The following is a 354,981-nucleotide window of genomic DNA, read 5'->3' as shown; positions in this document are numbered from 1 at the left end:
CCGCCTTACCGCCGGACGGGTATAGGCCAGGCAGACCAACAAAAAGCCACTAGGCCAAAGGGCCTAAAAACACCTAAATCATGATAGACCCGCCGATGCCCGGCCTGCGCGGTACGTAGCAACGGCTTTGGGTGCGGCTCTTCCTCAGTGAGCTGGTGATGCCGTGCGCTGTTGCCGTGCGTGCGCGGACGGCGGATCGTCATGTCCTGAGACGTGGTCTTGGAGGCGGCGATGGTGTCGTGGCTGGAGGAGATCGAGCGGCGGGAGGCGGCTGCCCGGGCCGAGATCGGTGAACTTCGCTCGCTGATAGAGGAGTTGGCTGGTCGTCTTGCCGAGCGGGAGGCTGTGCTGTCCCGGCTGGAGATCACACGGTAGACGATGACGGAGATCCTGTCCGGCGAGGGGGCGGTGACGGTGTCCGTGGACGAGACCGCGGAGGAAGTCCCGCTGCCGGTGGACCGGAGCCAGGCGGGATCGCCGGTCGCGGTGCGGCTGGTGCCGCAGTGGGAGCCGGGGGTTGAGGCGGATGTGCTGCCGCGCTCGTACCAGGACGTCGTCGAGTTGTTGCAGGACGCGGTGCATCCGATGCGGGCGCATCATCTGTGCGCCGCGCTGGGGTTGTCGACGGACAAGAACAAGGTGGAGGGGTTCCGTTCGAAGCTGAAACGGCTGGTGGAACGGGGCTGGCTGGCCGAGGACGAGCCGGGCCTGTTCGCGTGGGGTGGTGCGCGGCGGGCGGGCGCGGGTGCGCCGGAGCGGGAAGCCGCGGCCGACGGGCGGCGTCGCGCCGGTGTGGGGCCGGGCTCTCGTCCCTAGCGTCGATGGTGCCAACCAGATCGCCACTGTCCGAAGACGAGAGCCCGATGAACGCAGCGTATGAAACGGCCGCGGCGGCTGACCCCTTTGCTCGCGTGTTTTCTTCCCTCACTTCCCTGGCCACCCGCCTCTCCAGCCCCGAAGCACTCACCGCGACGCATGAACAGGCCGAGGCCGACATCGAAGCGGGTTCCCGGGAGCTGGGGCGACTGCTCCTGCAGGCCCATCTCGAGTGGCGGGCACGCCATGAGGAGGACCACCTGTCCGCCCTCGATCCGCATGAGCGGGCTGCACTCGCCGGCGGCCGCAGCCGGCTGGAGATGGGCCATCACCGGCAACTGGCCACCGTGCTGGGGCCGGTGACCGTGACCCGATGCGCTCTGCGCGGCGCGGGCATGGCCAACCTCTACCCCGCCGACGCCATGCTGGGCCTGCCTCACGGGCGGCACAGTCTGGGGCTGCGCCGCCTCGCGGTCCTTGAGGCGGCCCGCGGTTCCTACGACACCGCGCTGGAAGCGATCGACCGCAGCTGCGGGGGCCGGGTGGTGGGCAAACGCCAGGTGGAGGATCTGGTGCGGGCCGCGGCCGTGGACGTCGCCGCGTTCTATACGGCCCGCACCCCCCACCCGGCCCCGGCCGGGACGCTGCTGGTGATCAGTGTCGACCAGAAGGGAATCGTGATGCGCCCGGGCCACCTGCGCGAGGCCACCGCAAAGGCCGCCGCCAAGGCCCGGCACACCTTCCGCACCCGGCTGTCGACCGGGGAGAAGTCCTGCCGTAAAAGGATAGCTACCCTCGCCGTCGTCCACGACGCCGAGCCCGCAGTCCGCCGCCCGCACGACATCATCGCCCCACCCGGCGGCCGTACCGGGCACCGCACCGTCCGTCAAGGACCTGTCGCGCGGGCGAAATGGCTCACCGCTTCCGTGCGCGAGGACGCCTAAACGGTCATCGCCGCCGCGTTCGACCAGGCCGAGGCCCGCGACCCCGAACACCACCGGACCTGGGTAGTACTCGTCGACGGTGCCGCCCACCAGCTGGAGTTGATCCAGGCCGAGGCCGCCCGGCGCGGCGTCACGATCCACATCGTCCTCGACATCGTCCACGTGATCGAGAAGCTGTGGGCGGCCTCGCGGTGTTTCCACACCACCACCGATCCCGCAGCCGAGGACTGGGTCGGCATCAAGGCCGCGCCGGGCAGGTGGCACCGATCGCGGTCACCAGACCGGCATGGGCGTCGGAGACGACCAACTGGACGCCGGACAGGCCGCGGGCGGTCAGGGAGCGCAGGAAGGCAAGCCAGACAGCGCCGTCCTCGGAGGTCGCGACGTCGATACCGAGGATCTCGCGGTGCCCGTCGGCGTTGACCCCGACAGCGATCAGCGCGTGGACGTTGATGCTCCGCCCGCCCTCGCGGACACTCTGGGTCAGCGCGTCGACCCAGACGAACGTGTAAGGGCCTTGGTCAAGGGGCCGGTTGCGAAAGGTGGCGACCTGTTCGTCCAAGTGCTTGGCCATCGCGCTGACCTGGGACTTCGACAGCTGGGTGACGCCGAGGGAAGCGGCGAGTTTCTAAACTCTGCGGGTGGAGACGCCGAGCAGGTAGGCGGTGGCGACCACCGAGATGAGGGCCTGTTCGGCCCGTCGGCGGCGTTCGAGGAGCCAGTGCGGGAAGTAACTGCCCTGGCGCAGCTTGGGGACGGCGAGTTCGACGGTCCCGGCCCTGGTGACCCGCTCGCGCGGGCGGTAGCCGTTGCGGTGGTTGACGCGTTCGTCGCTGACCTGCCCGTATTCGGCGTTGCAGAAGGCATCGGCCTCCGCGGACATGAGCGCGTCGGCGAACGTCTTAACCATCGCGCGCAGCAGATCCGGACTCGCCGCAGCGAGGTGTCCTCGGCGAGGGCGTGCAGGGGCAGACTGTCAGGTGCGGTCATCGCGCTGATCTCCTTCGAGGCTTCGACACTTCGAAGATCAGCCGGTGGCCGTTCAACTATGCGGGCCCCATCCCGATGCCGGAGCAAACCCCCGGATCAGGTCGAACCCTTACACCACTTCCCTGGACGCAACCCGCCTGGGCGCTCTGCCTGTCGACGCCGAGTTTCTGCGTCGGCTGGAGGTCGCGGGGATCGTCGACGGGCTGCGGCCACCAGATTCGCGGGCGGGCCTGACACACGCCCGGGTGATCGAGGTACTGGTGGCGAACTGGCTGACCGTTCCCGTGCCGCTGTTCCGCGTCGGGGGCTGGATGCACTCGTGTGCGGCCGTCAGGGGTCTTGGTGGAGGCTTATGCGTGTCCCGACTGGTGCATTGACGGGTCTCATCGGTGTCCTGCTCGGAGCTTCGGCGATCAGCGTCGGGGTCGCGTCCGGCCGGTGGCAGCAAACGTCTCCTCAGCGACGCCACCGGAACTCGAAAATGTCCATGGCGAGACGCCGACGTATCAATCGGGTAGGAGGGCCGGGTGACCGGCCCTCCTACCCGATTGATGCTCCGTCAGAAGAGCAGCTCAGGCTCAACTTCCAAGAAGCATCCTCCGCGGTTACCTACAGCGAGGACCCGGGGAACGACCGCCGGCCACTCCCAGTCGGCGAAGAGCACGACGACACAGACGGCCTGCGCTGACCTGAGCGCACAAACGAAAACGCCCCGGTGAGCCGGGGCGTTTTCGTTGCACCAGGAGTCGTATCAGGGGCCAGCCAGGAGGCGACCGAGCTCGACCCTGCGTTCCTTGGGGAGTTCCGGCCAGCTAGCGACGAGTTTCGCGGCCAATGCGTCGAGGTCTTCCTCGACCTGCCCATCGGAAGGAGAAGCGTCGATGGTGTGTCGAAGGAGTTCGCGGACGTCATCGTGACGGCCATGGTCGCCCTGGACACCGTGAGCGGGGACGGCGCGGCGGTGGTGGAGCACCAGCTCCAGGGCCGCGCGCCGGATGAGATCACCGGCGGCTGGGGACATCCGGCTCCTCCAGGTCCTCGCGATCAACGGGGACATGGGGGAAGTCGCCATAGCGGTGTACGGGGCACGGTGAGGCAGTCGAGGTGACGCACGCGTGGGAGGACATGGAAGCGCGCCTCGGCTGGCTCATCCTCACGGCCACCGCGCTGGATGGCCTCACCGGTGCCACCTGGGACACGGTGGATGAGCGGCTGCGTTTCCTCGTGGAGAGGGTCGCGGCCTGGGCCGGACATGAACCTCAGCTGACCCGCTCTACCCTCTGTACGGAAGGGCCCGCACGGCAAGCCGACGCTGTTGGTTAATTCGGGCCCGTGCGTGACGTCGGCTCCCAAGACGCGGTTGTGGTCTTGGGAGCCGACGTTGTCGTATGGGGTGGGTGTCGATGTCTATGCAGCCGAGCGGGCCGGGCGAGATTCCGGCGGAGACGGTGCGGGTGGCACGGGCGGCCTTCCCGAAAGGGAGCCTGGCGATCCGGGTTCGGGACGAGCTGGGGCCGTTGTTCACCGATGAGGAGTTCGCGGATCTCTTCCCGGCGCGGGGGAAACCCGCCTGGGCACCGGGGCGTCTGGCGTTGGTGCTGGTGTTGCAGTTCGTCGAGGGGCTCACCGACCGGCAGGCCGCCGAGGCGGTGCGGGCGAGGATCGACTTCAAATACGCCCTCGCGCTGGAACTGACTGATCCGGGTTTCGACTTCTCCGTTCTGTCGGAGTTCCGGGACCGTCTCATCGATGCGGAGGCGGGCAGGCGGGTGCTGGACGGCATCCTGACCGCGGCCCGGGACAAGGGACTGCTCAAGACCGCCGGTCGGGCCCGTACCGACTCCACGCACGTGCAGTCCGCGGCACGGGAACTGTGCTGGCTGGAGATGGTTGCGGAAACGCTGCGTTCGGCGCTGAACACGCTCGCGCAGGCTGCCCCCGACTGGCTGGCGGACACCGCCGAACCAGACTGGTTCAGGCACTACGCCACCCGGGCCGAGGACTCCCGGTTCCCCAAGGCCCACGCCAAACGGGAGGAGGTCGGCCGACGGATCGGGACGGACGGGATGCGACTGCTTGAGGCCGTCTTCTCGCCCCGGGCACCGGCCGGACTGCGGGAGCTGGAGCAGGTCCAGATCCTGCGGCAGATGTGGGTCCAGCACTTCCACCGAGTCGGGGGCGAGGTGCGGCGGCGGGACCCAAAAGACCGCCCGCCGGGCGCAACGCGCCTGGTCACGCCCTATGACCCCGAAGCCAGGGGCAGCAAGAAACGCGACATCCTGTGGGACGGATACAAGGCCCATCTCACCGAGACCTGCGAGCCGGACATCCCGAACCTGATCACAAACGTCGCCACGACCGACGCCACCGTCCCGGACAGCGTGATGGCCGGCCCGATCCATGCCTGCCTCGCAGAGCGGGACTGCCTGCCCGGCGAGCACTGGGTCGATGCCGGATATCCCAGCGCCGCCGTGCTGACGACCGCCCGGCGTGAGCACGGCATCGAGCTGCACGGGCCGCTGCAAGCCGTCACCGTCGCCCAGTCGAAGAACGGCAGCGGCTACGGACAGGACGCCTTCAGCATCGACTGGGACAAGCAGCAGGTGACCTGCCCGAACGGAGCCACCAGCACCCAGTGGGCCCTGCGCAGCTCTCAGCAGGAGCTTCCCGTGATCCGGGTCAGATTCTCACCCGCCGACTGCCGCCGCTGCCCCGCCTTGCGCAACTGCGTCAGCTCACCCAAGGCCGAACGCAGGGAACTCACCCTGCGGCAGCACGACGAGCACCAGGCCCTCCAGCAGACCCGCGCCCTTCAACAGACCGACGAGTGGAAAGCCCGATACAAGATCCGCGCCGGAGTCGAAGGAACCATCTCCCAAGGCGTTGGACGTTGCGGCTTACGCAGATCCCGCTACCAGGGCCTGGCCAAGACCAGCCTCCAGCACCAACTCACCGGCGCCGCCATCAACCTCGCCCGCATCGACGCCCACCTCACCGGCGCACCACGGGCCCACACCCGCACCAGCCACTTCGCAGCACTTCGCCCCGCCGGATAGATCCGACGGGGCGAAGCAACCGGGCCCGAACAGCGTCCGCAAGCCGTGCGGGCCCTTCCCTGTCATCCCTTACTTTGCGGACGCACACGCCCTAGGGGAGTGCGTCCCGTCTCTCAGGTGGGAGATGAGTGGGAGATGATCATGGCGTGGTGATGCAATCAGGCGCTAGAAAATGCTAGATAGCGCTACCTGTGCGGCCCTGGTTCAGCCGGACGACTCCGCCGCGTGCGGGCTCAGCGCGCCCATGCTGACCAGCACGATCACCAGGATGCCGAGGGCGATGCGGTACCAGACGAAGGGCATGAAGCTCTTGGTCGAGATGTACTTCATGAACCAGGCGATGACCGCGTAGCCGGCGCCGAAGGCGATCACCGTGGCGAAGATCGTGGGGCCCCAGGAGACGTGGCCGCTGCCCATCGCGTCCTTGAGTTCGAACAGGCCGGAGGCGAGGACCGCGGGGATGGCGAGGAGGAAGGAGTACCGGGCCGCGGCCTCGCGCTTGTAGCCCATGAACAGGCCACCGCTGATGGTGGCGCCGGAGCGGGAGACGCCTGGGATGAGGGCGCAGGCCTGGCAGAGGCCGAAGATCAGGCCGTCCTTGATGCCCAGGTTGTCGAGGGACTTGCGCTGCTTGGGCGTCCGGTGCCGGCCGCCGCTCTCGTCGCGTGCCGCCAGCCGGTCGGCGATGCCGATGATCACGCCGACGATGATCAGCATCGTCGCGGTGATCCGCAGATCGCGGAACGGGCCCTCGATCTGGTCCTTGAGCGTCACTCCGAGCACCCCGATGGGGATCGAGCCGACGATCACCAGCCAGCCCATCTGCGCGTCGTGGCTCGCGCGTATCTCCTTGCTGGCCAGCGAACGCCCCCACGCCGAGATGATCCGCCCGATGTCCTTGCGGAAGTAGATCAGCACGGCGGCCTCGGTCCCGATCTGGGTGATCGCGGTGAAGGCCGCGCCGGGGTCCTCCCATCCCGCGAAGGCCGCCGTCAGCCGCAGATGCGCGCTGGAGGAGACGGGGAGGAACTCGGTCAGCCCCTGGACGAGTCCGAGGATGAGGGATTCAAACCAAGACATGAAGTTACGGAGTCCAAGCGCTGATCGTGGTGGGGAACGACGGGCACACCGAGCCGGCGGGCGCGGTGATCGGAAATGCGGTGATCAGAAGTGCGATCATCAGACGTGTCGAGGGCAGCGTAGCGTCCTGAAGTGACAGGCCCGGCACAGGGGTTTGGCAGCGGCGGCCGGGGCTACGCGGCCGCCGGGCCCGCCACCGTCCACCCCGGAACCTGTGGACGGGCCGTCAGGTCCTCGTGGCGGACCGGGTCCCCGCAGGCCCGGCAGGTCACGACCGGAACCAGTTCCTCGCCGCAGGCGTGCTCGATCACCATCGGGCGGTCGTCCCGGTGGAGGTGGCGGTCGCCCCACGCCATCAGGGTCACCAGGACCGGCTCCAGTTCCAGCCCTGCCTCCGTCGGCCGGTACTCGAAGCGCTGCGGCCGCTCGCTGTAGACGCGCTTGGTCAGGATCCCGGCGTCCACGAGCCGGCGCAGCCGGGTCGCGAGGATGTCGCGCGGGGCGCCGATGTTGCGTACGAGCTGGTCGAAGCGGCCGTTGCCCAGGCATGCCTCGCGGAGGACGAGCAGTGAGTACTTCTCGCCGACGAGCGCCAGGGCGTCGGCGATCGAGCAGGGGCGCGGATCTTTCGGGGCGGCCATGACGCTCATTCTAGGCGAGGGGGTGGTGGTCCGACCCAGGGAAGGTTTGTTTTTCCAACTTGCAGAGTTATGGTGAATCCAGATTTCCTACTCACTGGTAATCGTGGAGGCCGGCACCATGCGTGACGCAGTGATCGTCGAAGCCGTACGCACCCCGATAGCCAAGGGCAAGCCGAACGGCGCCCTCGCACACATCCACCCCGTGCAACTCCTCGCCCACACCCTGCGCACCCTCGTCGAGCGGTCCGGCGTCGACCCGGCCCTGATCGACGACGTCATCGGCGGCACCGTCGACCAGGTCGGCGAGCAGGCCATGAACACCACCCGGTACGCGGTCCTGTCCGCGGGCTTCCCGGAGAGCGTTCCCGCTACCACCGTGGACCGCCAGTGCGGCTCCTCCCAGCAGGCCGTGCACTTCGCGGCGCAGGGCGTCATCGCGGGCGCCTACGACATGGTCGTCGCCTGCGGTGTCGAGTCCATGAGCCGCGTGCCGATGTGGTCCAACGTGCCGGAAGGCAAGGACCCGTTCGGACCCGGAGTCGCCGAGCGCTACCGCGACGGCCTCGTCCCGCAGGGCATCAGCGCCGAACTCATCGCCGCCAAGTGGTCGCTCACCCGCGACCGGATGGACGCCTTCGCGGTCTCCTCGCACCACCGGGCCGCCGCGGCCTGGGACGCCGGCCTCTTCGACGCCGAGGTCGCACCGCTGGACGGTGTCTCGCGCGACGAGTGCGTACGGCCGGGCAGCACCACCGAGATCCTCGCCGGCCTCAAGCCTGCCTACCAGGACCCCCACTTCTCCGAGCGCTTCCCGCAGATCGAGTGGAACGTCACCGCGGGCAACGCCAGCCCCGTCAACGACGGCGCCTCCGCCGTGCTCATCACGTCCAGCGAGACCGCGGCCCGCCTCGGCCTGCGCCCCCTCGCCCGGCTGCACAGCTTCGCCGTCACCGGCTCCGACCCGGTCCTGATGCTCACCGGCGTCATCCCCGCCACCGAGAAGGTGCTGCGCAGGGCGCACCTCTCCCTCGACGACATCGACCTGTTCGAGGTCAACGAGGCGTTCTCCAGCGTGGTCCTGGCCTGGCAGCAGGAGACAGGCGCCGACTTCGCGAAGGTCAACGTGCACGGCGGCGCGATCGCCCTCGGCCACCCGCTCGGCGCGAGCGGCACCCGGCTGACGACCACCCTCGTGCACGCGATGCGGGAACGCGGCGCCCGCTACGCCCTGCAGACCATGTGCGAGGCGGGCGGACTCGCCAACGCGATGGTCCTGGAGTCCGTGTAACCGGCAACCGGCAACCGGCAACCGGTAAGCAGCTACCGGCTACCGGACCCCGCGCAGTTGGTGGCGCTTGCGCCAGGCCACCACCGCGCCCACCAGCGCAGGAAGCGCGATGCAGGCCATCGCGATCAGGAAGGCCGGAGAGGTCGGCGCCGAGGCGCGGGCGCCCGCGACGACGTACGCGGCGGTGTTCGGGATCGAGCCGAGCGCCGTTGCCACCAGGAACGGGACGGTGGCCATACGGGAGACGGCCGCGCAGTAGTTGGCGGCCCAGAACGGCACGCCGGGGAACAGCCGGGCCGCCAGCATCGAACGGAAGCCGTGTCGGCTCAGCTGCCCGTCCGCGGCCTTCAGCCACCGCCCCCGCAGCAGCGGACGCAGCGCGTCCTGGCCGAGTATCCGGCCCAGACCGAAGGCGATACCGGCGCCGAGCACGGTGCCCGCGAGGGCCGAGCCGATCCCGAACTGGGAGCCGAAGACCGCGCCCGCCGCCAGGTTCAGCAGGGGGCGGGGAACGAAGGCGACCGTGCACAGCCCGTACGCCACCGCGAAGACGACCGCCGCCGCGGCTCCGCCGAGTTGCGGTGGCCAGCCGTCCGCCAGCAGCCGCTGCGGCTCGAAGAGGAGAACGGTCGAAGCGGCGCCGGCGAGCAGGGCGACCAGCAGGGACAGGCGCGACCACGGCGAGAGCAGCACTCTCGTGCAGCGCGCGGAGAAGCCCACCGGAGCGCGGACGACGGTCGCGAGTTCCGTGGCGACGGCGAGCTCTGTGGCGGTGGTGAGTTCTGCGGCGACGGTGAGCTCCGTGGCGGTGGCCCGGAGAGAGGCCGTGGCCGTGCCCCCAGAGCGGGTGGTGGCATCGAGCATTCAGTGACGGTAACTGACGGACGTGTGTGATCGGCGTATGGATCCGGTCCGTTGTGTGCCACGCCACCGCGGAAAACCATTCGACGTGGGACAACGCGTCGGCAAGGATCTGCGTCATGTTCCGGTACGCCTTCCTCCTCGCAGCATCCGCGGTCGCGGATGCCCCGAAGGCTGCCGTTCCCGCTCTCCCTGCTGCCGCAACTGCTGCTGCCGCCGACGGCGCCCGAAGCTGACCCTCCCCGGATCGTCCGGCGGACCCCGCAGGGGGAGGGTCGGCGAGTTTCCGGGGTCCCCTCTCCCACGAGAGATCTCCTGACCGAGAGACTTCGAGGTACCGCCATGTCCAAAACGGCATACATCCGCACCAAACCGCATCTGAACATCGGCACGATGGGGCACGTCGACCACGGCAAGACCACCTTGACCGCCGCCATCACCAAGGTCCTCGCCGCGCGCGGCTCCGGCACGTTCGTGCCGTTCGACCGCATCGACCGGGCGCCGGAGGAGGCCGCGCGCGGCATCACCATCAACATCGCGCACGTCGAGTACGAGACCGACACCCGGCACTACGCGCACGTCGACATGCCGGGTCACGCCGACTACGTCAAGAACATGGTCACCGGAGCCGCGCAGCTCGACGGGGCGATCCTCGTCGTCTCCGCGCTCGACGGGGTCATGCCGCAGACCGCCGAACACGTGCTGCTGGCCCGGCAGGTGGGCGTCGACCACGTCGTCGTCGCCCTCAACAAGGCCGACGCGGGCGACGAGGAGCTCATCGACCTGGTCGAGCTGGAGGTCCGCGACCTGCTCACCGCGCACGGCTACGGCGGCGACGCGGCTCCCGTCGTACGGGTGTCCGGGCTCCGGGCCCTGGAGGGAGACCCGCGGTGGACGGCCTCCATCGAGGCGCTGCTCGACGCGGTGGACACGTACGTGCCGACGCCCGAGCGGTACCTGGACGCGCCCTTCCTGATGCCGGTCGAGAACGTGCTGACCATCACCGGCCGGGGAACCGTCGTGACCGGAGCGGTCGAACGGGGCACGGTGCGCGTCGGCGACCGGGTCGAGGTGCTCGGGGCCGCCGTGGAGACGGTGGTCACGGGTCTGGAGACCTTCGGCAAGCCGATGGAGGAAGCGCAGGCCGGGGACAGCGTGGCGCTGCTGCTGCGGGGTGTTCCCCGGGACGCGGTGCGGCGGGGGCACGTGGTGGCGGTGCCGGGAAGCGTGGTGCCCCGGAGTCGTTTCTCGGCGCAGGTGTATGTGCTGACGACGCGTGAGGGCGGGCGGTCGACGCCGGTCGCCACGGGGTACCGGCCGCAGTTCTACATCCGTACGGCGGATGTGGTCGGTTCCGTGGACCTCGGGGAGATCGCTGTCGCCCGGCCCGGGGAGAAGGTCGCCATGACCGTCGAGCTGGGTCGTGAGGTGCCTCTGGAGCCGGGGCTGGGGTTCGCCATCCGTGAGGGCGGGCGGACTGTCGGCGCGGGGACCGTGACCGCCGTGGAGTGAGGGCGGGCGTCCGTGCGTGGGGTGAGGGGAGGGGGTGTCGGTGCGTGGGCGCTGCCGGGCCGGCGTGCCTGGCACCGCCCACGCGGCCACCGGGCCCCATGCCCGGTGGCCCTTGCGGGGTGCTGCACACAGCCACAATGAGGCGCACAGGCACAATGAGACGGTGAACGAGCCCATCCCCGTCACCCGGACCGTCGATCACGGGGTCGCCAAGCTGATGCCCGACGTCGACCGGAAGCGGGCCTGGCTGCTCACGGTGGACGGGGCGCCGCAGTCGTACGTCGACCTGGACGAGCCGGAGCATCTGGAGTTCGAGTACGCGCGGCGGCTCGGGCATGTGCTGGACGTCGTCGCCGAGCCGGGGCGTCCGCTGGACGTGCTGCACCTCGGTGGGGGCGCGCTCACCCTCCCCCGGTATGTGGCCGTCACCCGGCCCGGCTCCCGGCAGGACGTCGTCGAGGCCGACGGGGCCCTGCTGGAGCTGGTCGTGGAGCATCTTCCGCTGCCGGACGGGGCGGGTGCCGTTCTGCACACGGCGGACGCCCGCGCCTGGCTGGAGGCGGCGCCCGCGGACTCGGCCGACGTGCTCGTCGCCGACGTCTTCGGCGGTTCGCGGGTTCCGGCGCACCTGACCTCGGTCGCCTACGCCCGTGAGGCCGCACGGGTCCTGCGCGGCGACGGGGTCTACCTGGCCAACCTCGCCGACGCCAAGCCCTTCGCCTTCCTGCGCTCCCAACTCGCCACCTTCGGCACGGTCTTCGAGGAGCTGGCGCTGATCGCCGAGCCGGGCGTACTGCGCGGGCGCCGGTTCGGCAACGCCGTGCTCGTCGCCGCGCATCGCCCCCTCGACACGGCCGCTCTGGCCCGGCTCACCGCCTCCGACGTCTTCCCCGCCCGCGTCGACCACGGGCCCACCCTGCGGGACTTCATCGGCGGGGTGCGGCCGGTGCGGGACGAGGACGCCGTACCGTCCCCCGAGCCCCCCGACGGGGCGTTCGGCATCGGATGAGCCCTTGCCGGTTCGCCTACGTGTATTGCTTTGCCTTGCCACGTAAGGCAACCGGCTGTGCGGGAGCGCCCATCAGCACTGTTGGTCGTACTGGAGGTCGGTGTACCTTCGGGCGGCGATGTCCTCCGGGGCGCCCACGATCAGGTTGAGGGTGTAGACGTTGTAGTCGATCGCCTGCCCGGGCATTTGCGCGAGGAGCACGAGGTCACCCTCGTCCGGTGGCATGTCCCACGGGTCGGAGAACCCGCCGATCTGCACGCACACGCCGGAACCAATTCCGCCGGAGGCCGTTTCGAGGACGGCTTCCTCGAAACGGTCCAGCACGTCGTCGTCTCCGTCGCCGGCCAGGAACGCGCGGGTCTGCGGGGCCCTGCGCCAGTCGTTGTCGAGGGTCAGTCCGGCCACGGGATACAGGGTGTGCGGTTCATAGACCCTGACCTGCATGGCCTCCCCGTCCAACGCGTAGGTGCCGCTGTGCTCCGTGGCCGGTGCTCCGGCAGGGACATGGAGGACCACGGACGACTCCGGCGGGTACTCGATGTCGGTGAAGAACAACAGGTGTCCATCTGCGGGCAGTTCGATGTCGAGGACGTGGTGGGGCAGGGCAGCGCAGTCGACGGTCAGCACGAGCGGCTCTCTCCCCTCGGGCCAGTCCACCCCGTCCGGCAGCGCGGGGAGCCCGCCCGTTCGCGCGGCCGGCCGGGCGCTCTCCCTCCGGTCCGGCGGCAGGTTCTCGAACCCCACCAGGTAGAGGCATGGGCGGGAGCGGGCCATCATCTCCTGGACGACAGCACGGGGGACGCCGTGTTCGTCAGCCTCTTCGTGGACGAGTCGCTCGTCGATCAACGCCATGCCCGAGATCGTGTCACGCACCACTGACAGTGATGCTGATGCTCAGGTTCAAAGGGGTGCACGGCCAGGCTCCGTGGCCGCGCACGTCCGGACTCCGTGGCCGCGCACGTCCGGGCGGCAACCACCACGCCATGGCCGATGGAGAGGAAGTCCCATCCCGCCCGCGTCCTACCGGCCGACCGCAACCGGTTCGAAGCGGAACCCGTTGGGCTGAGCCGTACGAGTCGCCCCGGGGACCGTTCAGCCCGTCGGGTTCCCGTGCAGCCGTACCGTGCTGAGGATCTTCATGATGGTCTCCTTGGAGACCTCTTCCTTGACACCCTTGGCCCCGTAGAAGTTCCACGACACATAGTCGCCGGCCGCGTTCTTGAAGCCGAACGTGATCGCCTTGCCGTCGGTCACGCACGTGCCCTTGGCGGGTGTGCCGGCCGAGGACGCCCAGGAGTAACTGCCCTTGACGCCGGACGCGGTGGTGTAAGGCGTGGCCTTCTTGGCGACCGTGATGCTCTTCCTGTCCGGCTGGGTGTACCCGCCGTAGACCCACCAGGCCGGGGTGTTCAGCGCTACCTCGTCGCTGTTCTTGGCGCCGTTGGCGCCCTTGGTGCCCGTCGCGGCCAGCGACATGGTGTCGGTGCGGCCGTCCTTGTCGTCGTCGGACGCGCACCAGTTGGACTTGAGGATCGCCGGCGCCGACATCGTGATGATCGGCTTGAGGTCGTCGGAGTTCTCCTCCTCGAAGGCGACCGCCGAGTCCGGGGACCGCACCTCCCAGTCCGCCGGCACGTCGAAGGCCGTACCCCACTTGGGGTTCACGACGATCTTCCAGCCCTTGACCGTGGCCTGCTCCCCGGCACCGCCCCGCGGGTTGTCCTCGGAGGCGGAAGCGGACGCGCTCGGCTCGGTCGACGTGCTCGCCGACGGCTTCGCGTGCTTGCCCCCGTCCGCGTCGTCGTCCTTGTCCCCGCCCAGCACCAGGAATCCGGTCACACCGGCCGTCACGACCACCGCCAGGGCCGCCACGATCGCGACCACCTTCGTCCGGTTTCCGCCACCGCCGGACGGTGGCTTGGGCGCACCGACCGGAACCGTGGGCGCGCCCCACGCGGGCGGCTGCTGCTGGGCGTACGGGTTGGGCTGCTGGTATCCGGACTGCTGGCCGGGCTGCTGGAATCCCGGCTGCTGATACGGATTCGGCTGCTGGTAACCCGGCTGCTGGTACGGGTTGTTCTGCTGCTGCGGGTTCTGCTCGCCCCCGGGCGGCTGCTGCTGTCCTGGCCACATGGGTAGCCAGCCTAGTCCCGACAGAGACGCGATTCGGCCACTTTTCCTTGTCAGGGACGTAGCAATTCAGCGTTCGTCCAGGGGTGGCAGATGCGTACGGACTTCATGATCTGCTCGATCGTGACGTCCCGGGCATCCTCACCGACCCCGGCGGCACCGACGAACGACCAGGACGCGAAACCGCCGTCGGTGCCCTTGACGGCGAAGGTCGGCGCCTTGCCGTCCGAGTCGCACTTCGGTCGGCTCGATGCCTGGCTCGATGCCTGGCTCGATGCCTGGCTCGACGGCCGCGCGCAGCCGTAAGGGTCTGTGTCCGCTGTGGGATGGGTCCGGCGAGGGGAGATTGTGTGTGCCAACGGGCTTGCGTCGCACACAACTTGACGAGCCAGTTCCGGGTTTTTCGAATGCAGGTGCGGGTACCGTCGGTAACTTTTCTGAAATTTCTGCGTTTTGAACATGATTCACTTGAACTTCTTGTTTCTCGTGCGTCAATTGTGCGAACGTGGGCGGCGCGTAGTTGATCACTCACAAAACGCCCCGCACCTGACGCGGCACAGGTATGCACCGATCAGGCACCTGCTTTCTCACGGACGCGTATGCGGCATGCCGTCGTGCGGCTTGGAAGGAAGATGGTCCAGTGCAATCCCCCCACCCACCCCGCCCCCCGTACCCGCCCCGGCCGGGAGCGAGCCCCGCGGAGTCCGACCACGAACTCGTCGCCCGGTTGGGCGGCGTCACCGCGGACACCCATGCCGTCGCGCTGCTGATGGCCCGGCACTGGCGGGCGGCGCATGACTACGCGGTCATCTGCCTGGCCTCTTCTGCGGATTCGGCGTCCACGGCGACCGCGGCCGCGTTCCACGGGGTGCTCGGACGGACGGGCGGCGCTGCCGTACGGCCCCACCTCCTCGGGGCGGTACGGGACACCGTGAAGGAGTGGGCCGCGGACGACGGAATTTCCGCCGTGCTGCCGGAACTCCGCAAAACGACCGGCGGTCGCGGACTGCGTGCCGCAAGGGCGGTCACCCCCGAAAGGCGGCAGCTCGCCGAGCGCGCATTCCGCGCCCTTCCCGGAGCCTCCCAATGCCTGCTGTGGCACACCGAGGTCGAGGCCGAGCCCATATCCGTACCGGCGGGTCTTCTCGGGGTGGACACAGTCAGGGCGACGGCCGCGCTGGAGCAGGCACGTGAACAATTCCGGGCGGGCTGTGTTCGGGCCCACCGGGAACTCGCGCCCACCCAGGAATGCCGCTTCTACAACCGCCTCCTCGACGTGCCCATGCGCCGCGGCGGGACCTTGCTGCCCGATGTCCAGCGGCATCTGATGGCCTGCCGCTACTGCCGTCACGCAGCGGAGCAGCTCAACCATTTCGAGGGCGGTCTGGACGTACTGCTCGCCGAAACCATGCTCGGCTGGGGCGCCCGCCGCTATCTCGACTCCCGGCCCGGCCGAGCTACCGCCCAGGGGACGCGATCCGCTCGCCCGACCGAACGGCTGAGGCCCGGCGGACGGCACCGCCCCGCATCCGGGCGGCTCCGCCCGGCCCGCCGGCACACCAAGGCCGTACTCGTGGGCGCGGGCCTCACCTCCCTCGCCCTCCTCGCGACCGTACTCGTCGCCAGGAGCCGGTCCCACGAGGGCGGTGTTCCCACGCCCGGCGCCACCTGGGGAGCCGTGAGCGGCAACTCCGTCTCCCCAGGGCCGACCGACGGCTCGTCCACCGACGAGTCTCGGTCCGCCGCCTCCGTCGGAAACCCCGTCGAGGTCGGGCACGGCAGGCTCCGCGTCCCACCGGCCGGACTCTGCCTCGGTCCGCGCGGCGGCCGCCCCGGCAACGGCACCGCAGCCGTCCTGGCGGCGTGCTCGTCGGCCGGCTCCCAGCAGTGGTCGTACCAGGACGACGGACTGCTGCGGTCCGCTGCCGCCCCCACTCTCTGTCTCGATGCCGACGCCGACGAAGGCACCGTGGTCCTGGCCGACTGCTTGGTGCACGCAGGCGAGGTCCGCTACGACTTGACGGTGCGGGGCGAACTCCTGCTGCGCCGGGGCGACGGGCTGCTCGTCGCCGCTGGACCGGGCCGGAGTGTGGTCGTGGCCGAACGGGACGGATCCGCCGGACAGCGGTGGGTGCTGGACACCGCGAACGGCCTGACCGGCTCGCCGCAGGGGGAGTGGCTGCCGGGCACGGGCACACAGGGCGGTCCGGCCGCGCCGCCCGACGCGCCGAGGTCCGCCCCGTCGTCCCCCGGCGCGGGCCCACTGCGCCGAACCCCCGGGGCTCTGGCGCCGCCCGCCACGCCCCAGCCCTCGTCGGTCGAGACGTCCCAGAATCCGCCGGATCAGTACAGGACACGGGTTGCCGAGGTCGATCACCGCACCGCACCCGAGCCGCCGGCTCCGACCGGGGAGGCCGGCACCCACGCGGGCGACGCCGTGGGCGACGCGGTGCCGACCGTCCCGAGGGCCACCACAGCGTCGGCCACCACGGTGCCGGTTACCACAGTGCCGGTTACCGAGGTCGGCACCGAGGCCAACGCTGAGGTCACCACCGGCCTCGGCTCCGTCCTCCCTTAGCGTCCCCCGGCCTTGGCGTCCCTCGGCCCTGGCGTCCCCCGGCACGCCACCGCTCCACACGCCACCGCGCCGCACGCCCCCGTCAGGATGTGCGCGGCTGACACAGGCAGCCGTGCGACCGGCGCGAGACCGAGGGCTCCCGGTGACCCGGTAGGCTTTCCCGGCGGGTGTCCGGCCGGGGCGCACGCCGGGGGATGCAGGGAAAGCGACAGGGGAGGAACCGGCTTTGCACGTCCAGGACTGGCTCGACACGGTGCCCGCGGCAGCCGTCTACGCCCTCGTGGGACTGGTCATCGGCCTGGAGAGCGTGGGCATCCCACTGCCCGGCGAGATCATCCTGGTCTCCGCCGCGCTGCTGTCCTCGCAGAACACGGGCATCGACCCGGTGATCCTCGGCGTCTGCGCCAGCCTCGGCGCGATCGTCGGCGACTCCATCGGCTACGCCATCGGCCGCAAGGGCGGCCGGCCGCTGCTCGCCTGGCTCGGCAGGAAGTTTCCCAAGCACTTCGGCGAGGGACACATCGCCACCGCCGAGCGGTCCTTCCAGAAGTGGGGCATGTGGGCCGTCTTCTTCGGCCGCTTCGTCGCCCTGCTGCGGATTTTCGCTGGGCCGCTGGCGGGTGTGCTGCGGATGCCGTACTGGAAATTCCTGATCGCCAACGTGCTCGGCGGCATCATCTGGGCAGGCGGGACGACCGCGGTCATCTACTACGTCGGCATCGTCGCGGAGTCGTGGCTGAAGCGGTTCTCGTGGCTGGGCCTGGTGGCGGCGGTGCTGGTGGGGCTGACGTCGATGCTGGTGCTGAAGCGCAAGGCCAAGAAGGCGACGGCCGACAAGCAGGCGGCCGAAGCCGACCCGGAGCCCGTCCCGGCGGACTGAGACCTAAGTCCCCGTGCAACTCGCTGTGGGCCTTCCCCAACTCCGCGTACCGCGTGCCGTTCAGCGTCACCCCCTGACGCTCCTCCCCCGTCAGCTCCCGCCTCACCTTCGCCGGCACACCCCCCACCAGTGACCCCGGCGGCACCGCCATCCCCTGCGGCACCAACGCGTGCGCGGCGACGAGTGAACCCGCGCCGGATCACCGCGCAACGGGCACCGTACGCCACCGGGTGGGGCGAAGATCACAGCCTCTCGAACTCATCGGTCGACGTCACGCTGAGTACGGTGTGCGGGTGCCGAAGCGCAAGAACACGTTCTCATCATGGCGGCGCCGGGCGGTCCAGCGGGCCGTGCACACGGGCTGGGCCTGGGTGCAGCGCACCGGCTCCGTCACCGCCGACCACCCGGGCCGCTTCCGCTTCGGCGCCCTGGGCACGGGCACCCGCCTCGCCTTCCCGCTCGGCACGGTCTTCGGCGAACCCTGGATCCAACTGGGCGCTCACTGCATTGTCGGGGAACAGGTCACCCTGACCGCCGGTCTGATGCCCGACCTGGATCTCGGTCCCGACCCGATCCTGCGCATAGGCGACGGGGTCGTTCTCGGCCGGGGCAGTCACGTCATCGCCGACACGACGGTCACCATCGGCAGCGACTGCTACTTCGGGCCGTACGTCTACGTCACGTCCACGAACCACTCGTACGACGATCCGCACGAACCCATCGGCAAGCAGTGGCCGCGGATGGAGCCGGTGGAGATAGGGCCGGGCTGCTGGGTCGGGACCGGCGCGGTCATCCTGCCGGGGGCGCGGATCGGGCGGAACGTGGTCGTCGCGGCCGGCGCCGTCGTACGCGGAGCGGTGCCCGACCACGCGGTGGTGGCGGGGGCGCCCGCACGGGTCGTACGGCGGTGGACTCCGGCCGACGGCTGGCAGCCGCCGCTGAGGACCCCGCCCCCGGTGCCGATCCCCGAGGGCGTCACCCCCGAACAACTGGTGAAGCTGGCGGACCTGGACGAGGAGGACGTGGCCCGGCTCGCGGAGCTGGACGCCGACGCCTGGCCGATGCCTGGCCGACGGCTGCCCCATGCCGGGTCGGCGCCTGACTGATGGCCGGCCGACAGCTGGTCGGCGCCTGGCCGACGGCTGGTCGGCGCCTGGCCGAGGCCCCGTTCCGCGCCGGTTGTCCGGTGACCCTCCGGCTACCCCGCCGCCAGCAACAGCGTGCCGACGAGGGCGAGTCCGGCCCCCGCCGCCTGGATCGCCCGCAGGCGTTCGCTGAGGAAGCCGCGGGCGGCCAGGGCCGTCACCACCGGGTAGAGCGAGGCGAGGACGGCGGCCACGGTGACCGGGCCGTGCTGGGCGGCGACCGAGTACGTGCCGTTCGCCGCGACGTCCGCGAGGCCGACGAAGCCGAGAGCCGGCAGCGCGGCCCAGGGGAAGCCGCCCGGCGGGAGGGCCGCGCCGCCCCGCTTCGCGGAGGTGTACAGGGCGGCTCCGCCCACGGCCACATTGGTCACGCGCTGTACGAACAGGGCGAGGAACAGGCCGGTGACCGTCGTCGACGCCTCGGCGATCAGGGCGAACACCGCGCCGAAGCCGAGGGCTGCGACCAGCGTGAGGACGATGGTCCGCCGCTCCACGGGGGCGCCCCGCAGGTGCGGTCCGCCGGCGAGGACGACACCGGTCACGGCGACCGCGATCCCCGCGACCTGCACGAGTCCGGGACGCTCGCCGAGGAAGAGGCCCACGCTCACGGGAACCGCCACGCCGAGGGTGGCCAGCGGGGAGACGACACCCATCGGGCCCTGGGCGAGCGCCTTGTAGAAGCAGATCATCGCCACCGGGCCCGCCAGGCCCGCCGCGCCCGCGAACCACAGCCGCGGTCCGGCCTCGCTCCAGCCGCCGGTGGCCACCACGATCGCGCCGAGCACGACCGCCGCGATCACCTGGGAGACGACGACCACCGTGAGCGCCGGTATCCGCCGGGTCAGCAGTCCGCCGCCGAAGTCGGCCAGCCCCCACAGCAGGCTGGTCGCCAGGGCGAGGAGTGCTGTCATGGGTGGCCTCGCAGTACAGTTCGGTGAACGATTCGGTGCACCACACCGTAGTGCACTCGAATGAATGCTGTCATTCATCATATTGGACGGAATGTGTCGGACCTCGACCTGCTGACCCAGTCCCTGGCGCGCAACGTCAAGCGCTGGCGCACCGACCGCAACTTCACCCTGGACGCGCTCGCCGCTCGCGCCGGAGTGAGTCGCGGCATGCTCATCCAGATCGAGCAGGCCCGGACCAACCCCAGCCTGGGCACGGTCGTCAAGATCGGTGACGCGCTCGGGATCAGCATCACCACCCTGCTCGACTACGAGCAGGGGACCAAGGTCCGGGTCGTCCCCGCCGACCAGGCCGTCCGGCTCTGGCACACCGACGCCGGCAGCTACAACCGGCTGCTCGCGGGCACCGAGGCTCCCGGCCCGCTGGAGATGTGGGACTGGCGGTTGATGCCCGGCGACAACAGCCCGTCCGACCCGCACCCCACCGGCACGGTCGAACTCGTCCATGTCACGGCGGGCGAACTGACGCTCACCGTCGATGGCGCGGAGTACCGCGTCCCGGCCGGCGCGAGCGCCACCTTCGAGGCCAACGCCCCGCACACGTACGGCAATCAGGGCGACGTCCCGATGGAGATGGTCATGGCCGTCTCGGTCCCGCCCGTGCACTGAGACCGCTGTCCACCACCCGGTGGGACCGCTGTCCACCACCCGGGCCGACGTCAACGGAGTCGTGTGCCGCCGACTCGGCGCCCGCAACGCCTCGTTCGCCTCCATGGGCACGCGCTCGTGGAACTGCCGGGCGCGGTGGTGCTGCAGGGGCCGGAGGCGCCCGGCGCTGCGGCAGGTGTTGCGACGGGGCGAACATTGCCTGTCGCGGCACTGGCCTCAGGCCGGCGTGTGGTGGGCGAGGGGGTGGTGCGGATCAGCCTCGCCGGGCGCGGGGGCCGGGTCGGCGTGCACCAGGGCCGCGGTGAGGCGCGGGACGGCGTGCAGCAGGGCGTGCTCCGCGTCGACGGCGACGGCATGTGCCTGCCGCACCGAGGTCTCGCCGTCCACGACGACCGCCACCTCGGCGCGCAGCCGGTGTCCGATCCAGCGCAGCCGCAACTCGCCCACCCCGCGCACCCCTTCCACCTCCCGCAGCGCCCGCTCGGCCCGGTCCACCAGGGCCGGGTCGACGGCGTCCATCACCCGTCGGAACACCTCACGCGCCGCGTCCCGCAGCACCAGCGCGATCGCGGCTGTGATCGCCAACCCCACGACCGGGTCGGCCAGTTGCCATCCCAGCGCCGAGCCTCCCGCGCCCAACAGCACGGCCAGTGACGTGAATCCGTCCGTACGGGCGTGCAGTCCGTCGGCGACCAGAGCCGCCGAGCCGATGTCCCGGCCCACCCGGATCCGGTAACGGGCCACCCACTCGTTGCCCGCGAAACCGGCCAGCGCGGCCACCGCGACCGCCGGGAGGTGAGCGACCGGGCGCGGGTCGAGCAGCCGGTCGATCGCCACCCAGCCCGCGAAGGCCGCGGACGCGGCGATCGTCAGCACGATCGCGATGCCCGCCACATCCTCGGCCCGGCCGTAGCCGTAGGTGAAGCGCCGTGTCGCCGCCCGCCGGCCCAGCACGAAGGCGATCCCGAGCGGTACGGCGGTCAGCGCGTCCGCGGTGTTGTGCACGGTGTCGCCGAGCAGCGCCACCGACCCGGAGACGGCCACCACGACGCCCTGCGCCAGCGCCGTCGCGCCGAGCACCGCCAGCGAGACCCACAGGGCGCGCATGCCGCGGGCCGAGGACTCCAGGGCGGAGTCCAGCTTGTCGGCGCTCTCGTGGGAGTGGGGGGTGAGGAGGTGGGTGAGGCGATGGCGCAGGCGGGAGGAGAGGGAGGGCGGGGAAGCCTGCGGGCGGGGGTGGCTGTGGCCGCGTGCCTGGTCGTGCGCGGGTCCGTGGGCGTGGCCGTGCGCGGGTCCGTGTTCTTGCTCGTGGACGTGGTCGTGCCGGTCGCTCACGTGAGGCCCCTTCCGGTGCGTGGGAGTGGACGTACGGCGCCCACGACGCCATTATGTGCGTATGAGCGCACGCATGCACCTATCATCTGCGCATGATGCGCATCCGCGTACCCCCGGCGAGGAACAGTTCGCGCTCGCGGCCGAGCTGTTGGCCCTGCTCGGCGACCGCACCCGGCTCACGCTGCTGCACGCGCTGACGGCGGGCGAGGCCGACGTCACGACGCTCACGGAGGCGTGCGGGGCGGCGCGTCCCGCCGTCAGCCAGCATCTGGCCCGGCTGCGGCTGGCCGGGTTGGTGGACACCCGCAAGGCGGGCCGGCGGGTGATCTACTCCCTGCGCGACGGCCACCTGCGCCGCCTGGTGGACGAGGCCCTGAACGTGGCCGACCACCGGCTCAGCGACCGGCCGCCACACGACTGACGGCCGCGCGAGGGACGACCGCACGGACGACTGCACGACGGACGACCGCACGACGGACGACCGCCGGGGAGCGAGGTCAGTAGGCGGGTGCCGTACCGAGGTACTGCTCGGCGAAGGCCGACGCCGCGGCGGGGGAGGTGAACAGGCGCCGCAGCCGGGCGAAGGTGGTGCCCGCGCGGTACGCGTCGCCCGACGAGGTGCCGTGGTACACCTCCGAGAGCCACTGCGAGAACTCCTGGTAGTCCCACACGCGCCGCAGACACGCCTCGGAATAGCCGTCGAGGCCGGTCTCGTCGCCCTTCGTGAGGTACGCGACCAGCGCGTCGCCGAGCAGGAAGGCGTCGTGCAGGGCGAGGTTCATGCCCTTCGCCGCGATGGGCGCGGTGAGGTGGGCGGCGTCCCCGGCGAGGAAGAGCCGGCCGAACACCATGGGTTCCACGACGTAGCTGTGCATGTCGAGGACGCGCTTCTCGATCAGCGGTCCCTCGATCAGCGGACCGGTGCCGGACGCCGCGAGCCGTTGCTGGAGCTCGGACCAGACCCGTTCGTGGGACCAGTTCTCCGGCTCGTCGCCGGGCGGGCACTCCAGGTAGTAGCGGGTCACCTCGGGGCTGCGGGCCATGTGTCCGGCGAAACCGTTCGGGTGGATGCCGAACACCACGCAGTCGTTGGACGGGGGCGCCTCGGCCAGCAGCGCCAGCCAGCCGACGCCGTAGTCGTGCCGGATGATGTGCGCGTCCTCGGGGAGGACGGTGCGGGTCACGCCGCGTGCCCCGTCGCAGCCCGCGACGAAACCGCATGCGACAGCGACGCGTTGTCCTGTCTCCGCGTCGAGGTACGACACCGAGGGATGGTCCGTGTCCAGGTCGTGCACCTGGACGTCCTGGACGCCGAACCGAATCTCCCCGCCGCGCACGTCCGCGTACTCACGCACCAGGTCCGTCACCAGCAACGGCTGTGGATAGACGAAATGGTGAGCGCCCGTCAGTTCGCCGTACGAGAACCGGAAGCGCTCCCCGCCGAACCGGAACTCGCAGTCGGTGTGCGGCTGCGCACGCTCCAACAGGGTGTCGGCGAGCCCGCGTTGCTGAAGACCGCGCACGGCCCACTCCTCGATGACTCCCGCCCGGGGCCGCTGTTCGATGAACTCGCGCGTCTCCGTCTCGAGGACGAGGCACTCGACGGAGGCGGCCCGCAGGATGGTGCCGATGGTGAGCCCGGCGGGACCGGCACCCACGACGACGACCGGAAAGCGTTGCGGAGCACCGGAGTCGGGGGAGGAGGCCGTAGAGGTCACCCGAGCATTATGCCGGTGCCTCCGAGGGGGCGGGGAACGTCCGGAGGCCTCGGCGGAGGCGCTCGCGACCGTTGGTGTTCACCGGACGGTCGCTGTCGTCATCGCGGTGGGAGCGGGCGGGCGGGCGCGGAGGCGAGCAGTGACGCACTCCGCATACGGTGACCCGTACACCAGCTTTACCGGCCAGGACCTCCGCATGCGGAAGCGCTCAGCCCAGGCGGGGGATCTCGATGGCGGGGCAGCGGTCCATCACCATCTCCAGGCCGGCCTCCCGGGTGCGGTCGAACGCGGCCTCGTCCACGACGCCGAGCTGGAACCAGACGGCACCGGCGCCCTTCGCCGCCGCCTCGGAGGCGACCGCTCCGGCGAGGTCGCTGTTCACGAACACGTCGACGACGTCCACGTCGAAGGGAATGTCCGCGAGCGAGGCGTATCCCTGCTCGCCGTGCACGGTCTCCGCCTTGGGGTGGACCGGCACGACCCGCTTGCCGTAGCGCTGCAGCACCTCGGCCACGCCGTACGCGGCGCGCCGCCGGTTCGACGACAGGCCGACCACGGCCCAGGTGTCACCCAGGTCGGTGAGGATCTTGCGGACCGTTGCGTCGTCGCCATACACCGGGGGCTCCTCGGGCTGTTCGCGGACTGCCTGGCGTACGGAGCAACAGCGCGCGGTGGCCGGTGATTCCCCGTCGGGACCGCCCGTGATCCCCGTCGGGACGGCCGGTGATCCCGTCGGGACGGCCGGTGATCCCCGCCGGGGTGGCCGACCGGAGCCGGTCCGATCCGAGCCGGATGGAACCTGTGTTCGGTTCAGCGGTGGCGCGGTGCTGTCCGCCCGCCTACGCTCAGCCCGTGCTGCGCATCATCGACGCCCGGACCGGCGAACCGGTCGACCCCGCTCCCGCCCGCCGTGGCCTGACCCGGGTCGAGGCCCACGTCACGGGCAACGACACGACGGCTCTACGGGTGCTGCTCGTCGCCGACGTCCTCGTCCGTGTCCTGGAAATGGGCGGCACACCGGTCTGGCCGCTGCTGAGCAGCCCGGGGCAGCAACCGAGCCTCGGGGCGGGCGCCGCGGCCCTGGGCATTCGGCCGTTCGAGGACAGCGGGAACACCGGGGACACCGGGAACACCGGGGACACCGGGAACACCGGGGACACCGGGGTGGGACTGAGGGTGGCCCAGGTGATCCGTGTGGGCGGTGAGGCCGAGGACGAGGGCGCGGACGAGAGTGAGGGCGAGGGCGCGGGCGAGTCCCTGCCGGGGAACGGGCCGGGAGCCGGGAGCGGGCCGCCGACCGGGATCAGCTCCGCGTCCGGCACCGCACTGGTTCCCGACGGCCGCCACACGTCCGGCGCCGCTCAGGCCGCCTCTCACGCCCCCGTCGGTGTCCACCTCGCCGTCGCCCCTGTCACCCTTGTCGCCCCCGTCGCCTTCGCTGACGGCGGGGTTCCGGAGGGCCCCGACGCCGCCGTCGTACGCCTGGCGCTGCTCTCCCGGCGCCGAAACGTGCCCGTGCCGCTGGACGCGGACGCCCTGGGGGACGCGGGGGACATGCTCGTACGGTGGCGGCGGGCGGTCGCCGGGTGGGCGCGGGAGCCGTCGCGGGCCATCCCCGAGGACGTGCGTGGAGAGCTGCGGGCCGCCTGGGAGGACGACCTGGACGTGCCCGGGGTGTTGCGGGTCCTGCGGCGGGTGGAGAGCTCGGACCTGCCCGAAGGGGCCCGCTTCGAGACGTACGCGTACGCCGACCGGCTGCTCGGTCTCGAACTCACCCGCGACGTGGGATCCCCGGCATGATCGCCCGCGCGGGAGCGGGCCCGCTGCGTCACCTGGTCGTGCTGCGGCACGCCAAGTCCGCCTGGCCCGACGGCGTCGCCGATCACGAACGCCCACTCGCACCGCGTGGCCGCCGGGACGCCCCCGCCGCGGGCCGTGTCCTCGCGGAGTCCGACCTGCTGCCGGACCTCGCCCTGTGCTCCACCGCCGTACGGGCCCGCCAGACCTGGGAGTCGGTCTCCGCGCAGTGGGGCACACCACCGCCGGTGCGTTTCGAAGCGGAGGTGTACGGGGCCGACGCAGCGGAGCTGCTGGGCGTCGTACAGGCCGTGCCCGCCGAGGTCGACACGCTGCTCCTGGTCGGGCACAACCCCGGGCTGGAGGAACTGGTCCTCGACCTGGCCGGGGACGGCCTCGACGACGCGCTGGACGAGATCCGCCTGAAGTTCCCGACCTCGGCGATCGCCGCCCTGGCCTGGCGCGGCACCGACTGGCGGGACCTGACTTGGGGGGCGGCCCTGCTGACCCGTGTGATCGTCCCGCGAGGGAAGAAGAAGAAGAAGTGATCCGGCCGACATGGACGCGCGGGCGGCGCTCCGGTCCGGTCCTGCTCGGCGGCGGGAGATCTCGCGGATGACCGGAACGACCACGTCGGACGTCAGATACGTCGCCACAGGTACCACCGGCACCACCGCGACGCCGGCAACCGCCTTGACGCCCGTCAGGAACACCGCCGCCGTGATCGTGCGGCGGGTGTCCAGGACACCGGCACCGCATCTGGGCCGACCGCGAGCCCGGCCGCTCCGCATAGGCTGGCCCGATGCAGGACGAGTACCGCACAGTGGCCCGCGCGGGCGTGCATGAGACCGAAGTCAACCGGTCCCGCTTCCGGTGCGCCCTCGCGCCGGTCGCCACCGAGCGGGAGGCCCAGGACTTCGTCGCCGGCGTCCGCAAGCAACACGCGGACGCCACGCACAACTGCTTCGCGTACGTCATCGGCGCCGACGCCTCGATCCAGAGGGCGAGCGACGACGGCGAACCCGGCGGCACCGCAGGCGTCCCCATGCTCCAGATGCTGCTGCGCCGCGACATGCGGTACGTCGTCGCCGTCGTCACCCGCTACTACGGCGGCGTCAAGCTGGGCGCGGGCGGCCTCATCAGGGCGTACGGCGGAGCCGTCGGCGAAGCGCTCGACACCCTCGGCTCGCTCACCCGCCGCCGGTTCCGCCTCGCCACGGTGACGGTGGACCACCAGCGGGCGGGCAAGATCCAGAACGATCTGCGGGCCACCGGACGCGAGGTGCGGGACGTGCGCTACGGCGAGGCGGTCACCCTCGAGATCGGGCTGCCGGACGCCGAGGTGGAGACGTTCCGGGCCTGGCTGGCCGACGCGACGGCCGGTACCGCCGCGTTCGAACTGGGCGGAGAGGCATACGGGGACGCGTCGCCGCGGGTGTGAAGCCGCAGGGGACATGGCCCGGCCGATTGTCGGGTGACCGGTGAGGCGTCGTGCACGGATCTCACGGTCCGTGCACGACGCCTTCTCCGGTCGCGCCGTCAGCCCTTGACGGGGCCGCCGTTGATGGCGACGCGCCGGCCGTAGCGAGCGTAGGGGTAGTAGTCGTACGTCGCGTGATGCTGAACGCAGCGGTTGTCCCAGAAGACGAGGGTGCCAGGGGTCCAGCGAACGCGGCAGTGCAGGATCGGCCTGCAGGCGATGGTGTCGAAGAGCATGTCGAGCAGGGCCTGGCTCTCCTGGGCGGAGAGCTGCGGGACGCGGCTGGTGTAGGCCTTGTTGACGTAGAGCAGCTTGCGGTCGGTCTCGGGATGCCGGGCGACGAGCGGGTGCTCGCTCTTGGGGATGACGTAGTCCGCGGGCGGGGTGTAACCCGCGAGGGCCTGGGCGCCGTCGTGTATGGCGGTGAGCGGGTCCAGCAGGGAGCGCATGGCAGGCGAGAGCATGTCGTAGGCGAGGTGCATGTTGGCGAAGAGGGTGTCGCCGCCGCAGCCCGGCTCGGGGATCTCGGTGATGTAGAGCATCGACCCCAGCGACGGTTCGGCGTCGGCGGTGCCGTCGGCGTGCCAGCCGTTGCCCGCCACGTTCGCCGCGGCCGGCGTCGTGCGGATCTCCAGGACGTACGGGTCCCCCTCGGGCGGCGGCGGGTTGACGGGACGCAGCTCGCCGAAGGCAGCGGCGAAACGCCTTTGGTCCTCGACGGTGATCGTCTGATTGCGGAAGACCAGGACGTGGTGATCGCGGAACGCGGTGCGTATCTCGTCCAGTTGCTCCGCCGGGATCTCCGTCGACAGGTCGACGCCTGAGACCTCCGCGCCCAGAACGGGGGTGATCCGTTCGACCGTGAGCGTCCGGTAGGGGTGCACGGGACGCGTGGTCACCGCTTCCAGTGCTTCGTGTTCGTATGTCTCCATGAACATCCTCCAGAGGGGGGTGGGTTACTCGAAGCAGGAGCCCGCGGTGACGACCGGGTCGTCCTGGCCGAGGGCGAAACCGGGTGTCCGGAACTCCTCGGTGTCCAGCGGGTCCGGCTCGGCGGCCGCGGGCGGCCGGAACGACCGGACGGGCAGGGACTGGCAGAGGTTCACCGGACGCGCTCCGATTCCGGCTCGCGGCGGGTCCGGGCACCGGCTGCCGGGTCCGCCAGCGTTGCCGTGATGGTCTCGGCCACCGTGTGCACATGAGGTGGCGCGACGATGCCGTAGTGGTCGGTGGGCAGGGACCGCCGTACGGCGGAGGGGGGCAGACAGGCACTCCACTGCCGGTCCGTCTCCTGCGGGTCGCCGGGTGCGGGCATACCCGTCGTGGGCTGTTCGGCCAGCCACAGGAACGTGGGGATGAGGGCGAGCGGCCGCACCCGGTGCTCGCCCAGGCTGCGCAGGTTCGCCCGGCAGCAGCGGGCCAGCCTTTCGGCGTACGCCTGCGCGTGTTCTGCCGACATCGATGAGACGCCGGTGCCGAGTTCGGCGGCGAACACCTTCTCGAGGTGGGTCTCGTCGTAGGCGGCGACCGGCGCGTCCGCCTGCGGCGGCGGGGGGTCCAGCAGGAAGAGCGCCTCCACCGGCTGCCCGGTCGACTCGGCCAGGCCGGCCATCTCCATGGCCACCCGGGCGCCGTAGGACCACCCGGCCAGGTGGAGCCGGTGGCCGGAGCCGCCGAAGTGGTCACGAAGTTCCGCGTCGTAGTGACGGGCGCGTTCGGCCAGTGACCACGCGGGCATCGCGGCGTCGTGGAGTGCCGGGTCGGCGATGAGGCACACGGTCGGTGCGGGTCCGAGCGCTGTCACCAGGGACCGGTAGGCCTGTATGTCTCCGCCCACGGGGTGCACCAGGCACAGGACAGCCGAGCCGGTTCCCTTCTGCCAGATGTCGAGGACGACCCGGGAGGCGGTGCTCCTGGCCGCCCTCGCGGTGGGCTCGGCGGTGGTGAGGGCCGCCTCGACGTGTTTGAGGATCTCGGTGAGGCTGACCCGGTGGCTGAAGGAGCCCAGGTCGAGTTCGACGCCGTGGTCGTCCTCGATCTGGGCGATCAGGCTGATCAGGGTCAGCGAGTCGGCGCCGAGGTCGTACAGGGAGTCGTCCGGGTCCAGTTCGTCCACGCCCAGCAGGTCCTGGATCACGCGGACCATGGCGTCGGCTGGTTCCGCGGCACTGTCCGGGTCCGAGGAACCCGCCTCGCCGTCCGTGCGGTGCGCCGGCCCGGACCACGAGGTGAGCGGTTCCGCCCGGTCGTCGTCGGCGGGGGCGTAGAAGGCGCGGGAGACATCGATGTCGGTGGTGGAGACGAGAAGCTGCGGCAGTTGCAGGGCCAGGGCTTGGGCGAAGACCGCCTTGCCTTCCTCGACCGTCAGACCGACCGCCAGGTGGGCCTGATGGCGGCTGTCCGTGTTCAGGACCCGGGTCGCCATTCCGGTCTCGCTCCAGATGTCCCAGTCGATGCCGATCCGGACGGTCGTCTCCGTCTCTCCGGCGCGGTGGTGGGCGAAGCCGTCCAGGAGGCTCGCGCCGGCCGCGTAGTCGCTCTGGCCGACGCCGCCGAGCAGGGCTGACATCGAGGAGCAGTAGACCGCGATCTCCGGACGGAAGGTCTCGATCAGGTGCTCCACGACGAGTGCGCCCTTCTCCCGGGCCGGGGCGGCGTCGCGCATCGCCGTGGCGTCGCGTCGTACGAGCAGCCCCCCGAATCCGAGGCCGGCCGCGTGGATCACGCCGTCCAGCCGCGGCGTGTGCTCGGCGACGGCCGCCGCCACTTCGTGCACGGGCATGGCCGCCAGATCCGCCGGGACGAGGCCGACGCGGTCGGCCCAGCGGGTCAGTTCCGCGGGCAGCCGCGGATTCCTCGACAGCAGCAGGACCCGGCCGCCGGTGTGCTCCAGCAGCCAGGCGGCGATGGCGCGGCCTATGCCACCCGTGCCGCCCAGTACCAGGTGGACGGTGTCCTCACCGGACGGTACAAGGGGCTCCGTGGCGGACGGCGCCGCCACGGGCGTGGTGCCCGGTCGCCACCAGTAGCCCTGCCGCAGCGCGAGCTGCCGGGGCAGAGCCGGGCCGCCCGGATGCCCGGCCCGGCGTGCTTCGGCGACGACCGAGGCCACGTGTCCGGCCCAGCGGGTGAGGTCGCCGTCGGGGAGGTCCAGCCAGTGGCCGTCCAGGGCAGCCTCCTGGGGGGCGACCTCGACCGGCCCCGCGAGGAGCGCCAGTTCGGGCCTGTCCACCGTCCCGGCCACGGGCCGGGCGCCGTACGACAGCCACCACACGCGCGGGGAGCCGGTCCGCCCCGACAGTGCCTGTGCCAGGGCCGCCGTGGTGTCCAGGCAGGCGTGGCGGGCGTGGTCCAGCGTTCCGGGACCGACCGGCCCCGTCACGTCCAGGGGCAGCGCGTGCACCCACTCCGTGTCGGCCAGGGGCGGGGTGTCGTCGGTGCCGTCCTCGGACAGCGCGTCGAACAGCAGGCGCAGGGACGCCGGGTCGGCCGGGTCGGCGTCGAAGACGTCGGGTCCCCTGCGGGCGAAGGTGCTGGACGGGTGCACCCGTACCACGCGTGACGCCACGGCCTGGAACGGCGCGAACGCTGCCTGTGGCGTGCTCTCGGAGGCCACGACGACCACGACGGACGCGCGGCCGGCCCGTGCGGTGGTGCCCGCAACGGCGGCGCGGCGCAGCCGGACCCAGTGCGGCTGGTGCAGCCAGTCGGCCTTCGGCAGCCGCCGGGGTTCCGCGGCCGGCTCGGGCGTGCGGTCGAAGTCGTACTCCGCGAGCGCGAAGGACGGGGGCGGGAAGTCCCAGGGCGCCGGGGCGGGGCCCGTCGGCCAGTCGACGGGTCGTCCGGCGGTCCAGTCCTCGGCGAGGTCGCGGGCCGTGCGGCCGACGGCGGAAACCGGCGCGGCGTCCGGGTCCGCGGTGCCGTGCGGGACCTCTCCCGCGGCCACCGCGCGCAGCCAGTGCGCGGCGGCGGCGGCGTCCGTGACGGGCGCCGCGGTCCGCAGCCGGCGGGCCGCGCGTCCGGTCTGCAGATGGCGCAGCACGGACTCGTAGAGCTCGGGCCGCAGGTGGAGGAAGTCGGCGATCCGGGCGGCGTCGGTGGCGAGGGCGCCCGCGCTGGAGGCGGACAGCACCAGGCACTCGGGTACCGCGCCGGCCTCGGCGGTGCCGGTCCCGGTGTCCTGTTCCACGTCCTGTTCCACGATGACATGGGCGTTGGTGCCGCCGATCCCGAAGCTGCTCACCGCGGCCACCCGTTCGCGTCCCCCGGGCCAGGGCGTGGCCTGGGCCGGGACGTAGAAGGGGGTGGGGTCGGGGCCGATCTCCGGGTTGAAGGCGCGGAAGTTGATGGTGGGCGGGACGCTCCCGTGGTGCACGGCGAGGACGGCGCGCACGAGGCCCACCACACCGGCGGCCGCGCCCATGTGGCCGAGCTGGCTCTTGACGGAGCTGAGCGCGCAGCGACCGGACTCGCTCACGTCGAACGCCTGGCGGAGCGCACCCACTTCGATCGGGTCGCCCAGCCGGGTACCGGTTCCGTGCGCCTCCACGTAGCCGAGGTCGGCTCCCGTGCGTCCGGCGCGGGCCAGGGCGGTCCGGATCACCTCGCGCTGCCCGGCCAGGGACGGCGCGGTGTAACTCATCTTCGCCGCGCCGTCGTTGTTGATCGCGGAGCCTGTGATGACGGCGTAGACGGTGTCGCCGTCGCGCCGTGCCTGCCGCAGCGGTTTGAGGACCACGACGCCGACGCCGCTCGCGCCGACCGTCCCGGTCGCGTCGTCGCTGAAGGGGCGGCAGTCGCCGTCCGCGGAGAAGATGTGCTGCGGGCGGTAGCGGTAGCCGCCGGTCAGTCCGGGGTCGACGAGCACTCCTGCGGCGAGCATCACCTCGGCCTCGCCCTGCCGGAGCAGGCCGGCCGCGAGGTGCACGGCGACCAGGGAACTGGAGCACGCCGTCTGGGCGCTGAAGGCGGGACCGGTCAGATCGAGGTGGTAAGCCACCTTGGTGGCCAGGAAGTCCTTCTCGTGGTGCAGGGCGAGTTGGAAGCCGTCGGGCAGCCGGCCGGGGTCCGCCTCGCGCAGCATGGACTGGAAGTAGGTGTTCTCCCCGGCACCGGCCACCAGGCCCACCCGCGCGGCCGACGTGTCCGCGACTCCGGCGTGTGCCAGTGCCTGCACGCAGGCCATCAGCAGGTGACGCTGCTGGGGGTCCATCAGGCGCGCTTCCTGAGGGCTGATGCCGAAGTGGCCCGGGTCGAAGTCGAGCATCCCGTCGAGCGTGCTGTGCGCGCCGATGACGCCCTCCGGGGCGTCGACACGGCGGATACCGGTGCCGCCGGAGACCACCAGGTCCCAGAAGGCCGCCAGGTCCGGGGCGCCGGGCACCCGCACCGCCATGCCGACGACCGCGATCGGTTCGCCGGGCTCCGGGGCCTCGCCGTCTTTCTCGGCCGGTGTGACAGGCCTCCGGGTGCCGGGGAGGTCGTCGGCGGCGAGGTGACGGGCCAGGGAGCGGACAGTGACGTACTCGAACAGGTCCGCGACGCTGAAGCGTAAACCGAGTGCCGTGGTGCAGCGCAGATGGAAGCGCATGAGAGCGAGACTGGAGGCACCCGCCTCGAAGAAGGTCTGGTCCGGTCCGATCGTCGCGCCGGTGACCTCCTCGAAGGCGGCGGTGAGCCGCTCCTCCTCGGCCGACAGCCCGGTGCGGGCCACCGACGAACGGCGTATCTCCTCGCCCGGTGCCCGAAGCGCCGCCTGCCGGTCCAGCTTGCCGCTGGGGGTGCGCGGCAGCGTCTCCAGTCTCCGGAAACGGTCCACGCGGACGTAGGAGGGCAGCAGAGCGGACAGATGCGCGGCCAGGTCGTCGGCGGACGGGGACCCGTCACGGACCTCCAGGCAGGCGGTCAGCCGGTCGCCGGCACGCGCGACGACGGCGTTGGCCACCGCCGGATGGCGGAGCAGGGCCGCTTCGACGGAGCCGAGTTCCAGCCGGTGCCCGCTCAGTTTGATCTGCTGGTCGTCGCGGCCCGCGTAGTGCAGCAGGCCCTCGCCGTCGAACCACGCCCGGTCGCCGCTGCGGTAGAACAGGCCCGCTCCGGGCACCTCGACGAAGCGGGTGTCGTCGAGAGCGGGTTCGTCGAGGTAGCAGCGGGTGGTCATGGTGCCGCCGATCAGCAGCTCTCCGGTGCACCGGGACGGGACCGGGTCGCCCTGGGCGTCCACCACGCGCAGGTCGGCGCCGGCCACCGGGCGTCCGATGGCGGGCCGCTCGGGCCACTGACCCGGGTCGCCCTCCAGGCACAGGGCACTGACCACATGGGTCTCGGTCGGCCCGTAGTGGTTGAACAGGCGGGCGCCGGGCAGTCCGGCGAACCAGCGACGGATGGTGTCGGTGCACACCAGTTGCTCGCCCGCGGTGACCACCTCGCGCAGCCGGGAGGGGAACCTGCCCAGCCGGACCGCGTACTCGGCGAGCAGTTGCAGGGCAACGTAGGGCATGAAGATCCGCTCGGTCCCCGCGGACTCCAGCCGCTCCAGAAGCGCGGGGGCGTCCTGGCGCCACTCGGGGCGTATGAGCTGGAGGCTGCCGCCGGTGCACAGCGTCCCGAAGATCTCCTGGAAGGACACGTCGAACGCCAGCATCGAGAACTGCTGGGTGGCCGCCGGAGCGGTCAGGCCGCCGGGGCCGGACTGCCACCGGATCAGGTCGCACAGCGTGCGGTCGAAGATCTGGACGCCCTTGGGGACACCGGTGGAACCGGAGGTGAACAGGGTGTACAGCGGTCGGGTGCCGTCGTGCGTGCGCTCTTCGTGCGTGCGCTCTTCGTGCGTGCGCCGGTCGCGCGTGCGCCCTTCGTACGGTGCGCTCGCGCCGTCGCCCTCCTGCGGCGCCGGGTCCGCCAGGACGACGAGGTGGCGCACCACGCCGTCCGGGAGCAGCGTGTCCAGCGCCGGTGCGCCGTCGTGCGTGACCAGGACGCACAGCGGGTCGACCCGTTCCAGGACGCGGTGCAGCACGTCGACCGGGTAGGAGGGGTCGAGGGGGACGGCGGTGACGTTCAGCCGCGCCAGCGCCAGCAGGGCCACCACGTGCTCGGCGGACGGGTCCAGGTACAGGGCCGCCCGGCAGGGGCTGCCGTCGGCAGGGACGGGGTAGCGGTCGGCCAGTTCCGCGGCGAGGGCCGCCGCGCGGGCGTCGAGCGCCGCGTAGCTCAGGGTGCTCCCGGCGGCCGTGATCACGGCGGGGGCGTCCGGGGTGCGGGCGACCTGCCGAGCGAAGCCCTCGGCGATCGTGGTGAAGCCCGCTTCCGGGACGGGTCCGCGCCCGTGTTCCGGCAGGGACCGCCGGTACGGCGCCACCAGCTCCCGCACGGTGGAGCGGCCACCGGACGCGAGCGCGTCCACGCCCCGCCGAAACAGCTCGGCCATCGCCTCGACGGCCTCGCCGGTGAACCGGTCCTCGGCGTACTCCCACAGCAGGTCGAGTCCGTCGGGGTGCTCGAGAACGGAGACCGTCATCGGGCACTTGGCCTCCGACGCGGCCCACCACAGGGGGCGCTGGACGCAGCCGGGCAGCCGCAGCCCCCCGAAGTCGGTGTTCTCCAGGACGAACAGGAGATCGAACGGGGTGCCGTCGCCGACGGCCTCCCAGCCGGTCAGGACGTCCGCGAGCGCCACGTCCTGGTGTCGCAGCACCTGCCCCGTGCCGGTCCCTGTGCGGGCGAGGTGCGAGCGCAGGTCCGCACCGGGCGCGACGGCCACAGGCAGCAGCACGGTGTTCGCCATCATGCCCACGCTGTCCTCGAACTCGCGTACCGGGCGGTTGGCGACCGGGGCGGCGACGCGCGGGTGGACCAGGCCGGTCACGCCGTACAGGCTCCAGGAGAACACGCTCAGCAGCACCTGGAAGCGGGTCAGCCCGAACTCGGCGCAGAGCCGGTCCACCTCGGCCCGGCGTACGACGTCGAGCGACGTGTGCAGCAGCCGCGCCCGCGGTGCCGGATCCGCGTCCTGGGCGGGCAGCGGTTCCTGGGGCTCCTCCAGGTCCTGGTAGTACGCCAGGAGTTCGTCGCGCTGCGCCTGGTAGGCCGCAGTCGCGAACCACTCGCTCTGCCAGGCCGCGAAGTCCAGTGGGTTCGGAGCCGGTGCCGTGTGCCGGCCGGTTTCGGCGTCGGCGTCGGTGGTCACGGCGTAGTCGGCGGACAGGTCCCGCAGCAGGATGCTCAGCGACCAGCCGTCGACGGCGATGTGGTGCAGGTGCAGCAGAAGCGTTCCGCCGCCGTTTCGGGGCAGCCAGCAGGCCCGGAGCATACGGGGGACGGCGAGGTCGAAGGGCTCGGCGAAGAAGGCGTCGGCGAAGGCGTGCGCTTCTTCCTCGTCCCATGCCTGCCGTGTGTCCGGCTCGTGCCAGGGATCGTACGGTTCGCCGACTGTCTGCCGGAGTCCCTGTGGCCCGAAGGCGAAGCCTGTCCGCAGTGCCGCGTGGCGTGCCACCAGGGCCCGCAGCGCCCGTCGGAGAGCGGCGGTGTCGACGGGCCCGTCCACGCGGAAGGCCTGGTTGACGGAGTACGCCCGGGAGCCCGGTGCGCGGCGCTGCAGCAGCCACAGCCGCTGCTGCTCGCTCGTGGCGGGCGCCGAGTGGGCACCGGCGACCACCGGTGCCGGACAGGCGCTTTCCTCGCCGGGGCCGGCCGTGGTGACGGCCTGGGCGATCGCGGCCAGGTCGCCGTGGAGGACGGCCGCCTGCGTCAGGTCGCAGCCCCACCGCTGCCGGACGGCGAAGCAGAACCGCAGGGCCTTCAACGAGTCGCCGCCGGCGGCGATCCACCGGTCACCGAGCCCGAGGCCGGTGGAACCAAGGATCTCCTCGGCCAGCTCCAGGACCTCGCGCTCCGTTTCCGTCGCGGCCCGTCCGTCGGAGGCGGCCGGCCGCCAGGGCCGGCCGGCCTGCCGCAGCAGCGCGGCCTGGTCGACCTTGCCGTTGGCGTTGAGCGGCAGCTCCCCCACGAGATGGATCTGGTGCGGGCGCATATAGGCGGGCAGGTGGGCTGCGAGGTGGCTGTCGAAGCTCTCGTAGGACAGCTCCTGTTGCAGGACGACGAATGCCAGCAACTCGTTCGGCGCCTCCTGGCCCGCGCGGCGTGTGCACACATAGGCCCGCCGGACCGCCGGGTGGGCGACAACGCGCCGCTCCACCTCGCCGGGCTCGATCCGGAAGCCGCGGACCTTGACCTGGCGGTCGGTTCGTCCGACGTACTCCACCCGGCCCTCGTCGTCGGCTCGAACGAGGTCACCGGTGCGGTAATACCGTTCCTCGCCGCCGTCGAGCCAGGCGAGCCGCACGAAGCGCCGCTCGGTCTCCTCGGGGAGGTTGCGGTACCCGACCGCAAGTCCGGCGCCGCTCAACAGGAGTTCGGCGACCTCACCGGTCGCGGCCACCCTCTCCAGGCCCGGCACGACCAGGACGGCATCGGTCTGCGGCAGGGGCCGGCCGATCGGCACCACGTCACTGTCGAAGTCCCGCGGGATGGGATGGCACAGGGCGAAGGTGGTGGACTCCGTCGGCCCGTAGATGTTGAACAGACGGGTGCCGCTGTCGGCGTTGTCCCGGTACCAGCGGCGCATCACTCGGGGGTTGAGCTGCTCACCGCCCACCAGAACCTCGCCGGCCGCGGCGAAGCAGTCCGGCACGGCCGTGACCATCGCGTTGAACAGCGCGGTCGTGATGAAGACGGTATCCACCCGCTCGTGCCGCAGTGCCGCGGCGAGCCGCTCGGGAGTCTGGGCGTCCCCGTCGCGCACGACCACGCAGCAGCCACCGGTCAGCAGGGGTACCCAGACCTCGAAGCTCAGCGCGTCGAACGCCGGATTCGCCAGAAAGGAATAGCGCAGGCCGGGCTCGACACGGATGTACCCGGGTCGTGCCAGCCGCATGACTCCGGCGTCACGGACCTCGACGCCTTTGGGCCGTCCGGTCGTTCCGGAGGTGTAGAACAGGAAGGACACCTCGCCGGCGGCGGGCGGCGCCTGCACGGGAGCCGCGGCATCCGGGAGTTCGGGCAGCAAGGTGTCGACGGCGAGCGCCTTCATGCCCTGCGGAAGCTCGGTGACGCTCTCGGGGGCGGCGTGCACCAGGGCGGCCGCTCCGGAATCCTGCAGGATGAAGCTGCGGCGTTCGGCGGGGCTCTGGGTGTCCAGCGGCACCACTTGGGCCCCCAGCCGCAGAATGCCCAGCATCACGCAGACCAGCCGCCACGAGCGCGGCAGCGCCACCGCCACGGCCTGCCCGGGAGTCACGCCCTGGCGGCCCAGCGCCTCGGCCACGGCGGCGGCCGCGGCGTTCAACGTCGCGTAGTCCAGCCGTACGTCGCCGTCGGCGACCGCGTCCGCCTGCGGTGAGCGCAGGGCCTGGCGGTGTATCTCGAAGGCGAGCCCGACCGGTGCGCTCAGGTCCTCGGCCACGTCGGCTGGGGAAGTTTCGACGCGCGGTTTCATCGTGCCTCCGACGTGCCAGAAAGTGTGGTGCGCTCCGTCACGGTTTCGCCCGGGCCGGTTGCCTGCCGGTCCAGTTCGGCGGCGAGGACGGCGGCAACGCGTGGCAGTTCGTCGCTCTCCAACATGTCCCAGTGACCGCAGGCCACCGGCTCGACCACGAACTGACCGCTGACGCGGCGCCGCCAGAACGCGCGCAGGCGGGCGGCCGCGCCGTCACCGTCCTCGTCCTCCACGGCCGTCGCCTGCATCAGCACGACACGGGCCGGCGATTCGGGTACGGCGTAGTCGCGCGCCGTCTCGCGGTGGTGGTTGTAGACGGTCAGATACCGGTCCACCTGGTCGTCGTCGATGCCCGGGTACATGCCGTTGAAGCGCACCAGCTTCTCCCGGAACTCCTCCATGCCGACCGGCGCGATCGCGGCGCGCTGCTCCGCGTCCTGCGCGCCATGGGTGTCGAGCAGGACCACGCTCACCCTCTCGTGCCCGGCCGCCACCAGGTGGCGGCCCATCTCGTACGCGATCAGGCCGCCGTAGGAAAGCCCGCACAGCACCAGTGCCTCGTCCGGGCGGGGACCGATGAGCCGCAGATACTCCTGCGCCATCGCCTCGACACCGGGCAGGGTGGACTCGCCGGGGTTGATGCCGGGCGCCTGAAGTCCCACCACGCCGACGTCGTCGGGCAGCGCGGTGGACAGCGGCAGATAGCAGAACGCGGTGCCGCCGGCGGGATGCACGCACGCCACGCGCTGCCGGCCGCGGCCGGCGCGGAACTCCACCAGGCTGCTGAACTCCGCGGACCGCGAGGCCTCGGCGCCGTTGTTGCGCACCCGCTCGGCGAGCGCCTCGATGGTGGGATGCAGCATGACGTCCCGGACCGGCAGCGTCACGCCGAGTCGCTCCTGGACGGCGGATGCCATCTTGATCGCCGAGATCGACGTGCCGCCGAGCTCGAAGAAGTTGTCGCCGATTCCGACGTCCGGGTGCAGCAGCACCCGCCGCCAGATCCGGTACAGCGCCATCTCGACGTGGTCGCGGGGCGCGGCGGTGTTGACCCGCCCGGAGCGGGCCCCTGCCGCGGCGCGCAGCACCGCTGTCCGGTCCACCTTGCCGCTGCGGTTCAACGGCAGCCGCGGGAACTCGGCCACCACGACGGGGATCATGTAGTCCGGCAGGCGGTCCATGAGGGCCGCGCGCCACTCGTACGCCGTCCGCGTGGCTTCGGCGTCACATGCCACGCCGGCGACCAGGTGGGGGCCGCCCGGCGTGTCGCGGTCGGCCAGCACCACGGCCTCCCGCACGCCGGGCACCGCCAGCAGCGCTGCCTCGACCTCCCCGGGTTCGATGCGGAAGCCGCGCAGCTTGAGCTGGTCGTCGCGGCGGCCGACGTACTCGGCGTTGCCGTCCGGCAGCCAGCGCGCCACGTCGCCGGTGCGGTAGACGCGTTCGCCGGGCACGAACGGGTCGGGTAGGAAACGCTCGTCGGTGAGGTCGGGCCGGTTCAGATATCCGCGGGCCAGGCTCGCTCCGCCGAGGTAGACCTCACCGCGAACCCCCACCGGCACCGGGCGCATGCGGTCGTCGAGCAGGTACAGGCGGGTGCCGCGCAGCGGCCGCCCGATGGGGCACGACCGTTCGTACGGCTGCGGGTCGGTGTAGGCGGTGGAGTAGAGCGTCGCCTCCGTCGGGCCGTAACCGAAGCAGATACGCAGGCCGGGCAGCAGCTCACGCATGCGGTGCAGGGCGTTCTCGGGCAGGGACTCCACTCCGGTGAGGAGCTGACGCAGGCTCATCCCAGCCAGTCGCGTGGCCGGATCCTCGTCGATCCACAGGACGTAGGACGGCGGCAGGAACGCCTGGGTGACCTTGCGTTCGCGCAGCCAGCCCATCAGCGCCCCGGGGTCGCCCCGGAGCTCCTCGGGAACCATGTGGAGCACCGCTCCGGTGGTCAACGGCATGAGGAGCTCGTGCACCGACGCGTCGAAGCCGATGCTCGACCAGGCCGACGACGCCTCACCGGGGGCGTCTCCCATGAGTTCACGCCAGTGGTCGAAGAGATTGACGACGCTGCCGTGCGTCACCGCCACGCCCTTGGGGCGGCCGGTCGATCCCGAGGTGTAGATGACGTAGGCGAGCCGGGCGGGGTCCGCGTCGATGTCCGGCGCTTCGTCGTACGTTCCCTGGGCCTCCACCTTCGCCAGGTTCTCCCACAGCTGCCGGTCGTCGCCCGCGGTGTCGGCCTGGTCGGTCAGCACGAGGACCGGTGCGGCGTCGCTCACCATGGCAGTGAGCCGTTCCGACGGCTGTCCGGGGTCGAGGGGCAAGTAGGCGGCTCCGGCCTTGAGGATGCCGAGCACGCCGACGACGAGTTCGGCCGTGCGTCCGGCGTGCAGGCCCACTACGCGGTCGGGCCCGGCACCGCGGGCGATCAGCGCGCCGGCGAGCCGGTCGGCCCGGCGGTCGAGCGTCGCGTAGTCCAGTTCCGCGTCCCCGGCCACCACCGCGGGCTGCTGCGGCCGTTCGCGCACCTGCGCCGCGAACCGCTCCAGCAGGCCCGCCGGTGCCGGCATGCCCGGTATTGCCGCGGCGGGCCCCGCGCTGAAGGTGGCGAGGAGTTCCCGCTGCTCGTCCTCGTCCAGCAACGTCAGGTCGGCGATCTCGGCTTCGGGCCGTTCGGTCATCAGGCGCAGCACACGGAGGAACTGGCGTACGTACCGTTCGACGGTCGCCCGGTCGAAGAGCGCCACCGCGTAGTCGATCTCCCCGGTGAGGTGTCGGCCCTCGTCGGCCAGGGCCAGGACCATGTCGAACTTCGCGGGGACGTGGGCGGCGTCTTCCCGTAACTCGACCTTCATGTCCGGGAGTTCGAGTTCCTTCCGCATGGAGGGGACCCAGGCGAACATGGTCTGGAACAGTGCCGTGTAGGCGGGGCTCCGCGGCGGGTTGACCAGTTCCACGACCCGCTCGAAGGGCAGGTCGACGTGCTTGAGGGCGTCGCGGATCCGCTGGTTCACCTGCTTCAGGGCGTCGCTGACGCTGGGGGAGCCGGACAGGTCCGCGCGCAGGGCGACGGTGTTGACGAATAAGCCGATCAGAGCCTCGACGTCCCCGCGACGGCGGTTCGACGTAGGGGCGCCGACCACGATGTCGTCCTGCCCGGAGAGCAGGGAGAGCAGCAACGACCAGCCGGTCAGAACGGTCGCGTACAGGGAGACATCGTTGTCCGCGGCGAGGTCGCGCAGGGCCTGCGTCAGGTCCTCGTCCACGGTCACGGGCACCCGGTCGCCGTGGAAGACCTGCTCGGGCGGGCGAGGCCGGTCAGTGGGCAGGGAGAGAACGGCCGGGGCGCCGGTCAACGTGGCGGCCCAGTAGCCGGCGTGCGCGGCGGGCTCTTCCCCCGACATCCAGTCCCACTGCCAGCGGGTGTAGTCGCTGTACTGCCACGTCAGTTCCGGCAGCGACACGTCCCGCCCCTGCTGGAGCGCGGTGTACACCAGGCCCAGCTCTCGCAGCAGCAGGGAGCGGGACCAGCCGTCGAAGACGATGTGGTGGGCCGTCAGAAGCAGCACATGGTAGTCCGGTTCGAGCGCCACCAGGCAGCCGCGCACCATGGGCTCCTCGCCCAGGCGGAACGGGGTGCCTTCCACCTCCTGCCGGGTCCGCGCGAACCGTTCGGCCGCGTCCGGCAGCCCCGTCAGATCCTCGAAGGTCACCGGGAACCCGGTCTCCGGCGGGTCGACGACCTGGAGCGCCGAGCCGCCGGAGGGCACCAGCCGGGTGCGCAGGGCCTCATGCCGAGCCGCGAGCAGGTGCAGCGCCTGGAGGAGCAGGTCCCGGTCCAGCCGCCCCCGGATGTCGAAGGGCATCGGCTCGTTGTAGGCAGCGCTGGCGTCTCCGTCCATACGTGCCATGACCCACAGCCGCTCCTGCGCCAGTGACAGGGGCGCGGGAGATGTTCCCTCGTCGGAGTGATGGGTGACTGTTATGTGGGGGGAAGGCACGGATTACCCTTCACGAGAAAAGAAAGCGGTGGAAATCGGATCCTGCTTTTCCGAAGGATCAACGGGTCGCGAGGATCAACGGGTCGCGAGGATCAATGGTTCACGCAATCGTGCGCGAGTATGTCCCGGCATGGATATTTCCGGATGATTCGGTCCGGCGTGTGGAATGCGTGCATTGAAAGCGATGCGTACAGCAGAGGATCTCCGGCGGGGCTGCAACGGGGCGATCGACGATCTGGCGTGGTCAATTCCCTTGCGGAGTCGATTTGCTGACAGCGCGGCGGGCACCGCAGGTCTCGAGCCGATATCCTCACGGGTTCAGTGGCGCCTCGTGTGAGCTTCTGGATATCGCCGTTTCTTACCAGAACTCGATGGAATTTTTTATCGGATGCATGCGTAGGAGTAGTCGAGGAGGTGTCTGTTTTTCCGACTTCCTCTACCATGGCTCATTTCCGCCGATATTAAATGCGCGCCGACTGGATGGTCAACAGTGACCCGCGCCACACTGCTTTCGCAGGCGGGTCGGCGTGTGCATGCGGCGGGTGATATTAAGGGCCTGTCTGAAAATAGTCGATGACTGTATGCTATTGGTGAATATTCGGGCATCCTCGATGCCCGAACAGGTGTCAACCCTCGGTGTCGCAAGCGTTTTGCGTAGACGTGATGCTTTTGGTGGAGTGCCGGGTCGTTGTTTTCCGGCCGAAAGTGAGACCGCCGGGCGGCGGGGCGCGGCACGGATCCGACACGTGTCCCGGGACTCCGTCGTTCTCGCGGTCGGCTCGACAGGTCGAGGCGGCCGCGTGGCGCACCCGTAAGAGGGAGCCGCGGTGGGCGGTGGCCGGTCGATCTCCGGAAGGTTCGGAGCAATAGGGGCATAACGGCCGTAGGGGTGAGGGGGCATGACGGGGCGATGCGGGAGTAACCACCCGTGATGTCAGACCCGGCCGTTAGTCTCGGGGATCATGAGACTGCTGCACACTTCCGACTGGCATCTCGGCCGGGCGTTCCACCGGGTGAACATGCTCGGTGCCCAGGCCGAGTTCATCGGCCATCTCGTCACGACCGTGCGGGAGCACGGCGTCGACGCGGTGGTCGTGTCGGGAGACGTGTACGACCGCGCGGTGCCGCCGCTCGCCGCTGTCGAGCTGTTCGACGACGCCCTGCACCGCCTCGCCGACCTAGGCGTGCCCACGGTGATGATCTCCGGCAACCACGACTCGGCCCGCCGGCTGGGTGTGGGCGCGGGCCTCATCGACCAAGCGGGCATCCATCTGCGGACCGATCCGTCGGTCTGCGGGGTGCCGGTGGTTCTGTCCGACGCCCATGGCGACGTGGCCTTCTACGGTCTCCCGTATCTCGAACCTGCCCTGGTGAAGAGCGAGTTCGCCGTGGAGAAGGCCGGGCACGAGGCGGTGCTCGCCGCTGCGATGGACCGTGTCCGCGCCGACCTCGCCGCCCGCGCGCGGGGGACACGTTCCGTCGTTCTCGCGCATGCCTTCGTCACCGGCGGCGAGGCCAGCGACAGCGAGCGGGACATCACGGTCGGCGGAGTGGCCGCCGTGCCCGCCGGCGTCTTCGACGGCGTGGACTACGCGGCCCTCGGGCATCTGCACGGAAGCCAGACCATCACCGGGCGCGTGCGCTACTCCGGCTCCCCGCTGCCGTACTCCTTCTCGGAGGCCGGCCACCGCAAGAGCATGTGGCTCATCGACCTGGACGCCGGGGGCGCGGTGACCGCCGAACGCGTCGACTGCCCGGTGCCCCGCGCCCTGGCCCGCATCCGGGGCGCCCTGGAGGACCTCGTCGCCGATCCGGGGCTGGCCCGGCACGAAGAGGCGTGGGTCGAGGCCACGCTCACCGACCCGGTGCGGCCCGCCGACCCCATGGCCCGGCTCACCGAGCGCTTCCCGCACACGCTCAGCCTCGTCTTCGACCCCGAGCGGGCAGCGGACGACCCCGCCGTGTCGTACGCCAGGCGGCTCGCCGGCCGCAGCGACCAGGAGATCGCGGAGGACTTCGTGGCCCATGTGCGGGGCGCCGGTCCCGACGCACGCGAACAGGCGGTGCTGCGGGACGCGTTCGACGCGGTGCGGGCGGACGCGACCGTGCGGGAGGTGGCGCGGTGAGACTGCACCGACTGGAGATCACCGCGTTCGGCCCCTTCGGAGGCTCCCAGAGCGTCGACTTCGACGAACTGTCGGCGGCCGGACTCTTCCTCCTGCACGGACCGACGGGAGCCGGGAAGACCTCCGTCCTCGACGCGGTGTGCTACGCGCTGTACGGCTCGGTGCCCGGAGCGCGGCAGAGCGGCCAGGGCCTGACTCTGCGCAGCGACCACGCCGCCGCGGACACACGCACCGAGATCCGCCTCGAACTGACCGTCACCGGGCGGCGGTTGGAGATCGCCCGCCAGCCTCCCTGGCACCGCCCCAAGAAGCGCGGCTCGGGAACGACCCTCGACAAGGCGCAGAGCTGGCTGCGCGAGTACGACGCCACGGTCGGCGCCTGGAAGGACCTCAGCCGGTCCCACCAGGAGATAGGCGAGGAGATCACTCAGCTGCTCGGCATGAGCCGTGAGCAGTTCTGCCAGGTCGTGCTGCTGCCTCAGGGCGACTTCGCGCGGTTCCTGCGCGCCGACGCGGAGGCCCGCGGCAAACTGCTCGGTCGGCTCTTCGACACACAGCGCTTCGCCGAGGTCGAGAAGCGGCTGGTCGAACGCAGGCGGGCAGCCGAGGCCGAGGTGCGCGACGGCGACGCCGCGTTGCTGGCCGACGCGCACCGCATGCAGCAGGCGGCCGACGGCGCCATGGAGCTGCCCGAACTGGCACCGGGCGAACCGGGACTGGCCGAGGCCGTCCTGGGCGCGGCCGCCGTCGCCCGTAGCACCGCCCGCGAACAGCGGACGCTCGCCCACTGCCGTCTCACGGCCGCCGAGTCCGCCCGGGCACAGGCCGAACGGGACCTGGCCGACGTACGCGAACTGGCGCGGTTGCAGCGGCGGTCCACCGAGACACGGGAGCGGGCCACCCGCCTGGAGGAGCGCGCCGACGCGCACCGGGAGGCGCGGGCACGGATGGAGCGGGCCCGCAAGGCGGAGGCGGTGGCGCCGGCCCTGGAGCTGCGGGAGGCGACGGACACCGAGCACCGGAGGGCGGCCGCGGCACAGACCCGCGCGCGTGCCCTGCTCCCCGAGGTCTTCGCCGACGCCGGTGCGGTCGGTCTTGCCGCCGCCGCGCGGCGGGCCGTCGAGGAACTGGGCGGGCTGGAGTCGGCGCGTCGTGCGGAGCGGCGGCTGGCCGAACTCGTCGCGGAGCGGACCGACCTGGAGCGTCAGGAGCGGGCCGACGAGGAGGTCCGGCAGGAGGCGGAGGCCTGGCTCGCCGGATGGGAGGCGACCCGGGCCGCACTGCACAGCCGTATCGAGTCCGCCCAGCAGGCGGCGGCCCGGGCCGAGCAGCTCTCCGTCCAGCGCGATCCCGCGCAGAAGCGGCTCAACGCCGCCCGCCTGCGCGACCAGTTGGCCGGTGGCACGGAAAGCGCCGCCGAACAGGCCCGTCTCGCAGGGACGCGGGCCCTGAAGGCGAAGGCGCACTGGCTCGACGTCAAGGAACAGCGCCTCGACGGCATCGCCGCCGAACTCGCCGCGCAGCTGAAAAACGGCGTGCCCTGTGCCGTCTGCGGTGCCACCGAGCACCCCGCCCCCGCGCGGAAGGACGCCGGGCACGTGGACCGGGAGGCGGAGGAGCGGGCGCTGGCCGACCACCAGCAGGCGGAGGAACTGCACACGGAGAAGGAACGGCGCCTGGGCGTCGTACGGGAGGCACTGGCCGTCGCCACCGCCGAGGCAGGTGACGCAGCGACCGACCGACTCGCCCAAGCGGCCGACGAGTTGGAGCGGCTCTACGCTCAGGCACGCACGGACGCCTCCGTCCTGCACTCCGCGCACGAGGAACTGCGGCGGGCCGAGGACGAACACGAGCAGCGCACCGCCGCCCAGCAGCAGACGGCGGTGCGGACCGCCGCCCGAGTGGGACACCGTGAGCGGCTGGACCGGGAGCGGGCCGCCCTGGGCGCCGAGCTGGCCCAGGCACGCGGCGCGGCCGACAGCGTGGCCGCGCGGGCCGCGCAGCTGGAGCGCCGGGCTGCCGGCCTCACCGACGCCGCCGACTGCGCGCGGGCCGCCGAGGACACCGCCCAACGGCTGAAGGACGCCGACGCCCGTCTCGCCGACGCCGCCTTCCGGGCCGGCTTCGACACCCCGCAGGCCGCGGCCGCCGCCCTGCTCGACGACGCCGCCCACCGCGAACTCCAACGCCGCCTGGACGCCTGGCAGGTGGAGGAGGCCGCCGTACGCGCCGTCCTCGCCGAGGCCGACACCGCGGCCGCAGCCCAGCAGCCGCCCGCCGACCTCACCGCGGCCGAGCGGGCCGCCGACACCACCGCCCAGCGACTGCGCGACGCCGCCTCCGCCCACGACGCGGCGGCCCGGCGCTGCACCGAACTCGACCGCCTCTCCGCGCGCGCGGCCACCGGAGTACGACGGCTGGCGCCGTTGCGCGAGGAGTACGACCGGGTGGCCCGACTGGCGGGCCTCGCCGCGGGAACCTCGGCGGACAACGAACGCAAGATGCGCCTGGAGTCGTATGTGCTGGCGGCCCGGCTGGAACAGGTGGCCGCCGCCGCGACCGCACGGCTGCAGCGCATGTCCTCGGGCCGCTACACCCTCGTCCACTCCGACGACCGCACCGGCCGGGGACGCAGCGGGCTCGGGCTGCACGTCGTGGACGCCTGGACCGGCCGCGAGCGGGACACGGCCACGCTGTCCGGCGGGGAGACCTTCTTCGCCTCGCTCGCCCTCGCCCTCGGCCTCGCGGACGTCGTCACCGACGAGGCCGGCGGGGTCCGGCTGGACACCCTCTTCATCGACGAGGGGTTCGGCAGCCTCGACGACCAGACCCTCGACGAGGTCCTCGACGTCCTCGACTCCCTGCGCGAACGCGACCGCAGCGTCGGCATCGTCAGCCACGTCCCCGATCTGCGACGGCGCATCCACGCGCAACTGGAGGTGGTGAAGGGCCGCTCGGGGTCGACGGTGCGGCAGCGGGGCGTCGCCTGAGCCGGCGACGAAGCCGGCGGCGGAGCGGCTCGCGCCGCCGCGACCGGGCCCCAGCAGTACGTGGCGACGGCAACGTTCCTGTCGAGTCGAGGAGTTGCTCGGTCTGCTCGGTCTGCGCGGCGGGCTTTGCGGGAGTGTAGGTTCTGCCGCATGGTGCGATACGCGGAGCCGGGCGCGGTGGAGTGGGTGGAGTCGGGCGGCGGTCCGCTCATAGCGGTACCGGAGACGGTCCTGCCGTTCTGGGCGGGCGCCGACGGGGACGAGACAGCTTCGGACTACGATCGGGCGTGCGAGATCGACGGGTTCTTCGGACTGCTCCCGGTCGGGGACTCCGCGGCGTTGGTCCTCGGCGACGAGCCCGCCTCCGCCGCTTTCCTGCCCGACCGGAGCACGTTCGTCCGCTGGGGCGCCGCGGACACCGAGGACGAACTTCTCGCCCAAGTGCCGACGGCCCTCGCCACGGCGGTCTGGGAGAACGAGGTCCGCTGGACGGTGCCCGGGCCGGTCGTCCTCTTCGACGCGGCCTGGCCGGGCACGGACTCGACGGGGACCGACCACGTCAGGGTCGTACTGGATCCGGGCAGTTACGCGGTGCGCGCGGCTCGGGTGCAGCCCGGTCCCGAGACCTGGATCGGGCTCGTGCAGTTGCGGCGGCTGTGACCTCGTAGATGTCAGCTGGTGCACACATAGGGCAGGTGGAACCCGTCGGCCGGGCCGCGCACGAGGAAGGGGGTGGTGAGGCCCCGTCCAAGAAAACCACGTGCGCCCGACCCCGCAACCGTCCACCATGATCCGTATGCCTCGACTCCCGCACCCCGCCCCGGAGGAGCTGCGCCGTGACCCGCTGCCCCTGCGCGGTCGTACCGCCCTGGTCACCGGGCGGGCGAGGCGTACGACGCCGTCGCCGCGATGTTCCCGGCCGGCCGCTGGGGCATGCCCGACGACCCGGCCCGCCTCATCGCGTGGCTGGCGACGGACGAGGCGGACTGGGTCACGGGTCAGGTGATCGACTCGGAAGGCGGCTTCCGGCGGTGATCAAACCGTGTGATCAAACGGTTTGATCAGGCGTCTTGAGGAACCTTCTTGATCGGGAATTTCGATCAGGCGTCTTGATCAGAGGGCGGACAGTTCCTCCACCAGGTCGTCCAGGCCCAGCGAGCCCTGCGACAGGGCCGCCATGTGCCAGGCTTTGAGGTCGAAGGCCTCGCCGTGCCGTTCACGCGCCTTTTCCCGGCCCAGCAGCCAGGCCCGCTCGCCGATCTTGTAGCCGATCGCCTGTCCCGGGATCGTCAGATAGCGGGTCAGCTCGCTCTCCACGAAGTCCGCCGGACGGCTGCTGTGCGCGCCGAAGAACTCCTGTGCCAGCTCCGGCGTCCAGCGCTCACCGGGGTGGAACGGGGAGTCCGCCGGGATCTCCAGCTCCAGGTGCATGCCGATGTCGACGATGACCCGGGCGGCCCGCATCATCTGCGCGTCGAGGTAGCCGAGGCGCTGCTCCGCGTCCGTGAGGAAGCCCAGCTCGTCCATCAGCCGCTCCGCGTACAGCGCCCAGCCCTCCGCGTTGGCGCTGACCATGCCGACGGAGGCCTGGTAGCGGGAGAGGCTCTTCGAGACGTGCACCCACTGGGCGAGTTGCAGGTGATGGCCGGGGACGCCCTCGTGGTACCAGGTCGAGACGAGGTCGTAGACCGGGAAGCGGGTCTGGCCCATCGTCGGCAGCCAGGTGCAGCCCGGGCGGGAGAAGTCCTCCGACGGGGCCGTGTAGTACGGGGCCGCCGCGCCGCCGGGGGGCGCGATGCGCGACTCCACCTTGCGGACCCGCTCGGCGAGTTCGAAGTGGGTGCCGTCGAGCGCGTCGATGGCCTGGTCCATCAGGCCCTGCAGCCAGTCGCGAACCTCGTCGACGCCCTCGATGTGCTTGCCGTGCTCGTCGAGGTGGGCGAGCGCCACCCAGGGCGTCTCGGCGCCGGGCAGGATTTTCTCGGCCTCCAGCTTCATCTCGGCGAGCAGCCGGTGGTACTCGGCCCAGCCGTACGCGTACGCCTCGTCCAGGTCGAGGTCGGTGCCGTTGAAGTAGCGTGCCCAGCGGGCGTAGCGCTCACGGCCCACCGTGTTCGGGGCACCCTCGATCGCCGGCGCGTACACCTCGCGTATCCAGTCCCGCAGTTCCACCAGGGCGCCGGTCGCCGCGCGGGCGGCCTCGTCGAGTTCCGCGCGCAGCGCCTCGGGACCGTCCGACGCGAACACCTCGAACCAGCCGGTGCCTTCGCCGTCCGTGTCCGCCCACTCGGTGAGCTGGCCGACGAACGTGGCGGTCGGGCGCGGGCCGGCGTACAGCTTGCGTTCCAGCCCCAGTGCGAGGGACTCCCGGTAGCCGGCCAGCGCGGCCGGCACCCCGCGCAGGCGTTCGGCGATCGCGGCCCAGTCCTCGTCGGTCTGCGCGGGCGTGACGGTGAAGACCGCACGCACCGAGTGCGCGGGCGTGGCCATGTTGCCGACCGCCCGCAGGCCCTCGTCGGCCTCGTGCACGGCGAGCTCCGCGCTGAGCCGCTCGCGCAGCAGACGGGCACACCGGCGCTCGATGTCGCGGTCCGCACCGGGCCGCCGTTCGGCCTCGTCGAGTCGCGCGAGGGTCCTGCGCGCGAGGTCCGCGACGGCTTCCTGGCCCGCGGGCGAGAGATCGGGCAGGCGACGCGAACTGTCCTGCACGCCGAGATACGTACCGGTGACCGGGTCGAGGGCGATGAGCTCGTCGACATAGGCGTCGGCGACCTCGCGGGGGAGCGGGCTCTTGGTCTCTGACATGCGCTCCATCCTCGTACGAGGGGCTGCCGCGCGTCACTCGGATTGAGCCGACGGCTGGTCGCCGCGACGTGGATTCGCCGGACGACTGAGCCGGACGACTGAGCCGGAAACCTGCGCCGGGCGACTGCGCCGGGCAGGCATCGCCACCGCGCCCCCGGCGGTATGCACATCCGCCGGCCGAACGGCCCGCCGCACCCGCCGAGCCGTCAGCCGAGCCGGAGTGGGCATGGGCGACGCCTGGCCCACGCCTAGTCCCGCACGATCTCCTCGCCGAACGTCCGGTCCTGCTCGTACGGCGGAAGTGCGGCGGTGACCGGGGTCGTGTCCAGTCGGGCCGTGATCACCAGGGTGCCCTCCTCGATCTGGTAGTCGAGGGGGAGCCCGAGCCCGCGCATCGCGGCGACCATGCCGGTGTTGGACGACTGCGTCACCGCGTAGACGCTCTCGCAGCCGGCCTCGACCGCCATCGCCACCAGTCGGCCCAGGAGTTCGGCGCCGACGCCGCGCCGCTGCCAGGCGTCCTCGACGAGCAGCGCGACCTCCGTCTCGTCCCCGTCCCACAGCAGATGGCCGAGTCCGACGATGCGCCCGGAGGGGGCCTGCACGGCGAGCGTCCGGCCGAAGCGCGGGCTGAGCAGGTGCCGCAGATAGCGGTCGGCGTCAGGAACCGGCCCGTGGTAGCGCATCCCGAGGGTCCGCGCCGAGCACCGCTCGTGCATCGCCTTCGCGGCTTCCAGGTCACCGGTGTCGACCCGGCGCACGGTGATCGCGTTGCCCTCGGGCAGCGTCATCGCTTCCTGGCTGCGCGGCACCCGCGGACCGAGCCGCGCGTCCAGCTCCACCAGGGCGCGCGCCCGCGCGAACTCGGTCGGGGTGAACGGCAGGTACGGCCGCTCCACGCTGATCACTCCGCCTTCCGGCGCCCTCAGCCGCATCACGGTGTCCTCCAACACGCCTTCCACCGGCACGTCCTGCGGCGTCCGGCCGCCTCCGGCCGCGGGCTTGGCGGGCACTGAGCGGATGGTGCACCGTCCCAGCAACTGCCGTAGAGCCAGGGGGAGTTCCGCCGCGTCCAGTGCCGTACGGGCGGCGAGGCCCAGGACCCGGGTCGGGGCGTCCACCAGGTCGTGGGCGTCCGCCCGCTCGATCCAGGTGTCAAAGCCTCCGGCCAGCGCGACCTCACGGGTGATCCCGGAGCCTGCGAGCCCCGCGGGGGCGCGCAGCAGGAACTCGTCCACCGTGCCGTCGGCCAGCGGATGCGTCTGCAGACTCAGGATGTCGACCCGCTGCCCGCCGAGGGCCGCGCACAGGGCGGCCAGCGAGCCCGGCTCGTCCTTCACCGTCGTCCGCATCCGCCACAGCGTGCTTTCCCCGGTCACGGGATCCGCGGTCACGGGATCCGCGGTCACGGGATCCGCGGTCACGGGGTCCGCGCTTGCCGCCGGCCGGCCGGACGGCCCGGCCTGCTGTTTCCCGGGCAGTGGCCGGGCGTCGGTATCGCTCGTCGGAGGGGCGTGACCGTGGCGGCGTGACCACCATGTGTGGAAGGCCGCAGTGGTGATCAGTACGACCGCCGAGGCCACCAGCAGCGCCGGCCCGTCCGGGCCGTGGCCGACCAGGTTCGCCACGGCGTCCGCCACGGCGACGGCCGTGAACAGGGCGGCGAGTTCGACCACGTCGCGTCGCCAGTGGTGGACGGGACGGCCGTTTTTCGTACGTGTCACAGCAGACACTTCTCGAGTCATGCGACCACTGTGAAGGAAGCGTGTTGCGTGATCACGAACGCTCTGTAACTGATCGGTAAAGTATGCTTCCGTACCCTTTTGTTTTTCTTTGTATGGTTTTAATGTGTACGGTTTCGCCGCGAGCACGAGTCGCGCACCGGGAGATGACGCCGGTGCGCGACGCCTTTCAGCGTACGGGAGTTGCCGTGTCGGGAGACTACTGGCCGACCCGGCCCGGCTGGAGCACCTGGGTGAACAGTACGGTGCCGTCCTGCTCGCGCAGCCGTACCGTCAGCTCCCCGCTGTGGCCGTCGATGTCGACCTCGCCGAAGAACTGGTAGCCGCCGGCGGGCGACACGTTGGAGGCGGTCGGTGCCTTCACGAACACCCGCTCCGGACCGAAGGTGTTGTCGAGCGCGCTGGCCGGGAAGGCGCCCGCGTTCAGCGGCCCGGACACGAACTCCCAGAACGGCTCGAAGTCGGTGAAGGCGGCCCGCGAAGGCTGGTAGTGCTGCGCCGAGGTGTGGTGCACGTCGGCCGTCAGCCATACCGTGCCGGTGATCCGCTGGTGCTTGATGTACCGCAGCAGCTCGGCGATCTGCAGCTCACGCCCGAGTGGCGCGCCCGGTTCGCCCTGCGCCACGGCCTCGATGTTCGGCCGGCCCTCGGTGGTGTCCGGAACCACCAGGCCCAGCGGCATGTCGGCGGCGATCACCTTCCACACCGCACGCGAGCGCGACAGCTCCCGCTTGAGCCACTCCAACTGCTCCCGGCCGAGGATGCCCTGCGGGTCCACGGTCTGGTCGTCGGGCGAGTTGGCGTTGCGGTACGTCCGCATGTCGAGCACGAACACATCCAGCAGCGGGCCCTGCCGCAGCACCCGGTGCACCCGGCCGTCCCGCGCGCCCGGCCGCAGCGTGGAGATCGGGAAGTACTCGCTGAACGCGCGCCGGGCACGCTCCGCCAGCACGTCCACGCTCTTCTCGGTGTAACGGGTGTCCGTGGTCGCGATGACCTCGCCCGGGTACCAGTTGTTGCGGACCTCGTGGTCGTCCCACTGGATGACGGACGGCACCTGGGCGTTGAACCGCTTGAGGTTCTCGTCCAGCAGGTTGTAGCGGAAGTTGCCGCGGAACTCGGCCAGGGTCTCGGCGACCTTGGACTTCTCCTCGGTGGTGATGTTCCGCCAGGTGCTGCCGTCGGGCAGGGCCTGCGTCGCCGCGATCGGGCCGTCGGCGTAGATGTTGTCGCCGCTGCAGAGGAAGAAGTCGGGGTCGAGCCCGGCCATCGCCTTGTAGATCGTGTAGCCGCCGAAGTCGGGGTTGATGCCCCAGCCCTGCCCGGCCAGGTCACCGGACCACAGGAAGCGCACGCCGTGGCCCCTGCGCGGCGACACGGTACGGAACGTGCCGGCGACCGGCTCTCCGGTGCGGCGTGGGTCGTCCGGGTCGGCCAGCAGGACGCGGTAGTGGATCTGCTCGCCCGAGGGCAGTCCGTGCAGCCGGGTGGTGCCGGTGAAGTCGGTGTCCGCGCCGAGCAGCGGGCCGTGCCATCTGCGCGGGTTGCGGAACGACTCGGTCGCGGACGTCTCGACGATCATCCGGGCGGGCCGGTCGGACCGCACCCACACCAGTCCCGAGTCGGCGCTCACGTCTCCCGTCTGTACGCCCCAACCCGCCTTCGGGCGCCCGGACAGGGCGAGGGCCGGTGCCGCGCCGAGGGCGGTGGGCAGGGTCAGGGCCGCCGAGGCGGCCAGGGATCCGCGCAGGACGCTGCGACGGGCGGGGAGCGGACGGTGTGACATGGAGAGGCCTCCAGGGGCGGGATCCGGCCAGTGTGCAGTCCCACACCTACTGGGGCGCCGCAGCGCACACGCAAACCGCAGGTGAACAACTGGCCGTGGGAACCCGGTGGGGCCCCGTAGGACCGCCATGGGACCGCCGTAGGGCCGCTGTGGGAGCGCCGTAGGACCGCCGTGGGTTCGCCGTGGGAACAAGGCAACCCGGGATTTACGAGGGGTCGCACCCGCTCGTGCGTAATCAGGGGTGAAAGGAGCGCCCGTGGACGCCAAGAACAGATTCGAGACGAAAACTACCTTCGCGCTCTGCCGACTTGAATGGCTGGCCATTCTTGCTGTTTCCCTCGTGCTCGCCTTCCAGCACCTTTCGGAGATCCGCTGGGGCGTGTTCGTCGCACTGTTCGCGGTGATCGACGTCATCGGCTACCTCCCCGGGGCGCTCGCCTTCCGACGCAGCCGGGGCCGCCGGACCCCCCGCCGTTACTACGTGGCCTACAACGTGATGCACAGCCTGGTCACGGCCGGTGCGCTGGCCGGAGCCTGGGCGTTGTTCGTCCGCCCGGAATGGGCCCTGCTCGCCCTTCCCATCCATCTCATGGGCGACCGGGCGCTCTTCGGAAACTCCCTGAAACCCTTCATCGTTCCTTTCGAACCGAGGAATTCCCTGGAGGACTCGAATGCCGTCCGTGCTTGACGCTCTGGCCGAGCACAGTGACAACCCCAGCGCCTTTCTCGCCCTGAACAGCGGGAACGAATACTTCCGTGACGAACGTTTCGAGGGCGCCTGTGCCTATCGCCGATCGGGTCGTTACGTTCTGCAATTCGGTGCCCCCTTCACCGCGCCGGAGCAACGTGAGCGGCTGCTGGCCTCCTTCGTGACCGAGGCCGGGCCCCGGCTGGCCGCGGTGCAGCTCCAGCGGGCGGACGCCGAGTTGTACGCGCGGCAGGGCTTCACGGTCAACCAGCTCGGGTCGTCGTACGCCGTCGACCTGACCCGTTTCACCCTGCGCGGCTCCCGGTTCGTGCGGCTGCGGAACAAGATCTCGCGGGCCCGGCGGGCAGGCCTCGAGGTGGCCGAGGTGCGGCACGGCGACGACTGCCACGCACTCGACCGGCTGGACGATCGCTGGCTGCGGGACAAGGGCCGGCACGTCAAGGAGCTGCGCTTCCTCGTCGGCCAGCGGACCGGGCCGCTGCAACGACACCGCCGGCTGTTCGTCGGCCGTATCGACGGCGAGGCCGTCGGATACATCAACTACTCGCCCGTCTACGGCAGTCGGCCCGGCTGGCTGCACGACCTCAGCAGGCGGCGGCCCGACGCGCCGCCCGGCGTGATGGAGGCACTCAACGCCACCGTCATGGACCGTTTCCTCGAAGACGGCGCCGGGTGGCTGCACTTCGGCTTCACCCCGTTCACCGGACTCGCCGCGGAACACGAAGTGCCGGGCGCGAGCCGGGCGTTCACGCGCTTCGCCCGACTGCTGGCAGAGCGTGGAAAAGCCATCTACCCCGCGGCCTCCCAGCTCGGATACAAGGAGAAGTGGGCCCCGCACGCCGTCCTCCCCGAGTACATCGCCTTCCTGGGCCGCCCCCGCCTCGGCGCCGTATGGCAACTGCTGCGCGCCACCAACGCCGTATGACCGACGCCGTATCACCGACGCCGTATGACCGACGCTCCACGACCCCGCGTGTTATCCGTCTCACTCTGGAGGACCGCACGTCCATGAGATTCCTCGAACGCGAACGCACCACGCTGGCCAAGCTGCTCCCGGACCTGGACCCCGCGCTCCGCGAGACGCCCCTCATGGAGCTGGAGCGGCCCGGCAGCCCCGGCGTCCGGCTGTTCCGGGACAGTGGCGGCCCGGGGCTCCTGGTGCCCGAGTCCCATCAGGGCCGGGGCGCCACCGCGCTGGACGCGCTGCGGGTGCAGCGGGCCATCGGCAGTCGCTCGCCGTCCCTGGCCGTGGCGACCACCATGCACCACTTCTCCGTGGCCACCCTGGTCGGCCTCGGCCACCTCGGCCAAGTCGGGGGACAGACCGACGGGCTCGAATGGATGCTGATCGAAGGCGTGGCGTCCACCAACCGCGTCATCGCCTCCGGCTTCGCCGAGGGGCGTGGCGGCGCCGGGATCCTGGAGCCGTCGATGACGGCCACGGTGACCGAGGACGGCATACGGATCAACGGTGTCAAACGCCCGTGCAGCCTGTCCCGTTCCATGGACGTGCTGACCGCCGGCGTCATGGTCCCCCGCGAGGACGGCCAGGGCGACGAACTCGCGGTGGCGCTGGTGCCCGCCGGGAGCGAGGGCCTCAGCGTCAGCGGGTTCTGGTCCAGCGCCTTCCTCGCCGGAGCGGAGAGCGAACAGGTCACGCTCACCGACGTCCTCGTCCCGCCGGAACTCCTGCTGCGCACCGCCACCTCCGCCGGACAGCGTCTCGACGAGCTGCAGACGGCCGGACTCGTCTGGTTCCAGGCACTCATGACGGGCAGCTACCTCGGTGCGGCGAGCGCCCTGGTGGAACGCGTGCTGCTCAACGACCGGATCCCCGAGCACGAGCGTGTCCGCCTGTTCGTGGAGACCGAGGCCGCGATGGCCGCCGCCGAGGGCATCGCCCGCCGGATCGACACCGGTGACCTCGGCGAGTCCGCGCTCTCCCAGGCCCTGTGTGTCCGCTACGGCGTCCAGGACACGCTGGGCCGCATCGTCCCGCGCGCGGTCGAACTGCTCGGCGGCCTCAACTTCATGACGTCCGACGAGATCGGCCACCTGGCCGCCTGCGCCCACGGCCTGTCCCTGCACCCGCCGTCCCGGCCTCGGATGACCGGCCCGCTCGCCGACTACCTGGCCGACCGGCCGCTCGCCATCGCCTGACACCCGGGCCGCCGTAGGCCGGCCATGCCCGCGTCGTCGTAGGCCCGCCAGGTCCGCGTCACCGTGCGGTGGCCAAGCCCATGCCGTCGTGCGCTGCTCGCGGTCATGCCGTCGTGCGCTGCTCGCGGTCATGCCGTCGTGCGCTGCTCGCGGTCATTTTGCCGTACGCCCGGCCAAGTCCACGCCGGTGTACGGCAGTCGAGAATCCCCGCCGTCCCACGGCAGTCGAGTCCCGTTGGGGGAGTACGCCCATGCCGTCACACCAACCGAAACGCACCGCGCGTTCCGCCGACCGCCCCACCCTGCTGCTGACCGGCGGCTCCGGGGTACTGGGGCAGGCCCTGATCGAGGAGCTGGCCGACGACTTCGACCTGATCTGCCTGCGCCGCAACAGGCCGCTGCAGGACCCTCGGGTACGGGAGCTCCGGGGCGACCTGCTCGCACCTCGACTGGGTCTGTCCGAGGTGGCCTGGGGTCGGCTTGCCGACGAGGTGGACATCGTCCTGCACTCCGCCGCCGAGACCAACTGGCGCACCGCGCCGGAGGAGATCGTGCGGACCAACACCACCGGCACCCGGGCCGTGCTCGGCCTCGCCGCCCGCGCCGAGGCGCCTTTCTACCTGGTGAGCACCGCGTTCGTGGCGAGCGCGCCGGCCGCCGAGGACGGGCGGCGCTTCCCGGGCGCCGCCGCCTACCTCGCCTCGAAGACCGCGGCCGAGCAGATGGTGCGTGAGGCCGGTCTACCTGGCGCGATCGTGCGGCCCTCGGTCGTGATGGGCGACTCCGTCACCGGGCGGATCGCCGGACAGCAGGGGCTGACCAAGACGCTCGGCTCGATGGTGCTGGGGCAGGTGCCGGTGCTGCCCGGCGCCCCCGAGGCCCGGATCGACATGGTCCCGCAGGACTTCGTCACCCGGGCGGTCGGCGATCTGATCCGCGGCGGGGTGCGCGAGGGGGAGTTCTGGCTGACGGCCGGCCAGGAGGCGCCACCCGTGCGGGAGATCTCCGACATCTGCGCGGAGTTCGCCGTGCGCCACGGGCTGCCCGAACCGCAGCGCCCCCGACTCATCCCGGTGGAGGCGGTACACCGCCTGCTGCTGCCCCTGCTGGAGGGCACCGCGATGCCCGCGCCGGTACGCCAACGCCTCAGGCACTACGCCGAACTGCTGCTGGTCTTCCAGCGCGAGCTGCCGTTCGCCTCCTCCCTCGGTGACCCCGCCTGCGGCACCCGGCTGACCCGCGCCGACATCCGCGCCGCCCTCGTACGCAACCTGGAGAGCTGGGCCGAAGGCAGGGCCGGACTGCTCAGGCGACACGGAGCCCGGCCGGTCACCGCGACGACCCCGAGGGAGCTGGCGTCATGACGATCTCACCGCCCGCCGCACCTCCTGTCCCCCCGGCCCGGCCCACCCCGGTGAACCTGGCCGCCCCCCTGCCCAGCGGCACCGAACTCGTGGACCTCTACCTCCGGCACATCGGCTCCGGACGGGCGGTCATGGGCCGCGTGATGGGCGGCATGGCCGAGGTCCGTTCCGAGGGGCCCTGGATCCACACCGACGACGGCCGCCGCTTCCTCGACTTCGGCGGCTACGGCGTCTTCATCCTCGGGCACCGGCACCCGGCCGTCGTCGAGGCCGTGCACCGGCAGATCGACGCCCATCCCCTCGCCAGCCGCGTCTTCCTCGAACCGGTCGCCGCCCGCGCCGCCCAGGCGCTGGCGGCGCACACCCCGCCGGGCCTCGACTACGTCCACTTCGTCAACTCCGGTGCCGAGGCGACGGAAGCGGCCCTGAAACTGGCCCGCGCCCAGGGACGCAACGCGGTGATCACCACCCGCAAGGGCTTCCACGGCAAGACCCTGGGGGCCCTGAGCGTCACCGCCAACGCCACCTACCAGACACCGTTCCAACCACTCCTCCCCGACACCACGCAGATCTCCTACAACGACGCGGGCGAGCTGCGCCGGGCCCTGACCGTCCGACGCGATCGGGCCTGCGTGATCGTCGAACCGGTGCAGGGCGAGGGCGGGGTGCGCATTCCCAAGCCCGGCTATCTGCGTGAAGTGGCCGCGCTGTGCGAGGAGTTCGGCGCGTTGCTCGTCGTGGACGAGATCCAGACCGGGATGGGACGGCTGGGCACCTGGTGGGGCGTGAACGCGGAGGACGTCCGTCCCGACGTACTCCTCGTGGGCAAGGGGCTCAGCGGCGGAGTGGTGCCGGTCGCCGCGATGGTCGCCACCGAGCAGGCCTACGCCCCCTTCAGCCGCGACCCCTACCTGCACACCTCCACCTTCGGTGCCTCCCCGATCGCCTGCGCGGCCGCGCTCGCCACCGTGGAGACGATGGAGCGGGAGGACACCGTCGCCCGTGCGGCCGCACTCGGCGCGCGTGTCCTGGCCGGTGTCCGGGACGTGTGCGCGCCGTACCAGGAGATCCTGGTGCGCGAGGTGCGCGGCCGCGGACTGCTGATCGGGATCGAGCTCACCGGGGAGCAGGCGGTCGGCGAACTGCTGCTGGAGCTCATCGCACGGGACGTGCTCGTCAACCACTCCCTCAACTCCACGCGGGTGCTGCGGCTGACGCCGCCCGCGGTGGTCGAGGACGAAGCGCTCGACCTGTTCTTCACCACGCTCGCCGAGGCCCTGCACACCACTGCCCTCCGCATGACCGGCTGAGACCCCGCCCGGCCACCGGAAAGGAAAGGGACATTCATGCGCCACGTGGTCCTGCACGCGTTCGCCGACGGTCTCGCACCGGTCGACGTCTACCGACGCATCACCGACTTCCGCCGCTACCCCGAACTCACCGACACCGTCCGCGAGGTCCGCGTGGAGGCACCCCTCTCCGACGGCTCGCTCGTGTCGGACTGGACCGTCACCTTCCGGGGCGGGCTGATGCGCTGGCGGGAACGCGACACGTTCTCACCGGACACCCTGTCCCTCAGCTTCGAGCAAGTCAGCGGCGACTTCCAGACCTTCGAGGGGAGCTGGCGCTGCGAACCCCGCGACGGCGGCACACTCGTCGTCTTCGCCGCCTCCTTCGACCTCGGCATTCCGACCCTCGCGGAGATCCTCGACCCGGTGGCCGAGTCCACACTGCGGAACAACATCGGACACATCCTGATCGGCCTGGTCGGCGCGGAGGTGATCGATGAGCGCGCCCCCGCGGCTCAGGGCTGAACGGACGCGGGAGGACGCCGGATCGGGCGTCGATCCCCTGCGCGAGGAGCCCGGCCCCGGTGCTGCCCTCTGCCTGAGGCTGTACGCCAAGCTGGCCGCCGGGGTGACCGTCGTGACCGCACGCGGCGAGGACGGCCCGCTCGGCATGACCGTCTCCTCGGTCACCTCGCTGTCGGCCCGGCCACCCCTGCTCCTCGCCTGTCTGCGCGACGGCTCGCGCACTCTCGCCGCGATCCGTGCGTACGGGGTCTTCGCCGTGCACCTGCTGCGCGAGGACCAGCACGACCTGGCCACGCGGTTCGCCCACCCCACGACGCCGGCGCCCCGGCGGTTCGCCGGCACGCCTGTCCGGCAGGTGCTCGGCGTTCCGGTGCTCGACGGGGCGCTCGCCTGGTCGGTGTGCCTCGTGGAGGACATACGGCGCTACGGCGACCACTGTCTCGTCGTGGGGCGGGTGGCGGCGGTCCAGGTGGGCGGCGGGCGACCGCTGCTGTGGCACGACCGCGGGTTCAAAACGTTGGCCGAGCCCCATCCGGGCCCTGTGGCCGCGCCTGTGCCGGGCCCGGCGGCTGTGCCGGACTCTGTGGCCGCGCCTGTGCCGGGCCCGGCGGCTGTGCCGGACTCCGTGGCCGCGCCTGTGCCGGGCCCGGCGGCTGCGCCGGACTCCGTGCCCGTGCCGGACTCCGTGCCGGGCCCGGTGACGGACCCCGTGCCGGGCTGTGTGCCCGTGCAGGAACTCGTGCCGGAACTCGTGGCTGGTCCCGCCCACGCGCCTGCCCCCGTGCCGGGCTGTGTGCCCGCGCCGGACCCCGCCCACGCGCCGGCCCCCGTGCCCGCACCCGACCCCGCACCCGACCCCGTGCCTGCCCCGGACGGACCCGGATGACCCGACCGCCCGCCGGAGCGCCCGCCTGGGAACCGGCCGAGGTGCCGTCGCAGCCTCCGCTGCACGGTCTGGTCACCGCGGACGTCGCCGTGGTCGGAGCCGGTCTCGCCGGCCTCGCCTGCGCCTACCACCTCGCGGAACGCGCCCCCGGCCTCGACATCGCCGTCGTCGACGCGCAGCGCCCCGCCGCCGGCGCCAGCGGCCGGGGCACCGGCCTGCTGGGCCCCCGGGCGGGCCCGGCGATCGACCGCGCCGTACGTCGCTTCGGACCCGAGACGGCCCGCCGGATGCATCTGGCAAGCGTGCGCGCGGTGGACCAGGTCCTCGATTTGTACGGCCGGTTGGACGCGCGCTGCGGACTGCGGACCGGCCCGCAGATCGTGGCGACGCGCTCGCCCCTGCATCTGACGGCCCTCGGCCGGCAGGCGAAGGCCTACCGGGAACTCGGCCTGGACGTGCCGGTCCTGTCCGGCGCCGCGATCCGCGCCAGGATCGGCGTGCCGTACACCGCCGGCCTTCTCCACCGCACCGCGGCCACCCTGGACCCGGCCGCCCTGACCTGCGCCCTCGCCCGCGCCTGCGCGGCCAAGGGCGTCCGCTTCTACGGGAACAGCCCACTGCGGGCCCTGCGCCCCCGTGATCTGGCCGGATCCGAACTGGTCTTCCCGCACGGCACGTTGTACGCCGGACAGGCGGTCCTGGCCGTCAACTCCGGTGCAAGGGAGGCCGGTCTGCCGGTCGGCACGGTCCTGCCGCTGGAGGTGTACGCCGTGGCGACCGCGCCCCTCAGCGCAGCGGCGTACGCGGCCCTGGGCGGGCGCGCGGGGTACGCCGTCGTGGACGCGGCACCGATGGCCCCGTACTTCCGGCTGCTCCCGGACCGGGGCCTGGTGGCCGGCGGCGGCACCGTCACCGCCCCGGCCGGACTGGACGCACCGCGGCTCCAGGTCCTCCGTGAGCGGGCCTGGAACTGGTTGGGACGCTGGCTGCGCTCCCTGCACCCGGAGTTGTCCGACGTACCGGTCGTCCACCGCTGGTCGGGCCGTGTCGGCATGACCCTCGACGACCTGCCGGTGGTGGGCCCGGTCCAGGGCTGCCCCGGCGTCTGGTACATCGGCGGCTGCTGCGGCCACGGCCTGGCCCTGTCCGTGGCCCACGGCGCGTACGTGGCCGGCGCCCTGCTCGGCGAGCCGGAACCGGGCGTTCCGCTGCCCTGGCACCGGTCACGGGCCCCACGGATCCCCGGCGGTGGCCCCGGCCGCCACCTCCTGCGCGGTTACGTGGACATACTGGGCCGGGCGACGCGGCGCACCTGCTGAGGCGACCAGGACACCCACACCCCACAGGAAGGTTTCACGATGCGCTCACCCCGCGACACCGCCCACGGCCTGCCTTCGGCTCTGCCCATGGGAACCCCGGACGCCGCCTACCACCTGGCGATGCGCGGCAGACCCCTGCCGGTCGGTTTTCTCTTCCGGTACGACGGTCCGCCCCCGCCTCTGGACGCCGTACGCGCCCGGGTGGCCGAACGCGCCCACGCAATTCCGGCGTTGCGCTACCGCGTGGCCGGCGAGGGCAAGGTGTTCCGGCGCGTGGACCGGATCGCGGTGGAGCAGCATGTGCACGAGTTCCGGCCGACCGAGCACGACACCGACGGTCCGGGAGCCGGCCGGCTGATGCTGACGCGGCCCATGAGCGCGGCCGGGCGACCGCCCTGGGAGGTGTGGCTGGTGCACGGACCGGACGGCGGTCACACGCTGTGCTACCGCACCGACCACACCCTCCAGGACGGCGTCGGTGCCGCCCACACCGCCCGGGCCCTCCTCGACGACCACCCCGAGGGCGGCGGTCCGGCACCCCACCACCGCTCCCGGCCCACCGCCCGCGGTCTGGCCGGCGCCTTCGGTGACGTCGCGGCCTCCTGCCGCCCGGCCACCGCCAAACCGGCCTTCGACGTGCCGGGCAGCGGACGCCTGACGGTCTGCCACGCGGACGTCCCGCTGGCGAGGCTGCGCGCCGTCGGCCGGGCCCACGGGGCCACGGTGAACGACGTCTATCTCGCCGCTCTGTCCCACGCCGTCCGCAGTTGGCACCTGAAGGCCACGGGCTCGCCGCATCCGCCCGTGCCCGTGGCGGTGCCGATGTCGGTAAGGGCACCGGGGGAGGAACTCGCGCCCGGCAACCGTATGGTCGTCGCCCGGCTGCAGTTGCCCTGCGACGAGGCGTCGCCGCGCCGGGCCCTGGCCCGCGTCGCGGCCCGCACCGCGCGGCTGCGCGCTAGCCGCCGGCGCGACGCGCTCAGCCTGCTGCTCGCCGCCACCCCGCGGGCGATCGGCGCCCGGCTGGGGACGCGGATGGTCAACGGGGCGGTCGTCGCGGCACCGACGAGCAGCGTGAACTTCGGCGACGCCCTTGTCCACCAGGGCGCCGTTGCCCGGCGGGCGGTCATGTTGACCGGGCTCGCGGCCGGCATTCGCTGCATGACGACGCTGACGAGCCAGCACGACGCCGCCTGCCTGACCGTCGTCCACGACGAGGCGCTGGCGACCGCCGACGAACTCCCCGACCTCTGGCTGGCTGCGCTGCTGGAGCTGGAACAGACGTAGCCGTACGGACAGCACCGGAGCCCAGAGCCGGCCCGGCTCTGGGCTCCCTGTGCGTGTCCCGCGGTGTGCTTCTGTCCCGGGTGTGCGCTCAGTCCCGCAGCGTTCCGGTGGTCAGGAACACGCATGTCGCGGCGGCCTCGGTGAGCAGCGGCAGGTAGGGGGAGAGGCGTTGGACGACGTACGGCAGCGTGAACAGGTCCGCGGGTCGGGCGACCCAGCCGCGCTCGGCCCACCAGCGTTCCGGCTCCGCGAGCTGCCAGTGCCAGGCGATCCCGGTGGCCGACAGGGCGTCCAGGAAGGGCGCCACGAACGGTGAGGAGACCGACCCGGCGTTCACGCACTCGGCGCCGAAGGTGCTGCCCGGGGCGGAGAGTTCCGTCATCGTGGCGACGACAGCCTCCACGACGCGCGGCTGGAGATGGTAGAGCAGTGTTTCGGCGAGCCAGGCGGTGGGCCGTCGGGGGTCGAAGCCCGCGGCGACCAGCTTATCGCCCCAGGAACCGGTCGTCGGGTCGACGCCGACGACGCTACGGCGTTCGCAGGTGGGCGGGCTCCAGCCCAGCACATGCTCCTTGACGGCGAGGACGGCGGGGTCCTCGACCTCGAAGACCTGCACTCCCATGGGCCAGCCGAGGCGGAACGCGCGGGTGTCGAGACCGGCGCCCAGCAGCACGACCTGGCGGCAGCCCGAGCGGGCCGCGTCGACCAGGTGTTCGTCGAAGAAGCGGGTGCGCACCACCGCCCAGTCGGGCAGCAGGCGTTGGAGAGGGCCGTCTCCCGGCGGGCCGCCGTCGAAGCCGGCCATGTGCAGGAAGTCGGCGGCCCAGGGGTCGAGGACGTACGGGGCGTCCCGGTGGCACTCCGCGGCGTGCGCGGCGGCCGTCCAGAGCGCCACCCGTGGGAGCGCGTCCTTCGGGATGCCGTCCGGCAGTGTGTCCGGTGGGGGTGGGGACTGCGGGCGTGTGCTGTCGGGCATGGGGAACCTCCGTATGCGCGTGGTGAGTTGCCCGGGCGGCCAGCGCCCAGGGCCGGGCGTCCGGGCGGATCGGAGGAGCGGTCGGCTCGGACGGAGCGTCGCGGACGGAACGTCGCCCGCTCAGGCGGGTCAGGGGGAGCCGCGGCGGCCGAGCAGGAACGCCAGCGCTCCGAGGGCCAGGAGACCGCCGGACGGGTGGGTGGGGCGCTGCCCGCCCATCGCGGCGGAGGTGCGGGGCTCGTGGACGTTGAGGGCGAACTGACGGTTGGCCATGTCGCCGAGAACCCCGCGCAGCTGCTCGGGGCTGGTGACGGCGGCGAGCAGCAACTCCATGGAGTTGCGGGCGAACTGATGGCGGCCGAGGAATTCACGGCCCAGGGCGAGCAGGATCTTCGGCACCTCCCCCTGGAACACCTCGGGGAGGGTGATCTCGGGCGCGAGGCAGCGTACCGATCCGTCGAGGTTCGCGAACGACTTGCCGAGCAGGGAGACCGCGGGCGGCGAACCGATGCCCCGCTTGGTCGCCTTGGCCAGCACGGTGGTGAGGGAGACGCCGAAGTTCATGTCCTCCAGGGAGAGATGGGAGACCTTCGGCACGAAGGCCGCCATGTCCGCGATGAACGCGGGCATGTTGGACCACGCCGTCATCCGGCCCATCTCCGCCCAGTGGTGAGCGAGACCCGCCCCGTCGTTCTGCGCCAAGGCCATGAACAGCGGCAGCAGTTGCAGACTGGTGCGCCGGTCCAGTCGGCCCACCATGCCCCAGTCGATCAGCGTCGCCGGGCCGCCGGGCACCGCGAAGACGTTGCCGGCGTGCGGGTCGGCGTGGAAGAAGCGGTGCACGAAATAGCCGTGGTACATGAAGCGCAGCAGGTCCTTGCCGATCTCGATGCGCTCGTCGTCGGTGAAGTGGGCGCGGTCGATGTGCCGTACCGACGTCCCCGGAGCCAGCGACTGGACCAGGACCCGGGGGCCGGCGTACAGGACCCGGGGCACCTCCAGGGTGCGGAAGGGGCGGATGTTCTCGCGGGCCTCGTCCATGGCGCGGGCCTCGCCGGTGAAGTCCAGCTCCGGTTCCATCGCGTCGAAGACGGAGCCGAGCATCGCCTCGATGTCGATGACCTCGTTGAACCGGGGGGCCACCCGGGCCACGATCCGGGCGGCCCGCCGCATCAGCGCCATGTCCGCGAGGACGCCCTCCCTGATGCCGGGCCGCTGGATCTTGACCACCGCGGGCCGGCCGCCCGGCAGTGTGACCTTGTAGACCTGGGCCAGGGAGGCCGCGCCGAGCGGAGCGACGGTGTCGACGTCGTCGAACCGCAGTTTCCAGTCCGGCCCGAGGTCACCCGCGAGCACGGGCTCGAAGACCGAGAACGGCTGTACGTCGACCTGGTCGTGCAGGTTCTGCAGCTCGTCCCGGAGGGACTGGGGCACCATGTCGGGCCGGGTGGACAGAATCTGACCGAGCTTCACATAGAACGGGCCGAGGCTCTCCAACGCGTGCCGAACCGCCTTGGCCCGCCGCTGCTCGGCCCCGGCGGACGCCTCCGCGGCCTCCCCGGGAGCCCACTCGCTCCGCCGCGTGTGTCTGCGCAGCCGGGTGGCCCGCCCGACCTCGTCGGCGACCAGGCTACCCAGCACCTTCACCACCAGCCGCAACCGATCGCCGACGACCGACACCATCGTGTGTGACCTCCTCAGCCTCGGAACGCGTTCCGGGACACCAGCCGGCCCACTCTGCGGAGCCGGTCGATCCGGTCGAGCCGGTCGAGCGGGCCGCGGTCCCGGCCGAGCGGGGCGCCATCCCGGCCGGGCCCGGCCCGGAACCGGGCCGGGCGTTGATTCACCCGGATGGGACATGGGGCGCCGGCCGGTCGGTCGGGGCGCGGCCACGTTCGGTCAGGCTGTGGCCTGCTTGCCTCCGCCGGACTGTCCCTGCAGGGCCTGGATCAGTTTCGGCAGCATTTCCAGCAGTTGGGCCAGCTGCGTCGGCAGCGAGAGCAGGTCACCCACGCCCTCGGCGGCATGCCCGATCCCGCCGAGCGCGTTCGCCGCACCGCCGAGCGCGGCGAGCGGGCTGGCCGCGCCGCCGAGGGCCGCCAGCGGGTTGGCCGCACCGGCGAGGGCCGCCAGGGGGTTGCCGGCGGCCCCGGCCGCCCCCGTGAGCGCGGCCAGCGGATATCCTGCGCCGCCCGCGACGGCCCCGAGAGGGTTGGCGGCGTGCGCGAGGGCCGCGAGTGGGGCGGCCGCGCCGGCGGCGCCGGTGAGCGCGGCCAGGGGATTGCCCCCGCCGCCGGTGAAGCCGGCCAGCGGATTCCCCCCGGCCTGCGCGAGAGCGGCGAGGGGATTCCCCCCGGCCTGCGCGAGAGCGGCCAGGGGGTTCGCCGCCCCCGCCAGCGCCGAGGCCGGATTGACGACGCCGGCGAGCGCGCCCAGGGTGTTCGCGGGCAGCCCGGCCAGCGCATCGAGGGTGGTGCCGGACGACGACTTCTCCGGCCGGTTGAGAATATCGTCGAAGGCTTCCTTGCTGCTGTCGGCCATATTGCCGAACAGGTCCTTGAGGATATCCTGCATGTTCTTGTTGTTGGACATGAATGTTCCCTTCGGTGTGTGCGTGATGCGCGGCCACCCTTTGCGGGCGTTTATGTCATACGGTCTTCCATGGCCTTGGCGCACGCTGTTTTCAGACGTGCTCGGCCCCGGGTGAAAGCAGCTTCCGCCGCCTTGATCGAGATGTTGTGCATGCGGGCGAATTCCGCAGTGGAAATTCCCGCGGCGCGGGCGAGTATGACTTCCTGTTCGCGGCCGCGCAGCTGCCGGACCTGGTCCATGAGCCATCTGCCGAAGTCCTCGTCACAGACGTCCTCCTCGGTGGTGCCGGGATCGTCCAGAAGGGCCGCACGCTGCAACAGACGCCTGCGGCGCTCCAGGTCGCGGTAGTAGTCGATGCAGAGGCGAAGGGCGACGGAGGTCAGGAACGACCCCAGCCGGGCCCGGTCCAGCGCGGCGTGCGCCGCCGCGCGGGCCATCGTCTCCTGAACGCAGTCCTCGGCGTCCTGATAGCTCGGGAGTCTTCGGCGGACCAGTCGCATGAGGCGGTCCCGGTGCTGGGAAATCTGTTCCCAGGAACAGGAGGCGGGCGATGGGCAGGTGGAATTTAGCGCCATTGTGATTGCAGCCCGTTGTCTCTCGTTCAAGAAGGAGGAATCGGGCCGGAATTTAATTCTCGGCCATATTCTTTTCCTACCCGAGGGAATCGGGCGGCAAACCGCAATTCTCGGCTTCCGAATAACGCGGGAGGCGGTGTGATTTTTCGGTTCGCGGATCTACCGCTGGATCCCCCGTTCGGGAATCTCCGGGCGTGGCCCCGGCCGCCGGGTCCAGTCCCGGTTCCAGTTGACCCACATGTCCCGCGCGGTCTGGTGCACCAGGGAGGCGCCGCGCTTCACTTCGGTGCCGTAGACCTGCACGGCTTCCCGGCCGACGAGCCGTGCCCCACCGGTGAAGTAGGCCCCCCGGACATGCCGTGGCGAGCGGTACTTGCCCCACAGCAGGATTTTCATGAGCGGCCAGAGGGTGAACACCCCCGCGGGGCAGCGGTCCTCGGGGTCGAGCGTGCCCCACACCGCCGGGACCAGTTCGCTCTCGCGCAGGAGGTCGTAGATGCGGGCGATCGCCTGATCTTTCGTCAACTCGCCTGACCCATAAGCCAGTACGGCGTCCCGTGCCTGATTGAAGAGCCGCTCGACCCACGGATTGTCGATTCCTTGGAGACCGCGATACGGCGGTGTCTCCAACGCGTCGAAACAGGCCGGGTCCTGTGTTTTCTCGAATGTCACGGCGACCTGGTTCTGGGCGTTGGTCCCGTAGAGCGTGGTGATGGTCCACACACGGTTCCAGGCGTTCCACAGGTCGAAGTCGTCGAAGGACAGATAACTGCAGGACACCAGGTCGTCGTAGAAGCGGAACATCCGCTTGATCCAGTGCTCCAGATAGGAGAACCGGGCGGTGTCGAAGTCGTCCTGGCGCACGGCCTTGATGAGCCGGTGGCTCAGAGCGTTGAGCGACATCACGGTCACCGCGAGTCCGCTGGAGAAGAGCGGGTCGATGAAGTCACTCGCGTGCGGCAGCAGGCACCAGCGGTCGCCGACCACCGTTCGCGAGGAGAACTGGGTGCGATCGGTCGACGTGTACGGCCGTACCGCCCGCGCGTGCTCGAACTGCCGGGCCACGCTGGGAAACCGCCGTACGTGGGTCCAGAACTCCTCCTCCGCGGACACCCCTTCGGGGCGCGGGTACCGGTCGAGGTCGAGGTTGAGGCCGACGCTGCACAACTCGCTGGTGCCGGCGGTGTGGTTGTCGAACGGGATCACCCAGAACCAGCCGCCCCCGAACAGATGGTGGAGCGTGCCCTGGCTGAACGGGCTGGGCATCCCGTGCTGTTCCCGCGGCGGCGCCACGGTGTCAAAGGGTTTCACGTCGACCATGTGCGTGAAGATCGTGCGCGACCGGGTCCGGTACGGAGGATCCTGCCGAAGCCCCAGCCGCTCCGGGAGCAGCGCCCGCATCCCGCCGGCGTCGACCACGTACGAGGCCTGGAAGGTGCCCCTCTCCCGGGTGACCAGGGTGACCCCGGCCTTGTCGAACTTCACGTCGTCGACGACGGTGTGGGTGTGGGCGGTCGCCCCGTACGACACGGCGACATGGAACATGTAGGCGTCCACGTCCTGCCGGAAATAGTGCGAGTCGGGCCCCAGCGGCGGCCCCCACGTCGGGTACTGGGTGCACTCCTCGGCGCGGGTGGGCTCCCCTTCGCGATGGTGGACGAAGCTGAAGTTGCGCTTGATCCCGCAGTTCGACGACACGTGGCGGCGCAGCGCACCGTGGGTCGCCAGGTGCTCGATCTCCGGGACGTCGTAGCGGCGGGCCAGGACCCGCAGTCCGAAGGTGGTCTCGGGGACGGTGGACTCGCCGATGGCGAACCGGGGGTGGCCGCTTCCTTCCAGAAGCAGCACCCGCACGCCGTGGCGCGCGAGAATCGCCCCGAGCATGGTCCCGCCGATGCCGCCACCGACGATGGCGACATCGAAAACACGCTGGTCCTCTTGCACGTCTGCGGTCCTTTCCGGACGGGGAAGAGCGAGTGGCCGGGTGGGAGTTCAGCGGGCGGGTGAGGACGCCGGCAGCGCCCTCCGCACTCCGTCGGCGGCCAGTCGCGCGGAGAACGAGAAGGCGAACCAGGGTGTGGCGGCCAGCGACGCCAACCGTCGTCGCTCACCGGGGACTTGGCTGCTGCCTCGACCGGTGACATCCAGCCAGGCACCGAAGTGCAGCAACCGCTCCTCGGGCCCCGCACCGGGCGCGGGTGACGTCCGCATGTGCGCGCGGACCGCACGGGTCAACACCTCGCGCCGCCCCGCGTCCACCCCGCGCCCGCGCAGGAACCGGTCGAGCAACTCGGCCGAACGGGACGGGAATCCGCCGCGTGCGACCGGGGCGTTCCCGGTCAGCCCGGTGTCGTGGAACACCGCGGCGGCCAGCAACCCCGCCTGGTCGTAGCCGATTCCGCGAGCCCGGGCCCGGGCATCGGCCAGCAGGAACACCCGCAGCGAGTGCACTGCGACGGAGGGCGGCAGCAGGCAGTGCAGCTCCCGCAGCGCCGCGTCCACCAGCGGGTCGCCGCGCAACTCCGCCAACGGCGGCTGGTCGAGCAGCGGTTGCCATGGTCTCGACGACATCTTGGGTGGAACACCGCGTCCTGCGGCCATGTGCTGTGCCCCCTCGCATATGCGCTCGGCTGATCCGTCCGGCTGATCCGCGTGGCTGATCCGCGTGGCTTTTTTGCGCGCCTGTCTCGTCTCTCTTTACGCGCGGGTTCCGATTCCCCCTGCCCGTGTCAGCAGGTCCCTTTGACCTTGGCCGATCTTCGCCCTTTCATTCTCGAACGTGGATGCGGGAGAGCAAGGGAAGCCTGGGAAGTCGCAGTTGAGAAGCAGGGCACCGCCTTCTGTCCCATCGGCGTTTATCGGTCAGTCACCAGCGCGAAGTCCGGCGCGCAGTAAGGGAGATGTGCTCCGGGCGCACTCTCCGGTGCCCCTTTCGAGGGAGTTCTCCACTGGACCCGGCGGGGCAGTCAGCACACCGTGATCGCTCTGCTGAACGTGCACGAACGCCCGCTCCCCGCCGCGCCGGAGGCCGTCGGCGCGCTGATCGACTCCCTGGGCGGAGAGAAGGACCGGCTCTGGCCGCCGCACTGGCCTCCCGTCCGCTTCGAACGGCCGTTGGCCACCGGGGTGTCCGGCGGCCACGGTCCGGTGCGGTACGTGGTCAGTCACTACGTACCGGGCCAGTGGGTGCGTTTCCGGTTCACCGGCCCGAGCGGCTTCGGCGGCTTCCACGAGTTCAGCGTCGAGCCCCTCGGCCCGGGACGTGCCGTCCTGCGTCACACCCTGGTGCTCCGCCCGCGCGGAGTGTGCTGGCTGGGCTGGCTGCTGTTCTTCCGCCCGCTGCACAACGCGACCTTCAGGCACAGCCTCGACAGCGCCGAGTACGCCCTCACCGGCCGGGTGGTCCGGCCGGTCCGGTGGAGCCGCTACGTACGCCTGCTGCGCGCCCTCGCCGAGAGGATGGTGCCGCAGTGGGCCCTATGACGGTGGGCGGGTGTTGCCGGGGCGCTCGGGAGGGAAGGTGCAGCACTCGGTCGCCTTCATCGGCGTGTGCGGGTCCTGGCCGACGCCGGCCCTCGGCCGACCTGCAAATGCCGCTTGCCCGAGCCGAGAACCACGGGCGTGAAGAGGCCCGCAGGGACGCGCCTGCGGATCCCGTCAGCGGCTGCCGTCCAGGATGACGCGCGCGACCAGTGCCGGATCGTCGTTCATCGGGCAGTGGCCGCAGCCGGGCAGCCGTACCAGCCGAGCCCGGGGGATGAGCCGCTTGGCCCGCACACCCTGGCGCGGCACCAGCAGGAAGTCGCGTGTGCCCCAGGCCAGGGTGACCGGGAGGCCGGGGATGTCGTCGGTGAACTGGACTGTCGCACCGGCCCGGAGGGTGTCGGCGAAGCCCGTCGCCCGCGCCAGCGCCAGCGTCTCCGCGACCACGGCCTCGGGCGCACGACGGCTCGGGCGCGCGTAGATGGTGCTGGTCAGGGCGGCGCGGCCGGCCGCGGTACGGGCCAGCCGCTCGACCAGCGGGAGCGGCAGCCGCTCGGCTATCCGCCGCATGGCCAGGAGCACGCCGAAGGCGTAGCGCCGCTCGGACCGCGTCCAGAACCCGGCCGGCGACAGTGCCGTGGCCGACCGTACGAGCCGCTCCTTGGCGAGTTCCAGGGCGAGCAGCCCGCCGAGCGAGTTGCCCGCGACGTGCGGCCGGTCGAGCCCCAAGGTCTCGCAGAAGGCGCCGAACACGGCGGTGGTCGTGCGCAGGTCGTACGCCAGGCCCGCCGGCAGGCCGGGGGAGGCGCCGAACCCCGGAAGGTCCACGGTGATCACGTCGCGCTCGGCCGCCAGGATGTCCACCACCGGGTCCCAGGCCTGCCGGTGGTGCCCGATCCCGTGCAGCAGGAGCAGGGGTTCCCCGCTGCCCGCGCGCGTGTAGGAGACGGTGACGGGCTGGGGGCCCTGGGGGGAGGGCACTTTGAAGGACACGGTGGTCGCGGACATGCGGATGCTCCTCGGCGGGGACTCACTGACGAACACGGAGTAGACAGCTTGTCAGCAATTACTACTGGCGGGTAGCCCCTTGTGCGCCCCCGGTTGCGCCCCGTTGCGCCCCTGGGGGGCGACGCGCGCCGCAATCGCCTGGACAGGGCCGCGTGACTCGGTTGGGATGGAGCCGTGACCACCGACACCCTGACCGACGTGTTCGAAGCACACCGCCCCGTCCTTCTGGGCGTCGCCTACCGCATGCTCGGCCGCGTGGCCGACGCCGAGGACGTGGTGCAGGAGGCGTGGCTGCGCTGGGTGGCCGCCGACCGCAGCGAGGTGCGCGAACCGCGCGGTTACCTGGTGCGCGTCACCACCCGGCTCGCCATCGACCGGCTGCGCCGACTGAAGGCGCGCGGCGAGACCTACATCGGCCCGTGGCTGCCGGAGCCGTACGTCACCGAATTCGGGGACACCGTGCCCGACACCGCGGAACGAGCGGTGCTCGCCGACACCGTCTCCCTCGCCCTCCTCGTCGTCCTGGAGTCGCTCTCGCCGCTGGAGCGCGCGGTGTTCGTCCTGCGGGAGGCCTTCGGTTACCCGTACGCCGAGATCGCCGCCATGCTCGACCGGGGCGAGCCCGCCGTGCGCCAGGTCGCCGGGCGGGCGCGTCGGCACGTCGAGGAGCGGCGCCCCCGCTACGAGGTCGACCCGGCCCAGCGTCGCGACCTCACCGAGCGGTTCCTGGCCGCCGCGGGACAGGGTGACCTGGAGGGGCTGCTGTCCCTGCTCGCGCCGGACGTCCGTCTGGTCGGCGACAGCGGCGGCAAGTCCAAGGCGCCGCTGCGGGTCCTGGAGACGGCCGACAAGGTGGGCCGCTTCCTGCTGGGTGTCGCCGAGAAGGGTGTCTCCGACCCGTCCTTCCGCTTCCTGGAGCTCAATGGAGGCCCCGCGGTCCTGGTCCTGTCCGGCGACCAACCCGACTCGGTCTTCCAACTGGACGTCCTGGACGGCCGCATCCAGTCCGTCTACATCATCCGCAACCCGGACAAGCTGCGCCCCCTGGCCGCCGTCTGAAGCCCGTCCGCCCCCGCGAAGCCCCCTCGAACGCGCCGCCCGACGGGGGCTTCGCCGACGTGTCACCAAGGCCGTGCCGTGCGAACGCTCCGTGAACACTCGGCTGCGATCCGTCCGGATGGCGCCCAAAGGATCAAGGATTGGTCTTGACCAAGGGTGGGGGCCGCCCTAAGGTCGCAGAGAAGTGCAACAACCTTTAATAAACAAGGGCGCTAAAACGCCCCGGACCACGGCGATTGCGGAGGACAGGGTGGGGACCACGCAGCTCGAATCGGTACCGGAGCCGAAGTACTGGCACCTCAAGACCGTGCTCAGTGAGGCACTGGACACCGAATTCACGGTGGGCGAGATCCTGCCCAACGAACGCGACCTCGCCGCCCGCTTCGGCGTCGCGCGCGCCACACTCCGTCAGGCGCTGGAGCAACTCGAACTCGAGGGCCGGCTGCAGCGCCGCCGCGGCGTCGGTACGACCGTCGCCCCGCCGCGCGTGGGTGTGGCCGTCGGCACGGAGCAGCACGCCTGGCCGGGCGCGGCGGGGGATGTCTGGCAGCCCGTCGACTGCGCCCTGGAGATGCCGCCTGCGGCCGTAGCCGCCGCGCTGGAGACCGGCGAGCAGCCCGTGCACACGGTGCGCCGCTCCCGCACGACCCACGGTCAGCCGGTCGCCGCCGAACTGCTCTACATCGCCCCGTCGTCGGTGCCCGAGCTCTCCGCCATAGACGCGCCGGCCGGTGCGGCACGCGCGCGTGCCGTGCTGCGCGAGCTGCACCGGCTGGAGCTGGAGGGCCAGGAGAACGCCGTCGAGCTCGGCTCCGCCCGCGCGGACGACGCCAAGGAGCTGGACCGGCTTCCCGGGGCGCCCGTGCTCGTCGTCACCACCCGCTACCTCGCCGACGGCCGCACCGCCGCGCTCTCCGTCGCCACCTACCGCGCGGACACCTGCCGGCTGACCTTCGGGGACTCCGGCGGCGTGGAGATCCACCAGGACCCGGAGCGCCGGGCGTCCTGAACGCCGTACCACCACAGCGAAGGCGCCCCGGGAACGCTCCCTGGGCGCGCGCGTGTCGCCGGCGCCCTTCTCTGCTTCGGCGTCGGCTTCCTTGCTTCGCCGGCGCCGACTTCCGGCGCCGACATCCGACCGGTCCCGTCGGCACCAGGAGCCCGGTGAACTCCGTCAGTGCCGGAAGGCCCCCGGGTCCCTCGGCACCTGCCGCACCTGCCGCACCTGCGGTAGCCTCGCGCGCTGCGCGCCGCCCCGACCGGCGTCATGGGCGGGGCAGTCACCGGCGGGCCGTCACCGTGCCCTCCACCGCGAACAGTTGCTCCTCCACATGGTCGAGGGCCAGCCGCAGGGCGCCGGTCGCGACGGCCGCTTCGCCCAGGAGGGAGAGGGCGACCTTCGGAGGCCGCAGGCAGTAGCGGTCCAACTCCCGCCGCAGCGGCTCCAGTACGCCGTCCAGGCCGGCCGCCCAGCCGCCGATCACGACACGTTCCGGGTCGAGAGCCAAAACCAGTGCCGCCACGTCGTGCACCAGCCGTTGGATGAAGCGGTCCACGGCCGCACGGGCCCGCAGGTCGCCCTCCCGGGCCCGTGCGAAGACCTCGGCGACCGCTTGCTCGTCGAGCGGGTGCAGGGGCTCGTCCGTGGTGGACAGCAACGTCTCCGGCGTCGCCTCCCGGCCCAGCAGATGCAGCGCGCCGATCTCCCCGGCGGCCCCGCCGTACCCCCGGTGCAGCCGTCCGCCGATCAGTGAGCCGGCGCCGGGACTCAGCCCGGCCAGCACGAACACGACGTCGTCGGACTCGGTCGCGGCGCCCTTCCAGTGCTCGGCGACGGCCGCGGCGTTGGCGTCGTTCTCCACCAGGACCGGGCACTTGAAGGAGCGGCTGAGGCGCTCACCCAGCCGCAGTCCCGTCCACTCGGGCAGCGCGGTGCCCAGCCGTACTGTGCCGTCCGCCTCGACGATCCCCGGCGTGCCGACCCCCACGGCCCGCAGCGAGCCGCGTGCGACCCCGGCTCGGCGCAGCAGATCGGCCACCGCGGTTCGCAACCGTTCCAAACGCTCGTCGGCGGACGCCGTCTCGTCGACGTCCTTGGACTGCCCGCCGATCACCCGGCCGTCCAGGTCGGACAGGAGCGCGGCGACGCGATGCGCCCCGATCTCCAGGCCGAGCAGATGCCCGGCCTCGGCGCGGAACCGGAACCTGCGCGCGGGCCGCCCCTGCCGACGGACGACGCTCTCGTCGGCGGCCTTCTCGACGACGTACCCCGCCTCGATGAGCCCCTCGACGACGCCCTCGACCGTCGGCCGGGACAGTCCCGTCACCCGGGTGATCTCGGTCAGCGTCGCGCAGTCCGTGGCGCGCAGCGCGTGCAGCACCACCGTGGAGTTGATCCTCCGCAACAGCGAGGGGTCCCCTCCGGTCAGCCGCCCCAACGTCCGTCCTCCCAGCTCGTGCGCGTGTTGGGCGGATCGTACTCGGCGCAGGGGGTCCCGGCGAGTGCCGGGACGCGTGAGGACGCCGTCCGACGCCACCGACGGGACGAGGACAGAAACGACCGGACACCACCGACCGGGCGAAAACAGAGGCGACCGAACACCACGGACCGGACGAGGTCAGAGGCAATCCCACACCACGGACCGGACGAGGTCAGAGGCAATCCCACACCACCGAACGGAAGAGGGACAGAGGCAATCCGACGCCACCGAACGGGTTCCGTCCGGTGCCGACCGCGCGCAACCGGCGACGTCTGACCCTCCCCCTCGGAACCCGTCAGCCAGGCGCCACGAACCCCGACTCGTACGCCGCGATCACCGCCTGGGTGCGATCCCGTGCCCCCAGCTTCGCCAGGACGGAGCTCACGTGCGACTTCACCGTCTCGGTGCCGACGAACAGCCGGGCGGCGATCTCCGCGTTCGACAGTCCCCGGGCCATCAGCCGCAGTACCTCCGCCTCCCGCTCGGTCAGCCGGGCCCGCGCCAGCACCTCCCGGGCCGCCCGGTTGCCGTCACCGTCGCCGTACTCGGCGGCGAGTCGCCGTACCGACGCAGGGAACAGCAGTGACTCACCCTCGGCGACCAGCCGTACCGCGTGCACGATCTCGGCCGGCCGGGCCCGCTTCAGCAGAAACCCGTCAGCGCCGGCCCGCAGCGCCTCGTACACGTACTCGTCGTTCTCGAACGTCGTCACCACGAGGATCTTCGGCGGCTCGGCGACCGTCCGCAGCACCGCGCGCGTGGCCTCGATCCCGTCCAGCAGCGGCATCCGTACGTCCATGGCGACCACGTCGGGCCGCAGCTGCCGTACCAGCGGGATCACGGCCGCCCCGTCGGCCGCCTCCCCGACCACCGAGATGTCCGGCTGCGCCTCCAGCACGGCCCGCAGACCCGCGCGGACCAAGGGTTCGTCGTCGACGAGGAGTACGGTGACCGGCATCCGGCCAGCGTAGATCAGCGCAACGGCAGCTCCACATGTACCTGCCAGTCGCCGTCGTCCGGACCGGTTCGCGCGCGTCCCCCGAGCAGAGCCGCGCGCTCGCGTATGCTCCGCAGCCCGCTGCCCCGTCCGGGTCCCGGTATCGCTGCGGTGAGCGGATTGCGCACCTCCAGGTCGAGCGTGGCGTGGCCGACGGAGACACGGACGTGGACGGGGACCGCCCCCGCGTGGCGCACCACGTTCGTCAGCGCCTCCTGCAGGATGCGGTACCCCTCCCGGGAGACCGGACCCGCAACGGTGTCCAGGGGACCGGTCAGTTCGGCGTCCACCTTCGCGCCGGAGATCCGGGCGGACTCCAGCAGCCGGTCGGCGTCCGTCAGTGTGGGCCGGCTGCTCACGGGCCGCTTGGACTCCCGCAGGATGCCGAGCACGCGCTCCAGGTCCTCCAGCGCGGTCCGGCCGGTCTCCTCGATGGCCTCCAACGCCCGGTCGGTGAACGCGGGATCGCCGGCCGTGCGCGCAGCGCCCGCCTGCACGACTGCCACCGTCAGGGCGTGCCCGATGGAGTCATGCAGCTCACGGGCGATCCGGGTGCGCTCCAGGAGCTGTTCCGTGCGTTCCTCCAGGGCGGCGAGCCGCTCCACGGCCGACGGACCCAGGAACCGGAACGCGAGGGCGGTGATCAGCTCACCCAGGCCGACCACGAACCCGTACAGCGCCACCAGGGGGAGCGGCACCAGAAACACATACGCCCAGTGCGGCGTCGCCTCGCGCAGTACCGGCACGTCCGGGGTCGCCGTCCCTGAGGCCAGATCCGCCAACGCGAGGGACAACAGCGGCAGCCAGACCGTTCCGAACGCCGTCAACCCGCCCAGCACCATGCGCACTTCCAGCCACAGCACGGTCCGCAGCCGGTCCCGCCAGGTCGCCGACAGCGCCACGGAGATCTCCTGGCTCCGCTCGCCCGGCGTCAGCAGCAGCCGCGCCTGCACTCCCTCGCCACGGCGCACGGCCGGGATCAGTCCGACCGGCAACAGTGCGAGCGCGGGCACCCACGGCGTGGACATCTCGACCCACATCCACACACTGACGACCAGCATCGGCACCCACAGGTGCAGCAGACGCGTGTAGGTCGTCCCCCGAAGCAACGGGCGCAGAAGGCGGGCCATTGCGCCATCGTGGCAGCCGCCACTGACAATAGGCCTCCCTCGCACGGGGGAGCGGAACTCCACCGACGGGGGAGGCCCCGACCCGGCAGCGGTGGCCAGGCTTCTGCCATGACCAGCATCGACGTCCAAGCCCTCACCAAGGAGTACGGCACCCGGCGTGCCGTGGACGCCCTCAGCTTCCGTGTCCTGACCGGCAGGGTCACCGGCTTCCTCGGCCCCAACGGCGCCGGCAAGTCGACCACCATGCGGCTCGTCCTCGGCCTCGACCGGCCCACCTCGGGAACGGCCACGATCGGCGGCCGTCCCTACGCCACGTTCCGCGAACCCCTGCGCCACGTAGGCGCGTTGCTCGACGCGCAGGCCGCCCACGGCTCCCGCACCGCACGGAACCACCTGCGCGCCCTGGCCGCGAGCAACCGCATCCCGTTCACCCGGGTCGACGAGGTGCTGGAGCAGACGGGGCTCACTTCGGTGGCGCACCGCCGGGTGAAAACGTACTCCCTCGGCATGCGCCAACGCCTCGGCATCGCCGCCGCCCTGCTGGGTGATCCCGAGGTGGTCCTGCTCGACGAGCCCTCCAACGGCCTCGACCCCGAAGGCATCATCTGGATCCGCGGGTTGCTGCGCCGCCTCGCGGGGGAGGGGCGCACGGTCCTGGTCTCCAGCCATCTGATGAACGAGACCGCCTCGTTCGCCGACCACCTCGTGGTCCTCGGCCGGGGACGACTGCTGGCCGACACCTCGCTGCGGGAGTTCATCGACGCGCGCGTGCGGCCCTGCGTACGCGTCCGGACCGCCGATGCCACCGCACTCAGGAACGTCCTCGCGGCCCACGGTCACGACGCCGTGCAGCACGAGGACGGGCACTGGAGCGTGCCGGACGCGCGCGTGGACGACATCGGACGCCTCACCTCCGCCGCGGCCGTACCGATCCTCGAACTCGCCGCGGAAGAGGCCACGCTGGAACAGGCCTACCTCGATCTGACGGCGACAGAGACCGAGTTCACCGCACCACCCCAGGAGGCCTGACCATGACGTTCGTTCCCGTGTTCCACTCGGAGTGGATCAAGATCCGTACCCTGCGGTCGCTCATGGGGACGCTGTGCGCGGTCCTCGTCGTGACGGCGGCCTTCTCCGCGCTGGCCGCGCTCGACGCCGGCGAAGAAAGGTTCGACCCGCTGTTCTCGGCGTTCTTCGGATTCAACTTCGGGCAGTTGGCGGCGATCGCGTTCGGCACGACGGCTGTCTCGTCCGAGCTCCAAGAGGGTTCGCTGCGGGGCGCGCTGACGGCGGTGCCCCAGCGGGGCCGGTGGTTCGCGGCCAAGGTGATCGCGATCGCCGCCCCGTCCCTGGCCGTCGGCCTGATCACGGGCGGTGCGAGTCTGGCCGTGGGCAGAGCCGCTCTCGGAGCCGACGCGCGTGGGCTCAGCTGGGCCGAAGGGGCGCGGGGTGTGGTCGGCTGCGGTGTCTACCTCACGCTCATGGCCCTGTTCGCCGCCGGGCTCACCGCCCTGCTGCGCAACGGCGTCGCCACCCTGAGCATCCTGATCCCGTTCCTGCTCATCGTCTCCTTCGTGGTCGGGGACGTGTCGGCCGGTGTCGCCGACTACCTGCCCGACCGGGCGGGCCAGGTGGTGTTCCACGAGACCTGGGACGGCTCCCTCGGCCCCTGGACCGGCCTGGCGGTGACCGCGCTCTGGACGGGCGCCGCACTGCTGGCGGGGGCGTGGAACCTGCACCGACGGGACGCGTGACGGCGTCAGGACCTGACGCGCCGCCAATGTCAGTGGCGGCCGCTTTACTGGGGCACATGGACAGCGCGAAGTACCTCGCCAGGATCGACTCGCTGTGCACCGGGGATCTCACCGCGGCGCACGGCGGGTCGGACGTGCTCATGGCGGGATCCCATGACCGCATCGTGTCGTTGGAGCTGCGCTCCGCGGTATGGACCGGCGACGCGGCGCAACGGGTGCGGACCGTGGAGGACTTCCACGCTCTCAAGGACCACTTGGCGGTTCTTCTGGACACGCGCTGGGGTGCGCGGCGACCGTGGTGGATGGGGACGCTCGTGGTCCGCATCGACCGCGGCGAGCCGATATCGGAACCCTGGGCGACCTGCAGCACCCTGGTGGACGACCTCGACCTGTGGCAGCCGACCGGCACGGGCCGCTGGCTGGCCCTCGGTGTCCTGGAGGGCGAAATGGACGACGAGGTCCACCTCCTCGCACTGGTCACCGACACCGCCCCACCGTGATCACTGTCACCAACCTCCGTGGAAAGAACAGCTGGTCCGCCCCTGGTCCGTCGCTACGAGCGTGTCTCAGTAACCGGCAACCTGTCTACGGTTCGTGATCATTCATACGGGATGATCACGGTATGCATGGTGGCGATGGGCTGTTCGAGGTCGAGCCGGTCGGGAAGAAGCGGCCGATGGGTCCTGCGGCGGCGGTGGACAAGACGTTTCGGGAGTTCGATCCGCATCAGGTCCTGCTGCTACCGCCGTCGCTGGACGACTGGCTGCCCGAGGACCACCTGGCCCGGTTCGTCGCCGACCTGGTCGACGAGGTGCTCGACCTCGGACCGGTCCTGGCGGACTACACCGAAAAGCGCGGCTATCCGCCCTACGACCCCCGGCTGATGGTGCGGCTGCTGGTCTACGGCTACACCACCGGCGTCCGCTCCTCCCGAGCGATCGAGGCCCGCCTGGCCGACGACGTCGCGTTCCGGTTCCTGGCCGCCGACCAGGCCCCGGACTTCCGCTCGATCGCCCGGTTCCGCCGCCGCCATCTGGACGCGCTGGCGGGCCTGTTCACCCAGTCGCTGCACCTGGCGCAGAAGCTCGGCATGGTCAAGATGGGCCGCGTCGCACTGGACGGCACCAAGCTGGAGGCCAGCGCCTCCAAACACAAGGCGATGAGCTACGGCCGCCTGATCGACAAGGAAGAGCGGATAGAGGCCGAGATCGCCCAGCTGGAAGCGAAGGCCCAGGCCCTGCTGGCCGACGCGGAGGCCGCCGACGAAGCCGAGGACCAGTCCTTCGGCGTGGACGGCAAGGAGGTGGACCTGCCCGCCGAGCTGGACCGGCGTGAGAAGCGCCGGGCGAAGCTGCAGGCCGCCCGCGCGCAGATCGAGGCCGAGGCCGCCGACAGCGACGGCGCCTACATCCAGGCCTACAACGCCCAGGCCGTTGTCGACGAAGAACACCAGGTCATCACCGCCGCCGACGTGACGACCAACCCCTCCGACGCGCTGAACTACACCACGATGCTCGACCAGTCCGCCCAGAACACCGGCGCCCACCCCAAGCAGGCGCTGGTCGACGCCGGGTACTGCTCCGAGACCAACCTCGAAGGCGCGAAGGAGCGCCAACTGGCCTGCGGCACCGACACCTTCATGGCCACCGGCCGACTCGCCCACGACGAGCAGGTCCCGCCCGCTCCACGCGGACGCATCCCCAAGGACGCCACACTGAAAGAGCGCATGGCCCGCAAACTGCGGACCAAGCCCGGCCGCAGGACCTACAGCCGCCGCAAAGCCATCGTCGAACCCGTCTTCGGACAGATCATGACCTGCCAGAACGGCCGCCAACTCCAGCTGCGTGGTGAAGACGGCGCCCGCGGCGAGTGGCGACTGCTGGCCGCCTGCCACAACCTCCGCAAGATCTTCCGACACGCCGGGTCCGCCGGCCTGGCCGCGGCGATCGGCTGACCAGCCGGGCCGACCGGCCCCGACGGCCGAAATCCCAGCCCAGGCCAACCGCCCCACACGCCAGCCACGAAGCCACCAGCCGGGCGACTGGGATCGACCCGCCGATCCGGCCCCCGGCCAGTTGCTCGTTACTGACCCACGCTCCTAGCAGGCCCAGCGCCGACAGGAAGGAGGACCGCCCCATGACCACACGCTCCCCGAGTCAGCCATGGCGCACGCCGGCATTGTTCAGCCTGATCTAGCGCGGATCCCCGGGCGTTTACGCCCGGGAGGAAGCGCTTCTCAAGATAGGGGTGACCCGCACGGGTGCACGGGTCCGCACTGTTGGCCTCAGTCGGGACGCTTCTGGTTCTCGATGTACTCCTTGATGATCGCCAGCGGTGCGCCGCCGCAGGACGCGGCGAAGTAGGACGGGGACCAGAAGTGGTCGCCCCACAGGTACTTGCGGATGTGGCCGGGGAACTCCTGGCGGAGCCTGCGGGCTGAGACGCCCTTGAGGGAGCCGACCAGTCGGGAGATGGCGACCTTGGGCGGATAGTGCACGAGCAGGTGGACGTGATCGCGCTCGCCGTTGAACTCCACCAGCTCGGTTTCGAAGTCGGCACACACGGCCCGCATGATCTCTTCGCAGCGCGTAAGGATCTCATCGGTGAAGGGGCCGCGCCGGTATTTGGGTGTGAAGACCAAGTGGGCGTGAAGGGTATAGACGACCGTGCGGCCCCTACGGATGTTGGGGTTTGGCTCCCAGCGTGGTGACATAGATCAACTGTAGTACGATGCCCGGCATGAAGATCGTGACGCAGGTGAAGCTGATGCCGGAGGCCGACCAGGCCGCCGCGCTGTCGGCGACCCTGCGCACGGTGAACGACCTGGCGTGCTGGGTCTCCGAGGTGGCGTTCGCCCATGGCGTGCCGCGTGAGTACGAGCTGCGCAAGCACACGTACCCGCGCCTCAAGGCCGAAGGGCTCGGGGCGCAGGCGGCGCAACACGTGATCAAGAAGGTGCGCGATGCGTACACGACGCTGCACGCCAACATCCGCGCCGGAAACCTCGGCAAGCCGAAGTCGAAGCGCCGGATCAAGGCCGGGTCGAAGCCGATCACGTTCCGTCCCGAGGCTGCGCAGCCATATGACGACCGGTGTTTGAGCTGGCAGTACGACGCACAGACCGTGTCCATCTGGACAACTGCCGGGCGCCTCAAGAACGTCCGCTTCGTCTGCTCCGCCGACGCGCTCAAGACGCTCCGCGAGTACCGCAAGGGCGAGGCAGACCTGATCGAGCGTGACGGGGTCTTCTACCTGATCGCCACCTGCGAGGTCCCCGAGGCCAAGACGTACGAGCCGGACGGCTTCATCGGCGTGGACCTCGGCATCGTCAACATCGCCACCACGTCCACTGGCTACCAGGCCGCCGGGCGCGGTCTCAACCGGTACCGCAAGCGTCAGCTTGCCCTGCGGGCCAAGCTCCAGAAGAAGCGCACCAAGTCCGCCAAGCGCCGGTTGAAGGAGCGCTCCCGCCGCGAACAGCGGCACGTCAAGAACACCAACCACATCATCGCCAAGACGATCGTGACCGAGGCTGAACGCACCTCAGCCGGGATCTCCCTGGAAGAACTCAAGGGAATCCGGCAGAGGGTACGGCTCCGCAAGCCCCAACGGGTCGCACTCCACTCCTGGGCCTTCGCCCAACTCGGGGACTTCATCGTCTACAAGGCCAAGCGGGCCGGGGTGCCCCTGGTCTTCGTTGATCCCGCGTACACGTCGCAGACGTGCGCCGAGTGCGGCCACGTCGACAAGCGAAACCGTGTCGACCAGGGGCTTTTCATCTGCCGGGGGTGCGGGGTCGTTGCTCACGCCGACCGGAATGCTTCCCACAACATCGCCACCCGTGGCGAGATCGTGTGGAATGCGGGGCGTGAGTCACGCGTCCCTGCCACCCCATAGGGGTGTCTGGACGGAGGAGCCAACCCAGCAGCCAGTTGGGAGCTACCTCCAAGCCCGGTCCTTTAGGGCCGGGTCAAGTTGACGAAGGCGCCCCCATTCTCGCCCGCCCCGTTCGCCGCATCGACCTGCCGGCCGAAGCCGACCATGCCCGCCGCTTCGTCGGTGAACTCTTCGACGCCATCGGCCGAGTACGGCAACTGCACACGTTCGGCAAGGGCATGGGCATCGCCGCTCCCCCAATCGGCATCGACCGCTGCGCCGCCGTGGTCGTCCCGCCGGAACCCGACGCCGAGCCGATGGTTCTGCTGAACGCTTCCATCGAGGAGGCCTCCGCCGACCTGGACGAGCAGTTCGAGGGCTGCCTCAGCTTCTTCGACGTCCGCGGCCGGGTTCCCCGCCCTCTCAGCATCATCGTCGCCCACCGCGACCTCGACGGCAGCACGAGGTTGTCCCACTTCACCCAGGGAGAATGGCCCGCCTCGTTGGCCACGAGATCGACCACCTTGAAGGTGTTCTCTACCGTGAGCGCATGCGCCCGGGCGTCCTCCCGATCCCGGTCCAGGAGTACCGAGGCACCGGCCGACAGTGGCAGTACGGCTGAGCCAAGACCTGCTGCCCGACGCCGCCCCTCTCCATGAGTTGCCGCCGCGTCACCCAAGTCAGCGTGGTCGTCGCCTTGTCGGGCGCCGGTCATCGCGGCACCTTCCCGTCCTTGCACGCCGTAACGGTCGTGGCTTCTCTGCCGGCGAGGTGGGCGAGGGCAGGACAGGCACCGTCGACGTTGTCGAAGATCGGCGCTGTGAGCACAGCACTCTCCAGGAGTGGGAACAGTCGTTGAGGTCTTGGGCTCCCGGCCCTGCACCGCAGAACCCCACGTACGGCGAGCACGGCCGCTGCTTCGACGCCGCCCTCCGAGCCGCCCGAGCCGCGTCCGGAAACCTCTCTCGTACGGCGGTCCGGCCGCCTCCCCATGCCACACTGCGGACATGACGCATACGGCGAACGGCATGCACCAGTACGGCCGCGGTGATGACGCCGGACCGGCTCGGACCTCCTGGCCCCGGTACGGCGTGGATGCGCCGGGCTTCGTGTCGACCCTCGGTGCCGCCGCGGCGGTTTTCGGTCTGGCGTCCGTGCGGTGGCGACGGGGACGGGCGCTGACGGCGACCGCGGGCGCGTTGCTGACCGCCAGTACCGGCGTATACCTGCACACCACACTGCGCGGAAAGTTAGCCATCTGGGAGAGGGAGCTGGACCGGATCGGCCTCAAGGGCGACGAGGAGTTGCTGGACCTGGGATGTGGGCGTGGCGCGGTACTGGTTGCCGCGGCGAAACGGCTGCCGAACGGGAGGGCCGTTGCCGCCGATCTGTGGGCGGGCAAGGACCAGAGCGGCAATCGCCCGGAGATCACTCTCGCCAACGCCGCCGCAGCCGGGGTGGCGGACCGGGTGGAGGTGCACACGGCCGACATGACTGCGCTGCCTTTCGCGGACGACTCCTTCGACGTGGTGACCAGCGCGCTGGCGATCCACAACATCGAGCCGCCGGAGCGGCAGTACCAGGCGCTGGACGAGGCGATGCGTGTCCTGAGGCCGGGCGGCCGCCTGGTCATCGCCGACTTCTGGTTCGCCGCGCGGAGGTACATCGCCCACCTCGGCGGGGACAGCACCCTGCGCCCCTTGGGCATGGGCTACTGGTACGGGAGTCCTTGGCTCGGCATCAACCTCCTCGAGGCGACCAAGAAGGACTCCCAGTAGTGCCTGGGGGTCGGGGGGTGGGTTCGCGTCGGTCCGGGCCTGCCATCCTCGGCTGAGGGTGACGGCGGGGGAGCCAGGCCCGGACGGTGTGCAAGGCCCAGGGCAGCAGGGCGACCTCGGACGACTCGAAATCGCGGTGGCGACGGCACTGCGCGACACCTTCCTGCGACTGGTTCAGTTCCGTGCTGGTAGGCAGTGCACCGACACGTTGGCGTTCCCGCCCCCGAAACACCGCTGTTCGCGTCGCCCGGGTGGGCAGCGCGGCTGTAACCGCGCCCCGGCAGCCCCGCGGTCCTGCGGCCAGTGCCCGGAGCGACCGGTCGGTGAACTCTCCCGTACCGGGACACCGGCCCCGTCTCCCGATGGAGGTCGCGCGCCCGCGGCAGGACCATCTCCAGCAGCGCGGCGTCCAGGGGACACTCCGTCAAGGCGGAGCTCGGAGGGCCGAGACGGTAGCCGTCGCCCTGCCTGCGGACGACGCCTGGGGCCAGTGACCCGCCGACGACACGGTGCGCTGTGGACTTCGACAGACCGCTTTCTCTCGCGAGTTGACTGAGGGACAGCGTGCAGGCGCACCGACATTCCCGGGCGCGACTCCGTGAGGGAGGTTCAAGCCGAATCCGAGGTCCCGGTTCCGGCTCGCCGTTGGACGGGGTATCGGCGTCATTGGTGATCGACGGTGCCCCGGTCGGGACAGGGGTGGGTTCAGATGTTCTCGGACATCCTCTCGACGCCCTCGTCTGGTTGGCGAACAATGCTGCGCATCGGGAGTGTGGCGGGCTTCGGGCGGGTGAGTTCGTACTGCTCGGCAGCCTCGTGCAAACCAAATGGCTGGACGGCCCATGCGAAATACGCGCTATCAGTGATCCCCTGGGGGAGATTGCAGCCCGATTCGAGGGATGAGCATGCAGGCGGCCGCCGTGGACCGAGTGTCGACCGCTCCGGGTCCGGGAGTCGGTGTCTCTCTCGCGCAGGGACGGATCGCGGGATCCGATCCGACGTGTGCCCGTGTCCTGCCCCCGGTCCCGGTCGCCGGCGCTGCACTTGTCGGAACTCCGACCGAGCAGGGTGTGCGTGACCGAGCCACAGTTCGTGGCGGGGGCGGACGCAGGGCGGGCGCCGCGTTCGCGGGGCCAGTGCCGTGAATCTCTGGCCCAGCCAGGACGTTGTGGACGAATCGCGATCACGCAACGACCCCGGACGTGAGCGAGGAGTGCGGGGTGAGCCGGCTGAGGCGCCGGGCGCCCTGGCCGTGGCGTGCTCAGGCGGTCGCGAGAGCGCCGCCGTCCACCACGTACTCGGCGCCGGTGATACGGGAGGCACGCTCAGAGGCGAGGAAGGACACCAGATCGGCGACGTCCTCCGGCTCGCTGGTCCCCTTCATGGGGGCACCCTCCATCTGGACCATCATGTGCACCACCGAGTCGCTGTCCTGCCCGGTGGCGCCTTGGATGCTGTCCGCGACCAGGTCCATGGCCGAGGTCCGCACCAGCCCGGGGAGCACGCTGTTGACGCGGACGCCGTGCGGGGCGACCTCGGCGGCCAGGCCCTTGGCATAGTGGAGGAGCGCGGCCTTCGCTGCGCCGTAGTGCAGTAGGGCGCCGACCGGCCGCCGGGCGACTGTCGACGCCATCTCGATGATGACCCCGCCGCCCTGACGGATCATCGACGGCAGGACCGCCGCGTCCAGCCGTACCGCGGCCAGGTAGTTGCTCTTGAGGGCTTCCACCCAGTCCTCGTCGGGGATGGCGGCGTGACCGCCGAGGTGTGGCATGCCGCCGCTGCTGGCACCGCCGGCGTTGTTCACCAGGATGTCCACCCCGCCGAGTATGCCGAGGGCCGCGTCGGCGAGTTCACGCACGCCCTCCGGGGTGCTGGAGTCGGCGGTCACCAGGCGGACCGAGTCGGGGACCGGCGCCTCCTTGCGCGCAGAGGTCACCACGGTGGCCCCCTCGGCGACCAGCCTGCGGACGATGGCCAGGCCGATGCCGCGGGTGCCGCCTGTCACCAGTGCGCGCTTGCCTCGCTGGAGCGCCGCCGCGTCGTTCACGTGGGTCATGTTCTCTTCCTGTCCGCCGGGGTTCCTGTGGTTCCTGGTGATGTGCGCCGGTGTCCGTCATGGTCTTGCGGGGAGCGCGGCGCGACGGGGCGCCGCGTTCTCCTGTTCGCGCTCAGTGCCGTCCTTGCTCCGGCGGGACGGCTTTCGACTGCCGTTCCGCCGCGAGGTCCAGGATGTTGCGGTTCCCCTCGGTCCAGAGGATGGTCATCGCCAGCTCGTTGATGCGCCAGCCGGTGTCGGTGCGCACAAGGTGGAAGCGGTAGGTTCCGCCGATGCGCCACAGGGGGGAGCCCATGGGGTTGTCGAGGCGGTGCGTCGCCTGGAACGAAGTGGTGCAGTGCGCGGTGTCACCCTCGAACGACACCAGATGGTTGGTCATCAGGTGGTGGGAGGCGTCGTAGCCGCCGAGGACCGCTTCCCAGGAGTCGACGAGTTCCCTCGCGGTCACCGTGGTCGGTGAGCCGCCGAGCAGACTGGTGTAGTCCAGCAGGACCTTGGGGGTGAACAGGGTGACGGCTTCGTCCCATTCGTGCCGGTCGCTGTGCCATCCCATGCGGTCACAGATCTCGATGACGGCGTCGCGGTCGTCCATACGTGGTTCCTTACCTGTAAGTGCCGTGCAGGGCCGTGGAGTGCCCTGGGCCGGACCTGGGGGTTTGGATGGGTTCGGGGGCCCTCCAGGGCGGCTACCAGGTGACGGGGAGGTCGTGCAATCCCTCCAGCGTCATACCGACCTTCATGGAGACCTCGTCCATCGGCACCGCGAGCCGCAGCGTGGGGATCCGCTTGAACAGGGTGCCGAAGAGGATCTCCAGCTCGGCCCGGGCCAGGTTCTCGCCCAGGCACCTGTGGGGTCCGTGGCCGAAGCCCAGGTGGCCCTGGGTGTCACGGTGGATGTCGAAGGTGTCGGCGTCGTCGAAGACCGCGGCGTCGCGGTTGGCCGCGGCGGTGGACAGGATGACCCCGTCGCCCTCCTTGATGGTCCGGCCCGCCACCTCCACGTCGGCGGTCGCGACCCGCAGCGTCGTCAGGTCGGCGATGGACAGGAACCGCATCAGCTCCTCCACCGCACCGGGCAGCAGCTCCGGGTTCTCGCGTATCTCGGCGAGCTGGTCCGGGTGCTGGAGCAGGGTCAGGGTGCCCAGGCCGATCATGCTGGTGGTCGTCTCCTGGCCGCCGATCAGAAGCGCGACCATGAGCTTCGACACCTCGATCGAGGTCAGCTCACCGGTGTTCAGCCGCTCCGTGATGAGCGTGCTCAGCAGGTCGTCGCCCAGGTTCTTCTGCTTGGCGTCCACCACCTGCACCAGGTAGTCGAGCAGTTCCCGGCCGGCCGCCACTGCCTGCTCCAGATCCGGTGCCTGCATGATGCCCTGGGCGTGCACCTCGAACAGCTCGTGCTCTTCGTAGGAGATGCCGAGCATCCTGCAGATCACACGCGACGGCAGCGGCCTGCCCAGCACCGCGATCAGGTCGACGGGGGTCTCGAGCTGGAGCAGTTCGTCGATCAGCTCGTCGGCCATCCGCTGGATCATCGGACGTAACCGCTCCACCTGCTTGGCGGTGAAGCGCGGCAGCAGCATGCGGCGGCGTGCCCTGTGGCGTTCCCCGTCCAGCCCGAACAGTTCCTGGGTGAACTCCGGGAAGTTCTTCTCCCGTTCGGCGAGAATCGGGAATGCGGGATTGTCGTGGTCGGAGGAGAACATCGCGGCGTCGGCGAACATCGCTCGCGCCTCCGCATGCTGAGTCACCAGCCACGCGGTGCTGCCGTCGAAGAGCCGCACCTCGGCCAGCGGGCCCTGCTCGGCCAGCTCGGCGTATTCGGTCGGCGGGTGGTAGGGGCAGCCCCGCTTCATCGGGTACTCGTGCAGTTCGGGGCTGGTCACGGTCGGTTGTTCGGTCATGTCGGGGAACCTCTCTCGTCTCTGCTGTCGCTGTGGTGACGGTGGTGGGCTGGCCGAGGTCAGCCCAGTGGATCGATGGGACGGGTCGTGAGCCAGTCATGGACGGCCAGCGCGGCTGTGGCGGCGTTGTCCTCCACGATCGTGAAGTGATCGCCGGGTACGTCCCGGACGGCCATCGGGAACGCCGGTGTCCGTTTCCAGGCGTCGGCCGGCACCTCGGGTGCGCCCGGCACGGCCGGCAACGCGGAGGCGGCCTGGACCAGCAGGTGGGGCGCGCGGGTCGGAGCCGGAGCGAACTCGGTGAACAGCCGCAGGTAGGCGCCCATCGCGGTCCACCGCACATGGTCGATCCGGCCGAACGCCTCTTCGCGGTCGAACATGCCCCGGGTCAGCGCCGGCTGGATCAGCGGGAGCCGGCTGTCAGCGAAGTACGTGTCCAGCAGTACGACGCCGGCAGGGTGGTGGCCCGTCCGCTCCAGGTGGACCGCTACCGCGTTGGCCAGCCAGCCCCCGGAGGAGTAGCCGACCAGGACGTACGGTTCTCCGGCCGCGTGCCGCAGCACCGTTCGGGCCTGCGACTCCACCATGGCGTCGAAGTCGGCGGGCAGCGGCTCGCCTTCGATGAAGCCCGGCACCTGGAGCGCCGACACTCCGCGGACACCCGTGAGCGCCGTGCCGAAGTGGGCGTACTGGAGCGGGCTCGACGAGGCCCCGACCGTCGGGAAGCAGAGCAGGACGGGGCGTTCGGGTCCGCTCGCCAGCCGCACCGGCTCCCGGTAGGTGTCGTCCCCGGCCGAGAACGTCGGCCGGAGCCGGGAGGCGGCCGACAGGAACGCGTTGCCCTCGTGGATCCGGCCCTGGGCGACGGCCGCCCGGTACAGGACGTCGATCGTGTCCTGCGGTCGAGACGCGTCGTCGGCCCCGGCGGCCGGGGCTTCGTCCAGCAGGTCGTCGAGCCGCTCGGCGAGCCCGGCCGGGGTGCGGCTGTCGAACACCACAGTGGAGGGCAGCCGCAGGCCGGTCGCCCCGCCGAGGGCGTTGCGCAGCTCAACCGCGGTCAGCGAGTCGAAACCGGACTCCAGGAACGGTCCCGAGGCGTCCAGGGCCTCGGGACCGGTGTGCCCCAGGACGCTCGCGGCGTGGGTGAGTACCAGGCCGAGCAGTTCCGTGCGGCGCTCCTCGCCGTGCAGGTCCGCCAGCCGGTGCCGGGCCGGCACGGGGGCGGGAGCCGGCGCTGCCGCGGGCACCAGCCCGGCGAGCAGCGGTGGTACGTCCGTGCGCTCCGCAGCGCCGCGGAGCGCGACGGTGTCCATCTGCAGGAGGACCACCGCGGGCTCGTCGCCGGACCGGGCCGCGTCGAACAGGTCCAGGGCTTCCTCGGCGGAGAACGCGCGCACCCCGTTCCGGGCGAGCCGGGCCAGGCCGTCCGCCCCCAGGGCGCCGGTCATGCCGCCGTCGCCCTCCGCCCACGGGCCCCAAGCCAGCGATACGGCCGGCAGTCCGCGGGCCGTGCGGTACCGGGCGAGCGCGTCCAGGAAGGCGTTGGCCGCGGCGTAGTTGGCCTGGCCGCCGGCGCCGAGGATCCCGGCCGCGGAGGAGAACAGCACGAATCCGGCGAGGCCGACGTTCTGGGTCAGCTCGTGCAGGTGCCAGGCCGAATCCAACTTGGCCTGCAGCACGCTGTCGACCTGCTCCGGGGTGATCGACGTCAGCACGCCGTCGTCGATCACCCCGGCCGCGTGCACGACCAGGGTCAGCGGATGCGCGGCGGGGAGGCCGGCGAGGAGTTTCGCCAGCGCCTGCCGGTCGCCCACGTCACAGGCGGCCACGGTGGCCTCCGCGCCCAGCTCGCGCAACTCCGCGACCAGTTCGGCGCTGCCTTCGGCGGCTGGGCCGCGGCGGCTCACCAGCAGCAGACGGCGGGCGCCGTGCCGCTCCGCCAACCGGCGGGCGACCTGCCGCCCGAGGCCCCCGGTGCCGCCGGTGATCAGCACGGTTCCCCGCGGTTCGAACGCGGGCTCCGGATCCGTGCGGAGGGCCGGCATCCGGGTGAGCCGGGGCACGAAGAGCCGACCGGCGCGGACCGCCAACTGCGGTTCGCCGGTGGCGAGCGCGGCAGCCAGGACGTCTGCGGAGGCGTCAAGGCCGTCCAGATCGATGAGCGCGAACCGGTCCGGATGCTCCGTCTGCGCGGATCGGACCAGGCCCCACACAGCGGCGTGAGCCGGCCTCGGCACGTCGTCCGCCGGCTGTGCGGCCACCGCCCCTACGGTCACGAACACCAGCCGTGCCCCCACGGCCCGGGGCTCACCGAGCCACCGCCGCATCGCACCCAGCGCGGCGTGCACGGCCTGGTGACCCGCCTCCACGACGGTCCCGCGGTGCGGGCCCACGAGGACGGCGACCACGTCCGGCACCGACCCGTCGGCCGGGGCGCCGGCAGCCGGGTTGCCGTCGGCCCCGTTCTCCCTGGCGGCTCCGGTTTCTGCGGCGACGGTGAGCGGGCCCGCCAGAAGGGCCTCCACCGGGTCCGGGTGGTGGCTCACTCGGTGGCCCTGGGACGTCAGAGCCGTGGCGAGGCCGGTGGGGATCGGGCCGACCAGCGCGCAGTGTCGGACCGGTGCCGTCCCGCGGGCGGTGATTTCCGTCCAGTCGACACGGAGGACGGCGTCCTGCCGGGCCCGTTGCGCCGCCCGGATCTGCTCGCGGGAGAGGGGCCGCAGTGCCAGGTCACCGACGGTGACGACCGGGCGGCCGTCCGGGTCCCAGGTGGTCAGGGTCAGACTGCCGGGGCCGGCCGGGGCGAGCCGGACCCGCAGGGCCCGCGCCCCGGTGGCACGCAGCGTCACGGCGCTCCAGGAGAACGGTACGACCGCCCCGTCCCCGCTCTCCGTCGGCCCACCGGTACCGGCACCGGCAGCGGCGCCGTGCAGCGCCGCGTCGAGCAGTGCCGGATGCAGCCCGAACCGGACGGGCCCGCCGATGTGCTCCTCGGGCAAGGACACCTCGGCGAACACCTCAGCGCCGTGCCGCCAGGCCCTCCGCACGCCTTGGAACACCGGCCCGTAGCCCAGGCCCGCGGCGCCGAGGGCTTCGTAGAGACCGGCCACCGGGACGTCGACCGCGCCCGCGGGCGGCCACGCCACCGGTGCCTCCGGCTGCTCGCCGCCGGCGGCTGTGAGCAGCCCGGCGGCATGCCGGGTCCAGGGTGCCGTCGCGGACACGTCCTCCGGCCGCGAGTGAATGCTCACCGGCCGGCGCCCGGCGTCGTCCGGGACGCCCACCACCACCCCGACCTGCACGGCACCGTCTCCTGGCAACACCAGCGGCGCCTCCAGGGTGAGTTCCTCGATGTCGGGCCGGTCTGTCTCGCGGCCCGCCGTCAGCGCCAGCTCCACCAGCGCCGCGCCCGGCAGCACGGGGGCGCCGAGCACCGTGTGGTCGGCCAGCCAGGGCAGCGCCGCCGTCGACAGTCGGCCGGTGAACAGGGTTCCTTCGCCCGTCGGCAGCTCCGCGGCGGTGCCCAGTACCGGGTGTGCCACGGCCCGCTGGCCGGCCAGGTGCGGCTGTCCCGCCCGTTCCTCGGCGGTCGGATCGAGCCAGAACCGGCGGCGCTGGAAGGGATAGGTGGGCAGGTCGACCAGGTGTGGTCCGGCGTCCGGCAGACACGCCGCCCAGTCCACCGGCACACCCCGCACGTACAGCCGGGACACGGCCGTGACGAGCGTCTCCTCCTCCGGCCGTCCCGCCCGGATCGTCGCGGTCACGGTCCCGCCGTCGTTCTCGGAGAGGTAGCCGTCCACCATCGGGGCGAGCGCCGCGTCCGGTCCCACCTCCAGGAACGTGTCGACGCCGCGGGCCCCGAGGGTGCGGACGGCGTCGAGGAACCGCACCGCGTGCCGCGCCTGCCGCGTCCAGTAGTCAGGGGAGCGCAACTCCTGTGCCGTGACCTCCTGTCCGGACAGGGTGGACACCACCGGGATGCGTGGCGCCCGGAAATCCATCCCGGCGGCGACCTTGCGGAACTCCTCCAGCATCCCGTCGATATGAGGGGAGTGGAACGCGTGGCTCACGCGCAGCCGCCGGGTCTTGCGCCCCCGCCCCGCCAGCTCGGCGGCGACCAGGAGGACCTCCTCCTCGTCACCGCTGACCACCACCGCCGACGGACCGTTGACCGCAGCGAGGGCGGCCCGGCCGTCCAGGTCCGCAAGGAGCGGCAGCACTTCGTCCTCGCTCGCCTGCACCGCCACCATCGCACCGCGAGGGGGCAGTTGCTGCATCAGCCGGCCGCGCTCGGTCACCAGCAGCGCCGCGTCCGACAGCGACAGGACGCCGGCGACGTGGACAGCGGCCAGCTCGCCGATCGAGTGGCCGGCGACGAAGTCTGGCCGCACACCCCATCGCTCCAGCAACCGGAACAGCGCCACCTCGAAAGCGAACAACGCCGGCTGGGCGTACCCGGTCCGGTCCAGCAGCCCGTCCGGCCCGCTGCCGCCCAGCATGAGTTCCTTCAGCGGCCGATCAAGACGTGCGTCCAGCTGCTCGGCGACGGTGTCCAGGGCGTCGGCGAACGCCGGGAACGCCGCGTAGAGAGCCTGTCCCATCTCCTGGCGCTGACTGCCCTGGCCGGTGAAGACGAAGGCCAGCTTCGGCCGGCCGGCCACGCCTCGCACCAGACCGGGCGCGGTGGCCCCGTCGGCCAGTGCGGCCAGGGTCCGGCGCAGCGTGGTCCTGTCCCGGGCCACCGCCACCGCGCGGTGTCCGAGCGAGGGGCGCCGGCTCAGCGAGCGGGCGGTGTCGGCGAGTGGGACCTCGGTCCGCTCGTCGAGGTGCGTCAGCAGGTCGCGGGCGCGAGCTCGCAGCGCCTCGGCGCTCCGGGCGGAGAGCGTCCACGGTGTCACGGCGCCCGTGTCGAGGACCTCTGCGGCGTCGGCGGGACGCCGCTCGGCGGCGGGCGGCGCCTCCTCCAGGATGACGTGGGCGTTGGTGCCGCTCACGCCGAACGACGAGACGCCGGCGCGGCGTGGCCGGCCGAGATCGGGCCAGCTCCGGTTCTCGGTGAGCAGCCGGACGGCGCCGGCCGTCCAGTCCACGTGCGGGGTCGGTTCGTCGACGTGCAGGGAGCGCGGCAGCACGCCGTGCCGCATCGCCATCACCATCTTGATCACCCCGGCGACCCCAGCGGCGGCCTGGGTGTGCGCGATGTTCGACTTCACCGATCCCAGCCAGAGCGGGTGGTCCGCGGGCCGGTCCCGGCCGTACGTCGCGAGGAGGGCCTGTGCCTCGATCGGGTCGCCGAGCCGGGTCCCGGTGCCGTGTGCCTCGACGGCGTCCACGTCGGACGGCGCCAACCGGGCCCGGGTCAGCGCCTCGCGGATCACCCGCTGCTGCGAGGGTCCGTTCGGCGCGGTCAACCCGCTGCTGGCACCGTCCTGGTTGACCGCGGAGCTGCGGATCACCGCAAGCACCGGGTGACCTTCGCGCTGTGCATCCGAGAGCCGCTCCAGGACCAGCATCCCGGCACCCTCGCCCCAGCCGGTGCCGTCGGCCGCCGCGGCGAACGACTTGCACCGGCCGTCCGCGGCCAGACCGCCCTGCCGACTGAACTCCACGAACACCCCGGGCGTCGACATCACCGTCACCCCGCCCGCCAGAGCCAGCGAACACTCGCCCGAGCGCAGCGAGTTGGCCGCCAGGTGGAGCGCGACCAGCGATGACGAGCAGGCGGTGTCCACGGTCAACGCGGGTCCTTCGAGGCCGAAGGTGTAGGACAGCCTCCCGGACGCCACGCTGCCCGCGCTGCCGTTGCCGAGGTAGCCCTCCAGCTCCGCCGGCGCCTCCCGCAGCCGCCCGCCGTAGTCGCTGTACATCACTCCGACGAACACGCCGGTACGGCTGCCGCGCAGTGCGCCGGGGTCGAGGTGTGCCCGCTCGAAACCCTCCCAGGCCAGCTCCAGCAGCAGCCGCTGCTGCGGGTCCATCGCGAGTGCCTCGCGCGGGCTGATCCCGAAGAACTCGGGGTCGAAACCGGCGCAGTCGTCAAGGAACCCGCCCACCCCGGAGTGTGATGTGCCCGGCCGGTCGGTGCCGGTGCCCAGCAGCCGGCCGATGTCCCAGCCCCGGTCGGCCGGCAGCGCGGACAGGGGGTCGCGGCCGTCGCTGACCAGCCGCCACAGTTTTTCCGGGCTGTCCGAACCGCCGGGGTACCGGCAGGCCATGCCGACCACGGCGATCGGTTCCCTGGCCTTCGCCTCCGTCTCCTCCAGGCGCAGTCGCGTCTGCTGCCCCTCCGAAATCGCCCGCTTGAGGTACTCACGGAGCATGGTCTCGTTCGTCATGGGTTCCGCTCCTTCCGCACGATCGGCCCGACGGGTTCACTTCGCATGAAGGAAGCGGTTGTCGACGAGGTCGAAGAGCTCGTCGTCGGTCGCGCTGTCCAGGCCCGGGTCCGGGGCGGGCCCCGACCCGCCGGTCAGTTCGGCCAGCAGTTCCGTCAGCCGGGTCACCGCCTGGTCACGTACCTCGTCCCGCAGGTCTGTGCCGCGCAGCCGGCCGGTGAGCCGGTCGAGTGCGGCGGTGACGGCCTCCTCGGCGCGCTCCTCGTCTCCGCCGAGCAGCGTCTCCAGCCGGCTGGCGACGGCACGCGGGGTGGGGTGGTCGAAGACGAGGGTGGTCGGCAGCCGCAGCCCGCAGGCGGCGGCGAGCCGGTTGCGCAGTTCCACCGCGGTCAGCGAGTCGAAGCCCATCTCCAGGAAGCCGCGGGTCTCCGGGACGTCGTCCGCCGACCGGTGTCCCAGCACCGCCGCCGCCGTGCCGCACACCAGATTCAGCAGGACCCGTTCGCGCTCGTGGCCGGAGAGACCGTCCAGACCGTCGAGCACGGACACTGCGGCGTCGCCCTGCGGCCCTGTCAGGGCTGTCGGGCGCGCACCGGGGCCGGCCAGCGCCCGCAGCAGCGGCGGTACGACGCCTGAGGCGGCCTGGGCGCGAAGGGCCGCGGTGCTGACCCGCATGGGCGCGAGGACCGCCGTCCCGTCCGCCAGTGCCGCGTCGAAGAGCGCCAGGCCCTCCTCCGACGTGAGTGGCCGCATCCCGGACCGGGCGATCCGCGCGAGGTCCGCCTCGCTCAGATGACCGGTCATCGCGCTCTGCCGTTCCCAGAAGCCCCAAGCCAGCGAGAGCGCGGGCAGGCCGCTCGCCCGGCGGCGCTCCGCCAGCGCGTCCAGGGCCGCGTTCGCCGCGGCGTAGGCGCCCTGCCCGGCCGTGCCGAGCAGCCCGGACGCCGAGGAGAACAGCACGAACGCGGAGAGGTCCAGGTGCCGGGTCAGGGTGTCGAGGTGCTGTGCCGCGTCCGTCTTTGGGCGCAGCACCCGCTCCAACCGGTCGGAGGTGACCGAGGTCAGCACCGCGTCGTCCAGTACACCGGCAGTGTGCACCACCGCGGTCAGCGGGGCGTCCGCGGGGATCCGCGCCAACTGCGTGGCCAGGGCGTTGCGGTCACCGACGTCGCAGGCGGCCACCTCCACGTCGGCACCGAGTGCGGACAGCTCCGGCACCAGCTCGGCGGCGCCCGCGGCGGCCGGGCCCTGACGGCTCAGCAGCAGCAGGCGCCGGGCTCCGTGGGCGGTGACCAGATGCCGGGCGATGAGGGTGCCGAGCATGCCGGTGCCGCCGGTGATCAGCACGGTGCCGTCGGCGAACGGCCGCCGGTCCCGCGCCCCTTCCGGCTCCGCCGGCTTGTCGGTGCGTGTGAGGCCGGGGTGCAGGACCGTGTCGGCGCGCACCGCGGTTTGCGGCTCCCCGGTGGCCAGCGTCGCGACCAGCTGCTCGGGGGAGAGCCGACCGGTGTCGGTGTCGACCAGGACGAACCGGCCGGGGTGCTCGGTCTGGGCGGTCCGGACCAGGCCCCAGACAGCTGCCTGCGTGTCGTCCGGGACGTCGCCCGGCCGTGCCGCCACCGCGCCGTGGGTCAGCAGCACGAGCCTGGACGCGCCGAGCCGCTCGTCGGCGAGATACGCCTGGAGCAGGCCCAGAGAGTGCTTCAGCGTCGTACGGACGGAGGGGGCGTCGGCGACGGAGCCGGAGGGGGCGGCGGAGTACGCGGCGGCGATGGCGGCTGGGGTGCAGGACACCACCACCGCGTGCGGCACCGGGCCGCCGGAACGGACCTGGTCGCTCAGAGCGGCGAGGTCGTCGTACCGGGGTGTCCCGTTCCGCCGGTCGGCTGTGCCGTGCCGGTCCGTCCCGCCGTCTCCGCGGATGTCGTCGGGCCCGTCGAGACCGGGGACCGGTCCCAGCAGGGCGTACCCACCGTGCGGTGCTGGCCGCCCCGCGGGCGCGGCCGTCCACGCCAGCCGCAACAGTCCCTCGCCTGCCGTGCGGGTGGCGGAGAACTGCGCGGGGTCGACCGGACGAAGGGCCAGGGAGCCCACCGAAGCCACTGGATGCCCGGACGGGTCGGTGAGCGTGAGTGACACTGCGCCCGCTCCGGCGGGCGACAGCCGGACGCGCACCGCCGACGCCCCGGTCGCGTGCAGTGAGACGTTGTTCCAGGAGAACGGCAGCCGGGCCGCGGGCCGGTCCGCCGGTTCGGCGCCGTCCTCTGGGCCGGTCAGCGCGACACTCTGCGCGGCCGCGTCCAGCAGAGCGGGGTGCAGACCGAACGATGCGGAGCCGGCGAGCAGTTCGTCGTCCAGCCGTACCTCGGCGAGGACCGTGTCCCCGAGCCGCCAGGCCGCCCGGAGCCCCTGGAAGGCCGGCCCGTACGCGTAGCCCTGGCCGGCCAGCCGGGTGTAGTGGTCGCCAAGGTCGACCGCGACCGCGCCATCGGGCGGCCAGGTTCCGCCCTCCGGCACAGCCACAGCCGGCTCGTCGTCGAGCACACCGGTCGCGTGCCGGATCCAGGGCTCGTCGTCCCCGGTCCGGGAGTGCACGCTGACGGCCCAGCCGTCGTCCTGGCTCTCTGCCACCACCTGGAAGGTCGTCTCGCCCTCCGCGGACAGAGCCAGTGGCGCCTGCACGGTCAGCTCCCGTACCCGCTCCGCGCCCAGCAGCCGGCCGGCGTGCGAGGCGAGTTCGAGGAAGGCGGTGCCAGGGAACAGCATCGTGTCGTGCACGGTGTGGTCGGCGAGCCACGGCTGAGCGCGGACCGACAGCCGCCCGCTCAGCACCAGACCGTTTCCGGTTGCCGTGGCGACGACCGCCCTGACCAGGGGATGGTTGCCCGGCGCGAGTCCGGTGGCCGCGACGTCCAAATCCGCTTCGCCGTCCACCAGCCAGTAGCCGCGACGCTGGAAGGCGTACGTCGGGAGGTCCAGTCGGCGGGCGCCCCGGCCCGCGAACAGCCGCTCCCAGTCCAGGCGGACACCGCGGGTGTACAGCCGGCCCGCCGCCCGCAGGAATCCCTCCATGCCGCTGTCGTCACGGCGCAGCGACCCGGTGACCAGGACACCGTCGGCCCCGGCGTCCTCCACGGTCTCCTGAACCGGCACCGTCAGCACCGGATGGGGGCTGATCTCCAGGAAGACGTCGTAGCCGCCGTCGGCCAGTTCCCGGGTGACCTCGGCGAGCCGGACAGGCCGACGGAGGTTGAGGTACCAGTACTCGGACCGGTGTTCACCGGCGTCCAGCAGGGTCCCGGTGACAGTGGAGAGGAACGCCGTGCGCGGGGAGTCCGTCGTGATCCCGCTGAGCGCGCCGAGCAGTTCGTCGCGTACCTCCTCGACCTGCGCGGAGTGCGAAGCGTAGTCCACCGGGATCCGGCGTGTCCGCACCCCTTCCGCGACGCACAGGTCGGTCAGCTCGGCCAGCGCGGCCACGTCACCGGACACCACGACCGAGAAGGGGCTGTTGACCGCAGCCACCGAGAGCCTCGCACCCCAGGGTGCGACCAGGGCGGCGGCCTCGGTCTCGCCCAGCGCGACCGTGACCATGCCGCCCCCGCCGGCCAGCGCGCGCAGCGCCCGGCTGCGGACGGCCACCACCCGGGCCGCGTCGTGCAGCGAGAGGGCACCCGCTACGCAGGCTGCGGCGATCTCGCCCTGGGAGTGGCCCACCACCACGTCCGGGCTGACGCCCACCGAGCGCCACAGCGCGGCCAGCGACACCATCACCGCGAAGAGCGCGGGCTGGACCACATCCACCCGCTCCAGCCAGCTCGCGTCGGTCCCGCGCAGCACGTCCAGCAGCGACCAGTCCACGTACGGCGCGAGCGCCGCCTCGCACTCCTCCATGGTCTCCCGGAAGAGCGGGGAGGTGTCCAGCAGACCAGTGGCCATGCCGGCGAACTGCGCGCCCTGGCCCGGGAAGACGAACACGATCCGGCGCCGGGCGGCAGTGTCCGCCTCCACCGCGCCGGACCCCGCCCCGGCCGTGACGACCGCCGGTGACTCCTCACCCCGGGACAGTGCCTCCAGCGCCTCCACCAGGCGGGTCCGCCCGGAGCCGACCGCGACAGCCCGGAACGGGAGGGCGGACCGGGTCGTGACAAGGGAGTGGCCGATGTCCGCTGCGGTCGCCTCCGGGTGGGCGCCGGCGTAGGCGGCCAGCCGCGCCGCCTGGTCCCGCAGCGCCTGCGCGCTGCCGGCGGACACCACCCACGGCGTCGCGGACACCGGCGTCGCGGGCACGGCCCTGGCGGTGCCCGGACTGTCGCCGTCTGTGCCGCCCGTGCCGTCTGCGGCAGGCCACTCGCCTGTGGTACCGGCACCGTCGGTGGGTGGCACGTCCGCCGTGTCGGGAGCCTGCTCCAGGATGACGTGGGCGTTGGTGCCGCTCACGCCGAAGGAGGAGACGCCCGCGCGGCGCGGGCGGCCTTCGTCGGGCCATGCGCGCTCCTCGGTGAGCAGTCGCACCGCGCCGGCCGTCCAGTCCACGTGCGGGGTCGGTTCGTCGACGTGCAGGGAGCGCGGCAGCACGCCGTGCCGCATCGCCATCACCATCTTGATCACCCCGGCCACTCCGGAGGCCGCCTGGGTGTGCGCGATGTTGGACTTCACCGAGCCCAGCCAGAGAGGGTGGTCCGCGGGCCGGTCCCGACCATATGCCGCCAACAGCGCGCGGGCCTCGATCGGGTCGCCCAACGTGGTCCCGGTGCCGTGTGCCTCGACCGCGTCGACTTCGCTGGGCGACAGCCGGGCGGCGGCCAGCGCCGACTCGATCAGCCGCTCCTGCGACGGACCGTTGGGCGCGGTCAGGCCGTTGCCGGCACCGCCGTGGTTGACCGCGGAACCGCGGATCACGGCCAGCACCGGATGCTCCGCGCGCCGCGCGTCCGCCAGCCGCTCCAGCACCAGGACGCCCGCGCCCTCGCCCCAGCCGGTGCCGTCGGCCGCCGCGGCGAAGGGCTTGCACCGGCCGTCCGCCGCCAGGCCGCGCTGCCGGCTGAACTCCACGAAGGCGTTGGGCGTCGCCATCACGGTCACCCCGCCCGCCAGTGCGAGCGAACTCTCGCCGGAACGGAGCGAGTTGACCGCCTGGTGCAGGGCGACCAGGGAGGAGGAACAGGCGGTGTCCACGGTCACCGCGGGGCCGGTCAGACCGAGGACGTAGGAGGTCCGTCCGGCCGCCACCGCCGCGGTGCTCCCGGTGATCCGGTACCCGGCCACCTCGTCGCCCGGGCTCACCCGCGCGGGGAACGCGTACCCCTGGTGCGTCAGTCCGACGAAGACCCCGGACCGGCTGCCGCGCAGGGACGCCGGATCGATGCCGGCCCGCTCCAGAGCCTCCCAGGTGACCTCCAGCCACAGCCGCTGCTGCGGGTCCATCGCCAGGGCCTCGCGCGGGTTGATCCCGAAGAACTCGGCGTCGAACCCCGACGCGTCGTCGAGGAAGGCTCCGGCGCGCACATAGCTCTTACCGGGGCGGCCCGGCTCCGGGTCGTAGAGGTCCGCCTCGTCCCAACCGCGGCCCCCGGGCAGGTCGCCGACCGCGTCGACCCCGTCGGCGACCAGGCGCCACAGGTCCTCCGGGGACGCGACCTGCCCGGGAAAACGGCACCCCATGCCGACGATCGCGACGGGTTCGTGGTCCCGCTGCTCGACGGCGTCGAGGCGGGTCCGGGTCTGCCGCAGTTCGGAGGTGACGAGTTTCAGGTACTGGCGCAGTTTGGGCTCAGCAGGGCTGGTCATGAGATTCCGAGCTCCTTGTTGACGATGTCGAACATCTCGTCGTCGGTCGCCAGTAACAGGGCGTCGCCGTCGGCTGCTTCGTCGGCGAGGCCGGGCCGGTCCCACTTCCACAGCAGGGTCCGCAGGCGGGCGACGACCCGGGCGCGTGCTTCGTCGCCCGGGGACAGCGCGTCGACCGCGCTCTCCAGTCCGTCCAGTCCTGCCAGGACCGAATCGTCCCCCGCGCCGTCGGGGCGGACGGCCGTGTGCAGGTGCCGGGCGAGGGCGGCCGGAGTGGCGTGGTCGAAGACCACGGTGGTGGGCAGGTCAAGACCGGTGGCCTCGTTGAGCCGGTTCCGCAGCGTCAGGGAGGCCATCGAGTCGAACCCGAGGTCCTTGAACGCCGACGTGGCGCGGACGTTGTCCGCCGAGCGGTGCCCGAGCGCGTCGGCGGCGTGGGTGCGGACCAGGTCGAGCAGGACCTGTGACTGCTCGTCCGCGGGCAGGGCCGCGAGCCGCTCCCGCAGGGCCCCGGCGCCCAGGGGCCCGGCCGCTGGGCGCAGGGCGTGCCGCGCCTCGGGCAGGGCGGCCAGGAACGCGTGTGAGCAAGAGCCGCCGTAGGCGGGTGCGAACCGCTCCCAGTCGAAGGCGGCGAAGGCCGTCGTGGTCTCGTCGCGGTCGAGCGCCGCCTGAAGACCGGCGAGCGCGGTTTCCGGATCCATCAGAGGGACACCGCGGCGGCGCAGCAGTTCGCCCGCGTCGGCGGCCATACCGGCGCCGGCCCACGCACCCCAGGCGATCGAGGTCGCGGCTTGTCCGCGGTCCCGGCGGGCGCCGGCCAGGGCGTCGAGGGAGGCGTTGGCCGCCGCGTACGCTGCCTGCCCGGAGTTGCCCCACAGCCCGGCGCCGGAGGAAAACAGGACGAACGCGTCGGGGGAACGGCCGGGGACCGACCCGTCGAAGACGGCGTCGAGGTTCCGGGCGCCTGCCAGCTTGCCGGAGAGCACCTCGGCGAAACCCGTGAGGCCGTACTCGGACAGCGGCGTCTCCTCCTGGACGGTGCCCGCCGCGTGCACGACGGTGCCGACCGGGTGCTCCGGCGGCAGTGCTGCCACGACACGACGCAGGGCGCCCTGGTCGGCGAGGTCGCAGGCGGCGATGGTCACCTCGGCGCCCAGCCGGGTGAGTTGGTCCTTCAGCTCAAGTGCGCCGGGGGCGTCGGGTCCGCGGCGGCTGAGCAGCAGCAGGTGCGGCACGCCCTGGGCGGCCAGCCAGCGCGCCACCCGCGCGCCGAGTCCGCCCGTGCCGCCGGTGACGACGGCGATGCCCGTGGGCCGCCAGACCCGCCGCACCGGTGCTTGGGCGAGCGGCGAGCGCACGAGACGGCAGCCGAGCACCCTGTCCGCCCGCACGGCCACCTGGGTCTCGCCGTCCGGCGCGGCGAGGACTGCCAGAAGCCGGCCGAGCGCCTCCTCGTCGACCGTCTCCGGCAAGTCGGCCAGGCCTCCCCACCGCTTGGGCCATTCGAGCGCAGCCACCCGGCCGAACCCCCAGACGCCGGCTTGCGCCGGACGCCGTACCGGCTCGGGGCCGACGGTCACCGCGCCCTGGGTGAGACACCACAGCGGGGCACCGATCCCGGCGTCACCCAGTGCCTGCCCCAGCACCACCGTCGCGGCCAAGCCCCGGTCCAGGCCCCCTGACGGCTTCCCGGGCCGGCTCCCGTTCGGCAGCGGCCGTTCGTCCAGGGCCAACAGGGACACCACGCCCGTAAGCAGCCGGTCGGCGGCGAGGCCGCGCAACCGGCGGGCGAGTGCCGTACGGTCGGCCCAGGTCGCCGCGTCGAGAGTGAGCAGGCGGACGTCGTCCGCCCCGGCATCCCGGCATGCCGTGAGCAGTCCGTCCGCCGCGCCGTCGACCGCATCCGACGTGACGATCAGCCAGCTGCCGGAGAGCCGAGAGGCGCCGGACACGGTCAGGGGCGTCCACTCGACGCGATACCGGTGCTCGTCCACCCGGGCCGCCGTCCGGTCGCCGCCGACGGCCTCCAGCCAGTACCGGGTGCGCTGGAAGGGGTAGGTCGGCAGCGGCACACGCCGACCGCCGCCACCGGCCAGCACGTCCGCCCAGGTCACCCCGGTACCCGGCACGGCGCCCTGGACGTGCAGCTGTCCAAGCGCCGTGAGCAGCGCCTGCTCCTCGGGTTCGTCCCGGCGCAGGGCGGCCGCGAAGACGCCGCCCGCCGCGCATTCCTGGGCCATCGCCGCGAGCACCGCGTCCGGGCCCAGCTCCAGGAACGCGGTGACACCCTCGGTCTCCAGCATCCGGACCGCGTCGAGGAACCGCACAGTCTCCCGGGCGTGCCGCACCCAGTAGTCCGCCGTCCCCAGCACTCCGGCGTCCACCAGGGCGCCGGTGAGCGCGGACACCACCGGGATCCGGAGGGCACTGAAGGAGAGGCGGCGCACCAGGGCGGCGAACTCCTCGGCCATCGCGTCCATGTGGGGCGAGTGGAACGCGTGACTGACCCGCAGCCGTTTGGTGCGGCGGCCCAGCCCGGCGAAGTACGCCACCACGTCCGCGACCGCGTCCTCGTCCCCGGCGACCACCGCCGACGAGGGCCCGTTCACCGCTGCCAGAGCTGCCCGCCCGGACTGCTTCGCCAGCAGCGGCGCCACCTCCTCCTCGGTCGCCTCCACCGAGCTCATCGCGCCGCCTCGCGGCAGCGACTGCATGAGCCGACCCCGGGCCGCGACCAGCGCGGCGGCGTCCGCGAGCGACAGTCCCCCCGCTACGTGCGCCGCGGCGACTTCGCCGACCGAGTGACCGGAGACCACATCGGGCCGTACGCCCCATGACTCCACCAGCCGGTAGAGCGCGACCTCGACGGCGAACAGCGCGGGCTGCGTCCAGGCCGTCTCGTCGAGCAGCCCTTCGGTCCCCGAGGCGCCCAGCACCACGTCTCGCAGTGGCCGGTCCAGATGCCGGTCCAACTCGGCGCAGACCGCGTCGAAGGCCTCGGCGTACACCGGATACCGCGCGTACAGCTCCCGCCCCATGCCGGTACGCTGCGCGCCCTGACCGGTGAACAGGAACGCCAGACGGCCCTCGGAGACCGTGCCCCGGGCCCCCGCGACGGGTGCCGCGCCCGCCGCGAGCCTGCGCAGCTCCCGTTCCAGTCCGGCCCGGTCGGCCGCGACGACGACCGCCCGGTGCTCGAACGCCGGCCGGGTGACGGCGAGCGAGTACGCCACGTCGGCGAGGCGGAGCCCGCGGTTGTCCGCAACGTGCCGACGCAGCCGCTCGGCCTGGTCCCGCAGCGCCCCCTCGTCCCGGCCCGACAGTAGCCACGGCAGCGGGGCGTCCCCGGTCCCGGCCTGCTCCCCGGGATCTCCTGCCGGGAGCTCACCGGCCTCCTCGCGGGCAGGCTCCGGGGCTTCCTCGAGGATCACATGGGCGTTGGTGCCGCTGATACCGAAGGACGACACCCCCGCGCGGCGTGGCCGGCCCGGGTCCGGCCACGGCCGGCTCCGCGTCAGCAGCTCCACCGCCCCGGTCGACCAGTCCACCTTGGTCGACGGCTCGTCGACGTGCAGGGTCCGGGGGAGCACCCGGTGCCGCAGCGCCATCACCGTCTTGATGACGCCGGCGACACCCGCTGCCGCCTGAGTGTGCCCGATGTTGGACTTCACCGAGCCGAGCCAGAGCGGGCGCTGCCGGTCCCGCCCGGCCACCGCGAGGATCGCCTGCGCCTCGATCGGATCGCCGAGCGGCGTGCCGGTGCCGTGTCCCTCGATCGCGTCGACATCCGCCGCGGAGAGCGCCGCGTCGTCCAGTGCCTGCCGGATCACCCGTTGCTGCGCCGGGCCGTTCGGAGCCGTCAGACCGCTGCTCGCGCCGTCCTGGTTCACCGCGCTGCCGCGTACCACGGCCAGGATCGGCCGCCCGCTCCGGCGGGCGTCCGACAGCCGCTCCAGGAGCAGCACGCCGGCTCCCTCGCTCCACCCGGCTCCGTCCGCCGCGTCGGCGAAGGACTTGCAGCGTCCGTCCGGGGCGAGCCCCCGCTGCCGGCTGAACTCCACGAACGTGGACGGTGTCGCCATCACCGTCACACCTGCGGCGAGCGCCAGCGAGCACTCGCCGCGTCGCAGCGCCTGGGCCGCCAGGTGCACGGCGACCAGCGACGACGAGCACGCTGTGTCCACCGTCACGGCAGGGCCCTCCAGGCCCAGCGTGAACGAGATCCGGCCGGAGGCGACGCTGCCCGCGCTGCCCGTGCCCACATACCCCTCGACCTCGTCGGTGACCAGGCCGGGCCGTGAACCGTAGTCGTGGTACATCACTCCGGCGAAGACCCCGGTCCGGCTGCCGCGCAGCGACAGCGGATCGATGCCGGCTCGCTCCACCGCCTCCCAGGACGTCTCCAGCAGCAGCCGCTGCTGCGGATCCATGGCGAGGGCCTCGCGCGGCGAGACACCGAAGAAGCCCGCGTCGAACTCGGCGGCGTCGTGCAGGAAGCCGCCTTCGCGGGTGTACGAGGTGCCCGGCTGGTCCGGGTCGTCGGCGAACAGCGACGCCAGGTCCCAGCCGCGGTCCGCCGGGAAGGCTGACACGGCGTCCCGGCCGTCCATGACCAGTTCCCACAGCTCTTCGGGTGAACCGACGCCGGACGGGAACCGACAGCTCATCCCGACGATCGCCACCGGCTCGGTCGCCGCCCGCGCGGCGTCGCGCAGCCGTTCGTTCTCCTTCAGCGCGGCCCGCAGTGCTTCGACCACCGCTTCGGACGGTGTGGTCATGATCCTGCTCCCTCTCCGTTCCGCATCGGTCAGGACTTCTCTCCGCCGAAGGCCGTCCGGACGAGGGCGGCGACATCCATGTCGTCGATCCCCCGGCCCGTGTCGTCGGCTGGTGCCTTTGCCTCCCCGTCCGCCCTGGCCAGCCCCAACACCGTCGCCAGCAGGCCGGCCTGCCGGAACCGGGCCATCGGGATCGCCGCCAGGGCCGCCCGGAACTCCTGTTCCTCGGCTTCCGCCTCGGTCAGTTCCCGGGTCTCCGGGAAGAGCAGCTCACGCAGGTGCCGGGCGGTCCGCTCGGGGGTGTTGTGGTCGAAGACCAGCGTCGCCGGCAAGCGCAACCCGGTGGCCGAACTGAGCCGGGTACGCAGCTCGATCGCGGTCAGCGAGTCGAACCCCATCTGGAGGAAGCCCCGGGTGCCCTGGACTGCCTCCGGTGAGGGGAGTCCCAGGACCGCGGCGGCCTTCTGCCGCACCAGCTGCAGGAACGCCCGGTCCCGCTCCTCCGCGGGGAGGGCGGCCACACGGTCGGCGAAGTGGCCGCTGGAGTCCTGGCCCGCTCCGCCACTCCGCCGCGTCACCCGGACCAGGGCGCGCAGCACCGCGGGCACCAGCTCAGGTTCGCCTTCGGAGAGCAGGGGAGCCGGGTCCAGACGCATCGGCACCAGCACGGCGTCCGGGGCGCCGAGCGCCACGTCCAGCAGCTCCAGGCCCTCCTGGGTCGGCAGCTGTCCGACCCCGGACCGGACCATCCGCCGCAGATCCGTGTCGGACAGTCCGCCGGTGAGACCACTGCGCTGCTCCCACATCCCCCATGCCAGCGACGTCCCCGGCAGGCCGTCGGCCCGTCGGCGGTGCGCGAGTGCGTCCAAGAACGTGTTGGCCGCGGCGTAGCCGCTCTGTCCGGCGGTGCCCAGCACACCGGCGGCCGAGGAGAACAGCACGAAAGCCGACAGGCCGGCGTCCCGGGTGAGCTGGTGCAGGTGCAGCGCGCCCTCGATCTTGGGCCGCAGCACCTCGTCGACCCGGTCCGGGGTCAACGAGGTGAGCACGCTGTCGTCCAGCACGCCGGCGGCGTGGAACACCGCAGTCAGCGGCCGGTCCGCGGGGATCTGGGCGAGAAGCCCGGCCAGCTTCTCCCGGTCGGCGACGTCGCAGGCCGCCACCCTCACCCGGGCGCCCTGCGCGGCGAGGTCCGCGGTCAGCTCGGCGGCGCCTGCCGCGGCGGCGCCGCCGCGGCTGGTGAGCAGCAGGTCCGTCACGCCGTGCGCCGTCACCAGGTGGCGGGCGACCAGCGCGCCGAGGCCGCCGGTCCCACCGGTGATCAGCACCGTACCGCCGGGCGCGAACCGGAACTCGGTGGCGGGACGGGCGACACCCGCCGTGACCCGGGTGAGCCGTGGCGCGCGCACCACGCCCCGGCGGACGGTCAGCTGGGGCTCCCCGCAGGACAGCGCGGCCGGCAGTACCGCCGCCGACGTCGCGCTGCCGTTCTCACCGTCCCCCGTGCTGTCCAGGGTGTCGACGTCCAGCAGGCCGAAGCGGCCAGGGTGCTCGGACTGCGCCGACCGGATCAGGCCCCACAGCGCGGCGTGCCGGAGGTCGTGCGGCATGTCGTCGTCGGCCGGTACGGCACCCCGGGTGACGAAGACCAGCCGGGACGCGGCGAACCGCTCGTCGGACAGCCACTTCTGGGCCAGTGCGAGCGCGCGGTGCACGGCGGTCCGGGCCGCGTCGGCCAGGTCCGCCGCATCATCCGGATCCGCTGTCTCCCAGCCTGCCGTTCCCGGTCCCTGCCGCGGGCCGTCGTCCGGGCAGGGCACCAGAACCACCGTGGGTGGTGCGGCCCCGGCGGCGACGGCGTCGGCCAGGGTGTCCAGGCCGTCGTACCCGTCGTACCGGATGCCGGACGCCTCCGCGGCGGCCCGCAGGCCGAGGCCGTCCCCGAGCACGGCCCAGCCGTCCGCCGCGGGTGTGGCGCCCGCCGGCAGGGCGATGCGCTCGTCGGTGATCCGGAACAGAGAACGGCGCTGCCCGCCGCGGGCGCTCTCGATCCGGCCCGGCGCCACCGGCCGCACCATCAGCGAGCCGACCGAGAGCACCAGGGCGCCGGACGGGTCGGTCGCCGTCAGGGAGACCGTGTCCGGGCCCGCGGGCGACAGCCGCACCCGCAGCTCCGCCGCGCCCGTGGTGTACAGGCAGACATCCTTCCAGGCGTACGGCAGCAGCGGTTCGCCGGCGTGGGCCACCAGGCCGCCCAGGACGACCGCGTGGAGCGCGGCGTCGAAGAGCGCCGGGTGCACCCCGTAGTGCCGGGCCTGCCCGGCGTCTGGGAGAGCGACCTCGGCATACAGGTCCCGGCCGTCCCGCCGTACCGAGCGCAGTCCCTGGAAGGCCGGGCCGTAGCCGAGTCCGGCCGCGGCGAGCACCGCGTACCCGTCGTCCAGCGGCACGTCCTCCGTCTCCGCCGTCGGCGAGGGGCCAGCGGGCGCGGCCGGCGGCGCGGCGTCGCGGACGGCGAGCACGCCGACGGCGTGCCGCAGCCAGGGCCCGTCGGTGTCCTCCGGCCGCGAGTGCACCTCCACGGCGCGGCGTCCGGCCCCGTCAGGTTCCTCCACCATCACCCGCAGCTGGCTGCCGGTCTCCCGGTCGATGACCAGGGGTTCCAGCAAGTTGAGTTCCTCGACCGTGTCGCAACCGGTCTCCGCGGCGGCACGCAGCACCAGTTCGGCCAGTCCCGTGCCCGGGAAGAGCACCGTGTCCAGCACCGTGTGGTCGGCGAGCCACGGATGGGTGCGCGTCGACAGCCGTCCGGTGAGGACCGTGCCGGCCGGACCGGGCAGCGGCACCACGGCGCTGAGCAGCGGGTGGGAGCTGCCTCCGAGGCCCGCCGCGGCGACATCGGTCGGTCCGCCGGAGCGCCGGAGCCAGTACCGGTCGCCGCCGAACGGATAGGTCGGCAGCTCGGTCGGGTCGGGAGCGGCACCCCGGACGGCGTCCGACCAGTCCACGGGGACGCCCGCCACGTACAGCTCGGCGGCCGAAGCGAGGAAGCGGGGCAGACCGCCGTCGTCGCGGCGCAGCGAACCCACCGTGACCGCGTGACCGGCTTGCGCGGCCTCCACGGTCTCCCGGATCGCCACCGTCAGCACCGGGTGCGGGCTGGACTCGACGAAGACGTCGAAGCCCTCCGCCATGAGCAGCCGGGTCACCCGCTCCAGATGGACGGTCTGCCGGAGGTTGCGGTACCAGTAGGCGGCGTCCAGCGTGGTGGCGTCCACCTCTGTGCCAGTGACCGTCGAGTAGAAGGGTATGTCCGCGGGCTTGGGAGCGACGGGGGCCAGCTCCCGCAGAAGTCGCTCGCGGACCTGTTCGACCTGCGGGGAGTGCGAGGCGTAGTCCACCGGGAGGGTCCGCGTGCGGACGCCCTCCGCCGCGCACTGCGTCACCAGCTCCGTCAGCGCGGCCACCTCGCCGGAAACCACCGTCGACGAGACGCCGTTGACCGAGGCGACGGAGAGCCGCCCCGGCCACCGGGCCACCAGCGCGGACGCGGCGTCCTCACCCAACGCCACCGAGACCATGCCGCCCTGCCCGGAGAGCGCGGTCAGCGCCTGGCTGCGCAGCGCCACCGTGCGGGCCGCGTCGTCGAGGGTGAGCGCCCCGGCCACGTACGCGGCGGCGATCTCCCCCTGGCTGTGCCCCATCACCGCGTGCGGCCGGACCCCGAAGGATTGCCACAGGGCGGCCAGCGACACCATGACCGCGAACAGCGCGGGCTGCACCACGTCCACCCGCTCCAGCGACGGCGCGTCGTCCGCGTCCCGCAGCAGCCCGGTCAGCGACCAGTCCACATAGGGTGCCAGGGCGGCCTCGCACTCCTCGACGCGGGCGGCGAACACCTCGGAGGCGTCTAGCAGTTCCGCGGCCATCCCCACCCACTGGGAACCCTGACCGGAGAAGACGAACACGGTCTTGCCGCGGCTGCGCGCCACGCCCCGGACCACCTGCCTGCCGTCATGCTCCTCCGTACGGTCGGCGGCCAGCGCCGCCAGACCGGCCAGCAGCTCCTTGCGCCCTTCGCCGATCACGACGGCGCGGTGGTCAAGGGCGGCGCGGGTGGTGGCCAGCGCCCGGCCGACGCCCGCAGGGTCGGCCCCGGACCCCCCGAGCCGGTCCAGCAGCCGGCGGGCCTGGGCACGCAGTGCCTCTGCGGTCTTCCCGGAGAGCGTCCAGGGCACGGCGCCCGCGGGGGCGGGCACTGCCGGGGCCGAGCCGTCCGGCAGCCCGACGGGCGCGGCCGGGGCCTGCTCGATGATCACGTGGGCATTGGTCCCGCTGATGCCGAAGGACGAGACCGCAGCCCGGCGCGGCCGACCGGTCTGCGGCCAGGGCTCGGCGGCGGTCAGCAGCGCCAGCCCGCTCCCGGACCACTCGACCTCCGGGGTGGGCCGGTCGACATGGAGCGTCCGGGGCAGCAGGCCGTGCCGCATGGCCGTCACCATCTTGATGACCCCGGCGACCCCCGCTGCGGCCTGGGTGTGGCCGATGTTCGACTTCACTGAGCCCAGCCGCAGCGGCTGATCTTCCGGCCGCTGCCGCCCGTATGTCGCGGCCAGCGCCTGCGCCTCGATCGGGTCGCCCAGCCGGGTGCCGGTGCCGTGTGCCTCCACGGCGTCGACGTCACCGGCCGACAGCTGCGCGTCGGCCAGCGCCTGCCGGATCACCCGCTGCTGCGAGGGCCCGTTGGGCGCGGTCAGGCCGTTGCTTGCGCCGTCCGAGTTGATCGCGGAGCCCCGTACGATCGCCAGGACGGGGTGATCGTGGCGCCGGGCGTCCGACAGCCGCTCCAGCAGTAGCAGGCCCACCCCCTCACCCCAGCCGGTGCCGTCCGCCGCCGACGCGAACGCCTTGCAACGGCCGTCCGGGGACAGCCCGCGCTGCCGGCTGAACTCCAGGAAGATGTCGGGGGCGGCCATGACGGCGGCCCCGCCCGCCAAGGCGAGGGAGCATTCCCCTCGCCGGAGCGCCTGTACCGCCGTGTGCAGCGCCACCAGCGAGGACGAGCAGGCAGTGTCGATGGTCAGCGCGGGGCCTTCGACCCCGAAGGCATAGGCGATCCGGCCGGACATGACGCTCGACGTGCTGCCGGTCAGGAGGTAGCCGCCCAGATCCTCGGGGGCCTGCCGTGGATCGGAGGGGTAGCCCTGCGCGGCGGCCCCGACGAACACGCCCACCGGGCTGCCCTTCAGAGACATCGGGTCGATCCCGGCCCGCTCCAGTGCTTCCCAGGAGGTCTCCAGCAGCAGCCGCTGCTGGGGGTCCATGGCCAACGCTTCCCGAGGGCTGATACCGAACAGCTCGGCGTCGAACCGGGCGGCGTCGTCGAGGAACCCGCCCACCCGTACGTACGTCGTTCCCGGCCGGGCGGAGTCCGGGTCGTACAAGGCCTCCGTGTCCCAGTCACGGTCGGCGGGGAACGGGGTGACCGAGTCGGCCTCGTCCATGAGGAGCCGCCACAGATCCTCCGGAGAGGCGATGCCGCCGGGGTAGCGGCAACTCATCGACACGATCGCGATCGGTTCGTCGGCCCTGGTGCCGGTCCCGTTCCCGGCGGCCGAGGCAGCCGTGGCGACCGCGTCCGTCCCGGCGTCGCGTGGCCCGGCCCCGAGTTCGGCCCGCAGTTCGGCGTGCAGGTGCCGGGCAAGGGCGGTGGGCGTCGGATGGTCGAAGACCAGGGTGGACGACAGTTGGGTGCCAAGGGCGCCGCCCAGCCGGTTGCGCAGTTCGACAGCGGTCAGCGAGTCGAAGCCCAGCTCCTTGAAGGCGAGCCCCGGGGTGACCAGCGCGAGGTTGGTGTGACCCAGCACCGTCGCAGCGTGGTTGCGCACCAGGTCGAGCAGGATCCGCTCCCGCTCGTCCTCGGACGCCGTGGCCAGCCGGCCCTGCAGCCCGGCGGCCGCGGCCGGCCTCGCCGCCTCGCGGTCAGCCCGCCGCTGCGGCTTCCCGGCGAGCCCGCGCAGCAGGTACGGAACCTCGTCGGCCGCCGTCCGGCGCAGCACCGCGGTGTCCACTCCGGCCGGGATCAGGGCGGCCTCGACCGACGCGAGGGCCGTGTCGAAGAGGTCCAGGCCCTCTTCGTCCGGGAGCGGAACCAGACCGGTGCGGCCGAGCCGGACCCGGTCCACCTCGCCCAGACCACCGAGCATGCTGCCGGAGTCCTGCCATGGCCCCCAGGCCAGTGAGACGGCGGGCAGTCCCGCGGCCCGGCGCCGACTCGCGAGAGAGTCCAGGACGGCGTTGGCTGCGGCGTAGTTGGCCTGCCCGGCGCCGCCGAGCACTCCGGCCGTCGAGGAGAACAGGACGAACGCGGCGAGGTCCGCGTCCCTGGTCAGCTCGTCGAGGAGCAGCGCTCCATCGGCCTTGGGGCGGAGCACGGTGTCGAACCGCTCGGGGGTGAGCGCCGCCAGGACGCCGTCGTCCAGCACCCCCGCCGTGTGCACGACGCCGGTCAGCGGCCGGTCCGCGGGGACCGCGTCCAGCAGCCGGCGGACCTCGGTCCGGTCGGAGACGTCGCAGGCCGCCACGGTGACCTCGGCGCCCCGCGCGGTGAGGTCGCTCACCAGGGATTCGGTGCCGGGGGCGGTGGCGCCCCGGCGGCTGGTCAGCAGCAGGTGCCGTATCCCGTGCCGCTCCACCAGACGGCGGGCGACCGCCGAGCCGAGGGCGCCGGTCCCGCCGGTGATCAGTACCGTTCCTGCCGGGTCGAGCTCCGGCGTCACGGTGAGCACCACCTTGCCGATGTGCCGGGCCTGGCTGACGAACCGGAAGGCGTCGGCCGCCTGACGGACGTCCCAGGTGGTCAGCGGCGGTAGCCGGAGCACTCCGCGCGCGAACAGGGCGAGTACCTCGGTCAGCATCGCCCGGATCGCGTCGGGCCCGGCTTCGACGAGATCGAATGCCTGGTAGGACGCCCCGTCGTGGGCCGCCGCCACCACCGCGGGGTCCCGGATGTCGGTCTTGCCCATCTCCAGGAACCGGCCCCACGGAGCCAGCAGCCGCAGCGACGCGTCGACGAACGTGCCCGCGAGTGAGTCGAGGACGACGTCCACGCCCCGGCCTCTGCTGGTGCGCCGGAACTTCTCTTCGAACTCCAGCGTCCGCGACGACGCGATGTGCGCGTCGTCCAGACCCGCCGCCCGCAGTGCGTCCCACTTTGCGGGACTGGCGGTCGCGTACACCTCCGCACCCAGGTGCCGGGCCAACTGCACGGCGGCCGTACCGACGCCGCCGGTCCCGGCGTGCACCAGCACCGATGTGCCCGGGCGCAGCTCCGCGAGGGCGGTCAGCGCGTAGTACGCGGTGAGGAAGACCGCGGGCACCGACGCCGCCTGGGCGAAGGACCAGCCGTCCGGGATTTTGGCGAGCAGCCGCTCGTCCGTCACCGCGAGCGTGCCGATCCCGCCGGAGATCAGACCGAGGATCCGGTCGCCGGGCGCCAGTGCGGTCACCCCGGGGCCGGTCTCCACGATCACTCCGGCGCCCTCCACACCCAGGGGAGCGGCCTCGCCCGGGTACATGCCGAGGGCGTTGAGCGCGTCCCGGAAGTTCAGCCCGGCCGCCCGGACCGCCACCCGCACCTGGCCGTGGGCCAGGGGCGCGGACGCCTCCGGGCAGGGCAGCAGCGCGAGGCCGTCCAGGGTGCCGTCGGCGCCGGCGGTCAGCCGCCAGGCCGGTGCGGCCGGCACGGGCAAGGCGCGGTCCGGGCGCCACCGGGCCACTCGGGGGACGCGGATGGCGCCGTCGCGCACCGCCAGTTGCGGCTCGCCGGTGGCGACGGCGTCGCCCAACAGGCCGTAAGCGTCGTCCCGGTCGTCCAGGTCGAGCAGCCCGAACCGGCCGGGGTGCTCGGACTGGGCGGTGCGCAGCAATCCCCAGACGGCGCTGTGCGCCAGGTCGGGAACGTCCTCGGGGTCCACCGCGACGCCCCACCGCGTGACGAGGACCAGCCGCGACGTGGCGAACCGGTCGTCGGCCAGCCAGCGCTGGACCAGGTCGAGCGTTCGGTGGGCGGTGGAACGCACGGTGTCGGCGTCGGTGCCGGGGGCGACTGCGCCGCGGGAGCACGGCACCAGCACGGTGCCCGGAACCGGGCGCCCCGCTCGGTCCGTGCGTGCCAGAGAGTCCAGGTCCGGGTGGACGCCGGCGGGCGCGGTGGCGGCCCACGGACCCGGCTCCGGCCCGCCGTCGCCGACGACCGCCCAGGCGGAGGCCGCGTCCGGGGCCGCGGATCCCGCTGGGTCCGCGGACGCGACGGCACTCGCCCGCGGGGCGGCGAGGGTCTCCCAGGCCACCTGGAACATGCGGCCCCGGGCCGTGCCGACGGCCGCTTCGACCTGGTCGCGGGAGGCTGGGCGCAGCACGAGTGCGTCGGCCGACAGCACGGGGCTGCCCGTCTCGTCCGCCGCCAGCACCGAGACCGTGTCCGAGCCGGCCGGCGCCAGCCGCGCCCGCAGCGCCGGGGCGCCGACCGCGTGCCGGGCGACCCCGCGCCAGACGAACGGCAGCAGGGCCCGGTCCCAGCCGGGGGTGGCGACACTCAGGGCGACCCCGTGCAGGGCCGAGTCCAGCAGCGCCGGGTGTGCCCCGAACTCCCCGGCTCCGACGCTGTCCGGCAGCCCGGCCTCCACGAACAGCTCCCCGTCCCGCTGCCAGGCCGCCCGCAGCCCCCGGAACATCGGCCCGTATGCCAGGCCGGTCTCCGCCATCAGGGGGTAGAGCCCGGTGACGTCCACCGGCTCCGCGCCCTGCGGGGGCCATACGGACAGGTCCCCGGCCGCGGGGACGGCGGCGCGCGCGAGCACTCCGGTGGCGTGCGTGGTCCACGGCTCGTCATCCGCCGCGCCGTCCGGCCGGGACCGCATGTCCAGCGACCGCCGCCCGGACCCGTCCTGGGCCCCCACGCGCACCTGGAGGGCGGCCGCGGCTCCGTCGGGGAGGACCAGCGGGGCGTGGAACGTCAGTTCAGCGACCTGCTCGTGGCCGGTCCGCTCGCCGGCGTGCAGGGCCAGTTCGAGGAAGGCGGTGCCGGGCAGCAGAGCCTGGCCGAACACCCGGTGGTCGCCGATCCAGCTGTGCACACCGGTCGAGAGCCGCCCGGTGAAGACCAGTTCGTCGTCGGCGAGCGACACCACCGCGCCGAGCAGCGGGTGCCCGGCCGCGACCAGCCCCGCGGAGTGCACCGCGGCGGACGGCGGGACGTCCAGCCAGTGCCGGCGTGCCTGGAAGGCATAGGTGGGCAGCGCGGCCGGGCAGGCGCCTGACGCGCCCCAGAACGACGTCCAGTCCACCGGCACGCCCCGGGCGCGCAGCCGGGCGAGCGCGGTGGTGACGGCGAGCTCCTCGTCCCGGCCCGCGCGCAGCGCCGGGACCAGCTCGGCGTCGGCCGCGGTGACGGTGTCCCGGCCCATCGCCGTCAGCACCCCGTCGGGGCCCAGCTCCAGGAAGGTGCGGACGCCGTCGTCCGCCATGGTGCGGACGGCCTCCGCGAACCGTACGGTGCCGCGGGCATGCCGCACCCAGTACTCGGGGTCGCTGATCTCCTCGGCCGTGACCTCCTCGCCGGTGAGAGCCGACACCACCGGGACGGTGGGAGCGTGGAAGGACAGGGTGGCCACCACACGCCGGAACTCCGGCAGCATGGCGTCGACGAGCGGCGAGTGGAAGGCGTGACTGACCGTCAGCTCCTTGGTCCTGCGGCCAGCCGCCGCGAAGTGCGCGGCGACCTCGCGGACCGCCTCCGCCTCTCCGGAGACCACCACCGAGGACGGGCCGTTCACCGCTGCCAGGTCCAGCCGGCCGGCGCGCTCCGCCAGCAGCGGCAACACCTCCTCCTCGGTCGCCTGCACGGCGGCCATGGCACCGCCCTTCGGCAGTGCCTGCATCAGCCGTCCGCGGGCCGCCACCAGCGCCGCCGCGTCCGGCAGCGTCAGCACACCGGCCACGTGCGCGGCGGCCACCTCGCCGATGGAGTGGCCGGTCACCCGGTCCGGGCGAAGCCCCCAGTGTGCGAACAGCCGGAAGAGCGCGACCTCCAGCGCGAAGAGCGCGGGCTGGGTGTACCCGGTCTGGTCCAGCAGCCCGTCGGTGTCCGCTGCCGTTCCGAACACCACGTCCCGCAGCGGCCGGTCCAGATGCGGGTCGAGCGCTGCGCACACCGCGTCGAACGCCTCCGCGAACACGGGGGAGGAGGCGTGCAGGGCGCGGCCCATACCCACGTGCTGACTGCCTTGGCCGGTGAAAAGGAACCCGAGCTTCCCAGGGGGCGCCGTGCCGAGCACGACCCGCGGATCGGGGCGGCCCTCGGCGAGTGCTGCCAGTCCCTGTGTCAGCTCCTCGGACAGTTCGCGGGGCCGGTCCGGGCCGCCGGCCACGATGACGGCGGCCGTATGCGCGAACGCCGTCCGGCCGGTGGTGAGCGCGTGCCCGATCTCCGCGGCGCCGAGCGGGCCCCGCTCGGCCAGCCAGGCCAGCAGGTTGCGCGCCTGGTCCCGCAGGGCCTCGCCGTCGCGCGCGGACAGCACCCACGGCACCGCCCGTAGCGGCGCGACGGGAGCGGGGGTGGAGCCGGCGTCGGCGGGAGGCGCTTGCTCCAGGATGACGTGGGCGTTGGTGCCGCTGATGCCGAAGGACGAGACCCCGGCACGCCGGGGCCGGCCGGTGTCCGGCCAGTCGGTCGCCCGTGTCAGCAGCTCAAGGCTCCCCGACTCCCAGTCGACGTGCGGCGTCGGCGCGTCGATGTGCAGGCTGGCCGGAAGCACCCCGTGTTCCATCGCCAGCACCGTCTTGATGACGCCGACGACGCCGGCCGCCGCTTGGGTGTGCCCGATGTTGGACTTCACTGAGCCCACCAGCAGCGGTTCGGTGCGCTCCTGGCCGTAGGCGGCCAGCAGGGCCTGGGCTTCGATCGGGTCGCCGAGGGTGGTCGCGGTGCCGTGCGCCTCCACCGCGTCGACGTCGTCGGGGGCGAGCCGGGCGTCGGCCAGCGCCTGCCGGATCACCCTCTCCTGGGACGGGCCGTTCGGCGCGGCCAGACCGTTGCTCGCCCCGTCCTGGTTGGTCGCGCTGCCACGGACCACGGCCAGCACCCGGTGGCCGAGCCGCCGTGCGTCGGACAGCCGCTCCAGCAGTACCACCCCGACGCCCTCGGAGAGGCCGGTGCCCTCCGCTGCGGCCGCGAAGGAACGGCACCGGCCGTCCACGGACAGCCCGCGCTGCCTGCTGAAGCCCTGCAGTTGGGCGGGTGTGGTCATGACGGTGACCCCGCCGGCCAGGGCCATCGAGCACTCGTCGCGGCGCAGCGCCTGGCAGGCCCCGTGCAGCGCCACCAGCGACGCCGAGCAGGCGGTGTCGTAGGTGACCGCGGGGCCCTCCAAACCGAGCGTGTACGAGATCCGGCCGGAGAGCACGCTCGCCGCGCCCGCGGTGAGGAAGTACCCTTCGTACTCGCCGAGTTCGGCCGGTTTGACCCGGGTCGCGTAATCCTGGAACGCGGTTCCCATGTACACGCCGGTACGGCTGCCGTGCAGGGTCGTCGGGTCGATGCCGGCCCGCTCGATCGTCTCCCACGCTGTCTGCAGCAGCATCCGCTGCTGCGGGTCCATGGCCACCGCCTCGCGCGGGCTGATCCCGAAGAACTCGGCGTCGAACCCGGCCACATCGGTGAGGAACCCGCCGTTGCGGGTGTATACGGTGCCGGGGTGGTCCGGGTCCGGGTCGAAGAGCGCTTCAAGGTCCCAGCCCCGGTTGGTCGGGAACCCGGCCACCGCGTCGCCGCCCGCCGCGAGGAGCTGCCAGAACTGCTCCGGGCCGTGGATGTCGCCCGGAAGGTGACAGCCCATGGCGACGATCGCGATCGGCTCGTGCCGGACAGCGGCCAGCTCCTCGTTCTCCCGCCGCAGCCGCTCCGTCTCCTTCATGGAGGTGCGCAGGGCGTCGACGATCCTGTCCGGCGAAGTGGCCATGATCCCTCACAGATCGGTTTCCAGGGGGAAGGGGGGACGTTCCGAGTGCGGCTGCTCCGCCGTGCCTACTCCTCGCCGAGCATGAGTCGCACCAGGTCGTCGACGGGCATGTCGTTGATCTGCTGTTCTGCGTCGTGCGTTTCCTGGGCCCGCTTCCGCTCCCGTGCGCCGGCCGGGTCCGCGGGCTTCGCCCGCTCGCCGGCGTCCTGGGGGAAGGCCATGTCCAGCAGGAAGTCCGTCAGTTTTGTCAGCGACGGATGGTCGAAGACCACGGTCACCGGCAGACCCAGCCCGGTGCGGTCGCGGAGGCGGTTGCGCAGCTCGACCGCGATCACCGAGTCGACGCCGAGTTCCTTGAACGGAGCACGGTCGCCGATCTGGCTCTCGTCGGCGTGGCCCAGGACGGCCGCCACCTGGGCGCGGACGAGCGCGGAGAGCGCCTCCCGGCGCCTGGCCGGCTCCGCCCCGGCCAGTTCCTGCACCGTGGTCGCGGCGGTGGCCGCGTCCTCGGAGCGCGGGCGGACGCTGCGGAGCAGCCTGCGCACCTCGGGCACCTCGGCGAAGAGCCGGCTCGGTGTCGTCGCCGAGAAGCCCGGGAAGAACTTCTCCCAGTCGACGTCGGCGATGACCGGTGTGGGACCGTCGGCGAGGCAGTGCCGCAGACTCTCGACCGCCTCCCCGGGCTCCAGGAGCCGTATTCCCTGCCGTGCCACCGCCACGCCCAGGTCGTCGCGCGCCGTCATGCCGCCGCCTTCCCACGGGCCCCAGACCACAGAGCTCGCGGTCAGGCCCTGCGCCCTGCGGTACGCGGCCAGGCCGTCCAGGAAGGCGTTGGCCGCCGCGTACCCGGCGTGGCCCGCGCTGCCCCACAGCGCCGACACCGAGGAGAACAGCACGAACGCCGCCAGCTCCCGGTCGCGGGTGAGGTCGTGCAGGTGCTGGGCGGCGTCGGCCTTCGCCCGCAGCACCCCGGCGAGGTCGTCCGGGGCGAGCGTGTCGAGCGGGACACTCTCGATCGTCCCGGCCGCGTGCACCACCGCGCCGACCGGGTTGCCGTCCGCGTCCAGCGTCCGCAGCAGCCCGGCGAGTGCCTCCCGGTCGGCGACGTCGCAGGCGGCGACGGTGACCCGGGCACCGAGCCCGGCCAGCTCGGCTTCCAGCTCAGCCGCGCCCGCCGCCCGCGGCCCGCCGCGGCTGACCAGCACCAGGTGCGTGGCCCCGTTCCTGGCCAGCCAGCGTGCCGCGTGCGCGCCGAGCGCTCCGGTACCGCCGGTGACGAGTACAGTCCCGTCGGGGGTCCACGGCCGTCCGCCGGAGCCATCCGGCCGCGGCGCGCGCACCAGCCGGCAGGCGAACGTGCCCGAGGCGCGCAGCGCCAGCTGGTTCTCGCCGGCCGGGGCGGCCAGTGCGGCCGGCAGCCGACCCAGGATCCGTGCGTCCGGCTCCGGGGGCAGGTCGACAAGACCGCCCCAGCGTTCGGGAAGCTCCACCGCGGCGACCCTGCCGAGCCCCCAGAGCTGCGACTGCGCAGGCGTGGTCAGCGGGTCCCCGGCGTCGGCCGTCACCGCGCCCCGGGTCACGCACCACAGCCGAGCGGCGAGCCCGCAGTCGCCGAGCGCCTGAAGCAACGTCAGGACGCGGGTGCGGTACCCGGACGCCGACGGGAGCACCGGTTCCGTCTCCGCCGCGGGCAGGACCAGCACACCAGCCGGCTCCGGCCCTTCGGCGGCCACCGACCGCAGGAGCCGGGCCAGTTCGCGCCGTCCGGTCCCCGGCGCCACCGTCAGCGGCACCACTTGCGCCCCGTTCCCGCCCAGCACGTCCGCGACCGCCGCCGGCAGCTGCCCGGGCCCGGCTTCCTCCGCGGCGACCACGATCCATCGGCCGTTCAGCGCAGCGGCCGGCGTCTCGGACACGGGCTGCCAGGCGATCCGGTACCGCCGGTCGGCGGCAGCGTCCCGGGCGTGCTGCCGTCGGCGCCAGGCACCGAGCGCAGGCAGCAGAGCGCGCAGAGCGTCCGGTTCGCCGCCGCCGACCTCGGCGACCAGCCCCGCGGCGTCGCCCCGCTCCACCGCCTCCCAAAACCGCCGCTCCGGACCGTCCCCCCTGCCCTGCTCCGGCTCGGCGACGGGCGCCTCCGGCCAGAACCGGCGTCGTTGGAAGGCATAGGTCGGCAGGTCGACGCGGGCCGCGCCGGACCCGGCGAACACCGTCCGCCACTCCACCGACGCCCCAAGGACGTACGCCTGCGCGAGCGAGGTCGTGAACCGCTCGGGGCCGCCGTCCCCGCGGCGCAGCGAGCCCACGAACGCGCCCGAACCGTTGAAGGTCTCGATGGCGTCCAGCGCCCCCATGTTCAGCACCGGGTGCGGGCTCATCTCGATCAGGAGGGTGTGTCCCTTGGCCAGCACCGTCCCCATCGTTCGCTCGAAGTGGACCGGTTCCCGCAGGTTGCGGTACCAGTACTCGGCGTCCAGCGCACGGGTGTCGAAGAGTTCCCCGGTCACCGTCGAGTAGAACGGGATGTCGCCGGCGCGGGGCTCGACCTCGCGCAGCGCTTCGAGCAGCTGTTCGCGTATGGCCTCGACCTGCGCGGAGTGCGCCGCGTAGCTCACCGGGATCTGCTTGGCTCGGACGCCCTCGGCAGCGCACTGGTCCAGCAGCTCCTCCAGCGCCTGCTGCTCGCCGGAGACCACCACCGACGACGGGCCGTTGACCACCGCGAGGTCCAGCCGCCCGTCCCAGCACGACAACCGCTGCACCCGCTCGGCCGGCAGTGACACGGACACCATGCCGCCCGATCCGGAGATCGCGGTCAGCGCCCGGCTGCGCAGCGCGACGATCCGCGCGGCGTCAGCCAGCGACAGCCCGCCCGCCACACAGGCCGCGGCGATCTCGCCCTGGCTGTGCCCGAGCACCGCGGTGGGACGCACGCCGTGTGCCTCCCAGAGCCGGGCGAGCGACACCATCACTGCGAACAGCACGGGCTGCACGACGTCGACCCGCTCCAGCGTCGGCGCGTCCGCCACGCCCTGCAGCACGTCCAGGAGCGACCAGTCCACAACCGGTGCGAGCGCCGTGGCACACTCCTGGATCCGCTCCCGGAACACCTCGGAGGTGTCCAACAGCTCCCTCGCCATCCCGGCCCACTGGGCCCCCTGGCCGGGGAAGACGAACACGGTCTCGGCGCCGCCCACCGCGGTGCCTCGCACCACCCGGTCCGTCGGGGTGTCCCGCACCAGCGCGTCCAGCGCGGCGTGCAGCTCCGCCTCGTCGGCGCCGATCAGCACGGCGCGGTGCTCGAACGCGGCCCGCGTGGTAGCCAGCGAGAACCCGATGTCGGCGGCGGTGGCGCCGGCCCGTTCGGGGTTGTCGAGGTGGGCCCGCAGGCCGGCCGCCTGCGCGCGCAGGGCCTCGGAGGTCTTCGCCGACAGCGTCCACGGCAGCACCGCCGGGGCAGCACCGGCCCGCCGGCCCGGGCCGGCGGACCCCGGCTCCCCGCTGCCGACGGGAGCCCGGTTGTCCGGGGCCTCTTCGAGGATGGCGTGCACGTTGGTGCCGCTGATCCCGAACGAGGAGATGCCCGCCCGGCGCACCCGGCCCTCTGCCGGCCAGGGCACCGGCTCCCGCAGCAGTGCCACCGCGCCCGCGTTCCAGTCCACGTGTGGGGTCGACTCGTCGATGTGCAGGCTCCGCGGCAGTACACCGTGGTGCAGCGCCATCACCGTCTTGATCACCCCGGCGACCCCGGCGGCCGCCTGGGTGTGCCCGATGTTCGACTTCACCGAGCCGAGCCGGAGCGGCCCGCGGTCCGCGCGGTCCTGCCCGTACGTCGCCACCAGCGCCTGCGCCTCGATCGGATCGCCGAGCCGCGTGCCGGTGCCGTGCGCCTCCACCGCGTCGACATCCCCCGGGGCGAGCCTGGCGTCGGCCAGCGCCTGCCGGATCACCCGCTCCTGCGACGGACCGTTCGGCGCCGTCAGGCCGTTGCTCGCGCCGTCCTGGTTGACGGCCGAGCCTCTCACCAGGGCCAGCACCCGGTGGCCGTGACGCCGGGCGTCCGACAGCCGCTCCAGCACCAGTATGCCCACGCCTTCGCTCCAGCCGGTGCCGTCGGCCGCCGCCGCGAACGGCTTGCAGCGGCCGTTGGGCGCCAGCCCCCGCTGCCGGGCGAACTCCACGAACATCCCCGGCGTCGCCATCACCGTCACGCCGCCGGCCAGCGCCAGCGTGCACTCACCGCTCTGGAGCGACCGGCGTGCCAGATGCAGCGCGGTGAGCGAGGCCGAACAGGCCGTGTCCACGGTGACCGCCGGGCCTTCAAGACCGAGTGCGTACGCGACCCGGCCCGAGATGACGCTCGCTGTGTTTCCGGTCAGCGCGAACCCCTGGCCGCCGTCGGCAGGTTCGCCCAGCTGGGGCCCGTAGTCCTGGGCCATTGCCCCCGCGAACACCCCGACCTGGGAGCCCCGCAGAGACAGCGGGTCGATCCCGGCCCGTTCCAGTGCTTCCCAGGAGATCTCCAGCATCAGACGCTGCTGCGGGTCCATGGCGAGCGCCTCGCGCGGGCTGATCCCGAAGAACGCGTTGTCGAACACGGTCGCGTCGTAGAGGAATCCGCCCTCCCGGGCATATCGGACCTCCGGGTTCTCCGGATCACGCAACTCGTCGGTGCTCCAGCCCCGGTCGGCCGGGAAGGCCGAGACGGCGTCCCTGCCCTCCGCGACCAGCTGCCACAGCTCCTCGGGCGAGCGCACACCGCCCGGGTACCGGCAGCCCACGCCGACGATGGCGACCGGCTCGTCGAAACCCGCGGTAACCGCCACCGGGCGTGCGGCGGCCGGATGTTCGCCCGACAGCTCGGCCCTCAGGAACTCCACCAGCTCACCGGGCGTGGGGTGGTTGTAGATCAGAGTGGGTGCCAGGTGCGCCAGCCCGGTCGCCTCGGCGACCCGGTCGCGGAACTCCACCGCGGCAAGCGAGTCGAAGCCCAGTTCCTTGAACGTCCGGCCGCTGTCGACCGTCTGGGACGACAGATGTCCGAGGACCGCCGCCACACAGGCCCGGACCAGCTCCGGCACGGCGGCGAGCGGGGTGGCGGTGGCCGTGGCGGCGGCCTCCTGGGGCGGCGCGGCGTCCGGGCTGCCGTTGGGTGTGGCCCCGACAGCCGGTGCCTCGTCCGGCCGGGCCGTCGGGGTGAGCCAGAAGGAGCGCCGCTGAAAGGCGTAGGTCGGCAGGTCGGTGCGGGCGCCGGACCAGCCGGTGAGTGGCTCCCAGTCCACTGGCGTGCCGCGCACGAACGCCTCCGCCAGCGCGGCGGCGACCGTACGGTCCTCCGGCTGCCCCGCGCGCAGCAGTGGCACGACCGAGGCCCCGGTCGGCGCACCCCCGTCGGCGAGGCTTTCGCGGGTCATGGCTGTCAGCCCGCCGGGACCGAGTTCCAGGTAGCTGGTGACGCCGGCCGAGCGCAGCGCACGGACCCCGTCGTAGAAGCGCACGGAGCTGCGGATGTGCCGGGTCCAGTACTCCGGCGACCTCAGCTCGTCCGCGGTGGCCGGGCGTCCGGTGACATTGGAGACGACCGGGATCCGGGGGGCGTGGTACTCCAGTTCCGCGGCGAGCGAGCGGAACTCGTCCAGCACCCCGTCCATGTGCGGGGAGTGGAACGCGTGGCTCACCCTGAGCCGCTTGGTCCTGCGACCGCGGGCCGCGAACCGTGCGGCGACGTCCTCGACGCCGTCGAGGTCACCGGAGACGACGGTAGCCCGTGGTCCGTTGACTGCGGCCACCGAGACCTGCTGCACCAGGCCCCGGTCCGACAGCTCCGCGGCGACCTCCGCCTCGTCGGCCTCCAGCGCGGCCATGGCGCCGCCCTCGGAGGCCTGCTCCATCAGCCGTCCACGGACGGCGACCAGCGCGCAGGCGTCGTTCAGCGGGAGCACCCCCGCGACGTGGGCCGCGGCCAGTTCGCCGACGGAGTGGCCGAGCAGGTGATCAGGGTGCACCCCGCACCGTTGGAGCAGCCGGGCCAGCGCGACCTCCAGCGCGAACAGCGCCGCCTGGGCGGCGTCCGTGCGGTCCAGCACCGCCGCCCCGGGGCTGCCGGGCTCCGCGAAGAGCAGGTCCTTGACGGGCCAGGGCGTGAAGGTGTCCAGGCAGGCGCAGATCTCGTCGAGCGCCTCGGCGAATGCGGGCACCGCCGCGTGCAGCTGACGTCCCATTCCGGGGCGCTGGCTGCCCTGACCGGTGAAGAGGAAGGCCGTCCCGCCCGCGCCGCGTGCCGAGCCCCGCACCAGGTTCGCGGCAGGCACCCCGCGGGCCAGCGCGTCCAGGCCGCTGAGGAAGTCACCGCGGTCGCCGCCCAGGACCACCGCGCGCTCCTCGAACGCGGTGCGGTGCACGGCGAGCGAGCGACCCACGACTGCCGTGTCCAGCCCGGCGTCCGCGGTGACCCGTGCGGCGAGCCGCTCCGCCTGGGCACGGAGCGCGTCCGGGGACCGCCCGGACACCACCCAGGGCAGCGGTGAGTGGGTCTTGGCGGACCGCTCGCGCGACGTTTCGCTGTCGTGGCCGCCCCCCTCGTGCGCCCCGCGGTCCCCGGTGAGTGTGAGATGGCGGTCGGAGAGCACCACATGGCAGTTGGTGCCGCCCATGCCGAAGGAGCTGACACCCGCGATGAACGGGCGGTCCGGGTCCGGCCGGCCGGTCAGTGAGAGCGGGACGCGCAGATTCCAGGCGTCGAAGGCTATCTCTGGGCGGGGCGTCACGAAGTTGAGGCTCGGCGGGACTTTCTGATGCCGGATGGCCAGGGCCGTCTTGATGAGACCGGCGATCCCGGCGGCGGCCTCGAGGTGGCCGATGTTCGTCTTCACCGACCCCACCAGCAGCCGGGTGCCGGGCCGCCGGGCCGCTCCGAGCACTGCGCCGAGCGCGGCGGCCTCGATCGGGTCGCCCTTCTTCGTGCCGGTGCCGTGGAGTTCGACGTACTGCACGTCGGCGGGGTCGACGCCGGCGCTCCGGTAGGCGGTGCGCAGCACCTCCTCCTGGGCCCGTGCTGTGGGCACGGTGAGTCCTTCGCCGGCGCCGTCGTTGTTGGCCGCGGTGGCTTCCACGACGCAGTAGACGCGGTCGCCGTCGGCGACCGCGCGGGAGAGCGGCTTGAGCACGACGAACCCGGCTCCCTCGCCCCGCACATAGCCGTTGGCGCGGGCGTCGAAGGTGTGGCACCGGCCGTCCGGGGAGAGCCCGCCGAACTTCTCGGAGTGCTGGGTGCTCTCCGGTGCCAGTACAAGATTCACCCCGCCCGCCAGCGCAAGCCCCGCCTCGCCCCGGCGCAGGCTCTCGGCGGCCATGTGCACGGCGAGCAGGGACGACGCCTGCCCGGCGTCGAGCACCATGCTGGGCCCGCGCAGATCCAGGGCGTAGGAGACCCGGTTGGCGATGATGCTGCGGTGCAGGCCGGTCATGCTGTGCCGGGTGTCCGCCCCGAGACGGCGTTGAAGGGCGGAGTAGTCGTCCCACATGGCGCCCACGAAGACGCCGGTGTTTCGGGCCTGCGGATCGGCCGGCACGATGCCGGCGTCCTCGAACGCCTCCCAGCACAGCTCCAGGGCGAGCCGCTGCTGTGGGTCCATGGCGGCGGCCTCACGGGGCGAGATGTCGAAGAAGTCCGGGTCGAACTGGTCGACGTGGTCGAGAAAGCCACCGGTGCCGAGACCACCGGTGCCGAAGGAGCCGCGGCGTCCCTGCGGAACTCCGGTGACGGCGCTGTGGCCGTTGCGGAGCAGGGACCAGAAGGCAGCGGGACCCGGGGCACCGGGGAAGCGGCAGGCCAGGCCCACGACGGCGATCGGATTGGCGGGTGCGGAAGTGTCTTCGGGCACGAACGCCTGGCCGGAACGCATAGAACTCCCAACAACCGACGACGGGCCAATGTCACGTGGTACGTCTCGGACCTGAATTACGGCCGCCCCGACAGGGGCCGGGTAATGCGACGTGAGCCGCTCACGACTGCATTCAAGAGAACCCCGCGAGATCACTGAAGTCAGTAGACCCGGCGCCCTCGTGCGCTGTCCAATAACTTGCCACATGGGGCCGATAAGCAGCGCTATGAGCTTGCGGAAAGCAGCCGGAACAATGGAAGTGGAGGGCTGCACTGGCGGCGGAAGTCGCGTTGACAAATGAGCTTGACGGTTTGTAGTTTCCTGTCCGGCCGGAGGTGGAGTGGACGCGCCGGCAGTCGAACGGGAGAGGTGTCTCGAATTGACCGAGCAATACGCACCCACCGCGGCGGACGTGGGAACGATGTACGACCAGTCGACCGGCCTCCTCTCCGAAGTGATGGGGGGAAACATTCATCTGGGCTACTGGCGGGACGACGAGGACGACGCCACCGTCGAGCAGGCCACCGACGCGCTGACCGACATGGTCGGCACCCGGCTCGCGCTCTCACCGGGCGACCGGGTCCTGGACATCGGCTGCGGCAGCGGCAAGCCCGCCACCCGGATCGCGCACACCTGGGGCGTGCACGTCACGGGCGTCACCGTCAGCGCTCAGCAGGCGGAGATCGCCTCCGCCCGGCCGGAGGTCGGGACCGGGCCCTGCCAGGTGTCCTTCCGGCAGGCCGACGGCATGGCCCTGCCCTTTCCTGCCGCGCACTTCGACAATGCGTATGCGATCGAAAGTTTCCTGCACATGTCCGACCGGGCCACCGCCATCGCCGAAGCGGCGCGCGTGTTACGTCCAGGCGGCGTTCTGGTGACGGCCAATCCATATCAGCAGGGTGAACTCGATGCTCGTGAGGCCGAGATAGTCGCAGACAACCGGAAGCTGTTCCAGATTCCGCCGATCGGGAATGTCGACGAATATCTCGCCCATATGCGCAAGGCTGGTCTCGAAGTTTTGGAGACACTGGACATCGGCGAGAACGTACGCCGCAGTCACACCATCGCGGCGGAGCTCATCCGCCGGGTGGACAAACCGAGCGACGGCGCGCTGAGTGAGGAACTCAACCGGGCGGCCGACATCATCGAACGTTTCGGTGAGCTTCCGCAGATCGGCTACGGACTGATCGTCGCCCGGCGCCCCTGAACCACCCCGCCGCTCCCGCTTTCTGAAGTCCCCGCTCAGGTCCAGCCGCGGCCGTGCTTGAGGAGCCGGCTGTGCGCGGCGGCCACCTGCGGACGCGTTGCGGTGCCGTCACGGGTGGCGAGGTACGTCGTCGTGATCGGCGGTATCTCGGGTCTGAGCAGGGGCACCAGCGTGCCTCGGGCGACGCCCTCGGCACACAGGTACGTGGGCAGCACGGCGATGCCGACCGAGGCATCCACCGCGGCCAGCACGGCCCGGTGGTCGGGGACCACCGCGGGCGTCGCAGCCACCGCGGTGTGGAAGACCGACCACCAGTAGTGGTCGACAAGCGGCAGATACTCCGAGCAGGTCACCAGCCGTTGGCTGCCCGGCAGAGAGGTGTCGCCCGGAGCCCGGCCCTGCGGGATCGCGCGTGCGACCTCGGGCGAGGCGACCAGGCAGCACTCCTCGTCGTGGAGGGGCAGCGCGCTGATGCCCTTGGTGCGGGGGCGCGTCCGTGCGACGACGATGTCGAGTTCGCCCTCCGCCAGCTGAGCGAGCAGTGTGTCGGACAGCTCCGAAGTGATGCGCAGACGCGCCGGATCGCGGAGCATGTCGGCCAGCACCGGCAGGATCCGGTCGCTCATCAGGTCGCTCGGGGCGCCCAACCGCAGCGGGCGGGCCGGGACGCCGTCGGCCGAGTAGCGCCGTACCACGAAGTCGAGGGCATCGACCGGGCCTTCGGCGTCCCGGGCGAGCGAGTCGGCGGCCGAGGTGGGCCTGGACCCGGTGGCCTGACGGATGAACAGCCGTGTCCCGAACCGCTCCTCCAGCATCCGGATCTGATGGGTCACGGCGGGCTGGGAGATGTGCAGCCGACGGGACGCTCGGCCGAAGGAGCCCGTCCGGTAGACCTCCAGGAAGGTACGCAACAGACCCGGGTTGAGCGGTTCCGTCTCCGACCGGGCCGCCGGGACCTGCGGATCCGTAGGGGTCTTGACGTGCGGGCGCGGTCGCGTGCGGGGTGTCGGATCGGATCCGGGTAATCGGGGGGAGGACATCAGGGCAGGCTCCATGAGTACGGCCGGCGGACGTGGGGGGAGACAGGGAGCAGATCCTGGGCTGCGCGGTCCCGGGCGGATCCCGGGAGTACGGATCTGGACTGCGTACCTCAGGACTTCGGCAGGTGCGGTACAAGTTCCTCGAAGGTGCGGCGCTGCCCCAGCGCGGTGTCCAGGAGCAGGCCGTTGTTGCTCAGCGCCAGTCGGCGGAAGGCCGCCACCCGGTGCTCGTACACGTCGAGTGCCAGCGGGTCGTCGCGCTCGGCGGCCCGGCTGCGCACCCGGGCGCTGGCCACGCCCGCCGGCACGGTCGTGAACACCGAGAGGTCAGGCGCGGGGAAACAGCCGATCAGCGGTTCCACCACGGCGCGCGTCCCGGCCGGCACTCGGTGCACGAGCAACTCGCCCAGCGGCGTGAAGAGATAGCGGTCGACCACGACGACTCGGCCCGCCCGCAGCGCGGGCAGGATGCGCGCCCGCACGGTCATCAGACGGTCCCCGAGTACGGCGCAGCACATGGCGAGTGGGTCGACCTCGCCGGTCCGCACGGCGCCGAACGGATCGGCGCTGTACTCCTTGAACCAGCGGCTCGCCTTCAGCTCACGGGAGGGCAGTTTGAAGCCGCGGACGGTGTGGCCGCGCGACCGCAGAAAGGCCCGGGTCGTCCGGGTGGTGGTGGTCTTGCCGCTGCCGTCGACGCCGTCGAAAGCGATGAGTGTGCCGGGCAGTCCGTGAGGCCGGACCGGCAGCCGCCACTCCGGGATCACAGGGCTCGTCCGCGGTACCGGGCGGTCGTCCGGTGGACCAGACGGCGCATCCCGGTCGGAACGTTCTCGCCGCGGTGGAGAAGCGAGGGGTTGTCCCAGACCAGCAGGTCACCCGGGCACCAGGCGTGTGCGTACTGCCACCGCGGCCGCAGGGTGTGCGCGTACAACTCCTCGATCAGGTTCCGGCTCTCGGCCCCGGGCAGGCCCTCGATACGGTCCAGGCACATCTCGTTGAGGTACAGGGCCGGCTCGCCGGTGACCGGGTGCGGGCGCACCAGCGGGTGCGTCACCGGCGGGAAGGCCGCGCGCTCGGCGGTCGCCTCCGCCTGCGACACCCGCGACGAGGCCTGCCGCAGCGTCGAGAAGTTCCGGCCGAAGTCGTGCACGGCGCGCAGTCCGGTGACACGCTCCCTGAGCCTCCGCGGCAGTTCGGCGAGAGGGCCGCGGGCGTCGTTGAACTGGGTGCGGCCGCCCTCCGCGGGCGCTACCACCCCGTACAGCAGTGTGGCGTCGGTGGGCTCCGACAGGAATGAGGCGTCGCTGTGCCAGTGTTCGGCGGGCCGCTTGTAAGCGCGGGGCGGCGAAGACTCGAAAACCTCGGCGTAGGGGCTGTCGGCATGCCCGTGCGTCGGGTCCCAGGGGAGCGTCGGCCGGCCGAAGTACGAGGTGACCCGTAGCTGGGCCTCGACGGTGAGCCGCTGGCCGGAGAAGAGCAGGAGCCGGTGCCTGTGCAGGGCCCGCACGAGTTCCTCCGCGTGTGCCCCGGCCTCCGCGGTGTCGAGTGCGACGCCGAACACCTCAGCGCCGAACGAAGCGTTCAGGGGTTTGTACGTGAGCATCCGCAGGGCTCTCCTTGCCGCCTGGTGTCGCTGTCGTCGCTACGGTGGGGACCGGTCCATGAGCACCGTGACCGCAGGCCGGTGAGGCAGTGCGGAAGACGTGTGCGTATGCGGTGCACGAGGCGGTGTACGGCCCCTCGGCCAGTTGCGAGCCAAGGACATTACACCGCGGACTCCGCCGGATTTCAGGGATGCATGGATAGGACATTGGTCCTCTTGAGGGGGGTGGGGCGACCTGACACGCTGGCTCGGCACGAACGCGCCGACGCCGCGTCCTCTCAGGGTTCCCTGGTCCGATGGACTCCACGTCCTCCCGAGGGCGCCGCGTGAGGGGCTCTCGGTGACGGTCCCCGCACTGTTCCGCGCACCGGTTCCGCAACCAGCGCAACCTGCGAGCGGACGGTGGACCGGCCCGGTGCGTGCAGTGGCCGCTTCGCGGTGGCCCTCACCCACCAGATCCGACAACCGACCTTCCTAGGAGTGAGCGGTGACCATCGCCGAGGAGCGTTCCGCAGCCAACCGATTCGTCCTGTCCGAGGACGAGGTGCCCCAGCGCTGGTACAACCTCGTCGTCGACCTGCCGTACGACATCGACCCGCCTCTGCATTCCACGGAGGACCGGCCCGCGCTCACCGAGGACTACGACTGGCTCTGGCCCACCGAGTGCCTGAAGATCGAGTTTCTGCAGGGCCGGTACGCGACGGACCCGTGGATCGAGGTGCCCGATCCGGTCCTGCGCACCTACCGGCGCTACCGACCCTCGACCCTGGTCCGGGCCCAGGGCCTGGAGGAGTACCTCGACACCCCGCATCAGATCTTCTACAAGCGTGAGGACCTCAACCCCGGAGGCAGCCACAAGTTCAACACCGCGCTGGCGCAGGCGTACTACGCTGCCCAGGACGGTGTCGAGACACTGGTCACGGATACCGGCGCCGGCCAGTGGGGCACCGCCCTCGCACTTGCCTGCGCCGCCTTCGGTATCAAGCTGAAGGTGTTCATGGTCCGGAAGAGCTTCGACGAGAAGCCCTACCGACGCAACCTCATGCGGATGCTGGGCGCCGAGGTCATCTCCTCGCCGAGCCGCACCACCAGGACTGGCCGCGGCGTGCTGGACAAGGACGCGGACAGCCCTGGCAGCCTCGGCATCGGCATGGCGGAGGCCATCGAGCTGGTCCGCAACGACCCCTCGCACCGGCTGGCACTCGGCTGCATGTCGTACTACGCGGCCATGCACCAAACCGTCATCGGCCTGGAGACCCAGGCACAGCTCGCGCAGGCCGGCGTCGGCGCCGACGTCCTGGTCGGATGCGTCGGCGGCGGCAGCAACTTCACCGGCTTCGTCGCCCCGTTCGTCACGGGCGAGGACCGGCCGCTGTGCATCGCCGCGGAACCCGCCTCGGTGCCCACGCTCACCACCGGCGAGTTCCGCTACGACTGGGCCGACTACGAGCGGCAGACCCCGCGCATCCCGATGTACACCCTGGGCAGCGACTTCGTGCCGCCGCCCATTCACTCCGGCGGTCTGCGCTACCACGGCAAGACCCCGATCCTCTCCAGCCTCGTCAAGCACGGCCTGATCACCCCGCGCTCCTTCGACCAGCAGAAGGTCTTCGAGGCCGGTCAGCTGTTCCTGCGCACCGAGGGCGTGCTGCCCGCGCCGGAGAGCTCCCACGCCATCCTCGCCGCCATCGACGAGGCCAAGCAGGGCGGCAAGCCGCGCACCATCGTCATCTGCCTCAGCGGCCACGGCTACCTGGACCTTCAGGGGTACGCGGATGTCCTCGACCTCGGCTGACCCGGCCTCACTCCTGCCCCGCCCCCGGCCGGCGTCCGTCCCCGACGCGGTCGAGGTCCGGACGTCGTCCCGGGTGCATGTCACGCTCATCGACATGAACGGGTCGGCCGGCCGCCGCGACGGCAGTGTCGGCTTCGCGGTGGCCGACCCGGGACTGCGCCTCGTCCTGGCCCGCGGCGGACCGCTGCACCAGGAAGAGGCCGCCGGGGCCGGAAACGAGCGAGCCGCTGCGGCGGTGCGGCACGCCGCCGCAGCCCTCGGTGTCCCGGCCCCGGACCGGGTCCGGCTGCGCTCCACGGTCCCGGCCCACAGCGGCCTCGGCTCGGGCACCCAGCTCCGGCTCGCCGCGCTGCGCGGCCTGGCCGAGTTGGAGGGCCTGGACCTGGGCGACAAGGAACTGGTGGCACTGTCCGGACGCGGCGGCACCTCCGGCATCGGCGTGCACGCCTTCACCCACGGCGGCTTCCTCGTGGACGGCGGCCACCGCACCCGCGACAAGGAGGCGTTCGCGCCGAGCCGCTTCGCCGAGGGCCTCCCGGCCCCCCCGCTGCTGTACGCCACGACCCCGCCCGCCCACTGGGGTGTGGTCCTGGCCCTGCCGGAGGGCGTCCAGGGTCTGGAGGGGGCGGCCGAACGGGACTTCATGACCGCGCACACCCCGGTGCCGCTGCCCGCCGTCGAGGCGGTCGCGCACACCGTCCTCATGGGGCTGCTGCCCGCCCTGGAGGAGGGCGACCTGGCCGCCTTCGGTGACGGCCTCACCCGGCTCCAGGACATCGGGTGGAAGCGGTCTCACTGGCAGCGGGCGGAGCTGCGCCGATGGCGGCCACTGGTCGACCTGATGCGCGCCGAAGGCGCCGCCGGCGCCGGCCTCAGCTCGACCGGGCCGCTGGTGTACGCCGTCTACGACCGGACCCGGCACGACGACGGGGAACTGGCAGGACGGATCCGCGCCGCAGCGGACCGGGCCGGACTGCCGCTGGTCTCACTGACCACCACGACCTTCGGCGGCCCCGCGGCCACCGTACTTCCCGAGGAGTGAGGGCGACCCCATGGACCAGTCGGAGCTGGAGGAGATCGAGCGCGACTACGTGCGCTGGTATCCCGCCCGTATCACCGCGATGGACCCCGAGACCGCCTGGGCGCGACCCACGATGGGGCTGTACGCCCACATCCCCTACTGCGCCCACCGCTGTCACTTCTGCAAGTACAAAGTGAAGGTCGGGGAGGACCTGCACGACGAGATGGACGTCTTCCTCGACGCCCTGGAGAACGAGATCCGCACCGTGCGGGAGCGCGGCCAGGTGGCCGGACGCCCACTGAACGTGATCTTCATCGGAGGCGGCACGCCCTCTCTGCTGGCCACCCCCCAGCTCGACCGGCTGCTGACCGTCATCACCTCGTCGTTCGAGCTGACCGACGACTGCGAATTCAGCATGGAGTGGAGCCCCGCCTCGCTCAGTCGCGAGAAGCTTCGGCTGTTCCACGCCGCCGGTGGCAACCGGCTCAGCATCGGAGTGCAGTCCTTCAACGACGCCGTGCTCAAGGAGATCGGACGCGACCACACCGCCGCCGAGGCCCGGGAGGCGCTGCGGCTGGCCCACGAGGCGGGCTTCGACAACATCAACCTCGATCTGATCTACCGGCTGCCCGGCCAGAACGTCGAGGACGTCCGCCGCTCCGTGCGCGACGCGCTCGCCTGCGACCCCGCGCACATCAGCTTCTACCCGCTGTGGATCCGCGAGCAGACCGTGCTCTGGTCCCGGCTCCAGAAGGGCGAACTGGAGATCCCGGGTGAGGACGTCGAACAGGAGATGTTCGAGGCCGCCCGGGAGATCTTCGAGGAGAGCGGCTACGAACACTACAACGTGTTCGACTTCGTCCGCCGCACCACACCCCGCTGCCGGTACACCGAACTCCAGTGGGAGGACGGCGAATGGGTCGGGGTCGGCCCGAGCGCGGTGACCTACGTCGAGGGCCGCCACACCATCAACGCCTACTCGATCGGCGACTACATCGAGCAGGCCCGCACCACCGGCGCCGCCACCACGGCCGGCTCCGTCCTCGACCTGCCCGCGCAGATGCGCCGCACCATGATGTTCGGCCTGCGGATGAACCCCTTCGACACCGACCGCTTCCGTCGCCAGTACGGCGTGGACGTCGACACCGTCTTCGGGCCGGAGCTGACCGCGCTCACCGAGAACGGTCTTGTGGTCCGCGACGGCCGGTTGCTGCGGCTCAGCGCCGAGGGCATCCGCAAGGTGAACAACATCGGCAAGCTCTTCTACACGGCACCGGACGACCGTCAGTCCCTGGGCCTGTCCCGGCGCGGTCTGCCCATCGTGGAAGTGGACCGGTGACCGCCGCACCGGGCCGTCGGCCCCGGGTCGTGGGTCTCGGCCTGGTGATGGCGGACGTCCGGGTGGTCTGCCCGGTCCCGCTCGTTCAGGAGCACGACCCCAGCGTCGCGGCGATGGACCTCCGGCTGGGCGGCGCCACCACCAACACGCTGGCCGCGCTGCAGCGGCTCGGCGCCGACACCGCGGTGGCGGGCGTGGTGGGCGACGACTGGATCGGCCGCTTCCTGCTCGACCAGCTGGACGTCCGTGGGGTCGGCCGGGAGCACGTGGTGACGGTGCCCGGATCCAGCCCCTCCTGCCTGGTCCTGGAGTCGCCGCCGAGCCGGACGCTGCTGTGGCACCTGCCCGCACCGCTGGAGTGGGCGGCCGAGACGGCGCTGCGCCCGCTGTTGCCCCGGCTCGTCGAGCACGCGGACGCGGTCCACGTGAACGGCCGCTTCCTGCCGGTCGCCGCCGAACTGTGCGCCCTGGCCCGGGAACGCGGCACCACCGTCTCGCTCAACGCGGGCCGCGGTGACGTCTCCTCCGGGGTCTCCACGCTGCTGGACCAGGCCGACGTACTGGTCGCGGCAGAGCAGTGGGCTCTTGAGGAGACCGGCACGAGGACCGGCCGGGAGGCCTGCGAGCGATTGTCCCGGCGGGCTTCCGGGCCTCCCCGGCTGGTCTCCGTGACCTGCGGCGAGCACGGCAGCTGGACCGCGGGCCCCGGGATGCCTGAGGCCGCGCACACGCAGGCCCCGGACGTGCCGTCGGGACTGCCCACCGCGGGGGCGGGGGACGCCTACCACGCGGGCTTCCTCGCCGCCGCCCTGGCAGGAGCCGCACCCGGACGATGCGCGCAGGCCGGAGCCGACGAGGCCGGCCGCCATCTGTCCGAAGCCGCGGCGGTCCCCGCCGCCCAGAACTCACCGGAAGAAACCCTCCGGTGCCGTCCGATGGAGAGGAAGGGGGTGCAGAACCATGGAGTTCGACATCAAGAAGGCCGGCACGTGCAACGGCAGCAAGCCGCTGTAACCGTTCGCGCCGCAACGTGACACCGCTTTCGGCGTGGCGGGCACACGTTGATGCCCGTCAAGGTTCCGCCACGCCGATTCGGCATCCCTCCGAAGGACCGATGCAGACGGACGACGAGGTGACGAGGATTGAGTACGCAGCTCGCCATCGACGACAACTACTTCACGCCCGAGGACACCGCTGAGGCAGTCGACCTCATCGCCCGGACCTACCCGGACGGATGCCGGGGCGCCTTCGTCGTCGGCAGTCTCTCCGTCGGTCTCGGCCACGCCGAGTCCGACCTCGACATCGTCGCTGTGCACGACACCGCGCAGGAGGCCCGTCAGCATGTCGCCAACGGCCGCCGCCTCGACCTCACCACCGTGCCGATCGCCGTCTGGGAGGCGCGGACCGCGTCGATGGCGCGGTACGCCATCACCCGGACCGACCGCTCCCAGGGAGACCTCGACCGCGCGGAGATGACAAGGATCGTCCGCTACGCGGTGGCCGGCCGGCTCCCCGTGGGACGCACCGGCGAGGACGCCCCGGCCGGACCCGACCGCGACGTGGTCGCCCAGGTCATGATCTACCGCAACGCCTTCGTGGTCGCCAGCCTGGCCGAGGACGCCGCGGGGGCCCTTGCGATCGGCGACCCGTACACGGCGCTGCTCGCCGCCCGCGGCGCGGTCGAGGCCGGCCTGGACGCGCTGCTCTCCGCCGAACGAGACCTGTACATCGGGCCGAAGTTCCTGCTGCGCCGCGTCGCCCGGTCCCGGCTGCTCGGCCCGAACCTGCCGACCATCTGGGAACTGCTGCACGAGCCAGTGCCGCTTGACGGCCTCACCGGACACGCGGAGGCCGTCGTCCGGCGCCGGCTCACGCTCGCCGTCGCCCTGGTCGGCCTGGCCACCACCCGCGGCTGGAACGGTACCGGGGACATCGCCGAGCTCCGGCTGCCCGGGGAACCCGGCATCGGCCCGACGCAGAGCCCGTACCACAGCCTGCTCCGCTTCACCGACGGCTTCGTGCTGGCCGGACCGAACACGGCCTACGACCTCACCGAACCCATGGCATACCTCTGGAGCCTGTGCACGGGTGCCAAAGCGGCCGATGTGCATGCGGAGTTCACCCGCGCCCTCGACGCCGATGTCTCCGAGGGAGAACTGGCCGGTGCGGTGGCCGCCCTCGCGGAGCTGGGCGTCGTCGAGTTGCCGCAGGACGCGCTGTGACGGCCGTCGAAGTCGTCGATCTTGGCCGTGACTTCGTCTCCTCCGGCCGCCGGATCACCGCCCTGGACGGGGTGAACCTCACCGTCGCCGAGGGCGAGATCGTGGCCCTGCTCGGGGAGAACGGTGCCGGCAAGACGACCCTGACCAAGATCCTCGCCACCCTGCTGCTGCCCAGCCGCGGCACCGCGCGGATCTTCGGCGTGGACGTCACCGAACGGCCGCAGGAGGTCCGTCGCCACCAATCCGTCGTCTTCGGCGGCGAACGGGGCTTCTACCACCGGCTCTCCGCCCGCGACAACCTCCGCTTCTTCGCCCTGCTGGACGGCGCCTCGCCGCGCGGCCTGCGGCAGCTGGTCGACCGGTCGCTGGAGCGCGCGGGCCTCGCGGACGCTGCCGGCCGCGCCGTCGAGACCTACTCGCGCGGCATGCGCCAGCGACTCCACCTCGCCGTCGGCTTCGCCACTCGGCCTCGCCTCATGCTGCTCGACGAACCCACCATCGGGCTCGACCCGGTGGAGGCGGCCCGGCTGCGCGCGGAGATCTCCGCGCTCCGGGACCAGGGCGTCACCATCCTGCTGACCAGCCATCACCTGCTGGATGTCGAGGAACTGGCCGAGCGTGTCGTCGCGCTGCACGGCGGCCGGGTCGTGGAGGACCTGCTGCTGGCCGACTTCACTCGGCGGGCCGGTTTCGCCGCCGTCATCACGGTCACCGGGCACGGCCCTCGGCCCGTGCCCCGCGCCGGCCACGGCATCCGGGTCCGCGGCGAGGGCGCAGCGGGCAGCGCGGGGGAGGAACCGGGCGCGGACACCTGGACGATCGTGATCGAGATCGAGGAGTGGGGCACGGGCGCGCTGGGCGGCATCGGGGCCCTGCTCGATGGCTGCGAGGTGACTGGCTTCGACGTCACACCGGCCCGGCTGGAGGACTCCTTCCGGCGCCTGTACGAGAGCCCGCGCCGATGAGGGCCTTCACACCCGGCGTCCCGCCGACCGGTCTCGGAGCGCTGCGCACACACCTGGCGGTGTTGTGGGCGTCCGCCCGCATCCAGGCGGTCCTGACCCTGCGTAGCCCGGCCGTGGTGATCCTCGCGGGGGTCCAGCCGGCGGCCCTGCTCCTGATCACCCTGCCCCGCGACCCCGGCGACCGTGACACAGCCGCCCGGGTCCTCGTGTCCGTGCTGGTCACCTGCCTGTGGGGCGGGCTGGTGTGGATGGCCGGTGGCATCATCCGTCGTGACCTCGTCCAGGGCACCATGACCCGCAGCGTCGTCGGCGTCCGCGACCCCCGGCTGGTCCTGGTGGGCAAGTGCGCCGGGGCGGTGCTCTTCACCTGCGGCGCGCTCGCGGCCGTCGGAACCGCCGCCTCCCTGCTGTTCGGATTGCGCCTGCGGCTGCCGCCTCCCCTTCCGCTGCTGGTCGGCCTGGTGATGGCGGTCGTCTCCGCGGTCGCCACGGGCATGTTGCTCAGCTGCGTGTTCGTGCTGACCCGGCACGGCGTGCACCTCGGTAACGCCCTGCTCTACCCGGTCTACATCCTCGGCGGCACCATCGTCCCGGGCGGACTGATCCCCCCTGGGCTGCGCTGGATCGCCTGGCTCGTGCCACTGCGCTGGGCGAAGGAGTACATGGTGGACGTCCTGCTCGGCCGACCTGCGGGCACGTCGCTCGCCGCCATGGCCGTGCTGGCCGCCGTCCACTTCCTGACCGGGTCTGTTCTGTTCCGGAAGGTGGTGGACCGTGCCAGGCGCCGCGGCACCCTCGAATTCACCTGAGACCTCCGACCCAGGCCCGCTCCGTGTCACCCGCGAACTGCTGCGCTTCTCCTGGCGGCTGTACCTGGCCGAGGAGACTCCGCAGGTACTGCTGCTGTCCAAGATTCCCAGGGCCGTTCTCCAGGCGGTGTTCTACACACTCCTCGTGGGACTCCAACCCGCCGCCGACCTGGACGTCACAGCCGCGCGGGAGACCGCGTTCACCGGGGTCTCCGCCTTCGTCATGTGCCTGTCCACCGTGGTCGGGGCGAGCGGGGTCCAGCCCCTGGACCGGGACGAACGCACCCTCGCTCCGCTGCTCGTCGGACGCGTGCCCGTGCCGCGGGTGCTGCTCGCCCGGTGTCTGCCGTACGCCGCCGAGGGCCTGCTGCTCTCCCTCGTCACGGTCATCCTGGCCGGTCTCGTCCTGACCGGTCCGGCGACGGTGGCACAGTTGCTTGCCTGCACAGGGGTGTACACGGTCATGGCGCTCACCAGCCTGTGCGCGGGCGCCGCCGTCGGCGCGCTGGCGCTGCTGGGCCGCTCCGAGCTGCTGTACGGCAACGCCGCGCTCTATCTCATCCTGGTGCTCAGCGGAGCGGTGCCGGCGCCGGCGCTGCCCGGGTGGACCGGCACGGTGGCTGGGCTGCTGCCGCTCACCCACGGCATCGAAGCGCTGCACCGCTCGCTGGACGGCGAACCCGTCGCCGGGCAGCTCCTCGCCGAACTAGGCGTGGGGGCGCTGTGGCTGGCGGCCGTCGCGGGTCTGGTCCGCCTGTGGTCGGCGAGAACCCGCAGACACGGCCACGCGGACGGTGGCTGACGGATCCCACACCCATAATGGAATTCCGCCGCGGTCGAATCAATGGGGCAAACGTCCTGGCCTTTCATTCATTGACATTTTTGGATCGCAGCCCTTTTGATGAATGGGAAGCTGGATGTGACGGCCCGTAGGTGACGGCCCGCGATGGGACGGTTGAAATCGATGACACGAAGAATTCGATCCTCGTCCAGCCGGTTCTCGCGGATCCTGGGAGTGGGCTCGTACCGCCCGGGGAACGTGGTCGGCAATGAGAAAATCTGCGAACTCATCGATTCCGACCCGGAATGGATCGAGAAGCGCTCCGGAATCAGGACCCGACATTTCGCCGAAGACGACGAGACCATACCGGTGATGGGGGCGCGAGCCGCGGAAAAGGCGCTGAGCGCCGCCGGTCTGACGCCCTCCGACGTCTCCTGCGTCATCCTCTGCACCATGTCCTACCTGCACCAGGCGCCGCCCGCGGCGGCGGCCTGCGTCGCCGAACTGGGCGCGCGCGGTGCCGCAGCCTTCGACCTCGGCGCAGCCTGCGCCGGGTTCTCGCACAGCCTGGCGGTCGCCCGGGACCTGGTGGCCTGCGGGCAGTCGGAGCACGTACTGGTGGTGGGGGCAGAGCGGATGAGTGACATCGTCGACCCCCGCGACCGCTCGACGGCTTTCATCTTCGGCGACGGCGCGGGCGCCGCGGTGGTCGGACCCGCTGACGAGCCGGGTATCGGGCCCGTGGTGTGGGGGACCGACACCGAGCACCTGGGTGCCATCCAACAGAGCCGCTCCTTCACCGAGGTGCGCAACGACCCGCTGGTGCGCTGGCCGTTCCTGGAGATGGCCGGACCGGAGGTGTTCCGCTGGGCCATCGGGGCTGTCGCCGAGGTGTGCACACAGGCCCTGGCCGCGTCCGGGGTGACGGTGCAGGACATCGGGACGTTCGTGCCGCACCAGGCCAATGTGCGGATCGTGGACGCGGCGGTGAAGGCGCTGAGGCTGCCCCCTTCGGTTGAGGTGGCGCGCACAGTCCGGGAGGAGGGCAATGTCTCCGGCGCCTCGATTCCGCTCGCCCTCGACACTCTCACCGCCGCCGGCCGCGTCCGGCCCGGGTCACTCGTCCTGACCGCCGGCTTCGGCTCGGGCCTCAGCTACTCGGCGCAGGTTGTCGTCGCTCCATGACCAGACTTTCGGAGACCCAATGACGTTAAGCACGCAGGAGCCTTCGGCGCGCGACCTGCAACGGAGCCCGGGACACGGCGCGGAACTCGACGTCGACGAGGGCGACCCGTTCTTCTTCGACCACCCTCTCGACCACGTACCGGCGATGCTGCTGCTGGATGGCGCGGTGCGCGCCGCGCGAGCGTTCGACGGGCCGCTCGCGGACCGGCCGGAGGTGACGCGCCTGTGGATGCAGTTCGACCGCTTCTGCGAGAAGGACCGCCCCGTCCAACTACGGCTGGGCGCCGCCGCGGACCCGGACCACCCGGTGGCCATCCGTGTCGTCCAGGACGGTACGGATGTCTCCCTGGGCGGTCTGGCCTGCACGCCGGGTGCCGTGCACGTCCCGCTGCCGACCGCGTCGCCAGGCGGCGGGCGGCCCCCGCACGCCGAGCCTGCCCTCGTGCACAAGCGGGCGGTCACCCAGATCCTTGTCGGCCCGCTGCGCCGGACCGGCCCGGAGACCCTTGTCACCCCGGTGTTGGAGCCGGCGCCGAGCGCCGGGACCACCGCCATGCACCCCCTCACCCTGTTGGTCGAGGCGAGCCGGCAGGCGTCCACCATGATCCTTCATGCCGTCCACGGCGTACCACTGGACCATCAGTTCATCCTGTGTCGGCTGGACGTCGACCTGCCGCCGGGCCCGGCCTGGATCGGGCCGCCCGTGCTCCGCTGCCGCCCCCGGCGGGCCGGTCGTGACCACACCGTGGTGTGCGAACTCCTCGCCGGTGAGGGGCGCAGGGGAACAGTGACCTGCACGGGACGGACCGTGCCGGCCGCTGCCTACCGCAGGCTGCGCGAGGCTACCCGGAACCGGCCCGCGGCCACGGGGCCCGGACCGCTGGGGGCCGCACGATGAGCCCGGCGGGTGGTGCCGGGACCCGAAACGGACCGAACCGCACCGGGCGGTTTCCGGCCGTCCTGCTGGTGGCCGGCACGCTGGCCCTCGCGGGCGCCCTGGCGCGCGTCCTGCACTCCGCCCCGGCGGACGTGCGTGGCCCGGCCGCCACCTTGATCACCCTCTATCTGATCTGGGTCGCCCTGGAGACCCGCATCAGCCTGCGCACTGCGGGCGAACCCGCCTCCGACCAAGACCGCGGCAGCGAACAGCTCTATGGCGCAGCCCGGTTGAGCACCCTCGTCGCCGCCCTGTACGGGCCCCTGCCGCACGGCCCCTGGCAGCCCTGGATGCTCGTGCCGGTCGGACTGCTGACTGCGGGTGCCGCCCTCCGGCTGCTCTCGATCCGCGCCCTGGGCCGGTTCTACTCGCACCGCGTCCGCACCGTCCACGATCACCGGATCACCGACATCGGCCCGTACCGCCTGCTTCGGCACCCGGCGTACACCGGAATGCTCCTCGCCCATGTCGGACTGGTGACGTTCTTCCTCAACCCGGTCAGCGTGGCGCTGCTGCTCGGCGCCTTCCTGCCGGCCGTCGTGTACCGCATCCGCACCGAGGAGACGGCGCTCGCCGGAGTCGCCGGATACCGCGAGTTCGCCCGGGACCGCAAGCGTCTCGTGCCCTTCGTGTGGTGAACGTGGCGGATGGACCGGCCGCGAAGCCGACGGCGACCAGGACACGTACGACCAGGACACGCACGTTGAGGCACGGACGACGAGGTGGCGGCGAATGATCGAGACGCTCGACGACCCGATGGCACCCGAGCACGTGGGCTGGAAGTTCGCCCGGTTGAAGACGTTGTACGGCGCCGGGGTCACGGTGCCGCCCCTGTTCTGTCTCACCGGCCGGGCGTTCCGCCGGGCCGTCGCGCCCGTCGCCGACCGGGTCGCCGAGCTGTTGCGCGAGGTCGACCACGACGACTGGCAGGACGTCTGCCGCGTCAGCGCCGACGTCCGCCGGCTGGTCGAGGAGACACCCCTTGACGCCTCACTGCACCAGGCGCTGACCGCGGCCGTGGACCGACAACTTCCGAAGGACGAACTTGTCGCAGTCCGCTCCTCGGTGCTGGCGGAACGACTCGAGCACGCTGAGGACTCGGGCACGCACCCCTTCGCCGGAATGAGCGACAGCTTCCTCTACGTGCCCCGGGACGGCATCCCAGCCGCAGTGGTGCGCTGCTGGTCGTCGGCCTTCTCGCCCGAGGGCTTGCTGTACCGGCACCGGCTGGGCCTGAGCGCACAGGGCCTCGCCGTCGCCGTCGGCGTGCAGCAGATGGTCCTGGGCGAACGATCGCTGGTCCTGTTCACCTGCGACCCCGCGACCTATGAGCGCCGGACCGTGATCAGTGCCGGCTGGGGCATCGGCGAGGGCGTCGTACAGGAGAAGACGGCCACCGACCACTTCTTCGTCGATCGCGCTGGGGCCGTGGAACGCGTCGTGGTCGACAAGACGACGATGCTCACTCTCGACACCGGGCAGGGACACGGCGTCCGGGAAGCGGACGTATCCGAAGCGCTGCGACACGTGCCGGTGCTCAGCGACGCCGAAGCCGTGGAGCTGGCCGGACTCGGGCGGCGTATCGAGGAGCTCTTCGGCGCTCCGCAGGACATCGAGGCCACGCTCACCCCCGACGGCCGGGTGCACGTGGTGCAGTCCCGGCCGGTCGTCCTCGAACCGGGGCGGCACCGAGTGTGGAGCAACGCCAACGTGGCCGAGAGCTTCCCGGGAACCACCACACCGATGACGTACTCGGTGGCCCGCCGCTTCTACGGCCTGCTCAACCATGACTACCTGCGCAGATGCGGGGTGAGCGAGCGCGAACTGCACGGTCTGCGGGAGACGACGGGCCGGCTGCTCGGCTATGTGGACGGACGGATCTACCACAGCATCACCTCATTCACGACGATGCTCGCCGTCCTGCCGCTCTTCGAGGGGCTGCGCCGGGACTGGGAGCGGCTGGTGGCCGAGCTGGACACCGCGTACGCCGAGCCCGCGCCACCGCCCGCGACACCCCTGGGGCGTCTCCGGCACCATGCTCGGCTGGCCCGCAGCTGGGGCCGCGCGGCCCGCAACCATGCGACTCTGGTACCGGACTTCGCTGCATTCGAACGGGACTGGCACCGGCTCCTGCGCGAACGGCGTGGCGCCGCCTCTGCCGACCAGCACCCGCTCGTCCTCGTCGCCGACTTCCGTGAGGTGTGGCGGCGCGCGGGCGACCTGTGGGGGGTGACGCTGGTCAACTACCAGTTCATGGTGGTGTGCCACAAACTGATCGAGCAGATCCTGCAGCGCAACGGGGTCCGGGAGTACGCGACGCTCTTCAGCCAACTGCTCTGCGGCGGACGCCAGCTGAAGGGCGCGGAGATAGCCCTGGAAGCAGTACGGCTGGCTGAAAGGGTGCGCCAGGATCCAGAGCTGTCGGTACGGTTCACCACCGGCGAGGCCAGGGAGGTCTGGGCGGAGCTGGACGCGGGGCGGTTCCCGGTGGCGTTCACCGACGCGTTCCGCGCTCATCTGCGCCGCTACGGTGACCGGGGCATCGAGGAGTTGAAGCTGGAGCGCCCCAACCTCCGGGACACTCCCTGGCACCTGGTCGAACTGGTGCGGCAGTACGTCGCGTCGGGCATGACCGTTGCGGAGCTGGAGGGCGCCGAGCGGCGCAACCGGGCGGAGGGCGAGGCGGAGCTGCGGCGCAGGATGCCGAACCGCCCGGCGGCGCGCGCCCTGCTGCGGCTGCTCTTCGCACGGCTGCGGGCACACCTCTACCACCGAGAGGCCGGCCGGTACCTGCGCAGCGAACTGTTCGGCTACAGCAAGCAGGTGATCCTCGCCCTCGGTACCCAGCTGCACCACCGCGGCGTCCTCGCGGACCCGCAGGACGTGTTCCTGCTCGACCTGGACGAGCTGTTCGGTTTCGTGGACGGCTCCGGTTCGACGTACGACCTGGCCGGCCTGGTCGAGGTGCGTCGGCGGGATCTGGAGCGGGCGACGCGGCTGGAGCCGCTCCGCGAGTTCGCCACCGCCGACGTGGTGGCACTTGCCGTTCCGCACCACGCACCGCCTGTGGACGCTCCCGACAACGACGCCGGCACTGTGCTGAAGGGGCTCGGTTCGTGCCCCGGCCGGGTCCGCGGCCGGGCCCGGGTGGTCCTGAACCCGTCGCTGGACGCCGCGCTGGAACCGGACAGCATCCTGATCGCCCGGGAGACGGACCCGGGTTGGCTGTATCTGATGCTTGCGTCCCGCGGGATTGTCGTGGAGCGCGGCTCCATGCTGTCGCACACGGCCATCACCGGCCGCAAGTTCGGCATCCCGACGATCGTGGGGGTGCCGGGTGCGATGGACATCGCGGACGGCAGCCTGCTGGAGATCGACGGCGCGACGGGCCGCGTCACGGTCATCCGGGACGCGGCGTGAGACACGAACTGCTGCTCTTCGGGCGGTTCTTCGTGTCGCGGTTCCCGCTCGGCCTGTACAGCGTGTACGTGCTGCTACTGCCGGCCGCGGTGTTCTGCACCCTCGTGCCGGCGGACCGCTCCGGTCCGCCGACACAGCCCATCGCGGCGGGCTCCGCCCCAGCTGTCGCAGCGGGACTGCTGGGGATGGTGTGCGTACTGTTCTTCATGCGAGTCGTCGACGAGGTGAAGGACCTCGACTATGACCGCGTGTTCCACCCCTCGCGCCCGCTCGTCACCGGCGTGGTCGGCCCTCGACAGGTCGTCTGGTACCTCGGGGGAGCGGCGGGGGCGTCCTTTGTCCTGGCCGCTGCGGCGGGCGGAGCGACGACGGTGACGGCCGCCCTGATCATGGCATACAGCCTGCTCCTGCTTCGCCTGGAGCAGACGTCGGCATGGTTCCGCGACAGCGTGCACCGGAACATCGCGGTCACCATCCAGCTGAAGACCGGGGTGGTCGTCTACGCGGTCACGCTCGCGTACGCCGCCGGGGCGGCCCGGGTGTCCTGGCCCGCGCTGCTCTGCGCTGTGCTGACGTTCGTGCTTGCGTATTCGTCCTGGGAGGTCGCGCGCAAGACGGTGCGCCCTGAGTTCGCCCTGCCGGGGGAGAAGCTCTACTCCACCGCTGTCGGCGCTTCGGGAAGCCTGGTCCTGGCAGCGGGCCTGCTGGTCGCGGCGTGTGTGGTGCGGGCGGTGGCGGCCGCCGTCTGGCTGGAGTGGGATGCGGGGTGGGTCGCCGCGTGCACCGTCCCGCTGGCCTGCGCGGTCTGGGGGTGGCTGCGCTGGCGCGGCCGGCGCACGGTGCGGTACGCGCCGGCCGGACCGGCGCTGCTGGGCTATGTGCTGTTCCTCGCGGTACCCGTCGTCCATTGGGCGTCGTCCGGCCGGGTTCTGTGACCGGGCGGACCGGATGGACCGGCCGGTCCGCCGGATGGACTCGGCAGCGCGGTCATCTCCGTTGACCGCCGCCGTGCCGCAATGAGCGCTCCAGGCGGTCCACCAGCTCGCTCATACCGGGCGGCACCGCAGCCGGCGGCGAGAGCGGGCCCCTCGCCAGCCGCAGCAGCCGCGTGGCGAAGTACTCCGCCGCATACTCCTCGGGGCGGCTGTACTGGGTGCGCCCCAGCATGTGTTCGATGAGCGCGGGGTCGATGTCCGCGGGCAGCAGGGCGCTGCCCGCGGACATCTCGTCCGCCGTGCCGGAGCCAGCCGTGCCGGAGCCCGCCGGGCCGTGGTCCCACAGGAGGTGGCCCAGTTCGTGCATGATCACGTGAGTCTGGTGGACCGCTGTGGTACAGGCCTCATAGAAGACGTAGTCCGTGGTGGCGGTGGAGACCAGGAGCCCGGCGGGGCCGCTGGCAGGGAACGCCAGCGGGGCCAGCTGGATCGGGCGCCGCCGACGCTCGGCGATCTGCTCGCAGAGGTACTCCAGGGAGAAGGAGACGGGCAGGTCGAGACTCCGTACCAGGTCGCCGCATCTCCTGCGGATGTGTCGGCGCTTCATCGCTTCCCGTTCTCCTCGCTGCGGTGGGTGTCGCGGCTGCCCATGATGTGTCAGGGACCCCCGGGACGGAAGATCCTTTTCTCGGCCAGCGGATGACCGGATCCGTTCTCCAAGCTCCGTACTTCCCGTGGCTTCGGTGAGGAACTGGACGACGGTGTCCGCATCCGGTTGCGGGATTCCATCGGTCGGTCGGACCAAAGGCCGCCGCTGAGCCCCACAACGAGTTTCGATACGTGCATTGAATCCCTGGTCTGCCAAGTGGGCCTCGAACTGGGCGAAGGCGCGTTCGTGGATGCGCGCGCGGGCGTGGTGGCACTGCCGGCAACGGTCGGGCAGTTCACGGTGGCCGTAGCAGGGGGCGCGGAGGGGGGGCGCCTGTACCCTGCTGGGCGGGCTCGGCCAAGATGAGGATCTGCCGGGTGGTGATGATCTGGACGGTCATGCCGTGCGTCTTGTACTTCTGCGATAGTACGGGTTGTCGGCCCGAATGCAGTCGGTGGGAACCCGCGACCCGTCGACGATGACGAAGCCGCCCCTGGCTCAGGCACAGCAGGGCCCGATTGCAGCAACCCGGCTTCCGCCACGAGGAGTTCGGTTCACGCCATCGGAGTGGACGAGCCGGAGGGCATGCTCGCAGGCTCGAGATCCCGTCCGGTCTCGATGCGCACCTGGTGCTGGGCAGCCACGTCACCCACAAGACCCGGTCGTCGAGACGCGGTTGCTGGCCCGTACCCCCTTCCACCTGCACTTCACGCCCACACGGTCGCCCTGGCCGGAGCCGGTGGGGCGACGGCTCGCCGAGCCGGCCGACAAGCGGATACCGCGAGGCGTCCACGACAGCCCAGGCGCGGGAGAAGGGCATCCGCGCCGGGAACGCCGCATGGACCACCGTGCCCGAGTACCACGTGGGGACGACGGCTGTCGGCGAGATCCTCTAACGTCTTGCCGCATATCCGGAAAGAATTCCCGACTCAGAAGACCGGATGGTATGCAGTAACCTGGTAGGGGGAACGTTCAAGGTCCTGCGTAACCCCTTGTGGATGCTTTGTCGCAGCCATGGTCTCGTCAACCTGCATGGTGGCACCCCTCTGAGCTTCCACCTGTTCGGCAGCTCAGAGATCAAGGAGTGGGGATAAATGAGGACAGACCCACCTGGATTGCTGGCTCGGCGGTTGAATCATCTGTTCGACACCGTCCATCCGCGCGGTCGCGGCCCCTTCAGTAACGAAGAGGTGGCCCGCGCCATCCGGGACCAGGGCGGTGACATTTCGAAACAGTACATCGCCTACCTCCGTAAAGGGGAACGAGGTAATCCGCGGGTGCAGCATGTTGAAGCCCTGGCCAAATTCTTTGGTGTACCGGTTGCCTATCTCCTCGACGACGATTCAGGGAGCCAGACCGAAAAGCGGCTGGAAGAACTGGCGGCCTGGCGCGACGCTGGTCTGTCCGAGGAGGACCTGCGGTCCTTGGAGCGCGCCGGGGTCACCGGCGTGGCCATGCGTGCGGTGGGTCTTTCCCCGAAGGGGCTGGAGTTCGCGAAGGTCCTCCTCGACCAACTCCGAGAGATGGAAGGGCTGGAGCCCAAGCAGCCCGGCTACGGCGGCGACGGCCCGCGGCCCGCCGGCTGAGGCGGCACCGGCACCGGCACGGGCCGAGGAAAGGCCCCGCGTGGGGCGTGTTCATGGTGGGAGAGCGGAATGCGTGCCCTGCGATACGAGCGGTTCGGAGGCCCCGAGGTCCTGGTGGAGGCCGATGTGCCGGACCCGGTGCCGGGACCGGGCGAGACCCTGGTCCGGGTGGAGGCCGCCGGCGTCAACTTCGGTGACATCAAACAGATCGCGGGCGAACACACCGAAGGCCCCTTCGGCCCCGAGGGCCCGCTGCCGCGGATCCCGGGAATGGAGGTGGCCGGCCGGACCGCGGACGGGCGCCGGGTCCTCGGCTACCTTCCGCAGGGCGGTTATGCAGCCCGGGCGGTCGTTGCCGATCGCGACCTCGTGGTGCTGCCCGACGAGGTGGAGGCCGGCGCCGCCCTCGCTGTCCTCGTCCAGGGCTTGACCGCCTGGCACCTGCTGAGGTCCATCGCGCGGATCCGGCCCGGGGAGAGCGTCGTGGTGCACTCCGCAGCGGGCGGTACGGGCAGCCTCGCCGTTCAGCTGGCCCGGGAGTACGGAGCCGGCCGGGTCATCGCGACGGCGTCCTCCGACGACCGGCGTGCCTTCGCCCTCGGGCTCGGCGCGGACGCCGCGGTCGACGGCGCCGCCGAGGGTTACCGGGAGCGCGTCCTCGACGCCAACCGGGGACGACCCGTCGACATCGTCCTGGATGCCGTCGGCGGCCCCGTCCTCGACGCCGCCCTCGACGCCCTCGCCCCCCTCGGCCGGCTGGTGACGTACGGCGCCTCGGCACGACGGCCGGCCACTGCGGTCGACCCGGGCCGGCTCGCGCTGCGGAGCGTCAGTGTGGCCGGCTTCTGGCTCATCCCGCTCCTCGCCGGGCACGGCGCCGGAGGCAAGGCACTCACGGAACTCCTCGACCTCACGGCACGGGGCCGGCTGCGGCCGCTTGTCGGCGCGGAGTACGACCTCGGCCGGGCCCGCGACGCCCACGAAGCTCTCCTCGGCCGCCGCAACAAGGGCAAGCTGGTCCTCCGCCCCTGAAAACCCGGCGTCCCCACCGTCGGGTCCGCACAGAACACTGACCGCAGAGACCCTCGGCCAGGAGGACTGGGGGTGGGACCTGTGTCCTATTGATGCGGCACAGGCCCCCTGACACGCTTTCCGGCCATGGACGCAGTGAAGCCGGATATTCTCTACAACCCCCGCGATCCGAAAATGCGCAGCGACCCTTACCCGTTCTACGCACGGCTTCGCGAGGCTGAACCGGTCCACCAGACACCCTTCGGGTTCTGGGTCGTCTCCGGATATGACGAAGCCGCAGCCCTCCTCCGGGACCCGCGGCTCACCAGCGAGTTCCACCGGGACGCCAAATGGGCGGAGCACCGTGGTGGCTGGGAGAGCCCCGTGGTGAAAGACACCCGGCGCTGGATGCTCATGCTGGACGGCCGGGCCCACCGCCGCATCCGCAGCTTGGTCAACCCGGTCTTCAGCGCGGGCTCCATCCAGAAGATGCGCCCGCAGATCTCCGAGATTCTGACGAAGGTCCTGGACCACATGGGCGCGGGCGAGGGCATCGACCTCATCGACTCCCTCGCGCTGCCGCTGCCGGTCACGGTGATCTGCGGTCTCGTCGGCCTGCCCGTCGAGGACCGGGATCAGTGCCGCCAGTGGACCGAGGCGATCGGACACGTCGTCGACCCGGCCCTGGACGAGGTCACCCAGAAGGCCATGAACCAGGCGGTGCTGGAATTCCGCTCCTACATCGCCGAACACCTCGCGAAACGGCGCACCGACCCGCAGGACGACATCCTGACCCGGCTGATGCTCGCCGAGGTGGACGGCGAACGGCTCACTGACGACGAGATCATCGGCAATGTGCTGCTGCTCTTCAACGCCGGTCACGAGACGACCGTCAACCTCATCGGCAACGGCATGCTGGCCCTGCTGCGCCACCCGGAGCAGCTCCAGATCCTGCGGAACAACCCGGACCTCATCGAGGAAGGCGTCGACGAGTTCGTCCGCTACGACGCCCCCGTCCAGCTCGTCGCCCGTATCACCACGGCGGACGTCACCGTCGGCGGGAAGACCATCCCCTCGGGGTCGAAGCTGATGATCCTGCTCGGCGCCGCCAACCGCGATCCGCGACGGTACAGCAACCCTGATTCCCTGGACGTGTCGCGCACCGACATCAAGCCGCTTGCCTTCGGCGGCGGCCCGCACTACTGCATCGGCGCGCTCCTCGGGAAACTCGAAGGCCGCCTGGTCTTCCGTGAACTGCTGCGGCGCTACAAGAGCGTCTCCCTCACCACAGAGGACGTTGTCTGGCGCCCGCATGTCAACTTCCGCGGACTGAGCGAGCTGCGGGTCAACCTCGTCTCCTGACCTGGCCGGCCCTCCGGCCACGGACACGGCCCCCACGAAAGGAACCACCCCCTTGCGCGGCTCCCTGTTGTCCGGCGACACCCTCACCGAGACCTTCCTCCAGCACACTCGCAACTCTCCCGGGGCTGTCGCCGTCTTTCCCGGCAGCGAGGAGCGGATCACCGCGGCCGAGCTCGCCGAGACCTCCTTGCACTGCGCCCTGGGTCTGCGGGAAAACGGCGTCGGCCCAGGGGCCGTCGTCGGTCTGCTCGTTCCCACCGACGCACGATTCCTCAGCCTGTTCTTCGGTGTGCAGCGAGCCGGCGCCGCGTGCAGCGTGCTGCCGCTGCCGGCCGGCTTCGGCGACGAGCAAGGCACCGCCCGCCGGTTGGCCGGCATCCTGCGCGTCGGCGGCATCCGTCACCTGGTTCTCGGCTCCGCTTTCGGGAACCTGGGTGCCCTGCTCACCGAGCAGATCCCCGGGCTCGTCCTCATCGACCCCGACGTGTCCGCTCCCGGCGGCACCCACCAACTGCCCGGCGTCGACCCGGATGCCCTGTCCGTGGTGCAGTTCACCTCCGGCTCTACCAGCGCACCCAAGGGCGTGCAGCTCACGCAGAGCGCCATGGCAGCCGGCCTGCGGGCTTGTGTGGTCTCTGGGCACTTCAGCCCCGACGACGTCTTCATGCAGTGGGTGCCCACCTTCCACGACATGGGCCTGGTCGGACTCTTCTCGCACCTGCTCAACGGTGCTGACGTGCACGTGTTCACGCCGACCGCCTTCCTGCGCCGCCCGGCGCAGATCCTCAAGTACTTCGCTGAGCACCGCGGCACGGTAATCACCGGACCCAACTTCTCCTACGAGCAGTTCGTGGCCACCGCCCCCTTTGAGTTCGTCAAAGAGCTGGACCTCTCCGCCTGGCGGCTGGCCTTCAACGGTGCCGAGCCGGTCAGCGCCGAGACCGTCGAGCGCTTCAGCGCGCACCTGGCCCCCGCCGGACTGCGGGACACCGTCATGTATCCGGTGTACGGCATGGCCGAGGCCACCTTGGGCATCACCTTCCCCGAACCCGGCAGCCCGGTACGGATCCTCTCCATCGACCGGGCCGAGATAGCAGCCTCCGGTCGGGCGGTCCCGGTGGCCCGCGGTGGCCGGGGTGCCAAGGACGTGGTAGCGGTCGGCCGCCCCGTGCACGGCATCGAGATGCGTCTGGTTGCCGAGGACGGCCGGGTGTGCGCGCCCGGCGAGTTGGGTGAGGTACAGATCGCCGGCCAGGCCGTGACCACCGGCTACTACAACGCGCCCGAGGCCACTGCCGCCGCCTTCGACGGACGCTGGTTCCGTACCGGCGACGTCGGGTTCCAGGACAGCGGCGATCTCTTCGTGACCGGCCGCATCAAGGACATGGTCGTCATCCGCGGCCAGAACTACTATCCCGACGACATCGAGGCCGTAGCCCGCGAGGTACCAGGGATCTACCGCAAGCGCTGTGTGGCCTTCTCCGACGTCACCGACGATGGCCGTGAGGTGGTTCGCGTCGTGGCCGAGACCGACCCGAAGAAGGCCGGCTCCGACCTGGGCGCGCAGATCGCCGCCCGGATCGTCCAGGAGATGGACTTCACCGACGTCTCTGTGCACCTGGTCAAGCCACGCTCGATTCCTCGTACCACCAGCGGCAAATGGCAGCGCACCCGCACCCGCGAACAGCTGTCGGCGTCGGCAGACGTGGGGGCGGTCGACACCCGGCCCGTCAGCCGAACCGAACCGGAGGAAACCACGTGACCACCCCTTTCAAGATCGAGACCGCACGGAACCCGGAAGCGGAACCGCTGCACAGCTACGACGTCTTCCCCGCGTACCAGAACGCCTCGTGGGAGATGAACGACATCCCGTGGGACGACTTCCGCCCCGACCTCGTGCGGCCGGAGTACATCGCCTTCGCGATGGGCGCCGTCATGGGTGAGTCCAACTCGATAGCCGCCCAGCACGGCTTCTTCAACGAGTTCGTCGACGACTACGACTTCTCGGCTTTCGTGTGCCTGTGGGGATACCAGGAGCTCCAGCACCACCTGGCGTTCAAGAAGTGGCTGCGGCTGGCCGGCAGCGACGTTGCCTACGAGCAGATCAACGCGATGCGGGCGCCGTACCCGCCCGGCATCACGCCGTCGGCGACACTGGCCACCAACATAATCTCCGAGATCGCCACCAACCACATGTACAAGTGCGTGAGCCGGGTCACGGAGGAGCCGGTCATCGCCAAGATCATGAAGCGCGCGAGCGGCGACGAGGCCCGCCACGCACGGGAGTTCATCCACTACACCGCCCGTCGGCTGGTCACTCATCCGGAGGAACTGGCCTCGGTCCTGGAGACCTTCTACGTCTACATGGCCGACCCCGAGGGCCGCTACAACCACCCGGTCAGCAAGTTCAAGGGCAACCTCCCCGAACTCGACGGCCACGTCACCATCGATGAGGTCTTCCGCTACTTCGGCGAGGTGGACGACGGCACGGAATGGGCTCGGATCCACAAGCAGCTCTTCAGCACCCTCGCCGAACTCACCGGCCGACCGGTGGAGAAACTCCGCGACATCCGGCGCATCCTCGCCGACCTGCCGTCCGCCGGAGACGGGGCCCGATGAACGAGGAGAGAGCTCCCGTCGTGCTGCCCTGGCTCGACGAGCCGCGGTTTGAGTGTTTCGGCTGCTCACCCCGTAACAAGATCGGGCTCGCCCTGAAGATGTACCGTCTCGGCGACGGGCGGCTCGGCACCGACATCACCTTCTCCGACGCGTATGCCTCCTACCCCGGGGTCGTCCACGGCGGCATCGTCAGCGTCCTCGTGGACGAGCTGATGGGCGACCTGATCGCCCTCGACCGCGGTCTGCTGGCCTTCTCGGTCACCCTGCGCACCAAGTTCCTGCAACCGATGCAGACGGGTACCCCCTATCAGGCCGTCGCCCGCATCGTCCGGGAGAGCGGCGGCGTGGTGCACGCGGAGGCCGATGTCCTCGATGCCGACGGCACCCCGCACGTGATGGCGAACTCGGCCTACCAGCCGATCAGTTCGGAACAGGCCGAGGGCCACATGGGGCTGGTCGGCGCGGACCGTGAACGCCTCGCACACTACTTCGATCACGCGATTGGATGACCATGCCGCAGCAGAACCACGCCCAGACCGTCTCTCTCCAGGACGCCACGGTCCTCGACGAGGTCCGCGCCCAGACCGCCAAAGAACTCGGCGTCAACGTCGCCGAGATCTCCGAGACCACCGTCCTGAAGGAACTGCCCGGTGCGGACTCGGTACGCCTGCTGCGCGTCGTCGCGCAGATCGAGCGCGTCTACGACGTGGAGTTCGAGGACGAGGACATCTTCGCCGTGCGTACCCCCCGCGAACTCACCGACCTCGTCCTCGCTCAGGCACGCACGGAGGCCTGAGATGACCACCGACGCGCAGACAGAGGTCTGCCCGGTGCTCCACGCGGGGCGGGACGGCGATCTCTCCCTCCCGCCCAAGGACGCGGAACTGGCGACCAACGAGCACTATGAGCTGCCCCCGGAACTGTTCCGGGCGTTCCTCGACGAACGTGTCAAATACAGCTCGGCGCTCTACCGCACCCCGGACGCCACCCTGGAGGAGGCGCAGACCGCCAAGCTCCACTTCGTCGCCGAGCGCCTTGGCCTGAAGGGTGGCGAGTCTCTGCTGGACATCGGCTGCGGCTGGGGCAGCCTCACCCTGTTCATGGCCCAGGAGTACGAGTGCAACGTCGTCGGGGTCACTCCCTCCGGGCCGCAGGCCGAGTACATCCGGGAACAGGCGGACCGGCTGAAGGTGGCTTCCAGGGTCGACATTCGCGTCGGCTCCTACACGGACCTGGACATCGAAGGACGCTACGACGCGGCGACGATGCTCGGTTCGATCATCCACATGCCCGACCGAGTGGCCGTGCTGCGCAAGGTGTACGACTCGCTGCGCCGCCAGGGTCGGCTCTACCTCTCCGAGAGCTGCTTCCGCAGCACCGAGGCGTACCGGAAGTATGCGCTGCGGCCCGGCACCCGGCATGTCACCGAGACGATCTTCGGCTTCGCCGACATGGTTCCCTTTTCCCACCTCATCGAGTCGGCGGAGTCGGCCGGCTTCAGCCTGGAGCAGTTGGACGACCTCACTGCGCACTACCACCGGACCATCGAGGAGTGGCAGCGCCGGGCCGAGGCCAACCGTGACCGGATCGAGGCCGTCGCGCCCGGCATGGCGGAGCCCCTCGTCCGCTATCTGCGCGTCGCCAACGCCGGCTGGGGCTACACCACCAAGCACTACGCACTGACGGCCACCAAGTCCCGGCTCGGCCCGGAGGTGGCGGCATGACCGAGACGACCGTGCTGGACGACCTCCTGCCCGCTCTGGAGATGCACGAGATCGTCGACCAGGCGGTGACCCGTGCGGGTGAACGGTCCTGGACGCTCGCCGAACTGGACTGGGACTCCCTGCGCCCGGAGCGGCTCACCGAAGCCGACCGGTCCGCCGTGCAGTTCATCACCTTCGTCGAGGACCACATTCCCGGCTATCTGTCGCACTTCCTGGAAGTGTTTCCGGTGGCCGAGGCCGAACAGGAGCTGGAGCGCTTCGGGTTCAACCGGGAGTACTTCCGGTTCTTGGTCGCTTGGGCGGGCGACGAGGAACGGCACGCCTCGGCCCTCGCCCGCTACCAGGTCGAGACCGGCATGGCGACTCGGGAGGGGCTGCTCGCCACCCTTGCCGAGGAGGGCCGCAAGAAGTTCGTGCTGCCCTACGAGCACCCGGTGCAGTCCTTCACCTACACCCTGATCCAGGAGAAGGCGACCCAGCTGTTCTATCAGCGCTTCCGCGAGACGGTCAGCGAGCCGTTCCTCAAGGACCTGCTGGGCCGGCTCGCCCGCGACGAGGCGCGGCACTTCGCCTTCTACAGCAACCTGGTGGGCGCCTACGTCAGCAGGGACGGCGCCTCGTCCGTTCCTGGCCTCAAGGAGGTCATCGCCACCTTTCGGATGCCGCTCGCTGACACCATGAAGGGCTACTGGCGCTGGTCGCTCAAGGTCGCGGATGCCCAGTCCTACGACCACACCGAGGCGTACGACGCGGTGGTCCGGCTGGTACGGGGCTTCGTGGACACCCCGGGTGATCCGAGCGTCGCGGACCTGGGTTCCTTCGTACAGGCCATTCGGCGTATCAAGTGACCTCAGGCGGCGCCCGGATCCTGGTCGTCACCTGCGACTGGAGCGGGCGCGAGGCCCCCGAGACACTGCTCGGGGGCCTCGAGCGTGCCCACGCCGCGCGGCTGACCGGGCCCCGGCGCGCGGAGTGGGTCCGCACTCGGCTCACCGCCAAGGCCGCGGTGGGCTGGGCAACCGGGGACCGCGGCGCCCAGATCCTGCCCGACCCCGACGGGGCGCCGCGGGTGCTGGATGCCCCCTCAGGCGCGGCCGTCTCTCTCTCCCACTCGGGTGACCTCGCCGTCTGCGCGGTCACCCGCGCCGGGCCCGCGTCCACGCTCGGGGTGGACGTCGAGCCCGTCGACGCTCGTAACGACGTACTGCTACCGCGGTTGCTCGGCCCGAGGGATCCGCTCTGGACGGGACCGGGGCGGCTGCCGGACCCGCTGCCGCCCGGTTTCGTCGCCACAGTGCTGGCGGCCTGCAAGGAGGCCGCGCTCAAGGCGTACCGCCGCCCCTCGCCGGCGCTGCGCCACTACCGACTGGGCCGGGGTCCCGACGGCGGCCTATGGGCCCGGGCCGACGGCTCTGCCCTCGGCGCGTTGCGCGTCCGGTGGAGCTGTCAGGCGGGCCGGGTGATCGCCGTGTGCGCTGCGGGTCACCGGACACCGGTGTATGAAGTGGTCTCGGTTGACCGTGTTCTCGCCGCGTTCGGGGGGCGGGTTCGAACAGGGTCGACTGCGCCCGGCGTTCCGGGGCCGGCGGGGAATCCGGCCCCAGGCCGGGAGCCGGGTCAGCGGCGGATGACGCCGGAGCACTCGCCGCGTAGCACCGTCTCCCCGTTCTGGTTGTGAATCTCGATGTCCAACTCGGCCCGGGTGCCCGACTTGGCCTCGCCCAGTGCGCGCACGGTCACCTCGGCGGTGATGGTGTCGCCCGCCCAGACCGGCCGGAGGAACTCCCAGACCATCCGGCGGGCGATGAAGTCGAGCTGGCCACCGATCTTCGTGGCGAGCGAGGCGGTGAGCAGTCCGTGTGCCATCGCCCGGCCTTCGTCGGGCAGATGGTGCCGACCGAGGTCCTCCGCCAGGTCGGCGAAGGCGGTGATGTCGTCGGTGGTGATCAAGCGCTGCTCGCGCATGACCTGGCCCACGGTGAGGGCGGGCGGCGCGGTGCGGTGGCCGGGGGGCGGAGGCGTCGCGGTCATCGTCGTGCCCCGGGTCCGGTGGCCGGCCCGTTGGGCTGCCCTGCGGGGGCCTTGTCGCGGATCAGGCAGCTGCTCTTGCCCACGGCGTGCAGCCTGCCGTCCGGGCCGATCGCCCGGCAGGTCGCCAGACCCCGGTTGCGTCCCAGGTGGACCACCTCGGCGTCAACCGTGATCAGGCCCGGGGCCTCTTGGATGGGACGCAGGAAGTCCACGTTGAGGTCCAGGGTGACGATGTCCTTGTCCCCGGGGACAAGAGTGAGGATCGCGCATCCGAGAGCGGAGTCGATGATGGTCGATAAGATACCGCCCGCGAGGAAGCCGAGGTGGTTAGTGAAGTAAGTTTTCACCGGCATGGTGAACTGCACCACGCCGGGATCCGCTTTGACGACTCTGATGTCGAGGGCTTGGGCGACGGGAGGTGACACGATTTCCCCAGAGATCAATCCGCGAAGATAGGACAGGCCGGTCGCCTCGGCCTGGGTGGCGAAAAGTGGCCCCTGGTCCTGCCATTCGATCGTGGCAGTGTGCTTGTTGGGGGCATGGATCTCTGACAACTTCACTCCTCCAGCTGGGCTCTCCGGACACGAGAGTGTCAGTGTGGCAGCAGGGCCGACCCACGGCAACTACTTCCGGAGCGTACTGTTGACGGATCGGCGCGACAATGAGGCAGGTGTCCCGGCAGAGGTATTCCGGCGATGCGAGATGTTTGTCCTGCGGTAATTATGCGCCTGACTCCCGCAGTTCCGGAACTCTTCTGTCGCCCTGTGGACCGTTGACCGAAAGCTCGCCGGCCATCCCGGGCGTGTCCGTTCCCGGACCGAGCCCCTCCATTGCACGGAGTTGGTCGAGAAGGGCCTTGGCGAATGCCATCCCCTTCGGCGACAGCCCGACCGCGCGCATGGCGACGCTGGTGACGACGGCCCGTTCCGGCGACTTCGGGTCGGGCCCGGTCGGGCCCGTGGTGTGCCAGACATCCGGGTTCCGTCCGGTGAGCGTCGCGGGATCCTCGTCGAAGAAGTACGAGACCGGTACCCCGAAGAATCTGGCGAGCGCGTCGAGGTGATGGATCCGCGGATTTCCGCGCTCGCCCTTCCGGAGGTATGCGATGTACTGCTTGGAGATGTCGCCGCCCTGGTCCCGTATGGCGCGTGCCACTTCCTCGTTGCTGAACGGGCCGCGGCCGTGTGGGTACATGGTCTCGAACAGACAGTTCAGTCGTTGAGGTAGTATTTCGGACCGATATGTGGGCACTTATCCTTACTCCTCTGGCTCCTGGATGACAACTGGAGGCGCGTCAAGTCCCGCGGAGACCACACCGGTTGACGGAGTGACGGCAGCTACGTAGTATTAATGAGGTGCTGATGTCGACCTCTTCGAGCATCTCGGAGAGAGGTTACTGTGCACCACCTGCACCCTCAATATTCGTGCCCGCATTTGTCGTCCAGCACATATGGAAACCTGTGGTCCGACCGGTTTGCGGGTGCATGTTCCAGGAGTCACGCACATGGCATCCAACGCTCATGTCTTCGCGCGCTGAACTTCTAGTCCGTGCGTCGCACGCGCTGAGTGTCTGTTTTCTCATGCCCATCTGAACCGGCACGGAGGAGGCGTCACATGGAAGCAGACCCTGCCTTATTAGATTTAACCTGCCGAGAGACGGCCGTATTACGGCTGTTAGCTCAAGGGTTACCAAACCGTTTGATCGCCCGGCGTCTGGAAATTTCAGAGAAGACCGTGAGGAATCACCTCAGCAGCGTCTATCTCAAGGTCGGTGCGGCAGACCGAACCCAGGCCGCCTTATTCGCCCAGCGCATGGGCCTCACCGAGCCCCGCGACACGGAACGATCCGCCGCCCCTTCACTGACGGCTCGTGAGGCAGGCATTCTGCGACTGGTTGCACGGGGATTCACGAACCGACTGATCGCGCGTCGCCTGGAAATCTCCGAAAAAACGGTGAAGAACCATCTCAGCGGCATTTATCTGAAGATAGGAGCCGCCGGCCGGACGCAGGCCGCCCTGTACGCCCAGAGCATGGACCTCGCAGTATAGAAGGCAACGCTCGCGGGTCTCTGTATCGTTCGCTTGCGGATGTCCGCACCGAACGGCGTCCATATCCGCGGGTGTTTCCGTCGGCCAACGAAGGCGCTGGACAGCGTGGTGGTGAAGGGAAGCGATGAAACGCAGGCACATTCGAGAGAAATGCAGCCACCTCATCCGGAGCCTCGACCTGACCGTTCCCTTCTCCCTGGACACACTCTGCGCGCAGGTCGCCGAGCGCCGGCAGCGCCGGATCGGCATGGCGCCGCTGGCTTTCCCACCCACCGGGCCGGTCGGCCTCCTGGTCACCACCGCCTCCGTCGACTACGTCTTCTACGAGGCGCATACGACGGCTACGCACCAGACCCACATCGCCGTGCATGAACTGGGCCACCTGCTGTGGGACCACGCCGCCCCGGACCCCGAGGGAGGGCGTCTCGATGACCCTGCGGGCGGCTCGCTGGTTCCGGACGACATTGATCCCGCGCTCATCGGACACATGCTGAGGCGCACCCAGTACAGTGAACCCGAGGAGTATGCCGCCGAATATTTCGCCACCGAAATCCTGGGGGTCCGGCGGGCGAGCGGCCCGCTCCTAGGCACAGCAGTGGTCCCTCCGGACGAGGGCGACTTCGCGGGCCGACTCGGACGCTCGCTGCAGCACGGAGGTGACCACTGAAGGTGACCGCCTCCGTCGAGCACGTCTTCAACTACACCCACACCGTGTCCGGTGTCATCACGCTGTGCGCCTTCGGCTACAAGTGGTTCGACCTCCGACGTGATGCGGGCAACCTCGAACTCTGGGCCCTGTGCGGCACCCGGTTCTTCAACGGCGTCGCCTATCTGTTCCTGGTGCCGATGGTGAACGTCCGGATCGGCGAGCTGACAGGCATACCCAACCTCGCCACACTGCTCGGCCATTCCTGCATCGTTCTGGCCGCACTGTCGGCTCATGTGATGGTGCTCGGCTGGTTCCACTCGCCTGCCGAGTCCAGACGCCGCCTCCCGCGAGTGGTCGGGTTCTACCTGCTGGCCATCGCCACCATGAGCGTGCTGTTCTTCGCAGCGCCGCTGCCCGGCGCCCACCCGGTCGACTTCGAGGTGCACTTCGCCACCACCCCCACGGCCGCTCTTTACCTCATGGTCTTCCTCGTGACCTACGGCGTGTCCCTCGCGAACACCGCCCGGTTCACCTGGCCCTCCTCGCGAGCCGTCGAACGGTCATGGCTGGCTCAGTCGCTACGGATGACCGCGGTCGGATCGGTTTTCGTCCTGGGTTTCATCCTGGGGAAAGCGATCGGGATCATGGGGCGTTGGTGCGGCGTGACCGAATGGGACCGGGCAGCCGTGGTGGGGAGTCCGCTCGCGGCCAGCCTCGGCTCCCTGGTACTCGTCCTCGGGTACACCCTGCCGGGCTGGGGGACCTTTTTCGTCGTCCGCCGCGAACAGTTCCACCTCTACGGCACGCTTCACCCGCTCTGGTCCGTCCTGTGCGAAGCCGCTCCGGGGGTCACCCTGTTCAGGCCTCTCTCGCCGCGCGTGGCCCGGTTCTGGGGCAACCTCCGGACTCGGCTCTATCGGATGATCATCGAGATCAGGGACGGACAGCGACTGCTGCGCCCCTACGTCTGCGACGGCTGCGAGGAGCGGTTGCGTCGCTCCCTGTGGGAGGCGGGCCTGATGCGCGGAACCACCGCGGAGGGTCCCCTGGTGGAGGCGGCCGTCATAGCCTTGGCGGTGCGGCGCAAGAAAGAAGGCGTCCAGCCATCAGGTGGCACCGCCGGCCGCGGGTCACGTCAGTCGAGCAGTGAGCTGGCGGACGAGCTGACGTGGCTCGGTCAGGTGGCGGAAGGATATGCACGGCTGACAGCGCCTCAGAACTGTCTTCTGGAACTTTACTCCTGCCCGTGCCTTGAGGAACCGGCCGTTCACCCCACCTGAGAGGGGGTGGTCAAGGCCGTGTCCGCGGCAGGGTGTCTTGCAAGATCAGGGCCGGTCGGGAACGCCGTGCCGGCCCGGAGCCACTTGGTGAGTCCGTGTCTACTGAACGCTTGGTGAGTTTGTGCATGCTCCTTCATGTTCCCTCATGCTCTCCGTGCGGGGCCAACTGACCCGGGCCGTCGCGCCGGACCCGCAGGCGGACGCGCTGTGCTGTCGGAATTCCTTGGCACGTCCGTGCCCGCACCCTCCGCGAGGACGACTCCCCGATTCCATACCGGCCGCCTTGCGCGCGTCTTGGCCGGCCCGCGCAACCTCGCCATCGGCATCCACCGCCAGGACGGCCCCACCACCATTGCCGCAGCGTCAGGCCACACCATCCGCGATTGCCGCAGACCCCTGAGCGCTCTGGGCCTCAACGGGTGAACCCGGACAGAAACCGATCATGCAACGGACCCTGTATGGTGACGTGCGCGACTCGCGCGAGGCTGCCTGAGGGTTTGATACCACCTTCGCAATGCAGTTTCTCCGTCCGCCCATACCGGACAGAAAAAGGTTTGCTATGGAGCAGCACGAGAACGCCGCCGTGGGCCTTCACAGCGATAGCGCTCGCGAGGAAATCGACATTTTGGACCTGCAGATCATAGAGATCATCCAGCGTCGCCGGGCCCTATCGCTCCATTCAGCAGCAGCGCATGAACGAGGGCGGGACACCGACGGTTCCCTCTCCGGAGGAAATCGCCCTCGACCGTTACGTCACCGGGCCGGGCCCGGAAGGGACCACTCCTGCCCTGAACGTCGTGGGTCTTTGCAGGGGCCCGCTCCCCGAGTCCGTGTCCGGGACGGGCGGCGACCGACGGAGGACCTCGTGAAGGCGTGCGGGACGCCGACGGCACGCCTCGTTGACATCTCCTTCTCAACTGTGCGCCGATCCGCTAGGGTCTGGCCGACAGCGGAGCCGTACGCGATGTCGGCCCGGTCTCCGGGCCACCGGAACGACTGGTCGCGCGGCTGCTGCCGGGTGATCTTCGGACGTCGGTCCGATCAGTTTCGTCAGGTATCCGCGCCTCGCCGAAGACCCGTGTCTGCTGCCCGGTATCGCGATCGGCAGCGACGGTCCGGTGCGCTCGTGTCACATCGTCTCGCGTGACCCGCTCGACGACCTGGACGGACGCGGGGTCGCGCTCTTCGAGGCCGGGCGCAGCACCGCCCTGCCGGCCGGGATGCTGCTGGAGGACGCGGTCGGGGTGCGCCCCGCGTACCCGCACCCTGCGCCAGGACGTGGACGGGATGCCGAGGGTGGCCCGGGCCGCCGTGGTCATCGGCGACGACGCCCCGCGCCTGCAGGCGGACGTGCCGCACGGCCTCGCCGTGCACGACACGCGGGCGATGCGGCGGAGCTGGACGGGTCTGCCCACGGTCCTCGCCGTCCGGGCGGTGCGCCGTGAGTTCGAGCAGGCCCACGTGGTGCGCGAGGTGCGGTCCGTGCTCTTGGACGCGGTCGGCCGGGCCCGGCCGCACCCGGTGGTGGTGGCCGGGGCAACTCGCGAGTCGCGGAGCGGCCGGACGCCCTCGGGATGCCCGTACTGCTCGATCACCACCGGGCTCTCGACTACTCGCTCGGGCAACACCGGCCGGAAGCGATCCGGGAGTTCACCGCACTGCCGCCGCTTGCGGTGAGGTTCCCGACCCCTGTCCGCGCGAACACCCGTCCACGCACCCGTCCACGGAGGATGAACGTGATTCGGCACATCGTTCTTTTCAAGTTCAAGCCGGGGGTTTCCTGGGACGATCCCAGGGCGCAGGAAGCGGAACGTGTCGCTACCAAGGTGGGCAGCGAGGTGCCCGATCTCCATGAATGGAGCGCCGGGCGCAACATATCCACTCGGCCCATTGCCTACGACTTCGCAGTGATAGGTCTGCTGGGTGACGAAGCAGCGCTGGAGCGTTATTTGGTGCATCCCTTCCACCAGGAAGCGATTCGGCTCTGGCGAGAGATCAGCGACTGGGTCATCGCCGACCTCGAAATCTGACAAGAGAACAACAGGAACAATCGAAAGGGCAAGGATCAGCGGTGAGTGCGCAGTACGAGAAGTGTGCCTTTGTCATCGAACGAGACCTCGCTGCCGGGCTCGCGATGAACACGGTGGCGGCGCTCTCGATGTCCGTCGGACGGTTCGTGGAGGGAATCGTCGGTGACGAGGTCAAGGACGCCGACGGCGAGGCACACATCGGCATCACGGCAATTCCGTTGCCCATCCTGAAGGGCGGGGCGACGGACCTGCGGGACATCGTGCTCAAAGCGGCCGGCATTCTGGACGTCTTCGTGGTCGACTTCACCACGGTCGCCCAGTCGTCACGCAGCTACGACGAGTACACCCGCCGGACGGCCGAGCTGGCCACCGCCGAACTGCCGTACATCGGAGTCGCCGTCTGCGGCAGCAGGAGCGCGGTGAACAAGCTCACCGGCAGCCTGCCGTTGTACCGCTGACGCAACCGACACGCGAGGGGACCATGTTCACTGTCTTCAACGAAGAACTCGCCCAGCTCGCACGAGAGATACGCGACCGGCACCAGTCGTTCACCGCGGGCCGGTGGACCGACGCGGCCCTCGCCGACCACCAACTCCAGGAGTTCCGCCGCACGGTGGCGTACGTGAAGGAGAAGTCACCGTTCTACACGAGGCACCTGGCCTCCGTGGACCCCGTCGCCATCCCGTCTCTGGCCCCCGAGCACCTGGCCTCCGTACCGTTCACGACCAAGGACGACCTGCGACGCGAGTTCGAGAGCGTGCTCTCGCTGCCGCTGTCCAAAGCGTGGATCTTCTACGAGACCACCGGTACCACCGGCCGGAGCACGCCCTGCCCGCGCAACAACACCGACTCGCTGCACAACAACACGGCGCTCACGGTGTACTACGACACGATCTTCCGTCAGTTCGGCGAGGAGCAGGTGATCGGCGTCTCGGGGCCGACCGAGTTGCATGCGTTCGGGGACACCTTCGGCGACGTCTGCCGCAACCTGGGGCACGCGGTCGCCAAGATGTGGCCCCACTCGCCGATGGTCGGGTACGACCGCGCGCTGGAGACCCTGCGCGTCCTTCCGGCCACCGGCCTGTTCAGCACGCCCGGGATGGCGTTGTCCCTGGCGAAGAAGGCATACGCGGCCGGTCTCCACCCGCGTCGGGACTTTGGCCTCGACGTTCTGATGTGCACGGGGGAACTCGCCTCTCCCAGCCTCCTGGAGAACATCGGCGAGGTGTGGGGCGCCAAGGTCTACAACGCCCTGTACGCCTCACAGGAAGCCTCCGTGATGGGCGCGGCGGGCGCCGACGGCGCTCTGTACACAGCACCGTTGCTCAACCTGTACGAGGTGATCGACCCGGACACCGCACGCGCGGTCGAGCCGGGACCCGACGGCGTGCGCACGGGCGAACTCGTCGTCACCTCCCTCTACCAGGGCAGCAAGCCCCTGGTGCGCTACCGCACGGGGGACCTGGTCCGGCTGGGGCCCGCCGCCGCGGACCGCACCCTGCCCGCGCCCACCCTGGAGGTCCTCGGCCGGACCCGCGACACCGTGTCCATCGGCGGCAGCCGGATCAGCGGCTACGACCTCGAGGAACTGCTGCTGGCCCACCCGCGGGGCTACCTCGACTACCAGATCGTCATCGACGAGGTGGACGGTCAGGACGAGCTGACCCTGCACCTGGAGACGCCCCCCGACGACGAAGGCGTGCGCGTCGACCGGGCGGCGATCGCCGACGCCGTGCGCGAGCGGCTCGGTGTCCCGGTCCGGTTCGCGTACGGCCCGCTCGGCGGCGTCACCACGACCGGCGCCATGGTCAGTTGGAAGGCCGCCCGGGTCGAGGACCGGCGCCGGGCCGCTCCGGACGCGGAGCGCGTCGCCGCGCTCGCCGTCGCAGGCGGGAGGGCACAGTGACCAGCGTCGCAGCAGGGGAACCAGGCACGGCGACGCCCGCCGTGGCCGCCCTGGCCTACCACGACGGGCAGTTCGTTCCGTTGGAGCGGGCCCAGGTGCCGGTCACCACGCAGGCACTCCAGTACGGCACGGGCGTCTTCGAGGGAATCCGCGCCTATGTGCAGGCGGACGGCGGTCTGGCGGTCTTCCGCGGCCACGATCACTATCTGCGCTTCCTCAGGAGTTCCGGGACTCTGCGCATCGACGTCGGGCTGGACGCGGAGCAACTGTGCGAGGTGACGGCGGAGTTGCTGCGTCGGATCGGCCCGACCACCGACATGTACGTCCGCCCGCTGGCGTACAAGCGCGCCCTGTTGCCCGGGACGCCGCCCGGTGTCCAGCTCACGGGGGTCTCGGACGCGCTGTCGATCAACGCGTTCCGGATGGGGTCGTACACCGCCCGCGGCGGAATCCGCGTCGCGATCAGCTCCTGGTGCAGGCCGAACTCCGGTGTGTTACCGGTCCGCGCGAAGGTCACCGGCGGCTACGTCAACAACGCGCTCGCCGTGGACGAGGCACGCGCCGCCGGGTACGACGATGCCATCCTGCTCAACAGCCGGGGCCAGGTGGCGGAGGCCAGCACCTCCAACGTGTTCGTCGTCGTCCACGGTCGGCTGGTCACGCCCCCGGTCACCGCCGATCTGGTCGAGGGCATCACCAGGGACACGGTGGTGACCCTCGCGGCCGGCCTGCTGGACGTCGAGACCGCCTTCCACGATCTCGGCCGCGAGGACCTGGGCAACGCTGACGAGGTGTTCCTCACCGGCACCGGCGCGGAGATCGTACCGGTGACCGAGATCGGTGGCCGCCCGGTCGGGGACGGCCTTCCCGGACCCCTCACCACCGCCCTGACGACCGCCTATCACGAGATCGTCCGCGGCAAGGACGAGCGATATCGGCACTGGCTCCAGCCCGTCGGCTCCGCCACGTACTGACCGCCGACCTCAGGGGGAGACATGGTTCAGGCAGAAGGATGGATAGACACAGCCCTGACCTCGGGGCCGTCGATCGAGACCATCGGCACGCTCGGCCCCGCCGGCACCAGCAGTGAACAGGCGGCGCTGTATCTCTGGGCGGATCGCGGCCGGGGCGGATCGCCGGGGATCGGGCTCTACGACACCTACGAGGAGGCCGGCAGGGCACTGCGCGCGGGCGCTGTCAGCCATGTCGTGATCGCCAACGCCTACGCCTCGGTGCACAGCTTCTACATGGACCCGTCGCTGCGGTTCGCCGGAGCGTTCCTCTTCGACACCCCGGACTACGGCATCGCCGTCTCCCCGGGGCACCGCGTCCCCGCCGCCGCCCGGATCGCCACCCACCCGGCGCCGGCCCCGCTGGTCGAGGAGCTCCTCCCGCGGGAGTACTCGGTGGCGGAGATCTGCCACGCGACGTCCACCAGCGCGGCAGCCCGCCAGGCCGGCCGCCGGGAGACCGATCTGGCGCTCACCACGCGGCCGGCGGCCAAGGCCCACGCGTTGGAATTCATCTCCCGTACCCGGTCGATCCGCATGTTGTGGTCGATCTTCACCCTCGCCGGTACGGACTCCTGAAGGAAACAGGTGCCCATGCTCTTGATCGACCGCGCCACGGTGCGTGAGCTCTACCCGGTGCCACGTGCCCTGCCGGTGATGGCGGAGGCCATGCGCCGGTACAGCAGAGGCCAGGTGGACCTGCCGCTGCGGACCGTCCTGCGGCCCGAGAAGGACACCGGTCTGCTGGGCACCATGCCCGGGTTCGTCGCCGGCGACGACCTGGCCGGGTACGGGCTGAAGGCCATGGTGCTCAAGCCCGACAACCCGGCCCGTGGGCTGGAGCTGCACATCGGGGTCGTCATGGTCTTCGACCCGGGGACCGGCGCTCCGCTGGCCCTGATGGACGCAGGTGCGGTGACCGCCGTACGGACCGCGGCCGTGTCCGCCGTCGCCACCGAAGCGCTGGCGCTGCCCGATGCCGGGGATCTCGCCGTGCTCGGCTCGGGTGTCCAGGCCCGCAGTCACCTGGAGGCCATGTCCCTGGTCAGGCCGCTGCGCCGGGTCCGGGTCTGGAGCCGTACCAGGGAGCACGCCGAGGCCTACCGGGTGTGGGCGGCCACGGAGCTGGGCATCCAGGTGGAGACCGTGAGCACGCCGGCGCAGGCACTGGCCGGAGCCGACCTGGTCTGCACCACGACGGCGGCCAAGGAGCCCGTCGTCCAGGCCTCGGACCTCGCACCCGGTGTGCACGTCAACGCCGTCGGCGCCTCCTTCGTCGACCATCGCGAGCTGTCCTCCCAGGCCGTGGCGGGCGCGTCCTTCTTCGTCGACAGCCGGGAATCGGCGCTCGCCGAGTCCGGTGATCTGCGCGCGCCGCTCACGGACGGCCTGGTGGGGCCCGACCACATCCGGGCTGAGCTGGGCGAGGTGCTGCTCGGCACCCGCCCCGGACGCCGAGAGGACACGGAGACCACGGTCTTCAAGTCCCTCGGCCTCGGCGTGCAGGACATCATGTCCGGCTTCGCCATCGCTGAGGAGGCCGCAGTCCGCGGGCTGGGCCGCACCTTCGAGCTCGACTGACCGGCACACCCGGGACACAGCAGAGGAGAACGACCGCAGTGAGTGCTCAGTTGCCTGCGCCGCGCACCGTGCTCGACGGCATCCCGGCCTACGTGCCCAAACCGCCGCAACCGCCCGCAGCGGGCACGTCGTACCGGCTCTTCCTCAATGAGAACCCCTGTCCGCCGCTGCCTTCGGCCCTGGAGACGATCTCCGCGGCGGCATCGCACACCAACCTCTACCCGGGCATCTTCCCGGAACAGCTGACGGACGCCCTCGCCCGCAAGCTGGACGTCCCGCACACGCACGTGGTCACCGGTCCGGGGTCGGTCGGCATCTACCAGCAGATCGGGCAGGCCATGCTCTCGCCGGGCGACGAAGTCGTCTACGCCTGGCCCTCGTTCGAGGCGTTTCCGATCGTCGTGCGGATGGCCGGCGCCCTTCCGGTCGAGGTGCCGCTCAGTGACGAGACCCATGACCTGGAAGCCATGGCCGCGGCCATCACACCGCGGACCACCATGGTGCTGCTGTGTGAGCCCAACAACCCCACGGGCACCGCCGTCGGCGCCGCGCAGCTCAAGCACTTCCTGGACCGGGTGCCGAGCCACATCCTGGTGGTGCTGGACGAGGCCTACTTCGAGTTCTACCAGGGGCCGGAAGCGCCGGACGGGGTGGAACTCCACCGTGACCGGCCCAACCTGGTGGTGCTGCGCACCTTCTCGAAGGCCTACGGGCTGGCCGGGCTGCGGGTCGGCTACAGCGTGGCCCACCCCCGCATCGCCGAGGCGATGCGCAAGTGCGCCGTGCCGTGCGGGGTGAACCGGATCGCCGAGCAGGCCGCCCTGGCCGCGCTGAACGCGGAGGACGAACTCCTGCACCAGGTGGACCGGATCATCGCCGAGCGGGAGCGGTTGCGGGAGGCCCTCGGCCGGCAGGGCTGGAGCCTTTCGCCCAGCGAGACCAACTTTCTCTGGATGCCGCTCGGCGAGGACTCCGACCGGGTCGCTGCCGCACTCGAGCAACGCGGGCTGCTGGTGCGCACCTTCTCCGGCGCCGGGCTCCGGATCACGGTCGGCAGCCCGGAGGCGAACGATCTGCTGATCGCAACCCTGGAGGGCCTCATATCGGGTTGATGACGGTCTTGCGCAGGTGCCCGTAGACCACCGAAGTGCGTACGTCCGCGAGTTCCTGTCGTTCGGTCAGCTTGTCCAGGACCACCGAGTGCAGGTGGTCCGTGTCGCGAACCGCCACATGGAGGAGGAAGTCGTCGGTGCCCGTCAGCACGAAGACCGAGATCACCTCGGGCATCCGCGCCACGAAGGCCTCGAACTGCTCGATGACCGCACGCGTCGGCGGCCGCACCCGCACGGCGATGATGGCCTGCAGTCCCCGGCCCAGCGAGGGGAGATCCACTTCCGCGTGGAATCCGAGCAACACCCCGCGCTCCCGCAGGGATCGCACCCGCTCCAGGCAGGTCGAGGGTGCGATCCCCAACTCCTGTGCAAGGTCCCGGTTGGTGCGCCGACCGTCTTGCTGGAGAAGCCGGAGCAACGCCGAATCAAGTTCATCCATGTTCCATCACACTTCGTCCCAGCCGAACTATATTCGGCCAGCCTGCCATTTTACCTGCGTGATTGCTAGTATTCCCGCGACCGTCCCGCCTATGATTCGTTTTTCCATGGCGCGGACCGGGAGGAGTCGGGGAGTACGGCCGAAAGGGGAGATCGACCGTGGACGAGCGGAGGGGAAAGGTCTGGGCGATATGCGCCGTGGTGGCAGCCGCGCTCTTCTGGAGCAGCTCCTTTGCGGTGACCAAGCAGGTACTGGCAGACGTCGGTCCGCTGACCATCGGGGCTATCCGCTTCACGATCGCCGCCGGCCTGCTCGGGGTCATGGTGCGCATGCGCCGCAACCCACAGGCGCGGCCGGACGCCCGGCAGCGGCGCATGATCTACCTGAGCGGCCTGCTCGGCATCACCGCCTATTTCGTGCTGGAGAACATCGGCGTCGAGCTGTCGACGGCTTCCGACGCCTCCCTGATCGTGGCCACCTACCCGCTGATGACCATGCTCCTGGAGTTCGTGGTCTTCCGGACCAGGATGCGGCTGCTGCGGGTCGGCGGTGTACTGCTCGCCACCGTGGGCGCCTTCCTGGTCGTGCGCAGCGGTGCGGAGGTAGGAGGCAGCGAGCGCTGGCTCGGCGATGTCCTGCTGCTGCTCGGCGGACTCGTGTGGGCCGGGTACACCATGCTGGCCAAGTATGCGGGCCGCGGCCAGGACTCGACGAACCTCACCTACTACCAGACCCTGGCGGGCGCCGCCGGCTTCCTGCTCGCCTCGGGCCTGGAGTTCGGGGACTGGCGGGCACCCGGCGGGACGGCCTGGCTGCTTCTCGCCTATCTCGCCGTGGCGTGTTCCGTCGGTGGCTTCCTCCTGTACAACTACGGCCTGCGCCGCATGACGTCGAGCGTCGCGGTCAACATCCTCAACCTGGCGCCGGTGTTCGGAGTGCTCGGCGCCGTCGTGATCAACGGGGAGACGATCCGGCTCCCGCAGGTCCTGGGCGGCGCGATCATCATCACCGGTGTGGTGCTCGGAGCGGTCGAGCGCCGAACGGCCTTGGAGACGCCCGCGGTTGTGGAGCGGACCCCGGCCGACGAGCGCGCCTGAACGGCCCCGCGGACCCTTCCCCGCCGAGGCCGAACCGGCGACGCATCAGGTTCAGCGAGCCCACAGCGGCATGCCTTCGGCCGGTGCCGGAGCGGCGCCGGCTGTTCATTACGACGTCGTCGTCGGCGACGCCACTCGTCGGGTCCTTTCCACCTCCTGAAAGGTGAGCGCTTTGAAGAAGGTCCTGCTCGTCGAACTGTCCGTTTTCGAGCGGATGACACCGCTAGCCTCCGGTTACCTTCAGGCGTATGCCATGACGGATTCGGTGATTCGCAGCGAGTACCAATTCGAGCGGTATGCGACCGTCGCCAGGACGCCCCGGGCCGATGTCATCCGGGATCTCGTCGGGGCGGCTGCCGATGTGTACGCGATCAGCTGTTACGTATGGAACATGGGCCTGGTGCGGGCCGTGGTGGAGGCCATCAGGCAGGCACGGCCGCAGGCACAGATCATCCTCGGCGGCCCGCAGGTGATGTCGCAGGCCCAGCGTTATCTGACCAGGACGGACGAGAAGACGGTCATCTGCAACGGAGAAGGGGAGATCACCTTCTCGCAGTACCTTCGCGCGCTGACCGAGCCTCAGGTGCGGCCGCGACTCGAGGAGGTCAGTGGTCTCAGCTTCTACCGCGACGGTGAGTTGGTGACGACCCCAAAACAGCCGAGGATCAGCAATCTGAACGACATTCCCTCGCCGTTCCTGACCGGAATCTTCGATTCCGCCTACAGCATAGCCATCCTGGAGACGAACCGCGGCTGCCCCTACCACTGCGGATTCTGCTTCTGGGGGGCCGCGACGAACGACCGTGTGTACCGTTTCGACGAGGACCGGGTCCGTGAAGAAATCAAGTGGACCGCCAAGAACGAGATCCTCTTCCTCTTCATCGCCGACGCGAACTGGGGAATGCTGAGTCGGGACGTCGACATCTCCCGGCACATCACCGACTGCGCGAACGAGTACGGGGCGCCGAACGTCGTCTACTTCTCTGCGGCGAAGAACAAGCCGCAGGCGGTCACGAAGATCACCAGCATCTTCCAGGACGCGAACCTCATCGCCTCCCAGCCGGTGTCGCTGCAGACCCTCGAGCCGACCAGCCTTGATCTGATCGCCCGTTCGAACATCAAGCTGAGTGCCTTCGCCGCGATCCAGGAGGATTTACGGGAGAAGCGGATCAGCTCCTTCATCGAACTCATCTGGCCCCTGCCGGGAGAAACCCTCGAATCCTTCAAGCGCGGCATCGGCACGCTGTGCGAGAACGAGGCGCAGACCGTGATCGCGTACCCTCACCTGCTCCTCAACAACACCCCCATCTACCACAGTGCCGACACCATGGGGATCGTGACGCGGCCCGCCGGAGGGGACGTCGCTGAGGCCCGAATCGTCATCGGCACCAAAGAGGCCTCCGTAGAAGACTTCGTGGAGGGCATGTACTACTTCTATGCCTTCCACGCGCTGCACAACACGCACAGCCTCCGGACGGTGAGCCGCTACCTGGTGCGTCAGAAGGGGCTGAAGTACCAGGACATCTTCTCCGCCTTCGCCGATTTCCTGCGCCGACAAGGGGACGACCCCATCCTGTCGTACATAGAACGCTCCATCAGGGACGCCGACTACTACGACGTGAACAACTACGGTCTCTTCATCCATTCCGTGCTGCACGAGCACAGAGAGATCGCCGCCCGCCAGGTGCGCCGCTTCGCGCAGAGCCAGGACTGGTGGGACGACGCCAAGGTACGGGCCCTGTTCGAGATCGACTTGGTGAACCGTCCCTACATGTACAGCAATACGCCCATGGACGTGCACACAGAGGAATTCCAGGCACTGCGCCTGCTGGACCGCGGTCCCCGCAGCTACCTGGTGCAGGTCCCTGCGGAGCACCTGGCAGATCTGGCCGACGCGGTCCATATTCCAGCGATGCCGGAGGACGGCATCTTCAGGGTGGAGCACAAGCGGCTGCAATACCCCTTCATGCCGACACAGAGTCGTGACCACAGCGGCTCGTATTGTCACGGAATGATCGAGAAGGTCGGGAACGTTCTGCCGTTGTGGCAGCCGGTCTCGCCGTCGTCCGAGGAGAAAGGACTGGACGTCCATGTCGCAATCTGAAGTGGCGATCGAGGGTACCGACACGGTGACTCTCGCTCCGTCGGACCGTGACAGCTCGCTGTGCGATCTCTTCGCAGAGCACGTCTTACGCCGTCCCGACGCACTCGCCGTGACCTATGGTCCCGTGACGCTGACCTACCGGCAACTCGACCGGGTGACCAACTCTCTCGCCTCCGCGCTGCGGGAACTCGGCGTGGGGACCGACCGGTTGGTCACGATCCTCGCCGACCGGAGCCTCGGCGTCGTGGTGGGCATGCTGGCCACCGTGAAGGCCGGCGGTGCCTATCTGGCCCTGGATCCCACCCAGCCGGCCACCCGGCTGCGCACGATCCTGGAGGAAGCCAAGCCCGTCGCGCTGCTGACCGAGGCAGGCGCAGACGATCCGAGCGGCATCGGGACACCCGTGGTCACGATCGCCGACCACTTGGCGGACGCCGTACGGGACGGGGCCGCCCACGACGTCCGGATCGACGGGGGCGCCGGCCCCGAGGACCTGGCCTATGTGGTGTACACCTCGGGTTCGACCGGCAAGCCGAAGGGCATCTGCATCACGCACCGCAACGTGGTGCAGCGCACGCGGCACACCGATTACCTCACCTTCGCGCCGGGGGACCGGGTGGCGCAGGTCTCGAACGCCGCTTTCGACGCCACCACGATCGAGGTGTGGGGGGCGTTGCTCAACGGGGCAGAACTGATCGGGTTCGACCGGGACACCATTCTCTCGCCGGGCCGGCTGGGAATCGCTCTGCGCGAGCATCACATCGACACCATGGTGATCCCGACACCCCTGTTCAACCAGCTTGCGGCGGACGACCCTTCGACGTTCGCCACGGTCTCCCAGATCCTGGTCGGCGGTGACGTCATAGGGGTCGGCCAGGCCAACTCCGTGGCGGCACTGCCGGGTTGCACCCTGTTGAACGGTTACGGTCCCGCCGAGTGCACGACCCTCGCCACCGCGCACCGCGTCACGCCGAAACCCGCCGACCAGTTGCGCGTGCCGATCGGTCGCCCCATCTCCAACACGACCTGCTACGTGCTCGACGACGAGCTGCGGCCCCAGCAGGCCGGGCTACCGGGCCAGCTCTACATCGCCGGCGACGGCGTCGCACGTGGGTACCTCGGTCGCCCGGACCTGACGAAGGAACGCTTTCTACCCGACCCCTTCGCGGCACAGCCCGGCGCGCGCATGTACGCGACAGGAGATCTGGTCTGCCAGTTGCCGGACGGCTCCCTGGACTTCCTCGGCCGTGCGGACTTCCAGGTCAAGATCCGGGGCTTCCGAGTCGAGATGAACGAGGTCGATGCGACGCTGTTGCTGCATCCTGGGGTCGGGGAGGCGGTGACGGTCGCCGACACCGACACGCAGTCCGGCGACAAGACACTCGTCAGCTACTACGTGGGAGCCGACGCGGCCTCTCCGGAGATGGATGACCTCAAGGCTTTCCTGCGTGACCGGCTGCCCGACTACATGGTCCCGTCACGGCTGATCTGCCTCCCCGAACTGCCGAAGAACAGCAACATGAAGGTCGACCGGGCGCAGCTGCCTTCCCCGGCGGTCTCCTCGTCTGCGGCAGATGACGACGCCGGCCCGGCGGCCCCCGAGACGCTCGACGACGAGATCACAACCATCATCGGGCGACTGCTGGACGTGCCGAGCTTCGGCCGTGAGGAGAACTTCTTCGAGGGCGGCGGGCAGTCCATGCTGGCGATCCGGCTGCTCACCCAGGTCGGCCGTCGCTACGGCGTGAACATGACGCTGGCCGAGTTCTTCGAGGATCCGACGGCACGCGGCATTGCCAGTTACATCCGGGCCGCGGACCCCTCGTCCTCCGACGCGCCTGTGTCCGGGGCGGCCGCCCGGCCTGGGGAAGGGCGTTCATGACGAAGGCGACCGACGTGTCGTGGTTCCCTCCGTGCCGGCCGGAGGCCACTCCTCCGCCGGCCCTGGACGCGGACGCGATCCAGTTGTTCTGCCTGCCCCACGCCGGGGCAGGCGCGTCGGCCTACCGGGACTGGCCTGCGCTGCTGGCTCCGGGCATCGAAGCGATACCCGTGCAGCTGCCGGGACGTGAGAGCCGCCACAGGGAGCCGGCGCTCCGTTCGGCCGCCGAGCTCGTCACCGAACTGAAAGGGCCCGTGGCGGGCTGCGCAGGAGAGGACTTCGCTCTGTTCGGGCACAGCATGGGCGCTCTGCTCTGTTACGAACTGGCGCATGAGCTGTCCGCGCTCGGCAAGCCTCCCAGGCATGTGTTCGTCTCGGGGCTGGGTGCACCGCACATACCGCCCACAGGGCCACGGCTGTGCGACCTGCCGGACGACGAGCTGGTGACGGTCATCGCGAAGCTGGAAGGGACGTCACCGGAGGTGCTCGCCCAGCCGGAGCTGGTGCAACTCCTGCTCCCCTTGTTCCGTGCGGACCTCGAGGTCTGGGAGACCTACGTCCACCACCGAGGTCCGCTCCAGGTGCCGGTCACGGCCATGGGCGGTCGCCGCGATCCCGGCGTCGGCCTGGACCTGCTCAGCGCGTGGGGGAGCCTGACGTCGGCCGAATTCCATCTCGAGGTATTCGACGGCGGCCACTTCTATCACTACGCAGCGCCGGACGAGGTCCTGGCACTCATAAGGGAACGGCTGTGATCGCCACCCGGTAGGTTCGGAGAACGGGCTGACACCTGGTTTATCCGCGGCGCTGGCTGATATATGTGCAGAGTTCTGCCCGGAACTCGGCATATTGCGCGTTCGGGCTGATACTCGGTTGCCCCGAGTATCAGCCCGAACGCATGTATGGGCAGCTGGATCTGGACCCTTCACGCGTGATCACTGCCAGTTGTGGTGATCGGTTCATCTCGTTCGTTCCGGCTGATGCCGAGTGGGATCTTCGCGTGTCGCTGCGGCCGCGCCGGGCTTCCACGGTTCCCGGGGGTCTGCTCCTTGCTGGTCCTTGCCGGTGTGGTGGGTGCCCGGTTCACGGGGCGGTGGGCAGTTCGCCGAGCCGTGGCCAGCTGATGGTGAAAGCGTCGTCCCAGGACCGGGTGGTCTCGATCCGCAGCGTCGGCGGCGGGTGTGCTTCGCACCGCGGCCGGGAGGTGGCAGAGCCTGAAACGCATGGTGTCCGGCTCGGCGTCGGCCAGGCTGGGGTGATCGTGCCGGGTGAGTGCGGAGCCGGGCGTCCAGGTCGGCGGCGCGGTTGCGCTCAGCCCAACGAGGGGGAAGAGGTGCGGGTCAGCGGACTCGGACGGGGAGGACTTCCAGCCCATGGATGAGGCTGGAGGCCCGCCACCGCAGCGACGACTCGGGCACCGCCAGCGCCAGCGCGGGGAACCGGGACAGCAGCATGTCGAACGCGATCTCGCCCTCCAGTCGTGCGAGTGGAGCGCCGAGGCAGTAATGAATCCCGTGCCCGAACCCCACGTGGCCCGACGTGTCCCGGCCCACGTCCAGGCGGTCGGCGTCGGGGAACCGTGAGGGATCCCGGTTCGCCGACGCCGACGCGAGCATGACCCATTCCTTCGCGGGGATGGTGGTGTCGCCGATGGTCACCGGCTCCAGAGTGAATCGTTCGGTCGCGTGGTTCAGCGGGTTCGCGTACCGCAGCAGCTCCTCGACCGCCGAAGGCAGCAGCGAGGGATCCTCCCGCAGCCGATGCAGCTCGGCCGGATGCGTCAGCAGCGCCAGCACCCCGCCGGCGATGAGGTTCAGCATCGTCTCGTGACCGGCGACGAGCAGCAGGAACATCATCGAGAGCAACTCGTTCTCCGAGAGCGAGTCCCCCGAGTCGCGGGCCGCGATCAGCGCCGAGAGCAGGTCGTCCGCCGGTGACCGCCGCCGCTCCACGACCAAGTGCGTGAAGTACGCGTGCATGGCGACGGCGGCCTCGCGGGCCTCCTCGCGGGTCCCCCGCGCGGACAGCAGCGTCTCCGACCACCCGCGGAACGACTTCCGGTCGTCGACCGGGATGCCGATCAGCTCGCAGATCACGGTGACCGACAGTGGAAAAGCGAACGCCTCGATCAGGTCCGTCTGGTCGGGCCCGGCCACCATCGCGTCCAGCAACTCGCCCGTGATGCCCGAGATCCGCGGCCGCAGGGAGGCCACCCGGCGTGGCGTGAACGCCCTCACCACCAGGCGGCGCAGCCGGGTGTGGTCGGGCGGATCGAGGTTGAGCATGTGCTGGTCGAGGTACGCCTGCACCGGGTCGACGTTGATGTCGAAATCCTCCGGCGTCATGTGCGCCACCCAGTCCTTGGCCAGCCGGGGGTCGGCCAGCGCGGCGCGCACGTCCTCGTACCGCGTGACGAGCCAGACCCGGACGCCCTCGGGTGTGAGGACCGGAGTCACCGGTGCGGATGAGCGCAGGCGTGCGAAGAAGCCCTGAGGGTCCTGGAAAAATGAATCGTCCAGCCGCTCGGGTGTGGACGGCAGTTTCCCCCCTGTATTCACCATGGCGCCAGCTTAACCAGGACCGGCTTTGCCCTCAAGGGATACGGATGGAGTGCAGACCGGATGAGCATCGACGGCGCAGAGCGGTTGCTGCGAGCAATGCCCCTCAATTCCTGCGCTAAGCACCGGAAAGCTATTGCTGGTTACCAGTAGTGCGTTAAATCCGGCAGTACCGGTCAAGCTCGTGTCCGGTGGTGACCGCGTCGATCAGGGCCTGGTGCTCGGAGGGTGGGTCCGTGTCCGTCCAGGCTCGCCCACCAACGGTGTGACGGTGACGGCGGGGGTGAGCCATGAACGGATGGCCCGTAAGGCCCTGGGCCGGCAAACCCGGTGAGGCCGAGAGCGGTCACCGGGCGCCGGCCGGGACAATCGCCGCGACAGGGGCCACCGGCGCGGACCACAGGTGACGACGCCCATGACGAGCTCGCGGACCGGGCACCAGGCCAAGGGATTCCGACACGCACAGCGCGTCCGTGAGCGGGGCCGGCGTGACGGCCCAGGCCAGTTGGTCCGGCAGGGAGGGCAGGGGGGAACACGCAGGAGCAGGCACCGACTCACCAGGTGTTCAGCAGGCCCCGATTCGCCAAGGGTGCATGGGACGTCGACACTCACATGATCACCGAGACCGTACCCGCGCTGTGTCCATCCCGGCCCGGACCCGGACATCCGCCCCGCTCCGGGCCCGCACGGTATTCCCGACCGACCCTGATCTTGCAGGACCTCCGGTGTCCGGCGGTGTCCCGAAAATGGCGTGAAGTCGCCACCGTGCACGGGCCTCCTTTCGCGCCACCCGTAACTTTCAGTGGACTTCGGGTGGCACGTCAACCGAGTTCTGCCCATTCGGTCTGGGACGAATAGCCTAGTGGTCGACCCCTTGACGCGTGCCTCGGTCACCCACAAGCTCGTGAACAGCCGTGCTCGCCCCGGGAAGATCGCCCTCACGGCGGAAGAGCCCCACGGCGCTTTCGTCCGGCCTCGTCAGGGATGGAATATCCGCCGCGGTGAACCGAGGGCCTGTCGCCGGTGTCGAACCCGACAAGGAGAATCGAAGACGTGTACGTTCCCGCGCATTATCAAGGAAGTCCCGCCGCCGCGGTGACCCTTGTCCGGGCCAGCCCGCTGGCCACGCTCCTTTCCAGCGCGGACCCTGTGCCGTACGCCACCCATCTCCCGGTCGTCATTCCCGAAGCGACCGCCGACGCCCTGCGTAGCGGCCCCGTCGACCTCAGCGGACACCGACTGGCCGGGCACATGAACCGGACCAACCCGCACTGGCGGCACATCTGCGAGGGGGAGACGCCGGCGCTGCTGGTCTTCCGTGGCCCGAACGGCTACGTCTCGCCCGAGGTGTACGACTATTCGCCTGCCGCGCCCACCTGGAATTTCACAGCCGTTCATGTCCGGGGAACTCTGCGGCCCCTACCCGCTGGCGAAGCCACGCGCACGGTTATCCGTCGTACGGTGCAGGAGCTGGAGGGCCGTTTCGGCTTCGGCTGGGATATGACGGACTCCCTCGAATACTTCGACCGGATCATTTCCGGCGTCGGTGCCTTCGAAGTGGAAGTGGAGAAGGTGGACGGCATGTTCAAACTCAGCCAGGAGCAGAGCGACGGCGTGCGATCCAAGGTGACCCGACATTTCTCGGAATGCCCGCACACGGGGTACCGGGATCTGGCGCACGCGATGGAACAGTTCGGAAAGGTCGACAACCAGAACTTGGGAGAGGCGTTATGACGGCAGAGAAGTACGACGTCGTCGTGGTCGGGCTCGGCGCGCTGGGCAGCGCGTCCTGTCACTCGCTCGCCGCCGCCGGGCTGCGGGTACTGGGCGTCGAGCGGTACGGGCCGGTCCATGACCTCGGGGCCAGCCACGGTGAGTCGCGAGGCGTCTGGCAGGCGTACTTCATGGGCCCGCGCTATCTACCTCTGTTGCAACGCGCTTACACCCTCTGGTCGGAGTTGGAAAAGCAGAGTGGCGAGCGCCTGTTCCACCGGACCGGCGGGGTCTGCGTCGGCCCCGCCGACGGCGAGCTGCTGCCGGCCGCCCGGGCCAGCGCCGAGCAGTTCGGCCTTGAGTACGAGTACCTCGACGCGGACGAAATACATGAGCGGTTCCCACAGTTCACGCCGGCCGCCGACTGCGCGGCGATCTACGACCCCGGCTCCGGCTACGTACAGCCTGAGCAGACCGTGCGGGTCCAGCTCCAGCTCGCCGAGAAGCATGCTGCCGACCTGCGATACCACGAGTCCGCCGTGGAGATCGTGGAGAGCGCCCGCGGGGTCAGGCTCCGCACCGACCGAGGTGTCTACGACGCCGACCGCGTCGTGGTCGCCTCCGGCTGCTGGGCCCCCGCCCTCCTGCCCGATCTGGCGCCGGTACAGGTGCTGCGCAAGGTCATGCTTTGGTTCGAGCCCGAGGGCGGAGCACAGGACTTCCAGCCCGACCGCTTTCCGTACTGGATATGGGAGGGCGACGGCATGATTGGCTACGGGCACCCCGCCGCGAGTGGTTTGTACGGTGGGGTCAAGGCGGGCGTCCACAGCGGCGGCACCCCGACCGCCCCGGACACGGTCGACCGCTTCGTGGCCCAGGGGGAGGTCGCCGAGATCCAGGAGTTTCTGCGCAACCGGATCCCGCGGCTGGGCGGCGGCCGGTACCGCAAGAGCGCCGTGTGCCTCTACGACAACACCCCTGACCTTGGATTTCTCATCGGGCAAGCGTCCGAGAAGGGGAAAGTCCTGGTGGCCGGCGGCACCTCCGGCCACGCCTTCAAGTTCGCGCCGGCGATCGGGGAGGCCGTCGCCGAACTGGTGCAGTACGGCCGGGCCACCTACGATATTTCGGCCTTCGACCCGGCCCGGTTCGGCAGCTCCGGCCCGCAGCGGTGAACGGCGCGTCGGTGAGCGGAGTGACGCAAGGGACGGAACACGGTGCGGCCGTAGAACGGGCTGCGGCCCGGTGGGCAGCTGTGGACAGGGCGGCCGTGGAACGGGCCGTCGGATCCGCTCTTGCCGAGGACGAGGCCACCGAGGACATCACCACCCGGTGGAGTGTGCCGGAAGGGCTGAGGGCCCAGGCCGAGATCGTCGCCCGGCAGCCGGGGGTGGTGGCGGGCCTGGCGGTGGTCGAGGCCGTGTTCGCCCGCGTCGACCCCGAGGTGAAGGTAGAGACGCACGTGCCGGACGGTGCCGCGGTGGCTCCCGGCGAGGTGCTGCTGACCCTTCACGGCAGCGCGCGGAGCCTGATCACCGGCGAGCGCACGGCCCTGAACTTCCTGCAACGCCTCTGCGGCATCGCCACGACGACCCGGCGGTACGTCGAGGAGGTGCGGGGCCTGCCTGTGCGCATACTCGACACCCGCAAGACCGCCCCGGGCCTGCGCGCCCTGGACAAGTACGCGGTGACGGCGGGAGGCGGGCACAACCATCGGCAGCACCTCTCAGCGATGGTGCTGCTCAAGGAGAACCACCTCGCTGCCGCCGGCGGGGTGAGCGCCGCGGTCGCCGCTGTGCGTGAGGGGATGGCGGCGGCGGGCCGGGAGGTGCCCGTCGAGGTGGAGGTGGAGACGGTCGAGGAGGCCGAGGAGGCCCTTCGCTGCGGTGTCTCCTGGATCATGCTGGACAACATGGCACCAGGGCGGATGGAGCGGGTCGTCGCGGCGCGGGCGGCGACCGCCGGTGCCGCCGGCGTGCTGCTCGAGGCCTCCGGCACCGTCTCCGTGGACCGGGTGCGGACCGTCGCCGAGACGGGCGTCGACCTCATCTCGGTCGGCACGCTCACCCACAGCGCCCCGGCCCTCGACGTCAGCATGCTGCTGACGACCTGAAGGGGGTCCGCATGGAGACGGCGACACAGAGGCACGCGGCAGCACCCCGAGGAGCGGCGGCACACGTGGAGGCACAGCGCATGGAGAACGAGATCCTCGACATGCTCGGAGTGGGGTTCGGCCCGTCCGACCTCGCCCTGGCGATCGCCGTGCAGGAACACAACGAGGAGAGCGCCGACCCCCCGGTCACCGCGCGGTTCCTGGAGCGCAAGCCGGCCTTCGGATGGCACCGCGGCATGCTCATCGAGGGTGCCACCATGCAGGTCGCCTTCCTCAAGGACCTTGCGACGCCGCGAAACCCGGTGAGCCGGTTCGGCTTCGTGCCCTATCTGCACGACCAGGGCCGGCTGATCGACTTCATCAACCACAAGTGTTTCTACCCGTCCCGGGTGGAGTTCCACGACTACCTCACCTGGTGCGCACGTCGACTGGAGCACCTGGTCGATTACGGCCACGAGGTGGTCACCGCCCGGCCGGTCACCGAGGGCGGGGTCGTCACCCATGTCCATGTCGTCGCCCGTGACCTCACTAGCGGCGCGCAGGTCGTGCACCGGGCACGCAACATCGTCATCGCGACCGGCCTGGCGCCCCGGATGCCGGACGGGTTGCCCCAGGGCGCCAGGGTGCGGCACAGCTCGACCACCCTGGACGACCTGCGTGGCCTCGGCGCCGATGGGCTTCAGCGGTTCGTCGTGCTGGGCGCCGGACAGAGCGCCGCCGAGGTCGTCGACCATCTGCACCGCAGCTATCCGGCGGCCGAGGTACATGCGGTGTTCTCCCGGTTCGGCTACAGCCAGGCCGACGACAGTCCGTTCGCCAACCGGATCTTCGACCCGGCGACCGTGGACGCCTTCCACCAGGCTCCGCAGACAGTCCGGGACACGCTCCTCGAGTACCACGCCAACACCAACTATTCGGTCGTCGACGTCGACCTCATAGAGGAGCTGTACAGGCGTACGTATGAGGAGCGCCTCACCGGCAGGGCACGGCTGCACTTCCACAACGTGTCGACGGTGGACTCCGCGGCAGAGACTGCCGATGGCGTCGACGTGACCGTCCGGCACCTGCCCACGGGGCGCACCACCACGCTCCGGGCCCACCTGCTGATTTGTGCCACCGGCTACCGTCCGGCCGACCCGTTCGCTCTGCTCGGTCAGGTCGGCGCTTCCCTGCACCGGGACGAGGCGGGGCTGCCCCGGGTCGAACGCGACTATCGGGTCGCTGCCGACGCCCGCCTGGAGGCCGGGGTCTATCTGTGCGGGGCCACAGAGCACTCGCACGGCATCACGTCGTCGCTACTGTCCAACACGGCCGTACGGGCCGGGGAGATCCTTGGCTCCGTGCTGGCCCGCAGGAACGGCGGTCACGGTGGGGTGAATGCTGAAGTGAGGAGGGGCGCGGGAGCGGGCCAGGTACCGATGAGTGCGGGGTAGTGAGCCCTGGGGCCGGAACTGATGGTCACGGTCTCGTGTCGTGACCGGAGACCCTTGGCCGTACCGCCATCCAGCCGTGGCCGCCACCAGCGCACACCCGCCCACAGCAGTCGGGTCAGCAGGTGACGAGTGTGCGCTCGACCACCGGCACACGTTGCCGCCCGCCGAGGCCAGCAGCATCATCGCGCGCCGACGCACCGAACTGGTGCTGCCCCGGCGCACGATCTGCTGCGGCTTCCGCCCCTCCCGGCCGGTCAGTTCGCGCAGCCGTACCCACTGAGGTCACCGGCCAAGGACGTCTCCCCGCAAGAGCTGCCACCGCGTCATCTGCTGTCCCCGTTGGGTGTCTCCGTTCCCCTTTACCGCCCCGCCGAGTTCGCATCCTCGCCGCGCAGGACTCTCTGGGCGAGCACTTCATCCTGCAATGATCAGTCGTGCGTGCTGGCACCTTCCGGCGAGCGGGTCATTGGTTCGACCGGCTCCGGCTCGGTGCGTCGGCCGGGGGGGCGGTCGGTTCGGCCTCGGGCGAGCGCTGGCGGGCCAGGACAAGGCTGGCCGTCATAGTGATCGCCATCGCGGTGATGCCGACCAACGCCGCCGTGGTGTAGGCGCTGTCGTTCGGGAAGATGTGGCCGGTGTCGGTGCCGGCGGCGAGGACCAGGCCACCGATGGCACTGCCGAGCGAGTAGCCGACGCTGCGCACGACATAGTTGAAGCTCATGGCACTGGACGTCTCGCTCTTGGGGGTGACGGCCAGGATGACGCCGGGCATGGCGGCCGAGAAGCTGCCGACACCGAAGCCCAGCACACTCATTGCGACGAACAGCTCGGCCAGGTTCGACCGGGCCGCAGCAAAGAGGACGAACCCGCCACCGATGACGACAGCGCTGCCAGCCAAGAGAAAGGGGGCCTCGATCCGTTCGAGGATCCGAGGCGTGAGCTTGCCGCCAACGAACCCCAGCACAGAGAACGGGATGAGGACCAGCCCGGCGACGAAGGTGGTGAGCCCGAAGCCGTAGCCGGCGGCGTGCGGCGTCTGCGCGTACCGGGTGATGAGCGTGAGCAGGATGTACATGCCGATCGCACCGACGAACATGGCGACATTCGCTCCGGCAACCGCCGGGTGCCGTAACGCCCGGAGATCGACCAGGGGCGTCTTACTGCGTAGCCCGGAGACGGTCCAGACGCAGAGCAAGATCACGGCAACGAGGGCGAGGACCACCGCCACGGCGAGGTGATGGCTCCACAGACTCCTCTCGCCGGCAAGGAACAGGACGAGGAACAGCCCACCCGCCAAGAGAAGCGCGCCCGCTGTGTCGACGTGGGCGGAGCGGCCTTCGGGGGCTAGGGGCATGGAACGCCAGGCGGCCAGGAAGGCAATGGTGGTGACGAACAGACCGAGGCCGTAGGCGGCGCGCACCCCGCCGAACTCGGCGAGCAGGCCGGCGAGGGGGTAGCCGACACCGACCCCGATGATGGAGACCACCGAGACCAGGGCGATGGTGGCCGCGCTGCGTTCCTCGGGGAGATGGTCGCGGGCCACGCCCATCATCAGCGCCGTCAGACCGAGCCCGACACCTTGTGCGGCCCTGCCGACGAGCAGCCACGCGAACGGCAGCGGTAGCACGGTGAGCGCGCTGCCTGCGACGACGACCGCCAGCGTGGCGAGAATCGTGGCTCGTCGGTGTGGGCCCGCTCCCAGCCGGCCGAGGACGGGCGTGGCGACCGCGCCGCTCAGCAACGCGATGGTCAGCGTCCACTGCGCACTGTCGAGTGAGACGTGGAACGTGGTCGCCACGCTGGTGATGAGCGGCGCCCCGAGGCTGGCGACTGCCGCCACCACCAGGGCGATGAACATCAGGGAGGGGACCAGCAGCCGCGCCTCGGAGTGTTCCCCGGTGGTCCTCATCGGCGGGTCCGCGTCGTGATGTGGTCGAACAGGCCGGGACGGACACGAGCCCGGACCCCTTCCGCCGACGGCTCGTCCGGCTCAGCGCTCTGGCGGGGCCGTGAGGGCGCTGTCACCTGCTGGGGAGCCGGACGCGGCAGGGCCGTTAATGCGAGTTGGGTGGTCATGCACCGGATGGTATGTCCGGGAGCAGGCCGCCATCCAATCCAGTATCCGGACTGATGTCGATAGCCTGCGGCTATCAACATATGGAAGTGCAGTAGCTCATTGCGTCGTAGTCGTTGCCGTGGTGAGGCACTTCACATGTGCGGCGTCGGCTCTGGGGAAGGGGCCGCGACGGGGTGATCTCGGGCCGGGGTGGACCCGGTCCGGTGCGGACAGGTCTCTTCGCAGGCGTTCAGGCGGCGGTGCGGGCGATCCACCAGGACGGAGTGCTGGTGCCCGCGTCGGCCTGGACTCCGGCGGTCGAACGCGACGGCGTCATCCGCGACGGGGCCTGGGGCGTCGACCCCGCCGACGATGTCCTCACCGGCCGGCCGAAGGGCATGCGCCTCATCGTGCGCAGGGAACGCCCGTATCCGCTGCCCAGTTGTGCTTCACCGACGCCGACGGGATGCGGCTCACCTGCTTGGCCACCCGCGGCACCGGTACCCCGGCCGCAGCCCTGGAGCTGCGGCACCGCCAGCGCGCCCCGGCCCGCGGCCCACCGGCCTCAACCTCCACGGTCTGATCGACCCACCGGACATCGCGGATTCAACTACGTCCTGCTCGACGGCACCCTGGCGGATTGCGACCGCGTGGGCGACAACCGGGCCGACTGTCCGCAGCCCGGGCACCCGCCGAGCGCGGCGTCGCACGGCTCAAGTCGTGGCGGATCTTCCGCAGGTCCCGTTGCAGCCCGAATCGAATGTCGTCAATCGCCGCAGCCGTCCTCACTCTGGATCGGCAAGGCTGAAAAGGCTCAGTAAGCGCCGTTGAGGAAAGGGAGTACGTCTGCGGCATCCGTTATGCCGGGTGGCGGGCCGTCGACGCGTGTGCCCGGGTGCGCGTTTTGGATGATCATTGGTGCGAGAGTCGGGGTGGTGTTGACTTCGATGAAGTGGTTGATACCGAAGTTCTCCTGAAGGTCCGTGATGGATTCGATCAGGTTCGCGGGTTTGGTCCAGATGGCGAGTGACGCGTTTCTGACCGTGTCAGTTTCGATGATGGGCCGACATTCGGTAGTGAAGTACAGAGGGGGAAGTGTGGGCTGCACGGTCCGTTCTTCTTGCCGAAGGATTGCCTGGAGGGCTGCCGGCTTGAACAGAGGGGTGTGGATGGGGAGGATGGCAGCGAGACGTCTACAGGAGATCCCTTTGCGTTCTGCGTGATTCTTCAATAGGTCCAGGTCGTCGAATCGGCCGCATACAACGGTTTGATTCGGGGTATTGATCATGCCGACGTGGAGGCCATCTTCTGAGATCTGCCGACACATCGTCCGGGCGGCCTGCTGGTTGACGGCGAGGGCGAGCATTCCACCCCGCAGTGAAATTCTTTTGGCCTCGAGGTAGCCCGTGATGAGAACATCGATTGTCTCTGCCATGGACATGAGGTCCGTGATTACGCTCCCGACATTGAAGCCCGCACCGTGTCCGAGAAGGATAGACGGCTGAACCTTCAGATCTAGTGCCGTATATACGGAGTACGGGACGAGCGTGGCCGCAACCAGGTTATGGACGTATTCCGTTTCCGGGCTCGGGGCGGGCCCGGAGGTACCGGCGGTGAGTCTGCGTGTTACGGGTGGCTGGCCGAGTTCCGCGAGCTTCTGGTCTGTTATCTCAAGGGCAGCGGCCACGCTCGCGTTCGTATGAGCCAGCGTGCGCAGGATCCCAGGAGGGTAAGGGTTGCTGAACGGCGGAAAAGCGAGGGCTGTCGTGAGCGGCATCTGTTATCTCCCGGGATATCTGCCCGTTCGTAGCCACCAGGAGTGGGGGCTGCTCCCGCCAGGTTGTCCAGAAAACGGATTCGGCCTGCCTCACAGCCCAATCCGTTTTCTGGATAACTGGCATGCGGTTTAGCTCTTGGCTTTGATTACGCGCTGGGGCGCGGCCATTTCGAATGCGCCCTCACGCGAGGTTGGTCAGGACTGGCTCTCGGGGCGTAGGTGGTGGAGGACGGTGGCGGCGATGCCGGAGAGAGGTGCGGTCATGACTTCGGGGGCGGGGATCGCGCAACCGGTGTGGCGGCGGATGTGGCCGATGAGTTCGGTGGCGGTGAGGGAGTCGGCGCCGAGTTGATCGATCCGGCGGCTGACGTCGATGCGATCGGGTGTGGTGTGGAGACCGGAGGCCAGCCAGGAAGTGAGGGCGTCGAGCAGTATCGGGCGGGCTTCCTCGGCGGTGGCAGCGGCCCGCAGGCGCGGCAGGAGGCTGTCGTCCGCGCCCGCATCCGGCGTGTGGACCAGCGTGGCGGTACGGGGTGCGGTGACAGCGGGGAGGAAGGCAATGAGCGCTTGCTCACGGCCCCGGGATTCGGCGACGACCGCGGTGACCGTGGTGTCCGGGTGGAGAAGCAGCATGTCGAAGCGGTCCAGTGCTTGGGACGAGGTCATCGGGAGGATGCCGTAGTCGCTCATCACTGAGGTGATTCCGGTGCGGAGCACGTACCCGGCGTCGGAGATGGCGCCCAACTGCAGGACGCAGGCGGGCAGGCCGTCGCGCCTGCGTCGGCGCGCGATGTTCTCCAAGGTAAGGCTCGCGGCGCTGTACGAGGCTTGCCTCCTGTTGCCCAGCAACGCAGCGAACGATGAGTACATGGCGAAGAAGTCGAGGTCGCGCCGGCGGGTGTGGGCGTCGAGGAGAAGCGCTCCGGTGAGTTTGGGATTCAGGACGGTCAGGTAGCGCTCGACGGACAGGTCGGTGATCTCGTCGTCGTCGAGGACCATGGCAGCGTGGATCACCCCGGCGAGCCGACGTCCGCTCGCGTCAAGGTCGCGGAAGAGCCGGTCGACAGTGTCCGGGTCGGAGATGTCGACAGCGCGCGCGTCCACCTGGACTCCCTGGTCGTTCAGGCTGCTGACCAGGGCGGCGGCGTCTTGGTTGCCTGCGGTGCCACGTCGACTGACGAGCGTGAGGTGCCGTGCTCCCCGGCGGGCCAGGTGCCGGGCGGTCTCGGCTCCGAAGCCGCCAAGCCCTCCGACGACCAGATAGGTTGCCGCGGGATCCAGCACTGGAGCCTCGGGGGAGCGATCGAGGCAGGCTCCGTCGTCGAGGACGATGACCGTCTTCCCGGCCTGCTGACCAGCCAGGACGCCGTCCATGGCTTCGTAGATCCGGTCGGCGGGGTAGACCATGTGGGGCAAGGGGCGGCATTCCTCGCTGTCGATCACCCTCTGCAGGTCCTGCAGGCAGCGGTCTGCCGGCAGCGAGGGTTGCTCAAACCAGCCGACGACATCGATGGCGTGAACGGTGGCGTCGCGGTCCAGGGGCGGCATGTGCAGCGGTGTCGATGAGGGCGCGGCGAGCGGTCCGGCGTCGAAGAAGTGCCCCCCGGGCGCCAGGAGGTCCAGCGCGCGCCGGCGCAGGTCCGCAGTGAGGGAGCCGAGGTTGAGGATGACGTCGACGCCGTCCTGGGCAACGTGCCGGACCTCCTCGGCGAAGCCGGGAACACCCGAATCCACCACACGGTCGACCCCCGGAAGATCCAGCAAGGCCCGCAGAGCCGGCGTGGGAGCGCCGACGATGACGCGGCTCCCGGCATGCCGGGCGAAATCTATGGCCGCCAGCCCTGTCCCGTCGGTTCCACCCAGCACGAGAACGCTGTCGCCAGGACCCAGACCGGCCAGGTGCCCCAGCACATGGTGCGTGGTCAGGTGAGCTGTGAGAAGGGTTGCCGCTGCGGCGAAGGTGACCTGCTCGGGGAGCTTGACCACCCGGTCGGCGCGCAGGTTGATGTGCGAGGCCAGCCAGCCGCCGTGCGTGATACCGGCGACCCGGTCTCCTGGGAGGATGCCGGTGACGTCGTCTCCGACGGCGGTCACGATCCCCGCGCCTTCGCGGCCGAGGTGGACATCGCCCGGACGTGCGCCGCGCGGCGGGAGCAGGCGCCCAGTGGCGAAGAGAGCGTCACGGCCGTTGAGGGCCGCAGCCTGCACGCGGACGGTGATCTCACCCGGCCCTGGCGCAGGGACGCCGCCGTCCTGCCAGACAAGCCGGTGGGGGGTGCCTGCTTCGCCGTAGACGGCTAACGCAAACTGCTCGGTGGCGCCGTGAGCGCGGGTCTGCCGGGTTTCCGGCAGCGCCTGCACCCGCACGGCGAAGCGCCCGCGAGGAGTGATCACACATTCGTCTTCGGCGTCGGGGTGGGTGATCTCGTACGCGACGTGGCCGGCCGCCTGCTGTGCCGACTCCGCGGTCCCGCTGACGACACGGATCCTGCGGACGGTCAGGAGCGCCTGTTCGTTGGCCAGAGTGCGGGTGGCACCCCATAGGGCCGCGCCAGTATGTGTCATCGGGGCGTCCAGGCTGTCGGCGGTCGTGCCCGCGAGCAGCCACAGGGTGGGCTGAAGATCTCCGCCTCCCGCCACACAGGCGGTTGCCAGGGCACTCAGCTGCGCGCAGGCATGGGCGACACGCGCGGTCGTCTGCTCGACCGTCGTCTGCTCGGTGTCGTCGGCGATCAAGACGATATCGACCGGCCCCGCGGCCGGCAGCAGAGCCGCCCAGTCCGTCTGCGGCTGGAGATCCGAGAGGACCACCTCGCGTGCTCCCGCGGCGGTCAGGGCGGCTGCCACGAAGTCGCCCAGGCGATCGGCGGAGCTGTCCCCGCTCTCAGTGATCAGCAGGCACGGGGGGGTCGCGCCGTCTGCGTCCTGGTCCCCTGGAGTGCCGCCAGGCTGGGCGCCCGTGGCGCGGACCGCCGCGATCACCGATGCGGGAACGCCCTCGTGTTCCGGCTCAGCGCTCAGGAACGCGCTAGCGGAAAACCCGGCTTGCTCCAGCACTGACGGCCACTTGTCGCGGGCCAGTGCCGCGCCGGTCGGCCGCAGATCGGTGTCGGAGGAATCCCAGAAGGAGTCCAGGATGCCGAACAACGTCGCGACGTACGAACTGGTGTGCAGTTCAAGGGCAACGAGCTGACCGTTGTCGTCCAGAAGCGTGGCGGCGTTGCGCAGCCCCTGAGTGATGTCGGTCGTTGTGTGCAGTGCATTGCTCGCGACGACGAGATCGAACGATCCCGCGACGAACCCCTGCTCGGTGGGATCAGCGCTCAGGTCGAGGGCGTGGTATTCGAGGAAGTTGAACTCGGCGAACCGGGCCTCGGCCTTGGGGAAGAACGCCGAGGAGACGTCGGTGTACACGTAATGCGTACGCTCGGGCGGCAGGTGGGGCAGGATGCGAGCGGTGAAGCCCCCGGTGCCGGCGCCGATCTCCAGAATCCGCAATGGCCGGTCGGCCGGCCAGTCGGCCAGGGCGGCGCGGAGGTATGCCACAGCGGCATCGGACAGGTACGTGAGCCCTGGATCGTGGTTGTACACCTGTGCCGCGATGGGACCGGATTCGCCGAACAGCACCTCCAGCCCCTCCGTCTCACCAGTGAGGACGCCGGGCAGGCTGCGCCCGACCCACGCAGCGGCCTGCCACATCACGATGAGCTCTGGAAATTCGTTCAGCCTGGTCTGCAAAAGCTCCTCAGGCACCGGCGTTCCGCTCTGGTACCAGCCCCCGTCGGCACGAGCGGTCAGCAGCCCGTACCGGACCGCAATCGCCAACATCATCTCCACCAACGGGCACAGGCTTTCCCTGACGCCGGCACTCCTCAGGTCATCGAGGCTGAAGACCTGTCCACCGACCGGCCCGTCGACCTTGATCGCACCTCGTGCCACCGCGGACTCCAGGATGCTGCTCACCGCAGCCACCATGTAGTGCGCGCTCAGCTGCCGAGCCCTTTCCATGTGGCCGTCATAGCCACGGTCCCGGAACGCGTCATCGAGCCGGGTGACGACCGGGCCACACTCGTCGATGACGCGTGAAGGCGAGGGGAGCGGACTGGGGGTGCCGGGCAGCGCGGTCATCCGCGGGCGTGCCCTGAGCACCTCGGTGTAGAGCTCGGGCACGGGAGAACCGCTGTTCTCGATGCGCCGCGCGTAGACGTCCCCCAGGGTGAGCAGGACTGTTCCGTCGGTGTCACAGACGGTGATGTCAGCCATGAGGCCGGTCTCAGTAACGGACGTCAGCCGCATGTACGCCGTGACAGTGGCGGGCAGGGGACTCCAGACGCGGATGCTCCCCACGGACACCGGGAGGTGCGGAACGTAACGGTGCGTGGAGCCGGAGACGACGTGAGCGGACAGGGGAAGCATCGCCTGGAGGCAGCCGTCGAGGAGCACGACACGAGCCTGATGCTCCGCGTCGGCGAACTGATCGGTACGAAGCCCCGCCAGCCCTTCGCTGTCCCTGACAGTCAGCGTTGCCAGCGTACGGAAGGCCGGCCCGTAGTTGAGCGACACCGCGGCGCAGGCCCGGTAGTGGTCGGACGCTTCCACGGGTTCGCTGACGCGGTCGGCGAGAGCGGCCACGTCGACCGGGGCAGGCCTGACCTCGGCCAAGCCGCGCCACCGCCCGTTCACGTGCTGGACGGCCTCAATGTCCGCACCAGTGTGCCCAGCGACGACGAAGGTTCCATCGGGACGGACGGTGGTGGTCGTGCGTACCGGAGCCGATCCGGGATCGCCGGGCAGGACCAGCGACCTGGCCAGGGACACGTCGAGCAGTTCCACGGGTCCGCCGGACACCTCACGGGCGGCCGACAGCGCCATGTCGAGAAAGCCCGTGCCAGGCATGACGACAGCGTCGCCGATCTTGTGGTCGGCGATCCAGGCTGCGCTCTGCTCCCGCCCCCACGTCGGGTCGGCCGCCAGCAAGCGTCGGCCCAGCAGCGGATTGGCCGCAACCGGCTGCTGCGCCGGCGCGATCTCGTGGTCGGACCACCATGAGGGGTCTCCCAACTGGTAGCGCTGGCGTTGCCACGCGTAGGCCGGGACGTCCACGACGCGACCGCCCTGGGGGAAGAACCGATCCCAGTCCAGCTGCGCCCCAGCCGCGGCCGCGCGCAGAACTGTGCCCTTCAGCGCTTGTGGGCCGGCGCTGATCCGGGTCAGCGTCGACGCCACCTCCACCGAGGCTCCCTCATCGACGGCGATGCGGCGCAGGTAGCCGCTGAGCGCCGGGTGAGGGCCGACTTCGACCAGAACGTCACAGCCATGATCCTCACCGATGAGCGCCGCGACCCCCGCGGCGAACTGGACCGGTTCACGCACGTTGCGCCACCAGTAGTCGGCGTCCATCTCGTGATCTGCGACCGCACGGCCGGTGACGGTGGAGACCAGCGGGATCTCGCCCTGACCGGCCCCAAGCTCTCCGAGACCGTCCAGCAGCGGGCCGCGGACGGCATCCATGGCCGGGCTGTGGAAGGGGTAGTCCAAGCGCAGGAACCGAAAGGACACACTGTCGCGGACACAGCTCTCCTCAACAGCCTCCAGTGTCCGGCTGTCCCCGGCCAGGGTGACGTCATTGCCGGAGTTCACGGCCGCGATCACCACCCGGTCGCTCGCCCCCATCTCATCGAGCAACCGCTGAGCCTGCGCAGGCGACAGCGCCAACGCCGCCATCCGCCCGGTCCCGAAGGTGGGCGCCTGCGCGAGGCTGCGGTGCGCGATCACGCGACATGCCTGGGGACGATCCAGAATTCCGGCGCAGTAGGCGGCCGCGACCTCACCGACGCTGTGACCGCAGACCCCGTCCGGTCGCACCCCCCGCTCGCGCAGCGACATGACCAATCCGGCCTGCAGGGCGAACAGCATCGGCTGCGTCACCTCTGTCAGCGCCCACCGTCCGGTGTCCGGCGTCGCCATCTCCGCCTCGACCGACCAGCCCAGCAGCGGTTCCAGTTCGCGGCTGACAGCCCGGACCTCGGCGGTGAAGGCGGCGTCCTGCCCCAGCAACTCCGCGCCCATCCTCGGCCACTGGGTACCGTTCCCGCTGAAAACGAACCCGACCCGTCCCCGGGCCGTGCTGACGGCCGATGCCGCCTCATCCGACGCGCCCTTTTCCGCCATCTCCCGCAGCGCTTGCGCGGCCGCCACGCCGCTGGAGGCCAGCACGGCCGTGCACAACTCACGGCGCTCGCGGCGCCGTACCGTGGTGAACCCGACATCCACCAGGGCGGAATCGTCAATGCCTTCCAGGTGGGAGGCCATGGCCAGCGCCGACTCCCGCAACGCCGTCTCGGTCCGGCCGGTGACCACCACCGGCACAGCCACAGCAGGCCGCCTGCCCTCAGTCCCCGCAGCTCCGTCCCCGATGACGCCCGGGGCCGGCGGCGCATCGGGCAACTCCAGCACCACGTGCGCGTTCGCGCCGCCGATACCGAACGAATTGACTCCGGCAATACGCCGCGCGCCAGCCCCACCGTCCAGCGGTTGCATCGCCGTCATCGGGTCCAGGCCCAGCCCGCTGAAATCTATCGCCTGGCTCAACGGTTGCGCATGCAAGGTAGCGGGGATCCGCTGCTCGCGCAGGACCAGCATGGCCTTGAACAGCCCCGCCATGCCGGCCGCGGCTTCCAGGTGCCCCAGATTCGACTTCACGGACCCGATCGCCAACGGCTTCCCCGCGCGCCGCCGCCCCAGAACCCGTCCCAGAGCCTCGCACTCGGCCGGGTCGCCCGCCGCCGTCCCCGTCCCGTGAGCCTCCACGTACGACACCTCGTCAGGGCGCACACCAGCCTCGGCGTACGCACGCTCCAACATCGCCGCCTGAGCATCCGCACCCGGCATGGACATCCCCAGAGTCCGCCCGTCGGCATTGACCACCGAAGCCCTGATCACCGCGTGCACCCGGTCACCATCAGCTACGGCCCGGCTCAATGTCTTCAAGAGCACCACGCCCGCGCCCTCGGACCGGACGAAACCATCGGCGTCCTGCGAGAACGAGTGACAACGCCCCGTCGGGGAGAGCATCGACGCCTGGCTGGAGATGACGTGCCCGCCCGGGCCGAGCACCAGATTCACCCCGCCGGCCAACGCAACCTCACAACGGCCCGAACGGACCGTCTCAGCCGCAAGGTGCAGGGCCGTCAAGGACGACGAACACGCCGTGTCCACCGTGTGGGACGGCCCATGGAAATCAAATAGGTACGACAGGCGGTTCGCTGCACTGAACGCCCCCGTACCGGTGGGGGCGAACGAATTCATCACCCCGGGCCGTCGCATCAGCAGACCCCAGTAGTCCTGAACGGTGAGCCCCATCACCACCGCCACGTCCGAACCCGCCAGCAGCCGCGGATCCACGCCCCCGTCGTCGAAGGCCTCCACCGCGCACTCCATCAGCAACCGTTGCTGCGGATCGATCTGGCCTGCCTCCTTCGGCGAAATACCAAAATACTCCGGGTCGAACCCCCACACGTTCCCGAAAATACCGGCCGCCCCGGTGTACGCCTTCCCCGCTCGCACCCCACCATCACTTACAACAAAATCATCGGTACTGAACCGGTCGCCGGGTACCGAGGTCACAAGATCCTCGCCGGCGGCCAAGGCATCCCACAACCCGCCCAACGTTGTGATCCCCCCCGGGAGGCGGAGCCCCACCCCAATCACCGCAACGGGCTCCGCCAATCCCTCGGCAGTCCTCACGCCACTCATACCGCCCCGCTCCTGACTCACCATCATTGCGCCTGCCTTTCGCATATTTTTCCACACGCGTGACCGCTCGCGTTTTCATGTGCGTGACTGAACGCGTTTCCGGACGGGGGATCCAGTAGTTATCTACGCCGCTGCCTGTAATCGTCGGATACTTATGCATAGCCCCCAGGTGGGGACCAATAGCCGATAAAGAGTGAAGACGATCCGACGTCCGTGGAGCCTGATCCACGGCACAAGGTCACCGCGGGATTTCCGGCACTTCACGTAAAAGGAAGGCCGCCGCGCCACCGAAAATGGGTCGGTATTCCCCGGAAACCCTGGAGCTTCCCCACTCCAGGGCGCGGGCGACCTGTGCGATCGGCTTGTCGGTCTCCACGGGCGGCAGAACCGCCGCACTATCCTGAAAGGATCCGTGCGCTGCCCTATGACGTGAGCTCTGGTGCCGTCCTGGCACTCAGTCGCATCTTGAGGTCACGGGGTCCCATGGAGGTGGTGATAGCCGGATGTTTCTGTCCGGGAATGGGTTCCAGGCGCCAGCGGGAGGCGATGTCCGTAAGCGCCAGCACAGCCTCAATGACGGCGAACTGGTCGCCGATGCATTTGCGTGCTCCGCCGCCAAAGGTGAGATAGGCGTTATTGCGCGGTGTTGAATGCTGCTTCTCGGCATCCCAGCGATCAGGATTGAAGACGTCGGGGTCCGGATAGTAGCGTGCCAGCCGGTGCAGAGCGTAAGGGCTGTACGCGATGGTCGTCCCGGCCGGGATGTCGTAGCCACCCAGGCGGGTGTTTGCTGTGACCATCCTGGTCCATATCATCCCAGCCGGCGGATATAACCGCAGCGTCTCGGTGATGATCTGGTTCGCAATTTTCAGGTCGGGCAGGTGGTCGATGGAGACCGGCCTGCCGTCCAGGACGCGATCGGTCTCGGCCCACAGCCGCTCCTGGATATCCGGATGGCAGGCGGTGAGGTACAGCGCCCATGACAAGGTGTGCGCAGTTGTCTCCGAACCTGCCACCAGGAAGGTCAGGACCTCGTTGCGGAGTTCGGCGCTGCTCAGACGCCCGCTCGGGCAGCCGTCGGCCGGGTCGTCGGGGCTGCCTGGATCGCGGGCTGTCAGGAGCGCCGAGAGGAGATCCCCATGGTCCGCCGAGTCCACCTGGGCCTTGGCAATAATGTCGGTCACGGTGTTGTGGAGCCCAGCCAGGGCCCGCTGATAGCGCCGGTTTCCGGGGGTCGGAATCCGGTTCAGCACCGCCGGCGTGAACGTCTGCCGGTACGTCGCGTGCTGCACGACGATGGCGTCGCTGACCAACTGGCGCAGGTCCTCCGGCGGCAGCGTCCCGCCGAGCATCGTCTGCAACATGTTGTGCATCGTCAGACTGAGCATTTCGGCAGGCATGTCCAGCACCTGACCATCACGCCACCGGTTGGTCAGCAGGGTTGTCCCATCGGTCATGGCCCGGGCGTAGCCGGGAAGCCGGCTGCGATGGAACGCAGGCTGAACCAGTCGGCGCTCCCGTCGGTGCATGGCATGCGGGCAGGTCACCAGACCGTCGCCGAATACCTCCCTGGCCCTGTCGAACAGCAGACCACCCTTGTCGTAGGTGCGATCGTTGAGAAGTATCTGTGAGGTCAGCTCCGGGTTGCAGACCATCACCGCCTTGAGCGGACCGACGCTGACGCGGATCATGTCGCCGTGCGCGGGCAGCGAACGCAGGAACTCCCTCGGGTCACGGAGAGCCTTCACCGCATGCCCCACGACCGGGAGGCCTCCGGGCGCTACAGGAACGGTCGCGCTGGGGTCTGAGACGGTCCTCTTGCGTGCAAGCACGTTGCGCATGCGTTCCTCCCAGGTGTGTCAAGCAACAATCAAGCCCATGTGCAAAGAGGGCCGATAACGAATGATTGAGTGTTTGAGATGTGACACAAATGAGCGCCTTTTGCGGTGGTGAGATTACCAGCACGCCCGCGACGGTGGCGTGACCCAGGCGTGATCGCGGCGTGACCTGGCTGGTAGCCCCCGCAGTTATCGGACGGGCTCGGTAGATCATCCAGCCCATGGCCCACTCCGGGATCGTGGCGAGGTGCCGGAGCGGGACTCCTCCAGGCCTTGCAGATCATCGACACGTCGTCCTGAGAGCTCGTGACACGATCTTGTTGAAGTGGCCCGGTCGGGCATGACCGGGGTGATGATTCGGCCGTTCGGGATGGTGTGAGCATGCGGCCGTTGATCATTGATGGCGGCTTGTGGACGCTGATCCAGCCGCTGTTGCTGCCGCCGTGGCCGTAGGGGTCGCCAGGGCCGCGTCCGGTGGTGACCGACTGTGTCCGCTGGGCATTCCGTAGTCCTCTGCAACGACATTCCCTGGCAATTGCTGCCGCTGGAGCCGGGGTTCGGTTCCGGGTGGATCTACTGGCGTCGCCTGGAGCGGTGGCAGCGGGCGGGGGTCTTCGACCTGCTGCACCGGATCCCGGTCGCCGAGCTGAACGCGGCCGGCGAACTCGGTCAAGGGGAAGGGCTTGGCAGGCGTCGGATCCTGGCAGTCAACTCCGCCGGGGTGCCCCGGACATCGAGGGCATGGGTAAACTCGCCAGGTGTCGAGCAGGCCTTCGACCTGCTCCACCGGTTCGGACGGCTCGCGGTCCGGCGGGAATGCCGAACCGAAACCCCAACGCGTTCGTCTCCCGCGCCTGCAGTCTCCTCTGCTGGAGGCGCGTCATGAAGCGCCGACCATGATCGGGTCACGAGCTCCCGGCGAAAATTGCTGACAAAGATCGCATACGGAACCCTAAACATGGTCTGGCCACTCCGAGCAGAAATCGCCGTAGGGTCTTGACGGCAACCGCCAAAATAATGATCGAATAGCGGCGTGCGTCCGGGAACCGACACGCTTCATGGCTTCATGCCGGCGAGAACTGCTACTTAGACGGAGGGGCGGAAGTGCAGTTCGCAATCCTTGGGTCAGTTACGGTGCGTTTTGCGAACGGCGATCCCTTGGCGATGATGAGACCCCGTCAGCGGAGCATCTTGTGCATCCTTTTACTTAATAGCGACCGCCGCGTCAGTAAAAAATATCTTGCTGACGCGTTGTGGGGCACTGACCTGCCCAGCGATCCAGGTGGCGCGCTTCGGAGCAACCTCTACGGCCTGCGCAAGGCGACTCCGATCAGGAGGCGGCTGCAGACGGGCCGTGACGGCTATGCCCTCGCGTTGCACGACGAAGACGTGCTGGACCTGCATCGCTTCCAGAGCCTGGCCCAGCAGGCGCGGGCGGCCCAGTTGTCGGGCGACGTCGACGGCGCCGCCCGGCTTTTCCAGCGCGCCCTGGACACCTGGGGCGACCCGCCGCTGGCCGACATCCCAGCCACGCCGATCATGCAGCCGGTCATCTCGGAACTGCTTGAGCACCGCCACGCGGTCCAGGAGTCACTGGTAGACGCGCGGCTGGCCCTTGGCCAGCACCACGAACTGCTGCCGATCCTGATGTCACTCACCACCGCGCAGCCACTGCGGGAGCGACGGTGGGAGCAGCTCATCCTCGCCTTGTACCGGTGCGGCAGGCGGGCGGAGGCGCTGGACACGTTCACCCGGGCACGCCGGCTTCTCGCCGAGGACTACGGCATCGATCCCGGCGGCCCACTGCAGCACCTGCAGCGGCTCGTCCTGGCGGGCGACCCGACGCAGTCCCTCGCACTGCCTGTCCCGCCCCAGCGGGTCCACGCCGGCGCCGTGTGCGAGCCGCCCCCGCAGAGGCACGAGGTCCCGCGGCCGCCGGTCGGCGTTCCCCACCAGCTTCCCGCTGAGCCTCGGCACTTCATCGGGCGCGAGGCCGAAGTCAGCGTGCTCGCCGACGTGGCGGACGAGATGTCGCCGGTCGGCTCTTCCCCGGTGGTTTCCGTGGTGTGCGGCCCCCCGGGAGTCGGCAAGACGGCCTTCGCCCTCCATTTCGCCCATAAGATCGCTGACCGCTTCCCCGACGGGCAACTGTACATAGATCTGGGTGCCTTCAGCCCGGCGACCGACTCGGTGAGCATTCAGCAAGCGATCCGGTCCGTCCTCACCCCGCTGATCTCGTTGCCGGAGCCGGATACGATGACTCCGGCGGCCTATGCCAACCTGTACCGAACCACCCTCGCGCAGCGGCAGATCCTCATCCTGATAGACAACGCATTTGACAGCGCGCAGGTGCGGCCCCTGATCCCGGCATCCCCGCAGTGCATGGTCATCATCACCAGCCGCCGCAAGCTCATCGGCCTGGTGACCTCGCACGGCGCCCACCTGACCACCCTGGACGTGCCCTCCCGGGCTGAGGCGAATGCCCTGCTCGCGGGTCGGCTGGCCGCCGGCGACCTCGACCTCGAAGCCCTCTCCGAGGTGACCGAGGCGTGCGCACGGCTGCCGTTGGCGCTGGTGATAGCGGCCACGCGGGCGGTCGCAAGACCGATGGTCCCACTGCGTCACCTGGCCGAGGAACTGCGGAGCGAGCAGAATCGGCTCAATGTGCTATGCGGCGGCCCGGCCGCGGGCGACATCCGGGCGGCCTTCTCGTGGTCCTACAAGCATCTGACGAGCGCAGAGGCGCGCATGTTCCGCGTTCTCGGGGCGCACCGGATACGCGACACCACCGCCGCCGACGCGGGTCAACTGGCCAACGTGCCGGCCCTGGCGGCGATGCAGGCCCTCACCGGGCTCGCCTGCGTGCACCTCATCCGGGAGTACGCCCCCAAGCGGTACCACTTCGACGACCTGGTGAGTACCTACGCTGCCGAGAAGGCGAGGGAGGAAGAAGACTGGCTACCGGACAGCACGACACCGCAGCGGTTTCGCTGATCAAGTAGTTGCCCGTGGTCACCGTCCGGCATCGACGGCCCCGATGCCGGGCGGGAAGGCCGCGCCGCGCAGGACACCCTGGCAGAGACGGCTCGGACACGACGCGGTTCCCGACGGAAGCACACCTGTCTTTCTGCGGCGGGCGCACGCTGCCGGACAAGCGGCTGCTGCCACTGCAGGGACAGGTCGGCGGGTGGTCGCCGTCGGGAGCGGGCCAGTCGCATGGGCGAAGGGACGAGGAGGAAGACCTTGAAGAGGCGATCGCTGGCCGGGCTCCGGCAACGAGTGCGGCCGGGAGCCGTTCCGTTGCGGACTGACCTTGCCATGGGAGAGGGAGACCGGGTGCCGCTGCCGTACCCATCGGGATGGTTCTGCCTGGCGCTGTCCCGTGAGGTGCCGGCCGGCGCGGTGGTGAACCGGCGCTTCATGGGCCGCGATGTCGTCCTCTACCGCACCAGGGGCGGCGTCCTGCGAGTCGTGGACGCCCACTGCCCCCACCTGGGCGCCCACCTCGGCGTCGGGGGAGCAGTGGACGGCGAGCATCTGGTGTGCCCGTTCCACCGCTTCGCCTTCGACACCGAGGGCTCCTGCGTCAAGGTCCCAGGCGGAGCCCCGCCCCAGGCGACGCTGGCGCAGTTCACCGTGTGCGAGCGGGGCAAGATCATCTACGTGTGGCACGGCCATGATGCCGCACCGCCTGCCTGGGAGCCTTCAGAGGTACCTGATGACAGGTTCGCGCCCGCCGCCTCCTGGAGCACGCTCCTGGCCTCGCACCCACAGGAGGTCATGGAGAGCTTCGTCGACTACCAGCATCAGCCGATCATGCACAACGTCTCGCTTCGTGAGGTGGCGCCGCCAGTAGTCGAAGGGCCGTTGCTGCGCATATCCTTCAGCGCGGCCATCAGTCTGTCCGTCCGCCTGGCGACCATAAGGGTGGAGCAGGGCCTGGTCCTGTCCGGCCTCGGCCTTGCGTCGGGGGAGGTGACGCTGCACCAGGTCGGAATGAGGTTAGGGGTGTTGCTCACGGCGACCCCGGTCGGGCCATGGCAGACGCACCTGCGTGCGGTCGCCATGACAGAGACCGCTTCGCGCGCGGATTCCCCTCGGCTCCGGAAGGCCGCCTCCATGTCCTGGTCCGCGGTGGCGGGGCAGGCGCTCGTACGGACCATAGCCCACCAGATGGGCCAGGACGCCATGATCTGGAACTGGAAGCGCTACGAGCCACACCCCGGACTTGCTCCTGGGGAGAACGCCATCGGCCACTACCGCAGTTGGGTGCGTCAGTTCTACCCGCCGGACACGTGGCCTACCGGGACGTCATGATCCGCGCTCAACTGGTACGACCACCATCGGACTACCGCCGACGCCATCGCGTCCTGGCTGAGCACGGAGGTACCGGGATGACCAACGCCCTGACTGCACAAGAGCTCTGGATCCGCCGCTACCACCCGGCACCCCAGGACACTGACCTGTCGCTGGTGTGTTTCCCCCACGCGGGCGGCTCCGCCAGCTATTTCCGCCCGCTCGCGGACGCCCTGGCCTCGGTCGCTGAGGTGTTGCCGGTGCAGTACCCGGGCCGGCAGGACCGCCGCGCCGAACCGCCGATCACCTCGATCCCCCGGCTGGCCGATGAGGTCCTCGCCGTGCTGGAGTCGCTCCCGCGGCGCAGGCTGGTGCTGTTCGGGCACAGCATGGGCGCCTGTGTGGCCTTCGAGGTGGCCCGCCGCATCGAGCAGCGCTCCTCACCGGAGTTGCTGGGGCTGGTCGCCTCGGGCCGCACCGCCCCGCCCAAGCTGCGCGACCGCGGGGTCCGCTCGATGGACGACGACGGCGTCATAGCCGAGATCCGTCGGTTGAACGGCACCGACGACCGGCTGCTTCTCGACGACGACCTCATCGAGATGATCATGCCTGCCATCCGCGGCGACTACGAGGCGGTGGAGTCGTACCGGTACGAGCCGGGACTCCGCCTGCGCTGCCCCGTCAGTGTGCTGGTGGGCGACGACGACCCGCAGGTCACCCTGGCCGAGGCGGAGGAGTGGCGGGATCACACCGAGGGGGGCTTCACCCTGCGCAGCCTTCCCGGCGGCCACTTCTACCTGGCAGACCAGAACACCGAAGTGGCCCGGGCGCTCACCGAGGACCTTGCGCGGTTCCGCTGACCGCTTCCCCCGTCGGCGACACCGTAGGACTGACCGTCCTGGCGGTGTCCCCGCCCATGTTCTGCTGGCCTTGGACAACCCGGTGGCCACCAACGCCCTACGTCCGTGGGATGTGACCCGGGTGTCGGCAGGCGCGACGTCTGTGCCGGCCGGCTCGCGGTCGGAGTAGGTGGAGGGCGCGCTGCCCCCGGCCAGGGATCTCGTCGTCCGTGTCGTGCCTGTCCCGCTGCTTCTTGGCCTCGGGACGATGAGGCCCCCTCTTTCGTCGTCGACGGGCGGGGCGGATACGTCCGATGGATCACGGGGGTGTGTTCCGGTCCCGAACCGGGGGCGACCCGACGGCCGGCCTGGCCGCCGCCAGTCGGGCCGGGTGGCGGCCGGGGTGGCTGTGCGCCCGGGCGTACCGGCCCGGTCACCGCAGTGGCCGTCGCGGGGCTTGGTGGTGCCCGGCGGCGGAGTCAGTCGCGTACCCCGGTCTGCCCGGTGCGTGCGTCGGGCTCCTCGTCGCCGCCTCCCGCACACGTGCTGTCCCCGGCGCCGTACCGGAGCAACAGCCCGGCACCGTAGGCCACTTGGAAGACGCAGACGCCCACCTGCCACCAGTCCGGTGCCTGCCTGTGCGTGGCGCATGCGTTCGCTCTGCTGCGTCTGTCGGTGGTGAGCGAGTGGCAAGGAGGTGGGAGGGACCAGGACGGTGGTCGTACCCGCCGCGTCGGCGAACAGGTCGCGCAAACCGACGATCAGCTGCGCCGGTAGGGGTCGGCGAACGGCTCCAAGGACTGGCGGACCTCCTGTTGGGCGGCGTCCAGGCGCGGGCCAGGGACGTAGTGACGGGCGCGGGCCTTGCCGTGTGGGGTCAGCCAGCCGATGCGGACCAGATCGCGGATGTCGCGGATGGCCTGCTGGTCGGAAAGGTCGGCGTCCTGCTGGTAGACGGTGCGGCGTACCTTTGAGCCCCAAAAGGCGGGAAGCAGGGCGTAGACAACGCGTTCGTCCAGACCGTCAGCAGCGGTGGCCTCGCCCAGGTTGATCCAGGCGCGGGCAAGCAAGTCGGTGCGGCGCTGGGCCTGCTGGGCCTGGCGGTGGTGGGCGCCGAGGCAGAACCGGATCCACGGATGCGTGTCGCGTTCGGGACTCCAGTTCGGGCCGCCGACCTGCTGGAGGACTTGGTAGTAGGCGTAGGTGTTCTGACCGCGGCCCAGCCACTCCTCGATGCTGGAGAACTCCGGCGGCAGCATCTGCTCGGCTTCCCGGGCGAACACCAGCGTGGACAAGGCGCGGGACATGCGCCCGTTTCCGTCCTTCCACGGGTGGACGTTGACCAGGTTCAGATGCGCCATCGATGCGCGCACGTGCACGGGCGCGTCCAGGTCGCCGTTATTGAGCCAGTCGATCAGCTCCGTCATCAGCCCCGGGACGTGTCCGATATCGGGGGCGGTGTAGGCGGGTACGAGCGGGTCGTCGGGGCTGGTGACATACACCGGCCCGTCCCGCCAGCGGCCTGGGCGCTTGTCCAGGTGGTGTCCCTGAAGCATGAAATGCAGTCCGCCAAGCAGGCCCGCGTCGTACCGGAACTCCGGCCCGGCATCCGCCAGGGCCTGGATGTAGGTCATCGCACGCTGGTAGCCCTCCAGCTCCACCCGGGTACGGCCTGCGGTCTCCAGCGGCTCCTCGCCGGCCATCAGCGCCTCGACATCGTCCACGGTCGCGGCGTAGCCCTCGATCGTGTTCGACCCGGCGATCGCCCTCGCCGTCAGGTTTCGCCGCAGCTGCCCCGACCACCGTGGCTGCGCACGCAGCTGATGCCGCAGCTTGTGCCGCATCTCCTCGATCTCCGCCAGGACGCGGTGGTCGTCGGCGTCCAACGCCGGAGTCTTGTACAACACGACTTGATGACACCATGACTACATCATCATGTCAAACATGGGTTGGACTCGCTGAATCCCCGTCCGTACAGGTCATGCGGCATGTTCGTATTCGTGGAGGATGCCGTCAAGGCGGTCTCGTCTGCCTACATCGAGGCGGGCTGTCTCGTTCGGATCCGTGATTGGCGCGGGTGAGGAGTGCAGCGGCCGGGCCCCGCCATGCCCTTATGCGGCCGGTGCCTGTTGTAGAAGTCTCCGAACTCCCGTAGGGCGTGGAGGAGATGGCGCTGGTTCCAGATCAAGGTCCGGTCCAGCAGCTCGCGACGGCAGGTCTGTACCCACCGTTCCATGATCGCGTTCATGCGGGGCATCCGAATCCCGCTGAGCACGACCTCGATCCCCGCATCGGCCAGGACGGCGTCAAACAGAGCGGGGAACTTCCCGTGCCGGTCCCGGATCATGAACCGCACCCGGCAGAGCGCGTCCTCGAGGTCCCTCACCAGGTTCTTCGCGGCCTGTACCACCCAGGCAGCGGTCGGGTGCGCGGTCGCGCCCAGCACCCGACGACTGGCATGCTCGATCACCGCGAACACATACAGCCGGACCCCGGACAGCGTGACCGTCTCCAGGAAGTCACAGGCCAGGAGGGCATCGGCCTGGGAGCGCAGAAAGTCCGTCCAGGTCGCGAGCGGCCTCCAACTCCTCGGCAGTGAAGCGGGTCAGAGGATCGCTCCGGGGGTGTAGCCCGCCGCCTCGGGGTGCTGCTTCACGATCTCCTGGATCCGGCCGACGACGACACCGACCTGGTCGGCCGCGGCGCCCGTGAAGGACAGCTTGTCGGCCATCAGCACGTCCAACTGGGCGCGGTCGAGCGGAATGCGCTCGTCGGCGGCCAGCTTGTCGAGCAGTTCGTTGCGCTCGGTACCCTGCTCACGCATGGCGAGCGCGGAGGCGACCGCGTTCTCCTTGATCGCCTCGTGCGCGACCTCGCGGCCCACGCCCGCGCGCACCGCGCCCATCAGCACCTTGGTGGTGGCGAGGAACGGCAGATAGCGGTCCAACTCGCGCGCCACGACCGCCGGGAACGCGCCGAACTCGTCGAGCACGGTCAGGAACGTCTCCAGCAGACCGTCGAGGGCGAAGAACGCGTCGGGCAGCGCGACCCGGCGCACCACCGAGCAGGACACATCGCCCTCGTTCCACTGGTCGCCCGCCAGCTCGCCGGTCATCGAGGCGTAGCCGCGCAGGATCACCATGAGGCCGTTGACGCGTTCGCAGGAGCGGGTGTTCATCTTGTGCGGCATCGCGGAGGAGCCGACCTGGCCCGGCTTGAAGCCCTCGGTCACCAGCTCGTGGCCCGCCATCAGCCGGATCGTCTTCGCCAGCGACGACGGGGCGGCCGCCAGCTGCACCAGCGCGGTGACCACCTCGTAGTCCAGCGAACGCGGGTACACCTGGCCCACGGACGTGAACGCCTGCGAGAAGCCCAGGTGCCGCGCGATCCGCTGCTCCAGCTCCGCGAGCCGGGCCGCGTCCCCGCCGAGCAGGTCCAGCATGTCCTGCGCCGTCCCCACCGGGCCCTTGATGCCGCGCAGCGGGTAGCGGGCAAGGAGCTCCTCCACCCGGCCGTACGCCACGAGCAGCTCGTCCGCGGCGGTCGCGAAGCGCTTGCCCAGGGTGGTGGCCTGCGCGGCCACGTTGTGGGAGCGGCCGGCCATGACCAGCTCGCCGTACTCACCGGCCAGCTTGCCCAGACGCGCCAGCACGGCCACCGTACGGTCGCGCACCAGCTCCAGCGAGAGCCGGATCTGCAGCTGCTCGACGTTCTCGGTGAGGTCGCGGGAGGTCATGCCCTTGTGTACGTGCTCGTGCCCGGCGAGGTCGTTGAACTCCTCGATCCGCGCCTTCACGTCGTGCCGCGTGACCTTCTCGCGCTCGGCGATGGAGCCCAGGTCGACCTGGTCGAGGACACGCTGGTAGTCGGCGATCGCCGCGTCCGGCACCTCGATCCCGAGGTCCTTCTGGGCCCGCAGCACGGCGAGCCAGAGCTGACGCTCCAGCCTCACCTTCTGCTCGGGCGACCAGAGCGTGGCGAGCTCGGCGGAGGCGTAGCGTCCGGCGAGGACGTTGGGGATGCGGGGCTTGGCGGGAGCGGAAGTCACGTGTACGGATTCTACTGGCGGTTCCCGCAGGCCGGCGCCGTGGGTGTGTTCGTCGGAACCTACGAGGATCCGGCCCCTGACATTGATCACCCGGGTGGTCATGACGGTTACCCCGAGGGCCGCCGGTACGGCAGCAGGTCGGGGCGCTTCGGCGGCAGCCCGTCGCCCGACGAGCGGCCGGTCAGCCGGCGGCCGACCCACGGCAGCAGGTGCTGCCGGGCGAAGCGGGCGTCGGCGACCCGGCGCGCGGCCCAGCCCGGCGGCGGTGTGAGGGGCAGCGGGGTGCGCCACTCGGTGTCCTCGGGCTCGTACCCGAGCCCCTGCCAGACCGCCTCCGCGACCCGCCGGTGTCCCTCGGCCGTCAGATGCAGCCGGTCGACGTCCCACAGGCGCGGGTCGCCGAGCGACGGCGCCCCGTACAGGTCGACGACGAGCGCGTCGTGCTTCGCGGCGAGCTCGTCGATACAGACGAAGAGTTCCTCCATGCGCGGCCGGAACCGCTCCAGGACCGGCCCCTGGCGGCCGGGGCTGCGCATCAGCACCAGCTGTGCGCAGGACGGGGCGAGCCGTTCCACGGCCTCCGTCAGGAGAGCGCGGACCCGACCCATGTCGCACTTGGGCCGCAGGGTGTCGTTGAGTCCGCCGACCAGCGTGACCACGTCGGCCCGCATGGCTGCCGCCACGTCCACCTGCTCGGCGACGATCTGCCCGATCAGCTTGCCGCGCACCGCGAGGTTCGCGTACTGGAAGCCGGGGAAGTGGGCCGCCATCCGCCCGGCGAGCAGGTCGGCCCAGCCCCGGTAGGTGCCGTCCGGCAGCAGGTCCGACATGCCCTCGGTGAAGGAGTCGCCGACCGCGACCAGGCTGGTGTGAGTGGGGTTCGTGTGCATGGCGTCTGTGATGGTAACCCGGGCCCATACCCGCCGGTCGGTCGGCCCGGGCACCACCGTGCACCCCTACGCTCGCTGACCGAACAGTTCCCGCAGTACGTCCTCCATGGTCACCAGCCCCGTGAGCCGACCGTCGGCCCCCAGCACGGCGGCCAGATGCGTCCGGCTGCCCCGCATCGCCGTGAGCACGTCGTCCAGCGGCGTGCTCTCCCGCACCCGGGCGATCGCCCGCATGTCCCGCAGCTGGAACGGCAGATCCCGCGGCGTCTTGTCCAGCGCGTCCTTGACGTGCAGATAGCCGATGATCCGCCGCCCTTCGTCCACCACGGGGAAGCGGGAGTAGCCGGTCTCCGCCGACAGCACCTCCAGCTGCTCGGGGGTGGCACCGAGGGACACGTAGGCGACCTGGTCCAGCGGCAGCACCACGTCCCGCACCGGCCGGCGCCCCAGTTCCAGCGCGTCCCGCAGCCGCTCCTGCGCACGGTCGTCGATCAGGCCCGCCTTGCCGGAGTCCCGCACGATCCGGACCAGCTCGGCGTCCGAGAACGTGGCCGCGATCTCGTCCCTGGTCTCGACCCCGAGCAGCTTCAGCAGGGCGTTCGCGAACGCGTTGACGGTGAAGATCACCGGGCGCAGCGCACGGGACAGGGCCACCAGTGGCGGCCCGAGCAGCAACGCGCTGCGCACCGGCTCCGCGAGCGCGATGTTCTTCGGCACCATCTCGCCGAGAAGCATGTGCAGATAGGTCGCCAAGCTCAGCGCGATCACGAAGGAGACCACGTGACCGGCGCTCTCGGGCACCCCGACCGCGTGGAACACCGGCTGCAGCAGATGTGCGATCGCGGGTTCCGCGACCACACCCAGCACCAGCGTGCACAGCGTGATGCCGAGCTGTGCGGCCGCCATCAGCGCGGACACATGCTGCAGACCCCACAGCACGCTCTTCGCGCGCCGGTCGCCCTCCTCGGCATACGGCTCGATCTGGCTGCGGCGCACCGAGATCAGCGCGAACTCGGCGCCCACGAAGAAGGCGTTGGCGACCAGGGTCGCCAGACCGATCAACAACTGGACGGCGGTCACGCGCCCTCCACCTCCGTCCTGTCCTCCTGCGGCGGCGCGTGCAGCAGCAGCCGTGCGGCCCGCCGGCCCGACGCGTCGACCACGTCCAGCCGCCAGCCCGTGACCTCGACCCGGTCACCGACGGCGGGTATCCGGCCGAGCTCGGTCGCGACGAGGCCGGCCAGAGTCTCGTACGGCCCCTCGGGCGCCCTCAGGCCGACGCGAGCGAGCTGGTCGGTGCGGGCGGAGCCGTCGGCGGAGTAGAGGGTGCGGCCCTCGTCGTCGCTGCCGGCCGGGGCCAGGTCGGGCGTCTCGTGCGGGTCGTGCTCGTCCCGCACCTCGCCGACGACCTCCTCGACGATGTCCTCCAGCGTGGCCACACCCGCCGTGCCGCCGTACTCGTCGATGACGACGGCCATCGTCCGCTTGCCGGACAGCCGGTCCAGCAGCCGGTCGACGGTGAGCGACTCCGGGACCAACAGCGGTTCGCGCATCAGCTCGGCGACCCGGACCCGGGCCCGGCGCTCGGAGGGTATCGCCAGGATGTCCTTGACGTGCGCGGTGCCCACGACCGAGTCGAGGTTGCCGCGGTAGACCGGGAACCGGGACAGGCCCGTCGCCCGGGTCGCGTTCGCCACGTCCTGGCAGGTCGCCTGGACGTCGAGAGCGATGACCTGCACGCGCGGGGTCATCACGTTCTCGGCGGTCAGGTCGGCCAGGTTGAGCGTCCGCACGAACAGTTCGGCGGTGTCCGGCTCCAGGGCGCCCTCCCGGGCGGAGTGCCGGGCCAGCGCGGCCAGCTCCTGGGGTCCGCGCGCGGAGGCCAGCTCCTCGGCGGGCTCCAGACCGAACAGTCGTACGACACGGTTGGCGGTGTTGTTGAGGTGGGTGATGAACGGGCGGAAGGCGGCGCTGAACCAGCGCTGCGCGTTGCCCACCCGCTTGGCCACGGCCAGCGGCGAGGAGATCGCCCAGTTCTTGGGCACCAGCTCGCCGACGACCATCAGGAACACGGTCGACAGGGCCGTACCCAGGACCAGTGCCAGTGAGCTCGCCGTGGAGGGCGAGATACCGGCCGCTTCCAGCGGACCCGCGATGAGCACGGCGATCGACGGCTCGGCGAGCATGCCGACCACCAGGTTGGTGACCGTGATGCCGAGTTGCGCGCCGGAGAGCTGGAAGGTCAGGTTCCGTACGGCTTTGAGGGCCCCGGCCGCACCCCGCTCGCCGCGCTCCACCGCGCGTTCCAGGTGGCCGCGGTCGACGGTGGTCAGCGAGAACTCCGCGGCGACGAAGGCGCCACAGGCGAGCGAGAGCAGGATCGCCACCAGCAGGAGGAGCACTTCGGTCATCGGTTCACCTCCGTCCCATGATCGGACAGGGCGGGGAGGATCGCGCGATGTCGCGTGCTGGTACTGGGAGGCTCGCCCATGGGCGGACGCTCACACCTTTCATGGAGGACTGAGTGACCCTCCAAGGGTAAAGGATGGGCAAAGGTGTATGTCCGGCGGTCCGCGCGCTACTCGGCGAGCGGCTTGACCCAGCGCCGCCAGTGGTCCTCGCGCTGGTAGCCGGCGGCGGCCCACGTGTGGTGGGCCTGTTCGTTGGCTTCCAGGACCATGGCGTCGACGCGTCGCCCGCCCAAGGCGGCGAATCGTTGTTCTGCCGCTTCCAACAGGGCGGTGGCGATGCCCTGCCGACGCGAGTCCGGGTGTACGGCCAGCCGGTAGGCGCAGCATCGCCATCCGTCGAAGCCGGCTATCACGGTCCCCGTGAGAAGGCCGTCGCGCTCTGCGAGGAGCAGGGCTTCGGGGTCTGTCGTGATGAGTCGGGCCACTCCGTCGTGGTCGTCGCTGATGCTCGTTCCCTCCGCGGCTTCGCGCCAGAACCGCAGCACGGTGTCGATGTCCGAAAGGGTGGCGCAGCGGATGTGGAGATCATTCATGGGGCGAGCCAAGCAGAGCGCTGACCTGTCTGGCGAACATTTTCCGTGCCGGGGAATCGACGGGGGTGGTCGCGGTCCTTCACCGCGGACCTCCCACCTGTCTCCCCACCCGGGACTTCGGGCCGGTGGCGCGAGCCGTGGAGCCGCCGACGATCAACTCGGTGGCGATGCGCAGCCGTCGGGCCCGCTTGGGAGGGTTCGCCTCCTGGAGCAGGCGGACCGCCGCCATGCCCGCCTCTTCGAGCGGGACCCGTAGCGCCGTGGTGTCGGGCCGGTTCGTGCCGATCGCGGTCAGGTCGTCCGACGCGGCCAGGCTGACGTCCTCGGGGACCCGTACACCGGCGTCGCGCAGCCCCAGATGCAGGCCGAGCAGCAGGTAACTGCTGTAGGCCACCACCGCCGGGACGTTCCGTTCCGCGGCGATCTGCTGGGCGACGGCCAGCCCCGCATCGATCCGTGGGGCGACGGGACCGAGCACGGTGAGGTCGACACCGCTGAGGCGGGCGGCCTTCTCGACCGCGTGGTGACGCCGCTCGGCCATCCATGAGCCCTCCGGGCCGCCCACGTAGGCCATGGCCCGGTGACCGAGTCCTGCCAGGTGCGTGACGATGTCCGCGACACCGCCAGGGGTGTCGATCAGGACGCCGGGCACCGCGGGCACGGTGCGGTCCACGGTGACGACCGGCAGCTTCGACATGAACCCCCTGATCGCCGAGTCCGGGCTCACCGGCGCTATGAAGACCAGTCCGTCGACGCGTGCGGCGAGCTTCCCCGCCAGCTCGTGTTCACTGCTCTGGGAACCCTCGGAGACGGCGAGCAGGATGTTGTCGCCGTGCTGGGACAGTGCGCGCTGCACGCCGGTCACGATCGGGGCGAAGTAGGGGTTGGCGAGGCTCGGGACCAGTACGCCGATCAGGTTCGTCCGGCCGGTGGTCAGCGCCCGGGCGCTCGCGTTGAACTCGAAACCCATGCTCCCGGCGGCGGCCAGGACCCGCTCGCGCGTGTCCGCCGCGACCATGTCGGGCCTGCTCAGCGCACGTGACGCGGTCGCCTTGGACACCCCCGCCGCGCGTGCGACGTCGGCCAGCGTCACCATCTCGCCCCCCAGTGTGTGCGTAACGGGATCTTTACATGAGCGCGTTGACGCCCGGATCCGGACGAAAGTATTGTCCACGTCGACCGGTTGCTGCAACCGGTTGCAGCAACCGGTTGTAGGAATCTCTGAAAGGAGGTGTGGCTGTGTCCCGGAAGGCCACCTTGGGGCTGCTGCTCGCGCCCGGCCTGACTCTGCTGGCCTTCGGCTTCGCGTTTCCCTTCGTCGTGACGCTCTTCGCGCCGCCTGCCGCCGACCACCCCGACGTGCTCGGCAAGCTGGGCACCATGCTCACCGACAGCTACGTGCTGGGCGTGCTCGCCCGGACCGTCCGCGTGGCCGTCACCGTCACGCTTGTCTGTCTGGTCTTCGGCTTCCCGACGGCCTGTCTCATCGCCCGTGCTCCCAAGAGCCGCCAGGGTCTGCTGCTCGCGCTCGCAGTCTTCCCGCTGCTGCTCAGCACCGTCGTGCGGACCTTCTCCTGGCTGGTCATCCTCGGCCGCAACGGCCTCATCAGCGATGCCGTCCTGGCGACCGGACTCACCGACCGTCCGCCTGAGCTCCTCTACACGGAGTTCGCCCTGGTCGCCGGCCTCACCCAGCTGTTCATGCCGCTGATGATCCTCACCTCGTACAGCTCTCTGTCGCACATCGACCCCAGCCTCGAGGACGCCGCGCGCGGCCTCGGCGCGAGCCCCGGCCGGGCCTTCCGGCAGATCGTGCTGCCACTCGCCCTGCCCGGCGTCCTGGTGGGAGCGACCCTGGTGTTCGCCGGAGCGGTCACCGCCTTCACCACACCGCTGCTGCTCGGCGGCTCCCGCAACCGCACGCTGGCGACGCTGCTCTACGACTACGCGAACGTGAAGCTGGACTGGGGCGGGGCCAGCGCCGTCGCACTGATCATGACCGTACTGGTGCTCGCGGTCGGCTGGGCCTCGGGCAGGATATCGGCGAAGGTGGCCACCTCGTGATACGCCGACGCCCCGTTCTCTCCCTGCTGTCCGCCCTCGCCATGGTCTTCCTGCTCGGGCCCATCCTCCTGGTCGTCGCCATCGGGTTCTCCTCCGGTGACACCGTCGAGTTCCCGCCGCCCGGCTTCTCGCTGCGCTGGTTCGACCAGGCGCTGTCCAACGGCTCCTTCCAGCAGGGCCTGGTGACCAGTCTGCTGGTGGCCGCGGCGGCGACGCTGTTCGCGCTGGTACTGGGCATCCCCGTGGCCCTGGCCGTGCACCGCCACACGTTCCGCGGCCACAAGGCGGTCGAGACGCTCTTCCTCTCACCCGCGATCGTCCCGGAACTGGTGGTGGGCTTCGCGCTCTTCCAGCAGCTCATGGTGACCATGCGGATCACCGCACTCGGCGCGCTGCTGATCGGCCACACCGTCCTGCTGCTGCCCTACGCGGTACGCGTCACGGGCGCCTCGCTCGCCCTGTCGGACCCCGCGCTGGAAGAGGCCGCCAGGGGCCTCGGCGCCGGACCCCTGCGGACGTTCTTCGCGATCACGCTGCCGGTGATGGCGCCGGGCATCATATCGGCCGGAGTGCTGTCCTTCCTGACCTCCTTCAACAACGTCCCGCTGTCACTGCTGCTCAAGGGGCCCGGGATCTCCACGCTGCCCGTCGAGATGCTCAACTACGTCCAGTTCTCCTACGACCCCATGGTGGCCGCGGTGAGCACCCTGCTGCTCGCCGCCACGGTCGGCGCGGCCCTGCTGACGGAGCGCCTCGTCGGATTCAACAAGGTCTTCAGCCGATGAGCGCAGAACGCAACGACAGTACCCAACGGCAGGAAAAAGACAGGAACGCGACGATGACGCCAGTGGTTCAACTCGACGCCGTATCCCGGGAGTTCGCGGGCACGGCAGCGGTACGGGAGCTCGATCTGACCGTACGCCGCGGGGAGTTCACCGCGCTGCTCGGCCCCAGCGGCTGCGGCAAGACCACCACCCTGCGCATGATCGCCGGATTCCTGGAGCCCACCGCGGGCCGCATTCTGCTGGAGGGCGAGGACGCCACCAGGCTTCCCCCGGAGCGCCGCAACATCGGCATGGTCTTCCAGTCGTACGCGCTGTTCCCGCACCTGACCGTGGAGAAGAACGTCGCCTTCGGACTGAGGATGCGGGGCATTGCGGACGGCGAGCTGCGCACCCGGACGGGCGAGGCGCTGGAGCTGGTCGGCCTGTCCCACCTCGCCGGCCGCAAACCCAAGCAACTGTCCGGCGGCCAGCAGCAGCGCATCGCGCTGGCCCGCGCCATCGCCGTACGCCCCTCGGTACTCCTCCTCGACGAGCCCCTGTCCAACCTCGACGCGCGGCTGCGCATCCAGATGCGCCAGGAACTCGCCCGTATCCAGAAGGAGACCGGGATCACCGCGATCCTGGTCACCCACGATCAAGAGGAGGCCCTGGAACTCGCCGACAACATGGTCATCCTCGATCAGGGCACGGTCGCCCAACAGGGTGCCCCGCGCGAGGTGTTCGGCACCCCCGCCAACCGCTTCGTCGCCGAATTCCTCGGTTACGAGAACTTCGTCGAGCTGCCGGACGGACGTACGGTCACCATCCGGCCGGAGCACGTCGAGGTGTTCACCCCCGAATCCCCTGAATCCCCCGAATCCCCCACACTCCCCGGCGGTACCACGGTCGACGCCGTGCTCACCGCCGTGCGGTTCCGCGGCACCGACTGCGTCGTCACCGCCGTGTCCCAGGGGCGCACCGTCCTGGCCACCAGCGGCGACTTCGAGCTGCGTACCGGCCGACAGGTGCGTCTCCATCTCCCCGCCGCGCACACCATCGACCTCCCCCGGACGAAGCAGGAGCAGCCCACCTCATGAGACGACTCGCCACCACCACCGCCGCCACCCTGCTGGTCCTCCCGCTGGCCGGCTGCGCCGGAGCGGCCGCGGGGGAGCAGGACCCCAAGAAGCTGACCGTCTCCACCTTCGGCTTCGGCGCCGACCTGTTCGAGAAGAACATCGTCAAGCCGTTCGAGAAGGAGACCGGCATCGACGTCCAGGTCGAGAGCGGCGACAACGCCGAGCGGCTCACCAAGCTCAAGATCAACCGCAGCAACCCGACGGTCGACGTCGCCATGATCTCCGACCTGTTCGCCCAACGCGGCCAGGAGCAAGGCCTGTTCGACACAATCGACCCGTCGGCTGTCCCCAACCTCAAGAAGATCCACGACTTCGCCAAGGGCAAGGACGGCTACGCACCCGCGTACACGTACCAGCTGCTCGGCATGCTCTACCGCACCGACAAGGTCCCCAAGGCGCCCGGCCTCAAGGACCTCTGGAAGGCCGAGCACAAGGGCAAGATCGCCGTCCCCGACATCTCGACCAGCGCCGGAGTGCCCTTCCTCTACGCCACCGCGGCGACCTACGGTTCCGGCCCCGAGGACACCGACACGGCGTTCAAGAAGCTCTCCGCCAACTCCCCGAACGTACTGAAGTACTTCAGCCGCAGCACCGAACTCGTCAGCCTGCTCGACCGCGGCGAGGTGGAGATGGCCCCGGCGCTCGATCTGTTCGCCATCGACCCGGTCAAGGCGGGCAAGCCGATCGCCTGGGCGCCCCTCGACAAGGGCCGGTACGTGGTCTCCAACACGGCGCAGCTGGTGAAGGGCGCGCACAACAAGGCGGGCGCGGAGAAGTTCATCAACTACCTGCTGTCGGCGAAGGTCCAGGAGAAGGCCGCGGAGACCTTCCACGACAAGCCCGTCAACGAGGACGCCAAGATCCCCGGAGATATCACCGCCGTGGTGGGCGACGCGGCGGCCGACCCCGCGGCGGCCGGCTTCACCATCCCCGACCTGAAGCTGGCCGTGAAGAACAACGACGCGTGGGTCGACCGCTTCCAGCGCGAGGTGTCCGGGTGACCCACCCGCAGCCCGTCGTCATCGACTGCGATCCCGGTATCGACGACGCCGTCGCACTGCTGCTGGCCTTCGCATCGCCCGAACTCGAGGTCACCGGCATCACCACCGTCGCCGGGAACGTCGGGATCGGGCAGGTCGTCGACAACGCGCTGCGACTGTGCGATCTGATCGGTGTGGACGCGCGGGTACCCGTGGTACGCGGGCATGCGGGGCCCCTCGCCCGCGCCGTTCGTATCCCGGACGAGCCCGTGCACGGCGACGGCGGGCTCGGTGGCGTCCACCTGCCTCCGTCGGCGCGTACGCCGCACCCGGCGCACGCTGTCGCATGGCTGGCCGCGCAGCTGCGGGACCGAGGGCCCGCGGGCACCACCGTGATCGCGACCGCGCCGCTCACCAACATCGCCGCGTTGCTGCACGCCCACCCGGAGACCGCCTCGTCGATCAAGGAGATCGTGCTGATGGGCGGGGCGGCCTTCGCGCCGGGCAATGTCACCCCGTCGGCCGAGTTCAACTTCCTCGCCGACCCCGAGGCCGCCCGGTTCGTGACCGAGGCCGGGGTGCCGCTGCGGATCGTCGGGCTCGACGTGACCCGCAAGGCGCTGACGACCCGGGCCGACATCGAACAACTGCTGGCCGACGGCGCGCCCGCCACCGTTGCGGCAGGCCGGATGCTCGACCATCTCGCCACCCGGTACGAGCAGCGCCACGGCGTCGCCGCCTGCGCGGTCCACGACGCGCTGGCAGTGGCCGCCACGGTACGCGCCGATCTGATCGAGTGGACCGACGCCTGGGTGACGGTGGAGTGCGGCGGCGAGTTCTCCCGCGGCAAGCTGATCGCCGATGTGCACGGACGCACCGGGCTGCCGCACAACGCCAAGGTGGCCACCGGCGTCGACACCGATGCCTTCCGTGACTTCCTCATCTCCCGTCTGCTGCGCCACTACGGCGCCGACGGCCACGACCCCGTCCCCCAGGGCCGATATCAGGTCTCCTCCGCGATCCGCTGACACGGACACCGCGCTGACACATCTGCTGACCCAGCTGAACCGAACCCGACCACCGACGCTCATGACCGACGCTCATGACCCACGCCCATGACCGAAGCGACGACCGAACGAGAGAACCGTCGATGCCTGCGCCCAGCCACTGCGACCTGCTGATCCGCGGAGCCCGCGTGGTCTCCGTACACACCGGGGAACAGACCGCTGCCGATGTCGCCATCACCGGCGACCTGATCCGCGCTCTGCTGCGCCCCGGCACCCCGATCGACGCCGGCCAAGTCATCGACGCCGACGGCCTTTTGGTGGCGCCGGGTTATGTCGACGCGCACATGCACATCGAGAGCTCGCTGCTCGCACCGCGCGAGTTCGCGCGGATCACGCTGCCCCGCGGCACCACGACGGTGCTCGCCGACCCGCACGAGATCGTCAACGTCGCCGGGCGCGAGGCCATGGCCTGGATGATCGAACAGGGCCGTGGCGCCCAGCAGTCCATGCACTGGGCGGTGCCCTCGTGCGTACCGGCCCTGGAGGGCTTCGAGACAGCGGGTGCCGCGCTCAGCGCCGCCGACATCGCCGACATGCTGGACTGGGAGGGTGTCACCACGCTCGGCGAGGTGATGGACTACCGGGCCGTCGTCGACGGCGGCCGCCGGATGCGCGAGATCGTGGCCGCGGCGCGCGCCAAGGGCGTACGCCTGGACGGGCACTGCCCCAATCTCTCCGGCGACGACCTGGGCGAGTACCTGTGGGCGGGCATCGACTCCGACCACACCAAGAACTCCCCGGAGGTCGCGGTCGAGAAGGCCCGGCTCGGCATGTTGCTGATGCTCCAGGAGAAGTGCCTCACCCCGGAGTTGGTGAGCAGGCTCGCCGCTCTGCCGGTGCAGCCGGACTTCTGCCTGGTCACCGACGACCTGGCGGCGGACGCCATCGTCGAGCGCGGCCACCTCGACCACATCGCGCGGGTCGCCCTGGGCGCCGGTATGGACCCGTTGACGGTGCTCCGCGCGCTGACCCTGCACCCGGCCCGCCGCCTGGGCCTGGACGACCGCGGAGTGGTGGCCCCCGGACGGCGTGCGGACCTGGTGCTGCTGCGCGACCTGGCCGACTTCACACCGGTCAAGGTCGTCTGCGGGGGCCACCTTGTCGAGGAGAGCGCACCCGCGCTCCTGTCCGGCAACCCCTTCGCCGACTCCGTCCACCTCGACCCGCTGGACGCGGACGGCTGTGCCTGGACGGTGGACCTGCCGGACGGCGAGCACGTCTTCCGGGCCCTGCGGGTCAATCCGGTGGACACGTTCACCGAGCCCGCCGAGGTCGTCCTTCCGGTGCGGGACGGCGTTGTGCAATGGGAGGGCCGTACCGCGGTACTGGCCGTGTTCGAACGCCACCACCGCAGCGGACGCCGCACGATGGCTCCGGTGGTCGGCTTCGAGCTGTCCGACGGAGCCGTTGCCACCACCTACGCGCACGACAGCCACAACCTGACGGTGACCGCCACCACGTCCGCAGCACTGCGCGAGGCCGCCAACCGTGTCATTGCCTCACACGGGGGGATCTGCGTGGTCGCTTCGGGCGATCAGCCGGTGCACCTGCCGCTGCCGGTGGCCGGGGTCCTGTCCGACCGTCCCGCAGAGGAGGTGTCCCAGGGCGCGGCCGCGATCCGTGACGCCCTGCACCGCTGGGGTTGGGCGCACCGGAACGCGTTCATGTCCATTTCGACCATGACTCTCCCGGTCTCCCCGCAGGTGAAGCTGACCGACCTGGGGCTGGTGCGGGTGGTCGACCGGGCCTGGGAGCCCGCCGTCCTGAGGTGAGCACCGCGCCGTTGCTCATGCCGGCACCGAAGCGGAACCGTCGAGAAATGAACTCTCCTCGGCGGTAAGCGACGTGAGTGTCCGTGGTGATTCCCGCTGATTCCCTCACTCGTGCGCGATGGCCGCCAGCACGTTCATGCGGGAGGCCCGCAACGCGGGCAGCAGCGCCGCCACGACGCCCACCACCGCCGAGCCGACCACCACCGCGACGATCGTGGTCCAGGGAACGGCGAGCGCGTTCAGACCCTGCAGCGCCAGCACCTGCTGGGTGCACACGCCCCAGACCAGGCCCAGGGCGAGCCCCAGCACAGCGCCGAACACCGCGATCACCACCGACTCCAGCCGGATCATCCGGCGCAGCTGACGGCGGGCGAGCCCGATGGCCCGCAGCAGCCCGATCTCCCGGGTGCGCTCGACGACCGACAGCGCAAGCGTGTTGACCACGCCGAGCACCGCAATGACGATCGCCAGTCCGAGCAGCGCGTACACCAGGTAGAGCAGGACCGCGATCTGATCGTGGATCAGTTTCTTGTAGTCCGCCAGGTCGCGCACCTGCACCTGCGGATAGGGGTCGAGGGTCCGTTCCAGGTGGGTGCGCAACTCGGCGTCGCTCGTCCCGGAGGCGGCGTTCACATACAGTGCGGAGTCCTGGCCGTCGGGCGCGAACCTCTCCAGTGTGGCCAGACCGAAGTACAGGCCGCCCTGGGTGCCGAACCCCTCGGCGGCGTTCTGGTCGGTGAGGGCGCCCACGGTCAGTTCGGTGCTGCGTCCGCCCTGGAACTCGACGGGGATCGTGCTGCCCACCCGAACGTCGTGGTCGCGTGCGAAGTCCAGGTCCATGGCGATGTGGCCGTCCGCGAGCGCCGCCGCCGTGTCGCCCTGCGCGTACGTGATGTGCGCGACCTCGTCGAGCCGCGGGTCATAGGCCGCGGCGGTCGTCTCGACCCGGTCCCGGTCCGGCAGCCGTACGGCGACCGGCGCGAACCGTGACCGTACGACGAGGCCGGCGCCCGGGGTGTCGCGCACCGCGTCGGTGAGCTCCTGAGGGAAGGGCAGGAAGTTGCTGTTCTGGATGACGTAGTCGGCGCCCAGCGTCTTGTCGATCTGCTGGTCGAAGGACTTGGTCATCGACGCGCTCGCCACCGACATCCCGCCGACCAGGGCGAGGCCCACCATCAGCGCGCCCGCTGTGGCGCCGGTGCGGCGGGGGTTGCGCAGAGCGTTGCGCTGGCTCATCCGGCCGATGGGCCCGAACAGCGCCGGGAAGGCGCCGCCGAGCACCCTGATCACCGGCCGCACCAGCAGTGGGCCCGCGATCACGGTGGCCAGCAACGTCAGGACGACGCCGAGGCCGAGCAGGGAGGCCGCCGATGAAGTCTGCGACGCGGTGGCGCAGCCGACGAGCGCGGCCGCACCGGCCGCCCCGACCACACCGCCCACGATCGCGCGCGTCCTCAGTGGCTTGCCGATCCCGGCGATCTCGGCGTCCGCGAGGGCCGCCATCGGCGAGACGCCCGCTGCTCGCCGAGCCGGAAGGTACGCGGCGACAAAGGTGACGCCGACACCGACGACGTACGCCGCCACGGGCGTGACCCAGCCGATGACCATCTCGCTCGACTTGATGTTCATGCCGAGCGTGTTCATCAGCGCGATCAGCCCGGCCGCGAGCCCGATGCCGGCGGCCAGCCCCAGCGTGGAGCCCACCAGACCCAGCAGCAGCGCCTCGGTGAGGACCGAGCGGCGGACCTGGCGCCGGTCCGCGCCGAGCGCGCGCAGCAGGCCCAGTTCCCGGGTGCGCTGGGCGATCAGCATCGAGAAGGTGTTGACGATCAGGAACACGCCGACCAGTACGGCGATTCCGGCGAAGCCGAGCATCACATACTTGATGACATCGAGAAATCCGCCCAGTTGCTCGACGTCCGACTTGGCCTGCTCGCCGGCGGTCCGGAACTCGTAGCGGTGCGCGCCGAGCGCGGCACTCACGCGCTGCTTGAGTCGTGCGTCGCTGACGCCCTCGGCGGCGTCGACCGAGATGCCGGTGGCGGCCCGCGGGTCGCCCAGCAGTTTCCGCTGCGCGGTCGGGGTGTCCAGGAAGACCAGTGCGGCACCGGGGTTCGTGGTGGTGAAGGTGGCGATGCCGACGACCCGGACCTTGAACGAGCCCGGTCCGGCGATCACGGTGAGCGTGTCCCCGATCCGTACGCCCTTGCGGTCGGCGGACTCCGAGTCCAGCAGGGCCTCGGCCGGCCCGCGCGGGGCGTGGCCGGAGGTGAGCTCGACGGGGCTGCGCTGGTCGGGGCTCCAGTCGGTGCCGATGGTGGGGGCGCCGGTGGTCGGGCCGACGGACTCGTTGTCGCTGTCGACGACGGTGATGTTCTGGACCTCGGCGTCCGCGCGCGCGGCGGCGACCCCGTCCACCCGGGCCACTCGCTGGGCGAGCGCGGCCGGCAGGGTGGCCGTCATGCCTGAGGGAACCGCCTCGTCGAGAGTCTTCTTCGGGCTGACGGTGACATCGGGCGCGGTCGAGGCGAAGAGCCGGTCGAAGGTCCGGCTGAGCGTGTCGGAGAAGATCAGACTGCCCGCGACGAACGCCACGGACAGCACGACGGCCAGTGCGGAGAGCAGCAGGCGTCCCTTGTGGGCGAGGAAGCTGCGGAGCGTCGCCTTCAGCACGGGTCAGTCCTTACCGGGCGGGACGGTGGGGTCATGCGTGACGGTGGGGTCATGCGTGACGTCGGAGTCGGGTGTGACGTCGGAGTCAGGAGTGACGTCGGAGTCGGGTGTCACAGCGGAGTTCGGAGCGAGGCCGGAGAAGGCGCCCCGGCCCGACGTCCCGGATGCCTCGTCAAAAGCCCCTTCGAGCGGGGCGCGGGATACGTCGAACCGCTTCATCCGCTCGAGGACCGCCTCCGCCGTCGGCCGCTCCATCTCGTCGACGATCCGCCCGTCCGCCAGGAAGAGCACCAGGTCGGAGTGGGCGGCGGCCCCAGGATCGTGGGTGACCATGACGACGGTCTGCCCGAGCTGGTCGACGGCCTCACGCAGAAACCCGAGGACCTCGAGACCTGCCCGTGAGTCCAGGTTGCCGGTCGGCTCGTCCGCGAAGATCAGCTCGGGTCGGGAGGCCAGTGCCCGCGCGCACGCCACCCGCTGCTGCTGCCCGCCGGACAGCTGGGACGGCCGGTGTTTCAGCCGGTCCCGCAGCCCCAGGGTGTCGATGACCTGGTCCAGCCACCTCTCGTCGGGCTTCTTGCCGGCGATGTCCATGGGCAGAGTGATGTTCTCGGCCGCGTTGAGCGTCGGGATCAGGTTGAACGACTGGAACATGAACCCGATCCGGTCCCGGCGCAGCCGGGTCAGCTCGCGATCCTTCAGCCCCGTGATCTCGGTGTCGCCGAGCCACACCTGCCCGGCCGAGACGGTGTCGAGCCCCGCGAGGCAGTGCATCAACGTGGACTTGCCGGAGCCGGACGGCCCCATGACCGCGGTGAACCGGCCGCGTGCGATGCCCACGTCCACCGAGTCCAGGGCCAGCACCGTCGTCTCGCCCGAGCCGTACGCCTTGGTCAGACCCCGGGCACGGGCGGCGATCCCGTCGGCCGACGCCTGGCCCGGCACATGCTGAGCAGCAGGGGTGGACAAAACTGCCTCCTCGCTCCTGGGCGTAGGACTTTCCTGTCGTTTTCTGGACGTACGACGTCTCCGTCCGGCCGAGCCTAATGTGATACGCCCCACACCGGGTATCCCCCGTGAGTGCCGGGCGGGTCTCCACCCCAGGTCGGGTCCCTGATGCCCGTGTAAGGGGCAATCTCCACTCCAGGGGTGATTTCTTGCCGGTGCTAGCAATTCGGCGCTAGCTTCGAGGTATGGCGAAGACCCAACTGAACGTACGGGTGGACGAGGGCACGGCCCGCGCCGCCCGCGAACGCGCCCTGGCCCGCGGGATGAGCGTCAACCGCTACATCGAGGAGCTGGTCAGGCAGGACACCGGCGAGGTCGGCCACACCTTCGTGGAGGCCGCCGCCGACTTCATGAAGCAGTACGAAGCCGTCTTCGCCGACGAGTTCGACGCGGGGCCCCCGGCCCGAGCGCAGTCGACAGTGGGGGAAGCCCCGGAGAGTACGCGCGACGGTCGCGACTGAGCCGTTGAGCCCTCTGAGAATCGACCTCGCCTGGCTCCTCATGCTCGCCGAACAGAAGACCCCGGAAGATCCCCAGGTCACCGACTGGGGCGCGCTTGTCGCCGCCGTCGCACGGCACGAGGCGGAGATATTCGACGTCCCCGTCTATGACAGCCCGCACGCCCGCGCCGCGGCCCTGCTCCAACTCCTCATCCACGTCCCGGCGTTGGAGCGCTCCAACGCCCTGTTCGCCTCCGCCGTGGCCTACGCGTACCTCGTCGCCGGCGGGCTGAAGGTCGTCACCTCGCCCGAGCAGGTGCGGGACCTGGCCCGGCTGGTCAAGAGCGGTGAGGCGTCCGTGGACGACATCGCGCGGGAACTGCGCCGCTGGAGCCTGTGAGCCGCCGCACCCCACTCGGCTGTCACGTCACCCGATGAGGCCTCCCGCACCTGAGCTGAGGTCTCCCGCACCTGAAGAGGAGGCGCCTCGATCCGGATGAGGTGCTTCAGGCCCCGTGGAAGGCCCGAGGTCGCCTCAGCTCAGCTCAGCTCAGCTCAGCTCAGCTCAGCTCAGCTCAGCTCAGGTCGGAGGAGGGTGGGAGACCCTCCAGCCTGCGGAACGCCTCCACGTCCCACGTCCCGTCCAGCCGTGGCGCGAGCCAGTCGGGCGCCGAGGCGCGGAAGCGGGCGGGGGCGAGTGCGCCGACGTCGGCGGGCAGGGCGCCGAGCAGCGGGGCGCCGGAGACGTCCGGGAGGTCGGCCAGATTGGCACGCGACGCCAGATCCGGGACGCCGGGCCAGCTGCCGATCACCACACCGGCGAGGTCGAGTCCCCGTGCCCGCAGTTCGCGAGCCGTCAGTTCCGTGGTGTTCAGCGTGCCGAGGCCCGCCGAGGCCACGAGCAGGACCGGAGCGCCCAGCAACTCCGCCGCGTCGGCCAGTGTCCCGCCCGCCGCGTCGAACCGGACGAGCAGTCCGCCCGCCCCTTCCACCAGCACCAGGTCGTGCTCGGTGGTCAGCTTGGCGGCGGCCTCGGCGATCTCCTGCGGGTGCACCGGCGCGCGCCCGGCCCTCAGGGCCGCCGTCGCGGGCGCCAACGGGTCGGGATACCGGGCGAGTTCCGTCGACGTGACGGTGCCCGCGAGCCGCGTCACCTCCTCGGCGTCACCCGGCTCGTCCGGTCGTACGCCCGTCTGTGCGGCCTTCAGGACGGCCACCGACCGGCCGGCCGCGACGGCGGCCGCGGCGACGGCGGCGGTCGTGACCGTCTTGCCGACCTCCGTGCCCGTACCCGTGATCACCAGGACCGACATGCCATCACTTCGCTCACCCTTGCCCTCAACGCCCTTCCCTTGTCCTCGCCGCGCTCATCCCTCGCTGCGCTCATCCCTCGCTGCGCTCATCCCCGGCCGTGCTCATCCCTCGCGCGCCGCCGCGCACACCGCCCGCGCGATCCGGGCCACGTCCACGTCGCCGGTGACGTACGGCGGCATGGTGTAGATCAGGTCGCGGAACGGCCGCAGCCACACGCCCTCACGCACGGCGGCCTCGGTGGCCGCCTTCATGTCGACGGCGTGGTCGAGCTGGACGACACCGATCGCCCCGAGCACCCGTACGTCCGTCACCCCCGGCAGCTCGGCCGCCGGAGCCAGTCCCTCCCGCAGCCCCGCCTCGATCCGCTTGACCTCGGACAGCCAGTCCTGGCCCAGCAGCAGCTCGATGGAGGCGCAGGCGACGGAGGCCGCCAGCGGGTTGCCCATGAAGGTGGGACCGTGGGCGAGCACCGGGACCTCGCCGCGTGAGATGCCCTCGGCCACCCGCGTGGTGCACAGCGTGGCCGCCATCGTCAGATAGCCACCGGTCAGGGCCTTGCCCACACACATCACATCGGGCGTCACCGCCGCGTGCCCGGCCGCGAACAACGCGCCGGTACGTCCGAACCCCGTCGCGATCTCGTCGAACACCAGGAGCACGTCGTGCGCGTCGCACGCCTCGCGCAGCACCCGCAGATACGCGGGGGAGTGGAACCGCATCCCCCCGGCGCCCTGCACCACCGGCTCGACGATCACCGCGGCCAGCTCGTCGGCGTGCCGTGCGATTGCCGCGCGCAGCTCCTGTGTGTACGACTCCTCGTAAGCGGCGGGCGGCGGACCCACGAAGACCTGCCGGGGCAGCATGCCGGACCACAGCTCGTGCATCCCGCCCTCGGGATCGCACACCGACATCGGCTGCCAGGTGTCGCCGTGGTAACCGCCGCGCCAGGTCAGCAGGCGTTGTTTCGACGCGCGGCCCAGTGAGCGCCAGTACTGCAGACACATCTTGACCGCGACCTCGACCGACACCGAACCCGAGTCGGCGAGGAAGACATGCTCCAGACCGTCGGGTGACATGTCGACAAGAAGCTTCGCCAGTCGTACGGCGGGTTCGTGGGTGAGCCCGCCGAACATCACATGGCTCATCCGCCCGAGCTGCTCGCGCGCGGCCTCGTTGAGCACCGGGTGGTTGTAGCCGTGGATCGCCGACCACCAGGACGACATGCCGTCGACCAGCTCGCCCGAGCCGCCGGCCAGCTTCAGCCGCACCCCGCTCGCCGCAGCCACGACGAGCGGTTCCTGCCGGCCGGGCATCGGACCGTACGGATGCCACACGTGCCGCCGGTCCAGCTCCAGCAGCTCGGGCACGGTCAGGTCAGGCATTGGGCGCGAGATCCGTTCCGGCACCCCGACGGCGTACGGCGACGAGGTCGGTACGGGGCTCACTCGCGGCCGGCGCTGCAGCCGTACCGCACACCGCGCCACCCTCGCGCGATCCGCACCCGACGCTCCCGTGGGACCCGCAGCCGGCGTCCTCGTGCGACCCGCGATCAGCGTCCTCGTGGGACCCGCATCCGCCGCTCCCCTCGGCCACCCGGTGCTGGGGCAGGGTCACCTGATCCGTGCCCTCCACCTCGAACCCGGCGTCCGCGATCATCTCCAGGTCGGCCTGGCCGGCCTGGCCCTCCGTCGTGAGGTAGTCGCCGAGGAAGATCGAGTTGGCCAGGTGCAGGGCGAGCGGCTGCATCGTACGCAGATGGACCTCGCGACCGCCCGCGATGCGCACCTCGACGTCCGGGCAGACGAACCGCACCATGGCCAGGATCCGCAGACACCGCTGCGGGGTGAGGTTCCACTCCGTGGCCAGCGGGGTGCCCTCGACCGGGATGAGGAAGTTGACCGGAACCGAGTCCGGGTCCAGCTCGCGCAGTGAGAACACCACGTCGACCAGGTCCTCGTCCGACTCGCCCATGCCCGCGATCAGACCGGAGCAGGCCGACAGGCCCGCCGCGTGCGCCTTGTGCACCGTGTCCACCCGGTCGGCGTAGGTGTGGGTGGTGGTGATGTCGCCGTAGGTGGCCTCGGAGGTGTTCAGGTTGTGGTTGTAGGCGTCCGCGCCCGCCGCCCGCAGCCGCTCGGCCTGACCGTCGGAGAGCAGGCCCAGACAGGCGCACACCTCGACGTCCTGGTTCTGTTCCTTGATCGTCTTGATGGTGTCGGAGACCCGGTCGACGTCCCGGTCGGTAGGCCCGCGCCCGGACGCCACCAGGCAGATCCGCTTGGCGCCTCCCGCCAAGCCGGCTGCCGCGGCCTTCGAGGCCTCGTCGGGCTTGAGCCAGGTGTACTTGAGGATGCCGGCGGTGGAGCCGAGTCGCTGGGAGCAGTAGGAGCAGTCCTCCGGGCACAGGCCCGACTTGAGGTTGACGAGATAGTTGAGTTTCACCCGCCGGCCGAACCAGTGCCGGCGCACCCGGCCGGCCGCGGCCACCACGTCGAGCAGGTCGTCGTCGGGAGTGGCGAGGACGGCGAGCGCCTCCTCGCGGCTCGGCACCTCGCGCCGAAGCCCCTTGTCCACCAGCGTGTTCAGCAGGTCCATGAGAGTCGATCCTGTCCTAAGGACCCGTCCGGGCCAAGGAGGGTTCGCACACAAGACGAGCTCTCAAAGGTGTGGGTATCGCCACACAGTGGGTGCCTGGCCGTCCCGTTAGTGTCTGTGCACTGCCTACAAAAGCCCTGGAGGACCGATGGCGTTCGGCTGGATCGACGAGGAGGCGGACCGACGCCGTCGCGCAGGCCTCGTACGGACGCTGCGCCCCCGTCCTGCCGACTCGCCGTTGCTGGACCTCGCGAGCAACGACTATCTGGGCCTGGCCCGCCACCCCGAGGTCACCGAGGGCGCGGCGCGGGCCGCCCGGACCTGGGGCGGCGGCGCGACCGGCTCCCGGCTGGTCACCGGGACCACCGCGCTCCACGCCGAGCTGGAACGGGAGCTGGCCGACTTCTGCGGCTTCGAGGCGGCCCTCGTCTTCTCGTCGGGCTACGCGGCGAACCTGGCCGCGGTCACCGCGCTCGCCCCTCACGGCTCGCTGATCGTCTCCGACGCGGGCAACCACGCCTCCCTGATCGACGGCTGCCGGCTGGCCCGCGGCGCCACCCAGGTCGTCGGGCACGCCGACCCGGACGCCGTGGGCAAGGCCCTGCGGACACACGAGGGCCCCGCCGTCGTCGTCTCCGACACGGTCTTCTCGGTGGACGGCGACGCGGCCCCGCTGGCCGCCCTCGCCGAGGCGTGCCGGAAGCGCGGCGCGGCGCTGGTCGTCGACGACGCCCACGGGCTGGGCGTGCTCGGCGACGCCGGCCGCGGGGCCCCGCACTCGGCAGGGCTCGCGGGCGCCGACGATGTCGTGGTGACCGTCACGCTGTCCAAGTCCCTCGGCAGCCAGGGCGGCGCCGTGCTCGGTCCTTCCCGGGTGATCGACCACCTGCTCAACACGGCCCGGACGTTCATCTTCGACACCGGCCTCGCCCCCGCGGCGGCCGGCGCGGCGCTCGCGGCGCTGCGGCTGCTGCGCCGCGAGCCGGAGCGGGCGCAGCGGGCCCGCGCGGTGGCGGCCGAACTCCACACACGCCTGACCGCCGCGGGCCTCCAGGCGGTACGCCCGGACGCCGCGGTGGTCTCGGTGCGGGCGCCGTCCCCGGAGGCGGCCGTCGGCTGGGCGGCCGACTGCCGTACCGCCGGGCTGGCCGTGGGCTGCTTCCGTCCTCCTTCCGTCCCCGACGGCATCTCACGGCTGCGGCTGACCGCCCGCGCGGACCTCTCCGCGGGGCAGATCGAACGCGCTGTACGAGTGATCGGTGAGACACGACCGTGAGTCGGCAGGGCACGACCATGAGTCGGCGGGACACGGCCGTGCGCTGGGCCCCGGTGGACCGAGTGCCCCGACCGGGCTGGTCACCATTGACCAGCGATGATCGAATGATCAATCTCAGTCAGGATCGATCGGGGGGCCGGGGCTGATCAGGATGATCAGGGCTGGAACCTGGCCGTGAATCCCGCCCAGCTCTCGGGGGAGAAGAGCAGCGCGGGTCCGGACGGGGCCTTGGAGTCGCGCACGGCGAGCAGCCCGGCCCAGCGGCCTGCTCCGAGCCGGGCTGTCTCGACGCAGTTGTTCGCACCGGTGCTGTAGCTGCTGCGCAGCCACCGCACCTCGGGCAGATCGGAACTGGAAGGTACGTGCCGAGGCAGGACGGACATGGTGCCTCCTTACGCGCCGTCACCTGTTGCGGCGATGTAGTCCAACGAGTCCTCGGGCGAAAGGGCGTGGAACTGAAGGGCGTTGAAGGCCTCGGTGTAGGCCTGCAGGTCTTCTCCCCGTTCGAGATAGAGGCTACTCGTCAAGTGGTCAAGAACGACCACATCCAGATCTGATGTGGTCGAAAATGAGAAGATAACGAAAGGCCCGGTCACGCCGACGTGCGCTCCGGCGGCGAACGGCAGTACTTGTAACCGCACGTGGGGCAGTCGGGCCGCCTCGACCAGCTGCTCCAGTTGTCGTGTCATGATCTCGGGTCCGCCGACCTCGCGCCGCAGCACCGCCTCGTCCAGCACGGCGCTCAGCTCCAGCGGCGGTTGTGAGCGCAGCACGTCCTGCCTGGCCAACCGCACCTCCACCAGGGCGTCCAGTCGCTCGTCGTCCAGCCCGTCCACCGCCGCCCGGGTCACCGCCCGGGCGTACTCCGGCGTCTGCAGCAGCCCCGGCACCACCGAGGTCTCCAGCGTGCGCATCGCGCTCGCCTGCGACTCCAGGCTGATGAAGTCCCGGTAGGTCGGCGGCAGCACCCCCCGGTACGCGTGCCACCAGTGGTGGCGGCCCGCACTCTCGTCAAAGCCCGCCAACACCATCAGTAACTCCCGCAGTTGGGAGTCGCGTACGCCAAAGGCATCGAGCAGCAACCGCACATCGGCCGGTTTCACCCCGCTGGTACCGGTCTCGATCCGGCTCACCTTCGACTGGTGCCAGCCCACCAGCCGGGCCGCCTCGCCACTCGTGAGCCCCGCACCGGTGCGCAGCGCACGCAGTTCGGCGCCCAGCTTCCGGCGGCGCACCGCGGGACCGTTCTGCATGGGCCACTCCTTACTCCGATCGAGGCACCCACATACGGTCTGTCGTCGCAGAGTTCACCGCTTCGAGCGACAGATATATGCACATCTTGGTGGATCGCCGCCCATGACCACCCTGCTGGTGGCAGTCTGACGACGAAGCACCAGTCCGGGACCGTACTCGAACCATCCGCTCCGCGTCGGACCGCGGTCCGGTGGGAAAGGGACCACGTCGCCATGGCAGACCATCTGGAAGCATCCGTCACTCTGCCGAGCGATCCCGCCTCGGTCTCCGCGGCCCGCGCTCATGTACTCACCACTCTGATGGAGTGGGGCCTGTCGACGGACACGGAGATCGCCGACACCATCCGGCTGATCGTCTCCGAACTCACCACCAACGCCGTACAGCACACCTTCGGACAGTCACCCACCTTCACGGTGGACCTCGCGCTCGACCGTGACGAACACCTGCGCATCGGTGTCACCGACAGCCATCCCCGTTTCCCCCAACGGCTCCCCGCCGCCGTCCAGCAGGACAACGGCCGGGGCATGGTGATCGTCCGCTGGCTGACCGCCGAACGCGGCGGCAGGCTGAGAGTCCGGCCCACCCGCGAGGGCGGCAAGACGGTCTTCATCGAGCTGCCCTGGACCGGCCCGGCCGAGCCGGTACCGGCGGCCGGGCAGCAGGAGCCGTAGGCCTCACACGGAGTGGCCCCGGCCGACGCACCGCGGAGCAGGACCCGGAAGGCGTCCGAGGCCGGCGTCGCCCCGATGTCCCCACGCGTCACCGACGGCGCGCCGACAGCTCTCGGTGACGCGCAGTTCCTGGAGGAGTTCGCCGAAGTTACGGTCGGCGCGTTCCAGCGGCGTCTCGTTGCGGGCGGTGCAGGGGCGGTGCAGGGGCGGTGGTCGGCCATGGCAGGACGGGTGACCATTCGAGACCGTTTCACGCACTGGAGCCCGCTGGGACCGGCTGGGGTCCGCCGGGACGCACTGGAGCCCGCCGGGACCGGCTGGAGCCCGCTGAGGGTGACGGCGCGTCAGGGCGCCGTCACCCCCGCGGGAGGGTCACTTGACCCGGCCGTACCAGACGCTCTTCGTCCAGATCTTCTGCAGTCGGACGACGTCCCCGGTCTTCGGGGAGTGCCAGAGCTTGCCCTTCCCGGCGTAGATGCCGACGTGGTACACGTTCGAGCCCGAGTGGAAGAACACCAGGTCTCCCGCCTTGCGGCTGGTGGAGGAGATGTGGCGCGTCTTGTTGTACTGCTGTGCTGCCGTGCGGGGCAGCTTCTTGCCGGCCTTCTTGAACGAGTACTGCGTCAGTCCGGAGCAGTCGAACCTCTTCGGCCCGATGGCCCCGTACTTGTACGGGGAGCCCTTCTTGGACGCCGCGACTTGCAGTGCCTTCGTCGCCGGTGTGGCAGCCGCGGCGTCGGCGGCGACACCCGGAACCACGATCGAGCCGCCGACGGCGGCGATGGCGAAGGCCGAGGCCGTACCGGCCCGGACCATGAGCGACGGGACACGATTGAGCGCAGTCATGCGCAACCCTTCGTCAGCCGCCTGTGAAGGATGACCTGTCGGATTCGGGCTGACAAAGTTGCCCGGCCGCTGACGCGGCTTCACCCCAAGGGCTGCTCGACCCGGCGTCTCCCCTGCGGAGACGACGTTCCGGCGACCCGTCGTGCTCGGGTCCTCCACTCCTGCCGATCCACTTCTGTCGACCGGTCACCCAGGCGGCGGCAGGACTCGGCGTCCGCCCGGATCGCCCCGCCGCTTCGACGGGGTCTTGTCGTCAGTCACGGATCTTGACTCACGGATGTCCGAAAATCCCAATGGAACCGAGGGTTTGTGTTGTTCCTCACCACCCACCCGTTCGGGTGGACACCCTCGTGTTCGAAGGGGTGTCGAGAGGGCCGAGGACGCTCGGACCAGCACCGGAACGCCCCATTTCGTCCTCCGGCTACGCGCGTTGACCGACCTCGGAGGGCTCATAAAAGGACCCGCGTCTACGCTGAACGGAGGTACGTCGTTTGGTCCGTTTCGGCGCCGGTCCGGACGGCCTTCGAAGGGGGCGGCGCGTCCGGACCGGCTGTGTGTGCGTCAACTGTCGGAGCGCGGCGGCACCGTGACGCGAGCGGTGCGGCGCTCCCCGTCCAGTACACGCAGCGCACGCGCCAGCGTGTCGGCGTGCAGTTCGGCCTCGCCCCGACGGTGCATCAGCTCCAGCGCGTCCCGCAGCGCGGCCGCCTTGCTCACCAGCGCCTGGGCGGCCCGCAGCCCGCTGTACGTGTCCCCGTGCCGGCCCGGATTGATCCGGCCGAGCAGGTCGACGACGTCGAGGTAACGGTCGATCAATTCGCCCTCGGCGCGGGTGAGGGCGGGCAGGGGCGGAAGATCGGGCAGCATCGGCGGCTCACCTCGCGCCGGGTGAGGTGCCGGAGACCTTGCGGCTCGGGACGAGCCGGTCCACGAGGCCGTACTCCACGGCCTCCTGGGCGGTGAGGAACCTGTCCCGCTCGATGTCCGCGTGCACCTGCTCCGACGTCCGCCCGGTGTGCCGTACGAGCATCTCCTCCAGCCGGCTCCGCATCCGCGTCAACTCCTCGGCCTGGATGGCCAGATCGCTGGCCTGTCCCTCCACCGGCTCGGTGATCTCGGGCTGCCGGATCACCATCCGCGCCCCCGGCAGCGCGGACCGCTTGCCCGGAGTGCCCGCCGCGAGCAGCACCGCGGCGGACGTGCCCGCCTGGCCCAGGCAGACCGTCTCCACGTCGCACGTGACGTACTGGAGCGTGTCGTAGATCGCCGACATCGCGGTGAACGAACCGCCGGGGGAGTTGATGTACAGCGAGATGTCCCGGTCCGGGTCCTGGTACTCGAGGTACATGAACTGGGCCATCACGTCGTTCGCCGAGATGTCGTCGACCGGTGTCCCGAGGAAGACGATCCGCTCCTCCAGCAGCTTCGAGTACGGATCCATCGTCCGCTGTCCGGAGCTCGTGCGTTCGGTGAACTCGGGCAGGACATGGCGGGCGGACGGTCGGGTCATGGGAACCCCTCCTTCGGCGTCTGTAAAAAATGTACAGGATGTACGTGACGTTATGATGGAGGTATGGCCTACGAGATTCCGGTGACGCAAGCCAGGGCTGAACTCGCCGACCTGATCAACCGGGTGGTGTACGGCGGCGAGCGGGTGGTCGTGACACGGCACGGCAAACCCCTCGTCGCGCTGGTCTCCGCCGCCGACCTCGAACGGCTGGAGGAACTCCAGGAACCCGCGGAGGAGCAGGTGATCAGCGCGGTCTCCACCGTGCGACACGAGGTCGCCTCCGCCCCACGCGAACAGCAGCGCTTCGGCATCGCGGCCCACCACCGCGGGACCGGGCCCGCATAGACGACGAGACCCGCAGGGGCGGGGATGACGCGCCCGGACATACAGGTCTCCGGCCGAGCGCGTCGCGTCTCGGCCGGGCGCGTCGCGCGCACCATGATCACCGTGGTGCTGGGACCCATTGCGCGACTGCCCCCTCTCGGCTGCCTCCTCTCGGCTGCCCCTTCTTCGGGTCGTCACCGGCCGAGGCCCTCCAGGACCGGTTCACGGGCGTTGACGAGCGGGTCGTTTTGGCGGCAGGAGGCCGAAACGGATCACAGCCCGGTTAACGCGTATGAAACCCGGTCCCACTACCGTGCCCCTCCACGCCACCAGGGACGTTGCCCCGGGGCTGCGGCAACCGGGCCCCGCACGGTCCGGAGCGAGGACTGTGAGGTGGGACGTGCAACTGACCCCGCACGAGCAAGAGCGGCTGCTCATCCACGTGGCGGCGGACGTCGCCGAGAAGCGCCGGGCCCGCGGCCTCAGGCTGAACCACCCGGAGGCCGTCGCCCTCATCACGTCGCACATCCTTGAGGGCGCGCGGGACGGCCGTACGGTGGCGGAACTCATGGCATCCGGTCGCAAGCTGCTCACCAGGGACGACGTCATGGACGGCATCCCCGAGATGATCCACGACGTCCAGGTCGAGGCGACCTTCCCGGACGGCACCAAGCTCGTCACCGTCCACGACCCGATCGTCTGACGGGAGGCCGCCGTGATTCCCGGAGAGTTCCTGTTCGCCGAGGACCCGATCGTCTACAACGAGGGCCGCGAGGTCACCCCGCTGACCGTCCTCAACGCCGCCGACCGGCCCGTCCAGGTCGGCTCCCACTACCACTTCGCCGAGGCCAACCCCGGCCTGGACTTCGACCGTGCGGCAGCGCGCGGAAAGCGGCTCAACATCGCCGCCGGTACCGCCGTGCGCTTCGAGCCCGGGATCCCCGTCGACGTCGAACTCGTCCCGCTGGCCGGCGCCCGTGTGGTGCCCGGGCTGCGCGGGGAGACCGGAGGTGCCCTCGATGCCTGAGATCTCGCGTGCCGCGTACGCAGACCTGTTCGGCCCGACGACCGGCGACCGGATCCGGCTCGCCGACACCGATCTGCTGATCGAGATCGAGGAGGACCGCAGCGGTGGCCCCTTGCTGGCCGGTGACGAGGCGGTGTTCGGCGGCGGCAAGGTCATCCGTGAGTCGATGGGTCAGTCGCGTGCCACGCGCGCGGAAGGCACCCCCGACACCGTCATCACCGGTGCCGTGATCGTCGACCACTGGGGCGTCGTCAAGGCCGACGTCGGCATCCGTGACGGTCGGATCGCCGGCATCGGGAAGGCGGGCAACCCCGACACCATGGACGGGGTGCATCCGGACCTGGTGATCGGTCCCGAGACCGAGGTCATCGCGGGCAACGGACGGATCCTGACCGCCGGCGCGATCGACGCACACGTCCACTTCATCTGCCCGCAGATCGCCGACGAGGCGCTGTCCGCCGGTATCACCACGCTGGTCGGCGGCGGCACGGGACCGGCCGAGGGCTCCAAGGCGACCACCGTCACGCCCGGCCCCTGGCATCTGGCCCGGATGCTGGAGGCGATGGAGCAGTACCCGCTCAACATCGGCTTCCTCGGCAAGGGCAACACGGTCTCGCACGAGGCGATGCTGTCCCAGATCCGCGGCGGCGCGCTCGGCCTGAAGCTGCACGAGGACTGGGGCTCGACCCCGGCCGTCATCGACGCCTCGCTGACCGTCGCCGACCGGACCGGCATCCAGGTCGCGATCCACACGGACACGCTGAACGAGGCCGGGTTCGTCGGGGACACCCTCGCGGCCATCGCGGGCCGCGGCATCCACGCGTACCACACCGAGGGGGCCGGCGGCGGGCACGCGCCGGACATCATGACCGTGGTCTCCGAGCCGCACGTACTGCCGAGCTCGACCAACCCGACCCGGCCGTTCACCGTCAACACCACCGAGGAACACCTCGACATGCTGATGGTGTGCCACCACCTCAATCCGGCCGTCCCCGAGGACCTTGCCTTCGCCGAGTCCCGCATCCGGCCCTCCACCATCGGTGCGGAGGACATCCTCCACGACCTGGGCGCCATCTCGATCATCTCCTCCGACGCCCAGGCGATGGGGCGGGTGGGCGAGGTGGTCATGCGGACCTGGCAGACCGCGCACGTGATGAAACTGCGGCGGGGTGCGCTGCCGGGGGACGGACGCGCGGACAACCATCGGGTACGGCGGTACGTGGCCAAGTACACGATCAACCCCGCGCTCGCGCAGGGCCTGGCGCGTGAGATCGGCTCCGTGGAGTCCGGCAAGCTCGCCGACCTGGTGCTGTGGGAGCCCGCGTTCTTCGGCGTCAAGCCGCACCTCGTCATCAAGGGCGGGCAGATCGCGTACGCGCAGATGGGCGACGCGAACGCGTCGATTCCGACACCGCAGCCGATCCTGCCGCGCCCGATGTTCGGGGCGATCGGGCGGGCGCCCGCGGCCAACTCGTTCAACTTCGTGGCGCCTCTCGCGATCGAGGACGGGCTGCCGGAGCGGTTGCAGTTGGGCAAGCGCTTCGTCGCGATCGAGTCGACGCGGGGCGTGACCAAGGCGGACATGCGGGAGAACGACGCGCGGCCGTCGGTACGGGTCGACCCGGACAGTTTCGCCGTATACATCGACGGGGAGCTCGTCGAGGCGAGTCCGGCCGCCGAACTGCCCATGGCCCAGCGGTACTTCCTCTTCTGAGGGCGGCTTCCATGTCACGAGCGGCGCTCCTCGTTCTGGCCGACGGCCGCTTTCCCGCGGGGGGACACGCGCACTCCGGCGGAGCCGAGGCGGCCGTCAAGGCCGGGCGGATCACCGGGGCCGCGAGTCTGGAGGACTTCTGCCGGGGGCGGTTGCACACGGCGGGGCGGGTCGCCGCCGCGCTGGCCGCGGCGGCCGTCCTCGGCGTGGACCCCGTGGAACTGGACGCGGCCGCTGACGCGCGGACGCCGTCGCCCGCGTTGCGGGGTGCCGCGCGGAAGCTGGGGCGGCAGTTGATGCGGGCCGCGCGGGCGACGTGGCCGTCCTCGGAACTCGATGCGCTGGCGCGGGCGTTTCCCAAGGGAGCGCACCAGCCGGTGGTGCTCGGGGTGGTGGCTCGGGCGGCTGGGCTGGGGCCTCTTGATGCGGCGTACTGCGCGGTGTACGAGAGTGTGAGCGGGCCGGCGTCGGCGACGGTGCGGCTGCTGAGTCTGGACCCCTTCGACGCCACGGGGGTGCTGGCTCGGTTGGCACCGGAGGTGGACCGTGTCGCGGATGCGGCGGTGGAGGCGGCGCGGTCGGTTCTCGACGAAGGGGTCGAGGCGGTGCCTGCGGGTTCCGCTCCGCTGCTGGAGATCTCGGCTGAGGCGCATGCGCAGTGGCCCGTACGGCTGTTCGCATCCTAGGAGGGTGTCGCCCCCGCCGCCCCTACCCGTCCCACCCCCATGGGGGGTCCGCCCCTGCGCCCCCGGCGGGGACTGCGGTCCCCCGCACCCCTGGGGCTCCGCCCCGCACCCCTCGCGGGGCTCCGCCCCTGCCCCTGGAAGCACCGGACCAGTTGTATAGGAGCCGAACATGCATCTCGACCACTCCCACGACGGTTCCACCGCCGGAAGTGCCGCAGTAAGTGCTGACGCCCGTCGTCCTGACGGCAGGCGGCGTGGTCTGCGGATCGGGCTCGGGGGGCCCGTAGGGTCGGGGAAGACCGCTACCGTTGCCGCGCTGTGCAGGGCCCTGCGGGACGAGTTGTCGCTCGCGGTCGTGACCAATGACATCTATACGCGGGAGGACGCCGAGTTTCTCCTCAGAGAGGCGGTGTTGCCGCCCGAGAGGATCACCGCCGTGGAGACGGGGGCGTGTCCGCACACCGCGATCCGGGATGACATCTCCGCCAATCTGGAGGCGGTGGAGGACCTGGAGGACGAGGTCGGGCCACTGGATCTGATCCTGGTCGAATCGGGTGGGGACAATCTCACCGCGACCTTCTCCAGGGGGTTGGTCGACGCGCAGATCTTCGTCATCGACGTGGCCGGCGGGGACGACATCCCGCGCAAGGGCGGGCCCGGTGTCACCACCGCCGACCTGCTCGTCGTCAACAAGACCGATCTCGCGCCGTACGTCGGCTCCGACCTGGGGCGGATGGCGGCGGACGCCAAGGCGCAGCGGGCCGAACTGCCGGTCGTGTTCCAGTCGCTCAGGAGCGAACCGGGAGTGAAGGACGTCGCCGACTGGGTGCGGGCACAGCTCACCGCGTGGACGGCATGACCGCGGGCACGACCGGAGTGCGGGCCACCGCCCGGATGATCGCGCGGGACGACGGGCGGGGCGGTACGTCCCTGCCCGTGCTGGAGGGCGAGGGGCCGCTGGCATTGCGGCGGACCCGGGGGAGCGGCGACGAGGCGCGGGTCCTGCTCGTCGGCGCGATGAGCGGGCCGCTCGGCGGTGACCACTTCACCGTGGAGGCCGGTGTCGGGACCGGGGCCCGGCTGTCCGTCGGATCGGCGGCGGCCACCATCGCACTGCCGGGGCAGGCGAAGGGACAGGCCCGCTACGACGTCCGGCTCACCGTCGCCGACGGCGGTGAACTGCGGTGGCTGCCAGAGCAGTTGATCTGTGTACAGGGCAGCGATCTGACCGTCACCACCCGCGTCGACCTCGGCTCGGCGGCCCGGCTCGTGTTGCGCGAGGAGCAGGTGCTGGGGCGGACGGGGGAGGAGCCCGGGCGGCTCAGCAGCAGGCTCGTCGTACGGGTCGCGGGGCGGGCCGTGCTGGATCAGGAGTTGGCCTGTGGTCCCGGGGCACCCGGGGGCTGGGACGGGCCCGCGGTCCTCGCGGGACATCGGGCCGTCGGACAAGTCGTCGTCGTACGGCCGGAGTTCGCCAACGCGCCGGTGGCCGCGCGGGTGCTGGGCGCGGGCGCTGCCGTCGTGCCGCTCGCCGGGCCCGCCGTACTGGTGACCGCGGTGGCCTCGGACGCGCTGCGGTTGCGGCGGGTGTTGGACGAGGCCCTGGCGTTGGTCGGGTAGGGGTCGGAGTCCGCCGAGCGAACGCCTCGCTCCGCTTATCGGATTGGCAAAATAGGCTGACCACCCCTGTTCTCAGGCGACGCACAGCGGAGAGGATCCCCGTACTCATCAACGACGTACGGGGAGGGCCCCTTGAGGGACAAGAGAGTGACGAAGCGCGCGGCAGCGTTCGGCTCCGCCGGAGTGCTCGTCACGGCGACGCTGATAGCCGGCGCCGTGGCGGCGCCCATGGCGAGCGCCAGCGCGGACTCCCGTCACAGCGGTCCGGACCGCGAGGCCCGCGGCGCCGCGACCGCCGCCGCCGAGGCCGCGAAGGCCGGCATCGACTGGCAGGACTGCCCGGCCGACTGGGGCCTGGAGAAGCCGATCCAGTGCGGCTATGTCACCGTGCCGCTCGACTACGCCAAGCCCTACGGCAAGCAGATCAAGCTCGCCGTCGACCGCGTCGGCAACACCGGCACCAAAAACGAGCGCCAGGGCGCGCTCATCTACAACCCCGGCGGTCCGGGCGGATCCGGTCTGCGCTTCCCGCGCCGGGTCACCACCAAGGCACCCTTGTGGGCCAACACGGCCAAGGCGTACGACTTCGTGGGCTTCGATCCGCGCGGTGTGGGCCACTCGGCGCCCATCTCCTGCATCGACCCGCAGGAGTTCGTGAAGGCGCCCAAGATGGACCCGGTGCCGGACTCCGAGGCCGACAAGCGCGCCCAGCGCAAGCTCGCCCGTGAGTACGCCGAGGGCTGCTACGAGCGCAGCGGCGAGATGCTGCCGCACATGACCACGCCGAACACCGCGCGCGACCTGGACGTGATCCGCGCCGCGCTCGGCGAGAAGAAGCTCAACTACCTGGGCGTCTCCTACGGCACCTACCTCGGCGCGGTCTACGGCACGCTGTTCCCGGGGCATGTGCGCCGGATGATCGTCGACAGTGTCGTCAACCCGTCGCGGGAGAACATCTGGTACGAGGCCAACCTCGGTCAGGACATAGCCTTCGAGGGCCGCTGGAAGGACTGGGAGGACTGGGTCGCCGCCAACGACGCCGCCTTCCACCTCGGCGACACCCGGGCCGAAGTCCAGGCGAAGTGGCTGGAGTTGCGGGCCACCGCGAAGAAGAACCCGATCGGCGGGGTCGTCGGCCCGGCCGAACTGCTCGGCTTCTTCCAGAGCGCCCCGTACTACGACTCCTCGTGGGTCCCGGTCGCCACGGTCTTCAGCAAGTACGTCGCCGGTGACCCCCAGGCCCTCGTCGACGCGGCCGCCCCCGACCTGTCGGACACCGCGGGCAACATCGCCTCGGAGAACGGCAACGCCGTCTACACGGCCGTCGAGTGCACCGACGCCAAGTGGCCCACCAGCTGGAACAAGTGGGACCGTGACAACACCCGGCTGCACCGGAACTACCCGTTCCTGACCTGGTCCAACGCCTGGATGAACCTGCCCTGCGCGACCTGGCCGGTCAAGCAGCAGACGCCGGTGAACGTGAAGACCGGCAAGGGCCTGCCGGGCGTGCTGATCGTGCAGTCCGAGCGTGACGCTGCCACTCCGTACGAGGGCGGCGTCGAGTTGCACAAACGGTTCAAGGGCTCCCGCCTGATCACCGAGAAGGACGCGGGCTCCCACGGTGTGACCGGTCTGGTCAACCCCTGCGTCAACGAGCGGGTGGACAGCTACCTGCTCACCGGCAAGCTGGACCGCACCGACGTCACGTGTGCACCGCACGCGACGCCGAAGCCGTAGGCCCTACGCCGCGAAAGGGGGGCGGCCGTCGGCCGCCCCCCTTTCATGCGTTGAACTCGTGCGTTGAACTCACGCGTCGAGTTCATGCGTCGAGTTCATGCGTCGAGTGCGTCGAGGAACGTGTCCTCCGCCGCGTGGTCGAAGACGCCGCCATACGTCTGGAACAACTTCGGGTACGCCTCCCGAGCAGAGATCAACTCAGCGGCAGTCGCGGGAACCTGCGTTCCTTGTCCGCGTGCGCGGTGGCCGCCTCCGCCTTCACCACGGCCGCGTACTGGTCGACGTACTCCTGCTCGGACAGGGTCAGGATGGCGTACATGATCTCGTCGGTGATCGCACGCAGGATCGCCTTCTCGTTCTCCATTCCCGCGTAGCGGGAGAAGTCGAGGGGCTTGCCGAAGCGGATCACCACGGGGTGGATGTGGGGGACGACCTTGCCGGGCGGCTGGGCCTCGAAGGTGCCGATCATCGCGCACGGGATCACCGGGGCGCGGGCCTTGAGCGCCATCACGGCGACGCCGACCTTGCCCTTGTAGAGCCGCCCGTCGTGCGAGCGCGTTCCCTCCGGATAGATGCCGAGCAGTTCGCTCTTGCCCAGCACGCCGAGCCCCTCGCGGATCGCGGCCTGGCCCGCCTCCTTGCCGGACCGGTCCACCGGGATCTGCCCGGCACTGCGGAAGAAGAACGCGGTCAGCCGGCCCTTGATCCCCGGGCCGGTGAAGTACTCGGCCTTCGCGAGGAAGGTGATACGACGCTTCAGCACAGCCGGCATCAGGAAGTGGTCGGCGAAGGAGAGATGATTGCCCGCGATGATCGCCGGGCCGGTGTCAGGTACGTGTTCGAGGCCCTCGATCCGGGGCCGGAAGACCAGTCTCAACAGGGGGCCCAGCAACACGTACTTGAGCACGTAGTAGAACAACGGGTCGCTCCTCACTCCGGCGGGATGTGCCGGCCCGCCGTGTTCCAGCAGGTCAACCGGCGTGCTGTGGGGGTGTCAGTGTAGGGGCAGGAGATCACCGGGGGAACCGGCCCGATCGGCCATCCGGCCCTGAGAGCAGGCCTGTTGGGGGCAGGGGCAGGGGCAGGGGTCGTGCCATCGCACGCGTACGCGCGACGTCCCTCACAGCCGTACGATGACGAGTGCCGTGTCGTCCGTGGCACCCCCCGGCGGCAGTAGCTCCCGCAGGACGGCGTCCGCGAGGGGCTCGGGGGCCGCCTCGCGGTGCCGGGTCAGCGAGTGGGCGAGCCGGGCCAGGCCCGTGTCGACGTCCTCGCGTCGCCGCTCGATCAGACCGTCGGTGTACAGCACGAGGGTGGCGCCGTCGGCGAAGGTGGTGCCGGCCTGTGGTCTGGGGACCGGGTCGGGACGCGCGTCGAGCGGCGGGTCGGTGGCCCGGTCGAGGAACTCCACCCGGCCGTCGGGATGCATCAGTACGGGTGGCGGGTGACCGGCGCTGCTGTAGGTGATGGAGTGCTCGTCGAAGTCTATGAACGTCATCACCGCCGTGGCCGACTCGGCGCCGTCGACCACATGGGCGTACCGCCCCAGCACCTCCAGCGCCTGCGCCGGTCCCGCGGCGACCCGGGAGGTGGCGCTGAGCGCACTGCGCAGCTGCCCCATCACTCCGGCCGCCGCCAGCCCGTTCCCGACCACGTCGCCCACGGACACCCCCAGCCGGTGGCCGCCCACCAGGTCGACCAGGTCGTACCAGTCTCCGCACACGTTCAGCGCGCCGATCGCGGGCCGGTAGCGGACGGCCGCCCGGTGGTCACCCACCTGCGGACGGGCGGGCAGCATCGCCTCCCGGAGGGCCAGGGCCACCTCCCGTTCCCGGGCGTGCGCCTGGCGCAGTTGCTCGTTGATCTCCTGGAGCTCGCGGGCGCGGGTGTACAGCTCGGCCTCCAGGACCCGGATCCGTCCGGCGCTCTGGTCGCCGCGGGCCCGGATCAGCTCGGTGACCTCCTCGACCCGGTGCACCAGCAGCACCACCTCCCCGTCGGGGCCGAGCACGGGCGCGTTGCAGGGGCTCCAGTACCGCTCCCGCCAGTGCCCGGGCCGCTCGGGGTCCTCGACGTCGTGCCGCTGCAGCGCCATCGCGTCCCGTTCGCCGGTGGTCAGCACGCGGCGCAGCGAGGCCTTCAGGTTGCGCATGCCCGTCGCCGCGGGGTCGTTGGGGTTGTCCGGGAAGACGTCGAACAGCTGGCGGCCCATCATCTGCTCCCGCTTACGGCCTGCCGTGCGGAGGAAGTCCTCGTTGACGTCCGCGACGACCAGATCGGGCCTGAGAAGGGCCACCATTCCGGGCAGGGCCTGGAACACCGCCGCGTAGTCGACCGCCGAATCGTCCATGGTTCCCGCTCTCGCCACCGTGATCACCCCAGTTTCCCACGGAATGCCCGGTTCTATGTCATTCTGACGTATCCGTCAGGGATTGTTCCGCCCAGATGATCTTCCCTTCGGGGGTGAAGCGCGTGCCCCAGCGCTGGGTGAACTGGGAGACCAGCAGCAGCCCGCGGCCGCCCTCGTCCGTGGTGCGCGGATGACGCAGGTGTGGGGCGGTGGCGCCGCCGTCGTACACCTCGCAGATCAGCGCCCGCTCCTTGATCAGACGCAGCCGGATGGGTCCGGTGGCGTACCGGAGGGCGTTGGTGACCAGTTCGCTGACCACCAGCTCCGTGATGAAGGCCAGTTCCTCCAGGTTCCACTCGGTGAGCTGCCGGGTGGCCTCCTTACGGGCCTCGGAGACGATCGCCGGGTCGGCGGGCAGATCCCAGTCCGCGACCTGGTCGTCGCCGAGGAGCCGGGTGCGGGCCATCAGCAGGGCCACGTCGTCGTGCGGCCGGTCCGGTATCAGCGCGTCGACCACGGCCCGGCAGCGCAGGTCGAGCGAGGGCGCCTCCCGCTCCAGCGCCCGGCGCAGCCGGTCCCGGTCGGTGTCGGCCGGCCACTGGGTCCCCCGGGCCAGCAGACCGTCGGTGTGCAGGGCCAGCGTGCTGCCCTTCACCAGGGCCAGCTCGACCGCCTGGAAGGGCGGGCCGCCCGCGCCGAGCGGCGCCCCCTGCGGAAGATCGACGAACGTGACGCTCCCGTCGGGCAGTACGACCGCGGGCGCGGGATGGCCCGCGGCCGCCATCGAGCACTGTCCGTCGACGGGGTCGTAGATCACGTAGACGCACCCGGACCCCACCGCCTGGGTGCTGTCGGCGCCGACCGGGTCCGGCTCGACGCCCTCCTCCCGGGCCGCCGTCGCGACCAGGTCGTCCAGGTGGGCCAGCACCTCCTCGGGCGTCAGATCCAGCGCCGCGAGCGTGCGTACGGCGGTGCGCAGGCGCCCCATCGCGGCGGCGGCGTCGATGCCGTGCCCGGGAACCTCGCCCACCACCAGGGCGACCCGGGCGCCGGAGAGCGGGATCAGGTCGTACCAGTCGCCGCCGAGGCCGGTCAGCTCGTCGGCCGGCCGGTAGCAGGCGGCCACGTCCACCGCACACTGGTCGGGCAGCCGGTGTGGGAGCAGATTGCGCTGCAGGGCCAGGGCGGCCTCCCGCTCGCGGGTGTAACGGCGGGCGTTGTCCACGCACACGGCCGCCCGCGAGACGAGATCGTCGGCCAGGTGCAGGTCGTCCTCGTCGAAGGGCTCCTGGTGGCGCCTGCGGAAGAACGTGGTCAGGCCCAGCGTGACGCCCCGCGCGCGCACCGGCACCACCAGCACGCGGTGCACGCCCCGGTCCGGGAAGGTCGCGGCGGGGCCCTCGGGGGAGTCCGTGCCCCACTCCGGGGCGAGCCGGTCGAGCCGCTCCTCCAGCCAGGACCGACCCGTGACCAGACAGCGGATCGGGGGTGATCCGGGCGGGTAGACCACGTCCTCGCCAATGGTGACGGTCCCGGTGACGTCCGCGTCCGCCGACTGGCGTCCTGCCCGCCGCAGCCGCACCGGCGCCGCCCCGTCCGGCGTCTCGGACGCCGGTTCCGCTCCGCGCAGCACCGACTCCAGCAGATCCACGACGACCAGGTCGGCGAAGGCCGGGACGGCCACGTCGGGCAGCTCCTGGGCGGTCCGCACGATGTCCAGGCTGCGGCCGATCTGCTCACCGGCCCGGTCGAGCAGGGCCAGCCGCTGCCGGGCACGGTGGTGCGCGGTGATGTCGACGACGGTGTAGTAGATGCCCATCGCATGGCCCTGCTCGTCGTCGAGCCGGGTGAACGACAGCACGTGCGCGGTCTCCCGGTGCGGCGCGGACCGTACGTGGCCGACGTGCTCGTATCCGATGACCGTCTCCCCGGTGGCCAGGACGTGCCGCATCTGGGCCTCGACGGCCTCGGTGTCATAGCCCGGCTGCACGTCCGCCACCCGCAGCCCGATCCGGCTCTGCGGCGGTCCACCGCCGAAACGGGCCAGGGCGGCGTTCGACCACACGCACCGCAGGTCCGTGTCGACGACGGCGATGCCGATGGGGGAGTGGGCGACCATCTGCTCCAGGACCGCGCGCGGCATGTCCCAGCCCGGTGCCTCGGTCATCTCCGACAGCAGTGCCAGCCAGCGCGAGGGCCCGCGGGCCTCCTCGGTGGAGGCGATCCGCACCATGAGGCGGACCGGCCGCCCGTCGCCGCGCCGGACCGACAGCAGCCCCGCCCAGCCGCCGTCCCGGCGCCACCGCTCGATCAGCTCCGGCACCCGTCCGGCGTCCTCGGCGGCCACCAGGTCGGCCAGGCGGGTGCCCACCGCCTCGGTGGCCGAGTACGCCAGCATCCGCTGCGCCTGACTGCTCCAGCTCGTCACCACCCCCGCCGCGTCGAGCAGCAGGGGTGCGGCGTCCGCCACGTCGAACCGCCGACGGGCAACGTCGCGCTCCTCGTGTGTGCCCACGGCCGACCTCTCTGTCGCTGAGAGTGGTCTACCACTACCTGATTCAATCTTGCCCCTCGATGACGGGACCGCACGAGGGCGGGGTCGCAGGGGGCGCGCCGCACGGGGAACGGGGCCCCGCCGGGAGCGGGGCCGCGCATGGGGGACGGGGCCGCATGGGCGGGCCTGCGGGGGGTGGGGTCGCACGGAGATCGGGGCCGAACGAGGACGGGCGGCACGTGGACCGCAGAGGATCGGGACCGTACGAGGGCGAGGCCGCATGGAACCGCACGGGATCGGGGCCGAACGAGGACGGGCGGCACGTGGACCGCAGAGGATCGGGACCGTACGAGGGCGGGACCGCATGGAACCGCACGGGATCGGGGCCGAACGAGGACGGGCGGCACGTGGACCGCAGAGGATCGGGACCGCACGGAGATCGGGTCGCACGAGGGCGGGCCCGCACCGGTGTGGACCGGCGCGGCCGGTGCTGAAGCCGGCCGTGCCGGGCGCCTGCTGCGGCGTCCGCCTCTGCGGCGTCAGCCTCGCTCCAGAACCCTCTCCAGGGCCCCGAGTGCCGTGACGAGCTCCTCTCCGGTGATCGTCAGGGGCGGGGCCAGACGGATGGTCGAACCGTGGGTGTCCTTCACCAGGACGCCCTCCCGCATCAGGCGGTGGCTCACCTCGCGGCCCGTGCCGAGGGCGGGATCGATGTCCACGCCCGCCCACAGCCCGCGCGCGCGGAATCCGAGGACGCCCTTGCCCACCAGTTCGGCGAGGCCGTCCCGCAGGATCACGCCGAGCTCGGCGGCCCGGCGCTGGAACTCACCCGTCTCCAGCAGCCCGACCACCGCCGTGCCGACCGCGGCGGACAGCGGGTTGCCGCCGAACGTCGACCCGTGCTCGCCCGGGTGCAGCACACCCAGCACCTCCCGGTGGGCCACCACCGCGGACACCGGGACGATGCCGCCGCCCAGCGCCTTGCCCAGGAGCAGCACGTCGGGCACGACGGACTCGTGCTCGACGGCCAGCGTCCGGCCCGTGCGCCCGAGGCCCGACTGGATCTCGTCCGCGATGAACAGGCACCCCTCGCGGCGGGTCAGCTCACGCACGCCGGTCAGATAGCCCTGGTCGGGAATGACGACCCCCGCCTCGCCCTGGATGGGCTCGATCAGCACGGCCGCCGTGGTTTCGTCGACCGCCGCCTCCAGCGCGGCCAGGTCGTTGTACGGGACGACACGGAAGCCCGGTGTGAAGGGGCCGAAGCCCGCCCGGGCCGTCTCGTCCGTGGAGAACGACACGATCGTCGTGGTCCGGCCGTGGAAGTTGCCCGCCGCGACCACGATCGTCGCCCGGTCGGCCGGGACGCCCTTCACCTCGTACGCCCACTTGCGGGCCACCTTGATCCCGCTCTCCACCGCCTCCGCACCGGTGTTCATGGGCAGCACCATGTCCAGGCCGGTCAACGCCGCGAGCCGCTCGGCGAATTCGGCGAGCCGGTCGTTGTGAAAGGCGCGCGAGGTGAGCGTCAGCCGGTCCAGCTGACGGTGCGCCGCCTCGATCAACGCCGGATGCCGGTGGCCGAAGTTGAGGGCCGAGTAGCCGGCCAGCAGGTCGAGGTAGCGGCGGCCCTCCACGTCCTCCACCCAGGCGCCCTCGGCGCGGGCGACGACCACGGGCAGCGGGTGGTAGGTGTGCGCCAGCACCGGCTCCTCGGCGCGGATCAGGTCGGCGGACGTGCGCGTACGGACGGGAACGCGGGCGGGAGCGGTCATCAGCGGATCTCCTGAGTGCAGCACTTGATGCCACCGCCGGCCTTCTGGAACTCCGAGAGGTCGACGGGGACGGGGACGTAGCCGCGGTCGGCGAGGCGGGTGGCGAGGGCTTCCGCCCGCGGCGTGATGAAGACATGACGTCCGTCGGAGACGGAGTTCAGGCCGAACGTCATCGCGTCGTCGCGGGTGGCGAGCACCGCGTCCGGGTACAGCCGGGCAAGCACCTCGCGGCTGCCCGTGGAGAACGCCTCCGGGTAGTAGACGATGTTTCCCGCGCGCCCGCCGTCCAACACGAACAGCGCCGTGTCCAGGTGGTAGAAGTACGGGTCGACCAGCGTCAGGCTGATCACCGGGTGACCGAAGAACTCCTGGACCTCGCGGTGCGCCTCCCGGGTCGTGCGGAACCCGGTGCCGGCCAGCATGTACCGGCCCGTCCACACCAGGTCCCCCTCGCCCTCGCAGACGGACCCGGGCCGGTGGACGTCGTAGCCCGCCGTCCTGAACCAGGTGTCGTAGTGCGTGGACTCGGGGCGGCGCTCGGGCGCGTGGAAGAGGGAGCCGAAGACGCGGCCGTCGACGACGACCGCCGAGTTCGCGGCGAAGACCATGTCCGGGAGGCCGCGGACCGGCTCCACGACATCCACGTCGTGGCCGTGCGCCCGGTAGACGCGGATGAGCTGCTGCCACTGCTCCCGGGCCAGATCGACGTCGACCTCGGTGTCGGGATGCATCCAGGGATTGATCGCGTACTGCACGGCGAAGTGTCTGGGTTCGCAGACGAGGAATCGTCGGCGGCGAGGCACACGGGAATCGGACACAGAGGGGTTCCTCCGCTTCCTGCGGTGTGACTGAGTGGTCACTGAGGGGTGACACCACGGTAGGAAGTGACGGATACCGCCGACAAGGAAGAAGAATTGCGTGTCCGCGCAGGATCGCTGCGTCTTTCTTCCGTTCAGCGCACGTCTGCTGCGCTCCCCGGCGTTTCCTCCGGCGCGGGCTGGCTGGCGCCCGCCTCCGGGCTTTCCGGGAGGAGATGGGACAGGACCATCACACTGATCGTCTTCCTGATGAACGGCTCCACGCGGATCCGCTCCAGCACCTCCTCGAAGTGCTCGACATCCCGCGCGCGGACGTGCAGCAGCGCGTCAGCGCCGCCCGTCACGGTCATCGCCGCGGTGATCTCCGGGTGGTTGCGGACCACTTCGGCGAGCCGCCTCGGCGGGGCCGCGCCCTCGCAGTACACCTCGACGTACGCCTCCGTGAGCCAGCCCAGCGCCGACGGCTTCACCGTGGCCGTGAACCCGGTGATCACGCCCGTGTCCCGCAGCCGGTCCACCCTCCGCTTCACCGCCGTCGAGGACAGTCCGACCACCGCACCGATCTCGGCGAAACTCGTCCTGGCGTTCGCCATCAGCGCGGTGAGGATCTTCCGGTCGAGCTCGTCGAACGGCGTGGGCCTGTTGTGCATGCGGGCACTGTATCCAGGGGGAGCTCCGAACCCCCGGCACGTGTCAAGGCGTACGAAATGCTCCTACACTCCGGGTTCATGCTGCGTGCCCTGGCTGTCGACGACGAACGCCCCTCGCTGGAGGAGCTGCTCTACCTCCTGAACGCCGATCCCCGTATAGGCAGCGCCGAGGGTGCCGGTGACGCGACGGAGGCCCTGCGCCGCATCAACCGCGCGCTGGAGTCGGGGCCGCACGGGCCGGAGGCGATCGACGTGGTCTTCCTCGACATCAACATGCCCGGCCTCGACGGACTCGACCTCGCCCGCCTGCTCACCGGGTTCGCCAAGCCGCCGCTGGTCGTGTTCGTCACCGCGCACGAGGACTTCGCCGTCCAGGCCTTCGACCTCAAGGCCGTCGACTACGTGCTGAAACCCGTCCGTAAGGAGCGCCTGGCGGAAGCCGTCCGCCGGGCCGCCGAGCGCAGCGACTCCGCGCCCCGGATACCCGTGCACGAACCCGACCCGGGCCACCTGCCCGTCGAACTCGGCGGCGTGACCCGCTTCGTCGCCGTGGACGACATCACCCACGTCGAGGCACAGGGCGACTACGCCCGGCTGCACACCGACAAGGGCAGCCACCTCGTACGGATCCCGCTGTCCACCCTGGAGGAGCGCTGGCGCTCCCGAGGCTTCGTCCGCATCCACCGCCGCCACCTCGTCGCCCTGCGCCACATCGGCGAACTCCGCCTGGACGCGGGTACGGTGAGTGTCCTGGTCGGTTCCGAGGAACTCCAGGTCAGCCGCCGCCACACCCGCGAGCTGCGGGACCTGCTGATGAGGAGGGCGTGACGGTGCCCCAGAACCCCACCGAACGCCGAGTCGTCGTCACCGGCCCGCCCCGTCGCATACGCCACGTCTCCGGCTACTACCGCCCGCGCACCGAGATCGACGAACAGACCACTCTCGGCCACACCTACGTCCGTTCCCTGATGCGCACCCAACTGCGCGCCGCCCTCGCCGTGTTCGCGTTCCTCGTCCTGCTCATCGGCCCCTTGCCGCTGCTCTTCGCGGCGCTGCCGGACGCGCGCCGCCTCGAATGGGCCGTCCTCGGCTTCGGCCTCTACGTCCCGCTGGTCCTGCTCGCCCGCTGGTACGTGCGACGCGCCGAACGCAACGAGCGGGACTTCGTGCGCCTCGTACAGGACCGATGAACTGACCACGGATGAGCTGGATGAGCTGACCACGGATGAACTCGAACTACGCCGTCCCCGCCGTAGCCCTCGTCGTCGTGGCGACCGTCCTCGTCGGCGCCTTCGGCCTGCGCATCTCCCGCACCACCTCCGACTTCTACGTCGCCTCCCGCACCGTCGGCCCCCGCCTCAACGCGGCCGCCATCAGCGGCGAGTACCTCTCCGCCGCCTCCTTCCTCGGCATCGCCGGCCTCGTCCTGGTCCAGGGCCCGGACATGCTCTGGTACCCGGTCGGCTACACCGCCGGATATCTGGTCCTGCTCCTGTTCGTCGCCGCCCCCCTGCGCCGCTCCGGCGCCTACACGCTGCCCGACTTCGCCGAGGCCCGGCTCGCCTCCCAGGCGGTACGGCGGCTGGCGGGCGCCTTCGTCGTCGGGGTCGGCTGGCTGTACCTGCTGCCCCAACTCCAGGGCGCCGGGCTGACGCTGACGGTGCTGACCGGGGCGCCCGCCTGGCTCGGCGGAGTGATCGTCGCGGCCGTGGTGGTCGCCACCGTCGCCGCCGGCGGCATGCGCAGCATCACCTTCGTGCAGGCCTTCCAGTACTGGCTCAAACTCACCGCCCTGCTCGTCCCCGTCCTCTTCCTCGTCCTCGCCTGGCAGGACGACGGAGCCCCCCGGCCCGCCTTCGAGGAACCGGCCACCTTCCGCGAGCAGCGGGCCGTCCGTGTCGACGCGGGCCTCGACCTCAAGCTGGACGCGCCGCTGACCGTCACGGTGAGCGGCACGGTCGACGGCCGCGCGCACGACCACGACCGGCTCCGCCTGCCCGCAGGCACCCACCGCGTCGAGCAGGGCACCCGCCTCACCTTCGATCGGGGCGCCGCAGTCCCGACCGCCGACCGCAGCGGCTCCGGCGGCATGTCGACCTCCCTCGCCGCGAGCCGCGAGGAACGCCCGCTGTACGCCACGTACGGGCTGATCCTGGCCACCTTCCTCGGCACCATGGGCCTGCCGCACGTCGTGGTCCGCTTCTACACCAGCCCGCACGGAGTCGCCGCCCGCCGCACCACCGTGGCGGTGCTCGCCCTGATCGGCGGCTTCTATCTGCTGCCGCCCGTCTACGGCGCCCTCGGCCGGCTCTACGCCCCCGAACTCACCCTCACCGACGACGCGGACGCCACCGTCCTGCTGCTGCCCGAACGGATGATCGGAGGCCTCGGCGGCGACCTGCTCGGCGCCCTGGTGGCGGGCGGTGCCTTCGCCGCGTTCCTGTCGACGGCGTCCGGGCTGACCATGGCCGTCGCCGGCGTGCTCACCCAGGACGTCCTGCCCGCGCGCGGCGTACGGCACTTCCGGCTCGGCACGGTACTCGCCATGGTCGTCCCGCTCGCCGCCGGCATGCTCGTGGGCGGACTGCCGGTCGCCGACGCGGTCGGGCTGGCTTTCGCGGTGTCGGCCTCGTCCTTCTGCCCGCTGCTCGTCCTCGGCATCTGGTGGCGGCGGCTGACCCCGCCGGGCGCGGCCGCCGGGATGCTGGTGGGCGGCGGCTCCGCGTTCGTCGCCGTGGCCGCGACCATGGCGGGCTTCCCGGGCACCGGCCCCCTGCACTCCTTGCTGGCCTGGCCCGCGCTCTGGTCGGTACCGCTGAGCTTCCTCACCATGGTGCTGGTGTCCCTGGCCACGGCAGGCCGGGTCCCGGTGGGGACGGCGGCCATCCTGGCCCGCTTCCACCTGCCGGAGGAACTGCGGGCGGAGGCCAAGGCATGAGCGCGCGTCCCGCGGCGGGGGCCAAGGCATGAGCGCGCGTCCCGCGGCGGGGGCCAAGGCATGAGCGCGCGTCACACAGCAGGGCCAAGGCTGAGCGCGCGTCACGCGGCGGGGGCCAAGGCATGAGCGCGCGTCACACAGCAGGGCCAAGGCTGAGCGCGCGTCACGCGGCGGAGGTCAAGGCATGAGCGCGCCCCACACGGCGGGGGTGACGCCATGAGCGGATTCCTCGCCGGGCTGTGTGTGGCGATCCTCCCGCTGCTCGCCGCAGGATTCTGGCTCGGCCGGCGCACCGCCCGCCCGCAGCACCTCGGCGGACTCGGTACCCCGGTCGAACACGCCACCTTCGAGACCCTGCACACCGCCGCCCTCGCCGCGCCCCCGCTGCGCGCGGGCCTCACGGAGGAGACCGCCGGCAAGTCGGCCCGCCGGCTGCGCACGCTGCTGGGCACGGACGCGCTGTGTCTGACCGACCAGAAGGAGGTTCTGGTCTGGGACGGTGTGGGCGACCACCACCGCACCGAGATAATGGAACGCCTCGCGGGCCCCCTGGAGACCGGCCGCGGCGAGGCCTTCCGGCTGACGTGCGAGGTGCCCGACTGCCCCGTCCGCTGGGCCGTCGTCGCCCCGCTCACCGTCGACGACCGCGTCCACGGCGCCCTGGTCGCCTGCGCACCCCGGGAGTCCGCCGTCCTGGTCCGGGCCGCCGGAGAGGTCGCCCGCTGGGTCTCCGTCCAGCTCGAACTCGCCGACCTCGACCAGTCCCGCACCCGTCTCATCGAGGCCGAGATCAAGGCCCTGCGCGCCCAGATATCCCCGCACTTCATCTTCAACTCGCTCGCGGTGATCGCCTCGTTCGTGCGCACCGACCCCGAGCGGGCCCGCGAACTGCTCCTGGAGTTCGCCGACTTCACCCGCTACTCGTTCCGGAGACACGGCGACTTCACCACCCTCGCCGACGAACTGCACGCCATCGACCACTACTTGGCGCTCGTACGGGCACGCTTCGGCGACCGCCTGTCGGTGACCCTGCAGATCGCGCCGGAGGTGCTGCCGGTCGCCCTGCCCTTCCTCTGCCTCCAGCCACTCGTCGAGAACGCCGTCAAGCACGGCCTGGAGGGCAAGGCGGTGGTCGCCGGCAAGAGCCACATCAGCATCACCGCGCAGGACGCCGGCGCCGAGGCCCTGGTCGTCATCGAGGACGACGGCGCCGGGATGGACCCCGCCCTGCTGGGCCGCATCCTCGCGGGCGAGGTCAGCCCGTCGGGCGGCATCGGCCTGTCCAACGTCGACGACCGGCTCCGCCAGGTCTACGGCGACGACTACGGACTCGTCATCGAGACCGCCGTGGGAGCGGGCATGAAGATCACCGCCCGGCTGCCGAAGTACCAGCCGGGGGTGCACTCCGCGAGCCGCCTCACCGGCGGCTGACGGTCAGGCGCCGCGGGTGGTCACCATCCCGAGGGTGATCAGGCCCAGCACGACCCAGCCGAACCACAGCCAGCCGTTACTGCCGAGCGCCACCGTGTAGGCGGTCACCGCGACGAGTCCGCCGACGGTGAGCACCCCCATCGTCCTGGTCGAGCCGTCCGTGGAACCGGGCATCGCAACACCCTCCTCATGGTTCGCCTCCCCCCATGGTGCCCCCGTTCTGCTTCCGTACGGTGCACACGACGAAATGTGTGCCGTTCTTCCAGCTGCCCTCGCTGGTCCAGGAGCCCGCCGTGTACACGGAAGGATCGAAGCCGTAGTCGCCCGGAGACACCTCGCGACCGCACGCCACGTCCGACTCCGTGCGAGCGTCGGCGAGGGAGACGTCGGCGCCCAGCCGGGTGAACCCGAGCACCTCCTCGTCGTGCGGCCCGTCACCCGGCCGGCCGGCCAGGGCGTACCAGACCCCGCCCAGCGCGAGTGCCAGCCCGAGCCCGCCCGCGGCCACGGCGCGCAGCGCGTACGAGCGCCCACGCCGCCGTCGGCCGGATCCGGACGCGGCCAGCGAGGGATGCCCGGATCCGGACGGGGCCGACCCGGGCCAGGGCCCCGCCGGCCCGGAAGCCGGACTGGAAGCCGGCCAGGAAGCCGGACCGGAAGCCCGACCGGATCCGTTCGTACCCGCGGCCGCCCCCGGCGACCCCATGGCCGTCCCGTACCCCTGCGGATCCGTTGGCAGTGCGGGAATCCCGGCCCACGGGGGCTGTGACCCCGGGTCGGTCCGGGTGCGGGCGTACGCCTCCGCCTGCGGGGTGACGATCCGCGACAGCTCCGCCTCCGTCGGCGCCGCGGACAGCCGCGCGTCCGGGTCCTTCGCGAGCAGCGCCCGCAGGAAGGGCGCCAGGGCACCGGCGCGCCCGCCCTGGCCGGCGCGCTGCTCGCCGGGGCGTCGGTGGCCGGTGCGCTGCTCGCGGGTTCGCTGGTGACGGGGGCGCTCAGCGGGGGCGGTGCGCTGGTGGTGACCGGGGTGCTGGGCGGGGGCGGGGCCCCGGGTGCGGCACTGGGTGGCGGCGCGCTCGTCACCTGCGGCGGTGAGCTGACCGGAGGGTCGGAAGCGGGCGGCGGGCTCGACCGGGGCGACGTGGCGGGTTCGGAGACGGGCGGCGGGTCCGAGGACGGGCGGCGGGTCCGAGGACGGTGGCCGGGAGTCGGGCGCACAAATGCGCGAAGTGTCATCACCGCTCCCCCTGCGGCTCCCCCGTCGCGCTTCATACTTCTGAACAAGAAGCCCTTCAACGCCCGCGTGCGTTCAATGAGGCCAAATAGGCGTTGTATGCCTCGAGTTCCTTGTCGCCGTCCCGGTCGGCGGCCCGGTCCGTGCGCTTGGCCTGCCGTTGTTCGGAGCGGTACCACTGGAACAGCAGTGCGATCAACACCAGTACGGACGGAATCTCACTGAACGCCCACGCGATCCCGCCGGCCGCGTTCTGGTCCGACAGCGCGTCGATACCGAGAGAGGCGGGCGGGTTCTTGAACGTCTCGACCATGGGCGTGGACGCCATCATCAGCGCGATGCCGAAGAAGGCGTGGAACGGCATTCCGGCGAACAGCTCCAGCATCCGGATCAGATAACCGGGGCGGTTGGGGCCCGGGTCCACACCCATGATCGGCCAGAAGAAGACCACTCCGACGGCGAGGAAGTGCACCATCATCGCGATGTGCCCCGTCCGGGACCCCATCAGGAAGTCGAAGATCGGCGTGAAGTACAGCGCGTACAGACTGGCGATGAACAGCGGAATGGTGAACGCCGGATGCGTGATGATCCGCATGTACCGGCTGTGCAGGAACATCAGCAGTGCCTCGCGCGGCCCCTTGCGTCCGCGCCCCGCCGTCGGCAGCGCGCGCAGCGCCAGCGTGACCGGGGCACCGAGCAGGATCAGGATCGGCGACAGCATGCTGATCACCATGTGCTGCACCATGTGCACGCTGAACATGACCATGCCGTAGTCATTGAGCTTGGTGCACATCACCAGCCCGATGCTCAGCACCCCCGCGACGAACGCGATCGTCCGCCCCACCGGCCACGCGTCCCCGCGCCGCCGCAGTCGAACGACCCCCCACCCGTACAGAGCGAGTCCCACCAGGCAGGCCACCAGAAAGAACGGGTCCGTCGCCGACCACTGAAGCCCCCGCCCCAGCGTGAACGGCGGCAGATCCATGGTCATGCCGGGCCCGCTGTGATCCATCTCCGCCGGCTCCTGATTCGTGGGGGTTGTACGGTTTCGGTCCGCCCCCAGACTAGAACCGCCCCCGGCCGCACTCTCGACCGGGGGCAGAACAGCCGACCTCAGGAGTTACAGCACGCACTCCGCTTCCGCGTACCGCTCCGCGGGAACCGTCTTCAACGTCTCCACGGCCTCCGCCAACGACACCATCACGATGTCCGTCCCCCGCAGCGCCGTCATCTTCCCGAACTCCTCCCGGTGCACGGCCTCCACCGCATGCCATCCGAACCGGGTCGCCAGCACCCGGTCGTAAGCGGTCGGCGTACCACCGCGCTGCACATGCCCCAGAATCACCGGCCGCGCCTCCTTGCCGAGGCGCTCCTCCAGCTCGATGGACAGCTGCCGCGCTATCCCGGCGAACCGCTCATGCCCGTAGATGTCCTTGCGGCCCTCGTCGAAGGCCATGGTGCCCTGCGCCGGCTTCGCCCCCTCCGCCGCGACGACGATCGCGAACCGCTTGCCCGCCTCGAACCGCTTGCCGACCGTGCGGGCCAGCTCCTCGATGTCGAAGGGCCGTTCCGGTACGACGATGGCATGGGCGCCGGCGGCCATGCCGGAGTGCAGCGCTATCCAGCCGGTGTGGCGGCCCATGACCTCGACGACCAGGACGCGCTGGTGGGACTCGGCGGTGGTCTTCAGCCGGTCGAGGGCCTCCGTCGCGACCCCCACGGCCGTGTCGAAGCCGAAGGTGACGTCGGTCACCGCGATGTCGTTGTCGATGGTCTTCGGTACGCCCACGATCGGCAGACCGGCGTCGGACATCAACCGGGCGGCCTTGAGCGTGCCCTCGCCGCCGATCGGGATGACCGCGTCGAGACCGAGCTCCTCGAGGTGGCCCCGGGCCCGGTCCACGCCGTCCCGCAAGTGCGAGGGCTGGACCCGGGAGGAGCCGAGGATGGTGCCGCCGCGCGCGAGGATGCCGCCCACCGCGTCGAGGTCGAGCTTGACATAGTCGCACTCCAGGAGGCCCTTCCAGCCGTCCCGGAAACCGATGACCTCGTCGCCGTGGTCGGCGACGGCACGGTGCACGACGGACCGGATGACGGCGTTCAGGCCGGGGCAGTCGCCGCCGGACGTGAGGACACCAATGCGCATAGCCCGAAATACCTTCTCAACGTGGGCCGGGAACCGGACCGCGCTGTCCGGCTGGACCAGGTCACCATAGCGGCGTCCGGGGGTGCTACCACAGCAGGCGTCCGCCAGGTGGACGCGGTGTCCGTCCGTCAGGTGGACCTGGCCGCACACATGAGCGGGCGGGGCGTCAGGTGGGCCGCACGCCCCGCCGGACACCCCCTGAAGCACTCCTCCAGCCGTTGGAACGCGCGACGGGCGCGCTCGTGGTCAACCCGCCACCGACGCCCGTGGTCACCCGCACCGGCGCCCGCCCGTGGTCACCCTCGCGGGCACCCCCGGTCGACGGTCGACCTCTTACGCAGGCTGCTGAGCCGACGCGATGCGCTCGTTGCGGAGCGCCTCGTACCAGCGGTCCTCGGTCGGCGGCAGCGCGTTCACGTCCAGCGCCAGCTTCAGCAGCAGGTCCGCGACCAGCGGGTTGCGCGCCAGCACCGGGCCGTGCATGTACGTACCGAAGACCGTGTCGTTGTACGCCCCCTCCGTGCCGTCGCCGGTCCCGTTGCCGTTGCCGATGCGGACCTGGGCGAGCGGGCGGGCGGTGGGGCCGAGGTGGGTGACGCCCTGGTGGTTCTCGAATCCGGTCAGCGGGGGCAGCCCCAGACGCGGGTCGATGTCGCCCAGCACGTCACCGACGCACCGCTCGCCCTCGCCGCGCACCGAGACCACGTCGAGCAGGCCGAGGCCCGGCTCGCGCTGGCCGAGGTCGTTGATGAACTCGTGGCCGAGGATCTGGTAGCCGGCGCAGACCGAGAAGACGATCGCGCCGTTCTCCACGGCCCGATGCAGTCCGGCGTCGCGGCGCAGCCGCTCGGCCGCGAGCCGCTGCGGCCGGTCCTCGCCGCCGCCGATCAGGTAGATGTCTCCGGAGGTCGGGATCGGCTGGTCGCTGCGCACGTCGAGGCGGGCCACGTCGAGGCCGCGCTGCCGGGCCCGCCGCTCCACGACGAGGACGTTGCCCTGGTCGCCGTAGGTGCTCAGCAGGTCGGGATAGATCCAGACGATCCGCAGTTGGTTGTCGCTCACAAAAATCCCCTGAAGTCCGGTGCTCAGTTGCCGACGCGGCGGCGCAGATCCTGGAAGGCGGTGTAGTTGGCGATGACCTCGATCCGGCCGGGCGGGCTCATCTGCACCGCCTGGTCGAGGTTCTCGCACACCTGGAAGTGCTGGCCTGCGACCTCCAGGCGCACCGCGAGGTCCAGCTTACGGTCACCGACGACGCAGATCGGGTGGCCGGTCAGCCGCGTGTAGTCGACGTCCCACAGCCAGGAGGTGTCGGTGCCGTCGGCGCCGCGCGCGTTCACCGAGAGGATCACCGGGGTCGGCGGCGGGTCGATCAGGCTGAACGTTTCGAGCCAGCCCGCCGGGTTCTTGGCGAGCAGGAGCCTGAGGTCGCGCTCCATGAACTGCACGACATCGTACCGGCCGGCCACCGCCTGCACCTGGTACATGCGCTCCAGCGCGACCTGCGGCGGCACCCCGAAGACGGCGGCGACGGCAGCCGAGGAGGCGGCGTTGGCCTTGTTGGCGCGGCCCGGCAGCTGGAGGTGGATCGGCCAGGCGGACCCGTGCGGGTCGAGAACGTGGTCACCGGACAGCGCCCAGCTCGGCGTCGGCCGCCGGAAGCCGCACTCGCCGCAGAACCAGTCGTCGCCGGGCCGCTGCATCACACCACCGCAGGACGGGCAGGACCAGGCGTCGTCCTTCCACATCTGTCCGGCGGCGACCCAGATCACGTTGGGGGAGGAGGACGCGGCCCACACCACCAGCGGGTCGTCCGCGTTGGCCACGATCACCGCCTTGGAACCGGCGAGCCCCTCCCGCCAGTTCTCGGCGAGCATGCGGGTCTCGGCGGCGCGGTCGAGCTGGTCGCGGGAGAGGTTGAGCAGGGCGATGCACTTGGGGTCGGTGTCCCGCGCGACCCCGGCGAGGTACTTCTCGTCGACCTCGATGACGCCGTAGCGCGCGTCCGAGCTGCCCGCCAGCGCCGAGGTGATACCGGCCGGCATGTTGGCGCCGAGCGCGTTGGAGACGACCGGCCCCGCGGCGTGCAGCGCCTCGGCGATCAACCGGGTGGTGGTGGTCTTGCCGTTGGTCGCCGACACCAGCACGACGTCCAGGTGCTGGGCGAGCCGGGCGAGAAGATCGGGGTCGAGTTTGAGTGCCACCCGGCCGCCGATCACCGAACCGCTGCCGCGTCCCGCGGCGCGCGACGCCGCCGCGACCGCCTTGCCCGCGGTAACGGCGATCTTGGCCCGCGGCGTGAGCGGGTCCGAGTTGCCTGCCATCAGTTCTCGATCCTCCTTGCGTACGCGCCGCGCCTCTGCCCCCGGCAACGTGTGGACCTCAGCCTATCGAGATCCATTCGCACTCCTGAACCGCGGCGCCCGCCCGACCTTCGTATGACAGGGAGGACCGTACCCTTGTCGCCATGCGATACGGCTCCATCCCGGGCGCCCGAGGCCGTGTCCGGCCCCTCACCCTGCTCGGCGACCCGCTCCTGCACACCGCCTGCGAGGAGGTCACCGACTACGGCCCCGAACTGGCCCGCCTCGTCGAGGACTTGTTCGCGACCATGTACGCCGCTCAGGGCGTGGGCCTGGCGGCGAACCAGGTCGGGGTGCCGCTCCGCGTGTTCGTCCACGACTGCCCGGACGACGAGGAGGTCCGTCATCTCGGCCATGTGGTGAACCCGCGGCTCGTCGAGGCGGACGGGCTGGTGCTGCGGGGCCCGGAGGGCTGCCTGTCCCTTCCGGGCCTGGAGGCGGGGACCGAGCGCTACGACCACGCGGTGATCGAGGGGTTCACGATGACGGGTGAGCCGATCACCGTCCACGGGACGGGCTTCTTCGCCAGATGCCTGCAGCACGAGCACGACCACGTGGAGGGCCGGGTCTACGCCGACCACCTCAAGGGCCGCCGCCACCGCCGCCTGATGCGACAGGTGACGCGCGCTACATGGGGCCGGTGACCTGTCCGACCCGAAGGGGCGGGGGCTGTGCCGATGCGTGGCTCGGCCGCGCGGGGTCCCGCAAGCCCCCGCGGCCCCGCAGGCCTCAGGGGCCCCGCAGGCGATACAGCACCCGGCGTACGTGACGACCGTCAGAACCCCGGACCGCCGCTCTTGTCCGCCGCCGCGGCGAGCCGCCCCCACAGCAGGTCCGCCAGGCTCCGCACCAACTCAGCCCGGGAACAAGGCCGTTCCCCCAGCCACCAGTCCCCGGCCGCGTGCATCATGCCGACGATCCCGTGCCCCCACACCCGAGCCAACTGCTGACCTCCGGGCCCCAGATCCAGCCGGTCCTCGATGACCTGGGCCAGCTCCTCGCCCATCCGTCGCAACAGCGGAGCGAAATGCTGGCCGACATCGAAACCCTGATCTCCGACATGGCCCCCTTCCGCCGGATGCATCAGGAACCGATACACCTGAGGGCGTGCCTCGATCGCCGCCAGATACGTGTCCAACGTCGCCTCGACCCGCTCCCGTCGCTCGGCCGGCGCGTCCAGCGCCGCCCGCAGCGAGTTCAGCAGCGCGTCGGTGTGCCGCTTGGCCAACGCGGCGTACAGTCCGCTCTTGTCACCGAAGTGCCGGTACAGAATCGGCTTCGTGATACCGGCTTCCGCGGCGATCGCGTTCATCGAGGCATGCGGCCCGTCGCGCAGCACCACTCTGTCCGCGGCCTCCAGCAGCTCGCGTCGGCGACGGTCCGCCGACCGCTGCTGATCGGTCCGCTGCGTGGTGTCCATGTGCTCTCCCCACCCGTGCTGATTAGGTAATGCCTGCGCAAACTAACACCCAGCATGCCCCCTACATCGAACGGGCGGGCGGACAGTCGTCAGGAGTTGACTTTTCCTACCAGCCGGTAACAGACTCGGAGTTACCGTAAGTAACAGGTACGTGCGCAACCGCTGGAGGGGACATGGCCGAGTTCACCATGGAGCTCAACGACGAACAGAAGGAGGTCCGGGACTGGCTGCACGGCTTCGCGGCCGACGTGATCCGCCCCGCGGCCGCCGAATGGGACGAGCGTGAGGAGACTCCCTGGCCGGTCATCCAGGAGGCCGCCAAGGTCGGCATCTACTCCCTCGACTTCTACGCCCAGCAGTACTTCGACCCCACCGGCCTCGGCATACCGATGGCCATGGAGGAGCTGTTCTGGGGAGACGCGGGCATCGCCCTGTCCATCGTCGGCACCGGCCTCGCCGCCGTGGGTGTCCTCGCCAACGGCACCGAGGAGCAGATCGGCACCTGGATCCCCCAGATGTACGGCGACGCCAACGATGTCAAGCTCGCCGCGTTCTGCTCCTCCGAACCGGACGCCGGCTCCGACGTGGCCTCGATGCGTACGCGAGCCGTGTACGACGAGGCCAAGGACGAGTGGGTCATCAACGGCACCAAGACCTGGGCCACCAACGGCGGCATCGCCAACGTCCATGTCGTCGTCGCGGTCGTCGACGCGGAGCTGGGTTCCAAGGGCCACGCCTCCTTCATCGTCCCTTCGGGGACGCCGGGGCTCGCCCAGGGGCAGAAGTTCAAGAAGCACGGGATCCGCGCCTCGCACACCGCCGAGGTCATCCTCGACAACGTGCGCGTCCCCGGCTCCTGCCTGCTCGGCGGCAAGGAGAAGCTGGACGAGCGGCTGGCGCGGGCCCGTGAGCGGGCCAAGGCGGGCGGCGAGCGAAGCGAGATGGGGGTCCCCCCGGCCGGAGGCTGGGGGAGGGTGAAGAACGCGGCGATGGCGACATTCGAGGCGAGTCGTCCCGCGGTGGGAGCCATGGCGGTCGGAACTGCCAGGGCCGCGTACGAGGTTGCCCTCGACTACGCCAAAACCCGTGAGCAGTTCGGACGGCCGATCATCGACAACCAGGGGGTGGCCTTCCAGATCGCCGACATGCGGACGTCCATCGACGCGGCCCGGCTGCTGGTCTGGCGTGCGTCCTGGATGGCGGTCAGCGGGAAGCAGTTCACGGCGGCCGAGGGCTCGATGTCCAAGCTGTTCGCCAGTGAGACGGCGAAGAAGGTCACCGCCCAGGCGATCCAGATCCTGGGCGGCAACGGCTACACCAGGGAGTACCCGGTGGAGCGGATGCACCGGGACGCGGCGATATACACCATCTTCGAAGGGACGAGTGAGATCCAGCGGCTGGTGATCGCGCGGACCTTGTCCGGGATGCCGATCCGGTAGCGCCCTACGGGGACCCGCGCGACTCGGCCGGCCGCTCGGCGGTGACTGATCGCGCGGTTCCCCGCGTCCGTTCAGGACGAAGCCGGGTCCGGCGGGCGGGCCAGATCGCCCACCAGGCTGCGCCACCGGTGAGTGACTGGTCAAAGCCCTGCCTGCGCCGATGCGCTGCTTACGTCGAAGCCCCGCCTACGGCGTAGTTCCGCTGCTGTGTGCGATGCACGCCACGTCGATGCGATCGGCCAGCTTCGCCAGCTCGATCGTCAGCGCGGCGACCGTGTCCTCGTCGAGCCCGTCCTCGCCGGCCTCCACCAGGTGCAGCCACCTTCCGCCCACCGTGCGGAGCAGCTTGCTGACATCGGCGGCGGCCACCTGCAAGGTCCCGCGGTCGTCGACGATCAGAGGCAGAGTCACTTCGCGGTTCACAAAGGGGATCGTAGCCGCGGAAGCCTCACGCTCCGTGCCATACGGTGGTGATGTTGCAGAACTCCCGGATTCCGTGCCCGGACAGCTCACGCCCGTACCCGGACCGCTTCACTCCGCCGAACGGGAGCGCCGGGTGGGAGGCGGTCATCCCGTTGACGTACACGCCACCGGCCTCCAGGTCCCGTACAAAACGATCGACCTCGGCCTCGTCCCGCGTCCAGACGTTCGAACTCAGGCCGAACGGCGAGTCGTTGGCGATCAGCACGGCCTCTTCCAGGTCGGCCGCGCGGTACAGCGTGGCGACCGGGCCGAAGGCCTCCTCGCGGTGGATGCGCATCTCGCGGGCGATGTCGGCGAGGACGGTCGGCGGGTAGTACCAGCCGTCCCCGTCGGGCCGCTCGCCCCCGCACAGCACGCGCGCGCCGCTGCGCCTGGCGTCGTCGACCAACTCCTCCAGATCGGCCCGCCCCTGCTCGCTGGCGAGTGGCCCGACGTCCGTCTCCTCCGCCAGCGGATCGCCGACCGTCAGCGCCTTCATGCCCGCGACGAACCGCTCGGCGAACGCGTCGTACACGTCCGTGTGCACGATGAACCGCTTGGCGGCGATGCACGACTGCCCGTTGTTCTGCACCCGCGCGGTCACCGCGATCTGCGCTGCCCTGTCGATGTCGGCGGACGGCATCACGACGTACGGGTCGCTGCCGCCCAGCTCCAGCACCGTCTTCTTGATCATCTCCCCGGCGGTGGCAGCGACCGCGCGGCCGGCGGGCTCGCTGCCGGTGAGGGTGGCCGCCTTGACGCGGTCGTCGCGAAGGATCTCGTCGATCGCGCCGGAGCCGATGAGCAGGGTCTGGAAGGCGCCCTGGGTGAAGCCCGCCCGGTGGAACAGGTCCTCCAGGTAGAGGGCGGTCTGCGGGACGTTGGAGGCATGCTTGAGCAGGCCCACGTTGCCCGCCATCAGCGCCGGGGCCGCGAAGCGGACCACCTGCCAGAGCGGGAAGTTCCACGGCATCACCGCGAGCACCGGGCCCATCGGCCGGTAGCGGACCAGGGCCCGGGAGGCACCGGAGTCCTTCACATCGGCGGCGGAGGGCTCCTCGTCGGCGAGGAGCTCCTCGGCGTGGTCGGCGTACCAGCGCATTACCTTTGCACACTTCGCGGCCTCGGCGCGCGCCTGGGTGACCGGCTTGCCCATCTCGGTCGTCATCACGCGGGCGATGTCCTGCTGGTCCTCGTCGAGGAGATCGGCGGCCCGGTGCAGCAGCCGGGCGCGTTCCGCGAAGGTCGTCGTCCGGTACGTCCGGAACGTGGCCTCCGCGAGCTGGAGCCGGCGCTCGATCTCCTCCTCGCCCATGGCCTCGTACGTCTTGAGCGTCTCGCCGTTCGCCGGGTTCACCGTTGCGATGGGCATGACGGACCTCCTGGGAAGCTGGCTGTGCTGTGACCTTCGCGCGTTGCGGAAGGGGCCGCAACGCGTACACCTCTGCTCAGGACGAGTGCTCCGCCAGCCGGTCGAGAAACGCGGCCTGCGCCTTCACGATCACCGCTCGCGCGCCGTCCAGGTCGAACCACGCCACGCGGTCCAGTTCCGGGAACTCCTGGGTCTGTCCGGACTTCGGCGGCCACTCCATGCGGAAGGTGCCCGGGTCTATCGTGGCCGGGTCGAGGTCCGCCTCGACCGCCCACGCCGTGACGATCTTGCCGTTGGTCTGCCGGACCTCGCCGAGCGGTACGGCCTCCCCGTCGGGCGGCGGCAGCCCCAGCTCCTCCTGGAACTCGCGGCGGGCCGCGTCCCACGCCGGCTCGTCCGCGTCGTACTCGCCCTTCGGCACGGTCCACGCACCGGCGTCGCGCCGCGCGAAGAAGGGACCGCCCATGTGGCCGAGCAACACCTCCGTCCCGTGACCACTGCGGCGGAACAGCAGCAGGCCCGCACTGCGCTTCACCGCCGCACCTCCGGATGGGCCGCGAGCAGCGTCTCGACCGTGTCGGCGTCCTCGGGGCGTTTGTCCTCGCGGTAGCGGACCACGCGGGCGAAGCGGAGGGTGACGCCGGCCGGGTAACGGGTGGACCTCTGCAGGCCGTCGTAGGCGATCTCCACGACGAGGTCGGGCCGTACGGTCACCACGGAGCCGTTCGTGTCCACGGCCAGTTCCTGGAGCCGTTCGGTCTGCCAGGTCAGCATCGCGTCGGTCATGCCCTTGAAGGTCTTGCCGAGCATCGCGAAGGAACCGTCCGTGGCGCGGGCGCCGAGGTGGAGGTTGGAGAGCTTGCCGGTGCGGCGGCCGTGGCCCCACTCTGCGGCCAGGACGACCAGGTCGAGCGTGTGCACGGGCTTGACCTTCAGCCAGGAGGCGCCGCGCCGGCCCGCGTTGTAGGGGGCGTCGAGCGACTTCACGACGACACCCTCGTGGCCGCGCTTCAGGGTCTCGGCGAGGAACTCCTCGGCCGCGTGCACGTCCTGCGGCCCGGACACCAGGGTGCGGCGCACCCGCATCGGCTCCGGCACCAGCCGCTCCAGCTCCGCGTGCCGTTCGGCGAACGGGAGGTCGAGCAGGTCGCGGTCGTCGACGGACAGGGCGTCGAAGAAGACGGGGGAGACGGGGACCGTCCCGGCGGCCGTTGTCACGTCCACCCGGGAGCCGACCCGGCCGGCCGTCTCCTGGAAGGAGCGGGGGCGGCCGGCCGCGTCGAAGGCGATGACCTCGCCGTCCAGGATGAACCGGTCGCCCCTCAACTCCAGTGCCGCCGAGGTCAGTTCGGGCAGCCGGTCGGTGATGTCGTCGAGGGTGCGGGTGTACAGCCGTACGGCGCCGCCGTCGCGATGGACCTGGACGCGGATGCCGTCCAGCTTCTCCTCGACCGCGCACCCGCCCAGCTTCTCGACCGCTTCGGCGACCGAGGACGCGCTGTGCGCCAGCATCGGCAGGACCGGGCGGCCGACGGTGAGCCGGAAGCGGTCCAGGGCGCCGGGGCCGTCCGCGAGCAGGGCCTCGGCCACCGTCCGGAGCGAGCCCGCCAGCATCACGGCCCGCCGGACGTCCGCCGACGGCGCCGCGGTGGCCTGCGCGAGGCCCTCGATCGCGACCGCGTCCAGCGCACCCTGCCGGACCTCGCCGCTGATCAGCCCGAGCAGGAACCGCTGCTCGTCCCGGGTGGCCGCGCCCATCAGCTCCCCGACGAGACGCGCCCGCTCGGCCTGCGAGCCGGCGCCCGAGACCTGCCCCAGCTCGCTCAGCAGGGCGTTCACCTCGCGCACGGTCAGCGTCGGCTCGGCGGCCGCGACGACGGGCCGGCTGAGCACCTTCCAGCCGACGCCGAGGCGCCCCTGGGGCAGCCGTCCGGCGAGGTAGGGGATGACGATCGGTACGTCCTGAGCCTCGGCGTCCCGGAAGAGCTCGGCGAGGAGCGCGATCTTCCGGGAGCGCGCCGAGGTGGCGGCGACCTCCTGGGACACCTGGGCCAGCCGGGTCAGCAACATGCAGCCATGGTGCACCGGAGGCGGGCGGTCCACACCCGCTACGTCCGGGCGGCGCGGGCGGTCTCCCTCCGGACGGCCGTGTCGAGGTCCGCCATCAGCAGGTCGCCGTCGATCGTGGCGCCCGACCGTATCCGTGTGCCGAGGGCGCGTTGCGAGGCTCACCGGCGTCGACGACCAGCGTGTGGCGCCGGGCGCGCCCGAGGACCAGCGCGGCGGACAGCCCCGCCGTACGGCCTCCGACCACGATCACTTCGTACTTCTCGGTCAATGGGTGACCACCTCCACGACGACGGTCCCTCGTCCCCCGCGGCATTGACAAAGGTGTTTGCCGAAACTGCAATGACCTCATGAGTGACGACGACATGGGCGAGGTGCTCGCGGAGGTCGGCCCGCGACTGCGGCGGATCCGCAAGGAGCGGGGCGCGACCCTGGCCGGGCTGTCCGAGGTGACCGGCATCTCGGTGAGCACGCTGTCCCGGCTGGAGTCGGGCCTGCGCAGGCCCAGCCTGGAGCTGCTGCTGCCGATCGCGCGGGCCCACGAGGTGGCGCTGGACGATGTGGTGGGCGCTCCGCCGGTGCGCGATCCGCGGGTGCGGACCGCGCCGATCTCCCGGCACGGGCGCACCTACTGGCCGCTCACCCGGCAGCCCGGCGGGCTCCAGGCCTTCAAGGTGCTCGTGCCGCCGGGAAACGAGGAACCGGAGCTGCGGACGCACGAGGGCTACGAGTGGCTGTACGTGCTGGCGGGGCGGCTCCGGCTGGTGCTGGGCGGGCAGGATGCCGTCCTGGTGGCCGGGGAGGCCGTCGAGTTCGACACCCGGGTGCCGCACTGGTTCGGGTCGACGGGGGAGGGGCCGGCGGAGTTCCTCAGCCTCTTCGGGCCGCAGGGGGAGCGGATGCACGTACGGGCGCGGCCCAAGCGGTCGTGAGGCGTCCGACAGTTCCCGGATGCTGTACCGGATCGCGCTGTCCCGGGTTGCTGTCCCTGATTACTGTTCCCTGACGACAAGCGACCGCTTAGTATGCGAGGGAACCCGGTCAGACGAAGCAGTCCCGTGGAGGCCCCGCATGCAGGCATGGCACGTGCACGAGAACGGCGAACCGGGCGAGGTGATGCGTCTGGAGGACGTGGCGCGGCCCACGCCCGGTGACGGCCAGGTCCTGCTGAAGGTGCGCGCGGCGAACATCAACTTCCCGGACGTGCTGATGGCCCGCGGCCACTACCAGGTCCGGCCGCCGCTGCCGTTCACGCCGGGCGTGGAGATCTGCGGCGAGACGGAGGACGGCCGCCGGGTCATCGCCAACCCCGCGCTGCCGTACGGCGGTTTCGCCGAATACGCCGTCGCGGACTCGGCCGCCCTGCTGCCCGCCCCCGACTCGCTGGACGACGCCGAGGCGGCGGCCCTGCACATCGGCTACCAGACGGGCTGGTTCGGTCTGCACCGGCGGGCCCGCCTGGAAGCCGGCGAGACGCTGCTCGTCCACGCCGCCGCCGGAGGGGTCGGCAGCGCGGCCGTGCAGCTCGGGAAGGCGGCCGGAGCGAGGGTGATCGGTGTCGTCGGCGGCGCCGACAAGGCCGCTGTCGCCCGGGAACTGGGCTGTGACGTGGTGATCGACCGGCGGAGCGAGGACGTCGTCGGCGCCGTGAAGGAAGCCACCGGAGGCCGGGGCGCCGACGTGGTCTACGACCCGGTCGGCGGCGAGGCCTACACACAGTCGACCAAGGTTGTGGCCTTCGAGGGCCGGATCGTCGTCGTCGGCTTCGCGAGCGGCACGATCCCCGGCCCGTCGCTCAACCACGCCCTGGTGAAGAACTACGCGATCCTCGGCCTGCACTGGGGGCTGTACAACACCAAGAACCCGAAGCTGGTCCAGCACTGCCACGAGCAGCTCACCGAACTGGCGGCCCGGGGCGCGATCAAGCCGCTGGTGAGCGAGCGGGTGCCGCTGAGCGGGGCCGCGGCCGCCGTGCAGCGGGTCGGGGACGGTGTGACGACCGGACGGGTCGTCGTCGTTCCCGGCCTCACGGAAGAGGCGGCGGCATGACCGACGCAGCCGAACTCAAGCGCCGCACCGCACAGTTGCTGGCTGCCTGCCCGCCCGCCGACACCGACCGACTCGACTTCCTCAAGGCCCGGTTCGACGCCGGACTCGCCTGGGTGCACTACCCCGAAGGCCTCGGTGGCCTCGGAGCCCCGCGCTCCCTCCAGGCCGTCGTGGACGCGGATCTGGAGGCCGCCGGAGCCCCCGACAACGACCCACGGCGCATCGGCATCGGCCTGGGAATGGCCGCGCCGACGATCCTCGCCTTCGGTACCCAGGAGCAGAAGGAGCGGTATCTGCGGTCTCTGTGGGTGGGGGAGGAGGTCTGGTGCCAGCTGTTCAGCGAGCCCGGCGCCGGATCCGACCTCGCGGCGCTCGGGACGCGGGCCGTCCGTGCGGATGGGGGCCCCTCCCGCTCGAGCGAAGCCGAGAGTGGGGGAGAATGGGTCGTCAACGGGCAGAAGGTGTGGACGTCCAGCGCCCACCTCGCCCGCTGGGCAATCCTCATCGCCCGCACCGACCCGGACGTGCCCAAGCACCGGGGCATCACGTACTTCATCTGCGACATGACCGACCCCGGCGTCGAGGTTCGGCCGCTGCGCCAGATCACCGGCGAGGCCGAGTTCAACGAGGTCTTCCTCACCGACGTCCGCATCCCCGACTCCCGGCGCCTCGGTGAGGTCGGCGACGGCTGGCGGGTCGCCCAGACCACGCTGAACAACGAACGCGTCGCCATCGGCGGCATGCGGCTGCCCCGCGAGGGCGGGATGATCGGCCCGGTCGCCAGGACCTGGCGCGAACGGCCCGAGCTGCGCACCCACGACCTGCACCAGCGGCTGCTGAAGCTGTGGGTCGAGGCCGAGGTCGCCCGCCTCACCGGCGAACGCCTGCGCCAGCAGATGGTCGTCGGCCAGCCCGGCCCCGAGGGCGCCGGCATGAAGCTGGCGTTCGCCCGCCTCAACCAGGAGATCAGCGGCCTGGAGGTCGAACTCCTCGGCGAGGAGGGCCTGTTGTACGACGACTGGACCATGCGCCGACCTGAGCTGGTCGACTTCACCGGTCGGGACGCCGGTTACCGCTACCTGCGCTCCAAGGGCAACAGCATCGAGGGCGGGACCAGCGAGGTCCTGCTGAACATCGTCGCCGAGCGCGTCCTGGGTCTGCCCGCCGAGCCGCGCACCGACAAGGACGTCGCCTGGAAGGACCTCGCCCGATGAGCACCGAGCCCGACCTTCTGTACGCGGAGGAGGAAGACGCCCTCCGCGCCGCCGTCCGCGACCTGCTCACCGACCACTGCGACCCGGCGGGCGTGATCGCCCGGACCGAGTCGGACACGCCCCACGACCGCGAGACGTGGAAGGCGCTCACCGAGGGCATGGGCCTCGCCGGGCTGCTGGTGCCCGAGGCGCAGGGCGGCCAGGGCGCCACCCACCGCGAAGCCGCCGTCGTCCTGGAGGAGTTGGGGCGGTCCGTCGCCCCCGTGCCGTACCTCACCAGCGCCGTCGTCGCCACCGAGGCCCTGCTCGCGTGCGGGACCGACGACCTGCTGGCCGAGCTGGCTTCGGGCCGGACCGTCGGCGCCCTCGCGGTCGGACTGCACGTGGCTCCGGGCGGCGCCTTCAAGGCAGTACGACCGGAAAACGGCACGCTCCACGGGGAGTTGACCGGCATCGCGGACGCGGCAATCGCCGACGTCCTGCTCGTTCCGGCCGCGGACGGCGGGCTGTACATCGTCGAGGCGGACGCCGTGACCGTCACCCCGCAGGTGCCCCTGGACCTGACCCGGCCGCTCGCCGCCGTCACCCTCGACGGGGCTCGGGCCCGCCGGATCGGCGACGCCGAACCGGCCGTACGCCGGGCCCTGCGCACCGGGGCCGGACTGCTCGCCTCCGAGCAACTCGGCCTCGCCGAATGGTCGTTGACCGAGACCGTCCGCTACCTCAAGGAGCGCAAGCAGTTCAACCGGCCCGTCGGCGGCTTCCAGGCACTCAAGCACCGGCTCGCCCAGCTCTGGCTGGACGTCGTCCACCTGCGCGCGGCGGCCCGCAACGCGGCGGACGCGCTCACGACCGGCGAGGACGTCGACGTGGCGGTCGCCGTCGCCCATGCCTACGCGGCACCCGTCGCCGTCCGGGCCGCCGAGGAGGCCCTGCAACTGCACGGCGGCATCGGCATGACGTGGGAGCACCCGGTCCAGCTGCACCTGAAGCGTGCCAAGGCCGACTCGATCGCCTACGGCACGGCCGGCGCCCACCGGGAGACGGTGGCCGAACTGGTCGACCTCCAAGCTCCCTGACGTTCACCCGGGAAAGCCCGCCCGACCTGGGGCGGGCCTTTTCGTGTGCCTCGCGCGGAGGAGATGAACGGGCAGCGGCAGTCCGGCCAACTCCTCTCCCGGGCCTGCACCCAGGGGCCGTACGGATTGCATACTCGCAGCGTTCCCGTACGGCCTACCAGGGAGGCAGAGCATGGCCCTCACCACCCGCCGCAGAGCCCTCACGACCCTCGGTGCCGCCCTCGCGGGCGCCGTCGCCCTGCCCGCCGCCGACGCGCTCGCCGGCGAACGCAGGCACCGCCCACGGCCGTTGTGGCGTGCCCACGCGCACAACGACTACGAGCATCCGCGCCCCCTCCTCGACGCCCTCGACCACCGCTTCGGCAGCGTCGAGGCCGACATCTACCTGGTCGGTGACCAGCTCCTCGTCGCCCACGACCCGGTCGACCTCGACCCGAAGCGCACCCTCGAATCCCTCTACCTCGAGCCGCTGGCCGCCCGCGTCCGGGCCAACCACGGTTCCGTGTACCGGGGTCACCGTCGGCCGTCGCAGCTTCTGGTCGACATCAAGACCGAGGGCTCGTCGACGTACCTCGAACTCGACCGTCACCTGAAGCGCTACCCGCACCTGTTCACGACCTACGCGCACGGACGGGTGCTGCCCGGGCCGGTCACCGCCGTCATCTCCGGCGACCGCGCGGCCCGTACGCCCATGGAGGCCCAGACCGTACGGCGTGCCTTCTACGACGGCCGGCTCACCGACCTCGGCACCTCGGCCCCCGCCTCCTTCGTCCCGCTCATCAGCGACAACTGGACGCTGAACTTCACCTGGCTGGGCGTCGGCGCCTTCCCCGACGCCGAGCGGCAGAAGCTGCGGGGCATCATCCGGGCCGCGCACTCCCGCGGGCAGAAGGTGCGGTTCTGGGCCACCCCGGACGTGGCGGGCCCCGCCCGGGACGCGCTGTGGGCCGAACTGCTCGCCGCCGACGTCGACCACCTCAACACCGACGACCTCGCGGGACTGGAGGCCTTCCTGGACGCCCACCGGTAGGCGCCTTCCTGGACGCCCACCGGCAGGCGCAGACACCACACGTTCGGAGGACAGGTCAGCTGCCCGGACGAACCCTCCACTACGCCACACTTGCGGCCGAACGCCGTGAACCGGACATGGCGGCGTGGTGGAGGAGGCTGACGATGGCGATTTCCCTCTCTGTGGTGCTGCTACTGGCGATCCTGGCGGTGATCTTCCTGCGCAGCGGCCAGCTGAAGTTCTCCCACGGGCTGGTGTGCCTGCTGCTCGGCTTCTGTCTGGCCGGGACGAACATCGCACCCAGCATCACCAGCGGTCTGACGGCGACGGCGGACATCGTCAGCACCCTCAGACCATGAGCGTCACGGGGTCGTGAAGACCCCGATGCCGTTCGAAACGGGCCGTTCCGCACCGCCGGAGGGATGGTTGCGGACGGTGACGGCACTCGCGCCCGGCTCCCGGGCGACGAGCGTCGTCGATCCGCCGCCGTCCAGACTGAAGGCGTCCGTCGAACCCAACCCTCGCATGGCGCCGGCGACTTCGGCGATGGTCAGGCCGCCGCGGTACTCGGGCGCCCCGTCGAGCGCGAGCAGCAGCAGACGTCGTCCGCCGTCCCCGACGCCCACGGCGGTGCGCACGGCCGCGGTCCGGTCGTCGAGGCCCGGCAGGGGCTGTCCGCCCCGCAGGACCGGATAGCCGCCGAGCGCGAAGCGGTACGGGATCCGGGACGCGGACGCCACCAGCCGGTGGCGCACCGTCACCGGCTCGCCCGCGAAGAACGTCCGCAGCTGCCGCGCGCCCGCCTCGCGGCCCACCAGCACGGTGGTTCCCGCGGCGATGGGACCGCTGCCGGGAGCGTCGGACATCGACACGACGCGGTGGTGACGGACCGTCACCTCGTAGGTGTCGGTGCTGCACGGAGCGGCCCGGTCGGTGTCCGTGCCGCAGGTGGCGCGCACCCGGGAGACGCTTCCCCAGTCGGAGGTGTACGCGCCGATGGAGCCCTCCGGCAGCGCGTACTGGTTCAGCCCGCCGAGCGGCAGCCGGCCCGCGGGCGTACGGACCGAACCATCGAGGGCGAGGGTGTCCAGCCGGGCCCGCCGGTCCACGCCCACGCCGATCACGTCCTCGGTGCCGGTGCCCGGCGGCAGGGCAGGACCGAAGCGCTGGCCGTTCGGCACCGCCGCCTTGAGAGCGTGGCCGCGCGCGACGGCCGGGCCCACGGTCGCGCCCGTGGCCTCGACGCCGGGGTGCTGGGTCTCGGTGATGTTGAAGAAGTCGCCGTTGACCCCTGCCACGGCCCCGGCCGCGTCGGCCATCCCGGAGACGGGGGAGCGCGCGGCCACCGCCCCCGGATACAGCAGATCGAGGCGTACCCGCGGATCACGCAGGTCGACGCTCAGCACATGGGCGTGGGCCACCCGGCCGGCCGCCGGGAGGTCGAACTCCTCGTACCCCACGCCCGGAGCGAGTCCGGTCCGGTCCGGTACGGCGCCGGCCGGTGCCGCCCCCACCAGGGCCGCACCGGCCAGTGTGCCGAGTGCCGCCAGCAACGCCAGTACGTCTCTGCCCGCCCCGAACCGTCTTTGACGACGCGTCACGATTCTCCCTGATGTCTCGTCAACTCTCCCAGGACTCAGGGGAAGTGCACCAGAGGACGGTGACCGGCGCGATGTCTACGTGCCTACGAGGCGCGAACGGGTGAGGAAACGTACTCCCTCATGCCCCCGAGCGCAGCGCGGGGGAGGCTGTGAGCGGGGTGCAGGCGTAGGGGCGGTCAGGGGGAGTACGGGGTGAAGTGGGCCGGCGTGTGGTCGTTGGGCAGGGCCGGGCGCCATGCGGTGAGGCCCTGGGCGCTGCACACGAACAGGTTCTCCGGCAGCCGGTCGAGCGCGAACCAGCGCCAGTCGCCGACCCGTTCGCCGGGCTGGTCGGCCGGCTCTCGCTCGGACGTCCTGTCCCTCAACGGGCTGGACGACCGGCGCCAGTCCCAGCGCGTGCTCAGCCGGGCCCAGGAGCTGATGGCGGACGCGGTCGGCGCCGAGCAGGCGTTCTTCTCCCCGTGCGGCAGCTCCCTGTCGGTGAAGACCGCCATGCCGGCCGTGGCCGGCCCCGGCGAGAAGCTGTTGCTGTCGCGCAACGCGCACAAGTCCGTGATCGCTGGAGCTGGAGCTGGAGCTGGAGCTGGAGCTGGAGCAGGCCATGCTGCCGCGCGAGGCGTTCTTCGCCGAGGTGGATCACGTGCCGGCCGAGCGTCCGCGGGACGGATCGCCGCGGAGATGATCAGTCCGTACCCTCCTGGCGTGCCCGTCCTCGCGCCCGGTGAGGTGATCAACGACGAGGTCCTCGACCACCTGCGCAGCGGCGTCGAACACGGTGTCCTGATCCCCGACGCGGCCGACTCGTCCGTCCGGACCCTGCGGGTGGTGGCGCGGCGCTGAGGTGCGGCTTCGGGCGTGGTGCGGCACGGCGTGGTGTGTCACGGCGTGGTGCTCTCGTAGCTGATCAGGTCGGTGACTGCGCGAAGTCCGCCCTGCGCGAGGGCGGTGCGCTGGCGGTCCGCGCCGGTTCCGCCCTGCAGAAGCCGGTGGACCAGGGCCGTGACCTGCCGGGTGTCGCCGGCCGCGTCGAGCGCCACGGCGATGTGCCGCAGGAGTGCGACCACCACGTCGCCGGCGCGGCTCGGGTCGCCTTCGGGACCGATCAAGGTGTCGCTCAGACCGTGCCGGGCCGCGTACCACATGCCCGCCTGCAGCAGTTCGTGAGCGCAGTCGGGCTCGGGGGCCCCCGCGGACTCCTCCGCCAGGGCGGTCTCCACCAGGGCCCGGATGATCCCGGCGAACATGACCGCGTCGTCCACCCGCAGCTGAACGTCCAGGCACCGCACCTCGATCGTGGGATACCGCTCCGAGAGGCGGGCCTGCCAGTACAACTGCCCCCTGTCCGCGATCAGGCCGCCGTCCAGGAGCCGTTGTATCCGCCGGTCGTAGTCCGCGGCGCCCTGGAAGGCCGGAGGCACGCCGCTGACCGGCCAGCGGCCGAAGAGCACGGTGCGCCAGCTGGCGAAGCCGGTGTCGTGGCCGTCCCACATCGGGGAGTTCGCCGACATCGCCGTCAGCGTGGGCAGCCACACCCGGATCCGGTTCATCACCCGCACACCCGCCTCCCGGCTGGGCACGGCGACGTGGACGTGCATGCCGTTGACCAGTTGCTCCGCCACCAGCTGAGGCGCCTGCGCACGCATGGCCCGGTAACGAGCCTGGTCGGTGACGGCGACCGGGTGACGATGGCGCAGCGGCGGTGTCGCGCAGGTCGCGATCAGGCAGCCGTGCTCCTCGGCGGCGGACCCTACGGCGTGCCGCAACCGCAGCAGATGACCTCCGACCTCCTCCAGGGTGCCGCACACCGGGGTGGCCACCTCGACCTGTGCCTGGAGCAGCTCGCACTGCACCTCCTGGTCGGTCGCGAAGGACCCCAGGCCCGCCACGGCGCGCACTTTGTCCGCCAGCGGGACCGGCAGGCCCGTGACCGGGTCCAGCAGCAGGTACTCCTCTTCCACACCGATCGTCGTCATCGGCCACCCTCTGTTCCGCCCGTGTACCGGGGGTCCGCATGTGCCGGACCGGCACATGTCGCACAGCAGTGATCACCTCGGAAGCGGTGCACACACTCGCGGGTCACCCGAGTGCCGCGACCGCCTCATGACAAACCATGGCAAAGCTTGGCGCACAGCGCATCGGGCACGGGCCCGGACACCTGTTCACTCCTACGGTGAGGACAAGGGCGGCGCAGGACGTGATGGCTTCCTCGCCGCACCCGGCTTCGGAGCGGCGGAGGCACTGGCCGTGCAACGCGCGACACCTTCGACGTGCCGTCTCAGCTGGTGTCGACGATCCTGTACGTGATGACGCCGGCCGCGGCCCCGGGGCGGTACGCGTGGCGCCGTGAGCGCCGCCGAGCTGTACGCGCGTGGCGTCGTGGGCGCGCCCAGCTGTACGCGGGGCGCCGTGAGCCACGGCGAGCCGTACGCGTGGCGCCGTAAGCTCCGGGGGCCGTTCTGCGCAGGCCGCTGACTCACTCCGGCGCGAGTCCGTCGTGTCGGCTCGGTCCCCTACTGACGGCCGAGCCACGCGCGGTACGCGGCCACGGCGGTCGGGAGCGTCGGGAACGTCCGCTCCGTGCCGACCGTCTGCGCAAGGCCGTACGCCTCCAGGTCGTTCAGCAGTTCCTGCTTCACCCGGGCGAGGGCGAACACGACGCCGCGGCGGGTCAGTTCGCGGCGCACCTCGTCGACCGCGTCGAGGGCGGTGATGTCGACCTCGACATTGGCTTCGGTGTTCAGGACGAACCAGCGCACGGGATCGGACTGCTCGTCGACGGCGGCCAGGGCGCGGCGCCGGAAGTCCTCCGCGTTGGCGAAGAACAGTGGCGAGTCGTAGCGGTAGACCAGCAGCCCGGGGATCGTCCGGGCCTGCGGGTAGTCGTCGACGTCGTGCATGCCGGCCATCCCGGGGACCAGGCCCTCGACGGCGTCGTGCGGACGTGCCACCCGGGCCAGCAGTTCGGCCACCGACAGACCGACGGCCACGATCACCCCGTACAGGATGTCCAGGGCGAGCACCCCGACGAGGCAGCCGAGCGCGAGGAGCAGTTCCCGGCGGCGGAAGGATGCCAGCCGGCGGAAGCCGGCGAGGTCGATCATGCGGACCGCGGCGTAGACGACCAGCGCGCCGAGCACGGCGGAGGGCGTGCGCGCCAGCAACGGACTGAGGAAGAGCAGCACCGCGAGCACCACCGCCCCGGCCACCAGGGAGTACGCCTGGCTGCGGGCGCCCGCCGAGGAGGCGAGGGCGGTGCGGCTGGCGCTGCCGCTCACCGGGAAGCCGTGCAGTGCTCCGGCGCCGAGGTTGGCGGCGCCCAGGGCGAGGAACTCCTGGTTGGCGTCGAGCCCGGGACCTTCGCCCCCCGGACCTTCGTCGCCGTGGCCGGTGAACGCCCGTGCGGTGAGGATGAAGTCGGTGTAGGCGACCAGCAGCACGCCGAGCGCGGGCAGGACGAGGTGGGGCAGCTCGCTCAGGTCCGGGGCGGCGAGGTTCGGCAGCCCGGCCGGGACCTCGCCGATCACCTTGATCCCGTACCGCCCGTCCAGGTCGAGGACCACGACGGCGGCGGTCGCGAGGACGAAGGCGACCAGCGGGCCGGGCACGACGCGGGCGTAGCGGACCGTCACGAAGAGGAACACGAGAATGACGGCGGAGAAGACGACGGTCGCCGGGTCCGCTTCGGGCAGGTGGGCGAGGAACGACCACAGCTGGCGGAAGAACTGGGTGCCCGTCGTCCGCACCCCGGTGAGCTTGGGCAACTGGTCCACCATCATGATGAGGGCCACGCCCGCGAGATAGCCGATCAGGACGGGGCGGGACAGCAGGTCCGCGAGGAAGCCGAGCCGCGTCGCCCGGGCGACCAGGCAGAGCAGCCCGACCGTGACCGCGAGGGCGGCCGCCAGGGACGCGTAGCGCCCGGCGTCCCCGGCGGCGAGCGGGGCGATGACGGCGGCCGTCATGAGGGCGGTCGTGGACTCGGGGCCGACCGACAGCAGCCGTGAGGAACCGAACAGGGCGTACATCGCGAGGGCCGGGAGGATCGCCCACAGACCGGTGACCGGCGGCAGCCCGGCCACCCCCGCGTAGGCCATGACCTGCGGCACCAGGTACGCGGCCACGGTCACCCCGGCGAGCAGGTCACCCGTGAGCCACGCGCGCCGGTAGCCGAGGAGCGCGACGAGACCGGGTACCAGTCGGCGCCACACCGGGACGTGTCTGCCCGAGCCCTGGGACATGTGCCGCCTTCCGTCGTCTGCCCTCATGATCTACCGGCCGCGAGAACTACGGCGAGAGGCTGTGCGCCCGGCGGCCCGCACCCGGTCCGAGGGCCCTCTGGGAACTGGGTCGACGGCCCTCTGCGAACAGGGCTGCACCCGCCCGGTGGCCCTCTGCGAACAGGGCCGTTCGTCCACGTGGCCGCGGGCCTTCGGTATCCGTCGGGTGGGAGAGGCGGTCGGCGGTATCCGTCGGGTGGGAGAGGCGGTCGGCGGTATCCGTCGGGTGGGAGAGGTGACCGGCGCTCAGAGGCTCGCGGCGTGGTCGGGGACGTAGGTCTGCAGATCCCGCGGCGAGCGCTGGTAGCCGGTCGACAGAGGCCGTTCCGGCAGCTCCAGCACCGGCGGCGGCACCTCGTGGTAGGGCACGGACGACAGCAGATGAGCGATCATGTTCAGCCGCGCCCGGCGCTTGTCGTCGCTCTCGACGACGTACCAGGGCGCCTCGGAGATGTCGGTGTGCACCAGCATCTCGTCCTTGGCCCGGGAGTACGCCTCCCAGTGGGTGATCGACTCCAGGTCCATCGGCGAGAGCTTCCAGCGCCGCAGGGGGTCCTCCAGACGGCGCCGGAAGCGCTCCTGCTGTTCGGTGTCGCTCACCGAGAACCAGTACTTGCGCAGCAGTACCCCGGCCTCGACCAGCATGCGTTCGAAGATCGGGCACTGGCGGAGGAAGAGCTGGTGTTCCTCCTTCGTGCAGAAGCCCATCACGTGCTCGACCCCGGCCCGGTTGTACCAGGACCGGTCGAACAGCACGATCTCCCCGGCCGCCGGCAGATGCTCCACGTACCGCTGGAAGTACCACTGGCTGCGCTCGCGCTCGGTCGGCGTCGGGAGCGCCGCGATCCTGGCCACACGGGGGTTGAGGTGCTCGGAGACCCGCTTGATCGTCCCGCCCTTGCCCGCCGCGTCCCGCCCCTCGAAGATCACCACCAGCCGGGTCCCCGTCGTCCGCACCCACTCCTGCAGCTTCACCAACTCCGTCTGCAGCCGCAGCAGTTCCTTCTCGTACGTCTTGCGCGGCAGCGCCACCGCCTTCTTGTCGGCCATGCCGCCTCCACCGCCCGATGACCTCAACGCCGACGACTTCCGAAGTCCCACCCACGTCCGGGGCCGAACACCAGAACGCCACCGTACTGACCGAGGAAGACCTGCGCACCCTGGACGCGCATCGGCGGGCCGCCGACCCTCTGGCCGGGCCGGAGGGCAGCTGCGGCGAGACCTGTCCGGACCGGCGAAAGCGGGGCCGCTCGGCGGTCACAGAGGGGCCGACCGGCCCCGGGGTGTCCCCCGTACAGCCCATGGGATCCTCCTCCGCCCCGCCGCACGATCGGGGTGTCGGAAGCCCATGGAGGAGCGAGATCGCCGTGGCCGACGCCCGTCCGCGTACCGATGAACAAGCGCAGGCGACGCACGGCGGTTCGTCCGCCGGCACCGCGCCGTGCTCGCCGACCGCCCGGTAAGTAATCCCGGTACTCGTAAGTAAATCCCGGTACTCAAAAAAGGAGGGGGGAGGAGCGTCATGAAAGGCTTCGTCTTCCACGGCCCCGGGCAGTCCGCCTGGGAGGAGGTCCCCGATCCTGCCGTCAAAGAGCCGACCGACGCCATCGTGCGAATTGTCGCCGTCACCATCTGCGGCACGGACCTGCACATCCTCAGGGGCGACGTCCCCGAGGTACGCCCCGGCACGGTCCTGGGGCACGAGGCCGTCGGCGAGATCGTGGAGGTCGGCGGCGACGTCCGGACCGTACGTCCGGGCGACCGCGTGCTGGTCTCCTGCATCAGCCCCTGCGGACGCTGCCGCTACTGCCGCGAGGGGAGCTACGGCCAGTGCCGGGGCGGTGGGGGCTGGATCCTGGGCCACCTGATCGACGGCACCCAGGCCGAGTACGTCCGTGTCCCCTACGCCGACCTGTCCGTGCACGCCCTGCCCGGCGCGGTGGAGAGCAAGGACGCCGTCCTGCTGGCGGACATCTTCCCGACCTCCTACGAGGTGGGCGTCCTCAACGGGCAGGTACGTCCGGGCGACACCGTCGCCGTCGTCGGAGCCGGTCCCATCGGACTCGCGGCGATCGCCACGGCACGCCTGTTCGCGCCCGAGCGGATCGTCGCCGTCGACCTGGCCGCCTCCCGGCTGGAGGCAGCCAAGCGGCTCGGCGCCGACGCCGTGGCCGACGCTCGCGAGGACCCCGAACAACTGGTCGACGATCTCACCGACGGTCTCGGCGCGGACGTGGTCATCGAGGCGGTCGGGTTGCCGGAGAGCTTCGAACTGTGCACGCGCATGGTGCGGCCGGGCGGTCACGTCGCCAACGTCGGCGTCCACGGCAAGCCCGCCACGCTGCACCTCGAAGACCTGTGGATCAAGAACGTGACCATCACCACCGGCCTCGTGGACACCCACTCCACGCCCACCCTGCTACGCATGGCCACCGCCGGCCGGCTGCCCACCGCGCAGCTGGTCACCCACACCTTCCCGCTGGAGCGCATGGAGGAGGCGTACGACGTCTTCGCCCGGGCCGCCGACACCGGCGCTCTCAAGGTGGTGCTCGGCGGACCATCGCACGAGGAGGTCGCCGTCCGGGCGGCCTGACGAGCGGCTTGACGGGCGGCCTGACAAGCGGCCTGACAAGCGGACGAGACGGGTCACGGCCGCTCGTGGACACAGGTGCGCCGAGTTGTTGTCGACGCGACGACCAGTGCAGGACGGCTGTGTCCGGTGCCGGTGAGAGACGAGATGGCATATGTACGCCAACGACGGATTCCGCGAACTCGACCGGCAGGAGTGCCTGGATCTGCTGGCCACGGTGCCTGTGGGGCGCATCGTGTACACGCGGCAGGCGTTGCCCGCCGTCCTCCCGGTCGACTTCCGCCGAGACCGCGACGGCGCGGTGCTGGTGCGCACCTCGGCCTCTTCGGAACTGGTGAGCGCGATCGACGGAGCAGTGGTGGCCTTCGAGGCCGACGAGGTGGACGCCGTCACCCACTCCGGGTGGAGCGTCGTGGTCATGGGAGCGGCCACCCTCGTGACCGACCCCGCCGAGCACGCACGGCTGCTGCGGACCGGGCCGCGTTCCTGGGCGCCGGCACCGCAGGAGGTCTTCGTACGCATCGACCCGGAACTGGTCACCGGGCGCGAACTCGTCGGCGGACGCACTCTGTACGGCGTGCACCTCCCTTCCTGAATCGTCCATCGTTCCTTCAGCAGATCCGTCCTCTCCCGGTCGCTCGGCTCCATACGCTGTCGCACCCGCTGCCTGGCCGTTACCGTGGCACATGACCGGATTGGTGGGCGTTCGTCCCCTGAGGGCCTGGAGGAGCGCAGGGTGGAAAGCCCCGAGGAGGCTCGCGTGAGACTGCCTCACTTGCGGCTGGACGAGCTGTTGGAGGAACTGCAGGCGCGGCTGGACGCCGCCCGTGGCACCCGCGACCGCGTGCACAGCCTGCTGGAGGCGCTGCTGTCAGTCGGCAGGGAGCTGGATCTGGAGCAGGCACTGCACAGCATCGTGGAGGCCGCCGCGGTGCTCGTCGACGCGGAGTACGCGGCACTCGGCGTGATCGGCCCGGACGGCAGGCGGCTGTCGGCCTTCCACACGGTCGGGGTCAGCGAGGAGCAGATCGACCGGATCGGCCCCTATCCGGAGGGCCACGGCATCCTGGGGGAGCTGATCCGTCATCCCGAGCCGTTGCGCCTGGCGAAGATCTCCCAGCATCCGGCCTCGTACGGCTTCCCGGCGCACCACCCGCCCATGAACACCTTCCTCGGTGTCCCCATCCGGGTGCGCGGCCAGGTCTTCGGCAATCTGTACCTGACCGAGAAGCGAGGCGGCGCCCAGTTCGAGGAGGAGGACGTCTCGGTCACCCTCACACTGGCCGTGGCGGCCGGAGTCGCCATCGACAACGCCCGGCTGTACGAGGAGTCCCGGCTGCGGGAACGCTGGCTGCGGGCGAACGCGGACATCACCCACAACCTGATGTCCGGAGGTGATCGCGCCGAGTTCCTCGCTCTGATCGCCGAGCGGGCCCGCGAGATCACCGGATCCGCCCTGGCGGCGGTCGCGCTGCCCATGGCGGACGCCGGGGCACTCGCCGTGGAGATCGCCGTCGGGACGGACGCCGAGGCACACCGGGGGCTCGTACTGTCGATGGACCGGAGCCTGATGGGGCTGGCCTTCTCCGGTGCGGCCCCGGTCACCAGCGCCGATGTCGCCCACGACGAACGCATCTCGCTGGAGCCTCCGCGTTTCGGGGGACTCGGCCCCGCTGTGGCCGTGCCGATCGGCACGGGCGAGGCGGGTGCGCGTGGCGTGGTCCTGCTGGCGCGAGACACCGGCCGGCCGGTGTTCTCGGCGACGGAGACCGAGACCCTCCAGGCCTTCGCCGCGCAGGCCGCCGTCGCGATGGAGCTGGCGGAGCGACGCCAGGACGCCGAGGAGGTCGCGGTGCTCAAGGATCGTGACCGTATCGCGCGGGACCTGCACGACCTGGCGATCCAGCGGCTGTTCGCCACCGGCATGACGCTGCAGAGCGCGGGCCGTTTCATCGACCACGAGGAGGCCTCCGAACGCGTGGTGCGTGCGGTCGACGACCTCGACGAGACCATCAAGATCATCAGGTCGACGATCTTCGGCCTCCGTACCCGTGAGGGCGCCGGGGAGGCCGGACTGCGGGACCGCGCCGTACGGGTGGTCGGGGAGGCCGCGCCGGTCCTCGGTTTCGCCCCCAGCGTCCGGATGGAGGGCCTGCTGGACACCGACGTGCGGAAGGAGATCGCCGACCACGTGGTGGCGGTGCTCTCCGAGGCCCTGACCAACGTCGCCCGGCATGCCCGTGCGGACCGCGCCGAGGTGCTCCTGGCCGCGGACGGGCGGGAGGTACGGCTGTCGGTCACGGACAACGGTGTGGGCATCCCGGACGACGGCCACCGCAGCGGTCTGCGCAATATGGCGGAGCGCGCGGAGCAGTTGGGCGGCCGACTGGAACTGGGGAAGCCCGAGGGCGGCGGTACGACGCTGGTGTGGCGGGCGCCGACGCGGAAGCCGTAGGGGCTGAGGCACCCGGCACCCGCACCCGGCACCCGCACCCGGCACTCGCGCTCGGCGGGCGTGTGTGGTCCCGAGGTCCGAGGTCCGCGGGTGCTACGCCGCGACAGCCTGCGGCGGCCGTGGGTACGCTGGTGCTGGTGATGAGCAGGGCCCCCGGGCGCTGCTCCCGGGCGTTGCGTCAATGCCTGAGTACGAGCGCGGCCACGGTCGTAACCCAGGGGAACGCGTGGGCGGTCGGGAGGAACGGGCTTGCGCTGCCGTAAGCGGTCACCAGCTTTCCCGGAGGCGAGGCGCTCATGACCTGCCTGAGCCGCGCTGCCCGGTGAGGAGAGGCCGTCGAACCTCGGGACAGGGCCGTTGGGCCCATGTCCGCACAGGCGTGGCGACCGAGGCTGGTGACGCGGGACGGCATCCGAGCACCTGGAGGACGCCATGCCCTACTTGAGGAGTGAGGAAGTCGTCGCGCGCTTCCACGCCGCGCCTGTCGAGCCGATCCGGGTGGAGGCGCGTGACCGCGTCGTGACGCTCACCGGCCGGGTGCGGGACAGGTCGCTCGCCCCCGTCGAGACGGCCGCTGCGGGTGGTGGACGGCGTGATGGGCGTGGACGGCGCACTGTCCCGGCCACCCCGCGGCGCGGACCTCGACCCGGCTCTCCCCGACGACGCCCGGGCCGAATGGACCGGCGGTGCCGGAAATGTGGTGCGACCGTGACGGCACTGAAGGAGGTGTCGAGTCCATGGCCAGAACAGATCCGGCGGAATTGACCAGAGTGCGGTTCTGGCGATGGCGGCGCAATCCTCTGCGACGCCACAGCGACGTCGTCGAAGCCAGGATCGTGCTTGTCACCTGGACTCTGGCCCTCCTGGGCGGGACCTTCGCGGGCCAGGCGGCCGCAACGGGAGTCGACCAGGCCCTGGCCGCGCGGAGAGCGGCCGTACACACCGTCGCCGCCGCGCTGGCCGAGGACGCTTCGAAGATTCCGCCGTCCACGACCGGAGTCGACGACGGCAAGGTGTGGGCCAAGGTCCGCTGGACCACTGCCGACGGCGTCACGCACACGGCCAAGACGAAGGCCGAGCCCGGCGCCGCGGCGGGCACTCGCGTGACGGCGTGGGCCGACAGCACCGGCAATCTGGTCTCCAAGCCGCCCACGGTGGCGCAGGCGAAACTGGAAGCGGTCGGCACCGGGCTGCTCGTCGTGTCGGGCGCCGGCTCCACGGCACTCGCTGGTGGCTGGCTGGTCCGCAGGCGGCTGCTGCGTCGGCGGCTGGCGGAGTGGGACGCGGAGTGGAAGCGCGTCGGCCCGCAGTGGCGGAACCTCAGCGGAGGCAAAGGATGACAGGCGGCCCGTGCTGACCGAGTCCCTTACTGAGCCCCCGGAAGGGACCGGGCAGCCTCCGCCCCCGCACGGGCCGCGGCGTGCCCCCTCCTGGCCGTCTCCTGGCCGGGGCCTTCTCCCCAGGTTCTTCTCCCCAGGGTCTTCTCCCCTGACGCGGGCCGTCCGGGGAGAAGAGAGGGCTCACTCGATGTCGAGTACCTCGTGCACGGGGCGGCGCGGTGTGCCGGGGCCTGCCGGGCCGTATCCGAGCCGGAGCACCATCTGGATGAATCCCATAGCCGACCGCGGGTCGCGCACGGTCCAGCGGAGTTCGGGCCATTCGAGAGCCTGGGACGTGAGTGAGGTGGCCAGCCCGTCGAGGGTGGCCTCGAGCAGAACGCGTTCCATGGCCTGGCCCGCCAGCAGCCAGTCCCTCGGCCGGTCGTCCACGGTGCCCAGGATCGCGAGCTGGGGCGCGTTCTCGAACGCGGCGGTCTCGCGGCCGGGAACGGGGCGCCTCCCGGCGAAGTCACGCACGGGCGCCCTGCCGTGGCGCTTGCGAGGGCCGAAGGCGTACGCCGGTACCCCGTCGCCGGCCGTTTCCGCTGCTCCGGTGTCCACACGGGTCCAATGCCTCAGCTCCTCGGACGCGGCGGCGTCCATGGCGTCGCGTCCCTCGGCGTCGTGCACCAGGTCCAGCAGTGTGTGTACATGCCATATGTCGGGAAAGGCCAGTCGCGCCCCCTCCAGGAGAGCGGCGGCGCTCAGGGCATCCTTGATGGCCGGGGGTATCGCCTCGTCGCTGAACGGGTGGCGGCTGGTTCGACGGCGACGGATCGCCGGATACAGCGGGGCGAGGTCTTCCGCGAGACCGTTCCCGGGAAGTGCTGGGCTGCTCAGCCGTACCACCGCGAGCAGCCGCGGGTCCGCGGGGTCGGGCAGCAGTTCGGTGTCCGGTGCCCAGCCGGCGTGGGCGGCGGCGACGCGCAGGTTGAACAGGGCAGCGGCGCAACCGAGGTGAAGACCGCGGGTGGTGGGGTCGGCCCGCGGCATGGCGCGCTCGAGATCCGAGTACACCTGGAAGGTGCTGTCGCCGCGCAGGAACCGGAATCTCCACGGCTGCGCGTTGTGCATGGACGGAGCCGCCACGGCGTCTTCGACCAGCGCTGTCACGGTCGTCGTGTCGAGTTCACGTACGGACACCGGACCTGCCTCCCTCCAGGGCCGACCGGCCAATCACGGAAGGGCGATTCCCGTCTCCTCCACTATTCCACGGCGGTCCCGGGCAGGCGCTGTCATCAAAGAACTCAGGAGCTGTGCGCCTGCGGTCCGCCGGGATCGGCCGATTCGCCGGTGAGGTGCGGCTCGACGTCCACCACACCCTCGACGGCGCGCACGAGGCGCACGGCGACCGGGATGAGCGAGGTGTCGTGGAGGTGTCCGTGCAGGGTGACGACTCCCTCGTGCACGTTCACGCTGATGGCGTGGTTGGAGGTGGGGAAGAGACAGGACACCACCGTGCGGCGGACCTCTTCCACGATGTCGTCGTCCGACCGCAGGAAGACCTTCAGCAGATCGGCGCGGCTGACGATGCCCTGCAGCATGCCGACGCCGTCGACCACGGGCAGGCGCTTGACATGCCGCACGGCCATGATCCTGGCAGCCTGCGCGAGAGTGGCGTCCGGGTGAACGGTGACGGCGGGCGTGCTCATGAGTTCCTCCGCCCTCGTCGCGCCGGCCTTGGCGACGTCGGTCAGGCGCAGTCGCTGCTGGTAGAGGCTCTGGTCGTCGTCGCGGAACTCCTCCTTGGGCAGCAGATCGGCCTCGGAGACGACACCTATGACACGTCCCTCCCCCTCCAACACCGGCATGGCGCTGACCTTCCACTGCTCCATGGTCCGCACGATCTCCTTGAAGAGCGCGTCGCGTCCGACCGCCACCACCGCCTGGGTCATCACATCGCTCACGACGTGCGGAGTCCCGGTCACTTCCGACCACCTCGCCTCGGGTTCGTCAGGACATGTCCCGGTCGCAGTGAGGTGCGCTCACAACGAGCAGCCCGTACCCGGAGGGCCTGCTGCGTCGCTCCTGCCCGCGCCGGCCCACCACTGACACTCGTCCACGCGCCGAGGCTGTTCCCCACTGCGCTGTCCAGCCCTTCGCTGTTGCGCCACTGCCTTACATCTCCACGATCGTCGTTGACCGGCCTGGTGCAACTCCGGCAGCCACCGGCAGCCACTCCCTCTCCCGGGATCCGGATCCGGCGCACGGGTCGCGAGGGACCCGGGACGGTGCGACGGTATGGCAGGAGGGTTCTCGCCGGTGCGGGCGAGAAGTCGGGGCAGGAAGGCGGTGGGGACAGTGGACCTCCCCCTGGTCGTGGGCGTCGACGGATCTGCTTCCAGCTGTGACGCGGTGGACTGGGCGGTGGACGAGGCGGCGTGCCACGGACTGCCGGTTCGGCTGGTCTACGCCTCTCTCTGGGAGCACTACGAGGGCGTTCGTCCCCCCTCCGCCTCCGACCGTCCGTCCGAGCAAGTCATGGCGGAGAACATCGCCGCGGCCGGCGTGGAACGCGCCCGGCTGCGTAACCCGGAGCTGAAGGTGTCGGGCGAGGTGCTGCCCGACGACGCCGTGTCCGTGCTGCTGAACGCAGGTCTTGAGTCTTTCGCCCTGGTCACCGGTTCCCGCGGGCGTGGCGAGATTGCCGGGTCGCTGCTGGGGTCGGTCAGTCTCACGGTGGCGGCCCGCGCCCTCTGCCCGGTCGTCGTCGTCCGTGGCGGGGAGCGGAATCGGCAGGGCGCCTTCGGCCGCGTCGTGGTGGGCGTCGACGACTCGCCCGAGAGTCGGGCAGCCGTCCGGTTCGCCTTCCGGGAAGCGCGGGCGCGAGGCTGCGCACTGCACGCCGTTCAGGCCTGGCGCCGCCCCGCGCACGAGCACACCGACACCGCCGCCCGCACTCACGAGGAACGGGTCTCCGCCTTCCTCGCCGACGCGCTGCGCGACGCTGTCCGAGAGCATCCCGAGGTCGATCTGCAGCCTCGGACGGTCGAAGGCCCCGCCCACCGGGTCCTCCTGGACGCGTCAGCGGACGCCGATCTGATCGTCGTAGGTGCCGAAAGGCGGCGGCACGGACACTCCGGTCTGCACCTGGGCAGAGTCACTCACGTCCTGCTGCACCACTCCGCGTGCCCGGTGGCGGTGGTTCCACGACGGGCCTGAGGCGGCCACTCCCGACCCCTGTCATCTGTCAGGAGCGGACGGGCCCGGCATTCGCCTACTCGGCGTGGACGGACAGTCCGCTGCGTGTCGTGGTCGCTCCGATGGTGCTGACGACGACTTCGTGGCTGGTCAGGGGCCTGCCACGCCAGTTGATGCTGATCTGTGAGAACAGCCGGTGCTCTATTTTGTTCCATTTCGATGTTCCCGGTGGAAAGTGACAGACAGTCACTTCAAGGCCCGTCTCGTAGGCGAAGTCCGCGAGTTCCTTCTTCCAGGCGAAAACCGAAGAGTTATTGATCGGCAGGCCCCTGGGTCCTGGGTCAGGTGCCGGGCGGCGCCAGAAGCTTGTCGCCCGGCACTTTGGGCACGTGGAACACGATCAGCCTGACCGGATGGGGCACGGAGAGGGCGCCGTGCATGTCGTTCGGTTCAAGAAGGAGCAGATCACCCGCCCGGAGCCGGACCCGTTCCCCGTTGACCTCGTAGTCGGCGTTGTCCAGGAAGTAGAAGATCTCGTACAGGTACTGATGGCAGTGTCTGTCCTCGACGAAGTCCGCGGGGTGCTCGACCAGGAGGACCGCTGTCCTGTCCACCGGTAGGTTCACCGGCAGATCGAGAAGGGACGTGACCTCCCGCCCGTCCGGTCGTCGGTCCGAGGGCACCTTCGCCGCGTGTACGACGCGCATCCGGCGGATCCTTGTCTCTCAGTCATCCATGGGCCGTCAACCGCGGCGAGGCGGAGACGGGTGCCACGGCAGTGGCAGCAGTGGCGGTGGCAGTGGGAGTCACCGTGGTGGTGGGAGTGACGGCGGCTGCCGTGGCGGTGGCAGTCGTCAGGTCCTCGTAGAGGCTGTTGATCAGTTCAAGACCTCGGGCATAGCAGGCCAGAGCCACGGTCTCGTGCTGGTCCCTGGCTATGTGGAAGGGCATCACACTGCACATGTGGGCCGCTTCGGCCATCCTCACCTTGAGCAGCCAGTGGTCATCGCCCTCGTCCCAGCCGGTCGCGGTCAGCCAGGCGCAGAGCCGTTCCCGGACCCTTCCGTAGAAGTTGACCAGGTGGGGTGAGGTGAAGGTGTAGTTGATCTCGTCCTCCCCGGCTTCGACCCCGACATGCCCGTCATGGATCAGGTCGTAGAACGAGTTGACGGAGTGCCAGATCTTGCCGAGGTCGTAGGAGACGTCGTAACCGGCGTTCCCCCGGGGGTCGATCAGGAAGAACCGGTGGTTTCGGCGGTCGATCAGAATGTTGTCGAAATGCGGATCCCCGTGGGTCCTCGCCAGGCGCCTGGGTGTCAGCAGCCGCAGTGCCGCGGGGTCGTCGGTGAGGGCGCGGACCAGCCGCTGGGCTCCGTGCAGCGGGACGCCGTTCACCCGGACCTCGTCCGCGGCCCACAACCGCCGGCGATCGGGCAGGGCCCGAGCGGTTTCCACGAGCCGTCGTGCGATGCGGTCCAGATGGGTGCGGCGTACGTAGTCGCGCGGTACGGGGGCGTGCCCGACGGGATAGAGATCGCGCCTCATGGTGGCCAGTGCCCGGCGGGCCCATCTGGCGGCCTCCTCCTCGTCGACCTCGCCGCCCAGTATGAGTCTGCGCAGGGTGGGCAGGTGGTGGTACGCCAGGTCCACGGAGACCCCGTCGGGTTCGATCCGGGATTCGACGACTTTCGGGAAGTGCCGGCCTGCGGCCCGTTCGAGCCCCCGTAACCAGCCGATCTCCTCGGTGAGTTTGTCGCGGCCCGCACCGACCGCTTCCTTGCGGACGGTCCGGCGCCCGGAGGCGGGATGCAGCCGTACATAGGTCCGGGCATGGGAACCCCCGGCCAGGGCTCCGCCGACGACGACCTCGTTGCCGTGGACGTCTTTGGCCAGGGTCGCGCAGTGGACGGGGGAGCGGTGTGCGAGCCGGCTGACCGTTTCCGGCCAGGACAGTTCGTTGCCGCCTTCGTCAAGCACTGCGCACAGGACCGCCCTGGCGTGCTCCGTCAGGAACAGGGTCCCCAGGTATCCGAGGTCTCCTTCGCCTCCCAGACCGTCCAGCGCCAGGGTTCGCCGGTCCTTCCGGTGTGTCCTCGCGTACAGGGGGCAGCTGAAGTGCCCGGGTTCGGCCACCAGCGCCGTCGGGGTGCTCAGGTTCGCGAAGGCCGACAGGAACGCGGCGCGGATCTCGCAGCCGCAGTCGAGGACGAGGATGCTGCCGCCTCCCCGGCGCAGGACAGCGGCCAAGGCGCTGAGGTGGTTCTCGCCGTCTTCCGGTACGGCCCGTTCCATGACGGCGGACCAGGGGGCGAATGGTTCGTGCGGCGGGCGGCTGTCGTCCGTGATCACGGTGATACGGCCGAGCGTTCCGTCCAGCAGCGCGTTGTGCAGCTGGGAGAGGGATTCGTCGGAACTGTGCGGATTCTCCGGATGATGGGCACAGATGGTGTCACGCAGGACGATGTCCACCGGATGGCTCCTTGTGCGTCAATTCGCTTCTTGCGTCTATTCGCTGCGGGACGGTTCCGAGGTGTTGGACCGAACGGACGGGTGGCTCTGTGCGAACGGGAGTGTGATGTGGTGTCGACGGGCAGGTGACTTCGCGCCGGACGTGTCAGTCGGCGCCGGCCGGGCTGAGGACGCCGATCGACCGGAGGAACGGTGAGAGCCGATGGGAGACCCCGCCCGGCGGCCGCACGCCCAGGCCCTCCAGCCGCTCCGTCCTCAGCCACGGTCGGGCCGGTTTCGGTATCACGGGTGCCTCCGAGGACGTGTTCGCGGGGCGCACCAGGGACACCGGCATTCCCGTTGCCTCCGCGATCTTCCGGCCCCAGGCGTATTTGGTGAGTCCCTCCTGCGCGGCCACGTGGAGGACGCCGTCCAGATCGGCCTCGACGGCACGTTTCAGGGTGACGGCCACATCGTGCGTCCATGTCGGCTGGCGCTCGAAGCGGTCGTCCAGTTCCACCGGTTCGTGCCGTTCCAGCGCGTGCAGCAGCTTCTCGGTCCAGGTCGGACCGCGGCCGGCCACGCGTGCGCCGTAGAGGACGGGGAGGCGGACGATGAGGTGACCGGGGACCCGGGAAGCGTGCAACTCGCCCTCTCTCTTGGTCCGCCCGTAGATTTGCAGGGGCGCCGGGGTGTCGCTTTCCGCGTACCCGTTCTCGGCGGTGCCGTCGAACACGTACTCCGTTGAGATATAGACCAGCTTCACCCCGTGGCGTGCGCAGGACTCCGCGACGATTCTGGTGGTCTCGGCGTTCACCTGACGTGCGGCTTGCGGGTCGTCCTGACACTGCTGCACATCGGCGTTCGCGACACAGTGCACGCATACGTCGAAGTCCTGGTCCGCGAAGGCAGAGACGACCTGCTGTGCGGAGGTGGCGTCGACAGGCCGGTGCCCGTAGTCCGCGCCCATACGCGACCAGCCGGTCACTTCCTTCCCGGGGCCGGTGCCCAGTACGGACAACACTTCCGTGCCCAGCATTCCGCCGGCTCCGGTGACAAGAATCCTGCGAGACACGTCGTCCTCTTCTCCGCCCTCGCGGGCTGGGTGGGACCGTTCGATCGGCAAGCGGGGCCGGCGGGGCCTTGGGATCTTCGGCTCGCGGCGTCGTTGGCTTGTGGCCGAGCGCCGCGCATCCAATCGAACCGTTCCGTCCGCGGGGTGAGTCGCGGCGCATCCGTCGGTGTGCGTCGTGAGTGTGGGCGGCCTCGGGAGGGGCTGAAACGTTCTATTGCAACGGCTGACAGGGGGCTGTTCCGGCGAGGGGAGGCCAGGCGAGACGGCCTCAGGTCGGACCGGTAGGAGCGCTCCCACGGGCTCACATGATTACGGGCCGCCCTCGGGACTGTCAACCAATACCTCTGCCGCACCAGGCGCCACACGGGCATGGTCGAGTTGACACAGTGACACAGCGGCAGGACACGCCAGTGCCGGCCGACGCACGCCCGGCAGCGGGACAAGAGCCGGGAAGCGCAATGAAACGTTAAAAAAGGAGGGTACTGCGGATCTCTGTTCCGGGGGCGTCGAGGAGTCCTCCGGTGGCGCTCGCGAGCCGGTCCGCGCGAGTCCGAGAGAGGGGGTTGGTTCGTATGGACGAGCGGGCGGTGTTCACCGCCAGCTCGTCCGGGCGATGTTCACCGCCGTGGCCACCGACACGGCCCAGGGCGTGCGCCATGTGAAACAGGGCCACACGGCCGCGGCAAGGCCGTGGTCACGTGGTGTAGCACGCCGAACTGGCCTTCCCTGCCCGGTAGTCGAAGAGTCGGGGCGTTCCCGTCATGTCGCACCTATGATCGGCAAGCTGCGATGCAGAGATCAACCGACCTGAAAAGCGGGTCTGTTCAAGGGAGCTGCCGTGCGTCTTCGTCCCCTCGTTCTCATCCTGCCCACGCTGCTGTGCCTCGCGGCAGCCGTGTCGTGCGGCGACTCGGGCTCATCCAGCGACGACTCGGGTCCCATCGGCGCGAGACAACTGGATGGAACGAATCTGTGCACGCTCCTGTCCGAGGACACCATGGCCAAACTGCTGGGTGTGAAGAAGCTGGAGAGCGATTCGGCGGCGGGCGCGAGTGACGACTGCGAGTGGACGGCGCCGGTTGACGGATCCGCCGACGGCAAGCTCCAGATGAACAGCTACTACGTGATGGAAGTGGGCGAGCAGACGACTGTCGGTGGTCTACGCGCGCGCCGCGCCGTACAGTCCACTGCCTGCGAGATCTCCGTCGCCACGACGGGAGCGACCGATCCGGCCGGCGAGTCCGGGAAGGCCGACCCCGCCCTCCGCGTCTGGTTCCTGGGCCCGGCGGACGGTTTCGACGACGCGAAGAACTGCAAGGCGGCCAGCCGTCTCGCCGAGGCCGCGATGCGGGCGTTGCCGGAGGGGTGAGCCGTGTAGCAGCGGGGGCGGAAGTCTCTGCGAGGGACGTGTCCGTCATCAGGTGGTCAGCCGAGGATCGCACGATCGTCGCGGTATCAGAGGGGGCAGGATCGCCGCGAGTACGGCCGACGCCACGCGCTCAGGCGACGGCAGAACAGACATCAACTCGCATACCGCCCTCTGAGACCCTCACGGCCATCGGCAGATCCGGTAGATCCTGGTAGATGAAGAACAAGCTGAGTCGGCAGCATGACAACGGGCTCGTTCACCTCATCCCAAGTGACGTGAACGAGCCCGTTGTTCCGCTCAGAGGCCGTACTCGGCCCTACTCCACCGTGAGCGCCACGAACGCGGCCCACTCGCCCCGGCCGACCTGCAGCACCGGTCCGCCGCTCGCAGTCTTTGAGTCTCGTACGTACACGGTGTCCAGGCCGGTAGCGACCTCCACGCAGTTTCCGCCGTCCGATCCGCTGTGGCTGCTCTTGAACCAGTGCAGCCCATCCACGTGCTCGGCCATCCGCTCCACGCTCATGTCTCTCCCACCATCCGCTCGATGAGTCGCGCAGACTCCTCGACGTTCAAGGCCTGCGATCGCAGCTTGCCATATCGCAAGGCGAAGCTACTGACCTCGGCGGGCTCTGAGACGACGCACCCGACACCTTGGGACTCGAAGTACCCGAGGTGCTTGTGCTCGCGCGTCTCCACCACTACGAACGGACCGTTCTTGCCAGGGTGGAAACCCCGCAGGGCTGGCATGACCTGGACCTCCACGTTCCGCAACGCGGCCAACTCCAGCAGTCGTTGCCACTGTGCACACATCACCTCAGGGCTGCCCACCGGATCGCGCAGCGCCTCCTCATTGATGATGAAGGACAACTCTGCGAGAGGCACTCGCGTCAGTAGCTTCTGCCGACCCAGCCGTGCTTCCGTGTGCTGGTCGATGATCTCCTCGTCCAGCGGCGGGCAGTGCCCAGCAAACAAGGCACGCGCATACCCCTCCGTCTGCAACAATCCCGGCACCAGCAGTGGCTCATAGTCGAACCGGCTCACCGCCTCCGCCTCGATCAGCGCGAAGTTGCGAAAGAACTTTGGCAACTTGGCCCGATCCACCTCCCCCTGAAGCGCCTCCAGAACCCCGCCCGCCTCCAGCGCCCGCTCCGCCGCCCCCGTGAACGCCGCCTTCGCCGGCCGTCGTCCCTGCTCCACCGAGGCCACCTGCTCCAGCGAGTAGCCGATCGCGTCCCCGAGTTGCTGCTGGTTCAGTCCGGCCCGCTTGCGCAGGTACTGCAACAGCACCCCGTACGCGGACCACATGCCCGGCACATCGGGTCCCTCGTCCTTGGTCTTCGCGCCCCGTCCCGTCCGCGTGTCCCGTACGTCGCGTACCGTCCTCACAGTCCCACGCCCTTCCATCCCGCGCCGCACCCCGCCCACGGCCGCGCTCGCCACCGGTCCATGTCCAACGCGAGCCGCGGGAACCGGGACACGTACCGGACCCGTACAACGCCCGTACAAGTCCCGTACAACCGAGCCCACAGCCGACCCCCCACTCCGTACGACGAGGGCGACGTACGGCCGTCGTACCTGGTCAGCGGGCGGTTCACCCCGTCACGCTGACACCGTGACCCACCAGCAACTCGCCGATGAGACGAAGCCGCCTCATGCTTCCGTCCGCCAACTGACCCTGCGTTTCAGCGGTACCAGACGGGGCGCCCGCCTCGCCCGTCGGCTCGCCGTCCAGCAGTTCACCGAGTGGACGGGCCTCCCGTACGACTCGGACCAGGCCCGTGCCGTCGCCCTCGTCACGGCCGAGCTGGCGTCGAACGCGTTCCGCCACGGCAGTCTGCCCGGCCGGGACTTCCGGCTGACGCTGCTCCTCCTGCCCGACCGCATCCGCATCGAGGTGACGGACACCCGCCCCGAGCGCCTCCCACCGCCCGTGACGCCGCGGCCCGCCGACGAGACGTCGGGCCGCGGACTGCTCCTCGTCCAGGCCTACGCCCACCGTTGGGGATACGCGGTCCGCGACGCGTACACGAAGACCGTCTGGGCGGAGACCCTCACCCACGGACACGTCCCGCCGCATACCGACCACCAGGCCGCCCCCTGCCCGGCATAGGGTCCGCGCCGGGGCTCGACACCGTCGGCTTCGCGCTGTCCCCTGTCATGTCACCGCATCGAGAAGGTGCGTGCCTGGCCGGTCTCCGCCTGCTTCCTGGCGCGTCGTCTCCTGTCCGTTCTCCGGCCGCCGGGCGCGCGGTTTCTCAGCCCACGCGGATCACCGCGTACGTCTCGCCGTCCCTCGGCGGCCGTGTCCAGGAGCGGGTGGTGAAGGTGTGCAGCCGCCCGTTCACGATCGCGTGACGCGGCAGATGGACACCGAACTCCGCGGTCACCGCTTCCAGCAGCGACCGTTCCACCTCGGCGCCGTCCTCCAGGTCACCGAAGAACCGGCTCGGGTCCAGCGCCTTCGGTATCTCCCCGCTGGACCGGACCTCTCCGTCCGCATAAGTGAACGCGTACTGCTCGGCGCCGTCCCGGGCCACCGAAAGGTGGAAGTACGGTTCCCCGTGCCCTGTCCTCAGGCCGCTCCACACCACCACGGCGCGGGTGCCCGCGCCGGCGGCCGCGGCCGGGGAGACGAACCGCTGCCGGCCGAACGGGGCAGGGTCGCCGTCGAAGGCGAAGCTCCAACCGTTGCCGGCCCGGCCGACCGCCATGAGGGCCCTGTCGTCGTAGGACGAGAACTCCCTTTTGCTGTCCAGCGACCTGCTGCGCGCCTCCCAGAAGGTCATGGGTTCGTTCAGCACGGTGCCGTCCCCGTCCGCGAGACGTCCGGGCAACTCCTCCGGCTCCACACCCTCCACCAGGACGAACCGGTAGGACGTGCGGTTGTTGCCCGGGTTCGGCTCCGCGAGCCAGGCCAGACCGCCCGGGTCGAGGGCGACCGGCGGCCTCGGTGCCTCTCCCGTCTGCCCACCCCTCGGCGTGGACAGCAACTCCCGGCCCCGCTCCGGGGTCAGCAGCGGCCCGAGCACGGGGTCGGCCACCCACCCCAGCGGCGCCAGGTGGTCCGGTCCCAGCGGCTCCCACAGGGGCAGAGCGTTCCTCAGCATCCGCCATGCCTCGTCGGAGTCTCCCCACCGCGCCAGCTCCCGCGCCCGCTCGACCGCTTCCCCGAACGGTCCGGCCACCGTGTACCGGTACGTGCCGTTCCGGACCTGATCCAGCGTCGCGTACGCCCGTGACACCAAGTCGTCGTCGGCGCCCCGCAGATGGAACCTCAGCGAGGAGTCGTCCCGGTACGAGTGTGCCGCGTGCGCGGCGACCAGCAGTGGCAGCAACTCGGGCGCGTACTGGGGGTCCGTCACCAGGCCGTCGTAAGACACCAGCGAGGTCTCTCCGAGCAGGCGGCGTATCTGGTCGCCCAGTCCGGCGGCCCGCGGCCTGCCGTAGCCCCTGGCCTCGTCCAGCGTCTTCACGGCCTGTTCCCAGCCGCCGCGCAGCGCCTCCAGCCGGGCTTCCTCCACCAGGGCGTCCAACTCGCGCGTCGTGTCGTTGGCGAACACCGGCTCTCCGTCGCGCCGGTGCGCCTGAAGGCTGTGAAACTCCCGGTTCATGTCCCGCATGAACGCAAGGAAGTTCGCGTACCGCTCGGGTGGCGCGGCCCGCCAGCTCGCCCACGTGTACACGGCCCACTCGCCGTCCTCGTCGACGTCCTCGGGATCCATGAGGACGTAGGTGATGTCGGACTCCACGTCGAGCTGCAGTCCGCATCGCCAGATGCGTTGCCAGATGTCCGCCTCCCGTTGCTCCTCAGGATCGGCGTCCGCGTCCTGGTCCTCCTCGAACATGTCCGCGTGTCCCGACTCGTCGTTGTGCCAGCGCGCGTCCTCGGCCCCCGCCAGCAGCGACACGAAGCCGCCCGCGTGCCGCCACCCGTCGCTGACCTTGAGGAACTCCCGGTAGGACGGGGGCATCCGTCGGCCGAGGCGTTCCTCCATGGCTGCGATCCGCTCCTCGGACGCGGGTGGGAACCCCAGCCACCGTGCCCGTCGCGCTGCCTCGTCGTTCTTGCCCCGCGTCTCGCCGTCCGCCAGGGAATCCGCCCACTCCCCGCTCCACCTGAGCAGGAAGGGCCGCCAGTCGAATGTTGTGGTGTCTGTCATACGCCCGATGCTGCCATCCACCACTGACAACGCCCCGCTGCTTGCCCCCGGAACGCACACCCCTGCCCGTAGGTCGCTTCCCAACTCACCGTACGGCGTCCTGGACTTCGCACGGGCCCACTCCATCACCCACTCTGCCGACGGGGCAGGGAGGGGCGAGAGCCGGACCGGGACCGAGCCCGTGAAGTGCCGGTGAAAACCCTGTGGAAGTTATGTCGGTGGGGCCGTTTATGCTGCCCCAGACGATCACGCGGGACCAGGGGAGGACGCGGCATGTTCGGCAAGCTGTTCGGCAGGGGTGCGGAGAGACCGGAGGCGGATCCGCACGCCCTTCCTGTCTCGCGCAGACAGAAGAACGGGATGTACACACTGCGCGCGCTCGGGGACGCGCGGGTGCTCGCGCTGGTGGAGGCCGCCGAGGCGGGTGACTGGGAGGCGGTCAAGGCGGCGCTGGCCCCCTTCGATCTCGGTCGCGACCATCAGGTCCTCGGTGAGCTGGCCGACGTGGACGGTGTGCAGGACTGGATCGGCCGGGCCGTCGAGGAGGACAAGGAGCACCGGGCAACCGCCCTGCTGATATCCGGGACGCGTCACATCATCTGGGGCTGGGAGGCCCGCACCGCCGCGCGTGCCGTGAACGTCACTCAGGAGCAGTGGCGGGTCTTCCACGAGCGGCTCCGCATCGCCGAGGAACAGCTGCTGGAGGCCGCCGAGCTGCGGCCCGAATGGGTCACGCCGTGGCGCCGTCTCCTCACCTCCGGCCGGGGCATGTCGCTGGGCACCGCCGTCAACGAGACCAGGCTCGACGCCGCCCTGCGCCGCGACCCGCTGGACCTGGACACCCACGTCGAGTGGGTGTCGCAGTTGCAGCCCCGCTGGGGCGGCGAGCCGGGCCAGGCCCTGGCGTTCGCCCAAGCCGCGTGTGCCCGCGCCCCGCAGGGACACCGCCTCGGCTGCGTGATCGCCATGGCGTACATCGAGGAGTGGGTCGAGTCGGAGCGCGGGGACTACCTCGAAACCTCCGAGATCCAGGCGCAGTTGCGGGAGGCGGCGGAACACAGCATCCTCCATCCCGCCTACGTCTGGCGCCCGGGCTGGCAGCACGACTTCAACATGTTCGCCATGGCCCTGTCGCTGGCCGGTGAACGTCAGACGGCCCGGCGCGTCTTCCAGACGCTCGACGGCGCGTACACCAAGTGGCCCTGGGTCTACTTCGCCGACTCCGAGAAGCAGTTCGCCCGCCGCCACCGCCGCGCCTGAGCCTCCGCCAGCACCCGCCACCACCCGCCGCGCCTGAGCACCCGTCGAGCCCCGGTGCCGCCTGACCACCCATCGCCCCGGTGCCGCCGATCACTCGGCGGGCCCCGGTGCCGCCTGACCACCCGTCGGCCCCCGTGCCGCCTGCCCGCCACCCGTCGCCCCTCCCACTTTCGGACTGCCCGATGACTCTGCCCGACACTGCCGTCAACCCGGCCGGCGCCGATCGCACCTTCCAGGTGGATCTGCGCGGCCTCGTCGATCTCCTCTCCCACCACCTCTACTCCAGCCCCCGCGTCTACCTGCGCGAACTGATGCAGAACGCGGTGGACGCGCTGACCGCCCGGCACGGCCTCGAACCGGCCGCCGCCGACGCCTTCGGTATCCGCGTGTACGCGGACGGTTCGGTGGTCCGCGTCGAGGACGACGGCGTCGGTCTCACCGAGGCCGACGTGCACACCTTCCTCGCCACCATCGGCCGCAGCAGCAAGCGTGCCGAGGGCATCGCCGAGCAACGTGCCGACTTCATCGGCCAGTTCGGGATCGGCCTGCTCTCCTGCTTCCTGGTCGCGGACGAGATCCACGTCCTGAGCCGCTCCGCCCGTACCCCCGACGCGCCCGCCGTGGAGTGGCGCGGACGCGGCGACGGCAGCTACAGCGTCCGCACCCTGCCCGCCTCCGCCCGCCCCCGGCCCGGCACCACCGTCACGCTGACTCCGCGCGCCGACGCGGCCGAGTGGACCCGCCCGGCACAAGTGCACGCGCTGGCCCGGCACTTCGGCTCCCTGCTGCGCCACCCGATGACCTTCGACGACGGCACAGGCGGTCCGGGCGCCCCGGTCGCGTCCGTCAACCCCGAGCCCGCGCCCTGGGCGCGCACGTACCCCACGCCGGGAGCCCGTTCCCGTGCGCTGGCCGCGTACGGAGCGGACGTCTTCGGGTTCACGCCGCTGGACACCATCGAGCTGGACCTGCCGGCCGTGGGCCTGAAGGGCATCGCGTGCGTGCTGCCCGAGACGGTGCCGGCCGGGCGCCGCCACGGCCACCGCGTGCACGTCAAGGGCATGCTGCTGTCCGAGCAGGCCGAGGAGATCCTGCCCGAGTGGGCCTTCTTCGTCCGCTGCGTCGTCGACGCCGAGAGCCTGCGCCCGACGGCGTCCCGCGAGTCCCTGTACGAGGACGACACCCTCGCCGCCGTCCGTGACGCCCTCGCCGAGCGGCTGCGCGCGTGGATCGCCCGGGCCGCCGCCAGCGACCCGGACCTGCTGGGCCGCTTCCTCCAGGCCCACCACCTGGCCGTCAAGTCGCTCGCGGTGCACGACGACGAGATCCTGCGGATGCTGCTGCCCTGGCTGCCGTTCGAGACCACCGACGGGCACACCACCCTCGACGAGTTCGCGCGCACCCACCGCACCGTGCTCGTGACGTCGAGCGTGGAGGAGTTCCGGCAGGTCGCGGCGATCGCCTCGGCCGCCGGGCTCGGCGTCGTCAACGGCGGCTACACCTACGACCGTGAACTGGTCCACCGGCTGCCCGAGATCAGGCCCGAGGCCGTCGTCGCCGACCTCGACCCGGCGACCCTCACCGCCCACCTCGACCCTGTCGACCGGGAGACGGAACTCGCCGCCGGCGCCTACCTCGCCCTGGCCCGCGAGGCCCTCGCCGTCTTCGACTGCGACGTCGCGCTGCGCACCTTCCAACCCGCCTCCGCCCCCGCCCTCCTCGTCGACAGCCGCGAGGCCCGGCACGAGCGGACCCGCTCCCAGCTCGCCCGTGAGCAGGAGGGCGGCCTGTGGGGCGACATCCTCGGCGCCCTGCGCCATGAGGCACCACGGGCCCAGCTGATCCTCAACCAGCTCAACCCGCTGGTCCGCACCGCCGTCACCATCGACGAGCCCGAGCTGGCCCGCACCAGCGCCGAAGCCCTCTACGGGCAGGCCGCGATGCTGTCCCGGCGCCCACTGAGGCCCGCCGAATCGAGCCTCATCAACCGCTCCTTCCTCGACCTCCTCGCCCACGCCCTCCGCAAGGACAGCTGACGATGCCGACCGCACCCGCACCCCATCCCCAGAACACGGACGAGCTGTTCCAGGCGCTCCAGGAGAACGACCGGCGCCCCTACGGGCGTACCCGCACCGTCACCGCCGAGGAACTCGTCGACGTCGCCGAGCAGTTCGCGGAGCCCGTCCCCCTCGTCCACGCGCTTCTCGAACTCCAGGAGGCGTACACGTACGGCTCCGAACCCCGGAAGTCGCCCGTCGTCTTCGCCCGCCTGCTGACCCTCTTCGACGAGCAGCCCGACGTCTTCGACGAACGCCTGCGCCACCTGCTGTTCTGGCGGTTCAAGTGGGTGGCCAACGCCTTGCGTGCGCTGCCCGAGATACCGCTGGCGAGCCTGCGCCAGTGGCTGACGGAGATGCGCGACCGCTACGAGAAGGCCGATCTCGGCCTCCAGCCCTACTACGGGCAGGCGTACCAGCTGGCCAGCCACGTCGGTGAGGACACCACCCTCGCCTACGAGCTGTGGGCGGGCCGCACCCGCACCCGGCTCAGCGACTGCGAGGCCTGCGAGATCTGCGAGCGCGCGCTCCACCACCTCGCGGCGGGCGACGACGAGCGGGCGCTGCGCACCTGGGAGCCCGTCCTGGCCGGGCAGGAATCCTGCCAGGAGGAGCCGGCCCGCTCCGTCTCGCACGCGCTGTTGCCCCTGCTGCGCACCGGCCGCACCGACCGGGCCCGCGAACTGCACCTCACCGGCTACCGCAGCTGCCGCCGCAACCCCTCGATGTCGTCGGAGGTCGGCCGGCATCTGGAGTTCTGCGCGCTCACCGGCAACGAGGCACGCGGCGTGGAACTGCTCGCCGAGAACCGGAGCCTGTTCGACGAGGTCGACTCGCCGCTGGAGCTGCTCAGCTTCCTCACCGGCGTGGAGGTCCTCCTCCAGCGCGTCGAACTCGTCGGCCACGGCGAACTGCCCGCCGCCGGGTACGCGGGCCGCAGCTGGACGGTGGCCGGCCTGCGCGCCGAGGTGCGCGGCCGCGCCGACGACCTCGCCGCCCGCTTCGACGCCCGCAACGGAACCGCGGCCCACACCGATCGCCGCAAGGCCCGCCTCGACCGTGCCCCGCTCCTGGACGCACTGGAACTGACCCTGCGCACCCGCAGCCTCGACGACGTGACCCCGGCGGCACAGGTGGCCGCGCCCGCCGCCCGTGCGGCCGCGGCCGTCCCCGACTCGCTGCCCGAACTCATCCTCCGTGCAAGGGTTTTGGACGAGCAGGGGCACCCGGACGCACAGGCCTGCTGGGCGCGGCTGAGCACCCTCGTCGCCGCCCGCGACTACGCCCACCCCGACGACCCGGCCGTGGGCCCGCTCGTACAGCTGCGCGCGGACCTGCTGGCCCACGAGGCGAGCTCGGCGGGCGAGAAGGACGAGTTCGCCGACGCCGCCGCCCTCCACGAGGAGGCCGCGGCCCTGTACGGCGACGCCGGACTGCCGGGACACGCGGCGCTCGCCCGTGCCTGCGCCCTGCTCCCTGCCGCCGAGATCCCCGCGCCGGGCGCCGCCGACGGAGCCGAGGCGAAGGTCGCCGCCCTGACCGCCGCCCACGCCTCCGCGGTCCGCCTGCACGAGGAGACGACCGGCCTCGCGCCGTTCCAGGAGGCCCGTCTGCTGCGGCTGCGGGCGACCGCGCTCGGCCTGCGCCTGCAGACGTCGGGGAGCGAGGCGCACGTCGCGCCGGTCCTCGCCGAGGCGGATCTGCTGCACACGTTCGCCACCCGGCACGACCTCGTCGGGCAGATCTCCGGTGCCCTGATGCTGCGGGCCAGCACGTATGCCATATCCGGTGACCGACCCGCCGCGATCACCGAGATCGACGCCCTCCTCGACCGGCTGAAGGCGCACGGCCCCGCCTGGCACCTGCCCCGCGCGCTCGGGCTGCGCGGTCGGCTCCAACTCCTGCTCCAGGACGCGCAGACCGCGCACGCGGACCTGACCGAAGCCCTGCGAGTGGCCGCCGACTGGCCGGCCCACGCGGCCGGCACCGCCCGCCTGCACGGTGATCTGGCCGAGGCCTGTATGCACCTGGGCCGTCCCGAGGAGGCCCTGCGGCACCTGACGCGCTCCGCGGAGGTGGAGCTTCGCCGCGGCAGCCGTACGGACGCGTACTGCGCGTACAGCAACGCGGCTCAGCTCAGTCTCGACCTGGGCCGCGTCGAGGACTGCATCGCTCTGCTCGACTCTCTGCTGGCGGAACCGGACGTCGCCGCCGGAGAGATGGACGACCGGCTCGTCGCTCAGCTGCGCCTGACCCGCGCCCGCGCGCTGCGCGCGGGGGAGGACCTCAAGGTCGCCACGGCGGAGTTCGTCGCCCTCGCGGCCGAGTCGGCCGGCTGGGACGACGACCCGGGAAGCCACGTCATGATCGCCGCGGAGACGGCCGTCCTCCTCGGTGAGACCGGCGAGTTCGGCCGGGCCCGCGAGGTCGCGGACCAGGTACTCGTCGCCCACGCCCAGGCCCCGAGCTACGAGCAGCTCAGCAACTGCCTGCGCGAACTCGCCCGTCTCCAGGCTAAGCAGCAGGGCCCCGACGGCCTGGCCGACGCCCTCGCTCTCCTGGCCGACGCCGACCGGATCGCCGACGAGGCCCGCGCCGCCGGACACGAGACCCACGGCCGCTCCCTGGACACCGCTCTGGCCTACGAACACGGACGGGTCAACGCGTACGCCGGCGAGTACGAGGCCGCCCTGGCCGCCCTGGAGAAGGCACTCGCCCTGCTCGGCGAGCCGGGAAGGGACGACGACCGCGCCGGCGAGTGGGCCGAGTGCGTCCGTCTCGCGGGCGCGGTGGAGGGCCTCTACCTGGAACGCCCGGCCCCCGCCCTCGCTCGCCTCGACGCGGCGATCTCCCGACTGACCGCCTCGGGCCACACCGAGGAGACCCAGCCGCTGATCTCCCTGGCGGCCCGACTGCGCGACGAGGAGTGACGTGGCGGTGGCGGGGGGGCCACCCCCCCCCGCCCCCGGGCCCCCCCCCCCCCCCCCCCGCCCCCGGCCCCCCCCCCCCCCGCCCCCGGCGCCCCCCCCCCCCCGCCCCCGGGGCCCCCCCCGCGCCCCCCCCCCCGCTGAGCCCCGGGCCGGCCCGCGGGCGCGCCGTTGGGGGGGGGGGGGGGGCGGGGCCCACCCCCCCCCCCGCCCCCGGGACCGCCTCCCCGAGCCGCCGGCACCGGGACCGCCTCCCCGGGGCCGTCGGCGACGAGCAGCCCCGGAGACGGCGAAGCGCCCCCACGACCTGCGCCACGCCGGTGAATTCTGGCCCGGATCCTGGCCGAGACCGCCAACGGACCGAGCGTTCGGCTCACTCCGACCGGCAGCGGGGCATCGCACCGATGCCTCGCTGCCGACGGTCGGCATCAGGACAGGAAACTCCCGTACGGGCCGTTCAGGATCTGGTTCTTCTGACTCTGGTTGAAGTGGGTGTTCGGGTAGTCGTAGAAGGACGCGGACATCGGTGTGCCGTCGGTCGAGGCCGCGTCCGGCAGGCCGAAGGCGTGTCCGAGTTCGTGCACCATCCCGCCGTACCAGCGGTTCATCGACTGTCCGCTGGTGCCTGCGGCGCCGTCGGCGTCGTGCCCGCTCAGCACGACCCATCCAGGACTGGCGCCCCCGCCCGCGCCTTCCCCCTCGGCGCTGATCTCGCCCACGTTGAGCCACCGGCTGTCGGGGTTGTCCAGGCCGAACTTTCTGGCGAGTTCGTTCTGCATGTTCGTGACGGCCCACCAGTAACGGTCACCGCCATTGGGCGTGTTCTCGTACCAGCTCCGCGGCTGGTCACCGCCCACGACCTCGACCACGGGGTTGTTCAGCGTGAAGGTCTTGCCGAGCTCCTGCTTGTAGTAGCGCTGCGCCTCCCGCATCACGTTGGCGATGCCGTCGGGGTAGCGCTGGTCGAACGGGACGTCGGAGGGCTTCAGCCAGTACACCCGGACGGTCTTTGCCGGAGGCGTGGCCGGGTCGCCGCCGCTGCCGGCGAAGCCGGGCAGCCGCCACACCCTGCCGTTCGCGGTGGCGCACGGCAGCTGCACCAGGTTGGTGTTCGAGGCCGACGAACCGCCGCTCGGCGTCACGCACTTGCCGGAGCTGACGGAGACCAGGTTGAAGGTCTTGTCCGTGCCGTTCACCGACACCGGCGTGAGCCGCCACTGCTGGTTCGTCCCGTCGTGGCAGGGCCACTGGATGATCGCGGCGTTGTCCGCTGTGGACGCGCCGGAGACATCGACGCACTGACCGGACTGAGTGGTGATCGTGTAGAGGTCGCTCGACCCCGGGACGGGAGTGAAGCCGAGGTTCTGGTTCGCTCCGGAGCCGCATGTGAACGAGCGCAGCTGTGTTCCGTCGGTCGACGAACTGCCCGGCAGATCAAGGCAGTTACCACCGTTCTGGTTCACCCCGGTCGAGGTGAACGTGACGGCTGCGGCAGCTGGCGGGGGCGCCACCAGGAAGGCGACCACCATGGCGAGCACGGCGGTGAGCACGGACAGGAATCTGGAACGGGTCACTGGGCACACCCTTCATCGCGTGGAGGTGGTGGTGGGGCCGTACACCTTTGCCTCGAGAAGCCCGACAGAGTTGGTGCCGTTGCCGGTGAGCTGCACCCGGAGCCGGGTGGTGTTCGTCGCGGCGAACGTGACGGTGTTGTACTGGTTGGTGGCCAGGGGGTAGCCGCTCGCTCCCGGCATGTCGACGTAGGCGCTGCCGTTCCAGTACTGGAGCTTCCATGAGGCGGGCATGTCGATGCCCTGGTCGTCGTCGAAGAAGTAGACCTGGGCCTTGTCGATGGTCTTCGCCGACGGCCAGGTCAGTTCGGCCCATTGCTGTCCGGTCTCGGGATAGGTGCCCCAGCGCGGGTTCACGGTGTCGTTGGAGGACGGCGGGTCGATGCCGTCGTTGACGGCGCTGACGCTCTCCCAGGAGGAGGTGTACGAGGCCGAAGCCGTCGCGGACGTCGCCAGGTTGGCCGGTGGCTGGACGCCACCCCGGTTGAAGATCTTCACCTCGGTGAGGCCCGTCTTGGCCCCGGAGGCGTTCGTGGCCAGCACTCTTACGCGTTGGGCGTCGACCGCGGGGAACCGCACCAGGTTGTAGTTGGCCCGTGGTGCCGCCGGGCTCTTGGTCTGGCCGGGCACGTCCACCCACGTACTGCCGTTGTAGTACTGGATGCTGTACGCGGACGGAGCCCGGTAGGTGGTGCTCGCCGGGCGGCTGTCCTTGAAGTACAGGCGCACCTCGTTGAACGTGCGGGCGGCGTTGAGGTTCAGCTCGTACCAGTCCTGGCTGTTGGCGGAGCCGCCGGCGCCCCAGTACGGCTCGTTGGTGGGATAGCCGTCGACCGCGCCGGAGACGGTGCTGCCGGAGCCGGTGTGGGAGGCGGACGCCGTCGCCCCGGCGGCGAGATCGGTCAGATCGGCGGTCAGGTCGACACCGGCCTTGGCGAACATGTCGACCAGCCGGGGGCTGTCCTGCACGACCTGGTGGGGAGCCTTGAGGCCGGGGACGGCCGTGTGGTGGGTGACCGTGCCGGTCGTGGTGACGTCACCGGTGGCCGGGTCCCACGTGAAGGGCACCAGCGAGTTGACGGTGGCGACCCGGTTGCCGTTGACGTAGATCGAGTAGCCCTCCGGGACGCCCGGGTAGCGCACCACGCCGTCGGCCGGATCGTCCCAGACGACGGACAGGTCGGAGCCCCGGTAGCGGAGGTTGTTGACGGTGAAGTGGTCCCAGCCGATGCCGATCGGGGAGAGTTCGACCTTGGCGTCGTTGCGGGGCCGCAGACCGGCGACGTCCTCGATCACGGTCCAGTTGCTGCTGCCCAGGATGTTGTGGTGGATCCAGGAGCGGTAGTCGATCGAGCTGCCGTTCCAGTCGGCCCAGAACTCGTTGGCGTCGGGCCACCGGGTGTCGCCGCCGATGTACTGCGCCCAGGTGTTCCAGTAGAGCAGCTTCTTGTAGTCGGTCGCGTTCATCCAGGAGTTGGGGTAGTTGCGCAGCACCGAGGAGTACAGCCGGAACTGGACCGTGGAGTTGATGGTGGAGAAGTTGTTCGAGCCCGGAGACCCGGCGTCGGCCGCCGCCTTCTTGTCGACCTGGTTGGCCGTGTAGAAGGGGAAGACGGGGTACTGGGCCGGATCGTCGAACAGACGCAGGGCCTGCTTGTAGGTCGCGGTGTTGGGGACGGCTCCGACCGAGAACGGGTAGTAGTTGTTGATCTCCTTCCACGGTACCCACTCGTTGGTCGACTTCAACCGGTGCTCGAACAGTTGCCGGTTGGGGTTCCACAGCACGTTGACGATCGCGTCCTTGATCTGCGTCGCGAGCGTGCGCATCTCGGTGGCCTTGGCCGTGTTGCCGATCGCCTCGTAGGCCTGCGCGGCGGCGAGCGCGCCGCTGTACTGGTAGGCGGACTCGGCGCGGTCCATGTTTCCGGGCTTCCAGTGGAACGAGACCGCGTCGGCGTCGTTGCCGGTCAGGGCGCCCCAGTCGTACTCGATCAGCTTGTTGTTGTCGTGGTCGTAGGTGGCGAGTTGGCCCTTGACGTCGCCCTCCGCGTAGTGGGCCAGATTGCCCGCGATCGCCGGCTGACCGCCGTGGATCTGGTAGCTCTTCCAGGCGGCCTCGGCGATGTACTGGGTGTAGCTGTTGGACCAGTTCTCCGGGTCGCCCGGGTTGTCCAGGAAGCGGCCGCCCTTGGAGGTCTGGCCGACGCTGAGCCAGTCCCCGTACGCGTAGGCCGGGTTGCGCAGGTACTTGAGGTCGTCGATGTGCATGGGCTGGGTGAGGGCGATCGCGTTGTTGTAGCCGAGGACGCCCTCGGTGGAGGTCGGGAACTGGAAGGTCTGCCCGGGGATGTCGGCGTCGAGGTTGTTGAAGCGCATCAGCCACCAGCGGTAGTAGACGCTCTTCTTGATCGCGGCCTCGGGTACGTCGATGTAGGGCACGTTCTGCGCCCACCACAGGTTGTAGGCCCGGACGTGGGTCGCGAACGCGGTCGCGGGGGAGTAGCCCGCGTAGGCGTTGTACTCCGTGAGGGACTCGGGGATCTCGTCGGTGACGAAGCCCATCACCACCTTCGCGGTCACCGTGGCTCCGGCCGCGATCGTCACCGACCGGTTGAGGCCGCCGCCGGTGGCGGTGAAGCCGTCGCCGGTGAGCCGTGGGCGGATGGTCGTGAGGTTGTTGTAGGCGTTCACCTGCCCGGTCAGCTCGCTGCCGGTGCCCGTGGTGGCGTACGGGGAGGTCGCCCGTAACTGCAGTGTGGTGGAGCTCGTGCCGCCGTTCCTGATGGACAGGTTGGTCACGGCGACGTTGTTGTCGGTGATGAACTTGGTCTGGTTGACCGTGATCGAGCCGCTAGTGTGCACGCTTTTCCAGTGACTGGGCGCCTGCCAACGCTGGGAGACCTGCTCGGTGAAGGTGCCCGGGGTGATCGCGACGGTGTAGGCGCTGTTGTCGTTGATGCTCTCCCAGTAGGCGACCTTGCCGCCGAACCCGAGCTTGGAGGGGTCGTGCTCCTTCATGAAGACGGCGCGGCCACGGCTCATCAGCCAGGGTCCGGCCGGGTCGTTGCCGGAGCGGGCCAGCAGGCGGTCCATCCAGAAATCGGTTCCCGAACTCTCCGCGTCGTAGATGCTCCGCATCATGTCGCCCGGTGTGTAGGCGACGGGCGGGGACGGGATCGCGGGTCCGCCGAACGTGGGGAACCCGATGGTCTGCGCCGCGTGGGCCGGGGTCGCGGTGAAGACGGAACAGACGGTGAGCACCAGTGCGACGAGGAGACGCTTCAGCACAGGGCCTGCCGTTCCTGGACTCCCGACAGCCGAACGGCCGTCGGGGCCGATTCCGGCCGGAGCCGGGCCGTGCTTGCCGTCGCCTCGTGCGCCGGCGTCGTACCGGTGGGACGCGCTGTCGGCCCCGCCGGGGACCGCCGTCCGTCGTCTTCTCATCGGATGCTCCCTGTCCGATCGACAGCAAGCCTCTGCACCCGGGCGCGCATGGTGACGGGGCATCGGCTGCCGTCGCTCATGTAGTGCTCATGACATAAACTGTGCAGGGCGAAGCGCTGGAGAACGGAGAGGAGGAACGGTCGGAGAGGCGGTCCCCCGAGTCTCCGGGAGGTGCTGAAACGACCTAAAAGGTTTTCGCAACGTAGGTCCGGGCCCCGGAAGTGTCAAGAGGGATGGACGAGGCCCCGGTGCACCGGCCGCGGCGCTCAGGACAACGGCGCGGTGGAGCCCCTGATCACCACGCGGCAGGGCAGGGCCTCGGCGCCCGAGCGCCGAGCCCCGGCGATCGCGCCGAAGAGGGCGTGCGCGGCCGCCCGCCCGACCTGTTCGAGGTTCATGTCGACGCTGGTCAGCGGGGGACGGGAGGCAGAGGTGAGAACCCGCCAGTTGTCGAAGCCCATGACCGCCACGTCCTCCGGTACCCGGTGGCCCCGCTCGCGCAGTACGTCCATGACGCCGCGGGCGATCTGGTCGCTGCCGCACAGGACGGCGTCGACGTCCGGATCCTGGTCGAGCAGCATCGCGGTGGCCGCCCGCCCCCAGCCCTCCGACCACACCCCGAACCGAGGTTCGCCCACCAGGGCGAGGCCGGCGTCGGCGAGCGCTGACCGGGCGCCCTCGGCCCGCTCCCGTGCCGCGAGATACCCGGGGTCGCCGGTGATGTGCGCGATCCGGTGACGGCCGCAGGCGAGCAGATGCTCCACGGCGATCCGGCCTGCGCCCACACTGTCGGGGACGATGGACAGATCCGCCGGATCCTCCGACGGCGCGTACGCGTAGACGACAGGGACGGGCAACTCGCGGCCCAGGGACGGGCGCGGGTCGGTCCGGCTGCCCACCACGATGAGGCCGTCGACCCGGCGGCCCAGCAGCGCGCGGACGTAGTGCTGCTCGCGGATCGCGTCACCACGGGCGTCGCACAGGAACACCGCGACCTCGCCCGCTCCGAAGGCATCCTCGGCGCCCATGAGGATCGGGATGCTGAACCGGCCCTCCAGGTCGCTGGTGAGCAGACCGACGGTGCCCGTGCGCCCGGCGAGCAGACCGCGGGCCAGCTGGTTGGGCCGGAACGACAGTCGCTCGGCCGCGTCGACCACCCGCTGCCGGGTCTCGGCGCGCACCTGACTGCGGCCGTTGAGGGCCTTGGACGCGGTGGCGATGGACACGCCTGCCAACCGGGCGACGTCGCTGAGCGTGGCGGGCTGCGAACGAGAGGGGTCGGTGGCCCGTGCCATGGGTGCTCCTGTCTCGCGTCGCGTGCCGAGGCCGTCGAGGCTGACACGTCGGGCGTAAAACAGTACGCGAAAGGTTACGCGAAAGGTTTCGGACGGATCCGTCGTGCCATGCGACGATCCGTCGACACTCGTTCGTTGCAAGGGGATTGACGAGTAACAGGTCGAGTTCTAGCGTCTCAGAAAACCTTTTCGGTTCCTTCCCGTTCGCACGGTCCAGCGCCACCACAGCCATCGGCATCCATCGTCCCGACGGCCGGCCGCGCGGCCGGCCGCGACAAGAGGGGGAGCGAACATGGGCAGCACGGTCGGACCACGTGGACGCGTACGCCGTCTCGTCACCGGCGCCGTAGCCCTGCTCGCCGCGGCGGGTCTGGTCACGGCGTGCGGGTCGGGCGAAGGCGGCTCGGGCGGTGAGGGAGGAAGCGGGGCGGCGGATGCCGACGGCGTCGACGACGGTGCGACGCTGACGATGTGGACGCGCGCGGCGACCCGGCCGCAGAGCGAGGCGCTGGTCAAGGCGTACAACGCCAGCCACAAGAACACGATCGAGCTGACCGTCGTCCCCACCGACGACTACCAGGCCAAGGTCGGTGCGGCCGCCGGAGCCAAGGACCTGCCCGACCTGTTCGCCTCCGACGTGGTGTTCGTGCCGAACTACACCTCCAGCGGACTCTTCGCCGACCTCACCGAACGCATCGACGCCCTGCCCTTCGCCGAGCACCTCGCCCAGTCCCACATCAAGGCCGGCACGTACGAGGGCAAGAAGTACGTCGTACCGCACACCCTCGACCTGTCGGTGCTCTTCTACAACAAGAACCTCTACCGAAAGGCGAAGCTCGACCCCGACAAGCCGCCCACCAGTCTGAGTGAGTGGGACCGGCAGGCACGGGCCGTGGACGCGCTGGGCTCAGGCGTCAACGGCACCTTCTTCGGCGGCAACTGCGGCGGCTGCGGCGTCTTCACCTGGTGGCCGTCCGTCTGGGCCGCCGGGGAAGAGGTGCTGAACAAGGAGGGAACCGAGGCGTCTCTCGCCTCCGACACCGCGAAGAAGGTCTACGACACCTACCGCGGGTGGGTGAAGGACGACATCGTGGCCCCCGGCGCCCGCGAGGAGACCGGCACGACCTGGACCGGGGTCTTCCCGAAGGGCAAGGTCGGCGTCATGCCCATGCCGTCGACCACCCTGGGGCTGATGCCCAAGGACCTCGACCTCGGCGTCGCGCCCATCCCCGGACCCGACGGCGGCACATCCACCTTCGTCGGCGGTGACGCCATCGGCATCTCCGCCACCAGCAGGTCCGCCGACCAGGCCTGGAACTTCCTCGCCTGGTCCCTGGACGACAAGGCACAGGTCGAGGTGGTCGCCGCGCACAAGGACGTGGTGGCGCGCACCGACCTCGCATCCAACAAGTACTCCAAGGCGGACCCGCGGCTGGTGACGATCAACGAACTCGTGGCTGACGGCCGTACCCCGTACGCGTTGAAGTTCGGCCAGACCTTCAACGACCCCAACGGGCCCTGGCTGAGTCTGATGCGCGACGCCGTCTTCGGCGACGGGACGTCCGTCGACAAGGACAACGACGCGGTCAGCGCCTCGCTGGCCGACTGAACGGCACGGGCCGGCTGAACGAACACCGGCGGCCCCGCAGAACCCCTCCCACGTCGCACGGCAGAGGAGAGTCATGCAGGTCAAGGCAGCCGACCCAGCGGCGGCCGAACCCCGGACCCGGCCGGAACGCCGGGTCCGTCCGTCCCGTGCCACCCCACCTCGATGGCGGTCCCGCAAAGCGAAGGGTCTCGCCTACGCGGCCCCCACCGCCGTGTTCGTCGCGGTGTTCTTCCTGCTGCCGCTGCTGCTCGTCGGGCAGATGTCGCTCAGCGACTGGCCGCTCCTCGCGGGCGACCGGGGCCTCAACGCCCCCGAGAACTACACCGACGCGACCGACAGCACCCTGTTCTGGCCCGCGGTCCGCTTCACCCTCCTCTACACCGTGATCGTCACGGTCGTCCTCCTCGGTCTCGCCCTTCTCCTCGCCCTGCTGGTGCAGGAGTCCCGGCCCGGGGCCGGCTTCTTCCGTACCGTCTACTTCCTGCCCGGTGCCCTGGGACTCGCCTCCGCCTCCCTGCTGTTCTGGGGCCTGTACAGCCCCACCACCGGCCCGCTCAGCCGCATCCTGGGAAAACTCGGCCTGGTCGACGACCCGGTGTCCTTCCTCGGCACACCGACCTCCGCGTTGCTGTCGACGGTCTTCCTCATCGTCTGGAAGTTCGCCGGCTTCTACATGCTGATCCTTCTCGTGGGCCTCCAGCGCATCCCCCAGGAGGTGTTCGAGGCCGCCCGCATGGACGGCGCGAGCCGCGGCCAGATCTTCCGCTCCATCACACTGCCGCTGTTGCGGCCGTCCCTCGCCCTGACGCTGCTGCTGTGCGTGACCGGATCACTGCTCGCCTTCGACCAGTTCTTCATCCTCACCAAGGGCGGACCGGACAACAGCACCGTCACCGTCGTCCAGTTGATCTACCGCGAGGCCTTCCAGCGGATGGACCTGGGCACCGCGGCGGCCCTGTCGATCGCTGTGCTGGGCGTGCTGCTCCTGCTCAACGTCCTCCAGTTCCGCGGTCTGCGCCGCGCCGACGAGTCATGAGCCGCAGCTCATGAGAAGGGACACCACGGTGCTGACCCGCGCCCTCGGTCGCACGCCCCACTACGTCGTTGCCGGAGGTCTGGCCGTCGTCTTCCTCTTTCCGCTGCTGTGGAACGCCTGGGCCTCCGTCAGCGGACAGCCCGGCACCGCACAGGAGTCCGGTTACGGCCTGGGCAACTACCGGACGCTGCTCGACTACGACGCGGGCCTGTGGCGATACCTCCTCAACAGCACCGTAGTCTCCGCGCTGACCGTCGCGTTGACCCTCGGAGTGTCGCTGCTGGGCGGCTACGCCTTCGCCCGCTTCGACTTCCCCGGCAAGAACCTGCTGTTCCTGGTGACCCTGGCCATCCTCATGGTCCCCTACGCCACCCTCCTCATCCCTCTCTACGTGCTGCTCGGCAGACTCCATCTGCAGAACTCGCTGATCGGACTGAGCCTGGTGCTGGCCATGTTCCAACTGCCGTTCGCCACCTTCATGATGAGGATCTCCTTCGAGGCGGTGCCCCGCGAACTGGAGGAGTCGGCGCTGGTCGACGGCTGCGGCACGGCCGGCGCCCTGCGGCGGGTCCTCCTTCCGGCGGTGCGACCGGGACTGATCACCGTCGGTCTCTTCGCGTTCCTCGCGGCCTGGAACGACTTCATCGCACCGCTGATCCTCATCTCCGACAGCGAGAAGGCGCCGCTGCCACTCGCCGTCGCGAACCTGCGGCAGCAGAGCATGGGCGCCGTCGACTACGGCGCCACCGAGGCGGGCGTGGTGGTCCTCGCCGTGCCCTGCCTGTTCCTGTTCCTGCTGCTGCAACGGCACTACATACGGGGCTTCATGTCAGGCGCGCTCAAGGGCTGATGACTGATGGCCGATGCGTCGAACGATCTCGCCCAACGATCTCGCCGAACGACCTCGCTCAATGATCTCGCCCAACGACCTGGCCGGACAACCGAAGGGACAACCGAAGGCATGAAGTGGTGAAGGAGAACACAGCGGGATCACTCGTCCTGCCCGTGGCACCGACCCGTGGCAGGCTGCGACCGCTCGGTCTCGACGAGGTCAGGATCACCGGGGGGTTCTGGGCCCGCCGCCGGCACATCAACGAGAGCGTTACCCTCGGCCACTGCCGGGACTGGATGGAAAGGGTCGGCTGGACCGGCAACTTCCGGGCCGCCGCGCAGGGTCGCGTCCACCGGGACCGGCGCGGCCGGGAGTTCGCCGACTCCGAGCTCTACAAGCTCCTCGAAGCCATGGCCTGGCAGGCCGGCGCCGCGGGCACGCTCGACACCGACATCGCCGCACTCACCGGGGCTGTCGCGCCCGCCCAGTCACCGGACGGCTACCTGAACACCGCGTTCGGCCACCCCGGACAGCAGCCCCGCTACAGCGACCTCGAATGGGGCCACGAGCTCTACTGCCACGGACACTTGATCCAGGCGGGCGTGGCCCAGGCCCGGGCCCGGGGCGAGGGCGAACTGACGAAGATCGCCCGAGGAGCGGCCGACCACGTCTGCGCCACCTTCGGGCGGGGCGGCATCGAAGGCGTCTGCGGCCACCCCGGGATCGAGACAGCCCTGGTGGAACTGGCCAGGCTGACGGGGGAACAGCGCTACCTCGACCAGGCCGCGCTCTTCGTCGACCGCCGCGGCCACGGCACGCTCGGGGACGGCGAGTTCGGCCGCGCCTACTACCAGGACGACCTGCCCGTACGACGGGCCACGGTGCTGCGCGGCCACGCCGTCCGCGCCCTCTACCTCGCGGCCGGCGCCGTCGACGTGGCCGTGGAGACCGGGGACGACGACCTGCTCGACGCGGTCGTACGGCAGTGGGAGGCGACGGTCGCCCGACGGACCTATCTGACGGGCGGCATGGGCTCGCACCACCAGGACGAGTCATTCGGCGACGACTTCGTCCTCCCGCCGGACCGCGCCTACTCGGAGACCTGCGCCGGCGTCGCCTCCGTGATGCTCAGCTGGCGGCTCCTGCTGGCCACCGGCGAGCCGCGGTTCGCCGACCTCGCCGAGCAAACCCTGTTCAATGTGGTCGCGACGTCCCCGGCGGAGGACGGCCGGGCCTTCTTCTACGCCAACACCCTGCACCGACGCCACCGGGGCGCCATGCCCGCCATGGACGCGGTGAGCGCGCGCGCCGAGTCGAGCCTGCGCGCGCCCTGGTTCGCGGTGTCCTGCTGTCCGACCAATGTGGCGCGGACGCTGGCCCAGCTGCCCGCGTACCTCGCGACGGCCGACGACCACGGCGTGCAACTGCACCAGTACGCCGACGCGGAGATCGCCACGTCGCTCGAAGGCGGCCACGGGGTCGCGCTGCGCGTCCGAACCGACTATCCGTCGGGCTCAAGCGTGACCGTGCGCATCGACCGGTCGTCGTCGGACCGCCCGTGGACCGTGTCGCTGCGCGTCCCCGCGTGGACGGCGGGCGCCACGGTATGGCTGGTCGACCCGGACGGGATCCGCCGCACCGTCCCCCCGGGCATGACCGAGGTGACCCGCGGTTTCCGGCCCGGTGACGAGATCCGGCTCGAACTGCCCGTACGGCCGCGCTGGATCCGGGCCGACCCGCGCGTCGACGCCGTCCGCGGCACGGTTGCCCTCCAGCGCGGGCCGCTGGTGTACTGCGCCGAGTCCGTGGACCTGCCGGACGGACACGACGTCGACGTGATTCGGGTGGACCCGTCCGCGTCGCCGGAGGACGGGCCGGACGGCACGGTGGTCGCCGCCGGCCAGATCACCGCGTACGACGGGCGGCGCGACGAGACCTGGCCGTACCGGCCCCTCGACGCGACCACCGCCGCGCCGCCCGCCGACCGCACGGGGATCGTCCTGGTCCCTTATCACTCCTGGGCGAACCGGGGGCCTTCGTCGGTGCGGGTGTGGCTGCCGGCCGTGGAAGCGGACCGTGCCACCCCGCCGGACAGCACCCATCCGTGACCGCAGGCTGCCCCATGACCCCGCGGTCTCCGTACCACCACCCTTACCCGCCGACCACCGACGACCGGAGTCCGAGCATGTCCCAACCCCCCACCCGACGCCGTTGGTTGAAACTCGCCGCCGGAAGCGTGGCCGCGGCCCCGCTCGCGTACGCCACCCCCTCGGCGTACGCCGAGGCGACCGGCCCCATCCCGACCGCGGTGCCTGTCCGGGCCGACGCGGCGGCCGTGCCCGCCCCGCCCACCTGGGCTGTGCGCCCCTTCCCACTGGACCAGGTGACCCTCGGCGACAGCGTGTTCCGCCGCAAGCGCGACCTGATGCTCGACTTCGCCAGGGCGTACCCGGCCGACCGTATTCTGGCCGTCTTCCGGGCCAACGCCGGGCTCGACACCCGTGGTGCCCAGGCGCCCGGCGGTTGGGAGACCTCCGACGGCAATCTGCGCGGCCATTTCGGCGGCCACTTCCTCACTCTGATCGCCCAGGCGTACGCCGACACCGGGGAGGCCGCGCTCAAGACCAAGCTGGACTACCTGGTCGGAGCGCTCGGCGAGTGCCAGCAGGCCCTGGCGGAGCACGGCTCGCCGAAACCGAGCCACCCCGGCTACCTGGCGGCGTACCCCGAGACGCAGTTCATCCTGCTGGAGGGCTACACGACGTACCCCACCATCTGGGCGCCGTACTACACCTGCCACAAGATCATGCGAGGTCTCCTCGACGCGCACACCCTGGCCGGGAACGCGCAGGCCCTGACCATCGCCTCGACGATGGGCGACTGGGTGCACAGCCGCCTCGGCCGCCTGCCGAAGGCACAACTGGAGCGGATGTGGTCGATCTACATCGCGGGGGAGTACGGCGGGATGAACGAGGTGTTGGCGGACCTGTACGCCCTCACCGGGCGCGAGGAGCACCTCGTGGCCGCCCGCTGCTTCGACAACACCACGCTGCTGGACGCCTGTGCCGAGGACCGCGACGTCCTCGACGGCCGGCACGCCAACCAGCACATTCCCCAGTTCACCGGCTATGTGCGGCTGTTCGACCACACGGGGGAGGAGAAGTACGCGGCCGCGGCCCGCAATTTCTGGAAGATGGTCGTGGACCCCCGGATGTACAGCCTGGGCGGTACGGGTCAGGGTGAGATGTTCCGAGCCCGGGGCGCCATCGCGGCCACCCTGGACGACAACAACGCCGAGACCTGCGCGACGTACAACATGCTCAAGCTGAGCCGGCAGTTGTTCTTCCACCAGCAGGACCCCGCCTACATGGACTACTACGAGCGGGGCCTGACCAACCACATCCTCGCCTCACGCCGGGACACCCCCAGTACGGACAGCCCGGAGGTCACCTACTTCGTCGGGATGGGCCCAGGGACGCAGCGCGAGTACGACAACACCGGCACCTGCTGCGGCGGCACCGGCATGGAGAACCACACCAAGTACCAGGACTCGGTCTACTTCTGCTCCGCCGACGGCAGCACGCTGTACGTCAACCTCTCTCTCGCCTCGACGCTGCGGTGGCCGGAGAGGGGCTTCGTCGTCGAGCAGACGAGCGTGTACCCGGCCGAGGGCGTACGCACGCTGACGATCCGTGAGGGCACTGGCAGACTCGACGTGAGACTCCGCGTTCCGTCCTGGGCCACGGGAGGATTCACCGTCACGGTCAACGGGGTCCGGCAACAGGCCGAGGCGGTGCCCGGCAGCTACCTCACCCTGAGCAGAAGCTGGCGACCCGGCGACCAGATCCGGATCTCCGCTCCCTACCGCCTTCGCATCGAAAGGGCACTGGACGACCCCGCCGTCCAGTCGGTGTTCTACGGGCCGGTCCTGCTGGTCGCTCGGAGCCAGGAACGGCAGTTCCGCACGTTCTCCTTCTACAAGGACTTCACGCTCCGGGGCGATCTCGCCGACTCGGTCAAACCCGAGGGCCGCCCCATGCACTTCACCACGCACGGCCTGACCCTCGCACCGTTCCACGTAGCGGACGACACCCGCTATCACGCCTACTTCAAGCGCTCAGAACCCGTCGTCGTGTTCGGCACGACCGACTCGGGCGTGCCCAACCGCGCGCGCGTTGACGGTCCGACCTTCCTCGACGTGCTCTGGGAGCAGGCTCCCTTCGCCACCTCCGGCCGCTTCGTGAGGGCGGTACGTGCCCTCGCGGACGGATGGCTGTCCGAGGGACTGTTCACGCGCACCGAGCGCGATCGCGTCGTCGCGGCCGCGGGCCGCGTGGTCCTGAGGCCCTGAGGCCCTGAGGCCCTGAGGCCCTGAGGGTCCTCAGGTCGACGGCATGCGGGATCTGACCGCGAGAGCAGGTTGAGCGGACGGCGCCTGACGTCAAAGTCCAGGTCAGGCGCCCTCTTCCGATACTCCGGAGAATCGGAGCCTCTACGGGCTCACCGTCCGCCGGGCGAGCGGCACTAGCCGTGCGCGGCAGCCGCCTTGCGCGCCGTCGAGGCGGTGATGAGCAACGACGAGGACAGCCGGGAGGCCGCGATGGCCGCCTTCCAGGAAGTCCACGGCTGTCTCGGGGAGTTGGCGGCACGTAAACGGGTGGAGGGCGACGACCTGACCTCGGCGCTCATCGCGGCCCGCGACGAGGCCGACCGGCTCGGCGAGGACGAACTCGTCTCGATGCTCGCGCTCCTGCTCTCCGCCGGGCACGAGACCACCGTGAACCTGCTGGGCAGCACCGTCCTGGCACTCCTGCGCCACCCGGACCAACTCGATCTGCTGACCCGGGAACCGGAGCGCCGGCCCGACGCCGTCGAGGAAGCGCTCCGGTGGGACGGTCCGATCCAGAACGTCATCTGGCGCTTCACCCGCAAGCCGGTCAGCATCGGAGACGTCACCATCCCGGCGGGCGAGGCCGTCGCGCTGAGCGTGGCCGCCGCCGACCGCGACCCGGCCCGCTTCCTGAGCGGCGCCGAGTTCGACATCACCCGCGGCGAACGCTCCCGTCTGGCCTTCGGCCACGGCATCCACCACTGCCTGGGAGCACCGTTGGCCCGGCTGGAGGCGCGCATCGCCGTCCCTCTCGTCTTCGCGAAACTGCCCGGGCTCTCGTTGGACGGAGAGCCGGCCTACCGCCCGTCCACCGTCTCGCGCGCCCTTTCCTCCCTGCCCGTCACATTCGGAAACGTAGGCTGATCCCCATGAAAATCCTTGCCCTGTGCGGAAGTCTGCGATCGGAGTCGCTCAACGCGGCGGTGCTACGGTCGGCGGCCGACCTGTTCGTCCCGCCGTGGGAACTGACCATCGAGCCGGATCTCGGACGGCTCCCCTTCTTCAACGCCGATGTCGAGGAGACCGCACTGCCTGAGATCGTGGCAGAGCTGAGAGCCCGGGTCGGCGCGTCCGACGGCATGCTCATCGCCACCCCCGAGTACGCCCACGGCACCTCGGGCGTGCTGAAGAACGCGCTGGAATGGCTCGTCGGCGGAGGCGAGATCGCCGCCAAACCGGTCGCCCTGGCGAGCGCGTCCCCCGCGATCACCGGGGGTGACCGGGCGAGGGCATGGCTGACCGAGACGCTCACCGTGATGGGAGCGAGCGTGCTGCCTGACAGCCTGCGCATTCCCCAGGCCACCCGCAAGGTGAGGGACGGGCACATCACTGACGAGCCGACCCTGAAGGAACTGCGCGAACTGCTCGACGACCTGGCCGTAGCAGTGGCCGGAATCCGTGAGAAGGAAGGCACACCGACCGCCTGACACCGCCGGGAGCGATGCGGTTCGCCACGTGTCGCTCGGCGCGTACGCCCCCGGACCGCCCGCAGGGCGACGCGCACCTCACCGACAGTGGCGCTCGCGCGCGGCGCGTCCTTCATCGGTACAGGACGGTGACCTCGCCCTCGGTGGCTGTTTTCAGGGCCGCAAGGGCGACGGCCCTCACGCACTGCCCGATGTGCCTGATGTGCCCGTCGGTCGATCGGACGAGGTGGTGCGCGGGTCGGACGAGGTGATGCGCGGGCCCGGCTGCTTTCGCGCTCAGACCCGTTCCGCCACGGCCGCCGGATCGTCCAGCACCGCCCGTACCACCGAGTGTGCCGCCCCCAGCAACGGCCCCTCGGAACCCAGCCGGGACACGGACACCTGACAGGCGGGTCCCGCCGTGCGCCGGGCCAACTCCTCGCGCAGGGACGGCAGCAGCCAGGGCGCGAGGCCCGCGAGCGCACCGCCGAGCACGACGGCCTGCGGGTCCAGCAGATTGACCGCGCCGGTCAGTGCGATTCCGAGCGCCTCCCCCGCTGCGCGCAGGGCACGCCGTACGTTCTCGTCACCGTCGGTGGCGCGCTCGGCGAGCAGTCCGACGCGGTCCTCACCCGGTTCCAGCCCGGCCGTCCGCAGCACCGCCTCCTCACCGGCGTACTGCTCCAGACAACCGCGCCCGCCGCATGGGCAGTCCGGCCCGTCCGGGTGGACCGGCACATGGCCCAACTCGCCCGCGAAACCACGGGTGCCGCGCAGCAGTTGCCCGTCCACCACCACCGCCGCGCCGATGCCGATCTCCGCCGACACATGCAGGAAGTCGCGCGGGGTCCCCTCACCGAGCCAGAGCTCGGCCAGGGCGCCGAAGTTGGCCTCGTTGCCCACGGCCGGGGCGAACTCGGCGGGCAGCAGGGCGCCGAGATCCGTGTCGTGCCAGTCGAGGTTCGGAGCGCGTACGACGGTCCGGGCGTCGCGCGCCACCAGGCCGGGTACCGCGACGGCCAGCCCCGCGGGCCACAGCCCCTCGGACTGTGCCTCGGCGACGACCCGACGCACCAGCCCGGAGAGCTCCATGATCACCGGTTCGGCGGGACGGCCCCGGTTCGCGCCGTACCGCACGGCCCTGGACCGCACCCGCCCGCGCAGATCGACCGCGCACACCGCGAGATGGTCGACGCCGATCTCGGCACCGATCCCGGCGGGTCCACGTCCGCTCACGGCGAGCGCCGACCCCGGCCTGCCCACCCGGCCGGGCCGCTCGGGGCCCAGCTCCTCCAGCAGACCGGAGCGGATCAGGTCGTCGACGAGGCTCGACACCGCGGCACGAGTGAGGCCGATGTGCGAGGCGACGGCGGCACGGGACAGTGACCCCTCGGCACTGATGGCGTGCATCACCCGGGCCAGGTTGCGGCGCCGCATGCCCTGCTGGGTGTCGGGCAGCGCACGGCCGGGGCCGGCCGGTCGAGTCTCGTACCGCGGTGCGGTCATGCCTCCGCCCGTCCTCGGTCGGTGTCCGGCGATCGGTTCACGGGCGTGCTGCGCGAAGTGTCCGTCAGCTCGGGTCCGTCCCCCGCTCCAGCAGCGGGGCCGCGTCGGAGAGTACCCCGGAGATCCTGGCCAGGGTCGCCTCGTCCCGCTGTACGGCGTCGAGCACGGGCCCGGCGGCGGTGTTCCAGCGCCGCGCGACCGCGGCCGGGTCCTCGCCGGTCAGCAGGCCGGCCGCCTGGGCCGCCGCGCCGAGCGCGACCAGTTCCTCGGCCTCAGGCACCTGGACGGGGCGCCCGGACAACCGTCGTACGGTCTGCTGCCAGGCTGTGCCTCTGGCGCCGCCGCCGATCAGGAACAGCGGGGCCGAGGGATCGGCGTCCTCGTCGAGGACCAGGTCGAGCGCGCCGAGCAGCGCGTGGACGGCGCCGTCGTACGCGGCCTGCAGAAGCTGGCCGCCGGTGGTGTCGTGGCGCAGGCCGTGCAGCAGGCCCGAGGCGTTCGGCAGGTTCGGGGTGCGTTCGCCGTCCAGGTAGGGGAGCAGGGTGACGGCGGAGGTGGGTTCCACCGCCTCGCGGTCGAGGCCGAGGAGGGCGGCGACGCGGTCGACGGCGAGCGTGCAGTTCAGAGTGCAGGCCAGCGGCAGCCAGTCACCGTGCGCGTCGGCGAAGCCCGCCACGGTTCCGGTCGGGTCGGTGGGGCGCCGCTTCGACACGGCGTAGACCGTGCCCGAGGTGCCGAGGCTCATCACCGCGGTGCCGGGGCGCAGGCCCAGGCCGAGCGCGGCGGCGGCGTTGTCGCCGGTACCGGGGGCGACCAGGGTGCCCTTCGCGAACGGCAGGTCATGGCCGTCGCGCACGGTCCCGGCCACCTCGCCCGGGCTGACCACATGGGGCAGCAGCGCGGGGTCGAGCCCCACGTGGGCGAGGATCTCGGAGTCGTACGACTCGGTGGCCGACGCCCACCATCCGGTCCCGGAGACGTCGCCCCGGTCGGTGGTGCCCTGCCCGGTGAGCCGCTCGGTGAGGTAGTCGTGGGGCAGCCGTACGGCCTTGACGGCGCGCAGGACCTCCGGCTCGTTCTCGGCCAGCCAGGCCCACTTCGTGACGGTGAACGACGCCGCCGGGACGGAGCCGGTGCGCTCGGCCCAGAACTTGGCGCCGCCCAGTTCCTCGGTGAGCCGACGGGCCTGCGGCGCCGAGCGCACGTCGTTCCACAGCAGGGCCGGACGCACCGGCTCGCCCTGCGCGTCCAGCGTGACCAGACCGTGCTGCTGCCCGCCGACCGAGACCGCGGCCGCCTCGCGCGCCGCGTCCCCGCACTGGTGCAGGGCCTCGCGCAGCGCGTCCCACCACTGGCGCGGGTCGCTCTCACGGCCGGCCCCGGAGGTCACGGTGTGTGGTGCCTGTCCGCGCGCCACCACCTGTCCGGTCGACACGTCGACGACCAGGGCCTTGGTGGACTGTGTGGACGTGTCCACACCGACGACGAGCGGGCCCTCGGCTGCTGACATCGGACTCTCCCTAAGGTTTTTCGCGGCTCTACGGGGTCTGTCTTCCCAGAGAAGCGTTCGCATACTAATTTGTAAACGGCCATGACGAAATAGATCCAGCACGCAAGGAGCCGCGGCATGAACTACCAGCCCACCCCCGAGGACAGGTTCACCTTCGGCTTGTGGACCGTCGGCTGGCAGGGACGGGACCCGTTCGGCGACGCCACCCGCCCGGCCCTCGACCCGGTCGAGTCGGTACAGCGCCTGGCCGAGCTCGGCGCCCACGGCGTGACCTTCCACGACGACGACCTGATCCCCTTCGGATCCTCCGACACCGAGCGCGAAGCGCACATCAAGCGCTTCCGCGAGGCTCTCGACGCGACCGGCATGAAGGTGCTGATGGCCACCACCAACCTCTTCACGCACCCCGTCTTCAAGGACGGCGGGTTCACCGCCAACGACCGCGACGTGCGTCGCTACGCCCTGCGCAAGACGATCCGCAACATCGACCTCGCTGCCGAGCTCGGTGCCAAGACCTACGTCGCCTGGGGCGGCCGGGAGGGCGCCGAGTCCGGCGGCGCCAAGGACGTCCGCGTGGCCCTCGACCGCATGAAGGAGGCCTTCGACCTCCTCGGCGAGTACGTGACCGAGCAGGGCTACGACCTGCGCTTCGCGATCGAGCCCAAGCCCAACGAGCCGCGCGGCGACATCCTGCTGCCCACCGTCGGCCATGCCCTGGCGTTCATCGAGCGCCTGGAGCGCCCCGAGCTCTACGGCGTCAACCCCGAGGTCGGCCACGAGCAGATGGCCGGGCTGAACTTCCCGCACGGCGTCGCGCAGGCCCTGTGGTCGGGCAAGCTCTTCCACATCGACCTCAACGGCCAGTCGGGCATCAAGTACGACCAGGACCTGCGCTTCGGCGCCGGTGACCTGCGTGCCGCCTTCTGGCTGGTCGACCTCCTGGAGACCGCGGGTTACGAGGGCCCGCGCCACTTCGACTTCAAGCCGCCGCGCACCGAGGACATCGACGGGGTGTGGGCATCGGCCGCCGGCTGCATGCGCAACTACCTCATCCTCAAGGACCGTGCGGAGACCTTCCGCGCGGACCCGGAGGTCCAGGAAGCCCTGCGCGCCTCGCGTCTGGACGAACTGGCGCAGCCCACCGCCGCCGACGGCCTCAAGGCACTGCTCGCGGACCGTACGGCCTTTGAGGAGTTCGACGTCGACGGGGCCGCCGAGCGCGGGATGGCCTTCGAGCGGCTCGACCAGCTGGCGATGGACCACCTCCTGGGAGCACGCGGCTGAACGCACGCGCGCGTGCCTCGTCCCCCTGAGTGATCTTCCGGAGCGCCCTGCGCGGAATGTCCAGGAATCATGCGTTCCATGGCATGAGCCCGTATCAACTTCCGTGCAGGGGTCGCGACATGACCGGTTCCGGGTGACTCTGGAGGGTATGGGCATGCCGCCGGTACCCCCTCAGCCGCCCGGACCACCGGATGACACCCCGCCGCGGGGCGGCGGTTTCGGACCACCTTCCGGACCATCTTCCGGGCCGTCGCCGTACGGGTACGGCCACAACGGGTCGCCACCGTACGGTGGTTCGTATCCCACGCAGCCTTTGAGCCCGACCGGTGATCCGGGCGGCCAGAGGAGGCGCCGCAGTCCTCTCTACATCCTGCTGGCCGTGATCGTGGCGGCCGTGGCCGTGGCCGCGGTGGTGCTCATGGAGTCGGGGAGTGGCGACTCGCCGGACGAGAAGCCGGCGCCCGGACGCAGTGCGAGCACGAGCCGCCCTCCCGCTCCGTCCTTCAGCCTGCCGACCGAGGTCCCCAGCGACCTGCCGTCGAGGTTCCCGACCGCGCTGCCGAGCGGCTTTCCGAGCGGCTTTCCGAGTGACCTCGAATCGCTGATCCCGTCACTGGCCGGAGAGCTTCCCCAGTGCCGCGGCACTAGCCCACGCCCCGCCCATCTCAGATGCCGAGCGGCAGCCGCACGTGCCCTCTCGCGGGGTACCCCGGCGAGGCACGCTCGGGCTGCTGCTGCTCCGGGGCCGCTGGGGTGGAACGGCGGAGCCGGCGGGTTCGGGAGCCGCCGGGGGCGGGAGCGGGTGGACGGGGAGCCACCGCCGTAGTCGGGCGGCGTGCCGTTCCCGCCGGTGCGGTGCCGGGATGCCTACGATCGGCTGTGCCGTCGCTCACACCGCCGAAGGCCGCATTTCCTTACCCCAACTCGTGGGTAACGTAGCCGTGTTGTGGACCGCAACTTCTACTACCCACGGAGGACGTCGTGTCCGGATCCGTCATCCTGGCTGGGGCCCGTACCCCCTCCGGCCGCCTCCTCGGGGCTCTGAAGGACTTCTCCGGAGCCCAGCTCGGAGGCATCGCGATCAAGGCGGCCCTGGAGAGGGCGGGGGTGGCGCCCGAGCAAGTGGAGTACACGATCATGGGGCAGGTGCTCACCGCGGGCGCCGGACAGATCCCGGCCCGCCAGGCCGCGGTGGCCGCCGGTATCCCGATGAGCGTCCCGGCGCTGACGGTCAACAAGGTGTGCCTCTCCGGGATCGACGCGATCGCGCTGGCCGACCAGCTGATCAGGGCCGGAGAGTTCGATCTGGTCGTGGCGGGCGGTCAGGAGTCCATGACGCAGGCACCGCACCTGCTCCCCAAGTCGCGTGCGGGCTTCAAGTCCGGTGACGTACCGCTGATCGACCACATGGTCCACGACGGCTTGTTCTGCCCCTTCGACCAGCTGGGTATGGGCGTCTCGACCGAGAAGTACAACAGCCGCTACGCCGGGCTGACCCGGGAGAAGCAGGACGCCTTCGCCGCGGCCTCGCACCAGCGGGCCGCCGCCGCGGCGGCCGCCGGGCGGTTCGCCGAGGAGATGGCGCCGGTGACGGTCCCGCAGCGTAAGGGCGACCCGGTGGTGTGCGACACCGACGAGGGCGTGCGTCCCGACACCACGGCGGAGGTCCTCGCGAAGCTGCGTCCCGTGTACAGCGCCGACGGCACCATCACGGCGGGGACGGCGTCGCAGATCTCCGACGGTGCCGCGGCCGTGGTGGTGGCGAGCAAGGCCAAGGCCGAGGAGCTGGGCCTGCCCTGGATCGCCGAGATCGGCGCCCACGGCGTGGTGGCCGGGCCGGACGGAAGCCTGCACGAGCAGCCGTCGAACGCGATCAGGGCGGCGCTGGCCAAGGCCAAGCTGGAGCCGTCCGACCTGGACCTGGTGGAGATCAACGAGGCGTTCTCCGCCGTCGGTATCGTCTCCACCGAGCAGTTGGGCGTCAGCCCGGACATCGTGAACGTCGACGGCGGAGCCATCGCGCTCGGCCACCCCATCGGCGCCTCCGGCGCCCGGCTCATCGTCCACCTGGCCTATGAGCTGCGTCGCCGTGGCGGCGGTCTCGGCGCGGCGGCACTGTGCGGCGGCGGCGGGCAGGGCGACGCCCTGCTGATCCGCGTACCCTCCGCCTGACGGCCGGTCGGAGCAGCGCGGCCGGGGAGCCGGAGGAGCGACACGGTCCCCAGGGTGCGGCACATGGTGGCCGCGCCCGGGGGACCATCCGTGACCCGTGACCCGTGACCCGTGACCCGCAACCCGCGGGCCGGGTTCCCCCTGGAGCCGGGGGTCATTGTGGGGGCGTGCCGCGGTCATGAGGCGTCTGCGCTGCCCCCGCTGCCGCAGGCGCGGGCTTCGGTCGCAGCACGGTGAGCATCGTGCACACCACGGCCGCGCACAGAATGTTGACGGCCATCGCGGCGACATAGACGTGGTGGAAGGACGGGATGCTACCGGGGGCCGCGCCCGACGCCATGATCGAGGCGAATCCGGCGACGCCGACCGTACCGCCGACCTGGCGCACCGTCAGGGTCATGCCGAGGCCGCCCGCGAACTTGAGCGGGGGCACCGTCCCTGCCGCCAGTGACGACAGGCAGGTGATGGCGAGGCCGAGGCCGCCGCCGCCGAGGATCGCGGCCGGCAGCCAGCCGCCCAGGAAGTTGGGCGTGGATCCGAAGAGGCCGGACGCCCAGATGGCGTTGCTGCCCGCGAAGGACAGCGCGCCCAGGACCGTCACCTTCACCTGGGTCGCCGGTCGGGTGAGCCGCCCGGCGGCCAGTGAGCCGGCCATCGAGGAGACGGCTCCGACGCTCAGGGCACCGGCCGTCTTCAGGACCGACCAGTGCCAGATGTCGGCGGCGAACAGCGGGGCGGCCAGCATCCACGCGAACATCGTCATGTTGAGCATGCCGAGGCCCAGGTTGGCGGTCCTGAAGACGGGGCTGCGCCACACCGTCATCTCCAGGGCCGGCGCCGGGTGCGTGCGCGAACGCAGCACGGTCACGGCGATGAGCGCCAGCCCGGCCAGCCCGAGTCCGATGGTGCGGACATCCACCCAGCCCCAGGTGTCCCCCTCGGTGAGCGCGCTCACCACCCCGCCGATGCCCAGGGCGAGCGCGATGCTGCCCACCGCGTCCGGCAACCGGTCCCCGGTGCCGCGCAACCGCTGCCTCGGCAGCATCACCACGGCGGCGACCAGCATCGCGCCGCACAGCGGCAGGTTGACGTAGAACACCGAACGCCAGCCGAAGGCGCGCAGCAGCAGCCCGCCCGCGGCGGGTCCGATGACGGCGGAGAAGCCCGCCACCGCGGACCAGGTGCCGACCGCTCTGGCGATGCGCTCCCGCGGTGTCGTGGCGAGGATCAGGCCGAGCGCGGCGGGGATCATGCCACCGGCAGCCGCGCCCTGGACGGACCGCGCCACGATGAGCCACCAGATGGACGGCGCCACGGCGCAGACGAGCGAGGCGGCGGTGAAGGCGGCCAGGGACCAGAGGAAGACGGTGCGCCGGCCGACGCTGTCGGCGATCCTTCCGGCGGGCGTGAGCACGGCCGCGAGCAAGATCGTGTAGCCGCTGAGGACCCACGTCATGGTGTTGAGCGACGTGCCCGGGAAGTCGTCCAGAATATCCGGAAAGGCGATGCTGATGATGGAGAGGTCGAGGAAGGCCATGAAGCTGGCGCCGCTGCACAGCGCCAGGACCCGGGCCGGATTGACCTCCTCCGTTGTGCGTGTGCGCTCGGCCGACTCCTCGGGCATCCCGGTCCCCTCAGCTCGTGTGCGTCGTCGAACTCGGCAGTGGTCCAACTCGGTGCATGAGAAGGGTGGTTGTAGCAATGTAGCCGAAGCGAGTGTGCCCGTCCCCCGTCGACGGCATGTCGAAGTGCGTGATCAATTCGTGTGATCACAATCACTGGAGATTCGCTCGCAGATCTTTGCCGTCATGCCTTGCGGTGGCTCTCGCCGCAGGCCAATGATGTGTCGGGGCGCCCGGGGGAGAAGCGGCGCACCGGCGGGGGCCGCTACGGCCCCATCGCACGTCAGCACCCCATCTACAGCCCGGACTTCCGCACGTCTGCACGTCAGCGTTCCTGCACGTCAGCGTTCCTGCACGTCAGCGTTCCTGCACGACAGCACTTCCGCACGTCTGCACGACAGCACTTCCGCACCTCGGCAGTTCAGCACTTCGGCGTACTTGCACTTCACCTGACAGCGCGGACGACTCACGACGCAGCCGCTTGCACGACTGCTCGTGAGGCGGACGCCGCGCGATCTGGGGGAATCGGCACCGGTGCACGGGGGGACCAGCCCTGCGCGCGCTTGGATCCGGCACCTGTAGGCCCTCACAGGGCTGCCTCGGGTTCCGTTGCCCCTGCCCCGGGACGGGCGGCACTCACCGGACGCGCCACAGGTGATCATGGGGAGGCATGGCGATGACTTCTTTGAGTTCCGTCCTGATCGGCAGCGGGAGCGTACTCGCTCGCTGCGGTGAGGTACTCGTAGCGAAAGGGCACCGGATCGCAGCCGTGGTGACCGGTGACGCCACCGCCCGGTCCTGGGCGGTCAAGGCGGGCATTCCGCACCACGACCTCGCCGAGGCCCTGGCGTTCGTACCGCGATTATCCTGCGACCTCCTGCTGAGCGTCGGCAACTACGCGGTGGTGCCCGAAGCGCTGCTGGGCTGCGCGACGCGGGCCGCCGTCAACTACCACTACGGCCCGCTCCCCGAGTACTCGGGCCTGCACACGCCGTCCTGGGCCATCGCGGACGGGGCGCGGGAGTACGGCATCACCTGGCACCGCATGGCCGAAGTGGTCGACGGCGGTGAGGTGCTGGGGCGGGTACCGGTGACGATCGGTCCCGAGGACACCGCCCTGTCGCTGGGCCTGAAGTGCGACGACGCGGCTGTCGCCAGCCTGGCCGGACTGATCGACGAGATCGCGGAGGGCCGCGAGACCGCGACCCCCCAGGACTCCGCGACGCGCCGCTACTTCTCGCGGCACACCCAGTTCGCCGCCGAGGGACTGATCGACTGGAGCCTTCCGGCCGAGCGCGTCACCGCCATGGTCCGGGCCACCGACTACGGCCCGTTCGCGAGCCCGTTGGTGTGGCCCAAGGTCAACCTCGACGGGCATTTCTACGCCGTCCGGGAAGCCCGTTCCCAGACCGCCGCCGCGTCCGCCGGTGCCGCCGCAGATGGTGCCGCCGCCGCGCCCGGTACGGTCCTCTCCTGCGACGAGGCGTCGGGCTTGCGGGTGGCCACGGGTGCCGGAAGCGTCACCCTGACCCGGATGTGCACCCTGGAGGGCGAGGAACGGCCCGCCGGTGCCATCGCGGCGGCCCATGGGATCAGGCCCGGCGCGATCCTGGACGTCCCCGGCGAGGACGCGAGCGCGCGCCTGACCGAGGCGGGCGTGAGGGCCTCCAAGGCCGCCAACCGGTGGCGTGAGCGCCTGATCGGGGGCGGCGACCACCCCTACCGCCTTCCCTACCCGCAGCCCCGCTCGGGGATCGGGGCTGAGAGCGCAGAGAGCGGACAGCAGGCGGATCCTGTCCTCGTGCGGTGCCACGTCCCGCTCCAGGACGACGGCGGCGACGGCGACGGCGACGGCGGCAGGGAAGCGTCGGCAACCGCCGCCGCCTACCTGGCCGGTGCGCTGGGCATCTTCCTGAGCCGGGCGAGCGGCCGGCGGGAGGTCCGCCTCGCGATGGCGGCGCCTCGCGAGGGCGTCGACGCCGCGCACCGGGACCTGTTCGCCGCCTGGCTGCCCCTGCTGTGCCGTGCCGACGCCGACGCGACGATCTCGGAGAACCTGCGGGCGGTGCGGCGGGAGTTCGCCCTCGGCCAGGAGCGGGGATGGCTCCGCCGCGACGCCGTCGGCCGGGACGAAGCTCTTCGGGAACGCTGGAACAGTGGCGCACTGACACCGGACGTGCTGATCTCCTGGGGCACCCGCGACGCTGCCGACCCCGGCTCCGGCGGCCAGGACGGCTACCGTCCGAAACTGGAACTCCACATCCAGCAGGACGGCGCCGAGGACGGTGCGCTCGTCACCTTCCACTACGACGCCACCCGCCTGCCGGCCCGGGACGTTGCCCGGCTCGCCGGCCAGTTCACCGCTTGGTGCCTCCGTCTCCCCACCGCCGCGGAGCAGCTTCCGGCCGCCGCCGACCTCCTCACCGCGGACGAACGCGCAGTCCTCATCGAGGAGTTCGACGACAGGGCCGACGCCACCGCAGGCCTCCCCGAGCAGGGCCTGCACCGGCTCTTCGAGCAGGCCGCGCGCGGCCATGCCGAGGACACCGCACTGGTCTGCGCGGACACCAGCCTGACCTATGCCGAGCTCAACGCCCGCGCCAATCGGCTCGCCCACGCGCTGACCGACCGGGGCGTGGCCCGTGGCGACCTGGTCGGCGTGGCCCTGGACCGCTCGATCGACCTGGTCGTGGCCCTGCTCGCGGTCATGAAGACGGGCGCCGCCTATGTGCCCGTCGACCCCAGGTTCCCGGCGGAACGCATCCGCCAGATGATCGACGACGCCGATCCCAAGCTCATCGTCACCCCCGCCGTCGCGCCCGCCGGCCTCGCCGCCTGGGACACCCGCTGTGTGAGCGTCCGTCTGGGTGCCGAGTCGAGCGCTGACGGGGACCTCGCGGTCGAGGCGGGCGCCGGTGACCTGGCCTACGTCATCTACACCTCGGGCTCGACCGGCCGCCCCAAGGGAGTCGAGATCACCCACGGGGCACTGTGCAACTTCCTGGCCGCCATGTGCGAACGGCCGGGGTGCGCCGCCGCCGACCGGCTGCTGGCGGTCACCACCGTGTCCTTCGACATCTCCGTGCTGGAGCTGTTCCTGCCACTGCTCTGCGGCGCGACCACGGTCATCGCCCAGGCCCAGGAGACCTTGGACGCCAAGGCCCTGAGCGGGCTGATGGAGCGACATGCGATCACCATGATGCAGGGCACCCCGGCCACCTGGCAGCTGCTGCTGGACGGAGGCTGGCAGGGCACCCCCACCCTGAGGAAGATCCTCTGCGGCGGTGAGGCGCTGTCCCGCGACCTGGCGGACCGGCTGCTCGCCGCCGGATCCCCGGTCTCGGTGTGGAACATGTACGGCCCCACCGAGACCACCGTGTGGTCCACGGTCTGGGAGGTGGCGGCCCGGGCCGAGGAGGACAGCATCCTCATCGGCAGCCCGATCGACCGCACCCAGGTCTACGTCCTCGACGAGAACCTGTCGCCGGTACCGCTCGGCTTCCCCGGAGAACTGTGCGTCGGCGGCGCCGGAGTGGCCCGCGGCTACCGTAACGACCCCGGGCAGACCGGGCTCCGCTTCGCGGACAACCCCTTCCACCCCGGCACCCTCTACCGCACCGGCGACCTGGCCCGCTTCGACGGACCCGGCAGGCTGACACTGCTGGGACGCAACGACCGTCAGGTCAAACTGCGCGGCCACCGCATCGAGTTGGCCGACGTCGAGGCGGCCGTCAGCCGCCATGACTCGGTCCGCCGCGCCGTGGTGATCGGCCGTGACGAGCAACTGGTCGCCTACTGCGTCCGCGATGCGGCTCCGGCCGGTGATCCGGTCCCTGCCCCGGAGGATCAGAGCACCGCCCTGGCCGAGTGGGCCGCCGCCTGGGACCGCGCCTACGAAGCCGGCACCGACACTGCTCTCTCCGGCCCGGGCACCGCTCTCTCCGGCCCCGGCCCCGATCCCGTCACCACCGACGCCACGTTCAACCTGGCAGGCTGGCGCGACAGCTACGACGGCCTGCCCTTCTCCAACGGGGAGATGCGCGACTGGCAGCGGAGTTCCGTCCGGCGCATCCTCTCCCACGCACCGGAGAACGTCTTCGAGATCGGCTCCGGCAGCGGTCTGATGCTGTTCAGCCTGGCACCGCACTGCCGCACCTACCACGCCGTGGACGCCTCCGCCGCAGCCGTCGAGATGACCCGGCGGCACCTGGCCTCCCTGCCGCACGTGACCTGCGAGCAGCGCGCCGCCCACGCGCTCCCCGAGGTGGCCGAGGGCGCCTTCGACACCGTTGTCATCAACTCGGTGGCCCAGTACTTCCCCAGCGTCGACTACCTGACCTCGGTGCTGGAGTGGGCGACCAGGGCGGTCACCAGGGGACAGGTGTTCCTCGGTGACGTACGCGACCTGTCGCTGCTCGACGCCTTCCACGCCGACGTGGCGCACTTCCGCGCGGACGGCGAAGCCGGCGGGATCTCCGCCGAGGAACTGGCCCGCCGCACCGAGCGCGGGATGCGCGCGGAGCGCGAACTGGTGCTCAGCCGCGACTACTTCGCCAACCTGCCGCACCTGTTCCCGCAGATCACCCGCGTCGACATCACCCTGCGCGACGGCCGCTACGTCAACGAGATGACGCGTTACCGCTACGACGTCACCCTGCACATCGGCGAGGGCACCCAACCCGCCACCCCGGCGGCGGAGAAGGACTGGCAGGCAGGCGGCCTCGGCCTGACCGCGCTCCGCGCCGAGCTGGGTTCCGTCCTCGACCGTCCGCTCCGCCTGAACGGCATCCCCAACGGCCGGCTGGGCGAAGTGTGCGGCCGGGTCGCCGCAGCCCTGGAGAGCATGGGCGCGAGCACCTCGGTGGTGCCCACGTCCTGGATCGACCCCACGGACCTCGCCGGCCTCGCTCATGAGGCGGGCCTGGAACTGGCTCTGCTGCCCAGCCGCTCCGGCGGCACCTGGCGGTGCGACGCCCTGTTCTGGCGGCCCGGTCAGACCCCCGACCTGAGCCCGCACCCCGCCGAAGCGATGGACCGCGACGCCCTCACCGGGTACGCCAACACGCCCGCGGTCGGCGAACCGCCCAGGACCCCGCTGCACCGCGTGCTGCGCCCCTGGCTGGCCGAGCGGCTGCCGGAGTACATGGTGCCGGCGTTCATCGTGGAGCTGGACGAGCTTCCGCTGACCCCGAACGGCAAAATCGACGAGAACGCGCTGCCGGACCCCGTGGTGGAGGTCGACGCCACCGCCAAGCCCGCCACCGAGCTGGAGCGGGACATCATGGCCATCTGGTCGGACGTGCTCGGCCACGACCGGATCGGCGTCAACGAGAACTTCTTCGAGATCGGCGGCAACTCGCTGCGGGTCGTGCGGGTCCAGACGCGGCTGGAGGAACTGCTGGGACGCCCCGTCTTCGGGGCCAAGCTCTTCGAGCACTTCACCGTCAAAACCCTGGCCGCCTACCTGGCCGGCGGCACCAGGACCAGCCGGGAGGTGGTGCCCGACCGCCGCCGCGCCGTCCACGACGAGCCCATCGCCATCATCGGCATGGCCTGCCGCCTCCCCGGCGACGCCAACACCCCGGAACAGTACTGGGAGCTGCTGGAAAGCGGCGGAGACGGGATCGTCGAGGTCCCGAAGGACCGCTGGGACGCCGAGGCCCTGTACAACCCCGACCCGGAGGTGCCCGGCACCTCGTACTGCAGCCGGGGCGGGTTCGTCACCCCCATCGACCTCTTCGACGCCCCCTTCTTCGGCATCTCGCCGCGCGAGGCCCGCTCGCTCGAACCCATGCAGCGCATGGTGCTGGAGACCACCTGGGAGGCGTTCGAACGCGCCGGCTACACCATGGACCGGCTGCGCGGCAGCCAGACCGGCGCGTTCATCGGCGTCGGCAAGAGCTCGGCGTACCACGAGTACGGCCTCACCATGGCCGGCGGGCTGACCGACCTCGACGGCTACGTGGGCCCGGGTTCCGCGGGCGGCACCATGTCCGGGCGGGTGTCGTACGTGTTCGGTCTTCAGGGCCCGACCCTCACCCTGGACACGGCGTGCTCGTCCTCCCTGGTCACCACCCACCTGGCCAGCAACGCGCTACGCAACGGCGAATGCGATCTCGCGGTGTCGGCCGGGGTGAGCCTGATGCTCACCCCCGAACTGCACGTCGAGTTCAGCCGCCTGCGCGGTATGTCGGGGGACGGCCGCTGCCGGTCGTTCTCCTCCGACACCGACGGCACCGGCTGGAGCGAGGGCTCCGCCGCGGTCATCCTCAAGCGGCTGTCCGACGCCCAGCGCGACGGCGATCCCATCCTGGCCGTGCTGCGCGGCACCGCCGTCAACCACGACGGCCACGCCGCCAGCCTGACCACGCCCAGCGGCCCCGCCCAGCAGCGGGTCATCCGCGCCGCCCTGGCCGCGTCCGGACTCCAGCCGGACGACATCGACTACCTGGAGGCGCACGGCACCGGCACCAAGCTGGGCGACCCCATCGAGGGCACCGCGCTCTCGGAGGTCTTCGGCGGCAGCCACTCGGACGAGGTACCGCTGTGGGTCGGTTCGTCCAAGTCCAACCTCGGCCACACCCAGGCCGCCGCCGGCCTGGCCGGCGTGATGAAGGTCGTGCTGGCCATGCGCCACGACGCGCTTCCCCGGACCCTGCACGTCGCCGAGCCCACCCCCGCCGTGGACTGGAAGGGCGCCGGCATGGCGCTGGTCCAGGAGCAGCGCCCGTGGCCGACGAAGGACGTGCCGCGCCGCGCGGGTGTCAGCTCGTTTGGCATCGGCGGCACCAACGCACACGTGATCGTCGAGGAGCCGCCGCGGCCCGCCGAGGAGGACACGCCCGCGCCGCTGCCGCTCACCGTGCCGCCCACGGTGCCGTTCGTGGTGTCCGGCTACACCGACGCCGCCCTGCGCGCGCAGGTGGAGAACCTGCATCTGCACATGGGCATGAACATCCAGGACCGCCTGAGTGACGTGGCCCGCTCCCTGGCGACCACCCGCAGCCACTTCCGCCGCCGGCTGGTGCTCTCCGTCAAGGACAAGGCCGAACTCCTCGACAAGCTGGCCTCCTTCGCCCGCACCGGGGAACTGCCCGCAGAGTCGGTGCGCACCGGGAACCACACCGAGGAACCCCGGCTGGCCCTGCTCTTCACCGGCCAGGGCAGCCAGCTTCCGGGCATGGGCAAGGACGTCTACGACGTCCACCCCGTCTTCCGCGAGGCGCTGGACGAGGTCGCCGCCCGCTTCACCGAGCTGGAAAGGCCTCTCCTGGAGGTGATGTGGGCCGATCCGGACAGCGAGGACGCGGCCCTGCTGCACCGCACCGACTTCACCCAGCCCGCCCTGTTCGCCCTGGAAGTGGCGCTGTGGCGGCTGTGGGAGAGCTGGGGTGTGCGGCCGGAGCTGCTGCTCGGCCACAGCATCGGCGAACTCGCCGCCGCCCATGTGGCGGGGATGTTCGACCTGGACGACGCCTGCCGGCTGGTCGCGGCCCGCGGCCGGCTGATGCAGGCCCTGCCCGCCCGCGGCGCCATGGTGTCGCTGGAAGCCGGCGGCGAGGAGGCGGAAGCCGCCATCGACGCCCTCGGACTGCGCGGCAAGCTGGACGTCGCCGGCCTCAACACACCCACGCAGACCGTGTTGTCCGGTGACACCGAGGCCGTCGAGGCCATCGCCGCCCACTTCACGGAGCAGGGCCGCAAGGCCAAGCGGTTGACGGTGTCCCACGCCTTCCACTCGCACCACCTGGACGGCATGCTCCCTGAGTTCCGGACCGTGGCGGAGACCGTCCGCTTCCGCCCGCCGGTGATCCCCCTCGTCAGCAGCCTCACCGGCGAGCTCGCCGCGCCGGGTGAACTGGAGCAGCCCGGCTACTGGGTCCGCCAGGTGCGCCACGCGGTCCGCTTCAGCGACGGCATGGGCAGCCTGCGCCGAGAGGGCGCGAACACCTTCCTGGAGCTCGGCCCGCAGCCCGTGCTGTCCGGCCTGGGGGCGTCCTGCCTCGCCGACGAGGGACCGCTGTCCTGGACGCCGTCCTGCACCCCGGGCAAGAACGGCGCCTCGGTCATCCAGCGGAGCCTGGCCGAGCTGCATGTGCGGGGCGTCCCGGTCGACTGGGACGGCTACTTCGCGCCCTTCGGCGGCGGCCGGGTGGCCCTGCCGACGTACGCCTTCCAGCGGGAGCGGTTCTGGTTCGAGCCGCCGCTCTCCCGTGAGATCGGCGCCGGTCTGAACCCCACCGGCCACGCGCTCCTCGGCGGCGGCGTGGAGATCGCCGGCACCGAGCTGTCGCTGTTCACCAACGTGGTGGCGGCGGACCAGCCGGCGTGGGTGCAGGAGCACCGGGTGATGGACGCCGTCCTGATGCCGGGCACGGCGTTCTTCGAGGCCATGCGGGCGGCGGGCGACGCGGCCCACGAGGGCGAGTGGGACCTGTCGGACGTGGTCATCGCCTCGCCGCTGGTGCTCGCCTCCGGGGTGCCGGTGCGGATGCAGGTCACCGTGGGCCCGGCGATCGGCGAGACCCGTCCCGTCCACGTCTACAGCGCGCCCGAGGGTGAGGACGGCGCCTGGCAGTTGCACGCCGAGGGCCGGATCACGCCCGCGGAGGCAGCCGGTACCGGCACCGCGGTGACGGTGCCGCCCCGGGGCGCCGAGCCCCTCGACGCGTCCGCCCTCTACCGCGACCTGGACGCCCTCGGCTACGGCTATGGGCCGACCTTCCAGGGCATCAAGGAGGCTTGGCACGTGGGCGGGGAGGTGTGGGCCAGGGCCGCGCTGCCGGAGAACGCGGAGCAGTCCGCCGCCGGCTACCTCCTGCACCCGGCCCTGCTGGACTCGGCCATGCACTCGCTGCTGCTGACCCAGCGGCTGCAGAACCGGACCGGCGACGACCTCTTCGTGCCGTTCGAGGCCGAGCGTCTGTCGCTACGGGTGAAGGGCCTGGCGGAGATCTGGGTCCGGGTCGCCGACTTCGAGCTGGGTGACGGCGAGTTCTGGGCCTCACTCGACATCCACGACAGCGACGGCGCCCCTGTCGGCCGGCTGCACCGCCTCCACGCACGGCGGGTGGACCGGGCGGTGCTTCGCCGCCTGGCCGCGGCCGGGGTGGACCGCTTCCAGTTCGACGTCAACTGGCGCCACGTCGACACCGAGAACGTCGAACTGGGCGGCTCCTGGGGCCTGATGACCCCGGCCGGGGACGTGGCGTGGGCGGCGGAGGTCAAGACCCTCCTGGCTCGGGCCGGTATCCAGATGATCAAGGTCCGGGAGCTGGAGGACGCGGAGGACCTGGACGGCCTGGTCTGCCTGTGGGACTCCGACGCGGAGGTGCCGGCCCAGGCCCACGCGTTCGCCGCCAGGGCACTGGAGCAGCTCCAGGAAGCGGTCGGCACGGAGTTCCGCACCCCGCTGGTCTGGGTCACCCGCCACGCGGTGGGCACCGGCGCCGACGACATGGTCTCCGGGCTGGGCGCCGGCCCGCTGTGGGGCCTGATGCGGACCGCCCGCAACGAGCACCCCGAACTGAGCCTGCGCCTGATCGACCTCGGCGAGGGGGAGGCGGACCGCAAGGCCCTCCCCGCCGCGTTGATGCTGGAGGCCGAACCGGAGTGCGCCCTGCGCCACGGCGAGGTGCTGGTGCCGCAACTGCTGCGGGTGGGCTCGGCCCAGGATCTGGAGCTCCCGGCCGAGGGCCGCTGGCAGCTGGAGATCGCCGCAAAGGGCCGCCTGGACGAGCCGCTGACGGTCAAGCCGTTGCCGGAACGGGCCCTCGCACCGGGCGAGATCCGCGCCGAGGTGAGGGCCGCCGGGGTGAACTTCCTCGACGTGCTCAACGCCCTGGGCATGGTGGAGATCCCCGCGTTCGGCCTGGAGTTCGCCGGTGTGGTCACCGAGGTCGGTGGCAGCGTCGACCAGGTGAAGGTGGGCGACGGCGTGCTGGGCCTGGCCCGCGGCTCCTTCGCTTCCGAGGTCGTCACGGACGCGCGCCAGGTGGTGCGCATGCCGGACCACCTCAGCTTCGAGGAGGCCGCCACCATCCCGATGACCTTCCTCACCGCCTGGTACGGCCTGCACGAACTGGGCGCCCTGCAACCGGGCGAGCGGGTCCTGATCCACGCCGCGGCCGGTGGCGTGGGCATGGCGGCCGTGCAGCTGGCGAGGCTCCACGGCGCCGAGGTTTATGGCACCGCCAGCGAGCCCAAGTGGCCCGCACTGCGGGAGCTCGGCCTGGACGACACCCACCTCGCGTCCTCACGCGACCTGGGCTTCGTCGAGCACTTCGGCAAGGGCGCTCCCGGTGGCGAGTCCGGCGGAAGCTTCGACGTGGTGCTGAACTCCCTGGCCACCGAGTTCATCGACGCCGGCCTGGGCATGCTGGGCAGCGGCGGACGGTTCCTGGAGATGGGCAAGATCGATGTGCGCGAGCAAGCCGCCATCGACCAGAGCCATCCGGGCGTGACCTACACCGTCTACAACCTGCCCGAGGCGGGCCCGGACCTCATCCAGCGGATGCTGGTCTCCATCGCCGAGCTGTTCACGCAGGGCAAGCTGGCGCCGCTGCCGCTGCGGGCCTTCCCCATGACCCACACCTCCGACGGCCTGCGTTTCATCGCCCAGGCGCGGCACGTGGGCAAGGTGGTGCTGGTCCCGGCCCAGCCGCGGCAGTTCGTCCGTCCGGACGGCGCGGTGCTCGTCTCGGGTGGCGTCGGCGACCTCGGGCGGCGCGTGGCCAGGTGGCTGGCCGGCACCCACGGCGTACGCGACCTGGTGCTGACCTCCCGCCGTGGGATGGAAACCCCCGGCGCGCAGTCCCTGGTGGACGAGCTGTCCGAGCTGGGCGCCACGGCCACCGTGGTGGCCTGCGACGCGGCCGATCGCGACGACGTCGCCGCGGTGATGGCCCTGTTCGGTGAGAAGCGCCCGCTGCGCGGCGTGGTCCACGCGGCAGGCGTGCTCGACGACGGCGCCCTGACGGCGCTGACGCCGGAGCGGTTCGACGCGGTCTTCCTGCCCAAGGTGGACGGCCTGTGGCATCTCCACGAGCTGACCCAGGACATGGAGCTGGACCTCTTCATGATGTTCTCCTCCATCGCGAGCGTCATGGGAGCACCCGGCCAGGGCAACTACGCCGCCGCCAACGCCTTCCTGGACGCGCTCGCCCACCTGCGCCGAGCCAAGGGCCTGCCGGCCACCTCGGTGGCCTTCGGCCCCTGGGAGGGCGACGGCATGGCCGCCGGGCTCAGCGAGTTCGACCGGGCCCGCTTCGCCCAGCTCGGCCTGGACCGGCTGGCACCGGACGAGGGCCTGGAGCTCTTCGAGCTCGCGGTCAGGAGCGGCCGCTCGCTGACCATGGCCGCCGCGCTGGACCTGAACCGTGTGCAGCACTACTACGAGAACCGCGGCGGCATACCGCCGCTGTTCCGCGCGCTGCTCAGCGCCAACACCGGCGGACGCTCCCGGGCCGGCGGCGGAACGGACCTGCGCAAGCTGCTGGGCGAGGCCACGCCGGAGGAGTACCCGGCCGTCGTGCTGAGTGTGGTCCGCGAGCAGGTGGCGAAGACCCTGGGCTTCGCCTCGCCGGAGGCCGTGGACGTCGACCTGCCGCTCCAGGACATCGGCATCGACTCGCTGACCGCGGTGCTGATGCGCAACCAGCTCGCGGACCTGACCGGACTCGCCCTGCCCGCGAAGATCGCCTTCGATCACCCCAACCTCACCTCGCTGGGCGACTTCCTGCTGGCGAAGCTGCTGGAGGCGGGGCTGGACGCGGCGCCCGGGACCGCCCCCGGCACGGCGGCCACCGAGGCGGCCGAGGTGGCCGATGCCACGGGCGCGGATCTGTCCACGGCCCGGAAGGGCTGCCTGCACCCCGACCTCCGCTTCGGCAACGCCACTGCGGCGCAGGTACGCCCGGAGGCGGTCTTCGTCACCGGCGCCACCGGATTCGTCGGCGCCTACCTGCTGCACGAGCTGCTCGCCTCCGAGGTGGTCGCCTACTGCCTGGTGCGGGCGGACGACGCCCGCCAGGCCATGGAGCGCCTGGTCGACACCCTCGACGGCTACGGCCTGTGGAAGGAGGAGTTCGCCCCCCTGCTGAACCCGGTGGTGGGCGACCTCGCCCAACCGCTGTTCGGCCTGGACGAGGAGGGCTTCGACGAACTGGCCGACCAGGTGGACGCCATCTGCCACTCCGGCGCCCTCGTGGACTGGATGCGGCCGCTGGAGGACTACATCGGCCCCAACGTGGTCGGCACGCACGAGGCGCTGCGCCTGGCCTCGCGCGGTCGTGGCAAGGCGTTCCACTTCGTCTCCACCTTCGCCACGCTGCCCAAGTACCTGGGGTACGAGGTCACCGAGGACGACCGGGAGTACGGCTATCTGACCTCCAAGTGGCAGGCGGAGCAGATGGTGGCCGCCGCCCGCTGGCGCGGCGCGAAGGCGTCGACGTACCGGCTGCCGTTCGTGGGCGCCTCGACCCGCACCGGGCGCTTCCGGCTCGACCGCGGTGACTTCCTGCACAACCTGATCACCGGCGGTCTCGAGATGGGGAGCTTCCCGTCGCTGGCCGCCGACCTCACGGCGGTGCTGCCGGTCGACTACCTGTGCCGGACGATCGCCGAGGCGATGACCACCGACCTGGAACGCATCGGCAGGGACTACGACTTCGTCAACTCCGGGGCCCCGGCCTTCGACCGCTTCTTCGAGATGGTCGGTGCCGCCGGCGGCGGGGCGGAGATCGTGCCCTTCGACGAATGGCGGCAGCGGGCGCTGGCGTTCGCCGCCGGGCATCCGGCGAGCCCCCTGGCCCGGATCGCCGCCCTGGTGGACGGCCTGACGGCACAGGGCCTGGCGGACATGTTCGCCGCGCTCCCCGTGGGAGGCGCCGTCTTCGGCGCGGAGGACTACCCGTCCCCGCCCATCGACGAGGACTTCGTCCGCACCTATGTGGACCGCATCAACACCTCGGACCGAGCGGAGAACACGACCTCATGAGTGACGCGACCCAGACGGCGGACGCGACGGTGGACGACGACGCCACGGTCACCGGCACCTACCAGAAGACCGGCACCTTCCTGCACTCCTCGGCGGCGGTGCACGCCGAGCAGCTGTCCCCGGTGCTGGACAAGTACCAGGTGGACAAGGGGGAGATGGAGTTACGGCTGCCTCCGCACCGGGCGCTGAACCCGAGCTGCTTCCACCCCGAGTCGCACCCCACCCAGGTCGCCCGGATGAACCTGGACGACGACCTGGCGGACAACCTGGCACGCCAGCTGCGCTGCCAGGCGGTGATCCAGGAGAGCTTCGCCGCCGCCTCGATCGGCAGCTACTTCCCGGTCTCCACCATGTTCGAGAACTGCGTGCTCTTCGTGCCCTCGGCGAAGCGCTTCTACGACCTGAACCAGGACATCGTCCAGGAGCACTTCCCCGAGGTCGAGACCGCGGTGGTGAACGCCTTCATCGTGCCGGCCGAGAAGCGGCCGTACGGCACCCACGCGGCCAGCTCGATCGCCCTTCAGATCCCGTCGCTGGTGAAGAAGCAGCTCGGTTTCCCCACCGAGTACCGCAGCTTCCACACCGCGCTGACCCCGACGCCGCTGAGCCGGCAGCCCTTCGTGATCTTCGAGGAGGCCGAGCTGGAGGCACCGAACCTCCCGTTCGTCTACGAGAAGATGCTGGAGTGCGGCCTGGAGGGTGAGGAGAAGGCCGCCGTCGACAAGGCGCTGTACCTCTTCCTGGAAGGGAAGCTGTCCGAGATCGACCTGCCCTCGGTGCGGGACTTCCTCATGGCGATGTACTGGGCGAAGACGTACGCCGACAAGCCGTCTCCCGGCTACTACTGCGACAGCCGGGTGGGCGACGCGCTGGTCTTCGACAACTACCGGGCACACGCCGACAGCACCCTGCCCCGGACCACGAAGGACCGTCTCACCATCGACCTGCGCTGTTTCAACAAGGTGCACTACCCGAAGGGCATGACCAGCGGCCTGGACTTCATCGTCGATCCGGACGAGCGCGCCTACCAGGTCAGGCGCAAGTGGGCGTCGATCGAGTTCCTCCTCGCCACGCTCGGCTACGAGAGCGTCGACGAGTTCCTGCGCCTGGTGTTCGGCGGGGCCCGGCGCGCTGCGGACATCGATCCGTTCGGCCTGATGACCGACCTCCAGTTCGGCATCTACAACAAGTCCGAGTACCACCTGCTGGACCAGAACCTCGACGACCACTACGAGCGGGTCGAGGCCCTGTACGACCGCATCGCGAAAGAGGGGGAGTACGTCCTGCCGGAGCGAGCCAGGCAGTGCCTCGCGGCGCTGAGCGAGCAGCCCGGCGACTGAGGTCCGGGGAGGACAGGGTCGAAGTGAGCCACCGACACCGATCGAGGAATGCGCTGTGAGCCGAACCGAATCCGTGGACGACCTCGTGGAGCGCTTCTACACGGTCGTGAGGCTGCCGCACGATCCGTTCGCGAGGGCGTTCCTCAATCGGTGCCGTTCGCACACCGTCAAGGTGAACGGCCGCTTCTACAAGTACTTCCAGAGCGGCAGCGGCCCGACCGTCCTCCTCGTCCACGGCCTGAACACCAATCTGGGCAGCATGGTGGCCATCGCCGAAGAGCTCCTCGCGCAGGGCTACCGGGTGGTGCTGTTCGACGTGCCGCCGCACGGGGAGGCACTGGGCACCACGGGCGATCCCACCGAGATACGCGCCCTGTTGCGCGCCCTGTACGACAAGCTCACCGGACTCCACGCGGTGGTCTGCCACTCCATGGGCGGCCTGTGGGCCCTCACCGCGTGGCACGCCGGGGTGGCCGCCCGGACCGTGGTCTCGATCTCCTCCCCGCCTTCCAAGATGTTCCTGGTCGAGAGGTTCGCCGAGATGAACGACCTCGACGGCGACCGGGTTCGGGGGCTGGTCGGGGAGATCGAGAGAAGGTTCGGCGGGACGGTGTGGGACGAGTACTCGGCGCTGGAGGCAGCCCGGGCGATCGACGTGCCCGGGCTGGTCATCCACGGCACGGCCGACGACTACGTGCCGCCGGCGCACGCCGGGGAACTGCACGCGAGCTGGCGGAACTCCACCGTGGAACTCGTCGAGGGAGCCGGCCACTTCGACATCGTGGAATCACCCGAGGTCCGGAAAATCATCTCCGCGCACCTGCGGAGCGTGGAAGAAACAACGTAAGGGGCGATCAATTGGACACCGACACCACGGAAACGCTGCGTCGGCTGGCCTTCACACCGATGCGGACGCAGCCTCCGAACGCGACCCGGCCGATCCTGGAGCAGGCTGCCAAGGAGGTCGAGGTCGTCGACGGCGGCAAGGTGGTCCACTACCTCTGGGGCGAGGGCGAGCGGCGGATCCTGCTGGTCCACGGCTGGGCCGGCAACGCCGGGCACCTGACCGTCCTGGCGGACGCGCTCGCCCGGGCGGGCTGCGCGGTGGTCGTCGTGGATCTTCCCGGCCACGGCGAGTCGGAGGGAGAGGAGTCCTCCGTCATCCACTTCGCCAAGGCGGTCGAGGCGGCCGACGAGCGGTTCGGCCCCTTCCACGGCGTCGTCGCCCACTCGCTGGGCGCCGCGGCCACGACCTACGCCATGTCGCGCGGGGTCACGCTGGAGCGGGCCGTGTTCGTCAACCCCTGCAGCAACTACACCAGCCTCTGGCGCCGCTCCGGCGAGGTGATGCAGGTATCGGCGGAGGCCATCGGGCTGGTCCGCGCGCGTGCGGAGGAATGGCTCGGCATCTCCTTCTCCGCCATCGAACCGGCTGTCGTGGCACGGGACTTCACCAGTCGGTTGCTCGTCGTTCACGACGAGAACGACCCGGAGTCGCCGATCACCGACAGTGAGGCGCTGGTGGCGGCCTGGGGGACGGCCGAGCTGATGCGGGTGCGGGACCAGGGCCACACCAAGGTGCTGCGCGACGACGCCATGGTCCGCCGTGCCGTCGGCTTCCTGACAGCGGACAGCACGGCGGGCGGGTCGGCGGGCGGTGGAGGGTCGGGCCGGTGACGTTCCCCCTGGGCGCGGAAGCGACCGCCGCACTCGGCCCCTTCCTGGTCGTCGGATTCCTGGGACGCCGGCTCGCCCGCCGGATCGGGCAGCCCGGCGTCGTCGGCGAGATCGCGTTCGGCATGCTGCTCGGGCCGGCGGTGCTCGGCTGAACCTGACCGAAGGCGCAGCCCGTCCCCACTGCGAGGGCGGGCGGCCTGCGGGCCAGTTCCTTCGGCCGGTGCACCTCGACTCCGGCACCGGCCAGGGCGCGCGTGCCCTCGCCCAGGAGTTCCACGTGCACGTCACCGAAGTCCACCACCTCACCGCGAGGTTCGGACTCCACCGTGACAGCACACGGAGACGCGCCGCCCGAAAAGCCTGAAACCCTCAGGCACACACAGAGTTTCCGAGACGCTGAAGCGACTCACGGCCCGCATCGTCCGGCGCCGAGATCCGGTCGCGACCGGACAGGCTCAGCACTGTGGCCGGCCGCATGTCGATCCAGTTCTCTTCGATGTAGGCCACGCATCGCTCACGCGTGTCGGAGGGGTGCACAATGCGCCAGCCCTGAGGCACCTGGGCAAAGTCCGGCCACAACGAGTGCTGGCCTTCCTCGTTTTTCAGCACGAGAAAGCCTCCGCGCTCGTCTTCGAAAGGATTGGTCATCGCATTGCCCTTCGTGGGAGAGAAGAATCATCGGTGGCCATGAGCGAGCCGCGCGAGGACGCCCGACAATACCGGGCCGATCTGCTCCAGGGCATCGGGTCGCAGCATGCGATTGTGGCTCGCATCGACATCATGAACGCTGATCCCGCCATCGATGTGGGGCCGCCATTTCTCGGCAAGGTTCACGGTCTTGATTCCGCCGTCTTCTTCCAACGCGGCCGTGAACAGGATCAGATCGCCGTGAAAACGGCGAGGCTCGTGGGCCCCGTGCAATTGGGCATGTTGAGTGAAGCCCAGCATGATCGCACGCAGCGTGTGCGGGTCCACCAGGGCATCCACCGGCGCACCGGCGACTCGCAGGGCGTCCACGACGTCGTCCACATCGGCGAACTCCGGCTGTCCTGGCGGGAGAACACCGTGACCGTAGGAAAGCTGATCGAAGAGCAGACGGAGTAGCTGCTGTTCACTCGGTCGGGAATGTTCGTCGCTGGACGCCGTGTGATCGGGCGGTGTCGAGTCGAGCATGGCCAGCATGGCCACCTCCTGCCCGTCGGCCTGCAACTGGACGGCCATGGCGTGGGCGACCACGCCGCCGAAGGACCATCCCAGCAAGTAATAGGGTCCGGCCGGCTGGATGGTACGGATCTGCCGAACGTAGTCCGCGGCCATCTCCTCCACTGTCGGCGGAGATTGTTCCGATCGGGTCAGTGCTCGTGCCTGGAGTCCGTAGACGGGGCGCTCGCGATCGATGTACCGCAGAAGTCCGGCGTAGGGCCAACCGACTCCACCGCCGGGGTGAACGCAGAACACGGGAGACGCGCTGCCCGTGGAGCGCAGCGGCAGGAGGACCTCAAGCCCACGTCCCGAGGAGTCGCCTTCCATCGCCTGTGCCAGGGCGGCCACCGTCGGTGCGTCGAACAGGGTTCGTACACCCAACTCGACACCGAACAACTTACGAATACGCGAGACCACTTGCGTCGCCAACAGCGAATGCCCACCCAGCTCGAAGAAGCTGTCCTCCGCCCCGACCCGCGGCACATCCAACACCTCGGCGAACACCCCGCACAAAACCTCCTCCACCGGCGTACGCGGTCCTCGGCCACCCGGAGCAACCCCGAAATCAGGCGCCGGCAACGCGCCCCGATCCACCTTCCCGTTCGGGGTCAACGGCAGCCCGTCCACCACCATCACCACCGCCGGCACCATGTAATCCGGCAGACGCCCGCCAACGAACTCCCGCAGCACACCGGCATCCACCACCGCACCTGACGCCGGAACCACATAGGCAACCAGCCGCCGATCCCCGGCAGGACCCTCCCCGGCAACCACCACAACCCGCCCCACCGCGGGATGCCGAGCCAGCGCCGACTCGACTTCACCCAGCTCGACCCGGAAACCCCGGATCTTCACCTGGCCGTCCGACCGCCCCACGAACTCCAGCTGACCGTCCGACCGCCACCGCACCACATCCCCCGTCCGGTACATCCGCTCACCCGCATCCCCGAACGGATCAGCCACGAACCGCGACGCCGTCAGACCCGGCTGCCCCACATATCCCCGCGCCAACCCAGCACCGGAAACATACAACTCACCCGCCACACCCACCGGCACCAAACGCAAACCACCGTCCAACACATACACCCGCGTATTCCACACCGGCTCACCGATCGGAGTGTCCGAACCATGGACCTCGCCGTGCAGGCTGTCCCCGCTGGCCTCGGACGAACCGTAGAGGTTGAGCAGGGTGGCGTCGGGGAACACCTCGGCGAACCGGGTTGCCACCGCTCCGGTCAGCGGCTCGCCGCTGCTGATCCACAGCCTGCAGCTGGTCAGTCGCTCGGGTCGGCCGTAGTCCAGGATCGATGACAGCTGGCTGGGGACCACGGTGAGGCGTGTGATGTGGTGGCGCTCCACCAACGCGACCAGATCGGGCACCTGCTTGGCTGCGGCCCGGTCGGCGAGTACGACGAGACCTCCGTGGCAGAGCGGTCCCAGCAACTCGGTGCAACCGTCGATGAAACTGAGCGAACTCTTCGCGCAGGACGGTTCGCCCGGCAGCCACGGATAGCAGTCCTGGAACCACGCCAGCCTGTTCGTCAGTCCGCCGTGCAGACCGACGACCCCCTTGGGCGTGCCGGTGGATCCTGAGGTGTAAATGACGTAGGCCGGACTGGACACCGACGGACGGAATGCCGCGCCGGGATTTTCCGAGGGGTATGCGGGGAGTTGCTTCTCGTCGTCCAGCACCAGTTGCCGACACGGGAAGTCACGGGCCGTCTCAGCCGTGGTGATCACCAGTGCCGGCCGGGCATCGGTCACCATGAACTCGATCCGATCGGCCGGATAGTCCGGGTCGATCGGCAGATACGCGGCACCGACCTTGAGCACGGCCAGCAGGCCGACCACCATCTCGATGGAACGAGGCATCGCCAGCGCGACCACCGCGTCCCGTCCCACTCCCCTCGCCAGCAGAAGGTGAGCCAGCCTGTTCGCCCGCGCGTTCAGCTCCGCGTAGGACAACTCGACACCCTCGAACACCAACGCCGTGGCATCCGGGGTCCTCTCCGCCCGGCCCTCGAACAGCTCCGGAACCGTGACGGGTTCGAGGGCGACGGCGGTGTCGTTCTGTTTCACCAGCAGTCGCTCGCGCTCGCCGGCGTCCAGCACGTCGACGGCATCCACCCGCTGATCCGGATCGGCGGCCACCGCCTCCAGCACCCGCCGAAGCTGTGCCACAACGCCTTCGACCGTTGCCCGGTCGAAGACATCCGTCCGGAACTCCACCGCTCCCGCCAACCCGGCCGGAGCCAGGCGAGCGTCGTCGTGTTCCTCGAAGTAGAAGGAGAGATCGAATTTCGCGGTCGCCGTCCGGATGGTTTCGAGCGAGACGTCCAGTCCGGGCAGACGCAGTTCGCCCGACATGTTGTTCTGCCAGGCGAGCATCACCTGCGCGAGTGGCTGATGCGCCATCGACCGGACCGGGTTGAGGGCCTCCACCAGTCGTTCGAAGGGAACGTCCTGATGAGCGTAGGCGTCCAGGCTGCGCTCGCGGACCTGTTCGATCAGCTCCCGGAGCGTCGGGGCACCGGAGGTGTCGGTGCGCAGGATGAGTGTGTTGGCGAAGAATCCGACCAGATCCTCCACTGCCTCGTCGGTCCGGCCGGCGATGACCACCCCGACGGGAATGTCCTCACCACCACCGAGCCTGGACAGCAGCACCACCAACGCGGCGTTCACCACCATGAACAGGCTCGCCCCGCATTCGCGAGCGACATCCCGCAGCCGGGTATGCAGTCCCGCGTCCCAGTCGAAGCTCACCACATCGCCGGTGTAGGAGGGCACCGCCGGATACGGGCGGTCTGTGGGCAACTCGATCCGCTCGGGCAACCCGGCCAGTGCCTGGGTCCAGTAGCTGACCTGCGAGGCCATCTCAGTGTCGGGATCGTTGCCGTCGCCCAGCAGTTCCCGCTGCCACAGCGTGTAGTCCGCGTACTGCACCGGCAGCCCCGGCCATTCAGGGGAACGTCCCGCGCTCCGCGCGGTGTACGCGGTGCTCAGATCACGCCACAGCGGGGCCATGGACCAGCCGTCACCCGCGATGTGGTGCACCACCAGCACCAGGAGGTACTCGCCGCTGTCGTCTGCACCCCGCTGCCGGTCGTTTCGCACCTGGAACAGTTCGACTCGAAGGGGGATGTCCACGACGAGATCGAAAACATGCTGTGCCGCCCTGGCAAGAACATCCTCCAGGTCGTGATCGGCCACTGTGGTGACCACCAGTTCCGGGCGGACCTGATCGACGTCGAGCACCAGTTGCCGAGGCACACCATCGATCTCGGGGAACACCGTGCGCAAAGCCTCATGCCTGCCGAGGACATCACCCACGGCAGCCGTCAGGGCCACGACATCCACATCACCGGTCATTCGCACCGCCAGCGGAATGTTGTAGGTGGCGCTGGGTCCTTCGAACCGATGCAGGAACCACAGACGACTTTGTGCGAACGACAACGGTATTGCCTCAGGGCGGTCCGCTCGCGTCAACTTGGGCCTTGCCTCAGCCGCACCGGCTCCCATCGCCTGTGCCAGGGCGGCCACCGTCGGTGCGTCGAACAGGGTTCGTACACCCAACTCGACACCGAACAACTTACGAATACGCGAGACCACTTGCGTCGCCAACAGCGAATGCCCACCCAGCTCGAAGAAGCTGTCCTCCGCCCCGACCCGCGGCACATCCAACACCTCGGCGAACACCCCGCACAAAACCTCCTCCACCGGCGTACGCGGTCCTCGGCCACCCGGAGCAACCCCGAAATCAGGCGCCGGCAACGCGCCCCGATCCACCTTCCCGTTCGGGGTCAACGGCAGCCCGTCCACCACCATCACCACCGCCGGCACCATGTAATCCGGCAGACGCCCGCCAACGAACTCCCGCAGCACACCGGCATCCACCACCGCACCTGACGCCGGAACCACATAAGCAACCAGCCGCCGATCCCCGGCAGGACCCTCCCCGGCAACCACCACAACCCGCCCCACCGCGGGATGCCGAGCCAGCGCCGACTCGACTTCACCCAGCTCGACCCGGAAACCCCGGATCTTCACCTGGCCGTCCGACCGCCCCACGAACTCCAGCTGACCGTCCGACCGCCACCGCACCACATCCCCCGTCCGGTACATCCGCTCACCCGCATCCCCGAACGGATCAGCCACGAACCGCGACGCCGTCAGACCCGGCCGCCCCACATATCCCCGCGCCAACCCAGCACCGGAAACATACAACTCACCCGCCACACCCACCGGCACCACACGCAAACCACCGTCCAACACATACACCCGCGTATTCCACACCGGCCCACCGATAGGCGGAACGTCGCCTTCCGCCGTCAATGGCGAGCTTATGGTGGCATACAGCGTCGTCTCGGTCGGACCGTAAGCATTGACCATTCGCCTGCCCTGCGACCAGCGCGCCGCGAGCTCACCCGAACACGCTTCGCCTCCGACGACAAGACACCCGAGGTCGGGCACGTCTTCTGCCGTCATCGTCTCCAGAAGGCTCGGCGTGATAACGGCATGCGTTATTCCGCGTTCAACGATGAAGGCGGACAGTGCGTCACCCACAAGCAGGCGATCATCGGGAACGACCACCAGTGTCGCCCCTGAAACGAGTGCGGTGCAGAATTCCCAGAATGCCATGTCGAAGCTCGGGGAAGCCAGCTGCAGCACTCGGCTTCCTTCGCCGACCGCCAGGTTGTCGAGCTGGGCTGTCATCAGGTTCACCAGACCGGTATGGCCTACCGTCACCCCCTTGGGTACACCGGTGGATCCGGAGGTATAGATGACATACGCAGGATTGAGCACGTGCAACGGACCGAGCCGATCGTCATCGGTGACCGTACGGCCGGGTTGTGCATGCAGTCGAGCGATCGTATCCGCGGTATCCAGCACCACTGTCGGAATGGCCTCGGACAGTGTGCCGGCCCATTCGTGGACAGTGACCGCGGCGATGGGGCCGGCGTCGGCCATCATGAACGCGATCCGGTCGGCCGGATAGTGCGGGTCGATCGGCAGACAGGCACCCCCGGCCTTGAACACGGCCAGCACCGCGATCACCATCTCGCTCGATCGCGGCAATACCAGCGCCACAACCTTTTCCGGACCTACGCCGGACTCGATCAGCACCCTCGCCAATCGATTTGACGCCGTCTCCAGCTCTGCATACGAAAGCTCGACATCTTCGAACATGACAGCCGACGCACCGGGATTTCGCCCGACCTGCGCCTCGAACAATTCGGAAACCGTCGCCGGGTCCACCGGTGCAACCGCACCGTTTCGTTCTTCGAGCCAGGCCAGTTCGTCCTCACCAACCAGCGCGAACTCACTGATCCTTCGGCCCGGCTCGCGCACGATCGAGGTCAGGAGCGTCCGGAAATTTACGGCCATTCGCTCCGCCGATGCCCGATCCAGCACGGTGGACGAGAACTCGAGCTCCCCCTGCAGTCCACCGCCCGAGCCCGGTTCGACCGCGAGCAGTGTCAGCCCGAGTTCGAACTTGGCCGCTCCCCGGACGTTTCCGGATGAACTCGCGGCGATCGACTGCATCCCCAAGTCCTCGCCGTGATGCTCGAGACGCAATCCTGTACTCAGGTAGTTGAACGCGGCGCGGAAGAATGGATTCTCGGTGCCGATACGCCGACCGCTCCCGGCAGGGGCTATCTCAGTCAGCGGCACGCTCTGGTGCTGGAGTACACCTCGGACACGCGGTGCCATCGATTCCAGAACCTGGTCGAAAGAAGGGAGGCCGGACATATCGCACCGCAACGGCAACGTATTCGCGAAGAATCCCACCGAATCGGCGATCGGCAGCTCACGGTTGGCCCAAACCGTGCCGAGTGCGAAATCGTACTGGTCCGTATAGCGGGCGAGCAGCACCGCGTAGGCGCTGACAAGGACTGTGTACGGCGTCATCGACCGGCGTGCTGCCAGTGCCTCCACCTCGCCCCACAGCGAGGCCGGCACCGTGAAGTAGACGGCGTCGTCTCCCTCGGTGTCTTCGCCGGACGCCTCTCGTCGTGGCAGTTCGAGGCGGGGTACTCCATCGAGCTCCGACCGAAAGAATCCGAGGGCCTCGTCGAAACGGCCTTCCCGCAGGCTGTTCTGCTCCCACCTGGCATAGTCACCCAGGTGCCGGTCGACCTCGGCCTCGGCGAACTCCGTACCCTCGCCGATCGCACGACAGGCGGCAAAGAAGTCCCGTAGGAAAACCGCGCAGGACCAGCCGTCGGTGATGGCGTGGTGCATGGTGAAGCACACATGCTGCTCATCCGGCGACGTGTCCAGTACCAAGCACCGCAACAGTGCTTGCCCGCCCAGGTCGAGGGGGGTCAGTTCCTCACGCCGGATCCGCTCGGCCAGCACCTCGGCCTGATCCTCGCCGAGCGCCGAGAGGTCCTCGAACACCACCGCAACCGCGCCGTCCTCACGCACGACCTGGACGAGGTCGCCGTCCCGGACGACGAACCCGGTGCGCAACGCCTCATGCCGCCGCGTGGTCAGTTCCAGCGCCCTGCTCAGCAGCGCGTGATCCAGCGGGCGAGTGGTACGGAGTTTCAGCACCACGCTGTACCGGGGGGTGCCAGGATTCAGATGTTCCAGGAACCACAGCCGGCGTTGCCCCTCCGACGCCGGGTGCTCCGCGCGTTGCGCCGCACGCTCCATGAGGTTCGCCGTCGGCCTCGTCAACGGGCCGCCGTAGAGCTGGTCGAGGAGGTGACGGGCCACGGCGTCGGGGGTGGGGTGGTCGAAGATCGTTGTCGCGGGCAGCGCGACCCCGATGGCTGCCGTGAGCCGGTTGCGCAACTCCACCGCCGTCAGAGAGTCGAACCCGACCTCCTTGAACGCCTGCGACACCCCTGGCTGGTTGCTGTCGGCAGCACCGAGTACGACCGCGGCCTCGGCGCGTACCAGATCGGTCAGGGTCGACAGCCGCGTAGCGGTATCCAGCCTCGCCAGCCTGTCCACCCAGGCACCATCGGTATCGGTATCGGCGGTGTGCGCCGTTCGACGGACCTTGCCCACCACGCCACGCAGCATCGCAGGCAGCTCACCGGCACGGGCCTGCCCCCGCAACGCCGCCGTGTCCAGCTCCGCCGCCATCAGCACCGGTCGGGAGGAGGCCATCGCGGTATCCAGCAGACGCATGCCCTGATCGGAGTCCAGCGCCCGCATCCCCATGCGATTCATCCTGGCCAGCTCACGCTGCCCCAGGTGCCCGGTCATGCCGCTGGCCTCGGCCCAGTACCCCCAGTTCAGCGAGAGGGCCGCATGGCCCGCTCGCCTGCGCCGAATGGCCAGCCCGTCGAGGAACGCGTTGGCCGCCGCGTAATTGCCCTGCCCACCGCTGCCCAGCACCCCCGCAGCCGAGGAGAACAGCACGAACGCGGCCAGATCCAGCCCCCGGGTCTCCTCGTCCAGGTACACCGCCGCGTCCGCCTTGGGGCGGAGCACCGCGTCGAACCGCTCGGGAGTCAGCGCGCCGATCACGCCGTCGTCGAGGACGCCCGCGGTGTGCACCACCGCGGTGAGCGGCGCCTCCTCGGGGATGTCCGCCACCAGGGCCCGCACCTGCTCACGGTCGGCGACGTCACAGGCCACTGTGCGTACCCGCGCCCCCAGCCCCTCGAGTTCCTTGCGCAGTCCGGCCGCCGCCGGCGCGTGCTCACCACGACGCGAGGCCAGTACCACGCTGCGAACCCCGTGCGCGGCCACCAGGTGCCGCGCCACCACGGCGCCCAGCACCCCCGTCCCGCCCGTGATCAACACCGTGCCTGCCGTGTCCAACGGCCGCGTCGGCCCGCTCTGGCCGGACCGGACCAGCCGCGGCACCCACACCACCCCACGACGAAGGGCGAACTGGGACTCCTCGGCGACCGCCACCTGGCCCAGTACGCCCGACACCGCCTCGACCACCGACGCCCGTGTCCTGTCGGAACCGGCCCGCACCGGAACATCCAGATCGGCGAGCAGGATCCGGTCGGGGTTCTCCGCCTGGGCGGTACGCACCAGCCCCCACACCGCGGAGGCCACCGGATCGACCGGAATGTCCTCGTCGCGGTCCCCGACCGCGACGCCTCCGCGAGTGACCACCACGAGCCGGGAGGACGCCCACACGGAATCGCTGAGAAATGCCTGCAACACCGCCAAGGTGACCTTGATCGCCGATCGGGCCCGCTGCGGATCACCCACATCCGCCAGACCCGAATCCACGCACAACAGCACCCACTGCGCGTCCCCACCCGTCTGAGCCGCCTCGGAGAGGTCCCCCACGTCCGAAACCGGAACCACCGACGGTTGCCCGGTGCCACCTCCGGCAGGAAGACCGAGCCAGTCGATACCGAACAGCGCACCCTCGTGGTGATCACCGCGACCCTCCCCGGTGTCCTCGAGCCGCCGGACCGGGACGGGTCCGCTCAGCGCGGAGCCGACCGACAGCACCGGCATGCCGATCGGGTCGGTCAACTCCACCGACGTCCCGTCGGCACCGGGCACCAGCCGAACCCGCACCCGCCTGGCCCCGACGGCGTGCACCACAACCCGATTCCAGGTCAGCGGCAGCACCACGGCCCCCGTATCGCCGTCGTCACCCGACGGGACGCCCGCACCGGGTCCGGCGCCGAGCCAACCCGCGTGCAGAGCGGCTTCGAGGAGGGCGGGGTGGAAAGCGAACCCGGCGGTCTCGGTCTGCGCGGGCAGCTCGACCTCCGCGAACCATTCGGCCCCACGAACCCAAGCGGCGCTCAGCCCCCGGAACACCGGGCCGTACTCATGACCCCACCCGGCCAGGGTGTCGTAGAAACCCTCGACCGAGACCGGCGACGCACCCGAAGGCGGCCACACATCCGTCGCGTCGCCGACCGCGGCGGAACCGATCTCGGCGGCCAGGAAACCCGAAGCGTGACGGGTCCAGATCCCCTGCGCACCGTCGGAACGCGAATGGATCCCGATGGAGCGGCGCCCCGCCCGATCGAGCTCACCCACCCGGACCTGGATCCGCACCGACCCCGTCTCCGGCAGCCGCAGCGGCGTCTCGATCACCAACTCCTCGACCGCGGTCAGCCCGACCCGGTCACCGGCCGTGATAGCCCACTCCACCAATGCCGCGCCCGACAGCAGCACCACCCCGGCCACCACATGGTCGGCCAGCCAGGGATGTGCACCCAGCGACACCCGTCCGGTCAGCACCGCCCCGCCGGACTCCGGATCCTCCACCACGGCACCCAGCAACGAGTGCTCCACCCGTTCCAGCCCCGCACCCGACACATCCGCCCGCACCTCGGGGTGCACCCAGTACTTCTGCCGTTGGAAGGCATAGGTCGGCAGGGCCGCCCTCCGGCTCGCCCCCGTCGGCAGCAGACGCGTCCAATCCACCTCGACGCCCTGAACGAACAGCTCCGCCAGCGAGTGCGCGAACCGACTGGAGTCGCCGTGGTCACGGCGCAGCGTTCCGCACACCAGACCGGTCACCCCCATGTCCTCCAGGGTGTCCTGGAGGCCGGCGGTCAGCACCGGATGCGCACTGATTTCGACGAACACCCGAAAACCCTGCTCTGCCAAGTCCCGGGCCGCCGGTGCGAACCCGACCATGTGCCGCAGGTTGCGATACCAGTACCGGCTGTCGACCCGGTGGGCGATCCAGCCACCGTCCACGGTGGAATACCAGGGCACGGCAGGTAGTTCGGACGCGACACCGTCCAGGATTCCGGCCAGCTGGTCCTCGATGGCCTCCACCTGTGCGCTGTGGGAGGCGTAGTCGACCGGGATCATCCGGGCGCGCACACCCCGCGCCTGGTATTCGGTCTGGATCTCCGCCAGCGAGTCGGGGTCGCCCGCGAGTACCACCGAGGCCGGGCCGTTGAGCGCGGCCACCTCGACGGTGCCGTCCGCCCGGATCCGACCGTCTTCGCGTACCTGTTCCTCGGGCAGTGGCACGGACAGCATTCCGCCGTGCCCGGCCAGCTCGCTCGCGATCGTCCGAGCGCGCAGGGCCACCACGCGTGCGGCGTCGGGCAGCGACAACGCGCCCGCCACACACGCCGCGGCGATCTCTCCCTGGGAATGCCCGATCACCGCATCCGGTCGCACACCACAGGACTGCCACAAAGCCGCCAGTGACACCATCACGGCGAATGTCACCGGCTGGACCACATCGACCCGGTCCAAGGTCGGTGCGCCCTCGACCTGGCCGACCACCTCGGACAAGGACCAGTCCACATAGGGCGCGAGCGCATGCTCACACTCGGCCATCCGCGCGGCGAACACCGGTTCGGTCTCGCACAGTCGCTGTCCCATCCCGGCCCACTGCGTGCCCTGACCGGGGAACACGAACACCGTCCTGCCCACCGGGCCCGAACCCGCGACACCCGTCACCACACCCGGCGCCGGCTGCCCCGCTGCCAACGCCCGCAGCCCCTCCACCGCTCCCGCGGTGTCGTCGGCGACTATCAGAGCCCGGTGTTCCCACAGCGTGCGGCTGCTCATCAAGGAGCGCGCCACTTCACCCAGATCCGGCCCCGCGGCGGCCGTACCGGGCTCCAGGAACGACGCGAGCCGTCCCGCCTGCCCGGCCAGCGCCGCCGCCGTCGGCCCCGATACGACCACCGGCAACGACGACCCACCATCCGCCCGGTGCCGCGGATCAGGATCGGTGTCACCTGCGGTGGTGTCCCGCTCGACCGCCGGGACCTGCTCGAGGACGACATGCGCATTGGTACCGCTGATGCCGAACGAAGAGACACCGGCCCGGCGCGGATGCCCACTGTCCGGCCACTCCCGCGGCTCGGTCAGCAGTCGCACCGTGCCGTCCGACCAATTGATCTTCGTCGACGGCTGATCCACGTGCAGCGTCTTCGGCAGCAGTCCGTGGCGCATCGCCAGGACCATCTTGATCACGCCGCCCACGCCCGCAGCGGCCTGCGTATGCCCGATATTCGATTTCAGCGAGCCCAGCCACAACGGGCTGTCGGCAGCTCGGGCCCGGCCATAGGTCGCCAACAACGCCTGGGCCTCGATCGGGTCACCCAGCGAGGTACCCGTGCCGTGCGCTTCCACCACGTCGACCTCCGACGCGGACAGGCCGGCATTCGCCAGCGCCTGCCGAATCACCCGCTGCTGCGCCAGACCGTTCGGCGCGGTCAGGCCGTTGGACGCACCGTCCTGATTCACCGCGGTGCCCCTGACCACCGCCAGCACCTCATGCCCGAGCCGTCGCGCGTCCGAGAGCCGTTCCACCAGCAGCACGCCCACGCCCTCGGCCCACCCCGTACCACTCGCGGCCTCGGCGAACGACCTGCACCGCCCGTCCGCCGACAGCCCCTGGCGTTTGCCCAACTCGACGAAGACTCCCGGCGTGGCCATGACCGTGACACCGCCGGTCAGCGCCATCGAGCACTCCCCGGACCGCACCGCCCGACAGGCCAGATGCAACGCCACCAAGGACGACGAGCACGCCGTGTCCACCGTCAACGCCGGTCCCTGCAGACCCAGGACGTACGACACACGACCGGAGAGCACGCTCGGCGTCGTCCCGGTCAACGTGTAGCCCTCGGAGTCGCCGGGCGCCTCGTGCGCCCGGGGTCCGTAGTCCTGAGGTATCGCCCCCAGGAAGACACCAGTGTGGCTGCCGCTCAGCGACGAGGGCACGATCCCGGCGTCCTCCACCGCTTCCCAGGCCGCTTCCAGCACCAGCCGCTGTTGTGGGTCCATCGCGAGGGCCTCACGCGGGGAGATCCCGAAGAAGCCGGCGTCGAACTCGGCCGCTTCCTCCATGAAGCCTCCGCCGCGCCCCGTGGAAAGCACCTCCGCGCTCCACCCGCGGTCGGTCGGCATCGTCGATATCGCGTCCGTGCCCTCGCGGACGAGGTCCCAGAGGCCTTCCGGCGAGTCGACACCGCCTGGAAACCGACAAGCGATGCCGATGATCGCGATGGGCTCGTCCTCCGCGGCGCCGATCGGCGTCGGTCGGGCATCGGCGGTACCGGTCGTCCCGGACATCTCCGAGAGCAGAAAATCAGCGAGTCGGGCCGGACCCGGGTAGTCGAAAAGAGTACTGCTCGTCAGCATCAAGCCGGTCGCTGAATTGAGCCGGACCACCAGCTCGACGAGCTTCGCGGAATCAAGACCGATCTCCAGGAAGGTCCGGTCGAGCTGGACGTCGTCCAGCTCGTCGACCCCCAGAACTGCCGCGCATTCGTCCCGGACGAGCTTCTCAAGGTCGACATCTCGCTGTGTGCCGGAAGGATTCTGCTGCACATGCGGATGACGCCCTTGGTCAGAATCCGTTTCCGAGACAGGTAGTTCCACCCTGGTGGCACCGTCGAAGAATGCCGTCCAATCCACCTCGACGCCCGCAGCGTAGAGTTGGGCCACTGAGACCAGCAGCCGATCAGCGCTTCCTTCACCCCGGCGAAGACTGCCGACTGCCGCCGCGGAAGCACCTGCGGCCTGAGCGGCCTCCTGCACATTCCCGATCAGGATCGGGTGGGGACTCGCCTCGACGAAGGCATCGAATCCGTCTGCGAGCAATTCACTCACCGCGCCATAAAAGTTCACGGTTTCACGCATATTGCTGTACCAATAGTGTGGGTCACACGTCTCGGTGTCCAACCGATGCCCCGTCACCGTGGAGTAGAACGGGACGCGGGAAGCCTGCGGCTGAATCGACGTCAGGAACGATTTCGTGCGCCCCTCGATCCGCTCCACAAACGTGGAATGAGCGGGGAAATCGGACTTGACCGGCGCCAGAAAGGCGTCGCCGGCCCACTCGGCCATGAGCTCGGACAGAGCGTCTTCGCTACCGGACACGGCCGTCAACGCCGGGCCGTTGACGGCAGCGATGGACAACCGCCCCTCCCAACGGGACAGCCTTTCACGTACGACCTCGACCGGGAGCCCCACTGCCACGACCCCGCCGATACCGGAGAGCCCCTCGACGATCGCCGTTGCACCCGCGGTCACGATCCGCGCTCCGTCATCGAGGGACAGCGCACCGGCCACGCAGGCCGCGGCCACCTCTCCCTGCGAATGGCCTACCACGGCGGCGGGTTCCACGCCGTACGATCGCCATACCGCCGCCAAGGACACCGTGACCGCCCACACGACCGGCGAGATGACGTCGGTACGCTCCAACAGGGTGGCGGCCGCGTCGCCCCGCACCACGTCCAGCAACGGCCAGTCGAAAAACGGTTCCAACGCCGCCCCGCAGGCGGCCATCGAGTCGGCGAACACCGTCGAGGTCTCCAGCAGTTCGACTGCCATCCCCGCCCACTGTGTGCCGTGGCCGGGGAACACGAACACCACACCGCGCGCACCGGGGCCATCGCCAGGGGCCGCTTTCCCTGTCACCAGGCCCACCGCGGACCGTCCCTCCGACAAGGCATGGAGCCCCTCCAGCAGCTCCTGGCGTCCGGCGCCGAGCACCACACCGCGATGAGGGAACGTCGCCCGCGTGGTCGCGAGGGAGAAAGCCACATCGCTGATGGACAGGTCAGGCCGTGCTTCGACATACCCAGCCAACTGGGCGGCCTGCTGCCGCAAAGCGGTCTCCGAGCGGCCCGACAAAACCCACGGAATCGAGTTCGCGGTATCCATATTGACCCTCCTGCGAGTCAGAGCGTGGTGGTGAAGCGAGGGGCGTTCGGCTACTGCGGTGTAGGTGATGTCTCGCACGCAGGTGCCAGTGGTGGGGGCGGGTGTGGAAGAGCGGGTCCCTCGGTAGAGACGTGGTTGGTGAGACCCAACTCGTCCAAGGAGACCCGCTGCCAGGCCAGTTGACCACTGGGGGCGCTGTTGCGTCCACTTCGGTCCCTCGTGTGACTGTGACGTGCACCGGTGCGGGGCCGCTCGCTGCGGGACCGCGCGTTCAGAGCTGTCCCACCGATATGACCGACGCGGAACGGGCTCAGATCCGTGCGTCGATGCCGGTCCCGGCCTGGCTGGAGGGCCGGGGCGGCCGCCCGGAAGCGTTCTGCCACCGGGAAATGGTCGACGGGGTGCGCCACGTCGTCGACAACGGCGCGAAGTGGCGTGCTGTCCCCGCTGATTTTCCCTGATGGCGGGCGGTATACGACTTCTTCCGGCGGTGGTGTCGCCACGGTTACGTGCGCGAGCTGTACCAGCGACTGCGGCGCATCGAGCGACAGCAGCAGGGACGGTCCCCCGAGCCGAGTGCCGGGATCATCGACGCCCAGTCAGTCGACGGCGCGGACACCGTCGCCGGCGACAGCCGCGGCTACGACGGCGCGAAATGGAGGGACGGCCCCAAGCGCCACCCCCTGACCGACACCTGCGGCCTGCTGCGGGAGGCCACCGTCACCCCCGCCGACGTGCACGACTCGGTCGCCGCCCCGGACCTGGCGGCTCGCTTCATGGCCGAGCCGAGCCGGGCGGGCTGCTGCGGCTGGTCTGGGCCGACCGTGCCTACTAGGGGATGTCTCAGGGGCGTCTCAGGGTCGCGATCCGGAACTGTGGGAGGCGCGACCCCGTTCTTCTGGACAGAGAGCGGCCGTGGCCGCGAAGGAGGCGACGCACATGTCGAAGAACGCGAAGATCGCCGCAGGGGGTGTGGCGGTCGGGCTCATCCTGCTGATCTGGCTGCCCTGGTGGGCCGCGCTCCTGATAGTCCTGGGAGTCCCGGCAGCCGCCTACCTCACGCTGGACCCCTCGCAGCGGCGCAGGCTGCGCCGTGTGACCCGAAAGGAAATCGGCCGCTGACGTCCTACCGAACAGAGGCGAACGGACCCGACCGGGCCGCCGAGAGCGACCACCGGTGTACCCCAGCCGACCCCATGACCGCCGGCGGGTCAGCCGACGGCATGGCTCGCGAGCGGGCGCCTACCGACCGTGACCGGTTCCGTGGGTGTCGTACGGCCCTGTGACCTGTGTGCCGCCCCGACGTCACGGGCAGCGGCCGCGCCGTCGGTCTCACCACCCTCGGCCGTATGCCCGCGCGTGGCCTCACAGCGGGCGTACGGCCATCTTGTCCAGCGCCTGCAGAAGACCAGGCAGCTCCGGCCCCCGGCCGACCGGCAGGATCTCGCCGGGCTCGTCGTCCAGCAGCACGAACGCGATGTCGTCGGTCCTGGCCACCAGCGACCAGCCGGGGCCGTCGGCCCGCAGGGTCCGTGCGTCCCCCGGGGCGAACGACGACCGGACGCGGCCGAGCGGCGGTGGCGCGTCCACGTACGTGCGAGCCTCCGCGAGGACCCGCCGGATACCGTTGTGGCCGCCCGGGGTCCTGCCCTGCCCCGTCGAACCCGGTCCGTGTCCGGTGTCTCTGGAGGAGGCGCCCACTTCAGGAGCGCCGGAGGACGCGCTGTTCTCGAGGCCACCGCCGGCCGGGTTCAGGAACTCCCTGTCGTTGATCTGCTCCCGCCATCTCGCCCACTGGAGCGCGATCTCGTCGGCCCCCAGCCGCCGCTGGGCCGGTCCCCAGACGGAGGTGTCCGGCGGTGTCAGCGGGGCACGGCCCGCGACCCGGGGGTCCGGGTCATGCGGCTCAGGCACACCAGGTGCCGCCACGGCGACCGCCAGGGGCCAGCCCGGCAGCGCGGCGACCACTGTGCGCTCGTCGGGCGACAGGTCGTGCTCCATACCGCAGTCCCAGGACGCGATGGCGACGGCGACCAGCGCCACGTCGTCGACGACGACCGTCCACCTGGCGCCGTCGCCGTCCTGGCCGAGCACCAGGCCGTACCCGTCGGCCAGCGGCGCGAGGCCCAGCGCCGCGCAGGCCTCCGGATAGTCGTCGCCCAGCACGCTCGGGAACTTCGCCGGCGTCAGCAGCACCGCCGTCAGCACATAGAGCGCGTCGTCCGCGGCGGCGACGGCATCCTCATCCGTCCCGGCCATCCCAACCTCCCCATCGGTTCGTCCAACGGCGCGCACCCTAGATGATCTATTCCAAGGGATCGGCTGCGCGAACAAGGGGAGGGAGCCCAACGTCAGTGTGTGAAGACAGAGCTGGACTCCCTCGCCACCGCACTCTATGTGAAGACCGACGACCTGCTGAAGGCATCACCGCATCTGGCGGGCGCGACCGGAAGCAGGTGGTTGCTCGTGCCGTTTTGGGAGAGGGGGTAACTGTCGTCTGCGACACAAACGGCCGTCTTGCCGTCTACCTGGCGGTCGAGAGGCAAGGAACAGACTGCTTGGTGGGGGATGGATCGTTCCGGACGGCCTGTGGGAGGTCGCGAGGCGGTTGCTGCCGCCGGCGCGGGTGCGTCGGCAAGGGGGCGGGGTCGCGGACACGATGATGAGGCGGTCATCGTCGCGATCATCTACGTGCTGGTCAGCGGCTGCGCCTGGCGGGCGTTGCCGCCGTGCTTCGGAGCGTCAAAGTCGACCGTGCATCGCCGGTTTGCCATCTGGTCCCGCGCCGGAGTTTGGGGACGGCTGCAGCAGAGGGTTCTCCAGCTCCTGGACGAACGGGGACTGGTCGACCTTTTCCCGCGCGATCCTCGGGTCAGAGGCCCGGGCCCTTCTGCTGTCTGCTGTGATCACTTGTCGCACGCCAGATTCGTGCCAGAAGGTTGATCGTCTGAATCATCTGTGCCTCCTTCTGGCGCGGCAGCAGCTTCCTGGCGTGCCTTGCGTACGGTCGCGTCGAGTCCGGCTGCAAAGCCATTACGCCAACGCTGCTCGCGCTCACGACGGTCATGCTCGTTCACCCCGAGCCGACACCACCTGCTCCGGACTGGAAAGGGCCGAGCCCGGTACGGCCCGTCTGAGCCGGTCAGCGCCGCCATGATCCGGCCGGTGCCCCGGCCTCCCGAGAACAAGCTGATGGCTGGGAATCAAGCATCAACAAGACCAGCAGGGTGAATTACGCACCCCCCTGTGCCCCCTTCAGCGTCTTATATGTATCTACTTTATAAGACTATTGCTAGCTTCTGACCGGTGGGTGACGGTTTATCAGCTCATCCGCAGGTACTCGTCCTGCGGACCTCTATGTGCGGCTGATTCTGCAGAGGCGCGGCTTCTGGCCCGACCGGAACTCACTTCGGAAGTTCGGAATCCCCTTTGCCGGGGCGACTGAGCTCGACGGCGACAAGAAAGGTCACTCGCATGGCAGTGGTTGTCCACTCGCCCCATTCACCAGGCAGCAGCCGCATTCACCATCGGCTCAAGGCGCGTCTCGCGCTCCTGCCCGGAGTAGTGCTGCTGGCCACGGTCACGCTGGCTTCGGGCGTCGCGCACGCCGCAGAAACCCCCGTTGAGCTGGGGACCGCCAAGAGTTACGCGGTCCTGGCCGGTTCAACGATCACCAACACCGGCCCCACCGTCATCAACGGCGACGTGGGACTCAGTCCGGGCTCTTCGGTGACGGGCTTCACATCGTCGACGCCCTCCGGCCCTGGGCAGATCTTCGGCGACCTGCACGTGGCCGACGCCGAGGCCGCTCAGGCGAAGACGGATCTGACCACCGCCTACGGCGATGCGGCGGGTCGGGGACCCGGAGCGGCCGTTACGGCCGATCTCGGCGGACAGGTACTGGTGCCCGGCGTCTACACGGCCTCGACGTCAATGGGACTCACCGGAGCCCTCACCCTCAACGCCAAGGGTGACCCCAACGCCGTCTGGATCTTCCAGGCCGGATCGACGCTGACCACCGCTTCGGCCAGCAGCGTCATCCTCGTCAACGGTGCACAGCCCTGCAACGTGTTCTGGCAGGTGGGCAGTTCCGCCACTCTCGGGACCAATTCCACCTTCGTGGGCACCATCATGGCCGACCAGTCGATCACGGTAACGACGGGCACCACGATCCAAGGCCGTGCCCTTGCGAGGATCGGCGCGGTAACGCTGGACGACAACGTCATCACGACGCCGATCTGCGCGACTGGTCCTGCCGGTCCTGCCGGTCCTGCCGGTCCTGCCGGTCCTACGGGTCCTGCCGGTCCTACGGGTCCTGCCGGTCCTGCCGGTCCTGCCGGTCCTACGGGTCCTGCCGGTCCTAAGGGTGACACCGGTCCTGCCGGTCCTAAGGGTGACACCGGTCCTGCCGGTCCTAAGGGTGACACCGGTCCTGCCGGTCCTAAGGGTGACACCGGTCCTGCCGGTCC

General features: G+C 70.8%; 247 protein-coding genes, 15 pseudogenes and 1 riboswitch. Of the genes and pseudogenes, 149 read left to right on the top strand and 113 right to left on the bottom strand.

The window, feature by feature from the left end; genetic code table 11:
• The first annotated feature begins 213 nt into the window (after positions 1–213).
• The 3 genes from M2271_RS05500 to M2271_RS05490 all read left to right on the top strand — a co-directional run bounded on the left by M2271_RS05500 (position 214) and on the right by M2271_RS05490 (position 1,760).
• Positions 214–375, top strand: a complete 162-nt coding sequence (locus tag M2271_RS05500; RefSeq protein WP_280885957.1) for a hypothetical protein — start codon at positions 214–216, stop codon at positions 373–375.
• 3 nt (positions 376–378) lie between these two features.
• Complete coding sequence (locus M2271_RS05495; RefSeq protein ID WP_280885956.1) at positions 379–816, top strand: hypothetical protein; 438 nt, start codon at positions 379–381, stop codon at positions 814–816.
• Between the two features lie 95 nt (positions 817–911).
• Entirely contained in the window at positions 912–1,760 is an 849-nt protein-coding gene (locus M2271_RS05490; protein WP_280885955.1) for a hypothetical protein, read from the top strand.
• Between the two features lie 250 nt (positions 1,761–2,010).
• On the opposite strand, the pseudogene M2271_RS05485 reads toward M2271_RS05490, so the two are convergent.
• Positions 2,011–2,750: pseudogene (locus M2271_RS05485) on the bottom strand (IS256 family transposase); the annotation flags it as partial.
• 751 nt (positions 2,751–3,501) lie between these two features.
• A complete protein-coding gene (locus M2271_RS05480; RefSeq protein ID WP_280885954.1) occupies positions 3,502–3,771 on the bottom strand; it encodes a hypothetical protein in 270 nt (89 codons plus the stop codon).
• Between the two features lie 382 nt (positions 3,772–4,153).
• On the opposite strand from M2271_RS05480, the gene M2271_RS05475 reads away from it, so the two are divergent.
• Entirely contained in the window at positions 4,154–5,806 is a 1,653-nt protein-coding gene (locus tag M2271_RS05475; protein ID WP_280885953.1) for an IS1182 family transposase, read from the top strand.
• 204 nt (positions 5,807–6,010) lie between these two features.
• Here the strand turns inward: M2271_RS05475 and M2271_RS05470 are convergent, their stop codons facing one another.
• Positions 6,011–6,886 (bottom strand): undecaprenyl-diphosphate phosphatase, encoded by an 876-nt coding sequence (locus M2271_RS05470; RefSeq protein WP_280885952.1) that lies wholly within the window; start codon positions 6,884–6,886, stop codon positions 6,011–6,013.
• Positions 6,887–7,059: 173 nt separating this feature from the next.
• Positions 7,060–7,527: a helix-turn-helix domain-containing protein gene (locus M2271_RS05465; RefSeq protein ID WP_280885951.1), complete on the bottom strand. Its 468-nt coding sequence runs from the start codon at positions 7,525–7,527 to the stop codon at positions 7,060–7,062.
• Positions 7,528–7,645: 118 nt separating this feature from the next.
• Between M2271_RS05465 and M2271_RS05460 the strand changes: the two genes are divergently transcribed.
• Positions 7,646–8,815 (top strand): thiolase family protein, encoded by a 1,170-nt coding sequence (locus tag M2271_RS05460; RefSeq protein ID WP_280885950.1) that lies wholly within the window; start codon positions 7,646–7,648, stop codon positions 8,813–8,815.
• A 39-nt stretch (positions 8,816–8,854) separates the two neighbouring features.
• Here the strand turns inward: M2271_RS05460 and M2271_RS05455 are convergent, their stop codons facing one another.
• On the bottom strand, positions 8,855–9,679 hold the full coding sequence (locus tag M2271_RS05455) for a VTT domain-containing protein (protein WP_280885949.1): 825 nt from the start codon (positions 9,677–9,679) through the stop codon (positions 8,855–8,857).
• A 339-nt stretch (positions 9,680–10,018) separates the two neighbouring features.
• Here M2271_RS05455 and tuf point away from each other — a divergent pair, with 339 nt between their 5' ends.
• Positions 10,019–11,188 (top strand): elongation factor Tu, encoded by a 1,170-nt coding sequence (gene tuf / locus M2271_RS05450; RefSeq protein ID WP_280885948.1) that lies wholly within the window; start codon positions 10,019–10,021, stop codon positions 11,186–11,188.
• 163 nt (positions 11,189–11,351) lie between these two features.
• The gene (locus M2271_RS05445; protein WP_280885947.1) at positions 11,352–12,197 is read left to right on the top strand and encodes a fused MFS/spermidine synthase; all 846 of its coding nucleotides are present in this window, start codon (positions 11,352–11,354) and stop codon (positions 12,195–12,197) included.
• A 72-nt stretch (positions 12,198–12,269) separates the two neighbouring features.
• Here M2271_RS05445 and M2271_RS05440 read toward each other — a convergent pair whose 3' ends face one another.
• Both M2271_RS05440 and M2271_RS05435 read right to left on the bottom strand, forming a co-directional pair.
• Positions 12,270–13,049, bottom strand: coding sequence for a DUF1963 domain-containing protein (locus M2271_RS05440; RefSeq protein WP_280885946.1), 780 nt, complete (start codon positions 13,047–13,049; stop codon positions 12,270–12,272).
• A gap of 240 nt (positions 13,050–13,289) precedes the next feature.
• Positions 13,290–14,330: a hypothetical protein gene (locus M2271_RS05435; RefSeq protein ID WP_280885945.1), complete on the bottom strand. Its 1,041-nt coding sequence runs from the start codon at positions 14,328–14,330 to the stop codon at positions 13,290–13,292.
• Positions 14,331–14,420: 90 nt separating this feature from the next.
• On the opposite strand from M2271_RS05435, the gene M2271_RS05430 reads away from it, so the two are divergent.
• From M2271_RS05430 to M2271_RS05420, 3 genes are all read left to right on the top strand, one after another.
• Complete coding sequence (locus tag M2271_RS05430; protein ID WP_280885944.1) at positions 14,421–14,633, top strand: hypothetical protein; 213 nt, start codon at positions 14,421–14,423, stop codon at positions 14,631–14,633.
• A 334-nt stretch (positions 14,634–14,967) separates the two neighbouring features.
• Positions 14,968–16,905: a ricin-type beta-trefoil lectin domain protein gene (locus M2271_RS05425; RefSeq protein ID WP_280885943.1), complete on the top strand. Its 1,938-nt coding sequence runs from the start codon at positions 14,968–14,970 to the stop codon at positions 16,903–16,905.
• Between the two features lie 226 nt (positions 16,906–17,131).
• Entirely contained in the window at positions 17,132–17,785 is a 654-nt protein-coding gene (locus tag M2271_RS05420) for a DedA family protein (protein ID WP_280885942.1), read from the top strand.
• Between the two features lie 13 nt (positions 17,786–17,798).
• On the opposite strand, the pseudogene M2271_RS05415 reads toward M2271_RS05420, so the two are convergent.
• A pseudogene (locus tag M2271_RS05415) lies at positions 17,799–17,981 on the bottom strand (gamma carbonic anhydrase family protein); the annotation flags it as partial.
• A gap of 97 nt (positions 17,982–18,078) precedes the next feature.
• On the opposite strand from M2271_RS05415, the gene M2271_RS05410 reads away from it, so the two are divergent.
• Positions 18,079–18,891 (top strand): acyltransferase, encoded by an 813-nt coding sequence (locus tag M2271_RS05410; protein WP_280885941.1) that lies wholly within the window; start codon positions 18,079–18,081, stop codon positions 18,889–18,891.
• 92 nt (positions 18,892–18,983) lie between these two features.
• Here M2271_RS05410 and M2271_RS05405 read toward each other — a convergent pair whose 3' ends face one another.
• Positions 18,984–19,841: a DMT family transporter gene (locus M2271_RS05405; protein ID WP_280885940.1), complete on the bottom strand. Its 858-nt coding sequence runs from the start codon at positions 19,839–19,841 to the stop codon at positions 18,984–18,986.
• 93 nt (positions 19,842–19,934) lie between these two features.
• Here M2271_RS05405 and M2271_RS05400 point away from each other — a divergent pair, with 93 nt between their 5' ends.
• Positions 19,935–20,507 carry an XRE family transcriptional regulator gene (locus M2271_RS05400; protein ID WP_280885939.1) on the top strand — a complete coding sequence of 191 codons (573 nt, stop codon included), beginning with the start codon at positions 19,935–19,937 and terminating at the stop codon, positions 20,505–20,507.
• A 216-nt stretch (positions 20,508–20,723) separates the two neighbouring features.
• Here the strand turns inward: M2271_RS05400 and M2271_RS05395 are convergent, their stop codons facing one another.
• On the bottom strand, positions 20,724–21,842 hold the full coding sequence (locus M2271_RS05395; RefSeq protein ID WP_280885938.1) for a cation diffusion facilitator family transporter: 1,119 nt from the start codon (positions 21,840–21,842) through the stop codon (positions 20,724–20,726).
• A 61-nt stretch (positions 21,843–21,903) separates the two neighbouring features.
• Between M2271_RS05395 and M2271_RS05390 the strand changes: the two genes are divergently transcribed.
• Positions 21,904–22,263, top strand: a complete 360-nt coding sequence (locus M2271_RS05390) for a metalloregulator ArsR/SmtB family transcription factor (protein ID WP_280885937.1) — start codon at positions 21,904–21,906, stop codon at positions 22,261–22,263.
• A 76-nt stretch (positions 22,264–22,339) separates the two neighbouring features.
• On the opposite strand, the gene M2271_RS05385 is transcribed toward M2271_RS05390, so the two are convergent.
• Positions 22,340–23,560, bottom strand: a complete 1,221-nt coding sequence (locus M2271_RS05385; RefSeq protein WP_280885936.1) for a 4-hydroxybenzoate 3-monooxygenase — start codon at positions 23,558–23,560, stop codon at positions 22,340–22,342.
• A gap of 208 nt (positions 23,561–23,768) precedes the next feature.
• Positions 23,769–24,176 (bottom strand): CoA-binding protein, encoded by a 408-nt coding sequence (locus tag M2271_RS05380; RefSeq protein ID WP_280885935.1) that lies wholly within the window; start codon positions 24,174–24,176, stop codon positions 23,769–23,771.
• Positions 24,177–24,412: 236 nt separating this feature from the next.
• Here M2271_RS05380 and M2271_RS05375 point away from each other — a divergent pair, with 236 nt between their 5' ends.
• The 3 genes from M2271_RS05375 to M2271_RS05365 all read left to right on the top strand — a co-directional run bounded on the left by M2271_RS05375 (position 24,413) and on the right by M2271_RS05365 (position 26,798).
• Complete coding sequence (locus M2271_RS05375) at positions 24,413–25,360, top strand: hypothetical protein (protein WP_280885934.1); 948 nt, start codon at positions 24,413–24,415, stop codon at positions 25,358–25,360.
• On the top strand, positions 25,357–25,905 hold the full coding sequence (locus M2271_RS05370; protein WP_280885933.1) for a histidine phosphatase family protein: 549 nt from the start codon (positions 25,357–25,359) through the stop codon (positions 25,903–25,905). The genes M2271_RS05375 and M2271_RS05370 overlap by 4 nt, the downstream gene beginning before the upstream one ends.
• Before the next feature lie 254 nt (positions 25,906–26,159).
• Positions 26,160–26,798, top strand: a complete 639-nt coding sequence (locus tag M2271_RS05365) for a YigZ family protein (RefSeq protein WP_280885932.1) — start codon at positions 26,160–26,162, stop codon at positions 26,796–26,798.
• A 98-nt stretch (positions 26,799–26,896) separates the two neighbouring features.
• On the opposite strand, the gene M2271_RS05360 is transcribed toward M2271_RS05365, so the two are convergent.
• From M2271_RS05360 to M2271_RS05345, 4 genes are read right to left on the bottom strand one after another with little or no spacing between them, the layout of a single operon-like run.
• Complete coding sequence (locus M2271_RS05360) at positions 26,897–27,769, bottom strand: TauD/TfdA family dioxygenase (protein WP_280885931.1); 873 nt, start codon at positions 27,767–27,769, stop codon at positions 26,897–26,899.
• Positions 27,770–27,793: 24 nt separating this feature from the next.
• On the bottom strand, positions 27,794–27,943 hold the full coding sequence (locus M2271_RS05355; protein ID WP_280885930.1) for a hypothetical protein: 150 nt from the start codon (positions 27,941–27,943) through the stop codon (positions 27,794–27,796).
• Positions 27,940–37,299: an amino acid adenylation domain-containing protein gene (locus tag M2271_RS05350; protein WP_348539143.1), complete on the bottom strand. Its 9,360-nt coding sequence runs from the start codon at positions 37,297–37,299 to the stop codon at positions 27,940–27,942. Before M2271_RS05350 ends, M2271_RS05355 begins: the two co-directional genes overlap by 4 nt.
• Before the next feature lie 29 nt (positions 37,300–37,328).
• The gene (locus tag M2271_RS05345; RefSeq protein ID WP_280885928.1) at positions 37,329–41,330 is read right to left on the bottom strand and encodes an amino acid adenylation domain-containing protein; all 4,002 of its coding nucleotides are present in this window, start codon (positions 41,328–41,330) and stop codon (positions 37,329–37,331) included.
• 962 nt (positions 41,331–42,292) lie between these two features.
• Here M2271_RS05345 and M2271_RS05340 point away from each other — a divergent pair.
• The 4 genes and pseudogenes from M2271_RS05340 to M2271_RS05325 form a co-directional block, all read left to right on the top strand.
• Positions 42,293–43,456, top strand: coding sequence for an exonuclease SbcCD subunit D (locus M2271_RS05340; RefSeq protein WP_280885927.1), 1,164 nt, complete (start codon positions 42,293–42,295; stop codon positions 43,454–43,456).
• Positions 43,453–46,446 carry an SMC family ATPase gene (locus M2271_RS05335; protein WP_280885926.1) on the top strand — a complete coding sequence of 998 codons (2,994 nt, stop codon included), beginning with the start codon at positions 43,453–43,455 and terminating at the stop codon, positions 46,444–46,446. Before M2271_RS05340 ends, M2271_RS05335 begins: the two co-directional genes overlap by 4 nt.
• Before the next feature lie 150 nt (positions 46,447–46,596).
• Positions 46,597–47,106 carry an immunity 21 family protein gene (locus tag M2271_RS05330; protein ID WP_280885925.1) on the top strand — a complete coding sequence of 170 codons (510 nt, stop codon included), beginning with the start codon at positions 46,597–46,599 and terminating at the stop codon, positions 47,104–47,106.
• Between the two features lie 222 nt (positions 47,107–47,328).
• Positions 47,329–47,481 (top strand): annotated as a pseudogene (locus M2271_RS05325) (SDR family oxidoreductase); the annotation flags it as partial.
• Between the two features lie 78 nt (positions 47,482–47,559).
• Here the strand turns inward: M2271_RS05325 and M2271_RS05320 are convergent.
• From M2271_RS05320 to M2271_RS05310, 3 genes are all read right to left on the bottom strand, one after another.
• On the bottom strand, positions 47,560–49,251 hold the full coding sequence (locus M2271_RS05320) for a DUF885 domain-containing protein (RefSeq protein WP_280885924.1): 1,692 nt from the start codon (positions 49,249–49,251) through the stop codon (positions 47,560–47,562).
• Positions 49,252–49,499: 248 nt separating this feature from the next.
• Positions 49,500–50,996 (bottom strand): GNAT family N-acetyltransferase, encoded by a 1,497-nt coding sequence (locus M2271_RS05315; RefSeq protein ID WP_280885923.1) that lies wholly within the window; start codon positions 50,994–50,996, stop codon positions 49,500–49,502.
• A gap of 196 nt (positions 50,997–51,192) precedes the next feature.
• Positions 51,193–52,779, bottom strand: a complete 1,587-nt coding sequence (locus M2271_RS05310; protein WP_280885922.1) for an alkaline phosphatase D family protein — start codon at positions 52,777–52,779, stop codon at positions 51,193–51,195.
• 256 nt (positions 52,780–53,035) lie between these two features.
• Between M2271_RS05310 and M2271_RS05305 the strand changes: the two genes are divergently transcribed.
• The 9 genes and pseudogenes from M2271_RS05305 to M2271_RS05265 all read left to right on the top strand — a co-directional run bounded on the left by M2271_RS05305 (position 53,036) and on the right by M2271_RS05265 (position 62,318).
• Positions 53,036–53,467, top strand: coding sequence for a hypothetical protein (locus M2271_RS05305; RefSeq protein ID WP_280885921.1), 432 nt, complete (start codon positions 53,036–53,038; stop codon positions 53,465–53,467).
• Positions 53,451–54,413, top strand: coding sequence for a DUF2156 domain-containing protein (locus tag M2271_RS05300; RefSeq protein WP_280885920.1), 963 nt, complete (start codon positions 53,451–53,453; stop codon positions 54,411–54,413). The genes M2271_RS05305 and M2271_RS05300 overlap by 17 nt, the downstream gene beginning before the upstream one ends.
• An 83-nt stretch (positions 54,414–54,496) precedes the next feature.
• Positions 54,497–55,648 carry an acyl-CoA dehydrogenase family protein gene (locus M2271_RS05295; RefSeq protein WP_280885919.1) on the top strand — a complete coding sequence of 384 codons (1,152 nt, stop codon included), beginning with the start codon at positions 54,497–54,499 and terminating at the stop codon, positions 55,646–55,648.
• A 251-nt stretch (positions 55,649–55,899) separates the two neighbouring features.
• Positions 55,900–57,012 (top strand): SDR family oxidoreductase, encoded by a 1,113-nt coding sequence (locus M2271_RS05290; RefSeq protein ID WP_280885918.1) that lies wholly within the window; start codon positions 55,900–55,902, stop codon positions 57,010–57,012.
• Entirely contained in the window at positions 57,009–58,322 is a 1,314-nt protein-coding gene (locus M2271_RS05285; RefSeq protein ID WP_280885917.1) for an aminotransferase class III-fold pyridoxal phosphate-dependent enzyme, read from the top strand. Before M2271_RS05290 ends, M2271_RS05285 begins: the two co-directional genes overlap by 4 nt.
• Positions 58,323–58,358: 36 nt before the next feature.
• Positions 58,359–58,826 (top strand): SRPBCC family protein, encoded by a 468-nt coding sequence (locus M2271_RS05280; protein ID WP_280885916.1) that lies wholly within the window; start codon positions 58,359–58,361, stop codon positions 58,824–58,826.
• Positions 58,798–59,346: pseudogene (locus M2271_RS05275) on the top strand (flavin reductase family protein); the annotation flags it as partial. The gene M2271_RS05280 and the pseudogene M2271_RS05275, both read left to right, overlap by 29 nt.
• Positions 59,347–59,708: 362 nt before the next feature.
• Complete coding sequence (locus M2271_RS05270) at positions 59,709–61,031, top strand: FAD-binding oxidoreductase (RefSeq protein WP_280885915.1); 1,323 nt, start codon at positions 59,709–59,711, stop codon at positions 61,029–61,031.
• A gap of 39 nt (positions 61,032–61,070) precedes the next feature.
• The gene (locus tag M2271_RS05265) at positions 61,071–62,318 is read left to right on the top strand and encodes a wax ester/triacylglycerol synthase domain-containing protein (protein ID WP_280885914.1); all 1,248 of its coding nucleotides are present in this window, start codon (positions 61,071–61,073) and stop codon (positions 62,316–62,318) included.
• Between the two features lie 88 nt (positions 62,319–62,406).
• Here M2271_RS05265 and M2271_RS05260 read toward each other — a convergent pair whose 3' ends face one another.
• The 6 genes from M2271_RS05260 to M2271_RS05235 all read right to left on the bottom strand — a co-directional run bounded on the left by M2271_RS05260 (position 62,407) and on the right by M2271_RS05235 (position 69,032).
• A complete protein-coding gene (locus M2271_RS05260; protein ID WP_280885913.1) occupies positions 62,407–63,294 on the bottom strand; it encodes an SAM-dependent methyltransferase in 888 nt (295 codons plus the stop codon).
• A 129-nt stretch (positions 63,295–63,423) separates the two neighbouring features.
• Positions 63,424–64,977 (bottom strand): AarF/UbiB family protein, encoded by a 1,554-nt coding sequence (locus M2271_RS05255; RefSeq protein ID WP_280885912.1) that lies wholly within the window; start codon positions 64,975–64,977, stop codon positions 63,424–63,426.
• 216 nt (positions 64,978–65,193) lie between these two features.
• Positions 65,194–65,886 carry a hypothetical protein gene (locus M2271_RS05250; protein ID WP_280885911.1) on the bottom strand — a complete coding sequence of 231 codons (693 nt, stop codon included), beginning with the start codon at positions 65,884–65,886 and terminating at the stop codon, positions 65,194–65,196.
• Positions 65,887–65,936: 50 nt separating this feature from the next.
• The gene (locus tag M2271_RS05245) at positions 65,937–66,461 is read right to left on the bottom strand and encodes a sigma-70 family RNA polymerase sigma factor (protein WP_280885910.1); all 525 of its coding nucleotides are present in this window, start codon (positions 66,459–66,461) and stop codon (positions 65,937–65,939) included.
• A 159-nt stretch (positions 66,462–66,620) separates the two neighbouring features.
• Complete coding sequence (locus tag M2271_RS05240) at positions 66,621–68,405, bottom strand: tryptophan 7-halogenase (RefSeq protein WP_280885909.1); 1,785 nt, start codon at positions 68,403–68,405, stop codon at positions 66,621–66,623.
• Between the two features lie 48 nt (positions 68,406–68,453).
• Positions 68,454–69,032 carry a hypothetical protein gene (locus M2271_RS05235; protein WP_280885908.1) on the bottom strand — a complete coding sequence of 193 codons (579 nt, stop codon included), beginning with the start codon at positions 69,030–69,032 and terminating at the stop codon, positions 68,454–68,456.
• A gap of 405 nt (positions 69,033–69,437) precedes the next feature.
• Between M2271_RS05235 and M2271_RS05230 the strand changes: the two genes are divergently transcribed.
• Positions 69,438–69,944 (top strand): SRPBCC family protein, encoded by a 507-nt coding sequence (locus M2271_RS05230; RefSeq protein ID WP_348539142.1) that lies wholly within the window; start codon positions 69,438–69,440, stop codon positions 69,942–69,944.
• A gap of 174 nt (positions 69,945–70,118) precedes the next feature.
• Here the strand turns inward: M2271_RS05230 and M2271_RS05225 are convergent, their stop codons facing one another.
• On the bottom strand, positions 70,119–70,952 hold the full coding sequence (locus M2271_RS05225) for an alpha/beta hydrolase (protein WP_280885907.1): 834 nt from the start codon (positions 70,950–70,952) through the stop codon (positions 70,119–70,121).
• A 174-nt stretch (positions 70,953–71,126) separates the two neighbouring features.
• On the opposite strand from M2271_RS05225, the gene M2271_RS05220 reads away from it, so the two are divergent.
• Entirely contained in the window at positions 71,127–72,011 is an 885-nt protein-coding gene (locus M2271_RS05220; protein WP_280885906.1) for an RNA polymerase sigma-70 factor, read from the top strand.
• A 250-nt stretch (positions 72,012–72,261) separates the two neighbouring features.
• Positions 72,262–73,020, top strand: coding sequence for a GntR family transcriptional regulator (locus M2271_RS05215; RefSeq protein ID WP_280885905.1), 759 nt, complete (start codon positions 72,262–72,264; stop codon positions 73,018–73,020).
• 271 nt (positions 73,021–73,291) lie between these two features.
• Here M2271_RS05215 and M2271_RS05210 read toward each other — a convergent pair whose 3' ends face one another.
• The 3 genes from M2271_RS05210 to M2271_RS05200 all read right to left on the bottom strand — a co-directional run bounded on the left by M2271_RS05210 (position 73,292) and on the right by M2271_RS05200 (position 76,618).
• Positions 73,292–74,449 (bottom strand): ROK family protein, encoded by a 1,158-nt coding sequence (locus tag M2271_RS05210; protein ID WP_280885904.1) that lies wholly within the window; start codon positions 74,447–74,449, stop codon positions 73,292–73,294.
• Positions 74,450–74,786: 337 nt separating this feature from the next.
• Positions 74,787–75,449, bottom strand: coding sequence for a response regulator transcription factor (locus M2271_RS05205; protein ID WP_280885903.1), 663 nt, complete (start codon positions 75,447–75,449; stop codon positions 74,787–74,789).
• A gap of 14 nt (positions 75,450–75,463) precedes the next feature.
• Positions 75,464–76,618, bottom strand: coding sequence for a histidine kinase (locus tag M2271_RS05200; RefSeq protein ID WP_280885902.1), 1,155 nt, complete (start codon positions 76,616–76,618; stop codon positions 75,464–75,466).
• Positions 76,619–76,726: 108 nt separating this feature from the next.
• Here M2271_RS05200 and M2271_RS05195 point away from each other — a divergent pair, with 108 nt between their 5' ends.
• From M2271_RS05195 to M2271_RS05180, 4 genes are all read left to right on the top strand, one after another.
• Positions 76,727–77,647 carry an ATP-binding cassette domain-containing protein gene (locus tag M2271_RS05195; protein ID WP_280885901.1) on the top strand — a complete coding sequence of 307 codons (921 nt, stop codon included), beginning with the start codon at positions 76,727–76,729 and terminating at the stop codon, positions 77,645–77,647.
• 2 nt (positions 77,648–77,649) lie between these two features.
• The gene (locus tag M2271_RS05190) at positions 77,650–78,372 is read left to right on the top strand and encodes an ABC transporter permease subunit (protein WP_280885900.1); all 723 of its coding nucleotides are present in this window, start codon (positions 77,650–77,652) and stop codon (positions 78,370–78,372) included.
• 56 nt (positions 78,373–78,428) lie between these two features.
• Positions 78,429–78,872, top strand: coding sequence for a hypothetical protein (locus M2271_RS05185; protein WP_280885899.1), 444 nt, complete (start codon positions 78,429–78,431; stop codon positions 78,870–78,872).
• A gap of 140 nt (positions 78,873–79,012) precedes the next feature.
• Positions 79,013–80,326 (top strand): IS1182 family transposase, encoded by a 1,314-nt coding sequence (locus M2271_RS05180; RefSeq protein WP_280885962.1) that lies wholly within the window; start codon positions 79,013–79,015, stop codon positions 80,324–80,326.
• 330 nt (positions 80,327–80,656) lie between these two features.
• On the opposite strand, the gene tnpA is transcribed toward M2271_RS05180, so the two are convergent.
• On the bottom strand, positions 80,657–81,085 hold the full coding sequence (gene tnpA, locus M2271_RS05175; RefSeq protein WP_280885898.1) for an IS200/IS605 family transposase: 429 nt from the start codon (positions 81,083–81,085) through the stop codon (positions 80,657–80,659).
• A 26-nt stretch (positions 81,086–81,111) separates the two neighbouring features.
• On the opposite strand from tnpA, the gene M2271_RS05170 reads away from it, so the two are divergent.
• From M2271_RS05170 to M2271_RS05155, 4 genes and pseudogenes are all read left to right on the top strand, one after another.
• Positions 81,112–82,269, top strand: a complete 1,158-nt coding sequence (locus tag M2271_RS05170) for a transposase (protein ID WP_280885897.1) — start codon at positions 81,112–81,114, stop codon at positions 82,267–82,269.
• Positions 82,270–82,271: 2 nt separating this feature from the next.
• Positions 82,272–82,667 (top strand): annotated as a pseudogene (locus M2271_RS05165) (peptide deformylase); the annotation flags it as partial.
• Between the two features lie 71 nt (positions 82,668–82,738).
• On the top strand, positions 82,739–82,870 hold the full coding sequence (locus M2271_RS05160) for a hypothetical protein (protein WP_280885964.1): 132 nt from the start codon (positions 82,739–82,741) through the stop codon (positions 82,868–82,870).
• 385 nt (positions 82,871–83,255) lie between these two features.
• Positions 83,256–84,026: a class I SAM-dependent methyltransferase gene (locus M2271_RS05155; RefSeq protein WP_280885896.1), complete on the top strand. Its 771-nt coding sequence runs from the start codon at positions 83,256–83,258 to the stop codon at positions 84,024–84,026.
• A gap of 1,261 nt (positions 84,027–85,287) precedes the next feature.
• Here the strand turns inward: M2271_RS05155 and M2271_RS05150 are convergent.
• The 8 genes from M2271_RS05150 to M2271_RS05115 all read right to left on the bottom strand — a co-directional run bounded on the left by M2271_RS05150 (position 85,288) and on the right by M2271_RS05115 (position 124,798).
• Complete coding sequence (locus M2271_RS05150; RefSeq protein WP_280885895.1) at positions 85,288–86,085, bottom strand: oxidoreductase; 798 nt, start codon at positions 86,083–86,085, stop codon at positions 85,288–85,290.
• A gap of 112 nt (positions 86,086–86,197) precedes the next feature.
• Positions 86,198–86,677 (bottom strand): nuclear transport factor 2 family protein, encoded by a 480-nt coding sequence (locus M2271_RS05145; RefSeq protein ID WP_280885894.1) that lies wholly within the window; start codon positions 86,675–86,677, stop codon positions 86,198–86,200.
• A gap of 94 nt (positions 86,678–86,771) precedes the next feature.
• On the bottom strand, positions 86,772–87,989 hold the full coding sequence (locus M2271_RS05140; protein ID WP_280885893.1) for a cytochrome P450: 1,218 nt from the start codon (positions 87,987–87,989) through the stop codon (positions 86,772–86,774).
• A gap of 59 nt (positions 87,990–88,048) precedes the next feature.
• The gene (locus tag M2271_RS05135) at positions 88,049–94,327 is read right to left on the bottom strand and encodes a type I polyketide synthase (protein WP_280885892.1); all 6,279 of its coding nucleotides are present in this window, start codon (positions 94,325–94,327) and stop codon (positions 88,049–88,051) included.
• Between the two features lie 36 nt (positions 94,328–94,363).
• A complete protein-coding gene (locus M2271_RS05130) occupies positions 94,364–100,117 on the bottom strand; it encodes a type I polyketide synthase (protein WP_280885891.1) in 5,754 nt (1,917 codons plus the stop codon).
• Positions 100,114–104,895, bottom strand: coding sequence for a type I polyketide synthase (locus tag M2271_RS05125; protein ID WP_280885890.1), 4,782 nt, complete (start codon positions 104,893–104,895; stop codon positions 100,114–100,116). The genes M2271_RS05130 and M2271_RS05125 overlap by 4 nt, the downstream gene beginning before the upstream one ends.
• A gap of 29 nt (positions 104,896–104,924) precedes the next feature.
• Positions 104,925–116,915, bottom strand: coding sequence for a type I polyketide synthase (locus M2271_RS05120; RefSeq protein ID WP_280885889.1), 11,991 nt, complete (start codon positions 116,913–116,915; stop codon positions 104,925–104,927).
• Positions 116,916–116,980: 65 nt separating this feature from the next.
• Positions 116,981–124,798 (bottom strand): type I polyketide synthase, encoded by a 7,818-nt coding sequence (locus tag M2271_RS05115; RefSeq protein ID WP_280885888.1) that lies wholly within the window; start codon positions 124,796–124,798, stop codon positions 116,981–116,983.
• Positions 124,799–125,177: 379 nt separating this feature from the next.
• On the opposite strand from M2271_RS05115, the gene M2271_RS05110 reads away from it, so the two are divergent.
• Complete coding sequence (locus M2271_RS05110; protein ID WP_280885887.1) at positions 125,178–126,005, top strand: methyltransferase domain-containing protein; 828 nt, start codon at positions 125,178–125,180, stop codon at positions 126,003–126,005.
• 35 nt (positions 126,006–126,040) lie between these two features.
• On the opposite strand, the gene M2271_RS05105 is transcribed toward M2271_RS05110, so the two are convergent.
• From M2271_RS05105 to M2271_RS05095, 3 genes are all read right to left on the bottom strand, one after another.
• On the bottom strand, positions 126,041–126,916 hold the full coding sequence (locus M2271_RS05105; protein WP_280885886.1) for a LysR family transcriptional regulator: 876 nt from the start codon (positions 126,914–126,916) through the stop codon (positions 126,041–126,043).
• A gap of 239 nt (positions 126,917–127,155) precedes the next feature.
• On the bottom strand, positions 127,156–127,812 hold the full coding sequence (locus M2271_RS05100) for a hypothetical protein (protein WP_280885885.1): 657 nt from the start codon (positions 127,810–127,812) through the stop codon (positions 127,156–127,158).
• The gene (locus M2271_RS05095; protein WP_280885884.1) at positions 127,809–128,651 is read right to left on the bottom strand and encodes a TauD/TfdA family dioxygenase; all 843 of its coding nucleotides are present in this window, start codon (positions 128,649–128,651) and stop codon (positions 127,809–127,811) included. Before M2271_RS05095 ends, M2271_RS05100 begins: the two co-directional genes overlap by 4 nt.
• A gap of 487 nt (positions 128,652–129,138) precedes the next feature.
• On the opposite strand from M2271_RS05095, the gene M2271_RS05090 reads away from it, so the two are divergent.
• From M2271_RS05090 to M2271_RS05030, 13 genes are all read left to right on the top strand, one after another.
• Entirely contained in the window at positions 129,139–130,446 is a 1,308-nt protein-coding gene (locus M2271_RS05090; RefSeq protein WP_280885883.1) for a TrpB-like pyridoxal phosphate-dependent enzyme, read from the top strand.
• Positions 130,427–131,488, top strand: coding sequence for a beta-ribofuranosylaminobenzene 5'-phosphate synthase family protein (locus M2271_RS05085; protein ID WP_280885882.1), 1,062 nt, complete (start codon positions 130,427–130,429; stop codon positions 131,486–131,488). Before M2271_RS05090 ends, M2271_RS05085 begins: the two co-directional genes overlap by 20 nt.
• 10 nt (positions 131,489–131,498) lie before the next feature.
• Positions 131,499–132,806, top strand: a complete 1,308-nt coding sequence (gene hemW, locus M2271_RS05080; RefSeq protein WP_280885881.1) for a radical SAM family heme chaperone HemW — start codon at positions 131,499–131,501, stop codon at positions 132,804–132,806.
• A complete protein-coding gene (locus M2271_RS05075) occupies positions 132,803–133,840 on the top strand; it encodes a PfkB family carbohydrate kinase (RefSeq protein ID WP_280885880.1) in 1,038 nt (345 codons plus the stop codon). The genes hemW and M2271_RS05075 overlap by 4 nt, the downstream gene beginning before the upstream one ends.
• Before the next feature lie 108 nt (positions 133,841–133,948).
• Positions 133,949–135,028: a hypothetical protein gene (locus tag M2271_RS05070; RefSeq protein WP_280885879.1), complete on the top strand. Its 1,080-nt coding sequence runs from the start codon at positions 133,949–133,951 to the stop codon at positions 135,026–135,028.
• The gene (locus tag M2271_RS05065; protein ID WP_280885878.1) at positions 135,025–135,993 is read left to right on the top strand and encodes an ABC transporter ATP-binding protein; all 969 of its coding nucleotides are present in this window, start codon (positions 135,025–135,027) and stop codon (positions 135,991–135,993) included. The genes M2271_RS05070 and M2271_RS05065 overlap by 4 nt, the downstream gene beginning before the upstream one ends.
• On the top strand, positions 135,990–136,802 hold the full coding sequence (locus M2271_RS05060) for an ABC transporter permease (protein ID WP_280885877.1): 813 nt from the start codon (positions 135,990–135,992) through the stop codon (positions 136,800–136,802). The genes M2271_RS05065 and M2271_RS05060 overlap by 4 nt, the downstream gene beginning before the upstream one ends.
• Entirely contained in the window at positions 136,768–137,604 is an 837-nt protein-coding gene (locus tag M2271_RS05055) for an ABC transporter permease (protein ID WP_280885876.1), read from the top strand. Before M2271_RS05060 ends, M2271_RS05055 begins: the two co-directional genes overlap by 35 nt.
• 162 nt (positions 137,605–137,766) lie before the next feature.
• The gene (locus tag M2271_RS05050) at positions 137,767–138,768 is read left to right on the top strand and encodes a beta-ketoacyl-ACP synthase 3 (protein WP_280885875.1); all 1,002 of its coding nucleotides are present in this window, start codon (positions 137,767–137,769) and stop codon (positions 138,766–138,768) included.
• Positions 138,769–138,787: 19 nt separating this feature from the next.
• Positions 138,788–139,666: an AfsA-related hotdog domain-containing protein gene (locus tag M2271_RS05045; protein WP_280885874.1), complete on the top strand. Its 879-nt coding sequence runs from the start codon at positions 138,788–138,790 to the stop codon at positions 139,664–139,666.
• Entirely contained in the window at positions 139,663–140,343 is a 681-nt protein-coding gene (locus M2271_RS05040) for an isoprenylcysteine carboxylmethyltransferase family protein (protein WP_280885873.1), read from the top strand. Before M2271_RS05045 ends, M2271_RS05040 begins: the two co-directional genes overlap by 4 nt.
• Before the next feature lie 94 nt (positions 140,344–140,437).
• A complete protein-coding gene (locus tag M2271_RS05035; RefSeq protein WP_280885872.1) occupies positions 140,438–143,125 on the top strand; it encodes a PEP/pyruvate-binding domain-containing protein in 2,688 nt (895 codons plus the stop codon).
• Complete coding sequence (locus tag M2271_RS05030) at positions 143,122–144,060, top strand: UbiA family prenyltransferase (RefSeq protein ID WP_280885871.1); 939 nt, start codon at positions 143,122–143,124, stop codon at positions 144,058–144,060. The genes M2271_RS05035 and M2271_RS05030 overlap by 4 nt, the downstream gene beginning before the upstream one ends.
• A gap of 52 nt (positions 144,061–144,112) precedes the next feature.
• Here M2271_RS05030 and M2271_RS05025 read toward each other — a convergent pair whose 3' ends face one another.
• On the bottom strand, positions 144,113–144,667 hold the full coding sequence (locus M2271_RS05025) for a hypothetical protein (RefSeq protein ID WP_280885870.1): 555 nt from the start codon (positions 144,665–144,667) through the stop codon (positions 144,113–144,115).
• A 1,136-nt stretch (positions 144,668–145,803) separates the two neighbouring features.
• Between M2271_RS05025 and M2271_RS05020 the strand changes: the two genes are divergently transcribed.
• The 10 genes from M2271_RS05020 (at position 145,804) to M2271_RS04975 (ending at position 154,689) form a co-directional block, all read left to right on the top strand.
• Positions 145,804–146,295 (top strand): helix-turn-helix transcriptional regulator, encoded by a 492-nt coding sequence (locus tag M2271_RS05020; RefSeq protein WP_280885869.1) that lies wholly within the window; start codon positions 145,804–145,806, stop codon positions 146,293–146,295.
• 69 nt (positions 146,296–146,364) lie between these two features.
• Positions 146,365–147,327, top strand: a complete 963-nt coding sequence (locus M2271_RS05015) for a zinc-binding dehydrogenase (RefSeq protein ID WP_280885868.1) — start codon at positions 146,365–146,367, stop codon at positions 147,325–147,327.
• 126 nt (positions 147,328–147,453) lie between these two features.
• On the top strand, positions 147,454–148,668 hold the full coding sequence (locus M2271_RS05010; RefSeq protein ID WP_280885867.1) for a cytochrome P450: 1,215 nt from the start codon (positions 147,454–147,456) through the stop codon (positions 148,666–148,668).
• Positions 148,669–148,720: 52 nt separating this feature from the next.
• Positions 148,721–150,430, top strand: coding sequence for an AMP-binding protein (locus tag M2271_RS05005; protein ID WP_280885866.1), 1,710 nt, complete (start codon positions 148,721–148,723; stop codon positions 150,428–150,430).
• On the top strand, positions 150,427–151,287 hold the full coding sequence (locus tag M2271_RS05000; RefSeq protein ID WP_280885865.1) for a ferritin-like domain-containing protein: 861 nt from the start codon (positions 150,427–150,429) through the stop codon (positions 151,285–151,287). The genes M2271_RS05005 and M2271_RS05000 overlap by 4 nt, the downstream gene beginning before the upstream one ends.
• Positions 151,284–151,796: a PaaI family thioesterase gene (locus tag M2271_RS04995; protein WP_280885864.1), complete on the top strand. Its 513-nt coding sequence runs from the start codon at positions 151,284–151,286 to the stop codon at positions 151,794–151,796. Before M2271_RS05000 ends, M2271_RS04995 begins: the two co-directional genes overlap by 4 nt.
• Positions 151,797–151,798: 2 nt before the next feature.
• Positions 151,799–152,083: an acyl carrier protein gene (locus M2271_RS04990; protein ID WP_280885863.1), complete on the top strand. Its 285-nt coding sequence runs from the start codon at positions 151,799–151,801 to the stop codon at positions 152,081–152,083.
• A 1-nt stretch (position 152,084) separates the two neighbouring features.
• The gene (locus M2271_RS04985; RefSeq protein WP_280885862.1) at positions 152,085–153,011 is read left to right on the top strand and encodes a class I SAM-dependent methyltransferase; all 927 of its coding nucleotides are present in this window, start codon (positions 152,085–152,087) and stop codon (positions 153,009–153,011) included.
• The gene (locus M2271_RS04980; protein WP_280885861.1) at positions 153,008–153,859 is read left to right on the top strand and encodes an acyl-ACP desaturase; all 852 of its coding nucleotides are present in this window, start codon (positions 153,008–153,010) and stop codon (positions 153,857–153,859) included. The genes M2271_RS04985 and M2271_RS04980 overlap by 4 nt, the downstream gene beginning before the upstream one ends.
• On the top strand, positions 153,856–154,689 hold the full coding sequence (locus M2271_RS04975) for a hypothetical protein (RefSeq protein ID WP_280885860.1): 834 nt from the start codon (positions 153,856–153,858) through the stop codon (positions 154,687–154,689). Before M2271_RS04980 ends, M2271_RS04975 begins: the two co-directional genes overlap by 4 nt.
• Here the strand turns inward: M2271_RS04975 and M2271_RS04970 are convergent.
• The 3 genes from M2271_RS04970 to M2271_RS04960 form a co-directional block, all read right to left on the bottom strand.
• The gene (locus M2271_RS04970; RefSeq protein ID WP_280885859.1) at positions 154,629–155,042 is read right to left on the bottom strand and encodes a hotdog domain-containing protein; all 414 of its coding nucleotides are present in this window, start codon (positions 155,040–155,042) and stop codon (positions 154,629–154,631) included. The two genes, M2271_RS04975 and M2271_RS04970, sit on opposite strands and share 61 nt — an antisense overlap.
• Complete coding sequence (locus tag M2271_RS04965; protein ID WP_280885858.1) at positions 155,039–155,596, bottom strand: PaaI family thioesterase; 558 nt, start codon at positions 155,594–155,596, stop codon at positions 155,039–155,041. Before M2271_RS04965 ends, M2271_RS04970 begins: the two co-directional genes overlap by 4 nt.
• Positions 155,597–155,762: 166 nt before the next feature.
• The gene (locus M2271_RS04960; protein WP_280885857.1) at positions 155,763–156,293 is read right to left on the bottom strand and encodes a helix-turn-helix transcriptional regulator; all 531 of its coding nucleotides are present in this window, start codon (positions 156,291–156,293) and stop codon (positions 155,763–155,765) included.
• A 363-nt stretch (positions 156,294–156,656) separates the two neighbouring features.
• Here M2271_RS04960 and M2271_RS04955 point away from each other — a divergent pair, with 363 nt between their 5' ends.
• The 11 genes from M2271_RS04955 to M2271_RS04905 all read left to right on the top strand — a co-directional run bounded on the left by M2271_RS04955 (position 156,657) and on the right by M2271_RS04905 (position 166,659).
• Positions 156,657–157,091 (top strand): LuxR C-terminal-related transcriptional regulator, encoded by a 435-nt coding sequence (locus M2271_RS04955; protein WP_280885856.1) that lies wholly within the window; start codon positions 156,657–156,659, stop codon positions 157,089–157,091.
• Positions 157,092–157,215: 124 nt separating this feature from the next.
• Positions 157,216–157,758 carry a hypothetical protein gene (locus M2271_RS04950; protein ID WP_280885855.1) on the top strand — a complete coding sequence of 181 codons (543 nt, stop codon included), beginning with the start codon at positions 157,216–157,218 and terminating at the stop codon, positions 157,756–157,758.
• Positions 157,759–157,760: 2 nt separating this feature from the next.
• The gene (locus M2271_RS04945) at positions 157,761–159,020 is read left to right on the top strand and encodes an MAB_1171c family putative transporter (protein WP_280885854.1); all 1,260 of its coding nucleotides are present in this window, start codon (positions 157,761–157,763) and stop codon (positions 159,018–159,020) included.
• A 1,287-nt stretch (positions 159,021–160,307) separates the two neighbouring features.
• Positions 160,308–160,697 carry an MqnA/MqnD/SBP family protein gene (locus tag M2271_RS04940; protein ID WP_280885853.1) on the top strand — a complete coding sequence of 130 codons (390 nt, stop codon included), beginning with the start codon at positions 160,308–160,310 and terminating at the stop codon, positions 160,695–160,697.
• A 59-nt stretch (positions 160,698–160,756) separates the two neighbouring features.
• Positions 160,757–161,050: a Dabb family protein gene (locus M2271_RS04935; protein WP_280885852.1), complete on the top strand. Its 294-nt coding sequence runs from the start codon at positions 160,757–160,759 to the stop codon at positions 161,048–161,050.
• A gap of 41 nt (positions 161,051–161,091) precedes the next feature.
• Positions 161,092–161,508 (top strand): DUF2000 domain-containing protein, encoded by a 417-nt coding sequence (locus tag M2271_RS04930; protein ID WP_280885851.1) that lies wholly within the window; start codon positions 161,092–161,094, stop codon positions 161,506–161,508.
• A 23-nt stretch (positions 161,509–161,531) separates the two neighbouring features.
• A complete protein-coding gene (locus tag M2271_RS04925) occupies positions 161,532–162,956 on the top strand; it encodes a phenylacetate--CoA ligase family protein (protein WP_280885850.1) in 1,425 nt (474 codons plus the stop codon).
• Positions 162,953–163,930 (top strand): branched-chain amino acid transaminase, encoded by a 978-nt coding sequence (locus M2271_RS04920; protein WP_280885849.1) that lies wholly within the window; start codon positions 162,953–162,955, stop codon positions 163,928–163,930. Before M2271_RS04925 ends, M2271_RS04920 begins: the two co-directional genes overlap by 4 nt.
• A gap of 21 nt (positions 163,931–163,951) precedes the next feature.
• Complete coding sequence (locus M2271_RS04915) at positions 163,952–164,545, top strand: hypothetical protein (RefSeq protein ID WP_280885848.1); 594 nt, start codon at positions 163,952–163,954, stop codon at positions 164,543–164,545.
• 15 nt (positions 164,546–164,560) lie between these two features.
• Positions 164,561–165,547, top strand: a complete 987-nt coding sequence (locus M2271_RS04910) for an ornithine cyclodeaminase family protein (RefSeq protein WP_280885847.1) — start codon at positions 164,561–164,563, stop codon at positions 165,545–165,547.
• 38 nt (positions 165,548–165,585) lie between these two features.
• The gene (locus M2271_RS04905; RefSeq protein ID WP_280885846.1) at positions 165,586–166,659 is read left to right on the top strand and encodes a histidinol-phosphate transaminase; all 1,074 of its coding nucleotides are present in this window, start codon (positions 165,586–165,588) and stop codon (positions 166,657–166,659) included.
• Here the strand turns inward: M2271_RS04905 and M2271_RS04900 are convergent.
• Positions 166,646–167,098 carry an Lrp/AsnC family transcriptional regulator gene (locus tag M2271_RS04900; RefSeq protein WP_280885845.1) on the bottom strand — a complete coding sequence of 151 codons (453 nt, stop codon included), beginning with the start codon at positions 167,096–167,098 and terminating at the stop codon, positions 166,646–166,648. The two genes, M2271_RS04905 and M2271_RS04900, sit on opposite strands and share 14 nt — an antisense overlap.
• Positions 167,099–167,256: 158 nt before the next feature.
• Here M2271_RS04900 and M2271_RS04895 point away from each other — a divergent pair, with 158 nt between their 5' ends.
• The 4 genes from M2271_RS04895 to M2271_RS04880 all read left to right on the top strand — a co-directional run bounded on the left by M2271_RS04895 (position 167,257) and on the right by M2271_RS04880 (position 172,936).
• Positions 167,257–168,195, top strand: a complete 939-nt coding sequence (locus M2271_RS04895) for a DMT family transporter (RefSeq protein WP_280885844.1) — start codon at positions 167,257–167,259, stop codon at positions 168,193–168,195.
• Positions 168,196–168,367: 172 nt separating this feature from the next.
• Entirely contained in the window at positions 168,368–170,299 is a 1,932-nt protein-coding gene (locus M2271_RS04890) for a cobalamin-dependent protein (RefSeq protein WP_280885843.1), read from the top strand.
• Entirely contained in the window at positions 170,286–172,181 is a 1,896-nt protein-coding gene (locus M2271_RS04885; protein WP_280885842.1) for a non-ribosomal peptide synthetase, read from the top strand. The genes M2271_RS04890 and M2271_RS04885 overlap by 14 nt, the downstream gene beginning before the upstream one ends.
• Complete coding sequence (locus tag M2271_RS04880) at positions 172,178–172,936, top strand: alpha/beta fold hydrolase (RefSeq protein WP_280885841.1); 759 nt, start codon at positions 172,178–172,180, stop codon at positions 172,934–172,936. Before M2271_RS04885 ends, M2271_RS04880 begins: the two co-directional genes overlap by 4 nt.
• A 585-nt stretch (positions 172,937–173,521) precedes the next feature.
• Here M2271_RS04880 and M2271_RS04875 read toward each other — a convergent pair.
• The gene (locus tag M2271_RS04875) at positions 173,522–174,742 is read right to left on the bottom strand and encodes a cytochrome P450 (RefSeq protein ID WP_280885840.1); all 1,221 of its coding nucleotides are present in this window, start codon (positions 174,740–174,742) and stop codon (positions 173,522–173,524) included.
• A gap of 1,050 nt (positions 174,743–175,792) precedes the next feature.
• Between M2271_RS04875 and M2271_RS04870 the strand changes: the two genes are divergently transcribed.
• The 4 genes from M2271_RS04870 (at position 175,793) to M2271_RS04855 (ending at position 179,998) form a co-directional block, all read left to right on the top strand.
• Positions 175,793–176,473, top strand: coding sequence for an FMN-binding negative transcriptional regulator (locus M2271_RS04870; protein WP_280885839.1), 681 nt, complete (start codon positions 175,793–175,795; stop codon positions 176,471–176,473).
• Complete coding sequence (gene solA / locus M2271_RS04865; protein ID WP_280885838.1) at positions 176,470–177,627, top strand: N-methyl-L-tryptophan oxidase; 1,158 nt, start codon at positions 176,470–176,472, stop codon at positions 177,625–177,627. The genes M2271_RS04870 and solA overlap by 4 nt, the downstream gene beginning before the upstream one ends.
• Positions 177,628–177,722: 95 nt before the next feature.
• The gene (nadC, locus tag M2271_RS04860; RefSeq protein ID WP_280885837.1) at positions 177,723–178,565 is read left to right on the top strand and encodes a carboxylating nicotinate-nucleotide diphosphorylase; all 843 of its coding nucleotides are present in this window, start codon (positions 177,723–177,725) and stop codon (positions 178,563–178,565) included.
• Between the two features lie 65 nt (positions 178,566–178,630).
• Positions 178,631–179,998 carry a SidA/IucD/PvdA family monooxygenase gene (locus tag M2271_RS04855; protein WP_280885836.1) on the top strand — a complete coding sequence of 456 codons (1,368 nt, stop codon included), beginning with the start codon at positions 178,631–178,633 and terminating at the stop codon, positions 179,996–179,998.
• A 153-nt stretch (positions 179,999–180,151) separates the two neighbouring features.
• On the opposite strand, the pseudogene M2271_RS04850 reads toward M2271_RS04855, so the two are convergent.
• From M2271_RS04850 to M2271_RS04840, 3 genes and pseudogenes are all read right to left on the bottom strand, one after another.
• Positions 180,152–180,265, bottom strand: a pseudogene (locus M2271_RS04850) (IS630 family transposase); the annotation flags it as partial.
• 196 nt (positions 180,266–180,461) lie between these two features.
• Positions 180,462–181,907, bottom strand: coding sequence for an MFS transporter (locus M2271_RS04845; RefSeq protein WP_280885835.1), 1,446 nt, complete (start codon positions 181,905–181,907; stop codon positions 180,462–180,464).
• Positions 181,904–182,074: a hypothetical protein gene (locus tag M2271_RS04840; RefSeq protein ID WP_280885834.1), complete on the bottom strand. Its 171-nt coding sequence runs from the start codon at positions 182,072–182,074 to the stop codon at positions 181,904–181,906. The genes M2271_RS04845 and M2271_RS04840 overlap by 4 nt, the downstream gene beginning before the upstream one ends.
• Before the next feature lie 267 nt (positions 182,075–182,341).
• On the opposite strand from M2271_RS04840, the pseudogene M2271_RS04835 reads away from it, so the two are divergent.
• Both M2271_RS04835 and M2271_RS04830 read left to right on the top strand, forming a co-directional pair.
• Positions 182,342–182,532, top strand: a pseudogene (locus tag M2271_RS04835) (IS1380 family transposase); the annotation flags it as partial.
• A 189-nt stretch (positions 182,533–182,721) separates the two neighbouring features.
• Positions 182,722–182,862, top strand: a pseudogene (locus M2271_RS04830) (IS5/IS1182 family transposase); the annotation flags it as partial.
• Between the two features lie 6 nt (positions 182,863–182,868).
• On the opposite strand, the gene M2271_RS04825 reads toward M2271_RS04830, so the two are convergent.
• From M2271_RS04825 to M2271_RS04815, 3 genes are all read right to left on the bottom strand, one after another.
• A complete protein-coding gene (locus M2271_RS04825) occupies positions 182,869–183,741 on the bottom strand; it encodes a hypothetical protein (protein ID WP_280885833.1) in 873 nt (290 codons plus the stop codon).
• A gap of 285 nt (positions 183,742–184,026) precedes the next feature.
• Positions 184,027–191,586 carry a type I polyketide synthase gene (locus M2271_RS04820; protein WP_280885832.1) on the bottom strand — a complete coding sequence of 2,520 codons (7,560 nt, stop codon included), beginning with the start codon at positions 191,584–191,586 and terminating at the stop codon, positions 184,027–184,029.
• A 422-nt stretch (positions 191,587–192,008) separates the two neighbouring features.
• Positions 192,009–193,427, bottom strand: a complete 1,419-nt coding sequence (locus M2271_RS04815; protein ID WP_280885831.1) for a cytochrome P450 — start codon at positions 193,425–193,427, stop codon at positions 192,009–192,011.
• 1,101 nt (positions 193,428–194,528) lie between these two features.
• Between M2271_RS04815 and M2271_RS04810 the strand changes: the two genes are divergently transcribed.
• From M2271_RS04810 to M2271_RS04800, 3 genes are all read left to right on the top strand, one after another.
• Entirely contained in the window at positions 194,529–196,418 is a 1,890-nt protein-coding gene (locus tag M2271_RS04810; protein WP_280885830.1) for a BTAD domain-containing putative transcriptional regulator, read from the top strand.
• 324 nt (positions 196,419–196,742) lie between these two features.
• Positions 196,743–197,741 (top strand): Rieske 2Fe-2S domain-containing protein, encoded by a 999-nt coding sequence (locus M2271_RS04805; RefSeq protein ID WP_280885829.1) that lies wholly within the window; start codon positions 196,743–196,745, stop codon positions 197,739–197,741.
• Between the two features lie 77 nt (positions 197,742–197,818).
• A complete protein-coding gene (locus tag M2271_RS04800) occupies positions 197,819–198,580 on the top strand; it encodes an alpha/beta fold hydrolase (RefSeq protein ID WP_280885828.1) in 762 nt (253 codons plus the stop codon).
• A 740-nt stretch (positions 198,581–199,320) separates the two neighbouring features.
• On the opposite strand, the gene M2271_RS04795 is transcribed toward M2271_RS04800, so the two are convergent.
• From M2271_RS04795 to M2271_RS04760, 8 genes are all read right to left on the bottom strand, one after another.
• Positions 199,321–200,466 (bottom strand): Fic family protein, encoded by a 1,146-nt coding sequence (locus M2271_RS04795; RefSeq protein ID WP_280885827.1) that lies wholly within the window; start codon positions 200,464–200,466, stop codon positions 199,321–199,323.
• Between the two features lie 125 nt (positions 200,467–200,591).
• On the bottom strand, positions 200,592–201,029 hold the full coding sequence (locus M2271_RS04790; RefSeq protein ID WP_280885826.1) for an integrase core domain-containing protein: 438 nt from the start codon (positions 201,027–201,029) through the stop codon (positions 200,592–200,594).
• A gap of 135 nt (positions 201,030–201,164) precedes the next feature.
• Positions 201,165–202,607, bottom strand: a complete 1,443-nt coding sequence (purB, locus tag M2271_RS04785; protein WP_280885825.1) for an adenylosuccinate lyase — start codon at positions 202,605–202,607, stop codon at positions 201,165–201,167.
• 107 nt (positions 202,608–202,714) lie between these two features.
• The gene (locus M2271_RS04780) at positions 202,715–203,497 is read right to left on the bottom strand and encodes an SGNH/GDSL hydrolase family protein (protein WP_280885824.1); all 783 of its coding nucleotides are present in this window, start codon (positions 203,495–203,497) and stop codon (positions 202,715–202,717) included.
• Between the two features lie 66 nt (positions 203,498–203,563).
• A complete protein-coding gene (locus tag M2271_RS04775; RefSeq protein ID WP_280885823.1) occupies positions 203,564–204,577 on the bottom strand; it encodes a hemolysin family protein in 1,014 nt (337 codons plus the stop codon).
• Entirely contained in the window at positions 204,574–205,908 is a 1,335-nt protein-coding gene (locus tag M2271_RS04770; RefSeq protein ID WP_280885822.1) for a hemolysin family protein, read from the bottom strand. The genes M2271_RS04775 and M2271_RS04770 overlap by 4 nt, the downstream gene beginning before the upstream one ends.
• 167 nt (positions 205,909–206,075) lie before the next feature.
• Positions 206,076–206,501 (bottom strand): GNAT family N-acetyltransferase, encoded by a 426-nt coding sequence (locus tag M2271_RS04765; protein WP_280885821.1) that lies wholly within the window; start codon positions 206,499–206,501, stop codon positions 206,076–206,078.
• Between the two features lie 79 nt (positions 206,502–206,580).
• Positions 206,581–207,597 (bottom strand): LacI family DNA-binding transcriptional regulator, encoded by a 1,017-nt coding sequence (locus M2271_RS04760; protein ID WP_280885820.1) that lies wholly within the window; start codon positions 207,595–207,597, stop codon positions 206,581–206,583.
• 143 nt (positions 207,598–207,740) lie between these two features.
• Here M2271_RS04760 and M2271_RS04755 point away from each other — a divergent pair, with 143 nt between their 5' ends.
• From M2271_RS04755 to M2271_RS04730, 6 genes are all read left to right on the top strand, one after another.
• Positions 207,741–208,565 (top strand): ABC transporter permease, encoded by an 825-nt coding sequence (locus M2271_RS04755; protein WP_280885819.1) that lies wholly within the window; start codon positions 207,741–207,743, stop codon positions 208,563–208,565.
• Complete coding sequence (locus M2271_RS04750; RefSeq protein WP_280885818.1) at positions 208,562–209,350, top strand: ABC transporter permease; 789 nt, start codon at positions 208,562–208,564, stop codon at positions 209,348–209,350. The genes M2271_RS04755 and M2271_RS04750 overlap by 4 nt, the downstream gene beginning before the upstream one ends.
• A 53-nt stretch (positions 209,351–209,403) precedes the next feature.
• A complete protein-coding gene (locus tag M2271_RS04745; RefSeq protein WP_280885817.1) occupies positions 209,404–210,426 on the top strand; it encodes an ABC transporter ATP-binding protein in 1,023 nt (340 codons plus the stop codon).
• The gene (locus tag M2271_RS04740; RefSeq protein WP_280885816.1) at positions 210,423–211,469 is read left to right on the top strand and encodes an ABC transporter substrate-binding protein; all 1,047 of its coding nucleotides are present in this window, start codon (positions 210,423–210,425) and stop codon (positions 211,467–211,469) included. Before M2271_RS04745 ends, M2271_RS04740 begins: the two co-directional genes overlap by 4 nt.
• A complete protein-coding gene (locus M2271_RS04735; RefSeq protein WP_280885815.1) occupies positions 211,466–212,476 on the top strand; it encodes a nucleoside hydrolase in 1,011 nt (336 codons plus the stop codon). Before M2271_RS04740 ends, M2271_RS04735 begins: the two co-directional genes overlap by 4 nt.
• Before the next feature lie 122 nt (positions 212,477–212,598).
• Positions 212,599–214,287: an adenine deaminase C-terminal domain-containing protein gene (locus M2271_RS04730; protein ID WP_280885814.1), complete on the top strand. Its 1,689-nt coding sequence runs from the start codon at positions 212,599–212,601 to the stop codon at positions 214,285–214,287.
• 105 nt (positions 214,288–214,392) lie between these two features.
• Here the strand turns inward: M2271_RS04730 and M2271_RS04725 are convergent, their stop codons facing one another.
• Both M2271_RS04725 and M2271_RS04720 read right to left on the bottom strand, forming a co-directional pair.
• Entirely contained in the window at positions 214,393–216,960 is a 2,568-nt protein-coding gene (locus tag M2271_RS04725) for an ABC transporter permease (protein WP_280885813.1), read from the bottom strand.
• Between the two features lie 3 nt (positions 216,961–216,963).
• Positions 216,964–217,929, bottom strand: coding sequence for an ABC transporter ATP-binding protein (locus M2271_RS04720; protein ID WP_280885812.1), 966 nt, complete (start codon positions 217,927–217,929; stop codon positions 216,964–216,966).
• 224 nt (positions 217,930–218,153) lie between these two features.
• On the opposite strand from M2271_RS04720, the gene M2271_RS04715 reads away from it, so the two are divergent.
• Together M2271_RS04715 and M2271_RS04710 are read left to right on the top strand one after the other, a co-directional pair.
• On the top strand, positions 218,154–218,429 hold the full coding sequence (locus tag M2271_RS04715) for a toxin-antitoxin system HicB family antitoxin (RefSeq protein WP_280885811.1): 276 nt from the start codon (positions 218,154–218,156) through the stop codon (positions 218,427–218,429).
• A 4-nt stretch (positions 218,430–218,433) separates the two neighbouring features.
• Positions 218,434–218,808 carry a fic family toxin-antitoxin system, toxin component gene (locus M2271_RS04710; RefSeq protein ID WP_280885810.1) on the top strand — a complete coding sequence of 125 codons (375 nt, stop codon included), beginning with the start codon at positions 218,434–218,436 and terminating at the stop codon, positions 218,806–218,808.
• 175 nt (positions 218,809–218,983) lie between these two features.
• Here the strand turns inward: M2271_RS04710 and bioD are convergent, their stop codons facing one another.
• The 3 genes from bioD to bioB form a co-directional block, all read right to left on the bottom strand.
• Positions 218,984–219,721 (bottom strand): dethiobiotin synthase, encoded by a 738-nt coding sequence (bioD, locus tag M2271_RS04705; RefSeq protein ID WP_280885809.1) that lies wholly within the window; start codon positions 219,719–219,721, stop codon positions 218,984–218,986.
• Positions 219,722–219,823: 102 nt separating this feature from the next.
• Entirely contained in the window at positions 219,824–221,104 is a 1,281-nt protein-coding gene (locus M2271_RS04700) for an adenosylmethionine--8-amino-7-oxononanoate transaminase (protein WP_280885808.1), read from the bottom strand.
• On the bottom strand, positions 221,097–222,317 hold the full coding sequence (bioB, locus tag M2271_RS04695; RefSeq protein WP_280885807.1) for a biotin synthase BioB: 1,221 nt from the start codon (positions 222,315–222,317) through the stop codon (positions 221,097–221,099). The genes M2271_RS04700 and bioB overlap by 8 nt, the downstream gene beginning before the upstream one ends.
• 148 nt (positions 222,318–222,465) lie before the next feature.
• Between bioB and M2271_RS04690 the strand changes: the two genes are divergently transcribed.
• A complete protein-coding gene (locus M2271_RS04690; protein ID WP_280885806.1) occupies positions 222,466–223,593 on the top strand; it encodes an 8-amino-7-oxononanoate synthase in 1,128 nt (375 codons plus the stop codon).
• Between the two features lie 155 nt (positions 223,594–223,748).
• On the opposite strand, the gene M2271_RS04685 is transcribed toward M2271_RS04690, so the two are convergent.
• Together M2271_RS04685 and M2271_RS04680 are read right to left on the bottom strand one after the other, a co-directional pair.
• On the bottom strand, positions 223,749–223,976 hold the full coding sequence (locus M2271_RS04685) for a DUF397 domain-containing protein (RefSeq protein WP_280885805.1): 228 nt from the start codon (positions 223,974–223,976) through the stop codon (positions 223,749–223,751).
• A gap of 9 nt (positions 223,977–223,985) precedes the next feature.
• Positions 223,986–224,846, bottom strand: a complete 861-nt coding sequence (locus M2271_RS04680) for a helix-turn-helix transcriptional regulator (protein WP_280885804.1) — start codon at positions 224,844–224,846, stop codon at positions 223,986–223,988.
• Positions 224,847–225,059: 213 nt separating this feature from the next.
• On the opposite strand from M2271_RS04680, the gene M2271_RS04675 reads away from it, so the two are divergent.
• Positions 225,060–225,518, top strand: coding sequence for an ATP-binding protein (locus tag M2271_RS04675; RefSeq protein WP_280885803.1), 459 nt, complete (start codon positions 225,060–225,062; stop codon positions 225,516–225,518).
• Positions 225,519–225,626: 108 nt separating this feature from the next.
• Here M2271_RS04675 and M2271_RS04670 read toward each other — a convergent pair.
• The 4 genes and pseudogenes from M2271_RS04670 to M2271_RS04655 form a co-directional block, all read right to left on the bottom strand.
• Positions 225,627–225,722 (bottom strand): annotated as a pseudogene (locus M2271_RS04670) (DUF6328 family protein); the annotation flags it as partial.
• A gap of 168 nt (positions 225,723–225,890) precedes the next feature.
• Entirely contained in the window at positions 225,891–226,364 is a 474-nt protein-coding gene (locus M2271_RS04665) for a C40 family peptidase (RefSeq protein WP_280885802.1), read from the bottom strand.
• Positions 226,365–226,366: 2 nt separating this feature from the next.
• Positions 226,367–226,509, bottom strand: a riboswitch (cyclic di-AMP (ydaO/yuaA leader).
• A gap of 416 nt (positions 226,510–226,925) precedes the next feature.
• The gene (locus tag M2271_RS04660) at positions 226,926–227,231 is read right to left on the bottom strand and encodes a hypothetical protein (RefSeq protein ID WP_280885801.1); all 306 of its coding nucleotides are present in this window, start codon (positions 227,229–227,231) and stop codon (positions 226,926–226,928) included.
• Between the two features lie 7 nt (positions 227,232–227,238).
• On the bottom strand, positions 227,239–227,874 hold the full coding sequence (locus tag M2271_RS04655) for an ATP-dependent Clp protease proteolytic subunit (protein WP_280885800.1): 636 nt from the start codon (positions 227,872–227,874) through the stop codon (positions 227,239–227,241).
• 63 nt (positions 227,875–227,937) lie between these two features.
• On the opposite strand from M2271_RS04655, the gene M2271_RS04650 reads away from it, so the two are divergent.
• From M2271_RS04650 to M2271_RS04615, 8 genes are all read left to right on the top strand, one after another.
• Positions 227,938–228,219, top strand: a complete 282-nt coding sequence (locus M2271_RS04650) for a type II toxin-antitoxin system Phd/YefM family antitoxin (RefSeq protein WP_280885799.1) — start codon at positions 227,938–227,940, stop codon at positions 228,217–228,219.
• Between the two features lie 379 nt (positions 228,220–228,598).
• Positions 228,599–228,901: an urease subunit gamma gene (locus tag M2271_RS04645; protein WP_164425936.1), complete on the top strand. Its 303-nt coding sequence runs from the start codon at positions 228,599–228,601 to the stop codon at positions 228,899–228,901.
• 12 nt (positions 228,902–228,913) lie between these two features.
• The gene (locus tag M2271_RS04640) at positions 228,914–229,225 is read left to right on the top strand and encodes an urease subunit beta (RefSeq protein WP_280885798.1); all 312 of its coding nucleotides are present in this window, start codon (positions 228,914–228,916) and stop codon (positions 229,223–229,225) included.
• On the top strand, positions 229,218–230,939 hold the full coding sequence (locus M2271_RS04635) for an urease subunit alpha (RefSeq protein WP_280885797.1): 1,722 nt from the start codon (positions 229,218–229,220) through the stop codon (positions 230,937–230,939). The genes M2271_RS04640 and M2271_RS04635 overlap by 8 nt, the downstream gene beginning before the upstream one ends.
• Before the next feature lie 11 nt (positions 230,940–230,950).
• On the top strand, positions 230,951–231,625 hold the full coding sequence (locus tag M2271_RS04630; protein WP_280885796.1) for an urease accessory UreF family protein: 675 nt from the start codon (positions 230,951–230,953) through the stop codon (positions 231,623–231,625).
• 169 nt (positions 231,626–231,794) lie between these two features.
• A complete protein-coding gene (gene ureG, locus M2271_RS04625; protein WP_280885795.1) occupies positions 231,795–232,484 on the top strand; it encodes an urease accessory protein UreG in 690 nt (229 codons plus the stop codon).
• The gene (locus tag M2271_RS04620) at positions 232,481–233,245 is read left to right on the top strand and encodes an urease accessory protein UreD (RefSeq protein WP_280885961.1); all 765 of its coding nucleotides are present in this window, start codon (positions 232,481–232,483) and stop codon (positions 233,243–233,245) included. The genes ureG and M2271_RS04620 overlap by 4 nt, the downstream gene beginning before the upstream one ends.
• Before the next feature lie 132 nt (positions 233,246–233,377).
• Positions 233,378–234,982 (top strand): alpha/beta hydrolase, encoded by a 1,605-nt coding sequence (locus tag M2271_RS04615; RefSeq protein ID WP_280885794.1) that lies wholly within the window; start codon positions 233,378–233,380, stop codon positions 234,980–234,982.
• A gap of 193 nt (positions 234,983–235,175) precedes the next feature.
• On the opposite strand, the gene M2271_RS04610 is transcribed toward M2271_RS04615, so the two are convergent.
• From M2271_RS04610 to M2271_RS04585, 6 genes are all read right to left on the bottom strand, one after another.
• Positions 235,176–235,901 (bottom strand): lysophospholipid acyltransferase family protein, encoded by a 726-nt coding sequence (locus M2271_RS04610; protein WP_280885793.1) that lies wholly within the window; start codon positions 235,899–235,901, stop codon positions 235,176–235,178.
• 201 nt (positions 235,902–236,102) lie between these two features.
• The gene (locus M2271_RS04605) at positions 236,103–237,332 is read right to left on the bottom strand and encodes a SpoIIE family protein phosphatase (RefSeq protein ID WP_280885792.1); all 1,230 of its coding nucleotides are present in this window, start codon (positions 237,330–237,332) and stop codon (positions 236,103–236,105) included.
• A 58-nt stretch (positions 237,333–237,390) separates the two neighbouring features.
• Complete coding sequence (locus M2271_RS04600) at positions 237,391–239,847, bottom strand: SpoIIE family protein phosphatase (RefSeq protein ID WP_280885791.1); 2,457 nt, start codon at positions 239,845–239,847, stop codon at positions 237,391–237,393.
• 518 nt (positions 239,848–240,365) lie between these two features.
• Positions 240,366–241,601: an ornithine--oxo-acid transaminase gene (rocD, locus tag M2271_RS04595; RefSeq protein ID WP_280885790.1), complete on the bottom strand. Its 1,236-nt coding sequence runs from the start codon at positions 241,599–241,601 to the stop codon at positions 240,366–240,368.
• Positions 241,601–242,419 carry a dimethylargininase gene (gene ddaH, locus M2271_RS04590; protein ID WP_280885789.1) on the bottom strand — a complete coding sequence of 273 codons (819 nt, stop codon included), beginning with the start codon at positions 242,417–242,419 and terminating at the stop codon, positions 241,601–241,603. The genes rocD and ddaH overlap by 1 nt, the downstream gene beginning before the upstream one ends.
• A gap of 134 nt (positions 242,420–242,553) precedes the next feature.
• Complete coding sequence (locus M2271_RS04585; RefSeq protein ID WP_280885788.1) at positions 242,554–243,069, bottom strand: Lrp/AsnC family transcriptional regulator; 516 nt, start codon at positions 243,067–243,069, stop codon at positions 242,554–242,556.
• Positions 243,070–243,147: 78 nt separating this feature from the next.
• Between M2271_RS04585 and M2271_RS04580 the strand changes: the two genes are divergently transcribed.
• From M2271_RS04580 to M2271_RS04565, 4 genes are all read left to right on the top strand, one after another.
• Positions 243,148–243,897 carry a LytTR family transcriptional regulator DNA-binding domain-containing protein gene (locus M2271_RS04580; protein WP_280885787.1) on the top strand — a complete coding sequence of 250 codons (750 nt, stop codon included), beginning with the start codon at positions 243,148–243,150 and terminating at the stop codon, positions 243,895–243,897.
• 2 nt (positions 243,898–243,899) lie between these two features.
• Entirely contained in the window at positions 243,900–244,259 is a 360-nt protein-coding gene (locus tag M2271_RS04575; RefSeq protein WP_280885960.1) for a hypothetical protein, read from the top strand.
• A 35-nt stretch (positions 244,260–244,294) separates the two neighbouring features.
• Complete coding sequence (locus M2271_RS04570) at positions 244,295–246,007, top strand: cation acetate symporter (protein WP_280885786.1); 1,713 nt, start codon at positions 244,295–244,297, stop codon at positions 246,005–246,007.
• Positions 246,008–246,223: 216 nt separating this feature from the next.
• Positions 246,224–247,438 (top strand): histidine kinase, encoded by a 1,215-nt coding sequence (locus tag M2271_RS04565; RefSeq protein WP_280885785.1) that lies wholly within the window; start codon positions 246,224–246,226, stop codon positions 247,436–247,438.
• A gap of 3 nt (positions 247,439–247,441) precedes the next feature.
• Here M2271_RS04565 and M2271_RS04560 read toward each other — a convergent pair whose 3' ends face one another.
• The 6 genes and pseudogenes from M2271_RS04560 to M2271_RS04535 form a co-directional block, all read right to left on the bottom strand.
• Positions 247,442–247,612 (bottom strand): hypothetical protein, encoded by a 171-nt coding sequence (locus M2271_RS04560; RefSeq protein ID WP_280885784.1) that lies wholly within the window; start codon positions 247,610–247,612, stop codon positions 247,442–247,444.
• Between the two features lie 13 nt (positions 247,613–247,625).
• Positions 247,626–248,354: pseudogene (locus M2271_RS04555) on the bottom strand (serine/threonine protein phosphatase); the annotation flags it as partial.
• Between the two features lie 376 nt (positions 248,355–248,730).
• On the bottom strand, positions 248,731–249,684 hold the full coding sequence (locus tag M2271_RS04550; RefSeq protein WP_280885783.1) for a cytochrome c oxidase assembly protein: 954 nt from the start codon (positions 249,682–249,684) through the stop codon (positions 248,731–248,733).
• Positions 249,685–249,792: 108 nt separating this feature from the next.
• Positions 249,793–250,818: a 6-phosphofructokinase gene (locus M2271_RS04545; RefSeq protein WP_280885782.1), complete on the bottom strand. Its 1,026-nt coding sequence runs from the start codon at positions 250,816–250,818 to the stop codon at positions 249,793–249,795.
• 333 nt (positions 250,819–251,151) lie between these two features.
• Positions 251,152–251,880, bottom strand: a complete 729-nt coding sequence (locus M2271_RS04540; protein WP_280885781.1) for a glutamine amidotransferase — start codon at positions 251,878–251,880, stop codon at positions 251,152–251,154.
• A gap of 23 nt (positions 251,881–251,903) precedes the next feature.
• Positions 251,904–253,142, bottom strand: a complete 1,239-nt coding sequence (locus M2271_RS04535) for a MurT ligase domain-containing protein (RefSeq protein WP_280885780.1) — start codon at positions 253,140–253,142, stop codon at positions 251,904–251,906.
• Positions 253,143–253,285: 143 nt separating this feature from the next.
• Between M2271_RS04535 and def the strand changes: the two genes are divergently transcribed.
• Positions 253,286–253,825: a peptide deformylase gene (gene def / locus M2271_RS04530; RefSeq protein WP_280885779.1), complete on the top strand. Its 540-nt coding sequence runs from the start codon at positions 253,286–253,288 to the stop codon at positions 253,823–253,825.
• A gap of 131 nt (positions 253,826–253,956) precedes the next feature.
• Here def and M2271_RS04525 read toward each other — a convergent pair whose 3' ends face one another.
• Positions 253,957–254,601 (bottom strand): TetR family transcriptional regulator, encoded by a 645-nt coding sequence (locus M2271_RS04525; RefSeq protein ID WP_280885778.1) that lies wholly within the window; start codon positions 254,599–254,601, stop codon positions 253,957–253,959.
• Positions 254,602–254,774: 173 nt separating this feature from the next.
• On the opposite strand from M2271_RS04525, the gene M2271_RS04520 reads away from it, so the two are divergent.
• Positions 254,775–256,040 carry an acyl-CoA dehydrogenase family protein gene (locus M2271_RS04520; protein WP_280885777.1) on the top strand — a complete coding sequence of 422 codons (1,266 nt, stop codon included), beginning with the start codon at positions 254,775–254,777 and terminating at the stop codon, positions 256,038–256,040.
• A gap of 186 nt (positions 256,041–256,226) precedes the next feature.
• On the opposite strand, the gene M2271_RS04515 is transcribed toward M2271_RS04520, so the two are convergent.
• The 5 genes from M2271_RS04515 to M2271_RS04495 form a co-directional block, all read right to left on the bottom strand.
• On the bottom strand, positions 256,227–256,463 hold the full coding sequence (locus M2271_RS04515; protein WP_030054037.1) for a DUF6213 family protein: 237 nt from the start codon (positions 256,461–256,463) through the stop codon (positions 256,227–256,229).
• 25 nt (positions 256,464–256,488) lie between these two features.
• Positions 256,489–257,874 (bottom strand): NADP-dependent succinic semialdehyde dehydrogenase, encoded by a 1,386-nt coding sequence (locus M2271_RS04510; RefSeq protein WP_280885776.1) that lies wholly within the window; start codon positions 257,872–257,874, stop codon positions 256,489–256,491.
• Between the two features lie 76 nt (positions 257,875–257,950).
• Entirely contained in the window at positions 257,951–258,409 is a 459-nt protein-coding gene (locus tag M2271_RS04505; protein WP_280885775.1) for an NUDIX domain-containing protein, read from the bottom strand.
• A complete protein-coding gene (locus M2271_RS04500) occupies positions 258,406–259,944 on the bottom strand; it encodes an ATP-dependent DNA ligase (protein WP_280885774.1) in 1,539 nt (512 codons plus the stop codon). The genes M2271_RS04505 and M2271_RS04500 overlap by 4 nt, the downstream gene beginning before the upstream one ends.
• Positions 259,945–260,038: 94 nt before the next feature.
• Positions 260,039–260,212, bottom strand: a complete 174-nt coding sequence (locus tag M2271_RS04495) for an FAD-binding protein (protein WP_280885773.1) — start codon at positions 260,210–260,212, stop codon at positions 260,039–260,041.
• 79 nt (positions 260,213–260,291) lie between these two features.
• Here M2271_RS04495 and M2271_RS04490 point away from each other — a divergent pair, with 79 nt between their 5' ends.
• The 6 genes from M2271_RS04490 (at position 260,292) to M2271_RS04465 (ending at position 265,651) form a co-directional block, all read left to right on the top strand.
• Positions 260,292–260,873 carry an XRE family transcriptional regulator gene (locus M2271_RS04490; RefSeq protein WP_280885772.1) on the top strand — a complete coding sequence of 194 codons (582 nt, stop codon included), beginning with the start codon at positions 260,292–260,294 and terminating at the stop codon, positions 260,871–260,873.
• A 139-nt stretch (positions 260,874–261,012) separates the two neighbouring features.
• A complete protein-coding gene (locus tag M2271_RS04485; protein ID WP_280885771.1) occupies positions 261,013–261,990 on the top strand; it encodes an NADPH:quinone oxidoreductase family protein in 978 nt (325 codons plus the stop codon).
• A complete protein-coding gene (locus M2271_RS04480; RefSeq protein WP_280885770.1) occupies positions 261,987–263,204 on the top strand; it encodes an acyl-CoA dehydrogenase family protein in 1,218 nt (405 codons plus the stop codon). The genes M2271_RS04485 and M2271_RS04480 overlap by 4 nt, the downstream gene beginning before the upstream one ends.
• On the top strand, positions 263,201–264,283 hold the full coding sequence (locus M2271_RS04475; protein ID WP_280885769.1) for an acyl-CoA dehydrogenase family protein: 1,083 nt from the start codon (positions 263,201–263,203) through the stop codon (positions 264,281–264,283). The genes M2271_RS04480 and M2271_RS04475 overlap by 4 nt, the downstream gene beginning before the upstream one ends.
• A 172-nt stretch (positions 264,284–264,455) precedes the next feature.
• Complete coding sequence (locus M2271_RS04470; protein ID WP_280885768.1) at positions 264,456–265,313, top strand: phosphatidylinositol-specific phospholipase C/glycerophosphodiester phosphodiesterase family protein; 858 nt, start codon at positions 264,456–264,458, stop codon at positions 265,311–265,313.
• Between the two features lie 143 nt (positions 265,314–265,456).
• Positions 265,457–265,651: a hypothetical protein gene (locus tag M2271_RS04465; RefSeq protein ID WP_280885767.1), complete on the top strand. Its 195-nt coding sequence runs from the start codon at positions 265,457–265,459 to the stop codon at positions 265,649–265,651.
• A gap of 3 nt (positions 265,652–265,654) precedes the next feature.
• On the opposite strand, the gene M2271_RS04460 is transcribed toward M2271_RS04465, so the two are convergent.
• Both M2271_RS04460 and M2271_RS04455 read right to left on the bottom strand, forming a co-directional pair.
• On the bottom strand, positions 265,655–266,893 hold the full coding sequence (locus M2271_RS04460; protein WP_280885766.1) for a phosphodiester glycosidase family protein: 1,239 nt from the start codon (positions 266,891–266,893) through the stop codon (positions 265,655–265,657).
• 176 nt (positions 266,894–267,069) lie between these two features.
• Positions 267,070–267,234: pseudogene (locus M2271_RS04455) on the bottom strand (methyltransferase); the annotation flags it as partial.
• A 55-nt stretch (positions 267,235–267,289) separates the two neighbouring features.
• Here M2271_RS04455 and M2271_RS04450 point away from each other — a divergent pair.
• Both M2271_RS04450 and M2271_RS04445 read left to right on the top strand, forming a co-directional pair.
• Positions 267,290–267,394, top strand: a pseudogene (locus tag M2271_RS04450) (hypothetical protein); the annotation flags it as partial.
• A gap of 201 nt (positions 267,395–267,595) precedes the next feature.
• Positions 267,596–267,733 carry an arginine 2-monooxygenase gene (locus M2271_RS04445; RefSeq protein ID WP_280885959.1) on the top strand — a complete coding sequence of 46 codons (138 nt, stop codon included), beginning with the start codon at positions 267,596–267,598 and terminating at the stop codon, positions 267,731–267,733.
• Positions 267,734–267,771: 38 nt separating this feature from the next.
• On the opposite strand, the gene M2271_RS04440 is transcribed toward M2271_RS04445, so the two are convergent.
• From M2271_RS04440 to ppk2, 3 genes are all read right to left on the bottom strand, one after another.
• Entirely contained in the window at positions 267,772–268,866 is a 1,095-nt protein-coding gene (locus M2271_RS04440; RefSeq protein WP_280885765.1) for a glutamate--cysteine ligase, read from the bottom strand.
• 537 nt (positions 268,867–269,403) lie between these two features.
• Entirely contained in the window at positions 269,404–271,131 is a 1,728-nt protein-coding gene (gene sulP / locus M2271_RS04435) for a sulfate permease (RefSeq protein ID WP_280885764.1), read from the bottom strand.
• A gap of 285 nt (positions 271,132–271,416) precedes the next feature.
• Complete coding sequence (ppk2, locus tag M2271_RS04430; protein ID WP_280885763.1) at positions 271,417–272,220, bottom strand: polyphosphate kinase 2; 804 nt, start codon at positions 272,218–272,220, stop codon at positions 271,417–271,419.
• Positions 272,221–272,692: 472 nt separating this feature from the next.
• On the opposite strand from ppk2, the gene M2271_RS04425 reads away from it, so the two are divergent.
• The 4 genes from M2271_RS04425 (at position 272,693) to M2271_RS04410 (ending at position 277,555) form a co-directional block, all read left to right on the top strand.
• Positions 272,693–273,763, top strand: a complete 1,071-nt coding sequence (locus M2271_RS04425) for a zinc-dependent alcohol dehydrogenase family protein (protein ID WP_280885762.1) — start codon at positions 272,693–272,695, stop codon at positions 273,761–273,763.
• A 151-nt stretch (positions 273,764–273,914) separates the two neighbouring features.
• A complete protein-coding gene (locus M2271_RS04420) occupies positions 273,915–274,355 on the top strand; it encodes a pyridoxamine 5'-phosphate oxidase family protein (RefSeq protein ID WP_280885761.1) in 441 nt (146 codons plus the stop codon).
• A gap of 141 nt (positions 274,356–274,496) precedes the next feature.
• A complete protein-coding gene (locus M2271_RS04415) occupies positions 274,497–276,215 on the top strand; it encodes a GAF domain-containing sensor histidine kinase (RefSeq protein WP_280885760.1) in 1,719 nt (572 codons plus the stop codon).
• 737 nt (positions 276,216–276,952) lie between these two features.
• Positions 276,953–277,555: a hypothetical protein gene (locus M2271_RS04410; protein WP_280885759.1), complete on the top strand. Its 603-nt coding sequence runs from the start codon at positions 276,953–276,955 to the stop codon at positions 277,553–277,555.
• Between the two features lie 180 nt (positions 277,556–277,735).
• On the opposite strand, the gene M2271_RS04405 is transcribed toward M2271_RS04410, so the two are convergent.
• Together M2271_RS04405 and M2271_RS04400 are read right to left on the bottom strand one after the other, a co-directional pair.
• Positions 277,736–278,737: a nitroreductase family protein gene (locus M2271_RS04405; RefSeq protein WP_280885758.1), complete on the bottom strand. Its 1,002-nt coding sequence runs from the start codon at positions 278,735–278,737 to the stop codon at positions 277,736–277,738.
• A gap of 104 nt (positions 278,738–278,841) precedes the next feature.
• Positions 278,842–279,522, bottom strand: a complete 681-nt coding sequence (locus M2271_RS04400; RefSeq protein ID WP_280885757.1) for a CBS domain-containing protein — start codon at positions 279,520–279,522, stop codon at positions 278,842–278,844.
• 373 nt (positions 279,523–279,895) lie between these two features.
• Here M2271_RS04400 and M2271_RS04395 point away from each other — a divergent pair, with 373 nt between their 5' ends.
• On the top strand, positions 279,896–280,756 hold the full coding sequence (locus M2271_RS04395; RefSeq protein ID WP_280885958.1) for a universal stress protein: 861 nt from the start codon (positions 279,896–279,898) through the stop codon (positions 280,754–280,756).
• 58 nt (positions 280,757–280,814) lie between these two features.
• Here the strand turns inward: M2271_RS04395 and M2271_RS04390 are convergent.
• The 4 genes and pseudogenes from M2271_RS04390 to M2271_RS04375 form a co-directional block, all read right to left on the bottom strand.
• Positions 280,815–281,039: pseudogene (locus tag M2271_RS04390) on the bottom strand (ISAzo13 family transposase); the annotation flags it as partial.
• Between the two features lie 37 nt (positions 281,040–281,076).
• Positions 281,077–281,442, bottom strand: a complete 366-nt coding sequence (locus M2271_RS04385; protein ID WP_280885756.1) for an AraC family ligand binding domain-containing protein — start codon at positions 281,440–281,442, stop codon at positions 281,077–281,079.
• Positions 281,443–281,464: 22 nt separating this feature from the next.
• Entirely contained in the window at positions 281,465–283,204 is a 1,740-nt protein-coding gene (locus tag M2271_RS04380) for a phosphotransferase (RefSeq protein WP_280885755.1), read from the bottom strand.
• Between the two features lie 145 nt (positions 283,205–283,349).
• Positions 283,350–284,258, bottom strand: coding sequence for an SDR family oxidoreductase (locus M2271_RS04375; RefSeq protein ID WP_280885754.1), 909 nt, complete (start codon positions 284,256–284,258; stop codon positions 283,350–283,352).
• An 838-nt stretch (positions 284,259–285,096) separates the two neighbouring features.
• Here M2271_RS04375 and M2271_RS04370 point away from each other — a divergent pair.
• Positions 285,097–285,627: a hypothetical protein gene (locus M2271_RS04370; protein WP_280885753.1), complete on the top strand. Its 531-nt coding sequence runs from the start codon at positions 285,097–285,099 to the stop codon at positions 285,625–285,627.
• A 316-nt stretch (positions 285,628–285,943) separates the two neighbouring features.
• Here M2271_RS04370 and M2271_RS04365 read toward each other — a convergent pair whose 3' ends face one another.
• Both M2271_RS04365 and M2271_RS04360 read right to left on the bottom strand, forming a co-directional pair.
• Positions 285,944–286,150 carry a DUF397 domain-containing protein gene (locus M2271_RS04365; RefSeq protein ID WP_280885752.1) on the bottom strand — a complete coding sequence of 69 codons (207 nt, stop codon included), beginning with the start codon at positions 286,148–286,150 and terminating at the stop codon, positions 285,944–285,946.
• Entirely contained in the window at positions 286,147–286,932 is a 786-nt protein-coding gene (locus M2271_RS04360; protein ID WP_280885751.1) for a helix-turn-helix transcriptional regulator, read from the bottom strand. The genes M2271_RS04365 and M2271_RS04360 overlap by 4 nt, the downstream gene beginning before the upstream one ends.
• Before the next feature lie 307 nt (positions 286,933–287,239).
• Between M2271_RS04360 and M2271_RS04355 the strand changes: the two genes are divergently transcribed.
• The gene (locus M2271_RS04355) at positions 287,240–287,737 is read left to right on the top strand and encodes an ATP-binding protein (protein WP_280885750.1); all 498 of its coding nucleotides are present in this window, start codon (positions 287,240–287,242) and stop codon (positions 287,735–287,737) included.
• A 145-nt stretch (positions 287,738–287,882) separates the two neighbouring features.
• On the opposite strand, the gene M2271_RS04350 is transcribed toward M2271_RS04355, so the two are convergent.
• Positions 287,883–289,787, bottom strand: a complete 1,905-nt coding sequence (locus tag M2271_RS04350) for an SMI1/KNR4 family protein (protein WP_280885749.1) — start codon at positions 289,785–289,787, stop codon at positions 287,883–287,885.
• 273 nt (positions 289,788–290,060) lie between these two features.
• On the opposite strand from M2271_RS04350, the gene M2271_RS04345 reads away from it, so the two are divergent.
• From M2271_RS04345 to M2271_RS04335, 3 genes are all read left to right on the top strand, one after another.
• Positions 290,061–291,047: a hypothetical protein gene (locus M2271_RS04345; RefSeq protein WP_280885748.1), complete on the top strand. Its 987-nt coding sequence runs from the start codon at positions 290,061–290,063 to the stop codon at positions 291,045–291,047.
• Between the two features lie 182 nt (positions 291,048–291,229).
• Positions 291,230–293,083, top strand: a complete 1,854-nt coding sequence (locus tag M2271_RS04340; protein WP_280885747.1) for an HSP90 family protein — start codon at positions 291,230–291,232, stop codon at positions 293,081–293,083.
• A gap of 2 nt (positions 293,084–293,085) precedes the next feature.
• Positions 293,086–296,034, top strand: a complete 2,949-nt coding sequence (locus tag M2271_RS04335) for a hypothetical protein (RefSeq protein WP_280885746.1) — start codon at positions 293,086–293,088, stop codon at positions 296,032–296,034.
• A gap of 425 nt (positions 296,035–296,459) precedes the next feature.
• Here the strand turns inward: M2271_RS04335 and M2271_RS04330 are convergent, their stop codons facing one another.
• From M2271_RS04330 to M2271_RS04320, 3 genes are all read right to left on the bottom strand, one after another.
• Complete coding sequence (locus M2271_RS04330; RefSeq protein WP_280885745.1) at positions 296,460–297,605, bottom strand: RICIN domain-containing protein; 1,146 nt, start codon at positions 297,603–297,605, stop codon at positions 296,460–296,462.
• Between the two features lie 12 nt (positions 297,606–297,617).
• The gene (locus M2271_RS04325) at positions 297,618–300,887 is read right to left on the bottom strand and encodes a hypothetical protein (RefSeq protein ID WP_348539145.1); all 3,270 of its coding nucleotides are present in this window, start codon (positions 300,885–300,887) and stop codon (positions 297,618–297,620) included.
• Positions 300,888–301,312: 425 nt separating this feature from the next.
• Positions 301,313–302,341: a LacI family DNA-binding transcriptional regulator gene (locus tag M2271_RS04320; RefSeq protein WP_280885743.1), complete on the bottom strand. Its 1,029-nt coding sequence runs from the start codon at positions 302,339–302,341 to the stop codon at positions 301,313–301,315.
• Between the two features lie 292 nt (positions 302,342–302,633).
• Between M2271_RS04320 and M2271_RS04315 the strand changes: the two genes are divergently transcribed.
• The 7 genes from M2271_RS04315 (at position 302,634) to M2271_RS04285 (ending at position 311,635) form a co-directional block, all read left to right on the top strand.
• The gene (locus M2271_RS04315; protein WP_280885742.1) at positions 302,634–303,950 is read left to right on the top strand and encodes an extracellular solute-binding protein; all 1,317 of its coding nucleotides are present in this window, start codon (positions 302,634–302,636) and stop codon (positions 303,948–303,950) included.
• Between the two features lie 73 nt (positions 303,951–304,023).
• The gene (locus M2271_RS04310) at positions 304,024–304,986 is read left to right on the top strand and encodes a sugar ABC transporter permease (RefSeq protein WP_280885741.1); all 963 of its coding nucleotides are present in this window, start codon (positions 304,024–304,026) and stop codon (positions 304,984–304,986) included.
• Between the two features lie 28 nt (positions 304,987–305,014).
• Complete coding sequence (locus M2271_RS04305; RefSeq protein ID WP_348539144.1) at positions 305,015–305,836, top strand: carbohydrate ABC transporter permease; 822 nt, start codon at positions 305,015–305,017, stop codon at positions 305,834–305,836.
• Between the two features lie 119 nt (positions 305,837–305,955).
• Entirely contained in the window at positions 305,956–307,926 is a 1,971-nt protein-coding gene (locus M2271_RS04300) for a beta-L-arabinofuranosidase domain-containing protein (RefSeq protein WP_280885739.1), read from the top strand.
• 77 nt (positions 307,927–308,003) lie between these two features.
• The gene (locus M2271_RS04295) at positions 308,004–310,169 is read left to right on the top strand and encodes a beta-L-arabinofuranosidase domain-containing protein (RefSeq protein ID WP_280885738.1); all 2,166 of its coding nucleotides are present in this window, start codon (positions 308,004–308,006) and stop codon (positions 310,167–310,169) included.
• Positions 310,170–310,385: 216 nt separating this feature from the next.
• The gene (locus M2271_RS04290; RefSeq protein ID WP_280885737.1) at positions 310,386–311,072 is read left to right on the top strand and encodes a cytochrome P450; all 687 of its coding nucleotides are present in this window, start codon (positions 310,386–310,388) and stop codon (positions 311,070–311,072) included.
• Positions 311,073–311,077: 5 nt separating this feature from the next.
• Positions 311,078–311,635 carry an NADPH-dependent FMN reductase gene (locus M2271_RS04285; protein WP_280885736.1) on the top strand — a complete coding sequence of 186 codons (558 nt, stop codon included), beginning with the start codon at positions 311,078–311,080 and terminating at the stop codon, positions 311,633–311,635.
• A 276-nt stretch (positions 311,636–311,911) separates the two neighbouring features.
• Here the strand turns inward: M2271_RS04285 and M2271_RS04280 are convergent, their stop codons facing one another.
• Positions 311,912–313,120, bottom strand: coding sequence for an ROK family transcriptional regulator (locus tag M2271_RS04280; protein ID WP_280885735.1), 1,209 nt, complete (start codon positions 313,118–313,120; stop codon positions 311,912–311,914).
• 64 nt (positions 313,121–313,184) lie between these two features.
• The gene (gene xylB, locus M2271_RS04275) at positions 313,185–314,630 is read right to left on the bottom strand and encodes a xylulokinase (RefSeq protein ID WP_280885734.1); all 1,446 of its coding nucleotides are present in this window, start codon (positions 314,628–314,630) and stop codon (positions 313,185–313,187) included.
• A 117-nt stretch (positions 314,631–314,747) separates the two neighbouring features.
• Here xylB and xylA point away from each other — a divergent pair, with 117 nt between their 5' ends.
• Both xylA and M2271_RS04265 read left to right on the top strand, forming a co-directional pair.
• A complete protein-coding gene (gene xylA / locus M2271_RS04270; RefSeq protein WP_280885733.1) occupies positions 314,748–315,914 on the top strand; it encodes a xylose isomerase in 1,167 nt (388 codons plus the stop codon).
• Between the two features lie 981 nt (positions 315,915–316,895).
• Positions 316,896–318,086, top strand: a complete 1,191-nt coding sequence (locus tag M2271_RS04265) for an acetyl-CoA C-acetyltransferase (protein ID WP_280885732.1) — start codon at positions 316,896–316,898, stop codon at positions 318,084–318,086.
• Positions 318,087–318,240: 154 nt separating this feature from the next.
• On the opposite strand, the gene M2271_RS04260 is transcribed toward M2271_RS04265, so the two are convergent.
• Positions 318,241–319,710 (bottom strand): MFS transporter, encoded by a 1,470-nt coding sequence (locus M2271_RS04260; RefSeq protein WP_280885731.1) that lies wholly within the window; start codon positions 319,708–319,710, stop codon positions 318,241–318,243.
• Positions 319,711–320,384: 674 nt separating this feature from the next.
• Here M2271_RS04260 and M2271_RS04255 point away from each other — a divergent pair.
• From M2271_RS04255 to M2271_RS04230, 6 genes are all read left to right on the top strand, one after another.
• Positions 320,385–332,705 (top strand): polyketide synthase, encoded by a 12,321-nt coding sequence (locus M2271_RS04255; RefSeq protein ID WP_280885730.1) that lies wholly within the window; start codon positions 320,385–320,387, stop codon positions 332,703–332,705.
• A complete protein-coding gene (locus M2271_RS04250; RefSeq protein WP_280885729.1) occupies positions 332,702–334,045 on the top strand; it encodes a hypothetical protein in 1,344 nt (447 codons plus the stop codon). The genes M2271_RS04255 and M2271_RS04250 overlap by 4 nt, the downstream gene beginning before the upstream one ends.
• Before the next feature lie 55 nt (positions 334,046–334,100).
• Positions 334,101–334,892: an alpha/beta hydrolase gene (locus M2271_RS04245; RefSeq protein ID WP_280885728.1), complete on the top strand. Its 792-nt coding sequence runs from the start codon at positions 334,101–334,103 to the stop codon at positions 334,890–334,892.
• An 11-nt stretch (positions 334,893–334,903) separates the two neighbouring features.
• Complete coding sequence (locus M2271_RS04240; RefSeq protein ID WP_280885727.1) at positions 334,904–335,722, top strand: alpha/beta hydrolase family protein; 819 nt, start codon at positions 334,904–334,906, stop codon at positions 335,720–335,722.
• Positions 335,719–335,874, top strand: a complete 156-nt coding sequence (locus tag M2271_RS04235) for a hypothetical protein (protein WP_280885726.1) — start codon at positions 335,719–335,721, stop codon at positions 335,872–335,874. Before M2271_RS04240 ends, M2271_RS04235 begins: the two co-directional genes overlap by 4 nt.
• A 68-nt stretch (positions 335,875–335,942) precedes the next feature.
• Positions 335,943–336,086 (top strand): hypothetical protein, encoded by a 144-nt coding sequence (locus M2271_RS04230; protein ID WP_280885724.1) that lies wholly within the window; start codon positions 335,943–335,945, stop codon positions 336,084–336,086.
• A gap of 92 nt (positions 336,087–336,178) precedes the next feature.
• On the opposite strand, the pseudogene M2271_RS04225 reads toward M2271_RS04230, so the two are convergent.
• Positions 336,179–336,370: pseudogene (locus tag M2271_RS04225) on the bottom strand (MbtH family protein); the annotation flags it as partial.
• Positions 336,371–336,397: 27 nt separating this feature from the next.
• A complete protein-coding gene (locus M2271_RS04220) occupies positions 336,398–350,512 on the bottom strand; it encodes a non-ribosomal peptide synthetase/type I polyketide synthase (RefSeq protein WP_280885723.1) in 14,115 nt (4,704 codons plus the stop codon).
• Between the two features lie 290 nt (positions 350,513–350,802).
• Between M2271_RS04220 and M2271_RS04215 the strand changes: the two genes are divergently transcribed.
• Entirely contained in the window at positions 350,803–350,973 is a 171-nt protein-coding gene (locus M2271_RS04215; protein WP_280885722.1) for a transposase, read from the top strand.
• Between the two features lie 478 nt (positions 350,974–351,451).
• The gene (locus M2271_RS04210) at positions 351,452–351,634 is read left to right on the top strand and encodes a hypothetical protein (RefSeq protein ID WP_280885721.1); all 183 of its coding nucleotides are present in this window, start codon (positions 351,452–351,454) and stop codon (positions 351,632–351,634) included.
• A 243-nt stretch (positions 351,635–351,877) separates the two neighbouring features.
• Here M2271_RS04210 and M2271_RS04205 read toward each other — a convergent pair whose 3' ends face one another.
• Positions 351,878–352,771, bottom strand: coding sequence for a hypothetical protein (locus tag M2271_RS04205; RefSeq protein ID WP_280885720.1), 894 nt, complete (start codon positions 352,769–352,771; stop codon positions 351,878–351,880).
• 295 nt (positions 352,772–353,066) lie between these two features.
• Between M2271_RS04205 and M2271_RS04200 the strand changes: the two are divergent.
• Positions 353,067–353,365: pseudogene (locus M2271_RS04200) on the top strand (transposase); the annotation flags it as partial.
• Between the two features lie 621 nt (positions 353,366–353,986).
• Positions 353,987–354,981: ice-binding family protein (locus M2271_RS04195; protein ID WP_280885719.1), on the top strand; the 995-nt coding region annotated here is incomplete at its 3' end.

Origin of the sequence: Streptomyces sp. LBL (genome assembly GCF_029893585.1) — a bacterium.
Lineage (GTDB): Bacteria > Actinomycetota > Actinomycetes > Streptomycetales > Streptomycetaceae > Streptomyces.
Note: the sequence above shows the minus strand (reverse complement) of the source record. Positions and strands in the feature narration are given on the sequence as shown.

Excerpts from the sequence above, each read along its gene's own strand:
- M2271_RS05495 (WP_280885956.1), top strand. The coding sequence starts at position 379 with ATGACGGAGATCCTGTCCGGCGAGGGGGCGGTGACGGTGTCCGTGGAC.
- M2271_RS05480 (WP_280885954.1), bottom strand. The coding sequence starts at position 3,771 with ATGTCCCCAGCCGCCGGTGATCTCATCCGGCGCGCGGCCCTGGAGCTG.
- M2271_RS05475 (WP_280885953.1), top strand. The coding sequence starts at position 4,154 with ATGTCTATGCAGCCGAGCGGGCCGGGCGAGATTCCGGCGGAGACGGTG.
- M2271_RS05470 (WP_280885952.1), bottom strand. The coding sequence starts at position 6,886 with ATGTCTTGGTTTGAATCCCTCATCCTCGGACTCGTCCAGGGGCTGACC.
- M2271_RS05465 (WP_280885951.1), bottom strand. The coding sequence starts at position 7,527 with ATGGCCGCCCCGAAAGATCCGCGCCCCTGCTCGATCGCCGACGCCCTG.
- M2271_RS05460 (WP_280885950.1), top strand. The coding sequence starts at position 7,646 with ATGCGTGACGCAGTGATCGTCGAAGCCGTACGCACCCCGATAGCCAAG.
- M2271_RS05455 (WP_280885949.1), bottom strand. The coding sequence starts at position 9,679 with ATGCTCGATGCCACCACCCGCTCTGGGGGCACGGCCACGGCCTCTCTC.
- tuf (WP_280885948.1), top strand. The coding sequence starts at position 10,019 with ATGTCCAAAACGGCATACATCCGCACCAAACCGCATCTGAACATCGGC.
- M2271_RS05440 (WP_280885946.1), bottom strand. The coding sequence starts at position 13,049 with ATGGCGTTGATCGACGAGCGACTCGTCCACGAAGAGGCTGACGAACAC.
- M2271_RS05435 (WP_280885945.1), bottom strand. The coding sequence starts at position 14,330 with ATGTGGCCAGGACAGCAGCAGCCGCCCGGGGGCGAGCAGAACCCGCAG.
- M2271_RS05430 (WP_280885944.1), top strand. The coding sequence starts at position 14,421 with ATGCGTACGGACTTCATGATCTGCTCGATCGTGACGTCCCGGGCATCC.
- M2271_RS05405 (WP_280885940.1), bottom strand. The coding sequence starts at position 19,841 with ATGACAGCACTCCTCGCCCTGGCGACCAGCCTGCTGTGGGGGCTGGCC.
- M2271_RS05390 (WP_280885937.1), top strand. The coding sequence starts at position 21,904 with ATGAGCGCACGCATGCACCTATCATCTGCGCATGATGCGCATCCGCGT.
- M2271_RS05370 (WP_280885933.1), top strand. The coding sequence starts at position 25,357 with ATGATCGCCCGCGCGGGAGCGGGCCCGCTGCGTCACCTGGTCGTGCTG.
- M2271_RS05365 (WP_280885932.1), top strand. The coding sequence starts at position 26,160 with ATGCAGGACGAGTACCGCACAGTGGCCCGCGCGGGCGTGCATGAGACC.
- M2271_RS05360 (WP_280885931.1), bottom strand. The coding sequence starts at position 27,769 with ATGGAGACATACGAACACGAAGCACTGGAAGCGGTGACCACGCGTCCC.
- M2271_RS05340 (WP_280885927.1), top strand. The coding sequence starts at position 42,293 with ATGAGACTGCTGCACACTTCCGACTGGCATCTCGGCCGGGCGTTCCAC.
- M2271_RS05330 (WP_280885925.1), top strand. The coding sequence starts at position 46,597 with ATGGTGCGATACGCGGAGCCGGGCGCGGTGGAGTGGGTGGAGTCGGGC.
- M2271_RS05320 (WP_280885924.1), bottom strand. The coding sequence starts at position 49,251 with ATGTCAGAGACCAAGAGCCCGCTCCCCCGCGAGGTCGCCGACGCCTAT.
- M2271_RS05315 (WP_280885923.1), bottom strand. The coding sequence starts at position 50,996 with ATGACTCGAGAAGTGTCTGCTGTGACACGTACGAAAAACGGCCGTCCC.
- M2271_RS05310 (WP_280885922.1), bottom strand. The coding sequence starts at position 52,779 with ATGTCACACCGTCCGCTCCCCGCCCGTCGCAGCGTCCTGCGCGGATCC.
- M2271_RS05300 (WP_280885920.1), top strand. The coding sequence starts at position 53,451 with ATGCCGTCCGTGCTTGACGCTCTGGCCGAGCACAGTGACAACCCCAGC.
- M2271_RS05295 (WP_280885919.1), top strand. The coding sequence starts at position 54,497 with ATGAGATTCCTCGAACGCGAACGCACCACGCTGGCCAAGCTGCTCCCG.
- M2271_RS05290 (WP_280885918.1), top strand. The coding sequence starts at position 55,900 with ATGCCGTCACACCAACCGAAACGCACCGCGCGTTCCGCCGACCGCCCC.
- M2271_RS05285 (WP_280885917.1), top strand. The coding sequence starts at position 57,009 with ATGACGATCTCACCGCCCGCCGCACCTCCTGTCCCCCCGGCCCGGCCC.
- M2271_RS05280 (WP_280885916.1), top strand. The coding sequence starts at position 58,359 with ATGCGCCACGTGGTCCTGCACGCGTTCGCCGACGGTCTCGCACCGGTC.
- M2271_RS05270 (WP_280885915.1), top strand. The coding sequence starts at position 59,709 with ATGACCCGACCGCCCGCCGGAGCGCCCGCCTGGGAACCGGCCGAGGTG.
- M2271_RS05265 (WP_280885914.1), top strand. The coding sequence starts at position 61,071 with ATGCGCTCACCCCGCGACACCGCCCACGGCCTGCCTTCGGCTCTGCCC.
- M2271_RS05260 (WP_280885913.1), bottom strand. The coding sequence starts at position 63,294 with ATGCCCGACAGCACACGCCCGCAGTCCCCACCCCCACCGGACACACTG.
- M2271_RS05255 (WP_280885912.1), bottom strand. The coding sequence starts at position 64,977 with ATGGTGTCGGTCGTCGGCGATCGGTTGCGGCTGGTGGTGAAGGTGCTG.
- M2271_RS05250 (WP_280885911.1), bottom strand. The coding sequence starts at position 65,886 with ATGTCCAACAACAAGAACATGCAGGATATCCTCAAGGACCTGTTCGGC.
- M2271_RS05245 (WP_280885910.1), bottom strand. The coding sequence starts at position 66,461 with ATGGCGCTAAATTCCACCTGCCCATCGCCCGCCTCCTGTTCCTGGGAA.
- M2271_RS05235 (WP_280885908.1), bottom strand. The coding sequence starts at position 69,032 with ATGTCGTCGAGACCATGGCAACCGCTGCTCGACCAGCCGCCGTTGGCG.
- M2271_RS05225 (WP_280885907.1), bottom strand. The coding sequence starts at position 70,952 with ATGTCCGCGACCACCGTGTCCTTCAAAGTGCCCTCCCCCCAGGGCCCC.
- M2271_RS05205 (WP_280885903.1), bottom strand. The coding sequence starts at position 75,449 with ATGCCGGTCACCGTACTCCTCGTCGACGACGAACCCTTGGTCCGCGCG.
- M2271_RS05200 (WP_280885902.1), bottom strand. The coding sequence starts at position 76,618 with ATGGCCCGCCTTCTGCGCCCGTTGCTTCGGGGGACGACCTACACGCGT.
- M2271_RS05195 (WP_280885901.1), top strand. The coding sequence starts at position 76,727 with ATGACCAGCATCGACGTCCAAGCCCTCACCAAGGAGTACGGCACCCGG.
- M2271_RS05190 (WP_280885900.1), top strand. The coding sequence starts at position 77,650 with ATGACGTTCGTTCCCGTGTTCCACTCGGAGTGGATCAAGATCCGTACC.
- M2271_RS05185 (WP_280885899.1), top strand. The coding sequence starts at position 78,429 with ATGGACAGCGCGAAGTACCTCGCCAGGATCGACTCGCTGTGCACCGGG.
- tnpA (WP_280885898.1), bottom strand. The coding sequence starts at position 81,085 with ATGTCACCACGCTGGGAGCCAAACCCCAACATCCGTAGGGGCCGCACG.
- M2271_RS05170 (WP_280885897.1), top strand. The coding sequence starts at position 81,112 with ATGAAGATCGTGACGCAGGTGAAGCTGATGCCGGAGGCCGACCAGGCC.
- M2271_RS05160 (WP_280885964.1), top strand. The coding sequence starts at position 82,739 with ATGGCCCGCCTCGTTGGCCACGAGATCGACCACCTTGAAGGTGTTCTC.
- M2271_RS05155 (WP_280885896.1), top strand. The coding sequence starts at position 83,256 with ATGACGCATACGGCGAACGGCATGCACCAGTACGGCCGCGGTGATGAC.
- M2271_RS05150 (WP_280885895.1), bottom strand. The coding sequence starts at position 86,085 with ATGACCCACGTGAACGACGCGGCGGCGCTCCAGCGAGGCAAGCGCGCA.
- M2271_RS05145 (WP_280885894.1), bottom strand. The coding sequence starts at position 86,677 with ATGGACGACCGCGACGCCGTCATCGAGATCTGTGACCGCATGGGATGG.
- M2271_RS05140 (WP_280885893.1), bottom strand. The coding sequence starts at position 87,989 with ATGACCGAACAACCGACCGTGACCAGCCCCGAACTGCACGAGTACCCG.
- M2271_RS05135 (WP_280885892.1), bottom strand. The coding sequence starts at position 94,327 with ATGACGAACGAGACCATGCTCCGTGAGTACCTCAAGCGGGCGATTTCG.
- M2271_RS05130 (WP_280885891.1), bottom strand. The coding sequence starts at position 100,117 with ATGACCAGCCCTGCTGAGCCCAAACTGCGCCAGTACCTGAAACTCGTC.
- M2271_RS05125 (WP_280885890.1), bottom strand. The coding sequence starts at position 104,895 with ATGACCACACCGTCCGAAGCGGTGGTCGAAGCACTGCGGGCCGCGCTG.
- M2271_RS05120 (WP_280885889.1), bottom strand. The coding sequence starts at position 116,915 with ATGGCCACTTCGCCGGACAGGATCGTCGACGCCCTGCGCACCTCCATG.
- M2271_RS05095 (WP_280885884.1), bottom strand. The coding sequence starts at position 128,651 with ATGCTCACGTACAAACCCCTGAACGCTTCGTTCGGCGCTGAGGTGTTC.
- M2271_RS05085 (WP_280885882.1), top strand. The coding sequence starts at position 130,427 with ATGTCCTCGACCTCGGCTGACCCGGCCTCACTCCTGCCCCGCCCCCGG.
- hemW (WP_280885881.1), top strand. The coding sequence starts at position 131,499 with ATGGACCAGTCGGAGCTGGAGGAGATCGAGCGCGACTACGTGCGCTGG.
- M2271_RS05060 (WP_280885877.1), top strand. The coding sequence starts at position 135,990 with ATGAGGGCCTTCACACCCGGCGTCCCGCCGACCGGTCTCGGAGCGCTG.
- M2271_RS05050 (WP_280885875.1), top strand. The coding sequence starts at position 137,767 with ATGACACGAAGAATTCGATCCTCGTCCAGCCGGTTCTCGCGGATCCTG.
- M2271_RS05045 (WP_280885874.1), top strand. The coding sequence starts at position 138,788 with ATGACGTTAAGCACGCAGGAGCCTTCGGCGCGCGACCTGCAACGGAGC.
- M2271_RS05040 (WP_280885873.1), top strand. The coding sequence starts at position 139,663 with ATGAGCCCGGCGGGTGGTGCCGGGACCCGAAACGGACCGAACCGCACC.
- M2271_RS05035 (WP_280885872.1), top strand. The coding sequence starts at position 140,438 with ATGATCGAGACGCTCGACGACCCGATGGCACCCGAGCACGTGGGCTGG.
- M2271_RS05025 (WP_280885870.1), bottom strand. The coding sequence starts at position 144,667 with ATGAAGCGCCGACACATCCGCAGGAGATGCGGCGACCTGGTACGGAGT.
- M2271_RS05020 (WP_280885869.1), top strand. The coding sequence starts at position 145,804 with ATGAGGACAGACCCACCTGGATTGCTGGCTCGGCGGTTGAATCATCTG.
- M2271_RS05015 (WP_280885868.1), top strand. The coding sequence starts at position 146,365 with ATGCGTGCCCTGCGATACGAGCGGTTCGGAGGCCCCGAGGTCCTGGTG.
- M2271_RS05010 (WP_280885867.1), top strand. The coding sequence starts at position 147,454 with ATGGACGCAGTGAAGCCGGATATTCTCTACAACCCCCGCGATCCGAAA.
- M2271_RS04995 (WP_280885864.1), top strand. The coding sequence starts at position 151,284 with ATGAACGAGGAGAGAGCTCCCGTCGTGCTGCCCTGGCTCGACGAGCCG.
- M2271_RS04990 (WP_280885863.1), top strand. The coding sequence starts at position 151,799 with ATGCCGCAGCAGAACCACGCCCAGACCGTCTCTCTCCAGGACGCCACG.
- M2271_RS04985 (WP_280885862.1), top strand. The coding sequence starts at position 152,085 with ATGACCACCGACGCGCAGACAGAGGTCTGCCCGGTGCTCCACGCGGGG.
- M2271_RS04980 (WP_280885861.1), top strand. The coding sequence starts at position 153,008 with ATGACCGAGACGACCGTGCTGGACGACCTCCTGCCCGCTCTGGAGATG.
- M2271_RS04970 (WP_280885859.1), bottom strand. The coding sequence starts at position 155,042 with ATGACCGCGACGCCTCCGCCCCCCGGCCACCGCACCGCGCCGCCCGCC.
- M2271_RS04955 (WP_280885856.1), top strand. The coding sequence starts at position 156,657 with ATGGAAGCAGACCCTGCCTTATTAGATTTAACCTGCCGAGAGACGGCC.
- M2271_RS04950 (WP_280885855.1), top strand. The coding sequence starts at position 157,216 with ATGAAACGCAGGCACATTCGAGAGAAATGCAGCCACCTCATCCGGAGC.
- M2271_RS04940 (WP_280885853.1), top strand. The coding sequence starts at position 160,308 with ATGCCGAGGGTGGCCCGGGCCGCCGTGGTCATCGGCGACGACGCCCCG.
- M2271_RS04925 (WP_280885850.1), top strand. The coding sequence starts at position 161,532 with ATGTTCACTGTCTTCAACGAAGAACTCGCCCAGCTCGCACGAGAGATA.
- M2271_RS04915 (WP_280885848.1), top strand. The coding sequence starts at position 163,952 with ATGGTTCAGGCAGAAGGATGGATAGACACAGCCCTGACCTCGGGGCCG.
- M2271_RS04910 (WP_280885847.1), top strand. The coding sequence starts at position 164,561 with ATGCTCTTGATCGACCGCGCCACGGTGCGTGAGCTCTACCCGGTGCCA.
- M2271_RS04900 (WP_280885845.1), bottom strand. The coding sequence starts at position 167,098 with ATGGATGAACTTGATTCGGCGTTGCTCCGGCTTCTCCAGCAAGACGGT.
- M2271_RS04885 (WP_280885842.1), top strand. The coding sequence starts at position 170,286 with ATGTCGCAATCTGAAGTGGCGATCGAGGGTACCGACACGGTGACTCTC.
- M2271_RS04880 (WP_280885841.1), top strand. The coding sequence starts at position 172,178 with ATGACGAAGGCGACCGACGTGTCGTGGTTCCCTCCGTGCCGGCCGGAG.
- M2271_RS04875 (WP_280885840.1), bottom strand. The coding sequence starts at position 174,742 with ATGGTGAATACAGGGGGGAAACTGCCGTCCACACCCGAGCGGCTGGAC.
- solA (WP_280885838.1), top strand. The coding sequence starts at position 176,470 with ATGACGGCAGAGAAGTACGACGTCGTCGTGGTCGGGCTCGGCGCGCTG.
- M2271_RS04845 (WP_280885835.1), bottom strand. The coding sequence starts at position 181,907 with ATGAGGACCACCGGGGAACACTCCGAGGCGCGGCTGCTGGTCCCCTCC.
- M2271_RS04840 (WP_280885834.1), bottom strand. The coding sequence starts at position 182,074 with ATGACCACCCAACTCGCATTAACGGCCCTGCCGCGTCCGGCTCCCCAG.
- M2271_RS04820 (WP_280885832.1), bottom strand. The coding sequence starts at position 191,586 with ATGAGTGGCGTGAGGACTGCCGAGGGATTGGCGGAGCCCGTTGCGGTG.
- M2271_RS04815 (WP_280885831.1), bottom strand. The coding sequence starts at position 193,427 with ATGCGCAACGTGCTTGCACGCAAGAGGACCGTCTCAGACCCCAGCGCG.
- M2271_RS04805 (WP_280885829.1), top strand. The coding sequence starts at position 196,743 with ATGGGAGAGGGAGACCGGGTGCCGCTGCCGTACCCATCGGGATGGTTC.
- M2271_RS04800 (WP_280885828.1), top strand. The coding sequence starts at position 197,819 with ATGACCAACGCCCTGACTGCACAAGAGCTCTGGATCCGCCGCTACCAC.
- M2271_RS04780 (WP_280885824.1), bottom strand. The coding sequence starts at position 203,497 with ATGCACACGAACCCCACTCACACCAGCCTGGTCGCGGTCGGCGACTCC.
- M2271_RS04770 (WP_280885822.1), bottom strand. The coding sequence starts at position 205,908 with ATGACCGAAGTGCTCCTCCTGCTGGTGGCGATCCTGCTCTCGCTCGCC.
- M2271_RS04765 (WP_280885821.1), bottom strand. The coding sequence starts at position 206,501 with ATGAATGATCTCCACATCCGCTGCGCCACCCTTTCGGACATCGACACC.
- M2271_RS04760 (WP_280885820.1), bottom strand. The coding sequence starts at position 207,597 with ATGGTGACGCTGGCCGACGTCGCACGCGCGGCGGGGGTGTCCAAGGCG.
- M2271_RS04745 (WP_280885817.1), top strand. The coding sequence starts at position 209,404 with ATGACGCCAGTGGTTCAACTCGACGCCGTATCCCGGGAGTTCGCGGGC.
- M2271_RS04740 (WP_280885816.1), top strand. The coding sequence starts at position 210,423 with ATGAGACGACTCGCCACCACCACCGCCGCCACCCTGCTGGTCCTCCCG.
- M2271_RS04730 (WP_280885814.1), top strand. The coding sequence starts at position 212,599 with ATGCCTGCGCCCAGCCACTGCGACCTGCTGATCCGCGGAGCCCGCGTG.
- M2271_RS04715 (WP_280885811.1), top strand. The coding sequence starts at position 218,154 with ATGGCGAAGACCCAACTGAACGTACGGGTGGACGAGGGCACGGCCCGC.
- bioD (WP_280885809.1), bottom strand. The coding sequence starts at position 219,721 with ATGTCGGTCCTGGTGATCACGGGTACGGGCACGGAGGTCGGCAAGACG.
- M2271_RS04700 (WP_280885808.1), bottom strand. The coding sequence starts at position 221,104 with ATGCCTGACCTGACCGTGCCCGAGCTGCTGGAGCTGGACCGGCGGCAC.
- bioB (WP_280885807.1), bottom strand. The coding sequence starts at position 222,317 with ATGGACCTGCTGAACACGCTGGTGGACAAGGGGCTTCGGCGCGAGGTG.
- M2271_RS04690 (WP_280885806.1), top strand. The coding sequence starts at position 222,466 with ATGGCGTTCGGCTGGATCGACGAGGAGGCGGACCGACGCCGTCGCGCA.
- M2271_RS04685 (WP_280885805.1), bottom strand. The coding sequence starts at position 223,976 with ATGTCCGTCCTGCCTCGGCACGTACCTTCCAGTTCCGATCTGCCCGAG.
- M2271_RS04680 (WP_280885804.1), bottom strand. The coding sequence starts at position 224,846 with ATGCAGAACGGTCCCGCGGTGCGCCGCCGGAAGCTGGGCGCCGAACTG.
- M2271_RS04675 (WP_280885803.1), top strand. The coding sequence starts at position 225,060 with ATGGCAGACCATCTGGAAGCATCCGTCACTCTGCCGAGCGATCCCGCC.
- M2271_RS04665 (WP_280885802.1), bottom strand. The coding sequence starts at position 226,364 with ATGACTGCGCTCAATCGTGTCCCGTCGCTCATGGTCCGGGCCGGTACG.
- M2271_RS04660 (WP_280885801.1), bottom strand. The coding sequence starts at position 227,231 with ATGCTGCCCGATCTTCCGCCCCTGCCCGCCCTCACCCGCGCCGAGGGC.
- M2271_RS04655 (WP_280885800.1), bottom strand. The coding sequence starts at position 227,874 with ATGACCCGACCGTCCGCCCGCCATGTCCTGCCCGAGTTCACCGAACGC.
- M2271_RS04650 (WP_280885799.1), top strand. The coding sequence starts at position 227,938 with ATGGCCTACGAGATTCCGGTGACGCAAGCCAGGGCTGAACTCGCCGAC.
- M2271_RS04635 (WP_280885797.1), top strand. The coding sequence starts at position 229,218 with ATGCCTGAGATCTCGCGTGCCGCGTACGCAGACCTGTTCGGCCCGACG.
- M2271_RS04630 (WP_280885796.1), top strand. The coding sequence starts at position 230,951 with ATGTCACGAGCGGCGCTCCTCGTTCTGGCCGACGGCCGCTTTCCCGCG.
- ureG (WP_280885795.1), top strand. The coding sequence starts at position 231,795 with ATGCATCTCGACCACTCCCACGACGGTTCCACCGCCGGAAGTGCCGCA.
- M2271_RS04620 (WP_280885961.1), top strand. The coding sequence starts at position 232,481 with ATGACCGCGGGCACGACCGGAGTGCGGGCCACCGCCCGGATGATCGCG.
- M2271_RS04605 (WP_280885792.1), bottom strand. The coding sequence starts at position 237,332 with ATGGACGATTCGGCGGTCGACTACGCGGCGGTGTTCCAGGCCCTGCCC.
- rocD (WP_280885790.1), bottom strand. The coding sequence starts at position 241,601 with ATGACCGCTCCCGCCCGCGTTCCCGTCCGTACGCGCACGTCCGCCGAC.
- M2271_RS04585 (WP_280885788.1), bottom strand. The coding sequence starts at position 243,069 with ATGCACAACAGGCCCACGCCGTTCGACGAGCTCGACCGGAAGATCCTC.
- M2271_RS04580 (WP_280885787.1), top strand. The coding sequence starts at position 243,148 with ATGCTGCGTGCCCTGGCTGTCGACGACGAACGCCCCTCGCTGGAGGAG.
- M2271_RS04570 (WP_280885786.1), top strand. The coding sequence starts at position 244,295 with ATGAACTCGAACTACGCCGTCCCCGCCGTAGCCCTCGTCGTCGTGGCG.
- M2271_RS04565 (WP_280885785.1), top strand. The coding sequence starts at position 246,224 with ATGAGCGGATTCCTCGCCGGGCTGTGTGTGGCGATCCTCCCGCTGCTC.
- M2271_RS04560 (WP_280885784.1), bottom strand. The coding sequence starts at position 247,612 with ATGCCCGGTTCCACGGACGGCTCGACCAGGACGATGGGGGTGCTCACC.
- M2271_RS04550 (WP_280885783.1), bottom strand. The coding sequence starts at position 249,684 with ATGGATCACAGCGGGCCCGGCATGACCATGGATCTGCCGCCGTTCACG.
- M2271_RS04545 (WP_280885782.1), bottom strand. The coding sequence starts at position 250,818 with ATGCGCATTGGTGTCCTCACGTCCGGCGGCGACTGCCCCGGCCTGAAC.
- M2271_RS04535 (WP_280885780.1), bottom strand. The coding sequence starts at position 253,142 with ATGGCAGGCAACTCGGACCCGCTCACGCCGCGGGCCAAGATCGCCGTT.
- def (WP_280885779.1), top strand. The coding sequence starts at position 253,286 with ATGCGATACGGCTCCATCCCGGGCGCCCGAGGCCGTGTCCGGCCCCTC.
- M2271_RS04525 (WP_280885778.1), bottom strand. The coding sequence starts at position 254,601 with ATGGACACCACGCAGCGGACCGATCAGCAGCGGTCGGCGGACCGTCGC.
- M2271_RS04520 (WP_280885777.1), top strand. The coding sequence starts at position 254,775 with ATGGCCGAGTTCACCATGGAGCTCAACGACGAACAGAAGGAGGTCCGG.
- M2271_RS04510 (WP_280885776.1), bottom strand. The coding sequence starts at position 257,874 with ATGCCCATCGCAACGGTGAACCCGGCGAACGGCGAGACGCTCAAGACG.
- M2271_RS04500 (WP_280885774.1), bottom strand. The coding sequence starts at position 259,944 with ATGTTGCTGACCCGGCTGGCCCAGGTGTCCCAGGAGGTCGCCGCCACC.
- M2271_RS04490 (WP_280885772.1), top strand. The coding sequence starts at position 260,292 with ATGAGTGACGACGACATGGGCGAGGTGCTCGCGGAGGTCGGCCCGCGA.
- M2271_RS04485 (WP_280885771.1), top strand. The coding sequence starts at position 261,013 with ATGCAGGCATGGCACGTGCACGAGAACGGCGAACCGGGCGAGGTGATG.
- M2271_RS04480 (WP_280885770.1), top strand. The coding sequence starts at position 261,987 with ATGACCGACGCAGCCGAACTCAAGCGCCGCACCGCACAGTTGCTGGCT.
- M2271_RS04475 (WP_280885769.1), top strand. The coding sequence starts at position 263,201 with ATGAGCACCGAGCCCGACCTTCTGTACGCGGAGGAGGAAGACGCCCTC.
- M2271_RS04470 (WP_280885768.1), top strand. The coding sequence starts at position 264,456 with ATGGCCCTCACCACCCGCCGCAGAGCCCTCACGACCCTCGGTGCCGCC.
- M2271_RS04465 (WP_280885767.1), top strand. The coding sequence starts at position 265,457 with ATGGCGATTTCCCTCTCTGTGGTGCTGCTACTGGCGATCCTGGCGGTG.
- M2271_RS04440 (WP_280885765.1), bottom strand. The coding sequence starts at position 268,866 with ATGACGACGATCGGTGTGGAAGAGGAGTACCTGCTGCTGGACCCGGTC.
- sulP (WP_280885764.1), bottom strand. The coding sequence starts at position 271,131 with ATGTCCCAGGGCTCGGGCAGACACGTCCCGGTGTGGCGCCGACTGGTA.
- ppk2 (WP_280885763.1), bottom strand. The coding sequence starts at position 272,220 with ATGGCCGACAAGAAGGCGGTGGCGCTGCCGCGCAAGACGTACGAGAAG.
- M2271_RS04425 (WP_280885762.1), top strand. The coding sequence starts at position 272,693 with ATGAAAGGCTTCGTCTTCCACGGCCCCGGGCAGTCCGCCTGGGAGGAG.
- M2271_RS04420 (WP_280885761.1), top strand. The coding sequence starts at position 273,915 with ATGTACGCCAACGACGGATTCCGCGAACTCGACCGGCAGGAGTGCCTG.
- M2271_RS04410 (WP_280885759.1), top strand. The coding sequence starts at position 276,953 with ATGGCCAGAACAGATCCGGCGGAATTGACCAGAGTGCGGTTCTGGCGA.
- M2271_RS04385 (WP_280885756.1), bottom strand. The coding sequence starts at position 281,442 with ATGCGCGTCGTACACGCGGCGAAGGTGCCCTCGGACCGACGACCGGAC.
- M2271_RS04365 (WP_280885752.1), bottom strand. The coding sequence starts at position 286,150 with ATGAGCGTGGAGCGGATGGCCGAGCACGTGGATGGGCTGCACTGGTTC.
- M2271_RS04360 (WP_280885751.1), bottom strand. The coding sequence starts at position 286,932 with ATGTGGTCCGCGTACGGGGTGCTGTTGCAGTACCTGCGCAAGCGGGCC.
- M2271_RS04350 (WP_280885749.1), bottom strand. The coding sequence starts at position 289,787 with ATGACAGACACCACAACATTCGACTGGCGGCCCTTCCTGCTCAGGTGG.
- M2271_RS04345 (WP_280885748.1), top strand. The coding sequence starts at position 290,061 with ATGTTCGGCAAGCTGTTCGGCAGGGGTGCGGAGAGACCGGAGGCGGAT.
- M2271_RS04340 (WP_280885747.1), top strand. The coding sequence starts at position 291,230 with ATGACTCTGCCCGACACTGCCGTCAACCCGGCCGGCGCCGATCGCACC.
- M2271_RS04335 (WP_280885746.1), top strand. The coding sequence starts at position 293,086 with ATGCCGACCGCACCCGCACCCCATCCCCAGAACACGGACGAGCTGTTC.
- M2271_RS04320 (WP_280885743.1), bottom strand. The coding sequence starts at position 302,341 with ATGGCACGGGCCACCGACCCCTCTCGTTCGCAGCCCGCCACGCTCAGC.
- M2271_RS04315 (WP_280885742.1), top strand. The coding sequence starts at position 302,634 with ATGGGCAGCACGGTCGGACCACGTGGACGCGTACGCCGTCTCGTCACC.
- M2271_RS04310 (WP_280885741.1), top strand. The coding sequence starts at position 304,024 with ATGCAGGTCAAGGCAGCCGACCCAGCGGCGGCCGAACCCCGGACCCGG.
- M2271_RS04295 (WP_280885738.1), top strand. The coding sequence starts at position 308,004 with ATGTCCCAACCCCCCACCCGACGCCGTTGGTTGAAACTCGCCGCCGGA.
- M2271_RS04290 (WP_280885737.1), top strand. The coding sequence starts at position 310,386 with ATGAGCAACGACGAGGACAGCCGGGAGGCCGCGATGGCCGCCTTCCAG.
- M2271_RS04285 (WP_280885736.1), top strand. The coding sequence starts at position 311,078 with ATGAAAATCCTTGCCCTGTGCGGAAGTCTGCGATCGGAGTCGCTCAAC.
- M2271_RS04280 (WP_280885735.1), bottom strand. The coding sequence starts at position 313,120 with ATGACCGCACCGCGGTACGAGACTCGACCGGCCGGCCCCGGCCGTGCG.
- xylB (WP_280885734.1), bottom strand. The coding sequence starts at position 314,630 with ATGTCAGCAGCCGAGGGCCCGCTCGTCGTCGGTGTGGACACGTCCACA.
- xylA (WP_280885733.1), top strand. The coding sequence starts at position 314,748 with ATGAACTACCAGCCCACCCCCGAGGACAGGTTCACCTTCGGCTTGTGG.
- M2271_RS04260 (WP_280885731.1), bottom strand. The coding sequence starts at position 319,710 with ATGCCCGAGGAGTCGGCCGAGCGCACACGCACAACGGAGGAGGTCAAT.
- M2271_RS04255 (WP_280885730.1), top strand. The coding sequence starts at position 320,385 with ATGACTTCTTTGAGTTCCGTCCTGATCGGCAGCGGGAGCGTACTCGCT.
- M2271_RS04250 (WP_280885729.1), top strand. The coding sequence starts at position 332,702 with ATGAGTGACGCGACCCAGACGGCGGACGCGACGGTGGACGACGACGCC.
- M2271_RS04220 (WP_280885723.1), bottom strand. The coding sequence starts at position 350,512 with ATGGATACCGCGAACTCGATTCCGTGGGTTTTGTCGGGCCGCTCGGAG.
- M2271_RS04215 (WP_280885722.1), top strand. The coding sequence starts at position 350,803 with ATGACCGACGCGGAACGGGCTCAGATCCGTGCGTCGATGCCGGTCCCG.
- M2271_RS04210 (WP_280885721.1), top strand. The coding sequence starts at position 351,452 with ATGTCGAAGAACGCGAAGATCGCCGCAGGGGGTGTGGCGGTCGGGCTC.
- M2271_RS04205 (WP_280885720.1), bottom strand. The coding sequence starts at position 352,771 with ATGGCCGGGACGGATGAGGATGCCGTCGCCGCCGCGGACGACGCGCTC.